This is a genomic window from Streptomyces durmitorensis, from assembly GCF_023498005.1.
Classification (GTDB): domain Bacteria; phylum Actinomycetota; class Actinomycetes; order Streptomycetales; family Streptomycetaceae; genus Streptomyces; species Streptomyces durmitorensis.
In genome coordinates this window covers 7,514,172-7,969,178 of record NZ_CP097289.1, presented here as the reverse complement: position 1 = coordinate 7,969,178, position 455,007 = coordinate 7,514,172, and the positions used below count along the sequence as shown (strand labels likewise).

At 70.8% G+C, this 455,007-nt stretch carries 411 protein-coding genes, 7 tRNA genes, 3 rRNA genes, 4 pseudogenes and 2 riboswitches (2 of these 427 running past the window's edge); of the genes and pseudogenes, 167 read left to right on the top strand and 258 right to left on the bottom strand.

Annotated elements, in window-relative coordinates; all coding sequences use genetic code 11:
• Positions 1–90, top strand: partial view of an erythromycin esterase family protein gene (locus tag M4V62_RS35690; RefSeq protein WP_249591308.1) — the end only. It extends 858 nt beyond the left edge of the window; 90 of the gene's 948 nt are visible here — the last part of the coding sequence; its start codon lies beyond the left edge, outside the window; the stop codon is at positions 88–90.
• Positions 91–113: 23 nt separating this feature from the next.
• On the opposite strand, the gene M4V62_RS35685 is transcribed toward M4V62_RS35690, so the two are convergent.
• From M4V62_RS35685 to M4V62_RS35670, 4 genes are read right to left on the bottom strand one after another with little or no spacing between them, the layout of a single operon-like run.
• Positions 114–929 (bottom strand): lysophospholipid acyltransferase family protein, encoded by an 816-nt coding sequence (locus M4V62_RS35685; RefSeq protein ID WP_249591307.1) that lies wholly within the window; start codon positions 927–929, stop codon positions 114–116.
• Positions 926–1,717, bottom strand: a complete 792-nt coding sequence (locus M4V62_RS35680) for a GNAT family N-acetyltransferase (protein WP_249591306.1) — start codon at positions 1,715–1,717, stop codon at positions 926–928. The genes M4V62_RS35685 and M4V62_RS35680 overlap by 4 nt, the downstream gene beginning before the upstream one ends.
• Positions 1,718–1,747: 30 nt before the next feature.
• Entirely contained in the window at positions 1,748–2,533 is a 786-nt protein-coding gene (locus M4V62_RS35675; RefSeq protein ID WP_249591305.1) for an ABC transporter permease, read from the bottom strand.
• Positions 2,530–3,447: an ABC transporter ATP-binding protein gene (locus M4V62_RS35670; RefSeq protein WP_249591304.1), complete on the bottom strand. Its 918-nt coding sequence runs from the start codon at positions 3,445–3,447 to the stop codon at positions 2,530–2,532. Before M4V62_RS35670 ends, M4V62_RS35675 begins: the two co-directional genes overlap by 4 nt.
• 177 nt (positions 3,448–3,624) lie before the next feature.
• Here M4V62_RS35670 and M4V62_RS35665 point away from each other — a divergent pair, with 177 nt between their 5' ends.
• From M4V62_RS35665 to M4V62_RS35655, 3 genes are all read left to right on the top strand, one after another.
• Positions 3,625–4,281 carry a response regulator gene (locus tag M4V62_RS35665; protein WP_249591303.1) on the top strand — a complete coding sequence of 219 codons (657 nt, stop codon included), beginning with the start codon at positions 3,625–3,627 and terminating at the stop codon, positions 4,279–4,281.
• Positions 4,282–4,353: 72 nt separating this feature from the next.
• Positions 4,354–5,892, top strand: coding sequence for a sensor histidine kinase (locus tag M4V62_RS35660; protein ID WP_249591302.1), 1,539 nt, complete (start codon positions 4,354–4,356; stop codon positions 5,890–5,892).
• Between the two features lie 62 nt (positions 5,893–5,954).
• Positions 5,955–7,172 (top strand): CaiB/BaiF CoA transferase family protein, encoded by a 1,218-nt coding sequence (locus tag M4V62_RS35655; RefSeq protein WP_249591301.1) that lies wholly within the window; start codon positions 5,955–5,957, stop codon positions 7,170–7,172.
• Positions 7,173–7,207: 35 nt separating this feature from the next.
• On the opposite strand, the gene M4V62_RS35650 is transcribed toward M4V62_RS35655, so the two are convergent.
• Positions 7,208–7,765 carry a YbaK/EbsC family protein gene (locus tag M4V62_RS35650; protein WP_249591300.1) on the bottom strand — a complete coding sequence of 186 codons (558 nt, stop codon included), beginning with the start codon at positions 7,763–7,765 and terminating at the stop codon, positions 7,208–7,210.
• Positions 7,766–7,852: 87 nt separating this feature from the next.
• Entirely contained in the window at positions 7,853–8,437 is a 585-nt protein-coding gene (locus M4V62_RS35645) for a helix-turn-helix domain-containing protein (RefSeq protein WP_249591299.1), read from the bottom strand.
• A gap of 94 nt (positions 8,438–8,531) precedes the next feature.
• Here M4V62_RS35645 and M4V62_RS35640 point away from each other — a divergent pair, with 94 nt between their 5' ends.
• On the top strand, positions 8,532–9,395 hold the full coding sequence (locus M4V62_RS35640) for a DMT family transporter (protein ID WP_249591298.1): 864 nt from the start codon (positions 8,532–8,534) through the stop codon (positions 9,393–9,395).
• An 86-nt stretch (positions 9,396–9,481) separates the two neighbouring features.
• Here the strand turns inward: M4V62_RS35640 and M4V62_RS35635 are convergent, their stop codons facing one another.
• Positions 9,482–10,219, bottom strand: coding sequence for an acyltransferase (locus M4V62_RS35635; RefSeq protein ID WP_249591297.1), 738 nt, complete (start codon positions 10,217–10,219; stop codon positions 9,482–9,484).
• A 133-nt stretch (positions 10,220–10,352) separates the two neighbouring features.
• Here M4V62_RS35635 and M4V62_RS35630 point away from each other — a divergent pair, with 133 nt between their 5' ends.
• The gene (locus M4V62_RS35630) at positions 10,353–10,883 is read left to right on the top strand and encodes a gamma carbonic anhydrase family protein (RefSeq protein ID WP_249591296.1); all 531 of its coding nucleotides are present in this window, start codon (positions 10,353–10,355) and stop codon (positions 10,881–10,883) included.
• Positions 10,884–10,886: 3 nt separating this feature from the next.
• On the opposite strand, the gene M4V62_RS35625 is transcribed toward M4V62_RS35630, so the two are convergent.
• The 3 genes from M4V62_RS35625 to M4V62_RS35615 all read right to left on the bottom strand — a co-directional run bounded on the left by M4V62_RS35625 (position 10,887) and on the right by M4V62_RS35615 (position 14,026).
• Positions 10,887–11,567, bottom strand: coding sequence for a DedA family protein (locus tag M4V62_RS35625; RefSeq protein WP_249591295.1), 681 nt, complete (start codon positions 11,565–11,567; stop codon positions 10,887–10,889).
• 82 nt (positions 11,568–11,649) lie between these two features.
• Complete coding sequence (locus tag M4V62_RS35620) at positions 11,650–13,359, bottom strand: carboxylesterase/lipase family protein (RefSeq protein WP_249591294.1); 1,710 nt, start codon at positions 13,357–13,359, stop codon at positions 11,650–11,652.
• A 214-nt stretch (positions 13,360–13,573) separates the two neighbouring features.
• The gene (locus M4V62_RS35615) at positions 13,574–14,026 is read right to left on the bottom strand and encodes a DUF4442 domain-containing protein (RefSeq protein WP_249591293.1); all 453 of its coding nucleotides are present in this window, start codon (positions 14,024–14,026) and stop codon (positions 13,574–13,576) included.
• A gap of 81 nt (positions 14,027–14,107) precedes the next feature.
• Between M4V62_RS35615 and M4V62_RS35610 the strand changes: the two genes are divergently transcribed.
• The 3 genes from M4V62_RS35610 to M4V62_RS35600 all read left to right on the top strand — a co-directional run bounded on the left by M4V62_RS35610 (position 14,108) and on the right by M4V62_RS35600 (position 17,709).
• A complete protein-coding gene (locus tag M4V62_RS35610) occupies positions 14,108–15,157 on the top strand; it encodes a DUF8017 domain-containing protein (protein WP_249591292.1) in 1,050 nt (349 codons plus the stop codon).
• A gap of 99 nt (positions 15,158–15,256) precedes the next feature.
• Positions 15,257–16,294: a DUF8017 domain-containing protein gene (locus M4V62_RS35605; RefSeq protein ID WP_249591291.1), complete on the top strand. Its 1,038-nt coding sequence runs from the start codon at positions 15,257–15,259 to the stop codon at positions 16,292–16,294.
• Positions 16,295–16,386: 92 nt separating this feature from the next.
• Positions 16,387–17,709 carry an MFS transporter gene (locus tag M4V62_RS35600; protein ID WP_249593150.1) on the top strand — a complete coding sequence of 441 codons (1,323 nt, stop codon included), beginning with the start codon at positions 16,387–16,389 and terminating at the stop codon, positions 17,707–17,709.
• Between the two features lie 468 nt (positions 17,710–18,177).
• On the opposite strand, the gene M4V62_RS35595 is transcribed toward M4V62_RS35600, so the two are convergent.
• From M4V62_RS35595 to M4V62_RS35585, 3 genes are all read right to left on the bottom strand, one after another.
• Positions 18,178–18,969, bottom strand: a complete 792-nt coding sequence (locus tag M4V62_RS35595) for a spermidine synthase (protein WP_249593149.1) — start codon at positions 18,967–18,969, stop codon at positions 18,178–18,180.
• A gap of 134 nt (positions 18,970–19,103) precedes the next feature.
• Positions 19,104–20,273, bottom strand: coding sequence for an elongation factor Tu (gene tuf, locus M4V62_RS35590; protein WP_249591290.1), 1,170 nt, complete (start codon positions 20,271–20,273; stop codon positions 19,104–19,106).
• Between the two features lie 323 nt (positions 20,274–20,596).
• The gene (locus M4V62_RS35585) at positions 20,597–21,295 is read right to left on the bottom strand and encodes a DNA alkylation repair protein (RefSeq protein ID WP_249591289.1); all 699 of its coding nucleotides are present in this window, start codon (positions 21,293–21,295) and stop codon (positions 20,597–20,599) included.
• Between the two features lie 49 nt (positions 21,296–21,344).
• Between M4V62_RS35585 and M4V62_RS35580 the strand changes: the two genes are divergently transcribed.
• From M4V62_RS35580 to M4V62_RS35520, 13 genes are all read left to right on the top strand, one after another.
• Positions 21,345–22,049 carry a TVP38/TMEM64 family protein gene (locus tag M4V62_RS35580; protein ID WP_249591288.1) on the top strand — a complete coding sequence of 235 codons (705 nt, stop codon included), beginning with the start codon at positions 21,345–21,347 and terminating at the stop codon, positions 22,047–22,049.
• A gap of 164 nt (positions 22,050–22,213) precedes the next feature.
• Complete coding sequence (locus M4V62_RS35575) at positions 22,214–23,215, top strand: ABC transporter permease (RefSeq protein WP_249591287.1); 1,002 nt, start codon at positions 22,214–22,216, stop codon at positions 23,213–23,215.
• A gap of 3 nt (positions 23,216–23,218) precedes the next feature.
• Positions 23,219–25,468 carry an oligopeptide/dipeptide ABC transporter ATP-binding protein gene (locus M4V62_RS35570; RefSeq protein WP_249591286.1) on the top strand — a complete coding sequence of 750 codons (2,250 nt, stop codon included), beginning with the start codon at positions 23,219–23,221 and terminating at the stop codon, positions 25,466–25,468.
• Positions 25,465–26,439, top strand: coding sequence for an ABC transporter ATP-binding protein (locus M4V62_RS35565; RefSeq protein ID WP_249591285.1), 975 nt, complete (start codon positions 25,465–25,467; stop codon positions 26,437–26,439). The genes M4V62_RS35570 and M4V62_RS35565 overlap by 4 nt, the downstream gene beginning before the upstream one ends.
• Complete coding sequence (locus tag M4V62_RS35560; RefSeq protein ID WP_249591284.1) at positions 26,436–27,488, top strand: dipeptidase; 1,053 nt, start codon at positions 26,436–26,438, stop codon at positions 27,486–27,488. Before M4V62_RS35565 ends, M4V62_RS35560 begins: the two co-directional genes overlap by 4 nt.
• A gap of 42 nt (positions 27,489–27,530) precedes the next feature.
• On the top strand, positions 27,531–30,956 hold the full coding sequence (locus M4V62_RS35555; protein ID WP_249591283.1) for a serine hydrolase: 3,426 nt from the start codon (positions 27,531–27,533) through the stop codon (positions 30,954–30,956).
• Position 30,957: 1 nt separating this feature from the next.
• Entirely contained in the window at positions 30,958–32,139 is a 1,182-nt protein-coding gene (locus M4V62_RS35550; RefSeq protein WP_249591282.1) for a M20 family metallopeptidase, read from the top strand.
• Positions 32,123–33,034 (top strand): GNAT family N-acetyltransferase, encoded by a 912-nt coding sequence (locus M4V62_RS35545; RefSeq protein WP_425575232.1) that lies wholly within the window; start codon positions 32,123–32,125, stop codon positions 33,032–33,034. The genes M4V62_RS35550 and M4V62_RS35545 overlap by 17 nt, the downstream gene beginning before the upstream one ends.
• Positions 33,031–34,140, top strand: coding sequence for an o-succinylbenzoate synthase (gene menC, locus M4V62_RS35540; RefSeq protein ID WP_249593148.1), 1,110 nt, complete (start codon positions 33,031–33,033; stop codon positions 34,138–34,140). Before M4V62_RS35545 ends, menC begins: the two co-directional genes overlap by 4 nt.
• A 132-nt stretch (positions 34,141–34,272) precedes the next feature.
• On the top strand, positions 34,273–35,937 hold the full coding sequence (locus tag M4V62_RS35535; protein WP_249591280.1) for a PucR family transcriptional regulator: 1,665 nt from the start codon (positions 34,273–34,275) through the stop codon (positions 35,935–35,937).
• Between the two features lie 195 nt (positions 35,938–36,132).
• On the top strand, positions 36,133–37,542 hold the full coding sequence (locus M4V62_RS35530; protein WP_249591279.1) for a serine hydrolase domain-containing protein: 1,410 nt from the start codon (positions 36,133–36,135) through the stop codon (positions 37,540–37,542).
• A 468-nt stretch (positions 37,543–38,010) separates the two neighbouring features.
• Positions 38,011–39,612, top strand: coding sequence for an ABC transporter substrate-binding protein (locus M4V62_RS35525; RefSeq protein WP_249591278.1), 1,602 nt, complete (start codon positions 38,011–38,013; stop codon positions 39,610–39,612).
• Positions 39,613–39,796: 184 nt separating this feature from the next.
• Positions 39,797–40,672, top strand: a complete 876-nt coding sequence (locus tag M4V62_RS35520; protein WP_249591277.1) for an undecaprenyl-diphosphate phosphatase — start codon at positions 39,797–39,799, stop codon at positions 40,670–40,672.
• A 67-nt stretch (positions 40,673–40,739) separates the two neighbouring features.
• On the opposite strand, the gene M4V62_RS35515 is transcribed toward M4V62_RS35520, so the two are convergent.
• Positions 40,740–41,129, bottom strand: a complete 390-nt coding sequence (locus tag M4V62_RS35515; RefSeq protein ID WP_249591276.1) for a PASTA domain-containing protein — start codon at positions 41,127–41,129, stop codon at positions 40,740–40,742.
• Positions 41,130–41,340: 211 nt separating this feature from the next.
• The gene (locus tag M4V62_RS35510; RefSeq protein WP_249591275.1) at positions 41,341–41,703 is read right to left on the bottom strand and encodes a hypothetical protein; all 363 of its coding nucleotides are present in this window, start codon (positions 41,701–41,703) and stop codon (positions 41,341–41,343) included.
• Between the two features lie 346 nt (positions 41,704–42,049).
• Here M4V62_RS35510 and merB point away from each other — a divergent pair, with 346 nt between their 5' ends.
• Positions 42,050–42,580, top strand: a complete 531-nt coding sequence (gene merB / locus M4V62_RS35505; protein WP_249591274.1) for an organomercurial lyase — start codon at positions 42,050–42,052, stop codon at positions 42,578–42,580.
• A gap of 113 nt (positions 42,581–42,693) precedes the next feature.
• On the opposite strand, the gene M4V62_RS43640 is transcribed toward merB, so the two are convergent.
• Entirely contained in the window at positions 42,694–42,819 is a 126-nt protein-coding gene (locus M4V62_RS43640; protein WP_283779125.1) for a hypothetical protein, read from the bottom strand.
• Positions 42,820–42,929: 110 nt separating this feature from the next.
• Here M4V62_RS43640 and M4V62_RS35500 point away from each other — a divergent pair, with 110 nt between their 5' ends.
• Complete coding sequence (locus tag M4V62_RS35500; RefSeq protein ID WP_249591273.1) at positions 42,930–43,244, top strand: DUF6401 family natural product biosynthesis protein; 315 nt, start codon at positions 42,930–42,932, stop codon at positions 43,242–43,244.
• 76 nt (positions 43,245–43,320) lie between these two features.
• On the opposite strand, the gene M4V62_RS35495 is transcribed toward M4V62_RS35500, so the two are convergent.
• Positions 43,321–44,091 (bottom strand): mechanosensitive ion channel family protein, encoded by a 771-nt coding sequence (locus M4V62_RS35495; protein ID WP_249591272.1) that lies wholly within the window; start codon positions 44,089–44,091, stop codon positions 43,321–43,323.
• Between the two features lie 297 nt (positions 44,092–44,388).
• Between M4V62_RS35495 and M4V62_RS35490 the strand changes: the two genes are divergently transcribed.
• Positions 44,389–44,520, top strand: a complete 132-nt coding sequence (locus M4V62_RS35490; protein WP_425575231.1) for a hypothetical protein — start codon at positions 44,389–44,391, stop codon at positions 44,518–44,520.
• 81 nt (positions 44,521–44,601) lie between these two features.
• Here M4V62_RS35490 and M4V62_RS35485 read toward each other — a convergent pair whose 3' ends face one another.
• On the bottom strand, positions 44,602–45,213 hold the full coding sequence (locus tag M4V62_RS35485) for an HAD family hydrolase (protein WP_249591270.1): 612 nt from the start codon (positions 45,211–45,213) through the stop codon (positions 44,602–44,604).
• Positions 45,214–45,551: 338 nt separating this feature from the next.
• On the opposite strand from M4V62_RS35485, the gene M4V62_RS35480 reads away from it, so the two are divergent.
• Positions 45,552–46,061 carry a nuclear transport factor 2 family protein gene (locus M4V62_RS35480; RefSeq protein WP_249591269.1) on the top strand — a complete coding sequence of 170 codons (510 nt, stop codon included), beginning with the start codon at positions 45,552–45,554 and terminating at the stop codon, positions 46,059–46,061.
• Positions 46,062–46,150: 89 nt separating this feature from the next.
• Positions 46,151–47,824 (top strand): apolipoprotein N-acyltransferase, encoded by a 1,674-nt coding sequence (gene lnt / locus M4V62_RS35475; RefSeq protein WP_249591268.1) that lies wholly within the window; start codon positions 46,151–46,153, stop codon positions 47,822–47,824.
• On the opposite strand, the gene M4V62_RS35470 is transcribed toward lnt, so the two are convergent.
• A complete protein-coding gene (locus tag M4V62_RS35470) occupies positions 47,748–48,653 on the bottom strand; it encodes a Gfo/Idh/MocA family protein (protein WP_249591267.1) in 906 nt (301 codons plus the stop codon). The genes lnt and M4V62_RS35470 overlap by 77 nt on opposite strands.
• 63 nt (positions 48,654–48,716) lie before the next feature.
• Complete coding sequence (locus M4V62_RS35465; protein ID WP_249591266.1) at positions 48,717–49,928, bottom strand: FAD-dependent monooxygenase; 1,212 nt, start codon at positions 49,926–49,928, stop codon at positions 48,717–48,719.
• 92 nt (positions 49,929–50,020) lie between these two features.
• Between M4V62_RS35465 and M4V62_RS35460 the strand changes: the two genes are divergently transcribed.
• A complete protein-coding gene (locus M4V62_RS35460; protein WP_249591265.1) occupies positions 50,021–50,644 on the top strand; it encodes a TetR/AcrR family transcriptional regulator in 624 nt (207 codons plus the stop codon).
• Between the two features lie 1,091 nt (positions 50,645–51,735).
• Here the strand turns inward: M4V62_RS35460 and M4V62_RS35450 are convergent.
• Positions 51,736–52,260, bottom strand: a complete 525-nt coding sequence (locus M4V62_RS35450) for a MarR family winged helix-turn-helix transcriptional regulator (protein ID WP_249591263.1) — start codon at positions 52,258–52,260, stop codon at positions 51,736–51,738.
• Between the two features lie 102 nt (positions 52,261–52,362).
• On the opposite strand from M4V62_RS35450, the gene M4V62_RS35445 reads away from it, so the two are divergent.
• Together M4V62_RS35445 and M4V62_RS35440 are read left to right on the top strand one after the other, a co-directional pair.
• Positions 52,363–53,577 carry an amidohydrolase family protein gene (locus M4V62_RS35445; protein ID WP_249593147.1) on the top strand — a complete coding sequence of 405 codons (1,215 nt, stop codon included), beginning with the start codon at positions 52,363–52,365 and terminating at the stop codon, positions 53,575–53,577.
• A 178-nt stretch (positions 53,578–53,755) separates the two neighbouring features.
• Positions 53,756–53,989 carry a transposase family protein gene (locus M4V62_RS35440; RefSeq protein ID WP_249591262.1) on the top strand — a complete coding sequence of 78 codons (234 nt, stop codon included), beginning with the start codon at positions 53,756–53,758 and terminating at the stop codon, positions 53,987–53,989.
• A 360-nt stretch (positions 53,990–54,349) separates the two neighbouring features.
• Here the strand turns inward: M4V62_RS35440 and M4V62_RS35435 are convergent, their stop codons facing one another.
• The 7 genes from M4V62_RS35435 to M4V62_RS35405 form a co-directional block, all read right to left on the bottom strand.
• Entirely contained in the window at positions 54,350–54,871 is a 522-nt protein-coding gene (locus M4V62_RS35435; RefSeq protein ID WP_249591261.1) for a hypothetical protein, read from the bottom strand.
• Positions 54,872–55,167: 296 nt separating this feature from the next.
• On the bottom strand, positions 55,168–55,851 hold the full coding sequence (gene ung / locus M4V62_RS35430; RefSeq protein WP_249591260.1) for a uracil-DNA glycosylase: 684 nt from the start codon (positions 55,849–55,851) through the stop codon (positions 55,168–55,170).
• A gap of 96 nt (positions 55,852–55,947) precedes the next feature.
• Complete coding sequence (locus M4V62_RS35425) at positions 55,948–57,525, bottom strand: ABC transporter substrate-binding protein (protein ID WP_249593146.1); 1,578 nt, start codon at positions 57,523–57,525, stop codon at positions 55,948–55,950.
• Between the two features lie 197 nt (positions 57,526–57,722).
• Positions 57,723–58,478 (bottom strand): SDR family oxidoreductase, encoded by a 756-nt coding sequence (locus tag M4V62_RS35420; protein WP_249591259.1) that lies wholly within the window; start codon positions 58,476–58,478, stop codon positions 57,723–57,725.
• Positions 58,479–58,515: 37 nt separating this feature from the next.
• Complete coding sequence (gene fabG / locus M4V62_RS35415; protein WP_249591258.1) at positions 58,516–59,277, bottom strand: 3-oxoacyl-ACP reductase FabG; 762 nt, start codon at positions 59,275–59,277, stop codon at positions 58,516–58,518.
• A 135-nt stretch (positions 59,278–59,412) separates the two neighbouring features.
• Positions 59,413–59,823 carry a DUF3037 domain-containing protein gene (locus M4V62_RS35410; protein WP_249591257.1) on the bottom strand — a complete coding sequence of 137 codons (411 nt, stop codon included), beginning with the start codon at positions 59,821–59,823 and terminating at the stop codon, positions 59,413–59,415.
• Entirely contained in the window at positions 59,820–60,611 is a 792-nt protein-coding gene (locus tag M4V62_RS35405) for a HipA family kinase (RefSeq protein WP_249591256.1), read from the bottom strand. The genes M4V62_RS35410 and M4V62_RS35405 overlap by 4 nt, the downstream gene beginning before the upstream one ends.
• Positions 60,612–60,701: 90 nt before the next feature.
• On the opposite strand from M4V62_RS35405, the gene M4V62_RS35400 reads away from it, so the two are divergent.
• Positions 60,702–61,166, top strand: coding sequence for a Rieske (2Fe-2S) protein (locus tag M4V62_RS35400; protein ID WP_249591255.1), 465 nt, complete (start codon positions 60,702–60,704; stop codon positions 61,164–61,166).
• On the opposite strand, the gene M4V62_RS35395 is transcribed toward M4V62_RS35400, so the two are convergent.
• Positions 61,153–61,794, bottom strand: a complete 642-nt coding sequence (locus M4V62_RS35395) for a cysteine hydrolase family protein (protein WP_249591254.1) — start codon at positions 61,792–61,794, stop codon at positions 61,153–61,155. The genes M4V62_RS35400 and M4V62_RS35395 overlap by 14 nt on opposite strands.
• Positions 61,795–61,970: 176 nt before the next feature.
• Here M4V62_RS35395 and M4V62_RS35390 point away from each other — a divergent pair, with 176 nt between their 5' ends.
• Positions 61,971–62,450, top strand: coding sequence for a pyridoxamine 5'-phosphate oxidase family protein (locus M4V62_RS35390; protein WP_249591253.1), 480 nt, complete (start codon positions 61,971–61,973; stop codon positions 62,448–62,450).
• Here the strand turns inward: M4V62_RS35390 and M4V62_RS35385 are convergent, their stop codons facing one another.
• Positions 62,451–63,356: a LysR family transcriptional regulator gene (locus tag M4V62_RS35385; RefSeq protein WP_249591252.1), complete on the bottom strand. Its 906-nt coding sequence runs from the start codon at positions 63,354–63,356 to the stop codon at positions 62,451–62,453. It lies immediately after the preceding gene.
• A 74-nt stretch (positions 63,357–63,430) separates the two neighbouring features.
• Between M4V62_RS35385 and M4V62_RS35380 the strand changes: the two genes are divergently transcribed.
• Entirely contained in the window at positions 63,431–64,405 is a 975-nt protein-coding gene (locus M4V62_RS35380; RefSeq protein ID WP_249591251.1) for a DMT family transporter, read from the top strand.
• Here M4V62_RS35380 and M4V62_RS35375 read toward each other — a convergent pair.
• Complete coding sequence (locus M4V62_RS35375; protein ID WP_249591250.1) at positions 64,396–65,727, bottom strand: aminotransferase class I/II-fold pyridoxal phosphate-dependent enzyme; 1,332 nt, start codon at positions 65,725–65,727, stop codon at positions 64,396–64,398. The genes M4V62_RS35380 and M4V62_RS35375 overlap by 10 nt on opposite strands.
• A gap of 35 nt (positions 65,728–65,762) precedes the next feature.
• On the opposite strand from M4V62_RS35375, the gene M4V62_RS35370 reads away from it, so the two are divergent.
• Together M4V62_RS35370 and M4V62_RS35365 are read left to right on the top strand one after the other, a co-directional pair.
• Positions 65,763–66,485, top strand: a complete 723-nt coding sequence (locus M4V62_RS35370) for a pyridoxamine 5'-phosphate oxidase family protein (protein ID WP_249591249.1) — start codon at positions 65,763–65,765, stop codon at positions 66,483–66,485.
• Positions 66,485–67,120, top strand: coding sequence for an FMN-binding negative transcriptional regulator (locus M4V62_RS35365; RefSeq protein ID WP_249591248.1), 636 nt, complete (start codon positions 66,485–66,487; stop codon positions 67,118–67,120). Before M4V62_RS35370 ends, M4V62_RS35365 begins: the two co-directional genes overlap by 1 nt.
• Before the next feature lie 61 nt (positions 67,121–67,181).
• Here the strand turns inward: M4V62_RS35365 and M4V62_RS35360 are convergent, their stop codons facing one another.
• The 3 genes from M4V62_RS35360 to M4V62_RS35350 all read right to left on the bottom strand — a co-directional run bounded on the left by M4V62_RS35360 (position 67,182) and on the right by M4V62_RS35350 (position 69,989).
• Complete coding sequence (locus tag M4V62_RS35360; RefSeq protein ID WP_249591247.1) at positions 67,182–68,141, bottom strand: DMT family transporter; 960 nt, start codon at positions 68,139–68,141, stop codon at positions 67,182–67,184.
• Positions 68,142–68,305: 164 nt separating this feature from the next.
• Positions 68,306–69,289, bottom strand: a complete 984-nt coding sequence (locus M4V62_RS35355; RefSeq protein WP_249591246.1) for an EamA family transporter — start codon at positions 69,287–69,289, stop codon at positions 68,306–68,308.
• Between the two features lie 85 nt (positions 69,290–69,374).
• Positions 69,375–69,989, bottom strand: coding sequence for a Clp protease N-terminal domain-containing protein (locus M4V62_RS35350; protein WP_249591245.1), 615 nt, complete (start codon positions 69,987–69,989; stop codon positions 69,375–69,377).
• Positions 69,990–70,186: 197 nt separating this feature from the next.
• On the opposite strand from M4V62_RS35350, the gene M4V62_RS35345 reads away from it, so the two are divergent.
• Entirely contained in the window at positions 70,187–70,375 is a 189-nt protein-coding gene (locus tag M4V62_RS35345; RefSeq protein ID WP_249591244.1) for a hypothetical protein, read from the top strand.
• A gap of 31 nt (positions 70,376–70,406) precedes the next feature.
• Here M4V62_RS35345 and M4V62_RS35340 read toward each other — a convergent pair whose 3' ends face one another.
• Positions 70,407–71,222 (bottom strand): putative protein N(5)-glutamine methyltransferase, encoded by an 816-nt coding sequence (locus tag M4V62_RS35340; protein WP_425575331.1) that lies wholly within the window; start codon positions 71,220–71,222, stop codon positions 70,407–70,409.
• A 303-nt stretch (positions 71,223–71,525) separates the two neighbouring features.
• On the opposite strand from M4V62_RS35340, the gene M4V62_RS35335 reads away from it, so the two are divergent.
• Entirely contained in the window at positions 71,526–71,954 is a 429-nt protein-coding gene (locus M4V62_RS35335; protein ID WP_249591243.1) for a type II toxin-antitoxin system Rv0910 family toxin, read from the top strand.
• A gap of 106 nt (positions 71,955–72,060) precedes the next feature.
• On the opposite strand, the gene M4V62_RS35330 is transcribed toward M4V62_RS35335, so the two are convergent.
• Both M4V62_RS35330 and M4V62_RS35325 read right to left on the bottom strand, forming a co-directional pair.
• Positions 72,061–72,684, bottom strand: coding sequence for a PadR family transcriptional regulator (locus M4V62_RS35330; RefSeq protein ID WP_249593144.1), 624 nt, complete (start codon positions 72,682–72,684; stop codon positions 72,061–72,063).
• A 155-nt stretch (positions 72,685–72,839) separates the two neighbouring features.
• On the bottom strand, positions 72,840–73,205 hold the full coding sequence (locus M4V62_RS35325) for a cupin domain-containing protein (protein ID WP_249591242.1): 366 nt from the start codon (positions 73,203–73,205) through the stop codon (positions 72,840–72,842).
• A gap of 167 nt (positions 73,206–73,372) precedes the next feature.
• On the opposite strand from M4V62_RS35325, the gene M4V62_RS35320 reads away from it, so the two are divergent.
• Entirely contained in the window at positions 73,373–74,194 is an 822-nt protein-coding gene (locus tag M4V62_RS35320; RefSeq protein WP_249591241.1) for a PhzF family phenazine biosynthesis protein, read from the top strand.
• A 99-nt stretch (positions 74,195–74,293) separates the two neighbouring features.
• Here M4V62_RS35320 and M4V62_RS35315 read toward each other — a convergent pair whose 3' ends face one another.
• On the bottom strand, positions 74,294–75,094 hold the full coding sequence (locus M4V62_RS35315; RefSeq protein WP_249591240.1) for a CPBP family intramembrane glutamic endopeptidase: 801 nt from the start codon (positions 75,092–75,094) through the stop codon (positions 74,294–74,296).
• Positions 75,095–75,259: 165 nt separating this feature from the next.
• Here M4V62_RS35315 and M4V62_RS35310 point away from each other — a divergent pair, with 165 nt between their 5' ends.
• Positions 75,260–77,032, top strand: coding sequence for a substrate-binding and VWA domain-containing protein (locus tag M4V62_RS35310; protein ID WP_249591239.1), 1,773 nt, complete (start codon positions 75,260–75,262; stop codon positions 77,030–77,032).
• Positions 77,033–77,043: 11 nt separating this feature from the next.
• Here M4V62_RS35310 and M4V62_RS35305 read toward each other — a convergent pair whose 3' ends face one another.
• Positions 77,044–78,561, bottom strand: a complete 1,518-nt coding sequence (locus tag M4V62_RS35305; RefSeq protein ID WP_249591238.1) for a glutamate-cysteine ligase family protein — start codon at positions 78,559–78,561, stop codon at positions 77,044–77,046.
• Positions 78,562–79,058: 497 nt separating this feature from the next.
• Between M4V62_RS35305 and M4V62_RS35300 the strand changes: the two genes are divergently transcribed.
• Together M4V62_RS35300 and M4V62_RS35295 are read left to right on the top strand one after the other, a co-directional pair.
• Positions 79,059–79,643 (top strand): hypothetical protein, encoded by a 585-nt coding sequence (locus M4V62_RS35300; RefSeq protein WP_249591237.1) that lies wholly within the window; start codon positions 79,059–79,061, stop codon positions 79,641–79,643.
• A 342-nt stretch (positions 79,644–79,985) separates the two neighbouring features.
• Positions 79,986–80,192 (top strand): DUF5999 family protein, encoded by a 207-nt coding sequence (locus M4V62_RS35295; RefSeq protein ID WP_280922834.1) that lies wholly within the window; start codon positions 79,986–79,988, stop codon positions 80,190–80,192.
• A gap of 87 nt (positions 80,193–80,279) precedes the next feature.
• Here M4V62_RS35295 and gcvP read toward each other — a convergent pair whose 3' ends face one another.
• Positions 80,280–83,165: an aminomethyl-transferring glycine dehydrogenase gene (gene gcvP, locus M4V62_RS35290; protein WP_249591235.1), complete on the bottom strand. Its 2,886-nt coding sequence runs from the start codon at positions 83,163–83,165 to the stop codon at positions 80,280–80,282.
• Positions 83,166–83,362: 197 nt separating this feature from the next.
• Positions 83,363–83,460: riboswitch (glycine riboswitch) on the bottom strand.
• A 144-nt stretch (positions 83,461–83,604) separates the two neighbouring features.
• Between gcvP and M4V62_RS35285 the strand changes: the two genes are divergently transcribed.
• Positions 83,605–83,985, top strand: coding sequence for a PRC-barrel domain-containing protein (locus M4V62_RS35285; RefSeq protein ID WP_249591234.1), 381 nt, complete (start codon positions 83,605–83,607; stop codon positions 83,983–83,985).
• Here the strand turns inward: M4V62_RS35285 and M4V62_RS35280 are convergent.
• From M4V62_RS35280 to M4V62_RS35220, 13 genes and pseudogenes are all read right to left on the bottom strand, one after another.
• Positions 83,901–85,453: pseudogene (locus tag M4V62_RS35280) on the bottom strand (DNA polymerase IV). The gene M4V62_RS35285 and the pseudogene M4V62_RS35280 sit on opposite strands and share 85 nt — an antisense overlap.
• A 93-nt stretch (positions 85,454–85,546) precedes the next feature.
• Positions 85,547–86,170 carry a MerR family transcriptional regulator gene (locus tag M4V62_RS35275; protein WP_249591232.1) on the bottom strand — a complete coding sequence of 208 codons (624 nt, stop codon included), beginning with the start codon at positions 86,168–86,170 and terminating at the stop codon, positions 85,547–85,549.
• A 172-nt stretch (positions 86,171–86,342) separates the two neighbouring features.
• Positions 86,343–86,816: a bifunctional nuclease family protein gene (locus tag M4V62_RS35270; RefSeq protein ID WP_006123076.1), complete on the bottom strand. Its 474-nt coding sequence runs from the start codon at positions 86,814–86,816 to the stop codon at positions 86,343–86,345.
• A 53-nt stretch (positions 86,817–86,869) separates the two neighbouring features.
• Entirely contained in the window at positions 86,870–87,613 is a 744-nt protein-coding gene (gene ftsR, locus M4V62_RS35265; protein WP_249591231.1) for a transcriptional regulator FtsR, read from the bottom strand.
• Between the two features lie 16 nt (positions 87,614–87,629).
• Positions 87,630–88,607 (bottom strand): FHA domain-containing protein, encoded by a 978-nt coding sequence (locus M4V62_RS35260; RefSeq protein ID WP_249593143.1) that lies wholly within the window; start codon positions 88,605–88,607, stop codon positions 87,630–87,632.
• An 82-nt stretch (positions 88,608–88,689) separates the two neighbouring features.
• Positions 88,690–89,571, bottom strand: a complete 882-nt coding sequence (locus tag M4V62_RS35255; RefSeq protein WP_249591230.1) for a DUF881 domain-containing protein — start codon at positions 89,569–89,571, stop codon at positions 88,690–88,692.
• A 5-nt stretch (positions 89,572–89,576) separates the two neighbouring features.
• Positions 89,577–89,909, bottom strand: a complete 333-nt coding sequence (locus M4V62_RS35250) for a small basic family protein (protein WP_030794354.1) — start codon at positions 89,907–89,909, stop codon at positions 89,577–89,579.
• Complete coding sequence (locus tag M4V62_RS35245) at positions 89,906–90,805, bottom strand: DUF881 domain-containing protein (protein ID WP_249591229.1); 900 nt, start codon at positions 90,803–90,805, stop codon at positions 89,906–89,908. Before M4V62_RS35245 ends, M4V62_RS35250 begins: the two co-directional genes overlap by 4 nt.
• An 89-nt stretch (positions 90,806–90,894) precedes the next feature.
• Positions 90,895–93,390 carry a mannose-1-phosphate guanyltransferase gene (locus M4V62_RS35240; RefSeq protein WP_249591228.1) on the bottom strand — a complete coding sequence of 832 codons (2,496 nt, stop codon included), beginning with the start codon at positions 93,388–93,390 and terminating at the stop codon, positions 90,895–90,897.
• Positions 93,391–93,503: 113 nt separating this feature from the next.
• Positions 93,504–94,112, bottom strand: coding sequence for a cardiolipin synthase ClsA (gene clsA / locus M4V62_RS35235; protein ID WP_249591227.1), 609 nt, complete (start codon positions 94,110–94,112; stop codon positions 93,504–93,506).
• 173 nt (positions 94,113–94,285) lie between these two features.
• Positions 94,286–94,402, bottom strand: a 5S ribosomal RNA gene (gene rrf, locus M4V62_RS35230).
• 91 nt (positions 94,403–94,493) lie between these two features.
• Positions 94,494–97,617, bottom strand: a 23S ribosomal RNA gene (locus tag M4V62_RS35225).
• A 308-nt stretch (positions 97,618–97,925) separates the two neighbouring features.
• Positions 97,926–99,450 (bottom strand): 16S ribosomal RNA (locus tag M4V62_RS35220).
• Together the 16S, 23S and 5S rRNA genes form the textbook arrangement of a ribosomal RNA operon.
• 680 nt (positions 99,451–100,130) lie before the next feature.
• On the opposite strand from M4V62_RS35220, the gene M4V62_RS35215 reads away from it, so the two are divergent.
• Positions 100,131–100,580 (top strand): PTS sugar transporter subunit IIA, encoded by a 450-nt coding sequence (locus tag M4V62_RS35215; RefSeq protein ID WP_249591226.1) that lies wholly within the window; start codon positions 100,131–100,133, stop codon positions 100,578–100,580.
• Positions 100,581–100,657: 77 nt separating this feature from the next.
• Entirely contained in the window at positions 100,658–102,328 is a 1,671-nt protein-coding gene (ptsP, locus tag M4V62_RS35210) for a phosphoenolpyruvate--protein phosphotransferase (RefSeq protein WP_249591225.1), read from the top strand.
• A gap of 60 nt (positions 102,329–102,388) precedes the next feature.
• Here the strand turns inward: ptsP and M4V62_RS35205 are convergent, their stop codons facing one another.
• Both M4V62_RS35205 and M4V62_RS35200 read right to left on the bottom strand, forming a co-directional pair.
• A complete protein-coding gene (locus M4V62_RS35205) occupies positions 102,389–103,282 on the bottom strand; it encodes a hypothetical protein (RefSeq protein ID WP_249591224.1) in 894 nt (297 codons plus the stop codon).
• Positions 103,283–103,359: 77 nt separating this feature from the next.
• Positions 103,360–105,342, bottom strand: a complete 1,983-nt coding sequence (locus tag M4V62_RS35200) for an acetoacetate--CoA ligase (RefSeq protein WP_249591223.1) — start codon at positions 105,340–105,342, stop codon at positions 103,360–103,362.
• A gap of 216 nt (positions 105,343–105,558) precedes the next feature.
• On the opposite strand from M4V62_RS35200, the gene M4V62_RS35195 reads away from it, so the two are divergent.
• Complete coding sequence (locus tag M4V62_RS35195; protein WP_249591222.1) at positions 105,559–107,940, top strand: glycoside hydrolase family 31 protein; 2,382 nt, start codon at positions 105,559–105,561, stop codon at positions 107,938–107,940.
• On the opposite strand, the gene M4V62_RS35190 is transcribed toward M4V62_RS35195, so the two are convergent.
• The gene (locus M4V62_RS35190; RefSeq protein ID WP_249591221.1) at positions 107,931–108,488 is read right to left on the bottom strand and encodes an NUDIX domain-containing protein; all 558 of its coding nucleotides are present in this window, start codon (positions 108,486–108,488) and stop codon (positions 107,931–107,933) included. The two genes, M4V62_RS35195 and M4V62_RS35190, sit on opposite strands and share 10 nt — an antisense overlap.
• 85 nt (positions 108,489–108,573) lie before the next feature.
• On the opposite strand from M4V62_RS35190, the gene M4V62_RS35185 reads away from it, so the two are divergent.
• The 5 genes from M4V62_RS35185 to glpK (M4V62_RS35165) all read left to right on the top strand — a co-directional run bounded on the left by M4V62_RS35185 (position 108,574) and on the right by glpK (M4V62_RS35165) (position 113,809).
• Entirely contained in the window at positions 108,574–109,380 is an 807-nt protein-coding gene (locus M4V62_RS35185; RefSeq protein WP_249591220.1) for a M15 family metallopeptidase, read from the top strand.
• A gap of 102 nt (positions 109,381–109,482) precedes the next feature.
• Positions 109,483–109,935, top strand: a complete 453-nt coding sequence (locus M4V62_RS35180; protein ID WP_249593142.1) for a Zn-ribbon domain-containing OB-fold protein — start codon at positions 109,483–109,485, stop codon at positions 109,933–109,935.
• Positions 109,932–111,122, top strand: a complete 1,191-nt coding sequence (locus M4V62_RS35175; protein ID WP_249591219.1) for a lipid-transfer protein — start codon at positions 109,932–109,934, stop codon at positions 111,120–111,122. Before M4V62_RS35180 ends, M4V62_RS35175 begins: the two co-directional genes overlap by 4 nt.
• A 396-nt stretch (positions 111,123–111,518) precedes the next feature.
• A complete protein-coding gene (locus M4V62_RS35170; protein WP_249591218.1) occupies positions 111,519–112,274 on the top strand; it encodes an MIP/aquaporin family protein in 756 nt (251 codons plus the stop codon).
• A gap of 14 nt (positions 112,275–112,288) precedes the next feature.
• A complete protein-coding gene (gene glpK, locus M4V62_RS35165) occupies positions 112,289–113,809 on the top strand; it encodes a glycerol kinase GlpK (protein WP_249591217.1) in 1,521 nt (506 codons plus the stop codon).
• Between the two features lie 90 nt (positions 113,810–113,899).
• Here glpK (M4V62_RS35165) and M4V62_RS35160 read toward each other — a convergent pair whose 3' ends face one another.
• From M4V62_RS35160 to M4V62_RS35140, 5 genes are read right to left on the bottom strand one after another with little or no spacing between them, the layout of a single operon-like run.
• The gene (locus M4V62_RS35160; protein WP_249591216.1) at positions 113,900–114,505 is read right to left on the bottom strand and encodes a GTP-binding protein; all 606 of its coding nucleotides are present in this window, start codon (positions 114,503–114,505) and stop codon (positions 113,900–113,902) included.
• Positions 114,486–118,187 (bottom strand): hydantoinase B/oxoprolinase family protein, encoded by a 3,702-nt coding sequence (locus M4V62_RS35155; protein WP_249591215.1) that lies wholly within the window; start codon positions 118,185–118,187, stop codon positions 114,486–114,488. Before M4V62_RS35155 ends, M4V62_RS35160 begins: the two co-directional genes overlap by 20 nt.
• A gap of 23 nt (positions 118,188–118,210) precedes the next feature.
• Positions 118,211–118,615: a DUF742 domain-containing protein gene (locus M4V62_RS35150; protein WP_190084953.1), complete on the bottom strand. Its 405-nt coding sequence runs from the start codon at positions 118,613–118,615 to the stop codon at positions 118,211–118,213.
• 9 nt (positions 118,616–118,624) lie between these two features.
• Positions 118,625–119,065, bottom strand: a complete 441-nt coding sequence (locus M4V62_RS35145; RefSeq protein ID WP_249591214.1) for a roadblock/LC7 domain-containing protein — start codon at positions 119,063–119,065, stop codon at positions 118,625–118,627.
• A complete protein-coding gene (locus tag M4V62_RS35140) occupies positions 119,062–122,058 on the bottom strand; it encodes a sensor histidine kinase (protein WP_249591213.1) in 2,997 nt (998 codons plus the stop codon). The genes M4V62_RS35145 and M4V62_RS35140 overlap by 4 nt, the downstream gene beginning before the upstream one ends.
• A 442-nt stretch (positions 122,059–122,500) precedes the next feature.
• Between M4V62_RS35140 and M4V62_RS35135 the strand changes: the two genes are divergently transcribed.
• Positions 122,501–122,962, top strand: a complete 462-nt coding sequence (locus M4V62_RS35135) for a hypothetical protein (RefSeq protein ID WP_249591212.1) — start codon at positions 122,501–122,503, stop codon at positions 122,960–122,962.
• Between the two features lie 75 nt (positions 122,963–123,037).
• Here M4V62_RS35135 and M4V62_RS35130 read toward each other — a convergent pair whose 3' ends face one another.
• Together M4V62_RS35130 and M4V62_RS35125 are read right to left on the bottom strand one after the other, a co-directional pair.
• Entirely contained in the window at positions 123,038–124,195 is a 1,158-nt protein-coding gene (locus M4V62_RS35130; RefSeq protein ID WP_249591211.1) for an NAD(P)/FAD-dependent oxidoreductase, read from the bottom strand.
• Positions 124,192–124,512, bottom strand: coding sequence for a bifunctional 3-phenylpropionate/cinnamic acid dioxygenase ferredoxin subunit (locus tag M4V62_RS35125; RefSeq protein WP_160503688.1), 321 nt, complete (start codon positions 124,510–124,512; stop codon positions 124,192–124,194). The genes M4V62_RS35130 and M4V62_RS35125 overlap by 4 nt, the downstream gene beginning before the upstream one ends.
• Positions 124,513–124,703: 191 nt before the next feature.
• Between M4V62_RS35125 and M4V62_RS35120 the strand changes: the two genes are divergently transcribed.
• The 4 genes from M4V62_RS35120 (at position 124,704) to M4V62_RS35105 (ending at position 130,482) form a co-directional block, all read left to right on the top strand.
• Entirely contained in the window at positions 124,704–125,555 is an 852-nt protein-coding gene (locus M4V62_RS35120) for an IclR family transcriptional regulator (protein ID WP_249591210.1), read from the top strand.
• Between the two features lie 225 nt (positions 125,556–125,780).
• The gene (locus tag M4V62_RS35115) at positions 125,781–126,866 is read left to right on the top strand and encodes an S-(hydroxymethyl)mycothiol dehydrogenase (RefSeq protein ID WP_249591209.1); all 1,086 of its coding nucleotides are present in this window, start codon (positions 125,781–125,783) and stop codon (positions 126,864–126,866) included.
• Entirely contained in the window at positions 126,863–129,325 is a 2,463-nt protein-coding gene (locus M4V62_RS35110) for a GcvT family protein (protein WP_249591208.1), read from the top strand. Before M4V62_RS35115 ends, M4V62_RS35110 begins: the two co-directional genes overlap by 4 nt.
• A gap of 23 nt (positions 129,326–129,348) precedes the next feature.
• Positions 129,349–130,482, top strand: a complete 1,134-nt coding sequence (locus M4V62_RS35105) for an aromatic ring-hydroxylating oxygenase subunit alpha (RefSeq protein WP_249591207.1) — start codon at positions 129,349–129,351, stop codon at positions 130,480–130,482.
• An 11-nt stretch (positions 130,483–130,493) separates the two neighbouring features.
• Here the strand turns inward: M4V62_RS35105 and M4V62_RS35100 are convergent, their stop codons facing one another.
• The 4 genes from M4V62_RS35100 to M4V62_RS35085 form a co-directional block, all read right to left on the bottom strand.
• Complete coding sequence (locus tag M4V62_RS35100; RefSeq protein WP_249591206.1) at positions 130,494–135,194, bottom strand: coiled-coil domain-containing protein; 4,701 nt, start codon at positions 135,192–135,194, stop codon at positions 130,494–130,496.
• Positions 135,195–135,262: 68 nt separating this feature from the next.
• The gene (locus M4V62_RS35095; RefSeq protein WP_249591205.1) at positions 135,263–136,156 is read right to left on the bottom strand and encodes a hypothetical protein; all 894 of its coding nucleotides are present in this window, start codon (positions 136,154–136,156) and stop codon (positions 135,263–135,265) included.
• 55 nt (positions 136,157–136,211) lie between these two features.
• Positions 136,212–137,738 carry a hypothetical protein gene (locus M4V62_RS35090; protein WP_249591204.1) on the bottom strand — a complete coding sequence of 509 codons (1,527 nt, stop codon included), beginning with the start codon at positions 137,736–137,738 and terminating at the stop codon, positions 136,212–136,214.
• 80 nt (positions 137,739–137,818) lie between these two features.
• A complete protein-coding gene (locus M4V62_RS35085; protein WP_249591203.1) occupies positions 137,819–138,535 on the bottom strand; it encodes a GntR family transcriptional regulator in 717 nt (238 codons plus the stop codon).
• Positions 138,536–138,708: 173 nt separating this feature from the next.
• Here M4V62_RS35085 and M4V62_RS35080 point away from each other — a divergent pair, with 173 nt between their 5' ends.
• The 5 genes from M4V62_RS35080 to M4V62_RS35060 all read left to right on the top strand — a co-directional run bounded on the left by M4V62_RS35080 (position 138,709) and on the right by M4V62_RS35060 (position 143,115).
• Positions 138,709–140,010, top strand: coding sequence for an MFS transporter (locus M4V62_RS35080; protein ID WP_249591202.1), 1,302 nt, complete (start codon positions 138,709–138,711; stop codon positions 140,008–140,010).
• A 5-nt stretch (positions 140,011–140,015) separates the two neighbouring features.
• Entirely contained in the window at positions 140,016–140,699 is a 684-nt protein-coding gene (locus M4V62_RS35075) for a putative hydro-lyase (protein WP_425574960.1), read from the top strand.
• Positions 140,700–140,834: 135 nt separating this feature from the next.
• Positions 140,835–141,599, top strand: coding sequence for a LamB/YcsF family protein (locus M4V62_RS35070; RefSeq protein WP_249591201.1), 765 nt, complete (start codon positions 140,835–140,837; stop codon positions 141,597–141,599).
• On the top strand, positions 141,596–142,249 hold the full coding sequence (locus M4V62_RS35065; protein WP_249591200.1) for a 5-oxoprolinase subunit B family protein: 654 nt from the start codon (positions 141,596–141,598) through the stop codon (positions 142,247–142,249). The genes M4V62_RS35070 and M4V62_RS35065 overlap by 4 nt, the downstream gene beginning before the upstream one ends.
• On the top strand, positions 142,246–143,115 hold the full coding sequence (locus tag M4V62_RS35060) for a 5-oxoprolinase subunit C family protein (RefSeq protein WP_249591199.1): 870 nt from the start codon (positions 142,246–142,248) through the stop codon (positions 143,113–143,115). Before M4V62_RS35065 ends, M4V62_RS35060 begins: the two co-directional genes overlap by 4 nt.
• Positions 143,116–143,131: 16 nt before the next feature.
• Here the strand turns inward: M4V62_RS35060 and M4V62_RS35055 are convergent, their stop codons facing one another.
• The 5 genes from M4V62_RS35055 to M4V62_RS35035 form a co-directional block, all read right to left on the bottom strand.
• The gene (locus M4V62_RS35055; protein WP_249591198.1) at positions 143,132–143,974 is read right to left on the bottom strand and encodes an SGNH/GDSL hydrolase family protein; all 843 of its coding nucleotides are present in this window, start codon (positions 143,972–143,974) and stop codon (positions 143,132–143,134) included.
• Complete coding sequence (locus M4V62_RS35050) at positions 143,971–145,194, bottom strand: glycosyltransferase (protein ID WP_249591197.1); 1,224 nt, start codon at positions 145,192–145,194, stop codon at positions 143,971–143,973. The genes M4V62_RS35055 and M4V62_RS35050 overlap by 4 nt, the downstream gene beginning before the upstream one ends.
• The gene (locus tag M4V62_RS35045; protein ID WP_249591196.1) at positions 145,191–146,321 is read right to left on the bottom strand and encodes a glycosyltransferase family 4 protein; all 1,131 of its coding nucleotides are present in this window, start codon (positions 146,319–146,321) and stop codon (positions 145,191–145,193) included. Before M4V62_RS35045 ends, M4V62_RS35050 begins: the two co-directional genes overlap by 4 nt.
• Positions 146,322–146,463: 142 nt before the next feature.
• Positions 146,464–147,882 carry a HEAT repeat domain-containing protein gene (locus M4V62_RS35040; protein ID WP_249591195.1) on the bottom strand — a complete coding sequence of 473 codons (1,419 nt, stop codon included), beginning with the start codon at positions 147,880–147,882 and terminating at the stop codon, positions 146,464–146,466.
• 302 nt (positions 147,883–148,184) lie between these two features.
• Positions 148,185–148,577 carry an ankyrin repeat domain-containing protein gene (locus M4V62_RS35035; protein WP_249591194.1) on the bottom strand — a complete coding sequence of 131 codons (393 nt, stop codon included), beginning with the start codon at positions 148,575–148,577 and terminating at the stop codon, positions 148,185–148,187.
• 297 nt (positions 148,578–148,874) lie between these two features.
• Between M4V62_RS35035 and M4V62_RS35030 the strand changes: the two genes are divergently transcribed.
• Together M4V62_RS35030 and M4V62_RS35025 are read left to right on the top strand one after the other, a co-directional pair.
• Positions 148,875–149,069, top strand: coding sequence for a hypothetical protein (locus M4V62_RS35030; protein ID WP_249591193.1), 195 nt, complete (start codon positions 148,875–148,877; stop codon positions 149,067–149,069).
• A gap of 57 nt (positions 149,070–149,126) precedes the next feature.
• The gene (locus M4V62_RS35025; protein ID WP_425574951.1) at positions 149,127–150,758 is read left to right on the top strand and encodes an ATP-binding protein; all 1,632 of its coding nucleotides are present in this window, start codon (positions 149,127–149,129) and stop codon (positions 150,756–150,758) included.
• A gap of 51 nt (positions 150,759–150,809) precedes the next feature.
• Here M4V62_RS35025 and M4V62_RS35020 read toward each other — a convergent pair whose 3' ends face one another.
• Positions 150,810–152,309, bottom strand: coding sequence for an SCO1417 family PLP biosynthesis transcription factor (locus M4V62_RS35020; RefSeq protein WP_249591192.1), 1,500 nt, complete (start codon positions 152,307–152,309; stop codon positions 150,810–150,812).
• Between the two features lie 155 nt (positions 152,310–152,464).
• Here M4V62_RS35020 and yczE point away from each other — a divergent pair, with 155 nt between their 5' ends.
• The 4 genes from yczE to M4V62_RS35000 all read left to right on the top strand — a co-directional run bounded on the left by yczE (position 152,465) and on the right by M4V62_RS35000 (position 155,938).
• Positions 152,465–153,145 carry a membrane protein YczE gene (yczE, locus tag M4V62_RS35015; RefSeq protein ID WP_425574961.1) on the top strand — a complete coding sequence of 227 codons (681 nt, stop codon included), beginning with the start codon at positions 152,465–152,467 and terminating at the stop codon, positions 153,143–153,145.
• The gene (locus tag M4V62_RS35010; protein WP_249591191.1) at positions 153,142–153,909 is read left to right on the top strand and encodes a glycerophosphodiester phosphodiesterase family protein; all 768 of its coding nucleotides are present in this window, start codon (positions 153,142–153,144) and stop codon (positions 153,907–153,909) included. The genes yczE and M4V62_RS35010 overlap by 4 nt, the downstream gene beginning before the upstream one ends.
• A gap of 45 nt (positions 153,910–153,954) precedes the next feature.
• Entirely contained in the window at positions 153,955–155,307 is a 1,353-nt protein-coding gene (locus M4V62_RS35005) for an MFS transporter (protein WP_249591190.1), read from the top strand.
• A 256-nt stretch (positions 155,308–155,563) separates the two neighbouring features.
• Entirely contained in the window at positions 155,564–155,938 is a 375-nt protein-coding gene (locus M4V62_RS35000; RefSeq protein WP_249591189.1) for an RNA polymerase-binding protein RbpA, read from the top strand.
• Between the two features lie 114 nt (positions 155,939–156,052).
• Here the strand turns inward: M4V62_RS35000 and fxsA are convergent, their stop codons facing one another.
• The 4 genes from fxsA to M4V62_RS34980 all read right to left on the bottom strand — a co-directional run bounded on the left by fxsA (position 156,053) and on the right by M4V62_RS34980 (position 160,193).
• Positions 156,053–156,637, bottom strand: coding sequence for an FxsA family membrane protein (fxsA, locus tag M4V62_RS34995; protein ID WP_249591188.1), 585 nt, complete (start codon positions 156,635–156,637; stop codon positions 156,053–156,055).
• Between the two features lie 73 nt (positions 156,638–156,710).
• Positions 156,711–157,559: a polyprenol monophosphomannose synthase gene (locus M4V62_RS34990; protein ID WP_249591187.1), complete on the bottom strand. Its 849-nt coding sequence runs from the start codon at positions 157,557–157,559 to the stop codon at positions 156,711–156,713.
• Positions 157,560–158,051: 492 nt separating this feature from the next.
• Positions 158,052–159,695, bottom strand: coding sequence for an amidohydrolase (locus M4V62_RS34985; RefSeq protein ID WP_249591186.1), 1,644 nt, complete (start codon positions 159,693–159,695; stop codon positions 158,052–158,054).
• Between the two features lie 57 nt (positions 159,696–159,752).
• Positions 159,753–160,193 (bottom strand): Lrp/AsnC family transcriptional regulator, encoded by a 441-nt coding sequence (locus M4V62_RS34980; protein ID WP_249591185.1) that lies wholly within the window; start codon positions 160,191–160,193, stop codon positions 159,753–159,755.
• A 199-nt stretch (positions 160,194–160,392) separates the two neighbouring features.
• Here M4V62_RS34980 and M4V62_RS34975 point away from each other — a divergent pair, with 199 nt between their 5' ends.
• A complete protein-coding gene (locus M4V62_RS34975; RefSeq protein WP_249591184.1) occupies positions 160,393–160,836 on the top strand; it encodes a hypothetical protein in 444 nt (147 codons plus the stop codon).
• Between the two features lie 16 nt (positions 160,837–160,852).
• On the opposite strand, the gene M4V62_RS34970 is transcribed toward M4V62_RS34975, so the two are convergent.
• Positions 160,853–161,944, bottom strand: a complete 1,092-nt coding sequence (locus tag M4V62_RS34970) for a phosphotransferase family protein (protein WP_249591183.1) — start codon at positions 161,942–161,944, stop codon at positions 160,853–160,855.
• A 76-nt stretch (positions 161,945–162,020) separates the two neighbouring features.
• Positions 162,021–163,148, bottom strand: coding sequence for an Rv3169 family protein (locus tag M4V62_RS34965; protein WP_249591182.1), 1,128 nt, complete (start codon positions 163,146–163,148; stop codon positions 162,021–162,023).
• Between the two features lie 287 nt (positions 163,149–163,435).
• On the opposite strand from M4V62_RS34965, the gene M4V62_RS34960 reads away from it, so the two are divergent.
• Positions 163,436–163,780: a hypothetical protein gene (locus tag M4V62_RS34960; protein WP_249593238.1), complete on the top strand. Its 345-nt coding sequence runs from the start codon at positions 163,436–163,438 to the stop codon at positions 163,778–163,780.
• On the opposite strand, the gene M4V62_RS34955 is transcribed toward M4V62_RS34960, so the two are convergent.
• On the bottom strand, positions 163,743–164,918 hold the full coding sequence (locus M4V62_RS34955; RefSeq protein ID WP_249591181.1) for an acyl-CoA dehydrogenase family protein: 1,176 nt from the start codon (positions 164,916–164,918) through the stop codon (positions 163,743–163,745). The genes M4V62_RS34960 and M4V62_RS34955 overlap by 38 nt on opposite strands.
• 378 nt (positions 164,919–165,296) lie before the next feature.
• Between M4V62_RS34955 and M4V62_RS34950 the strand changes: the two genes are divergently transcribed.
• The gene (locus M4V62_RS34950) at positions 165,297–166,553 is read left to right on the top strand and encodes a glycoside hydrolase family 18 protein (RefSeq protein WP_249591180.1); all 1,257 of its coding nucleotides are present in this window, start codon (positions 165,297–165,299) and stop codon (positions 166,551–166,553) included.
• Between the two features lie 52 nt (positions 166,554–166,605).
• Here the strand turns inward: M4V62_RS34950 and M4V62_RS34945 are convergent, their stop codons facing one another.
• Entirely contained in the window at positions 166,606–167,268 is a 663-nt protein-coding gene (locus M4V62_RS34945) for a TetR/AcrR family transcriptional regulator (RefSeq protein WP_425574952.1), read from the bottom strand.
• Between the two features lie 134 nt (positions 167,269–167,402).
• Between M4V62_RS34945 and M4V62_RS34940 the strand changes: the two genes are divergently transcribed.
• The 3 genes from M4V62_RS34940 to M4V62_RS34930 all read left to right on the top strand — a co-directional run bounded on the left by M4V62_RS34940 (position 167,403) and on the right by M4V62_RS34930 (position 169,908).
• A complete protein-coding gene (locus M4V62_RS34940) occupies positions 167,403–168,017 on the top strand; it encodes a DUF6230 family protein (protein ID WP_249591178.1) in 615 nt (204 codons plus the stop codon).
• A gap of 89 nt (positions 168,018–168,106) precedes the next feature.
• Positions 168,107–168,997 (top strand): DUF6114 domain-containing protein, encoded by an 891-nt coding sequence (locus M4V62_RS34935; protein ID WP_249591177.1) that lies wholly within the window; start codon positions 168,107–168,109, stop codon positions 168,995–168,997.
• Positions 168,994–169,908, top strand: coding sequence for a hypothetical protein (locus tag M4V62_RS34930; RefSeq protein ID WP_249591176.1), 915 nt, complete (start codon positions 168,994–168,996; stop codon positions 169,906–169,908). Before M4V62_RS34935 ends, M4V62_RS34930 begins: the two co-directional genes overlap by 4 nt.
• Here M4V62_RS34930 and M4V62_RS34925 read toward each other — a convergent pair.
• Complete coding sequence (locus tag M4V62_RS34925) at positions 169,886–170,041, bottom strand: SCO1431 family membrane protein (protein ID WP_249591175.1); 156 nt, start codon at positions 170,039–170,041, stop codon at positions 169,886–169,888. The two genes, M4V62_RS34930 and M4V62_RS34925, sit on opposite strands and share 23 nt — an antisense overlap.
• Positions 170,042–170,246: 205 nt before the next feature.
• On the opposite strand from M4V62_RS34925, the gene M4V62_RS34920 reads away from it, so the two are divergent.
• On the top strand, positions 170,247–171,737 hold the full coding sequence (locus M4V62_RS34920; protein ID WP_249591174.1) for a M1 family metallopeptidase: 1,491 nt from the start codon (positions 170,247–170,249) through the stop codon (positions 171,735–171,737).
• Between the two features lie 116 nt (positions 171,738–171,853).
• Positions 171,854–172,027, top strand: coding sequence for a hypothetical protein (locus M4V62_RS34915; RefSeq protein WP_249591173.1), 174 nt, complete (start codon positions 171,854–171,856; stop codon positions 172,025–172,027).
• A 64-nt stretch (positions 172,028–172,091) separates the two neighbouring features.
• Here M4V62_RS34915 and M4V62_RS34910 read toward each other — a convergent pair whose 3' ends face one another.
• Entirely contained in the window at positions 172,092–173,456 is a 1,365-nt protein-coding gene (locus tag M4V62_RS34910; RefSeq protein ID WP_249591172.1) for a C39 family peptidase, read from the bottom strand.
• A 205-nt stretch (positions 173,457–173,661) separates the two neighbouring features.
• Here M4V62_RS34910 and M4V62_RS34905 point away from each other — a divergent pair, with 205 nt between their 5' ends.
• Together M4V62_RS34905 and M4V62_RS34900 are read left to right on the top strand one after the other, a co-directional pair.
• Positions 173,662–174,318, top strand: coding sequence for a uridine kinase family protein (locus M4V62_RS34905; protein ID WP_249591171.1), 657 nt, complete (start codon positions 173,662–173,664; stop codon positions 174,316–174,318).
• 432 nt (positions 174,319–174,750) lie between these two features.
• Positions 174,751–176,622, top strand: a complete 1,872-nt coding sequence (locus M4V62_RS34900) for an AAA family ATPase (RefSeq protein ID WP_249591170.1) — start codon at positions 174,751–174,753, stop codon at positions 176,620–176,622.
• Positions 176,623–176,641: 19 nt separating this feature from the next.
• Here the strand turns inward: M4V62_RS34900 and M4V62_RS34895 are convergent, their stop codons facing one another.
• From M4V62_RS34895 to M4V62_RS34845, 11 genes are all read right to left on the bottom strand, one after another.
• Positions 176,642–177,718: a hemolysin family protein gene (locus tag M4V62_RS34895; RefSeq protein WP_249591169.1), complete on the bottom strand. Its 1,077-nt coding sequence runs from the start codon at positions 177,716–177,718 to the stop codon at positions 176,642–176,644.
• A complete protein-coding gene (locus tag M4V62_RS34890; protein WP_249591168.1) occupies positions 177,715–179,103 on the bottom strand; it encodes a hemolysin family protein in 1,389 nt (462 codons plus the stop codon). Before M4V62_RS34890 ends, M4V62_RS34895 begins: the two co-directional genes overlap by 4 nt.
• A 198-nt stretch (positions 179,104–179,301) precedes the next feature.
• Positions 179,302–179,748, bottom strand: a complete 447-nt coding sequence (locus M4V62_RS34885) for a PH domain-containing protein (RefSeq protein ID WP_249591167.1) — start codon at positions 179,746–179,748, stop codon at positions 179,302–179,304.
• A gap of 23 nt (positions 179,749–179,771) precedes the next feature.
• Positions 179,772–180,620 (bottom strand): ATP phosphoribosyltransferase, encoded by an 849-nt coding sequence (hisG, locus tag M4V62_RS34880; protein ID WP_160503730.1) that lies wholly within the window; start codon positions 180,618–180,620, stop codon positions 179,772–179,774.
• 53 nt (positions 180,621–180,673) lie between these two features.
• Positions 180,674–180,946 (bottom strand): phosphoribosyl-ATP diphosphatase, encoded by a 273-nt coding sequence (locus M4V62_RS34875; RefSeq protein WP_055564821.1) that lies wholly within the window; start codon positions 180,944–180,946, stop codon positions 180,674–180,676.
• A gap of 35 nt (positions 180,947–180,981) precedes the next feature.
• On the bottom strand, positions 180,982–181,467 hold the full coding sequence (gene ribH, locus M4V62_RS34870) for a 6,7-dimethyl-8-ribityllumazine synthase (RefSeq protein ID WP_249591166.1): 486 nt from the start codon (positions 181,465–181,467) through the stop codon (positions 180,982–180,984).
• Positions 181,468–181,517: 50 nt separating this feature from the next.
• Entirely contained in the window at positions 181,518–182,816 is a 1,299-nt protein-coding gene (locus M4V62_RS34865; protein ID WP_249591165.1) for a bifunctional 3,4-dihydroxy-2-butanone-4-phosphate synthase/GTP cyclohydrolase II, read from the bottom strand.
• The gene (locus tag M4V62_RS34860) at positions 182,813–183,400 is read right to left on the bottom strand and encodes a nicotinamide mononucleotide transporter family protein (protein ID WP_249593140.1); all 588 of its coding nucleotides are present in this window, start codon (positions 183,398–183,400) and stop codon (positions 182,813–182,815) included. Before M4V62_RS34860 ends, M4V62_RS34865 begins: the two co-directional genes overlap by 4 nt.
• 56 nt (positions 183,401–183,456) lie before the next feature.
• On the bottom strand, positions 183,457–184,104 hold the full coding sequence (locus tag M4V62_RS34855) for a riboflavin synthase (protein WP_249591164.1): 648 nt from the start codon (positions 184,102–184,104) through the stop codon (positions 183,457–183,459).
• A 1-nt stretch (position 184,105) separates the two neighbouring features.
• Entirely contained in the window at positions 184,106–185,176 is a 1,071-nt protein-coding gene (ribD, locus tag M4V62_RS34850; protein ID WP_249593139.1) for a bifunctional diaminohydroxyphosphoribosylaminopyrimidine deaminase/5-amino-6-(5-phosphoribosylamino)uracil reductase RibD, read from the bottom strand.
• A gap of 217 nt (positions 185,177–185,393) precedes the next feature.
• A riboswitch (FMN riboswitch) is annotated at positions 185,394–185,524 on the bottom strand.
• Between the two features lie 169 nt (positions 185,525–185,693).
• On the bottom strand, positions 185,694–186,854 hold the full coding sequence (locus M4V62_RS34845) for an ROK family transcriptional regulator (protein WP_249591163.1): 1,161 nt from the start codon (positions 186,852–186,854) through the stop codon (positions 185,694–185,696).
• A gap of 98 nt (positions 186,855–186,952) precedes the next feature.
• On the opposite strand from M4V62_RS34845, the gene M4V62_RS34840 reads away from it, so the two are divergent.
• On the top strand, positions 186,953–188,164 hold the full coding sequence (locus tag M4V62_RS34840; protein ID WP_249591162.1) for an MFS transporter: 1,212 nt from the start codon (positions 186,953–186,955) through the stop codon (positions 188,162–188,164).
• A 131-nt stretch (positions 188,165–188,295) separates the two neighbouring features.
• On the top strand, positions 188,296–189,720 hold the full coding sequence (locus M4V62_RS34835) for a uracil-xanthine permease family protein (RefSeq protein WP_249591161.1): 1,425 nt from the start codon (positions 188,296–188,298) through the stop codon (positions 189,718–189,720).
• Here the strand turns inward: M4V62_RS34835 and M4V62_RS34830 are convergent.
• A complete protein-coding gene (locus tag M4V62_RS34830) occupies positions 189,699–190,823 on the bottom strand; it encodes a glycoside hydrolase family 6 protein (RefSeq protein WP_249593138.1) in 1,125 nt (374 codons plus the stop codon). The genes M4V62_RS34835 and M4V62_RS34830 overlap by 22 nt on opposite strands.
• 219 nt (positions 190,824–191,042) lie before the next feature.
• On the opposite strand from M4V62_RS34830, the gene M4V62_RS34825 reads away from it, so the two are divergent.
• Together M4V62_RS34825 and M4V62_RS34820 are read left to right on the top strand one after the other, a co-directional pair.
• Positions 191,043–191,747, top strand: a complete 705-nt coding sequence (locus tag M4V62_RS34825; RefSeq protein ID WP_249591160.1) for a DUF5995 family protein — start codon at positions 191,043–191,045, stop codon at positions 191,745–191,747.
• 88 nt (positions 191,748–191,835) lie between these two features.
• Positions 191,836–192,768: an LLM class F420-dependent oxidoreductase gene (locus tag M4V62_RS34820; protein ID WP_249591159.1), complete on the top strand. Its 933-nt coding sequence runs from the start codon at positions 191,836–191,838 to the stop codon at positions 192,766–192,768.
• A 102-nt stretch (positions 192,769–192,870) separates the two neighbouring features.
• Here M4V62_RS34820 and M4V62_RS34815 read toward each other — a convergent pair whose 3' ends face one another.
• On the bottom strand, positions 192,871–194,565 hold the full coding sequence (locus M4V62_RS34815; RefSeq protein WP_249591158.1) for a flavin monoamine oxidase family protein: 1,695 nt from the start codon (positions 194,563–194,565) through the stop codon (positions 192,871–192,873).
• Between the two features lie 71 nt (positions 194,566–194,636).
• Complete coding sequence (locus M4V62_RS34810) at positions 194,637–195,425, bottom strand: carbon-nitrogen hydrolase family protein (protein ID WP_249593137.1); 789 nt, start codon at positions 195,423–195,425, stop codon at positions 194,637–194,639.
• Between the two features lie 342 nt (positions 195,426–195,767).
• On the opposite strand from M4V62_RS34810, the gene M4V62_RS34805 reads away from it, so the two are divergent.
• Positions 195,768–196,409 (top strand): Repetin, encoded by a 642-nt coding sequence (locus tag M4V62_RS34805; protein ID WP_249591157.1) that lies wholly within the window; start codon positions 195,768–195,770, stop codon positions 196,407–196,409.
• A 135-nt stretch (positions 196,410–196,544) separates the two neighbouring features.
• Here the strand turns inward: M4V62_RS34805 and M4V62_RS34800 are convergent, their stop codons facing one another.
• Both M4V62_RS34800 and M4V62_RS34795 read right to left on the bottom strand, forming a co-directional pair.
• Positions 196,545–197,000 carry an Lrp/AsnC family transcriptional regulator gene (locus tag M4V62_RS34800; RefSeq protein ID WP_190084898.1) on the bottom strand — a complete coding sequence of 152 codons (456 nt, stop codon included), beginning with the start codon at positions 196,998–197,000 and terminating at the stop codon, positions 196,545–196,547.
• Positions 197,001–197,010: 10 nt separating this feature from the next.
• The gene (locus M4V62_RS34795; RefSeq protein ID WP_249591156.1) at positions 197,011–198,480 is read right to left on the bottom strand and encodes an amino acid permease; all 1,470 of its coding nucleotides are present in this window, start codon (positions 198,478–198,480) and stop codon (positions 197,011–197,013) included.
• 329 nt (positions 198,481–198,809) lie between these two features.
• On the opposite strand from M4V62_RS34795, the gene M4V62_RS34790 reads away from it, so the two are divergent.
• The 3 genes from M4V62_RS34790 to M4V62_RS34780 are packed head-to-tail and all read left to right on the top strand — an operon-like array spanning position 198,810 to position 201,789.
• Positions 198,810–199,925 (top strand): LLM class flavin-dependent oxidoreductase, encoded by a 1,116-nt coding sequence (locus M4V62_RS34790; protein WP_249591155.1) that lies wholly within the window; start codon positions 198,810–198,812, stop codon positions 199,923–199,925.
• Positions 199,922–200,731, top strand: coding sequence for an SDR family NAD(P)-dependent oxidoreductase (locus M4V62_RS34785; protein WP_249591154.1), 810 nt, complete (start codon positions 199,922–199,924; stop codon positions 200,729–200,731). The genes M4V62_RS34790 and M4V62_RS34785 overlap by 4 nt, the downstream gene beginning before the upstream one ends.
• On the top strand, positions 200,728–201,789 hold the full coding sequence (locus tag M4V62_RS34780; RefSeq protein WP_249591153.1) for a GDSL-type esterase/lipase family protein: 1,062 nt from the start codon (positions 200,728–200,730) through the stop codon (positions 201,787–201,789). The genes M4V62_RS34785 and M4V62_RS34780 overlap by 4 nt, the downstream gene beginning before the upstream one ends.
• Positions 201,790–201,859: 70 nt before the next feature.
• Here the strand turns inward: M4V62_RS34780 and M4V62_RS34775 are convergent, their stop codons facing one another.
• The 5 genes from M4V62_RS34775 to rpe all read right to left on the bottom strand — a co-directional run bounded on the left by M4V62_RS34775 (position 201,860) and on the right by rpe (position 206,205).
• Positions 201,860–203,302: a GuaB1 family IMP dehydrogenase-related protein gene (locus M4V62_RS34775; RefSeq protein WP_249591152.1), complete on the bottom strand. Its 1,443-nt coding sequence runs from the start codon at positions 203,300–203,302 to the stop codon at positions 201,860–201,862.
• A gap of 174 nt (positions 203,303–203,476) precedes the next feature.
• Positions 203,477–203,839, bottom strand: coding sequence for a barstar family protein (locus M4V62_RS34770; protein ID WP_249591151.1), 363 nt, complete (start codon positions 203,837–203,839; stop codon positions 203,477–203,479).
• Positions 203,836–204,237, bottom strand: coding sequence for a guanyl-specific ribonuclease (locus tag M4V62_RS34765; protein WP_249591150.1), 402 nt, complete (start codon positions 204,235–204,237; stop codon positions 203,836–203,838). Before M4V62_RS34765 ends, M4V62_RS34770 begins: the two co-directional genes overlap by 4 nt.
• A 76-nt stretch (positions 204,238–204,313) precedes the next feature.
• Positions 204,314–205,312, bottom strand: coding sequence for a sugar-binding transcriptional regulator (locus M4V62_RS34760; protein WP_249593136.1), 999 nt, complete (start codon positions 205,310–205,312; stop codon positions 204,314–204,316).
• 206 nt (positions 205,313–205,518) lie between these two features.
• Positions 205,519–206,205, bottom strand: a complete 687-nt coding sequence (gene rpe / locus M4V62_RS34755) for a ribulose-phosphate 3-epimerase (protein WP_249591149.1) — start codon at positions 206,203–206,205, stop codon at positions 205,519–205,521.
• A gap of 133 nt (positions 206,206–206,338) precedes the next feature.
• Between rpe and M4V62_RS34750 the strand changes: the two are divergent.
• Positions 206,339–208,528: pseudogene (locus M4V62_RS34750) on the top strand (MMPL family transporter).
• Between the two features lie 10 nt (positions 208,529–208,538).
• Here the strand turns inward: M4V62_RS34750 and M4V62_RS34745 are convergent.
• Entirely contained in the window at positions 208,539–209,372 is an 834-nt protein-coding gene (locus M4V62_RS34745; protein WP_249591148.1) for a helix-turn-helix transcriptional regulator, read from the bottom strand.
• 137 nt (positions 209,373–209,509) lie between these two features.
• Between M4V62_RS34745 and M4V62_RS34740 the strand changes: the two genes are divergently transcribed.
• The gene (locus tag M4V62_RS34740) at positions 209,510–210,574 is read left to right on the top strand and encodes an aldo/keto reductase (protein WP_249591147.1); all 1,065 of its coding nucleotides are present in this window, start codon (positions 209,510–209,512) and stop codon (positions 210,572–210,574) included.
• Between the two features lie 58 nt (positions 210,575–210,632).
• Here M4V62_RS34740 and M4V62_RS34735 read toward each other — a convergent pair whose 3' ends face one another.
• Together M4V62_RS34735 and fmt are read right to left on the bottom strand one after the other, a co-directional pair.
• Complete coding sequence (locus M4V62_RS34735; RefSeq protein ID WP_249591146.1) at positions 210,633–212,072, bottom strand: RsmB/NOP family class I SAM-dependent RNA methyltransferase; 1,440 nt, start codon at positions 212,070–212,072, stop codon at positions 210,633–210,635.
• A gap of 34 nt (positions 212,073–212,106) precedes the next feature.
• A complete protein-coding gene (gene fmt, locus M4V62_RS34730) occupies positions 212,107–213,051 on the bottom strand; it encodes a methionyl-tRNA formyltransferase (protein WP_249591145.1) in 945 nt (314 codons plus the stop codon).
• 897 nt (positions 213,052–213,948) lie between these two features.
• On the opposite strand from fmt, the gene M4V62_RS34725 reads away from it, so the two are divergent.
• Complete coding sequence (locus M4V62_RS34725) at positions 213,949–214,497, top strand: hypothetical protein (RefSeq protein ID WP_249591144.1); 549 nt, start codon at positions 213,949–213,951, stop codon at positions 214,495–214,497.
• A gap of 312 nt (positions 214,498–214,809) precedes the next feature.
• Here the strand turns inward: M4V62_RS34725 and M4V62_RS34720 are convergent, their stop codons facing one another.
• The 14 genes from M4V62_RS34720 to pyrR all read right to left on the bottom strand — a co-directional run bounded on the left by M4V62_RS34720 (position 214,810) and on the right by pyrR (position 231,570).
• Positions 214,810–216,975, bottom strand: coding sequence for a primosomal protein N' (locus tag M4V62_RS34720; RefSeq protein WP_249591143.1), 2,166 nt, complete (start codon positions 216,973–216,975; stop codon positions 214,810–214,812).
• A gap of 133 nt (positions 216,976–217,108) precedes the next feature.
• Complete coding sequence (metK, locus tag M4V62_RS34715) at positions 217,109–218,317, bottom strand: methionine adenosyltransferase (protein WP_249591142.1); 1,209 nt, start codon at positions 218,315–218,317, stop codon at positions 217,109–217,111.
• Between the two features lie 313 nt (positions 218,318–218,630).
• Positions 218,631–219,851, bottom strand: a complete 1,221-nt coding sequence (gene coaBC, locus M4V62_RS34710; RefSeq protein WP_249591141.1) for a bifunctional phosphopantothenoylcysteine decarboxylase/phosphopantothenate--cysteine ligase CoaBC — start codon at positions 219,849–219,851, stop codon at positions 218,631–218,633.
• Positions 219,852–219,969: 118 nt separating this feature from the next.
• Positions 219,970–220,242, bottom strand: coding sequence for a DNA-directed RNA polymerase subunit omega (gene rpoZ, locus M4V62_RS34705; protein WP_005319902.1), 273 nt, complete (start codon positions 220,240–220,242; stop codon positions 219,970–219,972).
• Positions 220,243–220,314: 72 nt separating this feature from the next.
• Positions 220,315–220,908: a guanylate kinase gene (gene gmk, locus M4V62_RS34700; protein ID WP_249591140.1), complete on the bottom strand. Its 594-nt coding sequence runs from the start codon at positions 220,906–220,908 to the stop codon at positions 220,315–220,317.
• 38 nt (positions 220,909–220,946) lie between these two features.
• A complete protein-coding gene (locus M4V62_RS34695) occupies positions 220,947–221,270 on the bottom strand; it encodes an integration host factor (protein WP_005319887.1) in 324 nt (107 codons plus the stop codon).
• Positions 221,271–221,546: 276 nt separating this feature from the next.
• Positions 221,547–222,392: an orotidine-5'-phosphate decarboxylase gene (gene pyrF / locus M4V62_RS34690; protein WP_249591139.1), complete on the bottom strand. Its 846-nt coding sequence runs from the start codon at positions 222,390–222,392 to the stop codon at positions 221,547–221,549.
• On the bottom strand, positions 222,389–223,495 hold the full coding sequence (locus M4V62_RS34685) for a quinone-dependent dihydroorotate dehydrogenase (protein ID WP_249593135.1): 1,107 nt from the start codon (positions 223,493–223,495) through the stop codon (positions 222,389–222,391). The genes pyrF and M4V62_RS34685 overlap by 4 nt, the downstream gene beginning before the upstream one ends.
• A 100-nt stretch (positions 223,496–223,595) precedes the next feature.
• A complete protein-coding gene (carB, locus tag M4V62_RS34680) occupies positions 223,596–226,904 on the bottom strand; it encodes a carbamoyl-phosphate synthase large subunit (RefSeq protein WP_249591138.1) in 3,309 nt (1,102 codons plus the stop codon).
• A complete protein-coding gene (gene carA / locus M4V62_RS34675) occupies positions 226,897–228,039 on the bottom strand; it encodes a glutamine-hydrolyzing carbamoyl-phosphate synthase small subunit (protein ID WP_249591137.1) in 1,143 nt (380 codons plus the stop codon). Before carA ends, carB begins: the two co-directional genes overlap by 8 nt.
• Complete coding sequence (locus tag M4V62_RS34670; RefSeq protein ID WP_249591136.1) at positions 228,036–228,638, bottom strand: PH-like domain-containing protein; 603 nt, start codon at positions 228,636–228,638, stop codon at positions 228,036–228,038. The genes carA and M4V62_RS34670 overlap by 4 nt, the downstream gene beginning before the upstream one ends.
• Positions 228,635–229,924: a dihydroorotase gene (locus M4V62_RS34665; protein WP_249591135.1), complete on the bottom strand. Its 1,290-nt coding sequence runs from the start codon at positions 229,922–229,924 to the stop codon at positions 228,635–228,637. The genes M4V62_RS34670 and M4V62_RS34665 overlap by 4 nt, the downstream gene beginning before the upstream one ends.
• 4 nt (positions 229,925–229,928) lie before the next feature.
• Positions 229,929–230,915, bottom strand: coding sequence for an aspartate carbamoyltransferase catalytic subunit (locus tag M4V62_RS34660; RefSeq protein WP_249593134.1), 987 nt, complete (start codon positions 230,913–230,915; stop codon positions 229,929–229,931).
• A gap of 82 nt (positions 230,916–230,997) precedes the next feature.
• Entirely contained in the window at positions 230,998–231,570 is a 573-nt protein-coding gene (pyrR, locus tag M4V62_RS34655; RefSeq protein WP_249591134.1) for a bifunctional pyr operon transcriptional regulator/uracil phosphoribosyltransferase PyrR, read from the bottom strand.
• A gap of 198 nt (positions 231,571–231,768) precedes the next feature.
• Between pyrR and bldD the strand changes: the two genes are divergently transcribed.
• Positions 231,769–232,269 (top strand): transcriptional regulator BldD, encoded by a 501-nt coding sequence (gene bldD / locus M4V62_RS34650; RefSeq protein WP_249591133.1) that lies wholly within the window; start codon positions 231,769–231,771, stop codon positions 232,267–232,269.
• A 196-nt stretch (positions 232,270–232,465) separates the two neighbouring features.
• Here the strand turns inward: bldD and nusB are convergent, their stop codons facing one another.
• The 13 genes from nusB to M4V62_RS34585 form a co-directional block, all read right to left on the bottom strand.
• On the bottom strand, positions 232,466–232,900 hold the full coding sequence (gene nusB, locus M4V62_RS34645; protein WP_249591132.1) for a transcription antitermination factor NusB: 435 nt from the start codon (positions 232,898–232,900) through the stop codon (positions 232,466–232,468).
• Between the two features lie 2 nt (positions 232,901–232,902).
• Complete coding sequence (gene efp / locus M4V62_RS34640) at positions 232,903–233,469, bottom strand: elongation factor P (protein ID WP_249591131.1); 567 nt, start codon at positions 233,467–233,469, stop codon at positions 232,903–232,905.
• A gap of 59 nt (positions 233,470–233,528) precedes the next feature.
• Positions 233,529–234,635: an aminopeptidase P family protein gene (locus M4V62_RS34635; protein WP_249591130.1), complete on the bottom strand. Its 1,107-nt coding sequence runs from the start codon at positions 234,633–234,635 to the stop codon at positions 233,529–233,531.
• A gap of 66 nt (positions 234,636–234,701) precedes the next feature.
• A complete protein-coding gene (locus M4V62_RS34630) occupies positions 234,702–235,625 on the bottom strand; it encodes a Pro-rich N-terminal domain-containing protein (protein WP_249591129.1) in 924 nt (307 codons plus the stop codon).
• A 161-nt stretch (positions 235,626–235,786) separates the two neighbouring features.
• Positions 235,787–236,899, bottom strand: coding sequence for a 3-dehydroquinate synthase (aroB, locus tag M4V62_RS34625; protein WP_249591128.1), 1,113 nt, complete (start codon positions 236,897–236,899; stop codon positions 235,787–235,789).
• Positions 236,896–237,411 (bottom strand): shikimate kinase, encoded by a 516-nt coding sequence (locus M4V62_RS34620; protein ID WP_249591127.1) that lies wholly within the window; start codon positions 237,409–237,411, stop codon positions 236,896–236,898. Before M4V62_RS34620 ends, aroB begins: the two co-directional genes overlap by 4 nt.
• Complete coding sequence (aroC, locus tag M4V62_RS34615; protein ID WP_249591126.1) at positions 237,408–238,592, bottom strand: chorismate synthase; 1,185 nt, start codon at positions 238,590–238,592, stop codon at positions 237,408–237,410. Before aroC ends, M4V62_RS34620 begins: the two co-directional genes overlap by 4 nt.
• A 125-nt stretch (positions 238,593–238,717) precedes the next feature.
• Positions 238,718–239,545 (bottom strand): shikimate dehydrogenase, encoded by an 828-nt coding sequence (locus M4V62_RS34610; RefSeq protein WP_249591125.1) that lies wholly within the window; start codon positions 239,543–239,545, stop codon positions 238,718–238,720.
• On the bottom strand, positions 239,545–241,266 hold the full coding sequence (mltG, locus tag M4V62_RS34605) for an endolytic transglycosylase MltG (RefSeq protein WP_249591124.1): 1,722 nt from the start codon (positions 241,264–241,266) through the stop codon (positions 239,545–239,547). Before mltG ends, M4V62_RS34610 begins: the two co-directional genes overlap by 1 nt.
• Positions 241,267–241,390: 124 nt before the next feature.
• Positions 241,391–241,855, bottom strand: a complete 465-nt coding sequence (ruvX, locus tag M4V62_RS34600) for a Holliday junction resolvase RuvX (RefSeq protein WP_249593133.1) — start codon at positions 241,853–241,855, stop codon at positions 241,391–241,393.
• A 20-nt stretch (positions 241,856–241,875) separates the two neighbouring features.
• A complete protein-coding gene (gene alaS / locus M4V62_RS34595; RefSeq protein WP_249591123.1) occupies positions 241,876–244,545 on the bottom strand; it encodes an alanine--tRNA ligase in 2,670 nt (889 codons plus the stop codon).
• Positions 244,545–244,910: a DUF6167 family protein gene (locus tag M4V62_RS34590; RefSeq protein ID WP_249591122.1), complete on the bottom strand. Its 366-nt coding sequence runs from the start codon at positions 244,908–244,910 to the stop codon at positions 244,545–244,547. Before M4V62_RS34590 ends, alaS begins: the two co-directional genes overlap by 1 nt.
• Positions 244,911–244,917: 7 nt before the next feature.
• Positions 244,918–245,367 carry a DUF948 domain-containing protein gene (locus M4V62_RS34585; RefSeq protein WP_249591121.1) on the bottom strand — a complete coding sequence of 150 codons (450 nt, stop codon included), beginning with the start codon at positions 245,365–245,367 and terminating at the stop codon, positions 244,918–244,920.
• 160 nt (positions 245,368–245,527) lie between these two features.
• Here M4V62_RS34585 and M4V62_RS34580 point away from each other — a divergent pair, with 160 nt between their 5' ends.
• Positions 245,528–247,708, top strand: coding sequence for an ATP-binding protein (locus M4V62_RS34580; RefSeq protein ID WP_249591120.1), 2,181 nt, complete (start codon positions 245,528–245,530; stop codon positions 247,706–247,708).
• On the opposite strand, the gene rpsD is transcribed toward M4V62_RS34580, so the two are convergent.
• The 6 genes from rpsD to M4V62_RS34550 form a co-directional block, all read right to left on the bottom strand.
• The gene (gene rpsD, locus M4V62_RS34575) at positions 247,696–248,310 is read right to left on the bottom strand and encodes a 30S ribosomal protein S4 (protein WP_249591119.1); all 615 of its coding nucleotides are present in this window, start codon (positions 248,308–248,310) and stop codon (positions 247,696–247,698) included. The two genes, M4V62_RS34580 and rpsD, sit on opposite strands and share 13 nt — an antisense overlap.
• Positions 248,311–248,681: 371 nt before the next feature.
• A complete protein-coding gene (locus M4V62_RS34570) occupies positions 248,682–249,443 on the bottom strand; it encodes an HNH endonuclease family protein (protein ID WP_249591118.1) in 762 nt (253 codons plus the stop codon).
• Between the two features lie 73 nt (positions 249,444–249,516).
• On the bottom strand, positions 249,517–250,872 hold the full coding sequence (locus tag M4V62_RS34565) for a replication-associated recombination protein A (RefSeq protein ID WP_249591117.1): 1,356 nt from the start codon (positions 250,870–250,872) through the stop codon (positions 249,517–249,519).
• 44 nt (positions 250,873–250,916) lie between these two features.
• The gene (locus M4V62_RS34560; protein ID WP_249591116.1) at positions 250,917–251,570 is read right to left on the bottom strand and encodes a vitamin K epoxide reductase family protein; all 654 of its coding nucleotides are present in this window, start codon (positions 251,568–251,570) and stop codon (positions 250,917–250,919) included.
• Positions 251,571–251,752: 182 nt separating this feature from the next.
• Positions 251,753–253,015, bottom strand: coding sequence for a histidine--tRNA ligase (gene hisS / locus M4V62_RS34555; protein WP_249591115.1), 1,263 nt, complete (start codon positions 253,013–253,015; stop codon positions 251,753–251,755).
• A 13-nt stretch (positions 253,016–253,028) separates the two neighbouring features.
• Positions 253,029–253,733 carry an MBL fold metallo-hydrolase gene (locus tag M4V62_RS34550; RefSeq protein ID WP_249591114.1) on the bottom strand — a complete coding sequence of 235 codons (705 nt, stop codon included), beginning with the start codon at positions 253,731–253,733 and terminating at the stop codon, positions 253,029–253,031.
• 146 nt (positions 253,734–253,879) lie between these two features.
• Here M4V62_RS34550 and M4V62_RS34545 point away from each other — a divergent pair, with 146 nt between their 5' ends.
• Together M4V62_RS34545 and M4V62_RS34540 are read left to right on the top strand one after the other, a co-directional pair.
• The gene (locus tag M4V62_RS34545) at positions 253,880–254,701 is read left to right on the top strand and encodes a peptidylprolyl isomerase (protein ID WP_249591113.1); all 822 of its coding nucleotides are present in this window, start codon (positions 253,880–253,882) and stop codon (positions 254,699–254,701) included.
• A gap of 133 nt (positions 254,702–254,834) precedes the next feature.
• Positions 254,835–256,067 carry a DUF349 domain-containing protein gene (locus M4V62_RS34540; protein ID WP_249591112.1) on the top strand — a complete coding sequence of 411 codons (1,233 nt, stop codon included), beginning with the start codon at positions 254,835–254,837 and terminating at the stop codon, positions 256,065–256,067.
• Positions 256,068–256,138: 71 nt separating this feature from the next.
• On the opposite strand, the gene M4V62_RS34535 is transcribed toward M4V62_RS34540, so the two are convergent.
• From M4V62_RS34535 to pgsA, 15 genes are all read right to left on the bottom strand, one after another.
• Complete coding sequence (locus M4V62_RS34535; protein ID WP_249591111.1) at positions 256,139–258,721, bottom strand: RelA/SpoT family protein; 2,583 nt, start codon at positions 258,719–258,721, stop codon at positions 256,139–256,141.
• A gap of 228 nt (positions 258,722–258,949) precedes the next feature.
• Positions 258,950–259,498, bottom strand: a complete 549-nt coding sequence (locus tag M4V62_RS34530) for an adenine phosphoribosyltransferase (RefSeq protein ID WP_249591110.1) — start codon at positions 259,496–259,498, stop codon at positions 258,950–258,952.
• A complete protein-coding gene (gene secF / locus M4V62_RS34525) occupies positions 259,495–260,622 on the bottom strand; it encodes a protein translocase subunit SecF (protein ID WP_249591109.1) in 1,128 nt (375 codons plus the stop codon). The genes M4V62_RS34530 and secF overlap by 4 nt, the downstream gene beginning before the upstream one ends.
• A 1-nt stretch (position 260,623) precedes the next feature.
• Positions 260,624–262,399: a protein translocase subunit SecD gene (gene secD / locus M4V62_RS34520; protein ID WP_249591108.1), complete on the bottom strand. Its 1,776-nt coding sequence runs from the start codon at positions 262,397–262,399 to the stop codon at positions 260,624–260,626.
• A gap of 170 nt (positions 262,400–262,569) precedes the next feature.
• Positions 262,570–263,040: a preprotein translocase subunit YajC gene (gene yajC / locus M4V62_RS34515; protein WP_249591107.1), complete on the bottom strand. Its 471-nt coding sequence runs from the start codon at positions 263,038–263,040 to the stop codon at positions 262,570–262,572.
• Between the two features lie 164 nt (positions 263,041–263,204).
• Positions 263,205–264,287: a Holliday junction branch migration DNA helicase RuvB gene (ruvB, locus tag M4V62_RS34510; protein ID WP_249591106.1), complete on the bottom strand. Its 1,083-nt coding sequence runs from the start codon at positions 264,285–264,287 to the stop codon at positions 263,205–263,207.
• Between the two features lie 65 nt (positions 264,288–264,352).
• Entirely contained in the window at positions 264,353–264,961 is a 609-nt protein-coding gene (gene ruvA / locus M4V62_RS34505; RefSeq protein WP_249591105.1) for a Holliday junction branch migration protein RuvA, read from the bottom strand.
• On the bottom strand, positions 264,958–265,533 hold the full coding sequence (ruvC, locus tag M4V62_RS34500; RefSeq protein ID WP_249591104.1) for a crossover junction endodeoxyribonuclease RuvC: 576 nt from the start codon (positions 265,531–265,533) through the stop codon (positions 264,958–264,960). The genes ruvA and ruvC overlap by 4 nt, the downstream gene beginning before the upstream one ends.
• A gap of 132 nt (positions 265,534–265,665) precedes the next feature.
• Positions 265,666–266,418: a YebC/PmpR family DNA-binding transcriptional regulator gene (locus M4V62_RS34495; protein WP_249591103.1), complete on the bottom strand. Its 753-nt coding sequence runs from the start codon at positions 266,416–266,418 to the stop codon at positions 265,666–265,668.
• Between the two features lie 48 nt (positions 266,419–266,466).
• Positions 266,467–267,072 (bottom strand): pyridoxal 5'-phosphate synthase glutaminase subunit PdxT, encoded by a 606-nt coding sequence (pdxT, locus tag M4V62_RS34490; RefSeq protein ID WP_249591102.1) that lies wholly within the window; start codon positions 267,070–267,072, stop codon positions 266,467–266,469.
• Between the two features lie 12 nt (positions 267,073–267,084).
• Positions 267,085–267,999: a pyridoxal 5'-phosphate synthase lyase subunit PdxS gene (gene pdxS / locus M4V62_RS34485; RefSeq protein ID WP_160503800.1), complete on the bottom strand. Its 915-nt coding sequence runs from the start codon at positions 267,997–267,999 to the stop codon at positions 267,085–267,087.
• Positions 268,000–268,137: 138 nt separating this feature from the next.
• Complete coding sequence (locus tag M4V62_RS34480) at positions 268,138–268,683, bottom strand: LemA family protein (protein WP_249591101.1); 546 nt, start codon at positions 268,681–268,683, stop codon at positions 268,138–268,140.
• A 79-nt stretch (positions 268,684–268,762) separates the two neighbouring features.
• Positions 268,763–269,923, bottom strand: coding sequence for a glycosyltransferase family 4 protein (locus M4V62_RS34475; RefSeq protein WP_249591100.1), 1,161 nt, complete (start codon positions 269,921–269,923; stop codon positions 268,763–268,765).
• A complete protein-coding gene (locus M4V62_RS34470; RefSeq protein ID WP_249591099.1) occupies positions 269,920–270,858 on the bottom strand; it encodes a phosphatidylinositol mannoside acyltransferase in 939 nt (312 codons plus the stop codon). The genes M4V62_RS34475 and M4V62_RS34470 overlap by 4 nt, the downstream gene beginning before the upstream one ends.
• Complete coding sequence (gene pgsA / locus M4V62_RS34465) at positions 270,855–271,526, bottom strand: phosphatidylinositol phosphate synthase (protein WP_249591098.1); 672 nt, start codon at positions 271,524–271,526, stop codon at positions 270,855–270,857. Before pgsA ends, M4V62_RS34470 begins: the two co-directional genes overlap by 4 nt.
• Before the next feature lie 258 nt (positions 271,527–271,784).
• Here pgsA and M4V62_RS34460 point away from each other — a divergent pair, with 258 nt between their 5' ends.
• Positions 271,785–273,992 (top strand): elongation factor G-like protein EF-G2, encoded by a 2,208-nt coding sequence (locus tag M4V62_RS34460; RefSeq protein ID WP_249591097.1) that lies wholly within the window; start codon positions 271,785–271,787, stop codon positions 273,990–273,992.
• A gap of 134 nt (positions 273,993–274,126) precedes the next feature.
• Positions 274,127–275,794 (top strand): hypothetical protein, encoded by a 1,668-nt coding sequence (locus M4V62_RS34455; protein ID WP_249591096.1) that lies wholly within the window; start codon positions 274,127–274,129, stop codon positions 275,792–275,794.
• A gap of 6 nt (positions 275,795–275,800) precedes the next feature.
• On the opposite strand, the gene M4V62_RS34450 is transcribed toward M4V62_RS34455, so the two are convergent.
• Positions 275,801–276,364 carry an HIT family protein gene (locus tag M4V62_RS34450; RefSeq protein WP_249591095.1) on the bottom strand — a complete coding sequence of 188 codons (564 nt, stop codon included), beginning with the start codon at positions 276,362–276,364 and terminating at the stop codon, positions 275,801–275,803.
• Positions 276,365–276,431: 67 nt separating this feature from the next.
• On the opposite strand from M4V62_RS34450, the gene M4V62_RS34445 reads away from it, so the two are divergent.
• Positions 276,432–277,088 (top strand): potassium channel family protein, encoded by a 657-nt coding sequence (locus M4V62_RS34445; protein ID WP_249591094.1) that lies wholly within the window; start codon positions 276,432–276,434, stop codon positions 277,086–277,088.
• Positions 277,089–277,127: 39 nt separating this feature from the next.
• Here M4V62_RS34445 and thrS read toward each other — a convergent pair whose 3' ends face one another.
• The 3 genes from thrS to M4V62_RS34430 form a co-directional block, all read right to left on the bottom strand.
• The gene (gene thrS, locus M4V62_RS34440) at positions 277,128–279,104 is read right to left on the bottom strand and encodes a threonine--tRNA ligase (RefSeq protein ID WP_249591093.1); all 1,977 of its coding nucleotides are present in this window, start codon (positions 279,102–279,104) and stop codon (positions 277,128–277,130) included.
• A gap of 130 nt (positions 279,105–279,234) precedes the next feature.
• Positions 279,235–280,467: a hypothetical protein gene (locus M4V62_RS34435; protein ID WP_249593132.1), complete on the bottom strand. Its 1,233-nt coding sequence runs from the start codon at positions 280,465–280,467 to the stop codon at positions 279,235–279,237.
• Positions 280,464–281,030 (bottom strand): DUF4365 domain-containing protein, encoded by a 567-nt coding sequence (locus M4V62_RS34430; RefSeq protein ID WP_249591092.1) that lies wholly within the window; start codon positions 281,028–281,030, stop codon positions 280,464–280,466. Before M4V62_RS34430 ends, M4V62_RS34435 begins: the two co-directional genes overlap by 4 nt.
• A 168-nt stretch (positions 281,031–281,198) precedes the next feature.
• Between M4V62_RS34430 and M4V62_RS34425 the strand changes: the two genes are divergently transcribed.
• Positions 281,199–281,924, top strand: coding sequence for a 3'-5' exonuclease (locus tag M4V62_RS34425; RefSeq protein WP_249591091.1), 726 nt, complete (start codon positions 281,199–281,201; stop codon positions 281,922–281,924).
• Between the two features lie 96 nt (positions 281,925–282,020).
• Here M4V62_RS34425 and M4V62_RS34420 read toward each other — a convergent pair.
• A tRNA-Val gene (locus M4V62_RS34420) sits at positions 282,021–282,092 on the bottom strand.
• Positions 282,093–282,154: 62 nt separating this feature from the next.
• Entirely contained in the window at positions 282,155–282,613 is a 459-nt protein-coding gene (locus M4V62_RS34415; RefSeq protein ID WP_249591090.1) for an SRPBCC family protein, read from the bottom strand.
• Positions 282,614–282,705: 92 nt separating this feature from the next.
• Here M4V62_RS34415 and M4V62_RS34410 point away from each other — a divergent pair, with 92 nt between their 5' ends.
• Positions 282,706–285,333, top strand: coding sequence for an SCO7613 C-terminal domain-containing membrane protein (locus M4V62_RS34410; protein WP_249591089.1), 2,628 nt, complete (start codon positions 282,706–282,708; stop codon positions 285,331–285,333).
• A 117-nt stretch (positions 285,334–285,450) separates the two neighbouring features.
• Here M4V62_RS34410 and M4V62_RS34405 read toward each other — a convergent pair.
• Together M4V62_RS34405 and M4V62_RS34400 are read right to left on the bottom strand one after the other, a co-directional pair.
• A tRNA-Val gene (locus M4V62_RS34405) sits at positions 285,451–285,522 on the bottom strand.
• A 65-nt stretch (positions 285,523–285,587) separates the two neighbouring features.
• Positions 285,588–286,019, bottom strand: a complete 432-nt coding sequence (locus tag M4V62_RS34400; protein ID WP_249591088.1) for a TIGR02611 family protein — start codon at positions 286,017–286,019, stop codon at positions 285,588–285,590.
• A gap of 191 nt (positions 286,020–286,210) precedes the next feature.
• Here M4V62_RS34400 and M4V62_RS34395 point away from each other — a divergent pair, with 191 nt between their 5' ends.
• Positions 286,211–286,624, top strand: coding sequence for an SsgA family sporulation/cell division regulator (locus tag M4V62_RS34395; RefSeq protein WP_003959770.1), 414 nt, complete (start codon positions 286,211–286,213; stop codon positions 286,622–286,624).
• Between the two features lie 229 nt (positions 286,625–286,853).
• On the top strand, positions 286,854–287,417 hold the full coding sequence (locus M4V62_RS34390) for a CGNR zinc finger domain-containing protein (RefSeq protein ID WP_249591087.1): 564 nt from the start codon (positions 286,854–286,856) through the stop codon (positions 287,415–287,417).
• A 65-nt stretch (positions 287,418–287,482) separates the two neighbouring features.
• On the opposite strand, the gene M4V62_RS34385 is transcribed toward M4V62_RS34390, so the two are convergent.
• Complete coding sequence (locus tag M4V62_RS34385; RefSeq protein ID WP_249591086.1) at positions 287,483–287,653, bottom strand: hypothetical protein; 171 nt, start codon at positions 287,651–287,653, stop codon at positions 287,483–287,485.
• Between the two features lie 178 nt (positions 287,654–287,831).
• Here M4V62_RS34385 and M4V62_RS34380 point away from each other — a divergent pair, with 178 nt between their 5' ends.
• On the top strand, positions 287,832–289,379 hold the full coding sequence (locus tag M4V62_RS34380; protein WP_249591085.1) for a DUF4874 domain-containing protein: 1,548 nt from the start codon (positions 287,832–287,834) through the stop codon (positions 289,377–289,379).
• 41 nt (positions 289,380–289,420) lie between these two features.
• Here M4V62_RS34380 and M4V62_RS34375 read toward each other — a convergent pair whose 3' ends face one another.
• Positions 289,421–289,864 carry a hypothetical protein gene (locus tag M4V62_RS34375; protein ID WP_249591084.1) on the bottom strand — a complete coding sequence of 148 codons (444 nt, stop codon included), beginning with the start codon at positions 289,862–289,864 and terminating at the stop codon, positions 289,421–289,423.
• A gap of 197 nt (positions 289,865–290,061) precedes the next feature.
• Between M4V62_RS34375 and M4V62_RS34370 the strand changes: the two genes are divergently transcribed.
• Positions 290,062–290,598, top strand: coding sequence for a DsbA family protein (locus M4V62_RS34370; protein WP_249591083.1), 537 nt, complete (start codon positions 290,062–290,064; stop codon positions 290,596–290,598).
• On the opposite strand, the gene M4V62_RS34365 is transcribed toward M4V62_RS34370, so the two are convergent.
• The 3 genes from M4V62_RS34365 to M4V62_RS34355 all read right to left on the bottom strand — a co-directional run bounded on the left by M4V62_RS34365 (position 290,595) and on the right by M4V62_RS34355 (position 293,383).
• The gene (locus M4V62_RS34365; RefSeq protein WP_249591082.1) at positions 290,595–291,419 is read right to left on the bottom strand and encodes a GNAT family N-acetyltransferase; all 825 of its coding nucleotides are present in this window, start codon (positions 291,417–291,419) and stop codon (positions 290,595–290,597) included. The two genes, M4V62_RS34370 and M4V62_RS34365, sit on opposite strands and share 4 nt — an antisense overlap.
• 75 nt (positions 291,420–291,494) lie before the next feature.
• Positions 291,495–292,316 carry an aminotransferase class IV gene (locus M4V62_RS34360; protein ID WP_249591081.1) on the bottom strand — a complete coding sequence of 274 codons (822 nt, stop codon included), beginning with the start codon at positions 292,314–292,316 and terminating at the stop codon, positions 291,495–291,497.
• Positions 292,313–293,383: a chorismate-binding protein gene (locus M4V62_RS34355; protein ID WP_249593131.1), complete on the bottom strand. Its 1,071-nt coding sequence runs from the start codon at positions 293,381–293,383 to the stop codon at positions 292,313–292,315. The genes M4V62_RS34360 and M4V62_RS34355 overlap by 4 nt, the downstream gene beginning before the upstream one ends.
• A 163-nt stretch (positions 293,384–293,546) precedes the next feature.
• Here M4V62_RS34355 and M4V62_RS34350 point away from each other — a divergent pair.
• From M4V62_RS34350 to M4V62_RS34330, 5 genes are all read left to right on the top strand, one after another.
• A tRNA-Gly gene (locus tag M4V62_RS34350) sits at positions 293,547–293,619 on the top strand.
• A gap of 39 nt (positions 293,620–293,658) precedes the next feature.
• Positions 293,659–293,732, top strand: a tRNA-Cys gene (locus M4V62_RS34345).
• Between the two features lies 1 nt (position 293,733).
• Positions 293,734–293,805, top strand: a tRNA-Val gene (locus M4V62_RS34340).
• A 46-nt stretch (positions 293,806–293,851) separates the two neighbouring features.
• Positions 293,852–293,923, top strand: a tRNA-Val gene (locus tag M4V62_RS34335).
• A gap of 29 nt (positions 293,924–293,952) precedes the next feature.
• Positions 293,953–294,027: transfer RNA gene (locus M4V62_RS34330), tRNA-Val, on the top strand.
• Between the two features lie 54 nt (positions 294,028–294,081).
• On the opposite strand, the gene M4V62_RS34325 is transcribed toward M4V62_RS34330, so the two are convergent.
• From M4V62_RS34325 to M4V62_RS34310, 4 genes and pseudogenes are all read right to left on the bottom strand, one after another.
• Positions 294,082–294,399, bottom strand: a complete 318-nt coding sequence (locus tag M4V62_RS34325) for a TFIIB-type zinc ribbon-containing protein (RefSeq protein ID WP_249591080.1) — start codon at positions 294,397–294,399, stop codon at positions 294,082–294,084.
• Positions 294,400–294,468: 69 nt separating this feature from the next.
• On the bottom strand, positions 294,469–295,407 hold the full coding sequence (locus tag M4V62_RS34320) for an aminoglycoside phosphotransferase family protein (protein WP_249591079.1): 939 nt from the start codon (positions 295,405–295,407) through the stop codon (positions 294,469–294,471).
• 277 nt (positions 295,408–295,684) lie between these two features.
• The gene (locus M4V62_RS34315; protein ID WP_249591078.1) at positions 295,685–295,891 is read right to left on the bottom strand and encodes a hypothetical protein; all 207 of its coding nucleotides are present in this window, start codon (positions 295,889–295,891) and stop codon (positions 295,685–295,687) included.
• Between the two features lie 198 nt (positions 295,892–296,089).
• Positions 296,090–296,388, bottom strand: a pseudogene (locus tag M4V62_RS34310) (hypothetical protein).
• Positions 296,389–296,589: 201 nt separating this feature from the next.
• Between M4V62_RS34310 and M4V62_RS34305 the strand changes: the two are divergent.
• A complete protein-coding gene (locus M4V62_RS34305; protein ID WP_249591077.1) occupies positions 296,590–297,894 on the top strand; it encodes a serine/threonine-protein kinase in 1,305 nt (434 codons plus the stop codon).
• Here M4V62_RS34305 and M4V62_RS34300 read toward each other — a convergent pair.
• The 10 genes from M4V62_RS34300 to M4V62_RS34255 all read right to left on the bottom strand — a co-directional run bounded on the left by M4V62_RS34300 (position 297,885) and on the right by M4V62_RS34255 (position 311,418).
• A complete protein-coding gene (locus tag M4V62_RS34300) occupies positions 297,885–298,703 on the bottom strand; it encodes a TrmH family RNA methyltransferase (RefSeq protein ID WP_249591076.1) in 819 nt (272 codons plus the stop codon). The two genes, M4V62_RS34305 and M4V62_RS34300, sit on opposite strands and share 10 nt — an antisense overlap.
• 85 nt (positions 298,704–298,788) lie before the next feature.
• Entirely contained in the window at positions 298,789–300,021 is a 1,233-nt protein-coding gene (cobA, locus tag M4V62_RS34295; RefSeq protein WP_249591075.1) for a uroporphyrinogen-III C-methyltransferase, read from the bottom strand.
• 238 nt (positions 300,022–300,259) lie between these two features.
• Complete coding sequence (cobT, locus tag M4V62_RS34290) at positions 300,260–304,339, bottom strand: nicotinate-nucleotide--dimethylbenzimidazole phosphoribosyltransferase (protein ID WP_249591074.1); 4,080 nt, start codon at positions 304,337–304,339, stop codon at positions 300,260–300,262.
• Positions 304,340–304,693: 354 nt separating this feature from the next.
• Positions 304,694–305,905: a precorrin-6y C5,15-methyltransferase (decarboxylating) subunit CbiE gene (gene cbiE, locus M4V62_RS34285; protein ID WP_249591073.1), complete on the bottom strand. Its 1,212-nt coding sequence runs from the start codon at positions 305,903–305,905 to the stop codon at positions 304,694–304,696.
• Between the two features lie 157 nt (positions 305,906–306,062).
• Positions 306,063–306,707: a GNAT family N-acetyltransferase gene (locus M4V62_RS34280; protein WP_249591072.1), complete on the bottom strand. Its 645-nt coding sequence runs from the start codon at positions 306,705–306,707 to the stop codon at positions 306,063–306,065.
• A 135-nt stretch (positions 306,708–306,842) separates the two neighbouring features.
• Entirely contained in the window at positions 306,843–307,667 is an 825-nt protein-coding gene (locus tag M4V62_RS34275) for a MetQ/NlpA family ABC transporter substrate-binding protein (protein ID WP_249591071.1), read from the bottom strand.
• 2 nt (positions 307,668–307,669) lie between these two features.
• Positions 307,670–308,512 carry a MetQ/NlpA family ABC transporter substrate-binding protein gene (locus M4V62_RS34270; protein ID WP_249591070.1) on the bottom strand — a complete coding sequence of 281 codons (843 nt, stop codon included), beginning with the start codon at positions 308,510–308,512 and terminating at the stop codon, positions 307,670–307,672.
• 67 nt (positions 308,513–308,579) lie between these two features.
• Positions 308,580–309,305: a methionine ABC transporter permease gene (locus tag M4V62_RS34265; RefSeq protein WP_249591069.1), complete on the bottom strand. Its 726-nt coding sequence runs from the start codon at positions 309,303–309,305 to the stop codon at positions 308,580–308,582.
• Positions 309,302–310,369, bottom strand: coding sequence for a methionine ABC transporter ATP-binding protein (locus M4V62_RS34260; RefSeq protein WP_249591068.1), 1,068 nt, complete (start codon positions 310,367–310,369; stop codon positions 309,302–309,304). The genes M4V62_RS34265 and M4V62_RS34260 overlap by 4 nt, the downstream gene beginning before the upstream one ends.
• A gap of 401 nt (positions 310,370–310,770) precedes the next feature.
• Positions 310,771–311,418: an HAD family hydrolase gene (locus M4V62_RS34255; protein ID WP_249591067.1), complete on the bottom strand. Its 648-nt coding sequence runs from the start codon at positions 311,416–311,418 to the stop codon at positions 310,771–310,773.
• A gap of 70 nt (positions 311,419–311,488) precedes the next feature.
• Here M4V62_RS34255 and M4V62_RS34250 point away from each other — a divergent pair, with 70 nt between their 5' ends.
• Together M4V62_RS34250 and M4V62_RS34245 are read left to right on the top strand one after the other, a co-directional pair.
• Entirely contained in the window at positions 311,489–311,848 is a 360-nt protein-coding gene (locus M4V62_RS34250) for a hypothetical protein (RefSeq protein ID WP_249591066.1), read from the top strand.
• Between the two features lies 1 nt (position 311,849).
• Positions 311,850–312,293 carry a hypothetical protein gene (locus tag M4V62_RS34245; protein ID WP_249591065.1) on the top strand — a complete coding sequence of 148 codons (444 nt, stop codon included), beginning with the start codon at positions 311,850–311,852 and terminating at the stop codon, positions 312,291–312,293.
• Here M4V62_RS34245 and M4V62_RS34240 read toward each other — a convergent pair.
• The 3 genes from M4V62_RS34240 to M4V62_RS34230 form a co-directional block, all read right to left on the bottom strand.
• On the bottom strand, positions 312,290–312,793 hold the full coding sequence (locus tag M4V62_RS34240; protein WP_249591064.1) for a GNAT family N-acetyltransferase: 504 nt from the start codon (positions 312,791–312,793) through the stop codon (positions 312,290–312,292). The genes M4V62_RS34245 and M4V62_RS34240 overlap by 4 nt on opposite strands.
• Before the next feature lie 37 nt (positions 312,794–312,830).
• On the bottom strand, positions 312,831–313,349 hold the full coding sequence (locus tag M4V62_RS34235; RefSeq protein ID WP_249591063.1) for a sigma-70 family RNA polymerase sigma factor: 519 nt from the start codon (positions 313,347–313,349) through the stop codon (positions 312,831–312,833).
• Positions 313,350–313,423: 74 nt separating this feature from the next.
• Complete coding sequence (locus M4V62_RS34230; RefSeq protein WP_249591062.1) at positions 313,424–314,602, bottom strand: glycerophosphodiester phosphodiesterase; 1,179 nt, start codon at positions 314,600–314,602, stop codon at positions 313,424–313,426.
• 455 nt (positions 314,603–315,057) lie between these two features.
• On the opposite strand from M4V62_RS34230, the gene M4V62_RS34225 reads away from it, so the two are divergent.
• Positions 315,058–315,678 carry a lysophospholipid acyltransferase family protein gene (locus M4V62_RS34225; protein ID WP_237330157.1) on the top strand — a complete coding sequence of 207 codons (621 nt, stop codon included), beginning with the start codon at positions 315,058–315,060 and terminating at the stop codon, positions 315,676–315,678.
• Between the two features lie 137 nt (positions 315,679–315,815).
• On the opposite strand, the gene M4V62_RS34220 is transcribed toward M4V62_RS34225, so the two are convergent.
• The 4 genes from M4V62_RS34220 to argH all read right to left on the bottom strand — a co-directional run bounded on the left by M4V62_RS34220 (position 315,816) and on the right by argH (position 320,480).
• On the bottom strand, positions 315,816–317,357 hold the full coding sequence (locus M4V62_RS34220) for an MFS transporter (protein WP_249591061.1): 1,542 nt from the start codon (positions 317,355–317,357) through the stop codon (positions 315,816–315,818).
• Positions 317,354–317,905, bottom strand: a complete 552-nt coding sequence (locus M4V62_RS34215; protein ID WP_249591060.1) for a TetR/AcrR family transcriptional regulator — start codon at positions 317,903–317,905, stop codon at positions 317,354–317,356. Before M4V62_RS34215 ends, M4V62_RS34220 begins: the two co-directional genes overlap by 4 nt.
• Before the next feature lie 82 nt (positions 317,906–317,987).
• On the bottom strand, positions 317,988–318,962 hold the full coding sequence (locus M4V62_RS34210) for an aldo/keto reductase (RefSeq protein WP_249591059.1): 975 nt from the start codon (positions 318,960–318,962) through the stop codon (positions 317,988–317,990).
• Positions 318,963–319,049: 87 nt separating this feature from the next.
• On the bottom strand, positions 319,050–320,480 hold the full coding sequence (gene argH, locus M4V62_RS34205) for an argininosuccinate lyase (protein ID WP_249591058.1): 1,431 nt from the start codon (positions 320,478–320,480) through the stop codon (positions 319,050–319,052).
• A 138-nt stretch (positions 320,481–320,618) separates the two neighbouring features.
• On the opposite strand from argH, the gene M4V62_RS34200 reads away from it, so the two are divergent.
• From M4V62_RS34200 to M4V62_RS34170, 7 genes are all read left to right on the top strand, one after another.
• A complete protein-coding gene (locus M4V62_RS34200; protein WP_249591057.1) occupies positions 320,619–321,206 on the top strand; it encodes a pyridoxamine 5'-phosphate oxidase family protein in 588 nt (195 codons plus the stop codon).
• 3 nt (positions 321,207–321,209) lie between these two features.
• Complete coding sequence (locus tag M4V62_RS34195; protein ID WP_249591056.1) at positions 321,210–321,920, top strand: L,D-transpeptidase family protein; 711 nt, start codon at positions 321,210–321,212, stop codon at positions 321,918–321,920.
• 89 nt (positions 321,921–322,009) lie between these two features.
• Positions 322,010–323,023 (top strand): bile acid:sodium symporter family protein, encoded by a 1,014-nt coding sequence (locus M4V62_RS34190; RefSeq protein ID WP_249591055.1) that lies wholly within the window; start codon positions 322,010–322,012, stop codon positions 323,021–323,023.
• 71 nt (positions 323,024–323,094) lie between these two features.
• Entirely contained in the window at positions 323,095–323,814 is a 720-nt protein-coding gene (locus M4V62_RS34185; RefSeq protein ID WP_249591054.1) for a GntR family transcriptional regulator, read from the top strand.
• The gene (locus tag M4V62_RS34180; RefSeq protein WP_283779124.1) at positions 323,811–324,815 is read left to right on the top strand and encodes an ADP-ribosylglycohydrolase family protein; all 1,005 of its coding nucleotides are present in this window, start codon (positions 323,811–323,813) and stop codon (positions 324,813–324,815) included. Before M4V62_RS34185 ends, M4V62_RS34180 begins: the two co-directional genes overlap by 4 nt.
• Positions 324,816–324,879: 64 nt before the next feature.
• Positions 324,880–326,346: a purine-cytosine permease family protein gene (locus M4V62_RS34175; RefSeq protein WP_249591053.1), complete on the top strand. Its 1,467-nt coding sequence runs from the start codon at positions 324,880–324,882 to the stop codon at positions 326,344–326,346.
• The gene (locus M4V62_RS34170; protein WP_249591052.1) at positions 326,343–327,317 is read left to right on the top strand and encodes a PfkB family carbohydrate kinase; all 975 of its coding nucleotides are present in this window, start codon (positions 326,343–326,345) and stop codon (positions 327,315–327,317) included. The genes M4V62_RS34175 and M4V62_RS34170 overlap by 4 nt, the downstream gene beginning before the upstream one ends.
• Positions 327,318–327,571: 254 nt before the next feature.
• Here M4V62_RS34170 and M4V62_RS34165 read toward each other — a convergent pair whose 3' ends face one another.
• From M4V62_RS34165 to argC, 5 genes are read right to left on the bottom strand one after another with little or no spacing between them, the layout of a single operon-like run.
• Positions 327,572–328,126 (bottom strand): arginine repressor, encoded by a 555-nt coding sequence (locus M4V62_RS34165; RefSeq protein ID WP_249591051.1) that lies wholly within the window; start codon positions 328,124–328,126, stop codon positions 327,572–327,574.
• A gap of 7 nt (positions 328,127–328,133) precedes the next feature.
• A complete protein-coding gene (locus M4V62_RS34160; protein ID WP_249591050.1) occupies positions 328,134–329,342 on the bottom strand; it encodes an acetylornithine transaminase in 1,209 nt (402 codons plus the stop codon).
• A complete protein-coding gene (gene argB, locus M4V62_RS34155) occupies positions 329,339–330,277 on the bottom strand; it encodes an acetylglutamate kinase (RefSeq protein WP_249591049.1) in 939 nt (312 codons plus the stop codon). Before argB ends, M4V62_RS34160 begins: the two co-directional genes overlap by 4 nt.
• The gene (gene argJ / locus M4V62_RS34150) at positions 330,274–331,428 is read right to left on the bottom strand and encodes a bifunctional glutamate N-acetyltransferase/amino-acid acetyltransferase ArgJ (protein ID WP_249591048.1); all 1,155 of its coding nucleotides are present in this window, start codon (positions 331,426–331,428) and stop codon (positions 330,274–330,276) included. Before argJ ends, argB begins: the two co-directional genes overlap by 4 nt.
• Positions 331,425–332,453 (bottom strand): N-acetyl-gamma-glutamyl-phosphate reductase, encoded by a 1,029-nt coding sequence (gene argC / locus M4V62_RS34145; protein ID WP_249591047.1) that lies wholly within the window; start codon positions 332,451–332,453, stop codon positions 331,425–331,427. Before argC ends, argJ begins: the two co-directional genes overlap by 4 nt.
• A 148-nt stretch (positions 332,454–332,601) precedes the next feature.
• On the opposite strand from argC, the gene M4V62_RS34140 reads away from it, so the two are divergent.
• The 5 genes from M4V62_RS34140 (at position 332,602) to M4V62_RS34120 (ending at position 335,669) form a co-directional block, all read left to right on the top strand.
• Positions 332,602–332,826 carry a hypothetical protein gene (locus M4V62_RS34140; protein ID WP_249591046.1) on the top strand — a complete coding sequence of 75 codons (225 nt, stop codon included), beginning with the start codon at positions 332,602–332,604 and terminating at the stop codon, positions 332,824–332,826.
• Positions 332,827–332,980: 154 nt separating this feature from the next.
• Positions 332,981–333,454 carry a VOC family protein gene (locus tag M4V62_RS34135; RefSeq protein ID WP_249591045.1) on the top strand — a complete coding sequence of 158 codons (474 nt, stop codon included), beginning with the start codon at positions 332,981–332,983 and terminating at the stop codon, positions 333,452–333,454.
• A 129-nt stretch (positions 333,455–333,583) separates the two neighbouring features.
• Positions 333,584–334,570: an aldo/keto reductase gene (locus M4V62_RS34130; protein ID WP_249591044.1), complete on the top strand. Its 987-nt coding sequence runs from the start codon at positions 333,584–333,586 to the stop codon at positions 334,568–334,570.
• Positions 334,571–334,641: 71 nt separating this feature from the next.
• Positions 334,642–335,208: a GrpB family protein gene (locus M4V62_RS34125; RefSeq protein ID WP_249591043.1), complete on the top strand. Its 567-nt coding sequence runs from the start codon at positions 334,642–334,644 to the stop codon at positions 335,206–335,208.
• Positions 335,205–335,669, top strand: coding sequence for a DUF6314 family protein (locus M4V62_RS34120; protein WP_249591042.1), 465 nt, complete (start codon positions 335,205–335,207; stop codon positions 335,667–335,669). Before M4V62_RS34125 ends, M4V62_RS34120 begins: the two co-directional genes overlap by 4 nt.
• Here the strand turns inward: M4V62_RS34120 and M4V62_RS34115 are convergent.
• The 4 genes and pseudogenes from M4V62_RS34115 to M4V62_RS34100 form a co-directional block, all read right to left on the bottom strand.
• Positions 335,670–336,089: pseudogene (locus M4V62_RS34115) on the bottom strand (MmyB family transcriptional regulator); the annotation flags it as partial.
• 3 nt (positions 336,090–336,092) lie between these two features.
• Positions 336,093–336,701 (bottom strand): histidine phosphatase family protein, encoded by a 609-nt coding sequence (locus M4V62_RS34110; protein WP_249591041.1) that lies wholly within the window; start codon positions 336,699–336,701, stop codon positions 336,093–336,095.
• Positions 336,702–336,782: 81 nt separating this feature from the next.
• The gene (locus M4V62_RS34105; RefSeq protein WP_249591040.1) at positions 336,783–337,223 is read right to left on the bottom strand and encodes a GNAT family N-acetyltransferase; all 441 of its coding nucleotides are present in this window, start codon (positions 337,221–337,223) and stop codon (positions 336,783–336,785) included.
• A 117-nt stretch (positions 337,224–337,340) separates the two neighbouring features.
• Complete coding sequence (locus M4V62_RS34100; RefSeq protein ID WP_249591039.1) at positions 337,341–338,786, bottom strand: aminotransferase-like domain-containing protein; 1,446 nt, start codon at positions 338,784–338,786, stop codon at positions 337,341–337,343.
• Here M4V62_RS34100 and M4V62_RS34095 point away from each other — a divergent pair.
• A complete protein-coding gene (locus M4V62_RS34095; protein ID WP_249591038.1) occupies positions 338,785–339,729 on the top strand; it encodes a DMT family transporter in 945 nt (314 codons plus the stop codon). The two genes, M4V62_RS34100 and M4V62_RS34095, sit on opposite strands and share 2 nt — an antisense overlap.
• A 91-nt stretch (positions 339,730–339,820) precedes the next feature.
• Positions 339,821–340,015 carry a DUF1918 domain-containing protein gene (locus tag M4V62_RS34090; protein WP_249591037.1) on the top strand — a complete coding sequence of 65 codons (195 nt, stop codon included), beginning with the start codon at positions 339,821–339,823 and terminating at the stop codon, positions 340,013–340,015.
• Between the two features lie 19 nt (positions 340,016–340,034).
• Here the strand turns inward: M4V62_RS34090 and M4V62_RS34085 are convergent, their stop codons facing one another.
• A complete protein-coding gene (locus tag M4V62_RS34085; RefSeq protein ID WP_249591036.1) occupies positions 340,035–341,267 on the bottom strand; it encodes a glycoside hydrolase family 10-like protein in 1,233 nt (410 codons plus the stop codon).
• A gap of 179 nt (positions 341,268–341,446) precedes the next feature.
• Here M4V62_RS34085 and M4V62_RS34080 point away from each other — a divergent pair, with 179 nt between their 5' ends.
• Together M4V62_RS34080 and M4V62_RS34075 are read left to right on the top strand one after the other, a co-directional pair.
• Complete coding sequence (locus M4V62_RS34080) at positions 341,447–342,307, top strand: 3-hydroxybutyryl-CoA dehydrogenase (protein WP_249591035.1); 861 nt, start codon at positions 341,447–341,449, stop codon at positions 342,305–342,307.
• A gap of 197 nt (positions 342,308–342,504) precedes the next feature.
• Positions 342,505–342,762 (top strand): hypothetical protein, encoded by a 258-nt coding sequence (locus M4V62_RS34075; RefSeq protein ID WP_249591034.1) that lies wholly within the window; start codon positions 342,505–342,507, stop codon positions 342,760–342,762.
• Here the strand turns inward: M4V62_RS34075 and M4V62_RS34070 are convergent.
• From M4V62_RS34070 to infC, 10 genes are all read right to left on the bottom strand, one after another.
• Positions 342,759–343,301, bottom strand: a complete 543-nt coding sequence (locus M4V62_RS34070) for an NUDIX hydrolase (protein ID WP_249591033.1) — start codon at positions 343,299–343,301, stop codon at positions 342,759–342,761. The two genes, M4V62_RS34075 and M4V62_RS34070, sit on opposite strands and share 4 nt — an antisense overlap.
• 124 nt (positions 343,302–343,425) lie before the next feature.
• Complete coding sequence (locus M4V62_RS34065) at positions 343,426–344,775, bottom strand: NsdA family TPR-like regulatory protein (protein WP_249591032.1); 1,350 nt, start codon at positions 344,773–344,775, stop codon at positions 343,426–343,428.
• Positions 344,776–345,044: 269 nt separating this feature from the next.
• Positions 345,045–346,190 (bottom strand): PP2C family protein-serine/threonine phosphatase, encoded by a 1,146-nt coding sequence (locus M4V62_RS34060; RefSeq protein ID WP_425574954.1) that lies wholly within the window; start codon positions 346,188–346,190, stop codon positions 345,045–345,047.
• A 213-nt stretch (positions 346,191–346,403) separates the two neighbouring features.
• The gene (gene pheT, locus M4V62_RS34055; protein WP_249591030.1) at positions 346,404–348,914 is read right to left on the bottom strand and encodes a phenylalanine--tRNA ligase subunit beta; all 2,511 of its coding nucleotides are present in this window, start codon (positions 348,912–348,914) and stop codon (positions 346,404–346,406) included.
• Entirely contained in the window at positions 348,914–350,071 is a 1,158-nt protein-coding gene (gene pheS / locus M4V62_RS34050; protein WP_249591029.1) for a phenylalanine--tRNA ligase subunit alpha, read from the bottom strand. Before pheS ends, pheT begins: the two co-directional genes overlap by 1 nt.
• A 177-nt stretch (positions 350,072–350,248) precedes the next feature.
• Positions 350,249–351,394: a sensor histidine kinase gene (locus M4V62_RS34045; RefSeq protein ID WP_249591028.1), complete on the bottom strand. Its 1,146-nt coding sequence runs from the start codon at positions 351,392–351,394 to the stop codon at positions 350,249–350,251.
• A 55-nt stretch (positions 351,395–351,449) separates the two neighbouring features.
• The gene (locus M4V62_RS34040) at positions 351,450–352,295 is read right to left on the bottom strand and encodes a TrmH family RNA methyltransferase (protein ID WP_249591027.1); all 846 of its coding nucleotides are present in this window, start codon (positions 352,293–352,295) and stop codon (positions 351,450–351,452) included.
• Positions 352,296–352,469: 174 nt separating this feature from the next.
• Positions 352,470–352,853 (bottom strand): 50S ribosomal protein L20, encoded by a 384-nt coding sequence (gene rplT, locus M4V62_RS34035; RefSeq protein WP_003970214.1) that lies wholly within the window; start codon positions 352,851–352,853, stop codon positions 352,470–352,472.
• Between the two features lie 94 nt (positions 352,854–352,947).
• Positions 352,948–353,142, bottom strand: a complete 195-nt coding sequence (rpmI, locus tag M4V62_RS34030) for a 50S ribosomal protein L35 (RefSeq protein WP_135330421.1) — start codon at positions 353,140–353,142, stop codon at positions 352,948–352,950.
• A 105-nt stretch (positions 353,143–353,247) separates the two neighbouring features.
• A complete protein-coding gene (infC, locus tag M4V62_RS34025; RefSeq protein ID WP_249593129.1) occupies positions 353,248–353,934 on the bottom strand; it encodes a translation initiation factor IF-3 in 687 nt (228 codons plus the stop codon).
• A 401-nt stretch (positions 353,935–354,335) separates the two neighbouring features.
• On the opposite strand from infC, the gene M4V62_RS34020 reads away from it, so the two are divergent.
• Positions 354,336–354,713, top strand: a complete 378-nt coding sequence (locus M4V62_RS34020) for a DUF1844 domain-containing protein (RefSeq protein ID WP_249591026.1) — start codon at positions 354,336–354,338, stop codon at positions 354,711–354,713.
• Positions 354,714–354,736: 23 nt separating this feature from the next.
• Here M4V62_RS34020 and M4V62_RS34015 read toward each other — a convergent pair whose 3' ends face one another.
• The 3 genes from M4V62_RS34015 to M4V62_RS34005 are packed head-to-tail and all read right to left on the bottom strand — an operon-like array spanning position 354,737 to position 358,138.
• Positions 354,737–355,471: an SseB family protein gene (locus M4V62_RS34015; RefSeq protein WP_249591025.1), complete on the bottom strand. Its 735-nt coding sequence runs from the start codon at positions 355,469–355,471 to the stop codon at positions 354,737–354,739.
• Positions 355,472–355,481: 10 nt separating this feature from the next.
• The gene (gene mycP / locus M4V62_RS34010) at positions 355,482–356,672 is read right to left on the bottom strand and encodes a type VII secretion-associated serine protease mycosin (protein WP_249591024.1); all 1,191 of its coding nucleotides are present in this window, start codon (positions 356,670–356,672) and stop codon (positions 355,482–355,484) included.
• Positions 356,669–358,138, bottom strand: a complete 1,470-nt coding sequence (locus M4V62_RS34005) for a hypothetical protein (RefSeq protein ID WP_430626891.1) — start codon at positions 358,136–358,138, stop codon at positions 356,669–356,671. The genes mycP and M4V62_RS34005 overlap by 4 nt, the downstream gene beginning before the upstream one ends.
• A 477-nt stretch (positions 358,139–358,615) precedes the next feature.
• On the opposite strand from M4V62_RS34005, the gene M4V62_RS34000 reads away from it, so the two are divergent.
• Complete coding sequence (locus tag M4V62_RS34000) at positions 358,616–359,818, top strand: amino acid deaminase/aldolase (RefSeq protein ID WP_249591022.1); 1,203 nt, start codon at positions 358,616–358,618, stop codon at positions 359,816–359,818.
• Between the two features lie 13 nt (positions 359,819–359,831).
• On the opposite strand, the gene M4V62_RS33995 is transcribed toward M4V62_RS34000, so the two are convergent.
• The 6 genes from M4V62_RS33995 to M4V62_RS33970 all read right to left on the bottom strand — a co-directional run bounded on the left by M4V62_RS33995 (position 359,832) and on the right by M4V62_RS33970 (position 367,090).
• A complete protein-coding gene (locus M4V62_RS33995) occupies positions 359,832–360,794 on the bottom strand; it encodes a DUF2510 domain-containing protein (RefSeq protein WP_249591021.1) in 963 nt (320 codons plus the stop codon).
• A gap of 37 nt (positions 360,795–360,831) precedes the next feature.
• A complete protein-coding gene (locus tag M4V62_RS33990) occupies positions 360,832–362,127 on the bottom strand; it encodes an HAD family hydrolase (RefSeq protein WP_249591020.1) in 1,296 nt (431 codons plus the stop codon).
• A 33-nt stretch (positions 362,128–362,160) separates the two neighbouring features.
• Positions 362,161–363,462 carry a haloacid dehalogenase-like hydrolase gene (locus M4V62_RS33985; RefSeq protein WP_249591019.1) on the bottom strand — a complete coding sequence of 434 codons (1,302 nt, stop codon included), beginning with the start codon at positions 363,460–363,462 and terminating at the stop codon, positions 362,161–362,163.
• 94 nt (positions 363,463–363,556) lie between these two features.
• A complete protein-coding gene (locus M4V62_RS33980) occupies positions 363,557–364,339 on the bottom strand; it encodes a 3-oxoacyl-ACP reductase (protein WP_249591018.1) in 783 nt (260 codons plus the stop codon).
• A 5-nt stretch (positions 364,340–364,344) separates the two neighbouring features.
• Complete coding sequence (locus M4V62_RS33975) at positions 364,345–365,712, bottom strand: aldehyde dehydrogenase family protein (RefSeq protein ID WP_249591017.1); 1,368 nt, start codon at positions 365,710–365,712, stop codon at positions 364,345–364,347.
• Positions 365,713–365,719: 7 nt separating this feature from the next.
• Positions 365,720–367,090 carry a glutamine synthetase family protein gene (locus M4V62_RS33970; protein WP_249591016.1) on the bottom strand — a complete coding sequence of 457 codons (1,371 nt, stop codon included), beginning with the start codon at positions 367,088–367,090 and terminating at the stop codon, positions 365,720–365,722.
• Positions 367,091–367,167: 77 nt separating this feature from the next.
• Here M4V62_RS33970 and M4V62_RS33965 point away from each other — a divergent pair, with 77 nt between their 5' ends.
• The 3 genes from M4V62_RS33965 (at position 367,168) to M4V62_RS33955 (ending at position 370,290) form a co-directional block, all read left to right on the top strand.
• On the top strand, positions 367,168–367,935 hold the full coding sequence (locus tag M4V62_RS33965) for a FadR/GntR family transcriptional regulator (protein WP_249591015.1): 768 nt from the start codon (positions 367,168–367,170) through the stop codon (positions 367,933–367,935).
• Positions 367,936–368,101: 166 nt separating this feature from the next.
• Positions 368,102–369,547: an ethanolamine permease gene (gene eat, locus M4V62_RS33960; RefSeq protein ID WP_249591014.1), complete on the top strand. Its 1,446-nt coding sequence runs from the start codon at positions 368,102–368,104 to the stop codon at positions 369,545–369,547.
• 26 nt (positions 369,548–369,573) lie between these two features.
• On the top strand, positions 369,574–370,290 hold the full coding sequence (locus M4V62_RS33955; RefSeq protein ID WP_249591013.1) for a gamma-glutamyl-gamma-aminobutyrate hydrolase family protein: 717 nt from the start codon (positions 369,574–369,576) through the stop codon (positions 370,288–370,290).
• Between the two features lie 200 nt (positions 370,291–370,490).
• Here M4V62_RS33955 and M4V62_RS33950 read toward each other — a convergent pair whose 3' ends face one another.
• The gene (locus M4V62_RS33950; protein ID WP_249591012.1) at positions 370,491–371,438 is read right to left on the bottom strand and encodes a LysR family transcriptional regulator; all 948 of its coding nucleotides are present in this window, start codon (positions 371,436–371,438) and stop codon (positions 370,491–370,493) included.
• A 70-nt stretch (positions 371,439–371,508) separates the two neighbouring features.
• Here M4V62_RS33950 and M4V62_RS33945 point away from each other — a divergent pair, with 70 nt between their 5' ends.
• Positions 371,509–372,645, top strand: coding sequence for a TDT family transporter (locus M4V62_RS33945; protein ID WP_283779123.1), 1,137 nt, complete (start codon positions 371,509–371,511; stop codon positions 372,643–372,645).
• A gap of 13 nt (positions 372,646–372,658) precedes the next feature.
• Here M4V62_RS33945 and M4V62_RS33940 read toward each other — a convergent pair whose 3' ends face one another.
• The 6 genes from M4V62_RS33940 to M4V62_RS33915 all read right to left on the bottom strand — a co-directional run bounded on the left by M4V62_RS33940 (position 372,659) and on the right by M4V62_RS33915 (position 381,233).
• Positions 372,659–374,656: a pentapeptide repeat-containing protein gene (locus M4V62_RS33940; RefSeq protein WP_249593127.1), complete on the bottom strand. Its 1,998-nt coding sequence runs from the start codon at positions 374,654–374,656 to the stop codon at positions 372,659–372,661.
• Positions 374,657–374,842: 186 nt separating this feature from the next.
• Complete coding sequence (locus tag M4V62_RS33935) at positions 374,843–375,571, bottom strand: helical backbone metal receptor (protein WP_249591011.1); 729 nt, start codon at positions 375,569–375,571, stop codon at positions 374,843–374,845.
• A 12-nt stretch (positions 375,572–375,583) separates the two neighbouring features.
• On the bottom strand, positions 375,584–376,156 hold the full coding sequence (locus M4V62_RS33930) for a helix-turn-helix domain-containing protein (protein ID WP_249591010.1): 573 nt from the start codon (positions 376,154–376,156) through the stop codon (positions 375,584–375,586).
• Positions 376,157–376,261: 105 nt separating this feature from the next.
• A complete protein-coding gene (locus tag M4V62_RS33925; protein WP_249591009.1) occupies positions 376,262–377,281 on the bottom strand; it encodes a hypothetical protein in 1,020 nt (339 codons plus the stop codon).
• A gap of 165 nt (positions 377,282–377,446) precedes the next feature.
• Entirely contained in the window at positions 377,447–380,068 is a 2,622-nt protein-coding gene (locus M4V62_RS33920; protein WP_249591008.1) for an ABC transporter permease/substrate binding protein, read from the bottom strand.
• Positions 380,061–381,233, bottom strand: a complete 1,173-nt coding sequence (locus M4V62_RS33915; protein ID WP_249591007.1) for a quaternary amine ABC transporter ATP-binding protein — start codon at positions 381,231–381,233, stop codon at positions 380,061–380,063. The genes M4V62_RS33920 and M4V62_RS33915 overlap by 8 nt, the downstream gene beginning before the upstream one ends.
• Positions 381,234–381,554: 321 nt before the next feature.
• Between M4V62_RS33915 and M4V62_RS33910 the strand changes: the two genes are divergently transcribed.
• From M4V62_RS33910 to M4V62_RS33895, 4 genes are all read left to right on the top strand, one after another.
• Positions 381,555–382,460 carry a 5'-3' exonuclease gene (locus tag M4V62_RS33910; RefSeq protein ID WP_249593126.1) on the top strand — a complete coding sequence of 302 codons (906 nt, stop codon included), beginning with the start codon at positions 381,555–381,557 and terminating at the stop codon, positions 382,458–382,460.
• Positions 382,461–382,512: 52 nt separating this feature from the next.
• Entirely contained in the window at positions 382,513–383,355 is an 843-nt protein-coding gene (locus M4V62_RS33905) for a siderophore-interacting protein (RefSeq protein ID WP_249591006.1), read from the top strand.
• 244 nt (positions 383,356–383,599) lie between these two features.
• On the top strand, positions 383,600–384,181 hold the full coding sequence (locus M4V62_RS33900; RefSeq protein WP_249591005.1) for a GNAT family N-acetyltransferase: 582 nt from the start codon (positions 383,600–383,602) through the stop codon (positions 384,179–384,181).
• 53 nt (positions 384,182–384,234) lie between these two features.
• On the top strand, positions 384,235–385,197 hold the full coding sequence (locus tag M4V62_RS33895; RefSeq protein WP_425574956.1) for an RluA family pseudouridine synthase: 963 nt from the start codon (positions 384,235–384,237) through the stop codon (positions 385,195–385,197).
• Here the strand turns inward: M4V62_RS33895 and M4V62_RS33890 are convergent.
• From M4V62_RS33890 to M4V62_RS33870, 5 genes are read right to left on the bottom strand one after another with little or no spacing between them, the layout of a single operon-like run.
• Positions 385,191–386,690 (bottom strand): cytochrome P450, encoded by a 1,500-nt coding sequence (locus tag M4V62_RS33890; RefSeq protein WP_425574957.1) that lies wholly within the window; start codon positions 386,688–386,690, stop codon positions 385,191–385,193. The genes M4V62_RS33895 and M4V62_RS33890 overlap by 7 nt on opposite strands.
• 55 nt (positions 386,691–386,745) lie before the next feature.
• Positions 386,746–387,360 (bottom strand): GTP-binding protein, encoded by a 615-nt coding sequence (locus M4V62_RS33885; protein WP_249591004.1) that lies wholly within the window; start codon positions 387,358–387,360, stop codon positions 386,746–386,748.
• The gene (locus tag M4V62_RS33880; protein WP_249591003.1) at positions 387,341–387,730 is read right to left on the bottom strand and encodes a DUF742 domain-containing protein; all 390 of its coding nucleotides are present in this window, start codon (positions 387,728–387,730) and stop codon (positions 387,341–387,343) included. The genes M4V62_RS33885 and M4V62_RS33880 overlap by 20 nt, the downstream gene beginning before the upstream one ends.
• Positions 387,727–388,134 (bottom strand): roadblock/LC7 domain-containing protein, encoded by a 408-nt coding sequence (locus tag M4V62_RS33875; RefSeq protein ID WP_249591002.1) that lies wholly within the window; start codon positions 388,132–388,134, stop codon positions 387,727–387,729. The genes M4V62_RS33880 and M4V62_RS33875 overlap by 4 nt, the downstream gene beginning before the upstream one ends.
• Positions 388,131–389,771: an ATP-binding protein gene (locus M4V62_RS33870; protein ID WP_249591001.1), complete on the bottom strand. Its 1,641-nt coding sequence runs from the start codon at positions 389,769–389,771 to the stop codon at positions 388,131–388,133. Before M4V62_RS33870 ends, M4V62_RS33875 begins: the two co-directional genes overlap by 4 nt.
• A 535-nt stretch (positions 389,772–390,306) precedes the next feature.
• Here M4V62_RS33870 and M4V62_RS33865 point away from each other — a divergent pair.
• Positions 390,307–391,419, top strand: a complete 1,113-nt coding sequence (locus M4V62_RS33865) for an LLM class flavin-dependent oxidoreductase (protein ID WP_249591000.1) — start codon at positions 390,307–390,309, stop codon at positions 391,417–391,419.
• A gap of 58 nt (positions 391,420–391,477) precedes the next feature.
• On the opposite strand, the gene M4V62_RS33860 is transcribed toward M4V62_RS33865, so the two are convergent.
• The 12 genes from M4V62_RS33860 to M4V62_RS33805 form a co-directional block, all read right to left on the bottom strand.
• Positions 391,478–394,288, bottom strand: a complete 2,811-nt coding sequence (locus tag M4V62_RS33860) for a DEAD/DEAH box helicase (RefSeq protein ID WP_249590999.1) — start codon at positions 394,286–394,288, stop codon at positions 391,478–391,480.
• Between the two features lie 52 nt (positions 394,289–394,340).
• Positions 394,341–395,249: a diacylglycerol kinase gene (locus M4V62_RS33855; RefSeq protein WP_249590998.1), complete on the bottom strand. Its 909-nt coding sequence runs from the start codon at positions 395,247–395,249 to the stop codon at positions 394,341–394,343.
• Positions 395,250–395,266: 17 nt separating this feature from the next.
• A complete protein-coding gene (tatC, locus tag M4V62_RS33850) occupies positions 395,267–396,229 on the bottom strand; it encodes a twin-arginine translocase subunit TatC (protein WP_249590997.1) in 963 nt (320 codons plus the stop codon).
• A 47-nt stretch (positions 396,230–396,276) separates the two neighbouring features.
• Positions 396,277–396,570 (bottom strand): Sec-independent protein translocase subunit TatA, encoded by a 294-nt coding sequence (gene tatA / locus M4V62_RS33845; RefSeq protein WP_249590996.1) that lies wholly within the window; start codon positions 396,568–396,570, stop codon positions 396,277–396,279.
• Between the two features lie 249 nt (positions 396,571–396,819).
• Entirely contained in the window at positions 396,820–397,017 is a 198-nt protein-coding gene (locus M4V62_RS33840; protein ID WP_249590995.1) for a hypothetical protein, read from the bottom strand.
• Positions 397,018–397,026: 9 nt separating this feature from the next.
• The gene (locus tag M4V62_RS33835) at positions 397,027–397,278 is read right to left on the bottom strand and encodes a hypothetical protein (protein ID WP_249590994.1); all 252 of its coding nucleotides are present in this window, start codon (positions 397,276–397,278) and stop codon (positions 397,027–397,029) included.
• A gap of 11 nt (positions 397,279–397,289) precedes the next feature.
• Positions 397,290–398,297, bottom strand: a complete 1,008-nt coding sequence (locus M4V62_RS33830; protein WP_249590993.1) for a helix-turn-helix transcriptional regulator — start codon at positions 398,295–398,297, stop codon at positions 397,290–397,292.
• 14 nt (positions 398,298–398,311) lie between these two features.
• The gene (locus tag M4V62_RS33825; RefSeq protein WP_249590992.1) at positions 398,312–399,265 is read right to left on the bottom strand and encodes a helix-turn-helix transcriptional regulator; all 954 of its coding nucleotides are present in this window, start codon (positions 399,263–399,265) and stop codon (positions 398,312–398,314) included.
• Positions 399,266–399,401: 136 nt separating this feature from the next.
• A complete protein-coding gene (locus tag M4V62_RS33820) occupies positions 399,402–399,776 on the bottom strand; it encodes an FKBP-type peptidyl-prolyl cis-trans isomerase (RefSeq protein ID WP_249590991.1) in 375 nt (124 codons plus the stop codon).
• A 60-nt stretch (positions 399,777–399,836) separates the two neighbouring features.
• Complete coding sequence (locus M4V62_RS33815) at positions 399,837–400,838, bottom strand: FKBP-type peptidyl-prolyl cis-trans isomerase (RefSeq protein WP_249593123.1); 1,002 nt, start codon at positions 400,836–400,838, stop codon at positions 399,837–399,839.
• Positions 400,839–400,968: 130 nt separating this feature from the next.
• Positions 400,969–402,330: a Pup--protein ligase gene (gene pafA, locus M4V62_RS33810; RefSeq protein WP_135334215.1), complete on the bottom strand. Its 1,362-nt coding sequence runs from the start codon at positions 402,328–402,330 to the stop codon at positions 400,969–400,971.
• Positions 402,331–402,339: 9 nt separating this feature from the next.
• The gene (locus M4V62_RS33805; protein WP_249590990.1) at positions 402,340–403,599 is read right to left on the bottom strand and encodes an MFS transporter; all 1,260 of its coding nucleotides are present in this window, start codon (positions 403,597–403,599) and stop codon (positions 402,340–402,342) included.
• Positions 403,600–403,731: 132 nt separating this feature from the next.
• Between M4V62_RS33805 and M4V62_RS33800 the strand changes: the two genes are divergently transcribed.
• Positions 403,732–404,757 (top strand): LacI family DNA-binding transcriptional regulator, encoded by a 1,026-nt coding sequence (locus M4V62_RS33800; protein ID WP_249590989.1) that lies wholly within the window; start codon positions 403,732–403,734, stop codon positions 404,755–404,757.
• A gap of 67 nt (positions 404,758–404,824) precedes the next feature.
• Here the strand turns inward: M4V62_RS33800 and prcA are convergent, their stop codons facing one another.
• The 6 genes from prcA to arc form a co-directional block, all read right to left on the bottom strand.
• A complete protein-coding gene (prcA, locus tag M4V62_RS33795; protein WP_249590988.1) occupies positions 404,825–405,601 on the bottom strand; it encodes a proteasome subunit alpha in 777 nt (258 codons plus the stop codon).
• A 53-nt stretch (positions 405,602–405,654) separates the two neighbouring features.
• Positions 405,655–406,500 (bottom strand): proteasome subunit beta, encoded by an 846-nt coding sequence (gene prcB / locus M4V62_RS33790; protein WP_249590987.1) that lies wholly within the window; start codon positions 406,498–406,500, stop codon positions 405,655–405,657.
• Positions 406,452–407,045, bottom strand: a complete 594-nt coding sequence (locus M4V62_RS33785; protein ID WP_249590986.1) for an endonuclease VII domain-containing protein — start codon at positions 407,043–407,045, stop codon at positions 406,452–406,454. The genes prcB and M4V62_RS33785 overlap by 49 nt, the downstream gene beginning before the upstream one ends.
• A gap of 9 nt (positions 407,046–407,054) precedes the next feature.
• Positions 407,055–407,273, bottom strand: a complete 219-nt coding sequence (locus M4V62_RS33780; RefSeq protein WP_249590985.1) for a ubiquitin-like protein Pup — start codon at positions 407,271–407,273, stop codon at positions 407,055–407,057.
• A 124-nt stretch (positions 407,274–407,397) separates the two neighbouring features.
• Positions 407,398–408,909, bottom strand: a complete 1,512-nt coding sequence (gene dop, locus M4V62_RS33775; protein ID WP_249590984.1) for a depupylase/deamidase Dop — start codon at positions 408,907–408,909, stop codon at positions 407,398–407,400.
• Between the two features lie 212 nt (positions 408,910–409,121).
• A complete protein-coding gene (gene arc / locus M4V62_RS33770; RefSeq protein WP_249590983.1) occupies positions 409,122–410,888 on the bottom strand; it encodes a proteasome ATPase in 1,767 nt (588 codons plus the stop codon).
• 254 nt (positions 410,889–411,142) lie between these two features.
• On the opposite strand from arc, the gene M4V62_RS33765 reads away from it, so the two are divergent.
• Positions 411,143–411,457, top strand: coding sequence for a ferredoxin (locus M4V62_RS33765; protein ID WP_249590982.1), 315 nt, complete (start codon positions 411,143–411,145; stop codon positions 411,455–411,457).
• Between the two features lie 79 nt (positions 411,458–411,536).
• On the opposite strand, the gene M4V62_RS33760 is transcribed toward M4V62_RS33765, so the two are convergent.
• The 3 genes from M4V62_RS33760 to M4V62_RS33750 form a co-directional block, all read right to left on the bottom strand.
• On the bottom strand, positions 411,537–412,115 hold the full coding sequence (locus tag M4V62_RS33760) for a hypothetical protein (RefSeq protein ID WP_249590981.1): 579 nt from the start codon (positions 412,113–412,115) through the stop codon (positions 411,537–411,539).
• 178 nt (positions 412,116–412,293) lie between these two features.
• Complete coding sequence (locus M4V62_RS33755) at positions 412,294–413,205, bottom strand: tRNA (adenine-N1)-methyltransferase (protein WP_249590980.1); 912 nt, start codon at positions 413,203–413,205, stop codon at positions 412,294–412,296.
• Positions 413,206–413,254: 49 nt separating this feature from the next.
• Positions 413,255–414,796, bottom strand: coding sequence for a site-2 protease family protein (locus M4V62_RS33750; protein WP_249590979.1), 1,542 nt, complete (start codon positions 414,794–414,796; stop codon positions 413,255–413,257).
• A 128-nt stretch (positions 414,797–414,924) separates the two neighbouring features.
• Between M4V62_RS33750 and M4V62_RS33745 the strand changes: the two genes are divergently transcribed.
• Positions 414,925–415,806 carry a RecB family exonuclease gene (locus M4V62_RS33745; protein ID WP_249590978.1) on the top strand — a complete coding sequence of 294 codons (882 nt, stop codon included), beginning with the start codon at positions 414,925–414,927 and terminating at the stop codon, positions 415,804–415,806.
• Between the two features lie 14 nt (positions 415,807–415,820).
• On the top strand, positions 415,821–416,492 hold the full coding sequence (locus M4V62_RS33740) for a response regulator (RefSeq protein ID WP_249590977.1): 672 nt from the start codon (positions 415,821–415,823) through the stop codon (positions 416,490–416,492).
• Between the two features lie 74 nt (positions 416,493–416,566).
• On the opposite strand, the gene M4V62_RS33735 is transcribed toward M4V62_RS33740, so the two are convergent.
• The 4 genes from M4V62_RS33735 to metH all read right to left on the bottom strand — a co-directional run bounded on the left by M4V62_RS33735 (position 416,567) and on the right by metH (position 424,470).
• Positions 416,567–418,153: an ABC transporter substrate-binding protein gene (locus M4V62_RS33735; RefSeq protein ID WP_249590976.1), complete on the bottom strand. Its 1,587-nt coding sequence runs from the start codon at positions 418,151–418,153 to the stop codon at positions 416,567–416,569.
• A gap of 69 nt (positions 418,154–418,222) precedes the next feature.
• Positions 418,223–419,830 carry an ABC transporter substrate-binding protein gene (locus tag M4V62_RS33730; RefSeq protein WP_249590975.1) on the bottom strand — a complete coding sequence of 536 codons (1,608 nt, stop codon included), beginning with the start codon at positions 419,828–419,830 and terminating at the stop codon, positions 418,223–418,225.
• Between the two features lie 321 nt (positions 419,831–420,151).
• A complete protein-coding gene (locus M4V62_RS33725) occupies positions 420,152–420,853 on the bottom strand; it encodes an HAD family hydrolase (protein ID WP_249590974.1) in 702 nt (233 codons plus the stop codon).
• A gap of 98 nt (positions 420,854–420,951) precedes the next feature.
• Positions 420,952–424,470: a methionine synthase gene (gene metH / locus M4V62_RS33720; protein ID WP_249590973.1), complete on the bottom strand. Its 3,519-nt coding sequence runs from the start codon at positions 424,468–424,470 to the stop codon at positions 420,952–420,954.
• A gap of 297 nt (positions 424,471–424,767) precedes the next feature.
• Here metH and M4V62_RS33715 point away from each other — a divergent pair, with 297 nt between their 5' ends.
• From M4V62_RS33715 to mtnB, 8 genes are all read left to right on the top strand, one after another.
• Positions 424,768–425,532, top strand: coding sequence for an IclR family transcriptional regulator (locus M4V62_RS33715; RefSeq protein ID WP_249590972.1), 765 nt, complete (start codon positions 424,768–424,770; stop codon positions 425,530–425,532).
• A 335-nt stretch (positions 425,533–425,867) separates the two neighbouring features.
• Positions 425,868–426,659 (top strand): MIP/aquaporin family protein, encoded by a 792-nt coding sequence (locus M4V62_RS33710; RefSeq protein WP_249590971.1) that lies wholly within the window; start codon positions 425,868–425,870, stop codon positions 426,657–426,659.
• 63 nt (positions 426,660–426,722) lie between these two features.
• Positions 426,723–428,264 carry a glycerol kinase GlpK gene (gene glpK / locus M4V62_RS33705; RefSeq protein WP_249590970.1) on the top strand — a complete coding sequence of 514 codons (1,542 nt, stop codon included), beginning with the start codon at positions 426,723–426,725 and terminating at the stop codon, positions 428,262–428,264.
• Positions 428,265–428,268: 4 nt separating this feature from the next.
• A complete protein-coding gene (locus M4V62_RS33700) occupies positions 428,269–429,891 on the top strand; it encodes a glycerol-3-phosphate dehydrogenase/oxidase (RefSeq protein WP_249590969.1) in 1,623 nt (540 codons plus the stop codon).
• A gap of 180 nt (positions 429,892–430,071) precedes the next feature.
• Positions 430,072–431,136: an LLM class flavin-dependent oxidoreductase gene (locus M4V62_RS33695; RefSeq protein ID WP_249590968.1), complete on the top strand. Its 1,065-nt coding sequence runs from the start codon at positions 430,072–430,074 to the stop codon at positions 431,134–431,136.
• A gap of 58 nt (positions 431,137–431,194) precedes the next feature.
• Entirely contained in the window at positions 431,195–431,779 is a 585-nt protein-coding gene (locus tag M4V62_RS33690) for a 1,2-dihydroxy-3-keto-5-methylthiopentene dioxygenase (protein ID WP_249590967.1), read from the top strand.
• Complete coding sequence (gene mtnC / locus M4V62_RS33685; RefSeq protein WP_249590966.1) at positions 431,776–432,528, top strand: acireductone synthase; 753 nt, start codon at positions 431,776–431,778, stop codon at positions 432,526–432,528. The genes M4V62_RS33690 and mtnC overlap by 4 nt, the downstream gene beginning before the upstream one ends.
• Complete coding sequence (gene mtnB / locus M4V62_RS33680) at positions 432,525–433,133, top strand: methylthioribulose 1-phosphate dehydratase (RefSeq protein WP_249590965.1); 609 nt, start codon at positions 432,525–432,527, stop codon at positions 433,131–433,133. The genes mtnC and mtnB overlap by 4 nt, the downstream gene beginning before the upstream one ends.
• Positions 433,134–433,262: 129 nt before the next feature.
• Here mtnB and mtnA read toward each other — a convergent pair whose 3' ends face one another.
• The gene (gene mtnA, locus M4V62_RS33675) at positions 433,263–434,315 is read right to left on the bottom strand and encodes an S-methyl-5-thioribose-1-phosphate isomerase (RefSeq protein ID WP_249590964.1); all 1,053 of its coding nucleotides are present in this window, start codon (positions 434,313–434,315) and stop codon (positions 433,263–433,265) included.
• A gap of 375 nt (positions 434,316–434,690) precedes the next feature.
• Here mtnA and M4V62_RS33670 point away from each other — a divergent pair, with 375 nt between their 5' ends.
• From M4V62_RS33670 to M4V62_RS33635, 8 genes are read left to right on the top strand one after another with little or no spacing between them, the layout of a single operon-like run.
• Positions 434,691–435,743 (top strand): BMP family ABC transporter substrate-binding protein, encoded by a 1,053-nt coding sequence (locus M4V62_RS33670; protein WP_249590963.1) that lies wholly within the window; start codon positions 434,691–434,693, stop codon positions 435,741–435,743.
• The gene (locus M4V62_RS33665) at positions 435,727–437,325 is read left to right on the top strand and encodes an ABC transporter ATP-binding protein (RefSeq protein ID WP_249590962.1); all 1,599 of its coding nucleotides are present in this window, start codon (positions 435,727–435,729) and stop codon (positions 437,323–437,325) included. The genes M4V62_RS33670 and M4V62_RS33665 overlap by 17 nt, the downstream gene beginning before the upstream one ends.
• Before the next feature lies 1 nt (position 437,326).
• Entirely contained in the window at positions 437,327–438,406 is a 1,080-nt protein-coding gene (locus tag M4V62_RS33660) for an ABC transporter permease (protein WP_249590961.1), read from the top strand.
• Positions 438,403–439,299 (top strand): ABC transporter permease, encoded by an 897-nt coding sequence (locus M4V62_RS33655; protein ID WP_249590960.1) that lies wholly within the window; start codon positions 438,403–438,405, stop codon positions 439,297–439,299. The genes M4V62_RS33660 and M4V62_RS33655 overlap by 4 nt, the downstream gene beginning before the upstream one ends.
• Entirely contained in the window at positions 439,296–440,078 is a 783-nt protein-coding gene (locus M4V62_RS33650) for a phosphorylase family protein (RefSeq protein WP_249590959.1), read from the top strand. Before M4V62_RS33655 ends, M4V62_RS33650 begins: the two co-directional genes overlap by 4 nt.
• A gap of 36 nt (positions 440,079–440,114) precedes the next feature.
• The gene (locus tag M4V62_RS33645; protein WP_249590958.1) at positions 440,115–441,485 is read left to right on the top strand and encodes an amidohydrolase; all 1,371 of its coding nucleotides are present in this window, start codon (positions 440,115–440,117) and stop codon (positions 441,483–441,485) included.
• Positions 441,482–442,135: a sulfite oxidase-like oxidoreductase gene (locus M4V62_RS33640; protein WP_249590957.1), complete on the top strand. Its 654-nt coding sequence runs from the start codon at positions 441,482–441,484 to the stop codon at positions 442,133–442,135. The genes M4V62_RS33645 and M4V62_RS33640 overlap by 4 nt, the downstream gene beginning before the upstream one ends.
• Before the next feature lie 10 nt (positions 442,136–442,145).
• Positions 442,146–442,892, top strand: a complete 747-nt coding sequence (locus M4V62_RS33635; RefSeq protein WP_249593122.1) for a ferredoxin reductase — start codon at positions 442,146–442,148, stop codon at positions 442,890–442,892.
• 139 nt (positions 442,893–443,031) lie between these two features.
• Here M4V62_RS33635 and M4V62_RS33630 read toward each other — a convergent pair whose 3' ends face one another.
• On the bottom strand, positions 443,032–444,411 hold the full coding sequence (locus M4V62_RS33630) for an MFS transporter (protein WP_249590956.1): 1,380 nt from the start codon (positions 444,409–444,411) through the stop codon (positions 443,032–443,034).
• A gap of 262 nt (positions 444,412–444,673) precedes the next feature.
• Between M4V62_RS33630 and M4V62_RS33625 the strand changes: the two genes are divergently transcribed.
• Genes M4V62_RS33625 through M4V62_RS33575 form a run of 11 tightly spaced genes read left to right on the top strand, consistent with a single transcriptional unit; the run spans position 444,674 to position 454,870 of the window.
• A complete protein-coding gene (locus M4V62_RS33625) occupies positions 444,674–446,161 on the top strand; it encodes an aldehyde dehydrogenase (protein WP_249590955.1) in 1,488 nt (495 codons plus the stop codon).
• 31 nt (positions 446,162–446,192) lie between these two features.
• A complete protein-coding gene (locus tag M4V62_RS33620; protein ID WP_249590954.1) occupies positions 446,193–447,131 on the top strand; it encodes a VOC family protein in 939 nt (312 codons plus the stop codon).
• The gene (locus tag M4V62_RS33615; protein WP_249590953.1) at positions 447,128–447,925 is read left to right on the top strand and encodes an aspartate dehydrogenase domain-containing protein; all 798 of its coding nucleotides are present in this window, start codon (positions 447,128–447,130) and stop codon (positions 447,923–447,925) included. Before M4V62_RS33620 ends, M4V62_RS33615 begins: the two co-directional genes overlap by 4 nt.
• The gene (locus tag M4V62_RS33610; protein ID WP_249590952.1) at positions 447,922–448,737 is read left to right on the top strand and encodes an alpha/beta fold hydrolase; all 816 of its coding nucleotides are present in this window, start codon (positions 447,922–447,924) and stop codon (positions 448,735–448,737) included. Before M4V62_RS33615 ends, M4V62_RS33610 begins: the two co-directional genes overlap by 4 nt.
• On the top strand, positions 448,728–449,249 hold the full coding sequence (locus M4V62_RS33605) for a cupin domain-containing protein (RefSeq protein ID WP_249590951.1): 522 nt from the start codon (positions 448,728–448,730) through the stop codon (positions 449,247–449,249). Before M4V62_RS33610 ends, M4V62_RS33605 begins: the two co-directional genes overlap by 10 nt.
• Positions 449,242–449,982, top strand: coding sequence for an SDR family oxidoreductase (locus tag M4V62_RS33600; protein ID WP_283779122.1), 741 nt, complete (start codon positions 449,242–449,244; stop codon positions 449,980–449,982). Before M4V62_RS33605 ends, M4V62_RS33600 begins: the two co-directional genes overlap by 8 nt.
• 46 nt (positions 449,983–450,028) lie before the next feature.
• On the top strand, positions 450,029–450,814 hold the full coding sequence (locus M4V62_RS33595) for an SDR family oxidoreductase (protein ID WP_249590950.1): 786 nt from the start codon (positions 450,029–450,031) through the stop codon (positions 450,812–450,814).
• A gap of 20 nt (positions 450,815–450,834) precedes the next feature.
• Entirely contained in the window at positions 450,835–452,634 is a 1,800-nt protein-coding gene (locus tag M4V62_RS33590) for a thiamine pyrophosphate-binding protein (protein WP_249593120.1), read from the top strand.
• A gap of 16 nt (positions 452,635–452,650) precedes the next feature.
• Complete coding sequence (locus M4V62_RS33585) at positions 452,651–453,592, top strand: PDR/VanB family oxidoreductase (RefSeq protein WP_249590949.1); 942 nt, start codon at positions 452,651–452,653, stop codon at positions 453,590–453,592.
• Between the two features lie 19 nt (positions 453,593–453,611).
• Entirely contained in the window at positions 453,612–453,836 is a 225-nt protein-coding gene (locus M4V62_RS33580; protein ID WP_249590948.1) for a recombinase-like helix-turn-helix domain-containing protein, read from the top strand.
• Between the two features lie 5 nt (positions 453,837–453,841).
• A complete protein-coding gene (locus tag M4V62_RS33575; RefSeq protein ID WP_249590947.1) occupies positions 453,842–454,870 on the top strand; it encodes an aromatic ring-hydroxylating oxygenase subunit alpha in 1,029 nt (342 codons plus the stop codon).
• Here the strand turns inward: M4V62_RS33575 and M4V62_RS33570 are convergent.
• On the bottom strand, positions 454,852–455,007 hold the end of the coding sequence (locus M4V62_RS33570) for a MarR family winged helix-turn-helix transcriptional regulator (protein ID WP_249590946.1). 387 nt of this gene lie beyond the right edge of the window; 156 of the gene's 543 nt are visible here — the last part of the coding sequence; its start codon lies beyond the right edge, outside the window; its stop codon occupies positions 454,852–454,854. The two genes, M4V62_RS33575 and M4V62_RS33570, sit on opposite strands and share 19 nt — an antisense overlap.

The window sequence follows — 455,007 nt, the reverse complement described above, 5'->3', positions numbered from 1 at the left end:
CACCTGTCGGGCGGCTCCCTCGCGGAGTGGTTCGACGCCGTGGTGCATGTCCGCGAGGTGACGCGGGCCAGGCCCCTCCAAGGCTCCTGAGGGCCCGGCGTCATTCGAGCAGATCAGACATGGGCTGGCATCTCATGGGCGCCGACAGCCGCTTGGGCATCGGCGGCCAGCTCCCGGCGGTCGGACCCGTGCAGCGGGGCGTGCGCGGTGACCCGCACGGTCAGTCCCCGGGCGCGGGCGACGCGGTGCAGCGAGGCCCCGAAGGTCTCGTCGCCGAGGAAGGCGGCGGTGGTGCTTCGGGTGCCGTGCTGGTAGTAGCGGATGGTCACGGGCCGCACGGGTGCGCCCGCGTCGGCCGCCGCCTGGAAGGTGGCCCGGCGGAACCGGCCGCCAAGCACGGAACACCAGGTCGTCGCCTGCGGGAAGACGAGGACGGAGCGGCCCGAGCGCAAAGTGGACGCCAGATCTGCTACTGCGTGCGGCAGTTGGCGCAGCCCGTCGCGGTCGATGAACTGGGACCCGGCCCGCCGGGCCAGCGTGCCGATGACCGGCCACTGGCCCACTTCCCGCTTGGCCAGGACCGTCACGGGCTCGACGGCCAGCAGGCTGACGACGTCCAGCCAGGAGATGTGATTGGCGACGATCAGAGTGCCGGGCCGTGGGCCGTTCACCCTGCCGAGCCTCGGGCCGTCCACCGTGAGCCTCTCCGGCCCCTCCTCGACGCGTACGCCGAGCGCGCCCAGGATCCCCCTTGCCCGCGCCCGCAGCGCGTGGGGCTCGGCGAGGCGCTCGCCCTGCGCCACGCCCAGGCCGATCTCGTACGCCAACGCCGCGTACCGGCGGACCAGTTCGGCCCGCAGCACCCGTGGCACCGGGCCCGTGACGCAGGCCGGGGTGCACAGCGCGCCCGTGGCTACCGCCGGGCTCATGGCGTCTCCCCCAGGAAGTAGCGGCGGTAGCGGTCGCCGAGCCGGTCCATGTCCAGGAGCACGAAGAAGTCCGCGACGTCGAACTCGGGGTCGTGCGTGGGCGCTCCGCACATCCACGCGCCGAGGCGGAGATATCCCCTCAGGAGCGGCGGCAGGCCTGCGTAGGTGGGCCGGTCTACCGGTGGCCCGGTGGGCACCCACGGGCGCCGGGGCTGCACCCGCAGTTCGGGCGGCGACGCGTGCTTGGACGTGCCGAGCAGCCAGGCGCTGGACGCCGCCTTGCCGCCGTCGGACAGCGGCACCGAGGCGCAGCCCGCCAGATAGCGGTGGCCGGAGAGCAGGACGTAGCGGGCGAGCGCCGACCACATCAGGTTGATCACCGCACCGGAGCGGTGGTCCGGGTGCACGCAGGAGCGGCCCGCCTCGATCGTGGAGGACCGCAGCCCCTCCAGCGCTCGCAGGTCGAACTCGCTGTCGGAGTAGGACCGCTCGGCCCGCCCGGGAGGCAGCAGGCGGTAGGTGCCGACGACCTCGCCGGTGGTGGTGTCGGTGACGATCAGGTGGTCCACGAGGTCGTCGTAGGGGTCCACGTCGTGGCCGGGCAGGGAGGTGTGGAGCGTGGCGCCCATCTCCTCGCCGAAGACGCGGTACCGCAGGCGTTGCGCGGCCCGGATCTGCTCCTGGGAGTCGGCGATGGAGGTGACGTACGTGCTGGAGACGGCAGGGCTTGCGGGAGCGGTGGGAGTGGCGGGAGCGGTGTGCGTCGAGGCAGCGGATGTCGAGGGCATGACAGATCCGGTCTCCGTTCGGGGAGGGGCTCAGGCGTCGCGGCGCCCGAGGATCACCGTGGACAGGGTCAGGGAGGCGGCCGTCCAGGCCGCGAGGAGCAGCAGCCCGGTCGCGGGGCCGTAGAGATCCGCGTCGGCCGTGAGGAACTGCGTGCCCGCCGCCTGGGGCAGGAACTGCGCCAGGTTCGTGAGGAAGTCGAGGGGAATCGATTGGAGGATCGTCGGCACGATGAGCAGCAGCACGAACAGCACGGTGATGGCCCCGGCTGAACTGCGCACGATGGCCGCGAGGCCGACGGTCAGGACACTCATGAGCATCAGGTGAACGGCGACCGCAAACACCTGACCCGCCACTTGTGCGCCATCGGACGTCGACTCTTCCAGGGCCGCCGCACCCGCCACGACCCCGAGCACGGCGAGCACGATCCCGGCGGCGAACGCGACGGCCCCCACCGTGAGGCTCTTGGCGATCATCAGGCGTGCGCGGTCCGGCACGCACTGGAGGGTGTGGGTGATGCTGCCGGTGGCGTACTCGCCGGTGACGCAGAGCAGGGCGAGGCCGGCGACGACGAACTCGACGCCGTAGACGGTGGCGAGCGTCGCGGGGTCGGCGACCGATGCCCCGGCGTCGTGGGTGACCACACCGACGCACGCGGCCGTCGCCCCCATCACGGCGGCAGCCGTGAGCAGGAAGTACCAGGTCGAGCGGAGCGAGAACAGCTTGGTCCACTCGGCGGCCACGGCCCCGCGAAGACCGCCGCCTGCCGTACGCAGCGACGCCCGGTCGCCCCTTGCGGATGTCTGGATGCCGTTCACAGCCGTGCCTCCCCGAACTCGACGCTTCCTGCGGTCAGTTCCATGTACGCCTCTTCCAGTGACGCCTCGACGGCGCGCAGTTCGTGCAGTCGTACGTGGCCCTCGTGGGCCAGATCTCCGACGCGCTCCGGCGTCAGGCCCGTCACCACCAGCTCGTGCGCCGAGACCCACTGGACGTCGTGCGCCTCCGGTACGAGCCGCCCCGCCAGGGCGTGCAGGCCCTGGGCCTCGGGCCCGCGTACGCGGACCGCGTTGCGGGAGCCGCGCGCGAGGATGTCCTCCATCGGCGCGTCCGCGATGAGCCGTCCCCTGCCGATCACGACAAGGCGGTCGGCGGTGACCTCCATCTCGCTCATCAGGTGGCTGGAGACGAACACCGTCCTGCCCTGCGCGGCGAGCGACCGCAGGAAGCCGCGGATCCAGAGCACACCGTCCGGGTCGAGCCCGTTGACCGGCTCGTCGAGCATCAGCACCTCCGGATCGCCGAGCAGCGCTCCCGCGATGCCCAGGCGCTGCCCCATGCCCAGCGAGAACGAGCCCGCCTGCTTGCCCGCCACATCGCTGAGCCCCGTGGCCTCAAGGACCTCGTCCACGCGGCGTGCGGGGATGCCGTGGCTGCGCGCCATGGCCAGGAGGTGCTTGTACGCGGTGCGCCGGGGGTGCACCGCCTTGGCGTCCAGGAGCGCGCCGACCTCCCTGAGGGGATGCGTGTGGTCGGCGTACCGCTTGCCCTTGATGAGGGCGGTGCCCGATGTCGGGTGGTCGAGGCCCAGGATCATGCGCATCGTGGTGGACTTGCCCGCGCCGTTCGGCCCGAGGAAGCCGGTGATCTTCCCTGGCGCCACCTCCAGGGACAGTGCGTCGACGGCGGTCTTCTCGCCGTATCTCTTGGTCAGGCTCCGCAGCGTGAGCATCGTTCCCCAAGTCCCTCTCCGTGCCCACGCATTCGGTTCGCGTCGGCGGTGATGACAGGGACGCTACGAAGCGGCGCGGCCGGGTACAGGGGACCTTGGTCAGCACCTGCCCTGCACTTTCGTCAGGTCCCCGGCGCACTTCCCGCACGGTCCACGGCGGCCGGGTAGCGTGCTCGCATGATCCGAGTGCTGCTTGCCGACGACGAGGCGATGATCCGGGCCGGGGTGCGGGCGATCCTGGGCACCGCCGAGGACATCGAGGTCGTCGCCGAGGCGGCCGACGGCCGCGAGGCGGTCGACCTCGCGCTCAAGCACCGCCCGGACGTCTGCCTCCTCGACATCCGGATGCCCCGGCTCGACGGCCTCCAGGCCGCGGCCGAACTGCACAAGGCCGCGCCGGGGACGGCGGTGGCGATGCTCACCACGTTCTCCGAGGACGAGTACATCGCGAGCGCGCTCGGCTCGGGCGCGGCCGGTTTCCTCCTCAAGTCCGGAAATCCGCGCGAGCTGATCGCCGGTGTCCAGGCCGTCGCCGAGGGCGGCGCGTATCTCTCCCCGTCGATCGCGCGGCGGGTCATCTCCCGCCTCGGCGCCGGGCAGCTCGGCAAGCAGGCCGCCGCGCGGGCCCGCGCCGAGGAGCTGACGGCGCGCGAGCGCGAGGTGCTCGCGCTGGTCGGGGCCGGTCTGTCGAACGCGGAGATCGCCGGACGGCTGCATGTCGTCGAGGGCACGGTGAAGGCGTACGTCAGCCAGGTCCTCGCCCGTCTCGGCTTCAAGAACCGCGTGCAGGCCGCGATCCTTGCGTACGAGGCGGGACTCGTCGGCGAGGAGTGAGCCGGGCGCCGCGAGGCGATCCCCTACTTTCGTCAGGGGCGCGGGCCGGGGTTGATCGGCGATGCTTGGCGGATGCGCGGCGTACACGGCTGGCTTCCCCGGCTCTTCGACATCGGGCTGTGGCTCGTGGTGTGCGCACCGCCGGTCTCGGCCGCCATCGGCCTGGACGGACCCGACGCGGTCGTGGCGGCCGTGGGCGTTCCGCTGCTCGGGGGCGCCGTGGCGGTCGGCAGGCGGTGGCCGCTGGTGGCGCTCGCCGTGCCCGTCGCGCTGAGTCTGATGACGGACGCGGAGATGCTGACGCCCGTGTACTGGGCGGCGCTGGCCGTCCTCGGGTATCTCGCGGGCAGCCGCAGCGTCGCGGTGCGTCCCGCGCTGTGGTTCTTCGGGGCGGTCGCCGTGGCCGGGCTCGTCCTGTGCGCGGTCGTGTCGAGCGATCTGTGGGGCTGGCCCTCGATGCTCCTGACGCTGCTCATCGGCGCGGTGCTGCCCTGGCTGCTCGGCCGCTACCGCCGCCAGTACGCCGACCTGATGGCCACCGGCTGGCGGCTCGCCGAGCACATGGAGCACGAGCAGCAGGCCGTCGCGGACCGCACCCGCATCCGCGAACGGGCCAGGATCGCGGGCGACATGCACGACTCGCTCGGCCACGACCTGACGCTCATCGCGGTCCAGGCGGGCGTCCTTGAGGTCGATCCCACCCTCGACGCCCGCCAGCAGGCGGCCGTCGGCGAACTGCGCGAGGCGGCCGGGGCGGCGACCGAACGGCTGCGGGAGATCATCGGCGTGCTGCGGGCGGACGACGAAGCGCCGCCCAGGGCGCCGTCGGAGGAGAGCCCGGACGCCGTGGTCGAGCGCGCGCGGGCCTCCGGGGTCGAGGTCACGCTCGAAGGGTCGGGTGCCACGGACGACCTGCCGCCGATGGTCGCACTTGCCGTGCACCGCGTGCTCCAGGAGTCCCTGACGAACGCGGCCAAGCACGCGCCCGGCGCGGCGGTGCGGGTCCGCCTCACGCGGGACGGCGACACCCTGCGCCTGACGGTGGTGAACGATCCGGCCGGGGCGGGGCGCCTGCCCGGGGTGGCGTCGGGCGGCAGCGGCCTCGTCGGGCTCGACGAGCGGGTGCGCCTGGCGGGCGGCACGCTGCGCGCGGACCCCACGGACGACGGCGGCTTCGCGGTGACCGCCGAGCTGCCCGCGGCGGGAGCCGCCCCGCGCGCCGTCGACGCGCCACGGCCGACCACGTCCGCCCGGGAGTTGGAGCAGGCCAGGCGGCAGATCAGACGGCGGCTCGTCCAGGCGGTCCTGGCCCCGCTCGCGGTCCTCGCCGGGATCCTGCTGCTCATGATCCCCATCAGCCTGATCAGTTCCGTCTTCTCGGTCCTCGACCGTGGGGTGTACGACGGCCTGACGGCCGGGGAGCCGCGCGACGAAGTGGAGTCCCGGCTGCCGAACTTCACCAGGGACGGCCCGCCGGACGGCGCGCCCGCGACGCCTCGCGGCCAGGACTGCGTGTACTACAGCACGCGCTTCCTGTCGTCCGACGGCTACCGCCTGTGCTTCGCCGACGGGCGGCTCGTGTCCAAGTCGGTCGTGGGTGAGGGCGACTGAAGGGGGCGCCTGTGTGACCGTACAGAATCAGGCAGGCAGCACCCCGCGAACGAGAGGCAGTCATGGCGACGACGCACCACGAACCGGCCGGTCACCTGCCCCTGGAGGGCATCACGGTCGTCAGCCTGGAGCAGGCCGTCGCCGCTCCCTTCGCCACCCGTCAGCTGGCCGACCTCGGCGCCCGCGTGATCAAGGTCGAGCGCCCCGGGGGCGGCGACTTCGCCCGCCGCTACGACACCACGGTGCACGGCCAGGCCAGCTACTTCGTCTGGCTCAACCGCTCCAAGGAGTCCCTCACCCTGGACCTCAAGTCCGATGAGGGCGTGGAGATCCTGCACGAACTCCTCGCGGGGGCCGACGTGTTCGTGCAGAACCTCGCCCCCGGCGCGGCCGACCGCCTGGGCCTTGGCGCGGATGAACTCCAGGCCCGCTACCCGTCGTTGATCCCCTGCACCGTCAGCGGGTACGGCACCAGTGGCTCCTGGGCGGACCGCAAGGCCTACGACCTGCTCGTGCAGTGCCAGACCGGGCTGCTCTCGCTGACCGGCACGCCGGACGAGGCGGTGCGGGCGGGCATCTCGGTCGCGGACATCGCGGGCGGGATGTACGCCTACACCGGCATCCTCACCTCGCTCTTCACCCGGGCGACCACCGGGCGCGCACCGGCCGTCGAGGTCTCCCTGTTCGACGCGCTCGGCGAGTGGATGAGCCAGCCCGCGTACTACACGCGCTACGGCGGCACGCAGCCGCCGCGCGTCGGCGCACGGCACGCGACGGTCGCGCCGTACGGCCCGTTCACCGCGTCCGACGGCAAGGACGTCCTACTGTCCGTGCAGAACGAGCGCGAGTGGGCCGCCCTGTGCGAGCAGGTCATCGGGCGGCCCGAGCTGACCGAAGACCCGCGGTTCGCCACCGGATCCGACCGTGTCGCGCACCGCGACGAACTGGACGCGATCATCTCCGCGCGCTTCGCCGCGCTCGGCAGCCAGGAGGCGATGGAGCTGCTCGACCGGGCCAACATCGCGAACGCGGGCGTCAATTCGGTCGCCGAGTTCCTCGACCACCCCGCGCTCCGCGAACGTGACCGCTGGCGGGAGGTCTCGATCCCGGGCAGCCCGTCCCCCGTGCAGGCGCTGGTGCCGCCCGCGAACCTGAGCGGCGTGGACCCGCGCATGGATCCGGTGCCGGCCGCGGGCGAGCACACCGAGCGGATCCTCGGGGAGCTGGGGCGCGGCCCGGACGACATCGCCCGGCTGTGCGCGGAGGGCGTCTGCCGGTGAGCGGCGGGTGAGCCCCGCCCGCCGCGTCGGGCCCCTCAGGCGACGCCGAGCCCTTCGAGCACCACGGCGCCCGGCAGCTCGGCGAAGGCCTTGCCCGGCACGATGAGCTTGCCCCTGCGGCGGCCGCTGCCGATCAGGACGTACGGCAGGTCGACGACGGCGGCGTCCACGAGCAGCGGCCAGTCGGCGGGCAGGCCGATCGGGGTGATGCCGCCGTACTCCATGCCCGTCTCGCCGGTCGCCGTGTCCATGGGTGCGAACGAGGCCTTGCGGGCGCCGAGTTGGCGGCGCACGACGCCGTTCACGTCGACGCGGGTCGTGGAGAGGACCAGACACGCGGCGAGCGAGGCCTCGCCGCCGCGCTTGCCCGCGACGACGACGCAGTTCGCGGACTGCTCCAGGATGTCCTGGCCGTAGTGCTCCACGAAGGTGGCGGTGTCGGCCCACTGCGGGTCGGTGTCGACGTACAGGATCTGCTCGGCCGGTGCGGTCCCGCTCCAGCCGCGCACGGCGTCGGCGACGGGCCCGACCAGGAGGTCGAGGGCCTCGGGCGCGGAGCGGACGTCGTCGAAATCTCCCATGGGTGCACGCATGGCCCGCACGCTAACAGGCGTCCTGGCCACGGGCCTTGGCGTCTCACTGCGCGGGCGCCGGTACGGCTCGGTGCACCTTCGTACGGCTCAGTAGGACGAGGCGTGCGCGGGCGGAACGGACACCGACATGGTCAGCTCGACCGGCTCGGCGCCCTTGTTGTGATAGCCGTGCGGCACGTTCGCCTCGAACGTCGCGGACGACCCCGCGGCCACCAGATGCTCCACTCCGTCCACGAGGAGCGTCAGCTCACCCGCCGTGACGTGCAGCAGCTCGATGGTCCCCGGCGGGTGCGCGTCGGAGTCGCTGCCCTCACCGGGCATCAGCTTCCACGCCCACAGCTCGAAGGGCCCGCGCGCCTCGGCCCCGACGAGGAGCGTCGTACTGCTGCCCGCCTCCGTGGACCACATCCGCACCGCCTGCTCGGGCGGCACGAGCCGGACATGCGAGCCCTGCTCGTAGTCGAGGAGGGTGGTGATGCTGACGCCCAGGGCGTCGGCGAGCTTCACGGTGATGCCGACGCTGGGGTTGGTCCTGGCCTGCTCGATCTGGATGATCATGCCGCGGCTGACGCCCGCGCGGGCCGCGAGCGCGTCGAGCGTGAAGCCGCGTTCCGAGCGCCAGCGCTTGAGGTTGCGCGCGAGCGACTGAGTGAGCTGGTCGAGGTCCGACACATTCCGTCCAATATTTTGGATGACAGAGTTCAGGATATTGAACTACGGTGTGGTGCACTTAATGGTTCACCACACTGTACTGCGAGGATCTCCGATGACAGCACTGTTCGCCCTGGCTACCAGCCTGATGTACGGGCTTGCCGACTTCGGCGGCGGACTGCTGACCCGGCGCATCCCCGCGCTCACCGTGGTCGTCGCCTCGCAGACCATCGCCGTGATCGTCCTCGGCGTGATCGTGGTCGCCACGGGAGGCTGGACGGAGTGGGGGCCGCAGCTGTGGTTCGCGGTGGCCGCGGGACTCCTCGGCCCGGTGGCGATGCTCGCCTTCTACAAGGCCCTGGCCATCGGCCCGATGAGCGTCGTCTCACCGCTCGCCTCCGTGGGTGTCGTCGTACCGGTGGCGGTGGGTCTCTTCCTGGGCGAGCGGCCGGGAGTCCCGCAGTTCGCCGGGCTCACCGTCGCCATCGTGGGCATCGTGCTCGCGGGCGGCCCCGAGCTGCGCGGCGCCCCCGTGCAGCGCCAGGCGGTCCTGCTCACCCTGCTCGCGGCCTTCGGCTTCGGCGCGGTCCTCGCCCTGATCGCCGAGGCGTCGAGCAACCTCACCGGCCTGTTCCTCGCCCTGTTCGTGCAGCGCGTGACGAACGTGGCCGCGGGCGGGGCCGCGCTGTTCGTCTCCGTGCAGCGGGGCGGCGCCGCACTCCCCGAGGGGGCGGGCATGGGCGTGCTCTGGGCGGCGCTCCCGGCGCTCGCCTTCGTCGGCCTGGCCGACGTCGCGGCCAACGGCACGTACTCGATGGCCGCCCAGAACGGCCCGGTCACCCTGGCCGCGGTGCTCTCCTCGACCTACCCGGTCATCACCGCACTCGCGGCACGCGCGGTACTGAAGGAACGCCTGCGCGGGATCCAGGCAGCGGGCGCGGGCCTGGCCCTGGTGGGCACGGTACTGCTGGCCAGCTGAGCAAGGCCCCGCGGAGGAGCGCCCCGAAGGGGCGCGGGGAACTGCGCGACAAGCCCCCACGCACCCGCAGACGCAAACGAGGGCGACTACCCCTCCAACTCCCCCAGAGCAAGCAACTGTTCCGGCGTGACCCCGTCAGGAATGGGAACAGGCGCAGGCGTACGCAACGGCGGCTGCCACCCGGCCTCCGCGTCCCAGCGCCGCACCACGCGCGCAGGCGCCCCGGCCACCACAGCGTGGTCGGGAACATCGCCGCGGACGACCGCACCCGCCGCGACCACGACATTGCGACCGAGCCTCGCCCCCGGCAGGATCACCGCGTTCGTGCCGATCCAGCAGCCGGGGCCGATCTCGACGGGCTCCATGCGCGGCCACTGCTTGCCGATGGGCGTGTGGGGATCGTCGTACGAGTGGTTCGTGGACGTCACGTACACCGTGGGCCCGAAGTAGCAGTCGTCGCCGATCGTCACCGTCGTGTCGGCGATGACATGGCTGCCGCGGCCGAGCACGACGCCGTTGCCGATGCGCAGGATCGGGTCGGGGCCTAGGTCCAGGTCGGGCATCATCCCGGCGGTGAGGGTGACCTGCTCGCCGATGATGCAGTGGTCCCCGATGCGGATCCAGGGCTCACCGAAGACGGTCCCCAGCGGGAAGGCGAGCTTCGTGTCCTGGCCGATGGCGCCGAACCGCAGCCGCCCCGGCCGCTGCGCGGTGACGGCGCCCGTGCGCTGCACCCACGCCCAGCCCGCGTGGACGGCGCGCTGGGTCGCGCGGCGCCGCAAGGCGGCGACCGCGGATGAGAACGTGTTCCTGTTCTTCGGCACGCGCTCACGTTACTCAGCCCCGAGCGGCCCGGTGACCCCGGACCCCTGTGATCTTCACCCCACACGGCGTCGCGCCCGCCGCCGTCCCGTACGGTTCCGCCAGGCGCGAGACACGTACGAATGGAGAAATCCGATGAGCCACGAGGCACTCGTCACCGGGATCGGCGGCAAGGACCCGAAGATCGATCAGGACGCCTTCACCGCGCCCACCTCGGTCGTCATCGGCGAGGTGACGCTGCACGCCGGGGCGAGCGCCTGGTACGGGGCGGTGCTCCGCGCGGACGGCGGGCCCATCGTCGTGGGCGCCGACAGCAACATCCAGGACAACTGCAGCCTCCATGTCGACCTGGGCTTCCCGATGACCATCGGCGAGCGGGTCTCGGTCGGCCACAACGCCGTCCTGCACGGCTGCACGGTCGAGGACGACTGCCTGATCGGCATGGGTGCGACGGTCCTCAACGGCGCGGTGATCGGCGCCGGTTCGCTGGTGGCCGCGCAGGCGCTGGTGCCGCAGGGGATGGTCGTGCCGCCAGGATCACTCGTCGCGGGCGTGCCCGCCAAGGTGCGCAGGCCGCTCACCGACGAGGAGCGCGCGGGCATCACGCTCAACGGCACGATGTACGTCGAGCTCGCCAAGGCCCACCGGGACGCCCACGCCAAGTGACGTTCAGTCGGCGGCCGGGACGGGAACCGGCTCGGCCGCCGTCAGCGCACCGCTTTCGGCCTCCGCCTCGGAGTGCGCCGCCGCCGACTTCTTGGCGCGGCGCTTGACGAGCAGCATGGAGCCGACGCCGATCAGCACGGCGATGGCAAGGCCGAAGTACGAGAACCGCTTGAGCCAGTCCTCGGCGACGACACCGATGTAGTAGATGACGGCCGTGGTGCCGCCCGCCCAGACGATGCCGCCCAGGACGTTGGCGATGAGGAACTTCCAGTACGGCATGCGAAGGACGCCGGCCAGCGGCCCCGCGAAGATCCGGAGCAGGGCGACGAAGCGGCCGAAGAAGACCGCCCACATGCCCCACTTCTGGAAGGACTGCTCGGCGCTGCCGACGTTCGCGGCGCTGAAGTGCTTGGGAAACTTCCGTTCGAGGCGGGCCAGGAGTGGCCGGCCGCCCTTGCGTCCGATCGCGTACCCGATGGAGTCGCCGATGATGGCGCCCGCGGTGGCGCAGATCCCCAGGATGACGGGGTTGAGCTCGCCGTGCTGCGAGGAGAGCAGCGCCGCCGAGACGAGGACGATCTCACCGGGCAGCGGGATGCCCAGGCTCTCCAGACCGATGACCACGCCGACCAGCGCGTAGATACTGACGGCCGGTACGGTCTCCAGCCATTCCTGGACGTGCAACGCCGGTTCCTCCTGTGCTGGTGTGCCTGTACCCGGCGTGCGCGTTCCCCCCAAGATCGCGCACGCCGGGCAGCCTACCCGCTCACCCGGCGTCGGCCGGGGCGGAACCCTCGCGGTCCTCGCGGTCCCACAGGTCACATCGGTGCTCACGGGCCACAGCGGTGCTCAGCTCGTTGCCGCCCGCGGACGCGGTGCGCAGCGAGAGCACCGTGCCGGGCCGGGTCCGCTGGTCGGGCGCGGTGGGCTGGCCGTCGGCGCGCGGGGCACCGCCGTGGATGAAGGAGCCCCAGTACTGGACCATCTGCCGCGCCAGAGTCCGCTGTTCGGCGTTGAGCGGCGTCGCCAGCCCGAAGTGCTTGAAGAGGTACTGCACTTCGTTGACGTGGGTCGCCCCGAAGTCGAATGTCTTGCCCGCCTCGCGGATCGAGGCGAAGGGCGGCGAGGTGCGGTCGGCGAACTCATAGGCGTAGACGGGGCCGCGTCCCGCGAGGGAGCGGTCCATGCGCAGCGCCGTGCAGGCGAACATCATGTCGCCCTGGGCGGCCGCGTACGCGTGCGTCGGCGAGGCGTGCTCGGACACCGGATAGCGCTCCAGGACCTTGGCGCCGAGGTCCGCGCCGTACATCTGGGTGAGCGCGCCCGGGTACTGCTCCTCGGTGAGCGGCTTGCCCTGTCCGTCGAACTGCCCGTAGGCGAAGAGCCGCCCTTCGTCGCTGTTCGCCCCGTTCAGGACGGGCACGCGGGAGGCGCTGCCGTCCTGGTACGCCTCCTCGGGCTGGACCGGCAGGAAGTCGCCGCCCGCCACCGGACCCCAGTCGAACCCGGCCTGCGCCGCGAGGATGTCAGCGGCGGGCTTCTTCCGCAGACAGGCGAGAGCGGTCGCCGCGTCCGGACAGCCCGCCTTCTTCGCGAAGGCCGCGCCCTGCGTGAGCGCCTCCTCGCGCTCGCGTGCCGCGCAGTCCCCGTAGGCGCCGCTCTGCACGATGCCCGCGCGGTAGAGGCCCTTGGCGGTGGGCGAGGCGAGCTGGGTGCAGACGGAGCGGCCGCCGGCCGACTCGCCCGCGATGGTGACGCGCTGCCGGTCGCCGCCGAACGAACCGATGTTGGCGCGCACCCAGCGCAGGGCCGCCTGCTGGTCGAGCATGCCGTAATTGCCCGAGACGCGGTCGGACGCCTCGCCGTCGAGGCTCTGCCCGGCGAGGAACCCCATCGCGCCGAGGCGGTAGTTGACGGTCACGACCACGGTGCCGGTGCGCCGGGCGAAGGCGTCGGGCACGATGTCCTCGCCCGCGCCCGCGGTCAGCCCGCCGCCGTGCAGCCAGACCATGACGGGACGCTTCTTGTGCTGCCCGTCGGGTGCGTAGACATTGAGGTCGAGGCAGTCCTCGGTATGGCTGGGGTTCTCGTACCCGGGGTCCCAACTCGCGCTCTGCACACACCGGTTGCCGAAGGAGGTCGCACCGCGCACGCCCTGCCAGGACTTGGCGGGCCTGGGCTCCTTCCAGCGCAGGGCGCCGACGGGCTGCCGCGCGTACGGGATACCGAGGAACTGCCTCCCTTCGGCGGTGGCTTCACCGCGCAGCCAGCCCGCGTCCGTGCGGACGAGCGTGCCGCCGCCCGTGCGGGGCGCGTCCTCCTGCGCGGTGGCCTGCCCGGTGGCCTGCGCGGCGTGCGGGGTGAGCATCGCCGCGGCGGCTGCCGCCATGGCGACGAAGGCGGACGCGGCGCGCCGCGCCCGGCCCGCTCCGCGTCTTCCCGCGCTGCTTCGACCTGTTCTTGTCGTGCGGCTCATGCGGCGACTCCCCTTGATGAGATGACGTCGACCCACTGGCGGCGGAAAACTATGGCGGTTACTGACTCGTGTCAATGAGTTGAACAGAAGACCGCCAGGAACGGCGGGATGCAGTCGGAAAGAACGGCGCCGCGCCGGTCGGGACCCCCGTGGCCCGGCCGACGCGACGCCGCTGTGTTCAATGAACGTACGGAAGCGAACGCCCCCGCGCGACTCAGTTATTGGGACGCAGCGTCCACACGACCGTCATCTCGCCGGTCACGGCGCCGTCCTCGCGCTGGATCGCGATCGCCACCGGGAACTCGGGCCGCTGTCCCGCGTCCAGCTCGGCGACGACCTCGGCGGCCGGGCGGCCGAGGGTCGCGGTGGCGGTCACCGACCCCATGGCGAGCTTCCTGTACGCGATGTCGGCGCGCACGGCGAGCGGCACGGCCCGCGAGAGCTGGTCCCCGAACGCGGCGAGCACGATCGCACCGCTCGCCGACTCCCCCAGCGTGAACATGGCGCCGGCGTGCGGCCCGCCGACGTGGTTGTGGTACTCGGCCTGGTCGGGCAGGGCGACCACGGCCTTCTCGGGCGTGGTCTCACGGAACTCGAGGTTCAGGGTCCGGGCCATCGGCACGGTTGCGGCGAGCATCTCGCCTATCGACATCTGGTCAGCGCTCATGGCCGGGATGTTACCCACGAGTAGCGTTCTTTGGCCAGGAGCCCGCTCGACGTAGATCACCGTCACCTATCGTTGCTGCTCATGTGGCCAGGACAGCAGCCGCCCGGGGGCGAGCAGAACCCGCAGGACCAGAATCCCAACCCGTACCAGCAGCCGGGGTACCAGCAGCCGAATCCCTACCAGCAGCCGGGATACCAGCAGCCGAACCCCTACCAGCAGCCGGGGCCGGGCCAGCAGCCGGGCCAGTGGAGCGCGCCGACCGCGCCCATGGGCGTCACGCCGCAACCGCCCGGCGGCAGCGGCAGCGGCGGCGGTGACAGCGGCAACAAGACCAAGCTGGTCGCCATCGTCGCCGCGACGGCGGTCGTGGTGGCCGCCGGTGTCACCGGTTTCCTGGTGCTCGGCGGCGACAAGGACGACGAGGCGGACGCGAAACCGTCCAAGTCCCCCGCCAGGTCCGCGCCCAAGAAGCCGGACCCGGCGACGGGCGGCGGTGGGAGCGAGCGCGGCAACGACAACGGCCCCAAGCCGGTGGTCAAGGGCTGGCAGGTCGTGGTGAACCCCAAGTGGGGCACGGCGTTCGACGTCCCGGCCGACTGGGAGGTGGAGACGCCCGGCACCTTCATCGGCTTCGAGGACACCAAGAAGAGTGACGGCAGCACGCTCATCGGCATGTCCGCACCCGCGTACTACAAGTCCAAGTGGTGCTCCTCCGACGACGACAAGGACGGCACCAAGGACGACACCGCCCTCGGCGCCGTCGGCACCAAGGGCGCGAACGGCGCGAAGAGCACCGACGAGGTCGCCGTCAACCAGGTGCCGTGGTGGGTCTACGGCGGGTACACGCAGCCGGACAAGAAGAGCCTCACCGTCCCCAAGAAGGCCGAGCCGTTCACCACGAAGACCGGCATCAAGGGCAGCATCGCGCGCGCCCATTCGACGAACACACCGCAGAGCGGCAAGTGCGACTCGGACGGCAAGGCGATCACCTTCGGCTTCAAGAACTCCGAGGGTGAGTACGTCGCCTGGAGCCTCTACGGCGCGAAGGGCGTCAAGGACGAGATCCCCGAGGCGACGATCATGAAGATCCTCAATACGGTGCGTCTGCACGGGGACCCCACGGAGTCCTGAGTCGTTTCGTACGCCCACGGGGCTTGTGACCCGATGTGCCGGCCCCCCTGCGGGGGCAGCGATGACATCAGGCCACAGGCCCCTCTATGGTTACTGCCCATGTGGCCAGGACAGCAGCCGCCCGGGGGCGAGCAGAACCCGCAGGACCAGAATCCCAACCCGTACCAGCAGCCGGGGTACCAGCAGCCGAACCCGTATCAGCAGCCGGGGTACCAGCAGCAGCCGCACTCGGGTGCCTACTCGCAGCCGGAGCAGCCTCAGTGGGCCGCGCCCACTCCGCCGCCGATGCCGCCCCAGCCGGGCGGCGGGCAGGGCGGGGACGGGAACAAGACAAAGATCACCGCGATCGTCGCGGCGCTCGCCGTCGTGGTGGCCGCCGGTGTCACGGGCTTCCTCGTCCTCGGTGGTGACAAGGACGACGAGGCGGACGGCAAGCCGGACAAGAAGACTCCCGCCAAGTCCGCGGCTCCGAAGCCGAGCCCCACCGACGACGGCGGCACCGAGCGCGGCACGGGCAAGGGCCCGAAGCCGACGATCGAGGGCTGGCAGGTCGTCGTGAACCCCAAGTGGGGCACAGCCTTCGACGTCCCGGCCGACTGGGAGGTGGCGACCCCCGACACCTTCATCGGCTTCGAGGACAGCGAGAAGGGTGACGGCAGCGCGCTCATCGGCATGTCCGCGCCCGCGCACTACAAGTCCAAGTGGTGCTCCTCGGACGACGACAAGGACGGCACCAAGGACGACACCGCCCTCGGCGCGGTCGGCACCAAGGGCCAGAACGGCGCCAAGAACACCAAGGACGTCGCGCGCAACGACTCCGCGTGGTGGGTCTTCGGCGGCTACACGGACCAGAAGAAGGCCGACAAGAAGAAGATCAAGGTCGGCAAGGTGGAGTCGTACACCACCACGTCGGGCATCAAGGGCAGCGTCGCGACCTCCACGACCTCCGGCGTCACCAAGAACGACAAGTGCGACTCGGACGGCAAGGCCACGACGTTCTCCTTCAAGAACAGCGACGGTGAGTACGTCGCGTGGTCGCTGTACGGCGCGAAGGGCGTGAAGGACGAGATCCCGGACGCCACGGTGAAGAAGATCCTCAGCACGGTACGGCTGCAGGGCGACGGCGAGGAGTCCTGAGCCGCTGAGCCGCTGAGCCGCTGAGCCGCTGACGGGGTCCTGCCCCGGGCGGAAACGGTTTGGCAAGTCGGTGTTCCGGCGGGGATAGTCCCCTGGTGACCAAACCCGCCGCCGTGCGCCGCCCCGCCTGGGCAGGGCGCAACTACAGCCTGCTGACCGCCGCCGCGATCGTGACCAACCTGGGCAGCCACGGCGCCCTGATCGCGGCGGCGTTCGCTGTGCTCGACTCCGGCGGAGACGGCGGGGACGTGGGTCTGGTGGCGGCGGCCCGCACGCTGCCGCTGGTGCTCTTCCTGCTCATCGGCGGCGCCGTCGCCGACCGGCTGCCGCGCCACCATGTGATGGTCGCGGCGAACGCGCTCAACTGCCTCTCGCAGGCGGTCTTCGCCGTGCTCGTCATCTCCGGCACGCCCCCGCTGTGGTCGATGATGCTGCTCACCGCGCTCGGCGGCACCGGCCAGGCGTTCTTCGGCCCGGCGGCCGAAGGCATGCTGATGTCGACCGTCAGCGGCGAACAGGCGAGCCGCGCCTTCGCCCTCTACCGCATGGCGATGCAGGGCGCGGGCCTCGGCGGCGCCGCGCTCGGCGGTCTGATGGTCGCGGCGATCGGGCCCGGCTGGGTGCTCGCCGTGGACGCGGTGGCGTTCGCGGCGGCCGGAGCCCTGCGGTCGTTCCTCGACGTCAGCCACATCCCGAAGCGCGAGCCCGGCGGCGGACTGCTCTCCGATCTGCGGGAAGGCTGGCGAGAGTTCATCGGCCGGCCGTGGCTGTGGGCGATCGTCGCGCAGTTCTCCGTGGTGGTGGCGGTGGTCGGCGCGGCCGAAGCCGTCTTCGGCCCGCTGGTCGCCAGGGACGAACTGGGCGGCGCGGGGCCCTGGGGTCTGGCGCTCGGCGCGTTCGGTGCGGGCACGGTCGGCGGCGCGTTCCTGATGATGCGGTGGAAGCCGCGGCGCCTGCTGCTGGCGGGCACCCTCTGCGTCTTCCCACTCGCGTTGCCCTCGGCGGCGCTCGCGGTGCCGTTGCCGGTGTGGGGCCTGGCGGCGGTGATGTTCGTCAGCGGCGTCGCGATCGAGGTCTTCGGCGTCTCCTGGATGACGACGATGCACCAGGAGATCCCCGAGGAAAAGCTGTCGCGGGTCGCCGCGTACGACTGGTTCGGCTCGATCGCGATGGTCCCGCTCGCCACGGCGCTCGCGGGCCCCGCGGAGCTCGCCTTCGGGCGCTCGGCCTCGCTGTGGGGCTGCGCGGCGCTGGTGGTCTTGGTGACGGCGCTGGTGCTCTTCGTCCCGGACGTGCGCAATCTGACGCGGCGCACGGCGTCGAAGGAGGTCGCCAAGGCGGCCGCTCTCCCCCCGCCCGGCCCCCCGCTGGGAACGTCAGCCGACGCTGAAGGCCCCGCCGGGCGGCTCGGCTGACGCCACCACGCCATCGCCCCGCACCGGCTACGCGTCACCAATGAAGACACACGGCGCCCAAGGCCATCGCCAAGACAGCCACCTCCTCTGCCGCTCTCCCGATCGAGACCCCAGTCGCACCCTCAACCGACGCTGAAAGCCCCACCGGGCGGCTCGGCTGACGCCACCACGCCATCGCCCCGCACCGGCTACGCGCCACCAATAAAGGCACACGGCACCCAAGGCCATCGCCAAGACAGCCACCTCCTCTGCCGCTCTCCCGATCGAGACCCCAGTCGCACCCTCAACCGACGCTGAAAGCCCCACCGGGCGGCTCGGCTGACGCCACCACGCCATCGCCCCGCACCGGCTACGCGCCACCGATGAAGACACACGGCACCCAAGGCGATCGCCAAGACGGCCACTTCCTCTACTGCCCCCTCGGCCACCGAGCCGTACGCTCTCCCGATCGAGACCCCGGTGGCATCCTCAACCGATGCTGAACGCCCCGCCGGGCGGCTCAGGTGACGCCACCGCGTCCTCGTCCCGCACCGGCTTCGCGTCACCGGTGAACAGGCGTAGCGCCGCCCCGTGCTCGACGCGTGCCGGGAAGATGTCGGCCGCCGCCCGCCGGGCCAGTGCCTCGACCTCGATCGCTTCGTGCGAGGCGACGAGCACCGCGTTGCCGAACCGGCGGCCGCGCAGCACGGTCGGCTCGGCGATCAGCGCGACCTGCCCGAACACCTCGGCGAAGGTGGCGAGCTGCGAGCGGAGGAAGTCGAAGGGCGCTCCGTCGGCGAGGTTCGCCGCGTAGACGCCGCCCGCCCGCAGGACCCGCTCGGCGGCGCGCGCGTAGGCCATCGAGGTGAGATGGGCGGGTACCCGTGAGCCGCCGAAGACGTCGGCGACGAGTACGTCGGTGCTGTCGGGTGCCGCCGCTTCGAGCCACTGCCGGGCGTCCGCGCCGTGCACGGTGATCCCGGAGTCCGCGGGCAACGGCAGCCGCTCGGTGATGAGTTCGAGCAGCCCTCGGTCCGCCTCCACGACGTCCTGGCGCGATCCCGGCCGGGTCGCGGCGACATAGCGGGGCAGGGTGAGTGCGCCGCCGCCGAGGTGGACGACGTCCAGGGGGCGGTCGGGGTCGGCCGCGGTGTCGATGACGTGGGCGAGCCGCTGCGCGTACTCGAACTCCAGATGCGTGGGCGCGTCCAGATCGACGTACGACTGAGGCGCCCCGTCGACCGTGAGCAGCCAGGCGCGGGGCCGGTCCACGTCCGGCATCAGTTTGGCGGTGCCGTGATCCACGTCCTTGATGACGGCTATCGCCTCGTCCGCGCGTTCGTCCTCAGTCACCGCTCCATTGTGCCCGCCCGGCCCGGGGGTGGATCCCCCGAGCCGGGCGGGCATCGCGGCCGTCAGCCGACCTCGGTCACCGTGCCCGCGCCGACGGTGCGGCCGCCCTCGCGGATCGCGAAGCCGAGCCCCGTCTCCAGGGGCATGTCGCGGCCGAGCTCGACCGTCATGGTGACGGTGTCGCCGGGCCGGGCCACGGCGGCGTCGCCGAGGTCGACGTCGCCGACCACGTCCGCCGTGCGGAGGTAGAACTGCGGCCGGTAGCCGGTCGCGATCGGCGTCGACCGTCCGCCCTCCTTGGTGGACAGGACGTACACTTGGGCGGTGAAGCGGCTGCTTGGACTGACGCTCCCCGGCTCCACGACGACGTGCCCGCGTCGCACGGCGTCGCGTGGCACACCGCGCAGGAGCAGGGCCACGTTGTCGCCGGCCTGCGCGGACTCCATCGGCTTGCCGAAGGTCTCGAGCCCGGTGACGACCGTCTCCGTCTCCGCCCCGAGCACCTCCACCCGGTCGCCGACCCGCACCTGACCGCGCTCGACGGCTCCGGTGACGACGGTTCCGCGCCCGGTGATGGTGAGCACGTTCTCCACCGAGAGCAGAAAGGGCGCGTCGACGTACCGCTCGGGCATGGGCACATAGGTGTCCACCGCGTCGAGCAGCGCCTCGATGGCGGCGGCCCACCGCGGGTCGCCCTGAAGCGCCTTCAGCCCCGAGACCCGTACGACCGGTACGGAGTCGCCCCCGTACCCGTGCGCGGAGAGCAGCTCGCGCACCTCCAGCTCGACGAGGTCCGTGAGCTCCTCGTCGCCCGCGTCCGCCTTGTTGAGCGCGACCACGATGTGGTCGACCCCGACCTGGCGGGCGAGCAGCACGTGCTCGGCGGTCTGCGGCATGATCCCGTCGAGCGCGGAGACGACGAGGATCGCCCCGTCCAGCTGCGCGGCCCCGGTGACCATGTTCTTGACGTAGTCGGCGTGGCCCGGCATGTCGACGTGGGCGTAGTGCCGGGTGTCGGTCTCGTACTCGACGTGCGAGATGTTGATGGTGATGCCGCGCTGCGCCTCCTCGGGGGCGCGGTCGATGCGGTCGAAGGGCACGAACGTGCCGGTGCCGCGCTCGCTGAGGACCTTGGTGATGGCGGCGGTCAGGGTGGTCTTGCCGTGGTCGACGTGGCCCATCGTGCCGATGTTGAGGTGGGGCTTGGTGCGGATGTATGCCGTCTTGGACATGGCGGTTCCTTCTGGGGAACTCGAAGCTGAAGTCCTGGGCTCACGCCATCGCGTGCGCGCTCGGGACGGGGACCCCGGGGCCGAACCGACCCTCCCCCTATGGGGTCCGCCGGAGTGTCCGGGGAGGGTCAGCGTCGGGCGCCGTCGACAGGAAGTGCGGCGAAGTGGAGGACGGCAGCCTCCGCAGCGCCCGCGACCGCGGGCGAAGCTGCGTGAAAGGCGTACCGGAACATGTGGCAGATCATTGCCGACGGCCGGGGGTACGTCGAATGGTTTTCGCCGGGTGGTCCGTGCGCTCCGGGCGGGCGTGAAGTCCGGTGCGGTCAGAGGTTCTTGAGGGCCTCGCGCGCCGAGAGCGGCGCGAAGCGTCCGCGCTCCCGCCCGACGAAGCCGCGTACCGCGTCCGGATCGGTCTTGGCGTACTCGCGCAGACACCAGCCGATGGCCTTGCGGATGAAGAAGTCGGGGTGGCCGGACTGGCGCAGGCAGTAGGCGAAGAGGCGTTCGGTGTCGGTGGCGTCCTTGTACCGGAGCTGGTGGAGGAGGGCGGTGCGGGCCACCCACAGGTTCTCGTCCTCGATCCAGGCGTCCATCTCGGCCCTGAGCTTCGGGTCGGCGGCGACCAGACCGCCGACGACGTGCGCGGCGAGCGCGTCGACCGTGTCCCACCAGGAGACCGTCGTGACGAGGTGGCGGGCGACCGGCAGGAAGCCCGACGAGAGATGCTCCACGTGGCGGCGCAGGTAGTCGCCCGCGAAGTACGCGTACTCGCGCTCCGGCAGCTCCCAGGAGCGCAGCGCGATCGCGGTGCAGTCGGTCTCGTCGGGGCGCGGGAGCCCGGCGAGGACCGTGCGGTCCAGCTCACGGCGCAGCGGCGAAGGCAGTCCGAGGAAGGGGGCGACGTCCTTCATGTACGCCCGCGCCTGCCGGGCCCGCTCCGGATCGGCCGCCGTCGGGTACGTCGCGGTGAGCCGCTCCATGACGGTGTCCGCCAAGTCGCTGCCCGGGACTGTGACGCTCATGAGACGCACCATACGGCGATCACACACATATGTCGGTTAGTCTCCCCGGATGCTCGACACCGCCGCCACCCGCCCGCAGGGCCTCGCCGTGCGCTGTTCCAGGGCGCTGCTCTCGCCCTGGTCGCGGCTGTCTCTGCTGGTGGTGCTGCTCGCGGCGGCCGGGACGTGCGTGCTGCTCTTCGAGCCGCAGCGGCTCCTGTCCGACGGCGGGCTCCGGCAGCTGGGCGGCGTCGCCGCCGTGACGGTGTTCGCCGTCGCGTACGGCCTGTGCACCACGGCGTTCGTGCCGCGTCCGCTGCTCAATCTGGCGGCGGGCGCCCTGTTCGGTTCGCAGGCGGGCCTCACCGCGGCCCTCGCCGGCACGGTCCTGGGCGCCGGGATCGCCTTCGGGCTCGGCAGGATGCTGGGGCAGGACGCGCTGCGCCCGCTGCTCCGCGGGCGCTGGCTCCGGGCAGCAGACGGGCAGCTGAGCAGGCACGGCTTCCGGTCGATGCTGGCGGCGCGGCTGTTCCCCGGGGTGCCGTTCGCGGCCGCCAACTACTGCGCGGCGGTCTCCCGCATGGGATGGCTGCCGTTCCTGCTCGCCACCGGCCTGGGGTCGATCCCGAACACCGCCGCGTACGTCATCGCGGGCGCCCGCGCGTCGACGCCGACGTCCCCGGCCTTCCTGGTCGCGATGGGCTTCATCGCGGTGACGGGCCTCGCGGGCGCACTGGTGGCCTGGTTCAAGCGCCACCAGCTGCGGGGCCGGTAGAGCCTGCGCAGGGGCGCGAAGAACCGCACGCCTTGTCCTGTGGCACAAGCCGAGCGGTTCTTCTTGTGCGCGGGAACGAATCGCCCGCTGCCTGACCGGCGCGACACTCGCTGGGTTCCGAAACGGAGTCATTCCGACACGGAGTCCGACGGAGGTCGTTGCCGGTGTCCACTGTGGTTGCCAGGCCCGCACCACCAGGTGCGTCGGCGGGAGTGCTGGAAAGCCCGTGGCTGTCCTTCTTCGGGCGGCGGCTCGGGCGGTTCGTGGTGTCGCTGTGGGTGGTGGTGACCGCCGCCTTCGCGATGATCCATCTGATGCCCGGGGATCCGGTGCGCTCCGCGCTCGGCATGACGGCGCCGGTGGAGACGGTGAACGCGCGGCGCCACGCGCTGGGCCTCGACGACGGTCTCCTCACCCAGTACTGGCACTACCTGCGCTCGGTGTGCGGCGGTGACTTCGGCACGTCCGTCCTGAGCGGCCTGCCGGTGTCGCAGCAGATCGGTGACCGCCTGCCTGCGACCGCCCAACTGGCCCTCGCGGCGTTCGCCGTCGCCATGGTGGTGGCGGTTCCGGTCGGTGTGGTGATGGCCGTCCTGACCCGGGGCGGGCGGCGCAGGGGCGGGGAGCTGGCGTTCACGTCCACCAGCGTGCTCTTGGCGGCCGTGCCCGAATTCCTGCTGGCGGTCGGGCTCGTCTACGTGTTCTCGGTCCACCTGGGGTGGTTCCCCGTGGCCGGGCGCGGGGGCTTCGCCTCGTACGTCCTTCCCGTGCTCGCGCTGGCCGTCGGCCCCGCCGCCGTCCTCGCGCGCATCGTGCGGGTCGAGATGCTGGCCGTCCTCGGCGACGACTTCATCCGCACGGCACGCGCCAAACGGCTGCCCGCCCGGCGGATCTACGCACGGCACGCGCTGCCCAACGCGCTCACCGCGACGCTGACCATGGGCGGCCTGGTCCTGACGAGCCTGGTGGCCGGGACGGTCCTGGTGGAGAACGTCTTCGCGTGGCCGGGCCTCGGCTCGACGATCGTGCAGTCGATCCAGCAGAAGGACTACCCCGTGGTGCAGGGGATCGTCCTCGTCTACGGGATCGGCGTACTGGCCGTGAATCTGCTGGTCGACGTGGTGCTCGCGCTGCTGGATCCGCGCTCGACGATCCGGGAGGCCTGAGCCATGCGGAACGCCGGTACGAAGACCCTGGCCGTCGTGCGCACCCCCGTGGGGGCCGCTTCCGCCGCGCTGCTGGTGGTGCTGCTCGCCCTTGCCCTGTTCGCGCCCCTGCTGTGGGGCGACCGGGCGTCGGCGGTGGACGTGGACGCGCTCCAACAGGGGCCGACCGCCGCGCACTTGCTCGGCACGGACAGCCTGGGGCGGGACGTTCTCGCCCGCGTCCTCGTCGCGACACGGCTCTCCCTCCTGCTCGCCCTGACGGCCACGGCGATCGGGGTGGTGACCGGCACGCTCCTGGGGACGGCACCTTCCGTGCTCCCCCGGTGGGCGGGGCGGCTCGTGACCTCCGTCGTGAACATCGCCGTGGCCTTCCCCGGGCTGCTGCTCGCCCTGTTCTTCGCCATGATCTTCGGGGTCGGGGCCAAGGGCGCGGTGCTCGCCATCGGGCTCGCCATGGCGCCCGCGTTCGCCCGCCTCACGCAGACGCTGGCCGCGGGGATCGCGGGGCGGGACTTCGTGGCGGCGGCGCGGGTGGCCGGGGTCGGGCGGTTCCGTCTCCTTGTGCGGCACGTGCTGCCCAACATCGGCGAGCCGCTGGTGGTCAACGCCACCATCGGCGCGGGGATGGCGCTGCTCGCCTTCGCCGGGCTCTCGTTCCTCGGCATCGGGGTGCAGGCACCGGAGTACGACTGGGGGCGGCTCCTCGGGGAGGGGCTCAACCAGATCTACGTCAATCCGACGGCGGCCCTCGCGCCGGGTGTCGCGGTGGTGGTCGCCGGGCTCGCGTTCAATCTGTTCGGGGAGACGGTGGCGGGGGTGGTGGGGGCGCGTGCCTCGGCGGCTCCGAAGGTTCCCGCTTCCCGGAAGGCCAAGGGCGCGGCGACGGTGGCCGTGTCGAGGGAGTCCGCCGCGGGCGACCCCGTGCTGGTCGTGGAGGATCTGCGCGTCTCCTTCCCCGGGGCATCGGGGCCCGTGACGCCGGTGCGGGGCGTCAGCTTCACCGTCGGCGCCGGGGAATCCGTCGGTGTGGTCGGTGAGTCCGGCTCCGGGAAGAGCTTGACCGCGCTCGGTGTCTCCCGGCTGATCGAGGCGCCGGGAGTGGTGTCCGCGGCTCGCCTGGACTTCCTCGGCACGCCGCTCCTGAGGGCGTCCGACGCCGAGGCCCGCGGGCTTCTCGGTACGTCGCTCGCGCTGGTCTTCCAGGATCCGATGACCTCCTTCAACCCGACCCGGCGCATCGGACGCCAGCTCGCCGAGGTCTCCGAGCAGCACCAGGGGCTCTCCCGCGGCAAGGCGCTCACGCGGGCCGTCGAGCGGCTGCGCGAGGTGCGGGTGCCGGCGGCCGAGCGCCGGGCACGCCAGTATCCGCACGAGTTCTCCGGCGGCATGCGGCAGCGGGCGATGATCGCGATGGGGCTCATGGGCGAGCCGCGCCTGGTCATCGCCGACGAGCCGACCACCGCCCTGGACGTCACCGTGCAGCGCCAGGTGCTGCGGCTGCTCGCCCAGGTGCGGGAGAACGAAGCCGGGGCACGGCAAGAGGGTGCGGCCGGGGTGCCGCGGCAGGGCGAGGCCGGGGCACCGCGACAGGGCGAGGCCGGGGCACCGCGACAGAGCGAGGCCGGGGCACCGCGACAGAGCGAGGCCGGGGCACCGCGACAGGACGAGGCCGGGGCACCGCGGCAGGGCGAGGCCGGGGCACCGCGACAGAGCGAGGCCGGGGCACCGCGACAGAGCGAGGCCGGGGCACCGCGACAGAGCGAGGCCGGGGCACCGCGACAGAGCGAGGCCGGGGCAGGTCAACAGGGCGTACCCGCCGCGCTGTTGCTGATCAGCCATGACATCACCGTGGTGGCGCAGAGCTGCCGCCGGGTCCTGGTGATGTACGCCGGGCGGATCGTGGAGGACCTGCCCACCGCCGGTCTGCGCACCGCCGCGCGCCACCCCTACACCCGGGCGCTCCTGGCCGCCGTACCGGCGCTCGACACGGACCGGGACGCGCCGCTCGCGGTCATCCCGGGGCGGCCGCCGGAGCCCGGCGAGGTGGGCGCGGGCTGCGCGTTCGCCGCGCGCTGCGCGTTCGCCGACGAGCGGTGCCGGGCCGAGGATCCGGCGCCCTCGGACGTGAGCTCCGGCCAAGGCGCGCACCGAGTGGCCTGCTGGCATCCGCAGGGCGTCGGGCCCGAGCCCCGCCCTCCAGGTCCGGGCAGCGGTTCACATGTCGACGTCGAGGCCGCCGGAGGTGGCGCGTGAGCGAGCTGGTCTTTGATCGGGTGAGCGTGCGGTACGGAAGCCGGCGCGGCGGACTCACCGCCGTCGACGGCGTCAGTCTGACCGTGCCGTCCGGCCAAGTGGTGGGCCTGGTGGGCGAGTCGGGGTCCGGGAAGTCGACGCTCGCCCGCAGCGCCGTCGGCCTCGCGCCCGTCAGCGCGGGAAGGGTGCTGCTCGGCGGCACCGACGTACGGCACCTGACGGGGCGCCGTCCGCTGCAGATGGTGTTCCAGGATCCGTACTCCTCGCTGGACCCGCGCATGAGCGTCGGCGCCTCGATCGGCGAGGCGATGCCGCGCGGCGAGCGGGCGAAGGAGAAGCGGGCCGAGGTCGCGCGGCTCCTCGAACTGGTCAATCTCGACCCGGACCGCGCCACTGCCCTGCCCGGCCGACTCTCCGGCGGCCAGCGCCAACGCGTGGCGCTGGCGCGCGCGTTGGCCGGCAAGCCGCGGGTGGTGATCGCCGACGAGATCACGTCCGCGCTCGACGTGTCGGTGCAGGGCGCCGTGCTCAATCTCGTACGGGACGTACGGCAGCGTCTGGGCCTGTCCATGCTGTTCATCTCGCACAACCTCGCCGTCGTGCGCCATCTCAGCGATGTCATCGCCGTCATGTACCTGGGGCGGATCGTCGAGGCGGGACCCGCGGAGCAGGTGCTTTCCGATCCTCAACACCCCTATACCCGCGCCCTGTTGAGCGCCGCCCCGTCCTGGAACACTCCTCTGTTCGAGGACAACGGTGGCGCGGGCACCGCCGACGCCGAGCCGAGCGACCCGCACCGCCCGCCACCCGGCTGCCGCTACCACCCGCGGTGCGCGCTCGGCCCTCTCGCCAGGACCGGCCGCGACCTCTGCCGCACCGCCGACCCCGCGCAGGACGCCGAGCGGCGTCCACACCTGGCTGCCTGTCACTTCGCGGGGGAACCCGCCGAGCCGAAGGGAACCCACACATGACCACGGCACCGAGCCAAGCCGCCGAGCTGCACCGGCGCAGCGTCGTCGCCGACACCCACAACGACCTGCTCTGCGCGGTGACGGCCAGGCCCGTCGACCAGTGGGCGGCGTTCTTCCGCGAGCAGTGGCTGCCCCAGCTCCTGGCGGGCGGCGTAAACGTACAGGTGCTTCCGGTGTTCATCGACGACACGTACCGGCCCGAGGGAGCGCTGCGCCAGACGCTGCGCATGATCGAGGCCGCGCACCGCATCGCCGCGGGCAACGCCGACGCGGTCCGGCTCTGCCGCGACGGCGCCGAGGTGGACGCCGCCCTGGACGACGGCAGGATCGCGCTCGTGCTCGCCCTGGAGAGCGCTCCGGGCGTCGCCGAGGACGTCGAACTCCTGGAGACCCTCTACCGGTTGGGCGTACGGATCGCCTCCCTCGCACATTTCGGACGTACCCCGCTCGCCGACGGCAGCGGCGAGGACGCGGCCGGGAGCCGGCTGACCCGGGCGGGCGTGGCCGCGCTCGCCGAGATGGAGCGCATCGGCATGATGTTCGACATCAGCCATCTCGGTGCGGCCGGTGTGGACCACGTGCTGGAGCTGGCATCACGGCCGGTCATCGCCACGCACTCCTCCGCGCGTGCGCTGCGCGACCACCACCGCAATCTCACCGACGACCAGGTGAAGGCCACCGCGGCGAACGGCGGCGTGGTGTGCGTGAACTTCTTCGCCCCGTTCCTCCACGAGAGCGACTACACCCTGGACCGGCTCGTCGACCACATCGAGCACCTCGCGGACGTCGCGGGCCTCGATCACGTCGGTCTCGGCCCGGACTTCGTCCAGGAGGTCATGGCCGACACCACCCCGCCCTGCTGCGCGCACCCCGTGATCGAAGGCGTCCGCACCGACCAGTTCCTGCCGGGCCTCGAAGGTCCCGCCGGGCTTCCGCTGGTGACCGAGGGCCTGCTGCGGCGCGGCTGGGCCGACGGCGACGTCGCCGGGGTCCTCGGCGGCAACGTGCTCCGCCTCTTCCGTGACGGCCTGGGACAGCCCGCCTCCTGACCACCGCCCCCCGACGTCCGACTTCTTAGGAGGTGGCGCACCGTGACCCCACGCCTGCGCATCGACGACCTGTACGACTTCGCGGTGCCCGAGCAGCCCGCGGTCTCGCCGGACGGCTCCGAGATCGTGTACGTGCTGCGCACCGCCGACCGCGACGCCGACCGCGACGTACGCACGCTGTGGCAGGTCGGCGCCACCGGCGGCACCCCACGCCAACTGACGCGCGGGACCGCTGACTTGGCCCCCGCCTGGTCACCCGACGGGACCCGGATCGCCTTCCTGCGCACGCCGGGCGACGGGCCCGCGCAGGTGTGGCTGCTTCCCATGGCGGGCGGCGAGCCCGAGCAGCTCACGACGCTGCCGCTCGGCGCGGGCGCGCCGGTGTGGAGCCCGGACGGCGGCGCGCTCGCGTTCACCGCGCCGGTCGACCCCACGGCGTCCGACGGCGGGGCGGACGACGGCACGGCGGACGACGCGCGGGCCGAGGCGCCCGTCGTCGCCCGGCGCCTGGACTACAAGGCCGACGGCGCGGGCCTGCTGCGCACGGTCCGCACCCACCTGCACGTGGTCGGCGTCGCCGACCGCGAGGTCCGGCAGATCACGCGAGGAGACTGGCACGCCGCCGCCCCCGCCTGGTCACCCGACGGCACCCGCCTGGCGTTCCCCGCGGCACGCGACGAGGACTCCGACCTGACGTTCCGCAGCGCGGCGTACGTCGTCGATGTGGGCCCGCGCCAGGCGGAGCCCGTACGCGTGGGGTCGGCCGAAGGACAGGCCGCGGCCGTGACGTGGTCGGCGGACGGCGACGCGCTCCTCGTCGTCGGCTCGGCCGGCACCGCCGTCGGCCACGCCCGGCTGCTGCGCGTGCCGGTGGACGGCGCGGAGGCGACCCCGCCCGCCGACCTCACGGGCGCCCTGGACCGCAACCTCATGCTCGGCGGCCCCGCCTACCCCGGTGCGCTGCCCCGGCTCACCGCCGACGGACGCGACGTACTCGTCTGCCTGCGCGACCGCGGCTGCACCCATCTGTACGTAGTCGGCGCCGACGGGAGCGGCACCCCGCGTCGCGTGGTCGGCGGTGACGCGGTCCAGGTCAGCGGGGTGTCCACCGCGGGCGACACCGTCGCGGTCGTCCTGTCCACCGCGACCTCCTACGGGGAGATCGCCACGGTCGACCTCGCCACCAGGACGGTCACCACCCGCACCGGGCACGGCGGCCCCGAGGCTCCTGAAGGTCCCGAAGCTCCCGAGGCTCCCGCGCTGTTCGTGCGCGAGGAACGGGAGTTCACCGTGTCCGACGGCACGGTGGTGCAGGGCTGGCTGGTGCGCGACCCGGCGCGCCGCGGCCCCGCTCCCCTGCTCCTGGACATCCACGGCGGCCCGCACAACGCGTGGAACGGCGCGGCCGACTCCGGGCACCTCTACCACCAGGTGCTCGCCGCCCGCGGCTGGACGGTGCTGCTTCTCAACCCGCGGGGCAGCGACGGCTACGGCGAGGAGTTCTTCACCGCGGCGCTCGGCGGCTGGGGGCTGAAGGACGCAGCTGACTTCACCGAGCCCCTCGACCAGCTCGTCGCCGAGGGGATCGCCGACCCGCGGCGCCTCGCCGTCACCGGGTACAGCTACGGCGGGTTCATGACCTGCTATCTGACCAGCCGTGACGACCGGTTCGCCGCGGCCGTCGCGGGCGGTGTGGTCAGCGATCTGACCAGCGTCGCCGGTACGTCCGACGCCGCGCACCTGCTCGGCGTGGCCGAGCTGGGCGGCCCGCCGTGGACGGACCGCGAGCACTACGCGCGGCAGTCGCCGCTCACCCACGTCGACCAGGTGAGCACCCCGACCCTCGTCCTGCAGGGCGGCGCCGACGAGCGCTGCCCGGTCGGGCAGGCGGAGCAGTGGTTCACGGCGCTGCGGGCGCGAGGCGTGCCCACCGAGCTGGTCCTCTACCCGGGCGGCGCGCACCTGTTCCCGCTCGACGGCCCGCCCTCGCACCGAGCCGACTTCAACTGGCGCGTCGTGGACTGGGTGGAGCAGTACGCAGGTGAGCCAGGACGGCCGCGCAAGGTGCCGCTCGACACGGCCCACTGGCAGCGCCGCCTTGCCGAACTGGCCACGGCACACCGGGTTCCCGGCGCGGCCCTCGGCATTCTGCGGCTCGGCGCGGACGGCGCGGGGCACTCGGACGGCGCGGGGGATGAGGTCCTGCGGGCCCACCACGGCGTCCTGAACACCGCCACCGGCGTCGACGTCACCGACGACTCGGTCTTCCAGATCGGGTCCATCACCAAGGTCTGGACGTCGACCGTCGTCTTGCAGCTCGTCGACGAGGGCAAGCTGGACCTGGACGCCCCGCTCGTCGACGTACTGCCCGAACTGCGCCTGGCCGACCCGGCCGTCACCAAGCAGGTGTCGATGCGGCACCTGCTCACCCACACCAGCGGCATCGACGGCGACGTCTTCACCGACACCGGCCGCGGCGACGACTGCCTGGAGCGCTACGTCGAACTCCTGGAGGAGACGCTCCAGAGCCATCCCCTCGGCGCGACGTTCTCGTACTGCAACTCGGGCTTCAACCTGGCGGGGCGGGTCATCGAGAAGCTGACGGGGCTCACCTGGGACGGCGCGCTGCGCGAACGCCTCTTCACACCGCTCGGCCTGAAGCGTGCGCTGACGCTCCCCGAGGAGGCGCTCCTCCTGCGCGCCGCCGTCGGACACGTCGCCGACGGCGACGCGGATCCCGCGCCCGCCCCGGTGTGGGGGCTACCGCGCTCGGTCGGCCCCGCCGGGCTGATCAGCGCCGACACCGCTGACGTGCTCGCCTTCGCGCGGCTGCATCTGACCGGGGGCCTCGGCCCGGACGGCACCCGTGTCCTGAGCGAGGAGAGCGCGGCACGGATGGCGGCCCACCAGACCGACCTGCCGGACCGGCACACCCTGGGCGACTCCTGGGGCCTCGGCTGGATCCGCTTCGGCTGGGACGGACAGCGGCTGTACGGACACGACGGCAACACCATCGGCCAGTCCGCGTTCCTGCGGATCCTGCCCGACCAGGGCCTGGCGGTGACGCTGCTCACGAACGGCGGCAACACCCGGGACCTGTACGAGGACCTGTACCGGGAGATCTTCGCCGAGCTGGCGGGCGTCACCATGCCCCGCCCCCTGACCCCCGCCGACCGGCCGCCGACCGTCGACGGCGCACGGTACACAGGGGTCTACGAGCGGGCCGGCGCCCTCATCGAAGTACACACGGCAGAAGGCGAGTTGAGGCTGCTGCAGACCGTGACGGGGCCCCTCGCCGCGCTGGACCCCACGCCCACCCAGGAGTTCGCGCTCGTCCCGGTCGGCGACTCCCGGTTCGTCTTCCGGCAGCCCGGCACGCGGACCTGGGTCCCGGTCACCTTCTACACGCTGCCGACCGGTGAGCCGTACGTCCACTACAGCGCCCGCACCACCCCGAAGGTGAGCTGACATGACCGTCCCCGCACCTCAATCAGCTTCGCTCGTACGGGACTTCGAGGCGGCGCTGCCCAAGATCCTCGCCGACATCGAACTCCTGGTGCGCTGCGAGTCGCCGTCCGCCGACCTCGCGGCCGTGGCCCGCAGCGCCGATCTGGTGGCCGAGGTGGGCGCCGCACACCTGGCCGCCGCCCCCGAGCGCATCGTCCTCGACGGGCGCACCCACCTGCGCTGGCGGCTCGGCGACGGTCCGCGCCGCGTCCTGGTCGTCGGGCACCACGACACGGTGTGGCCCGTCGGGTCGCTCGCCACGCATCCGTTCGGCGTCGAGAACGGCGTGCTGCGCGGGCCGGGCTGCTTCGACATGAAGACCGGCGTGGTGATGGCGTTCCACGCCCTGGCCGCGCTGGAGAGCACCGACGGCGTGACCGTCCTGGTCACCGGCGACGAGGAGCTCGGCTCGCCCTCGTCCCGCGCGCTCATCGAGGCCGAGGCGCGCGGCTGCGACGCGGCCCTCGTCCTGGAGGCGTCGGCGGACGGCGGGGCCCTGAAGACGGAACGCAAGGGAGTGTCGCGGTACGAGGTACTGCTGCGGGGCCGCGCCGCCCACGCCGGGCTCGAACCCCACCTGGGCGTGAACGCGAGCGTCGAGGCGGCGCACCAGATCCTCGCCACCGCCGCGCTCGGCGACGCCGCCGCGGGAACGACCGTCACGCCGACCGTGCTGGACGCGGGCACGACCACGAACACCGTGGCCGCAGAGGGACGGTTCGCCGTCGATGTGCGGGTGCGCGACACCGCCGAGCAGGATCGCGTGGACGTCGCGATGCGGGCGCTTCGGCCGGTGCTCGACGGCGCCCGAGTCGAGGTCGTCGGGGGTCCCAACCGGCCGCCGATGTCCCGCGACGCGTCGCGGGACCTGTTCGCGCGCGCCGCCCGGATCGCCGACGGCCTGGGCGTCGGACCGCTCTCGGCGGTCGCCGTCGGCGGCGCGTCGGACGGCAACTTCACGGCGGGTGTCGGCACCCCCACCCTGGACGGCCTCGGCGCCGTCGGCGGCGGCGCCCACGCCGACCACGAACACGTCGAGGTGGCCGAGCTGCCCCGGCGGACCGCCCTGCTCACGGCACTGCTGCGGGAACTCCTTGATCACGCCCAGCGCCCCCACGGCAAAGAAGATGACACCAGTGATTGATCTGTCCAGCGACACGGGCCGCACCGCGGGCGCGGGGGACGTGACCGCCGAGGCGGTCGCCGCGGCGGAGTCCGCGGCCCGCTCGGCCCGCGTCTCCGTGTGCCAACTCGCCGACCTGGCGCACCTGGAGGCCGTACAGAGCCTCTACGAGGGAATCTGGCGGCCGGACGGCAAGAACCCGCCGGTGACGACCGAACTGCTGCGCGCGTTCACCAAGGCGGGCAGCTATGTGGGCGGCGCCTTCGACGGCGGCGAACTCGTCGGCGCCTGCGTCGGGTTCTTCTCGCCGCCCGCCGCCGGGGCCCTGCACAGCCACATCGCCGGCGTGGCCGCAAGAATGCGCGGCCGCAGCGTCGGCCACGCGTTGAAACTGCACCAGCGGGCCTGGGCGCTCCAGCGCCAAGTGGCCGAGATCTCCTGGACGTTCGACCCACTCGTGCGCCGCAACGCCTACTTCAACCTCGGCAAACTGGCCGCCGCGGCCACCGAGTACCTGCCCAACTTCTACGGCCCGATGAACGACGGCATCAACGGCACCGACGACACCGACCGCCTCCTGGTCACCTGGCGCCTCGCCGCCCCCGAGGTCGCCCTGGCCTGCGCGGGACAGCGCCCGGCGCCGCGCCCCACGGCGGGCGCCGTCACCGCCCTCGGTGTCTCCCCGCGGGAGACCCCCGTCCTCGGCACCCTCGAAGGCCCGACGGTCCTGGTGGCCGTGCCCGCCGACATCGAGCAACTGCGCGCCACCGACCCCGCACGGGCCGCCGACTGGCGCTCGGCCCTGCGTGACGTCCTGGGCGGGCTGCTCGCGGACGGGGCGCGGATCACCGGCTTCGACCGGGACGGCCGGTACATCGTCGAAAGGAAGAACACGGAATGGAAGCACACGCCATGAAGCTCACCGGAGTCGAGATCCGCCGCGTCCGGATGCCGCTGGTGGCGCCGTTCAGGACCTCGTTCGGCACCCAGACCGTGCGCGAGGCCCTGCTGCTGCGCGCCGTCACGCCCGACGCCGAGGGCTGGGGCGAGTGCGTCGCGATGAGCGATCCGCTGTACTCGTCCGAGTACGTCGACGCCTGCGCGGACGTGCTCCGCCGCTTCCTCGTCCCCGCGCTCACCGGCCGCCGCGACCGGCTCGACGCGTCCGCGGTCGCTCCCGCGCTCAGCCCCTTCAAGGGGCATCTGATGGCGAAGGCCGCCCTGGAGATGGCCGTCCTGGACGCGGAGTTGCGCGAGCGCGGCGTACCGCTGTCGCGGGAACTGGGTGCCGTGCGTGAGCGGGTGCCCTGCGGGGTCTCGGTCGGGATCATGGACTCGGTGCCGGAGCTCCTGGAGGCGGTCGCGGGATACCTCGACAGCGGCTACGTACGCATCAAGCTGAAGATAGAGCCGGGCTGGGACGTGGCGCCGGTGCGTGCCGTCCGCGAGCGGTTCGGCGACGACGTGCTGCTGCAGGTCGACGCCAACACGGCCTACACCCGCGCCGACGCGCGCCACCTGGCCCGGCTCGACCCGTTCGACCTGCTCCTGATCGAACAGCCGCTGCCCGAGGACGACTTGATCGGCCACGCGGAACTCGCCCGCCAGGTGCGTACGCCGATCTGCCTGGACGAGTCCATCACCTCGGCCCGTGCAGCCGCCGACGCGATCGCGCTGGGTGCCACGAGCATCGTCAACATCAAGCCGGGCCGGGTCGGCGGCTATCTGGAGGCCCGCCGCATCCACGACGTGTGCGCGGCGCACGGGGTGCCCGTGTGGTGCGGCGGCATGCTGGAGACCGGGCTCGGGCGGGCGGCGAACGTCGCGCTCGCGGCGCTGCCGGGCTTCACGGTGCCCGGCGACACCTCCGCGTCCGACCGCTACTACCGCGCCGACATCACCGAGCCGTTCACCCTCGAAGACGGCCACCTGCCCGTGCCGACCGGGCCCGGCATCGGCGTGGAGCCGCTGGCGGACGCACTCGACGAGGTGACGGTCTCCACGGAGTGGATTCCCGCCTGATGCCACTGCCTCACGCACCCCTGTCGTACGCGAGGAACTCCCCGTAAGATCACAGCCCGTAATGCCTATACGACGTATAGGACGCCGACGTACAAGAAGCCGAAGCCGTGTCTCGCCCCTACGGGAGGAAACGTGCTCATCCCGGTGACCACCCATCCCCGAGCCAGCCTGCGGCGCGTCCTCGAGGACCTGGGGCCCACCCTCCTCGACCTCGTGTGCGGCGACCCGAACGGCGCCGACGACATCGGCGGCGTCGTCATCCACGACCCGCACGACGAACCCGTGCCGCCCCCGCAGGCGCTGGTGCTCGGTGTCGCCGTGCACGGTCCGGCGCAGATCGTCCACCTCCTCGACGCCCTGGGCACGCAAGGCGCCGCGGGCCTCGTCGTCCGCGCGCCGGTCGCCGTGGACGAGAAGGTCACCGCGGCGGTGACGCGCTCCGGGGTCGCGCTGCTCGGCCTGACGCGCGGCGCCTCGTGGGCGCAGCTCGCCGCGATGCTGCGCGCGCTCATCGCGGAGGGGGACGTCGGGGAGACGGGCCGGGAAACGCTGGGCGGGGTGCCCTCCGGGGACCTGTTCGCGCTGGCCAACGCGGTCGGGGCGCTCCTGGACGCGCCCGTCACCTTCGAGGACCACAGCTGGCGTGTGCTCGCCTTCTCCGGGCGGCAGGACGAAGCGGACTCCTCGCGCGTCGAGACCATCCTCGGGCGCCAGGTGCCGGAACGCTTCACTCGTGTCCTGGAGGAGCGCGGAGTCTTCCAGGCCATGTACCGCAGCGACCGCCCCGTCTACGTGGAGCCTCTCGTGGAGGTGGAGGGCGGCGATCTCAGCCTGCCGCGGGTGGCCCTCGCCGTCCGCGCCGGCGACGAGATACTCGGCTCCATCTGGGCCGCGGTCCACGGCCCGCTCAGCGCCGAGCGCGACCAGGCGCTGCGCGACGCGTCCAAACTGGTCGCACTGCATCTGCTGAGGCTGCGCGCGGGCGCCGACGTCGAACGGCGGCTGCGCGCCGACCTCGTGGGCACGGCCCTTGAGGGCGGGCCCGGCGCGGCCGACGCCGTCGCCCGGCTCGGACTCGCCGAACAGCCCGGCGTGGTGCTCGCCCTCGCCGTCGCGGACCGCACGGACGGCGACCGGTCCGCCGCGCGGCACGCACGGTACGTGGCCGAACGCCAGCGCCTCGCCGACGCGTTCGCGATGCACTTGACCGCCGTGCACCCCCGCTCGGCCGCCGCACTCGTGGGCGACGTCGTCTACGGCATCGTCCCGGCCACGGCAGGCCGTCCCGACGCCGAGGAGCGGGCCTGCCGGGTCGCGGACGAGTTCCTTGAACGCGTGGGCGAACGGCAGGAGTTGCTCGTCGGGGTGGGCCCGCTCGCGCGGGAGAGCGCCGCCCTGCCCGTGTCCCGGGCCGGCGCCGACCGGGCGCTGCGGGTGCTGCGCGCGGGCGAGGGGACCCGCTCGGTGGCCCGCATCACGGACGTACTGGTCGAGTCGCTGCTCCTGGAACTCACGGACGTGATCGCCGAACGCGGCGACCCGCCGTCCGGCCCGGTGGCCCGGCTCGGCGCGTACGACGCGGCGCACCACACCTGCCTGGTCGAGACGTTGCGGGCGTGGCTCGACGCGTTCGGCGACGTGGCGGCGGCGTCCGCCGCCGTCCATGTGCACCCGAACACCTTCCGCTACCGGCTGCGGCGGCTCGCCGAGGTGGGCGGCCTCGACCTCACGGACGCCGACGCGCGCTTCGCCGCCATGCTGCAACTGCGGCTGTGGCCGCACGCGCGCCGGTCCTAGGTCCTGTCCGTTCGACGCCAGGGCCCAGCAGCTCACCCCACCGGTTTGGTGCCGGTCGATGGAACGTGGCCTCCCACATGGTGCGCGCGGACGAATCGCAGCTCGCGGACCACGGCCTAGCCTCGCTGCCAGACCCTCGATGGACAAGCTCGATGGACAAGCTCGATGGACAAGCTCGACGGACAAGGGAGACGCATGTCGAAGACACAGACACCGAGGCAGCAACTCGACGCCCTCCAGGCCTGGTTGAGCGAACGCCTCGCGGATCTGCTCGACGAGAACCAGGTGCCGGGTGCCGCCGTCGCCGTGAGCTTCGGTGACGTGGTGATCGACGCCGCCGCGGGCGTGCTCAGCAAGAACACCGGGGTCGACGCGACACCGGACTCCCTCTTCCAGATCGGCTCGATCACCAAGGTCTGGACGACGACCCTCGCGATGCAACTCGTCGACGAGGGGAAACTGGACCTCGACGCCCCCGTGCGCGACCACCTGCCGGACTTCAAGCTCGCCGACGACGAGGCCGCGGCCCGCATCACCGTGCGGCAGCTGATGTGCCATGTCTCCGGTTTCGAGGGCGACGTCTTCACCGACACCGGGCAGGGCGACGACTGCCTGGAGAAGTTCGTCGCCACGCTCGGCGGCACGCCCCAACTGTTCGCGCCGGGCGAGCGGTTCTCGTACAACAACGCGGCCTACTGCGTGCTCGGCCGGGTCGTCGAAGTGCTGCGCGAGAAGCCGTACGACGTGTGTCTGCGCGAGCACCTCTTCGCCCCGCTGGGCCTCACCCACGCGGCCACAGGACCGTACGAGGCGATTCTGCACCGGGCGGCGGTCGGCCATATCCGGGCCACCCCGGACGCCGATCCGATGCCCGCGCCGGTGTGGGCGCTCGTCCGCTCCAACGCCGCGGCGGGCGCGATGCTCGCCATGCGGCCCCGCGACCTGCTGACGTTCGCCCGGATGCACCTGGCCGACGGCCTGGGACCGGACGGCGCGCGCGTACTCGGCGCCGACAGCGCGCGAGCCATGCGCCGGCCGCAGGTGGACGTACCGCGCCTGGGGCTCATGGGCGACTCCTGGGGGCTCGGCTGGGAGATCTTCGACTTCCCCGGCGGCACCGTCGTCGGCCACGACGGCGGCACCATCGGCCAGTCCTCGTTCCTGCGCGTCGTGCCGGGGCGCGACATCGCGGTGGCGGTCCTGACCAACGGCGGCAATCCGTTCGGCCTCTACACCGAGATCGTCGGACGCGTCCTGCGCGACCTCGCAGACATCGAACTGCCCGCGCTGCCGGTGCCGGACCCTCGGGCGCCGCGCGTCGACGCGTCGCGGTACGTCGGGACGTACGCGTCTTCGGTCGCCGACACGGTGGTCAGCCAGGACGCCGAGGGGCGGATATGGGCCGAGCGGACCCCGAAGGGGATCTTCGCCGAAATCGGCGGCGTGCGGGAGCGGATCGAGCTGGTGGCCTCGCGCGAGGGCACGCTGATCGCCGCCGAGCCGGAGCACGGGGTGCACCGGCTGCACGCGTTCGTCGGCGACGACGGAGCGGGCCACGCCCAGTTCCTGCACACCGGGCGGGCTGACCGCAGGGTGGTGCTGTGAGTGCTGTGAGTGCTGTGGGTGCTGTGAGCAACGTGGGCGCCGTGGGCGCCGTGGGCGCCGTGGGCGCCGTAAGCGCCGTGGGCGCCGTAAGCGCCGTGGGCGCCGTAAGCGCCGTGGGCGCCGTAAGCGCCGTGGGCGCCGTAAGCGCCGTGGGCGCCGTGGGCGCCCTGAGCAACGTCAGCACCGCGAGGACCGTCAGCACCGCGAGGACCGCGAGGACCGCGAGGACCGCGAGGACCGTCAGCACCGCGAGGACCGTCAGCACCGCGAGGACCGCGAGGACCGTCAGCGCCGTCATCGCCACAAGCACCACAAGCGCCACGGCCAATTACGCCGCCTGAACCCGCGCCCCCGACCCGAGCCGGGCCCGCACCGCCGAACCCGCGGCAACACCCGCCGCGCGCACCCCACCCCACACCTCCCACCACCCACAACCCAGCACCCACCACCCACCACAGGGAGACACGGATGAGATCTGCGCGCATCGCCGCGGCAGTCGTCGGCGCCGCCGCTCTCGGCCTCACCGGTTGCGGCGGTGCGCCGAACGCGGGCGGCCCCGCGGCCTCGGGCGGCAGACTGGCCGACGGGAAGAGCTTCACCCTGGCGATGCCGTCCGACCCCGGCACGCTCGACCCGGCGATGACCGTCATGGCGACCGCCATCCAGGCCGACCGCTTCCTCTACGACCCGCTGATCCACGTGGCCAGGGACGGCGGTGTGACGGCCGGTCTCGCCGCGAAGTGGGAGGCGGACACCACCACGGCCCGCTTCACCCTGCGCCCCGGCCTCACCTGCGCGGACGGCGCACCGCTGACCGCGCGCGACGTGGCCGCGAACATCGCGTTCGTGGCCGACCCGAAGAACAGATCGCCGCTGGCCGGCCTGTACGTGAACCCGGGCGCCACGGTGAAGGCCGACAACGAGACCCGTGAGATCACCGTCACCAGCAAGATCCCCGACGCCTTCCTGCTGCGCAACATCGGCATGGTGCCCATCGTCTGCGGCAAGGGCATGGACGACCGCGGCTCGCTCGCGAAAGGGCAGCACGGCACCGGCATGTTCACCCTCACCGAGGCAGTGCCGGGCGATCACTACACCCTGACCCGGCGCGAGGACTACACCTGGGGCCCCGGCACATGGCAGGCCGACCAGAAGGGGCTGCCGGACAAGGTCCACATCCGCGTCGTCGCGAACGAGACCACCGCGGCGAACCTGCTCCTGTCCGGCGAGCTGAACGCCGCTAGTCTCGGCGGGCCCGACCAGCAACGGCTCCTCGGCCGTGGCCAGTTCCACGCCGATGCGACGTCCGCGCGGGGCGAGATGTGGTTCAACCAGGCTCCGGGGCGCCCCACGCGGGACGAGCCGGTGCGGCGCGCCCTCGCCAAGGCCGCCGACCTGGGGGACATCGGCAAGGTGCTCACCGCGGGGACGGGCAAGCCGTCACGGGGGCTCCTCACCGTCGAGCCGAAGCCCTGCAAGGGCGACGCGGTGTCCGGGAACCTGCCCGCCCACGACGTGCGCGCGGCCAAGTCCCTCCTCGACAAGGCGGGTTGGAAGGAGAGCGCCGACAACATCCGCGTCAAGAACGGCAAGCGCCTCACCCTGACCCTCGTCTACCCCAGCCAGATCGGGCAGCCGGCCGCGTCCGCCGCCGAGCTGGTCCAGAAGGCCTGGCAGGACGTGGGGGCGGACGTGACGATCAAGGGAGTCGACAACACGGGCATCAATCAGGTGGTCGCGGGCAACGCGTCCTGGGACGCCGCCGTCCTGCCGCTCGGCCTGGCACTCCCGCCCCAGCTCAGGCCCTTCGTCTCCGGGCCGAAGCCCCCGGACGGCACGAATTTCGCCCACATCGAGAACGACACGTACGCGAAGCTCGCCGACGAGGCCTCGCGCATGCCGGGCGGCGAGGGGTGCCCCACGTGGAGCCGCGCCGAGGAGGCGCTGATCACTTCGGTGGACGTCGTGCCCTTCGTCGACGCCGTCGTGCCGACGTTCGGGGCGGGCGCGCGCTTCGAGCTGAGCCACGGCAGCATCACGCCGTCGTCAGTACGCATGTACGGGGGCTGAACGGAAGGCGACACGCAGGGATACGCCGCCCGCGGACGACGGCCCTCCAGCGGTCTCGTAACCAAGTGACGCTACGCTGCCCCACGGCAAGGGAGTGATCACCCCTCGCTCTCACACCTCCCGTATCCCCCATCACATGACCGCACCCGCAGCCCATGATCCGTAGTTGGACGGCGCAGTTTCCATGTCTTGGCTTGAATCCTTCATCCTCGGGCTCGTCCAGGGACTGACCGAGTTCCTCCCGATCTCGTCCAGCGCGCATCTGCGGCTGACCGCGGCGTTCGCCGGATGGCACGATCCGGGGGCCGCGTTCACCGCGATCACCCAGATCGGCACCGAGGCCGCCGTGCTGATCTACTTCCGCAAGGACATCGCGAGGATCATCTCCGCGTGGTTCGGCTCCCTCCTCGGGAAGGTGCCGCGCTCGGACCACGACGCGCAGATGGGCTGGCTCGTCATCGTCGGCTCGATCCCGATCGGCGTGCTCGGCGTCACGTTCAAGGACCAGATCGAGGGCCCGTTCCGCGACCTGCGGCTCATCGCCACGACACTCATCGTCATGGGCATCGTCCTCGGCATCGCAGACCGCCTCGCGGCCCGCGACGAGACGGGCGGCAAGCACCGCGCCGTCAAGGAACGCAAGAGCCTGAAGGAACTGGGCGTCCGCGACGGCCTGATCTTCGGCATCTGCCAGGCGATGGCCCTGATCCCCGGCGTCTCCCGCTCCGGCGCCACGATCAGCGGCGGCCTGCTCATGGGCTACACCCGCGAGGCCGCGGCCCGCTACTCGTTCCTGCTCGCCATCCCGGCGGTCCTCGCGTCCGGCGCCTTCGAACTGAAGGACGCGGGCGAGGGCGGACACGTGTCCTGGGGCCCCACGATCTTCGCGACGATCATCGCCTTCATCGTCGGGTACGCCGTCATCGCATGGTTCATGAAGTTCATTACGACCAAGAGCTTCATGCCGTTCGTGTACTACCGCATCCTGCTCGGCATCGTGCTGTTCGCCCTGGTGGGCGCGGGTGCGTTGAGTCCCCATGCGGGTGAGTCCGCAGGGTAGAACAGGGTTCTGGCGCAACCGGTCAGAATCGCGGCTCACGGGAGAGACCGGGCCGGTCAGCGAGGGTTCAGCAGTTCTCGTCGACCTTCACCGTGTCGAACTCGACCTTGGTGTCCACGGGGTGCTCGCCCGCCTTCGGAGTCTGTGAGCAGACCTTCCAGTTCCGGTCGAAGGCCTGCAGTCGCCCGGCGCCCGTCGCGTCGGAGGACGTGAGAAGGAAGAACCCTGCGGCCTGTGCCTCGTCTTGGGCGGCCTGCAGGCCCTTGCCCGCCAAGTCGGGGAGCGTCGCCGTCTCCGCTTCCGCGCCCTCGCCCGTGTCGGCGTCGTCCTTCTTCGCGTCGTCGGCCTGGCTCGTCTCCGGCGCCGTGGTGCCGGGGTCAGTGTCCTCGGCGGCGCAGCCGGTGAGTGCGAGTAATCCGGCGGCGGCGAGTGCGGTGACGGCGGTGCGTGTGCGCATGGTCCCCCCTGGGATGTTGTGCGTGAGGGGCATCCTGCGGCATGTGGAGGCAGCGTGGATGGGGAGTGGCTGTCCTCAGACATAAAGAAGGCCCGCGTGGTAGGCCTGCCCCGGTGATCACCGGGGCAGGCCTCCTGATGGGCCTCGGCGAGGAGCTGTGCGGCCACATCCTGTGATCAGGCGGCCTCGCCCCTCATCGTGCCTGAGTTCTTCAGTAGTCGATCAAGCCCGTGGCGCGGGTCGTCCCCTTGAACTGCACGAAGAACTTGGTGTTGTCGAGCACGTCGGTGGCGGCCAGCCCCCAACGGCCTGCGGCCAGCCCGCGCCAGCCGTTGCAGTCCCAGCCCGAACCCTTCTTGAAGCAGGTCCTCACCTCGCGGGACGCGTCCAGCTTCAGGTTGATGTCCTTGCACCTGGTGGTGGTGGTCGCGTAGGTGCCCCTGGCAGGCCAGAAGGCGGGGTCGTTGCTGCCTGTGCCCGGCGAACCGGTGAAACGCGGCGCGTTCACCGTGCAGGCTCGCGCGGTGCTGACGGGTGTGTCCGAGGCCGCTGCCTGCCCTGCTGCGGCCGTCATGCCGCTTCCCAGAAGCAAGGCAGATGCCGCTAACGCTCCGATCTTGGCCTTTCGCATGGTGTTCCCCCTGTCTCGTCACGGGTGTTGCGGTCAAGACAGGAAGCTACAGACGGAGCCGTTCGTACCGCGTCACGCGGTCGTTTGACCTTCTCCTCCACCCCACGCGTCAGTGGGTAAACCAGGGCGGTAGCCGGTGGTGAATCATCCAACGGGTGCGGTAGTGGACGTGCTCACTGCGTCGGAGGTCCAAGGAGCGCCCGCTGATCTCGGCATGCCGGAAGCAGCGGCCTGCCACACCCTGGGGGTGAAGCCCGGCAGAAGCCCTCAGGCAGCAGGAGGAATGACCATGCCCGTCGAGAACGCCACGATGCCGGGCCTTGTCGAGGCGCTGTTCGCGAAGTGGCGTGCCGTCGAGGGGCAGGAGTTGCTCCGCGAAGGGGCCAAGATCGTCCTGCATCTGAAGGATCACGGGCCGCTGCCCATCGAGGTCGCCGACGCGATGCTGCCGGATGCCGAGCGCGCCAAGGGCATCGGCATGGTGCGGTTCTTCCGGGACCGCAAGTACGACCTGGAGATGGACGGCCGCGGCAACATCGTCGGCGCAGGCCTGTCGCTGATCAGCAATTCCCGGCACACCGCCGAGATCGACGGGACACTGTTCCATCAGTGGTGCGTGGCGGATGCCCTGATGTTCCCGATCATCTTCGGGGACCGCTCACCGGTCACGACCACCTGTCCGGCCACCGGGGAGAAGATCACGTTCACGGCGACGCCGGACGGTATCGAGGACTCCTCCCACCCGGACGCCTGGTTCACCCTCGCCCCGGGCACGGGCGGGTCGGTACGGGTCCGCTTCTGTGACCGCGTCAACCTGTAAGCGGACCGGGCAGGCGCCGAGGCAGCGGCCAAGGCCGACCCGGAAATCGCCGCAGGGCCCGCGGGCCAGGCATGGACCATCTCCAAGGACCTCGCCGAGCTCTTCTAGCTCCCCTAGACCCGGCCGGGCTCCGCGTTCCTTCGTTCGCGGCACGCCTTGCAGAACTCCAGGCCCACCCAGATGGCCACGGCGGCGACGGTGGCCAGGACGGTGACACCGACGAGGAACGGGATGATCATGCGGGGAGTTTACCGAAGAGGCACAGCGCCCCACCGCGGCCGGGGCGCTGTGACCAAAGGCATGCCGAAAGACCCTCTTCAGGAGGGTTTGCCCGCCCTACGGTGAAGGGATGTCGCCCCTCGCCCGCATCAGCGCCTCGTACGCCCCGCGCTTCGCCGAGTTCGCCTTCGAGCCCGGTTTCACGGCCGCCGTGGACCAGCACGTCGCGGAGCTGCGCGAGCGGCTCGAGATGCGTGGGGCCGACCTCGTACCGCCGGCGCCGGACCCGGAGATCCTCGCCGACTACGCCCTGGGGTTCCTCGACGCGCTCTCCGAGAACGGGTGGCGGGAGCCGGTGGGCCACGACTACGCGGTGTGCCGCCTCACCGCCATCTCCTGGCTGGTGAGGCGGCACGACCTGGTGCCGGAGTCCTCAGGGTCCTGACGGGCCCCGATCCTCAGGGTCCTGATGGGCCCCGATCCTCAGGGTCCTGACGGGCCCCGTCAGGGAAAGCGGGCGTTCACATGTCGTTGCGTTCGCGCTCCTGCACCGGCTGGTTGGTCATCGCGTCCTGCCGGCCCGCCTGGTAGGCACTGACGCTGCCACGGGCCTTGGCCGTCTCCTGCTCCGCCGTGTTCAGCCAGCGCTCCCAGCGCTGGCGCATCGGGCCGATGAGCCCGCCGCCCACACCGACGATCAGGATGCCGGCGCCGGCCGCGAGGGCCGCGTACAGCACGGGCTGGGTGACCGTCGTGGCGATGCCCGCCTGGCCGAGGGCCGCGATCACGCCGAGCGCGACGATGCAGGCCCAGACGATCGTGCCGACGGTCTTCCCGTACGACATCGAGGACAGGGCGCTGGTGACGATGTCCCGTACGACGTTGGCCACCGCCATGGCGACGACCATCAGGACGATGGCGACGACGGCGCGCGGAATCCAGGAGACGATGCCGTCGAGCATCGTGGAGACCGGGTTGGTGCCGAAGACACCGAAGCCGAGCTGCAGGGTGATCAGGAGCAGGGCGTAGTACACGACCTTGCAGACGATCCCCGTCATGTCGTACTTGGAGTTCGCCAACATGCGGGAGGCGCCCGCCCGTTCGGCGAGTTTCTCGGAGCCGACCTTGCGCAGGACCCGGTCGAGGACCCTGGCGATCATCTTCGACACGAACCAGCCGATGGCCAGGACGACCAGGAAGCCGATCAGCTTCGGCACGAATTGAGCGACCTTCGACCAGGCGTCGTTGAGGCCTTGCGTGAAGTCCACGGAGAGACTGATGTACTGGGACATGAGTGGTCCTCCACTCGGTGGGCCCCGGTCGCCACGGCGGCGTCCCAGGGCGTCGGATCCCCCACGGCGCGCGGCTTCCGGCGCGTCCCTGCCCCCTGGATATCAGGGGCCACGGCCGGGCACGGTGCGGTGATGGGCCGTCCGGGTGAAGGGCGGGTGACGCCGCGACGGATGTGCGGATGCTCACTTGGAGGATCTGCCCAGTAGCTGAGAGTTCCGATTGTCGTAGCTATCCCCTAGGCTTGACGCATGCCCTTAAACCCCCAGTCCCGTGGTTCCGCACGGTCTGCCGCGGAATTGAACGAGCGAATCCGCGGCCTGTGGATGCGTGCCGGTGGCCGCCTCTCGCCCGAACAGCGCCGCGAGTACGAACAGTTGGTGACGGCGTGGGCGACCGCTGTGCGCGAAGAGGTCGTGGAGGCGGCCTAGTTGACGCCCCTGCGCCCTAGTTGACGCCCCGACGCCCTGGAGGGCGCTCGCGATCCTCCTCGCCGAGCGCCTGCCGACTGGTCACCGCCGAGCCGTGAACTCCTCGACGCGCGCGAGGGTTTGCGCCGTTCCGGTGTGCACGTGACCGTCCATCCCCAGCGCCCGCGCGGCCGCGCCATTGGCGGGGGTGTCGTCGATGAACAGCGCGTCCGCGGGCTCGACGCCCAGCAGCCGCAGCGCGATCTCGTAGATCCGCCGGTCCGGTTTGGCGCAGCCCGCCTCGCAGGACAGCACGAGGTGGTCGGCGACGTCCAGAAGCCCGCCCTGCGACATGCGGGTGCGCAGGCCGGGCCAGGTGTTGCTGACGACGGCCGTCGGTACGCCCCGCGCCCGCAGGCCGCGCAGGCCCGCCACGAGCGCCTCGTCCCAGGTTTCCCTGGACGCCAGGTCCCGGCGCAGCTCCGCGATCACGTCCGGCCCCGTGCGCAGCCGCTCCCGGACGGTCTCCCACCACGCGTCCGCGCTGACGCGGCCGATGAGGACCCCGGACTCGTCCCCCTCGTACAGCGCGGCCATGAAGGCGGCGGCCGACAGACCAAGACGCCTGCCCCAGGCGGCCGAGGCGGCGGGAAGGTAGTCGCGGACGAGCACACCGCCGACATCGATCAGTACACCGCGGGAGTGCGGGCTCATGAGCCGTACCTTCGCCGAGCCGCACCTGCGCCGTCAACGGCCGACGCGTCAGCCCTTGCCCTGGCGCTCCTTCTTCGCGATGCGGCGCTTCTGCCGCCCCGTCAGTTCACTGCGATTGCCCTGGCGTTTGTACGCCGCGATGCGCATCTCGTTCTTCACCGGGCCTCCAGATCGGAGTGTTCCTGCTCCTGCGTACTCTCAACTGCCGGGCATAGTAAGACAGTTCACCGGAACACGACCAGATCCGGCCACACCATACGCGCCCCGATTCCGCGCCCTTTCCCGTACGTTCCTGCACGCCTCTTGGCTCGGCACCCCCCGTGCCCAACACTGACCCGATGACGCAGCGCGTGGAACTGGCCGCCGTGATGGACCGATTGGCCATCGACTCCCTCATCACCGAGTACGCAGTGACCGTCGACGACGGCGACTGGGACGCCTACCAGCGGCTCTTCACCCCGGACGGACGCGCCGACTACAGCTCGGCGGGCGGCATCGACGCGAGCGCCGCGGAGGTGGCCGGATGGCTGGCCGGGACGATGGAGCTCTTCCCGATGCGCCAGCATCTGATCGTCAACAGGAGGCTGCGGTTCGGGACGCTCGACCAGGACATCGACGACATCGCGCAGGTCCAGGCCGACTACGTGAACCCGATGCGCTTCACGACGCCCGAGGGCGGCAGCGATGGCGCCGCAGGCACGGAGTCCTCGGCCCCCGACTTCATCTGCGGCGGCCGCTACGCCTTCACGGCACTGCGTACGCCCCAAGGCTGGCGGCTGCGTCAGGTGACCGTGCAGGAGAAGTGGCGCCAGGTACAGCAGCGGGCCCGGGACCATACGGCCGGCTGAGAAACGGCACGGTAGGCGCACTGTCCTAGATCGTCCGGGGCGCGCACACTGGAGGAACGACCGGGCGTCGGGGCAGAGGGAGGCGCTGCATGGAGCGAATCGGCGACGACCTGGACCGGCGGTGGCCACGCCTTTCGACCGCCTCGGCGGCGGGGCTGCTCGCCTCGGCCCGCTGGCGCGGCGTCCTCGCCGTCCTCGCCGGCGCCCTGCCCGCCCTCGCCTTCCCCGCCCCGTCGCTGTGGTGGTTCGCCTACGTAGCGCTGGTGCCCTGGATCCTGCTCGCGCGCTCGGCACAGACTGGGCGCAGGGCCGCGCTCGACGGCTGGCTCGGCGGCCTCGGGTTCATGGTGGCGGTGCATCACTGGCTGCTGCCGAGCCTGCATGTGTTCACCCTCGTCATCGCCGCGCTGCTCGGACTGTTGTGGGCGCCGTGGGGCTGGCTGGTGCGGCGTCTGCTGGGCGGGATGCCGTCGGCCGGTCGGACCGCGGCCGCGCTGGTCGTCCTGCCGTCCGGCTGGCTGATGGTCGAACTGGTCCGTTCCTGGGAGGGGTTGGGCGGGCCCTGGGGCCTGCTCGGCTCCAGCCAGTGGCAGGTGGGGCCCGCCCTGCGCCTCGCGTCGGTCGGCGGGGTGTGGCTGGTCAGCGCCCTGATCGTCGCCCTGAACACCGCCGTCGCGGCGCTGGTCGTGGCCCGGGCCGCACGCCCGTCGGGGACGTCACGTACGGCCGCCCGTGCCATCCCCGCCACCGCGGGACTCGTGGCCGTGGCCGCCGTGACCACCTCGGCCTGGGCGTGGGCGCCGCGCCCCGAGGCCGCGGGCGGGATGCGCGTGGCCGTCGTCCAGCCCGGCGTCATCGACGGGGTCGGCGGCGCCGACAAGCGGCTCGCGCGCGAGGAGGAGCTGACGCGCGGCCTGGCGGGCCGCGACCTCGACCTCGTCGTCTGGGGCGAGAGCAGCGTCGGTTACGACCTCGCGGAGCGCCCCGACGTCGCGCGACGCATAGCCGCGCTGTCCCGGGAGGTCGGCGCCGACATCCTGGTGAACGTGGACGCGCGCCGCTCCGACGAGCCGGGCATCTTCAAGAGCTCCGTCCTCGTGGGCCCCCAGGGCCCCACCGGCGACCGCTACGACAAGATGCGGCTCGTCCCCTTCGGCGAGTACGTCCCCGCACGCGAGCTCCTCGGCTGGGCGACGTCCGTGGGCAAGGCGGCGGGCGAGGACCGCATGCGCGGCGAGCGCCCCGTCGTGATGGACGTGGGGAACGGCCTGAAGGTCGGCCCACTGGTGTGCTTCGAGTCGGCGTTCCCCGACATGAGCCGTCATCTGACGCGCGAGGGAGCCCAGTTGCTGCTCGCGCAGTCGTCCACCTCGACGTTCCAGTCGAGCTGGGCGCCCGAGCAGCACGCCTCGCTCGCCGCGCTGCGGGCCGCGGAGACCGGCCGCCCCATGGTGCACGCCACGCTCACCGGCGTCTCCGCGGTGTACGGCCCGGACGGCGAGCGGGTCGGAGCCCCGCTCGGCACCTCGGCGAGCGCCACGGCGACGTACGACATTCCGCTGGCCAAGGGCGTCACGCCGTACGTCAGGCTGGGCGACTGGCCCGTGCACGCGGCCCTCGCCGTGCTGGCGGTGCTCTGCGTGGCACAGGGAGCGCGTGCGCTGCGGGGACCCGCGAAGGGGCGGTTCAGGCGGCCTGCTCCTGAGCCGCACGGACCACGCGCTCGCACAGCTCATGGGTCGCCAGCGCATCACGGGCACTGAGCACCTTGCCCGCGCGGACGGCGTCGAGGAAGGCGAGGACGACCTGCTCGATGCCGCGCTGGCGGGCCACGGACACCCAGTCGCCGCGCCGCCGCACACTGGGCTGGCCCTTGTGGTCGATGACGTCGGCGAGGTTGAGTACCTGCCGCTTGGTGTCCTGTCCCGACACCTCGAGGATCTCCTCGGTGGAACCGCTCAAGCGGTTCATCACGCCGATCGCGGTGAACCCGTCCCCCGCGAGCTGCAGCACGACGTGCTCCATGAGCCCGTCCTGGATACGGGCGCGCACGCCGACGTGGTCGATGGGCCCGGGGGCGAGGAAGCGCAGCGTGTCCACGACGTGGATGAAGTCGTCCAGGACGAGCGTGCGCACGTCCTCGGGCAGCCCGACGCGGTTCTTCTGCATGAGGATCAGCTCGCGCGGGTGCTCGACGCACTGCGCGTAGCCGGGTGCGAAGCGGCGGTTGAAGCCGACGGCGAGGCTGACCGAGCGCTCGTCGGCCAGGCGCACGAGCCGCTCGGAGTCGGCGAGTTCGTACGCGAGGGGCTTGTCGACATATGTGGCCACCCCCGCTTCGAGCAGCCGCGTCACGATCTGCGGGTGGGCGGCGGTCGATGCGTGCACGAAGGCGGCGTCGATACCCTGGGCGAGCAGCGCGTCCAGGTCGGTGTGGCAGCGCTCCTCGGGGATGTGGTGGACTCCCGCGACGCGGGCGAGGGTCGCGGGCGTGCGCGTCTGCAGGTGCAGCTCGACTCCCGGCAGGGTGGTGAGCACAGGCAGGTACGCCTTCTGCGCGATGTCACCAAGTCCGATACAGCCGACCTTCACCACTGTCCCCTGTCTCCTCTACCAGCATGTCTTGCTGCTGCGCTCATGTCTCACTGCTGCGCTCTAGCGCTGTGCGAGTTCTGTTCCCGCAGCATACGGCTGCTGCGGCGGGCGCCAGTCGGCGATCGAGGCGAAGCTCCGCAGGATGAGGTTCGGACCGAGGCGCGCCGCCGCGGCGATGAGTTCGTTGCGTACGGCGATGAGCGGGGCGCTCGTCAGGTGGTTCATGCGGGCTGCGCGCGCCGCCTGCCGGACGATCGCGGTGGTACGCGGCACCCGCGCCGCGCTGTAACCGGCGAGCCCCGCGGTCAGGTCGCCGCCCGGGGCCGCGTGGTGGGCCAGGACGACGGCGTCCTCGATGGCCTGGTTGCCGCCCTGCGCCAGGGTGGGCGCCATGGCGTGCGCGGCGTCACCGATGAGGGCGGTCCGGCCCCGGTGGTAGTGCGCGAGAGGCGTGCTCATGTGGCGCACGTCATTGCGCAGGATGTCGTCGGGGCGTGCCGCGGCGATGATCGCGGGGATCGGGTCGTGCCAGGCGGAGAAGCGGCGCACCAGCTCGGCCTTCTCGCCGTCGGGGCTGTGGCCGCCTTCGGGGACGGTGGCGGTGGCGTACGCGTAGATCCGGCCGTCCTTGAGCGGATGGGTGCCCCAGACGCCGCCGCGCCCCCAGGTCTCGTGCGGCTCGAAGGGGCGGTCGGGTGCGGGAACGACGAGACGCCAGGCCGTGAATCCGGCGTACGTCGGCTGCGGGTGCGCCGGGAACAGGGCCGAGCGCACGGCCGAGTTGATGCCGTCGGCGCCGACGACGAGGTCCGCCTCGATGTCCCCGTCGTCGGTACGGACGACGGCCCTGCGGTCGGCGGCTCCGGGATCGGCGAGCTCGGCCCGCACTCCGGTGCGCAGGGCGTCGGCGGGCAGTGCGGAGACGAGCAGGTCGACGAGGGTCGCGCGGTGCACGAGGACGAGGTCGCCGCCGAACTCCGCCGCGGTCGCCGCGCCGCTGATCCGCACGAGCCAGCGCCCGTTCTGCGCGCGCATCCCGCCGCCGCCCTCCCAGGCGGCGAGCGCGCGGACCCGGTCGCCGAGGCCCAGGACGTCAAGGGCGCGCTGGGAGTTGGGGGCGAGCCCGATGCCGGAGCCGACGGGCTCCAGGGTGGCGGCCCGCTCCAGGACGGTGACCCGCCAGCCGGAGAGGTGCAGGGCGATGGCGGAGGTGAGTCCACCGATGCCGCCGCCGATGACGACGGCGTAGGGCCTGCGGTCTGGCTGTGCCATGGCTGACTCCTCCTGGGCTCGTGCACTACATCTGTAGTAGCAACGATGCCGACGCTACTACACCTGTAGTGAATGCGGCTAGGGTGAACGCCATGAACGCCATCTCCGTACACCGACGCAGCGCGGGGCCGCCCCGCAGCGAACTGATCGCCGACACGGCAATTGCCCTGCTCGCCGAGCGCGGCATGCGGGGGCTGACGCACCGGGCCGTGGACGAGGCCGCGGGGCTCCCGCAGGGCTCGACCTCGAACCACGCGCGCACCCGGCTCGCCCTCCTGGAGGCGGCGGTGGGGAGGCTGGCGGTACGCGAGTCAGCGGTACTGACCCCTGCCGAGCTGCAGACCCTCACCACCCCCGACAAGAACAACCGCGAGCCGCTGATCACCGCGCTCGCCCTGGCCCTGCACCGCTACCTGACCGGTGACCACCGCCACCTGCTGATCTCCCGCTACGAACTGGCCCTGGAGGCAACACGCAGACCGGAACTGCGCGCCTACTACGACGCGGCGGGGGCCCGGTTCAGGGAGCCGCTGGTGGCTCTGATGCGGACGATGGGCTCGCCGGATCCCGAGCGGCACGCGCTGTCTCTGGCGGCGTGGTGCGAAGGCCTCCTGTTCTCCCACGCGGCGGGCTCCTTCGGCGTGCCCCCGCCGAGCGAGGAGTCACTGCGGACGGGCTTCCGAGAACTCCTCGGCGGAATGCTGAACGAGGCCTAGCGGCTCCGCCGCCGCGGGACTCCCCCACCACCATGCCGCCACCAAAGCCCCGTCCCGCCGCTGCGCGGCGGATCTCCCCACCCACCCACCCGTTCACCCGGCAGCACACCGCCGACCAACCGGGCGGCGGGAAGGCAACGACATCAGCGCGGGCCAAAGGGGCGGGCGGGAGAATCGGCAGCACCGCGGGGCAAACCCGTGGATGGGTGGGGAAACCCCCGCGCAGCGGCGAGGCAACTGCACCACCGCAGGCAAACGGACGGGCGGGAAAGCCCGCCGCGCAGCAGCAAAACAACCGCAGCACCACGGGGCACACGGGTGGGCGGGTGGGAGAGATCCGCCGCGCAGCGGCGGGACAGACCGGCGTCGGCCCGCAGACGAAAACACCGAGCCCCCACCACGGAGTGGCGAAGCAACAGCCCCCTCCCCCTCCCCCCTCCGCTCCCCCCGCCGGCCAGAGGCGCACTCACTCGTGCGGGCCAACTTCCCCCCATCCCCTCGCCGAATACACCCCCCACCCCCCAGAGTTGCGCGAATGCACCGAACCACGACCGCCGCCACGCTCCTGGTCTCCGTGGCGGTCACCGCCGTCTCCGGCTGCGTGAGCGTCGAGCGGCAGCCCGCGTCAGGGCCGTCCCCCGCGAGCGCCCCACCCCCGGCGCCCCGCACCGACGGCGACTCCCGCCCGCGGGTCGTGGAGGCCCCCGCCCGCGAGGCCCTGGAGCTCATCGGACCACCCCGCGGCCCGGCGCCCCGCGCCACCGGCACCGCCCCGAGCGTCCCCGCCGCACCGCCCCGCGCCGCAAACCCCCCGCAGCGCTCCGGCCCGCCCCCGCAGCGCCACGGTCACCGCCCCGAGGCCGTCGAACCGCCCGTGATTCCCACCGCGGCGCCGACGAACGCGGACCTATGCGCCCTCGGCAAGCAGTACGGCGGCTGGCGGCCCGGCAGCCCCGAGGCCGTCATCTGCGAGGACGCCTACGGGCATTGAGTTGCCGCCACCTTGAAGTCACACGTCAAAGGGCTGGTGTGGTCGGTTCCCAGGACTCGCACCCTGTTCACGGGTGAGTGTCGGAACGGTAGATCGCCCGTCAGCGCGATCGGCGCCTGGGCTCCTGGCCCTGGCTCGGTCGCGGGGCGCTGCTCGTGCAATCGGGGCTTGTGGCCTGCTTCCTGGACCAGGCGGTGGCGTCGGCTCCGTATCGAGTCAGGAGCCGTGCGAACTGGGTCCGCTCCTCCGGCGACCAGGCGACAGTGATCTCCAGGAACGCTTCTCGCTGTTCGACGGCGAAGCGGTTGCGTTCGGCCTCGCCGTGCTCGGTGAGTTCGAGCACGGTGCGGCGCCCGTCGGACTGGGATGCCGCCCGCCGCAGCAGCCCGTCCGCTATGCAGGCGGCGACGGTCCGGCTGGCCACCGGCTGCGCGACACCCATCTCGGCTGCAAGTCCGCCGACAGTCGTCTCGCCCGGCGCGTCGGCGATGACGTTGAGCACGAGGTTGCGGGAGAGGTCCTTGCCCGATGCCGGTGAGCGTCGCCGCAGACGGGACAGTGCCGGGCCGATCTGATCCAGCGTCCGGTCGCCGGGGGGCTGCTCGGAGGAGGAGGTGCTGCTCATGTGCCGAGTCTAGGCCCGGCCAGCACATTTGCATACCATTCAACAAGTGCATAGCATCAGGTATGTAAATCTTGAACGAGCTAGGAAATGAGGCGGACCGCCATGGCGCTCACCGCGATCACCAACGCGCAGATCTTCGACGGGGAGAAGGCGGTCGGCGTGCGGACCGTGGTCATCGACGGCGGGAGGATCGCCCGCGTCGGTGGCGACGCTCCCGAGGGCAGCGAGATCGTCGACGGCAGCGGCGCCACACTGCTGCCGGGACTCATCGACGCCCACGTCCACTCCGCCCCGGGCTCCCTGGCGCTCGCCCTGCGGTTCGGGGTGACGACCGAACTGGAGATGCAGGGGATGAACACCCGGGAGAACCGGGGGGCCATCACCGACGACGACACACAGGCTGACGTGCGCTCCTCCGGCTTCGCCATCACACCGCCCGGTGGACACCCGAGCGAGCTGATGCCCGAAGGGTTTCGACCCAAGTGGGACCTCCCCCCGGTGATGCCCCTGATGCCGTTCTCCACCACACCCGGGGAGGCCGCCGCCTTCGTGCCGCAGCTCCTCGCCCGGGGGTCCGACTTCATCAAGTTCATGATCGACGACGGCAGCGTAGAGGGACACCCCGGGCTGCCCGCGCTCGACCGGGCCACCGTGCACGCCGGTGTCGCCGAAGCCAAGAAGTACGGCGCCCTGACCGTGGCCCACGCGCTGACCGTGGAGGCCACCAGGACGGCCGCCGAAGCCGGCATCGACGGCCTCACCCACGTGTTCATGGACCAGCCGCACACCGCCGAGATCATCAGCCTGATCAAGGACGCGGGCATGTTCGTCATCCCCTGCGTCACTCTCAACGCCTCGATGATGGGGATCACAGGCAGCGAACTCGCCGACGACCCCCGGGTCGCCGCACGCCTCGACGCCGACTGGGACCGGACCCTGCGCTCCAGCTATGACCGCTACCCCCAGGGCAAGCTCAACGATGTGTACGACACCGTGCGCGCGCTGGACGCTGCCGGTGTCGACGTGCTCGCCGGCACCGACGTCTCCATGCCCGAGACGTTCTTCGGGGGCCTGGCACACGGAGCGAGCCTGCACCACGAACTGCAGTACCTGGTGGCAGCCGGCCTCACGCCCGCACGGGCCCTGCGCGCGGCCACCGCGACCACCGCCCGCCGCTTCCGCCTCAGCGACCGGGGCCGCATCGCCGAGGGACTCCGCGCCGACCTCCTGCTGGTCGACGGCGACCCGACCAGCAACATCAGCGACACCCTCAACACCCGTGCCGTCTGGCGCCGCGGCACCCGAATGTCGGCATGACCGCGGTCCCTCCCCTTCGGGGGAGGGGCCCGATCGTCCGGTTCTTGCTCGCCGTGGCGAGGCGACCTTCTACGATCCGCTCCATGCTGGATCCCGCGCCCGGAACGGATCACCGTGCGTCGCGCGGAACTGGACGAACTCGAAGAACAGCTGGTCAAACAGCTTACGCCGCACGGGGATGGCCGACCGGCGGAACTGTTCCGGCAAGCACCGCAGCCACGGCCTGCACTTCCTCGCCCCGACCGACGAGAAGGGCCGTCTGATCTGGATATCTGCCGCCCGGCCCGGCCGCACCCACGACAACACCGCCGCCCGCCACGACCACGTCCTGGCCCACCTGCGCGCCGCCGACCTCGGGCATTGGCCGACCCCGGCTTCCGCGGCCTTGACAACGACGTCCTCGACCCCTTGATCGTCACCCGCTACACCGCCGGCCGCACCCACAAACCCACGCCAGGCCAGCAGGAAGCAAACCGAGTCCTCGCCATCGGACGTGCACCGGTCGAGCACGGCTTCACCCACCTCAAGAACTGCGGATCCTCACCAAACTTCGTACCGATCCCGCACACGCCACCCAGCTCCTGCGCGCTCTGCTCGTCCTGACGAACCTCGAAGCAACCGCTGACAGATGATCTTCTCTGCCGACTCCCGCTCACGACCAGCGTGAGCACTCCGAGAACCGGTCACAGCAGCCTTTTGATCTACGACTTCAAGTCGGCGGAGGCTCACTGGCCCGCACCAGCAGCCCCACCCCCAGCTGCCTCACCCCACCTCACTCCACCTCACTCCCCTCCCCCAACCGCATCTCCAGCCTCCCGATCGCCGCCCGAATCCCGTCCCCGTACCCGTCGTCCCCCAGCGCCCCGACCGCCCCCCGCGCCCGCCGAATGTGGTTGCGCGCCGCCTCGGGGCGCCCCAGCTTCGCGTAGTCCGCGGCGAGGTTGAGGTGCAGGGAGGGATAGAAGCCACGGACCGCGATCGAGTCGTGGTGCTCATGCAGGCGCTCGTCCGTCAGCTCGTCCGCCGCCGACAACGCCCGCAGATCCCACGCCAGTTCGTCCGACGGATCCTCCTGCGTGTCCGCCATGTAGTGCGCCAGCGTGCAGCGGTGCAGCGGGTCGCCCTCCTCGCCGATCTCCGACCACAGCCCCAGGAAGCGTCCCTGCGCCTCCTCGCGGTCGCCCCCGTGATGCAGCATGACCGCCTGCCCGATCCGGGTCATCATGGCGTCTTCCGCCGCCTGCTCCTGCTGCTCCGCCACCGGGTCCTCCACACTCGTACGCCGTACGGCCATCGTGCACACCGCTCTCGACGCTATCCGCCTCCACTGACAATCACGGTCAGGCGCGATCGGCCGCGAGGCGCTCCCCCACACCGCTGGGCCAGCCCGGTGACAGTCCTGGCCGAGCCCGAGAAGGTCACGCACGGCGACGGGCGTGCGCACGACAAGCGAACGGCGGCGCACGCATCGCGCACGCCGCCACCGCGAACGAGTTCACCCGCACCACCAGGCGCCTGGCTTCACCCGCACCACAAGGCCCGGCTCCACCAGCACAACCAAGCCCCGGCTCCACCAGACCCCGGCCAACCTCAGCCCAGATCCGGCACCCGCCAGTCGATCGCCTCATGGCCCTGCGCAGCGACCGCCGCGTCGATCTGCGTGAAGGGGCGCGAGCCGAAGAACTTCTTCGCCGAGAGCGGCGACGGATGCGCGCCCTTCACCACCACGTGCCGCTCCTCGTCGATGAGCGGCAGCTTCTTCTGGGCGTAATTGCCCCACAGGACGAAGACGGCGGGGTCGGGGCGGTCGGCCACCGCGCGGATCACCGCGTCCGTGAACTTCTCCCAGCCCTTGCCCTTGTGGGAGTTGGCCTCTCCCGCGCGGACCGTCAGCACCGCGTTCAGGAGCAGGACGCCCTGCTGGGCCCACGGCATCAGATAGCCGTTGTCCGGCACGGGGTGGCCGAGCTCCTCCTTCATCTCCTTGTAGATGTTGCGCAGCGAGGGCGGGGTCTTCACGCCGGGCCGCACGGAGAAGCAGAGGCCGTGCCCCTGCCCCTCGCCGTGGTACGGATCCTGACCGAGGACGAGGACCTTGACCTGGTCGTACGGAGTCGCGTCGAGCGCGGCGAACACTTCGTCACGCGGAGGGTAGACGGGACCCTTCTCCCGCTCTTCCTCGACGAACTCGGTGAGCTCCTTGAAGTAGGGCTTCTGCAGCTCCTCGCCGAGGACTCCGCGCCAGGACGCGGGCAGCATGGCGATGTCGGTCACGTCAACAACCTCCGGTGTGCGGTCACTTCTCACCACAGAACCTACCGGCGGCCACTGACAATCGGCCCGACCCCGCCCCGCTGCCCGCAGCCCCCGTTACCAGCTGGTCTTGCGCTGAAGCTCCCACATCATCATGATCGCCGAGGGGTCGAGGGCGCGCTCGCCGCCCGCGATCTCCTCGCTCGCCATGATGTATTGCTTGCCCTGCCACATCGGGAGCAGCCGCGCGTCGTCGACGAGGAGCTTCTGGGCCCGCTCGAAGTCGTCGGCCACCGCGCCGCGATCGGCCTCACGGCGCGAGCGCGGCAGCACCTCGTCGGTGATCTCCCGTGACGGGTACGGCGTGTTGAGCACGTTCTTCGTGCCGATGAACGGCGCGATGAAGTTCTCCGCGTCGGGGAAGTCGGGGAACCAGCCACGGCCGAAGACGGGGTACTCGCGCTTCTTGGTGCCCGCGTCGAACTCGGTCCAGGGACGGCCCTTCAGCGTGATCTTGAAAAGGCCCGAGTCCTCGAGCTGCCGCTTGATCTCCTTGAACTCCCCTTCGGTCGCCGAACCGTAGCGGTCGGTCGTGTACCAGAGCGTGAGCGGAACCGGTTCGTTGATGCCCGCGCCCTTGAGGATGTTCGCGGCCTTGGCGACGCTGGGGTCTCCGTAGTCGTCGAAGAAGCCCGTGCCGTGTCCGGTGAGGCCCTGGGGGACCATCGAGTACAGCGGCTCGACCGTGTCCTGGTAGATCTTGTGGGCGATGGCCGGGCGGTCGATGACCTGGGCGAAGGCCTGGCGGACCGGCTTCTTCCTGGCCCAGGGGTCATCGGGGTTGAACACCAGGTAGCGGATCTCGGTGCCCGAGCCCTCGACGAGCTGGATGCCCTCGCGCGCGTGCTTGTTGGCCTGCATCTCGACGATGTCCTCCGCCGCGAGCCCGCGGAAGGTGACATCGATCTGCTTGTTCTTCAGGGCCTCGACCATGGTGGCCGACTTCTTGAAGTAGCGGATCGTGACGGCGTCGTTCTTGCGGTCGGCCGCACCCTTGTAGTGGGTGTTCTTGACCAGCTCCGCCCGCTCACCGGCCTTGTACGACTCCAGGGCGTACGGCCCCGAGCCCGCGATCGTGGTGCCTTCGCGGAGCTTGTCCGCCGGGTACTCGCGGGGGTCGACGATCGACATGGCGGGCGTGGAGAGCACGAACGGGAACGTGGCGTCCGGCTTCTTGAGCCGGAACGTGACCGTCCGGTCACCCTTCGTCTCGACCGAGTCGAGCGACCCGAGCAGACCGGTGGGACCGCCCTTGACGTCGATGCGCCGCATGCGGTCGAAGGTGTACTTGACCGCCTTCGCGTCGAGGTCGTGGCCGTCGGAGAACTTGAGGTCCTCCCGCAGCTCACAGGTGAAGACCTTGTTCGTGGCGTCGGCGAACTTGCAGGACTCGGCCGCGTCCGGCTCGGGCTCGGCCGCCCCGCTGGGGAAGCTCAGGAGCGTCTGGAAGACGTTCCGGTACAGCTCCCAGGAGCTGTCCCAGGCGGCCGCCGGATCGAGGGTACTGGGGGCACTCATCGTGCCGACGGTGATCTTCTGCTCCTCGTCGGACTCGTCCGAAGAGAAGACTCCGCACCCCGAGAGCAGGGATATGGACACCAGCGCCGCGGCCGGCCGCAGGCCCCCGCGGGGCAGCCTGGCCAGGCCACGGAGACCCGCCGCCGCCACCAGGCGAACTTCACTGAACACGCGCACGCTCCTCGATCGGCCATGCCATGGGTCGGGAGACAATATCGCAATGCCCCGCCGGGCCAACTTGCGGCGCCGACGGGGCACTTGATGCGCGTGTACGTCCCTTTTGAGTGGCGTACCTGGCGATTGTGCAGCCTTCGTCAGCTGACGCCCGCATTGAGGAAGATGCCGCCATCGACCACGAGTGTCTGCCCCGTGATCCAGTCCGACTGGCTGGACGTGAGGAACGCGGCGGCGCCCCCGATGTCCTCGGGCACACCGAGCCGCCCCAGGGGGTACGCGGCGGCGGCCTCCTCCTCACGGCCCTCGTACAGCGCCTGGGCGAACTTGGTCTTGACCACGGCCGGCGCGATCGAGTTGACCCGCACCTTCGGCGCGAACTCGTGCGCGAGCTGCAGGGTGAGGTTGACCATGGCGGCCTTGCTCATGCCGTACGCGCCGATGAACGGCGAGGGGGCGACGCCCGCGACGGAGGCGATGTTCACGATCGCACCGCCGTTCTCGCTCTGCCAGGCCTTCCAGGTCTGCTGGGCGAAGCCGAGCGCCGAGATCACGTTGGTCTCGAAGACCTTGCGCGCCACATTGAGGTCGAGCTCGGCCATCGGCCCGAACACCGGGTTCGTGCCGGCGTTGTTGATCAAGAAGTCGACCCGCCCGAAGGCCTCCATGGCGCGCTCGACGGCGACCGCCTGGTGGGCCTCGTCGTGGGCCTTGCCCGCGACGCCGATGACGCGGTCGGCGCCGAGCTTCTCGACGGCCTCCTTGAGCGCGTCCTCGTTGCGTCCGGTGATGCACACGCGGTCACCGCGGGCGACGAGCGCCTCCGCGATGCCGTAGCCGATACCGCGGCTCGCGCCCGTGATGAGCGCTGCCTTTCCACTGTCCTGCACTGTCATCTCCGCATCCCTCCGGGACAGAACTACCGGTACCGAACTAGTTGAGCGGGCCGCCGGCCACGTACATGACCTGGCCGGAGACGAAGCCCGCCGCGTCGCCCGTGAAGAACGCGATGGCGTTGGCGATGTCCTCGGGGCGGCCCACGCGCTGCACCGGGATCTGCGTGGCGGCCGCGGCCTGGAAGTCCTCGAAGCCCATGCCGACGCGGTCGGCGGTGGACTTGGTCATCTCGGTGACGATGAAGCCCGGGGCCACGGAGTTGGCGGTGACGCCGAACTTGCCGAGCTCCTTGGCGAGGGTCTTGGTGAAGCCCTGCAGTCCTGCCTTGGCCGCGGCGTAGTTGACCTGGCCGCGGTTGCCGAGCGCGGAGGACGAGGAGAGGTTCACGATCCGGCCGAACTTGGCGTCCACCATGTGCTTCTGGCAGGCCTTCGACATCAGGAAGGCGCCGCGCAGGTGCACGTTCATGACCGTGTCCCAGTCGTTCGCGCTCATCTTGAAGAGGAGGTTGTCGCGGAGCACACCGGCGTTGTTCACGAGGATCGTGGGGGCGCCGAGCTCGTCGGCGATCCGGGCGATGGCAGCCTCGACCTGGGCCTCGTCGGACACGTCGCAGCCGACCGCGATCGCCCTGCCACCGGCAGCGGTGATCGTCGTGACGGTGTCCTTGCAGGCGGCCTCGTCGAGGTCGATCACCGCGACGGCGCGGCCCTCGGCGGCCAGACGCACGGCGGTCGCCGCGCCGATGCCTCGCGCTGCTCCGGTCACGACCGCGACGCGCTGCTCAGTGGTGGACATGCTGGTTCTCCTCGCCCTTGGGATGCGGCTCTACGGTACGCCCCGATGGTGAGCGACCGCTTAGTACCTTCAGCTGAACGAGACGCTAGAAGCCCTGGCACCCGGTGTCAACGGCACACCGGGAGCTGTGATTCTTCACCTCACCAGGAGGTCGAGGAGTCGGTCCACCTCTGCGGCGGGATCCGCCGTGAGGCCCGTGTGCACCGGCCCCGGCTGCACGACGGTCGAGCGCGGCGCGATCAGCCACCGAAAGCGCCGCCCGGCATCGTCCCGCTCGGCCTGGCCTGCTCCTGCGCCGCCCGCGCAGATCCGCTCGACGGCGCCGAGCGCGGCCCTGATGCCCTCGGGGTCGGCCTCAGGGTCCAGGGCCCGCAGTTTGGCCTCGTCCAGATGCGTACGGGCGGCCACGAAGGACTTGGCCCGGCAGTAGACCACCACCCCCGCGTTGAACTGCTCCCCGCGCTCCACACGCGGCACGACGCGCACCAGGGCGTACTCGAAGACGTCCCGCTGGATCGCCTGGACAGGCAACGGCTGCTCGGTCACTGGTCGGCGCCCTTCCGCTGCGGCTCGGGCAGCTGGATCCGTTCGTGGATGGTCCTGGCCCGCGGCAGCAGCGCCGCCACATAGGCGCGGCGCACGGCGTCGGGGGTGTCGAAGCCCGGCTCGTCCACGAGCCATACGTCGGGCACATCGGCGGCGGCCGCGGCGAGCAGCTCCTCGGTCACCAGCGGGGCGAGCTCGGCGGCGGCCGTGGCGACGTCGGGGGCGAAGGGGGCCAGGGCGTGGTCGGACGCGTCGTACGGCTTGGCGGCCGCGGTCTCGGCGGTGCGCCAGTTGTGGTGCCAGATCATGCTCGCGCCGTGGTCGATGAGCCACAGGTCGCCGCCGACCACGAGCATGTTCGGGTTGCGCCAGGAGCGGTCCACGTTGTTGATGAGCGCGTCGAACCACACGACGCGGCCCGCCTCGGCCGGATCGACGTCGTGGGCGAGCGCGTCGAAGCCGAGCGCGCCCGAGAGGTACTCCATCCCGAGGTTGAGACCGCCGCTCGACTTGAGCAGCGCCTGCACCTGCTGATCGGGCTCGCCGAGGCCGAGCACCGGGTCGAGCCACATCTGCGCGAGGCTCGGCACCGAAAGCCCCAGGCCGCGCGCCAGCTGCCCGCAGATCACCTCGGCGACCAGCGTCTTGCGGCCCTGTCCGGCCCCGGTGAACTTCATGACGTACGACGCGTACATTCCCCGGCCGTCGACGGCCTCGACGAGGCCGGGGAGCGATCCGCCCTCCCGCAGGGGCGTCGCGTACCGGACCGCGGTGACTTCGGTGAGCATCGCCCCAGGTTAATGCCGGTCCGAACTCGGCTCGCGCAAGAAGTGCTTGAGCGTTTGAACACGACGGTGCGCGGTCTCGTACCACCGGGCATGACCCTTTCGAAGGAACCTCTGCCCACGCCCTCCCGCCGTTCCGTCGTCGCGGCGGCGGGCGTCGTCAGCCTGGCCGCCGCGCTCGCCGCCTGCGGGGAGAGCGACGACTCGTACGACTCCGATCCGGCCGCGGACAAGGTGCCCGACAAGGCCGAGGAGCCCGAAGGTGCCGCCGGGGCCGTGCTCGCCAAGACCTCGGAGATCCCGGTGGGCGGCGGCAAGATCTTCAAGGAGGAGGGGGTGGTCGTGACCCAGCCGACGGAGGGCGAGTTCAAGGCCTTCTCGAACCGCTGCACCCATAAACAGTGTCCGGTGACGAGCGTGGCGGGCGGCACCATCAACTGCCCTTGTCACGGGAGCAAGTTCGCCATCGCGGACGGGAGCGTGAAGGCTTCCCCGGCGGCGAAACCGCTGCCCGCCGCCGAGATCCGCGTGGACGGGGACTCGATCACACTGGCCTAGGACGCTTCCAACTGCGGAGGATGTCCTCGGTGGTGGCGATGGTGGCCACCAGGGCGAGCGTGTTGCGGATCATCGCGGGTGCATAGTCGGAGGGGACTCCCGCGATGGCGTCCGATGCCACGACGGCGGTGTAGCCGAGGTTCACGGCGTCGAAGACGGCGTTCGGTATCGCCACGTTCGCCGACACACCGGTCACCAGGAGGGTGCGGCACCCGAGGTTGCGAAGCAGCGGGTCGACGTCCGTGCCCGCGAGGGGCGAGAGCCCGTGCAGCCGTCGTACGACGAAGTCCTCGTCGGCCACTTCGATGGGCGGCGCGATCCGTACGGCCTTGGTCCCGGACAGCTGCTGCACGGGCAGCCGCCCCGCGGCACGGAAGAGACGCGCGTTGTGGTTGGCGCCCCGCCCGTCGGGCCGCCGTTCGGCGACGGCGTGCAGGACCTGGACGCCTGCCTGGTGGGCGGCGGAGACGAGCCGCGCGACATTGACGAGGCAGCCCGACGAGCGTGCCTCGTCGGCGAGTTCGGGCAGCGCGCTCTCCGTCCCCACCACACCCTGCTGGCACTCGACGGTCATCAGTACGGTGGTGGCGGGATCGAGGAGTTCCCTGAGCTGTTCGTACGACGGCATGGCTCCCCCTGTCCGGGTCGTCCGGGACCGCCGGGGCAACCGGCGCCCGGGATGCGCGGAGGCTAGCGGCCATTGCGCCACGGCGGAAGAGACCGCATGCTTTCCTGACGCACGAAACTGACGACCAGTCAGTTCTCTTCGTGCGCCCACCTTTTCCCTTTGCCGCGGGAGGACCGATGGCCGTCACACAGCGCCGGGGCCGCAGGATCATGATGTCGCCGGGCGAGCTCGACGCGTTCCTCGCCGAGGAGCGCACCTGCCGGGTCGCCACCGTGTCCGCGGACGGCGCCCCACACGTCAGCGCGCTCTGGTTCGCCTGGGACGGCACGTCCTTGTGGCTGTTCTCGATCACCCGCAGCAAGCGCTGGGCGGACCTGCGGGGCGACCAGCGGATCGCCGTGGTGATCGACGCGGGCGTGGAGTACGGAGAGCTGCGGGGCGTGGAGCTGTCCGGGACGGCGGTCTTCGTCGCCGAGTCACCGCGCATGGGCGAGCCCTGCCCCGAACTCGACGCCCCTGAGCGGTTGTTCGCCCAGAAGTACTTCGGGATGGACGCGATGCCGTACGACGGGAAGCACGCCTGGATCCGGCTCACGCCCGACGCGATCGCGTCCTGGGACTTCCGGAAACTGGCCGAGCTGCCGGCCCGCCCCTGATCACCCGCCCAGAGCCACCCCCGCCCCCTGGAGCGCCTGGACCGCGGCCCTGATCGACGGCCTGCGGTCCGCGTCCGCGCGCCACACCACGTACACCTGACGGCGCACCCGGTGCCGCACCGGGACCGTCCTGACCCCGGCGGGCATCGGATCGCGCCCCAACTGGGGCGCCACGCACACGCCGAGACCCGCGGCCACCAGCGCGAGCTGGGTGTGGTGCTCCTCCGCGCGATGGGCGATCCGCGGCTCGATGCCCTTGGCGCGCAGCGTGAACATCAGCCACTCGTGGCAGAACTCGCCCTCCGCCCAGGTGATCCACTCGTCGTCCGCGAACTCCTCCAGGTCCACTTCGTCGCGGTCGGCGAGGGGGTGCCCCGCGGGCATGGCGACGTCGGTGGGGTCGTCCAGGAGGGCCGCCTTGACCAGGCCTTCGGGCATCGGCAGCGGCTTGTTGTACCAGTCGAGGACGACCGCCATGTCGATGTCGCCGCGCACCACGGCGGCCACCGCGGGCTGCGGCTCCATCTCCTGGGAGCGGACGCGCAGGCCGGGGTGACCTGCGCTCAGCGAGGCGAGCGTGGCAGGCAGCAGGCCGCGCATCGCCGTGGGGAACGCGGCGATGCGCAGCTCACCGACGGCCTTGCCGCGCTGCTCCTCCAGGTCGGCCCTGGCGAGCTCCACCTGGGAGAGGATGCGCGCGGCATGCTCGGCGAGCAGCCGTCCGGCGTCGGTCAGGCGCACCCCGCGGCCGTTCTTGGCCAGGAGCTGCTGGCCCACCTCGCGCTCCAGCTTGGTCATCTGCTGGGAGACCGCCGACGTCGTGACGTGCAGTCCCGCCGCGGCGCCGCTGACGGAGCCGTGCCGGGCCAGTGCGTCGAGCGTGCGCAGACGCTCCAGGTTCAACATGTAAGCGATGCTACGGGATACCAGGCAGTTTATTTCGCTTGTTCTACGAGGTCGGCTGCTTCAAGGTGACGTACATGAGCGCCACCACCACCCCGTCCGGCTCCCTTGCCGCTTCCTCCGCCCCTCCCTCCCCCGCAGACCCGAGGAGCCGCGCACCCGGTTGGCGCCTCCGCTTCGGCATCCTCTCCCTGATCTGGGGCTTCAGCTTCCTGCTGATCAAGGTCGGCACGGAGGGGTACGCACCGTTCCAAGTCACCTTGGGACGACTGGTCTTCGGCACCGCGGTCGTCGCGGCCGTCCTCGTGACGAAGCGCGAGCGGCTGCCGCGCGGGGCCCGCACGTGGGGGCATCTCGCGGTCGCGGCGCTGCTGCTCAACGCCCTGCCGTTCTCGCTGTTCGCGTACGCGGAGCTGACGATCCCGTCCACGCTCGCCGGTATCTGCAACGCGACGTCGCCCTTGTGGGGCATGGCGCTCTCCCTGGTCGCACTCTCCGAGGACCGTCCGACGCGGCGCAGGGTCGCGGGGCTCGGCATCGGGTTCCTGGGGGTGCTCACGGTCCTCGGCGCCTGGCAGGGCTTCAGCGGCCTTGACTTCGGCGGTACGGCGATGGCACTGCTCGCCTCGCTGTGCTACCCGATCGGCTGGATCTACGTGCGCCGCACCCTGGCCGGCTCCTCCCACTCGAACCTCTCCCTGACCGGCGCCCAGCTCCTGGTCGCGACCGTCGAACTGGCCGTGGTGACCCCGCTGTTCACGTCCTTCCCCACGCACTTCCCCGTCGTGCCGCTCCTTGCGATCGTGGCACTGGGTGCCGTCGGCACCGGGGTCGCCTTCCTGATCCAGTACGGCCTCGTCGCCGAGGTCGGGCCGACGACGGCCCAGATGGTCACGTACTTCGTCCCGGTCATCGCCACCGCCGCGGGCGTCGCCGTGCTCGGCGAGTCCCTGAGCTGGTCGACGCCGGTCGGCGCGGTGATCGTCCTCGCGGGCGCGGCGCTCACCCAGTCCAGGCCGCGCGATCGCCCACAGAAGCTCGCTCACTCGTAACGCCGCGCGGGAGCGGGCCCGGTGGCGGAGGCGACGGCGTCCGCCACCGTTTCGATGTCACCGTCCCCGAGCGTCGACACCGTGATCCGCACCCCGGGCCGCGCACTCATCCGGAACCGCGCCCCCGGGGCGACGGCCCACCCCGCGTGCAGCAGCCTGGAGACCGCACCCGTCTCGTCCGGCACGGGCACCCACACGTTCATGCCGCTGCGCCCGTGCGCCGTGACGCCCCGCGCGGCGAGCGCGGCGATCAGGGCGTCACGCCGCCGCCCGTAGGACGCCGCCACCTCGGCCGGGTCCACCGCCCCGTCCGTCCACAGCCGCACCACGGCGCGCTGCGACAGATGGCTCACCCAGCCGGGGCCGAGCCGCTGGCGTCCCTGGACGCGATCGACGGTGACCGCGTCCCCGGTGAGCAGGGCAAGGCGCAGGTCAGGGCCGTACGCCTTGGCCGTGGATCGGACGAAGGCCCAGCTTCGGGTCACGCCCGCCAGCGGGTGCAGCGGCAGGTCGACGATGGCGTGGCCATGGTCGTCCTCGATGAGCAGCACATCCTTGTGTGCGGAGAGCACCTTGCGCAGGGCACGCGCGCGTGGAGCACTGATCGCGGCACCGGTCGGGTTCTGGGCGCGGTCGGTGACGATGAGCGCCCGGACGCCGCCGCGCAGCGCGTCCTCCACGTCGGCGGGCAGCGGCCCGTCGTCGTCGACGCCCACCGGGACCGTACGCAGCCCGAGCACCGGCATCAGGTCGAGCAGGCTCCCCCAGCCCGGGTCCTCGACCGCGACCGCGTCGCCGGGCTTGAGGTGCGCCGCGAGCACGCGCTCGATGGCGTCGAGCGACCCGGAGGTGACGGCGACGGGACCGTCCGGCACGCCGTCCTCGTCGAGGGCCACGCGCGCGTGGCGGGTCAGTTCCGGGTGCACGGCCTCCTGCCCGTACAGCACGGGATTCCGGTCGCCCTCCGCGGCGGCGGCCGCGAACACCTCGGCGAGCGGCGGGAGCAGCGCCGTGTCCGGATTGCCGTTCGACACGTCGCGCACACCGGCAGGCACGTCCACGCGGATCAGCTCGCGCACCGTCGTCGCGGGCTTGGGGCGTACGCGGCTGCCGCGCCGCCCCGCCGTCTCGATGACGCCGCGTTCGCGCAGCGTGCGGTAGGCGGCGGCCACCGTATTGGGATTCACCCCGAGCCGCTCCGCCAACTCGCGCATCGGCGGGAGCAGTTGCCCCGGCTCCAGGTCTCCGCCACCCACCGCACGCTCCACGCTGGCAGCGATCTCAGCTGCGCGCCGGCCTTCGATCCGATACTCTCCTAGCACAAACGACATTATGCACTAGTGCAATGGAGAAGGCAATGAGCGTCGCATCCGAGTCCGGCATCGAGACCGGCGTCGAGACCGCCACCGACACCGCCTCGTACGCGCCGACCGAACTCACCGTCCCCACCCGCGGCCGGGACCGCGCCTCGTACGACCAGGAATTGGTGCACGCGATACTCGACGAGGCCTACGTCTGCCACCTCGGCTTCGTGCGTGACGGCGCCCCCGTCGTCCTGCCGACGCTGTACGGCCGGGTGGGCGAGCGCCTGTACGTGCACGGTTCGACGGGCTCCCGGCCGCTGCGGATGGCGGGCGGCACCCGGCAGCAGGAGGAGGACCCGGGGCTCGCGGTCTGTCTGACCGTCACCCACGTGGACGGCCTCGTCCTGGCCCGGTCGGCCTTCCACCACTCGCTCAACTACCGCTCCGTGGTGATCCACGGCACCGCCCACCAGGTCACGGACCCCGAGGAGAAGCGCACCGCCCTCGACGCGCTCGTCGACCACGTCGTGCCGGGCCGCTCCGCCGACTCCCGCCCCGCGAACGCCAAGGAGCTCGCGGCCACCGCCGTGCTCAGCCTCGACCTCGCCACGGTCTCCGCCAAGATGCGTACCGGCGCCCCGAGCGACGACGCCGAGGACCTCGGCCTTCCGTACTGGTCCGGTGTCGTCCCGCTGGTCAAGGGCTACGGCGCCGTCATCCCGTCGGCCGACCTCGCCCCCGGCATCGACACCCCCGACTACCTCAGCGCACTGTGATGCTGATCCACCCCTGGGACGCCCCGCGCTCCGACGCCGAGTGGCAACAGTGGCTCGCCGGCCACGACTTCGGGCAGCTCGCCGTGAACGGCCTGCCCGGAGAGCCCCCGCACGTCCAGCCGGCGCACTTCGCGTACGAAGCCGACCACGGCCCCCGCGGCCGGGTGATCACGCACCTGGCGCGCCCCAACCCCCTGTGGCCCGCGCTGGAAGCCGATCCCGACGTGCTGCTCAGCGTGGTCGACGACTACGCGTACGTGCCGGGCCCCTGGAAGGCGCCCGCGGGCACCCCTGCCGAGCACGGAGTGCCGACGAGCTTGTACGCCGCCGTCCAGCTCCGCTGCACCGCCCGCGTCGTGGACTCCCCGCGCGAGAAGGCCGAGCTCCTCAACCGCCAGGTCGCCCACTTCCAGCCGGAGGGCGGCACGGCCCCGGCCGAGGTGGGCGAAGACCCCTTCGGCCGCCTGCTCTCCGGGATCCGCGTCCTGTGCCTCGAAGTGACCGGCGTACAGGCGAAGTTCAAGTACGCGGGCGACAAGCCCCAGGACGTCCAGGACCGGATCGCGTCGGGCCTCGCGGAACGAGGCGGCCCGCGCGACGCGGCGGCACAGGCTCAGCAGCTGCGCCGCCGCTGAGCGCCCCGTCACGCCAGAGCTCGCGGGGCACGGCCGCTCCAGCCGCGCCCCGCGAGCACCCTCACACCAGCACCCGCTCCCGCCGCGCAGCGGCCACACCCCGCGTCTCGGAGACCGCGAGGCCCGTCACCGCGGCCAGCATCAGCAGCGTGCCCAGCACCGTCGACACGGTCAGCTCCTCGCCGAGCAGCACGACCGCGATGACCGCGGCGCTCAGCGGCTCCAGGAGCGTGATCACGGAGACGGTCGCCGACCGGATGACGGCGGCACCCGCGAAGTACAGGGCGTAGGCGACCGCCGTCGGGATCACGACGATGTAGAGCAGGTAGAGCCCCATCCGCGCCGGGTCGGCGGCGTGCGGGACGAGACCCTCCACCGCGGCGAGCGGCAGCAGACAGACGGACACCACGGCGAACGACCAGACCGTCGTGTCGGACGAGTCGGCGCCGCCGTCCCGCCCCCACCACCGCGTGAGCAGCGTCATCACGGCGTACGCGGCGGCCGAGAGCAGCCCCCACCCGACGCCCACCGGACGCACGCTCGCACCCCCGCCGCCCAGGACGAGCACCACGAGCCCGGCGAGCGCCCCGGCCACGGCCACCACGCCGCCGCCCCCGAGCCGCTCCCCCATGGTGAACCGCGCCCCGAGCGCGATGAGCACGGGCCCGGCGCCCATCGTGACCACCGTGCCGACCGCGAGCCCGGTCGACTCGACGGCCGCGAAGTAGGCGGTCTGGAACACGGCGAGGGCCACGCCGGTCGCCACGATCCGCGGCAGCCTGCGCCGCAGCGGCGCGCTCTCGGCGACGTACGAGGACCGTCGGCGCGAGCGCACCAGACGGACGGCGTAGAGCAGCACGAAGCCGCCCGCGCAGCGCCAGAAGGACAGGCTGACCGGCCCCATGTCACTGGCCTTGAAGACCAGCGCGGCGGCGGCACCCGCGGTGCCCCAGGCCGTACCGGCGACGATCAGATAGAAGAGGCCTCGTCCGACGGACAGGCCGGAGGAAGCAGTCGACACATGCGACACGTGAGTTCTCCGCAGAAAGGAAAGAGGAAGTCCTTGGCTCCGTCTGCGGGCAGCGTCGTTCCACCCGGCCACCGGCCGGGTGTGATCCAGGAGATGCCCGCGCTTAAGCGGCGGGAGGCGGAAGAACGAGCGCGCGTGAATGCATGATCGACACCCTAAGCGGCAGTCCCGGTCGACGACAACTGTTCCTTCGGCTCCGGCGACCCGCCCGCGGTGGGCCCCTCACGGGGCTTGGCGGGCGTGGACGACTGCGCGATGAACGCCCCCGCGAGCACCACGGCGCCCCCGATGATCTGCGGCGCCGACAGGTGTTCGCCCAGCATGACCCAGGCGAGCACGGTCGCGATGACCGCTTCCAGACAGGCCACGACCCCCGCCACCTGGGGCGAGAGCCGGCGCACCGAGAGCACCCCGGTGACATACGCCACGACCGTCGCGACGATCACGATCCAGCCGATGAGCGCCCACGCGGGCACGGCCGAGCCGTCCATGTCCGCGCTGCCCGCGAGCACCGACCAGTCCATGCCCCAGGGGCGCGCCACGACGGTGAGCACGGCGGTGCCGATCAGCAGCCCGAACGCGATGACGCCGAGCGGATCAGGGGCGTCGTCGCCCGCGTCGCTGCCCTGGTCGGACAGGACGAAGTAGCCGACCTGGCAGCACGCGGCGCCCAGCGCGAGGAGCAGCCCCACGGCGTCGAAGCTCAGCCCGGCCCACACCTCGACGACACAGGCGAGCCCGCCGACGGCGAGCACCACGCCCACCGCGGCCGCCCGCGTCACGGGCCGCCGCTGCACGAAGCGCACCCAGCCGAGGACGAGCGCGGGCGCGAGGTATTCGACCAGGAGCGCGACGCCCACGGGGATGCGGGAGATCGCCGCGAAGTAGCAGGCCTGGACGCCGGCCACGGCGAGCAGGCCGAAGCCGAGCAGGAGCGCGGGCCTGCGCAGCAGCAGTCCGCGGTGGCGCCAGGCGACCGGCAGCATCACCAGGGCGGCGCCCGCCACCCGCAGCCACACCACGTGCAGCGGGTCGAGACCCGCCTCGATCAGCGGCTTGGCCGCGACACCCGAGCCGCCGAAGGCGACCGCCGACCCCAGGGCGAGCCCCAGTCCGACGCCTCTTCCCCGGCTCGGCATCGAGCCTGTCTGTTTCCCCTGAGACGCTTGCACCGGCACATCATGACAGGACGTGTCATGAGCGTCACCCCCGATAGACCCTGTCTCAATCGGCGGACGTCCCGGCGTACGGATCGGCGTACGGATCGGGGTACGGACCGGCGTAGGGATCGACGTACGTCTCTGCGTACGGATCGCCCTCGACCCGTCGGAGGATCACCTGCGCGTCGGCTCCGGCCCGCCCGAGCACCTCGACCGCGCGGCAGTCCGGATCGGCGAGGAGCGCCACCAGGAGGTCGATGCCGAGGGCGCGCGGTTCGCCGCGCAGGGCGGCCCGCCCGACGGCCGCCTCCATGGCGGCGGCCGCGGACGGCGACCAGCCCGTCTCCTTCACGGACGCGGAGCCGCCCTGGCGCACCAGCGGCACCGCTCCGGAGTCCTCGACCGTCCCCTGCCACTGCAGGCCGTAGCCGATGCTGCGCTGGACGAGATAGCCGAGGAGCCGCACCACCTGGTCCCCGTCGTCGAAGGCGGCCCGCACGTCGGGGTCGGTCTCCAGCAGGGAGTGCAGCAGATGCGCGGTGTCGACCTGCCGGTCCCCGTCCCGCACGGCACGCCGGCGCGCGCCTGCCACCACCGACGCCAGCGCGGCGCTGAGCCGGGAGTCGATGTCTGCTCGGGTCGGGCCGGGCTCGGCGCCCTGCGGGGTACGGCTTTGCACATCTCCCACCCCATCAGCCCCCGAGGGCGGCGTCATCGGCGGCGGGAAGCATCTTCGCGTCCGACACAGGTTGGGTACGCATGTGTGGCTTCTCCTCCTTACGGATGAGATCCCACTCTTCTTCCCCGAGGGGCGCGCGCCGTCTTGATTCGCGCCGGGAACGCAACCGTGGCGCACCGGTCATTCGTCTTTCAGACATGGAGTGCGAGTGCTGGATGGTCGCGCTGCCGGCGATCGACGGCAGGCAGTACGTGTATCGGGTGTACGCACCCGACGACGCACTGCCCGCCGACCTGTTCTGGGAGGCCTGGCACTGCCACGACGAGGGCCCCTTCCCCAGGGCGTGCGACCTGTTCGACGCGGCGGTCATACGCAAGGTCGGCTGACCCCGGCCGAGCGAGCGTGCCCGTACGGGACCTATGCGGGAAGCGTCCCGACCACGACCGTCGCGTACATCTCCTCGTCGCTCACCGACCGCGCCACGAGACCGCCGTCGGCGACCGCTTCGAGCGCGTACGGCACCTGCCGCTCGCTCGTCTCGAACAGCAGCCGGCCGCCGGGTGCCAGCCAGCGCGCCGCGTCCGCGGTCACCCGCCGCAGGACGTCGAGGCCGTCCGCACCGCCGTCGAGCGCCACACGGGCCTCGTGGATGCGGGCTTCCGGCGGCAGGAGACCGACCTCTTCGGTGGGTACGTAGGGGACGTTCGCAAGGAGTACGTCGACCCGGCCCCGGAGGGTGCCGGGCAGCGGCGCGTAGAGGTCGCCCTCGTACACCCGTCCCCCCACGTCGGCGACGTTGCGGCGGGCGCACCGCACGGCCGCGGGGTCGATGTCGGCGGCGTGCAGTTCGACCCGGTCGACGGCGGCGCCGAGCGCGGCCCCCAGCGCGCCCGAGCCGCAGCACAGGTCGACGACGACGGCGCCGGGACCGGCGAGGGCAGCGGCTTCCTGCACGAGGAACTCGGTGCGCCGCCGGGGCACGAAGACCCCGGCGTCCACGGCGATCCGCAGACCGCGGAACTCCGCCCAGCCCAGGACGTGTTCGAGCGGACGTCCCGCGACGCGCCGCTCCACCATGGCGGCGAGTTCGGCATGGTCACGCGCAGTGGCGACGAGCAACTCCGTCTCGTCCTCGGCGAAGACACAGCCGGCGGCGCGCAGCCTGGTGACGATGGCGGCAGGGGCCAGGGATTCCATGGGCGATGACGCGGGTGACGAGGGTGAGGCCGACATGAGAAGTGAAACCTTTCGGGACGCCTTCAGGGGCTCCCTCGGTCACCTATGCCGGGTGAACCGCGCGGTCGCGAAGGGGGAGCGCCCTACCTGCTGCTGCGGTGATGGGTCTCACCTCCCGGTTCTCTCTGCCCGCGTCCGTCACGGGGAGGGCAACAGTACCCGACCCCGCAGGGGGCAGTTCGGGCGGAGGGTCCACAATATCTGACGGTTCATCAGTATTGAATGTTCCAGGGCCTGCGGCTACGTTCCGCGACACCGCAGCTGCGCCCGCCGCAGCGCCCAACGAGAAGGGGTCGTCGCATGGCCGAAGTCAGCGCGGAAGCACGGATCGAGGCGCCCGCCGAGAAGGTCTGGGCCCAACTCACCGACTTCTCCTCGTACGGCGAATGGAACGCCACGCACACGAGTTTCCCGAAGGGCGGCCCCACCACACTGGAGGTGGGCGGCACGTTCGCGGAGAACATGAAGCTGATGGGATTCCCCGCCGAGGTCAACTGGACGATCGAGGACCTGGAGAGCGAGCGCACCCTGGCCATCAAGGGCAAGGGCCCGATGGGCGTCACGGTCGGCACCCGCTACACGCTCGTTCCCGACGGAGGCGCGACGAAGGTACGCATAGACGGGGAGTTCACGGGCGCGGCGGTCTCCCTGATGGCGGGCAAGCTGAAGGACTCGGCGACGGCGGCGCTGGACGAGTCGCTGCGGAAGCTGGCGGGCCTGGTGACCTGAGCCTCCGCCGTCACGCGCCCCCGCCCCTCACCCGAACACACAGAGGCGCCCCACACGAAAGTGCGGGGCGCCTCAATGGCACTGGGGGTCGTCGACCCCCACCACCTCAGTCCTCATCGGCGAGGATCAGGTACAGCTTCTTGCGGGCGTCGTTGATGACCGTGAGGGCCTTCTCGCGCTGGTCCTTGCTGCCGGTCTTCCAGACCTGGCCGAACGCCTCCATCAGACCGAAGCCTGCCTGCCGGATCTCGTTCAGCGTCTCCCAGTCGACCCCGCGCCCGGCCTCTTCCCAAGGCGCGTCGGGACCTTCCTCGGCCGCGGTGACGCCGGCCTCGGTGAGCGAGAAGAGCTTCTTGCCACCCTCGCTCGCGCTGCTGATCAGGCCCTCGTCCTCCAGGAGCTGGAGGGTCGGGTACACCGAACCGGGGCTGGGCTTCCATGCCCCGCCGCTGCGCTCGGCGATCTCCTGGATCATCTCGTAGCCGTGCATCGGCCTGTCCTTCAAGAGGGCCAGGATCGACGCGCGTACGTCGCCGCGCCGCGCCCTGCCCCGCGGACCGCCCCTGCCGCCACGTCCGCCGCCCCAGGGGCCGCCGGGTCCACCGGGGCCGCCGAAGCCGGGCCCGAAGGGACCGAACGCGGCGCGCCGCCCCTCGAAGCCGCCGCGACCCTCGTGTCCGGGGCCGCACTTTCCACGTCCGTGCTCATGTTCATAACCGTGGGAACGCATCGCCATCACTCCTCTGTGTCATTGATCAACCGTGTAGTCGTTGATCAGTCGCGATGCGTCAACGATATATCGGAACTGTTCTTCTGGCAATCCCCTTCCGTAGGGACTCACTGGAGAGGTCCGCAGGGACTCACTGCAGAGGCCGTCCGAAGAGGTCAGCCCATGTGCGCCTTGACGTGGTCGACCACCTCGGCCAACTCCTTCGTCGGCGAGAAGTCGACGTACTCGCAGCCCTCGAGCGCCTCCGGGGCATGACCCGGAGGCCAGTAGAAGGCCTCACCTGCCTCGTAGATCTCGTCGCCGGACGCTGTCCGCATCTTCAGCCGCCCCTTGAGCAGATATCCCCAGTGCGGGCATGGGCACAGACCGCCGGGCATCCCCGTGAGGGCCGGCGCCATGTCCGCACCCTGCGGGAGCCGCACGAACGCGACGGCCATACCTCCCCCGACATCCCGCATCCGCAGTTCCACGCCGCCGCCTTCGATCGCGACAGGAGTGTCGTTCCGCGTCGTCGCCGTCATGGCTCCTCCTCGACGGGCCCGGTGATCGGACCCAAGGAATCCCGTCCCCTTCCAGCTTGTGCCTGCCGCGTGCGCGACGCGAGGCGAGACGGCGAGCAGGCCAATCGGGCCACTGACCCGCAATTGGCCTTGTCCCAGCCAGACATTGGCCCGCTAGCGTCATCGACATGCCGACTTCTCACCGCATCCGCATCGTCGACGCCTTCACCGACCGCCCCTTCGCGGGCAACCCCGCAGGCGTCCTCCTCCTCGACACCTTCCCCGAGGACGCCTGGCTCCAGAACGTGGCCGCAGAGGTCAACCACGCCGAGACCGCCTTCGCCCACCCCCTCCCCGCGGACGGCGAAGCCGACTGGGCGCTGCGGTGGTTCACTCCCGCCACCGAGGTCGACCTGTGCGGTCACGCCACGCTCGCCACCGCCCACGTCCTTCAGGTCACCGGCACCGCCCAAGGCCCCGTTCGGTTCGCCACCCGCAGCGGCGTCCTGACCACGACCGCGCGCGCCGACGGCACCATCACCATGGACTTCCCCACCGCCCCGCTCACCGCGGCAAAGATTCCCGACGGCGCGGCACAGGCGCTCGGCGCCGAGCCGCTCGCGGTGTACGACGCCGGAGCAAGCCTCGGCGACCTGCTGGTCGAGCTCGCGGACGAGAAGACGGTGCGCTCCCTCACTCCGGACCACAAGGCCCTCGCCGAGTTCTCCGAGCGCGGCATCATCGCCACCGCACCCGCCGAAGACCCCACCCTCGGCTACGACTTCGTCTCCCGGTGCTTCTTCCCCAACGTCGGCATCGACGAGGACCCGGTGACCGGCAGCGCCCACACGGCCCTGGCCCCCTTCTGGTCCCAGCGCCTCGGCCGTGCGGAGCTCACCGGCCTGCAGGCCTCGGCCCGCAGCGGCCTCGTCCGCACCGAACTGCGCGGCGACCGCACGCTCCTGACGGGCCGCGCCGTCACCGTCATCGAGGGCGAGCTCCACGCCTGACACGCCGGACACGCCCGACGCGCCCGACGTCACTGTGGGGACGTACGACTTGTCGTACGTCCCCACAGCCACGCCAGGAACCACCCGCCTGCCCGCCGCCTAAGGCGTGGGCAGCCACCCCACCTTCCCCGCGAGCAGCGCGTACCCGACGAACGCCCCGATGTCCAGCAGCGCATGGGCCACCACCAGCGGCCCGACCCTCCCCCACCGCCGGTACAGGAGCACGAAGACCACCCCCATCGCCATGTTCCCGATGAACCCGCCGATGCCCTGGTAGAGGTGGTACGAGCCGCGCAGCACCGAGCTCCCGACCAGCGCGGCCATCGGCGTCCACCCCAACTGCCCGAACCTGCGCAGCAGATAGCCGACGACGATCACTTCCTCGAGCACCGCGTTCTGCACCGCGGACAGCACGAGCACCGGGTACTTCCACCACACGTCGGGCAGGTCCTCCGGCACCACCGTCAGGTTGAACCCGAGCCCCCGCGCCGCCAGATAGAAGGCGATCCCGGTGCTGCCGATCAGCGCCGCGATCGCCGCCCCGCGGCCCAGGTCCGGCCAGGGCCTGCTCCGGTCGAAGCCGATCGTGCGCAGCCCGGCGCCCTCCCTGATCAGGAAGTGCGCGACCAGGGCCACCGGCACCAACGCCGTGGTGATTCCGAACAATTGCCACGCGAGATCAAGCCACGGCCGCCCCGGAGCGGCCGACGCGTTCATGGTCGCCGCCTGGTCCTTCAGACCACCCGGTTTGGTGACCGATCCGACAAAGCTGATCAGCGCGGAAACACCGCTCGCGCCCAGCGAGAGCGCCAGGACGAGCAGCGTCTCGTCCCGGAGGATCCGTCGCGATGGCCCCTCGCCCCGAAAAGAACCGGCCAACGGCCCGGACTCCGCTTGCACTCCGCCTCCAGTTGAGTAATCCCGCCTCATCCCCATCTCCGCCCCGCTAGGGTCTCGAATGTAGTTGCGAAGATCGTGCGCGACAGGCCGAGGGGGACGGACGCCGATTGCGGTCATGCACCCCCTCTTTCCTTGCTTCATCGTTCAAGGAGGGGCACCACCGCCATGGGACGTCACAGCTTGCCCGATGAGTACGGGACCGACGCACCCGACCCACGGCCACGCACCCGCGGCCGCACGGTGGCCGTCGCGACGGCGCTCGTCCTGACGGTCGCCGCGGGCACCGCGGTCGCCGTCCGCAGCGATCTGCTCACCTTCGGCGGCTCGTGCAGCGACGACGCGGTGCGGGTGGACGTCGTGGCCGCCCCCGCCATCGCCCCCGCCCTGCGCACGGCCGCCGACGACGCGCGCGAGAAGGAGGTCTCCTCCGACGGATCATGCATCGACGTACGGATCACCGCCCGCGATTCGTACAAGGTCGCCGACCAGCTGCGCACGGGCACGGGCGATCCCGGCTACGACGTGTGGGTGCCGGACTCCGCGCTCTGGCTCCAGCGCGTCGCCCTGGGCGGCCGGCAGACCAAGGTGTCGCCGGCGGGGAACATAGCCTCGTCCCCGGTTGGCATGGCCATGGTCCCTTCGGCCGCCGAAGGCCTTGGCTGGCCCAAGAAGACGTACAACTGGCCGGAGTTGGCCGGCGCGGCGATGAAGGGCGACAAGCTGCGGCTCGGCGCCGCCGATCCGGCCCGCAGCGCGACCGGCCTCCTCGCGCTCGCCAAGCTGAGCACGTCGGCGAAGAAGTCGGGCGGCAAGGACGGCGACACCCAGGCCGCCGGGATGGCCAAGGCCCTGTCGGCGCGCACGTCCGACAGCGACGGCCAGCTCCTGGACACCCTGGCCCGCGACTCCTCCGGCACGGAGCAGGGCAACCCGCGCCGCAATCAGGCGCTGATCCTCTCCGAGCAGGCCGCGTTCGAGCACAACGCCTCGGCGGGCGAGGAGAACAGCCTGGACATGTTCTATCCGAAGGACGGCTCGCCGCGCCTCGACTACCCGTACACGCTGGTCCAGGAGGACGACCTGTCCACGGACCAGAGCCGGGCCGCCCTGCGCTTCATGACGCTGTTCAGCGACGAGCAGGGGCGCGCGATCCTGGAGAAACACGGCTTCAGGACCGGCACCGACGACCCCTCGGCCAAACTCGTCACGGCCGCCGGCGGCCGCACCCCCCAGCCGTACTCCGACGATCCGAGCGAGCCTCCCTCCGAGAAGGAGCTCCAGGAGACGCTCGGCATGTGGACGATCACCGTCCAGAGCGCCAGGATCAGCACGGTCGTCGACGTCTCGGACTCCATGGGCGAGTTCGTGCCGGGCCGGGGCCAGACCCGGATGGAGGTCACCAAGTCCTCGCTCCTGCAAGCGCTCGCGGGGTTCACCGACGAGGACGAGATCGGCCTCTGGGAGTTCGCCACCCTCCTGGACGGCAAGCGTGACTACCGCAAGCTCGTGCCGACGCAGCGCCTCGGCGACCGCTTGGGCGAGGGCACCCAGCGGGACAAGGTCTCCGAGGCCTTCAGCGACCTGGCGCCCATCCCGGGCGGCGCGACCGGCCTGTACGACACCACGCTGGCGGCGTACAAGGAAGCCGCGTCCACGTACGCGAAGGGCAAGTTCAACGCGCTCGTGGTGCTCACGGACGGCGCCAACCAGGACCCCGGATCCCTCTCCCGCAGCAACCTCGTCTCGCAGCTGGAGAACCTCTCCGACCCCAAGCGCCCGGTGCCGCTCATCGCCATCGCGGTCGGCCCGAACGCGGACAAGGAGGAGGTCGTGCAGATCGCGGAGGCGACCGGCGGATCAGGTCACCAGGTCGACGACCCGGCCCAGATCCACGCGGTCATCCTCAAGGCCATCATGGAGGCGGGCAGCCACGGCTGAGCCCTGAAGGCTCAGCTCAGCACCGCCGGCTCGGGCAGCCCCACCGGCCAGGTGTGCACCGGGTCCCCCGCATGCATCAGCTCGGCGTAGCGCCGGGTGGTCGCGGCGAGCGCGTCCTCGCGTTCGAGCCCGGTCTCCAGGGCCTGGTGGTACGTCGCCGCCTGCCAGGACGCCCCGTTCACCCGCCGCCTGCACCGCTCCTCGATGACGCCGAGATAGAAGTCCCGGTCGGCGGGCTCGACTCCCCACGCGTCGAGCCCGGCCGCGGCGAGCGGCAGCAGCTCGTCGCGCACGAGAGCGACCGCGGGCACCTCGACCACCCCTCCGTACCGGCCGCGCCGGGGCCACCGCAGACGGGCCTCGATGCCGTCGCGGCAGGCGGTGTCGAAGTTGGCGGCCGCGGCCTCGAAGGGCAGCCGGGTCCACACGGGCCTCGGTTCCTCCGCCAGGGCGCGTACGACGCCGTAGTAGAAGGCCGCGTTGGCGATGACGTCGGTGACGGTGGGGCCCGCGGGCAGGACGCGGTTCTCCACGCGCAGGTGCGGGACCCCGTCGGCGATGCCGTACACGGGGCGGTTCCAGCGGTACACGGTGCCGTTGTGCAGGACGAGTTCGCCGAGCTGCGGCACCCGGCCGTCGTCGAGCACCTCCAGCGGGTTCTCGTCGTCCATGAGGGGAAGCAGCGCGGGAAAGTAGCGCAGGTTCTCCTCGAAGAGCTCGTACGCGTCGCTGATCCAGCGCTCCCCGAACCAGGTCCGCGGCCGCACGCCCTGCGCCTGGAGTTCGGGCGGGCGGGTGTCGGTGGACTGGAGGAACAGCGGTGGCCGCGACTCGCGCCACAGCTCACGCCCGAACAGGAACGGCGCGTTGGCGCCGACGGCGATCTGCGCGGCGGCGACGGCCTGCGCCGCGTTCCACACGTCGGCGAACCTGCCCGGCGTGACCTGGAGGTGCAACTGCACGGATGTGCACGCCGCTTCGGGCGCGATCGACCCCGACGTGCAGGTCAGCCGCTCCACGCCCTGGATGTCCAGGACGAAGTCCTCGCCGCGCGCGGCCACGATCTGGTCGTTGAGCAGCGCGTAGCGGTCGACGTCGGAGAGGTTTCCCGAGACCAGGTCGTGGTGCGCGAGCGTCGGCAGAATGCCGATCATCACGATGCCCGCGTTCACCTCGTTCGCTTTGCGGTGGGCATAGGCGAGGCCGGTGCGCAGCTCCTCGGCGAGCCGGTCGAGCACACGTCCGCCCAATCGGTGCGGTGCGATATTGACTTCAAGATTGAACATTCCGAGTTCCGTCTGGAAGTCACGGCTCGCGATGCGTTCCAGTACTTCCGCATTCAGCATTCTCGGCATGCCGTCGGGGCCCGCGAGATTCAGCTCTATCTCCACACCCATCAGGTTCTTGGGCCGGTCGAACCGCTCCTCGTCCAACAGCCTCCGGAGCCCCGCGAGACACTCCCTGAGCTTGGCCCGGTACCGGCTCCGCTCAGCCAGGTCAAACGTTCCTGCTACGACCTTCTCCCCCATCGAAGCGTCCCCTCCTCGGATGGACAGCCAATGATCCGGCCGCTGCGTCTCGGTGGATGATGCCCAGGATGATGCCCTGCAATGTGATCGATAACGCCCCGCACATGCCTCCGGACCAGTACGCTCGACCCACGATCCGTGCGGCACATTCACCAGGCATGAACGGACGTCGGGGAATCCTCGCACCGCACCCTGGTGAAAAACACCGATGAGAATCGGCCGTCCGCTCCCGAGAAGGGTGCCGAGGTCAAACGCCCGGACTCTTCTGGAATCGGGATAAAGCCCGCAAAATGGCGACCGGATATCGCCTTGCAGGCAATATCCGGTGCGGTTAGACGAAACAATGCCTGAACACGTGTCGTATAAACTCCGCGAACGAGGCAGAGAGTTGGCGCTCGCGGTCCCCTGCCCCCGCCCCCTCTGACTTCGGAGCAGACAGCGACGTCCGCACCTGTCCTCGTTCCACCGTGCCTGTCGAATGAGAGAGGCGACCCATCATGCCGCTGCAAGTCCCCCCGGCTCCCGCGCCCGCCCTGCGCAGCGTCCTCGCGGCACTCGGTTCACCCACCGCCGTACGCGAAGCCCGCACCCCGTCCCTGCGCGCCGCGCAGGGACCGACGAGCCCCGAACTCCCGTTGCCCGTCCACGTGCTTGACCGGATCGCCCCGTCGGGCACATCGCCCACCCGGCTCGCCGGGTGGCGCTTCCTGATCCGCTCCGGCGAGCGAGCCGTCGCCGCGGCGGACACGATGCTGACACCTGACGGATGGACCTTCTCCCACTTCTTCGAGGGCCCCTACATCGCGTCCACCGAGCGCGCCCTGCGCCATGCCGAGGCGATGCCGATGCCCTACCAGCCCCGCCTGTTGTCCGTACCCGAGCTCTACATGCTGACACTCTGGCTGCACGGCGACTGCACGGCGGACGGCGCGGGCGGTCATCTCGCGCCCTCCGACATCCTCGTGCCCCTGGCGCCCGCGCCTCCCGGCATCGCGGCACACCGCCCGCACCGCGCCGCGGAGCTCCTCAAGGTCCTCACCCACCGCATGGCCCCGGCACCGCTGCTCGGCTCACCCGCCTGACCCCGCCCTACGTTCACGTGCCCCGCCGCCGTTCCCGGCCGCGGGGCCCGGCGCGTCCTGTGCCCGTACAGATGCACGTACAGATGCACGTACGGATGCCCATACGGACTAGCCCGGTATGACCACCCCGAACCACCCGAAGAGACAGTGCAGTTGGGCTGAACCGTCCGGGCGGGTGATACGTCATTAAGCAGTAAGGAGCGCTGCAGCCAAATCCCTGCGGATTGACTGCCGTAGGGCAACACTGGGACCGGACCGACTAAACGGGGGGCGGCCATGAACACCGCATCGAGCCGCAAGGCAGACGTCACAGCCATCACATCGCAGCGAAAGAACCCTTCCATGTGCCAGCACCAACCACCGTGCCCGACAGCCGACTCCGCCGACCGGGAAGCCGCGCTCCTCATGGCGAGCCACCCGGAGCAGGGCTGGAGCCTGCTGTGCAACGGCGTCCTGCTCTTCGAGGACACCGGTGAGCTGCTGCCGGACGGCCAGATCATCGCTCCGCACAGGCCACTGGGCACGGACGAGATCATGACCGCCGCCTGACGCGGCGACACACGGCACACAGAACAAAGGGGCCGACCCGGAGCAACAACCTCCGGACCGGCCCCCACGCATGTTCGGGACCCGATATCAGTCCTCGTACGCATCCAGCGGCGGGCAGGAGCAGACCAGATTCCGGTCGCCGTACGCCTGGTCGATGCGGCGCACCGGCGGCCAGTACTTGTCCGCGGCCACGACGCCGGCCGGGAAGACCGCCTCCTCGCGGCTGTAGGCGTGCTCCCACTCACCGCCGAGCGCGGCAGCGGTGTGCGGGGCGTTCCGCAGCGGGTTGTCCTCGGCCGGCCACTCGCCGCCGACCTTCTCGATCTCGGCGCGAATGTTGATCATCGCCTCGCAGAACCGGTCGATCTCGACCAGGTCCTCGCTCTCGGTCGGCTCGATCATCAGCGTCCCCGCGACCGGGAACGACATGGTCGGCGCGTGGAAGCCGTAGTCGATGAGCCGCTTGGCGATGTCGTCGACGCTGACACCGGTCGCCTTGCTCAGCGGGCGCAGATCGATGATGCACTCGTGCGCGACGAGCCCGCCGGGACCGGTGTAGAGCACCGGGTAGTGCGGCTCCAGGCGCTTGGCGATGTAGTTCGCGGAGAGCACGGCGACCTGCGTGGCGCGCTTGAGCCCCTCGCCGCCCATGAGGCGTACGTACGCCCAGGAGATCGGCAGGATTCCCGCGGAGCCCCACGGAGCGGCGGAGATCGGACCGACGCCCGTCTCGGGACCCGCGGCGGGCTGCAGCGGGTGGTTGGGCAGGTACGGCGCGAGGTGCTCGCGCACACCGACAGGACCGACGCCGGGGCCACCGCCGCCGTGCGGGATGCAGAAGGTCTTGTGCAGGTTCAGGTGCGAGACGTCGCCGCCGAACTTGCCGGGCTGGGCGAGGCCCACCAGGGCGTTGAGGTTCGCCCCGTCGACGTAGACCTGGCCGCCCGCCTCGTGCACCTGGGCGCAGATGTCGGCGACGTGCTCCTCGAACACGCCGTGCGTGGACGGGTAGGTGATCATGAGCACGGACAGCTCGTCGCGATGCTTCTCGATCTTGGCGCGCAGGTCCTCGACGTCGATCTCGCCGTCGTCGCTGGTCTTCACGACGACGACCTTCATGCCGGCCATCACGGCGCTCGCGGCGTTCGTGCCGTGCGCGGAGGACGGGATGAGGCAGACGGTGCGCTGCTCGTCGCCGTTGGCGCGGTGGTAGCCGCGCACCGCGAGCAGTCCGGCAAGCTCGCCCTGCGAACCCGCGTTGGGCTGCAGCGAGACCTTGTCGTAGCCGGTGACCTCGGCGAGCCGCTCCTCCAGCTCACGGATGAGCGTCAGATAGCCCTGCGCCTGCTGGGCGGGCGCGAAGGGGTGCAGCTGCCCGAACTCGGGCCAGGTGACCGGCTCCATCTCCGTGGTCGCGTTGAGCTTCATCGTGCAGGAGCCCAGCGGGATCATGCCGCGGTCGAGCGCGTAGTCGCGGTCGGCCAGCTTGCGCAGGTAGCGCAGCATGGCGGTCTCGGAGCGGTACTGGTGGAAGACGGGGTGCGTCAGGTACTCGTCGGAGCGCAGCAGGCCGCCGGGGAGCGTGTCCTCGGTCTGCGCGTCGAGCGTCTCGATGTCGGCCTCGACCCCGAACGCGGTCCAGATCGCGGTCAGTTGCTTGCGCGTGGTGGTCTCGTCGCAGGCCAGGGAGACATGGTCGGCGTCGATCTGGTGGATGTTGACGCCGCCCTCGCGGGCCGCGGAGACAAGCTCCTCGGCCTTGCCGGGCACCCGCACGGTCAGGGTGTCGAAGTACGCGCCGTGCACGACCTCGACCCCGCCGGCCTTGAGCCCCGCGGCGAGCACGGTGGCATAGCGGTGGGTGCGCCGCGCGATCGCCTTGAGGCCCTCGGGCCCGTGGTAGACGGCGTACATTCCGGCCATCACGGCGAGCAGCACCTGAGCGGTACAGATGTTGCTGGTGGCCTTCTCGCGGCGGATGTGCTGCTCACGGGTCTGCAGCGCGAGCCGGTAGGCCTTGTTGCCGTCCGCGTCCACGGAGACGCCGACGAGCCGCCCGGGCAGGCTGCGCGCGAACTTCTCGCGCACCGCCATGTAGCCGGCGTGCGGGCCGCCGAAGCCCATCGGGACGCCGAAGCGCTGCGTGGTGCCGACGGCGATGTCGGCACCCAGCTCGCCGGGCGAGGTGAGCAGCGTCAGGGCAAGCAGGTCGGCGGCGACGGAGACGATGGCACCGATCTCGTGCGCCTGCTCGATGAGGGGCTTGATATCACGTACGGCGCCGGAGGCTCCGGGGTACTGGATCAGTACGCCGACGACACCGCGCTCGGCGACCTCGGCCGGGATGCCCTCACTCAGATCGGCGACGACGACCTCGACACCGGTCGGCTCGGCGCGGGTCTGGATGACGGCGACGGTCTGCGGCAGCGTGTCGGCATCGACGAGGAAGACGCCGTTCTTGACCTTGCCCATGCGCCGCGACAGGGCCATGGCCTCGGCGGCGGCGGTCCCCTCGTCGAGCAGCGAGGCACCGGAGGTCGGAAGCCCGGTCAGCTCGGCGACGACGGTCTGGAAGTTGAGGAGCGCCTCGAGCCGTCCCTGGGAGATCTCGGGCTGGTACGGCGTGTAAGCGGTGTACCACGCCGGGTTCTCCATGACGTTCCGCAGGATCACGGGCGGAGTGAAGGTCCCGTAGTAACCGAGCCCGATCATGGAATCAAGCACCTGGTTGCGGTCCGCGAGGGACCGCAGCTCGGCCAGGACCTCGGCCTCGGTACGCGCTCCGGGCAGGTTCAGCGCCTCGGCGTTCTTGATCACATCCGGCACGGCGGCGGCGGTCAGCTCGTCGAGCGAGCCGTATCCGACCTGCGCGAGCATCTTGGCCCGTGCTTCCACATCGGGACCGATGTGCCGCTGCTCGAAGGGAATGCCCTGCTCGAGCTGTGAGAGCGGGATACGAGGGGTGGCGGTCATTGCGGAGGCCTCCTGGTCTGACGCGACCTGCGAGGGGCACCACGGCGCGGGTACCCGGACGGCCTCCCCCTCTGTCATCTCAACCTGAGAGCTTCACCGGCCCGTGCCTCGCGAGAGACGCCGTGCCGGCTTTCACCGTCGGTGAGGAAGGGATTCGAACGTGCCCGCCCGACGCCCGCCCTACTTTCCAGAGTGACCTCGTCCGTGCGGTACAGGGGCCTGAGAGATTCCGGGGAGGAGTTGCTCCTTCGGCGCCCCCGGTGTCTCCACCGGAGAGCTCTCCCGCACGGGGTCAGCAGCCAAGCGCCAGCCTACCAGCGAGGACCGCGGCCGATCCCTCGAGTGGCCGCCTGCCCCGAAGTGCTCTTTCGTAGTGATTACGAACGAACAAGGATGAGTTACGCCCCACTTCGACAAGCCTCGACCAGTTGGAGGGCCCGTGCAGACCGATATCGATCCGCGCAACCTGATCGGCCGCAAGGCGTTCGACCGGAACGGGGCGAAGATCGGCACGATCGACGAGGTCTATCTCGACGACGCCACCGGCGCCCCGGAGTGGGCGGCCATACGCACCGGTCTGTTCAGCAGGGACGCGTTCGTCCCCCTGGAGCCCAGCGAGCTCACGAGCGACGGCACCCTGCGCATCCCCTTCGAGCGCTCCCTGATCAAGGACGCCCCCGATTTCGGCGTGGGCCGCCACCTCTCCCCCGAACAGGAACTCCAGCTCTACCACCACTACGGCCTTGACATCACGCCCCCGCAGTCCCCACCCCCACCGGACCAGGACTTCGGCCACATCGCGGGCCGGGAGACGCCCTGACCTTCACCGGCCGCCCCAGGCGACCGCGGCCGTCGCCGTACCGCCGTCACTGCGGCTCCAACGCCTCAGGCGAGGCCACCAGCGGCAAGGGCTCCGCGGGCTCCAGCTCCGGATCATCCGTACGGAACGTCCGCACCCGCCCCGGAACCGACGACTCCGGCGTCTCGAAACGCACCGTGACCCGCCCCAGGCCGCTGCCCTGCACCCACCCGTGCCCGTACTCGGCATGCCGCACATCGTGCCCGGCGGCCCACCGCCGCTCGGCCGGAGCGACCGGCACCTCCACCGTCTCGCCCACGCCCACGGCTTCCGCCGGAGCCTCCCCGGCCCGCTCCCCCTGCGCCTGCGCCTCGGCCTCCCGCTGCGTCTCCATGGCCTCCTCGGCCTCGGCCTGTGCCTGGGCCTGCGCGAAGAGATCCTCCTGCGTGTAGTCCGCGAGCCCCGTGACGCCCACCCCAAGGAGCCGCACGCCTCCGGTGGTGTCCACGGACTCGAGCAGCCGCGCGGCGGCCTCCCGCACCACTCCAGGGTCGTCCGTCGGCCCTCTCAGCGTCTCGGAGCGCGTCAGCGTCGAGAAGTCGAAGCGCCGCACCTTCAGGACGATGGTCCGCCCCGAGTGCCCTGCCGCCCGCAGCCGCTCCACACAGCGGTCGGCGAGCCGCGCCACCTCGCCCCTGACGCGTACCCGGTCATGGATGTCCACGTCGTACGTGTCCTCGACGCTGACCGACTTGGACTCCCGCTCCGCCACCACGGGCCGCTCGTCCCGCGCCAGCGCCATCGCGTACAGCGCGCTCCCGTGCGACTTCCCGAGGAGCCTGACGAGCTCGTCCTCGCCCGCCTCGGCGATCTCCCCGACCGTCATGATCCCGCCCCGCCGCAGATGGTCCCCGGTGGCAGGACCGACACCGGGCAGGGTCCGGACCGGCATCGGCGCCAGCAGGTCCCGCTCGGTCCCCGGCACTATGAGCCGCAGGCCGTCCGGCTTGGCATCCTCCGAGGCAATCTTCGCGAGCATCTTGCACGCGGCGAGCCCGACCGAGCCCGCGAGCCCCGTCACCGCCTTGATGTCCGCGCGCAACCGCTCGCCCACGGCGAGCGCCGACGCCTGGTCGTCGGCCACACCGCCCGCCTCCAGGTCGACGAAGGCCTCGTCCAGGCTGAGCGGCTCCACCAGCGGCGAAAGGTCCCGCAGCAGCGCCATCACCTGGTCGCTGATGTCGCGGTAGAGCGCGAAGCGCGGCACCAGATAGGCAGCATTGGGCACCAGGCGCCGCGCCTGCCCCATGGGCATCGCCGAGTGCACTCCGAACTTCCGCGCTTCGTACGAGGCCGTGGCCACCACACCCCGCGGTCCGAGCCCGCCCACCACCACGGCTTTCCCGCGCAGACTCGGCTTCGCGGCCTGCTCGGCAGACGCGTAGAAGGCATCCATGTCGAGATGCAGAATCGTGGGCGCGGTTCTCACACCTCTGATGCTGCCCTACGCCACTGACAACGCACCGGGATCGCCACCGACGCACCGAAGGCGTCGGCTCACGCACCAGAGGCGTCGGCTGCCTCACACGGCCCTGTTGCGCCGCCTCGCAAGCTCGTCGGCGGGGTTCTGCCGCACCAGCGTCTCCCCGGTGTCGATCCGCTCCCCGTGCAGCTGCGAGAGCGCCGCTTCCACGTCCCGCCACACGACGCCCACGGCGATCCCGAAGACCCCCTGACCGCCCTGGAGCAGCTCGTGGACCTCGTCGGGCGACGTGCACTCGTAGACCGTCGCGCCGTCGCACATGAGCGTCATACGCTCCAGATCCTGGAAACCGCGGTCGCGCAGATGCTGGACCGTGGTCCGGATGTTCTGCAGGGACACACCCGTGTCGAGGAACCGCTTCACGATCTTCAGGACGACGACGTCCCGGAAGCTGTAGAGCCGCTGGGTCCCCGACCCGCCCGCGGACCGGACACTGGGCTCGACGAGGCCCGTACGGGCCCAGTAGTCGAGCTGTCGGTACGTGATGCCGGCGGCCGCGCACGCGGTCGGCCCCCGGTAACCGATCTGTTCCTGTTCGGACTGTCCGGACGTGGCGTCCCCGCTCCCCTGAACCGCCATCGGCCTCTTCGGAGAGTGACCGGCCGCGCTGCTGGTAAGCGGATACGGACCGCCCATCGCCGTACCGTCGCCGCTGCTTCTCACGCCGACCTCCGTCCTTGACCTGCCTGCACGACGGTAGGCAGTCACCAGGGGCTCGTCAACGATCGCCACACTCGGCACGCCGAGTGATAATCACCCTAAGAGTGGTTTGCCGTATCGCACGACCGGGAAAGGCTGGCCGAATGGTCCGCCGGGACCCTTCGGAAGCGACGGACTACTGGCTGTTGGTACCGAAATCCTCGGGCGAGATCTGGTCGAGGAACTCGCGGAACTTCTCCACCTCGTCCTCCTGCTCGTCCGGGATGGCGATGCCCGCGTCGTCGAGGACACCGTCGCTGCCGTAGATCGGCGTTCCGGTGCGCAGAGCGAGCGCTATGGCGTCGGACGGCCGGGCGCTCACCTCGACTCCGCTGGCGAAGACCAGTTCCGCATAGAAGACCCCTTCTCGGAGGTCCGTGATGCGCACCTCGGTGAGCTCCTGTCCCACCGCCTCCAGCACGTCCTTGAACAGGTCGTGGGTCAGCGGCCGTGCGGGCGCCATCCCCTGCTGTGCGAAGGCGATCGCGGTCGCCTCACCTGGTCCGATCCAGATGGGGAGGTAACGATCGCCTCCCACTTCACGCAGGAGCACGATCGGTTGGTTGGAGGGCATTTCCACCCGGACACCTACGACGTCGAGCTCGTTCACACAGCAACCCTAGGACGTGCCCGGCCGGTTTGGGTAGTCGGGCACCCCCTGAGTCAGGGCAACCGCACTCCGAGCGCACTCTGCACCAGTGCAGAATGCAGCTTTCCTGTCAGCCCCGCGAGTTCCTTCGTACGCGCTTCCGCATGGGCTCTGGTCTGCGGATTACGGTGCCTGCGCAGCGGCGCCACGACCTGGTCGACGAGGCCGGCCTCGCGTTCCGCCGCCGACTTCATGGCGCGCAGATGTCTGGGCTCGATGCCGAACCGCCCGAGTTCGACGACGAGCGCGGCCACGGTGACGGCCTCCGCGTCGTAACCGCCGTCCGGCAAGGGCACGATGAGCCCATACGTCTCCCAGTCCGCGAGCTGCTCCGCGTCGATCTCGGCGGCGGCAAGGAGCTCGGCACGGCCCACCCGGGCAGCGGTGGGCTCATCGGCGTCACTCACGCCCCAGGCGTCACCCGGCTCGCGTGGCTGCCCCAGGGAGGGCAGAGGGGCCCGTTCTCCGCGCTCCAGGGCGTCCAGGTGCTCCCGGATGACCTTGAGCGGCAGATAGTGGTCCCGCTGCATCCGCAGGACGTGACCGAGCCGCTCGACGTCCTGCGGGCTGAACTTTCGGTAGCCGGAGGGCGTGCGCTCCGGCTCGATGAGCCCTTCCGACTCCAGGAAGCGGATCTTGGAGATCGTGACCTCGGGAAATTCGTCACGCAGCGCGTTCAACACAGCGCCGATGCTCATCAGCCGACGGTCCTCGGCGGCGGTGCCGTTCCCGGCACCGCCCCTCGGTGTTTGAAGCATGGACCTTCCTGACAGGTCAGATACCGATGCCCCGCTGGCTCGCGTAGAAGACCAGCCGGTACTTGCCGATCTGCACCTCGTCGCCGTTCGACAGCGCGACCGAGTCGATGCGCTCCCGATTGACGTACGTGCCGTTGAGGCTGCCCACGTCGGCGACGGTGAAGGAACCGTCCCCGAGACGACGGAACTCCACGTGGCGGCGCGACACGGTCACGTCGTCCAGGAAGATGTCGCTCTGCGGGTGACGCCCCGCCGTGGTCAGCTCGCCGTCCAGGAGGAAGCGGCTGCCCGAGTTCGGACCCCGGCGCACCACGAGGAGCGCGGAGCCGAGCGGCAGTGCGTCAACGGCGGCCTGGGCCTCCGGCGAGAGAGCGGGCGAGGCGGTCTGCCCCGTCACCTCTGCGTCGTAGGCCTCCAGGCCCGAGATGGAGATGGTGGAGGTCGTCTCGGAGGGACGCTCCGGCGCGGCCCCGGCCCGCAGCGGCGCGCCGCAGTTGGAGCAGAACCGGCTCGCCTCGGCGTTGCGGTTCCCGCACCTCGTACACACCAGGGCCATGGACGGATCCTCCTGCCGCGGCTGCCCCGCGGGGGCATTCGATGCGTACGGATCGGGGGTAAACCCTCCACCCGTACTTGAGGTTGACGGTTCTCCGAAACCTATGCGGCCCGGACCGGCAGGGTCAACAGACGACGCGCCCTGCGCGCCCGAAATGTCACCGCCTGGCCCACCGACCTGGTCACGGAACATCGGGCGCTCGGCGCCCTGTCCCTCGGATCCCTCGGCATCTCCATGGCGCGGGGCACGGTGCCGGGCAGTGGCGGGGTTGCCACTGTCCTCACGTGCGCTCTTGCCGAACAACTTCGCAAACAACTTCACGGGCGATTCCCCTTGACCGAAACAGACCCGCCCGTGGGGCAGGACGAACCCTGATTGCACACACCGGCGTACATCGGCAGCACAGACATCCTCACAACGTCCGCACCCGCCAAACAGTTTCCACCACGCACCACGCTTACGGTGCGCCGACCCCCCGCAACCTCATGCCCTCGACCGGCGGCCCCCATGCACCCCCGCCTCACTGGGACGACGACCGAGCGTAGTCAGGCCGCTTCGCCGCTCGCAAGGCGTCCACCACGATCTTCTCCGCTCGCGTCACGGTGACGGTGGCCTGCTCCTTCTCCAGAGTCTGCACCACGCCACCTGGGATGTTCAGTGCCGGCTCGAGGTCCTGCGGCTTGCCGATCACCTTGAACCGGTAGGGCTTGCCGACCTTGCGGCCGTCCACCCGGACACCACCACTGTCCGTATCCGACAGATAGGTGTTGGCCACTACGCGTACGTCATTGATCTGGATGGCCTCGGCACCCGCGGCGCGCAACTCCTGAATGGCGTCGAGCAGCATGTCCGCCTCAACCGAACCCTTCTTGTCATCGATGGTCAGCGTGATGCCAGGACCCTGCGCGGCCACGGTGCCCGCCAGAATGCCGAGTTGACGTTCTTTCTCGACCGTCTGCTTGCGGGCCTCCTCGGCCTGGTCCGAGCTGTTCTCGAGCCCGGTGCGCTGGTCCTCGAGACGCTGCTTCTCACTTTCCAGACGCTCTGTACGGTCATCCAGTTCATCGAGGATGCGTACGAGATCTTCCTGACGTGCGCCACGGAGCGCGCTGCTGTCGTTGTTGGACCGCACCTGGATGGCCAGACCGAGCCCCAGCACGAACAGCAGCAGGGCGACGATGAGTTGGGGGCGCGTGACGCGAGGCGGCCACAGCCCCTCCGCGAGCCGCTGACGGCCGCTGAGCGACGCCTGCTCGTCCTGCTGCCTGTCGTGCTGCTTGTCCTGCTGTTCGTCCGGCTCGGGCGCCGGTCCCTGCACGGGCTCCGCCGGCTTGGCGCCGTGCACCTCGGCGGGAAGCTCCTTGCCCCGGTTCTCGCCCCCGGGCGTCTCGTCCGTACCCATCCGCGTCACGCCCTGAAGATGTGTCGGCGGATGGCGGCGGCGTTGGAGAAGATCCGGATGCCGAGCACCACCACGACACCGGTGGAGAGCTGCGCGCCCACGCCCAACTTGTCGCCCAGGAACACGATCAGGGCGGCCACGACCACGTTCGAGAGGAACGACACCACGAAGACCTTGTCGTCGAAGATCCCGTCGAGCATCGCGCGCAGGCCTCCGAACACCGCGTCCAGTGCCGCCACCACGGCGATCGGAAGGTACGGCTCGACCACGGCCGGAACCTCGGGCCGGACCAACAATCCGGCCACGACTCCCACGACGAGGCCCAGTACGGCGATCACGATGTGCCCTTTCCTGCCTTCGGCTCTGCTGTACGTACGGTCACACTCGGTGCTGCCGGCAGTCGGACGTCTTCCTGGACGGAAATGCTGGTCCGTACGCCGAAGTTCTCCTGCAGAGCATGCAGATACTGACCGTCGCGACTGTTCTGGAATCTCGTGCTCAAGCGTTGCCCGTCACCCACGGCAAGCACCGTATACGGCGGCACGAGCGGCTTGTTGTCGACCAGTATCGCGTCACCCGCGGCCCTGATCGCCGACAGCGCCGTCAGCCGCTGGTCGTTGATGGCGATCGCCTCCGCGCCGGACTGCCACAGACCGTTGACGACCCGCTGCATGTCACGGTCGCGCACCCGTCCGGTGTCGGAGAACCCCGCGCTCTCCCGCGGCCCGCCCCCGCCCTGGTCGGCTTCCTTGGCGTCGTCCACCACAAGCTTCACACCGCGCCCATGGACCTTGGTGGCACCGGAGAGCAGGGACACCAACTCGCCCTGGCTACCCCCGTGTTTCTTCAGCGCCTCGCGCTGCCGTTCGCCCACATCGTCGCGAAGCGTCTCGACGTCACCTTCGAGCTCGTCGGCGTCCGAGGTCGCCGACTCGATGCGGTCGATGAGCTCCGCACGCTCCTTGGCGACGACCGGAGCCGCTATCCGCGCCTGCGCGGCTCCCACCGTCACCACCAGGGCCGCGAGCACAAGTCCGAGTGCGAGGCCGAGCTTCGCCCGAAGAGGACGCGGCACTTGAGAGGGGCCCTTCGCCTTCTTGCGGGCCGCTGCCTCGGCGTACCCCTCGTCCAGACTGTGGTCCATGACCGTGGTCAGCAGCGACATGGAGGCGTCCGGGCGCCGGGGGCGCGAGGGGGTGCTCCGAACGGGGGGCTGCTGCGGCATGCCGCACATCGTCGCACGTCGCGGGCGTTACCTCCGAATGGCCCCACCGGCGTGCCGGACGGCACCTCTCACAGGTGCCGTCCGGCCCACGCCACCGGTCAGCGACCGGCGCTGTCCACCACGGCGGACCACTCGTCGAGCAACGCCTGGGCGGAGGCGTCGTCGGGCCCCTCGGCCCACAAATGGGTGACGGCTTCGGCGGGGTCCGGCAGCACCAGCACCCACCGGCCATCGGTCTCCACGACCCGGACGCCATCGGTCGTGTCCACCGACCGCTCCCCCGCCGCCTCGACCACGGTCCGCATCACGAGCCCCTTGACCGCCCACGGCGTCGCGAGATCACGCTTCAGGACGTGGGCGCGCGGGATGCGCGCGTCGATCTGGCTGAGCGTGAGCTGTGTACGCGCCACGAGGCCGATGAGCCGCACAAAGGCGGCCGCACCGTCGAAGACGCTGCTGAACTCCGGAATGATGAATCCACCCCGGCCGTCTCCACCGAAGATCGTCGACTCGTCACGCCCCACGCGCGTCAGATCGTCGGGCGACGTCGTCGTCCAGTCGACCTGGGTCCCGTGGTACGCGGCCACCTGCTCGCCGATGCGCGTCGTCGTCACCGGCAGCGCGACCCGCCCACTGCGGCGTTCCGCGGCGACCAGGTCGAGCATGACGAGCAGCGCACGGTCGTCCTCGATGATCCGCCCCTTCTCGTCGACGAGCGAAAGCCGCTCGCCCACAGGGTCGAACCGCACACCGAAGTCGGCACGCGACGAGGCCACGATCTCGCCCAGCCGCACAAGCCCCGACCTGCGCGCTTCACGGGTCTCGGTCGGACGCGACTCGTCGAGACCCGGGTTGATGGTCAGCGCGTCGACGCCCAGCCGTCCGAGGAGGCTCGGCAGCACGAGGCCCGCGCTTCCGTTGGACGCGTCCACGACCACCTTCAGGTCGGACTCGGCCACACCTGTGGTGTCGACGTTGCGCAGCAGCGAACCGGTGTAGGAGTCGAAGACGCTGGACGGGAAGTGCAGGTCCCCGATCTCCCCGGGAAAGGCCCGCCGGTACTCCTGGCGCGCGTACACCCGGTCCAGCTTCCGCTGGCTCCCCTGCGAGAGGTCGGCCCCGCGCGCATCGAAGAACATGATGTCGACGGAGTCCGGAACCCCTGGCGTCGTCCGGATCATGATCCCGCCGGCACTGCCCCGAGCCGTCTGCTGCCGCGCCACGGGCAGCGGTACGTTCTCCAGGTCTCGTACGTCGATGGCGCTGGCCTGCAAGGCCGAGATGACCGCTCGCTTCAGCGCACGGGCGCCTCGCGAATGGTCACGGGCGGTGGTGACGGTCGAGCCCTTCTTCAGGGTCGTGGCATACGCCCCCGCAAGCCGCACGGCCAGCTCCGGCGTGATCTCCACGTTCAAGATCCCGGAGACTCCGCGCGCACCGAAGAGATGGGCCTGGCCCCGGGACTCCCAGATGACGGAGGTGTTGACGAATGCGCCGGCCTCGATCGTCTTGAACGGGTAGACCCGGACATTGCCCTGGATAATCGATTCCTCACCGACGAGGCACTCGTCGCCGATGACGGCACCGTCCTCGATGCGGGCGGCCCGCATGATGTCGGTGTTCCTGCCGATGACACAGCCCCGCAGGTTGCTGTGCTGGCCGATGTAGACGTTGTCGTGCACGACGGCCCTGTGCAGGAACGCACCCGTCTTGACCACCACGTTCGAGCCCACCACCGTGTGCTCGCGAATCTCGGCGTCGGCCTCGACCTTCGCGTAGTCGCCGATGTAGAGCGGCCCACGCAGCGTGGCGTCCGGGTGCACCTCGGCCCCTTCGGCGACCCACACACCGGGCGAGATCTCGAAGCCGTCGAGCTCGACGTCGACCTTGCGCTCCAGCACGTCGGCCTGAGCCTTGACGTAACTCTCGTGCGTGCCGACGTCCTCCCAATAGCCCTCGGCGATGTACCCGTAGACGGGCTTGCCTTCCTTCATGAGCTGGGGGAAGACGTCGCCGGACCAGTCCACCGACACGTCGGCGTCGACATAGTCGAAGACCTCGGGCTCCATCACGTAGATGCCCGTGTTCACCGTGTCGGAGAAGACCTGCCCCCAGGTCGGCTTCTCCAGGAAGCGCTCGACCTTTCCTTCTTCGTCCACGATGGTGATGCCAAATTCCAGCGGATTGGGAACGCGCGTCAGGCAGACGGTGACAAGCGCACCCTTCTCCTTGTGGAAGTTGATGAGCTCGGTCAGATCGAAATCTGTCAGAGCATCACCGGAGATCACGAGGAACGCATCATCCTTCAACGCTTCCTCGGCGTTCTTCACACTCCCGGCAGTGCCGAGTGGCTTCTCCTCATTGGCATAGGTGAGCTCCATTCCGAGCTCTTCACCATCGCCGAAGTAATTCTTGACCAGGGAAGCCAAGAACTGGACTGTTACTACGGTCTCGGTGAGCCCATGCCTCTTGAGCAGCCGCAGCACGTGCTCCATGATGGGCCTGTTGGCCACAGGCAGGAGCGGCTTGGGCATGCTCGAGGTCATAGGGCGAAGGCGCGTGCCTTCGCCTCCGGCCATTACGACGGCCTTCATGTCGGAAGCGTCCTCCTCAATAGACGACGATCTAGCCGACTTAGCCCGCCAAAATAGTCCCGTGAATGTCGCTTACGGGACTGCAAGCCTCTACAGCTGCCCAATCGGCAAGCTCAATCGGCCGTGGCGTCCGCACGGACAAGTCGGCGGACCTGAACCACGTAGAGGATCCCTGCCCACCAGTACAGAGTTGTACCCCATCCTGCGAACGCCCATCCGAAAATAGCAGCGAGAGTGCTGATCCAGCCACTTCCGTCGCTGAGGAGCAGTAGTGGAAAGGCGTACATCAGGTTGAAGGTGGCGGCCTTGCCCAGGAAGTTCACCTGGGGCGGCGGATAGCCGTGACGCCTGAGGATCCCGACCATCACCAGCAGAACCAGCTCGCGCAGGAGCAGCACCGCGGTCAGCCACAGCGGAAGAATCTCCCGCCACGTGAGCCCGAGCAATGTCGACAAAATGTAGAGCCGGTCGGCCGCGGGGTCGAGCAACCGCCCGAGGTTGCTGATCTGATTCCAGCGGCGGGCCAGCTTGCCGTCGAGATAGTCACTGATGCCGCTCAGCATCAGCACAAGGAGCGCCCAGTGGTCACTCTTGGGCCCGCCGAACTCCGGCCTGAGGATCAACCACAGGAAGAGGGGTACGCCAAGGAGACGCGCCATGCTGAGGATGTTCGGGATGGTGAGGACTCGGTCCGTCTGGACGCGAGTCTCCTGGACCTCCACCCGGGGGCCTCCTGTGGGAAACGAGCCGATGATGCCCCCTGACCTTACCCTCAGTTGTCAGCCGGCGGTGCAGAGGGGTAGTCAAGGCCCAGAAAGAGCCCGGAAAGGGTCCAGAAACACAAAAAGCCGTGGTCCCTGGACAATAAAGTCCAGGGACCACGGCTATAAATTGAGTTCGGCGGCGTCCTACTCTCCCACAGGGTCCCCCCTGCAGTACCATCGGCGCTGTGAGGCTTAGCTTCCGGGTTCGGAATGTAACCGGGCGTTTCCCTCACGCTATGACCACCGAAACACTATGAAACTGTCAACCGCACCGTAGTCGTAGCCCGACATACGGGGTTGTTCGTGGTTTCAGAACCAACACAGTGGACGCGAGCAACTGAGGACAAGCCCTCGGCCTATTAGTACCAGTCACCTCCACCCGTTGCCGGGCTTCCAGATCTGGCCTATCAACCCAGTCGTCTACTGGGAGCCTTAACCCCTCAAGGGGGTGGGAATACTCATCTCGAAGCAGGCTTCCCGCTTAGATGCTTTCAGCGGTTATCCTTTCCGAACGTAGCCAACCAGCCATGCCCTTGGCAGGACAACTGGCACACCAGAGGTTCGTCCGTCCCGGTCCTCTCGTACTAGGGACAGCCCTTCTCAATATTCCTACGCGCACAGCGGATAGGGACCGAACTGTCTCACGACGTTCTAAACCCAGCTCGCGTACCGCTTTAATGGGCGAACAGCCCAACCCTTGGGACCGACTCCAGCCCCAGGATGCGACGAGCCGACATCGAGGTGCCAAACCATCCCGTCGATATGGACTCTTGGGGAAGATCAGCCTGTTATCCCCGGGGTACCTTTTATCCGTTGAGCGACGGCGCTTCCACAAGCCACCGCCGGATCACTAGTCCCGACTTTCGTCCCTGCTCGACCCGTCGGTCTCACAGTCAAGCTCCCTTGTGCACTTACACTCAACACCTGATTACCAACCAGGCTGAGGGAACCTTTGGGCGCCTCCGTTACTCTTTAGGAGGCAACCGCCCCAGTTAAACTACCCATCAGACACTGTCCCTGATCCGGATCACGGACCCAGGTTAGACATCCAGCACGACCAGAGTGGTATTTCAACGTTGACTCCACGAACACTGGCGTGCCCGCTTCAAAGTCTCCCACCTATCCTACACAAGCCGAACCGAACACCAATATCAAACTGTAGTAAAGGTCCCGGGGTCTTTCCGTCCTGCTGCGCGAAACGAGCATCTTTACTCGTAGTGCAATTTCACCGGGCCTATGGTTGAGACAGTCGAGAAGTCGTTACGCCATTCGTGCAGGTCGGAACTTACCCGACAAGGAATTTCGCTACCTTAGGATGGTTATAGTTACCACCGCCGTTTACTGGCGCTTAAGTTCTCAGCTTCGCACACCCGAAAGTGCACTAACCGGTCCCCTTAACGTTCCAGCACCGGGCAGGCGTCAGTCCGTATACATCGCCTTACGGCTTCGCACGGACCTGTGTTTTTAGTAAACAGTCGCTTCTCGCTGGTCTCTGCGGCCACCCCCAGCTCACGGAGTAAATCCGATCACCAAAGATGGCCCCCCTTCTCCCGAAGTTACGGGGGCATTTTGCCGAGTTCCTTAACCATAGTTCACCCGAACGCCTCGGTATTCTCTACCTGACCACCTGAGTCGGTTTAGGGTACGGGCCGCCATGAAACTCGCTAGAGGCTTTTCTCGACAGCATAGGATCATCCACTTCACCACAATCGGCTCGGCATCAGGTCTCAGCCTTAATGTGCGACGGATTTACCTATCACACGGCCTACACCCTTACCCCGGGACTACCACCGCCCGGGCTGGACTACCTTCCTGCGTCACCCCATCACTCACCTACTACCACCTTGGGTCGGCGGCTCCACCACTTCCCTTTGCCCGAAGGCTCCAGGACGGCTTCACGGCCTTAGCATTAATGGGCTCGATGTTTGACGCTTCACAGCGGGTACCGGAATATCAACCGGTTATCCATCGACTACGCCTGTCGGCCTCGCCTTAGGTCCCGACTTACCCTGGGCAGATCAGCTTGACCCAGGAACCCTTAGTCAATCGGCGCACACGTTTCTCACGTATGTATCGCTACTCATGCCTGCATTCTCACTCGTGAACCGTCCACCACTAGCTTCCGCTGCAGCTTCACCCGGCACACGACGCTCCCCTACCCATCCCAGCAGGCGTTGGCCCTATATGCTGGAATGACACGACTTCGGCGGTACGCTTGAGCCCCGCTACATTGTCGGCGCGGAATCACTTGACCAGTGAGCTATTACGCACTCTTTCAAGGGTGGCTGCTTCTAAGCCAACCTCCTGGTTGTCTCTGCGACTCCACATCCTTTCCCACTTAGCGTACGCTTAGGGGCCTTAGTCGATGCTCTGGGCTGTTTCCCTCTCGACCATGGAGCTTATCCCCCACAGTCTCACTGCCGCGCTCTCACTTACCGGCATTCGGAGTTTGGCTAAGGTCAGTAACCCGGTAGGGCCCATCGCCTATCCAGTGCTCTACCTCCGGCAAGAAACACACGACGCTGCACCTAAATGCATTTCGGGGAGAACCAGCTATCACGGAGTTTGATTGGCCTTTCACCCCTAACCACAGGTCATCCCCCAGGTTTTCAACCCTGGTGGGTTCGGTCCTCCACGACCTCTTACAGCCGCTTCAACCTGCCCATGGCTAGATCACTCCGCTTCGGGTCTTGAGCGCGCTACTAAATCGCCCTATTCGGACTCGCTTTCGCTACGGCTTCCCCACACGGGTTAACCTCGCAACGCACCGCAAACTCGCAGGCTCATTCTTCAAAAGGCACGCAGTCACGACGTACAGCACAAGTGCTGCACGCGACGCTCCCACGGCTTGTAGGCACACGGTTTCAGGTACTATTTCACTCCGCTCCCGCGGTACTTTTCACCATTCCCTCACGGTACTATCCGCTATCGGTCACCAGGGAATATTTAGGCTTAACGGGTGGTCCCGCCAGATTCACACGGGATTTCTCGGGCCCCGTGCTACTTGGGTGTCTCTCAAACGAGCCGTTGATGTTTCGACTACGGGGGTCTTACCCTCTACGCCGGACCTTTCGCATGTCCTTCGCCTACACCAACGGTTTCTGACTCGTCTCACAGCCGGCAGACTGTGAAAGAGAGATCCCACAACCCCGCACACGCAACCCCTGCCGGGTCTCACACGTATACGGTTTGGCCTCATCCGGTTTCGCTCGCCACTACTCCCGGAATCACGGTTGTTTTCTCTTCCTGCGGGTACTGAGATGTTTCACTTCCCCGCGTTCCCTCCACACTGCCTATGTGTTCAGCAGCGGGTGACAGCCCATGACGACTGCCGGGTTTCCCCATTCGGAAACCCCCGGATCAAAGCCTGGTTGACGACTCCCCGGGGACTATCGTGGCCTCCCACGTCCTTCATCGGTTCCTGGTGCCAAGGCATCCACCGTGCGCCCTTAAAAACTTGGCCACAGATGCTCGCGTCCACTGTGCAGTTCTCAAACAACGACCAACCACCCGTCACCCCACTGGGAACCAGTGAGTACACCGGGGTCGGCAGCGAAGGCTGCCTTACGGCCATACCTTCAGATACCCAACAGCGTGCCCGGCCCAGCCGTCCATCACGTTCCGCGTTCCACGCCCCGAAGGACAGTACTTGCGACCCGAGTTGGCCAACTGTGCCGAATAGTCAACGTTCCACCCATGAGCAACCACCGTCGAACATTTGCCGACGAAGTGGCCTCTGACCAACCGGAGTTGGTAAGAAGTGCTCCTTAGAAAGGAGGTGATCCAGCCGCACCTTCCGGTACGGCTACCTTGTTACGACTTCGTCCCAATCGCCAGTCCCACCTTCGACAGCTCCCTCCCACAAGGGGTTGGGCCACCGGCTTCGGGTGTTACCGACTTTCGTGACGTGACGGGCGGTGTGTACAAGGCCCGGGAACGTATTCACCGCAGCAATGCTGATCTGCGATTACTAGCAACTCCGACTTCATGGGGTCGAGTTGCAGACCCCAATCCGAACTGAGACAGGCTTTTTGAGATTCGCTCCGCCTCGCGGCTTCGCAGCTCATTGTACCTGCCATTGTAGCACGTGTGCAGCCCAAGACATAAGGGGCATGATGACTTGACGTCGTCCCCACCTTCCTCCGAGTTGACCCCGGCAGTCTCCTGTGAGTCCCCATCACCCCGAAGGGCATGCTGGCAACACAGAACAAGGGTTGCGCTCGTTGCGGGACTTAACCCAACATCTCACGACACGAGCTGACGACAGCCATGCACCACCTGTATACCGACCACAAGGGGGGCACCATCTCTGATGCTTTCCGGTATATGTCAAGCCTTGGTAAGGTTCTTCGCGTTGCGTCGAATTAAGCCACATGCTCCGCTGCTTGTGCGGGCCCCCGTCAATTCCTTTGAGTTTTAGCCTTGCGGCCGTACTCCCCAGGCGGGGAACTTAATGCGTTAGCTGCGGCACCGACGACGTGGAATGTCGCCAACACCTAGTTCCCACCGTTTACGGCGTGGACTACCAGGGTATCTAATCCTGTTCGCTCCCCACGCTTTCGCTCCTCAGCGTCAGTAATGGCCCAGAGATCCGCCTTCGCCACCGGTGTTCCTCCTGATATCTGCGCATTTCACCGCTACACCAGGAATTCCGATCTCCCCTACCACACTCTAGCCTGCCCGTATCGACTGCAGACCCGGGGTTAAGCCCCGGGCTTTCACAACCGACGTGACAAGCCGCCTACGAGCTCTTTACGCCCAATAATTCCGGACAACGCTTGCGCCCTACGTATTACCGCGGCTGCTGGCACGTAGTTAGCCGGCGCTTCTTCTGCAGGTACCGTCACTTTCGCTTCTTCCCTGCTGAAAGAGGTTTACAACCCGAAGGCCGTCATCCCTCACGCGGCGTCGCTGCATCAGGCTTTCGCCCATTGTGCAATATTCCCCACTGCTGCCTCCCGTAGGAGTCTGGGCCGTGTCTCAGTCCCAGTGTGGCCGGTCGCCCTCTCAGGCCGGCTACCCGTCGTCGCCTTGGTGAGCTTCTACCTCACCAACTAGCTGATAGGCCGCGGGCTCATCCTGCACCGCCGGAGCTTTCAACCCCTCCCATGCGAGAGGGGATATCATCCGGTATTAGACCCCGTTTCCAGGGCTTGTCCCAGAGTGCAGGGCAGATTGCCCACGTGTTACTCACCCGTTCGCCACTAATCCACCCCGAAGGGCTTCATCGTTCGACTTGCATGTGTTAAGCACGCCGCCAGCGTTCGTCCTGAGCCAGGATCAAACTCTCCGTGAATGTTTACCCGTAATCGGGTGCGCATCCGCGTTGAGCGGAACCAGGAAGAGGAATAATCTTCCGGTTCACAGCGTCCTCGCTGATGTTTTCTTCAAAGGAACCTCGTCCCGACCATGACGGCCGGAGACGGGGTATCAACATATCTGGCGTTGACTTTTGGCACGCTGTTGAGTTCTCAAGGAACGGACGCTTCCTTTGTACTCACCCTCTCGGGCTTTCCTCCGGGCGCTTCCCTTCGGTGTTTCTTTTTGTTCTTCGTTCTTGCGTTTCCGACTCTATCAGACTCTTTCGTGTCCGATTTTCCTCGGTGCCTTTCAGGTTTCCGCTCCGGCCTTTCGGCTTTCGCGTTTCCCTTTCCGGCGGTTCCAAACTCTATCAGGACTTTCTCGGCTCCCTGACCACTCGACTGCGAGCACGCAGAAGCGGACCCAGGGATTAGGATCTGACTTGATAGATGCCGCCGAGTCCGGACGCTTGATCGCGTCGCTTGCCTCAGGCAGGAGTCCGACTGTACATGGGGCGTTGGGCGGGCGCAAATCGTTTGTGCAGTGCCCCTACTCAGTCATCCGGGACCTCTCGCGCGGAACCGGGACTTTTTATGACTTACTCTTCAGAACAGTGCGTCGTCCAGGACAGGCAGTGACGGCGGCTACGAATCTCCACCCCCTGGGAGGCTTGCCATGACCAGCGTGACGTCCCCGCTTGCCGGACGCGCCATTGGGCTCTCTGCAGTACCGGATCCCGTCTTCTCCGGCGCGATGGTCGGACCGGGCACCGCCATCGACCCCGTGCGCGAGCCCTCCGAGGCTATCGCCCCCGTCGACGGCATCGTCGTCTCGCTCCACCCCCATGCCTTCGTGGTCGTCGACGACCAGGGGCACGGCGTGCTGACGCACCTGGGCATCGACACCGTCCAGCTCAATGGCGAGGGCTTCGAGCTGCTCGTCAACAAGGGGGACACCGTTCAGCGCGGTCAGGCCATCGTGCGCTGGGACCCCGCGGCCGTCGAGGCGGCCGGCAAGTCTCCGGTCTGTCCGATCGTGGCACTCGAGGCCACTGCCGAGTCCCTCTCCGGCCTCGTGGAGGATGGCGACGTAAAGGCTGGGGACGCTCTCTTCAGCTGGAAGTGACGTCATCGCCGTCCCTGACGGCAGCTAGGACATCCACCGCGGCGGCTGGGCCCGTCGCTCTATCGGAGACGGGTGAAATGGAGACAACGCTGCGAGGCGTCGGCGTGAGCCACGGGGTGGCGATCGGCGAAGTTCGGCACATGGGGACGGCGGTGCTCGAGCCGCCTGCCAAGCAGATTCCCGCGGAGGAAGCGGAGCGCGAACAGGGGCGCGCCCGCCAGGCGGTGGAGGCTGTGGCTGCCGATCTCAATGCGCGCGGCAATCTGGCCGGTGGCGAGGCACAGCACGTGCTCGAGGCGCAGGCCATGATCGCCCAGGACCCCGAGCTCATGGCCGACGTCGACCGGCGCGTCACCGTCGGCAGCTCTGCGGAGCGCGCGATCTACGACGCGTTCTCCCACTACCGCGAGCTCCTCGCGGGCGCCGGCGAGTACATGGCCGGTCGCGTCGCTGACCTCGACGACGTGCGGAATCGTATCGTCGCCCGGCTCCTCGGGGTTCCGATGCCCGGTGTGCCGGACAGCGACGAGCCCTACGTCCTGATCGCGCGTGACCTCGCGCCTGCGGACACGGCTCTGCTCGACCCCGCGCTGGTGCTCGGCTTCGTCACCGAAGAGGGTGGGCCGACCAGTCACAGCGCGATTCTCGCGCGGGCGCTCGGTGTGCCCGCGATCGTCGCTCTGCCGGGTGCCGGTGAGCTGGCCGAGGGCACGGTGGTCGCCGTGGACGGCAGCACCGGTGAGATCTTCGTCGAGCCGAGCGCGGAGAAGCGCAGCCAGCTCGAGGCCTCGGCCGCCGAGCGCAAGGCCGCGCTCGCCGCTTCGACCGGTCCCGGTGCGACGTCCGACGGGCACAAGGTGCCGCTGCTCGCCAATGTCGGCGGTCCCGCGGACGTGCCGGCGGCGGTGGAGGCCGGGGCCGAGGGTGTCGGTCTCTTCCGGACCGAGTTCCTCTTCCTCGACGACAGCACCAAGGCGCCGTCGGAGGAGAAGCAGGTCGACGCGTACCGCAAGGTGCTCGAGGCCTTCCCCGAGGGGCGCGTCGTCGTACGTGTCCTGGACGCGGGTGCCGACAAACCGCTCGACTTCCTGACGCCCGGCGATGAGCCGAACCCGGCGCTCGGCGTGCGTGGGCTGCGGTCGCTCCTTGAGCACCCGGATGTGCTGCGTACGCAGCTGACGGCGCTGGCCAAGGCAGTGGAAGGGCTGCCGGTCTACCTCGAGGTCATGGCGCCGATGGTCGCCGACCGCATCGACGCCAAGGCGTTCGCCGACGCGTGCCGTGAGGCGGGGCTGCAGGCGAAGTTCGGTGCCATGGTGGAGATTCCGTCGGCCGCGCTGCGGGCGCGCTCGATCCTCCAGGAGGTCGAGTTCCTCTCGCTCGGCACCAACGACCTCGCGCAGTACGCCTTCGCGGCCGACCGTCAGGTGGGCGCTGTGTCCCGGCTCCAGGACCCGTGGCAGCCCGCGCTGCTCGACCTGGTCGCGCTGTCCGCCGACGCGGCAAGGGCCGAGGGCAAAAGCTGTGGTGTCTGTGGCGAGGCTGCGTCCGACCCGCTGCTCGCGTGTGTGCTGACCGGTCTCGGCGTCACCTCCCTGTCGATGGGTGCGGCGTCCATTCCTTACGTGCGGGCGACGCTGGGCAAGTACACACTGGCCCAGTGCGAGCGTGCGGCTGCAGCGGCGCGTGCCGCGGACAGCGCCGAGGAGGCGCGGAAGGCCGCGCAGGCGGTTCTGTCCGGCGAGTAAGCAGGAGTCAGGTCTGTGAGGGGCGCTCCATCCGCGTACGGGTGGGGCGCCCCTCGGCTTTCAGTGCCGGTGTCCTTCTTCGGGTGCGTCGTCCCCGATGGGTGGTGCGGCGCAGTAGTCGACGCCGGATTCCGGGGCGACGAGGTCTCCTGAGACCGCGTCGGTGCAGTAGGCGTCGAAGACCTCGGCCGCGGTGAGAGGCAGGAGTCGATCGCCGTGCAGGCGCCAGCCCTGGACGCGGTCGGGCCTGCCGTCCGCGGTGGTGCGCATGACCAGGCCCGCGGCGCTGTGGGTGGCGATGCCGACCGCGAGGACCGTGGTGAATTCCAGAGCTTCGGTCTCGTCGAGTTGCGCGTTGCCCTCGGTGTCCTGTGCGGCGTGCAGTGCGGCGAGGAGTGTCTCCGGGGCGGCGGGCACGCTGCAGACGAGGTGGCGGGTGCCGGGTCCTGAGGTGTCGAGCAGCTGGACGAGCAGGTCCGCGGCCCGGCCGAAGGCGGCTCGGCCGATGTCCTCGCCGCAGACGGCGCAGGTGCCGAGGCGGGCCAGGAGCATCGTCGCGTACTCCCAGGTGGCCTGGCGGACCGCCTCGTCGACCAGGTCGGGGAGGAGAGCGGAGAGGGGCTGGCCGTCGTACGGCACGGTGGGCCCGATGGCGGCGAGCTCTGCGGTGAAGCGGGTGCGGCTTGCCGGGGCGTCCGGGTCCAGGCCGGCCTCTGCGCAGTATTCCTCGTACTCCTCCGGGTCGAAGAGCGCGATGGTCGTGTGTCCGCCCTCGGACGCGAGTGACCTGAGGAGGCCTTCGGCCTGGCGGAGGTAGGTCTTGTGGTCGTCGAACGTGAAGGTGCGGTAGCGGCGCATCGCCGCGAAGTCGTCCTCGTCGGCCAACAGGCCGATGGTTCCGGCGACTTCGCGGCGCAGTGCGCGTCGCATGGTGGTGTGTTGCGTGCGAGCCATGGTTCCCCCTGCGGTCCGTCGATCAATGCTCACTCAGAGTAATGGGGGGCACTGACAACGGCCGCTGGGGCGGGGGATCAGGAGCGCTTGCGGGCCAGTTCCTCGTAGAAGCGGAGCAGGTCGAGGTTGTCCACCGAGCCGGGGTTGACCGCCTTGTCCAGTGCGGTGCCCTGGAGCAGCCGCTTGACCGGGACCTCGATGCGCTTGCCGGTGAGGGTGTGCGGGATGCCGGGGACCTCGATGACCTCGTCGGGGACGTGGCGCGGGGAGAGCTGTGCGCGGATCGTCTGCTTGATGCGGTCGCGGAGGCCGTCGTCGAGGGTGGCGCCGGGGGCGAGGTGGATGAAGAGGGGCATCCAGTAGCCGCCGTCGGGCTGTTCGACGCCGATGACGAGGGATTCGCGGATCTCCGGGAGCCGTTCGACGGCTTCGTAGATGTCGGCCGAACCCATGCGTACGCCTTGGCGGTTGAGCGTGGAGTCGGAGCGGCCGTGGATGACGACCGAGCCGTGCGAGGTCACGGTGATCCAGTCGCCGTGGCGCCAGACGCCGGGGTAGGTGTCGAAGTAGCTGTCGTGGTAGCGGCTGCCGTCCGGGTCGTTCCAGAAGTGGATGGGCATGGACGGCATCGGGTTGGTGACCACGAGCTCGCCGACCTCGCCGATGAGGGGCTTGCCCTGGGGGTCCCAGGCCTGCAGGTCCGTGCCGAGGCCGGGGGCCTGGAGCTCGCCGATGTGGACGGGCAGGGTCGGTACGGCTCCGGCGAAGCAGGAGCAGACGTCCGTGCCGCCGCTGACCGAGGCCATCCAGAGGCCGCCGGGGGTGCCCTCGAACTCGTCGTGCAGCCAGCGGAATCCGTCGGGCGGCAGCGGGGAGCCCGTGGTGGCGACGCACTGGATGGTGGAGAGGTCGAAGTCGCGGGCCGGGTGCACGCCCGCCTTGCGGCAAGCCATGACGTACGCCGCCGATGTGCCGAAGAGCGTGGCCTTCGTGCGTTCGGCGATGCGCCACTGGGCGCCGGTGTCGGGATAGCCGGGGCTGCCGTCGTAGAGGACGATCGTGGTGCCGGTGAGGAGGCCGGAGACGAGGAAGTTCCACATCATCCAGCCGGTGGAGGTGTACCAGAAGAAGCGGTCGTCGGGGCCCAGGTCGCAGTGCAGGCCCAGCTGCTTGAGGTGTTCGACGAGGATGCCGCCCTGGGACTGGACGATGGCCTTGGGCAGGCCCGTCGTGCCGGACGAGTAGAGCACCCACAGGGGGTGGTCGAACGGGACCGGTTCGAAGACGGGGGCCGTGTCCGATGCGGTGAGGGCGGCCCAGTCCAGGGCGCCTTCGGGGGCTTCGGTGCCCAGGAGCGGGATGTGGACGACGGCGCGCAGGGTGGGCAGTTCGCGGCGGAGCTCTGCGACGGCGTCGCGGCGGTCGTGCTCCTTGCCGCCGTAGCGGTAGCCGTCGACGGTGAACAGGACGACCGGTTCGACCTGCTGGAAGCGGTCGAGGACGCTGCGGGCGCCGAAGTCCGGGGCGCAGGAGGTCCAGACGGCGCCGACGGCCGCGGTGGCCAGGAGGGCGACGACGGCCTGCGGGATGTTGGGGACGTAGCCGCTGACGCGGTCTCCGGGGCGCACGCCGAGTCCGCGCAGCTCCGCCGCCAGGGAGCCGACTTGGCGGCGCAGCTCGCCCCAGGTCATGGTGGCCGGCTCATGGGTCTCGTCAACATGGAGGAGAGCCGGGTCGCTCATGCGCGTGGGGTCTTCGGCGGCGCGCAGTGCGTGTTCGGCGTAGTTCAGCGTGGCTCCGGGGAACCACTCGGCACCCGGCATCGAGCGGTCGCCGAGTACGCGCGCGTAGGGCGTCGAGAACCGCACCTCGAACCAGTCGGTGACCGCTTTCCAGAACGTGTCCAGTTCGTCCACGGACCAGCGGTGCAGTGCCGCGTAGCCGCCGTCGGCGGGTGCTCCGTGGTGTTCGGCGGCCCAGGCCTGGAAGCGCGTGACCTGCGCGGCGGCGATCCGTTCCTGATCGGGCTGCCAGAGCGGCGAGGGGTTCGCTGAGGACATTGGGGCGGCTCCCGGACTGTACGCGTCGTATGCGTGTGTGGTGCGCGCGTGCTGGATTGTGCGCGCGACACGGCTGACAGGGACGATGCCACGTGATCGATTTCGACACCAGGGTGTGCCTCACACAGTCGGCGTGGCGACTATGTGCCGTCACCCCAGGTGAACGGCAGTTGAACGATCCACACGCGCGGCTGCTTCGGTGGCAGGGTGAGCAGCATGAACGGTCGTGACCTGGTGCGTTCGATGAAGGCGGTCAGCTTGGTCGGTACGGCGCAGGGGTTGCGTGCGGTGCGGTCATCTTGGCGCAGGCGACGGGTGGACGCGGTCGGGCTCGCCCCCCGGGGTGTCGAGCGCGCGCGGACGCCCGGTCCGGTGACGGGTGTGGAGCCGGGGCCCGGCGGCGGGGTGGTGCGGTTCGCCCGTTCCGAGCTGCGGGTGCGGGTCACGACGGGCGGGGCCATCTTCTGGGGCTGGGACGGTGCGGAGCCCGATCCTTCGCACGCGCTCGTCAGCGGGAGCCCCGAGGCGGACCCGCGGGCCGTCCTCGAACCGGACAAGGAGGGCGGCTGGCGGGTGGTGTCGGAGCGGGCGACGGTGGTCGTCTCGCGGCTCGGCGCCGTGGAGCTGCGCACGCCCGGTGGCCTGATGCTGCGCCGCGATCTGCCGCCGCGCTGGTGGGAGCCGGTCGACGGAGGCGCGGGGCACTGGTCGCAGCGCTCGCAAGTGGCGGCGGACGCGCGGTTCTTCGGGCTGGGGGGCCGCGCGCGGGGGCCGCGGCTGCGGAACGGGACGTATCGCATGTGGAACACCGATCCGGGGGGCTCGTTCGGGCCCGGTGACGGTCCCTTGTACATCACCATGCCCGTGCAGCTCGTGGTGGCCGACGTCGGCTGTCATCTGGTGTTCCACGACAACACGTGGGACGGCTCCGTGACGGTGCGCGAGGGCGAGGAGGGTGCCGGTTCCGGGCACGACAGGGCGGGTGCGTGCGAGGTGCGCATGGACGGGGGGCCGCTGCGGTGCTGGGTCGTCGTGGGCACCCCCGCGCGCGTGCTGCACACCTGGGCCTCGCTCACCGGGCCGCCCGCGCTGCCTCCCGCGTGGGCGCTCGGGCACCATCACGCGCGGTGGGGCTTCGGCGGTGAGCAGGAGGTGCGGCGGATCGTCGCGGGCTACCGGGAGCGGGGGCTGCCGCTGGACGCGGTCCATCTGGACATCGATCACTACGAAGCGCATCAGGTGTTCACCGTCGACAAGGAGACCTATCCCCATCTGCCGCAGCTGGCCGACGAGTTGCTCGCTGACGGCGTACGTCTGGTGTCGATCGTGGACCCCGCCGTGAAGGCCGAGCCGGGCAATGAGGTCTACGACAGCGGCAGGGCGACGGACGCCTTCGTGCGGGATGCCGCGGGGCGGACGGTGCACGGGGTCGTCTGGCCGGGCCAGGCGGTGTATCCGGACTTCACGGACGCGCGGGTGCGGGCGTGGTGGGGCGGCCTCTACAAGGAGCGGCTCGCCCAGGGGTTCGCGGGTTTCTGGCACGACATGAACGAGCCGGTGTCCTTCGCCGCCTTCGGGGAGCCGACGCTGCCCCGCTCGGCCCGGCACGCCCTGGAGGGGCGCGGTGGCGACCACCGTGAGGCGCACAACGTGTACGGCCTGGGCATGGCCCGTGCCGGGTACGAAGGGCTGTGCGAACTGCATCCCCAGGAGCGGCCGTTCCTCTTCTCGCGCTCCGGGTGGGCGGGGATGCAGCGCTACGGAGGGACGTGGTCCGGGGATGTGGCCACGGGGTGGCCGGGTCTGCGGGCATCCCTGTCGCTGGTTCTCGGCCTGGGGCTGTGCGGTGTGCCGTACTCGGGTCCTGATGTGGGCGGGTTCGACGGCAGCCCGTCGCCGGAGCTGTATCTGCGGTGGTTCCAGCTCGGTTCGCGTCTGCCGCTGTTCCGTACGCATGCCGCGCTGCGGGCCGGGCGCAGGGAGCCCTGGGAGTTCGGTCCCGATGTGCTCGAGCACGCGCGCGTGGCGCTCGTCGAACGCAGGCGGCTGCTGCCGTACTTCGTGACACTCGCGCATCTGGCGCGGCGTACGGGTACGCCGTATGTGCGGCCCTTGTGGTGGGGCAATCCTGAGGACCGTGCGCTGCGTGACTGCGAGGACGCGTTCCTGCTCGGGGACTGTCTGTTGGTGGCGCCGGTGTTCGAGCCGGGGGCCGTTCGCCGTACGGTGCGGCTGCCACCGGGACGTTGGTACGACACGGCGACCGGCCAGGCGTACGAGGGCCCCGCCCACGTGCTCCTGGAGGCGCCGCTGTCCCGGATCCCGGTGCTCGCGCGGGCCGGCGGGGTGCTGCCGGTGCGGGGCGCCGACGGCGGGCTCGAGCTGGAGGTGTGGGCGCCCGCCCCGGGGCGTACGGGCGGCGGCCTGGTGGTCGCGGACGCGGGTGACGGCTGGGAGGAGCCGGAGATCGAGCGGTTCGCCGCGCGGTGGGTCGGCGGGCGTGTGGTGGTCGAGCGGGACGGCCGGGACGGCGAGGAGGCCGCGGGTGAGGTCGGGCTGCCGGTGACGGTGCGGGGGCTGCCGCAGCCTCAGATGTAGCGCCCTTCGAACCAGGCCCGCACCACCGACGTGTGCAGCGGGAAGGCCAGTTCGGCCGGGCGGTGCAGCAGGTGCCAGCCTTCGGTCTCGTCCGTCGGTGCGGGGTCCGGCAGCTCGGCCACCGGGCGCTCGGGCAGGACCCCGAAGAGCAGCAGGTATCCGTCGGGTGCGCTGAGCGCCTCCGCGAGGCGGACGTCGCGGCTCGCCGCGCTGATGCCGGTCTCCTCCTTGAGCTCGCGGACGACGGCGTCCCGCCAGTCCTCCCGGTCGTCGACGAACCCTCCGGGCAGGGCCACTCCCCCGCGCGCGGGGGCGATGGTCCGGGTCACGACGACGAGGGCGGTGCCCTTGGTGTCGTACACGGGCTGCACCGCCACCGCTACGGGCAGCGGATTGCGGTAGGCCACCGTGCCGCAGGCCGCGCAGGTGCGGGGCCAGGCGGAGCCGTGCTCCCCGTAGGGCGTCCCGCAGCTCGAACAGTGGGAGCCCGGGGCGGGGTCGGCGTGGTGCTGTGATGCGGGGTCGGCGTGGTGCTGTGAGGCGGACACGCCGCGGACTGTATCCGATCACCCGTCCGATCACTCCGGTGACGGTCTTTCCCTCCGGGGCCGGATCCTGATAAATGCAGGGTTCATGACAGGACTTGCCCCCGCCCTGCGGAATCTCGCCGTCACCGCCACCGCCCTCGTGGCCGTGGCCGCCGCCCCCGCGCCCGCCCACGCCAAGCCTGAACCCAAGGCCCCGGATGAGTTCGTCGCGTTGCGCGACGTCGACCCGACGATCATCCAGGAGATGCGCTACTTCACACCGCACAACTTCGTGGGCGAGCCCATCGACGGCTACAAGAAGCCGATGTGCATCCTCACGGAGCCCGCGGCGAAGGCACTGCACAAGGCTCAGCGCACGCTGCTGCGCAAGGGCTACTCCCTGAAGGTGTACGACTGTTACCGCCCGCAGCGGGCGGTGGACCAGTTCGTGCGCTGGGCCGAGGACCTCGGCGACGTACGCATGAAGGCGGAGTTCTATCCCCATGTCGACAAGTCGCGGTTGTTCGAGGACGGCTACATCGCGGCGAAGTCCGGGCACAGCCGCGGCTCGACGCTCGATCTGACGGTCGTGAAGCTGCCCGCCCTGCCGACACGTCCGTACATCCCCGGCGAGGCGCTCAAGCCCTGCTTCGGGCCCCAGGCCGAGCGGTTCCCGGACAACTCCGTGGACATGGGGACGGGCTTCGACTGTTTCGACACCCTCTCCCACACGGACGACCCCCGGATCACCGGGAAGCAGCGCGCCAACCGCGATCTGCTGCGCGGCGCGCTGACCAAGGTCGGCTTCGCGAACCTTCCCGAGGAGTGGTGGCACTTCACGTACAAGCCCGAGCTCTTCCCCGACACCTACTTCGACTTTCCCGTGACGCGCCGCTCGCTGGGCGGGAAGTAGCGAGTGCCGCACTACTGACGCGATCCGGTTGCCCGTGGCACACTTCTGACGTTCCGTCAGATCCAGTGTCGTGGAGGAGCCTTGTCGCGTACGCGTACTCCCGTGGTGGCCGACTGGTTCGCCGGGGAGGCAGACAACTTCCGCCTTCTGGGCACACGCTGCTCGGCCTGCGCCAGTGTCTTCTTCCCCCGCGAGGACGGCTTCTGCCGCAATCCCGGCTGCTCGGGCGGTGACCTCGACGAGGTGCCGCTCTCCCCGCGCGGCCGCATCTGGTCGTACACGGACAGCCGCTACCGGCCGCCCGCACCCTACGCCTCCGATCCGGAACTTCCCTGGCAGCCCTACGCGTTGATCGCAGTGGAGCTGGAGGCGGAGCGCATGGTGGTGCTCGGCCAGGCGGTTCCAGGGGTCACCACCGCCGACCTGGAGGTCGGCATGGAGGTGGAGGTCGTACCCGGCGTGCTCGAAGAGGCCGATGAGACAGATGAGGCCGACGAGGACTCGGCGACGACCTGGACGACGTGGCACTGGCGGCCTGTGGGGGTGGACGCATGACCGGCGAGGTGGCGGTGCTCGGCGCGGGCATGCACCCGTGGGGCAAGTGGGGCCGGAGCTTCATCGAGTACGGGACCGCGGCGGCCCGCGCGGCGCTCGCCGACGCCGGGGTGGACTGGCGCGACGTGGGCTCGATCGTCGGCGCGGACACGGTGCGCGGCGGCTATCCCGGATATGTCGCCGGGGCGACCTTCGCCAAGGCGCTCGGCTGGCAGGGCGCGCGGGTCACGAGCGTGTACGCGGCGTGCGCGTCCGGGGCCCAGGCGATCAACACGGCACGTACACAGATCCTGGCGGGCCTCGCCGATGTCGTCCTGGTGGTCGGGGCCGACGCCGCGCCCAAGGGGTTCTTCCGGCCCGCGGGCGGCGACCGGCACGACGACCCCGACTGGCTGCGGTTCCGCGTCCTGGGCGCCACCAACCCCACGTACTTCGGCCTGTACGCCCGCCGCAGGATGGCGGTGCACGGCGACACGCTGGCGGACTTCGCCCAGGTCAAGGTGAAGAACGCGGCGTCGGGGGCGCTCAATCCGAACGCGCGCTACCGAAAGACCGTCACCGCCGATGACGTGGCCGCATCGGCCGTCGTCGCCGACCCCTTGCGGCTGCTCGACATCTGCGCGACCTCCGACGGTGCCGCGGCGCTCGTGCTCTCCAGCATGGAATTCGCGCGACGCCGCGGCGCGACCAGCCCGGTGCGCATCCGGGCCGTGTCCACGGTGACGCCGACGTATCCGACCACCGTCCTCGACCTGCCGGACATCGCGACGGACTCCGCGGTCGCCGTGGACCCGGCCGACGGGACGTTCCGCGCCTCCATCGCACGCGCGGCGTACGAAGAAGCGGGCATCGGGCCCGACGAACTCTCCTTCGCGGAGGTCTACGACCTGTCGACGGCGCTCGAACTGCAGTGGTACGAGGACCTGGGCCTCTGCGGCGAGGGAGAGGGGGCCAAGCTGCTGCGGGAGGGCGCGACCGCTCCCGGCGGGCGCATACCGGTCAACCCCAGTGGCGGGCTCGCCTCCTTCGGAGAGGCCGTTCCGGCTCAGGCCATTGCCCAAGTGTGCGAACTGACCTGGCAGTTGAGGGGCACGGCAGGGGCGCGTCAGGTGGCGGGGGCGCGCGTGGGCATCACCGCGAATCAAGGTCTCTTCGGGCACGGTTCCTCGGTCGTCGCCGTGCGCTGAGTGCTGTCACCGGTCCTGTACGGCTTGTCACGGGGGAAGGCCGGGGGTGTGTCGTGGGGGAAGCGCTCACGCCGGTTAACCGTTGCCGTCCGCGACCTTGACGCTCCATCACCACCGGTGAACACTTCCGGTGTCAGTCGGCATCGCCGCACTTCGGCTCCGCGCCATTCAGGGCCCCTGTACGCGCGAAGGGTCTGCACGAAGGGCCTGTTCAGCGGGTCATCCCCCTCTGGGCGATTCGACTGCGACGGCACGCTCGCCATGGAAGCCGGGCGGGGCGCGGGACACCCCTGCCTTCGGCTGAAGTCACCGAGCACGGCCAGGCAGTAGTCGTGGAACGCACCCAGCACGGAGTAGCCGGGGCCACCCGCCCCGGGCGAGGCCCTAGGAGCCGCCATGTACTCGAATGGGGACATCTTCGTCGGTGAGATCATCGGCACCGCGATCCTGATTCTCTTCGGCGCCGGCGTATGCGCCGCCGTCACCTTGAACTATTCGAAGGCCAAGGCCTCCGGATGGATCGTCATCGCTTTCGGATGGGGCTTCGGCGTGATGGCGGGCGCGTACACCGCCGCGCCGCTCTCCGGCGGTCACCTCAACCCCGCCGTCACGCTCGGCATCGCCGTCGACACGGGCGAGTGGGGCAAAGTCTGGGTCTACGTGCTCGGGCAGATGATCGGGGCCATGCTCGGCGCCGCACTCGCGTATCTCGTCTATTTCGCGCAGTTCAACGCCAACGTCCCGCGCGGCAAGACGAACGACGGCCGGAGCGTGGACCAGCCGACGCCCACCCTCGGCATCTTCTCGACCATCCCCGAGATCCGTAACCCGGTCGCCAACCTCCTCACCGAGGTCATCGGGACCATCGCCCTGGTGCTTCCGCTGCTCGCCTTCGGCCTCAACAAGGGCCTCGGCGAGTCCGGCACGCTCGTGCTGATCGTGGCGTTCCTGGTGGTCGGCATCGGCCTCTCGCTCGGCGGGCCCACCGGCTATGCCATCAACCCTGCCCGTGACCTGGGCCCGCGCATCGTGCACACGTTCCTGCCGATCCCGAACAAGGGGACGTCCGACTGGAGTTACGCCTGGGTCCCCGTGGCCGGGCCCCTGATCGGTGGAGCGCTCGCAGGCCTCATCTACAACGTAGCCTTCTGACTCAAGGGGTAGCCATGCCGGACAACTCCGAGAAGTTCGTCGCCGCCATCGACCAGGGCACCACCTCAAGCCGCTGCATCATCTTCAACCACGCGGGCGAGATCGTCGCCGTCGACCAGCGCGAACACCGCCAGATCTTCCCGAAGCCGGGATGGGTGGAGCACGACGCCACCGAGATCTGGTCCAAGGTGCAGGCCGTGGTCGCGGGAGCGATCGCCAAGGCCGGGCTCCGCGCCGACCAGGTCAGCGCGCTCGGCATCACCAACCAGCGCGAGACGACGGTCCTGTGGGACCGCGCCACGGGCAAGCCCGTGCACAACGCCATCGTCTGGCAGGACACCCGGACGTCGGCGCTCTGCAACGAACTGGGCGGCGCGGACGGCCAGGACAGGTTCCGGGAGCAGACAGGGCTGCCCCTCGCCAGCTACTTCTCCGGGCCCAAGGCGGCCTGGCTGCTCGACAACGTGCCCGGTCTGCGGGCCCGCGCCGAGCGCGGCGAGATAGCCTTCGGCACGATCGACTCCTGGCTGATCTGGAACCTCACCGGCGGCACGGAGGGCGGCGTGCACGTCACGGACGTCACCAACGCCGGGCGCACCATGCTGATGAACCTGGCCACCCTCCAGTGGGACCAGTCGATCCTGGCCGCGATGAACGTCCCCGAGGCGATCCTGCCGGAGATCAGGTCGTCGGCCGAGGTCTACGGCACGGCGGTCGGACAGCTCTCCGGAGTGCCGGTCGCCTCCGCCCTCGGCGACCAGCAGGCGGCCATCTTCGGGCAGGCCTGCTACGAAACGGGGACGGCCAAGAACACGTACGGAACGGGCAGCTTCCTGTTGCTCAACACCGGTAACCGGCCCGTTCCCTCGAAGAACGGGCTGCTCACCACCATGGGCTACAAGATCGGCTCCGATGCGCCCGTCTACTGCCTCGAAGGCGCGATCGCCATCACCGGCGCCCTGGTGCAGTGGTTCCGCGACCAGCTCGGCATCATCCGCAGCGCCGACGAGATCGAGCCCCTGGCGGCGAGCGTGGACGACAACGGCGGCGCGTACATCGTGCCCGCGTTCTCCGGCCTCTTCGCGCCCTACTGGCGCTCCGACGCGCGCGGGGTCGTCACCGGGCTCACCCGGTACGTGACCAAGGCGCATCTGGCGCGCGCCGTCCTGGAGGCGACCAGCTGGCAGACCCGTGAGGTCGTCGACGCCATGTACCAGGACTCCGGGGTGCAGCTGCGGACCCTGAAGGTGGACGGCGGCATGACCAAGAACAATCTGCTGATGCAGCATCAGGCGGACGTCCTCGGGGTGCCGGTGATCCGGCCGAAGGTCTCCGAGACGACATGTCTGGGCGCCGCGTACGCCGCCGGGCTCGCGACCGGTGTGTGGAACGACCTGGACGAGCTGAAGGCGCACTGGCAGCAGGACGTCGCGTGGACGCCCGCGATGGACACGGAGTCCCGCGAGCGCGAGTACCACAACTGGCACAAGGCGGTGGAGCGGAGCTTCGGCTGGCACGAGGACGGCGCGAGCTGAGCCGGGAGCCGAGCCGAGGATGACCACGGCCCGTACCCCGGTCGGCGGGGGTACGGGCCGTGGTTTTCAGGTGTTCACACGCTCAGGTGTTCACGTGGTCGCGGGCTCCCTGGCCGCGGCGGCGGTCGTCATCGCGTGCTGGACCACGCCGATGAGCACTTCCTTGACGGACTGCCGCTCGCGCGCGTCGCACATCACCACGGGGACGCCGGGGTCGAGGTCGAGCGCCTGGCGCACGGCGTCGGCGGGGTAACGGGAGGCACCCTCGAAGCAGTTGACGCCGACGACGAAGGGTATGGAGCGGCGCTCGAAGTAGTCGACGGCCGCGAAGCAGTCCTCCAGGCGACGGGTGTCGGCGAGGACCACGGCGCCGAGCGCTCCGGTGGCCAGCTCGTCCCAGAGGAACCAGAAGCGGTCCTGGCCGGGAGTGCCGAAGACGTAGAGGACGAGGTCCTCGCGGAGCGTGATCCGGCCGAAGTCCATGGCGACGGTGGTGGTGTGCTTGCCCGAGACGCCGCTGGTGTCGTCGACCGGGCGGCCCGCCTCGCTGAGCAGCTCCTCGGTGCGCAGCGGCTTGATCTCGCTGACGGCGCCGACGAGGGTCGTCTTGCCCACGCCGAAGCCGCCCGCCACCAGGATCTTCAGCGTGACCGGCTCGACGGGGGCTTTGCCGCGCTCAGAACGCTTGAAGATCATCGCTCGCTTCTCCTGGATCGGTTGCGTCAGTGGTGTCGCTGGTTGCCGGGGTGTCGCGCGGGGCCGGACCGTATCCGCCGCCGCCCGGGGTTTCGATCACGAGTACGTCGCCGGGGCCCGCGTCCGCGAAGTCGCTGCCCTCCAGCGCCTGAACGCTGCCGTCGGCGCGCTCCACGCGGCCCGTGCCGAGCGCTCCGGGACCGCCGCCCGCCATGCCGTACGGCGCCACCCTGCGGTGCTGCGAGAGCGTGGACACCGTCATCGGCTCGCGGAAGCGGATGCGGCGCACCGCTCCGTCCCCGCCGTGCCAGGTCCCGGTGCCTCCGCTGCCCCGGCGCACCGCGAACTCCTCGAGCAGCACCGGCAGGCGGAATTCGAGCACTTCGGGGTCCGTGAGCCGGGAGTTGGTCATGTGGGTCTGGACGACGGACGCCCCGTCGAAGCCGTCGCCCGCCCCGGATCCCGAGGCCACCGTCTCGTAGTACTGGTGGCGGTCGTTGCCGAAGGTGACGTTGTTCATCGTCCCCGAGCCCTCGGCCTGGACGCCCAGGGCGCCGTACAGGGCGCCGGTGATGGCCTGTGAGGTCTCGACGTTCCCCGCGACGACGGCCGCCGGCGGCTCGGGGGCGAGCAGGGAGCCCGGCGGCACGACGATGCGCAGCGGGCGCAGGCAGCCGTCGTTGAGCGGGATGTCCTCGGCCACCAGAGTGCGGAAGACGTACAGGACCGCGGCGTTGACCACCGCGAAGGGCGCGTTGAAGTTCGTGGCGAGCTGAGGGGACGTACCGGTGAAGTCGATGGTCGCCGAACGGGCCTCGCGGTCCACCGACACACGGACCCGGATGACGGCTCCCGAGTCGGTCGGATAGGCGAACTCGCCCTCTTCCAGGGCGTCGATGACGCGGCGCACCGCTTCCTCGGCGTTGTCCTGTACGTGCCTCATGTACGCCTGGACGACGTCGAGCCCGAAGTTCTCGATCATGCGGGCGACTTCGTCGACGCCCTTCTGGTTGGCGGCGATCTGGGCGCGCAGGTCGGCGAGGTTGGTGGCCGGGTTGCGGGAGGGGTACGGGGCGTCGGTGAGCAGGCTCAGGGTCTCGGCCTCGCGGAAGCGGCCGCCCTCCACGAGCAGCCAGTTGTCGAAGAGGATGCCCTCCTCCTCGATGGTGCGGCTGTTCGCCGGCATGGAGCCGGGGGCGATGCCGCCGATCTCGGCGTGGTGCCCGCGCGAAGCCACGTAGAAGAGGATCTCCTCCCGCGAGGGATCCTGCTTCCCCGAGGTGTCCCGCTCCCCCGAGGTGCCGAACACCGGCGTGATGACGGTGACGTCCGGGAGGTGCGTCCCCCCGTGGTACGGGTCGTTGACCGCGTAGGTGTCCCCGGGGCGCATGCCGCTGCCCCGGCGCTGGATCACCTCCTTCACGCTGGTGCCCATCGAGCCCAGGTGCACGGGGATGTGCGGGGCGTTGGCGACGAGGTTGCCGTCCGGGTCGAAGAGCGCGCAGGAGAAGTCGAGCCGCTCCTTGATGTTCACCGACTGGGCGGTGGACTCCAGGCGGGCGCCCATCTGTTCGGCGATCGACATGAAGAGGTTGTTGAAGACTTCGAGGAGGACGGGGTCGGCAGCGGTGCTCGCCTCGGAACCTTCCGGCACCGCCACGCGTTCCATGACCAGGTGCCCCTCACGTGTCATGGCCGCCTGCCAGCCGTCGTCCACGACCGTCGTGGCGCCTGCCTCGGTGATGATCGCGGGCCCGTCGACGGTCTCGCCGGGCGGCAGCTCGTCGCGGCGGTGCAGGAGCACGTCGCGCCAGGCGCCGCCCGTGTGCAGGCTGACGGTCTGCGGATCGCCTCGGCGCACGTCACCGGCGAGCACGGAGAGGTCGGGCTGCTCGGTCAGGCCGGTGGCCTCCACGGAGAGGGCTTCGACGACGACGGGGCGGTCCAGGGTGAAGGAGTAGGTGGTGCGGTGGCGTTCCTCGAAGACGCGGATCATGCTGTCCGGCTCCGTGAGCTCCACGGTGAGCGTCGTGTCGGTGCCGTCGTAGCGCAGCTGGGCACGGCGTGTGACACGGATGCGGTCCTCGGGCACGTCCTCGGCCAGGAGTTCGGCGCGGGCCGCCTCTTCCAGGTCGTCGGCGGTCTTCAGGACGCGCTCCATCGCGGACGGTTCGAGGCGGGCCTCCACGGACTGCTCGCGCATCGCGGTGGTGTCGGCGAGGCCGATACCGAGCGCGGAGAGCACCCCCGCCATCGGCGGTACGAGGACGGTGCGGATGCCCAGCGAGTCGGCGACCATGCAGGCGTGCTGGCCGCCCGCGCCGCCGAACGTCGTGAGGGCGTAGCGGGTGACGTCGTGGCCCTTCTGGACCGAGATGCGCTTGACGGCGGCCGCGATGTTGGCGACGGCGATCTGCAGATAGCCCTCGGCGACCTGCTCCGGCGTGCGGTCGTCGCCGGTGTGCTCCCTGATGTCGCGGGCCAGCGCGGCGAAACGGTCGCGCACGAGGTTCCCGTCGAGCGGCTGGTCGCCGTCCGGCCCGAACACCCGGGGGAAGTGGGCGGGTTGGATGCGCCCGAGGGCGACGTTGGCGTCGGTGACGGTGAGCGGGCCGCCTCCTCCGTAGCTCGCCGGGCCCGGAGTGGCGCCCGCCGAGTCGGGGCCCACGCGGTAGCGGCTGCCGTCGAAGTGCAGCACGGAGCCGCCGCCGGCCGCGACGGTGTGGATGTCCAGCATCGGCGCGCGCAGCCGCACGCCCGCGAGCTGCGTGGTGAACACCCGCTCGTACTCGCCCGCGTAGTGCGACACGTCCGTGGACGTGCCGCCCATGTCGAAGCCGATGACACGGTCGAAGCCCGCGCGGTGCGACATGCGGGCCATGCCGACGATGCCGCCCGCGGGCCCGGACAGGATCGCGTCCTTGCCGCGGAACGTGCCCGCTTCGGTGAGGCCGCCGTTCGACTGCATGAACATCAGCCGCACGCCCCGGAGTTCATCCGCGACGTGCTGCACATAGCGGTGCAGGACGGGTGACAGGTAGGCGTCGACGACCGCCGTGTCGCCACGCGGGACCAGCTTCATCAGCGGGCTGACCTCGCTGGAGAGCGAGACCTGCGGAAAGCCGGTGCGCTCGGCGAGCTCGGCAATGGCCCGCTCATGGGCGGGGTGCAGATGACTGTGCATGCAGACCACAGCGACGGCCCGGATGCCGTCTTCGTAGGCCTGGCGCAGCGGCCCGGCGAGCTGCTCCAGGTCGGGTGCCCGCAGGACCTCGCCCTCGGCGGTGACACGTTCGTCCACCTCGATGACCCGGTCGTACAGGAGCTCCGGGAGGACGATCTCGCGGGCGAAGATGTGCGGACGGTTCTGGTAGGCGATGCGCAGGGCGTCGCCGAAGCCGCGGGTGATCACCAGGGCGGTGGGCTCACCCTTGCGCTCCAGGAGGGCGTTGGTGGCGACGGTGGTGCCCATGCGGACGGAATCGACGGGGACGTCCGCCGTGTCGCCCGGGACACCGGGGGCGGCGCCCAGGAGTTCACGGATGCCCGCGACGGCCGCGTCGGCGTAGCGGGACGGGTTGTCCGACAGGAGTTTGTGCGTGAGCAGCCGCCCGTCGGGACGCCGCGCGACGATGTCCGTGAAGGTGCCGCCCCTGTCGACCCAGAACTGCCAGCCAGTCACGTCTCTCCCCGCTTCCGCGCTGTTCAGAGCGCCCGGAGGCCGTTGATCACGTCGCGCAGAATACTCTCGTCCGGCAGTTCCGCGGGGGGTACGGGACGTGTCACGTGCACCAGTTCGTCGTCGACGAGATCGCCGATGAGGACGCGGATCACGCCGATGGGGAGGTCCAGCTCGGCCGCCAGTTCGGCGACCGACTGGGGGCTGTCACGGCAGAGCCCGACGATGTCCACGTGCTCCGGGGACAGCGTCCGGTCCGCCTCCGGGTCACCGGCACGGGCCTCCGCGATGACCACCGCGATCAGATCGAGGCGGTGCTGGGCCGGACTGGTGGTCCGGCCGCGCGTCATGGCATACGGCCGCACCACGGGCCCGGCGTCGTCGTCGAACCAGCGATGCGTCCCCTGTGTCCCTTGCCCGTCTTCGCTCATACCCTCCCGCTACCCTCCCGTGGGCAGGTCGGTGCGCGGCGCCGTACCCAGATGCACACCCACCCTCTTGACCAGCAGCGTCATTTCGTAGGCGACCAGACCTACGTCGGAGTCCGCGTCCGAGAGGACGGCGAGACAGCTGCCGTCACCCGCGGCCGTGACGAACAGGAAGGCGTCGTCGAGCTCGACCACGGTCTGGCGGACCCTGCCCGCCTCGAAGTGGCGTCCGACGCCCTTGGCAAGGCTGTGGAAGCCGGAGGCGACAGCCGCGAGGTGCTCGCTGTCCTCCCTGGTCAGATCCTTCGATACGCCGGTGGGCAGGCCGTCGCCGGAGAGCACGAGCGCCTTGCGGATGCTGGCGACCCGCTGCACCAGGTCGTCGAGGAGCCAGTTCAGCTCTCCCGTTGCCCCGGATGCGGCGGTACGTGCGTCGGCCTTCGGTGCGGTCATCGACCGTCCCCCTCAGATGTCGTTCCTGGTGCTGTGCCGCCCTGGGCGTCTTCGCCCGCGGCGTTCTCTTCACGGCCGCGCCGCCAGCCACGCTGGAGCGAAGCCATCCGGCTGCGTACCTCGTCGGCGTCGCGCTCCTCCGGCCTGGTCGTGGCCGGGGCCGAGTCGCGTTCCGTGCGTTGGTCCGGCCCGTCCTTCAACTGTGGGGCGAGATTGGCCTGGCGGACGCGCCGGGGCAGTCCGCCGGGGGCGGTGGTGGGCGCCGGCGCCTGGGGGGCGCGGGGCTCGGTCTCCGTGCGCGAGACCTCCGTGCGCGGAGCTTCCGTACGCGTGGACTCCGTACGCCGGCTGCGCCTCGGCAGGTCCGGCGGTGCGTCGGCCGCGGTGACGTCGCGGTGCGGCGGGGAGAGGTCGGGCCAGGCGGACTGCGGCTCGGGGCGGCGCGGCAGGTCGATGGGCTCGGCCGCGGTGCCGCGGTCCCGGTCCACTGCGCCGCCCTGAGGGCGTCCCGCGGGGGCCTGGGAGCGCGCGGGGCGCTCGGGGCGCTCCGGTGCCGCGTCGTCGTCCTCCGCCGCGCCTCGCGGCCTGTTGTGCGTCACGGGGCGGCCGTGCGAGGAGACCAGCTTGGGGGTCCTGCGGCGGGGCAGCTCGACGGGGTCCGCGGGGGGCGCGTCGTCGACGGGGTCGCCGAAGCCTCGGCTGTCGCCCTTGCCGCCGCTGCTGATGCCGCTGCCGCTGCTTCGCGAGGGCAGGTCGCCGGGGCGGGTCGGCTCGCGCTCGCCCGTCTCCCGCTCGTCGCGGGCCTGCTGGTGCTGTTCGTCACCCTGGACGCCGGCCGTGCGGCGGCGCGGGCGGAAGAGTCCGCCGCGTTCGCTGTCGTCGTCGCCGAGGTCGCCGAGCGCGCCAGGGAAGGGGTCGAGGCCCGCCATGCCGACCGGCGCCTCCAGCTCGACGGGACCGTCGAGGAGGGATGCGGGAAGACCCGGCAGCTGCACGGGCACCTGGCCGAGCGCGGCCTGCTTGTCGCCCGCGGTGTCGCGGCCCAGGGCCTCCTTGGGCTGCGGCCGGTCGAGACGGAACCCGATGCCGTTCGTGTCCGGTACGTCGTCCGTGAGCAGCGTCTCGGGGATGAACACGACGGCGGTGGTCCCGCCGTACGGAGAGGGCTGCAAGGAGACACGCACGCGCTGGCGCTGGGCGAGGCGGCTCACCACGAAGAGGCCCAGGCGGTCGGTGTCGGAGAGCTCGAACTCCGGGGTCTCCGCGAGGCGGAGGTTGGCGTCCAGGAGCGCGTCGGCCGCCATGCCGAGGCCCCGGTCGTGGATCTCCAGGGTGAAGCCGTTGGCGACGTGCTCCCCGAGGACCTGCACCGCGGTGTGCGGGGGCGAGAACACCGTGGCGTTCTCCAGGAGTTCGGCCATCAGGTGGGTGAGGTCGGCGACCGCGGGCCCGGTGACGGCGATGCGCGGCAGGCGGCGCACCTCGATGCGTTCGTAGTCCTCGACCTCGGCGACGGCCGCGCGGACGACGTCCATGAGCTGGACGGGCTTGCGCCACTGCCGGGAGGGGGCGGCGCCGGAGAGGATCACGAGGCCCTCGGCGTGCCGCCGCATGCGCGTGGTGAGGTGGTCGAGGCGGAAGAGGTCGGCGAGTTCGTCGGTGTCCTCGGTCCTGCGCTCCATCGTGTCGAGCAGGGTGAGCTGCTTGTGCAGGAGCACCTGGCTGCGCCGTGCGAGGTTGACGAACACCTCGGAGACGCCGCGGCGCAGGTCGGCCTGTTTGACGGTGGCCTCGACCGCGGCGCGCTGGAGGGTGTTGAGCGCCTGGCCGACCTGGCCGATCTCGTCCTTCTCGTACGTCAGACGCGGTGCCTCGGTCTCCACGTCGACCTGTTCGCCCGCAGCCAGGCGGCGCAGCACGCCGGGCAGCCGGACGCCGGACGCCTCGTGGGCCTCCAGGCGCATGCGGCGCAGGTCACGGATGAGGCTGCTGCCGATCCGTACGGACATGAAGACCGAGAACAGCAGGGCGAGCAGACCGAACACGCCCGCCACGGCGACGCGCACGATGACGCCGACGGCCACCGGCTCGACGCGGTCCTGGAAGCGGTCGCCCGCCGCCTTGTCGCGCTCGGCGAGGTCCTTGAGCGCCTTGCCCGAAGCGGCGTCCCAGCGTGCCGACGTGATGGCGCGCGGGGTGCCGGGCGCGGACTCGACGACGGCCTTCTCCGCGGCCCTCAGCTCGGTCGTCTGCGCACCGTTCCAGTAGCGCTCGTAGCCGGCGCGTTCGTCCTCGGGCAGCTGCGCAAGGTTGACCTCGTACAGCAGCGTGCGCTGGGCCCTGAGATCGGCTATCTCCCGGATCTCGGTCTTGGTGAGCCGGCGCGCGACGAGTGCGGAACCGAGCAACGCGTCCTCGCGGGAGAGCAGTTCACGCGCGCGGGTCACCCCGACGAGCGCCCGGCCCTGCTGGTCCATCGTCACGTCGTCGAGACCGTGGAGGGTCATCAGGAAGCCGTAGCAGGGGTCGATCAGCTTCGTGTACATCTTCAGCGCGCCGGCGCGGGTGATCGTGCCTTCCTCGACCGTGCGGCGCAGCGACTCGATGCCTTCGAAGGAGTCGAGGAGGGAGGCGAGGCGGTCCGCCGACTGTCCGGTGACCTCGTCCCGCACGTCCGGGTGCGCGGCGTTGTCCACGACCTTGGCGACCATGTCATCGGTGGCCGTGCGGCTGCGGCGCAGGGCCGCGAGCGCGTCGGAGGCGCGGGGGTCGGCGAGGTAGACGAGGGTCTGGCGGCGTTCCTGCTGGACGACCCGGGCGGTGTCCTCGATCGGGTACCCGATCTTGTCGACGACGTTCGAGACGTCGATGAGGTCTTTGGCCGACTGACCGGTGAGGTAGGTGGCAAAACCCCACATCGCGGTCAGGGAAATGAGCGGCACCAGCAGCAATGCCACGATCTTCCGGCGGATGGACTTCCCGCGAAAGCGCATGGCCTCCCCCAGATCGGCCCCCTGCGGCCGCGCTATGGCCAGGGGCACACATGTGCGTCAACAAACGGCGTGAGCCTACTACTGACCCAGGAGCAACTCGAAGGCACGTCCGGACGGATTTCAGCCGTGACGCAAAAGGGACGTCCCCAGTTGTCCCTCCAATTCGGGAGATTGCATCCCGCGTGTGGCACATGCCACTCGGCACATTCCTCCTTGCCCATCCCTCCAGTTGGCCGGATCTCTTCGCTTTTCCGAACCGGGCGGGAATCTTCCGGGCCTCTCGTACGTCCTTCAGTACGGGAGTTGGGGGACAGCGGACGCCAGGGGACCGCATGCCGTACCCAGGTGACATAAAGCCGCGTATACCGGGCAGCCACTGGGGAGTCGGGTCCGCCGACATCTCATCGAACGGCCCGTGGGGCACCGGGGGAGTGACGAGTTGATGGGCACGGCAGAGCGTCGGAGGACGACCGGGGATGAGCACGAGACATCCAGGCGTCAGTCCGACGAGGACCGCAGGGAGTTGTGGATCGAGGAGCCGGCGCGCAGACGACGCCTGCCCGATCCGGTGCGTACGGCCGCGGTGCGAGCCGTGATCATCGTGGCGCTGACCCTGATACAGGCGATGACGGCGTTCCTGTGTGCGCTGGCCGGATCCTGGCTGTCCTTCCCGATGGTGCTGAGCAGCGTGGCCAGCACCGTCGTCGCCACCTGGGGCGTCCTGGACGTCTGGGTGACCCGCCAGGTGTGGAACCAGCGGCACGGCGTGGTGTCGGTGCCGAGCAGCACGGCGCGGCAGCTGCGGCGCGAGCGGCGCCGGTCCCGTCGGCAGGCACGGACGGCGGCACGGAGCGAGGAACGCATACGACGGCGCGGCGGAGCCGGCCAGTTGTCGCACTCCTAGGGGTACTCGACTGTCGCACTCCTAGGGGCACTCGGCCCGCCGGGAGCACACCGGCGCGGACACCCGCACCGGGATTCAGGCCGCGACAGGCACCGCGGCCAGCAGCCCGCGCCGCATCCGCGTGAACGGGCGCGGCCGGTCCACCGCGAGGACCGCCGTGGTGTGCCCCTCCCGCTCGTACGCGGCGAGGAAACTGCCTTCCTCCGGTGAGCCTTCGACGAGGCGCACGGTGTCGTCGGCGCGCCGCCGCCCCGCGAACTGGATGCGGGAGCCGTACTGATCGGACCAGAAGTACGGCAGCGGGCGCACGGTCTCGGCGGTGTGGCCGGCCAGCAAGTTGCGTACGGCGACGCGGGGTTGCTCCGTGGCGCTCGTCCAGTGTTCGGCGCGTGCGGCGCCGACGCGGGCGACATCGCCCACGGCGACCACGTGCGGAAGAGCGGTGACACAGCCGTCGTCGCAGAGCACGCCGTCGTCCAGGGCGAGGGTCGAGCCCGCGAGCCAGCCGGTGTTGGGGGTGGCGCCGATCCCGACGACGACCACATCGGCGGGGAGCATGCGGCCGTCGGCGAGCTCCACCGCGCGCACGGTCGCGTCGCCGTGCAGCGCGGCGACACCGGTGCCCGTCACGAGCTCCGCTCCCCCGCGCGCGTGCAGTCCGGCGCACACCGCCGCCATGTCCGCGCCCAGTTGCGGGAGCAGCGGCAGCGGGGCGGCCTCGACGACCGTCACGTCGTGCCCGAGCGCCACGCACGAGGACGCGGTCTCGGCGCCGATGAAGCCGCCGCCGATCACGACGACCCGCTGCGGCCAGGCGGCGAGGTCCGCGCGCAGGGCGCGGGCGTCGCACAGGGTGCGCAGGGTGTGCACCCCCGCCAGGGACGGACCCGGCAGGCGGCGCGCACAGGCCCCGGTCGCGATGACCACCCCGTCGCTCGCGACGGTCCTGCCGTCCTCCAGGAGCACGGTGCGGCCCCGCGCGTCCAGGGCGCGGGCGCGCACCCCGAGCAGCCATTCGGCGGCGAGTTCGTCCGTCTCCTCGGCGTCGGACAGGGCGAGTTGGTCCTCGTCGGCCTTGCCGGTGAGGAAGTCCTTGGACAGCGGCGGCCTGTCGTACGGTGGGTGCGGCTCGGCACCGATGATCACGAGCCGTCCGTCGTATCCCTGGGCGCGCAGCTCGCGCGCCGCGTAGAGCCCGGCGAGCGAGGCGCCCACCACGGTGATGGTCCTCATGCGGCGGAACCCTCCTCGGCCACGAGGTGGACGTGGATCGTGCCGTCGTCGACGCTCACCCGGTGGGTGCGCACGGCGCGGCGGGCGGGCAGGCAGGTCGGCCGCCCGGTGCGGAGATCGAATGAGGCGGCGTGGAGCGGGCATTCGACCAGACAGCCCTCGAGCCACCCCTCGGAGAGAGAGGCGTCCTGGTGGCTGCAGGTGTCGTCGATGGCGTAGATCTCGCCGTCGGCGTTGAACACCGCGATGGGCGGTGTGGTGTCGACACGGACGGATTCGCCCGCGGGGAGGTCTTCAAGGCGGCAGACGGGAATCATTGGGCCCCCCTCTTGATCTCTCTCGGCCCGGCCCTGACACCTTCTCGGCCCAGGACCCTTCGGTAACATGATGTTTCGCATGGCGCACGAGGGAGCGCTATGCGCAACAGAATCCGGTCGGAAAGCCCGCCGCGTCAAGGGCTTCCCGAAGATGCGGCTTCAACAGGCCGCGAGGTGGTGAGAGTTGAGATATGACCGGCACGCGGAAACAGCCTGATCAGAACGAGGATCCGCGCGAGAACCGACCCGATGACCAGCCCGAGTCGCGCGAGAAGCAGCCGAAGGCGGCCCCGGGATCTGTCCAGTCCGTGGACCGCGCGGTCAGCGTCCTGGAGATACTCGCCCGGCTCGGCGAGGCCGGGGTCACCGAGATCGCCGACGAGTTGGGGGTGCACAAGTCGACGGCCTTCCGGCTGCTCGGCGTCCTGGAGAACCGGGGCCTGGTGGGCCAGGCCAAGGACCGCGGGAAGTACTTCCTGGGGGCTGGCGTACTGCGCCTCGCGGGGGCGGCGGCAGTGCGTCTGGACATCTCCCAGGAGGGCGGCCCGGTCTGCCGCGACCTCGCCGACGAGCTGGGCGAGACGGTCAACATCGCGATCCTGGACGACGACGCCGCGGTCAACATCATGCAGGCCCGCGGCCCCGCCTCCGTGACCGCGCAGAACTGGCTGGGCAGGCGCACCCCGCTGCACGCCACATCGAGCGGCAAGATCCTGCTGGCCCATCTGCCGACGACGCTGCGCGAGGGCCTGATCGCGCGGACGCTGCCGCGCCTGACCGAGCACACCGTGACCGGGACGGTGGCGCTGCGCGGCGAGCTGGAGACCGTCGTCGAGCAGGGGTTCGCCATCGCCGTGGAGGAGCTGGAGGTGGGCCTTGCCGCCGTCGCCGCGCCGGTGCGCGCGCACGACGGCAAGGTGATCGGGGCGCTCAGCGCGTCGGGGCCCGTGTACCGGCTGACCGAGGACCGGCTCACCGAGCTCGCCAAGCGCACGGTCGCCGCGGCCGTGGAGCTGTCGCGGCGGATGGGCTACGGCTTCTGACGGGGCGCCACCAGACGCCTGACACGAGGGCGGAGCCAGGGATTCCTGGCTCCGCCCTCGTCGCGTTTCAGCCTGCGCCCCCGGTCGTGTGTCGATCGCGTTTCGCTGTGCCCAGGCGATTTGCCAAGGGTTAACTCCCACCCCTTGACGGCCTCTTGATGGCGTTCCCACTATGTCTCTCATAGCGCAACCCGTCGTGCAGTGCGCAACAGAAGGAGCCTGGCCGTGCCACACGAGGTCCGTGCCGTCGTCGCCATGAAAAAGGGCGCACCCGTCGAGGTGCAGACGATCGTCGTGCCAGATCCCGGACCGGGAGAGGTACTTGTCTCCGTGCAGGCCTGCGGGGTCTGCCACACGGATCTGCACTACCGGGAAGGCGCGATCAACGACGACTTCCCGTTCCTGCTCGGCCATGAGGCCGCGGGCACCATCGAGGCCATCGGCGCCGACGTCACCGATCTCGCCCCCGGCGACTATGTGGTCCTCGCCTGGCGCGCCCCCTGCGGAGCCTGCCGCTCCTGTCTGCGCGGCCGCCCCTGGTACTGCTTCGACTCACGCAACGCCGCTCGGCCCATGACCCTCCTGGACGGCACCCCCTTGAGCCCCGCCCTCGGCATCGGCGCCTTCGCCGAGAAGACCCTGGTCGCCGCGGGGCAGGCCGTGAAGGTCGACCCGGCGGCCCGCCCCGAGGCCGCCGGGCTCATCGGCTGCGGCGTGATGGCCGGCTACGGAGCCGCCGTGAACACCGGCCGGGTCGGCCGCGGCGACACCGTGGCCGTCATCGGCTGCGGCGGCGTCGGCAACGCCGCCATCGCCGGGGCATCCCTCGCCGGCGCACGCCGTGTCATCGCCGTCGACATCGACGAGGCCAAGCTCGACGGGGCGACCCGGTTCGGCGCCACGCACACCGTCAACTCCCGTGGCACGGACCCGGTCGACGCGGTCCGCGAGCTCACCGGCGGCTTCGGGGTCGACGTCGCGATCGACGCGGTCGGCACCCCGTCGACGTACAAACAGGCCTTCTACATGCGCGATCACGCGGGTGTGCTGGTCCAGGTGGGCGTGCCCGACCCCGAGATGACGATCGATCTGCCGCTGATCGACCTGTTCTCGCGCGGCGGCGCCCTCAAGTCGTCCTGGTACGGCGACTGTCTGCCGACCCGTGACTTCCCGATCCTCGTCGACCAGTACCTCAGCCGCAGGCTCGACCTCGGCGCATTCGTCTCCGAGACGATCACGCTCGACCAGGTCGAGGAGGCGTTCGGCAGGATGCACCGCGGTGAGGTCCTGCGTTCGGTGGTGGTCCTGTGAGCGGCCAGGCCCCCGCGCCTCAGCCCGACGCTCCCGCGCCCCGCGTCGTCGTCATCGGCGCCGGCATCGTCGGCTGCTCCCTGGCCGACGAGCTGACCGCCCGCGGCTGGACCGACGTCACGGTCCTCGAACAGGGTCCGCTCCCCGCCCCCGGCGGCTCCACGTCGCACGCCCCCGGCCTGGTCTTCCAGACAGGACCGTCCAAGACCCTGACCGCCTTCGCGACGTACACGGTGGAGAAGTTCGGGGCCCTGGAGGTGGACGGCCTGTCCTGCTTCAACCCCGTCGGCGGCCTCGAACTCGCCACCACGCCCGAGCGCTGGGCCGACCTGCACCGCAAGGCCGGATACGCCGCGTCCTGGGGCATCCGCGCGGAGCTCGTCGGCCCCGCCCGGTGCAAGGAGATGTGGCCGCTCCTCGACGAGAGCAAGGTCCTCGGCGGCCTGCACACCCCCGACGACGGGCTCGCCCGCGCCGTGCTCGCCTGCCGGGCGCAGATCGAGCGGGCACACGCGCGTGGCGCGCGTTTCCTCGACCGGCACACGGTCACCGGCATGGAGCAGGAGGCGGGCCGCGTCACGGGCGTCGTCACCGACCGGGGCACGTTCCCCGCCGACCACGTCGTGTCGGCGGCCGGCTTCTGGGGTCCGGTGATCGGGCGCATGGCCGGCGTGGACATACCCCTCCTCCCGCTCGCCCACCAGTACGCGAAGACCGGGCCGCTGCCCGAGCTCGCGGGCGTCAACGACCCGCGTACGGAAGCCTCGAAGCCGATCCTCCGCTTCCAGGACCGTGATCTGTACTTCCGTGAGCACACCGACCGGATCGGCATCGGCTCGTACGCCCATCGTCCGCTGCCCGTGGACGCGTTCACGGTCCCGGCGTACGACGAATCCGCGGCGATGCCGTCCTCGTTCCCCTTCACCGAGGAGGATTTCGCGCCGAGTTGGGAGGACTGCGGCTGGCTGCTGCCGTCCTTGCGCGGCACCGACGTCGCGGAGGGCTTCAACGGCGTCTTCTCCTTCACCCCGGACGGGATGCCGGTCCTCGGCGAGTCCCGTGCGCTGCGCGGCTTCTGGCTGGCCGAGGCGGTGTGGGTGACGCACTCCGCGGGCGTGGCCAAGGCGGTCGCCGAGTGGATGGTCGACGGGCGGCCCTCCGTCGACGTGCACGACTGCGACCTCACCCGCTTCGAGGACGCCCAGCGCTCCCCCGCGTACGTCGCCGAACGCGGTGCACAGCAGTTCGTGGAGGTCTACGACGTCCTGCACCCCCTGCAGCCCATGGAGCAGCCGCGGCCCCTGCGCGTCAGCCCCTTCTACGCCCGGCAGCAGGAGTTGGGCGCCGTCTTCCTGGAGGGCGGCGGCTGGGAGCGTCCGCACTGGTACGAGGCGAACGCCCCGCTCCTCGCGGACGTCGAGGTCCCCGGACGCGACGCCTGGTCGGCCCGCCACTGGTCGCCCATCGCGGCGGCGGAGGCGAGGGCGACCCGCGAGAAGGTCGCCCTCTACGACATGACTCCCCTGCGCCGCCTGGAGGTGTCAGGCCCCGGTGCGCTCGCCTTCCTGCAGCGCATGACCTCCAACAACCTGGCCAAGAAGCCCGGTGCGGTGACGTACACCCTCCTCCTGGACGAGGCGGGCGGCATCCGCTCCGACCTCACGGTGGCCCGGCTCGCCCCGGACCGCTTCCAGGTCGGCGCCAACAGCCCGGCCGACCTGGACTGGCTCCTTCGCCACGCCCCCGACGACGTGCACCTGCGGGACATCACGTCGGGCACCTGCTGCATCGGTGTCTGGGGCCCCCTCGCCCGCGACCTCGTCCAGCCGCTCACGCGCGACGACTTCTCGCACGAGGCGTTCGGCTACTTCAGGGCCAAGGAGACCTACATCGGCCAGGTGCCGGTGACGGCGATGCGCCTGAGTTACGTCGGTGAGCTGGGCTGGGAGCTCTACACGAGCGCCGACACCGGTCTTCGGCTCTGGGACACGCTCTGGGACGCGGGGCAGCGGCACGGCGTGATCGCGGCCGGTAGGTCGGCGTTCAACAGCCTGCGCCTGGAGAAGGGGTATCGCGCGTGGGGTCACGACATGACCGCCGAGCACGACCCTTACGAGGCGGGTGTCGGCTTCGCCGTCCGCATGGACCGAGGCGACTTCGTGGGCCGTGCCGCGCTCGAACGGCTCGGCTCGCCCACGCGGAAACTCACCGCGCTGCTGCTCGACGATCCGGCCGCCGTGGTCCTCGGCAAGGAGCCGGTGTACGCCGACGGGGTCAGGGCCGGGTACGTCACCAGCGCCTCGTACGGCTACACGCTGGGCCGCTGTGTCGCCTACGCGTGGCTGCCGCCCCTGGAGGCGGGCACGGGCGTGCACATCGAGTACTTCGGCGAGAAGGTCTCCGCGACGGTCGCCGAAGAACCGCTGTTCGACCCGAAGATGACCCGCATCCGCCGCTGAAGCCGCTTGAGGAGTACGCCACCGTGACGACGACCCCTGAGGCCCCGTCGGCCGCCAGCCTGATGACCACGCTGCCGGGCCACTTCTACACCGACCCGGAGATCTTCCGCCAGGAACAGGAGCGCGTCTTCGAGTCACTCTGGTTCTGCGCGGTGCGCGCCGCCGACCTCGACAAGCCCGGCGCCTTCCGCACCGTCCAGATCGGCCGCGAGAGCGTGCTTGTCACCCGCTCCCGCTCCGGAGAGCTGCGCGCGTTCCTCAACATCTGCCGCCACCGCGGCGCCCGGCTGTGCACACAGGAGTCGGGCGAGGTGCGCCGGGCCCTCCAATGCCCGTACCACGCCTGGACGTACGACCTCGACGGCAAGCTGATCGCCGCGCCGAACCTGGTGAAGATGCCCGACGTCGACCGCACCGCGTACGGCCTGGTCAAGGTCGCGCTGCGGGAGTGGCTCGGCTACGCCTGGGTGTGTCTTGCCGACGAACCGCCCTCCTTCGAGGAGAGCGTCATCGGTGCGGCCGTGGAGCGCCTGGGCGACACGGCGTCCATCGAGCACTACGGAACCGAAGGACTCGCCCTCGGAAAGCGCGTCACGTACGACGTGCGCGCCAACTGGAAGCTGATCGTCGAGAACTTCATGGAGTGCTACCACTGCGCGACCATCCACCCCGAACTGACCGACGTCCTGCCGGAGTTCGCCGACGGGTTCGCCGCCCAGTACTACGTGGGGCACGGTGCCTCGTTCGGCGAGGAGGTCAGCGGCTTCACCGTCGACGGCAGCGCGGGCTTCGACCGCCTCCCCGAGGTCGCCGAGGACCAGGACCGCCGCTACTACGCGATCACGATCAAGCCGACCGTCTTCGTCAACCTCGTCCCCGACCACGTGATCCTGCACCGGATGTTCCCGCTGGCCGAGGACCGCACGGTCGTCGAGTGCGACTGGCTGTACGCACCCGAGGTCGTCGCGTCCGGCGTCGACCTCACCAAGTCGGTGGAGCTCTTCCACCGGGTCAACGAACAGGACTTCGAGGCCTGCGAGCGCACCCAGCCCGCGATGGCGTCACGCGCCTACCGCGGGGGCGGGGTGCTCGTGCCGACCGAGCACCACATCGGGCAGTTCCATGCGTGGCTGACCGCCCGACTGGGCCATGAGTGACCGCGGGGCGCTCAAGAGGTGGCGGTGGCGGGGCGCTTGTACATGCGCGTCGCCGTGATCTCCCCGTGCACCGTCTCCTCGGCCGGGTCCTGCTGCGGCAGCCCCGGCCGCAGGTGCTCCTCGACGCTGATGTACTTCAGGCCCGCGCGCAGGTCCGCGTCGTTCCGCAGGCGGATGACCAGCGGGAACTCCGCCAGTGCCGTCGTGTCGAACAGGCCGGTGGTGTACAGCAGCTGCACGCCGAGCGCGTCCGACACGGCCCGCTGGAGCTCCAGGAGATACGTGGCGTTGGCGCGCCCGATGGGGTTGTCGAGGAAGAGCGTGCCGGCGTGCCGGTGCTTGTCGCGGCCCCGGTCGTTGCTGCGCAGGGCGGCCATCGTGCAGTACAGCGCGATGGCGGCGGTGAGCAGCTGGCCGCCGGAGAAGACGTCTCCCATCTGGCCGACCGGCACCCGCTCGGCGCGCAGCACGGCGTCCGGCTTGAGGATCTCGACGGCGATGCCGCGCGGCTCCAGGGCGGCCTGAACTCCGCGAAGGAGCAACGACATCCCGTCCCGCCGCATGTCGGAGTTCTTCTTGACCGCGGCCCGCGTGGCCTCGTCGATGACCTCGCCGAGGCGCTCCGTCAGCGTCGCCTGGTCGGGCTCCTCGAAGCGGACGCGCAGGAACTCCTGGCCCGACCACTCCCCCAGGCCCTCGGGCAGCTGCGACAAGCGCTGGGCGGAGCGGAGCGTGGCGAGCGAGGACTCCACGAGCCCGCGCAGGCGGTCCACGATGCTGTCGCGGTTGCGCTCGAGCTGCTCCAGCTCGTCGGTGAGCACGCGCAGCCGGGGCGCGAAGGCGTCGGCCCACTTCTTGGCGTGCTCCGGCAGCGCGGACGCGGGCAGTTCGCGGATCTGCTGGCGTGCGGGGGTGCGCACCTGTTCGTAGCGGGTGGAGTTCGCGTGGCGTACGAGGATGTCGCTGGCCTCGCGGACGGCGGCCTCGGCGGCGGAGAGGTCGGCGGCGCAGCCGCGCAGGGAGCGCCGGGCCTCGGACGCGGACTGGCGGGCCTCTTCGAGGCTGCCGGGGTAGGGCTCGGGCTCCTCGGCCGCCGCGGCGCCCTCGGTGTCCTGGTGCTGATCGCGAAGCAGGTCGCGCAGGAGGGCCGCCGTCTCGTCGAAGCCTCCGGCGGCGTCCTCGGTGGCACGGTGAGCCTGGAGGAGGGTGGCGTGGGCTTCCTTGGCCTGGCTCAACGCGTCGGTGTGGGCGGCCAGTTCGGTGGTCGCGGTGCGCAGGAGGGTCTGTGCCTGCTCGGCGTCGACGGGGACGAGGTCTTCGGGGAGCTCGGTGTGCGCCTCGCCGTCCTGCGGTGCGAGGCGCTCGGCCTCGCCGCGCAGCCGTCCGAGCTGCTCGCTCGCGGCGGAGGCGCGGGTCTCGATGAGCTGGACCTGGGCCTCCGCGCGCGCGGAGGCGGCCTGCCGGGACGGGCCGTCGGAGCCGTCCGTGCCCTCGAGGAGCAGGGCGGCGCGGGTGCGGACCTTGTTGCTGAGCCGGTCGAGCTCGGCGAGTGCGCCGCTCTCGTCGCTCTCGGCGCGGGCCTGTTCGGCGCGCAGGTCGGCGCCGACGCCGACCTTTTCGTAGAGCTGGGACGCGGCGCGGTAGGCCTCGCGGAGCGCGGGCAGCGAGGTCTTGGGGGCGCCTGCCTCCTCGGGCAGGTCCTCGGGAGCACCCGCGATCTCCGCGCGCTCGGCACGCAGGGCACGCGCGGTGCGGCGGGCGTCGTCGGCCGCGCGCTGGGCGGCGCGGCGGTCCTCGTCGGCGGCGCGGGCGCGGTCGAGGCAGGTCTGGGCGCGGGCCTCGGACTCGACGGCGTCGTCGGCGAGTTCGCGCAGCTTGGTCTGCCAGCCCGCGCGCTCGCGCAGCCGGAAGGCGAGGCCCGCGAGGGCGTCGGCGACGCGCCGCGCGCGCTGGGCGGCCTCCTGCCGCTCGTCACGCGCGCGTGCCGCTTCGGCCGCCGCCTCGTCGGCCTCGGCACGGGCCGTGCGGGCCTCGGCGAGCTCGGCCTCGGCCTCTTCGGCGAAGGCGCGGGCGTTGCGTGCGGCGACGGCGAGCTCTTCGATGCGCCCGGCCGGGCAGCCGCCGCGCCAGGAGGCGAGCCGCGCGGCGAGCTCGCGGTCCTTGGCGAGGCGGACGGCGAGCGCCCTGATCTCCTCGTCGCGCTGGGCCGCCCGCGCGCGCAGCGTCGTCCGCTCCTCGTCGGCGGCGTGCTCGTCGTGCATGGCGGGGTTCGGCGGTACGAGGAAGACGTCCTCGCTCTGTGCGTCCGTACCGGGGGTCGGCGCGAGGAGGGCGGCCGCGGTGCCGACGGCGACCGCGGAGCGGGGCAGCAGGGCGGCGCCCGCGAGCGCTTCGCGGGCCCGTGCGTGGGTGGCGGGGTCGGTGATGACCACGCCGTCGACCAGCTCGGGCCTGGCGGCGAGCACGCGCGCGTGGTCGGTGGGGTCGACGGCCTGCGCGAGGTAGCGCCAGCCGGGCAGTGCGGGGATGCCGTGCTCGCCGAGGAACTCGACGGTGGCCAGGACGTCGGGTCCCGGCGGAAGGAGTCCGCCGTCACCGAGGGCGCCCAGGATCCGGGAGTCGTCGGCGGCTGCGGTGCGCAGTTCGAAGAGCTGGCGCTCGGCGGAGGCGACCCCGTCCTCGAGGAGCGTGCGCAGGTCGTCGGCGCTGCGGTCCAGCTCGACGAGGGAGAGAGGGCCTTCTGCGATGGGGCGAGTGGCGGTCTCCCCGTCCATGCCGGAACTCGCGGGCCCGCGGGGGGTGTCCGGGTCCGCACCGGCCGGAGCCGCGCTGTTCCTGGGCAGCGGCACCCCGCCCAGGGAGCTCGCTCCCGGCAGGCCGAGCAGCTCGGCGAGGCGCTCGTCCTCGGCGATCGACTCCGCGGCGCGGCGTTCCGCGTCGTACGCGTGCTCGGCGGCGTCCGCCGCGTCCGAGGCGCGGGCCGCGGTGAGTTCGGCGCGGGCCTCGGCGGCGGCCGCCTCCTTGGCGTGTTCGGTGGCGCGCAGGGAGGTTTCGCGGGCGGTGTCCCAGGCGGCCGCCGCGGTCTTCTCGGCGTCGCTCGCGGCCAGCGCGGCGCGCGCCGGGTCGGCGTCCGGCGCGGTGTCGTCCAGCCAGCCCGCGCGGACCGCCTCCGCGGTCTCCTGCTCGACCTCGGCGAGGCGCTGGCGCAGGTGTCCGGCCTCGCTGCGGGCGCGCTGCGCCTCCGTCGCGGCGACGGTGGCGTCGCGGTGGGCTGCCTCGCCGGTCTCCTGGAGCGCGGCGGAGCGCTCCTCCTCTTCGTTCGCGAGGGACTCGGCGCCTTCGGCCGCGGTGTGCAGGACCCGGACGAGATCGCCCGCCGCCTTGGAGCGTGCGGCAAGGGCGGGCGCCGCGTCCCGCTCGGCCTCCAGGATCGCGGAGGCCACGCGCGCGGAGCGGTCGGCTGCGGCGCGGTGGCGCAGGACGGCTTCGGCCGCCTGCCAGGCGGCGTGCAGCTGGCGCGCGTCCGCGAGCTCGCGGCGCTGCGCGGCGGCGGCCTTCTCGGCGACGGTGAGCGCCAACGAGGCGTGCCGGAAGGCGAGTTCCGCGGAGATCAGCGCGGACCTGCCGCGTGCCTCCTCCGCCGTGGTGACGGTGTGCGCGGCGGCGGTGACCCGCTCAGAGAGCTCCCCGGCGCGGCCCCGCTCGGCGACCCCCCGCGCGGAGAGGCGGCGGGCGAGTGTCCGGGTGCGCCGCTCGGCTCCCGCGTGCACGTCACGCGCGCGTGAGCGCGTGTCGGCGGCGTCGACGATCCGCCCGAGCAGATCGACGGAGCCCGCGGTGAACTCCCGCTCGGCGATGAGTTCGGAGCGGCGGCCCAGCTTGTTGCCGAAGCCGTGCACGAGGTCGGCGAGACCGTCCGTGTCCCGTGTGTCCGTGACGGCGCGCAGCAGCAGGTCGGTGAAGTCGGAGTCCTTCTTGACCGCGAAGAGGCCCGCGGCCTCACCCTCGTCGGCGTTCATCTCCCGCTGGTATCGGAAGAGTTCGGGGTCGAGGCCCAGGTCGCCGAGGTGCTCGATCCAGCGGTCGTGGATCTCCTCCCAGTGCACTTCGAGGTGGGGGTACGCCTTGCCCGCCTCGGTCAGCGCGTCCCGGAAGCCCTTCATGGTGCGCCGACGGCCCTGCGCGCCCGACACGCCCTCCACGGACGGCCGTACGGCGGTGGACTCGGCGACCGGCAGCGAGTCCAGGCTCATCCCGGGTCCTGGCCGGAAGGAGTACCACGCCTCGGCGAACTTCCGCGGGTCGTTCGAGACCTGGCGCCCGCGCCATTCGCTGACCTTGCCGACGACGACGCACTCACCGGTCAGCGTGTGCTGCCACTCCAGCGCGACGTGCCCGCAGTCGTCCGCGAGCAGGAACTTCCGCAGCACTCCGGAGCTCGCGCCGCCCAGCGTGTTCCGGTGGCCCGGCAGCATCACCGAGAAGATCAGCTTGAGCAGGACGGACTTGCCGCCGCCGTTCTCCAGGAAGAGCACGCCCGCGGGTGCGGGGCGGCGCGGCGGCCCGGTCGGCTCCTCCTCGAAGAACTCCGCCTGTGCGGGCGCGGGGTCGGGCACCTCCGCGCCGACGCCGCGCAGGTCAAGCACGGTGTCGGCGTAGCGCGCACCGGCGGGGCCGATGGAGTAGAGGCGGACCCGGGACAGCTCGTACATGGCGGCGGACTCTCGTCGTAAGTCGTGCGGAACAGCAGGATTTTTGCGATGCGGGGTGGGTCGGGACGTCAGGAGTGGAAGGGCAGGCCCGCGTCGGCGGCCAGCTCCAGGTCGTCGGTCTCGTCGGGGGGCAACAGGGTCGCGGACCCGTCCGTGACGGGCACGACGCCGAGCTCCAGGAGCTCGGCCATGGCGGCGCCGCCCGCCATGTCGCGCACCTGGAGCTGATAGCGGGCGGTGGTGCGGTACGTGCCCCCGGAGTCGTCGCCCGTGCGCTGCAGGAACCCGGAGTCGGTGAGGAACCCGACGGCCTTGCCGATGATCCCGGTGGTCGACCCGGCGAGGCGGCGGGCGTCCTTGGTGGCGCCCGTCGAGCTGCGCCGTGCCCAGATCCGCCAGGCGGCCTCGAGGCCGGGGGTGTCGGTCTGCGGGTCGGTGTTCTCGCCCTGCTCCTCGGCGCGCTCCTCCAGGCGGTGGCAGGCCTGGCGCACGAAAGCGTCCACTCCGTTGACCGTGACCCGGCCGATGTATCCGTCGTCGGCGAGGTCCTCGGGGCGCGGGAAGGCCAGCGCGGCGACGGCGAGATGGGCGAGACCGTGCAGGAAGCGGTCGGTGGAGTCCGCGGCGGTCCTGCGCGCGTAGTCGCCCATGCGGACGGCGAACACCGAGTCCTCGGCGGCCGTCACGGCCATCCCCGCGCGCGGGGAGACCTCCAGGACGACGAGCCCGAGCCCGGCGGCGACGGCGTCGGCGAGCCGGGCGAACGGCGGGTCCTCGCGGTACCGGCGCAGCAGCTCGGCGTACTCCTGGTCGCGGGCGGGCTGGAGCTTGGGCTGGAGCCCGAAGGAGACGAGGCGCGCGGCGTCGGCGGCGTCGGCCGGGGTGACGGCGGCGGTCGCGGCGGGCGCCGCCGATGCCTCCGGCTCGACCCACGCGGTGTGCTCTGCGGGGTGCTCGGTCACGGCTTGTGCTCCTTGCGGCGGTCGTGCTGGTGAATCCTGAGAGGGGCGGGGGTGTTCACGCGGCCTCCGTCCGGCCGGCCGCCATGCCGGCGGCGTCGAGCAGTGCGGTGCCCACGATGAGGTCGGCGCCGCCGAATTCCGGGTCGTCGAGTTCGGTGCCGTCGTCCACGGCGAACAGGAGCTTCTCCTCGCCCTGGCGGTAGGCGGTGCCGACCGGCGGGCTGGCCGCGTGCACGGCGAGCAGGGCGACCAAGTACGGCAGTTCGGTGTCGCGTCGGCGGGCGTCGGCGAGCAGTCCGGACAGGCGCCGTGGCGCGTCGGCGGGCAGGTCGAGCAGCTCCATGGCACCGGCGAGCTGCTCCTCGCTGAAGCGGCTGTCGTCCGGCGTGGCGATGAGGTCGGGCTCGGGCATCTCCACGCCGAGGTGCTCACGCTCCTGCGGCGGCGTGAGCAGTATGTCGACGAGGTCGCCGACGCGGACGGAGACGGGGGTGCGCAGTCCCGTGCCGCGCGCGAAGAACGCGTTCGTCACGCGGCTCGCCTGCTCGACCGGGAGCGGCAGGAGCGGCGCGAGCAACTGGCCGTACAGATCGAGTCCGGTCTGTGAGGTGGGCGCGGCGAAGGCCTGGCGGTCCTGCTCGGCACGGAACAGGGGCCCCGCGTCCAGGAGCCGGGACTGGAGCTGGGTGTGGCGGCGGATGCAGTCCTTGACGATGTCGACCAGCTCGGCGGCGCGGCGCTTCTGCTCGGGGTCCTCGGACTCGTCGCGTGCCTTGCGGATGTTCGTCAGGATCGCGTTCTCGTGGCGATAGCGGTCGGCCACGTGGTCGAGCGCCTCCGCGATCATGTCGGGGACGGCCTGGAGCCAGTCCACCGCGCGGACGTTGCGCCGGGTGGCGTCCAGGGCTCTGCGGAGCGTCTCCGAATACTGCACCGTCCGATAGCGCGCCTGCTCGGCGGCGAGCTGGGCGTCGGCGAGGCGGCCGCGGCTGATGAGCACCTCGAGCTTCACCTCGGCGGCGATCTGGGCGCTCGTGACGTCCGTGTCGAGGGCGCCCACGAGGACGTTGACCGCCTCGTCCGTCGTACGGAGATAGACACTCCCCCCGTACCCGGGGACCTCTTCGATGAGCTTGAAGTCGTAGTCCCTGCGCACATAGGTGCCGTCGGGCGCGAACGTGCCGTACACCGCGCGGAAGCCGCGGTCGACGCTGCCGACGTTGATCAGGTTCTCCAGGACCCAGCGGGCGACGCGTTCGTGCTCGGCCACCGGGCGCCGGGGCGCCTGGGCTCCGACGCGCGGGAGCAGCCTGGCCACTATCTGCTCGTGGTCGGCGCCGGTGTCGAAGTCCATGTTCAGTGTGACGAGGTCGATGGCGGAGAGGGCCACTTCCGCCATCGCGTACACCGAATACTCGCCCGCGAGGTTGGCCTTGCGCACGTCCAGGTCGTGCAGCGGCGCCGTGCAGGCGAGCGCGCGGAGCCGCCGCGCCAGGCCCTCGTCGGCGGCCGGGCCCAGGGCGGGCCTCGGCCCCGCGCTGAGCTGGGGCGGAGCGGTGTCCGAAACGGCAGGCGAAGTCACGGTGCACAGACTAGATCCTCGGTCTGACAACGGTCGAAACGGCGCAGATCTGACAGCGCCGGCCGAGGCCCGTCCGGGGCTCAGGAGCCCGCCCGCTCGCCCTCCGCCACGCGCTGGCCGTAGGCCTCGACGAGGCCGCGCCGCGAGTCGTCCAGGTAGACCGCGAGGAGTTGCTCGGCCTGCGCGGCGTCGCCCTCCTGGAGGGTCCGCAGGATCTGCCGGTTGCGTACGAGGTACGGCTCGTGCAGCCGGCGCGGATCGTCCACCACATGGAAGGCCAGGCGCAGTTCGGCGAAGACGCTGCGCATCACCTCGTCGGTGCGGGCGCTTCCCGCGAGGGCGACCAGTTCCCGGTGGAAGTGGATGTTGGCGGTGGAGACGCCCTTCCACTTCCGCTCGCGCGCGGCGTTCGTGCCGTCCGCGACAGCGCTCGCGAGACCGTCGAGGGCGAAGGGGGGATCCCCGAGTCCGCGGACGACGGCACATTCGACAAGACGCCGGGTGCGGTAGATGTCCTCCACGTCCTCAATCGTGAGAACTCGGACAAATACCCCACGGTTGAGTTGGTGGACGAGCAGCCGTTCGTGCGTGAGGAGGCGGAAGGCCTCGCGCAGCGTGTTGCGCGAGACGCCGAGCGCACCGCCGATGCTGTCCTCCGACAGGCGCGCCCCCGGCGGGAAGTAGCCCTCCGCGATGCGGCTCCGGAGGATGTCGGAGACCCGCTCCGCGGTGCTGGTGCGCCCCAGGAGCGCACGGTCGTCGGCCAGTCCGCGTGCGTCATCCATTCCCTCAGCCATGCCCGGATTCAACCGCAGACGCAAGAACGAAACAACATGGGTATTGAGGGATCGTTCAACGATCCTCTACCTTGTCGAGCACGGCGCTGTCCCCGCCCCTGCCGAACACCCTGCCCGCACCGCACCACCCCTGCCCGCTCCGCACCCTCCGTCCCCCCTCCTGCGAGGTGCCCATGAGCACTCCCCCTCCGCCCCAGGCCCTTTCGACCGACACACCCTCCGTGGACGGCGAACCCCCCACCGACGACGGCGCCTTCGGCTGGCTGCGCGCCCTCGGCCCGCGCGGCCGCCGCGCCTTCGGCGGCGCTTTCGGCGGCTACGCCCTCGACTCCTACGACTACTTCACGCTGCCTCTGAGCATGGTCGTGATCGCCGCGTACTTCGGCCTGGACAGCGGCCAGACCGGCCTGCTCACCACGGTCACGCTGGTCGTCTCCGCGATAGGCGGCGCGATCGCCGGGGTGGTGGCGGACCGGATCGGCCGGGTCAAGGCACTGATGATCACGGTCGTCACGTACGCCGTCTTCACCGTCGCCTGCGGCTTCGCGCCCAACTACGAGACCCTGCTGGTCTTCCGCGCCCTCCAGGGCCTCGGTTTCGGCGGCGAGTGGGCGGTCGGCGCGATCCTGGTCGCCGAGTACGCCACCGCCAAGAACCGCGGCCGCACGCTCGGCGCGATCCAGAGCGCCTGGGCGATCGGCTGGGCGCTCGCGGTGATCGTCTACACCGTGGTGTTCCAGTTCGTCGACGAGGACCTCGCCTGGCGCGTGATGTTCTGGACCGGCGCGCTGCCCGCCCTGCTCGTCGTCTACGTACGACGCAATGTGCACGATGCCCCGGACGCGGCCGAGGAGCGCGAGAAGAGCGCGAACAAGGGGTCGTTCACCGCGATCTTCAAACCCGGTCTCCTGCGCATCACGCTCTTCGCGGTCCTGCTGTCCACCGGCGTGCAGGGCGGCTACTACACCCTCGCCACCTGGGTGCCCACCTACCTGAAGACCGAGCGCGGCCTCACCGTGGTCGGCACGGGCGGGTACCTCACGTTCCTGATCTCCGGGGCCTTCATCGGCTACCTGGCAGGCGGCTATCTCACCGACATCCTGGGCCGCAAGCGGAACATCACGCTCTTCGCGTTCCTCTCCGCGGCCAGCATCCTGGCGTACACGAACATCCCCGACGGGGCCAACGGCCTTCTCCTTGTGCTCGGTTTCCCGCTCGGCTTCTGTATGTCGGCCATTTTCAGCGGCTTCGGCTCGTTCCTCAGCGAGCTCTATCCGGCGGCCGTGCGCGGCACCGGGCAGGGCTTCACCTACAACACCGGGCGGGCCGTCGGCGCCGTCTTCCCCACGATGGTCGGATTCCTGGCCGACAGCTGGGGCGTGGGCGGCGCGCTGATCTTCGGGGCGATCGGCTACGCGCTCGCCGTGCTCGCCCTCCTCGGGCTGCCCGAGACACGCGGGAAGGAGCTGGTGTGAGCTCCATGACCACGGCGCTGCACAGCCCCGAGGAGGCCCGCGCGCTCTTCCGTACGGGCGCGAGCGGGACCACCGCGGGCTGGGCCGCCGGCCACACGCAGGCCAATCTGATCGCCGTGCCCGCCGACTGGGCGTACGACATGCTCCTGTTCTGCCAGCGCAACCCGAAGCCCTGCCCGGTGCTCGACGTCACGGACGCGGGATCCTGGACCACGCCCCTGGCGCCCGGCGCCGATCTGCGGACTGATCTGCCGCGCTACCGGGTGTGGGAGGACGGCGAGTTGACCGACGAGCCCACGGACGTGGTCGACCGGTGGCGCGGCGACCTGGTGTCCTTCCTCATCGGCTGCAGCTTCACCTTCGAGTGGGCGCTGTCGGAGTCCGGAGTCCCGATGCGCCATGTCGAGCAGGGTCGCAACGTCTCCATGTACGTGACCACGCGCCCCTGCCGCCCGGCGGGACGGCTGCGTGGCCCCATGGTGGTCTCCATGCGCCAGGTGCCGCCCGAGCACCTCTCGGCGGCGATCAGGGAGACCTCCCTGCTGCCCGCCGTGCACGGAAGTCCGGTGCACTGCGGCGACCCGGCGGGGCTCGGCATCGACGATCTGGACCGGCCCGACTTCGGTGATCCGGTGGCCGCCGAGCCCGGTGACATCCCGGTGTTCTGGGCGTGCGGGGTGACGCCGTAGGCCGCCGTGATGGCTTCGCGGCCGCCGTTCGCGATCACGCACGCGCCGGGCCAGATGTTCATCACCGACGCACGTGACGAGCAGTACCGGGTGGCCTGAGCGGGCCACCCGGACGGAAACAGGAGAACCACCCGCATGACCGATGCCGTGATCGATCTCAACGCCGACCTCGGTGAGGGCTTCGGCCGCTGGCGCCTGACCGACGACGAGGAGCTGCTCTCCGTCGTCACCAGCGCCAATGTGGCCTGCGGCTTCCACGCGGGCGACGCGGCCACCATGCGCCGCGTGTGCGAGCAGGCCGCCGCGCGCGGCGTGCGGATCGGCGCCCAGGTCTCGTACCGCGATCTGGCGGGCTTCGGGCGCCGCTCCATGGACGTACCGGCCGACGAGCTGGCGGCCGAAGTGGCGTACCAGATAGGCGCCCTGGAGGTCTTCGCGCGGGCGGCGGGCACGCGCGTGTCGTACGTGAAGCCGCACGGCGCGCTCTACAACCGCGTCGTGCGCGACGAGGAGCAGGCGCACGCCGTCGTCGAGGGGGTCCTGCTCGCGGATCACACGCTGCCCGTCCTCGGGCTGCCCGGATCACGCTTCCTGGAGGTGGCCGGCAAGGCAGGACTTCCCGTCGTCACCGAGGCGTTCGCGGACCGCGCGTACACCCCGCAGTGCACCCTCGTGCCACGCGGCAGCGACGGGGCCGTCATCACGGAGGCGGACGCCGTCGTCGAACGCTCCGTGGGCATGGCCCGGTTCGGGACCGTCACCGCCCAGGACGGACAGCGGATCGACGTCTCCGCGCGCTCCCTGTGCCTGCACGGCGACACCCCGGGGGCGGTGGCCCTCGCCCGTCAGGTCCGGGCGCGCCTCGCGACGGCGGGCGTCCGGGTGGAGGCCTTCGCGTGAGGGTGCTCCCGGTCGGCGACCTGGCGCTGCTCGTCGAACTCGCCGACGGCGACGAGGCGCAGGCGCTCCATGCCGAGCTGCTGCGCCGCAGGGCCGCGGGCCTCATCCGCGTACGGGAGATCGTGCCCGCGGCCCGCACGGTGCTCCTGGACGGCCTCGACGACCCGGGCCGCGTCGGCGCGGAGCTCGCCGCCCTGGAGATCCCGCCGCTGTCGGCGCGCGACGAGGACGTACGCGAGATCCCGGTCCGCTACGACGGGCCCGACCTTGCGGATGTGGCGGCGCACTGGGGTGTGCCGGTGACGGAGGTGGCACGGATCCACTCGGCGGCCGAATTCCGGGTCGCCTTCTGCGGGTTCGCACCCGGCTTCGGCTATCTCACCGGGCTGCCGGAGCACCACGAAGTGCCCCGGCGTGCCACGCCTCGCACGAGCGTCCCGGCCGGCAGCGTCGCCCTGGCGGGGCCGTACACGGGAATGTATCCGCGCTCCTCGCCCGGCGGCTGGCAGCTGATCGGCACGACGGACGCCGTCCTGTGGGACCACGCGCGCGTGCCTGCCGCGCTGCTCACCCCTGGTGTGCGGGTGCGCTTCGTGCCCATGCCGTCCGCGCCCACACACTCCGGAGCGCCCCTGTCGGAGGCACGATGACCGACCGTGCCTTCGCCGTCGTACGGGCCGGGGCGCTGACCACCGTGCAGGACCAGGGCCGCCCCGGGCACGCGCACCTCGGAGTGCCGCGCTCCGGAGCCCTCGACCCGGCCGCGGCGCGCCTCGCCAACCGCCTCGTCGGCAACCCGTCCGACGCCGCAGTCCTGGAGACCACCCTCAACGGCTGCTCGGTGCGGCCGCGTTGCGCGGTGACGGTGGCCGTCGTGGGCGCGCCCTGCCCGGTGACGGTCGACGGCCGCCCGGTGGCGTGGGGTGCGCCCGTGCGGGTACCGGCCGGTGCGCTGCTCGACGTCGGAGCGGCCGTCTCCGGAGTACGTTGCTATGTCGCGTTCGGCGGCGGAGTGAGTGTCGACCCGGTGCTCGCCAGCCGCTCCACGGACCTGCTCTCCGGGCTCGGCCCGCCGCCCCTCGCGGACGGAGCCGTGATCCCTCTGGGGCACGCCGCCGCGCCCCACGCGCGCGTGGACACCGTCCCGCACCCGGCGCCACCGCGTGAACTGATCCTGAGGGTGACGTCCGGACCGCGCGCCGACTGGTTCACCGCATCGGCCCTGCGCACGCTGACCACGCGCGCGTACCGGGTGTCCTCGGCGAGCAACCGCATCGGCCTGCGCACCGAAGGGCCTTCCCTGGAGCGGGCGTTCACCGATGAACTCCCCAGCGAGGGCATGGTCCTCGGCGCCGTGCAGGTGCCGCCGGACGGCCGGCCCGTGGTCTTCCTCGCCGACCACCCGACGACCGGGGGCTATCCCGTGATCGCGGTGGTCAGGGAGGCGGACCTGGCCGGGGCCGCGCAAGCGGTGCCGGGCACGCCGGTGCGCTTCGTCCCCGCGGGACGGCGCTGAGGCCGCCCACGGCCTCCTACGCCGCGTCCGGCTGCTCGGCCAGGCTGAGGGCGGCGAGCGCCGCCGCCACCGCGTGGGTGGCGCTCAGGTCGAGCCGGGCGCTGCTGCCCCGCACCTGGTGACGTACCTCGTCGACCGCGAGGGTGAGCAGCTGGGGCAGCAGATCGGTGCACCGGCGCGCCACCCAGCCGGTCCCCGCGGTGGCCAGCCACAGCAGGCTCGCCGACCGGGTGGGCGAGGGCAGTTGGGGCTCGCACGAGGGCGGGCTGCCCGCCGCCAGGCCACGTGCCGCGAGCAGCGCGTGGAAGCGGGCGGCGACGAGACGGTGGCCCCGCTCGCCCGGATGCAGGCGGTCCGCGCTCCACAGGGTGCGGTCGGTGACCCACTCGTCTTCCGCGAGGTGCAGGTGGACGGCGCCGTACCGCTCGGACAGGGCGTGCACGACGGCGTTGACCGCCCGTTGCCGCCGGGCGAGGGGCCGGGCCAGCGCGCCCGGGAGGCCGAGCATGGCCCCAGGGTCCGGTAGGCAGGCGGTGAGCAGGTGGGCGCCGTGCCGCGCGGCGGCGGCGTAGACCTCGTCGAGGCGTGCCGCCACGGCCTGGATGTCGAAGGTGCAGCGGAGGGTGTCGTTGACGCCGACGATCACGGAGACCAGGTCGGGCCGCAGCTTCAGCGCCTCGGGGAGCTGCCGGTTCAGCACGTCCGCGGTCTGGGAACCGCTGACGGCGAGGTTGTGGAACTCGACGGCCCCGCAGGACGGGGCGAGCAGCGCGGCCCATCCCCGCCACCCCTCCCCCACGGGATCCCCGATGCCCTCGGTGAGGGAGTCGCCCATGGCCACGAACCTCAGCGGCTTCACGAGGCACGTCCCTCGTGGGGCGCCGGCCCCCGACCGGCGCGGTCACCGAGCCCCGCATCATGCGCCCCCAAGAACGCCCCCACCGCCCCCTCCCACCCAAAGCACTCCGCACGCGCGCGTGCCGCTTCCCTCCGTGGACCTTCAGGGCGCGCGAGCAAGGTCTGCACGGCCGTCGCGAACGCCTCGCCGCTGTCCGTCGCCGCCGCGCCCGCACCGCCCACGATCTCCGGCAGCGCCGACGACGCGCTGGCCACCACCGGCGTACCGCACGCCAGCGCCTCCAGGGCCGCGAGCCCGAACGTCTCGCAGGGCCCCGGTGCCAGACAGACGTCGGCCGTGGCCTGCAGCGCCCCCAGGGCCGCGCGGTCCGCGACGTGTCCCAGGAACGTCACCGGCAACCGCCGCTCGCGCGCCCGCAGTTCCAGGCGCGTACGCAGCGGGCCGTCCCCCGCCACCACGAGCACCGCGGGCACGCCCCGGCCACGGAGCACCTCCAGGGCGTCCAGTGCCCTGCCCGGCCGCTTCTCCACGGAGAGCCTGGAGCACAGCACGAGAAGCACCTCGCCCCCTCCCGCGAAGCGGGCACGCACGCGTGGATCACGCAGCCCCGGACGGCTGGCCGCCAGGTCGACCCCTAGTGGCGCACGGACGACGTTGCGCGCCCCGATGCGGACGAACTCGCGCTCGGCCCACTCCGTGGTGCAGACGACCCGCGCGTACGCGTGCGCGGTACGGGAGTTGAGCGCGGCGGCCGCACGCAGGGCGGCCTCCTGAGGCATGCCCCAGGACCTGAGGACGCCGTCCGCCGTCTCGTGGGAGACCATCACGGAAGGGATCCTGCGGTGTCGTGCCCAGGCGCCGGTCCAGCGCAGTGTCGTGCGGTCGGACACCTCGATGCGGTCGGGCGCGAGGCGTTCGAGGAGCCGGGCCACCCTGCGGCGGTCGGTGAGGACGCGGTAGCCGCCGGTGCCGGGCAGCAGCGTGCCCGGCAGGGTCACGACACGGCCCTGGTCGGTGTCACGGACCCCGGACCGTTCGCCGGGCACGATCAGTACGGGCTCGTGCCCGGCCGCGAGGTAGCCGCGCCCCAACTCCCGCAGCGCGGTGCGCAGTCCGCCCGACGAGGGGGCGACGAAGTTGGCGAGCCGCACGATCCGAAGGGATGCGGCACGCGGCCCACCGGGCCGCACCGTGGTCTCCCTGTACAGGGCCGCCCTCATGCCGCCACCGCCGTCCGCGCGGCGAGCACCTGGCCGTAGTGGTCGACGAGCTGCTCGCCCACCGCCTCCCAGGTCCGCCCCTCGACGGCCGCGCGCCCGGCCCTCCCGTACGCGGCCCGCAGCCCCGGATCGGCGGCGAGCGCCCAGACCGCGTCACGCACCGCGAGGGCGTCCTGGGGCGCCACCAGGACTCCGGTGCGGCCGGGGACGACGAGGTCCAGCGGTCCGCCTGCGGCGGGCGCGACGACCGGCACACCGCTGGCCATGGCCTCCTGCACGGTCTGGCAGAACGTCTCGTACGGCCCGGTGTGCACGAAGAGGTCCAACGAGGCGAAGATCCGGGCCAGTTCGTCCCCGGTACGGCGCCCCAGCATGACCGCGCCGGGCAGTGCCGCCCGCACGGAACCCTCGCTGGGGCCGTCACCGACGACGACGAGGCGTACGCCCTCAAGGGAGCACACCCCGGCAAGGAGTTCGACCTGCTTCTCGGGAGCGAGACGCCCCACGTAGCCGACGAACAGCTCACCGTTCGGCGCGAGTTCACGGCGTACGGCCTCGTCCCGGAGGGCGGGCCCGAACCGGGCGGTGTCCACACCCCGCGGCCACAGCCGCACCCGTGGCACGCCGTGCGTCACGAGATCGCGCAGGGCGGCCGACGACGGGGCGAGGGTGCGGTCGGCCGCGGCGTGGACGGCGCGGATGCGCCGCCAGGCGGTGGACTCCCCCATCCCCATGTACGTACGCGCGTAGCCGCCCAGGTCCGTCTGGTAGACGGCGACGGCGGGAATGCCCAGGCGCGCGGCGGCGGCCATGCCGCGCACACCGAGGACGAAGGGGCTTGCCAGATGGACGATGTGGGCCCGGTGCGCGCTCAGCGCGGCCGACAGGCGCCGGCTGGGCAGGGCCACCCTGACCTGCGGATATCCGGGGAGGGGCAGGGAGGGGACACGGATGACGGGGCAGGGCGCACTGGCATCGGCTGCGGCGTCCGCCCCGGCCGCGGGGGCCGGGGCGATGACCAGGGGGTCGTGACCGTGCGCGGCGAGCTGCCGGGCGGTCTGCAGGGCGCAGTGCGCCACGCCGTTGACGTCGGGAGGGAAGGATTCGGTGACGATGACGACACGCATACCCGTGTTCTCGTCGTGCGGGGCGTGGTCACGTCAACGTGGATCTTTCCTCGCGAGGAACGTCCCATGAGCGTTCCGCTCCGCGCGCGCCCGCCCCGGGGCGCCTCCAGCCGTTCCGCCGCCGCGTCGACGGCGTGCCCGGCTACACCTCGGCCGCGTCGGGGCCGATCCTGCTCCGTACCGCGGTCTGTACCTCGTCCTCCTCGGCGGGGTCCGCGGCGAGCCTTCTGAGCTGGGTGACCACGCGGGCGTCGCCGGTCTCGGCGTGCCGTGCGGCGACCTCGCGGGTGGACTCCTCGCAGTCCCACAGGCATTCGACGGCGAATCCGGCGGCGAAGGAGGGATCGGTGGCGGCGAGGGCGCGGGCGGCGCGGCCGCGCAGGTGGGAGGAGGCGGTCTCGCGGTAGACGTGGCGCAGGACGGGGGCCGCGCAGGCGATGCCGAGGCGTCCGGCGCCGTCGACGAGGGTCCAGAGGGTCGGTGCGTCCGGGCCTTCGCCGCGGACGGCTTCGCGGAGGGCGGCGAGGACGAGCTTGCTGTCCTGGGCGCCGCCCCTGCAGGCGAGCACCCGTCCGGCGGCGGCGCCGAGCGCGTCGGGCCGCAGGGCCCAGCGGCGGGCCCGCTCCACGGCGGCGACGCTGCGCATCCGCTCGAAGGACTCGGCCGCGGCGTCCACGACGGCCCGTGACGGGCTCTGGACCGCGTACTCGATCAGGTCGAACACATCGGGATCATGGGCGTCCGCGAGGTAGCGCAGGGCCGTGCCGCGCGCCCCGTCGGAGCCGGTGCGGGCGGTTTCGAGGATCTCGGCGCGGTCTTCGGGCCCGGCGACGGCGCTCAGGCAGCGGGCCGCGGGCACATGCAGGACGGCACCACGTTCGAGCCCTTCCTGCGCCCAGTCGAAGACGGCCTGGACGCTCCAGCCCGGGCGTGGGCCCGATGGCCGCATCTGGCGCTGCCATCGGTCGAAGGAGCCCTGCTCCCGGGCGGTCCGCACGCGGGCGCCGACGGCCTCGCGCGGGTCCTCCTCCCACAGCCGCCAGGGCCGGGGTTCGTAGGCGTCGCGCACGGCGGCGGCCAGTTCGGCCTCGCCCTCGGCGTCCGAGGGGAATCTGGCGAGCACGGGCACGGCGAGGGCGCGCAGGCCCGCGTCGTCGTCCCGCAGCGCCAGTTCGTCCAGGGCCCAGGCCCAGTTGGCGCCGAAGGCCGCGTACCTGCGCAGCAGTTCGAGGGCATCGTGCCTGCCGTACGAGGCGAGGTGCCCCAGGACGGCGAGCGCGAGGCCGGTGCGTGAGTCGTCCGTGTCCAGGACGTCCTCGGGGTCGAAGAGGTGCCGCTCGATCTCCTCGATCCCGCCGCGGAGATCGAGGTAGAGCCGGGCGTAGTAGAGGGAGCGGTTCTCCACCTGCCAGTCGTGGCGTGGGTCGTGGAGCACGCAGGTCTCGAGGGCGGCGAGCGCCTCGGAGCGGGGGGCGGTGAGTGCGTGCAGCGTGCCGTCGCCGCGGCCCCGCTGCAGCAGGCCGAGCAGCGTACCGCTGGGCGCTATGACCGGATCGAACATGGGAAACAGCCTCACATCAAGCGTCGACGCAACCGGGAATCGTGCATTACCTGGCCGTGCGCCAACACGTCGGGCCGCCCGCCGTCTCTTGCTTGCTGTAGACCATCTTCCTCTGCCTCTCGTCGGTGGCCCGTAGGGATCCCGGACGGGAGGTCCGGGGGCGGGCCGCTCACGGTCCGCGCGGTGCGGCAACTTCTGCCCCGCCGTCGCGTCCGTGAATCACGTCGTCATGATGGCCCAGCGGTTCAGCCCGCCGCGACCACATTTCCAGCGCCCCCGTTGTTGCTGGTCAGCTACCCCGCTCAGGCCGCCCCGAACAGCTCGACCAGCTCCGTCTTGGCGAACATCTTGGCGGTGTCCACCGCCGACGGCGTGCCCGCGGCCGGATCCGCGCCCGCGTCGAGCAGCGCCCTGATCACCGCGTCCTCGCCCTTGAAGACCGCTCCGGCGAGCGGCGTCTGCCCCCGGTCGTTGGCACGGTTGGCGTCACCGCCCCGCTCCAGGAGGGCCCGGACCGCGTCCGCGTGGCCGTGGTAGGCGGCGAGCATCACGAGGGAGTCGCCGCTGTCGTTGGTGAGGTTGGCCGGAACACCTGCGTCCACGTACGCGACGAGGGCCGCGGTGTCGCCCTGGCGCGCCAGATCGAAGATCTTGGTCGCCAGCTCCACGACTTCCGGGTCGGGGACTTCGCTCATGGATCTGACCGCCTTTCGACTGCGGGGTGACGTGCGGGGTCGTACGCCGCCCAGTGCGGCCGTACGAGTGAATCGACAGGGTACTGCCCGTCCGGGCACATGACGGGGCGCACCCGCGGCAAAGATCACGCAGGGCCCAGGACGGCCTTCGAACCCCCGCTCGGGCGGCCCAGAAGAGGTCCGCCATTCGAGGGAAAATCCTGAAAATTCCCCCATTTGCACCTTTTATCGTATGGATACATGCTGTGAACCTGGAACAACTCATGGTGACTGTCCCCACCAACCAGGAGAACCCTCATGATCCTGTCCATCTCCGGCGTCGTGCTGCTCGGAATCATCGTCTTCCTGTTCTTCCGCAAGGACGGCCTCAAGGCGTCCCACGCTCTGGTCTGCGCGCTGTTCGGCTTCTTCATGGCGGGCACCGCCATCGCCCCGAGCATCAAGGCCGGCAGCGCGAGCCTGGCGAGCCTCCTCGGCGGGATCAAGTTCTGACGCCCCCTGCTCCCTGCCCCCGGTAGCAACTTTCGTTCGCACCATCTGGAGACTGACGTGGCCCGGCGCCCCCTCCCCCGCATCCTGAGCAACGGCACCGCCTCGATCGCCCGGAGCCGGGAGTTCGCACGGTCGGCCGCCGACAGCGCCACCGACGTCCTCCACCCGCTGATCACGATCACTCGTGGACTGCGCCGGCTGGCAGCGGCCGGGCGGCGCAAGTGGGCCGACACCCCCAAGGACCGGCGCGGACCGCTGCTGTTCCTGGTGGCTTCGGTCGTCCTGGTCGTGGCCCTCATTCCGTACGGTCCGCTGCTCGCCGCCATCTGCCTGATGGCGGCCGCCGCGTGGACCGGCAGGGAACGCACGGCTCCGGCGCCCACCGGTCCCGACGAGGCGCAGACCCAGCGGCTGCAGTCCCTCTACGAAGCGCTCGTCCCGTACTTCTCCGTCCCCGAGGATCCGGCGCCGCTCTTCGCGCACGGCGGCGAGTGGGACAAGGCCCTCACCTCGTACGAGTTCGACGAGAACGGACGCGTGTGCCATCTGGTGGTGCGCTACCCCGCGTACTTCACCGACGGCGAGGCCGACTCACGCGCACGGATCGAACAGCTGCTGCACGCGAAGGCGGGCCGCGGCCGCGAGTACCACTTCGAGTGGGACGAGGAGGGCAACCAGCTCACGGTGAACGTGCTGCCCCCGCTGCCCACCGACATCGCCGCCCAGCGGTTCGTCACGTCCCCCGGCGAGACCGTCCTCGGCTTCACCGACCCCACCGGCGTCCAGCGCACCCTTCCCGTGCAGGACGGCGACGAGCAGCGCGACGTCCCGCCGGTCGTCTGGCGCACCGGCCCCCGCTCCACCGAGCCGCATCTCCTGGTGGTCGGCGAGCCCGGCAGCGGCACCACGACCCTGCTGCGCTCCATCGCCCTCCAGGCCCTGGTGCACGGAGACGTCCTGATCGTCGAGGGCAGCGGCATCGGCGACTACGCCTGTCTGACCGGACGCGACGGTGTTCTGGCCATCGAGTGCGGGCTCGCCGGAGCCCTGGCGAGCCTGGAGTGGGCCGCGCACGAGACGGAGCGGCGCCTGATCTCCGCCAACCGCGCCCGGCAGGCGGGCCACCCCGCCCCGGACGACACCAGGCGCCCCCTGTGGATCCTCCTGGACCGCCCCAGCGTGCTCGGTCACCTGGCGGCCGCCGACGGACGCAAGGACCCGCAGTCGCTGCTCCAGATGCCGCTGCGGCACGGCAGGGCGGCCAATGTCACGGTGGTCGTGGCCGACCAGTTCGACAGCCTGGACGCGCTGAGCGACCCGGTGCGCCAGCACACCCGCGCGCGCGTGGTCCTCGGCCCCACGACGCCCGACCAGGTCGAGGACATCCTCGGGGTGCCGCCCCGCACGACGCCCACGTCCGACGTCCCGCCCGGACGCGGGTACGCCCGGCTCGGCACGGGTCAGGTGCACCGGCTCCAGGTGCCCGCGACGCCCGATCCGTACGACGACGCGACGAGCGAGGCACACCGGCAGGCGGTGACGGAGCTGCTGCCCGCACGGAGCACCCCTGCCGACACCGGCACCGGCACCGGCACCGGCACCGGCACCGGCACCGAGGCGGACTCCGAGGCCGACACGGTGGCGACGGAACCCGACGCGACGCCGGAGCCCGTGCCCGCCGAGAACTGACGCGCGGGAAGCCACGCCGAGAAGTGACTGACGCGCAGGAAGAGCTGACGCTCAGGCCACGAAGGCCCGCGGCGCCTCCACACCCGCGCCCGCCCCTGTCTCCACCAGGCGCGCGGCCGCCGCGAGACGCACCGCCGCCTCCTCCGCCACCGCGCCTCCCACGGTGAACGGCAGCCGCACATACCCCTCGAAGGCTCCGTCCACTCCGAAGCGCGGCCCTGACGGGACCCTGACCCCCACCCGCTCGCCCACCTCGGCGAGGCGGGAGCCGGAGAGTCCGCCCGCGCGTGCCCACAGGGTGAGGCCACCGGCCGGTACCGCGAACTCCCATTCGGGCAGCTCGCGGCGGACGGCGGCGACCAGGGCGTCGCGGTTCTCGCGGGCCTGGTCCCTGCGCACCTGCACGGCCGACTCCCAGCCGCCGGTGCTCAGGAGCCAGTTCACGGCCAGCTGTTCGAGGACAGGGGTGCCCATGTCGGCGTACGCACGCGCCGAGACCAGGCTCCGGATCACGTCGGGCGCGGCCCGCACCCAGCCGATGCGCATGCCCGCCCAGAAGGCCTTGCTCGCCGAGCCGACGGTGATGACGGTCGAGCCCGCCGGGTCGAAGCCGCAGACGGGGCGCGGCATCGTCACGTCGTCGTCGAGTTGCAGCTCGATCATGGTCTCGTCGACGACGAGGACCGTCCCCGCGGAGCGCGCGGCGTCGACCAGCTTGCGCCGCTGGTCCTCGTCGGCGAGCGCTCCCGTGGGGTTGTGGAAGTCCGCGACCACATAGGCGAGGCGGGGCGCGGCGTCCCGCAGCACCTGCCGCCAGCGGTCCATGTCCCACCCTTCGAGCCCCTCGGACATGGCGACGGGGACCAGACGGGCGCCCGTCTCGCGCATGAGCTGGAGGATGTTGGCGTACGAGGGGGACTCGACGGCGATGCGTTCACCGCGCGGCGCGAACAGATGGCAGATCGCGTCGATGGCGCCCATCGCCCCGGTCGTGACCATGATCTGCTCGGGCATCGTCGGGATGCCGCGCGCGGTGTAGCGCTCGGCGAGCATCTGGCGCAGCGCCGGCAGACCGGCGGGGAAGTCTCCGTGCGTGTGCGCGTACGGAGGGAGTTCCTCCAGGGCGCCCTGCACGGCGCGGGTGAGCCAGGGCTCCGGCGCGGGCAGCGCCGCGCAGCCCAGGTCGATCATGGAGCCGAGCGCCTCGGGCGGCAGGGGTTCGAGCCCGCGTGCGGGCAGCGGGTTCCCGGCCGGGACGGCGGTCCAACTGCCCGCTCCCCTGCGGGACTCCAGGAAGCCTTCGGTGCGCAGCGCCTCGTACGCGGCCGCGACCGTGGTCCTGCTGACGGCGAGGGAGACGGCGAGCTCGCGCTCTGCGGGCAGGCGCGCGGCGACCGGGACGCGGCCTTCGAGGACGAGCATGCGGATGCCGTCGGCGAGGGCGCGGTAGGCGGGCGGGCGGCGCGTGCCGGGGCCCGCGGGGCGCGTCTGCTGAGAGGTGAGCAGCCGGGCAAGCTGCGTGGCGCCCACCGCCGAAGTCCACTGAGCCATGATTCCCAGTCCACCTTCCTGGAATTGGCCATGGTTGGCATCCCTTTACGAGCCACAGAGTGTCATGTGTCAGGCCACTACCACCAGCAGGGGGGCATCTCTTGTCCACGACGAAGCCACCGACGACCGGCGGGTCCGGACAGCCGGGGCAGTCCGTGCAGTCCGTGCAGTCTGTGCAGCCACAGCTGGTGAAACGGCACCTCGCACGTCGTCTCGTCCAGCTGTACGTCGGCCTGGCCCTGTACGGCGCGAGCTCCGCGCTCCTGGTGGTGTCCGGTCTCGGCCTCGAACCGTGGAACGTGCTGCACCAGGGCCTGGCCGAGCTGACGGGGATGTCCATCGGTGTCGTCTCGATCTTCATCGGTGCCGCGGTGCTCCTCCTGTGGATCCCGCTGCGGCAGCGCCCCGGCCTGGGCACGGTCTCCAACGTCTTCGTCGTCGGCCTCGCGATGGACGGCACCCTCGCCCTGATGCCGGACGCGCACGGGCTCGGCGCCCGCATACCGCTCCTCGTGGCGGGGATCGTCCTGAACGGCCTGGCGACCGGGCTCTACATCGCCGCCAAGTTCGGTCCTGGACCGCGGGACGGCCTGATGACGGGCCTGCACCAGCGCACGGGCCGCTCGATCCGGCTGATGCGGACGCTCGTCGAGGTGGCGGTGGTCGCCACCGGGTTCGCCTTCGGCGGCACGGTGGGCATCGGAACGGTCCTGTACGCGCTGGCGATCGGCCCGCTGGCCCAGTTCTTCCTGCGCTTCTTCGCCGCCCCCGCTCCATCCCGGGGAGGCCCGGTGGCTGCCGGCGGTCCATCGGAGCAGGCGATACTGCGGCGGTGACCACGCGCGTACGCCATCCCTATCTCGACCACCCCGGCCCGCTGCCCTTCGCCCACCGCGGCGGGGCGGCGGACGGCCTGGAGAACACCGCCGTCGCGTTCCGGCGCGCGGTGGACCTGGGGTACCGCTACATCGAGACGGATGTGCACGCCACGGCGGACGGCCGCCTTGTGGCCTTCCACGACGAGACGCTCGACCGCGTGACAGATGCGGCCGGGCGGATCGCCGACCTCCCGTGGAGCGACGTGCGCCACGCGCGCGTGGCGGGCAGCGAGCCGGTGCCCCTCTTCGAAGAGCTCCTGGAGTCCTTCCCCGACGTCCGCTGGAACGTGGACGTCAAGGCCGAGCCCGCCCTGCTCCCGCTCCTCGATCTGCTGCGCCGCACCGACGCCTGGGACCGCGTGTGCGTCGGCTCGTTCTCCGAGTCCCGCGTGGCACGGGCCCAACGGCTCGCGGGGCCACGCCTCGCCACCTCGTTCGGTACGCGGGGCGTGGCGGGCCTGCGCCTCGGTTCGTACGGCGTCCCCGCCCCCGTGCGCCGCTCCGCGGTGTGCGCGCAGGTGCCCGAGACGCACGCCGGGATCCGGGTGGTGGACCGCCGCTTCCTGCGCGCGGCCCACGCGCGCGGGCTGCAGGTGCACGTCTGGACGGTCAATGACGCGGAACGCATGGCCGCCCTTCTCGACCTCGGCGTGGATGGCATCATCACTGATCACATCGAGACGCTGCGCGACGTGCTGAAGGACCGGGGAGCCTGGGCCTGACCGCCTCGCGGGCTGCGGACCACGGGGATCAGCGAGGGGGCACGGGTGGGCACCGACACCGTGCGAACGGCACCACCGGCCGACGAGGGCGCCGCCGAACGGCGGCGCGAGCAGCGCGGCTGGTACTTCTACGACTGGGCGTGCTCGGTCTACTCGACGAGCGTCCTGACCGTGTTCCTCGGCCCGTATCTGACGGAGATCGCCAAGGCGGCCGCCGACAGCGACGGCTACGTCCACCCGCTGGGCATCCCGGTCAGCGCCGGGGCCTTCTTCGCGTACGCGGTGTCGGCATCGGTGATCGTCTCGGTCCTCGTCATGCCGCTCGCGGGCGCCGCGGCCGACCGTACGGGCCGCAAGAAGCCGCTGCTCGCCGTGGCCGCCTACGTGGGGGCCGCGTCGACGGCAGGCATGTTCTTCCTGGACGGCGACCGCTATCTCCTCGGCGGCTTCCTGCTGATCGTCTCCAACGCCGCGCTCGCCGTCTCGATGGTGGTCTACAACTCCTATCTGCCGCAGATCGCGCCTCCCCAGGAGCGTGACGCGGTCTCCTCGCGCGGCTGGGCGTTCGGTTACGCGGCGGGCGCGCTCGTCCTGGTGGCGAATCTGGTCCTGTTCCTGGCCCACGACACCTTCGGTGTCTCGGAGTCGACGGCCGTGCGCATCTGCCTGGCGTCGGCGGGCGTGTGGTGGGGCGCCTTCACGCTCGTACCGCTGCGGCGGCTCCGTGACCGCAAGGTGCCGCCTTCGGAGGCGTCGGCACGCGGCTGGCGGCAGCTGGCGTCGACCGTGCGCGACATGCGCCGCCACCCGCACACCCTGTCCTTCCTGCTCGCCTATCTCGTCTACAACGACGGCGTGCAGACGGTGATCTCCCAGGCGTCCGTCTACGGCTCCGAGGAGCTGGGCCTCGGCCAGTCCACGCTGATCGTGGCGGTCCTGCTCGTGCAGGTGCTCGCGGTGGCGGGGGCGCTCGCCATGGGGCGCCTGGCACGGACGTACGGCGCCAAGCGCACGATCCTCGGCTCGCTCGTCGCGTGGACGGTGACGATCGGGGCCGGGTTCTTCCTTCCCGCGGGCGCGCCCGTGTGGTTCTTCGTGCTCGCGGCGGGGATCGGCCTGGTGCTCGGGGGCTCGCAGGCGCTCTCGCGGTCCCTGTTCTCGCATCTGGTGCCGGCGGGCAAGGAGGCCGAGTACTTCTCCGCGTACGAGATCAGCGACCGCGGCATGGCCTGGCTCGGGCCGCTGATCTTCGGCCTGACGTACCAGCTCACGGGGAGCTACCGGGACGCGATCGTCTCTTTGGTGGCCTTTTTCGTGATCGGTTTCGTCCTGCTCGCGCGGGTACCCGTACGGCGCGCGATCCGCGACGCGGGAAATCCCGTACCCGACAGGATTTAGCAACTGAAGCCAAAGGGCGGTAGTGTACGCGTTTGGCTTACCAGGCGGACCGTTACTGCGCGCTCAAGATGGAGAAACGCAGGGTGACATCCTCTGTCAGATGTGACATACCGGGCGCTGGTGGGTACAACAAGGGGCGGCATACGACGGCGACGCATGACCCTTAACGGGAATCTTTACCGCCGACCGGACGTTGACCGGATGACGACGACAGCGACACCTGTCCTGTGGGCGACAAGCCCGGGAGGCACGATTCATGAGTGAGCGAGCTCTTCGCGGCACGCGCCTCGTGGTGACCAGCTACGAGACCGACCGCGGCATCGACTTGGCTCCGCGCCAGGCCGTGGAGTACGCATGCCAGAACGGACATCGATTTGAGATGCCGTTCTCGGTAGAGGCAGAAATCCCGCCGGAGTGGGAGTGCAAGGTCTGCGGGGTCCAGGCACTCCTTGTAGACGGCGACGGACCTGAGGAGAAGAAGGGGAAGCCTGCGCGTACGCACTGGGACATGCTCATGGAGCGCCGGACTCGAGAAGAACTCGAGGAGGTCCTGGAGGAGCGCCTCGCGGTTCTCCGTTCAGGAGCCATGAACATCGCGGTGCATCCGCGGGACAGCCGCAAGTCCGCCTGACGGCGAACTGAGGAACACCGCACAACACCGCACACGAAGGCCGGGGCCACTGCTGAGCAGTGGCCCCGGCCTTCGTGCTGTCCGCAGCCGCCGCCCGAGCGGGCGGCGAGCCGCTCAGCGGGGCGGCAGCTGCGGGTCGTCCGGGTGCGGGCCGCGGTCCTGCCGCTCGTCGTCCCTGATGACCTCGCCCTGGACGACCTTGCCGTCCGGACGGTGCATGCGCGCCTGCTGGAACGCGTCGCCCAGGCCGCCCTGCGCGGTGGCCTCACGGACCTTGCGCTCGAAAGTCTTCTCCGCCGTACGACTGACGGCCTTCTGGACGGGCGGCACGAGCAGGAGCAGTCCCAGGGCATCGGAGATCAGCCCCGGCAGGATGATCAGCAGGCCGCCCAACATCGTCAGGGCGTTGCCACCGCCCCGCTCGGAGGGGTGCGGCGCCAGACCGCCCTGCTGCTGCTGTTGCAGCGCCTCGCTCAGCTCGCGGAAGGCCCGGCGCCCTGCGCGCTTGATGACCATGCCGCCGAGCACCACACCGGCCACGAGCAGCAGGAACACCGTGAGCCCGCCGGCGGCGGCCGCCACCACGGTGAGCAGCCAGATCTCCAGGACCAGCCACGCGGCGATGCCGAGCGGCAGGAACCTCAGGACGCGGGAGCGCCGGGGCCGGGCGGGTCGGGTGGGCGGTACGCCAGTCGTCATGGCTCCAGTGTGCCTGGGCCCGGCTCAGACCGGCATAAGGGGGATGATCGACAAGCGACGGGACGAGCGGTGATCAGGGATTCTTGCGGCCGTTCCCGGGCTCCTGGGGTCCCTGGGGTCCCCCGGTATCCTTGCGGCCCAGAGCGCGGCCCACGCGGCCGACGCGCTCCCCCACGCCCCACGCCGTGACGCGCCACAGCGCCTCGGCAACGATGTCCTGGCTCATCTTGCTGTCGCCGAGCTCCCGCTCGATGAAGGTGATCGGCACCTCGACCACGTGATAGCCCGCCTTGATCGCCCGGCGCGCCAGGTCGACCTGGAAGCAGTAACCCTGCGAGGCGACCTCGTCGAGGCCGATGCCTTCGAGGGTCTCGCGGCGGAAGGCGCGGTAGCCGCCGGTGACGTCACGGATCGGCACGTCGAGCATCAGCCGGGAGTACGTGCTGCCGCCGCGGGAGATGTACTGGCGGTACTTGGGCCAGTTCACGATCCGCCCGCCCGGCACCCAGCGCGAGCCGAGGACGAGGTCGGCGCCCTTGAGCGCGGTGAGTAGCCGGGGCAGCTCCTCGGGCTGGTGGGAGCCGTCGGCGTCCATCTCGACGACCACTCCGTAGTCGTTGTCCAGGCCCCACTGGAAGCCCGCGAGATAGGCCGCGCCGAGGCCTTCCTTGCCCTTGCGGTGCAGTACGTGGACGTGGTCGTCGTCGACCGCGAGCTCATCGGCGATCTTGCCGGTGCCGTCGGGGCTGTTGTCGTCGGCGACGAGGATGTGCGCCTCGGGCACGGCGACCCGGACACGGCCGACGATGGACTGGATGTTCTCCGCCTCGTTGTAGGTCGGAATGATCACCAAGGCCATGCCGAGCGGACCGAACTGCCTCCCCTGGTCACCGGTTTCCGAGACCCCACCGCCGTCGTTCACTACTGCCCCTTCGTTCGTACGCAGAGGACCACCATAGTGGCCGCCTCCATCAAGGACGCGGCGGCACGTGCGGTTGAGGGGAGTACTGCGGATCGGGGCCCGGCACCCTTCGGGCCGACCTGGGGCCCGCTGGCTGCGGGTCGACCGAGAGCCGTTGTCTACTGAGCGTCCGGGCCCCACCCGGGTCACACCTGCCGGCCCGGTGGAACGTTCCCTCGCATCCGCGGCGCGGGCGCTGGACCTGGCTCCCAGTGGCAGTGCGCCGGTGCGGCACACCACCACCCATGGCCCAGCGGCGTTCGACGGTTGCGTGGAGATTCTCCGGTCGGACGTCCTGTGGTGGACCCGGCCGAACCTACCGGCCGACGGCCGCGTTCTGTCAATAGCCGTTTGACCTGGGCCGATTCCAAAGAGCGCCAGGTCAGTGCCGAGGATACGCAGGTCGTGCGACGCGCCAACGGGCCGCGATCGGCGGTACGCACCGCCGTGACATCACTCTTGTGGCCGTACGAAGACCGTCTTTCCGAAGACGACCGTGCGCAGGCAGACGGGGAGTTCGGCGCCCGGGGTCAGGTCGGGCAGACCGGGCGTGCCGGAGCGCGGATCGGTCGACCAGCGCGCGACCCGGTCGTCGGGGGCCTGGACCACCAGATCCGCGGTCCGCCAGACGGCATAGTCGGCGGGCGCCCCCGGCACCAGGACGCCCGCGTCGTCCCGCCCGATGGCCCGCCAGCCGCCCCGGGTGTGGGCGGTGAACGCGGCGCGCACCGACACGCGGTGATCGAGGTTCTGGTGGAACGCGGCGGCCCTGACCGTGCCCCAGGGGTCGAGCGGGGTGACCGGGCTGTCGGAGCCGAAGGCGAGCGGGACGCCGGTGCGCAGGAGGGCCGCGTACGGGTTCAGGGTGCGGGCCCGCTCGGCGCCAAGGCGCTGGACGTACATGCCGTCGTCGCCGCCCCACAGGGCGTCGAAGGCGGGCTGCACGGAGGCGGTGAGGCCGAGTTCGGCGAAGGCGGCGATCGTCTCCGGGGTGAGCATCTCGGCGTGCTCGACGCGGTGCCTCGCGGCGCGCACGCGGGCCAGGCCGACCTTCTCCGAGGCCGCGCGGAAGCCGTCGACGACGGCGGTCACCGCGGCGTCGCCGATGGCGTGGAATCCCGCCTGGACGCCCGCCTCGGTACAGGCGACGACGTGGGCGGTGACGGCGGCCGCGTCCAGATAGGCGGTGCCGGTGTGGCCGGAGTCGGCGTACGGCTCGTGCAGGCAGGCGGTGTGCGAGCCGAGGGCGCCGTCGACGAAGAGATCGCCCGCGGCGCCGATGGCACCCAGCTCCTTTGCACGGGCGACGCCTTCCTCGCCCTGCTGGGCCCAGTAGCCGACGACGCGGGGACCGGCCTCGTCGGCCGCGAGGCGAAGCAGCCCCGTGAGGTCGTCCTCGCCGGAGATGTCAGGGCCCGCGCACTCGTGCACGGAGCCGATGCCGAGCGAGGCGGCATGCTTGAGCGCCGCGCGCTGGGCCTCGGTGCGCTGCTGCGGGGTGAGGGCGCCGAGGGCGGCGGCGCGCACCGCGTGGTGGGCGTCGGCGGTCAGCGGCGCGTCCGCGTGGAAGCCGGTGCGCCCGGTGACGCCGGGGACGAGGTCGAGCAGTGCCGTGCTGACGACGGCCGAGTGGACGTCGATGCGGGAGAGATAGAGGGGACGTCCGCCGGACGCCTCGTCGAGCTCCGCGCGCGTGGGCGGACGGCCGCCCACCCAGCGGGCGGCGTCCCAGCCGTGGCCCAGGAGGACCCGGTCGTGCGGCCGGGCGGCGGCGTGTTCGCGTACGCGGACCAGCGCGTCGTCCAGGGAGCGGGAGCCCGTCAGATCGAGTCCCGTCAGGGCGAGTCCGGTCGCCGTGGTGTGCACATGCGCATCGGTGAACGCCGGGGTGACAAGAGCCCCTTCGAGGTCGACGACCTCGTCCACGCCGTCGGCGAACGCGTCGGCGGCGCCCTCGGATCCCACCCAGGCGACGTGCCCGCGTTCGACGACCATGGCCGTGGCGAACGGATCGGCGGGGCTGTGGACGTCTCCGCCGCGCAGCAGCACGGTGCGGTGGCCCTGAGGGCCGTTCTGGGGGGTGGTGCTCTCGCTCATGGGAACAGTCTGGCCCCTGCGGGTGCGGGCCCCGCGCACGGGGCTGCCACGGGCGGCTCAGACCTGTGGGGGCCGGGCCTCGTACGGCGTGGAGAGCACGACCGTCGTCCGTGTGGAGACGCCGGCGAGTGCGCGCAGGCGGCTCAGCAGGTGTTCGAGTTCCAGGGGGGTCGCGACGCGCACCTTGAGGATGTAGTTCTCGTCGCCCGCCACGCTGTGGCACGCCTCGATCTCCGGGACGCCCGCGAGGCGTTCGGCGATGTCGTCGGGTGCGCTGGGGTCGAACGGCTTCACCGAGATGAACGCCGTGAGGGGAAGGCCGACGGCCTCCGGGTCCACGACCGCGCCATAGCCGCGGATGACGCCTCGCTGCTCGAGGCGGCGCACCCGCTGGTGCACGGCCGATGTGGACAGGCCCGTGGCCTTGCCCAGGTCGGTGTAGCTCATCCGCCCGTCCTTGACGAGCAGCTGCACAATCTGTCGGTCCAGCTCCTCCATGCGCTGAACCTACAGGGCTCTTGATCCCTCCGGATACCTGTGGGCACGGCAGCGGCATCTTCTCCGGGCATGTGACGAACGCCACATACCTGTGACCGTGTCCAAAGGGATGCCACGATTACCTCTACGACGGGACGGGAAGTGCTTGCTGTGGTCGAGGCCGCAGCGCCTTCTCGGCCCACCCAAGGGGGAGAATCCCATGCAGAACTTGAAGCGCCCCGGTCGCCCTGCCCGCAGCAAGCAGCAGCGCTCCGACGAATTCGCGCCCGCACCCGTATCGGAGGGCGTCGAACCGGCTGAATCCGAGTTCGACGCGTACGACACCTTCGAGATGTACCGAGTGACGTGCCCCGACTGCGCGCAGCCGATCGCGCTCCTCGCCGACGAGGACGTCCTGCCCGAGCACGCGCTGTGCGCCACGCGGTGGAACCCGTTCGGGCTCACGGTGTGCCCCGGCACGGGCCGCGCCGCGGCCGACGCGGAGCCCGCCGACGAGACGATGGAGGCTCAGGAGCAGGACACGGCGCTGCTGTTGACGCTCCCTCAGGGGCTCGACTGGCGGACGCAACCCTTCTCGCACGTCGGCGGCCAGGGCTCGCGCCCGCGCCGCGTACCGGAGCAGGACGGGCGCTCCGCCGCCTGAGGCCCACCCATAGCCGCTACCAATAGCTGCCCTGCACCATGGCCGCCAGGCTGGCGTGGTGCAGGATCAGCGTGTCCGGGTCGTCGGGGACCGCCGCCTCGCCGAAGTGCACCTGACGGTAGGCGACGCGCAGCATGACGACGGCGTGCCGCAGCGCCGCGTACAGCGTGTGGAAGTCCATGGACCGCGGTGTGTGCCCCGTGAGCCGGGCGTAGCGCTCCTCGATGGCCTCACGGCGCAGGAAGCCGGGCAGCCCGTCCTGCCCGAAGCTCACCGTCAGGTCCTGGAAGAAGCGGTGCAGGTAGACCATCCAGCCGAGGTCGACCTCGCGGGGTGCGAGCGCCGCCATCTCCCAGTCCAGTACGGCCGCGGGGTCGAAGCCATCGTAGATGACGTTCCCTATGCGTGCGTCGCCCCAGTTGAGGACGGTATCGCCCTCGTCGGCAGGCCACGACTCCTCAAGGCGGTCGAAGGCGCTCTCGATGAGGGGCGAGCGGGGCAGGCCGTCGACCACCCAGTGGTAGTAGGCGCGTTGGGCGTCGACGTGGCGGCGCAGCGGACTGCCCTCGCCGGGGAGTGTCAGGAACTGGGCCTCCGCCACGGGCACTTGGTCGTGGAGGTGGGCGATCAGACGGATCGAGGCCTCCTCCAGGTGCGCGCGCTCGGCGCCGCTCGCCGCATGGAGCCAATTCCCCTCGTACGTATAGGGCATGACGTCCGGCGGCACGCGCCCCTCGACCCGCTCCATGACGAAGAAGGGCGCGCCGAGCGGCCCCGGGTCCTCCTCCAGCCACAGCACACGCGGCACGGGCAGGTCGGTGCGCTCGGCGACGAGCCGCATCGTGCGGTGCTGGCGCGGCAGGTCGTAGACCGGGAAGATCGTGTACGCGGCCGGGTCCGCCGCCACGCGCAACGCGCAGGCCCGCAGCGGTGGTTCAGGGTGCGCGATGTCGAAGAGCAGGGTCTCGCTCGACATGCCGTTGGACTCGGGGACCCGTACGCCGGTGGCCTTGGCGCCGGGCAGGCGCACGGCGAGCCAGGCCGTGAGCCTGCGGGCGAGCTCCTCCGGGTCACGGGTGGTGGTGCGGGGGCGCGGTGCTGTCGCCATCGCCGAGCTCCTCTCAGCTGTGGATCTCAGGGGACCTCAAGGCATCTCTGGGGATCTCAGGGGATCTCAGGGGATCTCAGGGGGCCACGGAGTCGAAGCCGGTGAAGCCGCTCGGGTCGTGGCGGCCGAAGCTGCCGTGCTCGAAAATGCCGTAGCCCGTACGCCCGTCGAGAGTGAAACGAGCGGCGTGGTCGATGACCCCGTACGCGGCCCGGGGGTGGGCCTTCGAGTCCGAGAGGTCGTAGTCACGGCGGTCGGTCCAGCCACGCCCCTGCCACGTGCCGTGCTGCCAGTCGTCCGCGGGCGGATAGCCCGCGCCCACGGCGAGCGGCAGGGAGGCGAGGACCTCCACTCCGAGCTCCAGGGGCTTGCGGTCGTCGGGGTCGGTGAGGTGAATGACGGCGCCCTCGGGGTGGCGGGTGCCGGAGCGGTAGGTGATGTCGGCCTGGGGCCAGCCGAGTTGGCGATCACGCGCGCCGTTGCGTACGAGCGTCGCCTCGTTGAGGGAGCGGTGGCCGTCCGCGTCCTCCTGGGCGATGACCATCAGGAATCGGTCGTCGAAGCGCACCGGGCTCCAGATCCAGTGGAAGCCCTCGGTGGCGAACTCCTCCTCCAGGCGCCCGCGTTCCTCGCCGGGGATCGGCCGCACACCCCAGCTGCGGTCGCGGGTCGCGGTCCACTCCCCCGCGGTCACCGGTATCTCCTCGCCGCCGACGCGGATCACCCCGGCGCAGCCGCCCGCCTGGACGAAGCGGCGCCCTTCGAGGGAGAGCCGGTCGCCGCGCCGCTGGATGTGGTGCGGCTCCCAGAGGGCGGGGAAGCCTGCGGTCCACGTGATGTCGTACGAGAGGGAGTCGGCGTCGCGCGGGTCGGCGGCGCACGTCAGGCGCAGCCGCCGCAGCGGTTCCTCGACGGTGATGGTCAGCGGGCCGACGGAGAGGTTCATCCGGTCGTCGCCGAGCGCGTCCGATGCCCGTACGGCGTGGAGCGTATCCCCGATGCGCAAAGTGGCGTACGCGTCGATGACACCGACGTTCGGGTAGACGCCGAGACCGAGGATGAGGAGCGCGCGGCCCTCGTGGTCGAAGAGGTGGAAGATGCAGCGGTCGTAGGCGTTGCGGTCGCCCGTCGCGACCTGCTTCATGGACAGCGGCACCTGATGGATCGGGTACTCGTCGAGCGGGACGGGACGGTCGTCTGCCACGGCAAACCTCCCTGGGTGCACGGCAGTTGGCTGGCACGGGGCGTAGACCGGGCCCCCGGCGCGGAGTTGACGGTACGTCAGACCTCGCGACGGAGCCAGACACGTGTCAGCCCGCGTTGGCCGCGCCGCGGGCCCCGCACGGATCGCGCGGACACGGGGCGACGCGGGACATCGCGGGCACGCCCCGGGCGGCCGCACGGGCAGGTCGCGAACTGACGCTCGAATTCCGCGAGCGGTGACCCGCCCCCCGCGGCGCGCGTTGGCCACGTATGACCACCCCCACGCCGATGCCCACCACGCATCCGCCGACCGGCCGCCGCAGGCGCACCCTCCTGACGGCTCCCCCGCCGTCCGCAGAATCGGTTCCCCAGCACCCCCAGCAGCCTCAGTACCCGCAGCACTCACAGCCGCCGCAGCGCCCGCAACCGCCCCAGCAGCCGCCGCCCCCGCCTCAGCCCCAGCAGCCGCACCTGCTGGATCCGCCCATCTACCGCGCCCTCATCCGGAGCTGGGCCGAGCGGGGCAAGACCCTGCCGGGGCGGCACGACCCGGAGTGGGTGCGGCTCGCGGCGCCCGCGGTCAGGCTCGGGCAGTTCAGCGCGAGTCGGGACCCGCGAGGTGACGGGCGATGACCATCCGCTGGATCTGATTGGTGCCCTCGACGATCTGCAGCACCTTGGCCTCGCGCATGAAGCGCTCCACGGGGAAGTCCGCGGTGTAGCCATAGCCTCCGAGCACCTGAACGGCGTCCGTCGTGACCTTCATCGCGGCGTCCGTGCACAGCAGTTTGGCCATGGCCGCCTGCTTGGAGAACGGCCTGCCCGCGTCGCGCAGCCGCGCCGCCGAGAGGTAGAGCGCGCGGCCCGCCTCGATCTGCGTCGCCATGTCCGCGAGCATGAACCGAAGGCCCTGGAAGTCCGCGATCGGCCGCCCGAACTGCCGCCGCTCGGTGGCGTATCGGAGCGCTTCGTCCAGCGCCGCCTGGGCCACGCCGACGGCGCAGGCCGCGATGCCGAGCCGCCCCGAGTCCAGCGCGGAGAGCGCGATCGCGAAGCCCTGGCCCTCCTCGCCGATGCGGCGGGCATCCGAGACGCGCACCCCGTCGAAGTGGATCTGGGCGGTGGGTGAGCCCTTCATGCCCATCTTCTTCTCGGGCAGCGCCGCGTTCAGGCCCTCGGCGTCGCCCGGCACCAGGAACGCGGAGATGCCGCGGGCGCCGTCGCCGCCGGTGCGGGCGAGGACGGTGTAGAAGTCGGCGACTCCGCCGTGCGTGATCCACGCCTTCGTGCCGCTGATCACCCAGTCGTCGCCGTCGCGCACCGCCTTCGTGCTCAAGGAGGCCGCGTCCGAGCCCGACGCCGGCTCGGAGAGGCAGTACGCGCCGAGCAGTCCGCCGCCGAGCATCGCGGGGAGGTGCTCGGCCTGCTGCTCCTTGGTGCCGTACCCCGCGAGCGCGTGGCAGGACAGGGAGTGGACGCTGACGCCGAGGCCGACGGTGAGCCGGGCGGCCGCGAGCTCTTCGAGGACCTGGAGATAGACCTCGTACGGCTGGTCGCCGCCGCCGAACTCCGAGGCGTACGGAAGGCCGAGCAGTCCGGACTCGGAGAGGAGGGAGAAGACCTCGCGCGGGAAGCGCCCGGCGTCCTCCTCCTCGGCCGCGCGGGGAGTGATCTCCCGCTGGACGAGTTCACGGACGAGCGAGAACAGATCCCGCGCCTCGTCCGTGGGCAGCTGACGGTCCACGGACTGCTGCAAGGTTCGCTCAGGCATGGCGATCGCATCCTCCCTTTCGGCACTGCGGCGGACCCGCGGGGTAGTGCGGCGCCACCGTGTCTTCTCAGCCCGGCCGGTGGCGCCCTTCCGGGTCGCGGAAGGCGCTGTGACCAGCGGCTGTGGCGCGTTGAGTATGCCCGATCGGCGGCGGCCAGTCACTAGTTAACGACCGCTTACTCAAAAGATAGCCGACGGCCGCAAGAGGGGCGCGGAATTGGTCCGAACCATTGACCCCACTGGTCTAGTCCTCCTAGAGTCCAGCCGAGCGCTTTACCGCGTTCATGCCAATTCAACGTTCACCGACGTCACGTTGGCACCCGCAGGTCAACAGCACCATGTCCCCCCATGCGCCCTCTCCCCCCACGAGGAGAAACGATGCTCAGACCGCACCTCCCCCGCGCCCCCTTCCGGGCGCTCATCGCCACCGCGTGTTGTGCCGTGCTCGGCGGAGGTCTGCTCGCCGGCGCGGGCACCGCCGCCGCCGGTCCTGACACCGGGTCCGACAAGGCCGCGAGCTCGCAGGCCGCGGCCGGTTCCAAGGTCGTCGGGTACTTCACCGAGTGGGGTGTCTACGACCGGAACTACCACGTCAAGAACATCGAGACGTCCGGCTCGGCCGACAAGCTCACGCACATCAACTACGCCTTCGGCAACGTCCAGGGCGGCAAGTGCACGACGGGCGACGCCTACGCGGCGACCGACAAGGCCTACACCGCCGACCAGTCCGTCGACGGCGTCGCCGACACCTGGGACCAGGAGCTGCGCGGCAACTTCAACCAGCTGCGCAAGCTCAAGAAGCTCCACCCCGACCTCAAGGTCCTGTGGTCCTTCGGCGGCTGGACCTGGTCCGGCGGCTTCACCGAGGCCGCCAAGAACCCCGCGGCCTTCGCCCAGTCCTGCTACGACCTGGTCGAGAACTCCAAGTGGGCCGATGTCTTCGACGGCATCGACATCGACTGGGAGTACCCCAATGCCTGCGGTCTGACCTGTGACACCAGCGGGCGCGCGGCGTACAAGGACCTGATGTCCGCGGTGCGTTCGAAGTTCGGCGCCGACAACCTCGTCACCGCGGCCATCCCGGCCGACGCCGAGGAGGGCGGCAAGATCGACGCCGCGGACTACGCGGGCGCCGCGCAGTACGTCGACTGGTACAACCCGATGACGTACGACTACTTCGGCGCGTGGGAGGCAAAGGGCCCGACCGCCCCGCACTCGCCTCTGAAGACGTACGAGGGCGCTCCCAAGGCGAACTGGAACACCGACGCCACCATCAAGAAGCTCCAGGGCCTCGGCATCCCGTCCGACAAACTGCTGCTCGGCATCGGCTTCTACGGACGCGGCTGGACCGGCGTCACGCAGAAGGAGCCCGGCGGCACCGCCACCGGGGCCGCCGCGGGCAAGTACGAGGCGGGCATCGACGACTACAAGGAACTCAAGACCAAGTGCCCGGCGAGCGGCACGGTCGGCGGAACCGCGTACGCGCACTGCGGGACGAACTGGTGGAGCTATGACACACCGGCGACCATCGCGGGGAAGATGGACTACAAGAACCAGGCCGGTCTGGGCGGCACCTTCTTCTGGGAGCTCAGCGGCGACACGGCGAACGGCGAGCTGATCAAGGCCATCAACTGATCGCTCCTCCGGACGAGTTGGGGGCGGGAGCCACACGGCTCCCGCCCCTTCGTCATGACCGCGGCGGGGCGGGGAAGGACGGTTCGAACTCCTCGATGACGCGCAGGGAGTCGCCGAGGGTCCGCACGAGGAGGTCGCAGACCGTCTCGCGCGCCAGACCCCGTCGGCCGATCCAGTCGAGCGTGACGCCCTCGACGCTGCACAGCCAGCCGAGCAGCGCCGTGCGCGCCAGCTCCGGGATGTCGCGGCGGCCGTACGCCCCGTCGGCGATCGCCCCGATCAGCGCCGCCCGCACACCGTCGCGTATGGCGTGCACCTCGGCGTCGAAGCCGACGCCGCCGCTGATGATGGTGCGGTACGCCGCCTGATGGTGCTCGGCGTAGCGCAGATAGCCGTCGATGGTGCTGTGCACCCGCTCCACGGGCGGCAGGTCGTCGTGGCGTCCGGCGCGCGCGACCAGCTCCGCGACGGAGTCCTCGATGATCGCGAGGTAGTAGCCGCGCTTGGACTTGAAGTAGTAGTAGATCAGTCCCTTGGCGACGCTCGCCTGCTTGGCGATGTCGTCCATCGAGAGCGCGTCGTAGGACGTGTCGGCGAACAACTTCCGCCCGATGGTGATGAGTTCGGCGCGGCGCGCCACGGAGCGGTCGGTGCCGCGCGCCTGCGGGCGAGCGTCCACGGGACGGTCGGTGCCGCGCTGTTGACTATTATTCAATTTCGGCCCTAGTCTCCAACTGCCTCGGGTATCCGCAGTATGGCAGAAGCACGCCACCTGCCGTTTCTGCGCCCGAAGGCGCGCATCCACGCACTCCCCCTACGCACATGGACCGCCGTACGGGAGGAAGACTCATGAGCGCAGCGCGTACCCCTTTACGTGAAGGCAGAACCTCCTGGAAGAAAACCGCGGTCGTGGCCCTGCCGGCCGTTCTGGCCGTCGGAGCGATGGCCTCCGTGATGGCCGAGGGGGCGCTCGCCGCCTCCTTCGCCGTCTCCGGGACGAGCTTCCAGGTGTCGTCCGGCAAGCTCACCAGCCAGGGCCTGTCCTCCTACGTACAGACCGACCGGGACATCGACGGCAAGGGGCACCCGGTGGCGCTCCTCGGGATCGGTGACGCCACCCTCTCCGACATCTGCCAGGCCGCCGAGGTCAAGACCCCGGTGGGCACCGTGGTGTTCAAGCTGACCGCGGGCGGCGCCGCGGGCGAGGTCACCGCGAGCAGTCTCATCATCGACGGCGAGGACCTGGAGGGCGACGCCCGCTTCGGCACCGCCGAGATCGGCCGGGACGCCTCGACCCTCGACGAGGTGTCCGGGGTCAAGGGCGAGAAGGGGAAGTTCGGGCTGCAGGCCGGGGACATCACCGTCTCCGGGGTCAAGTCCCACGCCTGGTCGGCGACCGGCGGCAACTTCCGGCTCAAGGGCATGAAGCTCAACGTCAGCGTCGGCGGCAAGAAGTGCTTCTGACCGGCGGCCGAAGAGCCGGAGTCAGAGCGTGGGGCAGCAACGGCGGCGGGTGGCTGGACGAGCGCCTGCCGTTTCCGGAGGCACGCCGGGTGCTGCGCAGATGGCGGCGCACCCGGCCGTTCTGGGGCGGCCTGCTGCTCGTCCTGGGCGGCGCCGAGCTGCTCCTCGTGCCGCTCTCGCCGCTGACGGTCCTGGTCAGCCTGGGACTCGGCGGGCTCGCGGCGATCGGCATCGGCCTCGCCCTGATCGCCGCCGGGATCTTCCTGTGGCTCCTGCCGCACGCCCACCACTATGTGAGCGTCAACGCCCTGATCCTGTCGGTGCTTTCGTTCGCGGCCACGAATCTCGGCGGGTTCCTGGTGGGCATGGCGCTCGGCATCGTGGGCAGCGCGATGGGCTTCGGCTGGACGCCGGTGCCCGAGGACGCCGAGAACTCCGTGGAGGATCCCGAGCGGCCGAAGGTGCGGGACGGGCAGGGCACGCGGACGCTCGGCGTGCTGCTCCCCGTCGTCATCGTCGGGGCGACGCTGTGGGGCGGAACCCCGGCGAAGGCCGCCCCCGGCGACGCGATCGAGGCGGCGAGGACACCGCCGACGGTCACCACGACGCTCTTCTCGCCGCAGGGTTTCCTCCTGGCCGGCGTACGCGAGATCCCCACGGCCGACGGGCCGTTGAAGGTCATGGTCCTGAGGATGAAGGCCGCCTCCCTCACCGACTACCGGCTCAAGACACGTGACGGGAGCGATGAACTCGCCCTGGGCGCAGACACCTTGGACCTCAGCGGCTCCGTCACGCTCTACCTGACCAAGTTCAAGGGCTGCCTAGAAGGGCTGCTCTGTCTGACCTTCACGCCCGACAAGCTGCCGGTGCCGCCCGTCGTGCCGCCGTTCGTCTTCATGACCGACGTCGAGGCCGAGCAGGCCCTCGTCACATCGGACTCGATCGTCGCGGGCGGGCTCACCCTGAAGGCATCGGCATGATCCAGATTCAGTCCGCCCTCTTCTGGGCGTACGCGATCGGCGCCACGTTCGCGCTCTCGGCGGGGCGGCAGCTCCAGGTGTGGGAGCGGATCAACGCGGGTGAGGGGCCGCGCACGCGCAGCCGCGCAGCCAATCCGTATCTGGCGCTCACCGCGCTCTTCGCGGCGGTCCTGATGGTGCCGACGGGTCTCTTCCTGCTCTGGCAGAACCCGGCGTGGGCGACGATGCACGTCGCGGACGGGCACGACGGGGTGTGGGCGGGGTTCGTGCTCTTCTACGCGGGCGGGATCCCCGTCGCCGCGATCATCGGCTTCCTGGTGGCGCAGGCGCTCGTCCTGGTGGGGGCGGGCTACTGGGCCTATCTCCAGTGCGTGGGCGGGTACTTCCTGCTCTTCTGGACCCTGGTCCACGGCTGGGACGGCCGGGGGTACGAACGCTTCTTCTCCCCCGAGGCCGGAGACTTCGCCGACTGGCGGCGGGACAGCGTGGTCAACCACGTACTGGACTTCCTGACGTCCGGGACGTTCCTGGCGCTGCTCGTGTTCGGCGCGGCCGTGATCGGCACGATGCTGCTCACGGAGATCGGCTGGCTGATGGAGGGCTGGTCGCTGCCCGGCGCGGACGAGGACCGCAAGGTGCACCGGTTCCTGGCGATCGCCATCGCGGCGGCCGGGGTCTATGGCCTGCCGTTCGGCGGCGCACTGGTCGCCAGCGTCCTCGTCCGACTCCTGGGCGGATGGATCGGCCTGCCGCTGTTCGCGGTCCTCGCGGGGCTCACACTGCTGTCGCGGCGCTCACCGGTGCGCTGGCTCTACGGCCTGGTGGGCGTGCCGGACCGGCACTGGCGGGCTGATCTCGACCAGGACAGGGAAAGCTACGAGAGCGAGGTCACATCAGACCGGTCTGCGTGACGAGCATCGCGAGGACGACGACGAGCGTCCAGCCGAGGACGTGCTCGAGCACCTTCGGGCCATCTTCCTTGGGGCCGCCGGTGCGCGTGGTCGCACGCGTCGGTGCGGTGGCGGTGACAGTGGTCGCGGTCATGGGCATCACTCAATACGTATGCGTCACGTCTGACGGCGTGACGTCCGGCAGTGGACTCCCCCCACTGACCCATCCACCATGCCAGCAGGACCGGCTCGTGCGAGAGAGATGTTGGTCACCCACAACTGCGGCGGGATGCTGTGCGTCTAAGGCTGTACGTCCCTCCGGACGACCGTTCGCGCACCATCCAACCGAAAGGTTTCCGATGAGCACGACGTACCGGACACCCCGCCGCAGAGCACGGCTCGCTCTCGCGGCCGCCGTCACCGTGACGGCCGCCCTCACCGGCACGGTGTCGCAGGCCGCGCCCTCCGCATCCGGGACACCTTCGCCCTCACCCGGCGCGGCAGGCCTGGGCGACCCGATGTTCCCGCTGGACGGGAACGGCGGGTACCGCGTCGACCGCTACACCCTGGACTTCGACTGGCAGGCCCCGAGGACGCCGTTCGAGGCGACCGCGACGATCAAGGCCACCGCCACCCAGTCGCTCTCCCGGTTCAACCTGGACTTCGGGGGCAACACCCTGCACGGCGTGAAGATCGACGGCTCGGCCGCGCGCACGTCCCGCGCCGGTGACGAGCTGACGGTCACGCCCAAGTCGCCGCTTCCCAAGGGCCGTACGTTCACCGCGAAGGTCACGTACACCGCCGACCCGACGCAGACACGGCACCGCGACGACGCCATCGAGGACTACGGCTGGATTCCGACCGCCGACGGCACGGTGGTCTACCCGCAGCCGAACGGGGCCCGGCTGATCTTCCCGGCGAACGACCATCCCAGCCAGCGGGCGCCGATCACCTTCCGCATCACGACGCCGAAGGACCTGACGGCGGTCGCCAACGGCAAGCTGGTCGACCGCACGGAGCGTCCCGGCGACCGGGTGCGCTGGACGTACGACTCCGAACAGCCGCTGTCCACGCAGCTGGTGCAGCTGGCGGTCGGCAAGTTCAAGCTGGTCGACGGCGAGGGGCCGGGCGGTCTGCCGCTGCGGGACGTCGTCCCGGACGCCCTGGTCGAGCCGACGGCGGAGTACCGCAAACTCACTCCCGACCATCTCGCCTGGCTCCAGGAGAAGCTCGGCCCCTACCCCTTCGACCGCTACGGCCTCCTGGTCGGCGACACGGACCTGGCCGTCGCCCTGGAGACCCAGACGCTCTCGCTCATCCCGAAGGCCGACCTGCTCGGCACGAAGGTCGATGCCGAGCGGAACATGGTGCACGAGCTGACCCACCAGTGGTTCGGCGACAGCGTCGCCCTGAAGAGCTGGTCCGACCTGTGGGTCAGCGAGGGGCACGCCCGCTTCTACGAGCGGATGTACTCCGAGGAGCACGGCGGCGACAGCTTCGAGGCCGCCATGAAGACGGCGTACGCCGCTCACGACCAGTGGCGCCACGACGTCGGCGCCCCCGCGGAGCCGACCGAACCGAACCTCTTCAAGCGCATGCGGTACGACGGCTCCGCGCTGGTCCTGTACGCGCTGCGGGAGCAGGTGGGCGACGCGACGTTCCAGAAGATCGAGCGGGCGTGGGTGAGCGGCTTCCGGGGGAAGACCGCCAGTACGCAGCAGTTCATCGACCTGGCGTCGAAGGTCGCGGGCGAGGATCTGGAGGGCTTCCTGCGGCCGTGGCTGTACGGCTCGAAGACGCCGCCCATGCCGGGGCATCCGGACTGGGTGGTGGACCCGGTCCAGGGCTGAGACCCGTCCGTCGTCTGGCGGCGGCGTTCGTGTGATGGGGGCTGTCGGACGCTTGTGCGGCCGGATCCCGGCCTGATCCGGGGTACGTTGGCTGTCCCGTCGAGCTGGGAGGTCATATGTCGGACCACGAGCAGGAACGGACGCGACCCGCGTTGCTGGGCACGGAGATGCGGGAGGCGACGTTGCCCGACGGCACGCAGGCCGTGATCGTCGTGAAGGCCGGCACATCCCAGGCCGAGGTGGACGAGAAGGCGGCCCGGCTGCGCCGGGGCACGCCCGACACGAAGTAGCCCGGCCCTGACGACGGCCCCTCCCTCATGCGGGAGGGGCCGTCGCGGTCCTGTCAGTGTCCTGTCAGTGAATCCCCACGTCGGCAAGCGCCGCCTTCTGCTTGGCGGAGAGCTTCACCGGGAAGTACAGGTAGCAGACGCCCCCGGTGCCGGAGACGACCTTGCCCGTGGAGTTGTAGCGCTTGGTCCTGAGCCAGATGTTCTCCCACTCGCGCCGCTTGTAGACCCGGCGCACCGCCGGATTGCTGGGCGAGGCCGGGTCGTTGGCGATCACGTCGCCCGTCGACGTGAAGCCGATCACCGTCATCAGGTGCCCCGCCGTGCCGTAACCGGCGCCCGTCAGCTCCTCCTTGAGGAACGACTGGGACGTTATGGCCGGGATGCCCGCGGCGATCAGCGACTCCAGCTCGGTGAGCGAGGCGAGGCGGGTGACGACGCCCTGCATGTCCTTGTACGTCGACGCGTAGGCCGCGTTGAAGGGCCAGTTGCCGCAGCCCGCGTACTGGTAGTCGAAGACGTACCGCGCCGCGTGGCACACCTGCGGGTCGGCGTAGGAGGGGTCGACCCAGGCGAGGTCGTCGGCGGTCGGCCTGCGGCCCCAGAACTCGATGATCATCTGTGAGGAGGTGGGGCTGCACCAGGCCTCGCCGCCGTTGTCGTACTCCGGATACTGACCGGCGTGGATCTCCTGCGAGTAGCGCGGGACCGTCAGCTCCTTCGTGAGCCCCGGCTCGGACGCCGGGACGGTGAAACGGTCCGGGACGGCGGAGGCCATCGCGCCGAGCCGCCACACCGTGGGCGTCGCCGTGGCGCCCGGCTTGCGGTACAGGGTCAGGCGCAGGCGGTACGAGACGAGGCGAAGCCCCGTCGTCGTGTCGTCGATGGAGAAGGTGTCCGTCCAGATGCTCGACTTGCCGTCGCTCTGGTCGTCGACCGACGTACGCCGGATGTCCTTCTCCTTGTCGTCGCCCGAGGTCCAGCGGCCCAGGACGTACCAGGGAGTCTTCTTCTTGTCCGAGTACGTGCCCTGGAGCTCGACCTGGAGCCACGTCCCGGTGGGCGTGCGGGCGTTCCAGGAGGCGACCACCTCCGTCGCGGGGACGGTGGGGCGGTGCACGGGCGAGGTCCACCGGGCGTACTCCCAGGTGGCGGTCTTGCCGGTGTGCGGATCGGCGTACTCGGTCTCGCCCGCGGCCTCGGCGATCTCCACGGCGGGGCGGGCTCCGGAGACGGCACGGGTGCCGTCGGCGGTGCCGGCGCTCCAGTCCGCGTGCGAGGTCCAGAAGCGGTTGCTCACCGGACGCTTCGCGCGCGGGGCGCCGCTCAGGCCGCCCGCCGCGAGCGCGGAACTCGCGGTCGCGGCCACCGCGGCCACGGCGGCTGCCGCGGCGAGGACGGTTCTGCGGGACATGTCATCAGCTCGGTCCATGGCGGGACCCCCAGTCGACGTGGGCTCCGGACGGATCCGGAAGGGGCAGGTCAAGTGCACGGCGGTAGGCCAACTATGGCTGCTCCACGCCGACTTCTGCCAGCGCTTCGACCACCACCGCGTCCGCCAATATTGGCCTCGACCACTGGCGTGAGCTGGGACGGCGCGCGGAACCGATCATTCCGCACCCGTACGCTGGTAGACGATGACCGCACAGCCGCACTCCACGCCCGCTCCCCTCGCCCGCCTCGCCCGCACCCTGATCCGGCTGCCGCCCTCCTGCGGCCCCGTCCGCCTCGTGGCCGTCGACGGGCACGCGGGCTCCGGCAAGTCGACCTTCGCCGACCGCCTCGCGCAGGCCCTGGGCGGTGCGCCCGTCCTGCACCTCGACGACATCGCGAGCCATGACGCCCTCTTCGGCTGGACGGAGCGGCTGCGGCGGGAGGTCATCACACCGCTCTCGCGCGGCGAGACGGCGCGCTACGAGACGTACGACTGGCACGCGCGCCGCTTCGGCCCCGAGGTCCGCACCCTGCCGCCGGCGCCCGTGGTCCTCGTCGAGGGGGTCGGCGCGGGACGCCGTGCGCTGCGCCCGTTCCTGGCGCGGCTGCTGTGGATGGAGTTGCCCCGTGATGAGGCCTGGGGCCGGGGGCGCCACCGGGACGGAACGGTTCAGAGCGACTTCTGGGACGGGTGGGAGCCCGCGGAGCGCCGGCACTTCGCGGAAGACCCTTCGCGCCCCTTTGCTCAGTCTTTGGTGCGACAGTGGCGCGAGGGATATGAGGTGCTGCAGGGCCCGAATGAGACTGCTGCGGCGAGCCAAATCGTCACGCAGGGTGAGGGACCAGAGGCGGTGCGCTGAACCCGCGGAAAGTGCCTTACGGAAGTCCTCACGACTTTCCATGAGTGCCTCAACTCGGCTTGACCGAGGGCCCTTACAGGACTTACGTTCTGAATGTGCGGTCTTCCGAGGCCGCCCGCAGACGCGAAGCCCCCGGTTGTTCCCCCGTGATCGGGGGCTTCGTTCTGCCCTTCGACCTCGCATTCCGGGCGCTGCGAGCCGCCTTTCGCTCACCCTCGGTGACGACGCGGTCCCCCTCTCCTGCCCGATCCCGCGCTGCGGCACCCTACGGCCGAGCGCTCCCCCGCAGGTACGATGCCTTTCGGTGCGACTTACGGACGGCTGCTCGGCGCACCGGTTCAACGTCCGTCCGCAGCACGGCGGTTCAGCGAAGTTGCCGACGGGCACCGGTCCGGCGGTACACAAACGGGGGCACGGTTTGTGGGGGACGTGATGGACTTCGACGCGGTGGGCTCACCCGCCCCGGCCGACCTCGCCTGGCTGAGGGGCGTCGACGCCTACACGATGGGCGCCTATCCGCAGGCGGAGGAGGAGTTCCGGGCGGCGGTGCGGATGGATCCCGGGATGGCCGACGGCTGGCTCGGCCTGCACGCGCTGCGCATCGACACGACGACGGCGCTCCTTCGGATGTTCCAGCACCGGGACAGGTTCGGGGAACAGCGCACACGGCACGGGCGCACGCTCAACTCCTGGTACTGGCTCGGCTGGTGGGTCCAGCCCGTCCTGGAGAGCACGCGCGACCTGCTGCTCGCGCACGCCTCGCACTGGCTCGACGGACGTCATGTCCCCGAGCTCGACCGGGCGTTGGCGGGCCTTCCGCCGGTCGACGCGGATCCGCAGGTGCGGTTTCTGCACGCCTGCCGGTCCTATCTGGTCAAGGACTGGGAGCAGTTGGTCCGGCACACGGACTCGCTGATCGACGACGCGATGCTGGGCATCGAGGCCGGTCTCTTCGGAGGCATGGCCCGCGTACGCCTGGAGATGTTCGGCCACGCCGAGCCGCTCCTGTCCTCCGCCCTGATGCGCTGCCGCAGCGAGCAGCCGCAGCGCAAGGAGCTGCGGTACTGGCTGGCCCGCGCGCACGAGGGCACGGGCCGCTCGGCGGCGGCCCTGCCGCTCTACCGGGCGGTGCACCGGGTGGATCCCTCCTTCATGGACACCTCGGCGCGGCTCGCGGCGATCTCGGAGGGAGACGGGTACGACGAGGTCACCGACCTGGCGGCCATCGCCCTGACCGGCTTCGGGCAGGACGCGATGGACGGCCCCGACGGAATCGACCCGCTCTTTGGCACCGAAGGCCGCGATCTGAAGGTCACCGAGCCCGATCTGCCCGCGGGCGGCGGTCCCGCGGAGACCGACGCGGTGCGCGAGAAGGCCGTGATCCCCATCCAGCCGGGGCTGCCGCAGCTGCCGCCCGGGCCCACCGACCCCGCGCTCCTGGAGGCCGCCCTCGCCGAGCTGGAGGGGATGGTCGGCCTCGAACCGGTGAAGCGGCAGGTCAAGGCGCTCTCTGCGCAGCTGAACATGGCCCGCCTGCGGGCCGCGCAGGGGCTGCCCGTGCAGCCGCCGAAACGACACTTCGTCTTCTCGGGCCCCTCGGGCACCGGCAAGACCACGGTGGCCCGCATTCTGGGCAGGGCGTTCTACGCACTCGGTCTGCTGGGCGGCGACCACCTGGTGGAGGCGCAGCGCGCGGACCTGGTCGGCGAGTATCTGGGCCAGACCGCGGTGAAGGCCAACGAACTGATCGACTCGGCGATCGGCGGCGTCCTCTTCGTGGACGAGGCCTATTCGCTCTCCAACTCGGGCTACGGCAAGGGCGACGCGTACGGCGACGAGGCCCTCCAGGTCCTCCTCAAGCGCGCCGAGGACAACCGCGACCACCTGGTCGTGATCCTCGCGGGCTACCCCGAGGGCATGGACCGCCTCCTGGCCGCCAACCCCGGGCTCTCCTCCCGCTTCACCACCCGCGTGGACTTCCCCTCGTACCGCCCCCTGGAACTCACCTCCATCGGCGAGGTGCTCGCCGCCGAGAACGGCGACGTGTGGGACGAGGAGGCCCTTGACGAGCTGCGCTCCATCAGCGGGCACGTCGTCGACCAGTCGTGGATCGACGAGCTGGGCAACGGCCGCTTCCTGCGCACGCTCTACGAGAAGAGCTGCGCCTATCGCGACCTGCGGCTCTCCGGCTATCCCGGCGAGCCAAGCCGCGACGACCTGTCGACCCTGCGCCTCCCCGACCTGATGCAGGCGTACGGCGAGGTGCTCTCGGGGCGGGGGCCGCAGGACCCGCCGAGGGGCTGAGGCCCCCGCCCCGGCCCGCTCACACCAGGGCGCCGTCCCTGGACTCCTGGGGCTTGCGCGGCACGGAGACCCGGTGCGCCGGGTCGCGGACCTCGCCGACGAGCAGCTCCAGTACGTCCTCGAGGGCGACCAGGCCGAGCACCCTGCCCGACGCGTCGGCGACCTGCGCCAGATGCGTCGCGGCGCGGCGCATCACCGTCAGGGCGTCGTCCAGGGGGAGTTCGGCGCGCAGCGTCGTCATCGGACGCCAGACCTGCTGCGGCACCGCACGGTCCGTGCCGGCCCCCTCGGTGAGATCGAGTACGTCCTTCACGTGGAGGTAGCCCATGAAGGCGCCGTTCTCCGCGCAGACCGGGAAGCGGGAGTAGCCGGTGCGCCCGGTGAGCTCGATGACCTGGGCCGGGGTGACCCCGGCGCCCACGGTCACCAGGGAGGCCCGGTCGAGCAGGACGTCCGTCACCTGGCGCGAGCCGAGCTCCAGGGCGTCCTCCAGGCGCTCCTGCTCCTCGGGTTCGAGCAGTCCCGCCTGGCCCGAGTCGCCGACGAGCCGGTTGAGCTGCTCGCTGGTGAAGACGGCCTCGACCTCGTCCTTGGGCTCGACCCCGAAGAGCTTCAGGACGAGCCGGGCGCACGCCCCGAGCGCCACCGTGACCGGACGGCAGAGGCGGGCGAAGGCGACGAGGCCGGGGCTGAACCAGAGCGCGGTCCGCTCCGGTGCGGCCATCGCGAGGTTCTTCGGGACCATCTCGCCGACGACGAGGTGCAGGAAGACGACCACGGCGAGCGCGATGGCGTACCCGAGCGGATGGATCGCCCCTTCGGGGATGTGCGCCGCCGCGAAGACGGGCTCCAGGAGGTGCGCGACGGTGGGCTCGGCGACCGCGCCGAGCGTCAACGAACACATGGTGATGCCGAACTGGGCGGCCGCCATCATCTGCGGCAGGTGTTCGAGGCCGTAGAGGACCTGGCGGGCCCGCTTGCCGCCAAGGGGCTCGATCTGGCTGCGGCGCACGGAGACGAGCGCGAACTCGGCCCCCACGAAGAAGCCGTTGGCGAGGACGAGGAGGAGGGCGAACAGGAGTTGGAGCATGCTCATCGGGCGGCCTCCGCCACGCTCATGGTCTCTGTGGCATCTGCGGCGTCCGGGGCTTCTGCGGCTTCCCGGGCATCTTTCGCCTCCGGGGCCCGTACGAGCCGTACCCGCTCGGCGCGGTAGTGGTCCACCTGGCGCACCGCGAGCCGCCAGCCCGGGAGTTCGGCCCGGTCACCGGGGGCCGGGATACGGCCAAGGAGATCGGCGACGAGTCCGGCCACGGTCTCGTACGGCCCTTCGGGGACATCGAGCCCTATGCGCTGGAGCGTGTCGACGCGGCAGCTGCCGTCGGCGTCCCACGCGGGGCGGCCGTCCTCGGCCGGTGCCACGGCGAGTTCGGGCAGGTCGTGGACGTCGTGCTCGTCGCGGACCTCGCCGACGAGCTCCTCGACGATGTCCTCAAGGGTGACCACGCCTGCCGTGCCGCCGTACTCGTCGACGACGACGGCTATCGGCTGCTCGCTGCGCAGCTGCTCCAGGAGCTGCTGCACGGGCAGCGTCTCGGGGACCAGGAGCGGCGCCTGCGCGATGCGGCTCACGGGCGTCCTCAGGCGCTCGTGGGCCGGGACCGCGAGGGCGTCCTTGAGGTGCACCATGCCGACGATCTCGTCGATGCGCTCGCGGTACACGGGAAAGCGCGAGAGCCCGGTGGCACGGGTCAGGTTCACCACGTCCTCGGCGGTCGCCGACGTCTGCAGCGCGCTGACCTTCACGCGCGGGGTCATGACGTGCTGCGCGGTCAGCTCACCCAGGGAGAGGGTGCGGACGAACAGGTCCGCGGTGTCCTGTTCGAGGGTGCCTGCCTGCGCCGAGTGCCGGGCGAGCGAGACCAGTTCGCCGGGGGTGCGGGCCGAGGCCAGCTCGTCGGCGGGCTCGACGCCGAACAGCCGTACGAGCCGGTTGGCCGTGGCGTTCAGGAGGGAGATCACGGGCCTGAAGAGGCGCGAGAACACGTGCTGGGGGCCCGCGACGAACCGCGCGACCTGGAGCGGCTTGGACACCGCCCAGTTCTTCGGGACCAGCTCGCCGATCACCATCTGCACGGCGGACGCGAGCAGCATCCCCACCACCACGGAGGCGCCCGGTACGGCGCCTTCCGGAAGGCCGGTCGCCGTGAAGGGGCCCGCGAGCAGATGCGCGAGGGCCGGTTCGGCGAGCATGCCGACCACGAGTGAGGTGATGGTGATGCCGAGCTGGGTGCCGGAGAGCTGGAAGGACAGCTCCTTGAGGGCGTCGACGACCGTACGGGCCCGTCGGTCGCCTTCGGCGGCGGCCTTCTCGGCGTCCGGGCGCTCGACGGTGACGAGTCCGAACTCGGCGGCCACGAAGAAGCCGTTGGCCAGGATCAGCAGGAATGCCGCCCCGAGAAGCAGCAGGGAAGTCGTCATGCCGCCGCCTCCCTGGTGTGTCCAGTCCCGGTATGTCGGGAGGGGGCGGCGCATGTACTACAGGACGAACCGTCCATCGCCGGAGGGAGTCACTCCTCGGGTAGCAGGAGCCCCTGTGGACCGGGCGGGCCCGACAGGGGCGGGGCGGCACACCATGCGTGCCCCGCCACCAGATTAATCAAGACCCGGCCCGATACGTCAGCCCTGCGGGGTGCGGGCGTCGGCGAGTGCGCGCAGGGCGCGGGCGTCGCTGATGGCCCGCTGCTTGGCGATGCCCGGCTGGATGCCCATGGCCGGGAGGCTGGTGCCGTCACTGAGGTTGAGGAACACCCAGGGGTCGCCGGGGCGCAGGTTGACCTGGACGATCTCGGCCCAGGCCAGGTGCCTGCTGGTGGCGATGTTGACGACGGTCACGCCGGACTCGTCGGCGACGACCTTGGGCCTGCTCAGGAGCATCAGCACGCCCCAGAGCAGCGCGCCGGTGAAGATGAAGCTGAGCCGCTCCCCCGAGCTGAGGGTCGGGATGAGCAGGGAGACCACCGTGAGGACCACGAAGATCGCGGCGCCCGCGGTGATCAGGACGGCTCGGGTCCGCTTCGGCCGGAAGGTGACGGGCAGGGTGGGGATGTCGGTCTGGTCGCTCATGGCCGGGGTCTCCTGCCGGGTCATCAGAGGCGGCAGGCGTGAATGGCCGTGGTCAGGATGGCCCGCGCCCCGATGGCGTACAGGTCGTCCATGATCCGCTGGGCCTCCTTGGCCGGGACCATGGAGCGGACGGCGACCCAGCCCTCGTTGTGCAGGGGCGAGATCGTCGGCGACTCGAGGCCCGGGGTGAGGGCGACGGCCTGCTCCAGGTGCTCGGCCCGGCAGTCGTAGTCCATCATCACGTAGGCGCGGGCGACCAGGACGCCCTGCAGGCGACGCAGGAACTGCTCGACCTTGGGGTCGTCGGTCTCGGCGCCGGTGCGCCGGATGACGACCGCCTCGGACTTCATGATCGGCTCGCCGAACACCTCGAGGCCCGCGTTGCGCAGCGAGGTGCCGGTCTCCACGACGTCCGCGATGACCTGGGCGACGCCCAGCTCGATGGCGGTCTCGACGGCGCCGTCCAGGTGGACGACGGAGGCGTCGATGCCGCTGTCGGCGAGGTGCTTGGCGACGATGCCCTCGTACGAGGTCGCGACGGTCTTGCCCGCGAGGTCCGCGATGGTGCTCGCGGTGCCCGGCTTCGCGGCGAAGCGGAAGGTGGAGCGTGCGAAGCCCAGCGGCAGGATCGTCTCGGCGTTCGCGCCGGAGTCGATCAGGAGGTCCTGACCGGTGATGCCGATGTCGAGCTTGCCGGCCGAGACATAGATCGCGATGTCCTTGGGCCGCAGGTAGAAGAACTCCACCTCGTTGTCGGGGTCGACGAGGACGAGCTCCTTGGACTCCTTGCGCTGCTGGTATCCGGCCTCATGGAGCATCGCCGACGCAGGTCCGGACAGTGAACCCTTGTTGGGGACGGCGATGCGCAGCATGAGGAAGGATTCCTTTGCGTTCAGGGGGAGTTGAGTGGAGGAGGGTGTACTGCTCAGAGGTGCGCGTACACGTCGTCGAGGGAGATGCCGCGGGCGACCATCATCACCTGCACGTGGTAGAGGAGCTGCGAGATCTCCTCGGCCGCGGCTTCCTTGCCCTCGTGCTCGGCGGCCATCCAGACTTCGGCGGCCTCCTCGACGACCTTCTTGCCGATGGCATGGACGCCCTTGTCGACCAGCTCGGCGGTGCGCGACGTGGCGGGGTCGCCGTTGGCGGCCTTGTGCTGGAGCTCGGTGAAGAGCTCCTCGAAAGTCTTCTTGGACATGATGTCGCTTACTTTACGCGGCTCCTCGCCCCCGCTCACCGCCAGGGTTCGGAGATCGTACGCAGCGTGGTCGCGGTGGCCACGGCGGCGGTGACCGCTTCGTGCCCCTTGTCCTCGCGGGAGCCCTCGATGCCCGCCCTGTCCAGGGCCTGCTCCTCGGTGTCGCAGGTGAGGACGCCGAAGCCGACGGGCACCCCGGTGTCCACCGTGACCTGGGTCAGGCCCAGGGTGACGCCCTGGCACACGTACTCGAAGTGCGGGGTTCCGCCGCGGATGACGACGCCGAGCGCCACGATCGCGTCGTAGCCGCGGCCCGCGAGGACCTTGGCGACGACCGGCAGCTCGAAGCTGCCGGGCACGCGCAGGACGGTCGGCTCGTCGATGCCGAGCTCGTGCAGGGCGCGCAGCGCGCCGTCGACGAGGCCGTCCATGACCTTCTCGTGCCACTGGGCGGCGATCACCGCGACCCGCAGGTCTCCGCAGTTCTTCACGCTCAGTTCGGGTGCACCCTTGCCGCTCACGCGCTTCTCCTGGTTCTCGACTGTTCTCGTCTGTTCTCGTATGCCGGTACTTATTGATTGCCGCAGGCGGACACCTCAGGGGTGTCGAGCCAGGGCAGGTCGTGCCCCATCCGGTCCCGCTTGGTGCGCAGGTACCGGAGGTTGTGCTCGCCCGCCTGGACCGCCATGGGCTCGCGTCCGGTGACCTTCAGGCCGTGCCGGATCACCGCGTCGGTCTTGTCGGGGTTGTTCGTCATGAGGCGCACGCTGCGGATGCCGAGGTCGTCCAGGATCCGCGCGCCCGCTCCGTAGTCCCGGGCGTCGGCGGGCAGGCCGAGCTCCAGGTTGGCGTCCAGGGTGTCGCTGCCGCGCTCCTGGAGCTCGTAGGCGCGCAGCTTGGAGAGCAGGCCGATGCCGCGCCCCTCGTGGCCGCGGAGGTAGACCACGACGCCGCGTCCCTCGTCCGTGATCCGCTGCATGGACGCCTCCAGCTGCGGGCCGCAGTCGCAGCGAAGGGAGTGGAAGACGTCGCCGGTCAGGCACTCGGAGTGGATGCGGACCAGGACGTCCTCGCCCTCGCCGACCTCGCCGTGGACGAGGGCGACGTGCTCGACGCCGTCGACGGTGGAGCGGTAGCCGTACGCCGCGAAGTCGCCGAAGGCGGTGGGCAGGCGGACCTCGGCCTCGCGGCGGACCTTCGGCTCGGAGCTGCTGCGGTAGGCGATCAGGTCCTCGATGGAGATGATCGTCAGGCCGTGCTTGCGGGCGAACGGGATCAGCTCCGGCAGGCGGAGCATCGTGCCGTCCTCGCCCGCGATCTCGACGATCGCGCCGGCCGGGCGCAGCCCCGCGAGCCGGGCCAGGTCGACGGCGGCCTCGGTGTGGCCGTTGCGCACCAGGACGCCGCCGGACTTGGCGCGCAGCGGGAAGATGTGGCCGGGGCGCACGAAGTCGGCGGGCTCGAAGGTGCCCGCGGCGAGCATCTGGAGCGTGGTGGCGCGGTCGGCGGCCGAGATGCCGGTGGTGACGCCGTGCGCGCCGCTCGCGTCGACGGAGACGGTGAAGGCCGTCCGCATCGACTCGGTGTTGTTCTCGACCATCTGCGGGAGCTGGAGGCGGTCCAGCTCGTCGCCCTCCATGGGCGCGCAGATCAGGCCGCGGCACTCGCTCATCATGAAGGCGATGATCTCGGGCGTCGCCTTCTCGGCCGCGATGACGAGGTCGCCCTCGTTCTCGCGGTCCTCGTCGTCGACGACCACGACGGGCCGCCCGGCGGCGATGTCGCGGATGGCCGCCTCTACGGGGTCGAGGGCGAGGTCCGACGCGTCTTCTTCGTGACCCGTGCTGTACCAAACAGGTGCCGCAGTCATGCCGGGGCTCCTTCCATGACGGGCTGCGAGGACGCGGTACGCGACCGCAGCCACCAGTCGCGCATGCCCCACAGGACAAGAGCGAGGTAGATGACGTACACGAGGCCGGAGAAGGCCAGGCCACTGCTGAACGCGAGCGGTACCCCGACCACGTCGACGAGGAGCCAGGCGAACCAGAACTCGACCAGACCGCGGGCCTGGGCGACCATCGCGGCGAGGGTGCCGACGAAGATGTAGGCGTCGGGCCAGGGGTTCCAGGACAGGTCGGGCACGGCGGAGAACAGGGCGCCGACCGCGAGGGTGCCGACGGCCGTGCCGCCGAGCAGCACCCCGCGTTCCTTCCAGGTGGCGAACCGGACGGCGATGGAGCCGTCCTGCGCCTGCTGCTTGCCGTTGGTCCACAGGCGCCAGCCCCACAGGGCCACGCCGATGACGAGCAGCTGCTTGCCGACACCGCCGGAGAGGTGGGCGGAGGCGTACGCGCCGACGAGGATGACGCCCGAGAGGAACTGGGCGGGCCAGGTCCATATGGAGCGCCGCCAGCCGAGCGCGAGGGCGATCAGGCCGACGGTGTTGCCCACCATGTCGGACCAGATCACGTGCTGCCCGAAGGCCGTGAAGGCTTCGGAGTTGAGCCAGTTCACTTCGTGGCCTCCTGAGCGGGAGCGGGAGCGGGAGCGGCGGCGGATCCGGCGTGGGCGCGGTCGCCGAGCATCCGCTCGACGTACTTCGCGATGATGTCCACCTCGAGGTTGACCGGGTCGCCGGGCTGCTTGATGCCGAGCGTGGTCAGGGCGAGGGTGGTGGGGATGAGGCTGATGGTGAAGTAGTCGGGCCCGGCGTCGACCACCGTGAGGCTGACGCCGTCGACGGTGACGGAACCCTTCTCCACCACGTAGCGGGAGAGGTCCGCGGGGAGCGAGACCTTGACGATCTCCCAGTTCTCGGAGGGCTTGCGCTCGACGATCTCACCGGTGCCGTCGACGTGCCCCTGGACGATGTGTCCGCCGAGGCGGTCGCCGACCGCGGTGGGGCGTTCCAGGTTGACGCGCGATCCGGCCGCGAGGGCGCCCAGGCTGGAGCGGTTCAGGGTCTCGGCCATCACGTCGGCGGTGAACTCGTCGCCCTCGTGCTCCACGACCGTCAGACAGACGCCGTTGACCGCGATGGAGTCGCCGTGCTTCGCGCCCTCGGTGACGACGGGGCCACGGACACGGAAGCGCGAGGCGTCGTCCAGGTTCTCGACGGCGGTGATCTCGCCCAGCTCTTCGACGATTCCGGTGAACACTTCAGTGCTCCTTCGATACGAGGGCTACGGGGGTCGCGGTGACGCGCAGATCGGGGCCGATGCGGACGGTCTCGCTCACGTCGAGCCGCAACGCTTCGGTGATGGTCGTGATTCCGCCGCCTGCGAGGGCGGCGGGGCCCGCGCCGAGCAGGACGGGGGCGAGATAGGCGACGACGCGGTCGACGGCGCCCGCGGCGACGAAGGCACCGGCGAGCGTCGGCCCGCCTTCGAGGAGGACGGAGCGCACGCCGCGCGCGTGGAGTTCGCCGAGGAGGGCCGGGATGTCCAACCCGCCGTCCGCGCGCGGGAGTCGCACCGTCTCGGCTTCGGTTTCGGCTTCCGGGGTGACGTTCTCGGCGACCGCGACGAGCGTGGGCGCCGCGTCGTCCAGGACGCGGGCGCCGGGTGCCACGGCGGTGCCGTTCGTGTCGACGACGACGCGCAGCGGTTGGACGGCGCCTTCGATGCCCCGCACGGCGAGGTGCGGGTCGTCGGCGCGCTGGGTGCCGGAGCCGACGACGACCGCGTCGCACTCGGCGCGCAGCCGGTGGACGTCGGCGCGGGCCTCGGCGGAGGTGATCCAGCGGCTGCTGCCGTCGGCGGCGGCGATGCGGCCGTCGAGCGACGCGGCGTACTTCCAGGTGATGTGCGGGCGGCCGAGGCGCACGGATGTCAGCCAGGCGGCGTTCCCCACGGCGGCCTCGGCCTCGAACAGGCCCGACTCCACGTCGACCCCGGCGGTACGCAGTCGCTGCGCTCCCCCGGTCGCGGCGGGGTTCGGGTCGCCGACGGCGTAGACGACGCGGGCGATCCCGGCGTCGATGAGCGCCTGGGCGCAGGGGCCGGTGCGTCCGGTGTGGTTGCAGGGTTCGAGGGTGACCAGGGCGGTGGCGCCACGGGCCTGTTCGCCGGCCGCGCGCAGGGCGTGGACCTCGGCGTGGGGACCGCCCGCGCGCTGGTGGTGGCCCTCGCCGACAGTCTGTCCGGAGGCGTCGATGATGACGCATCCGACGACGGGGTTCGGGCTGGTGGAGCCGAGTCCGAGGGCGGCGAGCTCGACGGCGCGGCGCATGGCGGCACGCTCGTGCTCATTCGCTGTGACTGCGGCTGCGGTGGCCACCGGGTCCTCCTGCCTCATAGGGCACGGACTCCGGGGCCTGTCGATGACGACAGAATGAACGGACTGCGGCATCGGGAGCGACGCCGGAAACGAGACCTCTCCCTGGGAACCCGAAGAGACGGGTATCCCAAAAACAAGCCACTCGGCGACGTGCACGAATGCCCGCCCGCCGCGCACTGCCTCCCATCCGGACTTTCACCGTCGGTCCAGGAGTTTCACCTGGTCAACCGACCGCTGGAGGCGGCCGGGTCGCGGACTATAACCGCCGGTTCGGAATTACACCGACCCCGGAGTGCGCTGCTTTTGGTACGTAGCCAGTGTGCCACGCCTGATCGACGCCCATACGGGCGAACCCCTGTGGCCTGGCTCACAGCAGCCCGTGACAGGCTCCTGACCGGCGGTGACGGCCGCCGTTCCGGCCCGCTGAGCGCGGGCCCCTGGCTGCTGCTGCTCGCTGCTGGGCCAGGGCCTAGGGACGCGGGCCGAACAGCTCGTCCTGCGCCGAGTCCCTGGCGGCGAGCAGCGCGCCGCGCAGTACCGCGGAGCCGCCGAGCACGCTCGCGCGCACCTCGGTGCGCAGCGGTGACATGGCGGCGACGCGCTCCGCCACGCGGGTGGCGAGCGGGTCGCCGCCCGCGCGGCCGATCTCGCCGCCCAGGACCACGCAGCCGGGGTCCAGGATCGCGGCCATGGCGGCGGCGCCGACGGCGATCCGGTCGGCGGCCGCGTCGAGGTAGGCCCCGTGGCCGGTCTCGGCGGCGCGGCGCACCACGTCGGCGGCGCTCGCGCCCGGCTCCAGGATCCCGTGCTCGGCGCCGAGGTCACGGAGCGCGGCGGCGCAGGCCAGCGAGTGGAAGCCGCCCTCGCAGCCGGTGGCGGAGGGCAGTACGTCCGTGCCGGGCACCGGCAGGAAGCCGATCTCCCCGGTGCCGCCCGACGCGCCGCGGCGCAGGCTTCCGTCGAGCACGACGGCGGCGCCGACGCCTTCGCCCAGCCACAGGAGCACGAAGGTGTCGCGGTCGTGGGCGGCGCCGTCGCGCTGTTCGGCGCGGGCGGCGAGGTTGGTCTCGTTCTCCACGAGCACGCGTGCGGGGAACCGCTCCTGGAGGGCGCCCGCCAGGCGCCGGTGCCAGGCGGGGAGCGAGGTGGTGTCGCGCAGTTCGCCGGTGGCGGGGTCGATGAGGCCGGGGGCGCCGATCGCCACGGTGTGCAGCCGCTGGACGCCGCCGTCCTTCGCGGTGCTCTCCACGAGGGCGACGGCGCGCTCGACGGCGGCCCCGGTGCCGGTGTCGCCGCCGATGGGCGCGGAGGCCTCGGCGAGCACCGCGCCGAGCAGGTCGGTGACGACCACGGAGACGCCCCCGGTGCGTACGTCGAGCGCGGCGAGGTGCGCCCGGTCGGCGACGATCCCGTACAGCCGGGCATTGGGTCCCCGGCGCTGGGCACCCGCCTCCCCCACGACCGCGATCAGGCCGGAGCCCTGGAGGCGCTCGACCAGGTCGGCGACCGAGGGCCTCGACAGGCCGGTCAGCTGCTTCAACTGGTTGGCCGTCAGCGGCCCTTCGCGCTGCAGGAGCCCCAGGGCGAGCCGGTCGTTGATGGCCCGGGCGGTGCTCGGTGATGCGGGCATGCCGGGGATCCTTCCATAAAGCTGCTATTTATCAGGCAGGGTTCCTGATAGTTTACGTCGCCGTAGCGGGGAGGCACCTTGGGAGGGACGGGGCAACGATGAGTGAAGTGGTCCACGACGTACGTCAGTTGAAGCGGGCGCGGTATGCCGTGGCCGCCGTCTTCTGCGTGCACGGCGCCGTCACCGGCTCCTTCGCGACGCGCGTGCCCTGGATCCAGGAGCACGCCGACCTCAGCGCCGGGCTTCTCGGCCTCGCGCTCGCCTTCCCGGCCATCGGCGCCTCCGTGGCGATGCCGCTCGCGGGCTGGGTCAGCCACCGCTTCGGCGCGAGGACGGCGCTGCGCGGGCTGCTCGCCCTGTGGACGATGGCCCTGATCCTGCCCTCGCTCGCGCCCGATCTCCTCACGCTCTGCGTGGCCCTGTTCGTGTACGGGGCGACGGCGGGCATGTCGGACGTGGCGATGAACGCCCTGGGCGTCGAGGTCGAGACCCGCATGAAGAAGTCGATCATGTCGGGCCTGCACGGCATGTGGAGCGTCGGCGCCCTGATCGGCTCCGCGGCCGGCACCGTCGCCGCCCACATCGGCGCGGACGCCCGGCTGCACCACGCCCTTGCCGCCGTGGCGCTCACCGCGATCGGCCTGGTCGCCTGCCAGGGCGTGCTCGACCTGCAGGCGGAGCCCGAGGACGAGGCGCCGCCGCGCTTCTCGCTGCCGCCCAAGTCGGCGCTGCTCATCGGCGCCGTCGGCTTCTGCGCGGTCTTCGCGGAGGGCGCGAGCCTGGACTGGTCGGCGGTCTATCTGCGCGACGTCCTGGACAGCTCGGCCGGTGTCGCCGCCGCGTCCACCACCGGATTCACGCTCACCATGGCGATCGCGCGGCTCGCGGGCGACGCCGTGGTGGACCGCTTCGGTTCGGTCCGCACGGTGCGTGTGGGCGGCGTGGTCGCGGCGCTCGGTGGACTCCTTGTCGTGGTGGCGCCGCATCCGGCGATCGCCATGTGCGGGTTCGCGCTGCTAGGGCTCGGCATCGCGGTCGTGGTGCCCCTCGCGTTCGCCGCTGCCGGGCGCAGCGGCCCGAACCCGAGCCAGGCCATCGCGGGCGTCGCCACCATCACGTACACGTCGGGCCTGATCGCCCCGTCCGCGATCGGCACGCTCGCCGACGCGACGAGCCTGGTGGTCTCCTTCGGCCTGGTGACGGTGCTCGCCTGCGGGCTCGCGGTCTTCGCGGGAGTCCTGCGCACGGACAGCCGCGAGGCCACGCCGAGCGCTCCCGCGGACGCGAAGGTTCCCGGCCCGAAGTCCTGAACCAGCGGTTCCGCGGGGAGGGACGCCCCGCGAGTGGCCGGTGTGAAACCAGGGAACTTATGCCGGATTAACATTGCGCTGACTCATTCAGGTCTTGACAAAGTCGGGCGCACAGAAGGCGGAACAGAACCATGGATCTCGGCGTGCGCTGGAGGCTTCACGGCGACGGGCGCACCCCCGCGCCCGGAGCCGTCGTCCGTCCCGACGAGCGGCTCTCGTGGCCGCGCACCTTCGGGCTCGGCGCCCAGCACGTGGTCGCCATGTTCGGCGCGTCGTTCGTGGCGCCCGTCCTGATGGGCCTCGACCCGAACCTCGCGATCATGATGTCGGGCGTCGCGACCGTCATCTTCCTGCTCGCCACGCGCGGCCGGGTGCCCAGTTACCTGGGCTGTTCGCTCTCCTTCGTGGGCGTGGCCGCCGTCATCCGCGCACAGGGCGGCTCCTCCGCGACCGTGACCGGCGCCGTCTTCGTGGTCGGCGCGGCGCTGTTCCTGGTGGGCCTCGCCGTCCAGAAGTTCGGGGCGCGGATCATCCATGCCGCGATGCCGCCGATCGTCACCGGCGCCGTCGTCATGCTGATCGGCTTCAACCTGGCGCCGGTCACCGCCTCCACGTACTGGCCGCAGGACCAGTGGACGGCGCTCCTGGTGATGCTGTTCACCGGTCTGGCCGTGGTGTGCCTGCGCGGATTCTGGTCACGTGTCGCGATCTTCCTGGGGCTGATCTTCGGGTACGCCCTGTCCTGGGCCCTCGACCTGGTCTTCGGCAAGATCCACTCGGCGGACGGTTCGGGCAAGGTCGTCGACCACTGGCGCCTGGACCTGTCCGCCGTCGGCAACGCCGACTGGATCGGCCTGCCGTCCTTCCATGCGCCGAGCTTCGAGTGGTCGGCGATCCTCGTCGCCCTGCCCGTCGTCATCGCGCTCGTCGCGGAGAACGCCGGGCACGTGAAGGCGGTCGGCGAGATGACCGGCGACAACCTGGACGACAAGCTCGGCACGGCGATCTCCGCCGACGGCGCCGCCTCCATGCTCTCCACGGCGGTCGGCGGCCCGCCCAACACGACGTACTCCGAGAACATCGGCGTGATGGCCGCGACCCGCGTCTACTCCACCGCCGCGTACTGGGCCGCCGCGTGCTTCGCCCTGCTCTTCGGCCTCTGCCCCAGGTTTGGCGCGGTCGTGGCGGCCATCCCGGGCGGCGTGCTCGGCGGCATCACCGTCATCCTCTACGGCATGATCGGCCTGCTCGGCGCCCAGATCTGGATCAACGCCGGGGTGGATCTGCGCAATCCGCTGAACCTCGTCCCGGCCGCCGCGGGCATCATCATCGGCGTCGGCGGCGTCTCGCTGAAGATCAGCGACAACTTCGAGCTGAGCGGCATCGCGCTCGGCACGATCGTCGTGATCACCGGCTACCACGTGCTGCGCGCGTTCGCGCCCCCGCACCTCAAGTCGCAGGAACCGCTGCTCGATTCGGGCACGTCCACGTACGACGAAGGGGACGAGTCCCCGGAAGCGGGCGCCGACGGCTCTCAGCCGCGCGCCAAGTCGTAGGCGTAGCCGGGCGTGAACGTCCCCGGCGCGCCCTTGCAGCCGTCGGACTCGCCCGGCAGTTTGATCCACAGATAGGCGTCGATACGGGCCTCACCGGTCCGCAGCGTCGGGCTCGGCCCGAGCCCCCGTCCCGCCGGGTCGCACCACTCCCCGTCAGCGGGGGCGCCGTTGCCGTTGCGGCTCGTGTCGATGACGGCGCCCAGGCCGGGCGGGCCGCCGAGCGCGGACAGGACCTTGCGGGCATAGGCGGCCTCGTCGCCGGTGCGGTGGAAGTTCGAGACGTTCGTGAAGATGCCGTCGGACGACGCGGGCGAAGCGGCGCCCGCCGCGCGCAGCCGCCCGGCCTGCTTGGCCGCGGCGTTCCAGCCCGAGTGCCCCGCGTCGAAATAGACCCTGGCCCTGGGGTTGGCGGCCTTGAGGGTGCGGCCCGCACGGGCGAGCGAGGCGTAGCGCGCGGTGCGCTGCTTCGCCGAGAGGCATTCGGAGAGCGCGATCGCGTCCGGTTCGAGGATGACGACGACCTCGCCGGAGCCGAGGCCCGCGGCGAACTTCCCGATCCACGCGTCGTACGCGGCGAGGTCCGGCGCCCCACCCTGCGACGCGCCCCCGCAGTCGCGGTCCGGTATCGCGTACGGCACGACGACGGGCACCCGGCTCCCGGCGCTCGACGTCACCGCGCGCACGCGCGAGGTGATGGTCCCCGGCGCGTACTCCGCGAACCACACGGCGGCGGGGCGGTCGGCGATCCGTGACTCGATGAGCGGGCGGCGCGGATCGCCGCGATGCGCCCTGACCCAGTCGATGACCTGCGAATCACCGTGCCGGTAGAGGGAGTTGGCCGAGGGGTCGGCGGTGGGCTTCTTCGGACGCGGGGTCGCAGGCTTCGGTTTCGGCTTCGGCACCGGCGATGCGGAGGACTTCACGGGCGACGGCTCCGCCGATGAGGCCGATGCGGACGGCGTCGGCACCGCGGGCAGCGGTTCGAGCGTCGGCGACTTCGTCACCTTCGGGCGCGCCCGGTCCTTGCCGCCGCCCTCGTCCAGGGCGGACACCATTCCGGCGACGGTGCCCATCGCGGCCACGACCGAAGCCGCCGCGACCATGACCCCATGGCGGGCGGCGCGCCTTTGTCCGGCCCGCCGTTCGGCGCGATGTCGCGCGCGGTTGCCTGCCACGATGCTGCCCCTCCCCTCCCCCGTGTCCCCCTGACACGGCACGCCGGCTCCCCTCCCCAGGGGCACACACGGTCGCCGTTCCCTCGTTCTGGGGAAGCGGCCGGTGCGGCGGCATTCCGGCCAGCCTAGGACTGGGACCCTGCCACCATGGCGCAGTTGGAGCGGTTCGCGGAGTTCACAGGCTCGGCACACGGGGTTGACGACGTGGTGACGCGGATGCGCGCGCTGGGAGCCGGCTTCCCCTCGGGCGACGGGGTCGGGGTCTTCAACCGGGTCTATCTCGCGGTCACCGAAGAGGTCGGCCGGCACGTCGACAGGGGGCGATTCCCGGACACCGGAGCCGCGATCACGCTGGACGTCCTGTTCGCCGAGCGCTATCTGACGGCGGTCGAGACGATGGCCGCGGACCGCAGACCGCCCGCCTGCTGGCGGCCGCTGTTCCAGCTGCGGCGCCATCCCGGCGTACGTCCCCTGCAGTTCGCGCTCGCGGGCATCAATGCGCACATCGGGCACGACCTTCCGCTGGCCGTCATGGACACCTGTCGTTCGCTCGGCTGCGAACCGGCGGACCTGGAGGACGAGTTCGACCGCGTGGGCGACATCCTCGTCTCGCTGGAGGAGCGCATCCGCGAAGAACTGATGCCGGGCCCCGACCTCTTCCAGATCGCCGACCCGCTGACCCATCTGCTGGGTTCCTGGAGCCTGGAGCGGGCCAGGGACAGCGCGTGGGCGACGGCGCTCGCGCTGCGGGCCCTGCGCGAACTGCCCGCCGTCGCCGAGGAGTTCCAGGGCCGCCTCGACGGAGCGGTCGGCCTGGTGGGGCGGATGCTGCTCACGCCCCTGCCCGACTGATCCGGCCACCCCGCGTCCGCCACCGAGGAACTCCCCGGCGACAGCTGTACGTTGAACGCAGTGACCCCGGATGCGAAGGAGCACCAGCATGGCCACACGACTCGGGCTCGGCCTCCCGCAGGGCCGGCAGTATCACCTCGGCCGTGACGTCCCGGCCGTGGCCAGCGCGGCCGAGGAGATCGGGTACGAGAGCCTGTGGGTCTATGAGCGCGTCCTGTTCCCCGAGCCCGCGACCCAGGGCCTGTACGGCATCGAGGGCCTGCCCTGGCCCGACACGTACCGCTCGGTGGCCGACCCGCTGGTCACGCTGACGCTCGCCGCCGCGGCCACCGAGCGGGCCCGCCTGGGCACCAGCGTCCTGGTCGCCCCGCTGCACGTGCCGTTCCAACTGGCGCGCTCCCTCGCCACGTTGGACGCGGCGAGCGGCGGCCGCGTCGTCGCGGGCTTCGGCACGGGCTGGTCGCACGACGAGTACGCGGCCGCGGGAGTGGCCCCCTTCAACCGGCGCGGCAAGGTCCTGGACGAGCTGATCGACGTCTGCCACGCGGTGTGGGGCCCGGACCCGGTGTCGTACGAAGGGGAGCTGACGACGATCGCCCCCTCGGTGGTCGGCCCCAAGCCCGCGCGCCCCATCCCGATCCTGCTGCCCGCGGGCAGCCCGCGCGCCCTGCGCAGGCTCGTCGACCGCGCCGACGGCTGGATGCCGATCGGCACGGGCGCCGCGCAGCTTGCCGAGCAGGCCCAGACGCTGAAGGACCTGGCCGCCGAGCGGGGCCGCACGCGGCCGGTCCAGAGCGTCCTGCGGGTCAACGCCCGGTACACGCCGACCGCGTACGAGGGCGAGAAGCGCGCCCCCTTCCGGGGCAACGTCGCGCAGATCGTCGAGGACATCGCGGCGCACGCCTCGGTGGGCGCGGTGGAAGAGATCCTCATCGAGCTCGCGGGCAGCACACGGGACGCGGAGGAACTGAAGGACCTGGCGGCGGAGGTGTACGAGGCGGCGAGGGCAGCCGGGGTATAGGGGGGCGGGCCCCGAAGGGGCGCGCCCCAGGGGCGCGGGGAACTGCGCGACCAGCCACGGCTGACCGTCACAGACCCCCGCGCCCGAGGCGAAACGGCGCTGTCAGTCTTCCGGCAGCTCGACGGGAGCAATCTCGTCGTACACGTCCCCGGGACCAGGGTTGGTCCCGTCCGTGGCCCCGCCAAGGTGATGCATGACGCCCCACACGGCGTTCAGCGCGGTCGTCACGGCGCCTTCGGCCCACCCGGCCGTCCAGGAGATGTCGTCACCGGCGAGGAAGATCCCCCGCTTGTCCTCGGGCAACGCGCCCTGCATGAAGTGCGTGAACAGACGCCGCTGGTAGCGGTAGTGGCCCGGCAGGTTCGCCTTGAAGGCGCCCATGAAGTACGGCTCGTTCTCCCACGACACCGTCACCGGGTTGCCGATGATGTGCTTGCGGATGTCGACCTTGGGATAGATCTCGCCGAGCGACTTGAGCATGACCTCCATGCGCTCGTTCGCCGACAGCGGCAGCCACTTCAGGCTGTCGTCGCACCAGGTGTAGGAGAGGCAGATGGTCGCGGGCTTGTCCGGGCCGTCGTCCAGGAGGTAGGTGCCGCGCGTCATGCGGTCGGTGAGCGTCATCGACATGACGTCACGGCCGGTCTCCTCGTCCTTGTCCAGCCAGAAAGGCCGGTCGACCGGGACGAAGAGCTTGGAGGACTCCATGTAGTGGGTGCGCTCCATCGCCGTCCAGTGGTCGATGGGGAAGAGCGTGTCGTCGCACGCGATCTTGGAGAGCAGCATCCAGGACTGGGCGGTGAAGATCACCGCCTGGTAGGTGCGGATGTCGCCCGAGGAGTCGGTGACGGTGACGCGGTTGCCCGCGGTGCGGTCCAGACGGGTCACGGCGGGCTTGGGCACACCGCCCTCGTGCAGCGAGCTCAGGGAGGTGCCGGGCGCCCAGTGCACGATCTTCTGCGGCTCGCGGTCCCACATGCGCAGCGGCAGCTGCTGGCTGCCGCCGACGATGCCGCGGTGGTGGTCGTCGGCCTCGGTGTAGACGACGCGCAGGATCTCCAGGATGGAGTTCGGGAAGTCGGTGTCCCAGCCGCCCGTGCCGAAGCCGACCTGGCCGAAGATCTCGCGGTGCCGGAAGGACTTGAAGGCCTCGGACTCGCAGAGGAAGCCGTAGAAGGTCTGGTTGTCGAGCTTCTCGACGAGCTTGGACCAGATCTCGCGGATCTTGGGCACGTCGCGCTCGCGCAGGGCGCGGTTCATGTCGGAGAAGTCGGCGCCCTCCTCCAGGCAGGAGTTCCAGGCGTTCATCACGTCGCGGTAGACCTGGGGCAGGTCGTCGACGGACGTCGCGTAGTGGGACTCGCCCTTGAGGTCGACGACCGTCGAGGGGGTCGACTCCGCGAGAGGGTTGGGGAAGGGCCGGGTCTTGAGGCCCACCAGGTCGATGTAGTGCTGGAGCGCCGTCGAGGACGGCGGGAAGCGCATCGCGCCCATCTCGGCGGTCAGGTCGCCGTCACAGCCCTCGAACCCGACGGTGCGCAGTCGGCCGCCGATCTGGTCGGCCTCGTAGACGACGGGCTTGAGGCCCATCTTCATCAGTTCGTACGCCGCCACGATGCCGGACAGACCGCCGCCGATGACCGCGACCTCCGTGCCGTGCTCGGTCGCGGGTATCTGGCCGAGGCCCGCCGGGTGGGCGAGGAAATCGTCGTACGCGTACGGGAAGTCCGGACCGAACATGGTGATCGGCGGCTGCGCGTCGGTGTGCTGGACGGCGGTGGGCACCGTGGACGTCATGAGGTACGGACTCCTTGCGGGAACGGCAGAACAGAAGAAGAAGGGCAGGCTCGGGGAGAGGCGGGGGAGGTTCAGATCAGGGACGCGTACAGACCCGGGCGGCGGTCGCGCAGATAGGGGTTGGCCTCGCGCGACGCGGCGAGGAAGGCCGGGTCGGCGTCGGCGAACACCAGCTGCTCGTCCCGTCCGGCGCGGGTGCGCGCGACTCCGTCGGGACCGGCCAGCGTGGAGAGCCCGACGAACTCGAACTCCCCTTCCTTGCCGACCCGGTTGACGTACGCGACGTACATCTGGTTCTCGAAGGCCCGCACCGGCACGACGGACTCGGCGACGAACTGGAAGGGGTGCATCTGGGCCGTGGGCACGAGCAGCAGGTCGGTGCCGGCCAGGGCGTGCGCGCGGACGTTCTCCGGGAACTCCACGTCGTAGCAGATCATCAGACCGATCCGCAGACCGCCCAACTCCGCCTGCACGACGGCCTGTTCACCGGGGGTGAAGGAGTCGCGCTCGAAGCAGCCGAAGAGGTGGGTCTTGCGGTAGTTCGCCAGGCGCGCGCCGTCGGGGCCGATCAGCTGGACGGCGTTGAAGACCTGCTCGCCGCCCCGCTCCGGGTAGCCGTAGGCGACCGCGACGCCGTGGCGCAGGGCGGTCTCGGCGATCGCGGTGGCGGACGCCCCGTCGGCGGGCTCGGCGAGGCGTGCCACGTCGTCGCCGATCGCGTACCCGGTGAGGTACATCTCCGGGGCCACCAGGAGGCCCGCGCCCGCAGCGGCGGCACGGGCAGCGGCCTCGTCGAGCGCCTTCAGATTGGCGGCGACGGAGCCGGGGCGGCCCGAGCTCTGGAGCAGGGCGGTGCGCAGCGGGGGCATGGCGGGACCTCGGGGCATGCGAAGGGACGGACGGACTGGTGGGGACCGTTAGACCGTACGGTCGGCGGGCCCGGCCGGACAAGGCGCGAGCGTTGCGGGCAGATGCTCGATCCGTTGCGCGTGCGGGGCCCTGAACGGCGATTCGTTGCGCGGCGCCGTGCGCCTCGGGTATCGGGGGTGTCCACCTCCAGGCGCAGGGGTCCGCGCCGGGCCCCCGCCGCACGGCGGAAGGGGGGTCCCGCCCGTGGCCGGACGTGCCGGCCCCCCCCTTCCGCGAGAGCGTGATCTCACCCGGAAACGCCGGGTGAACGGCCTCGAAGACGGAGGGCTCCCATGAGCCGCACGACCTCGCCCCGCCACCGCAATCACCCCCGCGCCATCGCCGTGGGCGCCGCGCTGCTGCTGACCGCCGGGGCCGCGGGCGTGGCCGTCGCGTCCGGCGACGACGCGGCGCGCTCCGGAGCGGCGCACCCGGGCACGGCACACTCCGCGTCACCCACCGACGCCCAGGCCAAGCCCCGCGAGGCGGCCGCGCTCACCGGCAAGGCGAAGATGTACCGCAAGACCACCGAGGACGTCACGTTCACCTTCGACGCGCACCTGGCGGCGAAGAACAACGGTGACCCGACCAAGGCGACCGGCACCTTCAGCTTCGTCCACCTGGACAAGCCGGGCGGCGAGGGCGGCTGGGCGAAGGGCCGCATCGACTGCCTGATGACCGGCGGCAAGGTCGCCACGGCGACCGGCATCATCACGGACACGAACCTGAAGCAGATCAAGGGCGGCCGCGTCGGCTTCACCGTCCACGACCAGGGCGAGCAGGACCGCGTGGGGTACAGCTGGGCCGCGACGGGCGCCCCCGACAACACCAAGAAGCTGACCAAGTGCACGAGCTCCGCGCCGCACGAGAAGGTCAAGAAGGGCACCGGCGACTTCGACGTCGTGCCGTGGAAGGTGCCGTACCCCACGAACTGACGCCCGGCCGCGAAAGCCACGGAGCAGGGGGAGCCACCCGTACAACAGGGGGGGAACGCCCCGAAGGGGCGCGGGGAACTGCGCGACCAGCCACGAACGACCCGCAGTATCCGGACCGCCCATCCAGCGGAGCGCTTACGCAGGCGACCCCGAAGAGAACCGCCGCATCAGAGGGGACAGCACCAGCACGGACTTCGTCCGCTCCACGAAGTGCTCCCCCGCGATCCGCTCCAGCACCCGCTCGAAGTGCCGCATGTCGGCCGCGAAGACCTGGACGACGGCGTCCGCCTCCCCGGTGACGGTGGAGGCGGACGCGATCTCCGGATAACGCTCGAGCCCTCGCCGGATCGCCTCCGGCGAGGTGTTGCGGCGACAGTAGATCTCGATGAACCCCTCGGTCTCCCACCCCAGGGCCGCCGGGTCGACCCGGACCGTGAATCCGGTGATCGCCCCGGTCTCCCGGAGCCGGTCCACGCGCCGCTTCACGGCGGGCGCGGAGAGCCCGACCAGCTGGCCGATGTCGGCGTAGGAACGGCGGGCGTCCTCGGCGAGGGCGTGCACGATGCGTTCGTCGAGATCGTTCAGTCGCACTGGGGGTGGATCACTTCTCTGCGGAGGCCAATCGGGAGCGGCTCATGCCGTACAGGAAGTAGAACACGAGGCCGACGGCCATCCAGACACCGAACACGACCCAGGTCACCGAGTCGAGGCTGAACATGTTGTAGGCGCAGAAGCCGAAGCCGAGCACCGGGAAGAGCCAGCCGAGCGGCACCCGGAAGGTGCGCGGCATGTCCGGACGCGTCCGGCGCAGCACGATCACCGCGACGTTGACCAGACCGAAGGCGAAGAGCGTGCCGATGCTGGTGGCGTCGACGAGCTTGCCGAGCGGGATGACCGAGGCGAGCGCGCCGCAGAACAGCGAGACGATGACGGTGTTCACGCGGGGCGTGCCGGTCTTCTTGCTGACCTTGCCGAACACCTTGGGCACCAGGCCGTCGCGGGACATGGCGAACAGGACGCGGGTCTGGCCGTAGAGCACGGTCAGGACGACGGACGCGATGGAGATGACCGCGCCCGCGGCGAGGATCGTGCCCCACATGCTCTGACCGGTGACGTCGTTCATGATCGCGGCAAGCGTGGCCTCGGAGCCCTCGAAGTCCGTCCAGTTCCAGGCACCGACGGCGACCGCGGCGACCAGGACGTAGAGAGCCGTGACGATGATCAGCGAGAGCATGATCGCGCGGGGCAGGTCGCGCTGCGGGTTCTTCGCTTCCTCACCCGCGGTGGAGGCGGCGTCGAAGCCGATGTACGAGAAGAAGAGGCTCGCGGCGGCGGCGCTGACCCCGGCCGTGCCGAGCGGCATGAAGTCGGAGTAGTTGCCGGACTTGAAGCCCATGAAGCCGATGGTGCAGAAGAGCACGAGGGCGGCGATCTTCACGATGACCATGATCGTGTTGGCCGTCGCCGACTCCTTGGCGCCGCCGAGCAGGAACACCATGGCGAGCAGCACGACGATCAGGCCGGGCAGGTTGATGATGGCGCCGTCGACCTCACCGGGCGCCGCGGAGAGCGCGTCCGGGATCGTGACGCCGATGGTCCCGTCGAGCAGCTCGTTGAGGTATTCGCCCCAGCCGACGGCGACCGCCGCGACCGATACGCCGTACTCCAGGACCAGGCACCAGCCGCAGACCCAGGCGACGAGTTCACCCATCGTTGCGTACGCGTATGAGTACGAGGAGCCCGCGACCGGTATGGAGCCCGCGAGCTCGGCGTACGAGAGCGCGGAGAAGAGCGCGGTGAGTCCGGCGATCACGAAGGAGATCGTGACGGCGGGTCCGGCCTTGGGGACGCTCTCGCCGAGGACGACGAAGATGCCGGTGCCGAGCGTGGCGCCGATGCTGATCATGGTCAGCTGCCACATGCCGAGGGAGCGCCGCAGCGAGCCGCCCTCACCCTGGCCGCCCTCCGCGACCAGGAGTTCCACCGGCTTGCGCCGCATCAAGCGGCGGCCAAGCCCCTGGACCCCCGGGGGGCTTGGGCGGTTCTGCGGGGGTGCGCCTTGGTCGAGCACGCGTGGCTCCTTCATCGCTGCCGGTCAGGGCGGCGGGACCGGCGGCAGGCCCCACGCATGGATGGGGACCGCCGAGCAGGCGGTCCCCGCCACACCACGTACAGCGGATGACTCTATGAGGCGTTCTTCACGTACGTAATGCAGCAACCTTGCGCAGGCCCGCATGATCGTTGCGTACATCCCCTTCCTGCGGGTCTTCATTGCGCGGTCCGTTTCGTCCGTTGCGTGCCGAGGCTCCCTGACGGTCATTGACACTTCGTCAGATCTCCCCCATCGTGCACTCCGGTCGAGCCGATCGCGCACCCCGGTCGAGAGGGAGGCAGCAGGCCATGGACCTCGATGTGCTGTACGAGATCGACGTACCGAAGCCCTGGAACGGACCCCATCCGCACGGGCAGCGCACCGCCGAGCAGCGCGCCTACCGCGAGGCCGTGGAGCAGATCAGGCTCGCGGACCGGGTCGGTTTCCGCACGGTGTGGGCCGTGGAGCACCACTTCCGCGAGGGCCGCTCGCACTGCCCGGCACCCGAGGTGCTCCTCGGCCATCTCGCGGCGCTCACCGAGCGGATACGCCTCGGCTTCGGCGTCACCCTCACCCCCTTCGGCTTCACTCCCCCGCAGCGGATCGCGGAGAAGGTGGCGGCGGTGGACGTGCTCTCGGAAGGGCGCGTGGAGTGGGGGACGGGGCGTTCGACTCCCATGGAGCAGACGGCATTTGGCGTCGACAGGGAGCAGTCGCGGTCCGACTGGCGCGAGGCGATCGAGATCGTGACAGGCATGTGGCGCGAGGAGTACTTCGCCTACGAGTCCGAGCGGTTCTCCTTCCCCCGCCGGATGGTCACACCGAAGCCGGTCCAGGGCCCGCATCCCCCGTGCTGGATGGCGGCGACGTCACCCGGCTCGGCGGAGGTGGCGGGCGCGGCGGGCCTCGGCCTGCTCTCCTTCTCGATCATGCAGCCGCTCGACGCGATGGCCCGTCAGGTCGCCGCCTACCGCGCGGCGGCGCGCACGCCGTCCCCCCTCACGGACGTCACCACGGACCGCGTCAGCGCGTACACGCTGGTGCACGTGGCGGACCGTCCCTCGCGCAGGGTCTGGGACTCGGTGGCCTGGTGGTACCGCAACCTGGCCCAGTTCACGCTCGACTGGGAGCTGCCGCACCTGACCCCCGAGGAGCGCGAGCGGACCTTCCCCCTCCTGACCCCGATCATCGAAGGGAGCGTCCCCGTCGAGGAGTTCAGCGACGGCGACATGATCCTCATCGGTGACGCGGAGACGATCGTCCGCAAGGCCAAGCACTACGCCGACCTCGGCATCGACCAGCTCATCTGCTACGTCCAGTGGGGCTATCTGGAGCACCGGGAGATCCTGCGCACGATCGAGATCCTGGGCAAGGAAGTCATCCCGGAACTGGCGTCGTACAAGCCCCGGCGGACGGCACCGTGAGCGAGCCCCTCGACACCTCGCCCGTCCCCGACTACGCCGCCCTCCACCGCCTGGACGGCCGCGCCTTCGTCCTGCTCGGCGCGGGCAACGGCATCGGCCGCCAGACCGCGCACGCGCTCACGGCCGCGGGCGCGCGGGTCCTGTGCGTGGATCTCGACAAGGGCCGCGCCGAAGCGGTCGCGGCCGAGACGGGCACCGTCGCGTACGTCGCGGATGTGACGCGCCGCGCCGAGGTACGGGAGCTCTTCGCTTACGCACGCCGGGAGTTCGGCGAGATCGGCGGTGTCGTCGACATCGTCGGCATGGCCCGCTACACGCCCCTTGAGGAGCTCGACGACGCGTCCTGGGACTGGCACTTCTCCCTCGTCCTGCGGCACGCCTGGCTCGCGGTCCAGTACGGCGGGCAGGCGCTGGCCGAGGCGGGCGGCGGCCCCCTGGTCTTCGTCGCGTCGGTGTCGGGCCTCACGGCGGCGCCCCTGCACGCCGCGTACGGCGCGGCCAAGGCGGGCCTGATCTCCCTGGTCCGCTCGGCGGCGGTGGAGTACGGCCCGCGCGGTGTACGGGTCAACGCGGTGGCGCCCGGCGTCGTCTGGACGCCGCGCGTGGCGGGCCTGATCGGCGAGGAGGGCCGTGCGCGCAACGCCCGCAACGCCCCGCTCGACCGGGTTGCCGAGACCTCGGACATCGCGTCCGCCCTGCTCTTCTTCGCCTCGCCGCTGTCCTCGTACGTCACCGGGCAGACGCTCGTCGTGGACGGCGGGGTGGGCGTGAAGTTCCCCTATCCGACCATCGGCGGTGCGCGGTGAGGGAGTTCGTGCGGGGCGCGCCCTGGTGGACCGAGGACGGCCGGGTGGTGCGCGCCGACCCGGCCGACCGGGATCGGCTGCCCGCGGACACCTGGGAGCGGGCAGGCGTCCCGGCCGGTGTCAGGCTGGAGTTCACCGCACGGGGAGTGAGCGCGGTGGAGGTCGAGTACACCGCGTCGGAGCCCTCGCCCGCCGACTCGTACCGCGAAGTGCCGCACGTGTTCACGGCCTTGTGCGACTTCACGGCCTTGCACGACTTCAGGGCCTTGCACGACGCGTGGCCGGCAGGCGCGGCGGGCGGCGCCGAGCGCGCCACGAGCCCGAACGCCACGGACGGCCCGGGAAGCGCCCTCCGCGCTCCGGTCGTGGCCGAGGCGCCCGCATCGCCGGGTGCCCACCTGGCGCGCCTTGACCTCCCCCGCACCGACGGGACCTTCACCGTCCATCTGCCGGAGGCGCTGCGCCCCGTCATCCATGGCGTACGCCCCGTCGGCGGCGGCACGATCGAGCCCGCCGCACGGCGACCGCGCTGGCTCGTCCACGGCGACTCGATCACGGAGGGCTGGTCGGTGTCACGGCCGCATCTGGCGTGGCCCGCGCTCGCGGGCCGGGCACTCGGAGTGGAGACGGTGAACCTCGGGTACGCGGGCGCGGCACGCGGGGAGATGGCGAGCGCCGAGCAACTCGCCTCGCTGGACGCCGACTTGATCACGGTCGCCTTCGGCACGAACTGCTGGTCGCGTACGCCGCATTCGGCGGGGCTTCTCTACGAGACGGTGCGGGCGTTCCTGGACCTGGTGCGCCGGGGCCACCCGGACGTCCCTCTCCTGGTGGTCTCCCCCGTGGTCCGCCCGGACGCCGAGACGGTGCCGAACGCGCTGGGCGCCACGCTCCGGGACCTGCGGACCGCCGTGGAGCGGGCGGCCCTGGACGCGGGGACCGATCTGCTGCCGGGCGGCGAACTGCTGGACGCCGGGCACCTGGTGGACGGGGTGCATCCGGGCGACGAAGGCCACGCCCTGCTGGCGAAAGCGGTGGCGGCGGCCCAGGCCCCTTAAGGGGCGCGGGGAACTGCGCGACCAGCCACGGCAAACCCGCGGACGCATCACACAGCTCCCCGCGAAGCGGCTAACTCCAGGAGGCGTGGAGGGGCTTGCCCTCCGCATAGCCCGCAGCGCTCTGCACACCCACAGTGGCCCGCTCCGCAAACTCCTCCAAGGACCCCGCGCCCGCATACGTGCAGGAGGAACGGACACCCGCGATGATCGAGTCGATCAGGTCCTCGACGCCGGGCCGCTCCGGGTCCAGGAACATCCGCGAGGTCGAGATGCCCTCCTCGAACAGCGCCTTGCGGGCGCGGTCGTAGGCCGACTCCTCGCTCGTGCGGTTCTTGACCGCGCGGGCCGACGCCATGCCGAACGACTCCTTGTACAGGCGGCCGTTGGCGTCCTGCTGCAGGTCGCCCGGGGACTCGTACGTCCCGGCGAACCACGAACCGATCATGACGTTCGACGCACCGGCGGCCAGCGCCATGGCGACGTCACGGGGGTGGCGGACACCGCCGTCGGCCCACACGTGCTTGCCGAACTTCTTGGCCTCGGCGGCGCATTCGAGCACCGCGGAGAACTGCGGGCGGCCGACGCCGGTCATCATGCGCGTGGTGCACATGGCGCCGGGGCCCACGCCGACCTTGATGATGTCGGCACCGGCCTCGATCAGGTCCCGTACGCCCTCGGCGGCCACGATGTTGCCCGCGACGATCGGCACCTGCGGGTCGAGCGCGCGCACGGCCTTGACCGCGGCGATCATCGACTCCTGGTGGCCGTGCGCGGTGTCCACGACGAGCGTGTCCGCGCCCGCGTCCAGGAGCTGCTTGGCCTTGGCCGCCACGTCGCCGTTGATGCCGACGGCGGCGGCGATGCGCAGCTTGCCGTTGGCGTCGACGGCGGGCGAGTAGAGCGTCGCGCGCAGGGCGCCCGTGCGGGTCAGGATGCCCGCGAGGCGGCCGTCCTTGTCCACGGCGGGGGCATAGCGGCGGTTCGCGTGGTCCAGCTTGTTGAACGCGTCGCGCGGGTCGATGTCCGCGTCGAGGAGCACGAGGTCCTTGGACATGACCTCGGAGATCTGGGTGAAGCGGTCGACGCCGTTCAGATCCGTGTCGGTGACGACGCCGATCGGCTTCTGGTCGGCGTCCACGACGACGCCCGCGTTGTGCGCGCGCTTGGACAGCAGCGCGAGCGCGTCGGCGACGGTCTGCGTGGGGGCCAGGACGATCGGGGTGTCCAGGACGTGGTGGCGCGTCTTGACCCAGGAGATGACCTCGGTGACGACCTCGATCGGAATGTCCTGCGGGATCACGACGAGACCGCCGCGGCGGGCGACGGTCTCGGCCATGCGGCGTCCGGCGATCGCGGTCATGTTCGCGACGACCAGCGGGATCGTGGTGCCGGTGCCGTCCGGCGACGAGAGGTCCACGCCCTGGCGCGATCCGACGGCGGAGCGCCGCGGCACCATGAAGACGTCGTCGTACGTCAGGTCGTACGCAGGCTGGATGTCATTGAGGAAACGCACGTGCTGCTCATCCCAGTCGATCAGAGGTGGCCCCCGGACAGTTAGGCCGAGGGAAAAGCACGTACTTCAGTGTCCCATGTCCGGGGCGGTGCACCGCCTGGGATGATCACCCAGCCGGGGCGCGAGGGCCCTGGTCGGAACCTCCAAGTACCGGCCGCGACGGTCACCGTCCGCTCAGGCCCGGGTGCCGAGCGCGAGAACGATCTCCAGGCCCGTCCCGCGCCCCCTGGCGTACTCGACCGCGTCGGTGAACACCTCCTGGGCCACGATCCACTCCTGGGGCGCCGCCTCGGCGTACTCCTGCCAGCCGCTGACGACGAGCAGCCGTCCGGGTGCGGCGGGCGCCCATCCCAGGTCGGTGAGGCAGTCGGCGAGCGCGTCCCAGTTGCGCCCGAACCAGTCGGGCAGCTCGAGCGCGCGGGCGCAGCGGTCCATGAAGGCCGCCTTGTCGCTCACGCCGCTCAGGTCGATCGAGACGGTGGCCATGCCGGCGGCGCGGACGGCCTCCAGTACGGGCTGCATCGGCTCGGACGTCATCTCAGTACCGCCTTGAAGGACGTGTAGTGGTCGTCGGTGTAGTAGGTCTCGCCGCCGCTCCCGGTGACGATCCGCCGTGCGCCCCGGTCGCGTTCGCCGGGGGTGCGCACTGTGTACTCGCGGTAGTAGCCGCGTTCGCGCCGCGGCAGCTCCCGCTCGAAGTTGCTGAAGACCGAGCCGTCCTTCTCGTACGGGAAGGGCCCGCCGTCATCGATGAGCCGCAACGTCCGCCGCGCCTCGGCGGGCAGCCGGTCAGCCTGGACGGTGGGCATCCCGCGGGCCCAGGCGGGGGCGGAGGTGGAGGCGCTCCCCGCGCCGTCCGATGAGCACCCGGCAACGAGCACGGCGAGACAGGCGAGCAGCACCCCCAGCACACGAGGCACAAAGCGGGTCGACATGCGACAGATGCTGCCACGGCGCCCCGTCAGGGGCGCGGGGAACTGCGCGACCAGCCACCCACAACCCGCAGCCGACTCAGCTCCCGTCCGGGTCCGCCCGGTCCAGCGCGGGGTGCGGAGTGGCCCCCATGACAAGCAGCTGGTCTGCCGCGGCCGTGTCCGTGACCAGGCTGGTCACAAGCCCCGACCGCAGCACCGCGTCAATCGCGGCGGCCTTCCGCTGCCCGCCCGCGATGGCGACGACCTCAGGAATCCGCCGGAGCCGGTCGGCTTCGACCGTGATGCACCGCTCCCCCAGGTCACGCCCGACCCGACGCCCCTCGGCGTCGAAGAGGTGCGCGGACATCTCGGCGGCCACACCCAGCGAGGCGTAGTGCGCGCGCTCCTCGTCGCTGAGCATGTCGTGGACGGTGGAGATGCCGGGCTCCCAGGAGCCGATGGAGACGGCGGCGACGGTGACCTTGTCGAAGTACTCAAACGCCCGCGCGATCCCAGTCTGGTTCCGCAGCGCGGCGGCCGTGGCCGGGTCCGGCAGGAGCATCGGCGCGTAGATGGGGTGGGCCTCGCCGCCGGAGACCTGCGCGGCACGCCGCACGGCCTCGACCGAACCGCGTTCGGCGGTCCCGGCGTCGTACACACCCGTCAGCTGCACGACCGTGCACGGCGGCAGCTGGTCGAGGGCCGCGGCCATGTGGATGGTCGAGCGCCCCCACGCCAGGCCGAGCACATCGCCCTCGGTCACCAGTTCGCCGAGCAGATCGGCCGCGACCTCACCGAGGTTCTCGGGGTCGGGCGACTCCTCGACCTCGTCGGCGGAGGACGGCGACTCGACGACGACCGCGTGCCGCAGGCCGTAGCGGGCACGGAGCGCGTCCGAGCGCTCCGCGTCCAGCTCGGCGGGCACACGGATCTCGATCCGTACGAGATCGCGCTCGAGAGCCGTCTCAAGGACCCGGGCCACCTTGAAGCGGCTCACGCCGAACTCCTCGGCGATCTGGATCTTGGACTTGCCCTCGAGATAGAAGCGGCGGGCCATGGCCGCCGCCTGCACCAGCTCCGCGGGTCCCATCCGCATGGCTGACCGGCCGCCCGTCGACACGACGATCTCCTCACTGTCATTTCAAGCAACTGTCGTTCACGCATTCACACCCATTGGTGCGGCTTCGCGCGCATTGCCACGACTTCACGCGCATTGCCGCGCCGCAACTGGGTTCGTCGTTCATCCTTGCAGATCCGACGTACTTGATCAGCCCTGAAGGACTGCGTTCACGTATCCGTGGCTCAGTGGCCGCATGCCCATGCCGCCGTGGACATCGCCCCGGACGCCTGGCTGCGCAGTGCACGTACCGCCGCTGCGGGGTCGTTCGCCCCGTACACGGCCGAGCCCGCCACGAAGACGTCGGCGCCGGCCTCGGCGCAGCGCTCGATGGTCGCGGCCGAGACACCGCCGTCGACCTGGAGCCAGAGTTCGAGGCCGTGCTTGCTGATCAACTCGCGGGTGCGGCGAATCTTCGGGAGCATGATGTCGAGGAACGCCTGGCCGCCGAACCCCGGCTCGACGGTCATGATCAGCAGCATGTCGAGCTCGGAGAGGAGATCCTCGTAGGGCTCGATGGGCGTCGCGGGCTTCAGCGCCATGGAGGCGCGGGCGCCCTGGGCGCGGATCTCACGGGCCAGGCGGACGGGTGCGGCGGCCGCCTCCACGTGGAAGGTGACGGACCCGGCGCCCGCTTCGACGTACTGCGGAGCCCAGCGATCGACGTCCTCGATCATCAGATGGCAGTCCAGCGGCGTGTCCGTCGCTCGGGCCAGGGACTCTACGACCGGCACCCCAAGGGTGAGGTTAGGGACGAAGTGGTTGTCCATGACGTCGACATGGAGCCAGTCGGCACCTTCGACCGCCGTTGCCTCCTCGGCAAGACGGGCGAAATCCGCGGACAGGATGCTGGGATTGATCTGCACGGCCATGCCCCAAGACTGCCATGCCCGGCGCCGGTTGCCTTCCGCGGTCCGCAGCGTGAGCCGACGGGCTCCTTTGACCATGGACCACGTGCCATGCTGGGCGGTCCACCGGCACCACGTGGGGCAGCGGGGGTAAGCCATGCCAGACGATCGGTCGGACGGAAAGCGCCGGACGGGCCGCGGCGTGGCCTGGCTGGTGTGCGGGCGGCGCACCAAGTGGCTCGTGGTGCTGTTCTGGCTGGTGGCGATCGTGGTCGCCGCGCCACTCGCGCAGAAGCTCACGGACGCCCAGGACAACCAGGCTTCTTCCTGACTGCCCGGTTCCGCGGAGTCGACCCAAGTCCTGGACATCTCCGAGGAGTTCAGGCCCGAGCAGATTCCCGCGATCGTCGTGTACGCCCGCGAGAGCGGGCTCACCGCCGACGACCGGGCGCAGATCACCGAGGACGCCGGCGAGCTCAAGGCCCTGACCGCCCATGGCGTCCGCGGCGCGGAGACCCGCGGGCCCGCCTTCGACACGAAGGATCCGGGGAACGCCAAGGCGGCACAGATCTTCGTGCCCATCACGATGGACGAGAAGGGCTGGGAGCGGATCGCGCCCGCGGTCGACTCCATCCGGGAGACCGTGGGCCAGGACACGGGCGGGCTCACCGTGCACGTCACCGGGCCCGGCGGCACGTCGGCGGACTTCTCCGAGGCCTTCGAGGGCATCGACTCGACGCTGCTCCTCTCGGCGGCCGGCGTCGTCATCATCATCCTCCTGGTCACCTACCGCAGCCCGGTCCTCCTGCTCGTCCCGCTGATCGCGGCGGTCGTCTCCCTCTTCACCGCGCAGGCGCTGATCTACCTCCTCGCGGAGCACGCAGGCCTGACGGTCAACGGCCAGAGCGCGGGCATCCTCACGGTCCTCGTCTTCGGCGCGGGGACGGACTATGCCCTGCTCCTGGTCGCCCGCTACCGAGAGGAGCTGCGCCGCCACGAGGACCGGCACGAGGCGATGCAGCTCGCCCTGCACCGGGCGGGCCCCGCGGTCATCGCGTCGGGCGCCACGGTCGTCGTCAGCATGCTGGTGCTCCTGACCGCCGACATGAACTCGACGCGGGGCCTGGGCCCCGTCTCCGCGATCGGCGTCGCGGTCGCCCTGCTCGTGATGCTGTCCCTGTTCCCCGCGCTCCTGGTGGTCTGCGGCCGGTGGCTCTTCTGGCCGCTGATCCCGCACAACGGCTCGGACGAGCCCACCGAGCACGGCGTGTGGGCCCGCATGGGCCGCCACATCGCCCACCGCCCGCGACTGACCTGGAGCATCACGGCGGTGGTCCTCGCGGCCCTGGCGCTCGGCCTGACGCAGCTGCGCGCCGAAGGGCTCAGCAACGCGGACTCGTTCACGGACAAGCCGGACTCGATCGTGGGCCAGGAGGTGCAGGCCGAGTACTTCCCCGCGGGCAGCGGCGACCCGCTGGTGATAGTGGCCAACGCCGGTCAGGGCGAGGAGGTCCGCGGTGTGGTCGCCCAGACGCGCGGCGTGGACCCGGCGAGCGTCGGCGTGCCGCCGGGGACGAAGGCGGAGGCCGGGGGCAAGGTCCTGTTCGAGGCGACGCCGACCGACCCCGCCGACAGCGAGGCGGCCAAGCAGACCGTGGAGCGGGTGCGCGACGCGGTGCACGCGGTGCCGGACGCGGACGCGCAGGTGGGCGGCGGCACGGCGGCCCTCCTGGACATGGACCGCGCCACGGCCCACGACAACAAGCTGGTGATCCCGCTCGTCCTGCTGGTCGTCCTGCTCATCCTCGCCGTGCTGCTGCGCGCCCTGGTCGCGCCGCTGCTCCTGATCGCGACGGTCGTGCTCTCCTTCTCCGCCGCGCTCGGCATCAGTGCGCTCGCCTTCCGCCACCTCTTCGACTACGCGGGCGAGTCCACGGACTTCCCGCTCTTCGTCTTCGTGTTCCTGGTGGCGCTAGGCATCGACTACAACATCTTCCTGTCGACCCGTATCCGTGAGGAGGCGGGCCGGCAGGGCACCCGTGCGGGCGTCGTGACCGGCCTCGCCGCGACCGGCGCGGTCATCACGTCCGCGGGTCTGGTCCTCGCGGGCACCTTCGCCGCGCTCGGCACGCTCCCGATGGTGGCGTTCGCCGAGATCGGCTTCGCGGTCGCGCTGGGCGTCCTGCTCGACACCTTCGTCGTACGGTCCGTCCTGGTCACGGCGTTGTTCCTGGACGTGGGGCCGAAGGTGTGGTGGCCGCACGCCCTGAGCAAGGACCCTGCGGTGCGTACGCCCGCCGTCGGCGCCCGCTCGGGCGGCCCGCCGAGCGCACCTCCGGACGCGTAGCGGTTCGGCTTCACCCCGCGCACAATCGGTCCAAGGCCAACTGGCTCTCCTCGTCCGCGGCGCGGTGGATCACCAACCGCTGGTCCGGGTCCTCAAGGGGCATCAGCACCTCGAACTGCACGGCGATCTCGCCGACCTCGGGATGCCGCATCACCTTGCGCCCGCGGCCGTTGACCTTGATGTCCCGCTCGGCCCACAGTCGCGCGAATTCCTCGTCGCCCGCGGTGAATTCGGTGATGAAATCGGTCAGCGCCTGATCCTCGGGGTGCGCGGCCCACGCGGCACGCAGGTGCGCGATCCCCTCCCGCACGACGCGTTCGCGGTCGACATAGAACTCACGGATCCGCGGATGCATCAGGCACAGCCACATCGCATTGCGCTGCGCGGGCGGCAGAGTCCCGAAATCGATGAGCAGCCTCGCCATTTCGGCGTTCCAGGCCAGGATGTCGTAGCGGTGATTCATCAGCATGGCCGGCAGCGGCGACAGGTCGGCGACCAGCCGGGCCAGCGGCGGCGCCGCGGTGGTGGCGAGCTTGTCGGCGTTGCGGGGGCGCTGCCGGGTCAGGTCGAAGAGGTAGGCGCGTTCTCCGGGGGCCAGGCGCAGCGCCCCGGCCAGCGCCTCCACCACGTCCGCCGACGGCCGCAGCCCGCGGCCCTGTTCCAGCCGCACGACGTAGTCGACGCTGACCCCGGCCAGTTCGGCGACCTCTTCGCGGCGCAGTCCCGGGGTCCGCCGGGCCTGCCGTCGCGCCGGCAGACCGAAGTCGAGCGGGTCCAGGCGTTCGCGCCGGGTCCGCAGGAACGCGGCCAGCTCCTGTGTGGTGTCCACGGTGCGGGTCGTCATGGTCGGCCCAACAGCCAGGGCGGGACCGGTGTTCCCAGGGTGGGACCGGTGTTCCCAGGAAGCGCCTTCCCTTATCCCCGGCTCGCGGCGGTCGCAGTCTTGTTCCCGGCAACAGATCACCAGCACAGGAGGACACGATGTCGCTCACCCTCGACACCTACCGGCTCCTCGGCCGCTCCGGACTGCGGGTCTCACCGCTGGCTCTGGGCGCGGCGACCTTCGGCACCGAATGGGGCTGGGGCGCCGAGCAGGACGAGGCGCGCAAGCTGTTCGACCTCTACGTCGAGCACGGCGGCAATTTCATCGACACCGCCAACACCTATACGGATGGCAGCTCCGAGCGCCTCCTCGGCGAATTCGCCCGCGACAACCGGGAAAGCCTGGTCCTCGCGACGAAATACACGACGCTGCGCCGGCCCGGCGACCCGAATTCCGGCGGCCCGCACCGCAAGAGCCTGTTCGCATCGGTGGAATCCAGTCTGCGCCGGCTGAACACGGACTACATCGATCTGCTCTACCTCCACGTATGGGATTTCACGACACCGGTCGAGGAGATCCTGCGCGGGATGGACGATCTGGTCCGCCAGGGCAAGGTCTTGTACGTGGCGATCTCCAACGCCCCGGCCTGGCAGGTGTCGCGCATGCAGGCGATCGCCGACCTGCGCGGCTGGTCACCGCTGGTCGCGCTGCAGATCGAGTACAACCTGATCGAGCGCACCGGCGAACGTGACCTGATCCCCATGGCACGCGAGATGGGTCTCGGCGTGGTGCCGTACTCGCCGCTGGCCGGCGGGGTACTCACCGGCAAGTACGGCCGCGCCGACCTGACGGCGACGGACACCCCGGTCAACGACGGCACCCGCAAGGATTTCACCATCGCCAACGGCGGGCTCACCGAACGGAGCCTGGACATCGCCGATGTCGTACGGGAGGTAGCCACGGAGCTGGGCCGCACGACCGCCCAGGTCGGCCTCGCCTGGACGCTGCGGAACCCGGGCGTGACGTCGTCGCTCATCGGCGCCCGCACGCTGCCGCAGCTGCAGGACAATCTGGGCGCCCTGGAGGTCGACTTCACGGCCTCCCAACTGGCCCGCCTGGACGAGGCGAGCGCGATCGAGCTCGGCTTCCCGCACGCCATGCTCGCCGGCGACAGGATGCGCACGGTGACCCAGGGCGACCTGAAGATCGAAGCCCGCCGCTGACACCGGATCGAGCGCCCGGGGGCTGCGGCACTGCCGCAGCCCCCGGAACTGCCCTCCGTCAGGCAGTCCGCCGGATCAGCGCCAGGTACATCGCGTCCGTGCCGTGCAGATGCGGCCACAGCTGGAGGTCGGGGCCGTCGCCCAGGGCCGGGACGCCGGGCAGCAGCGGGCGCGCGTCGATCAGTTCGGCGCCCTCGTGCTGCTTGAGCACGTCGTCGACGACGGCACGCGTCTCCGCCAGGTGCGGAGAACAGGTGGCGTACCCGACGACGCCCCCGACGCGCACGGACTCCAACGCGGTCCGCAGCAGCCCCCGCTGGAGCGGCGCGAAACCGTCCAGGTCCTCGGGGCGGCGGCGCCAGCGGGCCTCGGGGCGGCGGCGCAGGGCGCCGAGTCCCGTGCAGGGCACGTCCATCAGGACGCGGTCGAAGGTGCCGGGCTGCCACGGCGGCCGGGTGCCGTCGGCGGCGATGACCTCGTAGGGGCCCGGATTGCCGCGCAGGGCCTGCGCGACCAGACGGGCCCGGTGCGGCTGCTTCTCGGCGGCGAGCAGGGCGGCGCCGCGCTGGGCGGCGAGACCGGCGAGCATGGCGGCCTTGCCGCCGGGCCCTGCGCATCCGTCGAGCCACTTCTCGTCGCGCCCCTCGACCGGGGCGTTCGCGAGTGCGATCGCGACGAGCTGGCTGCCCTCGTCCTGGACCCCGGCACGGCCCTCGCGCACGGCGTCGATCGATCCGGGTTCGCCGCCCTCGCTGAGCCGCACGGCATACGGCGACCAGCGCCCCGGCAGTGCGGACTCCTCGCCGACCGCGGCGAGGAGTTCATCGGCGGTGGTGCGGCCGGGGCGGGCCACGAGGGTGACCTCGGGCCGCTCGTTGTCGGCCTCCAGGAGGTCCTCGATGCCCGCACGGCCGCCGCCGAGCGCGTCCCAGAGCGCGGAGACGACCCAGCGGGGGTGCGAGTGGACGACGGCGAGATGGTCCTCGGCGTCATCGTCGTAGGACGGCGCGACCTTCGCCACCCACCCGTCGAGATCGTCGGCGGCGACCTTGCGGAGCACCGCGTTCACGAACTTGGCCCGCCCGTCACCGAGGACGACACGCGCCAGCTCCACGGAGGCGGAGACGGCGGCGTGCGTCGGGATGCGCGTCCCGAGCAGCTGGTGCACGCCCATGTTGAGCACGTCAAGGACCGGCGGATCGACCTCGCGCAGCGGCCGGTCGATGCAGGCGGCCACGATCGCGTCGTACGTACCCTGCCTGCGCAGCGTCCCGTAGACCAGCTCGGTGGCGAGCGCCGCGTCACGCGCGTCGAAATCGCCCTTGTCACGGGCCTTGCGCAGCAGCGGCGGCAGGACGAGGTTCGCGTAGGCGTCGCGCTCGTCCACCGCCCGCAGCGCCTCGAAGGCGAGGAAGCGGACGGGGTCCTTCTTGGGGCGGCGGTGGGGCTTGCCGGGCTTTCCCTGCTTCTGGGGTCGCCGGCTTGGCTGGTCGTTCAAAGGTGCTCCGCTATTGGGTGGGGGCCGAACCTGTTCAGCCTACGTCGGTTGCCCCGAGCCGCTCGCCGGGGGCGATCCGCACGCCGCGCGCCCAGTCGGCACCGCGCATCGGCTTCTTGCCCTGCGGCTGGACCCAGAGCAGCTCCACGGCGTGCGAGCCGCTGCCGACGTACACATTGTTCTTGGCGGCGGCGAGCTCGCCGGGCGCGAGGTCGGTGCGGTCCGGGACGAGTGCGGCCTGGATGATCTTCAGGCGCTCCCCGCGGAACACGGACCAGGCACCGGGAGCCGGGGTGCAGCCGCGCACGACGCGGTCGACACGGAGGGCCGGGGCGGCCCAGTCCACCTGGGCGTCCTCGACGGTGATCTTCGGGGCGAGCGTGATGCCGTCGGCGGGCTGCGGTACGGCCTTCAGGGAGCCGTCCTCGATGCCGTCCATGGTGGCGGCGAGCAGCCCGGAGCCCGCGAAGGCGAGGCGGGTGAGCAGGTCACCGCTGGTGTCGGTGGGCCGGACGACCTCGGTGACGGTGCCGTACACCGGCCCGGAGTCGAGCCCCTGCTCGATGAGGAAGGTGGAGGCACCGGTGATCTCGTCCCCCGCCATCACCGCGTGCTGGACGGGCGCGGCACCGCGCCAGGCGGGAAGGAGGGAGAAGTGCAGGTTGACCCAGCCGCGGGCCGGGACGTCCAGGGCGACCTTGGGCAGCAGCGCGCCGTAGGCGACGACCGGGCAGCAGTCGGGCGCGATCTCGCGCAGCCGGGCCAGGAACTCCTCGTCGCGCGGCTTCACGGGCTTGAGGACCTCGATCCCGGCCTCCTCCGCGCGCTGGGCGACGGGGCTCGCGATGAGCCTGCGGCCGCGGCCCGCGGGGGCGTCGGGCCGGGTGACGACGGCGGCCACCTCGTGCCGGTCGGAGGCGATCAGGGCGTCCAGGGCGGGGACGGCGACCTCGGGGGTGCCTGCGAAGACGAGCTTCATCGTTGCCTTTCGGCCTCTCGGGACGGGAACGTGCGGGGAGCGCACCAGTCTATGAGCCGCCCTGCCGGGACGCGCTCCGCGGGGCGACTTGCGCCGGACGGCCTTCCCTGGCGGCTCGCCCTGGGGGGCATTCGTACGGGCCCGCACGGCCGGAGCGGCTCGCCCCGGCGGGGGGCGTTCGTCCCGGCCCGCACCGCCGGAGCAGCTCGCCACGGGGGGTGTTCATCCAGGCCCGCACCGCCGAAGCGGTTCGCCCCGGGGGTGTTCATCCAGGCCCGCACCGCCGAAGCAGCTCGCCCCGGGGGGCGTTCATCCAGGCCCGCACCGCCGAAGCAGCTCGCCCCGGGGGGCGTTCATCCAGGCCCGCACCGCCGAAGCAGCTCGCCCCGGGGAGCGTTCACCCAGGCCCGCACCGCCGGAGCAGCTCGCCCCGGGGAGCGTTCACCCAGGCCCGCACCGCCGGAGCAGCTCGCCCCGGGGAGCGTTCACCCAGGCCCGCACCGCCGGAGCAGCTCGCCCCGGGGAGCGTTCACCCGGACCCGCACGGCAGGAGCAGCTCGCCCCGGGGGGGCGCTTTCACGGCACCGCCCGTCCCGAGGCGCGCGCCCGGGCACCGCTCGCCCCAAGCGCACCCGTACCGGGGCCACTCCTCCCTGGCCGCTCCTCCCCGGAACTCCCCTCCCTGGGGCCGCTCTCCGCCGGACCGCCGATGCCGGACCGCTCGTCCGCGATCCGCACGCCCGGGGGCGTACGCGCGGCCGCGCGCCCTGTGCATATGCGCATACGCCCCCGCACCGTGACCCCACACGAACTAGCGCGTTGGTCAAGAAAGAGTTGACCACAACGGGCCGCCGATGCGGCCCGATCCTTTTCAACGCCGGTTCGAGAGGCTTGTTCATGGCCGACCACGCAACCCACGACGCCCAGGCACGGGCCAGCCTGCACCTCCTGGTTCGGGACATCGAGCGGGTCCGCCGGCAGGTGGACGCACTGCGTACGCTCACCGCCCAGCTCGGCAACGTCTACCGCCCGCGCCGCTCCAGCCCCTCCGCGGGCTTCGTCGTGTACGGGCGCGCCCCCGCCCCGACCGTCCGCCTCGCCCAGGAGCTTCGGGACAGCGTCGAGACACTGGTGACAGCCGCGGTGGACTTCGACCGCTCGCTGGGTTTCTCGTGGGACGCGGTGGGCTCGGCCCTCGGGGTCACCAAGCAGGCGGTGCACCGCCGTTACGGCGCACGCCGGGCCACGACACAGGCAGCGGCGGAAGCCGAGCGCGCCACGGAGACGGTGCCCTCCTCCGCGACCGTCCGCCCCCCGGTCCCGGTCGGCGCCCCCCTCCCCTCGGTCCCCGCGGCCCGCGCGATGCCCACCCAGCCCACGGCGGGCAGTCCCGCCCTCCGCGACGACCCCCGCCCCAACGTCTTCCCGGGCCCACGCAACGGCTGAATACGAGAACGACGGCGGCGGCTGTCCTGCCCGGTTCCCCCGGCAGGCCAGGCGCCGCCGCTGCACGCAACCACTCCCGCCACGGGCAGACGCCCCCCACAGCCAGCCCCCAACCCCCAGCCAACCACCCTCCGTTGTGGGCAGGCGTTCCGCACGGCGATAGGGGTCTCCCCTGCTCGAGCGAAGCCGAGAGCTTGGGGAAGGGTGGGCACAACGCACCGCTACCGGGCACCGATGAACAGGGCGGCAAGGACCGCACAGCCAGCGAGCACCTCAAGGCCCCCCCCGGCTGGGGGGGGAGAGCCACCAGGCCTAGCCAATATCCAGCGGGTCCACCCGAATCCGCACAGGCTCCGCCCCCGCGGCCCCCGCCCCCCGAGCCATCCGAGCCGCCTGCGCCACCTTCAGCGAAGCGGCAAGCGCGGCCCCGCTCCCCGGCGGCACCCGAACAAGCACCCGCTCCCACCGCTCCCCGACCGGCGCGGCCCCACCCCGGCGGGCAGCCCCCGGCCCGGGCCCGGCGTCCGGCACGGGAACAGGCCCCAACACCACCGCATCCCCCGGAAGTTCAGCCGCGGCAAGAAACCCGGAAAGCGCCTCCGCGGTCCCCGCCACGGAGGCCATCCGCGACACGGGCGGAAACCCCAACTCGGCCCGCTCGGAGAGCTCCCGCACCGCATGCCCCACGGGATCCCACCGCACAAGCGCCTGCACAGGCCGCAGCGTCGGCTCGGCGACGACCACCACGGTCCCGCCCTCCCCCTGCGGCCGCACCAGCGAAGACGCACCGATCCACCGCCGCAACGCATCCTCACCGGCCCGCAGGTCGGGCCGCCCCAGCATGGCCCACCCGTCGAGCAACAGCGCCGCGGCATAACCGCCTTCGGCGACAGGCTCCGCCCCCGGCGTACTCACCACCAACGCAGGCGACCCCGGCACGGTGTCAAGCACCTGCTCCCGCCCCGACGTCCGCACCGGCACCGCGGGAAACGCCCGCCCCAACTCCTCGGCCGTACGCCGCGCCCCCACCACCTGCGCCCGCAGCCGGAACCCCCCGCACTCCCCGCAGTGCCAGGCGCCTTCCTCCACCCCGCACCAGCCGCACCACAGTCCCCCGCCGTCCCGCGCCTCCAACGGCCCCGCACAGTGCCGGCACCGCGCGGGCTCCCGGCACCTCTCGCACGCGAGCCGGGGCACATACCCCCGCCGGGGCACCTGCACCAGCACAGGCCCGTGCTTCAGGCCCTCCCGCACCACGTTCCAGGCGAGCGTCGGAAGCCGCGCGGCCCGAGCCGCCTCGTCCCGGGCCAGGTCCTCGTCCCCCACGGTCCGCACGAGCGGCGCGGCCCCCCGTACCTGCTCACGGTCGGCGACCAGCGGCGCGGCCCACCCGCTCTCCACCAACTGCGCGGCCTCGACCGTGCAGCTCCAACTCCCCAGCAGGAAACCGCACTTGTCCCGCGAGGCCCGAAGCTCGAGCACCTCACGCACATGCGGGAAGGGAGCATTGTCATCGCTGTGACTGGCATCGCCGTCGTCCCAGATCACGACGAGCCCAAGATTCCGCACGGGCGCGAACATGGCGGCCCGCGTGCCCACGACGGCCCGCACCGCACCACGCCGTACGGAGAGCCACTCCCGATACCGCCGCTCCTGCCCCACATCAGCGGTGAGCAGAGCATGCTGCCCCGCCCCGATCAGCTGGGTCAGCGCCGCATCGACCCTCGCGGCGGGCCGCCCGGCAGGCACGACGACCAAGGCCCCCCGCCCGGAGGCAAGCGTCGCCTGCACGGCCCGCGCGATCTCCTCGGCCCACTCAGGCCCGGGAAGGGCGGTCCACACAGCCCGAGGCGCCCCCCCAGAGGCAAGCGCCCCCAAGAACTCCGCCCCGTGTCCGTACCGCCCCCAGGACCCGGTCTCAGGCGCCGCCGGAGGCGCCGGAGCCTCCCCCGCCTCCCGCGCCTCGGCCCGAGCGTGCCGAGGCGGAACGGCCAGTTGCAGAACATCGGCAAGGCTGCCCGCATACCGATCGGCCACGGCACGGGCAAGACCGAGCAACTCACCGTCGAGCACGGGCTCGGGAGAAACAACCTGCGCCAGAGCGGCAAGAGGCCCCGAGTAGTCCGACTCGGCAACGCGCTCGACGAGGAACCCGTCGATCAGCCCCCCGCCTTCGCGCCGCCCGCCCCGCACATTCCGCGCCCCGGCCCCGAACCGCACCCGAACCCGCACCCCGGGCTGCGCCTGCTCGTCCAACTCCTCGGGCACCGCATAGTCGAAGTACCGATCAAGATGCAGCACCCCCTTGTCGACCAGCACCCGAGCCACCGGCAGATGCTTGGCCAACGGAGCCCCACGCCACGTCCGCGGCTTGGCCCGCGGCACATCGGCCTTGCGCACCGCTTCCCGAATGAGCGCAAGCTGCTCCGGAGGCTCGGCCCCGCCCGCCCCCTCGGATTTCTGGTTCTCGCTGCTCACAGCAGCATTCCTACCAGACCGCACTGACACGACCGCCGGCCCGATATCCACCGCGGCACGACGAAGCCCGGCGCCCCCACCAGGGGCACCGGGCTTCGTCAGAACTCGCGCGGCGAGGAAGCCTTACAGCTCCTTACAGCCCCGCAGCCTTCCGCAACGCATCCACACGATCCGTCCGCTCCCACGTGAAGTCGGCAATCGCCCGGCCGAAGTGGCCGTACGCGGCGGTCTGCGCGTAGATCGGGCGGAGCAGGTCGAGGTCGCGGATGATCGCGGCCGGGCGCAGGTCGAAGACCTCGGCGATGGCGGCCTCGATCTTGTCGGTGTCGACCGTGGCCGTGCCGAACGTCTCCACGAACAGGCCCACCGGCTCGGCCTTGCCGATCGCGTACGCGACCTGGACCTCGCAGCGGGCCGCGAGGCCTGCGGCGACGACGTTCTTGGCGACCCAGCGCATCGCGTAGGCGGCGCTGCGGTCGACCTTGGACGGGTCCTTGCCGGAGAAGGCGCCGCCGCCGTGGCGGGCCATGCCGCCGTACGTGTCGATGATGATCTTGCGGCCGGTGAGGCCGGCGTCGCCCATCGGGCCGCCGATCTCGAAGCGGCCGGTCGGGTTGACCAGGAGGCGGTAGCCCTCGGTCTCCAGCTTGATGCCGTCCTCGAGGAGCGCCTTCAGCTCGGGCTCGACCACGAACTCCCGGATGTCGGGGGCGAGGAGCGAGTCCAGGTCGATGTCGGAGGCGTGCTGCGAGGAGACCACGACCGTGTCGAGGCGGACGGCCTTGTCGCCGTCGTACTCGATGGTGACCTGGGTCTTGCCGTCGGGGCGCAGGTACGGGATGGTCCCGTTCTTGCGGACCTCGGACAGGCGGCGCGAGAGACGGTGCGCGAGGTGGATCGGGAGCGGCATCAGCTCCGGCGTCTCGTCGCAGGCGTAGCCGAACATCAGGCCCTGGTCGCCCGCGCCCTGCTTGTCGAGCTCGTCCTCATCACCTTCCACGCGCTTCTCGTACGCCGTGTCGACGCCCTGCGCGATGTCGGGGGACTGCGAGCCGATGGACACCGAGACGCCACAGGAGGCGCCGTCGAAGCCCTTCTTCGAGGAGTCGTAACCGATCTCGAGGATCTTCTCGCGCACCAGCTGCGCGATCGGCGCGTACGCCTTGGTCGTCACCTCGCCGGCCACGTGCACCAGGCCGGTGGTGATCAACGTCTCCACGGCGACCCGGGATTTCGGGTCCTCCCGCAGAAGGGCGTCGAGAATGGTGTCGCTGATCTGGTCAGCGATCTTGTCGGGGTGACCCTCGGTCACAGACTCCGAGGTGAAGAGACGGCGGGACACATCGCTCCCTGTGGTTGCAGCGGCTGCTGGCTGATCATTGGTGGACGGCCGGGAGCTGCGCCCGGCGTCGTCCGAGACCAGTTTATCGGTCACACTCGGCCGCCGGACCACGTGTCTCGCCACTTGGGAGCGCTGTGACCTGCGGCACTGCATTGTGCGGTACGACGATCGGTCTCCACCAGAGGGCCTCACGCCCGAATTTCCCGGTTTTGAGGCGCCCAGTGGGGCGAATGTGACATTTGCGCCCAGGTTTACGCCCCGATTCCACTGAGACTCCAGCAAGAGGCTTCTCCTGGGAGACGCCCCCATTCTTTCAGGAATTCTTCGGCAGGCGTTCAGCCACGAGATCCCAGACCGTGTCCGCGAGCGCTTCCTTCGGTCCGTACGGCACGGGGGTCTCGCTCCCGTCGGCGCCGAGCACGACCGCCTCGTTCTCCTCGGAGCCGAACGTCTTGCGCTCGCCGACCTCGTTGACGACGAGCAGATCGCAGCCCTTGCGTTCCAGCTTGGCGCGGCCGTTGGCGAGCACGTCGTCCGTCTCGGCGGCGAAGCCGACGACGACCTGGCCGGGGCGCGGCCGGTCGGCAGCGATCCCGGCGAGCTCGGCGAGGATGTCGGGGTTGCGGACCAGGGCGATCGGGGGCTGCTCCTGGCCGTCCCGCTTCTTGATCTTTCCGGTCGCGTACGTCTCCGGGCGGAAGTCGGCCACGGCCGCCGCCATCACCACCGCGTCGGCGTCCGCGGACGCCTTGAGGATCGCCTCGCGGAGCTGGACGGCGGTGCCGACGGGCACGATGTCGACGCCCGCCGGTTCCGGAAGCGCCGCGTTCGCCGACACGAGCGTGACGCGGGCGCCGCGCGCCGCCGCGCTGCGGGCCAGCGCGTACCCCTGCTTGCCGGAGGAACGGTTGCCCAGGAAGCGGACCGGGTCGAGCGGCTCGCGCGTCCCGCCCGCGCTGACGACGACGTGCCGCCCCGTGAGGTCGCGGGCCAGGTCGCCGCGGGCCAGGACGCGGCGTACGACCTCGAAGAGCTCCACGGGGTCGGGGAACCGGCCCTTGCCCGTGTCCACGCCGGTGAGGCGGCCCACGGCGGGCTCGATGACCAGGGCGCCGCGGCGGCGCAGCGTGGCGACGTTCTCCTGCGTGGCCGGGTGCTCCCACATCTCCGTGTGCATGGCGGGGGCGAAGATCACCGGACAGCGGGCGGTGAGGAGCGTGTTCGTCAGGAGGTCGTCGGCGAGGCCGTGGGCCGCCTTCGCCATCATGTCGGCCGTGGCCGGGGCGACGATCACGACGTCGGCGGCCTGGCCGATCCGTACGTGCGGCACCTCGTGGACGGAGTCCCACACCTCGGTCGACACCGGGTTGCCGGACAGCGCCGACCACGTCGCGGCCCCCACGAAGTGCAGCGACGCCTCGGTCGGCACGACGCGTACGTCATGGCCGGACTCGGTCAGCCGCCGCAGCAGCTCACAGGCCTTGTACGCGGCGATACCGCCGCTGACCCCCAGAACGACCTTGGGCTTGCCCACCGTGCCTCCCCGCACTTGTGATCCCCGTACTCGGGAACGTACGACTCCATGACACACCACAGGCCCGGCAGTCGCGCTGCCGGGCCTGTGGTGAGGAACTGCAAGAAAAGAACTGCGACTACTGAGCCGGGCCCTCGATGGCCTCCGACGTCAGCAGACCCGCGTTGATCTCGCGGAGCGCGATCGAGAGCGGCTTCTCGTGGACGTGCGTGTCCACCAGCGGGCCGACGTACTCCAACAGGCCCTCGCCGAGCTGCGAGTAGTACGCGTTGATCTGGCGCGCGCGCTTGGCGGCGTAGATCACGAGGCTGTACTTCGAGTCGGTCGCTTCGAGGAGCTCATCAATCGGCGGGTTGATGATGCCCTCGGGCGCAGTGATGGAAGAGGACACTCTCTGCCTTCCGATGGGGATTGACCTCCGAATGGAAATTGAAGATCAAACCGGGGTTACTGAGGATGAAGATCAAACAACTTTCATCAAGGCTAGCAGCTCACGCGCCACATCCTCGACGGAGGTATTGACCAGGGTCGTATCGAACTCGGCCTCGGCGGCGAGTTCGATCTTCGCCGCGGCGAGCCTGCGCTCGATCACCTCCGGCGCCTCGGTCCCCCGGCCGGTGAGCCGGCGGACCAGCTCGTCCCAGCTCGGCGGGGCGAGGAAGACCAGCTGCGCCTCGGACATCGACTCGCGGACCAGGCGCGCGCCCTGCAGATCGATCTCCAGGAGGACGGGCTCGCCCGCCTCCAGGCGCTCGAGGACGGCACCTCGAGGCGTGCCGTAGCGGTTGCCCGCGAACTCGGCCCATTCGAGCAGCTCGCTGTTGGCGATCAGCTTGTCCATTTCTTCGTCGGAGACGAAGAAATAGTGGACACCGTGCTTCTCGCCGGGGCGCGGCTTCCGCGTGGTGGCCGAGACGGAGAGCCAGACCTCGGGGTGTTCCTTGCGCATATGAGCGACGACCGTGCTCTTGCCGACCCCTGAGGGGCCGGAGAGCACGGTCAGCCGCGGACGTACGTCCGGGGGCACGGGGGTCGTCCCCCGGGATGTTGCAGCCATGCAGCGATTATCCAGGTTCTCAGGAGTGCCTGAGAACGTCAGGCAGCGCCACCGCCGAACTCACGCTCCAAGGAGGCGATCTGGTTGGAGCCGAGACCGCGCACACGGCGGCTCTCGGAGATGCCAAGACGCTCCATGATCTGCTTGGCGCGGACCTTGCCCACGCCGGGCAGCGACTCCAGGAGGGCGGAGACCTTCATCTTGCCGATGACATCGTTCTCCTGACCCTGCTTGATGACCTCGTGAAGCGAGGCACCGGAGTGCTTGAGTCGATTCTTGACCTCGGCCCGCTCCCGGCGAGCCGCGGCGGCCTTTTCGAGCGCGGCTGCGCGCTGTTCAGGGGTAAGGGGCGGAAGAGCCACGCCTACGTCACCTCGGATGTCGAACTGTCGGATACGGACCGGTGAGGAACCTAGTCGCCCCACACCTGGTGAGCAACGTGCAACGCGCTTGCCCGTTCGCTCTCGTCGGAGACTAGCGGGCATGGCCGCCGGAGTCAGCGAGAACAGACGAAAAGTCCTGGTCAGCCTCTGTCGAGGTGTACATTCCGGGCATTTCACCCCGGATTTGGCCTGGCGAGCCATCAACGAAACGTAGGGACGTGGCCGGACACGTCCTTCGAAGACGGAAAAACACCCTCAGGCCGAGGCGACGGCCTCCCGGATCTCGTCCGCGAAGCGGCTCGCCGCGACGCGAAGACCCGCCACGTCGGGACCGTGACGCAGGACACCCCGGCTGACGCTCGGCACGACATTGCGCACGGCGTCCCCGAAGACGCCCGGCAGATCCGCCGGAGTGGCACCCTGCGCTCCGATGCCGGGGGCGAGCAGCGGACCGTTGATCGCGAGGTCGTACGAGGACAGGTCACCAAGGGTCGCCCCGACGACGGCGCCGAAGGACCCCAGGGGCTGCGCATCCGCGTTCTCCGCCGCCAGGTGCCCGAGCATCGTCGCGCCGACCGTGCGGCCGTCCTCGCGCACCGCGTGCTGCACCTCGGCGCCCTCGGGGTTCGAGGTGAGGGCGAGTACGAAGAGCCCGGTGCCGTTCTCGCGCGCCAGGTCGACGGCCGGCTTCAGCGAGCCGTAGCCGAGGTAGGGGGAGACCGTGAGGGCGTCGGAGAACAGCGGCGAGTCCTTGTGCAGGAAGGTCTCGGCATACGCGGCCATCGTCGAGCCGATGTCGCCGCGCTTGGCGTCCATGACGACCAGGGCCCCGGCCGCGCGCAGCTCCTGGACCGCCTTCTCCAGTACGGCGATGCCGCGCGAGCCGAAGCGCTCGAAGAACGCGCTCTGCGGCTTGAAGACCGCCACCGTGCCGGCCAGCGCCTCGACGACGGTCGCGGTGAACCGCTCAAGGCCCGCGACGTCGTCGTTCAGGCCCCAGGCGGCCAGGAGGGACGCGTGCGGGTCGATGCCGACGCACAGGGGCCCGCGCTCGTCCATGGCGTGGCGCAGGCGCGTACCGAAGGGTTCAAGGGCACTCATGCGGGCTTCCTTACGTCGGCGCCGACGGCCTCGGCGAGCGTGGCGTACGGGGAGGTGTTCAGGCGGGCGGCGAGGCCCTTGTGGATCGCGCGGCCCCAGAAGGGCCCTTCGTAGATGAACGCGCTGTAGCCCTGCACCAGGGTGGCGCCGGCGAGGATCCGCTGCCAGGCGTCCTCGGCGTTCTCGATGCCGCCGACACCCACGAGCGTGATGCGGTCGCCCACGCGCGCGTAGAGGCGGCGCAGGACCTCCAGGGAGCGCTCCTTGAGAGGGGCCCCCGACAAGCCGCCGGTCTCTCCGTAGAGCGAAGGTTCGGATTGCAAACCGAGGCTCTCGCGCGCGATGGTCGTGTTCGTGGCGATGATGCCGTCGAGGCCGAGCTCGACGGCCAGGTCGGCGACCGCGTCGATGTCCTCGTCCGCCAGGTCTGGAGCGATCTTCACGAGGAGCGGCACACGCCGCCCGTTCACGCTCCGGTCGGCCGCCTCGCGTACGGCGGTGAGCAGCGGGCGCAGCGACTCCGTGGCCTGGAGGTTGCGCAGGCCCGGGGTGTTCGGGGACGACACGTTGACCACGAGGTAGTCGGCGTGGACGGCGAGCCGCTCGGTCGACTTCACGTAGTCGGCGGCGGCCTCCTCCTCGGGGACGACCTTGGTCTTGCCGATGTTCACGCCGACGACCGTCTTGAAGACGGCCCTGCGGGCGCCCAGGCGCTCGGCCACGGCCGCGGAGCCTTCGTTGTTGAAGCCCATGCGGTTGATCAGCGCCCGGTCCTCTACGAGGCGGAACAGCCGCTTCTTGGGGTTGCCGGGCTGCGGCTCCCCCGTGACCGTGCCGATCTCGATGTGGTCGAAGCCCAGCATCGACATGCCGTCGATCGCGACGGCGTTCTTGTCGAAGCCCGCCGCGAGCCCGAAGGGGCCGTGCATCCGCAGCCCGAAGGCCTCGGTACGCAGCTCCTCGTGGCGCGGCGCGAGCACGGCCGCGACGAACGTGCGAAGGACGGGGACGCGGGCCGCGCACCGGATCCAGCGGAAGGCCATGTAGTGGGCCTGCTCCGGGTCCATGCGCTTGAAGACGAGGTTGAAGAAGAATTTGTACAAGGTGGTGTCCTCGGTGTCCTCACCGGAAGTACCGGACGTGCCGGAAGTCGGAGTGCTCACCAGAAGGGGGACACCGGATCGGTGTCCCCCTGGTGGGCTGCTAGTCGCGGGCCGCGTTCAGATGCTCCGCGTGTTCCTGGAGCGACCGGACGCCCACGTCCCCGTGGTTGAGCGCGTCGATGCCCTGGACCGCGGCGGCGAGCGCCTGGACCGTCGTCAGGCACGGCACCGAGCGGGACACGGCCGCCGTACGGATGTCGTAGCCGTCGAGGCGGCCACCCGTGCCGTACGGGGTGTTGACGATGAGGTCGACCGCGCCGTCGTGGATCAGCTGGACGATCGTCTTCTCGCCGTTCGGGCCCTCGCCCTCGCTCTGCTTGCGCACGACCGTGGCGTTGATGCCGTTGCGCTTGAGCACCTCGGCCGTGCCGGAGGTGGCGAGCAACTCGAAGCCGTGCGCGACCAGTTCACGCGCCGGGAAGATCATCGTGCGCTTGTCGCGGTTGGCGACGGAGATGAAGGCGCGCCCCTTGGTCGGCAGCGGACCGTACGCGCCCGCCTGCGACTTGGCGTACGCCGTGCCGAACACCGAGTCGATGCCCATGACTTCACCGGTGGAGCGCATCTCCGGGCCGAGGACGGTGTCGACGCCACGCCCGTGGATGTCGCGGAAGCGCGACCACGGCATGACGGCTTCCTTGACCGAGATCGGCGCGTCCATCGGCAGCGTGCCGCCGTCGCCGGTCGCCGGGAGCATGCCCTCGGCGCGCAGCTCGGCGACGGTCGCGCCGAGCGAGATGCGCGCGGCGGCCTTGGCCAGCGGCACCGCGGTCGCCTTCGAGGTGAAGGGGACGGTGCGCGAGGCACGCGGGTTGGCCTCGAGGACGTAGAGGATGTCCCCGGCCATCGCGAACTGGATGTTGATGAGCCCGCGGACGCCGACGCCCTTGGCGATGCCCTCCGTGGAGGCGCGAAGGCGCTTGATGTCGTAGCCGCCGAGGGTGATCGGGGGCAGGGCGCACGCGGAGTCGCCGGAGTGGATGCCGGCTTCCTCGATGTGCTCCATGACGCCGCCGAGGTAGAGCTCCTCGCCGTCGTAGAGCGCGTCCACGTCGATCTCGATCGCGTCGTCGAGGAAGCGGTCGACGAGCACCGGCCGCGAGGGGCTGATCTCGGTCGACTCCTCGATGTACGCGGAGAGGCGGATCTCGTCGTACACGATCTCCATGCCGCGGCCGCCGAGCACGTACGACGGGCGTACGAGGACGGGGTAGCCGATCTCGTCGGCGATGGCCTTGGCCTCGGCGAAGGTGGTCGCGGTGCCGTGCTTGGGCGCCGGGAGACCCGCCTCCGCGAGCACGCGGCCGAAGGCGCCGCGGTCCTCGGCGGCGTGGATGGCCTCGGGCGAGGTGCCCACGACCGGCACGCCGTTGTCCTTGAGGGCCTGCGCGAGGCCGAGCGGGGTCTGGCCGCCGAGCTGGACGATGACGCCAGCGATCGGCCCTGCCTGCGCCTCGGCGTTGACGATCTCCAGGACGTCTTCGAGCGTGAGCGGCTCGAAGTAGAGGCGGTCGGACGTGTCGTAGTCCGTCGAGACCGTCTCGGGGTTGCAGTTGACCATCACGGTCTCGTAGCCCGCGTCACTCAGCGCGAAGGAGGCGTGGACGCAGGAGTAGTCGAACTCGATGCCCTGGCCGATGCGGTTGGGGCCCGAGCCCAGGATGATGACCGCGGGCTTCTCGCGCTTGGCGACCTCGTTCTCCTCGTCGTACGAGGAGTAGAAGTACGGCGTCTTCGCGGCGAACTCGGCGGCGCAGGTGTCGACCGTCTTGTAGACCGGACGGACCCCGAGCGCGTGCCTGACCTCGCGCACGACGTCCTCGCGCAGGCCGCGGATCTCCGCGATCTGGTGGTCGGAGAAGCCGTGCCGCTTGGCCTCGGCGAGCAGATCGGCGTCCAGGCGCTCGGCGGCGGTCAGCTCGTCCGCGATCTCCTTGATCAGGAAGAGCTGGTCGACGAACCACGGGTCGATCTTCGTGGACTCGAAGACCTCCTCCGGGGTGGCCCCGGCGCGGATGGCCTGCATGACGGAGTTGATGCGCCCGTCGGTCGGCCGGACGGCCTCTTCCAGCAGAAGAGCCTTGTCGCCGGGCTCGCCCACGAAGGTGAACTGCGAGCCCTTCTTCTCCAGGGACCGCAGCGCCTTCTGGAGCGCCTCGGTGAAGTTGCGGCCGATCGCCATGGCCTCGCCGACGGACTTCATGGTGGTCGTCAGGGTCGAGTCCGCCGAGGGGAACTTCTCGAAGGCGAAACGCGGGGCCTTGACCACGACGTAGTCGAGGGTCGGCTCGAAGGAGGCCGGGGTCTTCTCGGTGATGTCGTTCGGGATCTCGTCCAGCGTGTAGCCGACGGCCAGCTTCGCTGCGATCTTCGCGATCGGGAATCCGGTGGCCTTCGACGCGAGCGCCGATGACCGCGAGACACGCGGGTTCATCTCGATGACGATGACCCGGCCGTCCGTCGGGTCGATGGCGAACTGGATGTTGCAGCCGCCGGTGTCGACGCCGACCTCGCGGATGATCGCGATGCCGACGTCGCGCAGGGTCTGGTACTCGCGGTCGGTCAGCGTCATCGCGGGCGCGACGGTGATCGAGTCGCCGGTGTGCACGCCCATCGGGTCGAAGTTCTCGATGGAGCAGACGACCACGACGTTGTCGTTCTTGTCGCGCATCAGCTCCAGCTCGTACTCCTTCCAGCCGAGGATGGACTCCTCCAGGAGCACCTCGGTGGTCGGCGAGAGCGTGAGGCCCTGCCCGGCGATGCGGCGCAGCTCCTCCTCGTCGTGCGCGAAGCCGGAACCGGCGCCGCCCATGGTGAAGGAGGGGCGGACGACCACGGGGTAGCCGCCGAGCTCGTCGACGCCCTTGAGGACGTCGTCCATGGAGTGGCAGATGTACGAGCGGGCGGACTCGCCGTGCCCGATCTTCTTGTGGACCTCTTCGACGACGCCCTTGAAGAGGTCGCGGTCCTCGCCCTTGTTGATCGCCTCGACGTTGGCGCCGATGAGCTCGACGCCGTACTTCTCCAGGACACCCTGCTCGTGCATGGAGATCGCAGTGTTGAGCGCGGTCTGGCCACCGAGGGTCGGGAGCAGCGCGTCGGGGCGCTCCTTGGCGATGATCTTCTCGACGAACTCCGGGGTGATCGGCTCGACGTACGTGGCGTCGGCGATCTCCGGGTCGGTCATGATCGTCGCCGGGTTCGAGTTCACCAGGATGACGCGCAGGCCCTCGGCCTTGAGGACGCGGCAGGCCTGGGTGCCGGAGTAGTCGAACTCGGCGGCCTGGCCGATGACGATCGGACCGGAGCCGATGACCAGGACGGACTGGATATCGGAGCGCTTAGGCACGCTGGCCCTCCATCAGGGATACGAAGCGGTCGAAGAGGTACGCGGCGTCGTGCGGTCCTGCGGCCGCCTCGGGGTGGTACTGGACGCTGAACGCGGGCTGGTCGAGGAGCTGGAGCCCCTCCACCACCTGGTCGTTGAGGCACACGTGGGAGACCTCGGCGCGTCCGTAAGGCGTGTCGGAGACCTTGTCGAGCGGCGCGTCGACGGCGAAGCCGTGGTTGTGCGCGGTGACCTCGACCTTGCCGGTGGTGCGGTCCTGCACGGGCTGGTTGATGCCGCGGTGACCGTACTTCAGCTTGTACGTGCCGAAACCGAGGGCCCGGCCGAGGATCTGGTTGCCGAAGCAGATACCGAAGAGGGGCGTCTTGCGCTCCAGGACGGCCCGCATGACGGCGACGGGGCCGTCCGCGGTCGCCGGGTCGCCGGGACCGTTGGAGAAGAACACGCCGTCGGGCTGGACCGCGTAGATGTCCTCGGCGGTCGCGGTCGCGGGCAGGACGTGCACCTCGATCCCGCGCTCGGCCATGCGGTGCGGGGTCATGCCCTTGATGCCGAGGTCGACGGCGGCGACGGTGAAGCGCTTCTCGCCGATCGCGGGGACGACGTACGTCTCCTTGGTGGCGACCTCGGCGGCGAGGTTCGCGCCCTTCATCTCGGGCTGCCGGCGGACCTCGGCGAGCATCACGCCCTCGTCGGGGAGCGCGTTGCCGGAGAAGATCCCGACGCGCATCGCGCCGCGCTCGCGCAGGTGGCGGGTGAGCGCGCGCGTGTCGATGCCGCTGATGCCCACGACGCCCTGGTTGACGAGCTCCTCGTCGAGGGTGCGCTGGGAGCGCCAGTTGGAGGGCACGCGCGCGGGGTCGCGCACGACGTATCCGGCGACCCAGATCCGCTGCGACTCGGGGTCCTCGTCGTTCACGCCGGTGTTGCCGACGTGCGGGGCCGTCATGACGACGACCTGGCGGTGGTACGACGGGTCGGTGAGGGTCTCCTGGTAGCCGGACATGCCGGTGGAGAACACCGCTTCGCCGAAGGTCTCCCCCACGGCCCCGTAGGCGCGGCCGCGGAAGATGCGGCCGTCCTCCAGGACGAGTACGGCGGGAGTTTTGGCGGCTCCCCTGGTGGAGGTCGTCATCGTGCGGTGCCTTCCTTCATGTCGTTCGTGTTCGTGTTGATCATGTTGTTGACGGCCTCGACCCACTCGGCCTGCTCGGCCGCGTGGTCCGAGCGGAAGCCCGAGTCGATCTGTTTCTCGCCGTGCTCCCAGGTGACGATCAGCAGACCGCCCTCCGCGAGGACCTTGCCTGCGATGCCCTTGTCGAGGCGGGCCTCGCGCAGCTGGTCGGCCGGGATGAAGAAGTCGGCCGCCCCGGGGCGTACGACATCGAGGCCCGCGTCCGTGAGCGTCAGCTCCACGCGGCTGCGGGTACCGAGGCCGTGCGCCACGATGCGGTCGAGCCACTGCCCTGCCGTGGTCGAGCCGTGGTAGCGACCGCTGAGCTCAAGTCTCACCGGGCCCGGCTCGGTCGGCGCGCTGGGCAGGTCGGGCAGGTCGCCCTGGAGCGTGCCGCGCCACTTCCAGCCCTCGCGCATCAGCCAGTAGACGAGCGCGATGAAGAGCAGAAGGCCGACGACCCAGCCCGCGCGAGCGGCCCAGTCCGTCACGTCCGCCGACTTCTTCTCGGCGGCGAAGGTGACGGCACTTCCTGCGGCGGTGGAGATCAGAGAGGTCACGCGAGCTTCCCGTCGACGAGCGTGGCGCGGCCCCGCAGCCACGTGTGCGTCACGCGGCCCGGCAGCTCACGGCCCTCGTAGGGGGTGTTGCCGCTGCGCGAGGCGAAGCCCGCGGGGTCCACGACACCACGGTAAGCCGGATCGAGGAGCGTGAGGTTCGCGGGCTCACCTGCCGAGACGGGGCGTCCGTGGCCCTTGGCCTGCCCGATCTCGGCGGGCTTGACGGACATCCGGTCGGCGACCGCGGCCCAGGTGAGCAGGCCCGTCTCGACCATCGTCTGCTGGACGACGGAGAGCGCGGTCTCCAGGCCCACCATGCCCATGGCGGCCGCGGCCCACTCGCAGTCCTTGTCCTCGTGCGGGTGCGGGGCGTGGTCGGTGGCGACGATGTCGATCGTGCCGTCGGCCAGGGCCTCGCGCAGCGCCATGACGTCGCGCTCGGTGCGCAGCGGCGGGTTGACCTTGTAGACCGGGTTGTACGAGCGGACCAGCTCGTCGGTCAGGAGCAGGTGGTGCGGGGTGACCTCGGCGGTCACGTCGATGCCGCGCGACTTGGCCCAGCGCACGATCTCGACGGACCCGGCGGTCGACAGGTGGCAGATGTGCACCCGCGAGCCGACGTGCTCGGCGAGCAGCACGTCACGCGCGATGATCGACTCCTCGGCGACGGCGGGCCAGCCGCCGAGGCCCAGCTCGGCGGAGACGACGCCCTCGTTCATCTGGGCGCCCTCGGTGAGGCGGGGCTCCTGGGCGTGCTGGGCGACGACTCCGCCGAACGCCTTCACGTACTCCAGGGCGCGGCGCATGATCACGGCGTCGTCGACGCACTTGCCGTCGTCGGAGAAGACGGTGACGCCGGCCGCGGACTCGTGCATGGCGCCGAGCTCGGCGAGCTTCTTGCCCTCCAGGCCGACGGTGACGGCGCCGATCGGCTGGACGTCGGCGTACCCGCCCTCCTGGCCGAGCCGGTAGACCTGCTCGACGACGCCCGCGGTGTCGGCGACGGGGAAGGTGTTGGCCATGGCGAACACGGCGGTGTAGCCGCCGGACGCGGCGGCGCGGGTGCCGGTCAGGACGGTCTCGGAGTCCTCGCGGCCGGGCTCGCGCAGGTGGGTGTGCAGGTCGACGAGGCCGGGCAGCAGGATCTTGCCCTCGGCCTCGACGACGGTCACGTCGTCTCCCGCCTCGATGCCGGTCCCTACTTCGAGGATCGTCGCGCCGTCGATCAGGACGTCCTGGGGCTCGCCACCAAGGACCTTCGCACCACGGATCAGGGTCTTGCTCATGTTGTTACTTCTCCTCGGAACCGGTGGGGCGGGTGTGGGTGACGGCGGGTTCGTTGCCGCCCAGGAGCAGGTAGAGGACGGCCATCCGGGTGTGGACGCCGTTGGCGACCTGCTCGATGACCGTGCAGCGGTCGGAGTCGGCGACCTCGGCGGTGATCTCCATGCCGCGCACCATCGGGCCCGGGTGCATCACGATGGCGTGCTCGGGCATCTTCGCCATGCGCTCGCCGTCCAGGCCGTAGCGACGCGAGTACTCGCGCTCGGTCGGGAAGAACGCGGCGTTCATGCGCTCGCGCTGCACGCGCAGCATCATCACGGCGTCGGACTTCGGGAGCACGCGGTCCAGGTCGTACGACACGTCGCAGGGCCAGGTGTCGACGCCGACCGGCACGAGCGTGGGCGGGGCGACCAGGGTGACCTGGGCGCCCAGGGTGTGCAGGAGGTCGACGTTCGAGCGTGCGACCCGGCTGTGCAGGACGTCGCCGACGAGCGTGATGCGCTTGCCGCTCAGGTCCTTGCCGAGGCCCTCGTCCTTGCCGACGAGCCGGCGCCGCATGGTGAAGGCGTCGAGCAGGGCCTGCGTGGGGTGCTGGTGGGTGCCGTCGCCGGCGTTGATCACCGGGGCGTCGATCCAGCCGGAGGTGGCGAGCCGGTAGGGGGCACCGGACGCGCCGTGCCGGATGACGACGGCGTCGACGCCCATCGCCTCCAGGGTCTGGGCGGTGTCCTTGAGCGACTCGCCCTTGGAGACGCTCGATCCCTTGGCGGCGAAGTTGATGACGTCGGCGGAGAGGCGCTTCTCGGCGGCCTCGAAGGAGATCCGGGTCCGGGTCGAGTCCTCGAAGAACAGGTTGCAGATCGTGCGGCCGCGCAGCGCGGGCAGCTTCTTGATCGGCCGGTCGGCGACCCGGGCCATCTCGTCGGCGGTGTCGAGGATGAGAACGGCGTCGTCGCGGGTGAGGTCGGCGGCCGAGATGAGGTGTCGCATCATCTGGGTGTACTCCGTCATGTGGAGGTGTGCGGGCACGCGGGCGCGCAGGGGTGTGCCCCGGTGCCCGTGGAGGGAGCCGGTGCTACGCGGAAGCGGGCTTGGCACCGAGCAGCACGGCGTCGCGGCCGTCCTCCTCGGCGAGCTGGACCTTGACCGTCTCCCGCAACGACGTGGGGAGGTTCTTGCCGACGTAGTCGGCGCGGATCGGGAGTTCGCGGTGGCCGCGGTCGACGAGGACGGCGAGCTGCACCGCGCGCGGACGGCCGATGTCGTTCAGGCCGTCGAGGGCGGCGCGGATGGTGCGGCCGGAGAAGAGCACGTCGTCGACGAGGACGACGAGGCGGCCGTCGATGCCGTCACCGGGGATCTCGGTGCGGGCGAGTGCGCGCGGCGGGTGCATGCGCAGATCGTCGCGGTACATCGTGATGTCGAGTGAGCCAACCGGGATCGTGCGTCCGGTGATTTCTTCGAGCTTCTCGGCGAGTCGCCGGGCGAGGAAGACGCCACGGGTGGGAATGCCGAGCAGCACCACGTCGTCGGCGCCTTTGGCGCGCTCGACGATCTCGTGTGCGATACGGGTCAACACCCGTGCGATGTCCGGGCCTTCGAGCACGGGCCGGGCGACATCGGGTTCGTTCTTGTCGTGCGAGTCCATATGAAACGGACCTCCTTCTCCGCCTCACGGGACGGACCTTAAAGGACGTCGAAATTGCGCCATCCACAGTACCAGCACCGGCAACGCCGCCGGTCACGACCCCCCTGGGAGGGGTCGGTACGGACCATTCGGCTTGACGCACCCAAGTAACGCTGCGTAACCTCACAGTGAGTTACCGTTCTTCGTCCGGGGAGCTATATGTCCAGCGAATACGCCAAACAGCTCGGGGCCAAGCTCCGCGCCATCCGTACCCAGCAGGGCCTTTCCCTCCACGGCGTCGAGGAGAAGTCCCAGGGACGCTGGAAGGCGGTCGTGGTCGGTTCGTACGAACGCGGCGACCGCGCCGTGACCGTACAGCGCCTTGCCGAGCTGGCGGACTTCTACGGCGTCCCGGTCCAGGAGCTGCTGCCCGGCACCGCTCCCGGCGGTGCGGCCGAGCCGCCGCCCAAGCTCGTTCTCGACCTTGAGCGCCTCGCGCACGTCCCGCAGGAGAAGGCGGGCCCCCTGCAGCGGTATGCCGCCACGATCCAGTCGCAGCGCGGTGACTACAACGGCAAGGTGCTCTCGATCCGCCAGGACGACCTGCGCACCCTCGCCGTGATCTATGACCAGTCGCCCTCGGTTCTCACCGAGCAGCTGATCAGCTGGGGCGTCCTGGACGCGGACGCGCGCCGCGCCGTCGCCCACGACGACGTCTGATCCCTCAAGCGAGAACTGAGCAGAAACGTAACGCCGGGGTGGCCGGAACCGATGGGTTCCGGCCACCCCGGCGTTCTGCGTACGCGCGTGAGCCCTCGGGAGGTAACACGGGCCCCAGGAGCCCCTGGGGAGTCCCCGGACACGCCAGAGGGCCCGCAGCGGGTCGCTGCGGGCCCTCTGAGCGGCGTTGGGAGGCTTACGCCTCGTCGCGGCGCAGACTCGGCTTCAGGTCCTTGAAGCGGCCGAGCAGGCCGTTCACGAAGGACGGCGAGTCGTCCGTGGAGAACTCCTTGGCGAGCTGCACGGACTCGTCGATCACCACGGCGTCCGGCGTCGCGTCGACCCAGATCAGCTCGTAGGCACCGATCCGCAGGATGTTGCGGTCGACGACCGGCATCCTGTCCAGGGTCCACCCGACGGCGTACTGCGAGATCAGCTCGTCGATGTGGCGCTCGTGCTGGGCATACCCCTCGACCAGCTCCATCGTGAACTCGCTGACCGGCGGCTGCCGGGTGTCGGACCGCGAGTGACGCACCCAGTCCGCGAGGACCGTCAAGACGTCGGTACCACGCTGGTCGGCCTCGAAAAGGATCTGGAAGGCGCGCTTGCGGGCCGTATTACGAGCAGCCACGGTTAGCTGTTCACCCGGCCGAGGTAGCCACTGTCACGGGTGTCGACCTTGATCTTCTCGCCGGTGGTGATGAAGAGCGGCACCTGGATCTGGTGGCCGGTCTCCAGCGTCGCGGGCTTGGTGCCGCCGGTGGAGCGGTCGCCCTGGACGCCGGGCTCGGTCTCCTGGATGACCAGCTCGACGGCGGCCGGCAGCTCGACGAAGAGAACTTCGCCCTCGTGCTGCGCGACGGAGGCCGTGAAGCCCTCGATCAGGAAGTTGGCGGCGTCACCGACGGACTTGCGGTCGACGTGCAGCTGGTCGTACGTCTCCATGTCCATGAAGACGAAGTAGTCGCCGTCCATGTAGGAGAACTGCATGTCGCGCTTGTCGATCGTCGCCGTGTCGACCTTGACGCCGGCGTTGAAGGTCTTGTCGACGACCTTGCCGGACAGCACGTTCTTGAGCTTCGTGCGCACAAAGGCGGGGCCCTTGCCGGGCTTGACGTGCTGGAACTCGACGACGGACCAGAGCTGGCCCCCGTCGAGCTTGAGCACCAGGCCGTTCTTGAGGTCGTTCGTGGAAGCCACGGTTGCGGAATCTCCTGGACTGACGTGGACGACCCCGGCGCACGCGCACAGCTGAAAAGCTAGAGCGCGAGCAGCTCCTTGGTCGTAATGGTGAGTAGCTCGGGTCCGCCGTCCGCCTCGGGGCGCACGACGAGCGTGTCATCGATCCGGACACCACCCCGTCCCGGGATGTGAACCCCCGGTTCGACGGTGACCGGCACGCAGGCGTCCAGTTTACCCATGGCCGCGGGCGCCAACTGCGGGTCCTCGTCGATTTCGAGCCCCACACCGTGTCCCATCAGCGGAGCGAGACCGTCCGCATACCCCGCGGAGTCCAGTACATGCCGTGCCGCACGGTCGATGTCACGGTAGGCGGCGCCCGGTGCGAGAGCCTCCCTGCCTGCCCGCTGAGCGGCGAAGACGAGGTCGTACAGCTCGATCTGCCAGTCCGCGGGAGACGTACCGATGACGAACGTACGCCCGATCTCACAACGATAGCCGCGATAACTGGCCCCCAGGCACACGGAGAGGAAATCCCCCTCCTCCACCCGCCGGTCCGACGGCCGATGGGCGCCCCTGCCCGAGTTCGGCCCGGTGGCGACGGAGGTCGGGAAGGCGGGCCCGTCCGCGCCGTGATCGACGAGGCGGCGTTCGAGCTCCAAGGCGAGATGACGTTCCGTACGCCCCACGAGAATCGATTCGAGCAGCTCGCCGAGGGCCTGGTCGGCGATCTCGGAGCCGATCCGCAGGCAGGAGATCTCCTCCTCGTCCTTGACCAGCCGCAGTTGTTCGACCGCTCCCCCGAGGTCCGCGAGCCGCAGCCGCGGCGCGACGGATCCCAGGGCGCGGTGCCGGGCGACCGTGAGGTCGTGCTCCTCGACGGCGAGCGAATCGGCGCCCTGCGCGGCCGCGAGATCGGCGCCCGCGACGGCGGCGTCCCCGCCGGACGCGTCGAGCAGCTGCACCCGCAGCCCCTCGTCGGGCCGCCCCTCGCCCTGCTCGTCGCCGAGCGGCCTGCCGCACAGCAGCAGATCCTCGGTCCTGCCCAGCAGGAGCACGGCACCCTGCGGCGCCGCTCCCGCGAGATACCGCACGTTGGCGGGGCGGGAGACCAGCGCCGACGCGCTGCCGCCCGCGGCACAACGCTCCCTCAGCCGCTCTCGGCGGGCCGCGTACACCTCTGACATGGGACGAGCCTATGAGCGGCGGCGCGGGTCGGCCCGTTCAGCGCACCCGACCGAGCGGTCAGCCGCCTACCACTGCGGCGGGCTCGCGATGGAACGGGCGAGGACGTCGTCAAGGACCCGGGCCGTGGCGGGCACGTCCAGCTGGGAGTTGTCGATGATGGGCAGCCCCGAGCCGTACCAACCGGCCATGCGGCCGTGGATGCGGGCCACTTCCTCGTCCGTGAGGCGGCGGTTTCCGCTGCGCTCCGCGTTCCGCTCCAGGACGATCTCCAGCCCTGGCAGCAGGACCACCGGCAGCAGGCCGGGGCCCACATGGCGCTTCCAGCCGCCGAGGCCGACGACCGGGCGGTCGGGGAAGACCGCGTCGTCGAGGATGCAGGAGATGCCGTTGGCCAGGAAGTTGCGTGCGGCGAAGCCGCAGGTGCGGCGAGCCAGGCGGTACTGCGCCTCGGAGTGGTCGTTCCAGCCCGACTGGGGGTCCGCGAAGCCCGAGCGCACCCATTCGCGGACGTCGTCGAGGCTGATGTGGGCGGTCGGCACCCTGCGGTGCTCCGCCCAGAACTTGGCGACGCTCGTCTTGCCCGCGCCCGCGGGTCCGATCAGGAGGACGGCCAGCGTGGTGCCGCCGGTGTCCGCCTGGGCGGTGCCGGGCGGCGGGCTCGGCATGGCGACGGGGCCGCCGGGCGGGAGCTGGATGTGGCCCGTGGTGTCCGGGGTCGGGGGCACGGGCGCGTGGCTGTGCTGCGAGGCGCCCGGCGCCACGTGCTGCGGCGCCGGGGCGTGCGGGTGCGGGGCCGGTCCCTGCGGATGGGGGGCCGTGCCCGGGGGGTGCGGTGCGCCGGCGAAGCCCGGCGCGGGAGGCGGTGGGCCGCCCGGCGCGGCACCCGGCGGCGGACCGCTCGGGTGGTGTGCGGCCGGGGACCAGCCGGTGGCCGGTCCGTGCCCCGGCTGATGGGGCGGCGGCAGCGGAGACCCCACTGCGTGCTGCATCCGGTGCCACTCCGTCTCGTACGACTGACGCTGGTCGGGCGGCGGCCGGGGCCACCCGTTACCGAACGGTACCGTCCCCGGCCGACGTTGTGTGAACGGCCGGGGAGGCCGCAGGGTGCCCGTGGCTTGTTCTGGTGGGCCGATTCCGCCCTCCTGGAGCGCTACTTCGCCACTTCGCCGTACGCGGCGAGCAGCACCGCCGGGTCGGGTCCCTCCAGGACGGTCGGCTTGCCCAGGCCGTCGAGGACGATGAAGCGCAGCAGGTCACCGCGGGACTTCTTGTCGACCTTCATGGTCTCCAGGAGCTTGGGCCACTGGTCGTAGCGGTAGCTCAGGGGCAGGCCGACCGACTCAAGGACGGTGCGGTGCCGGTCGGCGGTCGCGTCGTCCAACCGCCCTGCGAGGCGGCCGAGTTCGGCCGCGAAGGCCATGCCGACGGAGACCGCGGCACCGTGGCGCCACTTGTAGCGCTCGTTCTTCTCGATGGCGTGCGCCAGCGTGTGACCGTAGTTGAGGATCTCGCGCAGGCCCGACTCCTTGAGGTCGCCGGACACGACCTCGGCCTTGACCTTGATGGAGCGCTCGATCAGCTCGGCGGTGTGCGGACCCTGCGGGCTGCGCGCGCCCTGCGGGTCCTGCTCGATCAGTTCGAGGATCACCGGGTCGGCGATGAAACCGGCCTTGATGATCTCCGCGAGACCCGACACGAAGTCGTTGACCGGCAGCGAGTCGAGCGCGGCCAGGTCGCAGAGCACGCCCGTGGGCGGGTGGAAGGAGCCCACGAGGTTCTTGCCCTCGGCGGTGTTGATGCCGGTCTTGCCGCCGACCGCGGCGTCCACCATGCCGAGCACGGTGGTCGGAACTGCGATCCAGCGGACCCCGCGCAGCCAGGTCGCGGCCACGAACCCGGCGAGGTCGGTGCTGGCTCCGCCGCCGACGCCGATGATGATGTCGCTGCGGGTGAAGCCGGACTGGCCAAGGGCCTTCCAGCAGTACGCGGCGACCTCGGCGGTCTTGGCCTCCTCGGCGTTCGGCACCTGGATGGCCACGACCTCGTACCCCTGGTCGGCCAGATCCTGGCGCAGCGCGTCGCCGGTCTCGGCGAGGGCCTCCGGGTGGATGATCGCGACGCGCTTGGTCTGCTCGCCGATCAGGCCGGGCAGCTCACCGAGGAGCTGGCGTCCGACCAGCACCTCGTACGGCTCGGTGCCCGCGGTACCGCCGACCTGGATGCGGGTGGGCGTGGGCCCCGCCGTCCCAGCAATCTCCGTCATGCTTCCTTCAACTCCAGTGCGTCGAGGACCGCTTGGGCGACCTCTTCGGGGGTGCGGTCGTCGGTGGCGACGACGGCGCGGGCGACTTCGGCGTAGAACTGGCGGCGGGCGTCCATCAGTTCGCGCCACTGCTTGCGCGGGTTGACCGCGAGCAGCGGGCGCGCGACGTTCAGGCCGGTGCGCTTGACCGCCTCCTCGACGTCCATCGACAGATAGACGACGGGGTGCGGGGCCAGGAGCGCGCGGGTCGACTCGTCGAGGATCGCGCCCCCGCCGAGCGCGAGGATGCCCTCGTGCTCGGCGAGCGCCGTACGCACGGCCTCCCGCTCCAGGTCTCGGAAGTGCGGCTCACCTTCGTCCACGAAGATGTCCGCGATCTCCCGGCCCTGTGCGGCCACGATGTCGGCGTCGGTGTCCCGGTAGACGGTGCCGAGGCGCTCGGCGAGCAGGGCGCCCACCGTCGACTTGCCCACGCCCATCGGACCGACCAGAACGATCTGCGGGCCGGTCACCGGATCTGCAGGTTGTCGAGGTACGACTGCACGTTCCGCCGGGTCTCGGGCACGCTGTCGCCGCCGAACTTCTCGGCGACGGCGTCGGCCAGGGTCAGCGCGACCATCGCCTCGGCGACGATGCCGGCGGCCGGGACCGCACACACGTCGGAGCGCTGGTGGTGCGCCTTGGTGGCCTCACCGGTGGCGACGTCGACAGTGGCGAGCGCACGCGGCACGGTCGCGATGGGCTTCATCGCGGCGCGCACGCGCAGCAGCTCACCGGTGGTCAGGCCGCCCTCGGTGCCGCCGGAGCGGCCGGAGGTGCGCCGGATGCCGTCCTCCGTGGAGACGATCTCGTCGTGCGCCTTGGAGCCCGGCACCCGTGCGAGGTCGAAACCGTCGCCGACCTCGACGCCCTTGATGGCCTGAATGCCCATGAGCGCGGCGGCGAGCCGCGCGTCGAGCCGCCGGTCCCAGTGCACGTGCGAGCCGAGCCCGACGGGCACGCCGTACGCGAGGACCTCGACCACACCCCCCAGGGTGTCGCCGTCCTTGTGGGCCTGGTCGATCTCGGCGACCATCGCCTTGCTCGCGTCCGCGTCGAGGCAGCGCACGGGGTCGGCGTCGAGCTTCTCGACGTCGGCGGGGGTCGGGTAGACGCCGTACGGAGCCTTGGCGCTCGCCAGCTCGGTCACGTGGCTGACGATCTCGATGCCGGCCGTCTCCTTGAGGTACGAACGGGCGACCGCGCCGAGCGCGACGCGGGCCGCGGTCTCACGTGCGGAGGCGCGCTCCAGGATCGGCCTGGCCTCGTCGAAGCCGTACTTCTGCATGCCCGCGAGGTCCGCGTGGCCGGGCCGTGGCCGGGTCAGCGGGGCGTTGCGGGCCAGGTCGGCGAGGATCTCCGGGTCGACCGGGTCGGCCGCCATGACCTGTTCCCACTTGGGCCACTCGGTGTTGCCCACCATGATCGCGATCGGCGAGCCCATGGTCAGGCCGTGCCGGACGCCGCCCAGGAAGGTGACCTCGTCGCGCTCGAACTTCATGCGCGCACCGCGCCCATAGCCGAGGCGCCGCCGGGCCAGGTGGTCCGCCACCATCTCCGTGGTGATCGGCACGCCGGCGGGAAGACCCTCCAGCGTCGCGACAAGTGCGGGTCCGTGGGACTCTCCCGCGGTCAGCCAACGCAACCTGCTCAACGGTGCTCCTCATGCTCGCGCCTGGAACTACGTGGCGCGACCGGGTGCGCGGCCCTGGCCCGCCATCCCCCGATCCTCCCACGTCGGGGGGCGGGACCTGGCCTCCGGTCCACAAAGCGGACGCTTCAGCGGGCGGCCAGCGCGTGTTCCCCCGCCTTGCGCATCGCGACCAGCGGCGCGGGCGTGCGCCCGGTCATCTGCTCGACCTGCAGCACCGCCTGATGCACGAGAAGGTCGAGCCCGCTGACGACGGCTCCGCCGTACATCGACCAGCGGGCCGCGAGAGCGGTGGGCCACGGGTCGTACAGGACGTCGAAGAGGGTCGCGGGCCGCTCGGGCACGGCGGCCGACAGCGCGTCGGTCGCGCCCGCGGGCGTCGTGGCGATCACCAGCGGCGCGCTCAGCGCGCGTTCGGCGTCCGCCCAGTCCTCCGTCCGCACCTCCACGTCGAGCCGCTCGCCCCACTGCCGCATCTCGGCGGCGCGCGCCTCGCTGCGTACGTACGCGACGACCTCGCCCGTGCAGATCCGCGCGAGCGCGGCGAGCGCGGAGGACGCGGTGGCGCCCGCGCCGAGGATCGCGGCCGATTCGACCTGCTCGATGCCGCGTTCCCGCAGGGCGGCGACCATGCCGGGGATGTCGGTGTTGTCGCCGAGGCGACGCCCGTCGTCCGTCAGGACGACGGTGTTGACCGCCTCGACGGAGGCGGCGGTCTCGCTGACCTCGTCGAGCAGCGGGATCACCGCGCGCTTGAGCGGCATCGTCAGCGAGAGCCCGGCCCACTCGGGACCGAGCCCCTCGATGAAGCCGGGCAGGGCCGCCTCGTCGACGTCGAACAGGTCGTACGTCCAGTCGACCAGGCCCAGCTCCCCGTATGCGGCGCGGTGCAGCACCGGGGAGAGGGAATGGGCGATGGGTGAGCCGAGGACTGCGGCTCTGCGCTCATTGCTCATCAGCCGGAATTCTTCTTCTGTTCCTCGAGGTACTTCTGACGATTGCGCTCATGCTGCTCATTCGTCTCGGCGAACAACGTAGTGTCCGCGTTGATGGAGACGAAGTAGTACCAGTTCCCCTTGGCCGGGTTGAGCGCGGACTTGAGCGCCTCATCTCCGGGGTTGCCGATCGGCCCGGGGGGCAGGCCCTTGATCTTGTACGTGTTGTACGGGTCGTCGAACTTGCGCAGGTCGTCGACCGTTCCGGTTTCCAGGGTGCTTTCGGCCTTGGCGTAATTCACCGTCGAGTCGAAGTCGAGGAGGCCGTACGTCTCGGTGTTGTTCGTCTTGAGGCGGTTGTAGACGACCGTCGCGACCTTCTCGAAGTCGTGCTTGTACTTGCCTTCCGCCTGGACAAGGCTCGCCACCGTCAGCACCTGCAACGGGTCCTTCAGGTTCAGCTCGGCGGCCTTCGCCTTGAGGCCCAACTCGTCGTACTTCGCGTTGGCGTGGGAGACCATCTTCTTGAGGACGGTCTCCGGCTTCTGGCCCTTGGCGACCGGGTAACTGGAGGGATAGAGGAAGCCCTCGAGCGGATCCTTGATGTCCTTGTTGTTGTTCGCCCAGTCAGGAAGACCGAGAGTCTTCCATTTCTTCTTGGCGATACCCTCAGTGGTTCCCTTTTCGAGTTCCAGGCGAGTGTCGATCTGCTTGTAGACCCACGAGTTCCGCTTACCCTCGGGAATGATGAGGTTATTGCGGCTCTTCGGGCTGAGCATCAGTTCGACCGCGCTCTTGGCCGACATTTCCTTCTTCAGGACGTAGACGCCGTCCTGAATGGAATTGCCATTGGGATTCTGCGCCTGCGCGGAGACAAACGCGTCCACGCTCTTGACGACGCCGGCGTCCTTCAGTTTCTGGCCGATCACATAGCCGCCGGAATCCTTCGGGATGTCGACGGTCGCGAGGCCGGTTCCCTCGCCCGCGTAGTCCGGCGCCGTACCGAATCGGTCCTGGTAGAACTGGTAGCCGAAATAGCCGACCCCGGCGAGACCGCCGCCGAAGACCAGCGTCACGACCAGGCAGGCGCAGCCGCTCCTGCGCTTCTTCGGCTTCTTGCCGCCCCGGCCGCCTCGACGGTCCCCGCGGCCACCACGGCGGCCCGGCTCGTCGTCGTACTCGTCCTCGTCGTCATCGGCACCGGAGAAGAAGGCGTGCTCGCCCTGGTCCGGGCCCGGATCCCAGTCCTTCTGCGGCTCGGGTTCGGGGCGTCGGCGGGACGGCGGCTCCGGCGGGGGGTAGGCGTCGGGAGTGCCGTAGTAGTCCGGGCTCTCCGCGCCGTAGCCGCCCGGCTGGTTGCCGTAGGGGTCCGCAGGATCGCCGGAGTACGGGACCTGACCCTGCTGGCCCGTGTCCCAGCCGCCGTTGTACTGGTCCTGGCCGCCGTTGTACTGCTGCTCCGCCTGGCCGCCGTTGTACTGCGGGTCCTGGCCGCCGCCTCCGTTGTACTGCTGCTGGGCGGCGGGCCCGCCGTACTGCTGCGAGCCGTAGGCCTGCTGCTGGCCCGTGCTCCAGTCCTCGTACTGCGCATGCTGCTGCGGCTGCTGAGGGTGGTACTGCCCCTGGCCGCCGTAGGTGGACTGGCCGCCCGAAGGCTGCTGTCCTCCCCATCCGCCGTCCCCGTACAACGGGTCCTCGGGATGCCACGGTTCGGAGCCTGGGCCCCGGCCATACTCAGTCATCGATCCCCTACATGCCGCGAGGCGGGGCCGCCGTCTGAGTGGGAGGGCAACCGTTCCGCCTCTTGATGCTGTGCGGCAGCTGTTCGAACACCGCCGCATCGCGCGGAACGTTACCGTATCGCGATCAGATGACCACTTCGACGCCCTCGCCCGGAGCTTTACCTGACGCCCGTTCGGACTCCAGTGCCTGCTGCAGGATGATGACGGCCGCCGCCTGATCGATGACAGACCTGCCCTTTTTGGACTTCACGCCCGAGGCGCGCAGCCCCTGACTGGCCGTCACTGTGGTCATCCTCTCGTCCACGAGCCTCACCGAAATGGGGGCGACCAAGCGGGCGAGGTCCTGTGTGAACGCACGGACCTTGGCGGCCGCGGGCCCCTCGCCCCCGTTGAGGGAGCGAGGGAGGCCGACGACGATCTCGATCGGTTCGTACTCGTCGACAAGCTGCTTCAACCTGCGCTGGGCGGCCGGGACATCACGTCCCGGCACCGTCTCCACCGGAGTGGCGATGATCCCGTCGGGGTCGCACGAGGCGACCCCGATCCGGGCGTCACCGACGTCGATGGCCAGGCGCCGGCCCCTGCGCATGCCCCCTGAGGAGTCGTCCATCAGGCCGTCTCTGCGACGAGGCGTTCGACGGCCGCCATGGCGTCGCCGATGGCCGCGACGTTCTGGCCGCCGCCCTGGGCGACGTCCGGCTTGCCGCCGCCACCGCCACCGAGCGTCTTGGCTGCCGTACGGACGAGGTCGCCGGCCTTGAGACCGCGCTCGCGTGCGGCTTCGTTCGTGGCGATGACCGTCAGCGGGCGGCCGTTGGCCGTGGTGAAGAGAGCGACCACGGCCGGGCGGTCGCCGGGGATGCGGTGGCGCACGTCGAGGACCAGCTTGCGCAGGTCGTCGGCGCCCGTGCCGTCCGGCACCTGTCCGGTGGCGAGCGCGACGCCTCGTACGTCCTTAGCGGATTCGACGAGACCGGCGGCGGCCGCCAGAACCTTCTCCGCGCGGAACTTCTCGATCTCCTTCTCGGCGTCCTTCAGCTTGCCGAGCATGGCGGAGACCTTCTCGGGCAGCTCCTCGGAGCGGCCCTTGACCAGCTCCTGGAGCTGGGCGACGACCGTGTGCTCCTTGGCCAGGAAGTTGTACGCGTCGACGCCGACCAGGGCCTCGATGCGGCGCACACCCGAACCGATGGACGACTCGCCGAGCAGCTTCACCAGGCCCAGCTGGGCGGTGTTGTGGACGTGCGTGCCGCCGCACAGCTCCTTGGAGAAGTCGCCGATGGTGACCACGCGCACGCGCTCGCCGTACTTCTCGCCGAACTCGGCGATGGCGCCCTGCTTCTTGGCCTCGTCGATCGACATGACCTCGGCCTGCACGTCGAGCTCGTGGGCGAGCACTTCGTTGATCTTCTGCTCGACGTCCGTCATGACGGCCGTGGGCACGGCCGACGGGGAGCCGAAGTCGAAGCGGAAGCGGCCCGGCTGGTTCTCGGAACCGGCCTGGGCGGCCGTCGGGCCGAGCGCGTCGCGCAGCGCCTGGTGCGTGAGGTGCGTGGCGGAGTGGGCGCGGGCGATGGCACGGCGGCGGTGCACGTCGATCGAGGCCCAGACCTGGTCGCCGACGGTGATCTCGCCGACCAGGACGACACCCTTGTGGACGTGCACGCCGGGGACCGGCTTCTGTACGTCACGGATCTCGACGGCTGCGCCGTTGTCGAGACGGATCCGGCCGGAGTCGGCGATCTGGCCGCCGCCCTCGGCGTAGAAGGGGGTGCGGTCGAGGACGACCTCGACCTCGTCGCCCTCGCGGGCGGCGGGGGACGAGACGCCGTTGACCAGGAGGCCGACGATCACGGCCTCGTTCTCGGTGAGGGTGTAGCCGGTGAAGTCCGTGGCGCCGGAGGCGTCGGCGATCTCGCGGTAGGCGTGCAGATCGGCGTGGCCGGTCTTCTTGGCCTGGGCGTCGGCCTTGGCCCGCTCCCGCTGCTCCTTCATCAGGCGCCGGAAGCCGTCCTCGTCCACGGAAAGGCCCTGTTCGGCGGCCATCTCCAGGGTGAGGTCGATCGGGAAGCCCCACGTGTCGTGCAGCAGGAACGCCTTGTCGCCGGAGAGGACCTTGCCGCCCGCGGCCTTGGTCTCGGTGACGGCGGTGTCGAGGATGTTCGTGCCGCCCTTGAGGGCCTTGAGGAAGGCGGCCTCTTCGGCGAGGGCGACGGTCTCGATGCGCTTGCGGTCGGATCGGAGCTCGGGGTACTGCTCGCCCATCGACTTGATGACCGTGTCGACGAGCTCGAAGGCGACGGGGCCCGTGGCGCCCATCAGGCGCATGTTGCGGATGGCTCGGCGCATGATGCGGCGCAGTACGTAACCACGGCCTTCGTTGCCCGGCGTGACGCCGTCGCCGATGAGCATCACGGACGTGCGCATGTGGTCGGCGACCACGCGCAGGGAGACGTCCGAGCCCTGCTCGGCGCCGTAGCGGACGCCGGTCAGCTCGGTGGCCTTGTCCATGACGACGCGCAGGGTGTCGGTCTCGTACATGTTCTGTACGCCCTGAAGGATCATGGCGAGACGTTCGAGACCGAGGCCGGTGTCGATGTTCTGGCTGGGCAGGTCGCCGAGGATCTCGAAGTCCTCCTTCGAGGTGCCCTCGCCGCGCTCGTACTGCATGAAGACCAGGTTCCAGATCTCCACGTACCGCTCGTCGTTGACGGCCGGGCCGCCCTCGACGCCGAACTCGGGGCCGCGGTCGTAGTTGATCTCGGAGCAGGGGCCGCAGGGTCCGGGGACGCCCATGGACCAGTAGTTGTCCTTCTTGCCCAGGCGCTGGATGCGCTCGGCGGGGACGCCCACCTTCTCGCGCCAGATGGTCTCGGCCTCGTCGTCGTCGAGGTAGACCGTCACCCACAGGCGCTCGGGGTCCAGGCCGTAGCCACCGTCCGCCACGGAGCTGGTGAGCAGCTCCCAGGCGTACGTGATGGCGCCTTCCTTGAAGTAGTCACCGAAGGAGAAGTTGCCGCACATCTGGAAGAACGTGCCGTGCCGGGTGGTCTTGCCGACCTCTTCGATGTCCGGCGTACGCACGCACTTCTGCACGCTCGTGGCGCGCGAGAACTGCGGCTTGACCTCGCCCAGGAAGTAGGGCTTGAAGGGCACCATGCCCGCGGGGACGAGGAGCAGAGTCGGGTCGTCCGCGATGAGCGACGCCGAAGGGACGACGGTGTGCCCGCGCTCCTCGAAGAAGCTCAGCCAGCGGCGGCGAATCTCGGCCGACTCCATCAGTGGTCCTCATTCCGGTTGTACGAGTACTTCGACTTCGAGAGGTACTTGCCCTGCTTGTTCTTGTCGGTCTTGCTGGTCTTGCCGTTCTCGATGGCCACGACGACCGTGCGCTGCCCAGGGAGTTCGGCGTCGACCGGGGCTTCGAGGCCCAGGGCCTCGCCCAGTTCGGCCTCGCGCTGGGCCATGCCGTCGCGGACGTCGAGAGCGAAGTCCTTGAGCTTGTGACCCGCTTCGAGCGCCTTGTTCGCGGCCTGCGCCGCGAGGCTCTCGGGGGTCAGTTGCTTGATCTTGCGGTTGACCTTGGTGGTGGCCCACACACCGGCAGCGGCGCCCGCGGTGAACCAGAACGTACGGCGGAACATCGCTGCGTCAGTCCTTCTTCCGCTTGCCCCGCCGCCGCGCGGAGGGGACGGTGCGCCCCACGATCACGGTACGTCGGGCGGGTGCCGATGGCACATTGTCTGATTCGGGTCCTGCCTTGCGGCCCAGGGCCCTGCGCACGCCGTATCCGAACGCCGCGACCTTGACGAGGGGGCCGCCGAAGGTGGAGGCCACCGTCGTGGAGAGCGCCGAGGCGTTCGACGTGACCTCCTGGACGTCGGAGGCGATGGCGTCGACCCGGTCGATCTGGGTCTGCGCGGAGCGCACCGCGCTGGAGGCGTCCGCGAGGAGCGGCACAGCCTGCTCGGTCACGTCCGCGACGAGCTTGGTGGTCGCCTTGAGCGTCTGCGCCAGCCTCACCAGCGCCACGGCCAGGAAGGAGACCAGGATCGCCCAGAAGACGGCCACCAGGATCCCGGCCACCTCGCCACCCGACACTGTGCACCGCTCCCTGGACATCGGCCCTGAACATCGAAAAGTCGTCCCCCGACCCTATCGCGCCGGGGCCGAGGCTCCGCACCGCATTACCGTGTACGGGCAAGGGAGTTCAGCGAAGTGATTGTACGGACTGCTTACGGATGAGTACGCTCCGTGTCTCATGCGACGCGATCAGGGCACCGGTAGCGGTCGGCACGACTCCCCCGCCCGCCCGCCGAGACCCGGCAACCTCCCCCTGGAGCTCAACGCGTTCGTCGGACGCACCGGCGAACTCGCCGATCTCGCCGCCGCGTTGGAGGCCGGACGTCTGGTCACGGTGACCGGCGTCGGCGGCGTGGGGAAGTCACGCCTCGCCGTCCGGGCCGCCTCCGACGCCGCGCCGCCGGACGGCGCCTGGCTGGTGGAGCTCGCCGCGGTCCGGGACCCCGATCTCGTGGAGCACGCCGTCGCCGACGCGCTGCGTCTGACCGATCACACGCATCGCACGCCGCGCAAGGTACTGCTCGACCATCTCGCGGAGCGGGAAGTCCTCCTCGTCGTCGACGGGTTCGAGCACCTGGTGGAGGCGTGCGCCTCGCTGGTGGGAGAGCTGCTGCACCGCTCCCCCGGCCTGCGGGTGCTCGCGGTGGGGCGCAGGCCGCTCGACACCTGCGGCGAGCGGATCTTCCCGCTCGCGCCGCTGCCCGCGCCGGACGCCGCCGCGCTGTTCGCCGACCGTGCGGCGGCCGGGCTTCCCGGGTTCGTCCTGGACGAGGAGAACGAAGCCGACGTGGCGGAGCTGTGCCGCCGTCTGGACGGGATTCCGCTGGCCGTCGAGCTGGCGGCGGGTCGGCTGCGGGCACTCTCGCCCGCGCAGCTGCTCTCCCGGCTCGACGACCGGTTCGCGCTGCTCACCGGAGCCCGGCGTGACGTTCCGCCTCGGCATCAGACCCTGCGTACGGCCATCGGCTGGAGCCACGAGCTGTGCACGGCGGGCGAGCGCCTGCTGTGGTCGCGGCTCTCGGTGTTCTGCGGGCCCTTCGACCTGGAGGCGGCCGAGTACATCTGCAGCGGCGACGGCCTGCACGCCGACGACGTCCTCGACGTACTGAGTGAGCTGCTCGCGCAGTCCGTCGTGACCCGCGAGGAGGGACCGACGGGCGTCCGGTACCGCATGCTCGACACGGTCAGGGCGTACGGCGCCGACTGGCTCGAGGCGACCGGCGACGCGGCGCGGATGCGGCGCAGGCACCGCGACTGGTACATGGGGCTCGCCACCCACTGCGAGCTGGACTGGTTCTCACCGCGCCAGGCGCACGTCGCCGAACTCGTCGACTGCGAACTGCCCAATCTGCGGGGCGCGTTGGAGTACTGCCTGTCGGAGCCGGACGAGACGCATCTGGGCCAGTACCTGGCGGGCAGCCTGTGGTTCTACTGGGTCGGCTGCGGGCGGCTCGCGGAGGGGCGGCACTGGCTCGACCGCGCCCTTGAGCTGGACGGCGACCACGACGAATCGCGTCTCAAGGCGCTGTGGGTCCTTGGCTACGTAGCGGTCCTTCAGGGCGACACGGTCGCCGCGCTCGCCGCGCTGCACGAGTGCAAGGACGAGGCGGAACGTACCGGCAGCGCCATCGCGACCGCGTACGCGGTCCATCGCATCGGCTGCCTCGCGCTCCTCGCCGACGACATGGAGCGTGCCGAAACCTTGCTGCGCTCGGCCCTCGCTCAGTACCGCGAGATCGGCGAGCTCAACAGCAACGTCCTGATGGGCCAGGTCGAGCTGGCGATGGCCCTCGCCTTCCGCGGCGAGCTCGCCGACGCGGTGGAGCTCTGCGAGGACGTACGCCAGGTCTGCGAGGACCACGGCGAGCGCTGGACCCTCGCGTACGCCCTCTATGTCCTCGGCTTCGCGGCCTGGACGCGCGGCGAGGCCGCGACGGCCCGTGAGCTGGTCATGCGGTGCCTGGCCCTGGACCACGCCTTCAACGATCTGCTCGGCACGGTGCTCGCGATCGAGCTGCTCGCCCTGTTCACCGCGGTGGAGGGCGACCCGGCAGAGGCCGCGGTCCTGCAGGGCGCCGCGTCCCGCATCTGGCCTTCGGTGGGCCTTCCGCTGTTCGGCTCGGGGAACTTCGGCGGGCCGCACGAACTGTGCGAGGCACAGGCCCGCGAACAGCTGGGCGACGCGCGGTACGAGGAGTGCGTGGCCGCCGGGACCCGTCTCACCCCGGACGCCGCGGTCTCCCGGGCCCTGGGCGCGGGCCGGAGGACCAACGCAAGAACCCGCCGCCCGCTCCACCACGAGGGCAGGGCGAGCGACGGGCTGAAGCAGGGAGAGCTACGTCCGGGTCAGCGGGCGTAGTACTCGACGACGAGCTGCTCGTCGCAGATCACGGGGATCTCCTTGCGGTTCGGGTCACGGTCCAGACGGAAGGCCAGGGCCTTCAGGTTCACCTGGAGGTAACGCGGGATCTCGCCGTCGGGGGCGAAGCCACCCTCACGCGAGACCACGAACAGCGGCTTCTCACGGCTGCGCTCGCGGACCATCACGACGTCGTCGGGACGGACGCGGAACGACGGCTTGTCGACCTTGCCGCCGTTGACCTCGATGTGGCCGTGGCTGACCATCTGACGGGCCTGGTAGATCGTGCGGGCGATGCCCGAACGAAGGATCAGGGCGTCGAGACGGCGCTCGAGCTCGATGACCAGGGCCTCGCCGGTCTTGCCTTCGGCCTTCTTGGCGCGGTCGTAGGCACGGGCCATCTGCTTCTCGCTGATGTCGTACTGCGCGCGCAGACGCTGCTTCTCGAGCAGACGGACCTTGTAGTCCGAGTTCTGCTTGCGCCCACGGCCGTGCTCGCCCGGCGGGTAGGGGCGGGCCTCGAAGTACTTGACGGCCTTCGGGGTCAGCGCGATGCCGAGGGCACGCGACTTCTTGACCTTGGGGCGGGACTGGTTCGGCATGAACCAACCTCTCTGTTCAATGTGAAATCGGCTTCACCAGGGTTAGGGGAGGTCGCAATCCGCAGCCTGGGAAACCCATCGGATCCGGTGATGCTGGATCCGGCGGGCAGCCGCTCCCTGGTCTGGGCACTATGTGCAGCACGCGAGTGGCCCACCGACCGCTTCCCGGAGTACGAGATGGTGGTGGGCTGCCCGCGACACCTTCGACGGTGCGCGACGCTCCTGGAGATTCCTGGACGGTGAGGTCCGGGGCTCCGGCTGGATGTCCCGTTCTGGTGGTGTCCGGTACGAGACCGGGACACGGGACGCAGCACTTCGGGCAAGTGTACCGGGTGGCAGGGGGTGCCTCAGCCGCAGCCCCGGCCGCAGGCTCAGCAGGTGGCGAGGAGGTCCTGGAGGGCCAGTTTCTCGGGGGCCGTGACGGTGAGCCGGTACTTCGCCTTGATCCCGGTCCAGCGGCGGCCGTACTCGCACCAGTATTCCTTGCGCGGGGGTTTCCACTTGTCGGGGGTCTGGCTGCTCTTCGTGTAGTTCGTCGCCTTGTCGGCGGCGAGCAGGACGTCGAGGTCGTTGGCGTACGTCAGCCGCTTCCGCGCCGTCCAGGCCCAGGCTCCGGCCCGCCAGGCCGCGCCGAGCGCGACGACGTGGTCGGTCTGGATCTGCGAGGCGCGGCGGTAGGAGTAGGGAAGGTCCTTGCCGGTGTACGGGTCGTGCAGGACGCCGGAGAGCACGACGCAGGGGTTGCGGTCGCCCTCGCGCAGGTTCCTCAGGTCGCGCCGCAGGACGTCGTCGCGGGTGTCGCAGCCGTTGCGGCCGCCGGGGGCGTCAGTGTCGTCGGACCAGCCGACGCCGAACTCGGAGCGCTTGTACGTCTGCCAGTTCTTGCCCCGGGCGACGGTGAGGCCGGCGAGCTGGTCCCGGGCCCGCGCGGCGGTGGGCGGGAAGCCGGGGCTCGCGAGGGCGGCCGTGGGGGACGGCTCGGGCGTGGGCTGCCGTGTTGCCGTCTGAGCCGGGGACCTGGTGGCCGTGTGGCGGGAGGCGGCGCGCTCCAGCTGCGGCGGCGTGCAGGCCGCGGCGAGGGCGGCGGCGGCGAGCAGGGTGGCCCCCGCGCGCGGCCCGGCTGCTGTGCCCATGGCGCCGAGCGTAGGCGGGAGCGCCGGGGCCCGCCCGCCGGGGGCGGTGCGGCTGCCCCGCCGGACCGTGCGGCTACTCGCCCTTGAGGCGCTCGCGCACCCGCTCGACCACGTCCGCGTACCGCGCCTCTGCTCCATAGCGCGTGGGTTGGTAGTAACGCTTGGCGGCCACCGCGTCCGGTGCGTACTGCTGGGCCGCGATCGCGCCCGGCACGTCGTGCGGATACACATAGCCCTGGGCGTGGCCGAGCTTGGCCGCCCCCTTGTAGTGCCCGTCGCGCAGGTGGGGCGGGACGGGGCCCGCCAGACCTGCGCGGACGTCTGCCTGGGCGGACTGGATGGCGATCGTCGCGGCGTTCGACTTCGGGGCCAGGGCGAGGGCGATCGTCGCGTGGCTGAGGGTGAGCGCGGCCTCCGGAAAGCCGATCATGGCGACGGCCTGGGCGGCGGCGACCGCCGTGGGCAGCGCGGTGGGGTCGGCGAGGCCGATGTCCTCGCTCGCGGAGATCATCAGGCGCCGTGCGATGAAGCGGGGGTCCTCGCCCGCCTCGATCATCCGGGCCAGATAGTGCAGGGCCGCGTCGACGTCCGAACCGCGGATGGACTTGATGAGGGCGCTCGCGACGTCGTAGTGCTGGTCGCCGTCGCGGTCGTACTTCACGGCTGCCCGGTCGACCGACTCCTCCAGGGTCTGGAGGGTGATCTCCTTCTCCCCCTTGGCGAGGGCCGAGCCCGCACCCGCCTCCAGGGCGGTGAGCGCGCGCCGGGCGTCGCCGCCCGAGATCCGCAGGAGGTGCGCCTCGGTGTCCTCGGGCAGCTCGACCGCGCCGCCCAGGCCCCGCTCCTCGGTGAGCGCCCGGCGCAGCAGGCCGCGCAGGTCGTCGTCCGTGAGCGGTTCGAGCGTGAGGAGGAGGGAGCGGGACAGGAGCGGGGAGATGATCGAGAAGTACGGGTTCTCGGTGGTCGCCGCGATCAGCGTCACCCAGCGGTTCTCGACGGCCGGGAGCAGGGAGTCCTGCTGGGCCTTGCTGAAGCGGTGGATCTCGTCGAGGAAGAGGACGGTCTCCTTGCCGTGGCCGCCCATCGCACGCCGGGCGCCCTCGATGACGGCGCGGACTTCCTTCACACCGGCGGTGATCGCGGAGAGCTCCACGAAGCGCTTGTTCGTGGCCTTCGAGACCACGTACGCAAGGGTGGTCTTGCCGATGCCCGGCGGTCCCCAGAGGAACACCGACGACGGTCCCGCCGGTCCTCCCCCGCCCTCGCCCTCGCCCACCAGCCTCCGCAGGGGCGAGCCCTGCTTCAGCAGATGCTGCTGGCCGACGACTTCTTCGAGGGTGCGCGGGCGCATCCGGACGGCCAGGGGACTCGTCGAAGGGTCCTTCTCCTGGCGGTCCTCGGCAGCTGCGGTAAACAGGTCGGGCTCCACGCTCGGAACCCTACGTCAGCCCACTGACAACGCCCTCGGCGCTGTCAGCTGGTCCAGAAGTCCCACCAGCGCGTGAGGATCAGCATGCCGATGATGCCGACGTGCAGCACCGGAAGCACCCAGGTGAACTCGCTGAAGAACGTACGCAGCCAGGAGGGCGCGGGCAGCAGGCCGTTGCGGACGTTGAACGACGTGACGTACCAGAACATGACGATCGTGGCGACCCAGGCCAGGCAGCACCACAGGCACAGCGAGTTGATCTCGTAGAGCGACTGGTACATCAGCCACGTGCAGAAACCGACCCCGAAGAGCATGCCCGCGTTCAGCGTCAACCAGTACCAGCGCGGGAAGCGGGCGCGGGCAAGGAGGCTCATGCCGACACAGATCACGACGGCGTACGCGGCGATGCCCAGCATCGGGTTCGGGAACCCGAAGGCCGACGCCTGCTCGCTCTTCATGATGTTGCCGCAGGAGACCACCGGATTGAGGCTGCAGCCCGGCGTGAAGTCCGGGTCCTCAAGAAGCTTGAACTTGTCCAGCGTGATGACCCACGCCGCGAGCAGACCCGCCGCACCCGTGATCACCAGAAGCAGCGCGAACGCACGGCTCCCGCCGACACCGCGTGGCGCGTCCGCGTCCCCTCCCCCGTGATCGTGCTCGGAGGGGAGGCTGTCGCTTGCCGGGGTCGTCTTGCTCATCACGCCGTTCCGTCGCTGAGTGGGGGCCTGCGGGCACGGACATTGTGCCGCACGCGGGCGGGTGTCCACCGTTCGATGGACATAAGGAGGTACGGACCGAACGCGCATGGCACTCACCCCGGGACCCTGAACGTGCGGGGCCCGGGTGCGGTGTCGCACCCGGGCCCCGCACCAGGCTTCGGCTAGGCCAGCTTGCCCTTCAGGACGGCCACGATCTCGTCCACCGCGACCGCGTCCTGCTCACCGGACTCCATGTCCTTGAGCTGCACGACGCCCTCGGCGAGATCCCGCTCACCGGCGACGATCGTGAAGCGCGCGCCGCTGCGGTTGGCGTTCTTCATGGCGCCCTTGAGGCCCTTGCCGCCGTACGAGAAGTCGGCCGCGACGCCCGCCTTGCGCAGCTCCGTCACCTTGGCGAACAGGACCCGCCTGGCCTCGTCGCCGAGCGGCACCGCGAACACGCTGGTCGCCGAGGGCAGTTCGAGCTGCACGCCCTCCGCCTCCAGGGCGAGGACCGTGCGGTCCACGCCGAGTGCCCAGCCGACGGACGGCAGCGCGGGGCCGCCGATCATCTCGGAGAGGCCGTCGTAGCGGCCGCCGCCGCCCACCGCGGACTGCGAGCCGAGGCCGTCGTGGACGAACTCGAAGGTCGTGCGGGTGTAGTAGTCCAGGCCGCGGACCAGCTTCGGGTCGTCCTCGTAGGCGACGCCCTCCGCCGTCAGGAGCTCGCGCACCTCCTCGTGGTACGCCTTGCAGGCGTCGCAGAGGTAGTCGCGCAGCATCGGGGCGCCGACCAGCTGCTTCTGGACGTCGTCACGCTTGTCGTCCAGGACCCGCAGCGGGTTGATGTCGATACGTCGACGTGTCTCCTCGTCCAGGTCGAGCGCGCGCAGGAAGTCCTGCAGCGCGGCACGGTAGACGGGGCGGCACTCCTTGTCGCCCAGGGAGTTCAGCAGGATGCGGAACTGGGAGAGGCCGAGCGTGCGGTACGCCTGGTCGGCGAGGATGATCAACTCGGCGTCGACAGCCGGGTCCTCGATACCGATCGCCTCGGCACCGACCTGCGAGAAGTGGCGGTAGCGGCCCTTCTGCGGACGCTCGTAGCGGTAGTACGAGCCGGAGTACCAGAGCTTGACCGGGAGGTTGCCCGCCTTGTGCAGGTTGGCCTCAAGGGCCGCGCGCAGCACGGACGCGGTGCCCTCGGGACGCAGGGCGAGCTGGTCGCCGCCCTTGGTCTCGAAGGCGTACATCTCCTTGGAGACGATGTCGGTGGACTCGCCGACGCCGCGCGAGAACAGCTCGACGTTCTCGAAGCCGGGTGTCTCCACATAGCCGTACCCGGAGTTCCGCAGCGGCGCGGCGATCGCCTCGCGCACCGCCAGGTACTTCGCCGAGTCCGGCGGGAGCAGGTCGTAGGTGCCCTTGGGGGCCTTGAAGGTGCTCACGGGTTTTCTCTCGTCACATTCCTCGTCGGGGAGCGTCGGCTCCCAGGCCGGCGGCCACCTGACGCAGATACGGGTTGGTGGCGCGCTCACGGCCGATGGTCGTGTGCTCGTTGTGACCGGGCAGGACCACGGTCGAGTCGTCGAGCGGCAGGCACACGCGCGCCAACGACTCGAGCATCTCGTCGTGCGAGCCGCCGGGCAGGTCGGTGCGTCCGATGGAGCCGGCGAACAGCAGGTCGCCCGAGAAGAACACCGAGGGGACCTCGGCGGACTCGGGGAGCTGGAAGGTCACCGACCCCTTCGTATGCCCCGGCGCGTGCGCGACGGAGAAGTCCAGACCTGCGAGCTTCAGGCGCGCGCCGTCGGCCAGCTCCTTGACGTCGGAGGGCTCCCCCACGGTCAGTTCGCCGAGCAGCTGCGCGCCGAAGGAACGGCCTATGGCCTTCTCCGGGTCGCTCATCATGTACCGGTCGTCGGGGTGGATCCACGCGGGCACGTCATGGGCCCCGCAGACCGGGACGACCGAGGCGACGTGGTCGATGTGGCCGTGGGTGAGGACGACCGCGACGGGCTTGAGCCGATGCTTCTTGAGTGCTTCCTCGACTCCCTCGGCGGCCTGATGGCCCGGGTCGATGATCACGCACTCCTCGCCTGCGGCGGGGGCGACCAAGTAGCAATTGGTGCCCCAGGCCCCGGCGGGAAACCCGGCAATGAGCACGATCGTCCTTCGTTCGTCGTCCGGCGGAGGTGACCGCGCAGGATCGCGGCAGATCAGAGCCTACCGGCGCTCCCGATTCCACAGCTAACCCATATACGGTACGGGGCTAACAGAAGCGGTCATCCACGCAGAGGAGAGATCACCCGGTGGTCAGCAACGATCAGCGGCGGCGTCAGCTCGCCCGGGAGAAGTTCTTGCGGCAGCAGCAGCGCCGGGAGGCCGCACGGCGCAGGGCGCGGATGCGCAACGCGGTGATCGCCTCGGCGCTCGCGGTGGTGGTGGCAGGCGGCGCGGTGTCGTACGCGGCGGGCGCCTTCGACGACGACGGCAAGCCGAAGGACGTGGCGAGCCCGGGCCCCACCAAGAAGCCGGACCCCTGCGAGAAGCCCGCCGGCGGCAAGGTGAAGCCGCTCAGCTTCAAGAAGGAGCCTGCGCTCACGATCGACAAGTCGGCGGACTACGCGATGAAGCTGAGCACCACCTGCGGCGACATCGGCCTCGACCTCGCCGCGGCGAAGGCCCCGCACACGGTCAACTCCTTCAACTTCCTGGTGAACAAGGGCTACCTCGACCACACCAAGTGCCACCGGCTCACCGCGGGCGGCATCTTCGTCCTGCAGTGCGGCGACCCGAAGGGCACCGGCGAGGGCGGCCCCGGCTACTCGATCCCGGACGAGAACCTCAAGGACAAGCGCCTGAAGGGGAACGTGTATCCGGCGGGGACGGTCGCGATGGCCAACCAGTACAACGCCGAGAAGAAGACGGGCCGGGACACCGGCGGCAGCCAGTTCTTCCTGGTCTACCAGGACAGTCAGCTGCCGCCCGACTACACACCGTTCGGGACCATTTCCGATTCCGGGATGAAGGTGCTCAAGAAGATCGCCGACGCCGGCGAGAGCACCGGGCAGGGCGACGGCGCCCCGAACGCGACGGTCGTCATCAACAAGGCGACCGTGTCGAAATCCTGACCGCTCACAGGCAAACTTCGGACGCGCGGGATGCGGACAGCCGCCCCGCGCGTCGCCTATGTTGGCGGTGACGAAACTGTGGACGATGCCGGGGGCCCGAGGCCCTGCACAGGCATCATGTGGAGGAGGCGCTGTGAGCAGCGACCCGTGGGGCCGCGTCGACGAGACGGGGACCGTGTACGTGCGCAAGGCCGACGGCAGTGAGCGCGAAGTCGGTTCGTGGAAGGCGGGATCTCCTGACGAGGCCCTTGCCTACTTCGAGCGCAAGTACGACGGTCTGGTCGTCGAGATCGGACTTCTCGAGCGCCGGGTGAAGACGACCGACCTGTCGGCCAAGGACGCCATGACCGCCATCGACCACCTGCGCGCGCAGGTGGACGAGGCACACGCGGTCGGCGATCTGGACGCCCTGAGCAAGCGCCTGGACAAGCTCGTCGAGACCGTCGACGCGCGCCGTGAGGAGCGCAAGGTCCAGAAGGCCAAGCAGTCGGACGAGGCGAGGCACGCCAAGGAGGCGCTGGTCGTCGAGGCCGAGGAACTCGCCCAGAGCGAGCAGTGGCGTGCGGCGGGCGAGCGGCTTCGCGCCCTGGTGGACACCTGGAAGGGTCTGCCGCGCCTCGACCGCAAGTCGGACGACGAGCTGTGGCACCGCTTCTCGCATGCCCGCTCGGCGTTCTCCAAGCGCCGCAAGGCCCACTTCGCCTCGCTGGACGCCCAGCGCGAGGAGGCCCGCAAGACCAAGGAGAAGCTGGTCGGCGAGGCCGAGGCGCTCTCCGGCTCGGCGGACTGGGGTCCGACGGCCGCGCGGTACCGCGACCTGATGACCGAGTGGAAGGCCGCGGGCCGCGCACAGCGCGAGCACGAGGACGACCTGTGGAACCGCTTCCGCGGCGCCCAGGACGTCTTCTTCGCGGCGCGCAGCGCGGTCTTCGCGGAGCGGGACGCCGAGCAGACGGAGAACCTGAAGCTGAAGGAGGAGCTGGCCGAGGAGGCCGAGAAGCTCGTCCCGGTGAAGGACCTCAAGTCGGCCCGCGCCGCCTTCCGTACGCTCAACGAGCGCTGGGAGGCCATCGGCCACGTCCCGCGTGACGCGCGGCCGAAGGTCGAGGCCCGGATGCACACGGTGGAGCGGGCTCTTCAGGAGACCGAGGAAGCCGAGTGGCGCCGTACGAACCCTGAGGCGCGCGCTCGGGCCGAGGGCCTGACGGGCCAGCTGCAGGCGGCTGTCGACAAGCTGACGGAACAGATCGAGAAGGCGCGCGCGGCGGGCAACAACGCCAAGGCGGACAAGCTCCAGAAGGAGCTCGACGGCCGCCAGGCGCTGCTGGACCAGGCGCTGAAGGGTCTGCACGAGTTCGGCGGCTGACACACCGTCCCGACCTTCATGGGGCCGCCCCGGCGCTGAGCGCCGGGGGCGGCCCCATGGAGGGACGAAGGTCAGGGCCTGCGCGCCGACGTCACCCTGTACACGTCATAAACGCCCTCGACTCCCCTGACCGCCTTGAGCACATGGCCCAGGTGCTTGGGGTCGCCCATCTCGAACGTGAAGCGTGAGGTGGCGACCCGGTCGCGGGAGGTCTGGACGGCCGCGGACAGGATGTTCACGTGCTGGTCCGAGAGGATGCGCGTGACGTCCGAGAGCAGCCGCGAGCGGTCGAGGGCCTCGACCTGGATGGCGACCAGGAAGACCGAGGACTGGGTGGGTGCCCACTCGACCTCGAGGATGCGCTCGGGCTCGCGGGAGAGCGAGTCGACGTTCACGCAGTCGCTGCGGTGAACCGATACGCCACTGCCGCGCGTGACGAAGCCGATGATCCCGTCGCCGGGGACGGGCGTGCAGCAGCGGGCCAGCTTGACCCACACGTCCTCGACGCCCTTGACGACGACACCGGGGTCGGCGTTGGCGCGGCGCTTGCTGCGGCTGCGCGAGGGCGGCGTGCTCTCGGCGATGTCCTCGTTGGCGGCCTCCTCGCCGCCGAGCGCCTGGACGAGCTTTTGCACGACGGACTGCGCGGTGACGTGGCCCTCGCCGATCGCCGCGTAGAGGGACGAGATGTCGGGGTAGCGCATCTCGTGCGCGAGGGTGACCAGGGAGTCGCCCGTGAGGATCCGCTGGATCGGCAGGTTCTGCTTGCGCATGGCGCGCGCGATGGCGTCCTTGCCCTGCTCGATGGCCTCGTCGCGGCGCTCCTTGGAGAACCACGCACGGATCTTGTTGCGCGCCCGCGGCGACTTGACGAAGCCGAGCCAGTCGCGGGACGGGCCCGCGCCTGCCGCCTTGGAGGTGAAGACCTCGACCAAGTCGCCGTTGTCCAGGGTCGATTCGAGCGGCACGAGCCGTCCGTTGACCCGCGCTCCTATGGTGCGGTGGCCGACCTCGGTGTGGACCGCGTACGAGAAGTCGACCGGGGTCGCGCCCGCCGGGAGCGCTATGACGTCGCCCTTCGGCGTGAAGACGAAGACTTCGTTGCGCGACAGGTCGAAGCGCAGCGATTCGAGGAACTCGCTGGGGTCCTCGGTCTCCTTCTGCCAGTCCAGGAGCTGGCGCAGCCACGCCATGTCGTTGAGGTGGTCGTCCTTGCCACCGGTCTTCTTCGGCACGTCCGTACGCACCTTGGAGGCGCCGGCGGACGGCTCCTGCTTGTACTTCCAGTGCGCGGCGATGCCGTACTCGGCGCGGCGGTGCATGTCGAACGTACGGATCTGGAGCTCGACGGGCTTGCCGCTGGGGCCGATGACCGTCGTGTGCAGCGACTGGTACATGTTGAACTTCGGCATCGCGATGTAGTCCTTGAACCGGCCGGGTACCGGGTTCCATCGCGCGTGGACGGTGCCGAGGGCGGCATAGCAGTCGCGGACCGTGTCGACGAGGACGCGGATGCCCACCAGGTCGTAGATCTCCGCGAAGTCACGGCCGCGGACGATCATCTTCTGGTAGACGCTGTAGTAGTGCTTCGGGCGCCCGGTGACGGTGGCCTTGATGCGGGCGGCGCGCAGGTCGGCCTGGACCTCGTCGGTCACTATGGCCAGGTACTCGTCGCGTTTGGGGGCGCGCTCGGCGACCAGGCGCACGATCTCGTCGTACATCTTGGGGTAGAGGATCGCGAAGGCGAGGTCCTCCAGCTCCCACTTGATGGTGTTCATGCCCAGGCGGTGGGCCAGGGGCGCGTAGATCTCGAGGGTCTCGCGGGCCTTCTTCTCCTGCTTCTCGCGCTTGAGATAGCGCATCGTGCGCATGTTGTGCAGGCGGTCGGCGAGCTTGATGACCAGGACGCGGGGGTCCTTGGCCATGGCGACGACCATCTTGCGCACGGTCTCGGCCTGCGCGGCCTCGCCGAACTTGACCTTGTCCAGCTTGGTGACGCCGTCGACGAGCAGGGCGACCTGGTCGCCGAAGTCGCGCTTGAGGGTGTCCAGGCCGTACTCGGTGTCCTCGACGGTGTCGTGAAGGAGGCCCGCCATGAGCGTGGCCGGGTCCATGCCGAGCTCGGCGAGGATCGTCGTCACGGCGAGCGGATGCGTGATGTACGGATCGCCGCTCTTGCGCTTCTGGCCGCGGTGCCAGCGCTCGGCGACCTGATAGGCCTTCTCGATCTGGCGCAGCGTCGCCGTCTCGATCTTGGGGTCGTTGCTGCGCACTATCCGCAGCAGCGGCTCCAGGACCGGGTTGTACGGGTTCGAGCGCTGGACGCCGAGGCGGGCCAGGCGGGCGCGTACGCGGTTGGAGGAGCCGGAGCGCTCGTTCTTGGCCGCCGTGGGGCGGGGCGTGGGGGTGGTGCTGCCGGCGCGCGCCTCGGTGGGGGGCTTGGGGCGCGAAGGATCGGCGGCCGGCTTGTCGCTCTTGGCGCCGGCGCCGGGCGTGCTCGGTGCGGACGTGGTGCTGGGAGGCGTACTCTCCCGCTTCGCCGGCGTCGCGCCCGCCGCGGGCGGCGCGCTCTTCGCGGGCGCAGCGGTGGACGCCGCGCGCTGGGCCTGCTCTGCGGCCTTGGCGGCGGTGAGTGCCTTGGACTCGTCTGGCAAGAGGCGCTCCCTGTGCGCGATCCGGGTCCCCCGGTCAGGCCCCGAAGAGCCCATGGTATCGATCCTGGACCTTCGGCTCTCCCTCAGCTCGTGAGACAGCGCTTCACGGGAGAAACGCCTGAGGTCTCCACACGGCCGACCCTCGGTCTCTACAGAAGGAACACCTGAGGCGGGCGCCGGATTCCTCCGGGCCCGCCTCGGGGTGTGCGTGGTGGCTGCTCAGCCGCCTCAGACGGTGAGGAGGGCCTCCAGCGGGGCGCCCTCCAGGGCCGTCTCCAGCTTGCCGCGGCCCCCGAGGAAGCCGAGCTCCATCAGAACCGCCACACCGGCCACCTGAGCGCCCGCACGGCGGATGAGCCGCAGTGACGCCTCGGCGGTGCCGCCGGTCGCCAGGACGTCGTCGACGACCAGGACGCGGTCGTCGGCGGCGAGATCCTCGGCGTGCACCTCGATCTCGGCGCTGCCGTACTCCAGGTCGTACGACTGGCTGAGCGTCGCTCCGGGGAGCTTGCCCGCCTTCCGTACGGGGATGAAGCCGAGCCCGGCGCGCAGGGCGACCGGGGCGCCCAGGATGAAGCCGCGGGCCTCCAGGCCGACGATCTTCGTGGCTCCGTGCCGCACCGCGAGGTCCGCGAGGGCCTCGGTCAGTGCGGCGAAGGCCTCCGGGTCCGCGAGGAGCGGCGTGATGTCCTTGAACATCACCCCGGGCTCGGGGTAATCGGGAACGTCTCGGATGCGGCTGAGCAGCAGCTGAGTCGTTCCGGCGAGCTCGGTCATCGGCGCTTCCCCGACGGACGGCCGCGGCCACGGCCCCGCGAGGCAGGCTGTGTGCGCGGGCCGACGACGCCCGCGGGGGCGGCGTCCTGATCCACGTCGTCCTGCGGCTCGTCGTCCTCGTCCTGCGGGGCGCTCTCCACGGACTCGCCCTTGGCCGCGGCAGCGGCACGCTTGGCGAGGACGCGCTTCTTGAGCGCCTTCATCTGCGGCTCGGTCTCCTTGAGGTCGGCGACGAGCGGCGTGGCGATGAAGATCGAGGAGTACGCACCGGCCGCGAGGCCGACGAACAGCGACAGCGAGATGTCGTTGAGCATGCCCGCGCCCAGGAAACCGCCGCCGATGAAGAGCAGTCCGGCGACCGGCAGGAGCGCGACGACCGTGGTGTTGATCGAGCGCACCAGGGTGCTGTTGATACTGCGGTTGGCGACCTCGCTGTAGGTCCACCGGGTCTGCTTGGTGAGGTCCTTCGACTGCTCCTTCAAGCTGTCGAAGACCACCACGGTGTCGTAGAGCGAGTAACCGAGGATCGTCAGGAGACCGATGATCGTGCCCTGGGTGACCTCGAAGCCCACCAGGGCGTACACACCGACGGTGATCGTGATGTCGTGGATCAGGGCGATCAGCGCGGCGAGCGCCATGCGCCACTCGAAGGCGATCGCCAGATAGATCACCACGAGGACCATGAAGATGACCAGGCCCGTCCAGGCCTTCTTGCTGATCTGCTCACCCCAACTGGGGCCCACGAGATCGGCGTTGATGGTGTTGGCCTTCAGGTCCATGTCCTTGGCCAGATCAGCCTTGATCTGGTCGGACTTGGCGGTGTCCACACCGGCGACCTGGATGCGCAGACCGCCCGAGCCGAGCTCCTGGACGACCGCGTCGTGGCCGGAGGCCTCTTCCGCGTACTTCTCGGCCTGCGCGACCGAGACGCTGGTCTTCGGGGTGGTGAAGACAGCACCGCCCTCGAACTCGATGCCCATGTTCAGGCCGCGCACCGCAAGGCCGACGATGGCCGTGATGGTGATCAGGATCGAGATGCCGTACCAGATCTTGCGCTTGCCGACGAAGTCGTAGCCGACCTCACCGCGGTAGAGCCTGGCGCCGAGACTGCCGAGCTTCGACATCTCACGCCTCCTTCGGGTCGACAGGGCCAGCGGCAGAACCAGTGGCACGGCGGGTGCGGCGCAGCGGCGGCTTGGCGCCGAGGCGCTGCGGGTCGAGGCCGGACCACTTGTGGCCGTTCGCGAAGAACTTCTTGCGCGCCATCAGGGTCATCAGCGGCTTGGTGAAGAAGAAGACCACCACGACGTCGAGCAGCGTGGTCAGGCCGAGCGTGAACGCGAAGCCCTGGACCTTGCCGACCGTGACGATGAAGAGCACCGCGGCCGCGAGGAACGACACGAAGTCGGAGACCAGGATGGTGCGCCGGGCGCGCGGCCAGGCGCGCTCGACGGCGGGACGCAGGGTGCGCCCCTCCCTGATCTCGTCCCTGACGCGTTCGAAGAACACGATGAACGAGTCCGCCGTGATGCCGATCGCAACGATCGCACCACACACCGCGGGCAGGTTCAGGGTGAAGGAGATGGCCGGGCCGAGCAGCGTCATCAGGGTGTACGTCAGGGCTGCCGAGACCAGGAGGCTCGCGATGGCGATCAGCGAGAGGCCGCGGTAGTAGACCACCAGGTAGATGATGACGAGCGCGAGGCCGATGGCTCCGGCGATCAGACCGGCGTGCAGCTGCTCGCCGCCGAGCGCCGGGCTGACGGTGGTGACGCTCTGCTCCTGGAAGGTGAGCGGCAGCGCGCCGTACGACAGGATGTTCGCGAGGTCCTGGGCCGACTCCTGGGTGAAGCTGCCGGAGATCTCGGCGTTCGCGCTCAGGGTCGTGTTGACGCTGGGGGCCGATGCCACCTCGCCGTCGAGGACGATGGCGAACTGGTTCATGGGCGGCTGCTGCTGCGAGAGCTTGCTGGTCGTCTTCGAGAACTTCTTCGAGCCACCGCTCGTGAAGTCCATGTTGACGACCCAGGCACCGCTCTGCTGGTTGATCGTGGCCTTGGCGTCGTCGACGTCCTTGCCGTTCAGCTCGGCCGGACCGAGGACGTACTTCTCCCACTGCCCGGCGTTGTTCTTGCCACAGGCCACGGTCTGCTCGGACGGCTTGATGCCGTCGCCGACCTTGCCGCGCTGCGCCTTGTCGGTGCAGTCGAGCTCGGTGAACTTCTTCTGCAGCGCCGCGGTGGCCGGGTCGGCCGACGGGGTGGGGGTCGGCGACGCCTTGTCGTCCTTGTCGCTGGCCTTGTCCGAGGCCTTCGGGGTCGGCGTCGCGTCGGCCTTCAGGCCGTCGGTGACGGCGCGGCCCTGGGAGGTGGGCGAGTCGGAGGCGGTCGGGGTCGACGACGCCTTGTCGTCGCCCTTCTCGGTCGCCTTGTCCGGGTCCGCCTTGTCCTTGTCCTTGCCGGACGAACTGGCGGACGGCTCGGGGGTGGGCTCACCGCTGGCCACCGTCAGGACGGGACGGAAGTAGAGCTGAGCGGTCGTGCCGACCTGCTCGCGCGCCTGCTTCTCGTTCGTGCCCTTGGGGATGTTGACGATGATGTTGTCTTCGCCCTGGGTCTGCACCTCGGCCTCGGACACACCCAGACCATTGACGCGGTTGTTGATGATGCTGACCGCGGTGTTCATGTTGGTCGGGTTGATCGCGTTCTTCTGGCCGGGCTCGTTCTTCGCCTGGAGCGTGATGCTCGTGCCGCCGGCGAGGTCGATGCCGAGGCGAGGCGTGGTGTTCCCGGAAAGGAACATCCCCCCGGTGAGCGCCACGAGGGCGATCAGGATGAAAGCCAAAGAGCGGCCCGGCTTGCCCGGGGCGCTCTGCCTTCGGCCCTTCTTAGGTGCTGCCACCTTCTCGTTCTCCCTGTCCAACCGCCCGGCGTCCGGTGCACTGCCCCCATCGCTGAGCGGGGAGTTCCCAGGTTGGGCGGCCATGAATGGTGTCGAGACCCGTCACGAAACCCACGCACTGAGGGGGCCGTGGCAGCGCGAGCGGCGCGCCCCACGGACCCCGGTGGTGGTTACTTCGTGTCGGACTCGCCGTCGGTCTTCTTCGGCTCGGCGTCGTCGGCCTCGGGGGCGCTGTCCGCGTCCTTCTTGCCGAGGTCGATGGGCGAGTCGTCGGAAGCGCCGGCGGCGGGCTCGTCGGTCTCGGTCAGGGAGGAGGCGTCGTCCAGGACGACGGGGTTGTCCGACTTCAGGTCTTCACTCGTGCCGTGGACGATGCGGTTGTACTCGTCGTCGTCCAGGACGGCGCCCACGGAGTTCTTCGCGTAGAACGCGTGCACACCAGGAGCCACCTCAAGGAGGACGGCGTCGTCGTGAACCTCCTTGACGGTGGCGTACATGCCCCCGATCGTGCGGATGCCGGTGCCGGGCTGCATCTCATTGCGCATCTGCGCGGCCGCCTGCTGCTTCTTCTTGGCGGAGCGCGTCATCAGGAACATGGCCCCGATGAGCACGATGAAGGGGAGGAGGGTCACGATATTCACGGGACGGAGTTTCCTTCGCATGACCGCGCAGATAAGCGGCCTGATGGACGGGGGTGGGCACGCCGCCCACAAGGGCGGCATCGGCGGAGTCTAAGCGAGTCCGCACCTAAGGAACAACGCTCAGCATGGCACCGCAGTTCCTGACCGTTCCACTACGCGCGCCGTCACGCCCCGAACAGGTCCCCTTGTCCGATTCCGCCCGCCTGCCGTGGTGGAACAAGGCCGAGATGCGCCCATGCGGCGGGCGTCCCGACCCGGCCCCGGGGGGTGCGCGCGAGCAGTCCCTCCCGCACCAGGAAGGGCTCGGCGACCTCCTCGACCGTCTCGCGCTCCTCCCCCACGGCGACCGCGAGCGTCGACAGGCCCACGGGCCCGCCGCCGAAGAGCTTGAGCAGGGCTTCGAGGACGGCGCGGTCCAGGCGGTCCAGGCCGCGGGCGTCCACCTCGTAGACCTTGAGGGCCGCGCCCGCGATGTCCCTGTTGATCACTCCGTCGGCCTTGACCTGCGCATAGTCCCGGACGCGGCGCAGCAGGCGGTTGGCGATACGGGGCGTGCCGCGCGAGCGTCCCGCGATCTCGGCGGCGCCCTGCGGGTCGATCTCCACGTCGAGCAGCTGGGCGGAGCGATGGACGACCCGCTCCAGCTCGGCCGGTTCGTAGAACTCCATGTGCGCGGTGAAACCGAAGCGGTCACGCAGCGGCGGCGGCAGCAGACCCGCCCTGGTGGTGGCGCCGACCAGGGTGAAGGGCGGCAGTTCCAGCGGGATGGCCGTGGCGCCGGGGCCCTTGCCGACGATGACGTCGACGCGGAAGTCCTCCATCGCCATGTAGAGCATCTCTTCGGCGGGGCGTGACATCCGGTGGATCTCGTCCAGGAAGAGGACCTCTCCCTCCTGGAGGGAGGAGAGGATCGCGGCGAGGTCGCCCGCGTGCTGGATGGCCGGGCCACTGGTGATGCGGATCGGGGCGCCCATCTCGGCCGCGATGATCATCGAGAGGGTGGTCTTGCCGAGGCCGGGGGCGCCGGAGAGCAGGACGTGGTCGGCGGTGGCGCCGCGTGCGCGGGCCGCGCGCAGGACGAGGTCGAGCTGCTCGCGGACCTTCTCCTGGCCGATGAACTCGCCCAGGTCCTTGGGGCGAAGGGCGGCCTCGACCGCCTGGTCCTCGCCGTCGGCGGACGCACCCACGAGCCGCTCGGCCGCGCCGGGTGCGGCGGTCGCTTCGTCGGTCGTCTCGTCCCAGTTCATGAGCTCGCCTCGCGATGTGGTTCTGGTGGTCAGGGGCGTCAGGGGCAGGGGCTGGCGGGTGCGGGCTAGCGGGTGCGGTTCAGCGTCTGGAGCGCGGCCTTGAGGAGCTGGCCCACCTGCGGCTTCTCGGACGCCTCGGCCTGCGGGGTGACGGCGGCGACGGCTTCGTCGGCCTCGCGCGTCGCATACCCCAGGCCGATGAGCGCCGCGTGCAGCTGGTCGCTCCAGCCGGAGGTGACCGGGGTGCCGATCGCGGGACCGCCGGTGCCGAGGGGCTCGCCGAGCCGGTCCTTGTACTCAAGCAGCAGCTTCTGGGCGCCCTTCTTGCCGATGCCCGGGACCGCGGTGAGCGCCTTCTCGTCGCCGGTGGCGACCGCGCGGCGCAGGGCGTCCGGGCTGTGCACGGCGAGCATGGCCTGCGCGAGGCGGGGCCCGACGCCGCTGGCGGTCTGCAGGAGCTCGAAGGTCTGGCGCTCGTCGTCGTCCGCGAAGCCGTACAGAGTCAGGGAGTCCTCGCGGACGACCAGGGAGGTGGCGAGCTTGGCCGGCTGGCCGAGGCGCAGGGTGGAGAGCGTGTTCGGCGTGCACTGGACGGCCATGCCGATACCGCCGACCTCGACCACCGCGGTGTCGGGGGCGAGTGCGGCCACGGGGCCGCTGACGAAGGCGATCATGCGGTACGGCCTTTCTGTGCTGGTGCGGTCTTCGATGCGTGCAGGGCTGCGGCCTGCTGGAGGCGATTCTGGGCCACCGCCTGCTGGAGGCGATTCTGCGCGGGGGCGCGCCAGATGTGACAGATGGCGAGGGCGAGGGCGTCCGCCGCGTCGGCCGGCTTGGGCGGTGCGTCGAGCCGCAGGAGGCGGGTGACCATCGCTCCGACCTGCGCCTTGTCGGCACGGCCGCTGCCGGTGACGGCGGCCTTGACCTCGCTGGGGGTGTGCAGGGCGACGGGGATGCCGCGGCGCGACGCGCAGAGCATGGCCACGGCGCTGGCCTGGGCGGTGCCCATGACCGTACGCACGTTGTGCTGGCTGAACACCCGCTCCACGGCGAGGACTTCGGGGTCGTGCTCGTCGAGCCACTGCTCGATGCCCTGCTCGATGGCGACCAGGCGGTGGCCCAACTCGGCGTCCGGCGGCGTCCGTACGACACCGACGGCGCGCATGGTCAGCTGCCGCCCGGCGACCCCGTCGACGACGCCCACGCCGCACCGGGTCAGCCCGGGGTCCACCCCCAGTACGCGCATGCGCGCCCTCCCCTCGTCGCCGCGGCGATCTTCGAACTTCACGCCAGGCTATCCGCTGCCACCGACAACAGCGGCGGGCCGGTGGACGTGTGTCCCACCCGGCCCGCCGAAACTGCTCAGCTCGCGACAGCGCTACGCGTCGACCTTCTCCATGACCTCGTCGCTCACGTCGAAGTTGGCGAAGACGTTCTGGACGTCGTCGCTGTCCTCGAGCGCGTCGATCAGCTTGAAGATCTTCCGCGCGCCGTCCTCGTCCAGCTCGACCTGCATGGTCGGGACGAAGTTGGCGTCGGCCGAGTCGTAGTCGATGCCGGCGTCCTGGAGCGAGGTGCGGACCGCGACCAGGTCGGTGGCCTCGCTGAGCACCTCGAAGGACTCGCCGAGGTCGTTGACCTCTTCGGCGCCCGCGTCGAGGACCGCGCCGAGGACGTCGTCCTCGGACAGCTCGCCCTTGGGGACGATCACGACGCCCTTGCGGTTGAAGAGGTACGAGACGGAGCCCGGGTCGGCCATGGAGCCGCCGTTGCGGGTCATCGCGACGCGTACGTCCGAGGCCGCGCGGTTGCGGTTGTCGGTGAGGCACTCGATGAGCACCGCGACGCCGTTCGGGCCGTAGCCCTCGTACATGATCGTCTCGTACTCGGCGCCACCGGCTTCGAGACCGGCGCCGCGCTTGACCGCGGAGTCGATGTTCTTGTTCGGGACCGAGCTCTTCTTGGCCTTCTGGATGGCGTCGAAGAGGGTCGGGTTACCGGACACGTCGGCGCCGCCCGTGCGGGCCGCGACCTCGATGTTCTTGATCATCTTCGCGAAGAGCTTGCCGCGCTTGGCGTCAATCACGGCCTTCTTGTGCTTCGTCGTAGCCCATTTAGAGTGGCCGGACATCTGCCTGTCTCCTTCGCGTTACCCAACTGTACGAACGCAGAGATCCTACTAGGATCCCGCCGCCGCGTGCCCCCGCACCATCCCCACGAACAGCTCGTGCATGCGATGGTCGCCCGTCAGCTCGGGGTGGAACGACGTGGCGAGCGCGTTGCCCTGGCGCACGGCGACGATGTGACCCTCGTGCTCGGCGAGCACCTCGACGCTCGCGCCGACCGACTCGACCCAGGGGGCGCGGATGAAGACGCCCTCCACGGGGGCGCCGTCGATGCCGGCGATGGCGACGGCCGCCTCGAAGGACTCGTTCTGCCGCCCGAAGGCATTGCGGCGCACGATCATGTCGATGCCGCCGAAGGTCTCCTGCTCCGAGCGCGGATCCAGGATCTTGTCGGCGAGCATGATCAGGCCCGCGCAGGTGCCGTAGACCGGCATACCGGCGCGCACGCGTGCGCGCAGGGGCTCCAACAGGCCGAACAGGGCGGCCAGTTTGGAGATGGTGGTGGACTCACCGCCGGGGATGACCAGGCCGTCCACGTCGGCCAGCTCTTCGGGACGCCTGACCGGCCTGGCCACGGCGTCCGCCGAGGCCAGGGCGATCAAGTGTTCCCGTACGTCGCCCTGGAGAGCCAGGACGCCGACTACAGGGGTGTCAGTCATCTGCGTGGTGCCTTACCAGCCGCGGTTGGCATAGCGCTCGGCCTCGGGGAGGGTGTCGCAGTTGATGCCGACCATGGCCTCGCCGAGGTTGCGGGAAGCGTCCGCGATGATCTTGGGGTCGTCGTAGAAGGTGGTGGCCTTCACGATGGCGGCGGCGCGCGCGGCCGGGTCGCCCGACTTGAAGATGCCGGAGCCGACGAAGACGCCCTCGGCGCCGAGCTGACGCATCAGAGCGGCGTCGGCGGGGGTGGCGACGCCACCGGCCGAGAAGAGGACCACCGGCAGCTTGCCCAGCTCGGAGACCTCCTTGACCAGCTCGTACGGGGCGCGCAGGTCCTTGGCGGCGGCGTACAGCTCGTTGTTGTCGAAGCCGCGCAGCTTGGCGATCTCGTTCTTGATCTGGCGCAGGTGGCGCACGGCCTCGACGACGTTGCCGGTGCCGGCCTCACCCTTGGAGCGGATCATGGCCGCGCCCTCGGCGATGCGGCGCAGGGCCTCGCCCAGGTTGGTGGCGCCACACACGAACGGGGTCGTGAAGGCGAACTTGTCGCTGTGGTTGACCTCGTCGGCCGGGGTCAGGACCTCGGACTCGTCGATGTAGTCGACGCCGAGGGACTGGAGCACCTGGGCCTCGACGAAGTGGCCGATGCGGGACTTGGCCATGACGGGGATGGAGACGGCCTCGATGATCTCTTCGATCATGTTCGGGTCGGACATCCGGGCCACGCCGCCGTCCTTGCGGATGTCGGCAGGAACCCGCTCCAGCGCCATGACGGCCACCGCGCCGGCGTCCTCGGCTATCTTCGCCTGCTCGGCGTTGACGACGTCCATGATGACGCCGCCCTTGAGCTGCTCGGCCATGCCGCGCTTGACGCGCGCGGTGCCGGTCTCGGGCGACTGGTTGCTGCTGGGGAGGGTGCTGGACACGGAGTTGACCTCGCTCGCTGAAGACGGGTTACTGCGTCTACGAGGAAACTCCCGGCGACCAGTCCACAGCAAGGGCCAATAGACGACCCGTGGCTCATTTTTCCCGGACGCCCCTGGTCAGCGGCGTGTGTGGTGGCTCTATGTGGTCGCGCGGTCGGCCAGCGCGACCGGCGGCTCGTCGTCCATCTCGAAGGCCATCGGGAACGGCGCGTGCCCCGCGAGGCGGAACCAGCGGACCTTGCGGTGCCTGCGCAGGGCGCGGGCCGCGCGTACGGCGTCGTTGTGGAACCGCCGGGCCATCGGCACCCGGCGCACGGCCGCGGCCAGTTCGGTCGCCGCCTCGTCGCCGCCCGGGGCCTCGCGCACCGCCTCCACCTGCTGCACCTCGCCGAAGATCGCGCGCAGCGCCTGGCTGAGCTCGCTCTCGGCGACTTCGCGGTGCTCCTCCTCCGCCTGCCGGGCCGCGTGCGCCGCTTCGTAGAGCACGATGGAGGCCGCGGGGTCGAGCACCCCTGAGGTGGCCAGCTCCTGGGCGACCGAGGCGCGGCGCAGCAGCTGGGCGTCGAGAGCGGCGCGGGCCGCGTCGATGCGTGCGTGCAGCCGGTCGAGCCGGCCCGCGGTCCAGCTCAGGTAGAGGCCGATCGCGAAGAGGGCTACCGCGATCCAGATCAGTGTCGAGGTCACCGGGGGAAGGCTAGTCGCATCGGCGGCGCCGGTTCACCGCCGGGCCCCCCGCTCCGTCACGGGGAACCCGGCGAGCGGTTCAGTCCCGTGCGAGCCCGAAGCGCGACCGGAGGCTCGCGCGTTCATCGGCGGCCACCGCCGCCGCGCCGTCCGCCACCGTCTCGTACACCGAGAGGATGTCGGCGCCCACCGTCGACCAGTCGAAGCGGCGCACGTGCTTGCTGCCGCGCTCCCGCAGCTCCTCGCGGCGCTCGGGGTCGCCCAGGAGCCGCAGCGCCCCGGCGGCCAGCGAGTCCGCGTCCTCGTTGGTGAACAGGTCGCCCGCGGCGCCCTGGTCGAGGACCTGCGCGAAGGCGTCCAGATCGCTGGCGAGGACGGGTGCGCCCGCCGAAAGGGCCTCGACCAGGATGATCCCGAAGCTCTCGCCCCCGGTGTTGGGAGCGACGTACACGTCCACGCTGCGCAGCAGCCGCGCCTTGTCCTCGTCGCTGACCATGCCGAGGAACTCCACGCGTTCGCGCATCTCGACGGGCAGCGAGGAGACGGCCTCGTGCTCGTCGCCGCGGCCCGCGACGAGCAGCCGGGTGTCGGGGCGCTCGGCGAGGATCTTCGGCAGCGCCTTCATCAGCACCGGAAGGCCCTTGCGCGGCTCGTCGATGCGGCCGATGAAGCCGATCGTGCCGCCCTGCCACTCCGCCTTGGGCTCGACCTTGGTGAAGAAGTCGACGTCCACGCCGTTCGGGATGACGACCGCGTCGCCGCCCAGGTGCTCGACGAGCGTGCGGCGCGCGTACTCGCTCACCGCGATGCGCGCGCTGATCTTCTCCAGGGCGGGCTGCAGGATCGGGTACGCCGCGATCATCGCCCGCGAGCGCGGGTTGGACGTGTGGAACGTCGCGACGATCGGGCCCTGCGCCGCCCAGCACGTGAGCAGCCCCAGGGAGGGCGAGGTCGGCTCGTGGATGTGGATGACGTCGAAGGTGCCGTCGTGCAGCCAGCGCCGCACCCGCGCGGCCGAGAGGAACCCGAAGTTGAGCCGGGCCACCGAGCCGTTGTACGGAACCGGGACGGCGCGGCCCGCCGACACGACGTACGGCGGAAGGGGGGTCTCGTCATCCGCCGGGGCCAGGACGGACACCTCGTGCCCGAGGCGGATCAGATGCTCCGCGAGGTCGCGGATGTGGAACTGGACGCCGCCCGGCACGTCCCACGAGTAGGGGCAGACGATGCCGATCCTCACGGGGCGGTCCCCTCGGCGGGGTGCCCGGAACCGTCGGCGGGCCCCTTCGCGGGGTCGAGATCAGCGAGCCACAAGCGCTGCAGCATGTGCCAGTCCTCCGGATGGTCGGCGATACCCGTGGCGAAGGCGTCTGCCAGCGCCTGCGTCATGACAGACGTCTTCTCCGTGCGGGTACCTGTCTCGGGGACATCGATGGGGGCGTGAACACGCCCCTTCATGACGGGCGTCTCGTCGAACCAGAGAGTGACGGGCAGCAACAGCGCTCCCGTCTGCTGCGCGAGGATCGCGGGCCCCGCGGGCATCCGCGCGGTGTCCCCGAAGAACTTCACCTCGACGCCGGAGGCCGAGAGGTCCCGGTCCGCGACGAGGCAGACCAGGCCGCCCGCGCGCAGCCGCCGCGCCAGGGTGCCGAAGGCGGAGCCGCCCTCGTGCGGCAGGACCTCCATGCCGAGGCCCTCGCGGTAGGCGACGAAGCGGTCGTACAGCGTCTCGGGCTTGAGGCGCTCGGCGACCGTCGTGAACGGCGTGTCCAGCTTCGTGGTGACCCATGCGCCCGCCAGGTCCCAGTTGCCCAGGTGCGGAAGGGCCAGAATGACGCCCTTGCCGGAGGCCAGGCCGTCCGTCAGCCGGTGGAGGTCGTTGATGGCGACGCCTGCCCCGATACGCTCCCGGCTCCACGACGGCAGCCGGAACGACTCCATCCAGTAGCGCAGGTACGAGCGCATGCCCGCCCTGGACAGTTCGGCGAGGCGCTCCGGGCTCGCGTCGGGCACCACGCGCGCGTAGTTGGCCTCCAGGCGCAGGATGCCCTTGCCGCGCCGCTTCCACACGGTGTCGGCGATGGTCCGGCCGAGGCGTACCGCCACCGGTTCCGGGAGCTTCTTGACCGTGCTCCAGGCTGCTCCGTAGAGCGCGTCGGTCAGTCGGTCCTTCACGACGTGGCCTCACTGCCCTGGGCCGGTGCCTGCGTGGCCGCGTCCGCCTCGGCGGCCTCCTTGCGCACGGTCACGACGCGCTGGACGAGCGTGACGAGGCTGCCCACGGCGACGATCCACAGGGCGATCGGCAGCAGGACGTCGATGCCGGGGACCCCGAACTTGTGCAGTCCCGCCAGGCCCGCGGCGACCAGCGAGATCACCAGGCGCTCGGCGCGCTCCACCAGGCCGTTGACGGCGACGGGCAGGCCGATCGCCTCGCCGCGCGCCTTCGTGTACGAGACCACCTGGCCGCTGGCCAGGCAGAAGATGGAGACGGCGCACAGGACGTCGTTGTCGCCGGAGCCCGCGTACCAGAGCGCCAGGCCACCGAAGATCGCGCTGTCGGCCACCCGGTCGAGTGTCGAGTCGAGGAAGGCTCCCCAGCGGCTGGAGCGTCCCAGCTGCCGCGCCATGTTCCCGTCGACGAGGTCGGAGAACACGAAGAGCGTGATGACGATCGTGCCCCAGAAGAACTCTCCGCGGGGGAAGAAGACCAGCGCGCCCGCCACCACACCGGCGGTGCCGATGAACGTGACCGCGTCGGGGCTCACGCCGCGACGGATGAGAAACGCGGCGAACGGTGTGAGAACACGCGTGAAGAATGCACGCGCGTACTTGTTCAGCATGGCCTTCCCGAGGGGTCGGTGAGCCGCGCGGCCCTGTTGGCCACCGGCTGGCCCATCGTAGTCACGCCCTTGACGGACCGGCTCGCCCCCTCACGATCGCGTACGACGTATGGACGCACAGTGACCCGAGTGGAAAGCTCGAAAGCACCGCGGGCGTCGCCGGAGCCGACCCGCACACGGCCCCGCATGTCCGCGAGCAGCCAGCATCCCCGAGGGGGCGGTGCCTCCTCACCGTGCACGTGACCGGGAGGCCAAGGCATGGGCGACAAGGCGAACGCACACCCCGGAGCCGCCGGCAGGGCTACAGCGGCCGACCACCCCGCGTCCGTACGGAATGTGGTGCTGGTCGGCCACAGCGGATCGGGCAAGACGACTCTGGTGGAGGCCCTCGCGCTGACCGCGGGGGCGGTGAACCGCGCGGGCCGCGTGGAGGACGGCACCGCCGTCTCCGACTACGACGACATCGAGCACCGTCAGCAGCGCTCGGTGCAGCTGTCCCTGGTCCCCGTCGAATGGGGCGGCTTCAAGATCAATCTTCTGGACACCCCCGGGTACGCCGATTTCGTCGGCGAGTTGAGGGCCGGTCTGCGCGCGGCGGACGCGGCCCTTTTCGTCGTTTCGGCGGCCGAGGGCAGAGAAGGCATCACCGGCGCGACCCGCATGGTGTGGGAGGAGTGCGCGGCGGTCGGCATGCCGCGGGCCATCGTGGTGACGCACCTGGAGGCGGCCCGCGCCGACTTCAGCGACATGACGCGGACCTGCGCCGACGCGTTCGGGGCCGACGATCCCGACGCCGTGCTCCCGCTGTACCTGCCGCTGCACGGGACCGAGGGGCCTGACGGGCACGCACCGGTGACCGGCCTGGTCGGGCTGCTCTCGCAGCGGATCTTCGACTACGCGTCCGGCGAGCGCAAGGAGTCCGAACCGGGCGACGACCAGCTCCCGCTCATCGAGGACGCACGCAACAAACTGATCGAGGGGATCATCGCCGAGAGCGAGGACGAGTCCCTCATGGACCGTTACCTCAGCGGCGAGGACATCGACTTCAAGACACTCGTGGACGACCTGGAACGGGCCGTGGCGCGCGGCATCTTCCACCCCGTCCTCGCGGCGGCGCCCGCGGCCGAGGGCGCCCGGCAGGGCATCGGCACGGTGGAGCTCCTCGAACTGATCACGGGCGGCTTCCCCACCCCCCTGGAGCACCCGGCGCCGGCCGTCACCACACCGGGCGGCAAGCCGCGGCCCGCGCTCACCTGCGACCCCGACGGGCCGCTGGTCGCCGAGGTCGTGAAGACCGCGTCCGACCCCTACGTGGGGCGCGTCTCGCTCGTACGCGTCTTCTCCGGCACCCTGCGCCCCGACGAGACCGTGCACGTCTCCGGGCACGGCCTTGCCGACCGCGGCCACGAGGACCACGACGTCGACGAGCGCGTCGGCGCTCTCTCCTCCCCCTTCGGCAAGCAGCAGCGCACGCTCACCCGCTGCATCGCGGGCGATCTGGCCTGCGTCGCCAAGCTGAACCGCGCCGAGACGGGCGACACCCTCTCGGCCAAGGACAATCCGCTCCTGATGGAGCCCTGGGACATGCCCGACCCGCTCCTGCCGCTCGCCATCCAGGCGCACAGCAAGGCGGACGAGGACAAGCTCTCCCAGGGGCTCTCGCGCCTGGTCGCCGAGGACCCGACGATGCGCCTGGAACAGAACCAGGACACCCACCAGGTGGTCCTGTGGTGCCTGGGCGAGGCCCACGCGGACGTCGCCCTGGAACGGCTGCGCAGCCGGTACGGCGTGCGGGTCGACGTCGTGACCCACAAGGTCTCCCTCCGGGAGACGTTCGCGGGCAGGTCGGGGGGACGCGGCCGCCATGTGAAGCAGTCCGGCGGCCACGGCCAGTACGCGATCTGTGAGATCGAGGTCGAACCGCTGCCGGGCGGCAGCGGCATCGAGTTCGTCGACAAGGTCGTGGGCGGCGCCGTGCCCCGGCAGTTCATCCCGTCCGTCGAGAAGGGCGTGCGGGCGCAGGCCGCGCGGGGTGTGGCCGCCGGCTACCCCCTCATCGACGTACGGATCACGCTGCTCGACGGCAAGGCGCACTCGGTGGACTCCTCCGACGCCGCGTTCCAGACGGCGGGCGCGCTCGCCCTGCGCGAGGCATCGGCCGAGGCCAGGATCCATCTCCTGGAGCCGGTGGCCGAGGTGCGGGTCCTGGTCGCCGACGACCATGTGGGCGCGGTGATGAGCGACCTCTCGGGGCGTCGCGGCCGGGTGGTCGGGACCGAGCAGGCGCCCGGCGGGCGCACGCTCGTACGGGCCGAGGTGCCCGAGATCGAGATCGGGCGGTATGCCGTGGACCTGCGGTCCCTGTCGCAGGGCACCGCGCGCTTCAGCCGGACGTACGCACGCCACGAGCCCATGCCTCCGCAGCTCTCCGAGAGGATCCGTGAACAGGCCCAGGACGTCTCCTAGTTGATCGGATCCGGCAGGGTGCACCGGATGCGCCCTGCCGGATGTCGGTGCGCACCGATACGCTGATGACCTGATCAACAGGTGTGCCGGGCAGGGAAGTCGGGAAGAGCCGCAGCAGCGAAGGTTTTGCGGCGTTGGGGGCGGCAGTGGCGGATGACGTATTCGACTTCAGGCCCGGGGCCCAGGTCCCGTTGTCCGGGGCCGCGGGGCAGACGGCGGCGACCCACGCCCTGGCGTCGGCCGCGTACCGCGACGACAAGGCCGCGAAGATCCTCGACGCCAACAACGAATGGCACAAGTCCGAGGTGAAGGACGGCCTTTGGTCGCTCTTCGCGCCGAATCTGGGCGAGGCGTTCGCGCGGGCCGTGCAGGTGCGGATGCTCGGCGGCGCCCGCAAGCCGCTCATCCAGTCCTTCGGCATGGAACCGCAGTCGATCGTCGAGCACTGCCTCGCCGCGAACAACATCCGCAAGGAGCGCGACCGCTGGCTCACCGTCGTGATGGTGCTGTGCGGGCTGCTCTTCCTGCCCGGACTCCTGGTCTGGCTGCTGCTCTTCACCGTCAAGCAGGCGGTCGTCAAGCGGGACAACAAGCGGGCGAGCGCGATCGCCACGGCCGCCATGGTCGCCATCGGCGTCCTCGCCGTGATCTTCCTCGTCAAGCTGCCGGTCGACGGCCTTCTTGGCTGGTACATCCGCGCGGCCATCGTCGTCCCCGTACTGGGCTGGTTCTGGGCCAAGATGATCGCCGAGCGCACCGCGAGGGACCTGCGCGACCGCTGGGGGAGCCTGCTCTCCGGCGGCGGCATCGGCGCCAAGATCCCCGAGGCGGTGCCGGGCAGCCCGGGTGAGACGGCCGCCGAGCAGCTCCGTCAGGGCCTCGCGCGCCTGTCGGCCGAGCAGCAGAGCAACTCGGTCTTCTACGCCGGCCCCAAGGGAATACTGGGCATGGGCACGCGCTGGGGCAGCTGGCAGCTCGCCGAGGAGCTGGTCTCCAGCAAGGAAGGCACGGAGATCCACCCCTTCCGCAGCTGGGACGTCATACGCGCGGTGCACGACCAGCTGCGGCTCCTGGAGCGCGGCCCGCTGCACACCGGCGGCTTCCCGACGCCGTCGATAAAGCACTGGATCGTCTCCCCCATCGGGGAGAACGCGAAGGCGGTCTCGCGCCCCAGCGGCACGGAGGTCGAGGCCTTCCAGGTCCGCGGCCACGAGATACAGCGGATCTGCAACGAGCAGCAGTTCGGCAGCGGCAACCGGCACTATCTGGGGGTCCAGTTCACGCTGTGGGACGGCCAGTTGGTCATCACGATGCTGATCACGGTGACCGTCCTGCACGAGACGCTGCGCATCGAGGTCACCGGCCACGCGCTCGGACCGGTCCACTCGCTGTTCACCAGCAAGCCCGACCCCAAGGTGAAGAAGGTCTCCAAGCCCATCAAGTTCTGGGAGACCACCGAGCGCAAACTGCCGCTGGTCGACGCCGACGAGGTCGTTCGCCTCGCGGTGCGCGCCCCCTTCACGTGGTATCCGCCGATCCTGGACCACCTCGGCGGCAAGCTGGTCCTGCCCGAGCCCTTCGGCCTGCGGCACGCCTGGGCGGACAAGCCCTGGCGGCACCGCTTCATGGCCGACGACGCCCTGCGCGCGGCCACACCGGTGCTGCGCGTGGTGCACTCGGCGGCCATCAAGGTGCTCGAGGAGAACGGCGTCGACACGGAGAAGTTCGGCAACCGCTCCGGCCTCCTCAGCGGACTGGTCCAGGACCCGATGCCGAGGAAGGCGGACGTGTACGACGCGTGAGGCGCCCTAGCGCGCGGCGGGCCAGGCGTCGGCCAGCATCTTGCGGGTGTCCGCGAGCAGCTGCGGCAGCACCTTCGTGTGGCCGACGACCGGCATGAAGTTCGTGTCCCCGCCCCAGCGCGGCACGAGGTGCTGATGCAGATGCGCGGCGATGCCGGCCCCCGCCACCGTGCCCTGGTTCATGCCGATGTTGAAGCCGTGCGCCCCGGACGCGGCGCGCAGCGCCGTCATGGCCTGCTTGGTGACCTCGGCGAGCTCGGCCGTCTCGAGGGCGGTCAGCTCCGTGTAGTCGGCGACGTGGCGGTAGGGCACGACCATCAAGTGGCCGCCGTTGTACGGGTAGAGGTTGAGCACCGCGTACACCTGCTCGCCGCGCGCGACGACCAGACCGTCCTCGTCGGATTTGGCCGGGATGGAGCAGAAGGGACAGCCGTCGTCGGCGCCCGGACCGCTCGGCTTGTTCTCGCCCTGGATGTACGCCATCCGGTGGGGCGTCCACAGGCGCTGGAACGCGTCCTGCGTCCCCACTCCGATCTGCTGCTCCGGCTCACTCGTCATGCAGTGCAGCATATGACTTAGCCCGATCGAAGCGTGTCGGCGGGGCGCCCGCCGGGCGCAGCACCGCGAAGCTGTGCAGATGACCCATGACAGCCGTCAGGCACGCTGGGAGAACCGCACGGAGGCGCCGCTGGCCGTGGCGTCGCTGCTCTACCTCGCCGCGTACGCGGTGCTGGTCCTGGCCTCCGGGCTGCCCGGGGCAGGGCGCGGCGTCTGTCTCGCGGTGATCTTCGCGGCCTGGGCCGCGTTCGCCGTGGACTACGCGGTGCGGTGGCGGCTGAGCGGGCAGGGACTGCGCTTCGTACGCGGCCACTGGCTGGACACCCTCGTCCTCGTCCTGCCCCTGCTGCGGCCGCTGCGCGTCGTGCACGTCTACGAAGCGGTCCAGCGCAGGCACGGGAAGCCGCGTCTCGCGCTGCACGCGCGCGTGGTCACGTACGCCGGTCTCTCGGCGCTGCTCCTCGGCTTCACCGGGGCGCTGGCCGTCTATCAGCAGGAGCACGCGGCGCGGGGCGCCACGATCCGCACGTTCGGGGACGCGGCGTGGTGGGCATCGGCCACGCTCGCGACCGTGGGCTACGGCGACGAGACGCCCGTGACGCCGCTGGGGCGGCTGATCGCGGTCGGCGTGATGCTCTGCGGCCTCGCGCTGCTCGGCGCGGTGACGGGAGCGTTCTCGTCGTGGCTGTTGCAGGTGTTCGCGCGGGAGGACGACGAGAGGCCCCCGGGACGGTGAACGTCCCGGGGGCCCGACCCCCGCGCGGGCGGGGACGGATCAGACCTGCTCGCGGCTCTCCACCACGTCGAGGAGCTTGGCGAGCGCCTGGTCGCGCGGGATGCCGTTCTCCTGCGAGCCGTCGCGGTAGCGGAAGGAGATCGTGCCCGCGTTCATGTCGTCGTCGCCGACGATGATCATGAAGGGGACCTTCAGCTTCTGCTGCGTCCTGATCTTCTTCTGCATGCGGTCCGACGAGGCGTCCACCTCGACCCGCAGGCCCTTCTTCTTGGCCTCGGCCGCGAACTCCTGGAGGTAGGGGATGTGCGCGTCCCCGACGGGGATGCCCACCGCCTGGACCGGGGCCAGCCACGGCGGCATCGCGCCCGCGTAGTGCTCGAGGAGCACGGCGAAGAACCGCTCGATGGACCCGAAGAGCGCGCGGTGGATCATCACCGGACGCTGCTTGCTGCCGTCCGGCGAGGTGTACTCGAGGTTGAAGCGCTCCGGCAGGTTGAAGTCGAGCTGCACGGTCGACATCTGCCAGGTGCGGCCGATGGCGTCCTTGCACTGCACGGAGATCTTCGGGCCGTAGAAGGCGGCGCCGCCCGGGTCGGGGACCAGCGGGAGGCCCTGCTTCTCGGCGACCTGCTGCAGCGTCGCGGTGGCCTCTTCCCAGATCTCGTCCGAGCCGACGAACTTCTCCGGGTCCTTGGTGGAGAGCTCCAGGTAGAAGTCGGTCAGGCCGTAGTCACGCAGGAGGTTCAGGACGAAGGTGAGCGTCTTGTCGAGCTCCTCCGCCATCTGCTCCTTGGTGCAGTAGATGTGCGCGTCGTCCTGGGTGAAGCCGCGGGCACGGGTCAGGCCGTGCACGACGCCGGACTTCTCGTAGCGGTACACCGTGCCGAACTCGAAGAGGCGCAGCGGCAGTTCACGGTAGGAACGCCCGCGCGCATCGAAGATCAGGTTGTGCATCGGGCAGTTCATGGGCTTGAGGTAGTAGTCCACGCCCTCGTCGAGCTGCATGGGCGGGTACATGCCGTCGGCGTACCAGTCCAGGTGGCCCGAGGTCTCGAAGAGCTTCCCCTTCGTGGCGTGCGGGGTGTAGACGAACTCGTACCCCTCCTCCTCGTGACGGCGCCGCGAGTAGTCCTCCATGACCCGGCGGATGATGCCGCCCTTGGGGTGGAAGACCGCGAGGCCCGAGCCGATCTGCTCCGGGATGGAGAAGAGGTCCAGCTCGCTGCCGAGCTTGCGGTGGTCGCGCTTCTCGGCCTCGGCGAGGAACTCCAGGTGGGCCTTGAGCTCGTCCTTGGTGGGCCAGGCGGTGCCGTAGATGCGCTGGAGCATCGGGTTCTTCTCGCTGCCGCGCCAGTACGCCGCGGCGTTGCGCATCAGCTTGAACGCCGGGATGTTGCGGGTGGTGGGCAGGTGGGGACCGCGGCAGAGGTCCTTCCAGCACAGGTCGCCGGTCTTCGGGTCGAGGTTGTCGTAGATGGTCAGCTCGCCGCCGCCCACCTCGACGTCCGCGCCGTCGTCGCTGGACGCGGAGCCCTTGATGCCGATGAGCTCCAGCTTGTACGGCTCGTCGGCGAGCTCCTCGCGGGCGGCCTCGTCGGTGACGACGCGGCGCGAGAAGCGCTGACCGCGCTTCTGGATCTCCTGCATCTTCTTCTCGATGGCCTTGAGATCCTCGGGCGTGAACGGCTTCTCGACGTCGAAGTCGTAGTAGAAGCCGTTCTGGACCGGCGGGCCGATGCCCAGCTTGGCCTCGGGGAAGAGCTCCTGCACGGCCTGCGCCATCACGTGCGCGGTGGAGTGGCGCAGGATGTTCAGGCCGTCCTCGGAGGAGATCTCGACCGGCTCGACCTCCTCGCCGTCCTGCACGGCGTACGCGAGGTCCTTCAGCTCGCCGGCCACACGGGCGGCGACGATGGTGCGCTCACCGGCGAAGAGTTCGGCGGCCGTAGTGCCCGTCGTCACCACGCGCTCTTCCCGCTCGGAATCGCGTTGGATGATCACACGGACGTCTGACACCGGTCTTCTCCTACCTGAAGGGGGTCGCGGCAGATCTGCTCCTGCGCGCGAAACGAATCGTACCGAGCCGGGGGCGCCCATCGCGAAACGGTTGTCTCCCCGGCCCCGGCCGCACCCGCCCCAGGCGCCCCTAGTCGCCGCTGCACGCCTCCTCGAAGAAGTCGAGATTCTCCTGGAGGGACTTCATCAGGCGGTCCTTCTCCGCGTCGTCCACCTGCACCGGCACCACTCCACAGGCCCCGGTGAGCCGCCGGAACCCGCCCCGGCTCTCCAGGCGCCCGTGCACCCGGATCGGAAGGCCCACGAGGTGGGCATGGCCCGCGATGCGGTACGACTCCTCGTCGAGGGTCATGCGTACGTGGGGGACGTCCGCCCCTGCGAGCACCCGCACCCGCACGGTGCCCTCACCCCGCGGCCCCGACCGCCGCATCCGCACCACGGCCCCCGTGATCCGCACCGGCATCGCAGGCTCGTCCCGCAGATAGCGGGCGCTCGCCTCCCGCAGCACCGTCAGGTCACCGGGCGAGAACTCGACGGGCTCCGCATCGACGGCGCACCCCTCGGGCACCCCGGCGGCCGGCGCCCACTCCACGGCGATCCGCGCCCCTTCCGTGCCCCGCACCAGGGCCACGACGGCCTCGGTCAGCTCATGGCTGACGCCCGCCTCCACGGCACCGTCGAAGGCGTCCATGCCACCGGTGGCGCGTTGGTAGTCGACGGCCTCGCGGACCGCGTACAGCGCCTGGTGCAGCCGCACCGCGATCAGGCGCCCGGTCAGGACGGGCACGAACGCGGTGAGCTGGCGCCCACCGGGAGCGGGCCCGACCAGGACGCTCTCCAGGGAAGCGGCGGCGGGCCCACGGTGCCGCGCCCCGTAGTACCCGGCACGGCCGCGCGCCGCGAGGGCTCCCGCGAGCAGCATCTGCCGTGCCGCCGCCCGCAGTTGCTCCTCCGCCGTCCAGGTCGCGGCGCCCGCGGGACCCAGCGGGACATCCCGCCACCAGCGGATCTCGTCGCTGGGCACGGTGAGCCCGACGAGCACGTCACGCGCGGACGGCGACGCACTGCGCGACAGCGCGGTGAGCGCCTCGCCCAGCAGGTCCTCGCAGTCGGGGAAGGCCCTGCTCTCCGGCACGAGCAGACTCGTGCCGGAGCCGCCGGGTCCCGGAGGGCTCCAGCGGGCGTAGCGCCCCGCCGCTCCCCCGCGCCGGTGCCAGCCGTGCCGGTCCAGCAGCGCGCCGAGCACGGCGGGGTCGACCTGCGCGGGGTCGAGCGGACCCAGCGGATCGGCCCAGGCGCCCGCGGCTTCAACGGGGTGCGGGCGAACGGAACGTAGCGGCTCTTCGATCGGGCGGTGCATCAGGGTCTCCCTCCCGTCCCGACCCGCGTCATGATCTCGCAGAGGGCCCTGTCGTCGAAGATCCGCGAGGTCGGGACGCGCACGGTGGTCCTGCGCCGGCCGGTCACCTGGTGTCCGGCGAGGTTGGTCCAGTAGCAGCAGTGCCGCAGGTCGAGCCGGTCGTGGCTCGCGCGCAGCCAGTCGTCCTGCGACCGGGGCACGAGCATCACGACCAGGATCTTGTGCACCGCGACCGGGGTCCGGGCGAGCTTCTCCAGGTGCGGGTTGTCGAGCGTGAAGGAGAAGGCGGCGCCCGGGGGGTTCGGCGGTATCTGGTACGTGCACTTGAGCTGCACCTTGATGGTGACTTCGTCGTCGACCGTGTGCCCGGGGGCGCTGTGGCTGACGTGCCAGTCGATCCCGTTGTCCGGGAAGGGCTGCGAGAGCGAGCACCCCGCCGCGGCGGCGACGGCGTGCAGATAACCCACCTGAAGGGTCTCCATGCAGGCGGTGGTGGCGAGTGTGCCGCGCGGCGGTGCGATCCGCTCGGGCAGCAGCCCACCCTTTTCGGGCTGCGCGAGCGCCATGTGCAACGAGCCTTCCGAACCAGTGAATCCCCGCTTCGGGCCGGTCAATTCCGGGGCCCTGTACCTCTGTTGTCTCCGGGCTGCGTACAGCGCAAACGGCCCGGGTATCACCGGTGTGGGCAGGGGAGGAAAGCCATCTGCCGGACATGATCGAGGAGTTGCGTCACTATGACGTGCTGGTACGAGGGGCCCTTGGCCGCATTCGACACGGAGACCACGGGCGTCGATGTCGAGACCGACCGCATTGTGTCGGCCGCCGTCGTCGTCCAGCAAGGTGCGGGCACCCGCCCGCGGATCACTCGCTGGCTGGTGAACCCGGGCGTTCCCGTGCCCGCGGGCGCCACCGCGGTGCACGGCCTGACGGAGGAACATCTCCAGCACAACGGCCGCTGGCCCGCGCCGGTGATGGAGGAGATAGCGAGGGAACTGGCGGAGCAGGGTGCGGCGGGCCGCCCCATCGTCGTCATGAACGCACCGTTCGATCTGACGATCCTGGACCGGGAGTTGCGCAGGCACCGCGCGTCGTCGCTCAGCCACTACATGGCGGGCTCGTCCCTGTGCGTCCTGGATCCGCGGGTCCTGGACAAGCAGCTCGACCGTTACCGCAAGGGCCGCCGCACCCTGACCGATCTGTGCGCGCACTACGCGGTGGAACTGGACGAGGCGCACGACGCGGCGGCCGACGCGCAGGCCGCGCTGGATGTCGTGCGTGCCGTGGGTCAGCGCTTCGCGTCCCGGCTCGAACGGCTCTCGCCTGCCGAGCTGCACGCGCTCCAGGCGGTGTGGCACGCGGCGCAGGCGCGCGGTCTGCAGGCCTGGTTCGCGCGCAGCGGTACGCCGGAGGCCGTGGATCCGGCCTGGCCCCTGCGGCCCGAAATGCCTGCGGCAGCCTGACGGTCCGTACGAGTGCGGGCATGAAGCTGTGGTGGCATGAAGCTGTGTTGGCATGAAAAAAACCGGTCCGTCGGTGACGGACCGGCATTCTCCGGGTGGGCGATACTGGGTTCGAACCAGTGACCTCTTCGGTGTGAACGAAGCGCTCTCCCACTGAGCTAATCGCCCGGGAACGGACTGAACAATACAGGTCTTCGCGGGTTTCCTTCAAACCGCTTCCGCGGAAGCCGTCAGTCCCCCCTCAAGTCCCCTCCGAGGTGCTCCTTCAGACCTCGCTCGCCCGCGCGCATCATCAGCGCGTGGTTGAGGAGGAAGACGGGTCTCCCGGGCACGGCGAGGCGCCGCATCAGCGGTTTGCGCACCACCACTTCCTGCTCGTAGACCGCCTGTGTCCCGTCCGGCACGGCCGTGACGGTCCAGCGCGCCCAGCCCTCCAGATCCCCGGTCATCGCGATCTCCAGGACTCCGCTCTCCGGGTCGCGGAGCCGCTCCTCGCCGGTGACGAACAGGTCGTACGGCAGGAGGGAGCGGAAGCGCGCGGTGCCGCTGTGCTCGTCCACGGGGGTCACCTCACGCACCTGGGGCCACCACGCCGGATAGTCCTCGGCGCGTTCGAGGACGGCGTACACGTCACAGGGCGGTGCGGGCACGTTCCAGATGCTGCGGAAGCGGTAGTGGCTCCAGTCCATGGTCCGAGTCTGCCGGTAGGGCGTCCGATCTGAGTACGTACTGAGTATCCGCACCGATGTCGGTTGCTGTGTCCTGGACCACACTCCACGCCATGACGAACATTCCGCCCCCGGCCGAGGAGCTCCGCGTCCTCGACCTGGAGCTGCACCGACTCGACGCGCGCAGGTCGCAGTTGCTGCAACGCCGCGCCTGGCTGATCACCGCCCTGCAAGCGGCAGCGGCACCCGCCCCCGCTCCCCCGCGGCCGGCCCGCGCCCCGGAGGCCACACCGCCGAACGTGCAGAACGCGCTGCTCACGCTGGGCGGCATCCTGCTGACCATCGCGGCGATCGCCTTCACGCTGGTGAGCTGGGGCCATCTCGGCATCGGCGGCCGCAGCGCCGTCCTCGCGGCCGTGACGCTCACGGCACTCGGCGTGCCCGCGCTCCTTCTGCGCCGGAAGCTGCGTTCGACGGCGGAGACGGTGGCCGCGCTCGGCCTCGCCCTGACCGCCCTGGACGCGTACGCCCTCCGTGCCGTCGCCCTGCCACAGGCCGACGCCCTGGGCTACACGGCGGCCGCGTCCGCCGGGCTCGCGGCGCTGTGGGCGGCGTACGGACTGCTCTTCCGCGAGCTGCGGCTGCCCTTGCCGCTGGCCGTGGCGACCGCTCAACTCCCGTTGTTCCTCTGGGCGCGCGCCGCGGAGGCGGGTGACCACGCGACGACTGCGGCGCTTCTGGTGACGGCGGCGTTCGACGTCGCCATCGCGCTGCGGGTCGGGGACCCGGCCGTACGCGTCATCGCGACCGTCGGCGCCTGCGCCACGGGGCTGTGGGGCGCGGCGAGCTCGGGGTATCTGTCCTGGTCCGCCACGGATCTGCCCGACGCGGCGCGGGCGAGCGCGCTCCTGATGCTTGCCGCGTCGATCGCGCTGGTGGCTGCGTGGCTGATCACGCAGGCGACGGGCGCGGCGTTCGCGGGCGGCCTGCTCGTGGCGGCCGCGGCCGGTGGTGTGCTGCGCGAGGCGCTGCCCTCCGCATGGACGGTCCCCGGCTATCTGGCGTGCGGCATCGCGCTGTTGGCGGTCGTACGCACCGCCCTGCCGCGCCCCGTCCTGCGTGGGATCGCCGGTGCGGCGCTCCTGGTGCACGCGCTCGCGGCGCTGTGGACGCTGCCCGCGTTCGTCACCGCCCTGTTCGGGCCCGTGAGTTGGGCCGGAAAGGCGTGGTCGGGCGCGCCGGAGGACGCGGGGGACGCGTTCGCCGTATCCGGACTGCCCGTCCAACACCCCGTCATGGCCTCGCTCGTCCTCGCGGCGGTCGCCGGGGCGCTGTTCGCGGCGGCCCGTCTTCTGCCCGCGATCATTGAGCTGCCGGGGACGCTGCCGCGCAGCCGGTCAGCTGCCGCCGCAGCGGCACCATCCGCCGCCCCTGCCTCAGGTCCCGGCGCGGCGCCGACCGCGGCGCCCGGTGCGGATCCTGCCACCGGTCCCGATGCGGGGTCCGCAACGAGGCCGGGCGCAGAGCCTTCGGCGGATGCCGGTGCGGAGCGGGGCGCCGAACCGCCCCTCGCCCCCGCCTCGGGTCCGTCCGGCGCACCTCACCTCAACACCCCCGCCATCACCCGCTCCGGCGCCCTGACCCTCGCCTGGGCCGCCCTTCTCATCCTCCCCTCCGCACTCCAACTCCCCTATGCGGCCGGGGTGTCGGCGTACGTCGTCCTGACCGCCGCCCTGCTCGCCGTCGCGTCGCGCGTCGCCTCGAAGGCGGTCGCCCTCACCTCGCTGAGCCTGGCGGTCGCCTCCTCGGTGAGCGTCGCGTTCCTTGCCCTGGCCACCACTGAGGCGACGCTCGGCACTCTCGGCGCCCTGACGGCTCTGTTCCTGGCGGCGACAGTGCTCGCGGCCCGCCGTCAGGCACCCGTGCCCGGTGTGGCGCCCGCCGCCGTCGGTGCGGCCGTCGCGTACGCCACCGCGCTCGCCTGTGCCACGGGCGCCGCCTGGAACCTGCGTCCGGACCACACCGGGCTGCTCATGCTGGTCGTCCCCGCGCTCAGCGCCCTCGCCGCGGCCCGGCTCGGCCGTCACCCGCTGACGCCGCCGGTGGAGATCACCGGGGCCCTCGCGGGCGGACTCGCCGTCGTCCTCACCACGGGGCACGCGACGACCCTTGCCCTGGCCCTCGCGCTGGGTGGCGTCATCGCCGCGGGCACCGCGCTCCGCACGGACCGCCGCCCCGTCGGGTACGCGGCCGGTGCGCTGTTCCTCCTGGCGACCTGGGTACGCCTGGCCGCCTGGGACGTCGGCACCCCGGAGGCGTACACCCTGCCGGTCACCGTCCCCGCCCTCCTGATCGGCGTGCTGCGGCGCCGCCGCTCCCCAGAGACGTCCTCCTGGACCGCGTACGGCCCCGGCCTCGCCGCGACCCTCCTGCCGAGCCTCATCGCCGCCTGGAGCGACGCGCACTGGCAGCGCCCGCTGCTCCTGGGCACCGCGGCCCTGCTGATCACGCTGGTGGGCGCCCGGCACCGGCTACAGGCTCCGCTGGTGCTCGGCGGCGCGGTCCTCGCGCTGGACGCGCTGCACGAACTGGCGCCCTACATCGTCCAAGTGGTGGACGCCCTGCCGCGCTGGCTGCCGCCCGCGCTGGCCGGACTCCTGCTCCTCGCCATCGGCGCCACGTACGAACAGCGGCTGCGTGACGCACGCCGGGTGCGTGACGTTCTCGGCAGAATGCACTGACTCCGCTTTTCCCGCGCGGCAGCCGACGGGACGTCAATTCCCTTGTGCCGCACGGGAAAGCGAGCGAATACGACTGCGGCCCGGAGGCTTAAAAGCCTCCGGGCCGCAGTTCCGGGGTGGGCGATACTGGGTTCGAACCAGTGACCTCTTCGGTGTGAACGAAGCGCTCTCCCACTGAGCTAATCGCCCCGGGCGCACGGAGAACATTACCGCATGTCAGCGGGTGCCTCCGACCGCCTGGAGTCACCCGGAGGTCACTCCTTGATCTTCCAAGGCATCTCGAACCCGAACTTCCAGACGTAGATCGCGACGAGCACGGCGATGATCACCAGGCCGATGGTCGTCAGGATGATGTTGCGGCGTCGGACCTTGGGGTCGAGCGCGCGCTGCGCCGCCTCCGTGACCTTCCGCTTCGTCCAGCGAAGGACCAGCTGGGCCCAGACGAACTCGGTCGCCCAGATCGCCATTCCGCCGAAGATCACCAGCCAGCCCGGTCCGGGCAGCGGCAGCATCACGATGCCCGCGGCAACCACAGCGAGACCGACGATGAACACGCCGACCTGCCAGCTGAGGTGCAGCGCCTTGCGGGCCTGGATGAACTCCGGCGCACGCGATCCGAGTGGCTGTTCGTCCTTCGTACCGGTGATTGTTTCAGCAACCCCCGGCTCGTTACTCCCCGTATTCATACGGCCAAACCCTACCGGACGGAAACCCGTCACCGGAATGGCCGTACCGACCGAACAAACAACCCGCCGTACGAGCTACCTAAAGACACCCAAAACCCTCAGAGGGGTTTACAACGGCACCGTAGGTGGCATGTCGATTTCGCCGACGTGCGAATCCCCGAGCGCACACTGAGCGAAAGGCCCTGGCGCTTATGAACACCACGGTCAGCTGCGAGCTGCACCTGCGCCTCGTTGTGTCGAGCGAGTCCTCACTGCCTGTACCCGCAGGACTGCGGTATGACACGGCCGATCCCTATGCCGTGCACGCCACCTTCCACACCGGAGCCGAGGAAACCGTCGAGTGGGTGTTCGCCCGCGACCTCCTCGCCGAGGGCCTGCACCGGCCCACCGGTACCGGCGACGTCCGAGTCTGGCCGTCCCGGAGCCACGGTCAGGGTGTTGTCTGCATCGCCCTGAGTTCCCCCGAGGGTGAGGCTCTGCTCGAGGCCCCGGCGCGGGCCCTGGAATCGTTCCTGAAGCGAACCGATGCGGCCGTGCCGCCCGGCACGGAACACCGCCACTTCGATCTGGATACGGAGCTCTCGCACATCCTGGCCGAAAGTTAGCTCCAGGCCGCGCGAGAGCGCCCGGCGCCGTCCGACTCGGGGCGACGGCTCGGGCATGACAACCGCACAGTGCAGACACACCGGCGCCGTCGCCGCGGACTCCCGCGGCGACGGCGCCGGTGTGTCCTGTCGCGAAGCCGCTAGCATCGGCCAGCATCGGCGGGCACCCTTCCCCGGGCTCTCCAGGAGCGCGGGGAGAGCCCACTACCCCCAGGCCAGGGAGCAAATCGTGCTGATCACCCACGACACCCGGTGCGCACTCGACGCCGTGGTCGATCTGGTGAACACCGCGCCGGACGACGACAGCGCCGGGACGGAGGGGCTCGCGGACCTAGCAGCCTTGGGCGAGTTCGTACGAAACCACGACATAAGTGACGTCGGGGTGCTCTCGGAGCGTGACCTGACCGGCGTCCGGCACATCCGGAGCCGCTTCCGGGAAGTCTTCGCGGCGCCCGAGCCGCAGGCCGCGGCGGCGGTGATCAACGAACTGATCGCCGCGGCGGGCACCACGCCCCGGCTCACCGACCACGACGGCTACGACTGGCACGTGCACTACTTCGCGCCCGGCGCCTCCATCGCCGACCACCTCGCGGCGGACTGCGGGATGGCGCTCGCGTTCTTCGTGGTCGCCGGCGAGCAGGAGCGGCTGCGGCGCTGCGAGGCCCCGGACTGCCGGCACGCCTTCGTCGACCTCTCCCGCAACCGCTCGCGCCGCTACTGCGACAGCCGGACCTGCGGCAACCGACTGCACGTCGCCGCCTACCGGGCCCGGCGCAAGGAAGCGGCGGGCTGAGGCCCCAACCGCGACGGCCCGGAGAACCCCCAGAGCCCTCAGAGCCCCCAGAGCACTTAGCGCGCTTAGAGCCCCAGCAGATCGTGCAACGAACCCATCAGGATCAGGACGCCGATCACCGCCAGGAAGATCATCAGGGGTGGCTGGGAGAGCGCGAACAGACAGCCCTTGGGCTCTTCCGTCGCGGCTCGCTCATCGGTCGGCGGGGCGGCATCGCCCGGTGCGGTCTCCAGCATCTCGCGGCGATGATGACTCAGTCCCGGGGGTACCGATGACCAACACGCCCGGAAAGCGGGGGAGTTCGCCGCATTCCGTGACCTGCAAAAGTCCAGCGTCCCGCCCGTTCCGTCCATGGCTCACCAGCGACGCACCTCGTCAGACTCGGCGGCACCGCCACACGAACGAGGGAGCCTCATGCCCATCGAACGCAGACGGTTGTTGACGACCGCGCTCGGCGCGACCGCGGCAGCGCTCACGCCGCTCGCCACGGCGCCCTCCGCATCCGGCGCCCCCTCGGCCGCCTGGCACCGGGTCCCCCACCGCGGCATCCGCCCCGACGACCCGGCGGGCCGTGCCCCGCTGGCCAATCCCCGCCGCGGGTTCCGATACGAGATGTCGTACAACGCCGTGGACCTCACGAGCCCCTGGCCGAACGAACAGGACCACTCCCCCGACTCCGCGCGGACGCTCGATCTCCTGGAGCGCGAGTACGGCCCCGGCGCGAACCTCACCCAGCTGTACTTCTACCTCTGGGACTTCGCGACCTCCACGATCCCGCCGAGCGCGCTCGACAACATCGAGAGCGTCCTGCGCGGGCTGCGCCGCAAGGGATACGCGGCGGTCCTGCGCTTCGTGTACGACGACGGAGTGCGGGAGAACCGTCGCTACACCGTGCAGGACATCCAGCGCCACATCGGACAGCTGGCGCCGGTCGTCGCGCGCAACAGCGATGTGGTGGCCGTCTGGCAGGCCGGCTTCCTCGGCACGTGGGGCGAGTGGCACGGCAGTCACTACGCCCACGAGACCTACCCCGACGCCGTCACCGCCATCATGACGAGCCTCGTCGAAGCGCTGCCGCCGGGACTGCACACCCAGGTCCGCTACGCCGAGAAGCGCGACATGATCACCAACAGGGCGATCCTGGACCGGATCGGTTTCCACAACGACTACGTGACGCTCGGCGAGGGCGAGTGGGACTACTACGTCCCCGGCAACCCGGGCTGGCCCAGCTATCTCGACGTCTCGCGGACGCGGATGATGGACGGGGAGATGCCGTGGGACAAGGGGCAGAGCACGGATCCGTACGCGTGGAGCACCGTCATCCCCGGGGTGGCCGCCGCGCGGCGGCTCCAGACGCTCCGGTTCGACAGCCTCTCCCTGGTGCACAACGCCACGGTGACCGTCCCCGCCTGGAAGACGGCGGAGCTCACCGAGCGACAGACGGTGGACGCGCTGCTTCCGGTCTCGGACGGCTACTTCCGGGGGCGTGACGGGCGGCCGGTGGCGCGCACGCAGTTCGAGTATCTGCGGGATCACCTGGGCTACCGGATCGAGGTGCGCGAGGCTCGCCACGACCTCTCCGCCGCCCGGCGCGGCCGCCTTCCCGTGCAGGTCGACGTGGTCAACCGCGGCTTCGCGGCGCCGAAGCACCCGCGTCCCGTCCGGCTCGTGCTCCTGGACGCGGACGGGCGGACGGTGGCCTCCACGGACACCGGGGCGGACTGGCGGGACTGGCGGCCGCAGGGGCGTGCGGAGACCGGGGACGACCACTCGGGGCCTGCCGTGGCCACCGTGAGCGGAGAGCTCGCGGTGCCCGCCGGGGCGCGCGGACCGCATCGCGTGGGTCTGGCCCTGCCCGACCCCGCGTTCCCCGGAAGAGGGCGCGCGGTGAGGTGTGCGAACGCGTCGGTGGAGTGGGTCGAGGGCGTGAACGTGATCGCGAAGGTGCGGCTGGGCGGCTGACCTGCGGGGCGGGAGCCCCTCCCGTCAGGTGCCGTGCTCCGTCAGATGCCGTGCTTCTTCAGGATGGCCTCGATGTCGCTGAAGTCCTCCTTGGGCGCGGCCGCCTTCGGCTGGGCCGCGGGCTGGGCGGCCGGGCGGGCGCCCTGGCCCAGGGAGGGCGCGGACGCCGCGGGGGCCACCGCCTCGCGCTGGGCCGCCTTCGCGGCCTTGCGCTCCTTGCGGGTGCCGCCGGAGCGGCGCTCCACGGCGCGGGTGATCATGAAGAGCAGCCAGGCGACGCCGAGCACGCCGAAGCCCGCCCAGGCCTTCATGCTGAAGGCGGTGTCGGCCAGCCATCCCACGACACCGGTCATCACCAGGCCCACCGGGACCAGGGAATAGGCGGCGAGGCGCGTCGCCGCGAGGAAACGCTTGCGATAGGCCGTGATCGCGGCGATGCCGAGGCCGGCCGCGGATACGGCGGAACAGACGGTCTCGGCAATCATCCGGTCCTCCAGGCGTGCGGGCGTGCGGGCGTAGACGGTGACACTGTCGCCCTTCCATCCTGCACCGGGTGGCCCCCCACAGGCCACGCCCCGAGCGGACTTCAGGGACATATCAGGGTCAGGTCTCCTCCGCAGGTTCCGGTCGGCGTCCCGGGCCCCGGTTGGGAGCCGGTCGCGGGGCTGGAAGACTGGGGCCCATGAGCGACTCTGCCCCCGCCGCCCCCACCGGTCCCCTCGTCATCGACATCTGGTGCGAGCTGGAGTGCCCGGACTGCCGGACCGCCCTCGACGACGTACGCACGCTCCGCGACCGCTACGGCGACCGCGTCGAGCTGCGCCTTCGGCACTTCCCCCTCGAGAAGCACAAGCACGCCTTCGCCGCCGCCCAGGCCGCCGAGGAGGCCTTCGAGCAGGGGCAGGGCTGGCCGTACGTCGAGGCCGTGCTCGGCCGGGCCGAGGAGCTGACCCGCAAGGGCGAACCCTTCCTGGTCGAGGTGGCCCGTGAACTGGGCCTGGACGCCGAGGAGTTCGACACCGCCCTCGTCGACGGACGCCACATGCTGATCGTCGATGCAGACCAGGCCGAGGGCAAGGCGATCGGCGTCACCGGGACACCGACGTACGTCATCGGGGGCGAGCGCCTCGACGGCGGGAAGAGCCAGGACGGCCTGCTCGAGCGGGTCGAGGAGATCACGGACCTCCTGCTCGCGGCCTCCGGGCAGCACGGTTCCTAGAGCAGCTGCTTGTAGACGTAGTACATGACCGGTTCGTAGCCGAGCGACTCGTACAGGCGCAGGGCCGGGGTGTTGCCCGCGAAGACGTTGAGGCCCATGCGGGTCAGGCCCACCGCACGGGCCTGGGTCTCCGCGAGGAGCATCAGGGAGCGGCCGTGGCCGCGTCCGCGGTGCTCCTCGTCGACCTCGACGTCGAAGACGAACGCGTCGCCGTCGCGCAGCGCGAGCCAGAGGGTGCCGACCTTCGTGCCCTCCTGTGTCAGCACGCTGAGGCTGGTGCCGGGGGTCGCGAGGCCCTGCGGCAGGTGGTCGGCGTGGTCCGCGTCGGACTTGGCGCGCGCCTCCGCCTCCGGGACGCCGCGCTCGATCCACGTCTGGGCGTAGTCCTCCTTCTCGCGGGCCAGCCACACCTCGTACTCGTCCTCGGTCATCTCCCGCCCCTCGATGCCCGGCGGCAGCGCGGGCGGCTCGGCGCTCAGGGGCTTGACCATGTGGCGGTTGCGCTCCTGGTAGCCGAGGGACACGGCGAGGCGGTGGGCCGCCGCGGCCTCGGCGGGCACGGCCACTTCGATCCGCTCGCAGCCCCAGCCGCGCACCACCTCCTCGGCGGCGAGCACGGCGACGGTGGCGCGGCCGCGTCTGCGGTCGGGTTCCTTGATGCTCAGATCGCGCATCTCGGCGACACCGGGGCCGAACACGGCGTGCGTGGCGAGTTCTATCCCGCCCACAGGACGGCTGTTCACGCGCACTTCGTACGTGCGTGACTTCGCGCCGTCAGCGCTCTGCTGAAGCGGCCCGGTCGGCCGCAGGGTCGTGGTCATCAGTGGTGTTCTACCCGCCCTGCGGCTCGTGCGTCATCAGGATTGCCAGCAGTTGGGCCCTCTGGCCCGACCGGTTCACGGGTCGAGGTCGTCCGCCGCCCGCTCGTCGAAGACCCGCATCGCCTTGGCGGTCACCGGACCCGGCGCGCCCGGCAGTTCGCGCCCGTCGATCCGCCGCACGGCCTGGACGTCACGGAGTGTCGAGGTCAGGAACACCTCGTCGGCACGGTCCAGGACGTCGAGCGGTAGATCGGTCTCGCGCGCGTTCGTCCACTCGGCGGCCAACGCGCGCGTGATGCCCGCCAGACACCCGGAGGCGACCGGCGGCGTGTGGATCTCGCCGTCGAGCACGACGAAGACGTTCGATCCCGTGCCTTCGCACAGCTGCCCCACCGTGTTGGCGAACAGCGCCTCCGAAGCGCCCTCCTCGCGGGCGCGCGCGAGGGCGACGACGTTCTCGGCGTACGACGTGGTCTTCAGGCCGGTCAGGGCGCCGCGCTCGTTGCGGGTCCACGGCACCGTGATCACGGCGGTCGTGTCGGAGCGCCTGCCGGCCTCGCCGACGGCGACGACAAAGGTCTGCCCCTGGTCACCACGGTCCGAGCCGAGCGGCGAGAGACCTCCGGTGTACGTGATGCGCAGCCGTCCGAGCGGCAGCGGGTTGGCGTCGAGAACGGCGGCGCAGGCCGCGCGCACCTCGTCGAGGTCCGGCTCGGGCAGGCCGAGGCCGCGTGCCGAACGGGCGAGCCGGTCCAGGTGCCGGGTCAGCGCGAAGGGCCGCCCCTGGACCGACTTCACCGTCTCGAAGATTCCGTCGCCGACGGTCAGTCCGTGGTCGAGCACGGAGACGCGGGCGGTCTCGATGTCCTGCAGGCCACCGTTGAGCCAGATCTTCACTGAAGGGTTCCTCCACTCACTTCGTACGCTCCCGACGCTACCGCCAGCAGTCTTTCCGCCTTCAGCTCGGTCTCCCGCCACTCCCCCTCGGGGTCCGAGCCCCAGGTGATCCCCGCGCCGGTGCCGAACCGCAGCACGCCCCGCGCGCGGTCGAACCAGAAGGTGCGGATGCCGACGGCCAGTTCGCCGGTCCCCCGGTCGGCGTCGACCCAGCCGATGCCGCCGCAGTACGGGCCGCGGGGCGCGGTCTCCAGGGCGTCGATGATGCGCAGGGCGCTGGACTTGGGGGCGCCGGTGACGGAACCGGGCGGGAAGGCGGCGGCGAAGAGTTCGGGCCAGCCGGCGTCGGGGCCCAGCTCGCCCCGGACGGTGGAGACGAGGTGGACGAGCCCGGGGTGCTTCTCGATCACGCACAGGTCGGGGACCGTCACGGAGCCGGTCACGCATATCCGCCCGAGGTCGTTGCGGACGAGGTCCACGATCATGACGTTCTCGGCGTAGTCCTTCTCCAGGAGATCCGCCTCGGTGCGGCCCGTGCCCTTGATCGGCCCCGACTCGACGACGCGGCCCTCGCGCCGCAGGAACAGCTCCGGTGACGCCGTCGCTATCTCCAGCCCGTGCTCGGGCAGCCGGATCGTTCCGGCGTACGGAGCGGGGTTGCCGCGCGCGAGGAGCGCGGTCAGGGCGTCGACGTCCACACCCTCCGGGCCGTCCGGAACCGGCGCGGACAGCACGCGGCAGAGGTTCGCCTGATAGACGTCGCCCGCCGCGATGTGTTCGCGCACCCGCCGCACCCCGTCCACGTACGCGGCGCGGTCGAGCGACGACGTCCAGTCACCGGCGGCGGGACCCCGCCAGGCCCCCGGCACCGGAGCGGGCACCGGCTCCTCGCGTACGTCGTCGAAGCGGGCGCAGACCAGTTCGCCCTCGAAGCTCGCGGAGACCGCCCAGAAACCGCGGGAGTCCAGGGCCGAGGGATCGCTGGTCACGTCCCTGAGGCCGGTCGCGAGCAGGCCGCCGAAGCGCGCCATGGGCTGGGCCGCCCCGGAGGGGGGCCGGGAGGACATCTGAGGGGCGCTGTGCACGCCTGTGAGTCTATGACCGGTGTCCTGGTGGCGCCCCGGGCCGGTGACAGCGCAGCACGCTGCGCAAACGCGTTTTTGTACTGGCCCAGGAATCCGCTAGAGTTCAACACGTCGCCGGGACGCGCAAGCGGGCCGGGAAAGACAAGCGGACGTAGCTCAGTTGGTAGAGCGCAACCTTGCCAAGGTTGAGGTCGCCAGTTCGAACCTGGTCGTCCGCTCGCAGGAAGTGGGGGATCTTCCCGAACCCCCGCACTCCTGGTGGAGTGGCCGAGAGGCGAGGCAACGGCCTGCAAAGCCGTCTACACGGGTTCAAATCCCGTCTCCACCTCCAAGCGCGATTAGCTCAGCGGGAGAGCGCTTCCCTGACACGGAAGAGGTCACTGGTTCAATCCCAGTATCGCGCACGCAGAACTGAAAAACCCCTGGTCCCGTATGGTGTGGGACCGTCCCGCGCGATTAGCTCAGCGGGAGAGCGCTTCCCTGACACGGAAGAGGTCACTGGTTCAATCCCAGTATCGCGCACGCAGTACGCATCACACGCAGGTTGACCCGCGCGATTAGCTCAGCGGGAGAGCGCTTCCCTGACACGGAAGAGGTCACTGGTTCAATCCCAGTATCGCGCACCATCCGCACGAAGCCCCCGGCCGTTCCCACGGCCGGGGGCTTCGTCGTTCCTCCGGTCAGGAGGAGAAGAGCATGTGCCCGAAGCTCTTGTGACGCTTGTTGTGGCCGTAGTGCCCACCGTGACCGCCGTGGTGGCCGCCGTGGGGGGCACCGTGCTGGGGAGCGCCCCACTGCGGGGCGGGAGCGGCCGGGTACGCCTGCGGGGCGGGCGGCGGGGGCGGGGCCTGCTGGCCGCCCCACTGGGACTCGACCCGGCTCAGGGCCTCGAGCTCGCCGTAGTCGAGGAATATCCCGCGGCAACCGCTGCACTGCTCGATCTGGACGCCATTGCGGTTGTACGTGTGCATCGGTGCATGGCACTTGGGACACTGCATGGTCGGCTCAACTCCTCGCCGGTCGTGAATGCTTGGCCGGATCTCTGCCCGGCTTCGGTGCGTTGCACCCTACTTCGTGGTGGTGGGCGCCAACTCCGGCGGGAGGGCCGCCATTCGATCACAGGCGTCGACCACCGCCTGCTCGATCTCGTCGAGTGGCCGGTTCTCCCTGACGGACTTGGCGACGGCGAGGGCCGCGGTCTGCGCGGTGAGGGCGCGGGCCGGTACGTCGAGGGCGGGCCAGGGGTCCGCGCCGTCCGCCGGGACCGCGGGCCCGCGTGCCGCGCGGTAGGCGGTGAGGAAGCGGGTCCATTCGTCCGGGGCCAGGAGGCCGCAGGCGTACCAGGCCGCGGGGCGGGCCAGGTCCCAGCCGGGGTCGCCGAGGCCGAGGTCGTCGACGTCGATGAGCAGCCAGCGTCCTTCGGGGGTGCGGACCAGCTGGCCCAGGTGCAGGTCACCGTGGCACAGGAGCTTGGGGAGGGGGGCCGGGGCCTCGGCCCGGGCCCAGGCGGGGAGCGTGGCCCAGGCCCGCTCGACGGGGGCGGCCGCGGGGTGCGCTCCCGCGTCCCGCATCCGCGTCATCGCCCGTGCGGCCTTCGTGGGGCCGCGCATGTCCGGGAGCGGGTGCGGGAGTTCGGCCGGGGACGTGGCGTGCAGGCGGGCGAGGAGGGTGGCGGCGGCTTCCCAGGGGGCGGCGTCGGGGTCGTCCCGATCCACCGGGGTGCCGGCCGGCCAGAAGGTGACCAGGCGGCCGTCGAGCGGGACGGCCGCATCGCCCAGCGGAGGAAGCAGGGTGCCGCTCAGGGCGGCGGCGACTTTCAGCCGGGCCGTGAGCTCGGTGGGGTCCGTACCGGGGGCGTGGGCCTTGGCGACGGTGTCGCCGTGCCGGACGACCGTGGCGTCGTCCCGGTCCGCCAAGACGGCATCAGGGGCGCAGGCGCAAGCGAGCGGGGTGCGGTGGGCTGTGTGGCGGACCTTGGCGGTCAGCGCGGACAGCAAGGCGGTCACGGGTCCCCCGGCGTGCGTCGATCGGTGTTCCCCGTGAGCGTACGCGGGCCGGATCTCCAGCCCGTCCGGCGTTCGAGGACGAGCGCGGCGGAGTCGGTGACAGGGGTGCGCAAAGCTGCCGCGAGCCGTGATTCCCGTACGCCGGAGGCAAAGAAGTGCCCGCGCAGCTCCCCAGCTGCGCGGGCATTTCTCGTGCCGTCCGCCGCACCCCCGTCCCCACGGGGTTTCCTGGCCGGATGTCCCCGCCCGGACCGCTCATCCGGGCCTGGGGCGCCGCTCAGCGCCCCAGCATCACGCCCACGGACGACGCCTGTGTGACCACTGCTTCCCAGCCGCCGAAGACGACCACCAGCAGGGCCGCCAGAGGAAGAACCATGGCCGTCGCCACCAGGGGGTGGCGCGTGCCGGACGGGCGAACGCCGAACGAGGCGAAGGCCTTCCGTCCTTGCGTGCGGACCATTGCCCGCGGTGCCGTGTCCGCCATGGTTCCTCTCCTGACCGAGTCTGTATGAATTTGGCAGCGGCGGGTGTCTGACCTCGGGGGACGAGTGCTGCACCCGCCGCTTGACCTCAAATCTAGGTGTGCCGGGGGTCTCGGTCGTCATGCCCTCGTACCGATTGCCGGGCCTCCCGGAGGATGACCGATCGTCGGTCATGTACTCCCATGGGTGGAGACGGGGTCCTAGGTCTCAGGGTCTTCCCGGAGGGGGCGGGCGGCCTGCTCGGATGTGTCCTCCCGGGGGATGGGCTGCTCGACCAGGGCCAGGACGCGCGTCGCCATGAACCGCGCGGTCCGCACGACCGACCCTCCCCCGCTGCCTGAAGGGCGCGGGGGGACCCCCAGCGGGTGACTTCGCTCACTTCGACCACCCCTCTGCGCACCGCCGTCTCCACCCGGCGGCCCGCCCGGCTCGCCACCACCTCATACGTCCGTGTCGTGTCCCCGGCGTCCACGACTATCTCCCCGCGATCACCCTTCACGGGATCAATCCCCCTTCAGCGATGGACGGTTGGGAACGGCGCCCCCCACAACGGCCGCCCACCCCCGTGCCCCTGACCACTCTTCAAGTTTCCCACCCGGCACTGACAATCGGTCGGGCCGTGAGGGCGCGGCCTCTGCACCTGCCCGGCCACGGAAACGTAAGCTGTGGCACGACAACGGACCGGGCAGCGGGGATGGACATGGCGATGATGCGGCTCCGGCGCGAGGACCCGCGTGTCGTCGGCTCGTTCAGACTGCACAGGCGGCTGGGCGCCGGCGGCATGGGGGTCGTCTACCTGGGGTCGGACCGGCGGGGGCAGCGCGTCGCCCTGAAGGTGATCCGGCCCGACCTGGCGGAGGACGAGGAGTTCCGGTCGCGCTTCGCGCGGGAGGTGTCCGCCGCCCGGCGGATCCGCGGTGGCTGCACCGCGCGGCTCGTCGCCGCCGATCTCGACGCCGACCGGCCGTGGTTCGCCACGCAGTACGTTCCCGGCCCGTCCCTGCACGACAAGGTCGCCGCCGAGGGGCCGCTCTCCGCGGCCGACGTGGCGGTCGTCGGATCGGCGCTCGCCGAAGGGCTCGTCGCCGTACATGAAGCCGGTGTCGTGCACCGCGACCTGAAGCCGTCGAACATCCTGTTGTCCCCGAAGGGGCCGCGGATCATCGATTTCGGCATCGCCTGGGCCACCGGCGCATCGACGCTGACCCATGTGGGCACCGCCGTCGGTTCGCCCGGCTTCCTCGCGCCCGAGCAGGTGCGCGGTGCCGCCGTCACGCCCGCCACGGACGTGTTCGCCCTCGGCGCCACCCTCGCGTACGCCGGGATGGCGGACTCGCCCTTCGGGCACGGCAGTTCAGAGGTCATGCTCTACCGCGTCGTCCACGAGGAGGCGCAGCTCGGCGGTGTCCCGGACGCGCTCGCCCCGCTGATCAGGGCCTGCCTGGCCAAGGACCCGGCAGAGCGCCCCAGCACGCTCCAACTGTCGCTCAGGCTCAAGGAGATCGCGGCCCGTGAGGCACAGGGCCTGACCGAGCCGCGGCCGCCCGCGCCCCGGCAGGACCAGGACCGGCCGACGGGGCGGATGGCCCAGGAGTACGCGGACCAGCACACCCAGCGGCGTCATCCGCAGGGCACTCCCCCGCCGCGGCCGAGTTCCTCGCGGACCGGCTCCTCGCGCACGGGTTCATCCCGCACGGGTTCCTCGCGGCCGAATTCCTCGCGGCCGGGGTCCAGTTCCTCGCGGTCCGGCTCACGTCCCGCGCAGTCCCGGAACACGACACGTTCCGGCGGCGCGCGGCGGCCCGCCAATCCGCGGCTGCTGCGGCAGCGGCTCTTCGTGTTCGTGGTCGTGACGCTGCTCGTGGCCCTCGGGATCGCGGCGGCGCAGGGGTGCCAGGGGCCCGCGCGCGGGCTCGGCGGCGGCGACGTGCACGATGGGCACGGCGTACAGCAGAGTCAGATCCAGAGCGAGCGGCACGACTCCGGGCCGGACCCTCAGAGCTGAGGGCGGCCCGTCGCCACCGCGTAGAACGCGACCGCGGCCGCCGCCCCCACGTTCAGGGAGTCCACGCCGTGGGCCATCGGGATGCGGACCCATTCGTCGGCCGCCATCAGGGCCTTCGTGGTGAGGCCTTCGCCCTCCGCGCCGAGCATCAGCGCGACCCGGTCCATGCGGTGGGGCGCCGCCTCGTCCAAGGTCTTCGCCTTCTCGTCCGGGGTGAGCGCGAGGAGGTTGAAGCCCGCCTCGCGTACGCCCTCCAGGCCCTTGGGCCAGGATTCGAGGCGGGCGTAGGGCACGGAGAAGACCGCACCCATGGAGACCTTCACCGAGCGGCGGTAGAGGGGGTCGGCGCAGTCCGGTGAGAGCAGGACCGCGTCCATGCCGAGTGCGGCCGCGCTGCGGAAGATCGCACCGATGTTGGTGTGGTCGTTGACCGACTCCATGACGACGACGCGGCGCGCCCGGGTGAGGAGTTCGTCCGACGTCGGCAGCGGCTTGCGCTGCATCGAGGCGAGGGCTCCGCGGTGCACGTGGTAGCCGGTGACCTGCTCGGCCAGGTCGGGGTTGACCGCGTACACCGGGGCCGGGACCTCGTCGATGACGTCCCGCATGACGTCGACCCACTTCGCGGAGAGCAGCATCGAGCGCATCTCGTAGCCCGCCTGCTTGGCGCGCCTGATCACCTTCTCGCCCTCGGCGATGAAGAGACCCTCGGCGGGCTCGCGCCTGCGGCGCAGCTCGACGTCGGTCAGGCCCGTGTAGTCGCGCAGGCGCGGGTCGGTGGGGTCGTCGACGGTGATGAGATCAGCCACAGGGTGATACTGCCTTGTCCTGGGTGTGGTGCCAACGCCTGGGAGCGGGTTGGGTTACCGGTGGTTACGCGAGGGCTCGGTGTGGTTACGCGGGGCTGTCAGGACCCACGTTCACCACGTCGCCGACGACGATCACCGCGGGGGGCTTCACCTCGTGGGCCGCGACCTCGGCGGCGACGGTGGAGAGGGTGGCGTCCACGCGGCGCTGGGCGGCGGTGGTGCCCTCCTGGATCAGGGCGACGGGGGTCTCGGGCGCCCTGCCGTGCGCGACGAGCGTCTCGGCGATCCTGCCGATCTTGTCCACGCCCATCAGGATCACGAGGGTGCCACGCAGCTTGGCCAGGGACGGCCAGTCAACGAGGGAGCGCTCGTCGTCGGGGGCCACGTGGCCGCTGACCACGGTGAACTCATGGGCGACCCCGCGGTGCGTGACGGGGATGCCGGCGGCGCCGGGCACGGAGATCGAGCTGGAGATGCCGGGGACCACCGTGCAGGAGATGCCCGCCTCGGCGAGCGCCTGGGCCTCTTCCATGCCGCGCCCGAAGACGAAGGGGTCGCCGCCCTTCAGGCGGACGACCGACTTGCCCTGCTTCGCGTGCTCGATGAGGGCGTTGTTGATGGCTTCCTGGGCCATGAACCGGCCGTACGGGATCTTCGCGGCGTCGATCACCTCGACGTGCGAAGGGAGTTCGTCGAGCAGGTCGCGGGGGCCGAGCCGGTCGGCGATGACCACGTCCGCCTCGGCGAGCAGACGACGGCCGCGGACCGTGATGAGGTCCGGGTCGCCCGGGCCGCCGCCGACGAGCGCGACGCCGGGGGTGCGGGTGCGGTGCTGGCGCGCCACGAGGGTGCCGTCGCTCAGGCCCTCGACGAGCGCGTCGCGGATGGCGGCGGTGCGGCGCGGGTCGCGGTCGTGGATGTCCGTGGTGAGGACGGCGACCGTGACGCCCGCGGAACGGCCCGTAGCGGGCGTCAGGGCGGTGGCGGCGTCGGCGTCGTCGGAGCGGACGCACCAGACTCGGTGCGCCTCCCCTTCCGCGGAGGCCGCCGTGTTGGCATCGGGGTCGCTGGTGGCGATGAGGGCGTACCAGGCGTCCTTGAGGTCGCCGTGCTCGTAGCGGCGGCGCTCCCAGGTGATCTCGCCCGCGTCCGCCATCGCCTCCACGGAGGGGGTCGCCGTCGGCGACACGAGGAGGATGTCGGCGCCCGCCGCGATCAGGGCGGGGAGGCGGCGCTGGGCCACCTGGCCGCCGCCGAGCACGACCGTGCGGCGGGCGGTGAGGCGGAGGCCTACGGGGTAGGCGGGGCTTTCGGCCATGGCGGAGGGCTCCTCGTGCGGGGCGCTGGGCTTTGCGGGTGCCGCTGCGACGGTGGGGCGGCTGCGCTGATGCTTTGACGTGCGGGTTCAGTATGGCTGGGGTGGGGTGGGGTTCTCTCCCCCAGCCCACCCCTTCCCGAAAACGGGGCTTCGCCCCGGGCCCCAGTTCGTCTGCGGGCCGTGGGCGTTTGTGCCCACCCGTTCCGCCCTGCGGAACGCCTGCCCACAAACGCGGGTGCTACTTCTCGGTTACTCCTGCCGAGTCGAACGTGGCCACCTCGTGCATCGCGCGGGCCGCGCTCTGGACCACCGGCAGGGCCAGGAGGGCGCCGGTGCCCTCGCCCAGGCGCAGGTCCAGGTCGACCAAGGGGCGCAGGCCCAGCTTGTTGAGGGCCGCCACGTGGCCCGGTTCCGCGCTGCGGTGACCCGCGATGCAGGCCGCGAGGACCTCGGGGGCGATGGCGCGGGCGACCAGGGCCGCCGCGCCCGCGCTCACGCCGTCCAGGATCACGGGCGTACGAAGGGACGCGCCGCCCAGCAGGAGCCCCACCATCGCCGCGTGCTCCAGGCCGCCGATGGCCGCGAGGACGCCGATCGGGTCGGCCGGGTCGGGCTGGTGCAGTTCGAGCGCGCGACGCACGACGTCGACCTTGCGGCTGTGCATCTCGTCGTTGATGCCGGTGCCGCGGCCGGTGACCTCGCCCGGGTCGGTGTCCGTGTAGACGGAGATGAGGGCCGCGGAGGCCGTGGTGTTCGCGATGCCCATCTCGCCGGTGAGCAGGGCCTTGTTCCCCGCTGCCACCAGGTCGCGGGCGGTCTCGATGCCCACCTCGACGGCGGCCTTGACCTCCTCGCGGCTCAGGGCCGGGCCGGTGGTCATGTCCGCCGTGCCCGCGCGGATCTTGCGGGGCAACAGGCCGGGGGTGGCCGGGAGTTCGCTTGCCACGCCCACGTCGATGACGCAGACCTCGGCGCCCACCTGGTTGGCGAAGGCGTTGCAGACCGCGCCGCCGCCGAGGAAGTTGGCGACCATCTGCGCGGTCACCTCCTGGGGCCAGGCGGTGACGCCCTGGGCGTGCACACCGTGGTCGCCCGCGAAGATCGCGACGGCCGCGGGCTCCGGGATCGGCGGCGGGCACTGCCGGGACAGGCCCGAGAGCTGCGCGGAGATGATCTCCAGCATGCCGAGCGCGCCCGGCGGCTTCGTCATGCGCTTCTGCCGCTCCCACGCCTCGCCGAGCGCCTTGGCGTCCAGCGGGCGGATGTTGGAGACGGTCTCCGCGAGGAGGTCGCTCGGGTCCTCGCCGGGCAGGGCGCGACGGCCGTACGTCTCCTCGTGGACGACCCACGAGAGCGGGCGGCGCTTGGACCAGCCTGCCTGCATCAGCTCGGGCTCCTCGGGGAACTCGTCGACGTATCCGACACAGAGATAGGCCACCACTTCGAGGTGCTCGGGCAGGCCGAGGGTCCTGACCATCTCGCGTTCGTCGAAGAAGCTGACCCAGCCGACGCCGAGGCCCTCGGCGCGCGCCGCGAGCCAGAGGTTCTCGACGGCGAGGGCCGAGGAGTACGGCGCCATCTGCGGCTGCGTGTGACGGCCGAGGGTGTGGCGGCCGCCGCGGGTCGGGTCGGCGGTGACGACGATGTTCACCGGGGTGTCGAGGATCGCCTCGATCTTCAGTTCCTTGAACTGCTTCGCGCGGCCCTTGGGGAGCGACTTGGCGTACGCGTCCTTCTGGCGCATGGCCAGCTCGTGCATGGTGCGGCGCGTCTCCGCCGAGCGGATGACGACGAAGTCCCAGGGCTGGGAGTGGCCCACGGAGGGTGCCGTGTGGGCCGCCTCCAGGACGCGGAGCAGGACCTCGTGCGGGATGGCGTCGCTGCGGAAGCCGTTGCGGATGTCGCGGCGTTCGCGCATGACGCGCAGGACGGCTTCGCGCTCGGCGTCGTCGTAGGCGGGGGCGGCGGGCGCCGCGGGGGCGGCGGGCGCCTCCGCCTCCTTGACCGGCTCGGGCTCCTGGAGCGGCTCCTGCTCGTCGACCGGCTCCGAGGGGAGCGCCTCGTCCACGGCTTGTGCCGGGTCGGCGGCTTCGGGGGCCTCGACCACTGCCGCCGCCTCCGCTTCGGCGGGTGCGTCGCCCACGGCGACGGGCACGGCTTCGGCTGCCGTCTCCGTCGGTACGGGCGCCTCGGCCACGGCCTCTTCTGCCGTGTCCGGTGCGGGAGTTGCCGCCGCGGGCTCTCCGCCGTCACGCGGCGCGGGCACGGTGGCCGCGGGCTGCGGGGACGCGGGCTCGGGGGCCTGGGCGGCTTCGACGAGAGCCGCGGGCTCCTGGGCTTCGGCGGCCTCAGGGGCCTCCGGGGCGACCGGCGCCTCCGGGGCCTCGGCTGCCGCTACGGCGTCCGGCGCGACCTCAGGTGCGAGGGCGCCGGCCTCGGCGACCGGCTCCGGCTGCGCATCGGGGGCCTCGGGCTGCGGGGCCTCGAAGTGCTCCGGGGGCACGGACAGGGCCTGCGGCGGTGTCGGTGCCAGGTGGGGCGTGGTCGGCACCGAGCCCTCGACCGGCACGAACTGGCCGAGGGGCGCGGGCGCCTGGGGCTCCGCGTAGGGCTGGTTCGGGCCGCCGGGGAGTCCCTCGCCCTGGGGCACCTGGGCCACGGGCGCTTCCGCGTGCTGCGGGGCCTGCGGAATGTGCGGGCCCTGGACCGTGTGCCCGGCGGCCGCGAGCGGCGCGTCCGACCAGGGCTGCGCGCCGGCCATGGCGAACTGCGGCTGGCCGGAAGCGGACGCGTGTGCGGGCCGACCGTTCACGGACGGCTGCTCGGCATCGGCGACGGGCGGGAGCTCCTGGCTCGCTTCCGGGGCGTGCGCGGACGGGTCCGCGGCCGACGGCTGCCCGGCGTCCACGGCGAACGCGGGCTGCCCGGCGTCGGCCACCGCGTGCGCGAACTGGTCGTCAGCCTCGGCGCCTTGCGCGATCGCGGGGTCGACGGCCTCCGCGGCCTGCGGGAAGGCGGCCGCGGGCGTCTCGGAGGCAGGGGTGGCGGCGGGCGTCGCCACGGGCTGGGGCAGCTCTGTGGCCGGGGCGGGCTGCGGGGCCTCACCGGCGAGAGCGTCCTGCGTCGCCTGTACGTCCTGCGAGCTCTGTGCGTCCTGCGTGCCCTGTGCGACCTCTGATACGGGGGTCACGGGTGTTACGGGTGCGCCCTCAGCTGCGGGTGTGGCGTCCGGGACGACCGTTTCTGCTGGTACGACGGGCTGCGCGACCGGCATGGACTGCGCGCCCTGCTCGTCCTGCACGTCCTGCACGTCCTGCACGTCCTGCACGTCCTGAGAAGACTGGGAGTGCTGGACCGGCTGCGGCGGCTCGGAGTGCTGCGGCTGAGTCGTCCACGGCGTCGCGCCCTGCGGCGTGATCTCACCGAGCTGCGGACCCGGCAGCACCCCTTCCTCGTCTCGCGGGATGTCGAGGTACTCGGGCCCCACGGTCGGCGGCCCCGCGTGCCGCATGGGCACGGCGTGCTGCGGCGCACCGGCCGGGCCGCGGTCGGCGAGCGAACGTACGGGACTCCCCGTGCCGTCGGGCACCGCGGGACCCGAAGGACCCCGGTGGAGCGGGCGGCGGGAGGGGCCGGGGTGCGAGGCGGGCGCCGGCGTGGGCGCGCCGGGCAGCTGGACGCCGTTCAGGTCGACCGAGCCGCTGTCGCGCCCGGCCGTCTCGTGCGGGCCCGGCTGGTGCATGGCCTGCGGCTGCCCGACCGACTGCTGGGCGGCGGCCTGCGGGCCGGCGGCGTGCTGGCCGACGAGGTGCTGGCCGCCCAGCGACTGATCGGCGGAGTGCCGGCCGCCGACAGACTGGCCGCCGACGGACTGTTCCGCCAGGGAGGGGTCGGCCGAGGGGTCGGCCGCGTGAGCACCCACCGGCTGACCGGCCACGTACTGATTCGCCAGGGAAGGGTCACCCACAGGCTGGCCCAGTCCCTGCGCGACCGCCGCATGCTGGGCACCCCCGGGCTGCGCACCCACCGGCTGAGCGACGCCGTGCTGCGCGGTCCCGCCCTGGGCACCCCCGTGCTGGGCGGCCACCGGCTGACCGGGGCCTGCCTGCTGCGGCGGAGCCGACTGCGGCTCGCTCCAGGCGCCCTGGGCACCCGGCATGAGGAGCAGGTCGTCATCGTCGGCGGGGGCGACGTTCGCGGCGGGACTCTCGGAGGGGTCGAGGAAGGTGTACGCATCCGGGGCGGGGACGCCCGGCTGCTCCACCATGCCTGCGTTCTCCGGCAGTCCCTCGCCCGGGACCTGGCCGGTGTCGGTCATGCGTAACCCCTCGCCCATCGGTTAGTGCTTCTTCGACCGCCCCTCAGCCTTAGGCCGGGGAAGCCCCATTGCCCGGAGCGGCGCACCAACCGCCCGTCATTCTCAACGAGCGTGCGCGCCGCGCGGCACGAACCGCATACGGACAACAGGCATTGTCCCGGTCGGCCAGCCGCCACGGCGGCTTGATCCGCAACGGCCCGCTGTGGGCTGCGCCACGTTGCGCGCCCTCCGGTCCTGCCGTACCACACACCCCCCAAAACGGGCGAGCTTTCCGGACATTGACCAACTATTTGCCGGACACTCGGGTGCGGTACAACGATCGGCCAGCCTACCCCGCACCGTGGTGCGGCAGGGTCACGGGGCGCGATCGGGCAACTGTCCACAGAGCAGGAAGACGACCGTCCTCTCACGCTCCGTCCACGCGCGCGTGTCGAGTTCGACGGACTGGAGCAGGGCGCATTCCACCGCGTATCCGTGCTCCGTCAGGTCCCTGCCGATGAGTTCGGCCGCGTCTCGCGTCGACGCGTGCGTCACGATGCGCGCCGGGCGCCGGTCGGCGACGGCGGAGACCACCGCGGCTCCCCCGCCCCCGACGCGTACGACATCGGGCTCGGGAAGGTCTTCGAGGACGAACGGCGCCGTGCCGTGCACGATCTGCGGCTGGACGCCGAAGTGGCGGGCGACCGCCGTGGTGCGGGCGCAGGCGTCGGGGTCGGCGTCGACCGCGATGACGGCGGCCCCGAAGCGGGCGGCCTCCGCGGTGAAGGCGCCGCTGCCGCAGCCGATGTCCCAGACCAGATCGCCCACGCGGGGGCCGATGCGGGCGAGTTGGGCGGCCCGCAGCCGGTCGCTCTCGCCCTCGCCGAGCTGGGCCTCGCCGCCGTAGGCGGGGGCGGGCAGCGCCCACCCGCGCGGGGTGCCCGGGTCGCGTCCCGCGATCCAGCCGGTGTCGGAGGTCGCGACCGGGCCGCCGATGACGATGACGACGTTCGGGTCGCGCCAGGTGTGGTCGGCGGCCTTGTCCGAGGTCAGGACGGTGACCTGTTCGCGCTCGGTGCCGAGCTCCTCGCAGATCACGAAGGTGCGGTGGACGCCCTGGAGGAGCAGCCCGAGCTCGGCGGGGCCCGCACCGGGCGAGGTGAGGACGGCGACCTTGGTGTGGGCCCGGCAGACGTTCACCGCGCGGCGCAGGGTGCGCGGGTGGGCGACCACGACCTGGGCGTCGTCCCAGGGCATGCCGGCACGGGCGAAGGCCTGGGCGACGGAGGAGACGGCGGGCACCACTTCGACCTCGAGGCCGAATTCGGGGGCGCGAAGCGTGCGTACGACACCGAAGAAGCCGGGGTCTCCGTCGGCGAGGACCACGGCGGTGCCGCGGTGGGCGGCGATGCGGCGGGCCGCCAGGCTCACGCTGCCCAGGCGGATCCTTTCGGCGGACGGTGGGACTTCGGTGAGCGCCAGGTGGTGGGCGGCGCCCGCGACGAGGGTGGCGGCGCCGAGCGCCGAGCGCGCGGCCGCGGTCAGCGGCGAACCGTCCCAGCCGATCACCGTGACGCGGTCGGCCATCTTCGTCCGTCTCCTGGGTTCTCGCGGGTCGTCTGAGGGGGCCGGGCGTCGCGTGTAGGGGGCAACCGCGTGTGGCCAGGGGCGAGCGTACCTGGTGGGGCCCCGAGACGCCCGAGCGGTCAGTTCGGGGCTGTGGGGTCAGTTCAAGGCCGTGAGGTCAGTTCCAGTCGGAGAAAGCGCTGAACCCGCTGTCCGCGAGCTGCTCGCCGACTCCTTCCAGATCCTCGGGGAGCAGGCTCCACACGATGAGGTCGGTCCGGACGTCGATCCAGCCGCCGAACGGATCCCCGCCGTTCCTCGTACGCGCTATCCAGGCGCCCCGCAGGACTCCCTCGCTGATGCAGCCGATCTTCTGCGCGACCTGCTGGGCGGCGGTGTTGTCGGCGGCCGTGCGCAGCTCGATGCGCTCGAAGCGCTGGTCGCTGAAGAGCCACTGGGCGGTGGCGAGCGCCGCCTCCGAGGCATAGCCCTCGCCGCGGGCCCAGGGGGCGACGACGTAGTTGAGTTCGCTGGAGCGCACCCGCCAGTCGGTGTCCCGCAGTTGCACGATGCCGACCAGGCGCTGGGTGAGGAACTCCGTGACGGCCAGGGCGATGCCGCGGCCCTCGATGCGCTCGGCGGGCGCGACCCGGGTGATCCAGTCGCGGGCGTCGTCCTCGGTGTAGGGCTGGGGCGCGGAGGTCCAGGCGGTGACCATCTCGTCGTTCATCATCTCCGCGTACGCGGAGACGTCGGCGTCCTCGAACGGGCGCAGCACCAACCGCTCCGTGCTGATGGAGATGTCGGGGAAGGTGGTTGTCATGCGCTGCTCCGTAACCTGGAACCCTCGGGCCTGCTGAAGTGCCCAGCATGCAGCATGTCGGCGCGCAGACGCACCACGGGGTCCGCTCCTTCATCAGGAGAGGACCCCGTGGTGGGGGCGGAAACGGACTGTGCGTCAGCTCGTTTCGACGGGCAGGACGGAGCCCTTGTACTTGTCCTCGATGAACCGCTTCACCTCGGGTGAAGTGAGCAGCTCGGCCAGCTTCTTGACCCGCGGATCGTCCTCGTTGCCCTTCTTGACGGCGAGCACGTTGTTGTACGGATTGTCCTTGGGCGACTCAAGAAGGATGGCGTCCTTCTTGGGGCTGAGCTTGGCGTCGAGCGCGTAGTTGTTGTTGATGACGGCCGCGTCGAGGTCGTCGAGCGAGCGCGGGAGCTGCGCCGGGTCGAGCGCCTTGACGGTGAGCTTCTTCGGGTTGGACGTGATGTCCTCGGGCGTCGCGGTGCCGCCGACGCCCTTCTTGAGCCCGATGACACCCTGGGAGGCGAGGAGTTGGAGCGCCCGCCCCTCGTTGGTCGTGTCGTTCGGAACGCCGACGGTCGCGCCCGGACGGAGCCCGGAGACGTCCTTCAGCTTCTTCGCGTACACGCCCATCGGCGGCAGGTACACCTCGGTGACCGCCTTCAGGTCCGTCTTCTTGGACTTGTTGAAGTCCTCCAAGTACGGCGTGTGCTGGTACAGGTTGGCGTCGAGCGAGCCTTCCTGGAGCGCGGTGTTCGGCGAGACGTAGTCCGTGAACTCCGTGATCTGAAGGTCGAGTCCCGCCTTCTTCGCGAGGTTCTTCTGGACGTACGCGAGGACTTCGCCGGCCGGCGTCGGGGTGGCCCCGACGACGAGCTTGTCGCCGCCGGAACCGCTGTCCGAGCCCGCGCCGCACGCGGTGAGACCCAGCGTCAGGGCGAGGGTCCCGGCCGCGGCGGCGATGACGGACGTACGCATGATCAGAACGCCGCGACGACGGCGCCGTCGTACTTGTCGTCGATGAACTTCTTGACCTCGGGCGAGGTGAGGAGCTTGGCGAGCTTCTTCACGCGCGGGTCGTTCTCGTCGCCCTTCTTCACGGCGAGGAAGTTGCCGTAGGGGTTGCCCTTGGCGGACTCGGCGACGATGGCGTCCTTGGCGGGGCTGAGCGCGGGCTTGGCCTCCAGGGCGTAGTTGCCGTTGATCACCGCGGCGTCGACGTCACCCAGGCTGCGGGGCAGCGTGGGGGCTTCCAGCTCCTTGAACTTGAGGTTCTTGGGGTTCTTCGAGATGTCCTTGGGGGTGGCCTCGTAGCCGACGCCCTTCTTGAGCTCGATGAGTCCGTTGTCCTCGAGGAGCTTGAGCGCGCGGGCCTCGTTGGTGGTGTCGTTCGGGACGGCGACGGTGGCGCCGTTCTTCAGGTCACCGAGCTTCTTGATGCTCTTCGAGTAGACGCCGAGCGGCTCCAGGTGAACCGTGGCCCCGGGGACGGGCACGATGTCCGTGCCGTTCTTCTTGTTGAAGTCGTCGAGGTACGGCTTGTGCTGGAAGTAGTTCGCGAAGACCTCGCCCTGCTGGACGGCGGTGTTCGGCGTGACGTAGTCGGTGAACTCCTGCACGTCGAGGTCGAGCCCGGCCTTCTTCGCCAGGTTCTTCTTGACGTACTGGAGGATCTCGCCCTGCGGCGTGGGGGTCGCGGCGACGACGAGCTTGCCGTCCTTGTCGCCCGCGGCGGAGCCCTTGTCGGAGCCGCAGGCGGAGAGCCCGAGGGTGAGGGCTCCGGTGGCGAGGACAGCGGTGGTGATCTTGGCGGTGTTACGCACGAAAAGTGCCTTTCTCCATGGGTGGTACGCCCCGCGATGGGTGTGCGGGGTGAGTGCGGGTTCGGCTTCAGGAAGCCTGGGACGGCGACGTCTTGAGCTTCAGGAGCCGCAGCTTGGGGGCGGAGCCCGAGTGGCCGCCGCGGTGGTGCAGCCTGCGGGCCGCGTAGTCACCGGCGAACTGGATGACGGAGATGACGACGGCGAGGATGCCGACGGTGATCCACATCAGATCGGTCTCGAAGCGCTGGTAGCCGTAGCGGATCGCGATGTCACCGAGGCCGCCCGCGCCGACCGTGCCGGCCATCGCCGAGTAGCCGATGAGCGTGACGATCGTGGTGGTGGTGCTGGAGATCAGCGAGGGCAGCGACTCCGGCACGAGGACCTTGCGTACGACAGTCCAGATGTTGCCGCCCATCGACTGGACGGCCTCGACGAGACCGCCGTCGACCTCGCGCACCGCGGTCTCCACGAGCCGCGCGAAGAAGGGGATGGCGCCGATGGCCAGCGGGACGATGGCGGCGTCGCGGCCGATCGTCGTGCCCGTCATCCAGCGCGTGAAGCCCATCAGGGCGACCATGAGGATGATGAAGGGCATCGAGCGCGCGATGTTCACGATCTGCCCGATGAGCTTGTTCAGGACCGTGTTCTGCAGCAGCCCGCCGCGGTCGGTGAGGACCAGCAGGATGCCGAGCGGCAGTCCGGCGACGACGGCTATCAGCGTCGACCAGCCCACCATGTAGAGGGTGTCCCAACAGGCCTGCTCCAGCAGGGGCTGCATCTCCGACCAGGTCACTTGGCACCTTCCTTGACCAGCAGCGTGGCGTCCTTCGGCGTGGCGGTGCCTGCGACGGGGGCTTCGCCCGCGATGTCGACCTGCAGGCCCTGCTCGCGCAGGAAGCCGATCGGGACGACGTTCTCCTCGAAGCGGCCCGGCAGCTCGATGCGCATGCGGCCGACCTGCTTGCCCGCGACGGTGTCCATCGCGGCGCCGAGGATCGAGATGTCGATGTTGTACGTGCGCGACAGCTGGGAGATGACCGGCTGGGTCGCGGCTTCGCCGTGGAAGGTCACGTCGACGACGGTGCGGTCCTCGCCCGTCGCGTCGCCGCTGACCGGGAAGAGCGCGGCGGCCAGCTCGGAGCCGGGCGTCGCGAGCAGCTCGGTGACGGTGCCGGACTCGACGATCCGCCCGTTCTCCATCAGGGCTGCCGAGTCGCAGACGCTCTTGACGACGTCCATCTCGTGCGTGATCAGCAGGACGGTCAGGCCGAGCTGCTGGTTGAGGTCGCGCAGGAGCCCCAGGATGGAGCGGGTGGTCTCCGGGTCGAGGGCGCTGGTCGCCTCGTCGGAGAGCAGCACCTTCGGGTCGCCGGCGAGCGCGCGGGCGATGCCGACGCGCTGCTTCTGGCCGCCGGAGAGCTGCGCCGGGTAGGAGTTCGCCTTGTCGGCGAGGCCGACCAGGTCGAGCAGTTCGAGCGCCTTGCGGGAGCGCTCGGCGCCGCTGAGACCGAGGATCTCCAGGGGCAGCTCGACGTTGTCCTTGACGGTGCGCGACGACAGCAGGTTGAAGTGCTGGAAGACCATGCCGATGCGGCTGCGCGCCCGGCGCAGGTCCTTGCTCGCGCGGCTGCCGCGTCCCGCGAGGGCGGTGAGGTCCTGCCCTGCGACGGTCACGGTGCCGGCGGTGGGGCGCTCCAGGAGGTTCACGCAGCGGATCAGCGAGGATTTGCCGGCGCCGGACTGGCCGATGACGCCGTACACCTCGCCTTCGCGGACATGCAGATCGACGCCGTCGAGGGCAGTTACTTCACGACCGCGTGAGCGGTAGACCTTGGTGAGGCCGGAAGTGGTGATCACAGGGGTTTCCGTCACTGTCGAGTGCGCGGCGCGGTTCTCGCCGGGCACGGGGCATTCGTGGGGAACGCGGCACGGTTTCTCGCGGTGGCGAAAAGAACCGGAGGACGTGTGCGCGGGGCAGGCTCGCTTCCTACGTCATGTACGTCTGGCGTACGTCGCAGGGGCGCGGCACAGCGGCTTCGCTTCGGGGCGCGATGCTCAGGGGTGGTGCGGGGGCCCTCAGAAGGCGCACATTCGACACATACAACGAGCACCGGGCGTCGTGATCGCCTCGGTCGCAGGGGTGCGGCTGCTCGTCGTGGTCATGTGGACCAGTAAAACACGCGTGCGTACGCGCCCCGCCACCGTTGTCCGCTATACGGACGGCCGGTGGACAGGTGCGGACGCGGGCGGGCGGGTGCTCAGTCCTCGGCGGTGATCTCCACGCCACCCTCGGTGACCTGCGCGGACACGGCCGAGAGGTCCTTCACCACGACGTCCGCGGAGAGCTCGCCTGCGGTGTGTGTTGTGGCCAACGCCACGGTGGTCATGCCGGCCGCGCGCCCCGCCGTGAGACCCGCGGGCGCGTCCTCGAAGACCACGCAGCGCGCCGGGTCGACGCCCAGTTTCGCCGCCGCGAGCAGGAAGGGCTCCGGGTCGGGCTTGCCGCGGGTGATGTCGTCGGCGGCGATCAGCATCTTGGCGTCGATGCCGACCTCCGCGAGCCGGGCCTCGGCCAGGCGGCGCCCGGCGGAGGTGACGACGGCCCAGCGCTCCGGGGGCAGGGACTGCAGCAGCTCACGGGTGCCGGGCAGCAGCACGACGCCGCCCGCGACGTCGGAGACCTCCAGCTCCTCGATGCGGGCGACGGCCTCGGCCACGCGCTCGGCGGGCAGCATGTCGGCGATGATCTCGGCGGCGGGGCGGCCGTGCAGCTCGACCCTGGCGAACTCCTCGGCGGTGATTCCGTACTCCTGCGCCAGGCGCGTCCAGCAGCGGTACACCGACTCCATGGAGGAGATGAGGGTGCCGTCGTTGTCGAACAGGAGCGCTTCAGCGTGGATCTTCATGGTGCCCGAGCGTACGGGTCACCCCTGGGGTGCGCGCATCGGGTCATAGGGCCCGTAATAAAGTCACGGCATGCTTGTTGCCCTGACGATCGCGACCGCCGTGGCCGCGCTCGTGCTCGCCGCGTGGTGCGGCTTCGCCGCCTACCGGGACCAGCCGACCAAGGACTGGCACTTCATCGGCATGGCCGTGGTGACGTTCCTCGCCACCGTCCAGCTGATCGTCGGCATCGTCCAGCTGGCGCGGGGCGAGAAGCCCGAGCAGGGCACGACGATCTTCGTGGCGTATCTGATCGGCTCCTTCGCCTGCATCCCGGCCGCGGGCTTCATGTCCCTCGCCGAGCGCACCCGTTGGGGCTCCATCACGGTCGCCGCGGGCGGCGTGGTCCTGGCCGTGCTCCAGGTGCGGCTCTACGACATCTGGGGAGGCTGAGGTGACGGTGACCGAGGACGGGCAGCCCCCCGAGAACGCAGCCCCCACCCGGCAGAGGCTGATCAGCGGGCCCGGCATCCTTCTGGTCTGGCTGTACGGGGTGATGGTGGTCGGCGCGGTGTCGCGCTCCGCCGTGCAGATCTCGACGGACTTCCACAAGGCCCCGCTCGCGTACACGCTGTCCGCGCTCGCGGGTCTCGTCTACGGCTTCATCACGTACTCGCTCGTGCGCGGCGGCGAGAGGGCCCGCAAGGCGGCGCTGGTGTGCTGCGCCGCCGAGCTGGTGGGCGTCCTGGCGGTGGGGACCTGGACGCTCGTCGAGCCGTCCGCCTTCCCCGACGCCACGGTGTGGTCGGACTTCGGAATGGGCTATCTGTTCATCCCGGTGATCCTGCCGGTCACCGGGATCTTCTGGCTGAACAAGGCTCGCAGGGCGGGCCGCTAGACCCTGGCCGCGTACGCCGCCGCGGTCGCCTCCTTGGAGAGCGTGACCAGCGTGAGCCGTTCGGTCACGTGCTGGGTCTTCACCGCCGCATAGCCGTGTTTGCGGTAGAGCTGGAGATTCTGCTCGCTGCGATGGCCGCTGGAGAGCTGGAAGCACGTGGCGGTGCCGCCCGCGCCGAGGCGCTGCTCTATCGCGTCCAGGAGCCGCCCGCCCAGGCCGTGCCGCTGCATCCTGGGGTGGACGATGAGTTTGTCGATCCGCGCCGTGCCGTCGGGGCCGACCGTGCCGCGCACCGACGCGACGACCTCGTCGCCGAGGCGGGCCACCAGCACGCTTGCGGTGGCCAGTTCGGCCTTGATGGAGTCGAGGGACTGCGTGAGCGGCTCGATGGAGTAGTCGCCGTACAGTTCGGCCTCGCCCTGGTAGCACAGGTACTGCAGTTTGAGGATCTTCTCGGCGTCCTGTCCGCCCGCCTCCGAGATGGTCACGCTCATGCCCATGTGTGCATGCCTCCCGCTCACCTGCTCCGCCGGTTGTCTATCGCTCCCTTCCCCGCGGTTCAGGAGCTGCAACCTCCGCCGCGAGCATTCTGCGCAGACATCCCAGGCAACGAGAACGTTCCGGCCCCAGGCTGCCCTGTGACATTCCCAACTGCCCTGCGATCTCCCGGTAGGTGAGGTCCTTGGGGGACAGCAGCGCCGCCATGAGGCCGGGGCAGCGTCCGGGCAGTCTGCGCACCGCCGCGTGCAGCGTGCGCTCGCGGTCGGCCCGCAGCGCGCGCTGCTCGGGGCCGCGCTCGGTGTCGTCGGCGGGGTCGGTCGCGTAGGCCACCTCACGCTCTTCCGTACGCCGGGTGAGGCGCGCCTCGGAGGCGACGGCTGCGCGCAGCCAGGTGGCCGGATCGGCGGGTGGGTCGGCGACGTCCATGCGTTCCAACAGGCGCAGCCAGACGGCCTGTTCCAGGTCACCGGGGTCGGTGCCGGAGCCGTGCGCCGCCGCGGAGGCCTCGGCGGCGAGGAGCGGGCGCAGGGTGGGGATGAGCTCGTGGGTGGTCATGCAGGGCGGGACGTTGCCGCTCCGGCAGGAGGTTGCCGGAGCGGCCGTCTGTCACCCCAACCGGGGCCGGACGATCAGTCGTTGACGAAGTCCGCGCGGGCGAGGAGCGCGGTGTCGCAGTTGTCGGAGAAGATCCCGTCGATGCCCGTCTCGAAGTACGCCTTGAAGGCGCCGAAGGCGTCGCCGTAGGCGTTCGGGTCGGTGCCCTTCTTGAAGTTCGCGGGCAGGAAGGTGTTCTCGTTGCGCATCGTGTACGGGTGGAGGATCAGGCCCGCCTTGTGCGCGTCCTTGACCAGGGTGGACGGGGTGCCGAGGCTGCCGTCCGGCTTCTTCGGGATGACCAGGTCGAGCGTGGGGCCGATGCCCTGCGCGAACGACGCCATCCACTCCAGGCCCTCGGGCTTGATGAGGTCGGCGACGGTGCGCGGATCGCCCGCCTCGACGAAGTCCCAGGGGCGGGAGCTCGCGCTGGACAGCAGGACCACGAGCGGCCCGTCGACCAGCTTGTTCAGGCGCTGCATGCTGCTGGGCTCGAAGGACTGGAGGAAGTTCGGCGAGTTCTTCTTGTGCCGGCCGTACTTGCGGAGCAGCTTGGCGAGCGGCTCCTCCAGGCCGAGGCCCAGCTTGCGGAAGTACGTGGGGTGCTTGGTCTCGATGTGCAGCCAGATCCGCTTGCCGCGCCCGCGCTCCTGCCGCTCGGCCCACTGGAAGACCTCTTCCAGGGTGGGCACGTCCCAGCGGCCGTCGTAGAGGGTGTTGCGCTGGCGGGTGCCGGGGATGCGCTCCTTGGCGCGCAGCGTCTTCAGCTCGGCGAGCGTGAAGTCCTCGGTGAACCAGCCGGTGAGCGAGGTGCCGTCGACGGACTTGGTGGTCTTGCGGGACGCGAACTCGGGGTGCGCGGCGACGTCCGTCGTCGCGGTGATGTCGTTCTCGTGACGGCATACGAGATGGCCGTCCTTGGTGGGCACGATGTCCTGCTCGATGACGTGCGCGCCCATGTCGAGGGCGAGCTGGTACGAGCCGAGCGTGTGCTCGGGCCGGTAGCCGCTGGTGCCGCGGTGCGCGACGACCGTGGGCACCGGCAGGTCCTTGTAGCCCCCGTGCCCGTGCTTCGCGTCGGCTCTCGCCACGCCGGGCAGTCCTACGACGGCTGTGCCCGCCCCGAGGACCGCCGCTCCCAGTACCGCGCGCCGCCCCGGCCGCCGCTCCCCCGGCTCCCCCGACTTCGAATGCCTCGACTGCTGCGTAGCCATTGAGCGCTCCTCCCGATGTGCTGCCTTGCACCTGACAAAGCGGCACGATCGTAGGTGGCCGCGCGTGACGGATGGGAGACCCTGGACCGAACGGAAGGGTGACGCCGAATGGCGACTGGTGTGCGGGACGGGGTCCGTTCGGTTGTCTTCGGTCAGTCACCGCCGACCGCGAACTCCGTGGCAGCGCGTGACCGCGGTGCGTGACAAGGGCCACTAGGACGCGCCACATGCCGCACACGGGGATAACGTCGTCACAAGAAGGGCGGTCCAAGGGCAACACCACGCAAACCCAGGTCAACTCTGCGTATCGAGTGCGTGAACCCGATGTGCGGTGAGCGGGGACCCGCGAGTATCGTCCTCACCTGCACATACTCGTCGTCGACCCGTTGACACCGGAGGGCCCGTTGTCCCGTCTCGCGCTCATCAAGGCTGTGCTCGGACCGATCTTGCGTCTGATGTTCCGCCCACGGGTGGAAGGCGCAGAGAACATTCCGGGCACGGGCCCGGTCATCATGGCCGGAAACCACCTCACGTTCATCGACTCGATGATCATGCCCCTCGTCTGCCCGCGTCCGGTGTTCTTCATCGGCAAGGACGAGTACGTCACGGGCAAGGGACTCAAGGGCCGCCTGATGGCCTGGTTCTTCACCGGCTCCGGGATGATCCCCGTGGACCGCGACGGCGGCCACGGCGGTGTCGCCGCCCTGATGACCGGGCGGCGCGTCCTGGAGGAGGGCAAGCTCTTCGGCATCTACCCCGAAGGCACCCGCTCCCCCGACGGCCGCCTGTACCGCGGCCGCACGGGCATCGCCCGGCTGACCCTGATGACCGGCGCGCCGGTGGTGCCCTTCGCAATGATCGGCACGGACAAGCTCCAGCCGGGCGGCAAGGGCCTCCCGCGGCCGGGCCGCGTGACGGTGCGGTTCGGTGAGCCGATGGAGTTCTCGCGCTACGAGGGCATGGACCGCGACCGCTATGTGCTGCGGGCGGTGACGGACTCCGTGATGACGGAGGTCATGCAGCTCTCCGGTCAGGAGTACGTGGACATGTACGCCACGAAGGCCAAGGCGGCGTAGCCCGGGGCCCGGTCTTTGGCAGTGCGCCCGCCCGGCGCTCGGGGGCTTTCCCCCGACACCGGGCGGGCGTTTCGTATTACCTGCGAGCCGCGTGTGGCTGGTCGCGCAGTTCCCCGCGCCCCTTCGGGGCGCTCCCCTCAGTGCTCGACGCCGTCCTCCAGCTTTGAACCCTTCAGGAGGAACCACGCCGCCACCGCCGTGGCGAGGAGCACCCCCGCCCCCACTCCGGCGGCCAAGCGCAGGCCGTCGACGAAGGCGTCCTGGGCCGAGGACAGCAGCGCCTGGGACTCGTGGGCGGGGAGGCCCGCCACCGATTCGACGGCGCCGCCCAGCGATTCGTGCGCGGCCGACGCCACCTCCGGCGGGGTGCCCGCCGGAGCGGTGAAGTCGCGGTAGACGCCCGTCACGATGGAGCCGAGCAGGGCGATGCCGAGCGCCGCGCCCAGTTCGTACGCCGTCTCGGAGACCGCGGACGCGGCGCCCGCCTGCTCCTTGGGCACGCTGGAGAGGATGACGTCGGCGGTCACCGTGAACGAGAAGCCCGCGCCGATGCCGACGACCAGGAGCGAGGCTCCGAGCAGCGGATACCCGGTGCTCTGCTCCAGCGTGGTGAGCGCCGCCAACGCGATGCCCACCGCCGCGAGTCCGCCGGCGACCACCGCGCGCACGGAGAACCGCCGCGCGACCATGCCCGCGATCAGACCGGCCGCCACCGCGCCCACCGCGGCGGGCAGTTCGGCGAGGCCCGCCTCGAACGGCCGCCGCCCCTGGACCAGTTGCAGGAACTGGGAGAGGAAGAAGACCAGGCCCGAGAGCCCGAGCACCGTGAGGAGGTCGGCGAGCACCGCCCCGGAGAACCCCCGGTTGCGGAAAAGACGCATGTCCAGGAGGGGCGCCGTAAGGGTGAGTTGGCGCCGGACGAACCAGGTGAGCGCCGCCACGCCGATCACGGCCGACGCACCGACGTCCCAGCGGATGCCGTGCGCCGCCGCCTCCTTGATGGCGTACACGACGGCGATCATGCCGATGAGCGAGAGCACGACGCTGATCAGGTCCCACGGACCCGGCGCCGGATTCTTCGACTCGGGCAGGAACTTGATGCCGACGACGACCAGGACCGCCATCACCGGCAGGTTGATCAGGAAGACCGAGCCCCACCAGAAGTGCTCGAGCAGGAACCCGCCGACGACGGGCCCGACGGCCGCACCGGCCGACGCCATGGCGCCCCAGATGCCGACCGCGAGGCTCCGCTCGCGCGGGTCGTGGAAGATGTTCCGGATCAGCGCGAGGGTGGACGGCATCAGCGTCGCGCCCGCGACACCGAGCAGCGCACGGGCCAGCATGAGCATCTCGGGCGTGGTCGCGTAGGCGTTGAGCACCGAGACCCCGCCGAAGGCGACGGCGCCGATCAGCAGGAGCTTCTTGCGGCCGATGCGGTCGCCGAGGCTGCCCATGGAGACGAGCAGACCGGCGATGACGAACGAGTAGATGTCACCGATCCACAGCAGCTGTGTGCCGGTCGGCTCGAGGTCCTCGCTGATGTACGGCGTGGCCAGGCCGAGCACCGTCGCGTCCACGGCGACGAGCAGTACGGCAAGGACCAGCACGGCGAGCGCGAGCCAGCGGCCGGGGCTGCGCTCGACCTCCGCCGACGCCGTCCGCTGTTCGATGCTGGTCATGGTTCCACTCTCCGTTGTGCTCCGCCGATCAGCAGCTCGGCGATCATGTGTGTGAAGTCCTTGGCGGCCACGCGGCCGTCAAGTACGGCCCAGGCGCCGGCGCCGACGAGTCCGTACAGCGCCTCGGTGAGCCAGGCCGGGCTCAGGTCGATGCGGAACTCGCCGCCCTCCTGGCCGCGCCGGAAAAGGGCGCCGATGTTGTCGTCGAGCCGCGACCAGCCCTCGTGCTGCGCGTCGTCCTCGAAGAGCTGGTTCTCCGTGACGAGGAACGCGAGCAGCCCGGCCGCCGGCTGGATCTCCTTGACCAGGCGGCGCAGTGCCTCTTCGGCGCTGTCCTCGCCGAGCCGGGCCGCCTCCAGAGCGGCCTCGCACTCCTGGATGCCGAGCTCCTCCAGGGCGCGTACGAGGGCGTAGCGCCCGGCGAAGTGCCGGTGCAGGGTGGCGCGGCTGATGCCCGCCGCGCGCGCCACCTCGTCCATCGTCGAGGAGCCTTTGCGGGTGAGTTGCGCGGCGGCGCTGCGCAGCACCTGATCGCGATCGACTGACATGAGACAACCATAGTCCATGTGAGACATATTTGTCTCATGAGATACGCACACCTCTCACCCGAGGGGTCACCTCAGGGGTTCGTCAGTGCCAGGGCAGCTGCCCGCGCCGCTCCCAGTACGCGGCCGGCGCCTCCGCCAGCCCCGCGAGGCGCTCCAGCTGCTCCTCGTCGAGGTCGACGGCCGCCGCGTGCAGGTTCGAGACGAGCTGGACCGAGGTGGCCGCGCCGGACAGGGCCACGCCCGCCCACGGTTGGCGCAGGACGAGGGCGAGGGCCACCGCGTCGCAGCCGAGCCCGGTCGCCCCGGCGATCTCGCGCAGGGCCGCGGGGGCGTGCGGGTCGGCGAGGCGGCCGTTGGCCATGGCCTCCTTGACCAGGACGGTGAGGCCCGCGTCATGGGCCTCGGCGAGCGCGGGGCCGGCCGATGTCTCCAGGGCGTTGTACGTGGCCTGGACCGTACGGAAGAGCGGCTCGCCGTCGACGGTCACGGCGAGGGCGGCGCGGATCGCGGCCGCCTGCTCCGGGCCGCTGACGGAGAGTCCGATCGTGACGCCTTCGGCCGCCAACTCGGCCAGTTTTGAGTGCAGTTCCTTGTCGGTGAGGGCGGGGCTCTCCGGTGTCACGGAGTGGATCTGGTAGAGGTCGAGCCGCTCGCCGAGCAGCTGAGCGCTCTCCTCGCGCTGACGGACGTACGCGGCGACGCTGTGGTCCTTGACCTCGTGCGGGCCCTCGGCGCCCGCGTTCCAGGCCGCCGTGTACGTGTAGCCCCACTTGCTGCCGATCACGACATCGTGGATGTCGGGCCTCGCGTGCAGCCAGTCGGCGAGGAACTCCTCGGAGCGGCCGTAGGAGCGCGCCACGTCGATGTACCGCACGCCGAGCGCGTAGGCGGCGTCGAGGAGTTCGAGGGTGCGCTCGCGCAGGGCCTCGACGCTGCGGGACGGCGGCAGGTCGGCTTCGCGGCCGAGCGTGATGTAGCCGGGCCTGCCGACGGCGGCGAGGCCGAACCCGATGTGGGCGGTGGGGGTGGTCGCTGCGGCCAAGCGCGAGAAGGGCATCGCGGGCTCCGTTCGGTCGGCTCCTTGCGGAAGACGACCAACGTAACCCGCGATGCCCACGTCAACGCGGCACGCGCTGCCCCGGCGTCACTTACGCGCCGCGGCCCATTCCTGCTGAACCGTCAGATCGGCCTTGACCTCGGCGAGCTGGACGGCGACGGCCGAGGGGGCTGTGCCGCCGCGGCCGTTGCGGGACGCCAGGGCTCCGGGGACGTTCAGGACGGTCCGGACCTCGGGGGTGAGGTGCTCGGAGATCTTGGCGAACTGCTCGTCCGTGAGCTGGTCGAGCTCGATGCCGTGCGCCTCGCACTCCTTGACGCACTCACCCGCGACCTCATGGGCCACACGGAACGGCACGCCCTGCCTGACCAGCCACTCGGCGATGTCCGTGGCGAGCGAGAACCCGGCCGGGGCCAGCTCCTCCATGCGCTCGCGGTGCACGGTGAGCGTCGCCATCATGCCGGTGAAGGCGGGGAGCAGGACCTCCAGCTGGTCGCAGGAGTCGATGACCGGCTCCTTGTCCTCCTGGAGGTCGCGGTTGTACGCGAGCGGCAGCGCCTTGAGCGTCGCCATCAGACCGGTGAGGTTGCCGATGAGGCGGCCCGACTTGCCGCGCGCCAGCTCGGCGATGTCCGGGTTCTTCTTCTGCGGCATGATCGACGAGCCGGTCGAGAAGGCGTCGTGCAGCGTGACGAAGGAGAACTCCTTCGTGTTCCACAGGATGATCTCCTCGGCGATCCGGGAGAGGTTCACGCCGATCATCGCGGTGATGAAGGCGAACTCCGCCGCGAAGTCCCGCGACGCCGTCCCGTCGATGGAGTTGGCCGCCGAGCCGTGCTCGAAGCCGAGGTCGGCCGCGACGGCCTCCGGGTCGAGACCCAGGCTGCTGCCGGCGAGCGCTCCCGAGCCGTACGGCGAGACGGCCGTCCGCTCGTCCCACTGCCGCAGCCGCTCCGCGTCCCGGGAGAGGGACTGGACGTGCGCGAGGACGTGGTGCGCGAAGAGCACGGGCTGGGCGTGCTGGAGGTGCGTGCGCCCCGGCATGGCGACGTCCGGGTGCGCCTCGGCGAGGCCGACGAGCGCGCCCTGGAGGTCGGCGATCAGACCGCCGATGATCCGGGCGTGGTCTCGCAGATACATCCGGAAGAGCGTCGCCACCTGGTCGTTGCGCGACCGGCCCGCGCGGAGCTTGCCGCCGAGGTCCGGGCCGAGCCGCTCGAGGAGGCCGCGCTCCAGGGCCGTGTGCACGTCCTCGTCGGCGATGGTGCCGACGAACTCACCCGATGCCACGTCGGCCTCGAGCTGGTCGAGCCCGGCCAGCATGCGGGTCAGCTCGTCCTCGGTGAGGAGGCCCGCCTTGTGGAGAACACGCGCGTGGGCGCGGGATCCGGCAATGTCGTACGGCGCCAGGCACCAGTCGAAGTGGACCGATGCCGACAGCTTGGCCAGGGCCTCTGCCGGGCCGTCCGCGAAACGGCCGCCCCAGAGCCGGACGTCACCGCCGTTGTTGCTGCTCACTTCACGTGCTCCTTACCCTGCATTCGCCGTCATGCATGAGTATGCAGTGTTCCGTATGTTTCGTCAATCCAGTCGCGACGTGAGACGACATGCGAAGTCGTTAGACAGGCGAAGGATTTCTGGCAATAATCCTTAGACATGGGAAAGACTTACGAACGCATAGACGGCAGACTCCGCACGTTCATCGAGGCTCAGCCTCTCTTCTTCACCGCCACCGCGCCCCTCTCCGGCGACGGCACGGTCAATCTCTCCCCCAAAGGTCTCACCGGCTCGTTCGCCGTCGTCGACGAACACACCGTGGCCTACCTCGACTTCGCGGGCAGCACCGCGGAGACGGTCGCGCACCTGCGCGAGAACGGCCGCATCACCCTGATGTGGTGTGCCTTCCAGGGCCCGCCGAACATCGTCCGGGTGCACGGCCGCGGCGAACCCGTCTTCCGCGACGACCCGCGCTGGGCGGAGCTGCTCGGGCACTTCCCCGACATCGACGCGACCCAGCACGGCCTGCGCGCGATCATCGTGGTGACGGCCGAACTCGTCCGTGACAGCTGCGGATACGCGGTGCCCTTCATGTCGTACGACGAGGACCGCGACCTGCACGGCAGGCGCTTCGCGCGCGAGGACGACGCGTCGCTGAGCGCCTACTTCAGCAAGAAGGAGTACATCGCGCAGAGCATCGACGGCCTGCCCGGCCTGCCGTTGCCGCTGCCTCCCACTACGGTCTGAGCCATGCGCCCCCGTGCCGCCGCCCTCGCGTCCGCAGCCGCCCTCGTCCTCGCCGCCACCGCCATCGGCGCGGCACCCGGCACGAGCCCTCCGCTGCCGGACCGCATGGCGGACACGGGCGGCGGAACCCAGCTCATCACCGCGCAGGCCGTGCGCACGGGCTCCACCACCGGCACGGTCACGTGGTGGGACCGGCGCGGCGGGCGCTGGGTCAAGTCCGGCTCTGCGGCGGCACGGTTCGGCGCGAAGGGCCTGACGGAGGGCGGCTCCCGCAAGCAGGGGACGAACACGACGCCCACCGGCCTGTTCCGGCTCCCGTACGCCTTCGGCATCAAGGCCGCGCCGCCCGGCACGGACTACCCCTACCGCCGGGTCACGAAGAACTCCTGGTGGTGCCAGGACAACGACTCCCGCTCCTACAACCGCTGGACGCAGCCGCGCCCCGCCGACTGCCGCGCCGCCGAGTCCGAGCACCTCATCACGTACGACACCCAGTACGCGCACGCCCTGCTCATCGGCTTCAACTACGACCGCCCGGTGCGCGGGCGCGGCGCCGGGATCTTCCTGCACGTCAACGGGCGCGGGGCCACGGCGGGCTGCGTGTCGGTGTCCGGCGACGCGATGCGGCGGATCCTTCGGTGGGCCGAGCCGGACCGGCGGCCGCACATGGCGATCGGGACGCAGTCCGGGGCGACGGCGATCACGCGCTACTGACGCGTCCCGCCCCGCCCTTCAGCTTCGTGTAGCGACCACATATCGAGACGGGTTTGCGTCCACGCGCCACGGCGGCGTTGCATCGCCGGGTGCAAACCGAACAGACGATCCCCAGCTCCACGGAGAGCGGCTCCACGAAGAGCGGCGACAAGGCGGCCCGCCTCGCCGTCACGGTCTTCCCCGTCCTCGTGCTCGCCGCAGGCGCGCTCGGCCTGATGGCGCCTGACGCCTTCAAGGGCTGGGGCACGAACGTCCCGTACCTCCTGGGGCTCGTGATGTTCTGCATGGGGCTCACCATGACCCCGCTTGACTTCCAGGGCGTCGTCAAGCGGCCCTGGGCCGTCGCGCTCGGCCTGGTCGCGCACTACGTGATCATGCCGGGGCTCGGCTGGCTGATCGCCCACGCGCTCGGGCTCTCGCCCCAACTCGCGGCCGGTGTGATCCTCGTGGGCTGCGCGCCGAGCGGCACCGCGTCCAACGTCGTGACCTACCTGGCCCGCGGCGACGTGGCCCTTTCCGTCTCGGTGGCCACCGTCTCGACCGTCCTCGCGCCGCTCATCACGCCGCCGCTCACGCTGCTCCTCGCGGGCGAGTACCTGCCGGTGGACGCGGGCTCGATGGTCACGGACATCCTCAAGACCGTGCTGCTCCCGGTGCTCGCCGGTCTCGTCGTGCGCCTGCTCTTCGGCCGCTACATCGGGCGGGTCCTCAGCGCCCTGCCGTGGCTGTCCGCCCTGACCATCGCGGTCATCGTGGCCGTGGTGGTCGCGGGCAGCGCGACGGCCATCAAGTCCGCCGCGCTGCTCGTGTTCGTCGCCGTCGTCCTGCACAACGGCCTCGGGCTCGCGCTCGGCTACGGCGCGGGCAAGCTGGCCCGCCTCGGGCCGCCCGCGTCGCGCGCCATGGCCTTCGAGGTCGGCATGCAGAACTCGGGGCTCGCGGCGTCGCTCGCCACGGCCCACTTCAGCCCGCTCGCCGCGCTGCCCGCCGCCGTGTTCTCCGTGTGGCACAACGTCTCCGGGGCGCTGGTCGCCGCCTGGATGTCGCACCGGGCGCGGCGTACGGAGAAGGCCCAGCAGGCCGAGGTCGCCAAGCAGGCCTGACGGGTACGCACCCGCAAAGAATCTTCCGGCAACCGTAGACGGGACGGATCAGCTCCGCTTACCTTCTAGACATGCCTGGACAGGTTCATAAACATCATCGCGTCGCACACGTGCTCGCCGACGAGATCCGCGCCGGGGTGCACGCCGACGGCAGCCGGCTCCCCGGCGAGCACGCCCTGCGGGAGCGGTTCGGGGTCAGTCGCACCACCGTCCGTCAGGCGCTCAGCGCCCTCGGCGAGCAGGGGCTCATCGAGACGCACGCCGGCATCGGTTCGATCGTCACGTTCGACGGGACCCCGCTCGACCAGCAGCTCGGCTGGACGCGGGCGCTCGCCGACCAGGGCACCGAGCTCGCCACGGAAACGCTGCGCTTCGAGCGGATCGCCGACCCGGAGCTCGCCACCGAACTAGGCCTCGCGGACCCGCACTTCATCGCCCTCGACCGCGTCAGGCGACTGGCCGAAGGCGCGGGCGTCTCCCTGGAGCGCAGCCGCGTCCCCGCCGTGCCCGCCCTCGCCGATCTGCCCGAGCGGGGCCTCGAAGGCGGCTCGCTGAACCGGACCCTGATCGCCGCGGGCCACATCGCGGCGTCGAGCGACGCCCGCATCGCGGTGTCCGGCCTCGGCGACGAGGACGCGGGGCTCCTGCACCGCTCCCCCGGTGAGCCGTTCATCCGGCTCGCCCAGGTCTTCCGCGACGCCGACGGGGAGGTCGTGGAGCAGGTCACGAGCCTGCTCGACCCGTCCCGGTTCCAACTGCACGTACGTACCGGCCGAGGAGCCCACTCGTGACCACCGCACCCCCCGACCTTCTCGACCGCGCGCTCGGCGCCTTCTACGGCCTCGCGCTCGGCGACGCCCTGGGCATGCCGACCCAGGTCATGTCCCGCGAGGACGTCGTACGCGTCTACGGCGCCCTCACCGGATTCGAACCCGCCAGGGACGACAACCCCGTGAGCGCGGGCATGCCCGCGGGCGCCGTCACCGACGACACCGACCAGGCGGTCATCGTGGCGCGGCTCCTCGTCGAGGGCGGCGGGCACGTCGACCCGCTGCGGTTCGCCGACGAACTCCTGTCCTGGGAGCGGGAGATGAAGGCCAAGGGCTCCTTCGACCTGCTCGGCCCGTCCACCAAGGCCGCCCTGGACGCCGTCGCGGGCGGCACCGACCCCAAGGAGGCGGGCAGGTACGGCACCACGAACGGTGCCGCGATGCGGGTCACCCCGGTCGGGATCGCCTTCGCCACCGGTCCGCTGCCGGACTTCCTCGACCGGGTCGTGGAGTCCTGCCAGGTCACCCATGACACGAACATCGGCATCGCGGGCGCCGCGGCCGTCGCGGCCGCGGTGAGCACGGGCGTCGCCGGCGGCACGCTCGACGAGGCCTTCGACGCGGCGATCGCCGCCGCCGAGGCCGGTGCCCGGCGCGGCAACTGGATCGCGGGCGCCGACATCGCCGCCCGGATCGGCTGGGCCCGCGAGCTGGTGGACGGCCTGGACGAGGCCACCGCCCTGGACCGCATCGTCGCGCTCATCGGCACCAGCGTCGCCAGCCAGGAGTCGGTGCCCGCGGCGTTCGCGGTGCTCGCGCTGACCGGCGGCGATCCCTGGCGCAGCGCGCTCCTCGCCGCGAACCTCGGCGGCGACAGCGACACGATCGGCGCGATCGCGGGTGCGGTCGCCGGATCGGTGCGCGGCCTGACGGGCCTGCCCGCCGACGCCGTACGCACCCTGCGCACGGTCAACAGCCTCGAACTGGAGCCGCTGACGGCCCAGTTGCTCAGCCACCGCTGAACCCACCGAGCTCTCGCCCCACTCCCCCGTCCCCGCCCCACGTAGCGCGCAAGGAGGTCCCGTCATGGCCGCTTCGACGAAGAACGTGTCGGTCGGCACCGTAGAGACCCGAGGGATCGAGCCGGTCCCCGACAGTGAGCGTCATGGCCACGCGGGCCAGATGTTCTGGACGTGGTTCGCCGCCAACATCTCGATCCTCGGGCTGCCGCTCGGCGCGACGCTCGTCGCCTTTCGCGGACTGAACATCTGGCAGGCCGCGCTGGTCGCGATCGTCGGCTCGTTCGGATCGTTCGCGCTGGTGGGGGCGTTGAGCCTGGCCGGCAAGAAGGGCGGGGCGCCCGCGCTCACGCTCTCCCGCGCGGTGTTCGGGCAGCGCGGCAACGCGGGCCCGACCCTGGTCACCTGGCTGAGCCGGGTCGGCTGGGAGACGATCACGACGACCACGGCGGCGTACGCACTGCTCGCCCTCCTCGGGGTCGCCTTCGACGTCCGCCAGAACTCCTTCCTGACCGTGCTCTGCCTGCTGGTCTTCATCGCCTGCACGCTGCTGATCAGCGGCCTGGGGCACGCCACCATCATGTGGATCAACAAGTGGGCGACGGTCCTCTTCGGCGTCCTGAACCTGATCGTGATGGGCTTCCTGGTCGCGACCGTCGACTGGTCGAAGGTGCTCGAAGCCCCGGCGGGACCGTCGAGCGGAGTCATCGCGGGCATCGGCTTCATCGCCGCGGGCACCGGCATCGGCTGGGCCAACGCCGGTGCGGACTACGCCCGTTACCTCCCCCGCACGATCCCTGGGCGCCGCCTGGTCACCGCGTCGGCCTTCGGCGCGGGCATCCCGCTGGTGCTGCTCATCTCGCTGGGCTCGCTCCTGACGGCGGGCGACCCGTCCCTGGCCACCTCCTCCGACCCGGTCTCCGCGATCAACGCGATGCTGCCGTCCTGGATGGCGATCCCGTACCTGATCGCGGCCTTCGGCGGCCTTCTGATGTCGAACCACCTGTCGACGTACTCCGCGGGCCTCACCATGATCACGCTGGGTCTGCGGGTGCCGCGGGCCTGGGCCGTGGTCATCGACATCGTGCTGATGTTCCTCGGCGGCATCTACTTCATGCTGATCGCGGACGACTTCTACGGCCCGTTCTCCACCTTCCTGACCCTGCTCGCCGTGCCGATCTCCGCCTGGATCGGGGTGATCGCGGTCGACATGCTCCGGGGCCGCGACTACGACCCGGACGCCCTGATGGACACCTCGCGGACCAGCCGCTACTGGTACACCGGCGGATTCCGGCTGCCCGCCGTGCTCGCCTGGGTGGCGGCGATCGTCTCCGGGCTCCTCTTCACGACCGCAGGCACGGGCGCGGACGACGTGTGGTTCTCCGGGCCGCTCGCCGACACCTGGCCGGGCGTCAACGGCCTGGGCTGGGCGGTCTCGATAGGGGTGGGCGCGGCGGTGTACGCCGTGTTCGGCGGGCGCGGCCCGATCACAACTCCCGCTTCCTCCCCCGCACTTGAGGAGTCCGTCCGATGAGCACGCCTTCCCCTTCCCCGCGCCTCGTCCTGGCGGGGAACGTCATCGCCGACCTCGTCATCGAGGTCCCCGCGCTGCCCGAAAGGGGCGGCGACGTGATCGGCTCCCGTACGGAGCTGTACGCGGGCGGCGGCTTCAACGCGCTGACGGCGGCGCGGCGCCTGGGGGCCGACGCGGTGTACGCGGGTCTGCACGGGACCGGGCCGTACGGGGATCTCGTACGCCGCGCCCTCGCGGAGGAGGACATCGCGACGCTGCATCCGGTGCGCACGGACGGGGACACGGGGTTCTGCGTGGCGCTGGTGGACTCCGGGGGCGAGCGGACGTTCGTGACCAGCTTCGGGGTGGACGCGCGGATGACGGCGGCGGAGACCGCGGCCGTCGCGGGGGCGCTGCGGCCCGGGGACACGGTGCAGCTGTCCGGGTACAGCCTGGTGATGGAGGTCAACGGCCCGCTGCTGTCCGCGTTCGCGGCGGGGCTTCCGGCCGATGTCCGGGTCTGCTTCGATCCGGCGCCGCTGGTCGCGGACATCCCCGCGGAGGTCCTTGAGCCGGTGCTTGCCCGGACGGACTGGCTGAGCTGCAACGCGCGTGAGGCCCGCCTGATGACGGGCCTCTCTCTTCCGCAGGAGGCGGCTGCCGCCCTGCGGGGGCGGCTCGCGCCGGGGGCGGGGGTGCTTGTGCGGGCCGACAAGGACGGCTGCTGGCTGGCTGCGCCTGGCTCGGGGGACGTCGTGGTGCATGTGCCCGGGTTCCCCGTGGACGCGGTGGACAGCAATGGCGCCGGGGACGCCCATGTCGGGGCGTTCCTCGCCCTGTTGGGGCGGGGGCTCGATCCGCTCTCCGCTGCGCGTGGTGCGAACGCGGCGGCGGCTTGTGCGGTGACTCGGCGGGGGCCGGCTACGGCGCCGGGGCTTGCGGAGCTGGTGGCGTTTCTGGGGGATGATCCGCTGGGTGGGCTGCTGGGGTAACAGCACTACTCATTCCCCAACCCCGCCCCTTCCCGACTGCATCAATTAGCGGCTCCGCCGCGGGCCGCTCCGGCGCGGGGGCCTTGCTTGCCGTCATCACCGGCTCCGCCGAGTTCGTCCTCAAACGCCGGACGGGCTGGATAGTTCCAGCCCGTCCGGCGTTTGAGGACATCTTGTTCGGGGTCTGGGGCGGAGCCCCAGGTAGGCCCGGGGCGCAGGCACGGTTTTCGGGAAGGGGCGGGGTTGGGGAAAACTCAGTGCTCGTTGGATGCCAGCCGCAGCAAATGATCCGCCAGCGCCTGGCCCCCCGCAGCCTCCCTGCTGATCAGCATCAGGGTGTCGTCCCCCGCGATCGTCCCCAGGATGTCGTGCAGCTCCGCCTGGTCGATCGCCGAGGCGAGGAACTGCGCGGCCCCCGGCGGCGTCCGCAGGACGACGAGGTTGGCCGAGGCCTCCGCCGAGATCAGCAGCTCCGCCGAGAGGCGGCGCATCCGCTCCTCCTTGGCCGACTCCCCCAGCGGCGCCCGCGGCGTGCGGAAGCCGCCCTCGCTCGGCACCGCGTAGATGAGGTCGCCCTCGGCATTGCGGATCTTCACCGCGTTCAGCTCGTCCAGGTCACGGGAGAGCGTCGCCTGCGTGACCGTCAGACCGTCGTCGGCGAGCAGCTTCGCCAGCTGGCTCTGGGAGCGGACCGGCTGCCGGTTGAGGATGTCCACGATCCGGCGGTGACGTGCGGTGCGGGTCTGCGGCACTGCGGGCCCGGCGTGATCCGGGTGTTCCGCGTGCTCGTTGCCTTGCGCCTGGCTCATCGTCGTCTCATTCTCCGGATCGTCCGTCCCCGTTGGCCGCGGTGGCCTGGTCAAGCACGCCGGGCAGGGCCCGCAGGAGCGCGTCCACCTCGTCGTCGCGCACGTTCAGCGGCGGCATGAGCCGTACGACATCGGGGGCGGGCGCGTTCACCAGGAAGCCGGCGTCCTGAGCCGCCTGCTGCGCCTGGGGCGCGAGCGGCTCGGTGAGCACGATACCCAGCAGCAGGCCCGCACCCCGGACATGGCCCACGAGCGGGTGTCCGAGTGACTCGATTCCGTCACGCAGCTTCTCGCTCGCCCGCTTCACGTTCTCCAGGAGTCCGTCGGCCTCGATCGTGTCGAGTACCGCGAGTCCCGCGGCGCACGCCACGGGGTTCCCGCCGAACGTCGTTCCGTGGTGACCGGGCTTGAGGAGCTCCGCCGCGGCGCCGAACGCGACCGTCGCGCCGAGCGGCAGACCGCCGCCGAGTCCCTTCGCGAGCGTGACGACGTCGGGCTCGACGCCCTCGTGCGCGAGGTACTCGAACCAGTGGCCGGTGCGGCCGATTCCGGTCTGCACCTCGTCGAGGACGAGGAGGGTCCCGGTGGCCGTCGTGATGTCGCGGACCGCCTTGAGGTAGCCCGCGGGCGGTACGACCACGCCGTTCTCGCCCTGAATGGGCTCGACGATCACGAGGGCGGTCTCCTCGGTGACCGCCGCCCGCAGGGCCTCCACGTCGCCGTACGGCACGTGCGTGACGTCGCCGGGCAGCGGCAGGAACGGCTCCTGCTTCCCGGGCTGTCCGGTGAGCGCGAGCGCCCCCATGGTGCGGCCGTGGAAGCCGCCGTCCGTGGCGACCATGTGCGAACGCCCGGTCAGGCGGCCGATCTTGAAGGCGCCTTCGTTGGCCTCGGCGCCGGAGTTGCAGAAGTACACCCGGCCCGCGCGCCCGAAGAGCTGGAGCAGCCGCTCGGCGAGGGCGACCGGCGGCTCGGCGATGAAGAGGTTCGACACGTGGCCGAGGGACGCGATCTGGGTGCTGACCGCCTCGACGACCGCCGGGTGGGCGTGGCCGAGGGCATTGACCGCGATGCCGCCGACGAAGTCGACGTACTCCTTGCCGTCGGCGTCCCAGAGCTTGGTTCCCGCGCCGCGGACGAGGGGCAGCCTGGGGGTACCGTAGTTGTCCATCAGCGCGTCCTGCCAGCGCTGGGTCAGCTCCTCGTTGCCGGTCATGCCGCTTCCCCCTGTGTCTCGTTCTCGGGCGCGTCGGGCACGACCATCGTGCCGATGCCCTCGTCGGTGAAGATCTCGAGCAGGATCGAGTGCTGGACCCGTCCGTCGATCACCCGGGCCGTCTCGACGCCGTTGCGCACGGCGTGCAGGCAGCCCTCCATCTTCGGGACCATGCCGCTGGCCAGCTCGGGAAGGAGCTTCTCCAGCTCCTTCGCGGTCAGGCGGCTGATCACCTCGTCGCTGTGGGGCCAGTCCTCGTAGAGGCCCTCGACGTCCGTGAGGACCATCAGGGTCTCTGCGTCCAGCGCAGCCGCAAGTGCCGCAGCCGCCGTATCAGCATTGACGTTGTAGACATGGTGGTCGTCCTGGGAACGTGCGATCGAGGAGACGACCGGGATGCGGCCGTCCGCGAGCAGGGCCTCGATGGCGCCGGTGTCGATCTCGGTGATCTCGCCGACCCGGCCGATGTCGACCAACTCGCCCTCGATGCGGGGCTGGTGCTTGGTGGCGGTGATGGTGTGCGCGTCCTCGCCGGTGAGGCCGACGGCGAGCGGGCCGTGCTGGTTGAGCAGGCCGACGAGCTCGCGCTGGACCTGTCCTGCGAGCACCATGCGTACGACGTCCATGGCGTCCTCGGTCGTGACCCGCAGGCCCGCCTTGAACTCGCTGACGATGCCGTGCCGGTCGAGGGCCGCGCTGATCTGCGGTCCGCCGCCGTGCACGACGACGGGCTTGAGGCCCGCGTGGTGCAGGAAGACGACGTCCTGCGCGAAGGCGGCCTTCAGCTCCTCGTCGACCATGGCGTTGCCGCCGAACTTGATGACGACGGTCTTGCCGTGGTGCCGGGTCAGCCAGGGCAGCGCCTCGACGAGGATCTGCGCCTTGGGGAGCGCGGTGTGCTTCCGCGCGGTCGGGTTGCTCGGGTTGCCGCTCATGACGCGTACGCGCTGTTCTCGTGGACGTAGTCGGCGGTGAGGTCGTTGGCCCAGATCACGACCGGCTCGGTGGTGCCCGCCGCCAGATCCGCGGTGATCTTGATTTCCCGGTACCGCATGTCGACGAGGTCGCGGTCCTCGCCCACGCTGCCGTTCTTGCAGACCCAGACGCCGTTGATGGCGACGTTCAGCCGGTCGGGCTCGAAGGCGGCCTTCGTGGTGCCGATGGCGGAGAGCACCCGGCCCCAGTTGGGGTCCTCGCCGTGCAGGGCGCACTTGAGGAGGTTGTTGCGGGCGATGGAGCGGCCCACCTCGACGGCGTCGTCCTCGGATGCGGCGTTGACCACCTCGATCCGGATGTCCTTGCTCGCGCCCTCGGCGTCGCCGATGAGCTGGCGTGCGAGGTCGTCGCAGACGGTGCGGACGGCCTCGGCGAACTCGGCGTACTCCGGAGCGACTTGAGAAGCACCGGAGGCCAGCAGCAGCACCGTGTCGTTCGTCGACATGCAGCCGTCGGAGTCGACCCGGTCGAAGGTGACCTTCGTGGCGTCGCGCAGCGCCTTGTCCAGGACGCCGGCTTCGAGGTCGGCGTCCGTGGTGAGGACGACGAGCATCGTGGCGAGTCCGGGGGCGAGCATGCCCGCGCCCTTGGCCATGCCGCCGACCGTCCAGCCGTCCCGGGTGACCACGGCCGTCTTGTGCACGCTGTCGGTGGTCTTGATGGCGACGGCGGCCTTCTCGCCGCCGTGCGCGGAGAGTTCACCGGCCGCGCTCTCGACTCCCGGCAGGAGCTTGTCCATGGGGAGCGTGACGCCGATGAGCCCGGTCGACGCGACGGCGACCTCGCCCGCGTTCAGGTCGAGCGTCTGCGCGACCTTCTCGGCGGTGGCGTGCGTGTCCTGGAAGCCCTGCGGGCCCGTACAGGCGTTGGCGCCACCGGAGTTGAGGACGACGGCCGAGACGAGCCCGCCCTTGACGACCTGCTCCGACCAGAGGACGGGGGCCGCCTTGACGCGGTTGGAGGTGAAGACGCCCGCGGCGGCCAGGCGGGGCCCGGCGTTGACCACGAGGGCCAGGTCCGGGTTGCCGTTCTCCTTGATCCCGGCGGCGATGCCCGCCGCCGTGAATCCCTTAGCTGCCGTCACACTCACGGCGCGACTCCGATCGTAGTCAGCCCGGTGGCCTCGTCGAGGCCGAGGGCGATGTTCATGCTCTGCAGGGCGCCGCCCGCGGTGCCCTTGGTCAGGTTGTCGATGGCGCTGATCACGATGACGCGGCCCGCCGCCTGGTCGTACGCGACCTGGATCTGCACGGCGTTCGAGCCGTACACGGCGGAGGTCGCGGGCCACTGCCCCTCGGGGAGCAGGTGCACGAACGGTTCGTCCGCGTAGGCCTTCTCGTACGCGGCCCGCAGGGACTCGGCACTGACGCCGTCCGTCGCCTTCGCGCTGCACGTGGCGAGGATGCCGCGCGGCATCGGGGCCAGGGTGGGCGTGAAGGAGACGGTGACGGGGGTGCCCGCGGCCGCGGAAAGGTTCTGGATCATTTCGGGGGTGTGCCGGTGGACTCCGCCGACGCCGTACGGCGACATGGAGCCCATGACCTCGGAGCCGAGCAGGTGCGGCTTGGCCGCCTTGCCCGCGCCCGAGGTCCCGGAAGCGGCGACGATCACCGCTTCGGCCTCGGCGAGCCCGGCGGCGTACGCGGGGAAGAGTGCGAGCGAGACGGCGGTCGGATAGCAACCGGGCACCGCGATGCGCTTGGACCCCTCAAGGGCCGCGCGAGCGCCCGGCAGTTCGGGCAGGCCGTAGGGCCAGGTCCCGGCGTGCTCGCTGCCGTAGAACTTCTCCCAGTCCCCCGCGTCCTTCAGCCGGAAGTCTGCGCCCATGTCGACGACGAGGACGTCCGGGCCGAGCTGCTCGGCGACAGCGGCGGACTGGCCGTGGGGCAGGGCGAGGAACACGACATCGTGACCGGCGAGGGCCTCCGCGGTGGTCGGCTCCAGGACACGGTCGGCGAGCGGCATCAGGTGCGGCTGCAGCGCACCCAGGCGCTGGCCCGCGTTCGAGTTGCCGGTCAGGGCGCCGATCTCCACCTCGGGGTGGACGAGCAGCAGACGCAGCAATTCACCGCCCGCGTACCCGCTCGCTCCTGCCACTGCTGCACGTACCGCCATGGAACCCTCCTCTTGGAGGGCATGACTATACGCAAAGCCGCAGTTTTATGCAACGAATGGATCGCCCGTTCGGCGCTTCCAGCAGGTCCGCGCCCGCCTGTCGGTGCGCTACTGGAAAGCGACCGGCACGGCGAGCGAGGGAGCAGCGATGGGAAAGAAGCGACCGGACCGCGAGGGAGCGGACGCCTCCATGGGCGACGGCCACGCATCGGGCGAGGGTGCCCGCTGGATCGGGAACACGAACGCGCCGCCGGAGAGGAGGCAGCCCGCCGACAAGGAGGCGCCCGGACCCGACGCCGTCGAGGAAGCCGGGCCGGACGACGGCGGCAAGTCGGCCGATGACAGCCCGCCCGACGGCCGACCCACGCGATGAGTACCGGCGGGTGACCCGCGCGATGAGTACGGCCGGGTGACCCGCGCGATGAGTTTCGGCGGGGGCGAGGGTCTCTACAGGCAGACGAGGGCCGCTACGGGCGCAGAGCCCTGAGCGCGGCCCACCCGAGCTCCGCCGACGGCAGGAGAGAGTCATGCCCCGCATCACGCCCACCCTCTGGTTCGACACCCAGGGCGAGGACGCCGCCACGTTCTACGTCTCCGTCTTCCCGAACTCGAAGATCACGGACGTGGCCCACTACGGAGAGGCCGGGCCGCGCCCTGCCGGGACCGTGATGACCGTCGAGTTCGAGCTCGACGGCCAGCCGTACCTGGCACTGAACGGCGGCCCCGAGTTCACCTTCGACGAAGCGGTCTCCCTCACGATCGACTGCGCCGACCAGGAAGAGGTCGACCACTACTGGACGAAGCTCTCCGAAGGCGGCCAGGAGGGCCCCTGCGGCTGGCTCAAGGACAAGTTCGGGCTCTCCTGGCAGGTCGCCCCCGCCGACCTGGGCAAGCTCATCTCCGACCCCGACCAGGCGCGGGCCCAGCGCGCCATGGCGGCCATGCTCGGCATGAAGAAGATCGACGTGGCGGCGCTGTACGCGGCGGCGGACCAGAAGTAGGCACGGCGGCACCAGCGGGCCAGGTCCGCCAAGTCCCGCCTAAATGGTTTGACTTGGAGTCGACTCCAGCTCCTAGGGTCGGAGCCGTCCGCCCGCACTGGGCACACGGCTCCACCTGGAGGTACCGCCATGACCAGCATCCCCACGCGCCGTCTCGGAGCACTGACCGTCTCGGCCCAGGGACTCGGCTGCATGGGGATGAGTCACGCGTACGGCGCCTCGGACGACGCGCAGTCGATCGCGACGATCCACCGTGCCCTCGACCTCGGCGTCAGCCTGCTCGACACCTCCGACTTCTACGGCGGGGGCCACAACGAGGAGCTGATCGGCCGCGCGCTCGCCGGGCGGCGCGAGCAGGCCGTCGTCGCCACGAAGTTCGGCTTCGCCAACCGGCTCGGCGAGCCCACGAAGATCAGGGGCGACGCGGCGTACGTACGACAGGCGTGCGACGCGTCGCTGCGGCGCCTCGGGACCGACCACATCGACCTCTACTACCTGCACCGCGTCGACCAGGACGTGCCGATCGAGGAGACCGTCGGCGCGATGGCCGAGCTCGTCGAGGCCGGGAAGGTGCGCCACCTCGGGCTCTCCGAGGCGAGCGCGCGGACGATCCGGCGGGCGCACGCGGTGCATCCGATCGCCGCGCTGCAGAGCGAGTGGTCGCTGTGGACGCGTGACCTGGAGGCGGAGATCGCGCCGGTCTGCCGGGAGCTCGGCATCGGCCTCGTGCCGTTCTCGCCGCTCGGCCGCGGCTTCCTGACCGGGCGCTACACCTCGGTCGCCGGGCTCCAGGAGGGCGACATGCGGCGCGAGCAGCCGCGGTTCGCCGACGGGAACCTGGAGCGGAACCTGCCCATCGTGACCGCCCTCGACGCGCTCGCCGACAAGAAGGGCGTCACCGCGGGGCAGCTGGCCCTGGCCTGGGTGCAGCACCGCGGCGACGACGTGGTGCCGATCCCGGGCACGCGCCGGGAGAAGTACCTCACGGAGAACCTGGGCGCGCTCGCCGTCGAGCTCTCCGCCGATGAGCTCGCGGCGATCGACGCGGTGGCGCCGACGGGTGCGGTCGCGGGAACCCGGTACGACGAGGGCAGCCTCGCGTTCGTCGACAAGTAGACAGCGGCGGCGGCAGCGGCAGGCATCGCCGGGACCGGGTGCCGGGCCCTGTCCCGCGTAATCTGCGGGGCATGCCCTTTCCGGATGAAGCAGCCGACGCCCTGGTCGTGGTGGAGTACCGACCGTCGTGGCCGACGGACTTCTCGCGTCTGGCCTCCGTCCTGAGGCGCGCGCTGGGGGACCTCGCGGTCGCCGTCGACCATGTCGGTTCGACGTCCGTGCCGGGGCTGGCCGCGAAGGACTGCGTGGACGTGCAGGTGCGGGTGGACTCGCTCGACGAGCCGCGCCTTGTCCCGCCGCTCACCGCGATCGGCTTCCGGCTGAGGCCCGAGCCGTGGAACCACTGCGAGGTCTCGGCGGGCCACCACTGCCCCAAGCTGGTCTTCGCCCCGCGGCCCGGCGCCCGCCGCTGCAACGTCCATCTGCGGGAGGACGGCCGCCCCAACGCCCGCTACGCCCTCCTGTTCCGCGACTACCTGCGCGCGAGCAGCACGGCACGCGAGGCATGGGGAGCCTTCAAGCAGCGGCTCGCGCTGAGCGTCCCGGCGCGGCTCGCCGACTACGGCCAGATGGAGGGCGCCGAGCGGTGGGCGGCCGAGACCGGGTGGGAAGCCGCCACCGGGTGGGAGGCGCGATGAACGAGGCGTTTCACGGCGTACCGGATGTCCTCGCCTACCTGGCCGGGACGTGGCGGGTGGAGCGGACGGCACGGGATGTCGCCGGCCATGCAGAGGGCCACTTCACGGGCACGACGGTGTTCACGTGGGACGGCGCGGGCCTCCTGCACCACGAGTCCGGCACCTTCACCTGGCGCGGCACCGCCCGCCCCGCCGAACGCACCCTCCGCTTCCTGCCCGGCGACGACCCGGCCACCGCGCACGTCACCTTCGCCGACGGCCGCCCCTTCCACGACCTGGTCCTGCGCACCGGCCGGCACACCGCAGACCATCCGTGCGCGCTCGACCTCTACCGGGGCGAGTTCGAGGTGTACGACGAGCGACGCTGGCGGATGCGGTGGCGGGTCGCCGGTCCAGCCAAGGACCTGATTCTCACGACCGCGTACACACGACAGGCGTCATCAGCCGCACGACAGGCGTGATCAGCGCCGCCGCTCGGCGTTCGGCCGCTCGCTCTTGTGCGGTGCGGTCAGGTCGAGCAGGAGCATGGCGTCGTGGTCGGGGGTGGGGTTGGTGCCGGCCTCGGCGCGCAGACGGGCGACACAGCCACGGACCAGGCTCTCCCAGTCGGGGAACAGGTCGTGCGCGGTGGGGTGGGGGAAGAGGTAGCGGGCGAGGTTGCGCTGTGTGGCCGGCCAGTCGGCGAGGCCCGCGTACAGGGCGAGACCCGCGGGGTTCCAGGCGAGCAGGTCCACGGAGCGGCCGACGATGCAGGCCGGGTTCGGCCGCATCGAATCCAGGACCAGCTTCAGGTGCGGGCGGACCGTCCGGCTGGGCGGCGGAGGCGGCTCGGGGGCGTATCCGGCGGCCCGTGCGGCGAGCTCACGCAGGTGGTGGTTCTTTGTTCAGGGACCGCCGGACCCGATCGCCGCGGCCCCTTCGCCCTCGGCGGCGATCCGAAGGTTCCAGCGGCCGCCGTGGCCGGTGAGGGTGACCGTCGACAGGGGGCGGACGTCGATGTTCCAGTACGTCGAGGGGGGCGCCTTCAGGGCGTAGACGAGGGCCGCGCGGACGACGGAGGGCTCGGCCACGGCGAGGATCCGTGAGCCGTCGCCCACGGGGCGCGTGTCCAGCCAGCCGCCGATCCGCGAGATGAAGGCGAGGAGCGACTCGCCTCCGTGCGGCGCCGAGCGCGGATCCCGCAGCCAGGCATCGACGGCGGCGGGTTCGCTCGCCGTCACATCGCCGAGGGTCAGACCGCGCCAGCGCCCCATGTCACAGTCCCGCAGGGCGGGTTGGGCCAGGGGCGCGAAGCCGAGGGCGTCGCCGGTGGCGCGGCTGCGCGGCGTGGGCGAGCAGTAGCGCAGCTCGGCCACGCCGAGCGGCAGCAGCGCGGGCGCGGCGAGCTGCACCTCGTGCCAGCCCGACTGGTCGAGCGGCCGGTCGTCGTCGAAGCGCTCGGCGAGCAGCGAGCCGCTTCGCGCGGCGGCGATGAGCGAGACGCGAACCTGCATGCGGTGATCGTGGAGTGCGCGGCTGCCCAGGTCAAGGCTTCACCGAGAGTCCGTACGCGGTCCTCGCGGCAGGGGAATCGCTCACTGCAGGCCGAGCGCCATCCACTTCGCCGGGTCTTCGAGTGCGCTGAATCCGACCTTCTCGTACACCCCGTGCGCATCGGCCGTAGCCAGCAGGATCCGGCGCAGACCGCACGGCTCCAGGTGGTCCCGGATGGCCGCGACCAGCGCGCTCCCGAAGCCCTTTCCGCGCACGGAGCGGTCCACGTACACGTCACAGAGCCAGGCGAAGGTCGCCTGGTCCGTCACCACGCGTGCGTACGCGACCTGCTCGCCGGACGCGGAGTCGTACACCCCGAAGTTGAGCGATCCGGCGATCGCCCGGTCCTGCTTCTCGCGGGTCCTGCCCATCGCCCAGTACGCGTCGGTGGAGAGCCACTGGTGGATACGGGCGGCGTCGAGGCGGGCGGCGTCGGTGGAGATCTCGTACCCGGCGGGCAGCGGGTGAGGTGCGTCGGTCATGGCCGCAAGGGTCGCAGGCGCCCGCAGGAGCGTCGAGCGGATTTCGCCTGGTGGGACACGGACGCCGGGCGGGGCGGGCGCGCCGGTGGAGGTCTCGCACCCGGCACCTTCCCCGCCTCACGGCGACGCCCCCCACACTTCGTCGCACGCCCCCCGAAGCCTGCGCACGCCCTCGCCGATCTCCCCCACGCCCGCGACCGCGGCGAAGCTCAACCGCAGGTACGCCGCCGAGGGCTCGGCCGCGAAGTACGGGCGGCCGGGGGCCACCGCGACGCCCGCACGCAGCGCCGCGCCCACCACGTCCGCCTCGTTCGTGCCGTCGGGCAGGCGCAGCCACAGGAGGTAGCCGCCCGCGGGGATGTGCGGCAGGGCGAGGTCGGGGAGCTCCAGGCGCAGGGCCGCCGCCATCGCGTCCCTGCGGTCCTTCAACTCGCCTGCCACACGCCGCAGATGGCGTGGCCAGGCCGGGGATCCGACCAGTTCGAGCGCCGCCTCCTGGAGGGGTCTTGGCACGAAGAAGTGGTCGACGACCTGGATCGCGCGCAGCCGTTCCAGGACCGGTCCGCGCGCGGCCAGCGCGCTCACCCGGAAGCTCGGCGACGTGGCCTTGGTGAGCGAGCAGACGTGCACGACGACGCCGTCGGGGTCGTCGGACTGCAGCGGTCTGGGCAGCGGGCCCGCGTCCTCGTGGACGAGACGGCGCACGAAGTCGTCCTCGATGACGAAGGCCCCGGCCTCACGCGCGATGCGCAGCACCTCCGGGCGGCGCTCCGCGGAGAGCACGGCACCCGTCGGGTTCTGGAACAGCGGCTGGCAGACGAACACCCGCGCCCCGGTGGCCTTGAACGCCGCCGCGAGCAGTTGGGGCCGTACGCCGTCCACGTCGACCGGCACCGGGACCGGCCGCAGCCCCGCCGCGCGGGCGATGGCCAGCATGCCGGGATATGTCGGCGACTCGACGAGGACCGGCGCTCCCGGCGGGGCAAGGGCACGCAGGGCCGTGGTGAGCGCGCTCTGGCCGCCCGCGGTGATCAGCACCTCGGCGGCCGTGATCGAGCCGCCGATGCCCCGCGCGAACCACTCCCGCAGCTCGGGGAGCCCGTCGACCGGCGGCCTCCCCCACGCGCCTGGCCGCCGCCCCGCCCGCGCGAGGGCCGCCGCCATCGCGCGCTCGGGCTGCAGCGAGGGGTGCAGATAGCCGCCGTTGAACTCGATGATGCCGGGCGGCGGCGCCGCGAGCGTGACCAGGACCCCGGAGGCGTCCACCGCGCGCGGCACCAGTTCCGTGGCCGCGTCCGCGCTCAGCGCCACCTCCTGCCACGAGGTGTCCCCGGCCGGCGCGGCGGCGGCCTGCGGCTCGGCGCGGAAGACTCCGGCGCCGGGCCGCGTGACGACAAGGCCCTCGGCGGCCAGCTGCCCCAGGGCCCGCGACACGGTCACCGGGCTCACCCTGAACCGGTCGACCAGTGCCCGACTCGACGGCAGCTTTCCACCAGGTGAGTAGCGGTCCAGCTCATTCCGCAACTGCTTTGCCAACTCAGCCACACTGCTACTCTCTTGCATGACAGCACAGGATAGCGCTACTCGCCGGAGTCGGATAGCGGTCACCACCGCCACGGGTACCACCGCCACGGCCCCGCAGAACAGCTCCCGCCGCAGCGGCACCGTCATGGCCGCACTCGGCGTCACCGCCTTCTCGCTCACCTTCCCCTCCACCGCCTGGGGCCTCGAAGGCATCGGCCCCTGGTCGTTCGTGGCCCTGCGCTGCGTCCTGAGCGCGGTCATCGCGGGCGGCGCCCTGCTCGCCCTGCGCGTCCCGCTGCCCGCCCGCCGCCACTGGGCGGGGCTCGCGGTCGTCGCCGCCGGAGTCGTCATCGGCTTCCCGCTGCTCACCACGCTGGCCCTGCAGACCTCCACCACGGCCCACGCGGCCGTGGTCGTCGGACTGCTCCCGCTGACGACCGCCGTGTTCTCGGCGCTGCGCACCGGGGCGCGGCCCTCGCGGATGTTCTGGGCCGCCGCCCTCACCGGCGCGGCCGCGGTGATCGCATTCACCGTCCAGCAGAGCGGCGGCGCCCTGTCGACGGCCGACCTGTACCTCTTCGCCTCGCTCCTCATCTGCGCGGCCGGGTACACCGAGGGCGGTCGCCTCGCCCGTGAGATGCCGGGCTGGCAGGTCATCGGCTGGGCGCTCGTCCTGTGCCTGCCGCTCGCCGTGGCGGGTGCGGCCGTCGCGCTCCAGTCCGAGCCCTTCCAGCTCACCGGGCACAGCGCCACCGGGCTGCTCTACTCCGCCGTCGGCTCGCAGTTCCTCGGCCTGGTCGTCTGGTACCGCGGCATGGCGGCGATCGGCGTCCCCAAGGCGAGCCAGCTCCAGCTCGCCCAGCCGCTGCTCACCCTGGTCTGGTCGGTGTTCCTGCTCGGCGAGCACCTCACGCCCGCCGCGCCCCTGACCGCCGCAGCCGTCCTCGTGTGCATCGCGGTCACCCAACGGGCGCGCGGCTAGCCGCCGACGGCAAGGCCCCAGCTCCGGCCACCCGACGTAGACTTGCCGCCACGGATCGCAACCGCAGGGTGGGACGAGGAGGTCGCTCCAGATGCGTGCAACCGTAGGCGACAAGCTGGTGGTCCACGGCAGGGTCGTCGGGCAGCACGACCGGATCGCGGAGGTCGTCGAGGTGCTCGGCGCGGACGGCGGACCGCCGTACCGCGTGCGCCTCGAGGACGGCCACGAGACGGTCATGTCGCCGGGCCCCGACACCGTCGTACGGCACCAGGACCCGGCTCAGTAGCTCCCGGCCGGGAACCGGATCAGCGTGGTGGCCTGGCCCGCTGCTGATAGTGGTCGGCGACCACCCGGGCCATCGCGCCGATCTTGTCCACGCCCACTTCCTTCGCCGAGAAGTAGACATGCCCGCGCGCCTGCGGGAACTCCTTGGCGTACGTGAGATGGCGGGACAGCTCGGCGGGGTCCTGCCAGGCCGCGGGCTGTGCGGGATCGCCCGCCTTGTAGAGGGCCTCCCCCACGTACAGCCGCACGCCCGTGTCCTTGACGACGTCGGCCCACCAGGGCAGCAGCTTGCCGTAGTCGGCGACGGCGAAGCCGATGTTCCAGTAGAGCTGCGGGCAGATGTAGTCGAGCCAGCCCTTCTTGACCCAGCCGCGCGTGTCGGCGTGCAGGTTGTCGTAGGTCTGCACGCCGGCCTGGGTGTCCGAACCGAGCGGATCGGTCGAGGCGTTGCGCCAGACCCCGAAGGGGCTGATCCCGAACTGCACGTGCTTGCGGACCTTCTTGATCCGCGTCCCCATGTCGCGCACCAGGCGGTCGATGTTGTCGCGCCGCCAGGCGGCGCGGTCCGGGAAGCCGCCGCCGTAGCGCGCGAAGGCGTCGTCGTCGTCGAAGACCTGCCCTGCGACCGGATACGGGTAGAAGTAGTCGTCCCAGTGCACGGCGTCCACGGCGTAGTGCCGCACGGCGTCGAGCATCGCGTCCTGGACGAAGCGCCGCACCTCGGGCAGGCCCGGGTTGTAGTAGAGCTTCCCGCCGTAGGGCACGACCCAGTCGGGGTGCAGCCGCGCGGGGTGCGTCGGGACCAGGCGCGAGGGGTCCGTGTGGTTGGCGATACGGAACGGGTTGAACCAGGCGTGCAGCTCAAGACCCCTGCGGTGCGCCTCGGCCACGGCGGTGCCCAGCGGGTCCCAGCCGGGGTGCTTGCCCTGCACGCCGGTGAGGCACTCCGCCCACGGCTCGTACGGCGAAGGCCACAACGCGTCGGCGGTGGGGCGCACTTGGAACACCACGGCGTTCAGCCGGCGCCGTACGGCCGTGTCGAGATGGCCGATCAGTTCGGCGCGCTGCTCCGCCGGTGCGAGGCCGGGCTTCGACGGCCAGTCGCGGTTGGCGACGGTCGCCAGCCACATGCCCCGCAGCTCACGCCGTGAAGGGGCCCGCTCGGGCACGGCCGCCGCGTCCCCCGCGGCTGTGAGCCCCGCCACCATCGCGGCTGCCGCAATCGTGAAACCTCGGCGTGACATACGCCTCATCCGCTCGCCCCCTGGCCTGTATATCCGCCGGAACCGCTGCTTGTAGGGGACAGCATGCCCGACCCGGCACGTCATGCACCGGAGGTTCCGGAGTAACGTTCACCGCTGGGGCAGACACCGCAACCGTACGGAGGGCTGCCCTCCCGTTGATCAGCGAAAGGCACGAGGTGACCGACTCTATGCCCGACATCGCACGCGTCGGAGTAGTGGGCTGTGGCCAGATGGGCGCCGGGATCGCGGAGGTCTGCGCCCGCTCCGGACTCGATGTGAAGGTCGCGGAGACCACCGGCGAGGCCCTGGAGATCGGCCGTACCCGGCTCTACAACTCCCTCTCCAAGGCCGCCGAACGCGGCAAGATCTCGGAGGAGGAGCGCGACGAGACGCTCGCCCGTCTGAGCTTCACGACCGACCTCGGGGAGTTCTCCGACCGCGACCTCGTGATCGAGGCGGTCGTCGAGAACGAGGCGGTCAAGACCGAGATCTTCCAGGTGCTCGACCAGGTGGTGACCCGGCAAGACGCGATCCTCGCCTCCAACACCTCGTCCATCCCGCTGGTGAAGCTGGCCGTCGCCACCTCCCGCCCCGACGCGGTCATCGGCATCCACTTCTTCAACCCGGCCCCGGTGCAGCAGCTCGTCGAGCTGATCCCCGCGCTGACGACGTCCGAGGGGACCATCAGCCGCGCGCAGTCGATGGTCGAGAAGGTGCTCGGCAAGCACGCGATCCGCGCCCAGGACCGCTCGGGCTTCGTGGTCAACGCACTGCTCATCCCGTACCTGCTCTCCGCGATCCGGATGTTCGAGTCGGGCATCGCGAGCCGCGAGGACATCGACAACGGCATGGAGCTCGGCTGCGCCCACCCGATGGGCCCGCTCAAGCTCGCCGACCTGATCGGCCTCGACACCGTCGCCTCGGTGGCGGACAGCATGTACGCCGAGTACAAGGAGCCGCTGTACGCCGCTCCCCCGCTGCTCCAGCGGATGGTGGACGCAGGGAGGCTCGGCCGCAAGTCCGGCTCGGGCTTCTACCCGTACGCCTGACCGGCTCACACTGGCATCTGAACTTCGCACCGCACGCGGGCCCGGCACTCCATCGAGTGCCGGGCCCGCGGCGTTCACACACCGTGTGCGCCCTGGGCTCGCATATGCCCTTCGCACACTCTCCCGCCCCGGCCGCCGGGCGAGTTTACTTTCCGTGCGCATCAGGGGGGTTGACAGCTACAGAAAGGAACGGACTTGTGACCGCCGACCCCGAACTTCGCGTGGTCCCCGAGGAACTCGCCGAGTTACGCCGCAGCTTGGACGTGGGCCTCGCCCGCGTCGACGGACAGCTGGCGTTGCTCACCCAACATGACGAACAGAGCGTCAAGAACCAGGATGAACTGACTGTGAGGATCACGGCACTGGAGCACACACGTTGGCCGCTGCCCGCCCTTCTCGCCCTGACGGCGGTTGGTGCGCTCGCCGTGGCAGTCTGGCAGGCCATCGGCCGTTAGTGCGCGTCCTGGCCCAGACGCAGGTGGTGCAGGAGGAGTAGCGCGGCCGCCATGTTGGCGGCCGGTACTTCACCGCGGGCCACCATGTCAGGGACGAGTTTGAGAGGGACCCATTCACGGCGGTCGGACTCGAAGTCGTCCTCGGGATGACCGATGTAGGTGCACTCATCCGACCAGTAGATGTGGTGCTTGGCGTCGGTGAGCCCATTGGACGGCTCGACACTCATCAGGTGTCGTAACGGGCCCGGCCGCCAGCCGGTCTCTTCCTCCATTTCCCTTGCGGCCGCGTACGCGAGGTCCTCACCGTCCTCGACGACACCCGCCGCCAGTTCCCAGCCCCAGCTGTCGGTGATGAATCGGTGCCGCCACAGCAGCAGCACCTCGTTGGCCTCATTGACGACGGTGGCCACGGCGACGGGCCGCAGCCGTATCAGGAAGTGGTCCAGGTGCCGGCCGTCGGGCAATTCGACATCTGCCAGATTGACCGTGAACCATCGGTTTCCATACACAGTTTGTTCGCTTTGTTTCGTCCACTGCACGGTTCTGCCACCTTCCGCCGAGTAGATGGCAATATCGCAGCAGGAGGGTGTTCAGAGCAGCGTGTGGAAGACGCCGGAGTTCAGCGCTCGCCGTGAGTCGTCGCAGGCGTACGCGCGGTGCGCATCACAGGGGCACGCGCAGCGCCCCGGCGATGAGTTCGGCCGCCTCGGCCGTGCCCGCGCAGTCGCTGCGCACCAGATGTTCCCGCACGGCCCGCAGCCGGTCGCGCAGCCGTTGGGACTCCATCCCCCGTGCCTGTTCTGCCATTTCCACCGCCGTGGCCACGGCCTCGTCGGTGTTTCCCTGGCGCAGTTCGATCTGGCTGAGCATGGCGAGCCGATGCACCCGGCCCCGGTCGTGTGCCGGCGTGTCCACCGCCGCCGCCGCATGCTCGTACGCTCCCGTGAGGTCGCCGAGGCTGAGCAGCGCCTCCGCCACTTGCACGTTGACGAGTCCGGGCTGGACATAGCCGGTCTCGTCCGGCTCACGCCCACGCCGGATGCGGTCCGCTGCGGCCTCCGCACGCCGGATGCAGGACAGCGCGCTGCTGCCGTCGCCCAGGTGCGCGTACGACTTGGCCTGCATGGCGTAGAGATCGGAGGCGAGGGCCGGGGTGAGATCGCGCCCCGCGGCGCGCAGCGCGGCCTCCGCGAAGGCCACCGCCTGGCGGTACTCGCGCATGAACAGGGACTGATTGACCAGGAGCGCGATGACGTAGGCGCCAAGTCCCCGGTCGCCGCTGGCCTTTGCCAGGCGAAGAGCCTGGTGGAAATAGCGCTGGGCCAGGCCGTGCGCGTCCGAGTCGTAGGCGCAGATGCCCGCGATGGCCACCAACCCGCCGGTGGATCTGTGCAGTTGACGCCCCGTCTCGTCCGTGTAGCTGCCGCGCAGCAGGGGCGCGGCCTCGGCGTTGAGGAAGCCGACGATGCGGGTGCGGGTCGCGATGCCGCCGGTCTTGCGGTACATCTGCTCGTAGTGGGCGCGGGCCGCGCGCATCATGTCGATGTCGGCCGTGCTGACCTGGTGCCTGCCGCCGCGCGAGACGTCCACGTCCTCGGGCGGGTTCTCCCACTCCCAGACCGGCATCACCGCGGGCGTCCCCGTGACCGCGGGGGCGCCGAGAAGGTGCGGGCGCTGCTGTTCGTCGGAGCGCCAGAGCGCGGTGGCCCTCTCCACGAAGCCGGACAGCGTCGAGGCCGCGGAACCCGCTCCCGCGACCGGCAGGCCCGGCACTCCGAGGCCGATGTCGTCCAGGGTCACGGTGCGCTGGAGCCGCCCCGCGAGGACCTCGCAGATCAGGTCGGGCACCTGGCCCCGCGGGCGCTGGCCCTTCAACCACCGGGAGACGGCGGTGTGTTCGTAGCGCAGGGCGAGGCCGCGCCTCTTCCCTGCCTGATTCACGTGGGCAGCCAGGCCCGCGTGGGAGATTCCCGCCTCGTCGAGGATCGCGTCGAGCAGGGTATTGGGCTGCATGGAGGCCCTCCGGTGACTCGGTGTCGCCAGCGTAGTAGAGGTGACTTCACACGGGGTGTGAACGGAACGCCCGAATCCGGGGGGTGTGCGCTCTGCCGTGGCCACTCCTGTCCCGATTGACTGAGATTCCTCACAAAGGAGGCCGGCCGGGCCGCCGGCTCCCCCTCGAAAAGTGCGGCGGCCCTCACCGGCGCCGCCCGCCCCGCTGTCTGCCCGACAACTCCAAGGCGGGAACGGGCGGCGCATGGCCGGTGGAGGTTGACGGTGCGTCACGTCATGGTGCTTTCCCGGCGCACCGTCTCCCCCTGCTGCTGGGGCACCCTCCGGCGGTCGTTGCGCAGGACGAGCAGCGCCGCGTCGTCGGTGGGCAACCGCCCGGTGTGGCGCAGGAGTTGGGCGTACACCGCGCGGATCACTGTCTGGGGCGCGACGGGCGGGACCCGCACCGCTTCGGTGAGCGCCGCCCGGAGCGGGAAGAACCGTCCGGCCGCGTCCCGCGCGTCCTCCATGCCGTCCGTGTGCAGCACGAGCGCCTCCCCCGGAAGGAGTGATCCGCAGTGCAGCACGGACAGTTCCGCGGGGAGCGGGAAGGGGCCGAGCGGCGGCAGCGGTTCCCCGCCGGCGACCGGTTCGGCGTGCCCGCTCAGGCGGTGCGGCCAGGGGTGGCCGCAGTTGAGCGCGGTCATCTCGCCGTCCGGGCCGATCTCCATCAGGAGTACGGTGACGAACTCCTCGGCCGGCGGACTGTCGGCAGGCACGCCGCCGCTCGCCGGATGCTCGGCGCGCGAACGCTCCCGCAGATGACGTCCCAGGGCGCGCTCCAACTTCCGGAGCACATGCGGCAGTTCCGGCTCTTCGTACGCGGCCTCGCGGAAGCTGCCGAGCACGGCGGCGGCCGTGCTGATGGCGGCCAGGCCGTGCCCGCGCACATCGCCCATGACGACGCGGACGCCGTGGTCGGTGGCCGCCACCTCGTACAGATCACCGCCGACGGAGGCGCCGCGTGACGCGGAGAGCCGCCCGGCCGCGACCGTGAGGCCCTCGACGCGCGGCGGCAGCGGGCGGAGCAGTGCGTTCTGTGCGACGCCCGCGACTTCGCGGAGCTGGCGCAGCTCCCGCAGCAGCGTGCCGTGCACATGCAATATCAGACCCGTGCCGACGGCGAAGAAGACCGCGCTGGTGACGATCCGCGCTTCAAGGCCGTTCTGCTGGGCGAGCGGGCAGACGAGTTTGTACGTGACGGCTGCCGCGCCCCACGCCGCGGGAAGGCCGAGCGAGAGGACGCGCCGGATCCGCGGCGGATCCACACGGAACGCCTTCGCCCCGGCCCTTGCCCGGAGCCTGGTCCGGAGCTTCGTCCGGCCCCTCGCCCGGAGGAGCTCCCGGCGGGGAGCTCCAGCCCTGATACGGATCATGCCGACGGCCCCCCTAAGGCCCTGTTCAGCGAGCAGGCCGCGCGGTCCGTACAGATCACGGCCCCTGCGGCCGGACTGATTCTGTCTACCGCCTGGGCCGATCGGGCCAGAGAGGGCTTACTAGTCACTCAAACGAGTGAAGGGCGTACCCGGAGGTCCGGATACGCCCTTCTATGCGCCTCTTGTGCGCCTGGCAGCGACTACTGGCGGTGACTACGCTCCGCGCAGCACCGCGCCGGTCCGCTCGGCCGCCAGGGCGACGGCCGCGTCACGGGCCGCGGAGGCCTCGTCGACGGTCAGCGTGCGGTCGGCCGCGCGGAAGCGCAGCGCGTACGCCAGGGACTTCTTGCCCGCGCCGATCTGCTCGCCGGTGAAGACGTCGAAGAGCCGGATGGACTCCAGGAGTTCACCCGCGCCCTCGCGAAGGACCTTCTCGACATCGGCGGCGGGGACGTCCCCGTCGACGACGAGCGCGACGTCCTGCGTGGCCACCGGGAAGGTGGAGATCTTCGGCCCCTGCGGGACACCGGCGCTGGCGTCCTCCAGGGCGTCCAGGTCGAGCTCCATCGCGCAGGTGCGCGCGGGCAGACCGAGCGCCTTGACGACGCGCGGGTGCAGCTCGCCCGCGTACCCGATGACCTGCTCCGCGCCGTCGATCACCACGGCGAGCTCGGCGCACCGGCCCGGGTGCCACGGGCCGTACTGGCCCTGGCGCACGAGCAGTTCGGTGCCGGACTCGGCGGCCAGGGTGCGCGCGGCCTGGATCGCGTCGGCCCACTCGGACGGACGGCCCTTGCCCCACCAGCCGGCCTGCTCGCGGGCGCCCGCGAGGACGACGGCGGCGTGCCGGGGCTGGACGGGGAGCGCCTCGGTCAGGGAGGCGATCTCCTCGTCCGTGGGACGGCGGTCGACGGGCAGCCGCACCGCGATGCGCGCCTCTTCACGCGGCTTGAAGACCAGACCCGTCTCGAAGAGCGCCAGGTCGTGGCTGCCGCGGCCTTCGTTGCGGCGCAGCGCGCCGAGCAGGCCGGGAAGCAGCGTCGTACGAAGAGCGGGCTCCTCGTCGGAGAGCGGGTTGACCAGCTTCACGACCCGGCGCTTGGGGTCGCCGGGCTCCAGGCCCAGCTGGTCGAAGACCTGCTCACCGATGAAGGGGTAGTTCGGTGCCTCGACGAATCCGCTCCCGGCGAGGGCGCGGCCGATGCGGCGGTGCAGCCGCTGCCGGTCCGTGAGCCCGCGGCCCGCGGGAGGCTTGGGCAGCGTGGAGGGGAGGTTCTCGTACCCCTCGAGCCGGATGACCTCTTCGGCGAGGTCGTTCGGCTCGGCGAGGTCGGGACGCCAGGACGGCACGGTGACCGTCAGGGCGTCCTGGCCGTAGACGTCGCAGCCGACTTCCTGGAGGCGGCGGACGACGGTCTCGCGGCCGTACTCCACACCGGCGACCTTGTCCGGGTGATCGGCGGGCATGCTGATCGTGTGGGGCGCGGAGGGCGCGATGACCTCGGTGACCCCGGACTCGGCGGTGCCTCCCGCGAGCAGGACGAGGAGATCCACCGTGCGCTGCGCGGCGGCGGACGCGGCCTGCGGGTCGACGCCGCGCTCGAAGCGCTTGGCCGCCTCGGAGGGCAGCTTGTGGCGACGGGCCGTGCGGGCGATGGAGATCGCGTCGAAGTGCGCGGCCTCGATGACGACGTCCGTGGTGCCGGCCGCCTCTTCGTGGTCGGCGATCTCGGTGTTGGCGCCGCCCATGACGCCCGCGAGGCCGATGGGGCCGCGGTCGTCCGTGATCACCAGGTCCTCGGCGTCGAGGACGCGCTTGGCGCCGTCGAGCGTCGTGAACTTCTCGCCCTGCTCGGCACGGCGCACACCGATCGTGCCCTCGATACGGGAGCGGTCGTAGGCGTGCAGCGGCTGGCCGAGCTCCAGCATCACGTAGTTCGTGATGTCGACGGCGAGCGAGATCGGGCGCATGCCCGCCTTCTGGAGGCGGCGCTGCAGCCAGATCGGCGAACGGGTCTCGGGCCGCAGACCCGTGACCGTGCGCGCGGTGAAGCGGTCGCAGCCCATCGGGTCGGAGATCTTGACCGGGTAGCCGGAGGCGTTCGGCGCGGGCACGTCCAGGAGCGCCGGGTCGCGCAGCGGCAGGCCGTACGCGATGGCGGCCTCGCGGGCGACGCCGCGCATCGACAGGGCGTACCCGCGGTCGGGCGTGACGGCGATGTCAAGGACCTCGTCGACCAGCTCGAGCAGCTTGATGGCGTCGGTGCCGACCTCGTGCTCGGGCGGCAGGACGATGATGCCGCCGCTTCCGTCGTCGCCCATGCCCAGCTCGTCGCCGGAGCAGATCATGCCGTGCGAGGCCTTGCCGTACGTCTTGCGCGCGGCGATCTTGAAGTCGCCGGGCAGGACGGCGCCGGGCAGCACGACGACGACCTTGTCGCCGACCGCGAAGTTCCGTGCGCCGCAGACGATCTCCTGCGGCTCGCCCGTGCCGTTGGCGGAGCCGACGTCGACGGTGCAGAAGCGGATGGGCTTCTTGAACTCCGTCAGTTCCTCGATGGTGAGGACCTTGCCGACGACCAGGGGGCCGGTGAGACCGGCGCCGACCTGCTCGACGGTCTCGACCTCGAGGCCGACCTCGATGAGCTTGGCCTGCACGTCACGGCCGGTCTCGGTGGCGGGGAGATCGACGTACTCCCGCAGCCAGGAAAGCGGGACCCGCATCAGATCTCCATCCCGAAGGGCCGGGTGAACCGGACGTCACCCTCGACCATGTCTCGCATGTCTTCGACGTTGTGGCGGAACATCAGCATCCGTTCGATGCCGAACCCGAAGGCGAATCCGCTGTACTTCTGGGGGTCGACGCCGCAGGCGGTGAGCACCTTCGGGTTGACCATGCCGCAGCCGCCGAGCTCGATCCAGCCCTCGCTGCCGCAGGTGCGGCAGGGGCGGTCGGGGTTACCCACGGACTCGCCACGGCAGACGTAGCAGACCATGTCCATCTCGGCGGACGGCTCGGTGAACGGGAAGTAGTTCGGACGCAGGCGCGTCTTCATGTCCGCACCGAAGAGCGACTGGACCATGTGGTCCAGGGTGCCCTTGAGGTCGGCCATGGTCAGGCCCTCGTCCACGGCGAGCAGCTCGATCTGGTGGAAGACCGGGGTGTGCGTCGCGTCCAGCTCGTCCGTGCGGTACACACGCCCTGGACAGACGATGTAGACGGGCGGCTCGCGGTCGAGCATCGCGCGGGCCTGCACGGGAGAGGTGTGCGTGCGCAGCACGACACCGGACTCTCCCCCAGAGCCGGAAGCCTGGGAGGTGCCCCCACCCTCGGTGCCCTTGGGGCCCTGGACGAAGAACGTGTCCTGCATCTGCCGGGCCGGGTGGTCCGGGGTGAAGTTCAGGGCGTCGAAGTTGAACCACTCCGCCTCGACCTCGGGGCCCTCCGCGATCTCGTAGCCCATGGCGACGAAGACGTCCGCGACGCGCTCCATGAACGTGGTCAGCGGGTGCCGGGCACCGGCCGGGACGCGGTCGTACGGCAGCGTGACGTCCACTGCCTCCTCGACGAGCACCCGGGCGTCGCGCTCGGCCTCGAGCTCGCTCTGCCGGGCGGCGAGCGCCTTGCTCACGGCGCCGCGCGCCATGCCGACGCGCTTGCCGGCCTCGGCCTTGGCCTGCGGGGGCAGCGCGCCGATCTCGCGGTTGGCGAGGGCCAGCGGCGAGGTGCCGCCGGTGTGCGCGACCTTGGCCTCCTGGAGCTGTTCGAGGTCGCCGGCGGCGGCGAAGGCGGCGAGCGCCTCGTCCCGCATGCGCTCGATCTCTTCAGGTTTCAGTGCCTCGACCTCAACAGGGTCGTACGACTTGTTCGGTGCCGACATCTCTTCCCGTGCTTCCGGTTGGCTGGTGATGGTCCCCGTCTACGACTCGGAGACGAATCGTCCACATAGGGGGACGCAAACGTGCCAAGGATCGAGTCTAACGGGGGTGGCGCAGGTGAATGAGCCCGCGGGCGGTGCTCGGGCGGATCAGAGGTGATCAGTGCCGGTCTGGGACGATCACAGGAGATACGCCGGAGTGCCCACGGGCAACGTAAATCGGAACTGGGCGCCGCCACCGGGCGCGCGGCCGACGGTGATCGTCCCGCCGTGCGCCTCCACGATGCCCTTCACGATGTACAACCCCAGTCCCGTCCCGCCGCGCTTGCTGCCCCGCCAGAAGCGGGTGAAGACACGGCCCATCGATTCCTCCGGAATGCCGGACCCCTCGTCGCTCACGGTCACGGCCGTCTCGGCCCCGCCCTGCTCGCGCGGGGACGACGATGCTGCCACGTCGATGGTGACGGTTCCTTCGCCGTGCCGCACCGCATTTTCCAGGAGGTTGCTGAGCACCTGGTCGATCTTGTCGGGGTCGGCCCAGCAGTCGGGCAGCGGCCGCTGTATCCGGACGAGGAAGCGGTCCGCATCCTGGCCGGAGGCGACGTGGGCCTGGATGTGGCGGCCGACGGCGGCACCGATGTCGACGGGCTGGCGGCGCAGTTCGAGCCGCCCCGAGTCGATGCGGGAGATGTCGAGGAGCTCGGCGATGAGCCGCGTGACGCGGTTGGCGTCGGCGTCCACCGTCTCCAGCATCAGTTTCTTCTGGTCGTCGGTGAAGCGCTCCCACTTGGCGAGCAGCGTCGCCGTGAAGCCCTTCACGGAGGTGAGGGGCGAGCGGAGCTCGTGGGCGACGGTGGCGATCAGCTCCGCGTGACTGCGCTCGGTGCGGCGGCGGGCCTCGGTGTCGCGGATGGAGACGACGACGCGGCGTACGGGACCGGTGGGCGCGGTGCGCACATAGCGCGCGGAGACGAGGACCTCACGCCCGCCGGGGAGCAGCAGATTGCGCTCGGGCTGGGCGAAACGGGTGGCGATGCCGCCGTACGGATCGGTCAGCTGCCACCAGCGGCGGCCTTCGAGGTCCTCTAAAGGCAGGGCGTGCTCCAGCGGAACGCCCAGGGCGTCGGACGCGTGCACCGCGGTGATGCGCGCGGCCGCGGCGTTGAAGCAGATGACATGGCCCGACTCGTCCGCGACCACCAGTCCGTCGGGGAGGTCGTCCGGGTGGATGCCGAGCCCGTCGCCGAGGTCACCGAGGGCGCCATGGTCCGCGCGAGTACACAGGATGTCCTGTACTCCCGGTGATCTGCTCGTGCCGATGCTCATTCCCCGTACCCCACCTCTCGGACCGGCGCAGGAGGCCTCCGAGCCCGTCACCCTACTAGCTGGGAGTGACGGAACGGCACCCTCCAGCCGCACGCTGTGCACGGGCGGACGCATAGAGGCACACGGCCGCCGCCGTCGCGAGGTTGAGGCTTTCGGCTCTGCCGTGGATCGGAACGCGCACCACGGCGTCGGCGAGTGCGCGGGTCTCCTCCGGCAGGCCCCAGGCCTCGTTGCCGAAGACCCAGGCGGAAGGGGTGCCCATGGTGCCCTTGTCGAGCTCGTCGTCGAGGTCGTCCTCGCCCGCCCCGTCCGCGGCCAGGATCCGCACACCCGCGTCCTTGAGCCCTTGGACGGCCCGCTCGACGGGTACGCCGACGGCGACGGGCAGGTGGAACAGCGAACCGACCGACGCGCGCACGCACTTGGGGTTGTAGAGATCCACGGAGGCGTCCGTGAGGACGACCGCGTCGGCTCCCGCGGCGTCGGCGCACCGCAGCACGGTGCCGGCGTTCCCGGGGTCACGGACGTGCGCGAGGACGGCGACCAGCTTGGGCCTCGCGGCGAGGATGCTGTCGAAGGGGGTGTCGACGAACCGGCAGACCCCGACGAGCCCCTGCGGCGTCACGGTCGTCGAGATGTCGGCGATGACGTCCTCGTCCGCCAGGTGCACACGGGCACCGGCGGCACGGGCCTCGCCGACGATGTCGGCGTAGCGGTCGGCGGCGTCGACGGTGGCGAACAGCTCGACGAGCGTGTCCGGGTACGCGGCGGCCTCCCGCACGGCCTGCGGCCCCTCGGCGAGAAACAGCTGCTCCTTCCCCCGGAAGTTCCGCTTGGCCAGCCGCCGTGCGGCGCTGACGCGGGGCGACTTGGCGGAGATCAACTCGGGGCTGGCAACCATGAAACTCACCTCGGGGAGAGCGCCCCGTCAGGGGCGCGGGGAACTGCGCGCTCAGCCGGAGACGGCGGGCGGACGGCAGACGACAGTTGGCGGCAGACGCGGGGCCGGACGCAAGCGGACCCGCAGGCCGGTTGGCCTGCGGGTCCGCGAGTAACGCTCAGGTACAGCGAAGCGTCAGGCAGCCTTGGGCGCGTTGACGTCCGACGGCAGAGCCTTCTGCGCAACCTCGACGAGCGCGGCGAACGCGTTCGCGTCGTTGACGGCCAGCTCGGCCAGGATCTTGCGGTCCACCTCGATGTTGGCGGCCTTCAGACCCTGGATGAGGCGGTTGTACGTCATGCCGTTCTGGCGGGCAGCGGCGTTGATGCGCTGGATCCACAGCTGACGGAAGTCGCCCTTGCGCTTCTTGCGGTCGTTGTAGTTGTAGACCAGGGAGTGGGTGACCTGCTCCTTGGCCTTGCGGTACAGGCGCGAACGCTGGCCGCGGTAGCCGCTGGCCGCTTCGAGGATCGCCCGACGCTTCTTGTGGGCGTTGACTGCCCGCTTGACGCGTGCCACTTGTTAACTCCTTGTAGCGGGGCCGTGGTTGGACTCACACGACCCGGTATCGATTGGGTCCCGGTCAGAGTTCAGGCGCGGTGTGCGCCCGGACTCACTTGCCGAGAAGCTTCTTGATCTTCTTGGCGTCGCCCGGGGCCATCTCGGCGTTGCCGCTGAGGCGACGCGTCAGACGGGACGACTTGTGCTCGAGCAGGTGGCGCTTGCCGGCGCGCTCACGGAGCACCTTGCCGGAGCCGGTGATCTTGAAGCGCTTGCTGGCACCGCTGTGCGTCTTGTTCTTCGGCATAGCGCCGTTCTCTCCTCGTCAGTGGCACTCGGATGCCCGGTCGTGAAACCGGGCATCCGGGAACCGTATGGATCAGTTGGCGATCCCCGGACTCGCGTCCCGGGATCAGGCCTCGGCGGGAGCCTCGGCCGGGGCCTCGGCGGGGGCTTCGGCGACAGCCTCGGCAGGAGCCTCGTCGGGCTCCCCCTCCGCGACGGCGTTCTGCGAGCGGCCCGGGTTGGCCTTCGCGTCCGCCTTGCGGACCGCCTGGGCCTCGCGGGCCTCGGCCATGGCTTCGGTCTTCTTCTTGTGCGGACCGAGGACCATGATCATGTTTCGGCCGTCCTGCTTCGGGTTCGACTCGATGAACCCGAGGTCTTCGACGTCGTTCGCGAGACGCTGCAGCAGTCGGTAGCCGAGCTCCGGCCGGGACTGCTCGCGACCACGGAACATGATCGTGATCTTGACCTTGTCGCCCTGCTTGAGGAACCGGACGACGTGACCCTTCTTGGTGTCATAGTCGTGCGGGTCGATCTTCGGCCGGAGCTTCATCTCCTTGATGACCGTGTGCGCCTGGTTCTTGCGCGCCTCACGGGCCTTCATGGCCGACTCGTACTTGAACTTCCCGTAGTCCATGAGCTTGCACACGGGCGGACGGGCGGTCGCCGCCACCTCGACCAGGTCGAGGTCGTACTCCTGTGCGAGCTCCAGGGCCTTGGCAAGCGGAACAATCCCGACCTGCTCGCCGCTGGGACCGACAAGTCGCACCTCGGGAACGCGAATCCGGTCGTTGATGCGGGGCTCGGCGCTGATGGATCCTCCTCGGTAGCACCACGCGGCGGTCTGGCGGACAGCCGCGTTACGTCTGTTATCTCGACCAACCGAGTGAGTACATAAAAAATGCCCCAACCGATCACAGGAAGGGGCTCCATTACTACCGGAGCACCTCCGCGGTGATCGCGGGGCGCATCTCGGGCCTGCCGTAGTCTCGGGGACTGCGGCCGCCTGACCGGTGACCCGCCGCTCCGGGGAGCAGCCAGGTGGGAAGCGGAGCCTCCACTTGTGGGCCGGGTCTCTGCGTGGCACGCGAGTATCCGGCCGGTCGTTACACAAGGTTAGCAGCTCCACGGGGGTGCGGCTAACCAGCGGCGCCCAACCGTGCTCACGGGCTCCCGCGGCTCACTGCGCGTGGGGCTCCGCTTATCGTGTGGGACATGAGCGACGCGACCCCCACCCCCGAGTCCGCCACCGGTGACTCCCCCGACTTCGACACCCTGACCCGTGACATCGCGGACGTCCCCGCGGTCGAGGTGATCACCACGGTCGCCGTCCACCTGATGAGCGCCGCGGCCGTGAACCTGGGCCTCGCCGAGGGCGGCGAGGGCCACAAGGACCTCGACGAGGCCCGCAAGCTGATCCACTCGCTCGCCGGCCTGATGGACGCGAGCGCCACGGAGATCTCCTCGTTCCACGCGGCCCCGCTGCGCGACGGCCTGAAGTCGCTGCAGCTGGCCTTCCGCGAGGCGTCCGAGGTGCCGGACGAGCCGGGCCAGGGTCCGGGCGAGAAGTACACGGGCCCGGTCTTCGGCTGACCTCTCAGGCTTCGGCTGACTTCTCAGGCTTCTCGTACGTAGAAGGGCTCGCCCGGTGGCGTCGCCCCGGCCGGCAGCAGTGCCAGGTCGAGGCCGCTCACCAGGCGGGCCCTCAGTGTTTCGTCGGCCGCGATGTGCCCGGCGACGCGCTGGGCGGCCTCGGCCGGGTCCGCCGAGGGGTCAAGGACCAGCGCGAGGGTGCCGTCCGCGGTGCCCGCGCCGAGGTGGGCGCGCAGGACGGCGGGCTCGGCGGCGACGGCCGCGCGCACGGCGGCGGTGACAGCGGGGTCGGCGAGCGGGTCCCGGGTGCTGCGGCCTTCGGAGAGGGCGATCAGGGCGGGCCGGTTGATCTCGTAGGGAACGGGTCCCGCGAGGTCCAGCACGATCGTGTCGGCCTGTTCGTGGGCCGCGGCCTGGAGCGCCTGGTGCAGGGGGACGGCGACGGGCCTGGCCTCCGGGTCCCACCGGGCGAGGGCCTGGGTCGAGGTGAACGCGGGCAGCGCCTTGCGGTCGCCCGCCTTCAGGGTGGGGACCGCCATGTCGCTGGACTTCTCGCGGCGCAGCCCGTTCGCGTCCTCCTCGACCTCGCCGAGCACGGCGACCACGGGGACGAGCAGCCGGGCGCCGGTGAGCGCCTCCAGGACGGGGCCGTGGGCCGTGCGGTCCTCGGCCCACGCGGTCAGGGCCGCGGTGAGCCGGGGGTCGGCGGAGCCGTCGTCGTCGGAGAAGCCGGGGTCCGGGATGTTCTTGTTCGCCACGGCACCGACCCTATCGAGACTGGTCCGGGACCTGTCGGGCGGTGCCGGGGCGGGCTCCGCGACGGCCGCGCCAGAGGTAGACCGCCGCTGCCAGGAGGGCCACGCCGATGCCGCCCGCGACCGGGCCCACCCAGCCGGCGGGCCCGCCGTCGCCCGCGTCCTCGTCGGGACCCAGGCCGAAGTACTTCTTCCCGTACGCCGCTGAGCTCAGCTCCTGCGGCTTCTTCTTGCCGCCCTCGGCGATGGCGGCCGCCGGGTCGATGAAGCCGAAGCCGTGCGAGTCGTCGCGGCCACCGCTGGGCACGTCCCGTGCGGTGTCCTCCAGGAGCTGCTTGATCTGGGCCGGGGTCAGGCCGGGGTGGGCGGCGCGGATGAGGGCGACGGCGCCCGAGACGAACGCCGACGCGGCGCTGGTGCCCCAGCCTTCGTAGTACTCGCGGTCGGGGTCGGCGATGACGATCTTCTTGCCGGGGGCGCTGACGGTGGCGTACCAGCGTCGGGTGGAGAAGGAGGCGCGGTCGCCGTTCCGGTCGACCGCGGTGGCGGCGATGACGCCCGGATAGGCCGCCGGGTACGAGATGTGGTCGCCGCGTTCGCCGCCGTTGCCCGCGGATGCGACGACGACGGCGCCCTTCTTCAGGGCGTACTGGACCGCGGCGTCCTCGGCGGGTTCGGGGTGGGCGGACTTGGAGTCGTCGCCGAGGGAGAGGTTGATGACGTCGGCGCCGTGGTCGGTGGCCCAGCGGATGCCGTCGGCCAGGGCGTTGCCCCGGGTGTTGCGGGCCTTCGAGCGGTCCGGGTCGCCGTCCTCCAGGATCACGCGGATCGGCAGGATCTTCGCTTCCGGCGCGATGCCGATCACGCCGTCGCCGTTGCCCGCGCCGTGTCCGTGGCCCGCGATGATGCCGGCCATGGCGGTGCCGTGCCGGGCCCAGGGGCGGTCGCCCTTCTTCGCCCCGAAGCCGACCATGTCCTTGCCTTCGAGGACGCTGCCGGTCAGGTCGGGGTGGTCGCGGTCTATGCCGGTGTCCAGGACGGCGACGGTGATGCCCTTGCCCTTGGTGGTCTGCCAGGCCTGGCCGGTGTGCATGGCGTCCAGGGCCCACTGCTGTGCGCGTATGCCGTCGTCGGCGTGGGCGGTGGCGGGCAGCAGGGCGAGCGAGGCGGCGAGGGCGGCGACGGACCACCGGCGGATTCTCATGAGGACTTCTCCGTGGCCGCGATGGTCTTGCGCAGGCGCCGCTCGACGCGGTCGGCGATGCCCTTGGCCTCGTTGCCGAGGCCCGCCTGGGCGGGGGCGCTGGTGGCGGAGGTCTTCATGGCCTCGTCGGCGGGCTCGGGTTCGGTGACCGTACGCCCGTCGGCGAAACCGGAGACGGCGAAGGCGACGACGGGGGCGTCCGGGAGCACGGACACGGTCCAGGACGCGCGCTGGGCGTCGCCGAAGTCCGCGGCCGGGGTGCCCTTGGCCGCGTACGGGCGTGGCATCAGGTCGGGGCGCCGGTCGAGGCCTTCCTCCGTGAAGCGGGTGCGCAGGGAGCGCATCGCATCGGCGTCGGCCTTGGTGAACAGCAGGCCCACGGTGGTGACATGGCTGCGGGTCGCGTCCGTGTACGTGGCGCGCAGCAGCCGCAGGCAGCCCGCCGGGGCGAGTGCCTTGCGCAGGAGCGGGTCGAAGGCGCCCTTGCAGGTGCTGTCGGGGGCGACGGCGACGCGGGTCCAGGTGCGGTCGGCTCCGCCGGGGCCCGCGCCCTCCCCCTTGATGGTGGCCGGGAAGAGCTGGTCGACGGGCACGCTGTGCCAGAGCTTGCCCGCCACGGCGTACGCGTTGGGCGATGCGCTCGCCCCCTCGGCTCCCCCGGTCAGCCAACTCCCGGTGGCCGCGCCCCCGATGAGCCCGAGCCCGAGCACGACACAGGCGGCGGCCGCGGTCACGCGGGGCTGCACCCAGGTGCGGACGGGCCGCAGCCGCGTGGTGCTGTCGTCGTAGAGCGCGGGCCGTGCGAACGCCACGAAGGGCCGCCCCGCCCCGGGTCCCGGCGTGAGGTCGACGGCGCCGACCGCGCGGCGGGCGGCGGTGGTCCGGGGGGAGTGGGCGGGAGGGGGCGCGGCCTTGGGGGTGCGGGCGTACGCGTGGGCTCGCGAGAGCGCGGGCCCGGTGAGGTGCGCCGGGGGCGCGGCGGCGGGCCGGGATGCCGGAGTCGGCGTGACGGCCTCCGGCGCGGATGCGGGCGCGGACGGGGGCGCGGCTGCGGACTCCGCGGCGGACCACGGCGGTGGCGCGAGCCCGGGAAGCGGCGCGGGGCCCGAGCCGCTCTCAGGTATGCCCGCGGACACGGCCGCTGGGCCCGGCGGCGGTGCGGAAGGCCTCGGGGGACGGAGACGGTAGTCCGCCACGCCCGCCTCGCCCGGTTCACTCTCCGCGTCCGGGACCGGCACGTCGACGTACGGCGGGGCAGGAGGAAGCGGCGGCAGGAGCGGCGCTTCGGCGGCGGGCGCCTGGGCGGGGTCCGGGGCAGGGTCGGACATCGGCGCGTGTGTGCGCGTCATCGTCGCCGGAGGCGGCGCATCGGGAAAGCGCGCCGAAGCGGGCGGCGGGGGCGGGGACGGCAGCCTCTCGGCATCAGCGTCCGGCTCGTCGTCCGGTGACGCAGCGGGCTCGGGCATCCTCACCAGGTCGAAGGGCGCCAACAAATCCTCGAGTATGGAGTCGCCGTCCTCGGGCGCGGGGTCGGCCATCGGCGGTGGCGGCGGGGGGTACTCACCATCGCCCGGCGTCGAGCCGGCCGCGGATGACGCGGGTGTGCGGGGCTCTGAGCCCTGGTCGTCCGGGTGCACCCGCTCCCCGGGTCCAGGATCCTGGGCGCCGCCCTCCGGCGTCCGCGGACGCCCGTCCGGGAAGCGCGCGGACGGCACGGGAGGCGCCGGGGAGGCCGGCGGGACCGGCGGTGGGGGTGGAGCCGTGGGACGTGGCGGGACGGGAGGCCGTCGCGCTTCCGTGCTCATGCACCCCCCGTTTCCTCGCTCTTCTGCGCGTAACTCTAAGGGCAGATTCCGGTCGCGAGGGAACCAGTCCGCGCCCCCGGGCGATCTGCCCGGATCATCCCCCTACCCTCGGGTAATCCCGTCTGGCAGGCTTCGGCCATGACAGCCCGTGCAGCAGACAGGGCCCGCTACGACCGGGCCACCGCGCACCTCGACGCCCCCGTCGCGATCGTCGATCTGGAGGCGTTCGACGCCAATGCCGACGACCTCGTGCGCCGGGCCGGCGGGAAGCCCATCCGGGTCGCGAGCAAGTCCGTACGGTGCCGGGCGCTGCTCGAACGCGTCCTGGCCCGCGACGGCTTCGCCGGGATCATGTCCTACACGCTCGCCGAGTCCCTGTGGCTCGCGCGGTCCGGGTTCGACGATGTCCTGCTCGCCTACCCTTCGGCCGACCGGGCCGCCTTCGCCGAGCTTGCCGCCGACCCGAAGCTCGCCTCCTCGGTGACCGTGATGATCGACGACCCGGCGCAGCTGCGGCTCATCGAGGAAGCCAGGGGCGAGGGGCGCGAAGAGGTGCGGGTCTGCCTGGAGTTGGACACCGCCTACAAGATCCTCGGAGGCCGGGTGCGGATCGGGGCGCTGCGCTCGCCCCTGCACTCCCCCGCCCAAGTCGCCGCGCTCGCCCGCGCCGTGACCCGGCGGCCGGGGTTCCGGCTCGTGGGCGTGATGGCGTACGAAGGGCATGTGGCGGGGGTCGGTGACGCGGTCGCAGGGCATCCCGCGCGCTCCCGTGCCATCCGGCTGATGCAGACCGCGGCCCGCAAGGAGCTCGCCGCCCGGCGGGCCGAGACCATCCGCGCGGTGCGGGCGGTCGCGCCGGACCTGGAGTTCGTCAACGGCGGCGGCACCGGCAGCGTGCAGCACACCGCGGCCGAGCGGGCCGTGACGGAGATCGCCGCCGGGTCGGGCCTGTACGTGCCGCGCCTCTTCGACAACTACACGTCGTTCAGCGGGCGTCCGGCCGCGCTCTTCGCCCAGCCCGTCGTGCGCCGCCCCGGCGTCGGCACCGTGACCGTGCTCGGCGGCGGCTACCCCGCGTCGGGCGCCGCGGGACCCGACCGCTCCCCTGTGCCGTACCTCCCGGAGGGGTTGCGCTACGACCCGCAGGAGGGTGCGGGAGAGGTGCAGACCCCGCTGCTCGGCGCGCCCGCCGACGACCTGCTGATCGGCGACAAGGTGTGGTTCCGGCACGCCAAGGCCGGGGAGATGTGCGAGCGGTTCGACGCGCTGCACCTCGTCGAGGGCGACCGCGTGACGGCCACCGTGCCGACGTACCGGGGAGAGGGCCACACGTTCCTCTGAGCGCGCGGGATCGTCAGGGCGTCGCGCCCACGCTGCTGCCCACGCCGCCACTCGTCCCCTCGGCACCGACCGGACGGATCCCCTTGGTGATCTTGTCCATGTCGGAGAGGGGCGGCGCCTCGTCCCCGGCGTCGATGGCGAAGCGGACGATGACCGGCGCCTCGGACCCGTGGCTGGAGGGGAAGGCGAGCGACTGGACGTATCCGCCGGGCCCCTTGTCCGTGCGGACGCGCCAGCGCACGAGGTAGCCGGAGCGGCCCGCGACCGCGACGGTCCCCTCCTTGACCTTCTCGTGGCTCGTGATGCCGCCGAAGGGCTCCATGCCGACCTTGTCCTCGTCGTACGCCCGGTCCGCCGCGTCCTTGATGTCCCGCTGGGCCAGTGCCTTGGGCGAGCGCTCGTCCGTCGCCGTCGACGTGCGCGAGTACACCGTGCCGTGGCGGCAGAGGCTGCCCTCGCCGGGGCAGTCGTAGACGTCAGGGGTGCGGACGGTCGGATCGCCGCCGACCGTGCTGTCGGCCTTCTCCCAGCCGGCGGGCACCGGGATCATGATGCCGTTGAGCTGGTCGACGAGGGTGGAGGGGTCGGGGTCGGGAGCCGACGTGGTGGGCGTCGGCGAGGTCGGCGTGGGGGTGTCCGCCGGCTCCGAGGTGGTCGGGGCCGGCGGTCCTGCCTGCGGGTCGCCGCCGTCCTCGCGCAGGAGCACCACGCCCGTGACGATCGACGCGACCAGGACGACCCCGGCGGTGGCAAGGGCCACCACCTTGGCCCGGCTTCCTCCGGAGGCCCCGGGAAGCGGCTGGACCTGGGTCCGGTCCTGCGGCGGGCCGAACCCCGGCTGCGCCTGGCCCGTTCGAGGGGCTGCGGGCGCACGCCGGTGCTCGGTCCACGCGGACCCGTCCCACCAGCGCTCGACGTGCTGTCCAGGTGGGGCCGACGGGTCCGTGTACCAGCCGGGAGGAGGCGACATGCTCATCCCGGCACTCTAGGACGTGCCGCGAAGATCAGAACACTCAGAACACCGCGTCCGCCTGATCAGGCACCACGGAGCCGTCGTCGCGCAGGACCGGGCCCTTGCTTCCGTCCGGTGCGTTGTACGCGGCCGTCGAGCACGGGTAGAGGTCCGGCTTCTGCTTCATGGGCTCGATGAACATGGGGTTCACGACCCAGCGGCCGTCGGCGTTGTCGTAGCCGCGGCACATGACCTCGTTCTTGTTGCGGTTCAGGACGAGGTGCGCGCCCGTGGCGTCGCCGACGAACGTCACGTCCGTGTCGGCGTCACCGCCGCCGAGGGCGATGCGGTGGGAGGGGTCCTGCTTCTCCCAGGCCGACTTGCCCTTGACGCCGTAGATCTCCTGGTTGATCCAGCAGCGCTTGCCGTCGATGTACGGGATGGCCTCGCCCTTGTTCACGGGGACGTCGCCGCAGCCCTGGTTCCAGGTGGTGATCCGGCCCTTGCGGTCGAGGACCGAGCGGATGGCGATGGTGTGCTTCCGGTCGATGCCGACGCTCTTCGACCAGACCTCCGTCACCGGCTCCGAACCCGCCGAGACGATGTAGACGTCGAACCCGGCCTTCTTGAGCGTGCGGATGAGGTCGCGCTGCTGGTCGTAGTAGCGGGCGTAGCCGGGGATCTCGTGCGTGCCGACGGTCTGGGTGGCTCCGACGGGAGCGGCGAGGACCTCCTTGCGGGCCTTCGCCGCGTACGACTCCAGTTCGGGGACGGTGTGTCCGGCGAAGAGCTGGGGCACCCAGGCGTACTGCGGGACGGTGTGCCGGTGGTCCCACTCGCCGGCGAAGGCTGCGGCGCCGCTCATCGTCCTGCCGTCCTCGCGGACCTCGAAGATCTCGTCGGCGCAGTCGGTGTCGGTGGAGGTGGGCAGCGGCTTGCCGACCGGCACCTTCGTGCCGCAGGCCTTGGTGAGCGCCTTGTCGGCCTCGTCCGTCATCCACTTGCTGGTGGACTTCCAGGTGGCGGGACGCAGGATCTTGTCGTGGTGCAGGGACCAGGCGATCGTCGCGTCGGTGATGTCGTTCTTGACGCCGGTGTTGTCCCAGTCGAAGGCGGCGACGGGACGCTTCTGGTCGTGCCCCCGGTGGGAGCCGCAGCGTCCGCGCTCGTCGATCATCTGCTGGAGCCGGTCACGGTTGGAGCCGTACCAGGTCAGCTTCTTGGACAGCTGCGGGCAATGGGCCTTCGCAGCGGGGGAGTTCGCGGGCGTGGCGGCGGCCGCGGGGAGCGTCGCAGGCACGGCCGCCAGGGTGGCGGCCGTGGCCAGCGTCAACGCCAAGGCATGTCTGTTGCGCATGCGCATGGACCGTACATCAATCTCCGGGCACGGTCAGGACCCGTGCACCGTGTCCTTCTGGTCGGGGATGACGGACCCGTCCGTGCGGCGCACCGGGCCTTCCTTGCCGTCCCGTTCGGTGTAACCGGTGCTGGCGCACGGGTAGGGCTTCGCGAGCCTGCCCTTGGGTTCGATGAACATGGGGTTCACCAGCCAGCGGCCGTCGCCGTTGTCGTAGGCGCGGCACATCAGCTCGTTCTTGTTGCGGTTCAGGACGAGCCGCAGGGCCGTGGCGTCACGCAGGAAGGAGATGTCGGTGTCGGAGTCCCCTGCCGCGAACACCTGCCGCTTGTGGGCCGGTTGGACCTTCTCGGCTGCCGCGCCCCGGACTCCGTAGACCTCCTGGTTGATCCAGCAGCGCTTCCCGTCGATGTACGTGATCATCGAGTCGTCGCCGTCCTTGACGGTGCCGCAGCCCGCCAGACGGGCCGTCAGCTTCCCGTGCGCGGTGACGTTGCGGATGCCGATGGTGTGCCGGGCGTCGACGCCGACGCTCTTCGCCCACACCTCGGCGACCGGCTCGGGCGACGCGGAGACCACGTAGACGTCGAATCCGGCCTTCCCCAGCGTACGGATCAGATCGCGCTGCTGGTCGTAGTAGCGGACCCAGCCGGTGAACTTGCCGGTGCCGACCTGTTGTTCGGTGCCGACGGGCGCGGCGAGGTTCTCCTTGCGGGCCGCGGCGGCGAAGCCCTTGACCTGCCGGGTGGACCAGCCGCGGGTGAGCTGGGCGAGCCAGGCGTACTGGGGTTCCATGCGGCGGTGGTCGATGCCGGCGAAGGCCGCGTCGCCGCCGGTGGTGGTGCCCTCGCTGTAGACGGAGGCGATCTCGTCGGCGCAGTCCGTGTCGCGGCGCGTGGGGAGGGTGGCGCCGGTGGCGGGGCAGGCCTTGGCGAGGGCCTTGGCCGCCGGGTCGGTGAGGTAGCGGCTCGTGGAATGCCAGTCGGCGCCGCGCGGCGTACGTATCTTGCTGTTGCGCAGGAGCCAGAACATGGTGGCGTCACCGACGTCGTTCTTGATGACCGTGTTGTCCCAGTCGAAGGCGGCGACGGGCTTGGCCGCACCCTGGTGGCTGCCGTCGCCGCAGCGCCCGTACGTGTCGATCATCTTCTGGAGCCTGGCCCGGTTGTCGCCGTACCAGCCCGGGGAGACGGTGAGCGTGGGGCACTTCCCGGCCCGGGAGCCGGTGGCCGGGGCGGGCTGGGTGGCCTCCGCGGTCGCCTGGACGCAGACGAGTCCGGTGGCGGCGACGGCGAGGACGGCTGCGGCCGCGGCGCAGCGGCGCTTGAGGTTCATGAACACACTCCTGTGTCTACGCAGGACAGCCGGGCGTCGTGCGACGCCCGGCTGTCGGGAGGATTGCTGCGGGGTGAACTACACGGAGGGTCGGCTATACGGGCGTGACGTACGCGCCCGCGATGCCGCCGTCGACGAGGAAGTCGGTGGCGTTCACGAAGGAGGAGTCGTCGCTGGCGAGGAACGCCACGGCGGCGGCGAGCTCGTCGGCCTCGGCGAAGCGGCCCACGGGGATGTGGACGAGGCGGCGGGCGGCCCGCTCGGGGTCCTTGGCGAAGAGCTCCTGGAGGAGCGGGGTGTTGACCGGGCCGGGGCACAGCGCGTTCACGCGGATGCCCTCGCGGGCGAACTGCACGCCCAGCTCGCGGGACATCGCGAGGACGCCGCCCTTGGACGCGGTGTACGAGATCTGCGAGGTCGCGGCGCCCATCCTGGCCACGAACGACGCGGTGTTGATGATCGAGCCCTTGCCCTGGCGCCGCATGTAGGGGATGGCGGCCTTGCAGCACAGGAAGACGGAGGTGAGGTTGACCTCCTGGACGCGCTTCCAGGCCTCCAGGCCGGTGTCCAGGATGGAGTCGTCGTCGGGCGGCGAGATGCCCGCGTTGTTGAAGGCGATGTCGACCGAGCCATAGGTGTCGTACGCGGTCTTGAAGAGCGCCTCGACCTGCTCGGCGTCGGTGACGTCGACCTTGACGAAGGTGCCGCCGACCTCGTCGGCCGCCGCCTTGCCCGCGGTCTCGTCGATGTCGCCGCAGACGACGTGCGCGCCCTCGGAGGCGAGGCGGCGCGCGGTGGCGAGGCCGATGCCGCTGCCCGCGCCGGTGACGACGGCGGTGCGGCCGACCAGGCGGCGGCAGATGATTGCTTCGGTCATGGTGCTCAGGCCTCCGTGCTGATGAAGACGTTCTTGGTTTCCGTGAAAGCGGCGAGCGCGTCCGGGCCGAGCTCACGACCGAGTCCGGACTGCTTGTAACCCCCGAACGGGGTCCAATAGCGCACGCTGGAGTGCGAGTTGACGGACAGGTTCCCGGCCTGGACGGCCTGGGAGACCCGCAGGGCCCTGCTGACGTCCCGCGTCCAGATCGATCCCGACAGGCCGTACTCGGTCGCGTTGGCGAGGCAGATCGCGTCGGCCTCGTCCTCGAAGGGCAGCACGACGGCGACCGGGCCGAAGACCTCCTCCGTCGCCACCGGCGACGCGGCTTCGGCGTCGGTGAGGAGCGTCGGCGGGAACCAGAAGCCGGGGCCCTCGGGGGCCGTGCCGTGGATTCCGGCGCCGGAGGGGACGTACGAACGCACGCGCTCCAGCTGGGACCTGGAGATCAGCGGGCCCATCTGGGTCTTCTCGTCGGCCGGGTCGCCGACGACGACGGACTCGACGGCCGGTCCGACGATCTCCAGGAAGCGGTCGTACACCGAGCGCTGGACGAGGATGCGGGTGCGGGCGCAGCAGTCCTGGCCGGAGTTGTCGAGGTACGACATGGGGGTGGCGAGGGCGGCGGCCTCCACGTCCGCGTCGGCGAAGACGATGTTCGGGCTCTTGCCGCCGAGTTCGAGCGTCAGGCGCTTCACGCGGTCGGCGCACTTGGCCATGATCTGCTTGCCGACGCGCGTGGAGCCGGTGAACACGATCTTGGCGACGCCGGGGTGCTCGACGAGGGCGTTGCCCGCGACGTCTCCGGCGCCCGGCAGGACCTGGAAGAGCCCCTCGGGGAGGCCCGCGTCCAGGGCGAGTTCGGCGAGGCGCAGTGCGGTGAGCGGGGTCGTCTCCGCGGGCTTCAGGATGACCGCGTTGCCTGCCGCGAGCGCCGGGGCGGTGCCCCAGGCGGCGATCGGCATCGGGAAGTTCCAGGGTGCGATGACGCCGACGATCCCGAGGGGTTCGAGGATCGTGACGTTCAGGCCGCCGGGCACCGGGATCTGACGGCCACTCAGCCGTTCCACTCCCCCGGCAGCGAAGTCGAGGAGATCGCGGACGTTGCCCGCCTCCCAGCGCGCGTTGCCGATGACGTGTCCGGCTTCGCGCACCTCCAACTGGGCGAGTTCTTCGATGTGTTCGTCGACGGCGACCGCGAAGCGGCGCAGCAGGCGGGCGCGGTCGGCGGGGGCCACGGCGGCCCACTTCGCCTGCGCCGCGGCGGCGCGTACGACAGCCGCGTCGACGTCCTGCGCGGTGGCGGCGGGGACGGTCGCGACCAGTTCCTCCGTCGCCGGATTCAGTACTTCGAGGTTCTGTACGTCGGGCAAGGGGGCCTCACATGCGTTCGAAGGAGCGGCGGAGCTCCCAGTCGGTCACCGCGGAGTCGAAGGCGTCCAGTTCGACCCGGGCCATGTTGCTGTAGTGCGCGACCACCTCGTCGCCGAAGGCGGCCTTGGCGATGGCGCTGTTCTCCCAGAGCTCGGCGGCCTCGCGCAGGGTGGTGGGGACGTGCGCGTAGTCGCCGGTGTAGGCGTTGCCCGTGCACTCCTCGGGCAGTTCGAGCTTCTGCTCTATGCCGTGCAGACCGGCGGCCACGAGTCCGGCGACCGCGAGGTGCGGGTTCACGTCGCCGCCCGGCAGACGGTTCTCGAAGCGCATCGAGCGGCCGTGGCCCACGACGCGCAGGGCGCAGGTGCGGTTGTCGTAGCCCCAGGCGGCGGCGGTCGGGGCGAACGATCCTGGCCGGAACCGCTTGTAGGAGTTGATGTTGGGCGCGTAGAGCAGCGAGAACTCCCTCAGCGCGGCGAGCTGCCCGGCGAGGAAGTGCCGCATGACGGGCGACATGCCACCGGGATCGCTCGAGGAACCGGCCATGGCGTTGTTGCCGTCGGCGTCCGCGAGCGAGAGGTGGATGTGACAGGAGTTGCCCTCGCGCTCGTTGTACTTGGCCATGAAGGTGAGGGAGACACCTTCATGGGACGCGATCTCCTTGGCACCGGTCTTGTAGATGGCGTGCTGGTCGCAGGTGACGAGGGCGTCGTCGTAGCGGAACACGATCTCGTGCTGGCCCGGGTTGCACTCGCCCTTGGCCGACTCGACGACGAGCCCGGCGGCCGCCATGTCGTTGCGGATGCGGCGCAGGAGCGGCTCGATGCGTCCCGTGCCGAGCACGGAGTAGTCGATGTTGTACTGGTTCGCCGGGGTCAGGGCCTTGTAGCCGGAGTCCCAGGCCTGCTCGTAGGTGTCCTTGAAGACGATGAACTCCAGCTCCGTGCCGACATTGGCGGTGAAGCCGAGTTCGGCGAGCCGGTCGAGCTGGCGGCGCAGGATCTGGCGGGGCGCGGCCACGACGGGCGACGAGTCGTTCCAGGCGAGGTCCGCGATGAGCATCGCGGTGCCTTCGTTCCAGGGGACGCGGCGCAGGGTGCTGAGGTCGGGGCGCATGGCGAAGTCGCCGTAGCCGCGGTCCCAGGAGGACATCGCGTATCCCTCGACGGTGTTCATCTCCGCGTCGACGGCCAGGAGGTAGTTGCAGCCCTCCGTGCCGTTCTCCAGGACGTCGTCGAGGAAGAAGGGGGCGGCGAACCGCTTGCCCTGGAGCCGCCCTTGCATATCGGGGAAGGCCAGGACGACAGTGTCGATCTCGCCGCTCGTGACGAGAGCACGCAGCTCCTCGATCCCGAGCGGGGGTGTGCGGTCTGCCACGGGAAAATCCTCCTTGGGTCAGCCGAGAGCCATAAGGTATTGCCGAGAACCATTGATTGGGAAGGGGGTACGGCCAGATGTCGCACACGGATGCCGACGCGGCTGCCGGTACAGGTGACGCGGCCGCCACGACCGCCGACGACCGGCTCACGCCGGTGCTTCGTCCCGTACGGGCGGGCAACGGCTTCGAGGAGGCCCTGGAGCAGATCCTCCAGGTCGTACGCCTCGGCCTGGTGCCCGGCGGTGAACGCCTGCCGTCGGAGCGGGAGTTGGCCGACCGCCTCGGCATCAGCCGGGTGACGCTGCGCGAGGTCCTCAAGGTGCTCCAGGACCAGGGCCTCGTCGAGTCGCGGCGGGGCAGGTACGGCGGCACGTTCGTGCGCCCGCGCCCCGAGGCGGCCGGCGAGGACGAGCTGCGGCGGCGCGTGGCGGACGTCGACGTCGAGGACGCGCTGCGGTTCCGCGAGGTCCTGGAGGTCGGCGCGGCCGGGCTCTGCGCGGCGCACGGCCTGAGCGGCGAGCAGCGCGAGCGGCTGCGCACGGCGCTCGCGCAGACCCACGAGGCGCCGCTCTCCGAGTACCGCCGCCAGGACACGCTGCTGCACCTGACCCTCGCCGAGCTCTGCGGCTCCCCCTCGCTCACCGCGCAGTACGCGGCGGTCCGCGCGACCGTGAATGACCTCCTGGACTGCATCCCTCTCTTGGTACGGAACCTGGAGCATTCGCAGCGCCAGCACACCGCGCTCGTCGAGGCGGTGCTCGACGGGGACGCGGACGGGGCACGGGAGATGATGCGCGAGCACTGCGGCGGTACGGCCGCCTTGCTGCGGGGCTTCCTGACATAAGGGGCGGGGCGCGGGGGGATTAACCACGGCGTAACGCAGGGGTCTTGATTTCTCGTACCCGGCACGGCAAAGGTATGGATCCGTTCCATTGAGTCGCCCCCATTGTTCCGACACCCCGTTGTTCCGCCACCCCGCCGCAGCGCCACCGCCGCATAGGAGCCGTGCCATGACCGTGGAGTCCACCAAGACGAGTGCCGCCGAACCGGCGGACGACTATCTGGAGCGGAGAACGCTGCGCAGAGGCAGCGCGGGCTGGCTGCTCCTCACCGGCCTCGGTGTCGCCTACGTCGTCTCCGGCGACTTCTCGGGCTGGAACTTCGGCCTGGCGGAAGGCGGATTCGGCGGTCTGGCGATCGCCATGGCGCTCATGGGCGTGATGTACGCCTGCATGGTGTTCTCGCTGGCGGAACTGTCGTCGGTCCTGCCCACCGCGGGCGGCGGCTACGGCTTCGCGCGCCGGGCGCTCGGCCCCTGGGGCGGCTTCCTGACCGGCACGGCGATCCTCATCGAGTACATCCTGGCGCCCGCGGCGATCTCCATCTTCATCGGCGACTACGTCGAGTCGCTCGGCCTCTTCGGCCTGACCTCCGGCTGGCCGGTCTATCTGGCCTGCTTCGTCGTCTTCATCGGCATCCACCTGTGGGGCGTCGGCGAGGCGCTGCGCTTCAGCTTCGTCGTCACGGGCATCGCGGTGGCGGCGCTGCTCGTCTTCGCGGTCGGCGCGTTCATGGACTTCGACGCGTCGAAGCTGAACGACATCCCCGTGGAGGCGGATGCCTTCGGCTCCAACTCCTGGCTGCCGATGGGGCTGTTGGGCATCTGGGCGGCGTTTCCGTTCGGCATGTGGTTCTTCCTCGGCGTGGAGGGCGTGCCGCTGGCGGCCGAGGAGACCAAGGACCCGGCGCGCACGCTGCCGCGCGCGATCCGCTGGTCGATGGCCATCCTCGTCGTGCTCGCGCTCCTCACGTTCTTCGCCTCGGCCGGGGCGCGCGGCGCGAACGCGATCCAGGACGCGGGCAACCCGCTGGTGGAGGCGCTGCAGCCGGGCGGCGAGGCGACGGCGCTCAGCCGCATCGTCAACTACGCGGGCCTGGCCGGCCTTGTGGCGTCGTTCTTCTCCCTGATCTACGCGGGCTCGCGCCAGCTCTTCGCCCTGTCGAGGGCGGGCTACCTGCCGAGGTTCCTGTCGCTCACGAGCAGCCGCAAGGCCCCGTACCTGGGCCTCCTGGTGCCCGGGGCGATCGGCTTCGGCCTGGCGGCGGCGACCGGGGACGGCGCGCGGATGCTGAACGTGGCGGTGTTCGGCGCGACCATCTCGTACGCGCTGATGTCGCTCTCGCACATCGTGCTGCGCCGCAGGGAGCCGGGGCTTGAGCGGCCCTACCGCACGCCGGGCGGAATGCTGACCTCGTCGGTGGCGCTCGTCCTCGCGTGCTCGGCACTGGTCGCGACGTTCCTGGTGGACGTGACGGCGGCGCTGATCGCGCTCGGGGTATACGTGGTGGCGATCGCGTACTTCGGCATCTACAGCCGCAAGCGGCTCGTGGCGCGGGCACCGGAGGAGGAGTTCGCGGCGCTCGCCGCCGCGGAGGCGGAACTGGAACGCGACTGAGCGTGAGGGACATGAAGGAGACGAGGGTGAGCGAGACCGCCGGCAGGCCGTTGATCGGTGTCAGCACGTATCTGGAGGCGAAGGCGCGCTGGGGCGTGTGGGAGCTGCCCGCGGCGCTGCTGCCCGTCGGCTACCCGCGGCTCGTGCAGGCGGCGGGCGGCATCGCCGCGATGCTTCCGCCGGACGATCCTTCGTACGCCGATGAAGTCGTCGCCAGGCTCGACGGCGTGGTCATCGCGGGTGGGCCCGATGTCGATCCCGCCCGTTACGGCTCGGAGCGTGAGGAGCGCACAGGCCCTCCGGCGCCGGAGCGGGACGCGTGGGAACTGGCGCTGATCGAGGCGGCGTTGGCGTCGGGGACACCGCTGCTCGGCATCTGCCGGGGCATGCAGCTCCTGAACGTGGCGCTGGGGGGCACGCTGGTGCAGCACATGGAGGGACACGTGGAGGCGGTGGGCGTCTTCGGCGCGCACGAGGTGAAGCCGGTGCCGGGCACGCTGTACGAGTCGATCGCGCCGGACACGTGCTCCGTCCCCGCCTACCACCACCAGGCGGTGGACCGCCTCGGCCGGGGCCTGGTGGTGTCGGCGTACGCGGAGGACGGCACGGTGGAGGCGGTGGAACGGCCGTCCGGGAGCTGGGTCCTCGGCGTGCAGTGGCACCCGGAGATGGGTGAGGATCTCCGGGTCATGGCGGCGCTGGTCCGCGTGGCGGGGCCTTCGGCGGGCAGGGGGATCGCCTGAGCCTCAGCGATGTCCGCGCCCCGAAGCTTCGCCCTCCGGCCAGGGGTACTGCACCGCCCACGGACTCCCGCACCCCCTGGCATCCCCTCCGGCAGGGCCTCTCCCTCCCACCCACCCGACTGCCCCGCAGGGTAATCAGGCGGGCAGGAGGGAGAGGCCACCGAACGCGGGAAAGGGGGAAAGGGGAAAACCCACCCCCACTAACCCGCCCCCGCCCGAGTCAGCGACAGCAGATCCCGCGCCGGACCGGTGGGACGGTGCCCCGTCGGCCACACAGCCCGCAGGGCCCTGCGCAGCCGGACCCCCTCCAGGGGGATGTTCACCAGGCGCCGGGCCGACAGCTCCTCCCCCACCGCCAGCTCGCTCAGCACCGCGGGCCCCGCCCCGTTCACCGCCGACGCCTTCACCGCGGTGGTGGACGACAGCTCGATCAGCGGGCGGGCCAGACCGCCGAGGGCCGCGTCGAGGACCTGCCGCGTACCCGAACCCTCCTCCCGGAGAATCAGCGGCGTCGCCGCCAACTCCTCTGCCGCCAGCGGCTTTCGGCGCCGCGCCCAGGGGTGGCCGGGCGCCGTGACGACGATCAGGCTGTCGTGGGCGATGACCGCCGAGTCCAGGCCGTTCGGCACCGCGAGCCCTTCGACGAAGCCGAGGTCCGCGTCCCCCGCGAGAAGCCGCTCCGCGACCGCGGTCGAGTTTCCGGCCGTCAACGAAACCGCCGTGTCCGGCCGCTGCGTCCGCAGGGCGATCAGCCAGCCCGGCAGCAGATACTCGGCGATCGTCATGCTCGCCGCGACCCGCAGCCGCGAGTCCCGCCGGTCCCGCAGCGCCTGCGCGCCCGCGTCGAACGCCTCCGCCGCCTCCACGATCCGCCGCGCCCAGTCCGTGACGAGCGCCCCCGCGTCGGTGAGCTGCGAGCCGCGCGGCGACCGGTCGACCAGCGCGACCCCGAGCTGCCGCTCCATCGACCGGATGCGGCTGCTCGCGGCGGGCTGCGTGATGCCCAGCTCCTTCGCGGCCCGCCCCAGGCTGCCGAGCCGTGCCACAGCGAGCAGCAGTTCGAGCGCCCCGAGGTCCGGCACGCGATGCGCGAGCGGTGCCCCCGGCGGCGTGCCGGACGCGGCGGCGGAACCAGAAGACGTACCCATAAGCCCAGGTTATGCCCTCATACGAAGGTGCCTCCTGGTGGGGGGCCCGCCGAACGGCGACCGTGGAGTCATGGTCATCGTCGCCCACCAGCAGGCATCCTCAAGCACCGGCATCCCCCGTCTCCCCCGCATCACCCTCGCCACCCGTCACCTCGGCCCGAACTGGTACGCCACCGTCATGGGCACGGCGATCATCGGCGGCGCGGGCGCGACCCTGCCGGTTCACATCCCCGGCCTGCGGACCGCCTGCACCGCGGTCTGGGCGCTCTCCCTGCTGATGCTGGCGGCGCTCGTCACCGCCCGGACCCTGCACTGGATCCACCACCGCGACCAGGCCCGCGCCCACCTCCTCGACCCTGCCGTCGCCCCCTTCTACGGCTGTCTCTCCATGGCCCTGCTCGCGGTCGGCGGCGGCGCCCTCCTCGTGGGCGAGGACTGGATCGGGACGAGCGCGGCGGTCGCGCTGGACGCCGTGCTCTTCGTCTCCGGCACGGCCATCGGCCTAGCGGCGGCCGTCGCGATCCCGTACCTGATGGTGGTCAAGCACCGCATGGAGCCGGGTCAGGCATCGCCCGTCTGGCTGCTGCCCCTGGTGGCGCCCATGGTGTCCGCCGCCCTCGGCCCCCTCCTCGTGCCCCACCTCCCTGCGGGCCAGGCGCAGGAGACACTCCTCTTCGCCTGCTTCGCGATGTTCGGTCTGAGCCTGCTCGCGACCCTGGTGATGCTGCCGATGATCTTCGCCCGCCTGCTGACCGGCGGCCCCTTCCCCCTCGCGCTCACCCCGACGCTCTTCCTCGTCCTCGGCCCCCTTGGCCAGTCGACGACAGCGGTGAACAAGTTCGCCGACACCGCCGCGACAGGCGTCGTCCCCGCCCCCTACGACCAGGGCTTCGCCGTCTTCGCCGTGCTCTACGGCGTCCCGGTGATGGGCTTCGCCCTGCTGTGGCTCGCGCTCGCGGGCGCGATGGTGCTGCGGGCCCGCCGCAAGGGCATGGGCTTCGCGATGACCTGGTGGGCGTTCACGTTCCCCGTCGGCACGTGCGTCACCGGCGCCGAGGGCCTGGGCAAGCACACGGGCCTCGCGGTCTACGACTGGCTGGCACTCGCCCTGTACGCCCTCCTGGTGGCGGCCTGGGCGGTGGCGCTCACGCAGACACTGCGCGGCGTGCTCGACGGCAGGCTGCTCGCAGCGCCTCCGCAGAAGTGACCGCAGCCGCTGGCTACCGCTTGACGCGTCCGCGGACGGCGAGGACGGCGAGGCCGAGCAGAACAGGTTCGAAGAGGCGGGAAGCCATCTCGGTATAGGTGCCGCTCGTGGTCAGGTCCTGTCCTGAGGAGCGGAAGATCACCGAGTTCACGACCACCCGCAAGCCGCTCTCGAACCGCTCGGTCGAGACACGCTCGTGCAGGGGGCCAACGGGGTTGGACGGCTCGGGGACGTCGGTGGCCGGCCGGGTGTCCTGGCCCGTCGCTCTCCCGGTCGACTCCGACTTCGGATCACTGGCCGGCAGGCCCCACAACATCATCGCAAGGACGGTGCTCGACATCGCAAGGAGCAGCCAGACCAGGGCGCGGGTCGCACGCAGGCCATAGCCGGAAACGGCCCAGTAGGCGGTGAGCAGACCGCGCTCGGCACGCGGAGTCTCCGGCGTGCAGCGACGCATCTCCATCTCGCCGTAGTAGAAGTCGGCGGCACCGGGCTCGTTCTTGCTGTCTTCGAACGACTTGCGCAATTGCCGGTACACCGGCGCCAGTGACACCGGTTCGACATCACCCGAGCCGAGCACGGCCACGTTCCAACCGCGGACCGCCGAGGCCTGACTGGCGCGCCAGTGGTGTTCCTCGGCCAGGGTGCGCCGCTCGGTGAAGCGAACCGGGTGCCCACGCCGCCAGTGCGTGCGGCGCGGGACCGTGGCGAAGGAGCAGGCGCCTTCCAGCCGCAGTTGGTCCAGGTGCACGGTCCCGGTCAACAGACAGCGCGACAAGTCGATGTCCGCGAGAACGAGATGCGCCGCGTCCACACCCCGGAGAGAGGCCAGCCGCACACTGGGGGGCTGGTCGCCGGCCAGGGCAGTTTCGTCTATCGGCTCGCCGCTGGTGCGTGTGAAGGGGTCGGACTCCGCAGAGATGCTGAGGGGATATTCGAAGACCGCGTCGGTGAAGTCCACCGTGGCATGACGTAATCGCAAGGCAGCCGTCGACGACCAGCGCGTTCGTCGGCACAGCAGGCGGCGCGTGGCGATCGCGATCGTCACAGGTCCGCTGAACACCGCACCCGAGAGCGTGACCTGCCCCGCGCAGACCAACGGTCCAAGACCCGCCGATCGCTCAAACACAGCAGCTGAGAAATCGGCGTTCCTGCTAAAGGTCGCCGAGTCGAAGACGGCGTCACCCTCGAAGGCCGACGAGCTGAAATAGGCGTCACCCTCGAAGGTGGACGAAGTGAAATGGGCGTCACGCTCGAAGGTCGCCGAGCGGAATTTGACGTAGCCTTCGAAGGTCGCCTCGAAGAAGGCCGCGTCGCCTTCGAAGGTCGCCGATGTGAAATTGGCGATGTGCTCGAAGATCGCCGAGTCGAATCCGGCCCTGCCCGTGAAGATCGCCGAGTCGAACGCGCTCCCACTCGAAAAGGTCGTGGAGAATCCGGCGCTGCCCTCAAAGATCGCCGAGGTGAACTCTGCGTAGCCTGTGAAAGTCGCCGAATCAAAAGAGACATCGTCCTGGAATTTCGCCGAGCGGAACCAGGCGCTTCGCTGGAAGGTCGCCGAGAATCTGGCACTGCCCTTGAAGATCGCCGAGCCGAACGCGGCGTCACTTTCGAAGGTCGCGGAGTCGAATCCGGCCCTGCCCCTGAAGATCGCTGAGCGGAACACGGTGTCGTCGCCCTTGAAAGTCGCCGATTCGAAATCGGCGTAACCCGTGAAGATCACCGATTCGAAATCGGCGCCACCCCCGAAGGTCGTCGAGCGGAACCCGGCGCCGCCCTCGAAGATCGCCGAGCGGAACAGGCCGACGTCCATGAACATGACCGACTCGAAGACGGCAGCGCCGGTGAAGATCGCTGACACGAAGATGGCACGGCCGAAACGAGGCTGGCCGGTCTCGGGGTCACGTACGGCATCCAGCAAGGAGGCGAGGAGAGGATCATCGAGCGTGGTGCCCCGGTGGTCGACGTCACCGCCGGGGGCAAGAGCAGCGAGGTAGGCGTCACGCTCCATGTCAGCCACGTGAGTGAAGCAACGAGTGTGCGGAGCGAGGGAACGGCCCGTACAGCCGACCGGATCCGTGCCCGTCGCTCCCCGGCCGCAATGCGGCCAGAGCGGCGGTGAAGGTGCCATATCGGAAGGGACACCGGCACACCGCCCCCTGGTTGCGCACCGGCCGGGAGAAGGCCCGGCCGGCAGCTACATCCGTGGGTGTGCTGCTCGCAGCGCAGCCCTGAGAACGGCGGGCGCCTCCGCCAGGGACGGGCCGTACCAGGTGAGGTGGCGGCCGCTGACCAGTGCCGACGGGGCCGTGAACTCCTCGGGGCCGTCCTCGCGGGTGAAGCGGTAAGGCTCGTCGGGCAGGATCATCAAGTCCGCGCCCGCGCCCCGCAGTTCCTCGACCGGGATGCGCGGATAGCGCTCGGCGTGCGTCGCGTACGCGTTGTCGACGCCCAGGCGCCGCAGCAGATCCCCCGCGAACGTGTCGCGGCCAAGGACCATCCACGGGCGCCGCCAGATGGGGATCACCGCCTTCAACCGGGCCTCGGGGGCGGGCAGTTGGCCCCACCCCGACTCGGCCTCGTCCAGCCACGTGGGGCGCCCCGCCCCGCAGGCGGCGAGCACCCGGGCCAGTTCGCGGAAGGCGTCCGGCAGGTCCCGTACCTCCGTCACGAGCACCTCGATCCCCGCCGCCCGCAGCGCCGCGAGGTCGGGGGCGCGGTTCTCCTCCTCGTTGGCGATCACCAGGTCCGGGGCGAGGCCGATGATCCGGCGCACGTCAGGATTCTTCGTGCCGCCGACGCGGACGACGTCCAGGTCCTCCGGATGGCTGCACCACTCCGTGGCACCCACCAGCGCTCCCGGCGCGCCGGCCGCGACCGCCTCGGTCAGCGAGGGCACCAGCGAGACCACCCGTACTCCGGTCACCGTGAGATCCCCTCAGCGCCGCGAGCCGTCCAGGGCCTCGATGTGATCGCCGACGGCCACGACGAGCACCTGGCTGTCCGGCACGGTCGCCCGCCACCGGTGGCGCACCCCGCCGGTCAGGTAGAGGCTGTCGCCGCGCCCGAGGCGATAGGCCCTGCCCTCCGCCTCGACCTCGACGGCGCCGCCCACCACGTACATCAACTCGTCGTTGCGGTGCTGGAACTCGCGGCCCTCGTCGTGGTCGCCGGTGAACTCGACGGCGTGCAGCTGGTGGTGACCGCGCACCAGATTGCGCACCCGGGCGTCCGGGGCCGAATTCTCGACGTCCCCTTCGTCGGATCGCATCAGGTCGACCGTGCATGCGGGGTCCGCGGCGGCCAGCAGTTCGACGTCGGTCGTCAGGAGGGCGTCGGCGACCCGCTGCAGGGAACGCCTGCTGGGCCGCGCCCGCTCGTTCTCGACCTGGCTCAGGAAGGGCACCGAGAGGCCGCTGCGCTCGGCCACCACGGCGAGGGTGAGCTCCAGCTGCCGGCGGCGGCGCCGCACGGCCGAGCCCACCCGGAGGGTTTCCTTCTGCTCGTCCATCGCCTCGGCTCCCTTCTGCGCGTCGGTCCACTCTCAACCCTGTTGGGTTTTCTGCACCCTACGCATGTTCGCCAAACGGTTTCGCCCCGTTGCGAGGACCGCCACCTACAGCTTGCGCCAGTAGACAAGCTGACCCGCCTCCCCGGGAGCCGCTCCCTCCCCCGGTATGAACAGGCTGACCAGCAGAGCAGGCCTGCCTTGCGGATCGGTGAGGAGGGTCGCCGACGGATTGGCGAAGGCGCGGCTTCCGCCATGGGTGGAGATGGCCAGGCGGTCGGCCCGGCCGCTCGCCGGGTCGTACGCGTAGGTCTGCCAGCTCGCGAAGTCGCCCTTGCGCCGCTGCCCCTCGACGAAGAGCATCCGCTGTCCGTCGAGCTCGACGGGCGCCCGGTCCCCGAGGTTCCCGCCGTTTCCCCAGGCCTGGAGCGCCCGGTCGAGCCGCCGGTCGGGCGCCGCGTGCCAGGCGCGGAACCCGGTGAGGGTGGCGCGCAGCTGGCGGTCGGTGTCGCAATCCGCGCGGTAGTGGCCGGTGAGCTCGATCGTGTCCCCGCGTACGGCGGTGATGCCGGGGGTGCCCTCGGCGCACCGCGAGAGGGTGCGCGGTGCGTCGTAGGCGCGCGCCGCGCGGCCCTGGAGCAGCGCGGCCTCGTCGGCGTACCCGCGCACGGCGATGTGGTTCCTCGGGTCCTTCTCGTACGCGAGGACGTACCCGCCGCGCCCGTCGTCGGCGAGTGACGCCTGGTGGGTGCCGGGGCCGAAGTCGTGGCGGCGGTGCCAGTGCCGCAGATCGGTGGAGGTGGCGACGGCGGCATGGAAGCGGCCGTCGTCCAGGAGGGTGTGGTAGACGGCCAGATAGGTGCCGTCGGGGCTCTGCGCGATCTGCGCGGCGTCCATGGTGCGGCCGGTGTGGTCCCGCGCGTCGTAGCGGTGTCCTTCGGCCGCGGTCACGTCCTCGGCGAGGGCGGCGAGCCGGGCGGTGCCCGCGGAGGCGGGTGCGGGGCTCGCGTTGGCCAGGTGCGCCAGGAGCAGCGCGGCGACGAGGGCCAGGGCCACGGTGAGGACGAGGCGGGGCGTCTTGCGGACGTTCGCAGGGGGCAGGGCGGGCGCAGGGGGCACGGCTGACACAGGGGACACGTAGGGGCACTTACGTTCGAGCAGCGGGGAGGCTGCCCAGCCTAGGGAGCGGGGGTGCCCCCGGGAACGCCCCGAGGGGTGGGCTTCGCCACAAGGACGACGCCCACCCCTCGGGGTGTTGTGGTGAATCCGCGATTCAGCGGTGAAGAGGAAGAACTAGGACTGCGGAGTCATCTTCTGCTCGAAGCCCGGGTTCTTCTTCAGCCACGAGTCGACGGCCTTGGGCTCATTGCCCTTGCCCGCCTTGTTGATCTCGTTCTCCAGGCTGGCCAGTTCCTTCTCGCTCATCTTGAAGTTCTTGAGCCACTTCGTGAGCTGCGGGTACTGCTTCGGGAACTCCTTGCTGGAGATCGTCCGAATCGTGTCGCCCTTGCCGAAGCCGACCTTGGGGTCCTTCAGCTTGGTGAGCTTGTACTCGTTGTACGCCCAGTGCGGCGACCAGAGCAGGACCGCGACCGGCTCCTTCTTGGCGTACGCCGACTTCAGCTCGGAGAGCATCGCGGGCGTCGAACCGGAGACGATCTTGTACTCCTTGTCCAGGCCGTAGCCGGGGAGCACCTTGTCCTTGAGCGCCGTCATCACGCCCGTGCCGGGCTCGATGCCGATGATCTTGCCCTTGAACTTGTCGCCCTTGCCCTTGAGGTCCTCGAGTGACTTCACGTCCTTCACGTAGGACGGGACGGCGATCTCCAGCGACGTCGGGCTGTACCAGGAGCCCAGGTCCTTGAGGTTCGCCTTGTTCTTGTCCCAGTACTGCTTCTGGGCCGTGGGCAGCCACGCGTCGAGATCCAGGTCGAGGTCGCCCTGCGCGAGAGCGGTGTAGACCGGGCCGACGTCGGACGGCGTCAGCTTCATCTTGTAGCCGCGCTTCTCCAGGACACGCTTCCAGAGATTGGTGACGGCGATGTTCTCGTCCCACGCGAAGTACGCGGCGTTCAGCGGACGCTTCGCCTCGGCGGGGGTGGAGTTCTTCGGCAGCGGGGCCAGCTTGTCGACGACGCCCGGGTTCTTCTTCAGCCAGGCCTTGACGGCTTCCTGCTGCTTGCCCTTGCCCGCCTTGTTGATCTCCGCCTCAAGACTCGTGAGCTGCTTCTCGCTCATCTTGAAGTCCTTCAGCCACTTGGCGACCTGCGGGTTCTCCTTCGAGAAGCCCTTGCGCGCCAGCGTGTGCACGCCGTCGCCCTTGCCCCAGGAGCCCTTCGGGTCCTTGAGCTTCTTCAGGTCGAAGTCGCTGTAGGCCCAGTGCGGCGACCAGAGCGTGGTGACGATCGGTTCCTTCTTGGCGTACGCGCGCTTCAGCTCGGCCAGCATCGCCGGGGTCGAGCCGTCGACGACCTTGTACTCCTTGTCGAGGCCGTACTCCTTGAGGACCTTGTCCTTGAGCAGGCCCATCATTCCGGCGCTCGGCTCGATGCCGACGATCTTGCCCTTGAACGTGCCGCTCTTGCCCTTGAGGTCCTCGAGCGAGTCGACGCCCTTGACGTACGAGGGCACGGAGAGCTCGAGCGAGGTCGGGCCGAACCACGAGCCCATGTCCTCGAGATCCTTGCCGTACTTCTTCCAGTACGAGGCGTGCGTCGTCGGCAGCCAGGAGTCGGTCTGGAAGTCGATGCTGCCCTGCGAGAGCGAGGTGTAGAGCGGGCCCGCCTCGAGCTGCTTGGTCTGCGGCTTGAAGCCGCGCTGCTCCAGGATTTCCTTCCAGAGGAAGGTGGAGGCCACGCCCTCGTCCCAGGGGATGTAGCCGATGTTGATTTCCTTGCCCTGGCCGACGTTCTTCCCGTCGGTGGCTGAGTTCTCGGCGTTCTCGGACTTCGAACCGCCGAAGGCGCCCATGCCGCCCGCGACGAGCGCGAGCACGACCACGCCGACGACCGCGACAGCGGCCTGCGGGCGGTAGTTCCAGATGTTCAGGCCCTGCGCGGCCCGCAGCTTCGCGACGGCGCGGCGGCCGAGCGGGGAGACCTGGGTGCCAAGGGAGCTGGTCATCCGGTCCAGGTAGATCGCCAGGATGACGATGGCGACGCCCGCCTCGGAGCCGAGGCCCACGTTCAGCTGGCCGATGGCCTCGTTGACGTCGGCGCCCAGGCCCTCGGTGCCGACCATGCCCGCGATGGCGGCCATGGACAGGCCCAGCATGATGACCTGGTTGACACCGGCCATGATCGTGGGGAGCGCGAGGGGCAGCTGGACGCGCAGCAGGATGTTGCGCGGCGTGGTGCCGAACGCGTCAGCGGCCTCGACCAGTTCCTTGTCGACCTGGCGGATGCCCAGCTCCGTCATACGGACGCCGGGGGCCAGGGCGAAGATCAGGGTGGCGACGATGCCCGCCGGGGCGCCCATCCCGAAGAAGAGAATGGCGGGGATGAGGTAGATCATCGCCGGCAGCGTCTGCATGAAGTCGAGCACCGGGCGGACGATGCCGCTCACCGTGCTCGACCGCGCCGCCCAGATGCCCACGGGCACGGAGATGACCAGCGCGATGATCGTCGAGACGAGCACCAGGGCCAGCGTCATCATCGCGTGGTCCCACAGTTCCAGCGAGACGATGAACGCGAAGCCCGCGAAGGTCAGCACACCGGCGACCACACCGCGCAGCCAGAAAGCGATCACGGCGAAGATGCCCGCGAGTATCAGCGGCTCGGGCGCCTGGAGCACGTCGGCTATGCCGTCGTAGGCGCCCTGGAAGACGGTCTTGAAGAAGTCGAACAGCCAGGCCATGTGGCTGAGCAGCCAGTCGACGCTGTCGTTGACCCACTCGCCGAAGGGAATCCTAGGCACCGCTGACCACCTTGCCCACAGCCTGTCCGCCGTTGTCCTGCGTGTTGTCCCGCGTCTTGTCGAGCGGGACGGCGGTGTCCTGCGGCTCGTTCTCGGGGGTCATCGGCTCGCCGAGCACCGCGAGCAGTCGCGCCCTCGGCACGACGCCGATGAGCTTGCCCTCGTCGTCGGTCACGGCGACGGCCACACCACTGGTGGAGCACGGCGTGAACAGGTCGATGATCGGGGTCTCGGCCTTGACCGTGGCGGGGGCCGCGGACAGCACGTCCTGTGCGGTCTTCAGCTCCTTGCCCTCGTCCGTCTTCGTGCCGAACGCGGTCTCGGGCTCGGCCATGATCGCGCCCGCCGTGAGGACACGGGAGCGGTCGACGTCCTGCGTGAACGCGGCGACGTAGTCGTTGGCCGGGGTGACGAGGATGTCCTCGGCGGTGCCGATCTGGACGATCTCGCCGTCACGCATGACGGCGATCTGGTCGCCCAGGCGCATGGCCTCGTTCAGGTCGTGGGTGATGAAGACGATGGTCTTCTTCAGCCGCTTCTGGAGCTCCAGGAGCTGGTCCTGCATGTCGCGGCGGATCAGCGGGTCGAGCGCGCTGAACGACTCGTCCATGAGGAGCAGGTCCGCGTCGGTCGCGAGCGCGCGGGCCAGGCCCACGCGCTGCTGCATACCGCCGGAGAGCTCGTCGGGCCAGGACTTCTCCCAGCCCTTGAGCCCCGCGAGTTCGAGCGCCACCGTGGCGCGCTCCTCGCGCTCGGCGCGCGGCACACCCTGCACCTCGAGGCCGTAGCCGGCGTTCTCGAGGACGCTGCGGTGCGGGAAGAGCGCGAAGTGCTGGAAGACCATGCTGATCTTCTTGGAACGCACCTCGCGCAGCTCACGGGCGCTCAGACCGGTCAGGTCCTGGCCCTCGAAGAGCACCTGTCCGGCCGTCGGTTCCGACAGACCGTTGAGCATGCGCAGCAACGTGGACTTGCCGGATCCGGAGAGACCCATGACGACGAAGATCTGGCCCGGCTCGACCGTGAAGGAAGCATCGATCACCGCGGCAGTGGTGCCCTCGGCGCGCAGCTCCTCTCGGTCGGTTCCGTGGCGGAGTTTCTCCACCGCGTCAGCGGGTCGTCTGCCAAATACCTTGTACAGGTGTTCGGCTTGCAGCCTGGACACATACACCTCTCGGGTTGAACCAAGACGGCCCGCCTCCCCCGCCGGCGGGCCGTGGAGCGACGCGGGTTCTGCCCGCTATTTACCCGGCGAAATAGTTGAATCCTCGACCGGAGGCGCTCCGGCTCGGCGCCTGCCCGCACTTACACAGATCAAACGCAAGAGTGTTCCAGTTCACATTCCGTTCACCTCTGCCGAGCGGAACATGGCGTGATCCGGCCCCTGCCCTGCGGGGCGGAAACCACGCCTTGACGGGGTCGCAGACGGTGCGCTGTCAGTGCCGTGCGGCATGATGCGAAGGTGACTCAGCGAACGCGACGGCTCATGCTGCTCGACACGGCGTCCCTGTACTACCGGGCCTATTTCGGGGTCCCCGATTCCGTGAAGGCCCCGGACGGCACACCGGTCAACGCGGTGCGCGGCCTGCTCGACTTCATCGCCCGGCTCGTCCAGGACCACCGCCCGGACGACCTGGTCGCCTGCATGGACGCGGACTGGCGCCCGCACTGGCGCGTCGAGCTGATCCCTTCGTACAAGGCGCATCGCGTCGCCGAGGAGATCGCGGAGGGCCCGGACGCCGAGGAGACCCCGGACACGCTCTCGCCGCAGGTCCCGATCATCGAGGACGTCCTGGACGCGCTCGGCATCGCCCGCGTGGGCGTGGCGTCGTACGAGGCGGACGACGTGATCGGCACGTACGCCGGCCGCGCCACAGGACCCGTCGACATCGTCACCGGCGACCGCGACCTCTATCAGCTGGTCGACGACGAGCGCGGCATCCGCGTCCTGTACCCCCTCAAGGGCGTCGGCTCCCTCCAGCTCACGGACGAGGCCTGGCTCCGCGAGAAGTACGGAGTGGACGGCTCCGGCTATGTCGACCTGGCCCTGCTGCGCGGCGACCCGAGCGACGGCCTGCCCGGCGTGCCCGGCATTGGCGAGAAGACAGCGGCCAAGCTCCTGGACGCGTACGGAAATCTGGCCGGAATCATGGCCGCCGTGGACGACCCGAAGAGCAAGTTGACGCCTTCTCAGCGCAAGCGGCTCGACGAGTCCCGCGCGTATGTGGCCGTCGCGCCGACGGTGGTCCGCGTCGCGGGCGACGTACCCCTGCCCGACGTGGACCTCGCGCTGCCCGGCGAACCCCGCGATCCCGCGGCCCTGGACGAGCTGGCGGCGCGGTGGAACCTCGGTGGTGCGCTCAAGCGGTTGCTCACGACTCTCGAAGGATGAAGTGTTAGCTTAGGTAAGCCTAAGCAACATTTGATCAGGGGAGGCCGCCGCCATGGCAGAACGTCCGGCACGCAAGGCACCGAAGGCCCACGTCGCGCAGGTGGTGCGCACCGAGCGCCTCACCCCGCACATGCAGCGCGTCGTCCTGGGCGGCGAGGGCCTCGCCGAGTTCACGGTGGGCGACTCCACCGATCACTACGTGAAACTGCTCTTCGGCGCCGAGGGCGTGACGTATCCGGAGCCCTTCGACATCCAGCGGATCCGCGAGGAGTTCCCCCGCGACCAGTGGCCCGTGACGCGTACGTACACGGTGCGCTCCTGGGACCCGCAGACCCGCGAGCTCGCCGTGGACTTCGTCATCCACGGCGACGAGGGCCTCGCGGGCCCGTGGGCCAAGCGCGTCGAGCCGGGCGCCACGGTCCACTTCCTCGGCCCGGGCGGCGGGTACGCCCCGGACGCCGGCGCCGACTGGCATCTGCTCGCCGGTGACGAGAGCGCGCTGCCCGCGATCGCCGCCGCCCTGGAGGCACTGCCCGAGGGCGCCAAGGCGTACGCCTTCGTGGAGATCGCCGACGCGGACGAGGAGCAGAAGATCAGCACGGCCGCGGAGATCGAGTGGCTGCACCGCGGGCAGCGCCCCGTGGGCGAGGCGCTCGTCGAGGCCGTACGCTCCCTCGACTTCCCGGCGGGCGACGTGCAGGCGTTCGTGCACGGCGAGGCCGGTTTCGTGAAGGAGCTGCGCCGGTACCTCCGCGTGGAGCGCGAGGTCCCGCGCGAGCGCCTCTCGATCTCCGGCTACTGGCGCCTCGGCCACAACGAGGACGGCTGGCAGGCGTCGAAGCGGGACTGGAACGCGCAGGTGGAGGCGGAGCAGGAGTCGGCCCCCTCGGCCTGACCGCTGCCGTCGGCTTGAGCATGACGGGTGGCTGCCCTGGTGCGGGACCGTACCCGTCCGCGCGCCGGTGGGGGCTTGTCGCGCAGTTCCCCGCGCCCCTACCGGGGCCCTCCTCGACCGCGGGACGCGCAGACGCGCCCCTTCAGGGGCGCGGGGAACTGCGCGATCAGCCCCCACCAGGCGCGCGGACGAGATGGGCCCAAAACCGGTTTCCCCGGCGGGCGCCCGCTGGCACGATGCCGGGATGCCCTTCATGGTCCCGGACGTCGTCGCAGCGGGCGCCCTCGCCCAGCAGGAACAGCCCGTCATCCCCGTCCCGGGAGGGATGGTCCTGCGCCCCTGGTCGCCCGACGACGCGCCTGCCGTGTACGAGGCGTTCCAGGACCCGGTGATCCAGCGCTGGCACGCGCGCGAGGCCGATTCCGTCGACGAGGCCCGCGGCTGGATCGACGGCTGGCGCAAGGCCTGGTCCGATGAGCGCGACGCGCACTGGGCCATCGCCGACGCCACGACGGACGCGGTGGTGGGCCGGATATCGCTGCGCCTGATCGTGCTCGCCGACGGACAGGCCGAAGTCGCCTACTGGACCATGCCGTCGGCCCGCGGCCGGGGCATCGCCCCGCGCGCCCTCACGGCGCTGACCGACTGGGCCTTCGGTGAACTCGGCCTGCACCGCCTTGAACTCACCCACGCCACGGCCAACGAGGCCTCCTGCCGTGTCGCGCTCAAGACCGGCTTCGCGCCGGAGGGCACCAAGCGCAGCGCGGTGCTGCACACGGACGGCTGGCACGACATGCATCTGCACGCCCGCGTCCAAGAGGGCTGAGGGCTCCTGACCTGGCGAAGCGCCCCCCGCCAGGCCCCGTACTCTTGCCGGTTGTGACCCGTAAGCCCCGCATCCCGCCCTCTCCCCTGCCGCAGCGGCGCGGCGTCGACCCCATGCGGGTCAAGCTGCCCGCGGGCGGAGCGTGGACGACCGTACGGGATCATCTCGTCGAGCGGCTCAGGGCCGGACCCGGAGTGATCGACGGGATGCTGCGGGACGGGCTGATCGTCGGCGTGGACGGGCTTCCCGTGGCTCCGGACGCTCCTTATGTGCCCGGCGCCTTCGTGTGGTTCCACCGGGATCTGCCGGACGAGGTCCCGGTGCCGTACGGCATCGACGTGGTGTACCGCGACGAGCACATCGTCGTCGCCGACAAGCCCCACTTCCTGGCGACCACACCCCGCGGCAGCCACGTCACCGAGACGGCGCTCGCCCGCCTCCGCCGTGACCTCGACATCCCCGCGCTCGGCGCCGCGCACCGCCTCGACCGGCTCACCTCGGGGCTCATCCTCTTCACCGTGCGGCCCGAGGAACGCGGCGCGTACCAGATGCTGTTCGGCGAGCGGCGGGTGCGCAAGGAGTACGAGGCGGTGGCCGCCCACGATCCCGGGGTCGAGCTCCCCCGCACCGTGCGCAGCCACATCGTCAAGGAACGCGGCATCATCGCCGCGTACGAAGTCCCCGGCGCCGAGCCCAACAGCGAGAGCCGCATCGAACTCGCCGCGCGGAACGGCCCGTTGGCGCGCTACCGGCTCACCCCGCACACCGGCCGCACCCACCAGCTGCGCGTGCACATGAACGCCCTGGGCCTGCCGATCCTCGGCGATCCTGTCTACCCGCTCGTGCGGGGGCCCGTGCCGCCGGACGACTTCCGGCGGCCCCTTCAACTCCTGTCGCGCGTACTGGAGTTCACGGACCCCGTCACGGGCACCGACCACCGCTTCGTCAGCGCCCGCGAGTTGGGCGCCTGGACGTCGTACGACAGCTGGGCGGGCCCGTCAGCGGGCGATCAGTAACCCCGCCACCAGGTCACCAGCCTGCGCCACACTCCCTGCCGCGGCACGGAAGCGGCCACCGGCGCGGAGTCCGGCGCGGGCGGCGGCGGAGCGGGCTGCGCCGCCGGCTGGGGCGCGGGCGTCGCGGGATACGCGGGCCGCTGCGCGGGCGACGACACCGACCAGTCGTTGCGCGCACCCGGCACCCGCGCCATGGGCCGCGCCATCACGTCCTGCGGAGGCCGCGGCGCGAACTGCACGGGGAGCTCCACCAGATGCCTGGAGAGGATCGACGAGTTCCACCTCAACTCGTGTTCCTCGACGGAGAGTTCCACGTCCGGGAAGCGCATGAGCAGCGCGTCCACACCCGTGTCGGCGATGGCGCGCCCGATGTCCTGCCCCGGACACTCGTGCGGCCCGCCGCTGAACGCCAGATGGGAGCGGTTGCCCTGCATGCTGGCGGCCAGATCCGGGCGTACGACGGGATCCACGTTGCCCGGCGCGATGCCGAGGATCAGACCGTCGCCCGCCTTGATCTGCTGGCCGCCGAGCTGCGTGTCCTGCTTGGCGAAGTAGCCGATCATGGCGCTGAACGGGGGCTCGTCCCACAGGGACTGCTCGACCGCCTCGGGGACCGTCATCTGGCCGCCGCTGAGCTGGGCGCGGAAGCGCGGGTCGGTGAGGACCATGCGCAGGGCGTTGGCGATGAGGTTGGCCGTGGCTTCGTAGGATGCGATGAGCACGAGCCGCAGGTGCGCGGCGACCTCGTCGTCGGTGAGCTGCGCGGGCTGGGCGATGAGGTTGCTGGTGAAGTCCTCCTCCGCCTTCGCCCTGCGCCGCGCCACCAGGCGCATCAGCGCGTCCATGATGTACGCGTTGCTGGCGATGGCGGTCTCGGTGCCCCGGATCATGTCACGGGCGGCCTGCACCATCCGCTCGTTGTACTCCTCGGGCATGCCGATGACATGGCACATCACCATCATCGGCAGATGCTCGGCGAACTGGCTCACGACGTCCGCGCGCCCGGCCTGGCAGATGTCGTTGAGCAGGAGGTTGCTGTAGCGGTTGATGTAGCGGCGGATGCCGCGGTGGTCGAGGAGCGCCATGGCGCCGGTGACCGCGCCGCGCAGCCGCTGGTGCTCGTCACCCTCGACCATGCTGGCCATCGGCTGGAAGGTGACGACGGGGGCCAGCGGGTTGTCGGGGCCCATGGAGCCGTCGATGATGGCCCGCCACTGGCGCGGGTCGCGGGTGTACTGCGAGGGGGTGCGGACCATGTGGAGGTTCTCGCTGTGGCCGAGGACCGCCCAGATGGGTACGTCGTTGTGCAGCAGGGCCGGGGCCACCGCGCCGTGTTCGGCGCGCAGCTTCTCGTAGACGCCCGCGAGGTCGGTGTCCGCCTCGGGACCGTAAAGACGGCGCAGGCCGCCGGGGCCCAGGCCGTGCGCGGGACAGCCGGGCGGTGGCATGGCCGGGTCGTCCATGCCGGGGTGGGAGTGGGAAGGGGTCGTCACGTTCGTCGCTCCGGGGTCGCGGAAGGGATTCCGGGGTTGCCGATGAGATGAGGTGTCAGACGCGGGCCACGGTCAGGGAGTGCAGGTACCGCATGAGGGTCAGCAGGGTGTCCCGGCTCGATGCGCGCTGCCGGGCGTCGCACTTCACTATCGGGACCACCTCGTCCAGGTCGAGGGCACGGCGCAGCGCATCGACCGGGTGACGGGGCGCGTCGGGGAAGTCGTTGACGGCGACGACGAAGGGCACGCCGCGCTCCTCCAGGCGGCCGATCACGTCGAAGCTGACTTCCAGGCGGCGGGTGTCGACGAGGACGACCGCGCCCAGCGCGCCCTCGAAGAGGCCGTTCCACAGGAACCAGAAGCGCTCCTGGCCGGGGGTGCCGAACAGATAGAGCACCAGCTCTTCGGAGATGCTGATCCGGCCGAAGTCCATCGCGACGGTGGTGGCCGTCTTGGTGTCGGAGCCGTAGTTGTCGTCGACACCGATGCCCGCCTGGGTCATGGTCTCTTCGGTGGTCAGCGGACGGATCTCGCTGACCGAGCCGACCATCGTCGTCTTGCCGACCCCGAACCCGCCCACGATCACGACCTTCACGGCGGCCGTGGCCGTGTGCGGCAGGACGTCCTCGCTGCTGGGCCCGGTGATCGTGTCAGAGCTTTTGAAGTCCATGCATCACCGCTTCGAGAAGGGAACGATCGGGGAGCGTGGAGCGGACGATCGGCGCCCGCGCCTGTACCAGGTCGGCCCCGAGCATCTTCGTCAGCAGGACAGTCACCACGCTGAACGGCAGCGCGAGATACGCGGAGAGCTCGGCGACGGACAGCGGCGTCTTGCACAGCCGCAGGACGACGGAGTGCTCCGGCTGGGCCATGGGCTCCGCCTCGCCGTGCGCGACGATCAGCGTGACGAGGTCGAGTGGCGCCCTCTCCGTGTCCTCGCCGGTCAGGATGTAGAGCCGCTCGGGATTCTCCGGGCTGCGCCGCTGCCGTTGGGGAGGGTCGTCCCGGTGGGAGGGGTTCTCGCCTTGCGGAGGATTCATACGGCCTGCCCATCTCGCCGGGGCGGGCTCGTCAGATGGGCGCCGATCCTGACGACCAGGTCCCGCATGCGGTTGCCGATGAGGCCCGCGTCGACGGTCTCGTCGGCGAGCACGGCGAGGTAGGCGCCGGCGCCCGCGGCCATCAGATAGAAGTAGCCGCCGTCCACCTCGATGATCACCATGCGCATCCCGCCGTCGCTGTGCGGGATCTCGGTGGCCACCGCGGCGGCCAGGGACTGAAGTCCCGCGCAGGCGGCGGCGATCCGGTCGGCGGCGTCGGGGTCGCCGCCGTAGCGCGCGATGCGCAGGCCGTCCGCGGAGAGCACCACGATCTGCCGCGTCTGCGGCACCCCGTCGGCGAGCTCCTTGAGCATCCAGTCGAAATTGGCCCGTTGCTGGATCACTTCCAGCCCCCCTCGTCGGCGTTGTCGGCACTGCCAGCACTGTCTGGGGTGCCGTGGTCGTTCTCGCTGTGGCCCTTGGGGAACAACGGGTCGTCGGCTGCGGATTCGTCGCCGTTGACGCCCTTCATGAACGCCTCGATCCAGAGGCCGGGCTCCTTCTCCTCCTTCTTCACCGGTTCGGGTGCCACCGGTGCGCCCTGCGGGGCGTACTGGGCCCGCTGCGCGGCGTACTTCTCGTCCGCGGCCTCCTGGGCGAGCCGCTCGGCGAGCGGGGTGCGGACCCGGCTGCGGCGCTGCGGCAGGCCGTTCGACGTCCACTCGGTGACCTCGGGGATGTCGTCCTCCATGGCCGCGAGCGACTTGGAGATCGGCGGCCCGGCCGTCATCACGCGGGGCTTCTTGCGCCGGATGCCCTGGGCCTCCTCGATGGGCACGCCCTCCGCGTTCACCCGGGGCACGGCGGACGCGCCGATGCCGTGCGCGAGTCCTGGCGCGGGCCCTGTGGTGATCATCTCGCGCGGGACGATGAGGACCGCGCGGACGCCGCCGTACGCGGACTGCCGCAGCGAGACCTGCAGGTTGTACATCTGCGAGAGCCGGCCCACGACAGCCATGCCGAGGCGGGGGCTCTCACCGAGGTCGTTCAGGTCGATGCCCGCCTGGGCCTGGGCGAGCATGCGCTCGGCCCGTGCCCGCGCCTCCTCGCTGAGGCTGACGCCGCCGTCCTCGATCTCGACGGCGATGCCGGTCTGCACCTCGACGGCGGTGACGTGCACGCGGGTCTGCGGCGGCGAGTAGCGCGTGGCGTTGTCGAGCAGCTCGGCGCAGGCGTGGATGAGCGGTTCCACGGACGTGCCGCGGATGGCGACCTTGGCGATCGAGTGCAGGTCGACGCGCTGGTACTCCAGGATCCGGGACATGGCGCCGCGCAACACGCTGAACAGCGGTACGGGCTTGGGCCATTGGCGTCCCGGACGGGCGCCGCCGAGCACGGTGATCGAGTCGGCGAGGCGGCCGATCAGGGCCGTGCCGTGGTCGATGCGGAGCAGGTCGTCGAAGACCTCGGGGTTGCGGCCGTGGAACTCCTCCATTTCGCGCAGTTCCGCGGCCTGCTGGTGGACGATGGACTGGACGCGCCGGGCGATGTTGACGAAGGCGCGCTGCGAGGACTCGCGCATCGCCTCTCCGGTGTCCAGGGTGTCCAGGACGTTCCGGAGCATCTGCCGCTGCGACTCCGGGAGTTCGGCGAAGGACTCGTCGCCGTCGACGAGGTGGCGGATCACTTCCGACGGCGCTTCGCCCTGCCGGAGCCTGAAGACGGCCTCGGGGATGATCTCCCTGCCCAGGCGGACCGTCTCGTCGTCATGGGACGCGATGCGCCGCTCGAGGAAAGCGATCCGCTGCGCGTACTGGGTGTGCAACTCCCGGATGGACCGGCCGCGTCGCACCGCTTCGGCGCCGACCGCGACGACCACGAGGGTCGCGATCGCGCCGCACCAGCCCACCGCGATGCGGGCGGGTTCCGTCACCGCGGCGACGGCGGCTCCGGTCGCCGCGGCCATCAGCATGGCGGGCAGCAACAGCACACGTGCGTAAGGGACTTCTCGGCCACCGGGAGGCGATTGAACACTCACCATGTATGCCCTCTGAACAGTTGTCTTGGGGGAGGAATGGGGGTTGATGCCGTGAAATGGGGGGAGTTTACGGGGAGTTGAGAGCGGTAGACGTATGCGAACTATCGAAAGAACTGGGAACAAACGCGCGAATCTATCGCAACTCGTTTCAACTCGCCGCGCTCCGGGCGAGCTTAGTCCGCCGGAATCATCGCCGAGTCATATTCAGCAACCCCCTGAAACCGCCTTGCCGACAGGCATACACTCGGCTCCATTTGCACGTGTGGCGATCAATCGAACACGCGGAGTGATGGCGTCGAACAGGCGGGAACACAGCTCCGGACGACCCCCGTTCGGCTCCCCGCACGCCCGGGAATGGGCACGGCACAGCCGTGGTTGACGCTCCACATGGAGGGCTGTTCCACTGGGCGCATGCGCCCTCAGCCGCGTCTGGTCACGCGCGATCACATCGACTTCGGTCGTGTGTGGTCCGCGTCGTGTTGCTTCTGACTGCTTCCACGTCAGCGCACACCGACACCAGTTGAGATGAGACCCCGCCATGCCCGTCGAGTTTCTCGGCATCGCAGCGACCAATGAAGGCTCCGAAGTCACCGCGCGCTCGGGCGCGTCCTTCAACAAGGACTACACGCTCCGGCTCGCCCGGGCCCATGAGGACCACGGCTGGGACCGTGTCCTTTTCGCCTACGGATCGGGATCCCCCGACCCCTCCCCCGCCGCCGCCTACATAGCGGCCCGCACCGACAAGCTCCAGATCCTGGTCGCGCACCGTCCGAACGTCTCGTACCCCACCTTCGCCGCCAAGACGTTCGCGACCCTGGACCACATCAGCGACGGCCGCCTCGCGGTGCACTTCATCACGGGCGGCAACGACCACGAGCAGCAGCGCGAGGGCGACTTCCACACCAAGGGCGAGCGGTACGCGCGCACACGCGAGGCCATCCAGATCATCAAGAAGGCGTGGACCTCGCACGAGCCCTTCGACCACGAGGGCGCGCACTACCGCTTCAACGACTTCGTCAGCGACACCTTCCCGGTCCAACAGCCGCATCCGCGCGTCTCGTTCGGGGGTTCGTCACCTGCCGCGTACGCCGCCGGGGGCGCCGAGGCGGACATCTACTGCCTGTGGGGCGAACCGCTGGCGCAGACCGCCGAGCAGATCGAGTCGGTGCGGACAGCCGCGAAGGCCGCAGGACGCACGGACGTCCCCAGGATCCAGGTGGCCTTCCGCCCGATCATCGCGCCCACCGAGGAACTGGCCTGGGAGAAGGCGCACGCGACCCTGGCCCGTATCAAGGCCCGTAAGGCGGGCGCCCCGCTGTCCCGCCGCCACCCGCTGAAGAACCCCGAGAACTCGGGGTCCCGGCGCCTGCTCGCGGCGGCGGCCTCGGGCGAGCACCACGACCGCGCGCTCTGGACCCCGACGGCCGCGGAAACCGGCGGCGCCGGCAACTCGACGGCCCTTGTGGGCACTCCGGAGACGGTCGCCCAGGCCCTCCTCGACTACTACGACCTGGGCGTGGAGATCCTCTCCGCCCGGGGCTACGACCTCCTGGACGACGCGATCGACTTCGGGCGGCACGTGATCCCGATCGTGCGGGAAGAGGTGGCGAAGCGGGACGCGGCGATCCTCGGCCCGTCCGACGCGGCCTGAGTACCGGGAGCCGGGGCGGCCCGGGGCATCAGACTCCCCGGGCCGCCCCGGCTCACCGTCACCCGACCGAGCTGTACGCCACCACACCCCGCAGCAGCTGATCCACGGCCTTGCGGGCGTTCTTCCCCACGGTGGATCCCTCACGGGGAGCAGCAGCGGAGATCTGCCCGAGGACATCGATCACCTGCTTGCACCACCGCACGAAGTCCCCCGCGGGCATGTCGATCTCCCGAAGCACCTCGTCGAGGCCCTTGTCCGACGCCCACATGTACGCCGCCCAGGCGAATCCGAGATCCGGCTCCCGCTGCCCGACCCCTTCGGCCTGGTTGATCTTGAACTCTTCCTCCAGGGCATCGAGCCGCCCCCAGATCCGCACCATCTCGCCGAGCGAGGCCTTCACCTTCCCGGAGGGCAGCTTGGGGGCGAGCGCGTCGTCCGCCATCCGGGCCTCGAACACCAACGCCGAGACGCACGCGGCCAGTTCGGCCGGACTGAGCCCCTCCCACACGCCTTCCCGCAGGCATTCGCTCGCCAGGAGGTCCAGCTCCCCATAGAGCCGGGCGAGCCGCTTGCCGTGCTCGGTGACCTCGTCACCCCGGAGGTAGTCCATCTCGGTGAGCAGCGCGACGATCCGGTCGAAGGTCCGCGCGATGGTGTTCGTGCGCCCCTCGATCCGCCGCTCCAGCTGGACGGTGTCCCGGCGCAGGCGGTAATAGCGCTCGGCCCACCGCGCGTGGTCCTCGCGCTCGTCGCACCCGTGGCAGGGGTGCGCCCGCAGTTCCGTACGGAGCCGGGCGATCTCCTGGTCGTCGGCCGCGGCAGCGCGCCCCTTGCGGTGCCGCTCGGGAACGATGTGCCCGGCCTTCGTGCGCAGCGCGGACGCCAGGTCCCTGCGCGACTGCGGCGAGCGCGCGTTGAACGACTTCGGGATGCGCATCCGCTCAAGGGCCTCGACCGGCACCGGGAAGTCCATCGAGGCGAGCCGCTTGACCTGCCGCTCGGCGGTGAGCACCAGGGGCCTTGGCCCGTCCTGGTGCTCGAAGCCGCGGTGGCCGTTGACCCGGCCCGCGGGAATCCCCGGGTCCAGGACAAGCGCGAGCCCCGCGTACTTCCCGGTCGGCACGTGGATGACGTCGCCGGGCTTGAGCTTCTCCAGGGCGGCGGCCGCGGCCACCCTGCGCTGGTTGGCGCCCTGCTTGGCGAGCTCGGTCTCCCGGTCCTTCAGCTCGCGGCGCAGGCGTGCGTATTCGTCGAAGTCGCCCAGGTGGCAGGTCATCGAGGCCTTGTAGCCCTCGAGGCCCTCTTCGTTCTTCTGCACCTGGCGCGAGATCCCGACGACCGACTTGTCGGCCTGGAACTGCGCGAAGGACGTCTCAAGGAGCTCACGCGAGCGGTGCCGCCCGAACTGCTCGACCAGGTTCACCGCCATGTTGTACGACGGCTTGAAGCTGGACCGCAGCGGGTACGTACGCGTGCCGGCCAGTCCCGCGAGGTGCTCCGGGCTCATGGCCCGCTGCCACAGGACCACCGCATGGCCCTCGATGTCGATGCCGCGGCGCCCGGCACGGCCGGTCAGCTGGGTGTACTCGCCGGGGGTGATGTCCGCGTGCTGCTCGCCGTTCCACTTGACGAGCTTCTCCAACACCACGCTGCGCGCGGGCATGTTGATGCCGAGCGCGAGGGTCTCGGTGGCGAAGACGGCGCGCACGAGCCCGCGCACGAAGAGCTCCTCGACGACCTCCTTGAAGGTCGGCAGCATGCCCGCGTGGTGCGCGGCGATGCCGCGCTCCAGGCCTTCCAGCCATTCGTAATAGCCAAGGACGTGCAGGTCCTCGTCCGGGATGGCGGCCGTGCGCTCCTCGACGATCTCGCGGACCTGGGCCCGCGCGTCCTCGTCGTTCAGCCTCAGGCCCGCGTGCAGGCACTGCTGCACCGCGGCCTCGCAGGCCGCGCGGCTGAAGATGAACGTGATCGCGGGAAGGAGGCCTTCGGAGTCGAGCCGGTCGATGACCTCGGGCCGCCCCGGAGTCCAGATCCGCGACCGCTGCCTGCGCTCGCGCTCCCGGTCGGCCTCGCGGACCATCTTGCCCTTGCGGCGATCACGCGGGTTGTACGAACGGCTGGCCTCCATGCGCGCCATGCGCGTGAGGTCGGGGTTGACGGCCTTTCGCTGGCCCTCGCCCTCCTCGAAGAGGTCGTACATCCGGCGCCCGGCGAGGACATGCTGGAACAGCGGCACGGGCCGGTGCTCCGAGACGATCACCTGGGTGTCGCCGCGCACGGTGTCCAGCCAGTCGCCGAACTCCTCGGCGTTCGAGACGGTCGCCGACAAGGAGACCAGCGTCACCGACTCCTGGAGGTGGATGATCACCTCTTCCCAGACGGCGCCACGGAACCGGTCGGAGAGGTAGTGCACCTCGTCCATCACCACATAGCCGAGGTTCAGGAGCGACTGCGATCCCGAATACAGCATGTTCCGCAGCACCTCGGTGGTCATCACGACCACCGGGGCATCGGAGTTGACGCTGTTGTCGCCGGTCAGCAGACCGACCTTGTCCGCGCCGTATCTCTTGGAGAGGTCGGCGTACTTCTGGTTGGAGAGCGCCTTGATCGGCGTCGTGTAGAAGCATTTCTTGCCCTGCTCCAGGGCCAGGTGCACGGCGAACTCGCCGACGATCGTCTTGCCCGATCCCGTGGGGGCGGCCACGAGCACGCCCTTGCCCGCCTCGAGCGCCTGACAGGCCTCGATCTGGAAGGGGTCGAGGCCGAATTCGTACATCTCGCGGAAGGCAGCGAGTGCGGTGGCCTGCTCGACAGCGCGCTCGCGCGCCGCCGCATACCGCTCGGCCGGTGAGAGGTCCTCTGTCATCGTGCTTTCGAGACTACCGGCCACCACTGACAACGGACGATCATTATCTGCCTTACGGCACCTGCGGACCTTCGGGCACCAGGACCCGCACGGCCCCCGGCACGCACTCCGCCGTCAGGGGAAGCCCGCCGAGCTGCTCCCCGTCCGCGTACCCGGTGACGCCCGGGGCAGCGAGCTCCACCTTCGCGGCCCGGAACACGGTGACCTTGGGGTGGTCCAGGTGCGTGCCCTTGTAGACCCGCGGGAAGACCTTCAGGAGCGTCGTACGGCTGCAGTCGCCGACGACCGTCACGTCGAAGAGTCCGTCGCTCATGTCGGCCCGCGCGCAGATCTTCATGCCACCGCCGTACGACGATCCGTTCCCGACGGCGACGAGCGTCGCGTCGACCTCGTGGACCCGGCCGTCGTCCAGCGTGATCCGGTACGGGATGGGCCGGAAGGCGGCCAGCTCGGCGGCCATCGCGAGGTCGTACTTGAAGCGCCCGGTGGGCCAGCGCATCCGGTTGCCCCGGTCGTTGACCCGCGAGTCGAAGCCGGAGGCGAGCACCGTGCCGAACCACGTCTTGCCCACCCGCCCCAGGTCGACGTCGCGCGTGCGCCCCGCTTCGAGCGCCTCGGCGACGACCGTCCCCGCGGCGGCCGGATCGCGCACCGGAAGCCCGAGGGCGCGCGCGAAGTCGTTGCCGGTACCCACGGCGATCACCCCCAGGGGCGTCTGCGTCCGGGCCACGGCCTGCAGCGCGAGGCTGGCCATGCCGTCACCGCCGACGGCTATCAGCGCGCGCGTACCGGTGTCGACGGCTTCACGTGCCCGGCGCAGCGCGTCGGCGGCGTCCTCGCCGATGACCGTGCGCACGGAGAAGCCTGCGGCCCGCAACGCCGAAGCGGCCGGCTGCGCTGCGTGAGCGCCCCGGCCGCGGCCCGCGGTGGGATTGACGAAGAGGGTGATCTCGCTGGTCACGGCCGAAACTTACAAGGTCACGTCACGTCGTCGAAACCGTTTACCCGGTCTCGGTTCGCGCCGTCGCCGCTCGCCTGCTCGGGCAGCGCCCTGTGCGCGGACACCGGCTCGATCTCGCCGACGTCCTCGGGAGTCAGATCGAGGTCGGAGGCCTCGTCGTCATCGGGCCCGGCCGCCCTGATCCTGGCCTTGCGCCGGTCGTTCAGGAGCGAGAAGGCGGTGGCCGCGAAGTAGAGCACCCAGATCGGTCCGGCGAGGGCCATCATGGTCAGCGGGTCCGTGCTGGGCGTCGCCACGGCCGCGAAGACCGTGATGCCCATGATCATGCCGCGCCACCAGCCGAGCATGCGCTGGCCGGTGATGACTCCGGTGAGGTTGAGCATCACCAGGAGCAACGGCAGCTCGAAGGAGAGACCGAAGACGACCACCATGCGCGTGACCAGGTCGATCAGCTCGTCGAGCGGCAGCTGGTTGTCGACGCCGCCGGGCGAGAACTCGAGCAGCACGCGGGCCATGGTCGGCAGCGTCTTGTACGCGAAGAACGCGCCGCCCATGAACAGCGGGAAGCCGGCGCCCACGAACGCGTACGCGTACTTCTTCTCGCTCTTGTGCAGGCCCGGCGCGATGAAGGCCCACAGCTGGTACAGCCAGATCGGCGAGGCCAGCACCACGCCGGCCATCAGGGAGATCTTCAGGGCGAGCGTGAACGGCGTGATCAGACCGTTCAGGACGATGCGCGCGCAGGTCTCCTCGCCGCCCTTGTTCGCCAGCTCGGCGAAGCTCGACTCGCACCCTACGGAGCTAAGAATCGGGTTCGTGAAGAACTCGATGATGTCCTTGTAGAAGAAGGCAGCGACGATCGCGACGACGATGATGGCCAGCACGGCCTTCGCGAGCCGGTTGCGGAGCTCGCGCAGGTGCTCCGCAAGCGGCATCCGCCCCTCGGGATCCTGTTCCTTCTTGCGGGCAGACTTGAGCAACCCACGTCCTCATCTCGTGCGGCAGGCCGACCGTCGCCGGCCTTGGATCAGCGCTGTGTGGTGCTGTCGGTGGGCTCGGTGACCGGGCGGGAGCTGGACACGTCGCCGGGCGCGGCCTGGATGGTGCGCGGCTGGGCGGCGGAAGGCTCGCCGGGCGGGTCGGCCGGGGCGGCTTCGTCCTTCTTGCCGTCCGACTTCATCGCCTTGGCCTCGCTCTTGAGGATGCGCGCGGACTTGCCGAGCGACCGGGCCATGTCGGGAAGCTTCTTCGCGCCGAACAGCAGAATGACAACGACGAGAATGAGAATGATCTCGGGGGCGCCGATCTTTCCGGAAAACATACGTCTTTACCTTCTCACCGAGGCGGCAGGGGCGGGGCTGCCGGACAGGTCGGACTTGCTGTCCGGCCACCGTGCTGGCAGCGATCGTAACGCTCAGGGGTGAACGCAGGGCAATCCCTGTGCGTACCCCCAGTTGCGGCCCGCGCCTCGCACTCCGGGCTACTTCAGCAGCGTACCTGCCGGACAAGGGAAGTTGACAGGCCGTGGTGTCGATGCGCGTCTCTGTGGCACCGACAGGTTTCACAGGGGCTAAAGCACATCTCGGCCCGCACGGGCCACACCGGTCGCCGCCGCTTCAAGATCCTCCGCCGCGCGGTTGATCCGCTGTGTGGTCTCCGTCACTTGAGTGCTGAGGCGCTGCGCCTCGATGAAGACCCGGATCGCCAGTACGCCGAGCACGGCGAGGCCACAGAACCCCGCGGCAATCGCCAGCATCGCCCAGAACATGCGCCGAGCCTAGACGGTCGAGTGCAGACGCAGGGTCCGCACCCCGCCGCCGGTGAGCAGTTCGACGATGCGCTCGCCCGCGGACTTGCGCACCGCGTTGCCGCACTCGGGGCACGTGAACGAGTAGAAGGTGGTGCGGGCCGAGGCGCCGATGACCAACCGCAGGGCGCCCGCGGAGAGTTCGAAGCGGGCACGGCAGTCAGGGCAGGCGGCCTTGAAGAGCACAGGGGCGATTCTCGACATTCCGGGAATCTCGGACATGATGCTTGTGTTCAACGTCCTTGCTCCTGCCTGTCGTACGCCCCGCCGGGGTGCTTGTCGTGCTCGTCGTGCTTGTCGTAGGCCGCGAGCGCCTCACGCGCCGCCAGCCGTGCGCTGTCCGCGAGGTCCGCCGGCGAGACGATGTGCCCGTCCCCGCCGAGCCGCAGCGCGAGCCTGCGCAGCGAGGTGGGGTCCGGGGTGCGCAGCGTGATCCGCAGACCGCCGTCGGCCAGTTCCTCCGCGCTGTCGTGGGGGTAGTACTCGGCGACCCAGCGGCCGCCGGGACCGACCTCGATGACCACCTCGGGGTCCTCGGCGGCGGGCTGCACGAGCCCCTCGGAGAGATCGCGCAGTTCGACCTCGGGCGGCGACGACGGCTCGTCCATGATCCTGATCTCGGCCACCCGGTCGAGGCGGAAGGTGCGGCGCGCCTCGGAGAGGTAGCACCACGCCTCCATGTACGTGTGCCCGACCGCGAAGAGCCGGATCGGGTCGACCTCGCGCTCGGTGAGCTCGTCGCGCGCGGGCGAGTAATAGCGCAGCCAGAGCCGGCGCCGCTCGGAGATGGCGCGGTCGACGTCGGCGAAGACGCCGCCCTCGGACTCGAAGGTCACCGAGAGGCGCGCGCTGGCGCCCGCGTTCTCGCCGGCCGCCGTCTCCAGCTTGGCGGTGGCGCGCACCAGCGCCTGCCGGTCGCTCTCGCGCAGCCCCGGCAGCGTGGAGACCGCCCGGGCGGCCACCAGGAGCGCGGTGGCCTCGTCGGCGGCGAGCCGCATGGGGGCCGCCACGTCGTCCGGGTTGTGCCACCAGATGCGGTCGCCGTCGGTGTCGATGTCGAGGAGGTCGCCACCGCGGAAGCTGGTCCCGCACAGCGGCAGCACGTCCAGGTCGGAGATCAGCTCGTCCTCGGTGATCCCGAAGGCACGGGCGACATCGCTGACGTGGGCGCCGGGGCGCTCCCGCAGATACGTCACCAGGGAGAGCATCCGCCGGGTCTGATCGATGGCGTTCGAGGCCATGGTTGTACGTCCCCTCAGCCCTTGGCCACGGCGCGCAGCCGGTCCACCACGTCGGCCCGCAGCTCAGCGGGCTCAAGGACCACCACATCGGGCCCGAACTCCACCAGCCAGGCGTCGAGCCCATGCCCGTACGGAATCTCCAACTCGTCCCACCCCTCGCCCACTTCACGTATGTGGGCGGCCTTGGCGCGCAGCGGATAGCCCGCGCCCGTACGCAGTCTGATCAGGGCGGAGCGGTCGGCGCTCTCGCCCGCCCAGCTCGCGACCGTCTCGCGCACCGTGACCACATCGGGGATGTCGGCGGTGAACTTGCCGGCGCGGGCGCGGACCTTCCCGGTGATGCGGGAGAGCCGGAAGACCCGCTCGGCGCCGCGGTCCCGGTCCCAGCCCGCGAGGTACCAGTGGCCGCGCCAGCACTCCAGGGCCCACGGCTCGACGTGGCGCTGCTCGGGGCGCGCCGCGGTGGCCTTGCGGTAGTCGAAGACGACGGGGCGGCGGTCGCGGCAGGCGAGCATCAGCGGCTCGAAGGACGCCTCGTGCACGGGGATGCGCGGCTCCAGGGCGCTGTGCGCGCCCTGCGGCTCGGCGTCCTCCGGAAGTCCTGCGGCGCGCAGCTTCTGCAGGGCGCCGCTGGCGGCTCCGGCGAGGCGGGCCTGCTGCCAGACCTTGGCGGCGAGGCCGAGCGCGGCGGCCTCCTCGGCGTCGATGGTGATGGGCGGGAGGCGGTTGCTGTCGCGGCGCGCGAGATAGCCCACCTCGCCGTCGAGGTTCTCCACCGTCTCGATGACCAGGCCGAGTTCGCGCAGATCGTCCTTGTCGCGCTCGAACATCCGGTTGAAGGAGTCGTCGGACCCCGCCTCCAGATAGGCCTCGATGGACTCACGCAGCTCGCGCTTGCTGAGCGGTCGCCGGGTCCCGAGCAGACACAGCGCCAGATTCATCAGCCGCTCGGCCTTGGCAATGGCCATCGACGCCCTTTCTCAACAGTGCTTCCGACCGCCGACCGTACCGCCCCGGGGTGTCGTCTCAAAAGCCGAGGGTCCATGCCAGGACAGGCATGGACCCTCGGCGGGCAGGTCTGATCAGACCCTGACCGGTCGTCGCTCAGACGCCCACGAGGTCGCAGACGAAGATCAGCGTCTCGCCGGGGGCGATACGGCCGCCACCGGCGCCGCGGTCGCCGTACGCGAGGTGGGCGGGGATGGTCAGCTCGCGCCGGCCACCGACCTTCATGCCCTGGACGCCCTGGTCCCAGCCGGAGATGACCTGGCCGGCGCCGAGCTGGAACTCCAGCGGGGTGCCGCGGTTCCAGCTCGCGTCGAACTCCTCGCCGGTGCTGAAGGCGACGCCCACGTAGTGGACCTTGACGAAGTCGCCCGCCTTGGCGACCGCCCCGTCACCCTCCCAGATGTCCTTGATCTGCAGTTCGGCCGGCGGCTCGCCGACCGGGAAGTCGACCTCGGGCTTGTCAATGCTCACGAAAATGCTCCTGCTTGATACGGATGGTCATGCGCGGACAGTCTTGCATCTTGCCCGGCGTCACATCTTCGCGAGGATGTCCACGGAGAAGACGAGCGTGGAGTCCTTCTTGATGGTGCTGCCCTGCGGCGGCTGGTCGCCGTACCCGAGGTCCGGCGGGACGACGACCAGGACGCGGCTGCCGACCTTCTTGCCGGTCAGACCCTGCGCCCAGCCCTTGACGACCTGCGCCAGCTGGAACGAGGCAAGCTCGCTGCGCTTGTACGAGGAGTCGAACTCCTTGCCGTCGGCCCACAGCACGCCCTTGTACTGGCACAGGAGGCTGTCGGTCTCCTTGATCTCGTCGCCGTCGCCCTCGAGGATGTAGTTCGCGACGAGCTTCTTCGGGGCGTCCTTCTTCGGGACGTCGATCTTGGGGGCCTTGCCGTCCGTGTTCGTGCCGACCTTGGGCAGGTCGATGTTGGACTGCGCGACCTCCTTGCCCTTGGCCGAGCTCTTGTTGGTGAAGGTGCCCACGAGGTCCACGACGAACACCAGCGTGTCCGTGCCCTTGATGCCCGCCTGCTTGTTGCCCTCGGTGCCGTAACCCATCTTCGGCGGGATCGCGAGCTCCACGCGGCTGTCGAGCTTCTTGCCGACCAGGGCCTGGTCCCAGCCGGGGATGACCTGACCGACGCCGATCGGGAAGACCGTGGGGTTGCCGCGGTCGTACGAGTTGTCGAAGACCTTCGCCGTGGCCCAGATCTGGCCGAGGTAGTTGGCCTGGAGGTAGTCGCCCTTCTTGACCTCGTCGCCCTTGCCCTCGATCAGCGTCTTGACCGCGAGGTCCGACGACGGCTTGCCGGACCCCTTGGCGACGGTCGGCTTCTGCCCGAACTTCGTCCCCTTCGTGATCTCGGGCACAGGCCCGTCAACGATCTTCGCCGTCGGTGCGGCCGACGTCGAGTTGGAAGGGGACGGGCTGTCGCTTGACTTGGCCTTGTCGGCCTTTTTGTCGTCACCACAGCCGGCCAGCGTGAGCAGGCCGGCCGGAACAGCAAGGAGAAGTGAGCGTCGGCGCACGGTGGGGGCCTCGTATCGGTCGATCTTGTCGGTTGGCGTGCGCGCAACTCTACGCATGGAGAAGGGCGCCGTACGAGGAACGTACGGCGCCCCGCGTTGCGTTCCCGCAACGCATCTCCTGTATCAGGGGTTACATGCCGGCGATCAGTTTCTCCACCCGGTCGTCCACCGAACGGAAGGGGTCCTTGCACAACACGGTGCGCTGTGCCTGGTCGTTGAGCTTCAGGTGCACCCAGTCGACCGTGAAGTCGCGGCGCTGCTCCTGGGCCCTGCGGATGAAGTCGCCGCGCAGCCGCGCGCGGGTGGTCTGCGGCGGTACCGACTTGCCTTCGAAGATCTTCAAGTCGTTGCAGATACGGGCGGCTTGGCCCTTCCTCTCCAGGAGGTAGTACAGCCCGCGACGGCGGTGGATGTCGTGATACGCGAGGTCTATCTGCGCGACCCGCGGATGCGACATGGTCATGTTGTTCTTCGCTCGGTACCGCTCGATGAGCTTGTACTTCATGACCCAGTCGATCTCGGTGCCGATGCGGTCGAGGTCCTCGGCCTCGATCGCGTCGAGCGTGCGGCCCCACAGTTCGAGGACCTGCTCGACCGTGCCCGTGCGGATGCCGCGGCGCTCCACGAAGTCCACGGCCTTCTCGTAGTACTCGCGCTGGACTTCGAGGGCGGAGGCCTCGCGGCCGCTGGCCAGGCGCACCTTGCGACGGCCCGTGATGTCGTGACTGACCTCGCGGATCGCCCGGATCGGGTTCTCCAGGGTCAGGTCCCGCATCACCGTGCCCGCTTCGATCATGCGCAGGACGAGGTCGGTGGCGCCGACCTTCAGGAGCATGGTCGTCTCGGACATGTTCGAGTCGCCGACGATGACGTGCAGCCTGCGGTAGCGCTCGGCGTCCGCGTGCGGTTCGTCGCGGGTGTTGATGATCGGCCGGGAGCGGGTGGTCGCGGAGGAGACCCCTTCCCAGATGTGCTCGGCACGCTGGCTGACGCAGTACACGGCGCCGCGTGGAGTCTGCAGCACCTTGCCCGCGCCGCAGAGCAGCTGTCGCGTGACGAGGAAGGGAATGAGGATGTCCGCGAGCCGCGAGAACTCCCCGTGCCGGGCCACCAGATAGTTCTCGTGGCAGCCGTAGGAGTTTCCCGCCGAGTCGGTGTTGTTCTTGAAGAGATAGACGTCGCCCGCGATTCCCTCCTCGTGCAGGCGGCGTTCGGCGTCGACGAGCAGGCCTTCCAGAATGCGCTCGCCCGCTTTGTCGTGGGTGACCAGCTCGGTCACGTTGTCACATTCCGGTGTCGCGTATTCCGGATGTGACCCGACGTCAAGATAGAGGCGGGCGCCGTTCCGCAGAAAGACGTTGCTGCTGCGGCCCCATGAGACAACACGGCGGAAGAGGTAGCGCGCCACCTCGTCAGGCGACAGACGGCGCTGTCCCCTAAACGTGCACGTGACGCCGTACTCATTCTCCAGCCCGAAAATGCGGCGGTCCATGACTGAACATTACGCCTGATGCCCTGCCCTGAAACCGGGTTCGACGGCACCGTTTCGATCATTTTCCGATGAACCCGCAACGACCGCCGAACCTGCGGGGAGCGCGAGCGCCCGCGCCGTGGCCAGCAGAACAAGCAGCGCGGCGGCGCCGGCGAGCCCCGGAACCGCGAAGCCCCACCGGGTCCCGCCCCACTCGACGACCGGCCCCGCGGCGGCCGTGCCGAGCGACGCGCCGACCGTGAACGTGGTCACGAGCCAGGAGAACGCCTCCGTGACGGTGCCCCGCGGGGCGTGCCGGTCGACGATGATGAACGCGCACGCGAGCGCCGGCGCGAGGAACACGCCCGCGACGGCCGCGAGCGCCGTCATGGCGACCGCGCCCGGCATCAGCGTCAACGGCCAGTAGCAGAGGGCGAGCAGGGCCACCAGGCCGGTGAGCCGCCTCTCCGGCACGCCGGCCCACTGCCGCGCCCCGTACACCGAACCTCCGACGAGGGCGCCGAGCCCGAGCGCCGCCATCATCCAGCCGTACACCGCGTCGCCGCCGTGCCCGTCGGCGTACGACACACCGGCGACGGTGATGGAGCCGAGCGCCATGCCGATGAACAGGAACGCGCCGAGCAGCGCGATGAGCCCCGGTGAGCGCAGCGCGCCGAGCCAGTGCGCCTCACGGGGTGCCGAGCGCCACGCGCGCGAGGGCTTGGACGTCACCACGGAGAGGGCGCCCAGCAGGCCGATGACGTTCACGACGAGCAGCGCGGCCTGCTCCGACCAGAGCGCGACACAGCCCGTGATGAGCAACGGTCCGACGGTGAACATGACTTCCTGGGCGATGGCGTCCATGGCGTACGCCGTGTGCACCTGCTCCTCCTTGCCCAGGACGCTCGGCCACAGCGCACGCAGGCCGCCCTCCAGGGGCGGTGTGAACAGACCGGCCACGCCCACCGCCACGTACGCCAGGCCGAGCGAATCGGGCCCCGTGAAGGCGAAGCCCGCCATGCCGAGGGCGGAGAGGACCGCCGAGGGGAGCTGGACGCGCGGCTGTCCGTACAGGTCCACCAGGCGGCCGAGCAGCGGCTGCCCCACCGCGTTGGCCACGCCGTACACCGCGGCGAGAGCGCCGGCCAGGCTGTACGTGCCGCCCTCCGCGCGGATGAACAGCACGATGGCGATCGCGGCGGTCGCGTTCGGGAGCCGGCCCACCAGGGTGCCCGCGAGCAGCCGCCCGGCGTATCTCGTCCGGAGGATCTCCGCGTATCCGGCAGCCATGCTTCCCGCCCCTCCCCCGGTGCCGTCACACCGAGGTTTTACGTATAACTTCGAGCGTCATACGTACCATGAGCGCTCACCGCGGGTCCACCCCGATCGCGCCCCGCGGGACCGACCTGGGAGGTACCAGAAGTGGCCGGGCCACAGCAGGAGGCCGCAGGGCCACGCCCCACGAGCCGCGACGTCGCACGGGCCGCCGGGGTGTCCCAGGCCACCGTCTCGCTCGTGTTCGGCGAGAAGTGGCGCGGCCGCGTCGCCGAACGCACCGCGCAACGCGTGCGCGACACCGCCCGCGAGCTGGGCTACCGCCCGAACCTCGCGGCCCGCAACCTCCGCCTGGGCCGCACCAGGACGGCCCTCCTCGTCGTCCCCGCCCTCACGAACGAGTTCTTCGCCCGCGTCTACACCGGAGCCGCCCGCGTCGCCGCCGAGAACGGCTTCGGAGTCGTCCTCTACCCCTCCCCCGAGGGCATCGGCCCCGCCCGCGACCCCTTCGACTCCAGCCGCGCCGCGCTCGACGGCATCCTCGCGTCCTCCATCGCCTCCGATGCCCTCGCCACCATCCAGGGCGACGCCCTGCCCCTGGTCATGCTCGACAGCGACCCGGCGGGCAGCCTCGGCGCGGCCACCGTCAACCTCGACATCGGGGACGGCATGCGCCGGACCGCCGAGCACCTGCTGGCCCTGGGACACCGCGACTTCCTGCACCTGGCCGCGGGCGTCGACTCCTGGACCTTCGACGTACGCGCCGAGGCCCTCGCGGCGGCCCTGAGGGGCACCGACGCGGCCGTACGCACCGTCCGGGCACTCCTCACCGTCGACGACGCCCGCACGGCCGCTGAAGCCGCCCTCCGCGCGCCGGGGCCCCGCCCCACCGCGCTCGTCTGCGACGACGACATCCTCGCGGCCGGCGCCTGCAAGGCGGCCCGCAGACTGGGCCTGCGCGTGCCCGAGGACCTCTCGGTGACCGGCTTCGACGACCTCACCCTGGCGACCGCGGTGGAACCCGAACTCACCACCGTGCGGCTGCCCGCGGAGCAGTTCGGCGAACGCGGCATGACGTCCCTGCTCGCGGTGCTCGACGGCCGCACGCCCGAACCCGACACGCTCCCGGTGGAACTCGTGATCCGCGGCTCCACGGCCCCTGCCGCCCGCTGAGCCCACACATGCGTACGCCCCGTGCCCCGGCCGCAAGGCCAGGACACGGGGCGTACGACGAACCGGACTACTCCTCGGTGGACCCGGAGGCGGAGTCGGCATCCGGCTCTTCGTTGTCGGACTCGGCGTCCGTGGGCGCCGACGCACCGCCTTCGAGCAGCCGCGCGAGCTGACGCCCGACGATCCGCTTGAACTTCCGCTGCTGCGGCCTCGTACGGTCCAGGACCGCCACTTCGAGCCGCTCCGCGGGGATCTCCCGCTCGCTGCCGTTCGTGTCGCGGGACAGCGACTGCACGGCCAGCTTCAGCGCCTCGGCGAGCGTCATCCCGTCACGATGACGCTGATCGAGATACGTGCTGATCTGCTCGGCATTGCCGCCGACCGCGACCGAGCCGTGCTCGTCCACGATCGAACCGTCATGCGGCAGCCGGTAGATCTGATCGGCGTCGGCCGTGGCGCCCACCTCGGCGACGACCAACTCCACCTCGTAGGGCTTCTCCGCCTGGCTCGAGAAGATCGTGCCCAGCGTCTGGGCATAGACGTTCGCGAGCCCACGGGCCGTCACGTCGTCACGGTCGTACGTGTACCCACGGAGATCGGCGTACCGCACGCCACCGATCCGCAGGTTCTCGTACTCGTTGTACTTGCCGGCGGCCGCGAAGCCGATCCGGTCATAGATCTCGCTGAACTTGTGCAGCGCACGGGACGGGTTCTCGCCGACGAACACGATGCCATCGGCGAACTGCAGCACAACAAGGCTGCGACCACGGGCGATGCCCTTGCGGGCGTATTCCGCCCGGTCGGCCATGGCCTGCTGGGGTGAGACATAGAACGGCGTCGACACCGGCTATCCGTCCCTTTCTGTCAGTGACTCAGTCAGTGGCGAATACGGATCGATCAGAGCAGCGAGGCCCGCGGGCCGTCGGGCTGCTCCAGGCGCCGCTCAAGGATCGAGCGGGCGATCTCGGAAGACTCCTCATCTCCCAGCCTCCGGAAACCCTCATCGGAGATCACGGTGACGATCGGATAGATGCGGCGGGCGACATCCGGGCCACCCGTCGCCGAGTCGTCGTCCGCGGCGTCGTACAACGCCTGCACGACGAGCGTCGTCGCTTCCTGCTCCGTCAGGTCGTTGCGGTAGAGCTTCTTCATCGCACCGCGCGCGAAGACCGAACCGGAGCCGGTGGCCGCGAAGCCGTGCTCCTCGGAACGGCCGCCCGTGACGTCGTAACTGAAGATGCGCCCCTTCTCGCGGTCCACGTCGTACCCCGCGAAGAGCGGGACAACGGCCAGGCCCTGCATGGCCATTCCCAGGTTCGACCGGATCATCGTGGAGAGACGATTGGCCTTGCCCTCCAGGGAGAGCGTGGCACCCTCGACCTTCTCGAAGTGCTCGAGCTCCAGCTGGAAGAGCTTGACCATCTCCACGGCGAGACCGGCGGTGCCCGCGATGCCGACGGCCGAATACTCGTCCGCCGGGAAGACCTTCTCGATGTCGCGCTGCGCGATGACATTGCCCATGGTCGCCCGCCGGTCACCGGCGAGCACGACGCCACCGGGGAACGTCGTCGCCACGATCGTCGTGCCGTGCGGCGCCTCGATCACGCCCTGCGTGGGCGGCAACTGCCGGTTGCCCGGCAGGATCTCGGGCTGATGCTCGGACAGGAAGTCCATGAAGGACGAGGAACCAGGCGTCAGGAAGGCAGCTGGTAGACGCCCGGTGCTACGAGTGTTGGCTTCCACGCGTTTCCTTCCAGATATGCGGCCGCACGGCGGACGGTGTCGGGATCATCTCCCAACTTGCCGATGGCCGAATTGCAGTTGAAGCACAGTACGCCTCGGACCCTACCCGTGTCGTGGCAGTGATCCACATGTGCGGCCGGGGCTTTGAGGCAGATCACGCAGATCCCCATCTGGGAGGCGATCATCTCTTCACGCTCGGCTTCGGTCATGCCGTACTGACGCTTCAGGTGACCCTTCCGCCCTTGGACCGCCCGGCACGCCTTGCAGCGGGTCGAAAGGCCATCAGAAGCTGTCGCGTTGCGATGCCACTCGCCATGAGGCTTGACCTCACCGCAACCGCGGCAGCGCTTGAACCCATCAGGCACAGCGGGGTTCTTGAGCTCGCGGCGCTCCTGCCGCTTCCGCTGGTCCCATAGCTTCGCGTACTCGCGCGCACACGACTTGCAGTAGTCCTGACGTCCGTCATCCCGCCCCTTGTGCCGCCCGAAGGCTTCGCGAGGCCGGAACTCCTCACAACGAGGGCACCACTTCAACTCGACGTTCATATCCGTGGACTACTGTCCACCCTTCTGAACGAACGAGCGCACGAAGTCCTCGGCATTCTCCTCGAGTACGTCGTCGATTTCATCCAAAACCGAGTCGACGTCGTCGCTCAACTTCTCCTGGCGCTCCTTGAGGTCTTCGGAGCCCTGCGCTTCCTCTGTCTGCTCCTCGACCTCCTCGGTGGAACGCGTCGCCTTCTGCTGTCCGCCGCCGGTGTCCTTGGTCGCCATCTACCTCACCCCGCTCGTTAGGTGCGATGCACTTGATCAGACCCTATAAGCCAGGTCTGACATCGGCCCCGTAGTTACTGCAACGTCCGGGGACCACCTCGATGATTCCCACACGCCGGGTCTTTCAGCCTCCGGAGAGCACCCGTACCAGATCCTCCGCCGTGCGGCAGCGGTCCAGGAGCTCCTTCACGTGGTTCCGGGTCCCGCGCAGTGGCTCCAGTGTGGGCACGCGCTGGAGCGAGTCGCGGCCCGGCAGGTCGAAGATGACCGAATCCCACGAGGCAGCGGCCACGTCGTCCGCGTACTGCTCCAGGCACCGGCCGCGGAAGTACGCGCGGGTGTCCTCCGGAGGCTTCGTCTGGGCTCGCTCGACCTGTGGCTCCTCCAGGAGGCGCTTCATCTTGCCGCGTGCCACCAGACGGTTGTAGAGGCCCTTGTCGGGCCGTACGTCCGCGTACTGGAGGTCGACCAGGTGCAGCCGCGCCGCGTCCCAGTCGAGGCTGTCACGGCGGCGGTAGCCCTCCATGAGCTCCCGCTTGGCGACCCAGTCGAGTTCCCCGGAGAGGCTCATCGGATCGCTCTCCAGACGGCCCAGGACGTCTTCCCAGCGGGTGAGGACGTCCTTGGTCTGCTCGTCGGCCTCGGAGCCGTACCGCTCCTCCACGTATTTGCGGGCCAGCTCGAAGTACTCCATCTGGAGCTGGACAGCGGTGAGTGTCCGGCCGCTGCGGAGCGTGATCAGGCGCTTGAGCGTCGGGTCGTGCGAGACCTGGTGGAGGGTGCGCACGGGCTGGTCGACGGCGAGATCCACCGCGATGAAGCCGTCCTCGATCATGGCGAGGACCAGGGACGTGGTGCCGAGCTTCAGATACGTCGAGATCTCGGAGAGATTCGCGTCGCCGATGATGACGTGCAGGCGGCGGTACTTCTCGGCATCGGAGTGCGGTTCGTCCCGGGTGTTGATGATGGGCCGCTTGAGTGTCGTCTCCAGGCCCACCTCGACCTCGAAGTAGTCGGCGCGCTGGCTGAGCTGGAAGCCGTGCTCGTGGCCGTCCTGGCCGATGCCGACGCGGCCGGCGCCGGTGATGACCTGGCGGGACACGAAGAACGGCGTCAGGTGGCGCACGATGTCCGAGAAGGGGGTCTCCCGCTTCATCAGGTAGTTCTCGTGCGTGCCGTACGAGGCGCCCTTGTTGTCGGTGTTGTTCTTGTAGAGGTGGATCGGCTGGGCGCCGGGCAGCTGCGCGGCGCGTTCGGCCGCCTCCGCCATGATGCGTTCGCCCGCCTTGTCCCACAGGACGGCGTCCCACGGGTTGGTGACCTCGGGTGAGCTGTACTCGGGGTGCGCGTGGTCGACGTAGAGACGCGCCCCATTGGTGAGGATCACGTTGGCGAGGCCGATGTCCTCGTCGGTGAGCTGACTGGCATCGGCGGTCTCACGGGCGAGGTCGAAGCCCCGTGCGTCCCGCAGGGGGTTCTCCTCCTCGAAGTCCCAGCGGGCGCGTCGCGCCCGGTGCATCGCCGCGGCGTAGGCGTTGACGATCTGGGACGAGGTGAGCATGGCATTGGCGTTCGGGTGGCCGGGGACGGAGATGCCGTACTCCGTCTCGATGCCCATTACTCGCCGTACGGTCATGCGGCCCTCCTTGCCCGGCGGCGCTCCCATTCGGGTGCGGCGCTCAAGTACCGCTGGTTCTCCGGTGCGTGTGCGGTGCCCGTCCCCGCACTGCGCGCTCGGCGGTACCGAAGAGCCTAGAGCGCCTTTGCGCTGGTGGGGAGATCATTGCGTTCATTGAAAAACAGACAGCTGCGGGTACCCACGAAGGACACCCGCAGCCGCCCTGTCTTCTACAGGTACTGACCGGTGTTCGCCACCGTGTCGATGGAGCGTCCGGTGTCCGCGCCCTGCTTTCCGGTGACGAGCGTACGGATGTACACGATCCGTTCGCCCTTCTTGCCGGAGATGCGGGCCCAGTCGTCCGGGTTGGTGGTGTTGGGCAGGTCCTCGTTCTCCTTGAACTCGTCGATGCAAGCCTGGAGGAGGTGAGAGACCCTGATGCCCTTCTGGTCGGCGTCGAGGAAGGCCTTGATGGCCATCTTCTTGGCGCGTCCCACGATGTTCTCGATCATGGCGCCGGAGTTGAAGTCCTTGAAGTACAGGACTTCCTTGTCGCCGTTGGCGTACGTCACCTCGAGGAAGCGGTTCTCCTCGGACTCCGCGTACATCTGCTCCACGACGGACTGGATCATGCCGTCCACAGTGGTCCGCCGGTCGGCGCTGTGCTCGGCGAGGTCGTCCGCGTGCAGCGGGAGCCGCTCGGTGAGGTACTTGGCGAAGATGTCCTTCGCCGCCTGGGCGTCGGGGCGCTCGATCTTGATCTTCACGTCGAGTCGTCCGGGCCGCAGGATCGCGGGGTCGATCATGTCCTCACGGTTGGAGGCACCGATGACGATGACGTTCTCCAGGCCTTCCACGCCGTCGATCTCGGCGAGCAGCTGGGGGACGATGGTGTTCTCCACGTCCGAGCTGACTCCGGATCCGCGGGTGCGGAAGAGGGATTCCATCTCGTCGAAGAAGACGATGACGGGGGTGCCCTCGCTCGCCTTCTCCCTCGCACGCTGGAAGACCAGGCGGATGTGACGCTCGGTCTCGCCGACGTACTTGTTGAGGAGCTCGGGGCCCTTGATGTTGAGGAAGAAGCTCTTCCCCGCCGCCGCTCCGGTCACCTCGGCGACCTTCTTGGCAAGGGAGTTGGCGACGGCCTTCGCGATCAGCGTCTTGCCGCAGCCGGGGGGCCCGTACAGCAGGACGCCCTTGGGCGGCCGCAGTTCGTGCTCCCTGAAGAGGTCCGGGTAGAGGTAGGGCAGTTCGACCGCGTCGCGGATCAGCTCGATCTGGTTGCCCAGGCCGCCGATCTGCTCGTAGCCGATGTCCGGGACCTCTTCGAGGACGAGCTCTTCGACCTCGCTCTTGGGAACCACTTCGTAGACGTAGCCGGAGCGGGGTTCGAGCAGGAGTGCGTCGCCGGGGCGGATGGTGACGTCGAGGAGTGGTTCGGCGAGCCTGACCACTCGCTCCTCGTCGGTGTGCCCGACCACCAGGGCGCGCTCGCCGTCCTCGAGGATCTCCTTGAGGGTGACGATGTCTCCCACGCTCTCGTACTCCATGGCCTCGACCACGTTGAGCGCTTCGTTGAGCATGACTTCCTGGCCGCGCCTGAGCTCTTCGAGCTCCACGCTGGGGCTGACGTTCACCCGGAGCTTGCGGCCCCCGGTGAAGATGTCCGCCGTGCCGTCCTCATTCGCCACGAGGAAGACTCCGAAGCCGGCCGGCGGCTGCGCGAGCCGGTCGACTTCCTCCTTGAGGGCCACGATCTGGTCGCGGGCCTCACGGAGCGTGTTGGCGAGCCGCTCGTTCTGTGCGGACACGCCGGCCAGGTTGGTCTGCAGCTCGACGATCCGCTCTTCGAGAATTCTCGTATGCCGCGGAGAGTCGGCGAGCTTGCGTCGCAGGACGGCGATTTCCTGCTCGAGATAGGCAACCTGACCGGCGGGGTCATCAGACCCTCGCCCCGGCCGGATGCCGCGGTTGATGTCGTCGTCGTGTGCTGCCACGGTCCTCACCTCCTCCAAGGGGAGCTGGACGCTTCCAGACCCTACCTGGGTGGGTGTCGATTGAAACCCCTAGATCACAAAGACGGTCGAGGTGTGTCCGATCTTCACCCTTGCGCTCTCCCTCACGCCAGGTGAATACCCACCCAACAACATCGGAAAGCGGGCGGTTGTATCGTCGAAGCGTTCAACACCCGTCAGGGCTGGCCCGACTTGTCCTTGAGTCGGTTCGCTCGACGCAGCGATCGGCAGGAGAAATGACCGTGCAGGACGAAGCTGGGACCGGCCCCGAGGGCCGCGATCTCCTGGAGGTCTGGATCGACCAGGACCTCTGTACCGGCGACGGGATCTGCGCGCAGTACGCGCCCGAGGTCTTCGAGCTGGACATCGACGGTCTGGCCTATGTGAAGAGCGGTGACGACGAGCTCCTGCAGGCGCCGGGCGCCACAACGCCCGTACCGCTGCCGCTTCTGCGTGATGTCGTGGACTCGGCGAAGGAGTGCCCGGGAGACTGCATCCACGTGCGCCGTGTTTCGGACAGCGTGGAGGTCTACGGCCCCGACGCGGCCTGAGGTCGCGAACTCGACGACGAAGAAGGGCCTGTGCCCGCCGCTGAGCGGCGGGCACAGGCCCTTCTTCGTGTCCTGACGGTCACACGCTGTGCGCACCGGCCGGTGCGGAGCGTGCGAACGTGCCGTCCTTCCATTGCCACTTGGCCTCGTCCTTGAGGTCGGGGCAGCAGCTGGGCACGTTCGGTGACGAGTACCCCAGGAGCGTGGCGGTGATCACGCCGTCACGTACGGCGAAGTCGCTGACGTTCTGGCGGTCCTTCGGGTCGACGAGGGTGGCCACGACGCGGGGCTTGCCCTCCGTGGCCCGGGTGAGCACGTACACGCCGTCGGGCGGTGTGCCCGATCCGGCGGCGCAGTGCACGACGGCGACGGTCTCGGGGCTGCCGTCCCCGTCGAGGTCCCCGGAGGCCTTCTTCTTGACCACGGGCTTCACGTTGCCGCAGGTGATGGGGTACGTGACGGTGGCCGGATCCGGGGCCGGCGCGGGGGCCGCGGCGGTCTTGCCCGACGGCTTGGAGCTCGGCTGGGCCGCGTTCGCGGGGTCGGGCTGCAGGAAGGAGGAGCCCGCGATGACGGCGGCGAGCGCGGCCGCCGTGGCCAGCCAGTGGATGGGGCGGGTGGTGTTGTGGGCCAGTTCCGGGACGGCGGGGTGCTGCACTAGGAGTGTCTCCTGTGAGGGCTGTGCCGGTGGGGGAGGTGGCCAGCATCGTGCCATACCTCACAGTGCGGCGGAACAGCGGGGTCCAGGAAGGGCATGAACGGAAAGGCGCCGCCGCCGAGTTCCCCGGTCGATGGGGGAACTCGGCGGCGGCGCCTGTGCGTTCAGCGGTGGTGTCTCAGCGCTCCGCGCGGGGCGTGCCGCCGTCGGCGTTCGGGCCGGTGTAGTCGTCGCCGTAGGCGCCCTTGGAGGGGCGGCGGCGGCGCATGGGCGGCTCGACGCCGTCCGCGAGGCGGCGGGCGGTGAGCAGGAAGCCGGTGTGGCCGATCATGCGGTGGTCCGGGCGGACGGCGAGGCCCTCGACGTGCCAGTTGCGGATCATCGATTCCCAGGCGGTCGGCTCGTTGAAGCCGCCGATCTCGCGGATGGACTCGACGGTCCGTGCGAGCTGGGTGGTGGTCGCGACGTAGCAGCAGAGGATGCCGCCGGGGACGAGCGCCTTGGAGACGACGTCCAGGCACTCCCAGGGAGCGAGCATGTCGAGGATGACGCGGTCGACGTCGGTGTCGCTCAGGTTGTCCTGGAGGTCTCCGACGGTGAGCTGCCAGGCGGGGTGCGGGGCGCCGAAGTAGCGCTCCACGTTCTGCTGGGCGATCTCGGCGAAGTCCTCGCGGCGCTCGTACGAGTGCAGCATTCCTTCGTCGCCGATGGCGCGCAGGAGGAAGCTGCTGAGCGAGCCCGATCCCACACCCGCCTCGACGACGCGGGCGCCGGGGAAGATGTCCGCGAAGGCCAGGATCTGCCCCGCGTCCTTGGGGTAGACCACGGCGGCGCCGCGGGGCATGGACAGGACGTAGTCGGGGAGCAGGGGGCGCAGCGCGAGGTAGGCGACGTTTCCCGTGGTGCGGACAACGCTGCCCTCGGGAGCACCGATCAGCTCGTCGTGGGGGAAGGAACCCTTGTGGGTGTGGAAGTTCTTCCCGGCCTCGAGCGTGAACGTGTAGTGGCGGCCCTTGGGGTCGGTCAGCTGAACCTGGTCCCCGACCTTGAAGGGCCCGCGTCGGCGGGCGGCACCGGTCGGTTCGGACATGTGAACAGCCTACCGGCCCGTTCGGGGGCCAAGGACCAGGGTGGCCGCGTCAGCTGGGGCGGGCCATCGCCTTGACGAAGGCGCGCTCCACATCGGTGGCGGACAGCACTCCGTAGATCTCGCCGGAGGCCTCGACCACGAGGTACTCCGTGGCGGGTGTCGCCCGGAGCGTGTCGAGCAGCTCCTCGCCCGCGAGCTCGGCGGAGATCCGCATGCCTTCGGTGATGTCCTGGGCGAGGCCGCTGACGGTGACCCAGGGGCGGCGGTGCTCCGGCACCCCGACGATGGCCGCCTCGCGGACGACCGACATCGGGTCGCCGTCGGCGTCGACCACGACCAGGGCGCGGGCCCCCGCGTCGTTGGCGCGGCGCAGCGCTTCGGAGAGCGGGGTGTTCGTCTCGACGGGGACGGCGCGGCGGGTCAGGGCACGGGCGCGCAGCTCGGGCAGGTGCTGCCGCAGGCGGGCCATGCGCAGGCTGTTTCCGGCGCCGGTCCAGATGATCGCGGCGAGGATCGCGGCGAGCAGGGCGTCCGTGACGGTGTCCATGCCGCCGATGTCCTGGGTCTCGCCGCCGAGCGCGCCGGACTGGTTGAGGATCGGCAGGCCGACCAGGACGGAGATGGCGAGGGCGCGGCCGACCCAGGCTGCGGCGATGGTGCCGCTCATGGGCTTGCCGGTGATCTTCCAGACGACGGCGCGGAGCATGCGGCCGCCGTCCAGGGGCAGGCCGGGCAGGAGGTTGAAGGCGGCGACGATGAGGTTCGAGATCATCAGTCCCGCGAGCAGGACGCCGGGCACGGTGCCGGGTTCGACGGCCTGCATGCCCGCGTAGAAGACGCCCGCGAGGACGAGGGAGAGCAGGGGGCCCACGAAGGCGAGGATGAACTCGCGTCCGGGCGTCTCCGACTCCTTCTCGATCTCCGAGACCCCTCCGAAGAACTGGAGCTGGATGCGGCGCACCGGCAGCTTGAAGCGCAGGGCGGCGACGGTGTGGGCCAGTTCGTGGACGAGCACGGAGGCGTAGAAGGCGACGGCGAAGAAGAGGGAGACGAGGTAGCGGGCGGCGCCGAGTTCGGGCAGGACGCGGTCGAGCTGGCCGCCGAAGACCCAGGTGATGAGGGCGGCGACGAGGAACCAGCTCGGCGCCACGTAGACGGGCACGCCGAACGGCCGCCCCATGAGCAGCCCTCCCCCGGGCCCCTTCTGCCCCTTGGGCGGGGTCGCCTTCGGGGCGGGGCCGTGGCTGGCGTGCGCGTACTCGGGATGGGTGTCCTTGGCCGGTGTCTTCCCGGGCGTGTCCTGCGGGGCCGGCGTGGCCTGCGGGGTCTTCGTGAGGCGGTCGGCCGGCGCCTGGGGTTCGTCCGCGGGACGTGGTGTCTCGTCGGGCGCCTGCCGGGGCGCTGGTTCGGGTGCCTGGGGCCGGGCAGTGCTGTCGGGGCCCTCGGCGCTCTCGGAGCCGCCGTGCGCGGGCCTCGCGGAGTCGGCCGTGTCCACCGGACGTGGCGACTCCGAGTGGTCGTCCGCGTGGTCCGGCCGCCGACCGTCCGTCCCGTCGGACCGCGGCCTGCCGCTCCCGCCGCTCTCGTCCACGATGTCCCCTCGTTCGAAGCGTCCCTCGCCCCTGTCCGGCGCGGTACACGCACGATCATGCAGGGCGAGAGGGTCTGTCGTCGATGGTATGCGGCCGTTGTCAGTGGCGGGTCGTAGGGTCTGTCCTCATGGAAACAAGGACCGAGGGTGCCGTGACGGCCGTGCGTCCGGCGTCCCTGTCGCCGTCGCGCGCCAGTGACTTCATGCAGTGCCCGTTGCTCTACCGCTTCCGGGTGATCGACAAGCTGCCGGAGAAGCCGAGCGAGGCCGCGACCCGCGGCACGCTGGTGCACGCCGTCCTTGAGCGGCTCTTCGACGCGCCCGCGGGCGAGCGGACCGCGCCGCGCGCCAAGGCCCTGATCCCGGGCCAGTGGGACCGTCTGCGCGAGGCCAGGCCCGAGCTGACGGAGCTGTTCGCCGACGACGAGCAGGGCGAGCGCCTCGCGCGCTGGCTCGCGGACGCGGAGAAGCTCGTCGAGCGCTGGTTCACCCTGGAGGACCCCACGCGCCTGGAGCCCGCAGAGCGCGAGCTGTTCGTGCAGGCGGAGCTGGAATCGGGCCTGAAGCTGCGCGGCATCATCGACCGCGTGGACGTGGCGCCCACCGGCGAGGTGCGGATCGTCGACTACAAGACGGGCAAGGCCCCCCGCCCCGAGTACTCCGAGGGCGCACTCTTCCAGATGAAGTTCTACGCCCTGGTGGTGTGGCGCCTGAAGGGCGTGGTCCCGCGCCGCCTGCAGCTCGTCTATCTGGGCAGCGGCGACGTCATCACGTACGACCCCAGGACCGAGGACCTGGAGCAGGTCGAACGGAAGCTGCACGCGCTGTGGGAGGCGATCACGCTCGCCACCGAGACGGGCGAATGGCGGCCCCGGCCGACGAAGCTCTGCGGCTGGTGCGACCACCAGGCCGTATGTCCGGAATTCGGTGGGACTCCCCCGCCGTACCCCCTTGCGGTGAGGGTGCCCGAGTCCGAAGAGGGCACGCAGGGCAGAATGGCCCCGGGCTAGCGAAGGAGAGTTACGTGGCGATCCGTGTCCTACTGGTCGACGACCAGCCACTGCTGCGCACCGGGTTCCGGATGATCCTGGAGGCCGAGCAGGATGTCGCGGTCGTCGGCGAGGCCGGAGACGGCCTGCAGGCTCTCGACCAGGTGCGGGCGCTCCAGCCCGATGTGGTCCTGATGGACATCCGTATGCCGAGGATGGACGGCGTCGAGGCGACCCGGCAGATCACCGGGCCCGGCCGGGACGGACCGGCGAAGGTCCTGGTCCTGACCACCTTCGACCTCGACGAGTACGTGGTGGAGGCGCTGCGTGCGGGTGCCAGTGGCTTCCTCCTGAAGGACGCCCCGGCGAACGAGCTGGTGCAGGCGATCCGCGTGGTCGCGTCGGGCGAGGCGATGCTCGCGCCGAGCATCACGCGCAGGCTCCTCGACAAGTACGCGGGCCATCTCCCGTCGGGCGACGAGTCGGTGCCCGACACCCTGCACACGCTCACCGAGCGGGAGGTCGAGGTCCTCAAGCTGGTGGCGCGCGGCCTGTCGAACGCGGAGATCGCGGCGGACCTGTTCGTGAGCGAGACGACCGTCAAGACGCATGTGGGCCATGTGCTCACGAAGCTGGGCCTGCGCGACCGCGTGCAGGCCGCTGTGTACGCGTACGAGAGCGGTCTGGTGCGCCCCGGCGCGCAGTAAAGACAGCAGAGGCAGCAGAGAACGGAAAAGGTGGCCGCCCCTCAGAGGGGCGGCCACCTTCTTCATGTCCGTGATCAGGCCTTGCTGAGCTCCCAGAAGCGGAACACCGTCGACGCGTCGAGGCACGACTCGACGCCGTACACGTCGTCGGAGATGACGGCGTACTGCTTGGCCTGCCAGACCGGCAGGATCGGCAGCTCGTCGGCGACGATGTCCTGGAGCTTCGAGTAGTCCTCGTCGGTCCGGGTGCGGTCGGTCTCGCCCGCGGTGCCCGGGATGATCTTCCCGGTGATGTCGCTGTTCTGGTAGCCGTTCTGGAGGACGTTGCCCTTGCCGAAGAACGGCTGCGTGAAGTTGTCGGGGTCCGGGTAGTCCGGCACCCAGCCCTTGACGTAGACGCCGTACTTGCCGGACTTGATGTCCCGCTCGTACTGGCTGAATTCGATCGACTTCACGTCGGCGTCGAAGAGACCGCTCGCGTTGAGCTGCTTGGCTATCGCCCTCAGCTCCTGGTCGGTCGCGGGGCCGTAGCGCGAGGGCGTGGACCAGAGCGTGAGCTTGACCTTGCCGCTGATGCCCTCGTCGCTCAGGGCCGCCGCGGCCTTGGAGCGCTGCGGGCGGGCGCCGTAGGTGTCGAAGAAGGCGGTGTTGTGACCGCCGATCCCGGCCGGGACGATCGAGTACAGCGGCGTGGCCGTGTCCCGGTAGACGTCCTTGACCAGGGCGTCACGGTCCAGGAGGTAGGCCATGGCCTTGCGGACGCCCAGCTTGCCCGCGACGGGGTCCTTCATGTTGAAGACCAGGTGCTGCACCTCGGCGCTCGTGCCCTCGACGACGTCGATGTTCTGGCTCTTGTCGGAGGTGTCCTGCTCGATGTCCGCGATGTCGTTGGCGGCGAGGCCTCGGTACGCGATGTCGATCTCGTCGTCCAGGAGTGCCTTCTTCAGGCCCTTCTGGTCGTCGTGGAAGAACTTGAGGGTGACGCCCTTGTTCTTCACCTTGGCGGTGCCCTTGTAGTCGGGGTTGACCGAGAACACCGCCTGCTCCTTGTCGAAGGAGTCGAGCTTGTACGGTCCCGAGCCCGTGGCCTCGTCGCCGCCGCGCAGGCTGTTCATGTCGTACGACGCGTGGTCGACGATGGAGCCGGCGCCGGACGCGATCTTGCTGGGGAAGGTCGCGTCGGCGTACTTGAGCTGGAAGACGACCTTCTTGGCGTTCGGCGTCTCGACGCGGTCGAGCATCGGGAACATGATCGCCGGCCCGGCGTCGTCATTGATCTTCATCATGCGGTCGAAGGAGAACTTGACGTCCTTCGAGGTCAGCGCGTTGCCGTTGCTGAACTTCAGGCCGTCCCGCAGCGTGCACTCGAAGACCTTGGTCTTCGTGTCCGTGAAGCCGCACTCCTTGGCGGCCTCGGGCTCCGGCTCCGTGCCCCCGTTCGGGAAGCTCATCAGGGACTGGAAGACGTTGTTGAACAGAAGCCACGACCCGGGGTCGTAGCCGGACGCCGGGTCGGTGGCCAGGACGTCGTCCGACATCCCCATCACCACCGAGTCGCCGTCCTCCCCCGCTCCGCCCGATTCCGTGCCGCAGCCGGTCAGCAGGGCGGCGGCCAGTCCTCCCGTGAGGGGAAGGGCCAGCCACTGGTTACGCAATTTCACGTACGTGCCTTGTCGTTGATGTCCATCGGTGGAGCGAAGCCCGGCGGTCTGTGCCGGTGTGCGCGGAGGTCAGCCGCTCACACCGCGGCCGAGCTCCCACAGCTGAAGGTTCGAGGAGGAGTTGAGGGCCCACTCGACGCCCGTGATGTCGTCGCGGGCGGCGATGTACTGCCTGCCCTGCCAGAGGGGAAGCACCGGCACGTCCTCGGCGACGATGTCCTGGATCTTCTGGATGCTCTTGGACGCGGTGAGCCGGTCCGCCTCGCGGCGCGAGTGCGGGATCAGCTCCTCGTTGATGGTGCGGTTCACGTACGGCGAGCCGAGGAAGTTGTCCTCGTCGAGGAACGGCGCGAGGAAGTTGTCGGCGTCGGGGAAGTCGGGGAACCAGCCCATTCCGTAGACGTCGTACGCGCCCTTCTGCTCGGCGGAGCGGAAGGTGCTCCAGGCCTCGCCCTTGATCGACACGTCGAACAGGCCACTGGCGTCGAGCTGCTTCTTGAGCAGCTCGAACTCCTTCTTGGTGCCGGGGCCGTAGTGGTCGGTCGTGTAGTGCAGGGTGAGCTTGACCGGGGTGGTGATGTCGGCCTTCTGGAGCAGGCCCCGGGCCTTGGCCGGGCTCGGGTCGCCGTACTTGTTGAAGAACGAGTTCGTGTGGCCCGTGACCGTGGTCGGCACCAGGGAGTAGAGCGGCTCGGCCGCGTCGCCGTACACGCCGGTCGCGATGGCGCCGCGGTCGACGACCTGTGCCATGGCCTGGCGGACGGCCTTGGCCTTGACGGTGGTGGCGTCCGTGTTGAAGCCGAGGTAGCGGATCTCGAGGCCGGGCGTCTCGACGAACTCGATGTTCTTGCCCGGGTCCTCGCCGAGCTGCTTGATCTGCTCGGGCGACATGGTGCGCGTCATCATGTCGATGTCGCCGCTCTTGAGGGCGCTGCCCATGGCGTCGGTCGAGTCGTAGTTGCGCAGCTCGATCTTGTCGCTCTTGGGCTTCAACGCGCCCTTGTAGTTGGGGTTCTTGGAGAACACCGTCTTGACGAGCTGGTTGCCCTCGACCTCTTGCTCGGCGGTGTAGGGGCCGGAGCCGTCCACGTCGAAGCCGTCGCGCAGCTTGTTCTTCGCGTAGTGCTCCGAGCTGATGATGCCCGCGGTGGGCGTGGCCAGCTTGTACGGGAACGTCGCGTCGGGGCTCTTGAGGTGGAAGACGATGCCCCGGGCGCCCTGGGTCTCGATCGCGTCGACGTTGGCCACCAGACCGTCGGAGCCGCTGGGGTCCTTGACCTTGATGTCGCGCACCCGCTCGATGGAGAACTTCACATCGGTGGCGGTCAGCGGCTTGCCGTCGGCGAACTTCAGGCCCTTGCGCAGCGTGCACTCGTAGCGCTCGTTGCCGGTGTCGGTGAACCCGCACCTCTCGGCGGCCTCGGGCTCGGGCTCGCCGTCGCCGCGCGGCAGGGCCATCAGCGTCTGGACCGTCTGGCGCAGGATGTTCCAGGAGCCCGCGTCATAGGCGTACGCCGGGTCGAAGGGAGCCGGGACCTCGGGCGAGGTGGCGAACCGGTCCGTGGTGCCGACGGCGATCGCGTCGTCTCCCCCGCCGTCGCCCGCCCCGCCGCACGCCGCGAGCACGGGGGCGAGCAGACCTACGACGGCCGGCAGCACCAAAGTCTTACGGTTCATGCTCGACGTTCTCCAGAGCTGTTGGTCCCGTCGGTACCGGCAACGAGGGGTGGGGTCAGTCGGTCCGTGGGGGCGTGGCGATGTTCTCGCGACGACATTAGTCCGCACCACCAGTTGGGCCGGAAGGGACCGGAGTTGACCCTCAATCACGCAGCGAAACCGGGCGCGGACGCACCGATAACCCGACACGGGAAGGTTTCGTCAGGTTCCCCTCAATCGGGACACAACGACACTCCACAACTCGCCCATATCGGAGGCCCGACACAGCCGTGACCAGCTGTCGACCCCCTACGGAGTGGGAAAGGTCACATCTTCAACTGTTCAGCGCTTTCCAGCCATCAGACCTTGCAGGAAGGGCAGGTTGACGTGTTCGAGGGACGGGACCACGGTCCTGCCGGACGCCGGGGCGATGGGCGCCACTGAGGGTACGGCCACCACGTGGCAGCCCGCGGCCTCGGCCGCGGCGACGCCCGTCGCGGTGTCCTCGATGACGGCACATCTGGCCGGTTCCGCGCCAACCCCGGCCGCCGCGAGGAGGTACGGGTCCGGGTGCGGCTTGGTCCGGGTCACCTCGTCGCCCGCGACGGTGAGCGCGAAGTGGTGGGCCCCGATCGAGTCGAGCACGCGGTCGATGATGCGCCGGTGCGACGCGGAGACCAGTGCCATCGGCACCTCGTGCGCGGCGAGTTCGGCGAGGAGTCTGGCGGCGCCCGGCATCAGCGGCAGGGCGCGGCCGATGCGGTTCTCGAAGCCGTCGTTGAGCAGCACGGTCAGTTCGGGGACCGTGATGTCGGCCCCGGTGGACGCGATGAGGAATCCGGCGCTGCGCGTCATGGGGCCGCCGACGACCACGTCACGCCAGGCCTCGTCGAGCGTATGTCCGAGTGCGGCGAAGACCTCGACCTCGGCGTCCCACCAGAACCCCTCGGTGTCCACGAGTGTTCCGTCCATGTCGAGGAGCACCGCCTGCAGGGCGGAGCCTTCGGCCGTTCGGGTACCGAGCGCGGGAACCGTACTGGTCATCCGGGCACACCTCCATGAGGGACGAGAAGGCCGGTTGCTCCCTTGTGACGGGTGAGCAACCGGCCTGCGCTGGACCGACAAGTGTACGACTTGACCGCTTAACGCGCGTTGAAGTATTTCGCCTCGGGGTGGTGGATGACGATCGCGTCCGTGGACTGCTCCGGGTGGAGCTGGAACTCCTCGGACAGCTCCACACCGATCCGCTCCGGCTCCAGGAGCTCGGCGATCTTGGCGCGGTCCTCCAGGTTCGGGCAGGCGCCGTAGCCGAGCGAGAAGCGCGCGCCGCGGTACTTGAGGTCGAACATGTCCTCGACGGCGGCGGGGTCCTCGCCGCCGAAGCCGAGTTCGGCGCGCACGCGCGCGTGCCAGTACTCCGCGAGTGCCTCGGCCAACTGCACGGACAGGCCGTGCAGTTCGAGGTAGTCGCGGTAGGAGTCGGCGGCGAAAAGATCGGCGGTGGCCTCGCCGATCTTCGAGCCGACGGTGACGACCTGCAGGCCGACCACGTCGGTCTCGCCGGACTCCTCCGGGCGGAAGAAGTCCGCAAGGCACAGGCGCCGGCCGCGGCGCTGGCGCGGGAAGGAGAAGCGGGTGCGCTCGTTGCCCTGGTCGTCCAGGATGATCAGGTCGTCACCCTTGGAGACGCAGGGGAAGTAGCCGTGCACAACGGCCGCCTCCAGCATGTTCTTGGTGTGCAGCTCGTCCAGCCAGCCTCGAAGGCGGGGCCGGCCCTCGGTCTCGACGAGCTCCTCGTACGAGGGTCCGTCACCCTTGCGGGCCTCCTTGAGGCCCCACTGGCCCTTGAACAGGGCGCCCTCGTCCAGCCAGGAGGCGTACTCCTTGAGCTGGATGCCCTTGACCACGCGGGTGCCCCAGAACGGCGGGGTGGGGACGGGATTGTCGACCGAGACGTCCGAGCGGGCGGGCCCGTCGTCCTCGGTGACCTCCAGGACGGGGGTGTCCTTCTTGGGCACGCGGCGCTGCTTCAGCTCGGGCAGGGTGGCGCCGGGGACGCCGCGCTTGACCGCGATGAGGGCGTCCATCAGGCGCAGGCCCTCGAACGCGTCGCGGGCGTAGCGGACCTCGCCCTCGTAGATCTCGTGCAGGTCCTGCTCGACGTACGCACGGGTCAGCGCCGCGCCGCCGAGGATCACCGGGAAGTCGGCCGCCATCTTGCGCTGGTTGAGCTCCTCCAGGTTCTCCTTCATGATCACGGTCGACTTCACCAGGAGACCCGACATGCCGATCACGTCGGCGCGGTGCTCGGCCGCGGCGTCCAGGATCGCCGCTACGGGCTGCTTGATGCCGAGGTTGACCACGTTGTAGCCGTTGTTGGACAAGATGATGTCGACGAGGTTCTTGCCGATGTCGTGGACGTCGCCGCGGACGGTGGCCAGGACGATGGTGCCCTTGCCCTCGGAGTCCGACTTCTCCATGTGCGGCTCCAGGTGCGCGACCGCGGTCTTCATGACCTCCGCGGACTGCAGCACGAAGGGCAGCTGCATCTGGCCCGAGCCGAACAGCTCGCCCACGACCTTCATGCCCTCCAGGAGGGTGTCGTTGACGATGTCGAGCGCCGGGCGGGTCTCCAGGGCCTCGGTGAGGTCGTCCTCCAGGCCGTTCTTCTCGCCGTCGATGATGCGGCGCTGGAGCCGCTCGTCCAGCGGCAGGGCAAGGAGCTCCTCGGCCTTGCCCGCCTTCATCGACTTCATGTTGACGCCCTCGAAGAGCTCCATGAGCTTCTGCAAGGGGTCATAGCCCTCTTCGCGGCGGTCGTAGATCAGGTCGTGGGCGACCTTGACCTGCTCCTCCTCCAGCCGCGCGATGGGCAGGATCTTGGAGGCGTGCACGATGGCCGAGTCCAGGCCCGCCTTGACGCACTCGTCCAGGAAGACGGAGTTCAACACGACACGGGCGGCCGGGTTGAGGCCGAAGGAGATGTTCGACAGGCCCAGGGTGGTCTGCACGTCCGGGTGGCGGCGCTTGAGCTCGCGGATCGCCTCGATGGTGGCGATGCCGTCCTTGCGGGACTCCTCCTGACCGGTGCAGATGGTGAAGGTCAGGGTGTCGATGAGGATGTCCGACTCGTGGATGCCCCAGTTGCCGGTCAGGTCCTCGATGAGGCGCTCGGCGATGGCGACCTTGTGCTCGACGGTGCGGGCCTGGCCCTCCTCGTCGATGGTCAGCGCGATCAGCGCGGCGCCGTGCTCCTTGGCGAGCGCGGTGACCTTCGCGAAGCGGGACTCGGGGCCGTCCCCGTCCTCGTAGTTGACGGAGTTGATGACCGCGCGGCCGCCCAGCTTCTCCAACCCGGCCTGGATGACCGGCAGTTCGGTCGAGTCCAGGACGATGGGCAGCGTGGAGGCGGTGGCGAACCGGCCGGCGAGCTCGGCCATGTCCGCGACGCCGTCACGGCCCACGTAGTCGACGCACAGGTCGAGCATGTGGGCGCCCTCGCGGATCTGGTCACGGGCCATCTCCACACAGTCGTCCCAGCGGGCGTCCAGCATCGCCTCGCGGAACTTCTTCGAGCCGTTGGCGTTCGTGCGCTCGCCGATCGCCATGTAGGCGGTGTCCTGGCGGAAGGGCACGGTCTGGTAGAGCGAGGCCGCGCCGGGCTCGGGGTGCGGCTCACGGCGCACCGTCTCCACGCCGCGCACCCGCTCCACGACCTGGCGCAGGTGCTCGGGGGTCGTGCCGCAGCAGCCGCCGACCAGGGAGAGGCCGTACTCGCGTACGAAGGTCTCCTGGGCGTCGGCGAGCTCGGCCTCGGTCAGCGGGTAGTGGGCGCCGTTCTTGCCCAGGACCGGCAGGCCCGCGTTGGGCATGCAGGAGATCGGGACGCGCGAGTGGCGGGCCAGATAGCGCAGGTGCTCGCTCATCTCGGCCGGGCCCGTGGCGCAGTTCAGGCCGATCATGTCGATGCCCAGCGGCTCCAGCGCGGTCAGGGCCGCGCCGATCTCGGAGCCGAGCAGCATCGTGCCGGTGGTCTCGACGGTGACCGAGCAGATCAGCGGGAGGCTCGTGCCGGTGGCCTCCAGGGCGCGGCGGGCGCCCAGGATCGCGGACTTGGTCTGCAGCAGGTCCTGGGTCGTCTCCACCAGGAGGGCGTCGGCGCCGCCCGCGATCATGCCCTCGGCGTTGATCTGGTAGGCGTCACGCAGCGTCGTGTACGGGGCGTGGCCCAGGGTCGGCAGCTTGGTGCCGGGGCCCATCGAGCCAAGGACCCAGCGCTGCTGACCGGTCTTCGCGGTGAACTCGTCGGCGACCTCGCGGGCGATCCGCGCGCCCGCCTCGGAGAGCTCGTGGTTCCGCTCGGTGATGTCGTACTCGCTCAAGGCGGCGAAGTTCGTGCCGAACGTGTTCGTCTCGACACAGTCGACACCGACCGCGAAGTACTCCTCGTGGACCGAGCGCACGATGTCCGGGCGGGTCACGTTCAGGATCTCGTTACAGCCCTCGAGGTTCTGGAAGTCCTCAAGAGTGGGGTCCTGTGCCTGGAGCATCGTGCCCATCGCTCCGTCGGCCACCACGACGCGGGTGGCGAGGGCTTCGCGAAGGGCTTCGACTCGGGTCCCGTCGTGGAGACCGGACGAGGGGGTTGGCAACGAGGCCATGAAAGAGCTCCCTGAGGTGCGACGGCTGTCGGCTTTGCGCTTCGGTGGAAGGCGCACTCGGTCAGGGTAGCGGGACGAAGGTCCACGGCGCTTGAGTGTTCATGGTGCGGACGCCCCGGGCCGCCCACGGTCCGGCTTCTGGGGGGGTGTGCGGCCCGGGCACGGCGGGAGACTGCGAGGAACGGCGAGAAACGGCGAGAAACACAGCCTGCCGCTCTGTCGCGGGAGGTCGACAACGACCGATAGTGTTCGTCATTGTCGAACGTGGAGTCAGAGGGGACGGAGGAAGGGGCTGCGATGGCACGGAACATCCAGTCGCTCGAGCGGGCGGCCGCGATGCTGCGGCTTCTCGCGGGCGGAGAGCGACGGCTCGGCCTCTCGGAGATCGCGTCCGCCCTTGGCCTGGCCAAGGGCACGGCCCACGGCATCCTGCGCACCCTCCAGGCGGAGGGCTTCGTCGAGCAGGAGTCCGCGTCGGGCCGCTATCAGCTCGGCGCCGAGCTCCTGCGCCTGGGCAACAGCTACCTGGACGTGCACGAGCTGCGGGCCCGCGCCCTGGTGTGGACCGACGACCTGGCCCGCTCCAGCGGCGAGAGCGTCTACCTCGGCGTCCTGCACCAGCAGGGCGTCCTGATCGTGCACCACGTGTTCAGGCCCGACGACAGCCGCCAGGTCCTTGAGGTCGGGGCCATGCAGCCGCTGCACTCCACGGCCCTGGGCAAGGTGCTCGCCGCGTACGACCCCGTGGCGCACAGCGAGGCCGCGGAGGCCGACTGGCCCGCCCTCACCACACGCACCGTCGTGGACCCCGACGACTTCGAGGGCGTCCTCGACATCACCCGCGCGCGCGGGTACGCCTCCGACGTCGAGGAGACGTGGGAGGGCATCGCCTCCGTGGCCGCCCCCATCCACGACCGGCGCCGCATGCCGGTCGGCGCGGTCGGCATCACCGGCGCGGTGGAACGCGTCCAGAAGGACGGGGAGCTGCGTCCCGACCTCATCGCGGCCGTGCGGGACTGCGCCCGCGCCGTGTCGCGGGACCTGGGTGCCGGGCGCTTCTAGCCCCCGTCCCACCGCCTACCCTCCGCCGTTCGCCCCCTGCTCAACATGCAGGGGGCACCCTTCTGCGCGACGATCGATGCACGTGTTTCACCCCGGCGGGGATCGATAACCCGGAACGATCAATAACGATCGTGTTTTCAATAACAGAGCTCTTGACGGGCAAGTAACCCCGGGGCGAGACTCGCGTCCATCGGTCGGCATTGTCGAACACCTACCGGCATTACGCGCTAGAGTGTGACAAGGCCAAGGGCCGGCAACGACCTCACCTGAGGTCGCGGACCACCGGAGGGACCCGGGGTTCGCCTTCCCCTGGACGAAGGACAAAGGAGTCGCGGGTGTCCAGCTCCGACATCTTCATCGGCGAGACCATCGGTACCGCCATACTCATCCTGCTCGGCGGTGGCGTCTGCGCCGCCGTCACGCTCAAGGCCTCCAAGGCCAAGGACGCCGGCTGGCTCGCGATCACCTTCGGGTGGGGCTTCGCCGTGCTGACCGGCGCCTACCTGGCGGGTGGCGTGTCAGGCGCCCACCTCAACCCGGCGGTCACCGTCGGACTCGCCATCGAGGGCGGCACCAAGTGGAGCGACGTTCCGCTCTACCTCGGCTCGCAGCTGCTCGGCGCGATCATCGGCGCGATCCTGGTCTGGCTCGCCTACATGGGCCAGTTCAAGGCGCACCTCACCGACCCGTCGATCCTCGCCGCCCAGCCGGCGGACGAGGGCCTCGTCGACCAGAAGGCCGCGCCCAAGGCCGGTCCGGTGCTCGGCGTCTTCTCGACCGGCCCCGAGATCCGGAACTACGCGCAGAACGTCCTGACCGAGGTCATCGCGACCACCGTGCTGGTCCTCGCGATCCTCACCCAGGGCCTGAACGACAACGGCAACGGCATCGGCGTCCTCGGCGCCCTGATCACCGCGCTCGTCGTCGTCGGCATCGGTCTCTCCCTCGGTGGCCCCACGGGCTACGCGATCAACCCGGTCCGTGACCTGGGTCCGCGCATCGTGCACTCCCTGCTCCCGCTGCCCAACAAGGGCGGCTCGGACTGGACGTACGCATGGGTGCCGATCGTCGGCCCGCTGATCGGCGGCGCCATCGCGGGCGGTCTCTACAACCTCGCGTTCAAGTAGGACCGCGACAGCAGCCGATGACCGCCTGAGACAGACCGCCGAGCAAGAAATCAGGAGCACACCGTGACCACCGACGCACACACCGCTGGCCCCTTCATCGCGGCGATCGACCAGGGCACCACCTCGAGCCGCTGCATCGTCTTCGACAAGGACGGCCGGATCGTCTCGGTCGACCAGAAGGAGCACGAGCAGATCTTCCCGAAGCCGGGCTGGGTCGAGCACGACGCCTCCGAGATCTGGACCAACGTCCAGGAAGTCGTCGCGAGCGCCATCTCCAAGGCCGGGATCACCCACGAGGACATCAAGGCGATCGGCATCACCAACCAGCGTGAGACCACGCTGCTCTGGGACAAGAACACCGGCGAGCCGGTGCACAACGCCATCGTCTGGCAGGACACCCGCACCGACGCCCTGTGCAAGGAGCTCGGCCGCAACGTCGGCCAGGACCGCTTCCGCCGTGAGACGGGCCTGCCGCTCGCCAGCTACTTCGCCGGGCCGAAGGCCCGCTGGCTGCTCGACAACGTCGAGGGCCTGCGCGAGCGCGCCGAAGCAGGGGACATCCTCTTCGGCACCATGGACTCGTGGGTCATCTGGAACCTGACGGGCGGTGTCAACGGCGGCAAGCACGTCACCGACGTCACCAACGCGTCGCGCACCATGCTGATGAACCTGCACACCATGAAGTGGGACGAGAAGATCGCCGAGTCCATCGGTGTCCCGATGGCGATGCTCCCCGAGATCCGCTCCTCCGCCGAGGTCTACGGCGAGGTCACCGGCGGCAAGCTCGGCGACGTCCTGCCCGGCATCCCCGTCGCCTCCGCGCTCGGTGACCAGCAGGCGGCCCTCTTCGGCCAGACCTGTTTCGCCAAGGGCGAGGCCAAGTCCACGTACGGCACCGGCACCTTCATGCTGATGAACACCGGTGAGTCGGCCATCAACTCCTACTCGGGCCTGCTGACCACCGTCGGCTACCAGATCGGCGACCAGAAGCCGGTCTACGCCCTCGAGGGTTCCATCGCCGTCACCGGTTCGCTGGTGCAGTGGATGCGCGACCAGATGGGCCTGATCAACTCCGCCGCCGAGATCGAGACGCTCGCGTCGTCGGTCGAGGACAACGGCGGCGCCTACTTCGTACCGGCCTTCTCCGGCCTCTTCGCCCCGTACTGGCGTTCCGACGCCCGCGGTGTGATCGCCGGTCTCACCCGGTACGTCACCAAGGCGCACATCGCGCGCGCCGTCCTGGAGGCCACGGCCTGGCAGACCCGTGAGATCACCGACGCCATGACGAAGGACTCCGGCGTCGAGCTCACGGCCCTCAAGGTCGACGGCGGCATGACCTCCAACAACCTGCTGATGCAGACGCTCTCGAACTTCCTCGACGCACCGGTGGTGCGCCCGATGGTGGCCGAGACGACCTGCCTCGGCGCCGCCTATGCCGCCGGTCTCGCCGTCGGCTTCTGGTCCGGCACCGACGAACTGCGCGCCAACTGGCGCCGGGCGGCGGAGTGGACCCCCCGCATGGACGCGGACACCCGCGCCCGTGAGTACAAGAGCTGGCTCAAGGCCGTCGAGCGGACCATGGGCTGGATCGAGGACGAGGAGTAAGAACATGACCACCCTGCAGAGCGTCCCTGCCCTCGGGACGCATCCGGCTGCCGGTTCACGTGCCTCTTTTCCAGTGGCGAGCCGCGCCGAGACCCGGGAGCAGCTTTCCAAGGCGACGTACGACCTCCTGGTGATCGGCGGCGGGATCCTGGGCATCTCCACCGCCTGGCATGCCGCGCAGTCGGGACTGCGGGTGGCATTGGTGGACGCCGGTGACTTCGCCGGCGCCACCTCCTCCGCCTCCTCCAAGCTCCTCCACGGCGGTCTGCGCTACCTGCAGACCGGCGCGGTGAAGCTGGTCGCGGAGAACCACTTCGAGCGTCGCGCGGTGTCGCGTCAGGTGGCCCCCCACCTGGCGAACCCGCTCACCTTCTACCTGCCCGTCTACAAGGGCGGCCCGCACGGCGCCGCCAAGCTGGGCGCGGGCGTCTTCGCGTACAGCGCGCTTTCCGCGTTCGGTGACGGCGTCGGCCACCTGCTCTCGCCGTCGAAGGCCGCGCAGGACGTGCCGGAGCTGCGCACGGACAACCTCAAGGCCGTGGCCGTGTACGGCGACGACCAGATGAACGACTCGCGCATGGCCCTGATGACGGTCCGCGCGGCCGTCGAGGCCGGTGCCGCCGTCCTCAACCACGCCGAGGTCACGGGCCTTCGCTTCACCAAGGGCCGGGTCACGGGCGCGGAGCTCAAGGACCGCATGAGCGGGGACGAGTTCGGCGTCAACGCGCGGCTCGTGCTCAACGCGACCGGACCGTGGGTCGATCACCTGCGCAAGATGGAGAACCCCGACGCGGCCCCCTCCATCCGCCTCTCCAAGGGCGCGCACCTGGTCCTCAAGCGCACCGCCCCCTGGAAGGCCGCGCTGGCCACGCCGATCGACAAGTACCGCATCACGTTCGCCCTGCCCTGGGAGGACATGCTGCTGCTCGGCACGACCGACGAGGTGTACGAGGGCGACCCGGCGGACGTCAAGGTCACCGAGGCGGACACCGCACAGATCCTGGACGAGGCCGCGTTCTCCATCCGCGACCAGCAGCTGTCCCGCGATCTGATCACGTACTCCTTCGCGGGTCTGCGCGTCCTGCCCGGCGGCCCCGGCGACACCTCCAAGGCCAAGCGCGAGACGGTCGTCACCGAGGGCGCGGGCGGCATGCTCTCGGTCGCGGGCGGCAAGTGGACCACCTTCCGCCACATCGGCCGTACGGTGATGAAGAAGCTGGAGTCGCTGCCGGGCCACCCGCTCGGCGACGATTACGAGCCGATCTCGCAGCTCCAGAAGCGGCTTCCGCTGCCCGGCATCGCCAACCCGCGCGCGGTGGCGCACCGCCTGCTCGTCGACGGCCCCGCGCCGGGACCGCGCATGGCCGCCGACACCGCCAAGCACCTGGCGACGCACTACGGCTCGCTCTCCTTCGACATCGCCCGGCTGGCGAACGAGAACCCGGAGCTGGCCGAGCGCGTGTCGCCGGACGCCCCGGAGATCTGGGCGCAGGTCGTCTACGCCCGTGACCACGAGTGGGCCGAGACGGCGGACGACGTCCTTCGCCGCCGTACGACGCTGACGATCCGCGGTCTCGCCACGGACGAGGTCCGCGGCAAGGTCCAGGACGTGCTCGACGGCAAGTAGTCACACCAAGAGCTGTTGAAGGGCGGTTCCCCGCGGGAGGGGGAGCCGCCCTTCGGCGTGTCCGGACCCCGGGCCCGGCGTGCCGCGATACCGCGTACAGGCGTGCCGCCATACCGCGTTCAGGTGTGCCGCCATACCGCGTACATACGGGTGCAACAGGGCGCGGGAAGAGTGAGAGCCATGAAGTTCCAGGTCTTGTCGATCATCGGCCATGCCCCGCACCCACTGACCGGCCAACTCCCCTCATCCGCCGACCGGTTGGCGGATGTGATCGAGGTCGGCGTGGCCGCCGAGCGGCTCGGCTACGACGCGTACGCCGTGGGCGAGCGGCACGCGGGCGACTTCCTGTCGTCGAGCCCCACCGTCGTGCTCGGCGCGCTCGCCGCACGCACCACGCGTATCAAGCTGCTCACCGGCGTCACCGTCGTGGCGATCCTCGACCCGGTGCGGGTGGCCGAGGACTACGCGACGCTCGATCAGATCTCGCGCGGACGCGTCGAGTTGGTGATCGGCAAGGGCGCGGAGGCCGGGCACTTCGCTCTCTTCGGGCTCGACGAGGAGCGGCAGTGGGATCTCCAGAAGGAGAAGTACGAGCTGCTCCGCCGTCTGTGGAGCGAGGAGAACGTCGACTGGGAGGGCGAGTTCAGGCCCGCGCTGAAGGACGTGACGACGGTGCCGCGCCCGTACGCGGGCGTGCCGCGCATCTGGCACGGTTCGGCGACGTCCCTCAACTCCCCCGATCTGGCGGCCAAGCACGGGGATCCGCTGTTCACCGCCAACGCCATCCAGCCGCGTGCCGCGTACGCGAAGCTGATCGCGCACTACCGCGAGCGGTACGAGGAGTACGGGCACGATCCGGCGCACGCCCGTGTGGCGGCGGGCTCGGGAGGGCTGCTCATCGCGGACTCCGCCGAGCAGGCCATCTCGCGCTACCGCGAGCTGTACGAGGCGAAGGTGCGCCAGACCTTCAAGCCGCATCTGGCGGGCAGGGCGGGCTACAACACCCCCTTCCGCACCATCGAGGACGCGATCGCCGACGGGCCGCAGCTCATCGGCTCCCCGCAGCAGATCATCGACAAGATCCTGGGCTACCACGAGGTGTACGGGCACGACCTGCAGTCCGTCACCGTGGACGGCTTCGGTCTGGAGCGGGGCGAGCAGATCGAGACGCTGCAGCGGTTCGCCGAGGAGGTCGCGCCGGTGGTGCGCAGGGCGGCGCCGTCCACGCTGTGGGACACCGTGTGACGTGTCCGGACCGCGAGCTACGATCCGAACACATCCCTGACCTGCCCTGGAGTGATCGATGACCCTCCTGACGACCTGGCCGGAGTCCGGCCCCGAGACCGTCATACGCCGCACCGCCGACCCGGCCGAGATCGCCGCCGCGCTGGCCCCCGTCGGTGTGCGCTACGAGCAGTGGCCGGTGCGCGAGGACGTGCCCGCCGACGCGGACAGCGACGCCGTCTTCGCCGCGTACCGCACGGAGATCGACCGGCTCAACGCCGAGGAGGGCTTCCAGACGGTCGACGTGGTCGCGCTGCACCCCAGCGACGACCCCGAGTGGCCAGAGAAGGCGAAGGCCGCCCGGCAGAAGTTCCTCGCCGAGCACACGCACGACGACGATGACGAGGTGCGGTTCTTCGTCGCGGGCTCCGGCATCTTCTATCTGCACGTGGCCGGTGAAGTGCACGCGGTCTACTGCGAGAAGGGCGATCTGCTCGGGGTGCCGCGCGGCACGACGCATTGGTTCGACATGGGCACGTCCCCCGCGTTCACGGCGATCCGTTTCTTCCACGAGGAGGACGGCTGGATCGGCACGTTCACGGGCAGCCCGATCGCGGACCGCTTCCCGGACTTCGACGCGATCCACGCGGGGTACACGGCGTGACCGTTCAGTTCGACGCGGGCTCCGTGGACGCCGTGGTCCTCGACATCGAGGGCACCACGAGCGCCACGGGGTTCGTGGTGGATGTGCTCTACCCCTACGCCCGCGAGCGCTTCGGGGCGCTGCTCGCCTCGCGGGGCGACGAGCCGGAGGTGGCGCGGGCGGTCGCGCAGGTGCGCGAACTGGCCGGTGAGCCGGGGGCCGATGCCGGGCGGGTGGAGCAGATCCTGGGCGCATGGGTCGACGCCGATCGCAAGGCGACGCCCCTGAAGACGCTCCAGGGCATCCTCTGGGCGGAGGGCTTCGCGCGGGGCGAGCTGGTCTCGCACTTCTACCCCGAGGTGATCGGTGTGCTGCGGGGCTGGTCCGCGGACGGGGACGGGGACGGCGGCGGGGTGCGCCTGTACGTGTACTCGTCCGGGTCCGTCGCGGCGCAGCGGGCGTGGTTCACGTACTCGCCCGAGGGTTCCCTGATGGAGCTCGTGAGCGGTTTCTACGACACCGAGAACGCGGGCCCCAAGCAGGAGCCGGACTCCTACCGGGCCATTTCCGCCGCTGTCGGGGTGGACCCCGGCCGCACGCTGTTCCTCTCCGACCGGCTCGGGGAGCTGGACGCGGCGCGGGACGCCGGGTGGCTGACCGTCGGTGTACGGCGGGCCGGGGAGCCCTACTTCGCCGCCGGGGTCGGCGGACATCCGGAGGCCGCGGCCTTCGACGAGATCAGCTTTGTGTCAACCAGGAGCGTTCGATGAGTGAGACCACTTCAGTTCTCGACCTGGAGGAGGCGGGCGCCGTCCTCGCCGCCGAGGCCGCGCGCTTCGCCTCGTTCGGATGGATGCGGGGTACGTCCGGGAACCTGTCCGTGGTCCTCTCGCGTACGCCGCTCCAGCTCGCCGTGACGGCGAGTGGGCGGGACAAGGGTGAACTCACCGCGGCAGACGTGGTGTTGACGGACGCGTCCGGTGCGGCGCTCGGCGCGGGGCGCCCCTCGGCGGAGGCGGCGCTGCACGCGCGGGTGGCTGCGCTGACCGGGGCCGGGGCCGTGGTGCATGTGCACACCGTGGCGTCGGTGGCGATGGGGCACCGGTCGCCCGGGGGGATTGCCTTCCGGGACCTGGAGATGCTGAAGGGGCTGGGGCACGGGACGCATGAGGTCGCCGTGACGCTGCCGGTGATCGAGAACAGCCAGGACATGGCTGTGCTCGGGGATCGGTTGGAGGCTGCGCTCTCGCCCGGGATGCCGGCGGTGGTGGTGGCTGGGCACGGGCTTTATGTGTGGGGTGCGGATCCTCGCGAGGCGCGGCACCGTACTGAGGTGGTGGAGTGGTTGCTGGAGCTTGAGCTGACGCGAAGCTGACCCTGCGGGGCTTTCCCCAACCCCGCCCCTTCCCGAAACTGGGGCTCCGCCCCAGACCCCGACAAGATGGCTTCACACGCCGGCCGGGCTGAAATAGCCCGTCCGGCGTCGGGGTTGGGGAAAGGGCCCCTAGCTCAGCCCGGACTCCGGCAACTCCCCCGCCCCCACCTCCAGCACACCCCGCTCCGTGACCAGCCCCGTCACCAACGAACCCGGCGTCACATCAAAGGCAGGGTTGTGCCCCCGCGACCCCGCCGGAGCGGTCCGCACACCGCCCCACTCCAACACCTCGTCCTCACTCCGCAGTTCAATCTCGATGTCGGTCCCCGTCGCCGTGGCCAGATCCACCGTCGTCGTGGGCGCGGCCACCACGAACGGGATTCCCGCGTACGCGCACGCGAGCGCGATCCCCACGGTGCCCACCTTGTTGGCCGTGTCGCCGTTCGCCGCGATCCGGTCCGCGCCGACGATCGCCGCGTCCACCTCACCCCGCAGAATCGTGCCCGCGGCCGCGCCGTCCGCCTGGACGAAGTGGGGTATCCCCTCCTGGGCCAGCTCCCACGCCGTCAGGCGCGCGCCCTGGAGCAGGGGGCGGGTCTCGTCGGCGTACACCGCCTCCAGGCGTCCACGGCCGTGCAGTTCGCGTATGACGCCAAGGGCCGTGCCCCAGCCCGCCGTGGCGAGCGCGCCCGTGTTGCAGTGGGTCAGGATCCGCAGCGGACGGTCCACGGACAGGCGCTTCAGGAGCCAGTCCGCACCGAACGCGCCCATCGCGTGGTTCGCCTCCAGGTCCTCCCGCACGATCGCGTCGGCCTCCGCGAGCACCGCGGGCAGACCGGCGCCGATGAGCGGGGCGACCCGGTCCACGCACACCATCAGGTTCACGGCGGTGGGCCGCGCCGCACGCACCCGCGCGACCTCCGCGTCCAGGCGTGCCCGGTCCCAGCCCTCGCGCTCGCCCTGCGCCATGGCGAGCGCGACCCCGTACCCACCGGCCGCGCCGATCGCCGGTGCCCCGCGGACCACGAGCCGCACGATCGCGTCGATCAGCTGGTCGACCGTCGTGACGTCGAGGCGCTCCAGGGCGTGCGGGAGCGCGGTCTGGTCGATGAGGGAGAGGGAGGGCGCGGCGCCCTCCGCCGCCGCCGTCCACGTGACAGCGCGCAGGTCCTGGCTGCTCATGTGCTCAACTCCGGGAAAATAGGGGCGTTTGTGGCCATGCGGGGAGGGGTGCCGTCACCGTACCTGACGTGCTCGAACCATATTTCGAGACGTTCGTGCGGCTGTCCGAAATCCGGTGTTACCCTCACCGCCACCCAGGACGGATCGATCCACGGTGCGAGGAGGACGGCCATGAAAGCCCAGCGGACCGCCGGCTCCATGCGCTGCCCCGCCGTGACCGACAGCGTGCCCGACGGCCGCCGAATGTGCCGCTGTCGCCGCTGCTGTCGCTGTTGTCGCTGAGCGACACCGCTTCGCACGTCCCGAACCGCCCCCTGCCACCGCCGCCTGGGCTCCCAGGCTCCTTCGAGAAGGCGCTCCCGTATGTCCCTGCGCATGCCGCTTCGCATATCCCGTCGTACGTCCCTTCGGCTGTCGTCGCTCGCCGTCGGCGCCGCCCTTCTCGCCACCGGCTGCAACGCGGCGGCGAAGAAGGGCGATGCGGACGCCGGCGAGGGAGCCAAGTCGTTCACGCTCGTCACGCCCGACCCGGTGGCGCAGAACGAGTTCCTCAAGCTGGCCGTCAGCGGGGTCAAGTCGGCGGCCAAGGCGCAGGGCGCCGGGGCCCCGAAGGTCTTCCAGAGCAGCGACACGTCCTCGCAGCAGCAGAACGTGCAGTCGGCCGTGGACTCCGCGCCCGACGTCATCGCGCTCGTCGGCTTCGAGTTCGCCGACATCGCCGCACAGCAGGCAAAGGCGCACCCCAAGCAGCAGTTCCTGCTCGTCGACGCGTGCACGAAGAAGACGTTCAAGAACGTCACGTGCGCGGTCTTCCGCGAGCACGAGGCGGTGTACCTCGCGGGCGCCGAGGCCGGTCTGCTCACCAAGAGCAAGAAGGTGGGCGCCGTCGTCGTCCTCGACAGCGTGCAGTTCCGCCGCTACAGCGAGCCGTTCGCGGCCGGTGCGAAGAAGGCGAAGGCGGGGGTCGAGGACCGCACACTCTTCGTCGGCGGGCAGTCCCCATTCAGTGACGCGGCACGTGCCAAGGACCAGGCGGCGACCATCGGTTCGGGCGGTGCCGACCAGGTGATGGCGGCCGCGGCCGGCGGCAACACCGGTGTCTTCCAGGCCGCGAAGGCCAAGGGGTTCCAGGCGTACGGCGTCGACGCGAACCAGTGCGTCGGCAATGCCGGGGTCGTCGTCGACAACGTACTGAAGAAGACCGATGTCGCCGTCGAGAAGGGCATCGCGCAGATCCTCAAGGGCAAGGGCGGCACCACGGTGTCGTACGGCCTCAAGGAGGGCGGGATGTCGCTGACCGGCCTTGAGCCCGGCGTCGCGGACTCCCAGTGCCTGATCGCCGACCACAAGGACGTGCTGAAGCGCGTCGAGTCGCTGCGGGACGAGATCATCGCGGGGAAGCTGAAGGTCAATGACCCCGCTGCCTGATTCCGGCACCGACTCCCCCGCCGTCGAACTCCGCGGCATCACCAAGGAGTTCCCCGGCACCCTCGCCAACGACCGGGTGGACCTGACCGTCGCGCGCGGCGAGATCCACGCCCTGATGGGCGAGAACGGCGCGGGCAAGTCGACGCTCATGTCCGTGCTCTACGGGCTTCAGCGGCCGGACGCCGGGCAGATCCTGCTCGACGGGCGCGAGCGCACGTTCGCGAGCCCGAGCGAGGCGATCGCGGCGGGCCTCGGCATGGTGCACCAGAGCTTCAAGCTCTTCCCGTCCTTCACGGTCGCGGAGAACGTCGTGTACGCCGCCGAGCCGCGCCGTTTCGGTCTGACGGACCGGGCAAAGGCGCTGCGGCGGGTGGGTGCGCTCGCCGAGGAACACGGGCTCGCGGTGGACCCGGCGGCGAAGGTCGGGGACCTGCCGGTGGGCGTGCGCCAGCGGGTGGAGATCCTCAAGCTCCTCTACCGCGGCGCCCGCACGCTGATCCTCGACGAGCCGACGGCGGTCCTGACCCCGTCGGAGGCCGACGCCTTGTTCGGTGTGCTGCGCTCCCTCGCGGACGACGGGCGCACGATTCTCCTCGTCACCCACAAGCTGCGCGAGGTGATGGAGGGCAGCGACGCGGTGACGGTCCTGCGGGACGGCCGCGTCGCGGCGCGGATGCGGACCGCGGACACCAGCGCGGACGGGATCGCCGCCGCGATGACGGGACGCGCGGTGGAGCTGGACCGCGTGCATCCGACGGGAACTCCGGGCGGCGACGTCCTCCTCGTCGACTCCCTGTCGACGGACGCCGTGCGCGAGGTCACGCTCTCCGTCCGCGCGGGCGAGATCGTGGGGATCGCGGGCGTGGCGGGCAACGGCCAGAGCGAACTCGTCGAGGCGATAGCCGGATTGCGTCCGGTCTCCCGCGGCCGGGTCACGCTCTGCGGGCAGGACGTCACGGACGCGTCGGCCGCGGGGCGCCGCGCTGCGGGTCTCGCCTACGTCCCCGAGGACCGCGCGGCGGTCGGCACGGCGCAGGCCGCGACGATCGCCGAGAACCTGGCGATGGGCCACCACCGGGGGCACGGCCTCCTGCACCCGTCCTGGCTCCGCGAGCACGCGCGCGTCCTGATCGAACGCTTCGGCATCAGGGCGGCCTCGTCCCGCCACACGGCGGGCTCGCTGTCCGGCGGCAACCTCCAGAAGCTGGTGATCGGCCGCGAACTCGCCCATGAATCGCCCCTGTTGATCGTCGAGCAGCCCACCCGGGGCGTCGACATCGGCGCCATCCAGACCATCCACGACCAGCTGATCGCCCACCGCGACGCGGGCCACGCGATCCTCCTGGTCTCCGCCGAACTGAGCGAGATCCGCGGCCTGTCGGACCGTGTCCTGGTGATGTACGAGGGGCGGGTGGCCGCGGAGTACGCCCGCGCGGACGCGGACGAGCGAACCCTCGGTCTCGCCATGGCGGGCGGCTCGGGCACCGGCACCGGCACCGGCACCGGCACCGGCACCACCGATGAAGCCACGGTCCCGCCTCCCCGCGAGAGCGAACCCGCCCCCGTGAAGGAGGCCCCCTGACATGGGTGCCACGATCCGCTCCCTGGGCAGCCGGAGCCTTCGCTCCCCCGCGCTGCACTCCGTCGTCGCCGCCGTGATCGTCGGCGCGCTCTTCCTCGTCGGGACGGGGGCCGACCCCGTCGGGGCGTACGGCTCCGTCGTCAGCGGCGCGCTCGGGCCCGACGGCATCGGGTCCACGCTCACCACCGGGACCAGCGTCATCGGGCTCGCCCTCGCGCTCGCGATCCCCATGCGGGCGGGGCTGCTCAACCTCGGCGGTGACGGGCAGTTGGTGCTCGGCGGGATCGCCGCGGCCGCCACCGGGCTCTACTCGCCGCTGCCCGCGCCGCTGACCGTCGTCGCCTGCCTGCTCGCGGGGATGGCGGCCGGCGCCGCCTACGCCGCGCTCGCCGCCGTCTGCCAGAACCGGTTCGGGGTGCCGCTGCTCGTCAGCAGCCTGCTGCTCGGCTATCCGGCGATGTCCTTCGCCTCCTACCTCGCGCGCTTTCCGCTCAAGGAGGACGGGTCGAGCCTTCCGCAGACCCGGCGGCTTCCCGACGGGGTCGAGCTGCCCGCCTTCGGGTCGTCGACCGTCACCGTCGGGCTGCTCCTGGTGGCCGCCGCGGTCGCCGTCTTCGTGTTCGCCGACGCCCGTACCGCCACCGGCTACGAGATCCGCATGACGGGGCTCAATCCGCGCTTCGCCGCGTACGCGGGGGTCGACAGGCCGCGGCTGACGCTGCGGCTCATGGCGCTCTCCGGGGCCGTCGCGGGTCTGGTCGGCGCCATCGGCGTACTGAGCTTCCCCTATCGCTTCATCGACGGTTCGCTCACCGCGGCCGGGCACACCTGGACCGGCCTGACGGCCGCGCTCCTCGCCGCCGCGGCGCCCCTCGGGACGGCGCTCGCCGCCCTGTTCTTCGCGGCGCTCGAAGTGGGCGGGCTCGCCATGGAGCGGACCACCGAGGTGCCGCGCGAGCTGACGCAGGTCCTCCAGGCCGTCGTCATCGTCTTCCTGGCGGCGCGGCTCAACCTGACGTGGCGGCGGGCGAGGAAGAAGCCCACCGCCGAGATCGAAGTGAAGGAAGTGAGCGTGCGATGAGCATCGATTCCGCGCTGTTCCACTCGGCGCTCCTCGCCCTCACCCCGATCCTCCTCGCCGCGCTCGGCGGCGCGATCTGCGAGCGCGCGGGCGTCTTCAACATCGGCCTCGAAGGCATGATGCTGATCGGCTGCTTCAGCGGTGTCGCGGGCAGCTGGTTCACCGGGAGCGCCTGGCTCGGTGTCGTGTTCGCCGCCCTCGCGTCGGCGGCGTACTCGATGATCCTGGCCGTCGGGACGATCTCGCTGCGCGGTGACGCCGTCGTGCTCGGCGTCGCGCTCAACCTCCTCGCGGTCGGTCTGACGGGGTTCCTGCTGCGTACGGTCTTCGGCGTGCAGGGCACCTTCTCCGACCCGGAGTTGGCCGGACTCGGCGGCATCGACATCCCGTTCGCCGGGGCGGTGTTCTCCGGGCACTCCGCGCTCGTGTACCTCTCGTGGGCCGCCGTCGCCGTGGCCGCGGTGTTCCTGGCCCGCCACCCGTGGGGCCTGCGGCTTCGCGGCGTGGGCGAGGCGCCCGACGCGGCGGCGACGCTGGGGGTGAGCCCGGCAAAGTACCAGTACGCCGCCGTCCTGACGTCAGGCGTCCTGTGCGGGCTCGCGGGAGCCCAACTAGCCCTCGGCAACGTCACGTTGTTCTCCGAGAACATGACGGCCGGGCGTGGTTGGATCGCCGTGGTGGCCGTGATGCTGGGCCGCGCCCTGCCGCTCGGCGTCCTGCTCGCCGGGCTGCTGTTCGGCATCGCGGAGGCCGTCGGCTTCCGTCTCCAGGGGCTCGGCATGCCACAGCAGGCGACCGACGCGGCGCCGTACGTGGTGACGCTCGCCGCACTCTTCCTGTCCACGGCGCGCAGGCGCCGCCGCAAGCAGCCCCTGGTAGGAGCACCCTCATGACGACCGAAGCCCGAACGTTCACCGACGCGCTGCCCATCACCCGCGTCCCCCGCACCGGCCTGCCCACCCGCGCCGTCGTCGTGGGCGACCCGGCGCGCGCGAGCGCCGTCGCCGATCTCCTGGACGACACGAAGGAGGTGTCGTACCACCGCGAGTACCGCACCTTCACCGGCACGTGGCAGGGCACCCCGGTCGTCGTCGCCTCGCACGGCGTCGGCGCCCCCGGCGCGATCCTGCTCTTCCAGGAGCTCGCCGATGCGGGCGTCACCACCATCCTGCGGCTCGGCACGGCGGGCGCGATCCGCCCCGGCATCCGCGACGGCGACCTGGTCATCGCGGACGCGGCGGTGCGCGACGACGGCGTGACGCAGCAGCTGATCCCCGCCGAGTACCCGGCGTTCGCGACTCCGGAGGCGGTCATCGCGCTCCAGCGGGCGGCGCGCGCGGCGCAGGCCCCGTACCACCGTGGCGTGGTGTGGACGCGGGCCGCGTTCCAGCCCGGCTTCCTGCCGCTGCCCGGCGAGGCGTACGCGGCCGCCGGGATCGCTGCCATCGAGATGGAGCTCTCGGCGCTGTACGTCTTCGCGTCCACGCACGGTCTCGTCGCGGGCGGCGCGCTGGTAGTGGACGGCGCCAACGCCGACGAACTCGTCGACGAGGACGCCCCTTTTTCGACAGGCGGCTACAACCCGCACCGCAACGTGGTGGCCGAGGGAGTCGACCGGGGCGCCCGGATAGCCTTGGACGCGCTCCGGCTCCTGGCCGCCACGGAGCACTGAGCAGCCACCCGAACGACCTTGTGGAGAACGGAACCGATGCACCCCACTGACCTGCCGGCCCAGGACCGGGGCGGCTCCATGGACCTCCTGGTCCACGGCGGCGACGTCCTCACCGTCGACGCGTCCGGCACGGTCGTGAAGGACGGCGCCGTCGCCGTGCGCGACGGCCGGATCGTCGAGGTCGGCCCCGCCGAGCGGCTGCGCGCCGCGTACGAGGCGGCCGACGAACTCGACGCCCGCGGCTGCCTCGTCCTGCCCGGCCTGATCAACACGCACACGCACCTGGCGATGACCCTGTTCCGCGGCATCGCCGACGACCTCACGCTGCAGGGCTTCCTGGCCCGCGTGATCCCGGCCGAGGCGAAGCAGCTCTCCCCGGAGACGGTGACGGCGGGCATCCAGGGCGCGATCGCCGAGTCCGTGCGCGGCGGGGTCACCACGGCGCTCGACATGTACTGGTTCCACGAGGCGGCCGAGGCCGTGGCCCGCGATGCCGGGTGGCGCCTCCTGACGGGCCCCACGTTCATGGACGTGCCGGGCCCGCCGGACGGTCGCCCCTACGCCGACCGGCTCGGCTGGGCGGCGGCCGACCTGGCCGCCCGCACCCCGGCCCCTGGCACCCGGCCTGTGGTCTTCGCGCACTCCGCGTACACCCTCGTACCGGAACAGCTGACGGCGATCAGCGCGCTGGCCCGCGAGCACGGCGCGCTCCTGCACATCCACGCCGCCGAGAACGCGGGCGAGGTGGCGATGGTCACCGAGCAGCACGGCATGCGCCCCGTGGAGCTGCTCGAATCGCTCGGCGTGCTCGGCCCGGACACGCTGCTCGCGCACGCGGTGGACCTCACGGACGCGGAGATCGCGGCCATCGCCCGCACCGGCACGGCCGTCGCGCACTGCCCGGTGTCGAACCTGAAGCTGGGCTGCGGCATCGCGCGCGTCCCCGCCCTGCTCGACGCGGGCGTCACGGTGGGCCTCGGCACGGACGGCGCCGTGAGTTCCAACACGCTCGACCTGCTCGGCGCGGTGAAGCTCGCGGCGCTCGTGCACAAGGCGGGCGGCGACCCGACGGCGGTCGGCGCGGAGCAGGCCGTCCGGATGGCGACCATCGAATCCGCGCGGGCCCTTGGCCTCGGCAACCAGCTGGGCTCCCTGGAGCCGGGCAAGCGCGCGGACCTGATCGTCCTCGACCTCGCCCGGCCGCATCTCACGCCGCGGCACGACCCGTGGTCGATGCTGGCGTACTCCGCCGCCTCGTCCGACGTGCGCGACACGGTGGTCGACGGCCGTGTCCTGATGCGCGACCGTACGCTGGAGACAGTGGACGAGCAGCGCGCGCTGCGAGCCCTGCAGGACGCGGCCGACTCCGCGGCACCGAGCACCTCCGAAGTGGCAAGCACCGTATGACCATCGAGCACCGTACGACCATCGAGCAGCGTAGGCCCGTCGAACCCACCCGCGGCTTCACCGGCCGCGCCCGCGCGGCCGACCGCGACCCACGGCTGCCTCCCGGGCAGTACGACGCCGCCGACGGCTGGCCCGTCCTGTCCGCCGAGGTGACGCCCGAGCTCTCGCCCGCGGAGTGGACTTTCCGCGTGGACGGACTCGTGACGTCCCCGCGCACCTGGACGTGGGACGACGCGCACGAGCTGCCCGCGTCCGAGTACCGCGGGGACATCCACTGCGTGACCAGCTGGTCCAAGTTCGGGGTGCGCTTCGGCGGGGCGAGCCTGGACGCGTTCCTGGCCGCCGCCGGGCCGCGCCCCGAGGCCACGCACGTCGTCGCGTACTCGCACACGGGGTACACCACGAACCTCCCCCTCGCCGATGTGACGGGCGGCAAGGCGTGGATCGTCTGGGAGTACGGGGACGGCCCGCTGCCTCCCGAGCACGGCGGCCCCGCGCGCCTGATCGTCCCCCATCTCTACTTCTGGAAGAGCGTGAAGTGGGTCGCGGGGCTGCGGCTCCTGGACCACGACGAGCCCGGCTTCTGGGAGCAGAACGGCTATCACCACCGGGGCAATCCCTGGCGTGAGGAGCGTTACTCCGGTGACTGAGACTGAGACGGTGGCCGGGACTTTCGTGCCCCCGACGCGGTTCGCCGTGCCCGGACGGATCGCGGTGAGCAATCGCGCGGCGGCGGTCTGGCAGCGGGCGACGGTGGTGGACGTACGGCGCGAGAACGCGGCCGGCACGGTGTCGAGCTTCCGCCTGAAGGTGCCGGACTGGCAGGGGCATCTGCCGGGCCAGCATCTGATGCTGCGGCTCACGGCCCCGGACGGGTACGTCGCCCAGCGCCACTACTCGATCGCATCGGCCCCGGACGGGAGCGGCGAGATCGAGCTGACCCTGGACCATGTGCCGGGCGGCGAGGTGTCCGGTCATCTGCACACGGTCGCGCGCGTCGGCGACGTGGTGGAGGTGCGGGGTCCGCTGTCCGGGTTCTTCGCGTGGCCCGGGGACCGTCCCGCGCTGCTGCTCGGTGCGGGGTCCGGTGTGGTCCCGCTGATGTCGATGCTGCGGCACTGGCGGCGGGCCGGGCGTCCGGTGCCGCTGCGGCTTCTCGTCTCGGCGCGTACGCCGGAGGACTTGATCTACGCGCAGGAGTACGGCGACGAGACCACGGTCGTCCTCACGCGGACGGAGGGCCGGCTGAGCGCCGCGCACGTGGCCCCGCTGCTGGGGCCCGCTCAGCCCGAGGGGGGCTGGGAGGCGTACATCTGCGGCTCGAACGGCTTCGCCGAGCATGCCTCGCGGCTGCTGGTGGCCGGGGGCCAGCCGGTCGACCGGATCCGGATCGAGCGGTTCGGGTAAGGGCGGTCCCTGCGGGGCTTTCCCCGATCCCGCCCCTTCCCGAAACTGGGGCTCCGCCCCAGACCCCGACAAGATGGCCTCAAACGCCGGCCGGGCTGAAATAGCCCGGCCGGCGCCGGTGATCAACGGCACGCAAGGCCTAAGGCGAAACCTCCTCAAGACGCCGCCCCGCCGTCTCCTCCGCCCCGACCGCCGCCACCACGGACCCCACCAGCGCCACGGCCCCCAGCATCACGAACACCGTGGACACATTGCCGCCCGCGTAGACGACGCCCACCACGATCGGCCCGAGGATCACGCCGAGCCGGTTCATCGCGCCGCCCATGCTGCTGCCCAGCGCCCGCATCCGCGTCGGGAAGAGCTCCGGCGTGTACAGGTACAGGCAGATGTTGGAGCCGAAGAAGAAGACCGCAGCGAGCGACGTCCACACCAGGACCTGCACCGGCGTGCCCGCGCCCACGGCCGCGAGCGCCACCAGCATCACCGCGGCCCCGCCCAGACACCCGGTGATGACCTTCCGGCGCCCCAGGCGGTCCACCGTCAGCGCGGCCACGAGGCAGCCGAGCAGACCCGCACAGGACGTGACCGTCGAGTAGAGGAGCGCGTCCGAGAGGGAGAGGTCGTAGCGGTTCTGGTAGATCGTCGGGAGCCAGGACGTGATGCCGTAGTTGACGAAGTAGCCGGTGAACCAGAGCACGCCGATCACCAGCGTCCGGCGCCGGTAGCGGCCGGTGAACAAACCGCGCAGCCCGGAAGCCGCTTCCCCGGGCGCCGCCACGGGCAGCGCCTCGGGAACGGGCGGCAGCGGTTTGCCCGTGATCCGTTCGACCTCCGTCTCGATGCCGGCCATCACCTCGGCCGCCTCGTCCGCCCTGCCGTGGTCCGCGAGCCAGCGCGGCGACTCGGGGACCTTGCGCTGTACGAGGATGCAGAGCAGGCCCGGCAGAGCCGCGAGCGCGTACATCCAGCGCCAGCCCAGAATCGGCACCACCCAGGCCGCGACCAGCGCGCCCACGGTCAGACCTGCCGGGAACACCAGCTCGTAGAGGAGGACGAAGCGGCCACGCTGGTGGCTGCGGGTGATCTCGGCGATGAAGGTCGCCGCCACCGGCACCTCGCCCCCGATCGCCAGGCCCTGGACGAACCGCAGGGCCATGAAGGCGTCGGGTGACGTGGCGACGGACAGGGCCAGGTTCGCGACGCTGGACACCGCCACGCACAGCGCGATGACCTTCACGCGGCCGATCCGGTCCGCGAGCCGCCCGGAGAGCAGCGCCCCGACCAGCATGCCGATCGAGCCGACGGTGAGCAGCAGTGTCGCTGCGGACGTGCTGAGGTCCCACTCCTGGCGCAGTCCGGGCAGGGCGTAGGCGATCAGGAGCTGGTCGAAGGCCTCGAAGAAGGTGACCGCGCCCACGATGAGCCGGACGGTGACGTGCCAGCGGCACAGGGGGAGCCGTTCGAAGCGGGCGGCTATGGCGGCCCGGACCGCTCGGTCCGGGGAAGCGTCGATCGTCATGCGGGAACTCCGCTGCTGAGGGGGCGGGGGACGAACAGGAAGGCGGGGAAACCCGGGCCAAGGGGCAGGTAAGCGCAAAGTTTCTAAGCGCTTAAGTTGTACCGTCCCGGCACCGGAGCGCGTCAAGGGTCTCCGCAGCGGAAATCCCGACGACCACTCTTCGGGTGGGTCTTGCGCTCCAGATATTTAAGCCCTTAGATTTCTAGTGCTTACCGAAGTCAACTAAGCGTCCACCGAGCCCCGTTCCGCCAGGAGGCCCTCCATGCCCCGCATCCCAGCCGACGAAGCACTCATCGCGGGCGAGTGGCGACGCGGCGCGGGCGCCCCGGCCGACACCGTCGACCCGGCGACGGGCCGCGTCATCGCCACCGTCCACGCGGTCTCCCTCGACGAGGTCGCCGAAGCGGCGCGAGGGGCGGCCGAGGCCGCCGCCGACCCGCGCTGGCGCGACCTCCTGCCCCACCGGCGCGCCCTGCTCCTGCACCGCGTCGCCGAGCTGATCGAGGAGTCCACGGACGACCTCGCCGCCCTGCAGACCGCCGACACCGGCAAGGCGCTCACCGAGACCCGCGCCCTGGTGGGCAGCGCGGCGGCCACCTTCCGCTACACGGCCGCCGCCCTGGAGACCGCCGAGGAGGCGATCACGCCCTCGCGCGGCGACTATGTGACGCTGAGCGTGTACGAGCCGATCGGCGTCGTCGGCGCGATCAACCCCTGGAACTCCCCCATCGCCAGCGACGCCCAGAAGCTCGCCCCGGCGCTCGCGGGCGGCAACGCGGTGCTGCTCAAGCCCGCCGAGTGGACCCCGCTCGTCTCCCTCGCGCTCGGCCGCCTCGTCACGCGCGCACTGGACGAACTCGGGCTCCCGGCCGGGCTGCTGTCGGTGCTCACCGGGCGCGGAAGCCTCGTCGGGGACGCGATCGTCCGCGATCCGCACGTCGGCAAGGTGACCTTCACCGGCGGCACGAGCACGGGCCGCACGCTCGCGCACGCCGCCGCCGAGAAGCTGATGCCTCTCTCGCTCGAACTGGGCGGCAAGTCGCCGACGGTCGTCCTCGCCGACGCCGACGTCGAGCAGGCCCTGGCCGGCGTGATGTTCGGGATCTTCTCCTCCAGCGGACAGTCCTGCATCGCGGGGTCACGGCTCTTCGTCGCCCGTGAGCTGTACGAGGAGTTCGTCGGCGAGCTCGTCGAGCGCGTACGCAAGCTGCGCGTGGGGCCCGGCACCGACCCGGACACCCAGGTCGCACCGCTCGTCCACCACAGGCACCGGGACTCCGTCGCCGCGTACGTCGACCTCGCGCGCGAGGAAGGTGCGCGGGTGCTGTGCGGCGGGGGTGTGCCGCAGGGCCCCGCATACCGGGACGGGGCGTACTACCTGCCCACCGTCCTGGACGGGCTCCCGAACTCCTCGCGGACCTGCCAGGAGGAGATCTTCGGGCCCGTCCTGGTCGCGCTGCCCTTCGACGACGAGGACGATCTCGTGCGGCAGGCCAACTCCAGTGTCTACGGCCTCGCCTGCGGCATCTGGACCCGCGACCACCGGGCCGCCTGGCGCATCGCGCGGCGCGTCGACGCGGGCACGGTCTGGATCAACACCTACAAGCAGTTCAGCATCGCCACGCCCTTCGGCGGCATGAAGGAGAGCGGACTCGGCCGCGAGAAGGGCCGCGACGGCATCCGCGCCTATCAGCGCCAGAAGTCCCTCTACTGGGGCGTCGCCGACGCGCCCCTCCCCTGGGCCAACTGAACCCCGTACCTCTGCACCTCTGGAGCAGGTCATGTCCCCACCTCCCATCGCCCGCCTCCGCGCCCTGCGCTCCGTCGAGCTCCTCACTCCCTCTTTCACGGAGGCCGCCGACTTCTACCAGGAGGTCTGGGGCCTCCAGACCGTCGAGTCCGAGCGCGGCACGGCCGCCTGGCTGCGCGGCACCGGCGCCGAGCACCACGCACTCCAGCTCACCCGCGCCGACCGCACGGGCCTCGGCAGGATCTCCTTCGCGGTGGGCACGCCCGCCGAGGTCGACGAGGCCGCCCGCAGGCTGCTCGCGCGCGGCATCACACCGGTCGCGGGGCCGGGCCCCCTCGACCAGGTCGGCGGCGGCTACGGCCTGCGCTTCACCGACCCCGAGCACCGCCTGATCGAGATCAGCGCGGAGGTCCACGCGGTCGCGCCGCGCGGCAGCGACGGCGCGGTGCCGGTCGGCGTCACGCACGCGGTGCTCAACACGGCGGACATCGACGCCTCCGTCGCCTTCTACCGCGACGTCCTCGGCCTGCGCGTCTCCGACTGGTCCGAGCACCAGATGGCGTTCCTGCGCTGCAACGCCGATCACCACTGCATCGCCTTCAACCAGGCGGAGTGGGCCTCGCTCAACCACGTGGCGTACGAGATGAGTTCGGTCGACCACTTCATGCGGGGCCTGGGCCGGCTGAGGCACCACGGCATCGACCCGCAATGGGGCCCCGGACGGCACGGCCCCGGCAACAACACCTTCTCCTACTTCACCGACCCCTCCGGGCTCGTCTGCGAGTACACCTCCGAGGTCGCGCAGATCGTCGAGGACGCGTGGATCGCCCGCGTCTGGCGGCGGGTGCCCGAACTGTCGGACCTGTGGGGGACGGCGGGGCCGCCGTCGAAGGAGATCCGCTGCCACATGGCGGGTTCACCCGACCCGGGCCCCCTCTCCCGCCAGGACAACCCGGAGGTTCAGGCATGACGCGCGTACGCAAGGTCGGCATCGTCGGCTGGGGCGCCATCGGCCGCGTGGTCGGTACCGCACTCGCCGAACAGCGCGTCACCGGCGCGGAGTTGACCTGCCTCGTCGACAACCGTCCGCTCGGCGAGAGCGCACCCGCCCCGCAGGTCTCCTTCGACGAGGCCATGGAGCGCTGCGACCTCATCGTCGAGGCGGCGGGCCAAGGCGTCGTACGGGAATGGGGCGAGCGCGTCCTCTCCTCCGGGACCGATCTGCTGATCGCCTCGACCGGCGCGCTCACCGACGAGGAGCTGTCCAAACAGCTCCTGTCCGCGGGTCCCGGCCGGGTGTACTTCACCGGGGGCGCGGTCGGCGGGCTCGATCTCCTCCAGGCGGTGCGCTCGCTCGGGCCGCTCGACGAGGTGCGGCTGACCACCACCAAGCTGCCGTCCACGCTCGAACAGCCGTGGATGGGCGCGGAGTTGCTGTCTCGGATGCGGACGGCGACCGGCCCGGTCGAGGTCATGTCCGGGACCGCGCGCGACGTCCCCGTGAAGTTCCCCAAGTCGACGAACGTCGCGGCATCGGTCGCCCTCGCCGTCGGCGACCTGGACGCTGTGCGGGTCCAGGTCGTCGCCGATCCCGGCGCCCACCACACGCGGCACGTCGTCGAGGCGTCCGGCGCGCACGGCACGTACCGCTTCGAGGTCGCGCACCTTCCGGACCCGGGCAACCCGGCGACCAGCCAGGTCGTGCCGTACGCGGTCCTGCGCAGCCTGGCGGCGCTCGCGGGGCGGACGGGGCAGATCCTGTGACGGCCGCCCATGTCGAGGCCGTCCATGTCGAGGAGGCGGGTTCCGCCGGGCCGCTGCTGCTCTGCCTGCACGGCATCGGCTCCTCGTCCGCCGCCTTCGCACCGCAGCTCGCCGAGCTGTCCGCGTACGTGCGGGTCGTGGCCTGGGACGCCCCCGGGTACGCCAAGTCCGCTGATCCGGGAAGCCTGTTGGACCTGGACGGCTTCGCGGACGCAGCCGCCGACCTCATCCGGGAGCGCGGCGCGAGCGCGCACGTCCTCGGCGTCTCGTGGGGCGGGGTGATCGCGCTGCGGCTCGCGGCCCGGCACCCCGAGCTCGTCGATTCGCTGATCGTCGCGGACTCCAGCGCCGGTTCCGGCACCGACCCCGCGAAGGCCGACGCCATGCGGCAGCGGGCCGCCGAGCTCGCGGAGCTCGGGCCGCGGGCGTTCGCCGAGCGGCGCGGGCCCCGGCTCGTCTCGCCGGACGCGCCCCCTCAGCTCGTCCGGCGGGTCGTCGACACCATGGCCGCGTCCGTGCGCCTGCCCGGATACGCGTACGCCGCCGAGTCCATGGCCGGCGCCGATCTGCGCCCCGAGATCCCCGGCATCGCCGCGCCCGCCCTCGTCCTCTGCGGCGACCAGGACCGGGTCACCGGCGTCGAGGCCTCACAGGCCATCGCCGGGGCCCTGCACAGATCCGCCTACGTGATCGTCAAGGACGCCGGTCACCTGGCCAACCAGGAGCGGCCCGAGGCGTTCAACGCCTGGGTCCTCTCCCACCTCCGCATCACCGCCCGCATCCCCGAACAGGAGCCTTCCTCATGCCTCTGACCACCACCGATTACGACAACGGCAGCGACCTCGGCAAGTACACCGACTCGCTGATCGCCACCAAGGAGTCCCGCGTCGCGGACTTCAGCACCCTGTCCTTCCAGGAGAAGGCGGGCCCGCAGTACCGCCGCGGCCAGATCCGTTACGTCGGCTCCGGCGCGACCGGCAACCACGAGAACGACAGCCGCATCCTGCCGTCCGGCGGCTTCACCTTCTCCAACATGCTGCTCCCGCCGGGCGCCGAGGGCCCCGAGCACACCCACCACGACGTCGAGGAGGCCTTCTTCGTCCTGGAGGGCCAGGTCAAGGTGGGCATCCACCGGGGCGCCGACGAGGTGGAGTACCGCACGCTCGGCTACCGCGACATGATCGTCGTCCCGGCGGGCGTGGCGCGCTCCCTGAAGAACGAGGGCGACACCGACGCGCTCTTCTGCGTCGTCATCGGCACGCAGAAGCCGCAGGTCCCGACGTACCCCGAGCACTCGCCGATGCACGGCGTCACCCGTGACTGACGAGCGCACCGTCGTCATCACCGGCGCGGGCCGTGGCCTGGGACTGGCCATGGCCCGCCGGGTGGGCGAGGACGGCTTCCGGGTCGTCGTCGCGGAGGTGGACGCGGGGCGTGGGCAGGAGGCCGTCGCCGAGCTGCGTGCGGAGGGCCTGGACGCCCATTTCGTACGGTGCGACGTGGCGGACCCCGCCTCGGTCGATGAACTGGCCACCGCTGTAAAGGACTTGGGGTCGCTGTACGGCCTGGTCAACAATGCCGCGCTCGCCAACGGCGTCGGCGGCAAGGAGTTCCAGGACATCGACGTCGAGGTGTGGGACCGCCTGATGGCGGTCAACGCCCGCAGCCCGTGGCTGGTCGCCAAGGCCCTCCACCCGCTGTTCCGCTCCCCCGGGCGGATCGTCAACATCGCCTCGGACGCGGCCCTTTACGGTTCGCCGCGGCTCGCCCACTACATCGCATCCAAGGGCGCGGTCATCGCGCTGACCCGGGCGATGGCGCGTGAGCTGGGCGACAAGGGGATCACCGTCAACGCGGTGGCGCCGGGGCTCACCGAGGTCGAGGCCACCGAGACGGTACCGGCCGAGCGGCACGCGCTCTACCGGGGCAACCGGGCGATCTCGCGCCCGCAGCAGCCGGACGACCTCGTCGGGCTCGTCTCCTTCCTCCTCTCCGAGGAGTCCCGCTATCTGACCGGACAGGTGATCGCCGTCAACGGCGGCTTCACCATGAACTGATCCAGCTGATCCAGCTGATCCAACTGATCTACAGGAGCACGTACTCATGGATCTGGGCCTCTCCGACCGGACCGTCCTGGTCACCGGCGGCAGCTCGGGCGTCGGCCTGGCCACGGTCCGCGCCCTGCTCGACGAGGGCGCGCGGGTCGCGACCTGCGGGCGTGACGCCGACCGCCTCGCGAAGGCTGCGGCCGGGCTCGGCGGCGGCGACCGCCTCCTCACGGGCGTGTGCGACGTGCGCGACGCGGACGCCGTACGGGAGTTCACCGAGCGCGCGGCCGACGCCTTCGGGTCGCTCGACGGACTCGTCAACAACGCGGGGCAGTCCCGCATGAAGGGCCTGGACGACTCGACCGCCGAGGACTGGCGCGACGAGCTGGAGCTGAAGTTCACCGGTGTCCTCAACCCCCTGCACGCGGCGCGCCCGCACCTGGCGGCCTCCGACGCGGCGAGCGTCGTCAACGTCAACGCGGTCCTCGCCAAGCAGCCCGAGCCCCGCCTCATCACCACGAGCGCGGCCCGCGCGGGCATCCTCAACCTCTCCAAGTCCCTGGCCACGGAGCTCGCCCCGGAGGGCATCCGGGTCAACTCGGTCTGCCTGGGCCTGATCGACACCGGCCAGTGGACCCGCCGCCACGCGGCAGCCGACTCCGGACTCAGCTACGAGGACTGGCAGGCGGAGCTCGCGGCGGACCGCGGCATCGCGCTTGGCCGGCTCGGCCGCGCGGAGGAGGTCGCGTACGCGATCGTCGCGCTGCTCTCGCCCCGGGCCTCGTACACCACCGGCACCAGCATCGACGTCTGCGGCGGCGTCGGCCGCGGCATCCTCTGAGGAGCTCACCCATGGCCCCCATGCAATACCCCACCGGAGGCGATCTCCTCGTCGCCGTCCTGCGTGAACTCGGCATCGACACGGTCTTCGGGATCGTCAGCGTGCACAACCTGCCGCTGGTCGAGGCCGTCGACCGGGAGCTGCGCTTCGTGCCGGTACGCCACGAGGCGACCGCCGTGAACGCCGCCGACGCCTACGGCCGGGCGCGCGGCTCCCTCGGCTGCGCGCTCACCTCGACGGGCACGGGCGCGGGCAACGCGGCCGGTTCCCTGGTCGAGGCGCTGAGCGCGGGCACGTCCGTCCTGCACGTCACGGGCCAGGTGGAAGCCGGGTTCCTGGGCAGCGGCCGGGGCTTCATCCACGAGACCAAGGACCAGCTGGGCATGCTCAGGGCGGTCTCGACGTACGCGGAGACGGTGACGTCCACCGATTCGGCGGGCCGGATCCTGCGCGAGGCGGCGCGGGCGGCTCTGAAGGACCCGGGCGGCCCGGCGAGCGTGGAGTGGCCGGTGGATCTGCAGTACGCGGCCCAGATGGACGCGGCGCCACAGGCCACGGGTGCGGCTGACCCGGTTCCGGCGGGGGACGAGGACTCCATGCCCGCGAGCACGCGGCGAGCTGCCGTTCCTGACGCCCCGTCCGGGGCAACGGAACGAGTCCCGACGGCGCCGGCGCCTGCCGAGCAGGGTGCATCGCCCGGGACCGCGGGGCCGGTCGTCCACCCCACACCTGCCCTCCTCCACCCCACACCTGCCGCGGCCGAACTCATCGCCGCCCAGGCGCTCCTGGCCACTTCCGAGCGCCCCGTCATCTGGGCAGGCGGTGGCGCCACCCGCGCGCGCACCGAGCTGACCGAGCTGCTCCACGCCACCGGCGCGGGCCTGCTCACCTCCAACTCCGGCCGTGGCGCGGTGCCCGAGGACCACCCGCAGGTCATCGGGAACTTCGCCACCACCCCGGCCGCCCGCGCGCTCCTCGCCGACGCCGACGTCCTGCTGACCGTCGGCACGCACTTCCGGTCCAACGAGACCGCCGACTACGGACTCGCGCTCCCCGAAGCGCACATCCAGGTCGACATCGACGCCGCCGCGCTCGGCCGCGTCTACCCGGCGCGGCACGCCCTGCACGGGCACGCACCCGACGTGCTCGCGGCGCTGCTGCCGCACGCGCGGCGGGCCGACGAGAGCTGGACGCGACGCGTCGCCGCCGTCCGTCAGGACGTCCGCGCCACGCTGCACGACAACATCGGTCCGCAGGCCGCGATCTGCGACGCCATCCGTGCCGCGCTGCCCCGCGAGGCGGTCGTCGCCCGCGACGTGACGATCCCGTCCAGCAGCTGGGGCAACCGGCTCCTGGAGATGTACGACCCCCGCGACAACGTCTTCCCGCGCGGCGGCGGCATCGGGCAGGGGCTCGGCATGGGCATCGGCGCCGCGCTCGCGCGGCCCGACGCGCCCACCGTCGTCCTCGCGGGGGACGGCGGGCTCGCCGTCCACCTGGGGGAACTGCTCACGCTCGCCCAGGAGCGGCCGCGGCTGACCCTGATCGTCTTCAACGACGGCGGGTACGGAGTGCTCCGCAACATGCAGGACCGCTACAGCGAGCGCCGCTCCGGCGTGGACCTCGCCACGCCCGACTTCGAACTCCTCGCCCAGGCCTGCGGGTTGGCCTACGCGCGGATCGCGGCAGAGGAGCACGCGACCCCCGTGATCAGCCACGCCGTCGCCTCGGAGGGGCCGACCCTCGTCGAGGTCGACCTGGCCCGCCTCGGACCGATGAAGAACCCGTTCACCCCGCCCGTCAAGATCCCCGGCCAGTGAGGAGGACCGACCCCGCATGAGTGAGAACGAGAGCGAACTGACCCTGCTGGTGCGCCGCATGACCTGGGAGGCGGACGGAGTCCTCTCCGTCGAGCTCGCCCATCCGGACGGCAAGCCGCTGCCCGCCTGGACCCCCGGCGCGCACCTCGACCTCCACACCGGCGGTCACGTACGCCAGTACAGCCTCTGCGGCGATCCGCGGAACGCGTCGGCGTACCGCATCGGGGTCCTCAACGAGGCTTCCTCGCGCGGCGGTTCGCGGCACGTGCACACCGCGCTGCGGCCCGGCCAGACGGTCACCGCGTCCGAGCCGCGCAACCACTTCGCCCTGGAGGACGCGCCCGGCTACCTCTTCATCGCGGGCGGCATCGGCGTCACCCCGCTCCTCGCGATGGCCCGTGAGGCGGCGCGGCGCGGGTCCGACTGGCGCATGGTGTACGGCGGGCGCAATCGGGGCTCGATGGCGTTCACCGAGGAACTGGCCGCGCTGGACGGCGACTTGACCGTCGTACCGCAGGACGAGCACGGGCACATCGACCTCGCCGCGGCGCTCGACGGGCTGCCCGACGGCACGCTCGTGTACTGCTGCGGCCCCGAGCCGCTGCTCGCCGCGGTGGAGGCCGTCTGCCCGGCGGACCGGCTGCGCGTGGAGCGGTTCGCCGCTCCCGTCGTGGAGCGAACGGGCGACGCATCCTCCTTCGAGGTGGAGTGCCGCACGTCCGGCCTGACCCTGTCCGTCGGCGCCGACACATCCATCCTCCAGGCCGCCGAGGCCGCGGGCCTGAGCGTCAGCAGCTCCTGCCAGGAAGGCATCTGCGGCAGCTGCGAGACCCGCGTGCTCGACGGCACGCCCGACCATCGCGACTTCCTGCTCAGCGAGTCCGAGCACGCCGCGAACACCTCGATGATGATCTGCGTCTCGCGGTGCGCGTCGGGCCGTCTCGTCCTCGATCTGTAATTCCCCACCGGAGGCAACAGTGACCACCACCTGGCCCTACCTGGACATCCACCAGTCCCGGACGCACGAGCCGACCCCCTACGAGTTCAAGCTCGCCGCCACCCTCGAAGAGGTCTTCACCAAGGACGGCCATGAACTCCCCGATGTCATACGGGGCTTGAATGCCCGTCAGGTCCACGCGCCCGACGGCGCCCCGTGGACCGAAGAGTCCTTCCGTGCCGAGATGAATCGACTGGGAGCGTGACCCCGATGACCACCCCGACCCCCCGCGTCGGCCTCGCCGCCTCCGCCGACCACATCTACGCCACCGGCCTGCGCAACCAGTGGCACCCCGTCGTCCCCTCGGACTTCGTCGCCCCCGGCGCCATGCGCAAGGTCACCGCGCTCGGCGAGCAGTGGCTGCTCTTCCGCCGCCCGGACGGCGCCCTGTCGATGCTCGCCGACCGCTGCCCGCACCGCGGCGCGCCCCTCTCGCTCGGCAAACACCTCGGCGACCGGGTGGCCTGCTGGTACCACGGCGTGGAGATCGAGACCGACGGCACCGTCTCCTCCGTACCGGGCCTTCCCGGCTGCAATCTGGAGGGCAAGAAACTCGTCACGTCGCTGCCCGTGCGGGAGATCGGCGGCGCGATCCTCGCGTACTTCGGAGACGAGAAACACCCGGATCCTGCCGAACTGACGCTCCCCGAGCCGCTCACCGACCCGGACGTCGACGCGATCCTCTGCTACGCGGAGTGGAACGGCCCGTGGCGCTTCGCGGTGGAGAATCTCCTCGACCCGATGCACGGCGCGTTCCTGCACCACGAGTCGCACACGATGTACGACGGCGACACCACCGCCAAGTTCCGCATCCGGGAGACGGAGCGCGGCTACTTCTTCGAGAAGACCGACCAGCGGGGCGTCAACTTCGACTGGGTGGAGCTGTGCCGCACCGGCGTGGACTGGGTGGACCTCACCATCCCGTATCCCCCGTCGGCGGGCCCCGGCGGCCCGTTCGGGATCGTCGGCATGGTCTGCCCGGTCGACGAGAACCGCACCGGTGTCTTCTTCTGGCGCTACCGCCGGGTGCAGGGCTGGCAGCGCGACACCTGGCGCTTCCTCTACAAGACGCTCATCGAGGAGCGCCACTGGCAGGTTCTCGAACAGGACCGCGTGATGCTGGAGGCGATGCCCGCCGACGCCGACCAGCGCGAGAACCTCTACCAGCACGACCTGGGGGTGGTCCGGCTGCGCCGGATGTACCGCGCGGAGGCAGAGGCTCAGGCTTCCGCTTCGTGAGGTTCGTCGGAGTCGGTGATGGACCGCTCCAGCTTGGACATCAGACGGGCCAGCTGACGGCACTCGGCCGGGGAGAGTCCGTCGAGCATCCGGCGTTCGTTGTCGAGATGCTCGGCGAACACCTCGTCGATCTTGGC

What these genes read in the sequence shown, in the direction of transcription:
- M4V62_RS34740 (WP_249591147.1), top strand. Translation starts at nt 209,510, where the DNA reads ATGTCGCTCACCCTCGACACCTACCGGCTCCTCGGCCGCTCCGGACTG.
- M4V62_RS35160 (WP_249591216.1), bottom strand. Translation starts at nt 114,505, where the DNA reads ATGATCTTCAAGCGTTCTGAGCGCGGCAAAGCCCCCGTCGAGCCGGTC.
- M4V62_RS35305 (WP_249591238.1), bottom strand. Translation starts at nt 78,561, where the DNA reads ATGGGGGAGAAGGTCGTAGCAGGAACGTTTGACCTGGCTGAGCGGAGC.
- M4V62_RS35525 (WP_249591278.1), top strand. Translation starts at nt 38,011, where the DNA reads ATGAGATCTGCGCGCATCGCCGCGGCAGTCGTCGGCGCCGCCGCTCTC.
- M4V62_RS33715 (WP_249590972.1), top strand. Translation starts at nt 424,768, where the DNA reads ATGGCACGGAACATCCAGTCGCTCGAGCGGGCGGCCGCGATGCTGCGG.
- M4V62_RS35245 (WP_249591229.1), bottom strand. Translation starts at nt 90,805, where the DNA reads ATGTGCGGCATGCCGCAGCAGCCCCCCGTTCGGAGCACCCCCTCGCGC.
- M4V62_RS34460 (WP_249591097.1), top strand. Translation starts at nt 271,785, where the DNA reads ATGGGCGACAAGGCGAACGCACACCCCGGAGCCGCCGGCAGGGCTACA.
- mycP (WP_249591024.1), bottom strand. Translation starts at nt 356,672, where the DNA reads ATGAGAATCCGCCGGTGGTCCGTCGCCGCCCTCGCCGCCTCGCTCGCC.
- M4V62_RS33865 (WP_249591000.1), top strand. Translation starts at nt 390,307, where the DNA reads ATGCCCGTCGAGTTTCTCGGCATCGCAGCGACCAATGAAGGCTCCGAA.
- M4V62_RS34365 (WP_249591082.1), bottom strand. Translation starts at nt 291,419, where the DNA reads ATGACCACGACCCTGCGGCCGACCGGGCCGCTTCAGCAGAGCGCTGAC.
- M4V62_RS33885 (WP_249591004.1), bottom strand. Translation starts at nt 387,360, where the DNA reads ATGGACTTCAAAAGCTCTGACACGATCACCGGGCCCAGCAGCGAGGAC.
- M4V62_RS34400 (WP_249591088.1), bottom strand. Translation starts at nt 286,019, where the DNA reads ATGAATACGGGGAGTAACGAGCCGGGGGTTGCTGAAACAATCACCGGT.
- M4V62_RS34630 (WP_249591129.1), bottom strand. Translation starts at nt 235,625, where the DNA reads ATGCAGCACGCAGTGGGGTCTCCGCTGCCGCCGCCCCATCAGCCGGGG.
- M4V62_RS35020 (WP_249591192.1), bottom strand. Translation starts at nt 152,309, where the DNA reads ATGGCTCAGTGGACTTCGGCGGTGGGCGCCACGCAGCTTGCCCGGCTG.
- M4V62_RS35460 (WP_249591265.1), top strand. Translation starts at nt 50,021, where the DNA reads ATGAACGCCATCTCCGTACACCGACGCAGCGCGGGGCCGCCCCGCAGC.
- M4V62_RS34040 (WP_249591027.1), bottom strand. Translation starts at nt 352,295, where the DNA reads ATGGTTGCCAGCCCCGAGTTGATCTCCGCCAAGTCGCCCCGCGTCAGC.
- gmk (WP_249591140.1), bottom strand. Translation starts at nt 220,908, where the DNA reads ATGGCTGCAACATCCCGGGGGACGACCCCCGTGCCCCCGGACGTACGT.
- M4V62_RS35620 (WP_249591294.1), bottom strand. Translation starts at nt 13,359, where the DNA reads ATGAGCCGCACGACAAGAACAGGTCGAAGCAGCGCGGGAAGACGCGGA.
- M4V62_RS34900 (WP_249591170.1), top strand. Translation starts at nt 174,751, where the DNA reads ATGGACTTCGACGCGGTGGGCTCACCCGCCCCGGCCGACCTCGCCTGG.
- M4V62_RS34910 (WP_249591172.1), bottom strand. Translation starts at nt 173,456, where the DNA reads ATGGACCGAGCTGATGACATGTCCCGCAGAACCGTCCTCGCCGCGGCA.
- M4V62_RS35450 (WP_249591263.1), bottom strand. Translation starts at nt 52,260, where the DNA reads ATGAGCAGCACCTCCTCCTCCGAGCAGCCCCCCGGCGACCGGACGCTG.
- ptsP (WP_249591225.1), top strand. Translation starts at nt 100,658, where the DNA reads ATGGAGACAACGCTGCGAGGCGTCGGCGTGAGCCACGGGGTGGCGATC.
- M4V62_RS33965 (WP_249591015.1), top strand. Translation starts at nt 367,168, where the DNA reads ATGTCGCACACGGATGCCGACGCGGCTGCCGGTACAGGTGACGCGGCC.
- M4V62_RS34955 (WP_249591181.1), bottom strand. Translation starts at nt 164,918, where the DNA reads ATGCCTGAGCGAACCTTGCAGCAGTCCGTGGACCGTCAGCTGCCCACG.
- M4V62_RS35335 (WP_249591243.1), top strand. Translation starts at nt 71,526, where the DNA reads ATGGCCGAAGTCAGCGCGGAAGCACGGATCGAGGCGCCCGCCGAGAAG.
- M4V62_RS35050 (WP_249591197.1), bottom strand. Translation starts at nt 145,194, where the DNA reads ATGAGGGCGGCCCTGTACAGGGAGACCACGGTGCGGCCCGGTGGGCCG.
- ruvC (WP_249591104.1), bottom strand. Translation starts at nt 265,533, where the DNA reads ATGCGCGTACTGGGGGTGGACCCCGGGCTGACCCGGTGCGGCGTGGGC.
- M4V62_RS34890 (WP_249591168.1), bottom strand. Translation starts at nt 179,103, where the DNA reads ATGACGACTTCCCTGCTGCTTCTCGGGGCGGCATTCCTGCTGATCCTG.
- M4V62_RS34095 (WP_249591038.1), top strand. Translation starts at nt 338,785, where the DNA reads ATGACAGCACAGGATAGCGCTACTCGCCGGAGTCGGATAGCGGTCACC.
- M4V62_RS34830 (WP_249593138.1), bottom strand. Translation starts at nt 190,823, where the DNA reads ATGGTCGCGGCGGCTTCGGTCGTGGCCGCGATGGGCACCGTCGCCGGA.
- M4V62_RS34090 (WP_249591037.1), top strand. Translation starts at nt 339,821, where the DNA reads ATGCGTGCAACCGTAGGCGACAAGCTGGTGGTCCACGGCAGGGTCGTC.
- aroB (WP_249591128.1), bottom strand. Translation starts at nt 236,899, where the DNA reads ATGACGGAGATTGCTGGGACGGCGGGGCCCACGCCCACCCGCATCCAG.
- M4V62_RS33765 (WP_249590982.1), top strand. Translation starts at nt 411,143, where the DNA reads ATGACCGTGCAGGACGAAGCTGGGACCGGCCCCGAGGGCCGCGATCTC.
- M4V62_RS35320 (WP_249591241.1), top strand. Translation starts at nt 73,373, where the DNA reads ATGCCGACTTCTCACCGCATCCGCATCGTCGACGCCTTCACCGACCGC.
- M4V62_RS35125 (WP_160503688.1), bottom strand. Translation starts at nt 124,512, where the DNA reads ATGATTCCCGTCTGCCGCCTTGAAGACCTCCCCGCGGGCGAATCCGTC.
- M4V62_RS35390 (WP_249591253.1), top strand. Translation starts at nt 61,971, where the DNA reads ATGGCCGTCACACAGCGCCGGGGCCGCAGGATCATGATGTCGCCGGGC.
- M4V62_RS34210 (WP_249591059.1), bottom strand. Translation starts at nt 318,962, where the DNA reads ATGCCCTTCTCGCGCTTGGCCGCAGCGACCACCCCCACCGCCCACATC.
- M4V62_RS33860 (WP_249590999.1), bottom strand. Translation starts at nt 394,288, where the DNA reads ATGACAGAGGACCTCTCACCGGCCGAGCGGTATGCGGCGGCGCGCGAG.
- M4V62_RS34425 (WP_249591091.1), top strand. Translation starts at nt 281,199, where the DNA reads ATGACGTGCTGGTACGAGGGGCCCTTGGCCGCATTCGACACGGAGACC.
- M4V62_RS34005 (WP_430626891.1), bottom strand. Translation starts at nt 358,138, where the DNA reads ATGCCCGAGCCCGCTGCGTCACCGGACGACGAGCCGGACGCTGATGCC.
- M4V62_RS35195 (WP_249591222.1), top strand. Translation starts at nt 105,559, where the DNA reads ATGAACGGTCGTGACCTGGTGCGTTCGATGAAGGCGGTCAGCTTGGTC.
- M4V62_RS35035 (WP_249591194.1), bottom strand. Translation starts at nt 148,577, where the DNA reads ATGAGCGAAGTCCCCGACCCGGAAGTCGTGGAGCTGGCGACCAAGATC.
- M4V62_RS35685 (WP_249591307.1), bottom strand. Translation starts at nt 929, where the DNA reads ATGAGCCCGGCGGTAGCCACGGGCGCGCTGTGCACCCCGGCCTGCGTC.
- M4V62_RS34380 (WP_249591085.1), top strand. Translation starts at nt 287,832, where the DNA reads ATGCCCATCGAACGCAGACGGTTGTTGACGACCGCGCTCGGCGCGACC.
- M4V62_RS35550 (WP_249591282.1), top strand. Translation starts at nt 30,958, where the DNA reads ATGACCGTCCCCGCACCTCAATCAGCTTCGCTCGTACGGGACTTCGAG.
- M4V62_RS33650 (WP_249590959.1), top strand. Translation starts at nt 439,296, where the DNA reads ATGACGACCGAAGCCCGAACGTTCACCGACGCGCTGCCCATCACCCGC.
- M4V62_RS34240 (WP_249591064.1), bottom strand. Translation starts at nt 312,793, where the DNA reads ATGGGCATGAGCGTGACCATCTCGGAGGCGGGCGGACAGGACGCCGAG.
- pafA (WP_135334215.1), bottom strand. Translation starts at nt 402,330, where the DNA reads ATGGACCGCCGCATTTTCGGGCTGGAGAATGAGTACGGCGTCACGTGC.
- M4V62_RS33590 (WP_249593120.1), top strand. Translation starts at nt 450,835, where the DNA reads ATGCAATACCCCACCGGAGGCGATCTCCTCGTCGCCGTCCTGCGTGAA.
- M4V62_RS34975 (WP_249591184.1), top strand. Translation starts at nt 160,393, where the DNA reads ATGCAGAACTTGAAGCGCCCCGGTCGCCCTGCCCGCAGCAAGCAGCAG.
- rpe (WP_249591149.1), bottom strand. Translation starts at nt 206,205, where the DNA reads ATGGCCGTGCAGATCAATCCCAGCATCCTGTCCGCGGATTTCGCCCGT.
- M4V62_RS33595 (WP_249590950.1), top strand. Translation starts at nt 450,029, where the DNA reads ATGGATCTGGGCCTCTCCGACCGGACCGTCCTGGTCACCGGCGGCAGC.
- rpmI (WP_135330421.1), bottom strand. Translation starts at nt 353,142, where the DNA reads ATGCCGAAGAACAAGACGCACAGCGGTGCCAGCAAGCGCTTCAAGATC.
- M4V62_RS33830 (WP_249590993.1), bottom strand. Translation starts at nt 398,297, where the DNA reads ATGGCCTCGAACGCCATCGATCAGACCCGGCGGATGCTCTCCCTGGTG.
- M4V62_RS33980 (WP_249591018.1), bottom strand. Translation starts at nt 364,339, where the DNA reads ATGACCGAAGCAATCATCTGCCGCCGCCTGGTCGGCCGCACCGCCGTC.
- M4V62_RS34950 (WP_249591180.1), top strand. Translation starts at nt 165,297, where the DNA reads ATGCTCAGACCGCACCTCCCCCGCGCCCCCTTCCGGGCGCTCATCGCC.
- M4V62_RS35045 (WP_249591196.1), bottom strand. Translation starts at nt 146,321, where the DNA reads ATGCGTGTCGTCATCGTCACCGAATCCTTCCCTCCCGACGTCAACGGC.
- M4V62_RS35345 (WP_249591244.1), top strand. Translation starts at nt 70,187, where the DNA reads ATGGAGTGCGAGTGCTGGATGGTCGCGCTGCCGGCGATCGACGGCAGG.
- M4V62_RS34865 (WP_249591165.1), bottom strand. Translation starts at nt 182,816, where the DNA reads ATGACTGCGGCACCTGTTTGGTACAGCACGGGTCACGAAGAAGACGCG.
- M4V62_RS34125 (WP_249591043.1), top strand. Translation starts at nt 334,642, where the DNA reads ATGCCCTTTCCGGATGAAGCAGCCGACGCCCTGGTCGTGGTGGAGTAC.
- M4V62_RS34230 (WP_249591062.1), bottom strand. Translation starts at nt 314,602, where the DNA reads ATGGCTACGCAGCAGTCGAGGCATTCGAAGTCGGGGGAGCCGGGGGAG.
- M4V62_RS35400 (WP_249591255.1), top strand. Translation starts at nt 60,702, where the DNA reads ATGACCCTTTCGAAGGAACCTCTGCCCACGCCCTCCCGCCGTTCCGTC.
- M4V62_RS34590 (WP_249591122.1), bottom strand. Translation starts at nt 244,910, where the DNA reads ATGTTCCGCCGTACGTTCTGGTTCACCGCGGGCGCCGCTGCCGGTGTG.
- M4V62_RS34450 (WP_249591095.1), bottom strand. Translation starts at nt 276,364, where the DNA reads ATGCTGCACTGCATGACGAGTGAGCCGGAGCAGCAGATCGGAGTGGGG.
- tuf (WP_249591290.1), bottom strand. Translation starts at nt 20,273, where the DNA reads ATGTCCAAGACGGCATACATCCGCACCAAGCCCCACCTCAACATCGGC.
- M4V62_RS34915 (WP_249591173.1), top strand. Translation starts at nt 171,854, where the DNA reads ATGTCGGACCACGAGCAGGAACGGACGCGACCCGCGTTGCTGGGCACG.
- M4V62_RS35120 (WP_249591210.1), top strand. Translation starts at nt 124,704, where the DNA reads ATGACCGGCACGCGGAAACAGCCTGATCAGAACGAGGATCCGCGCGAG.
- M4V62_RS35650 (WP_249591300.1), bottom strand. Translation starts at nt 7,765, where the DNA reads ATGCGTGCACCCATGGGAGATTTCGACGACGTCCGCTCCGCGCCCGAG.
- M4V62_RS35500 (WP_249591273.1), top strand. Translation starts at nt 42,930, where the DNA reads ATGTCGCCCCTCGCCCGCATCAGCGCCTCGTACGCCCCGCGCTTCGCC.
- mltG (WP_249591124.1), bottom strand. Translation starts at nt 241,266, where the DNA reads ATGACTGAGTATGGCCGGGGCCCAGGCTCCGAACCGTGGCATCCCGAG.
- M4V62_RS35140 (WP_249591213.1), bottom strand. Translation starts at nt 122,058, where the DNA reads ATGCGCTTTCGCGGGAAGTCCATCCGCCGGAAGATCGTGGCATTGCTG.
- M4V62_RS34080 (WP_249591035.1), top strand. Translation starts at nt 341,447, where the DNA reads ATGCCCGACATCGCACGCGTCGGAGTAGTGGGCTGTGGCCAGATGGGC.
- pdxT (WP_249591102.1), bottom strand. Translation starts at nt 267,072, where the DNA reads ATGACTGACACCCCTGTAGTCGGCGTCCTGGCTCTCCAGGGCGACGTA.
- M4V62_RS35170 (WP_249591218.1), top strand. Translation starts at nt 111,519, where the DNA reads ATGTACTCGAATGGGGACATCTTCGTCGGTGAGATCATCGGCACCGCG.
- M4V62_RS34045 (WP_249591028.1), bottom strand. Translation starts at nt 351,394, where the DNA reads ATGAGCATCGGCACGAGCAGATCACCGGGAGTACAGGACATCCTGTGT.
- gcvP (WP_249591235.1), bottom strand. Translation starts at nt 83,165, where the DNA reads ATGACCGCCACCCCTCGTATCCCGCTCTCACAGCTCGAGCAGGGCATT.
- M4V62_RS34120 (WP_249591042.1), top strand. Translation starts at nt 335,205, where the DNA reads ATGAACGAGGCGTTTCACGGCGTACCGGATGTCCTCGCCTACCTGGCC.
- M4V62_RS35580 (WP_249591288.1), top strand. Translation starts at nt 21,345, where the DNA reads ATGCTCGACACCGCCGCCACCCGCCCGCAGGGCCTCGCCGTGCGCTGT.
- M4V62_RS35040 (WP_249591195.1), bottom strand. Translation starts at nt 147,882, where the DNA reads ATGTTCGATCCGGTCATAGCGCCCAGCGGTACGCTGCTCGGCCTGCTG.
- M4V62_RS34355 (WP_249593131.1), bottom strand. Translation starts at nt 293,383, where the DNA reads ATGTCCTCCCGGCCCCCCTCCGGGGCGGCCCAGCCCATGGCGCGCTTC.
- M4V62_RS35150 (WP_190084953.1), bottom strand. Translation starts at nt 118,615, where the DNA reads ATGAGCGAAGACGGGCAAGGGACACAGGGGACGCATCGCTGGTTCGAC.
- M4V62_RS33665 (WP_249590962.1), top strand. Translation starts at nt 435,727, where the DNA reads ATGACCCCGCTGCCTGATTCCGGCACCGACTCCCCCGCCGTCGAACTC.
- M4V62_RS33730 (WP_249590975.1), bottom strand. Translation starts at nt 419,830, where the DNA reads ATGAACCGTAAGACTTTGGTGCTGCCGGCCGTCGTAGGTCTGCTCGCC.
- M4V62_RS34415 (WP_249591090.1), bottom strand. Translation starts at nt 282,613, where the DNA reads ATGGACTGGAGCCACTACCGCTTCCGCAGCATCTGGAACGTGCCCGCA.
- M4V62_RS34940 (WP_249591178.1), top strand. Translation starts at nt 167,403, where the DNA reads ATGAGCGCAGCGCGTACCCCTTTACGTGAAGGCAGAACCTCCTGGAAG.
- eat (WP_249591014.1), top strand. Translation starts at nt 368,102, where the DNA reads ATGACCGTGGAGTCCACCAAGACGAGTGCCGCCGAACCGGCGGACGAC.
- pheS (WP_249591029.1), bottom strand. Translation starts at nt 350,071, where the DNA reads ATGTCGGCACCGAACAAGTCGTACGACCCTGTTGAGGTCGAGGCACTG.
- M4V62_RS34825 (WP_249591160.1), top strand. Translation starts at nt 191,043, where the DNA reads ATGGCGCAGTTGGAGCGGTTCGCGGAGTTCACAGGCTCGGCACACGGG.
- fxsA (WP_249591188.1), bottom strand. Translation starts at nt 156,637, where the DNA reads ATGACGACTGGCGTACCGCCCACCCGACCCGCCCGGCCCCGGCGCTCC.
- M4V62_RS33985 (WP_249591019.1), bottom strand. Translation starts at nt 363,462, where the DNA reads ATGAACCTCAAGCGCCGCTGCGCCGCGGCCGCAGCCGTCCTCGCCGTC.
- M4V62_RS35465 (WP_249591266.1), bottom strand. Translation starts at nt 49,928, where the DNA reads ATGGCACAGCCAGACCGCAGGCCCTACGCCGTCGTCATCGGCGGCGGC.
- M4V62_RS35080 (WP_249591202.1), top strand. Translation starts at nt 138,709, where the DNA reads ATGAGCACTCCCCCTCCGCCCCAGGCCCTTTCGACCGACACACCCTCC.
- M4V62_RS34275 (WP_249591071.1), bottom strand. Translation starts at nt 307,667, where the DNA reads ATGCGTACGTCCGTCATCGCCGCCGCGGCCGGGACCCTCGCCCTGACG.
- M4V62_RS35100 (WP_249591206.1), bottom strand. Translation starts at nt 135,194, where the DNA reads ATGTACGAGCTGTCCCGGGTCCGCCTCTACTCCATCGGCCCCGCCGGT.
- M4V62_RS33825 (WP_249590992.1), bottom strand. Translation starts at nt 399,265, where the DNA reads ATGGCCATTGCCAAGGCCGAGCGGCTGATGAATCTGGCGCTGTGTCTG.
- M4V62_RS34820 (WP_249591159.1), top strand. Translation starts at nt 191,836, where the DNA reads ATGGCCACACGACTCGGGCTCGGCCTCCCGCAGGGCCGGCAGTATCAC.
- M4V62_RS35440 (WP_249591262.1), top strand. Translation starts at nt 53,756, where the DNA reads ATGGCCGACCGGCGGAACTGTTCCGGCAAGCACCGCAGCCACGGCCTG.
- M4V62_RS34375 (WP_249591084.1), bottom strand. Translation starts at nt 289,864, where the DNA reads ATGATTGCCGAGACCGTCTGTTCCGCCGTATCCGCGGCCGGCCTCGGC.
- M4V62_RS35300 (WP_249591237.1), top strand. Translation starts at nt 79,059, where the DNA reads ATGCCGCTGCAAGTCCCCCCGGCTCCCGCGCCCGCCCTGCGCAGCGTC.
- M4V62_RS34925 (WP_249591175.1), bottom strand. Translation starts at nt 170,041, where the DNA reads ATGACCGCGACCACTGTCACCGCCACCGCACCGACGCGTGCGACCACG.
- M4V62_RS33950 (WP_249591012.1), bottom strand. Translation starts at nt 371,438, where the DNA reads ATGGGTACGTCTTCTGGTTCCGCCGCCGCGTCCGGCACGCCGCCGGGG.
- glpK (WP_249591217.1), top strand. Translation starts at nt 112,289, where the DNA reads ATGCCGGACAACTCCGAGAAGTTCGTCGCCGCCATCGACCAGGGCACC.
- bldD (WP_249591133.1), top strand. Translation starts at nt 231,769, where the DNA reads ATGTCCAGCGAATACGCCAAACAGCTCGGGGCCAAGCTCCGCGCCATC.
- ftsR (WP_249591231.1), bottom strand. Translation starts at nt 87,613, where the DNA reads ATGCTTCAAACACCGAGGGGCGGTGCCGGGAACGGCACCGCCGCCGAG.
- M4V62_RS33620 (WP_249590954.1), top strand. Translation starts at nt 446,193, where the DNA reads ATGTCCCCACCTCCCATCGCCCGCCTCCGCGCCCTGCGCTCCGTCGAG.
- M4V62_RS34445 (WP_249591094.1), top strand. Translation starts at nt 276,432, where the DNA reads ATGACCCATGACAGCCGTCAGGCACGCTGGGAGAACCGCACGGAGGCG.
- M4V62_RS35255 (WP_249591230.1), bottom strand. Translation starts at nt 89,571, where the DNA reads ATGGGTACGGACGAGACGCCCGGGGGCGAGAACCGGGGCAAGGAGCTT.
- M4V62_RS33835 (WP_249590994.1), bottom strand. Translation starts at nt 397,278, where the DNA reads ATGTCCGAGATTCCCGGAATGTCGAGAATCGCCCCTGTGCTCTTCAAG.
- M4V62_RS34765 (WP_249591150.1), bottom strand. Translation starts at nt 204,237, where the DNA reads ATGTCGACCCGCTTTGTGCCTCGTGTGCTGGGGGTGCTGCTCGCCTGT.
- M4V62_RS35605 (WP_249591291.1), top strand. Translation starts at nt 15,257, where the DNA reads ATGTGGCCAGGACAGCAGCCGCCCGGGGGCGAGCAGAACCCGCAGGAC.
- dop (WP_249590984.1), bottom strand. Translation starts at nt 408,909, where the DNA reads ATGACCGTACGGCGAGTAATGGGCATCGAGACGGAGTACGGCATCTCC.
- M4V62_RS33870 (WP_249591001.1), bottom strand. Translation starts at nt 389,771, where the DNA reads ATGGTGAGTGTTCAATCGCCTCCCGGTGGCCGAGAAGTCCCTTACGCA.
- M4V62_RS35670 (WP_249591304.1), bottom strand. Translation starts at nt 3,447, where the DNA reads ATGCTCACGCTGCGGAGCCTGACCAAGAGATACGGCGAGAAGACCGCC.
- M4V62_RS34165 (WP_249591051.1), bottom strand. Translation starts at nt 328,126, where the DNA reads ATGAGCCAGGCGCAAGGCAACGAGCACGCGGAACACCCGGATCACGCC.
- alaS (WP_249591123.1), bottom strand. Translation starts at nt 244,545, where the DNA reads ATGGAGTCGGCCGAGATTCGCCGCCGCTGGCTGAGCTTCTTCGAGGAG.
- M4V62_RS35175 (WP_249591219.1), top strand. Translation starts at nt 109,932, where the DNA reads ATGACCGGCGAGGTGGCGGTGCTCGGCGCGGGCATGCACCCGTGGGGC.
- M4V62_RS34495 (WP_249591103.1), bottom strand. Translation starts at nt 266,418, where the DNA reads ATGTCCGGCCACTCTAAATGGGCTACGACGAAGCACAAGAAGGCCGTG.
- M4V62_RS34140 (WP_249591046.1), top strand. Translation starts at nt 332,602, where the DNA reads ATGGGAAAGAAGCGACCGGACCGCGAGGGAGCGGACGCCTCCATGGGC.
- argC (WP_249591047.1), bottom strand. Translation starts at nt 332,453, where the DNA reads ATGGCGGTACGTGCAGCAGTGGCAGGAGCGAGCGGGTACGCGGGCGGT.
- M4V62_RS35570 (WP_249591286.1), top strand. Translation starts at nt 23,219, where the DNA reads ATGCGGAACGCCGGTACGAAGACCCTGGCCGTCGTGCGCACCCCCGTG.
- pyrR (WP_249591134.1), bottom strand. Translation starts at nt 231,570, where the DNA reads ATGGACTCGCACGACAAGAACGAACCCGATGTCGCCCGGCCCGTGCTC.
- M4V62_RS33780 (WP_249590985.1), bottom strand. Translation starts at nt 407,273, where the DNA reads ATGGCGACCAAGGACACCGGCGGCGGACAGCAGAAGGCGACGCGTTCC.
- M4V62_RS35560 (WP_249591284.1), top strand. Translation starts at nt 26,436, where the DNA reads ATGACCACGGCACCGAGCCAAGCCGCCGAGCTGCACCGGCGCAGCGTC.
- M4V62_RS34920 (WP_249591174.1), top strand. Translation starts at nt 170,247, where the DNA reads ATGAGCACGACGTACCGGACACCCCGCCGCAGAGCACGGCTCGCTCTC.
- M4V62_RS35385 (WP_249591252.1), bottom strand. Translation starts at nt 63,356, where the DNA reads ATGTTGAACCTGGAGCGTCTGCGCACGCTCGACGCACTGGCCCGGCAC.
- M4V62_RS35380 (WP_249591251.1), top strand. Translation starts at nt 63,431, where the DNA reads ATGAGCGCCACCACCACCCCGTCCGGCTCCCTTGCCGCTTCCTCCGCC.
- mtnA (WP_249590964.1), bottom strand. Translation starts at nt 434,315, where the DNA reads ATGAGCAGCCAGGACCTGCGCGCTGTCACGTGGACGGCGGCGGCGGAG.
- M4V62_RS33660 (WP_249590961.1), top strand. Translation starts at nt 437,327, where the DNA reads ATGGGTGCCACGATCCGCTCCCTGGGCAGCCGGAGCCTTCGCTCCCCC.
- M4V62_RS35435 (WP_249591261.1), bottom strand. Translation starts at nt 54,871, where the DNA reads ATGGCCGTACGGCGTACGAGTGTGGAGGACCCGGTGGCGGAGCAGCAG.
- M4V62_RS35075 (WP_425574960.1), top strand. Translation starts at nt 140,016, where the DNA reads ATGACCACGGCGCTGCACAGCCCCGAGGAGGCCCGCGCGCTCTTCCGT.
- M4V62_RS34835 (WP_249591161.1), top strand. Translation starts at nt 188,296, where the DNA reads ATGGATCTCGGCGTGCGCTGGAGGCTTCACGGCGACGGGCGCACCCCC.
- M4V62_RS35610 (WP_249591292.1), top strand. Translation starts at nt 14,108, where the DNA reads ATGTGGCCAGGACAGCAGCCGCCCGGGGGCGAGCAGAACCCGCAGGAC.
- M4V62_RS34235 (WP_249591063.1), bottom strand. Translation starts at nt 313,349, where the DNA reads ATGACCACCCACGAGCTCATCCCCACCCTGCGCCCGCTCCTCGCCGCC.
- M4V62_RS34580 (WP_249591120.1), top strand. Translation starts at nt 245,528, where the DNA reads ATGCGACGCGATCAGGGCACCGGTAGCGGTCGGCACGACTCCCCCGCC.
- M4V62_RS34885 (WP_249591167.1), bottom strand. Translation starts at nt 179,748, where the DNA reads ATGAGCGACCAGACCGACATCCCCACCCTGCCCGTCACCTTCCGGCCG.
- M4V62_RS34660 (WP_249593134.1), bottom strand. Translation starts at nt 230,915, where the DNA reads ATGATGCGACACCTCATCTCGGCCGCCGACCTCACCCGCGACGACGCC.
- M4V62_RS35510 (WP_249591275.1), bottom strand. Translation starts at nt 41,703, where the DNA reads ATGACGGCCGCAGCAGGGCAGGCAGCGGCCTCGGACACACCCGTCAGC.
- M4V62_RS33905 (WP_249591006.1), top strand. Translation starts at nt 382,513, where the DNA reads ATGGCAGAACGTCCGGCACGCAAGGCACCGAAGGCCCACGTCGCGCAG.
- M4V62_RS34060 (WP_425574954.1), bottom strand. Translation starts at nt 346,190, where the DNA reads ATGATCCGTATCAGGGCTGGAGCTCCCCGCCGGGAGCTCCTCCGGGCG.
- M4V62_RS34225 (WP_237330157.1), top strand. Translation starts at nt 315,058, where the DNA reads ATGTTCCGCCCACGGGTGGAAGGCGCAGAGAACATTCCGGGCACGGGC.
- lnt (WP_249591268.1), top strand. Translation starts at nt 46,151, where the DNA reads ATGGAGCGAATCGGCGACGACCTGGACCGGCGGTGGCCACGCCTTTCG.
- M4V62_RS35030 (WP_249591193.1), top strand. Translation starts at nt 148,875, where the DNA reads ATGATCCTGTCCATCTCCGGCGTCGTGCTGCTCGGAATCATCGTCTTC.
- M4V62_RS34325 (WP_249591080.1), bottom strand. Translation starts at nt 294,399, where the DNA reads ATGCAGTGTCCCAAGTGCCATGCACCGATGCACACGTACAACCGCAAT.
- M4V62_RS35325 (WP_249591242.1), bottom strand. Translation starts at nt 73,205, where the DNA reads ATGACGGCGACGACGCGGAACGACACTCCTGTCGCGATCGAAGGCGGC.
- M4V62_RS33805 (WP_249590990.1), bottom strand. Translation starts at nt 403,599, where the DNA reads ATGGCTGCCGGATACGCGGAGATCCTCCGGACGAGATACGCCGGGCGG.
- M4V62_RS33990 (WP_249591020.1), bottom strand. Translation starts at nt 362,127, where the DNA reads ATGCGCAACAGACATGCCTTGGCGTTGACGCTGGCCACGGCCGCCACC.
- cbiE (WP_249591073.1), bottom strand. Translation starts at nt 305,905, where the DNA reads ATGGCCGACCGCGTCACGGTGATCGGCTGGGACGGTTCGCCGCTGACC.
- M4V62_RS35640 (WP_249591298.1), top strand. Translation starts at nt 8,532, where the DNA reads ATGACAGCACTGTTCGCCCTGGCTACCAGCCTGATGTACGGGCTTGCC.
- M4V62_RS35370 (WP_249591249.1), top strand. Translation starts at nt 65,763, where the DNA reads ATGAGCGTCGCATCCGAGTCCGGCATCGAGACCGGCGTCGAGACCGCC.
- menC (WP_249593148.1), top strand. Translation starts at nt 33,031, where the DNA reads ATGAAGCTCACCGGAGTCGAGATCCGCCGCGTCCGGATGCCGCTGGTG.
- M4V62_RS34960 (WP_249593238.1), top strand. Translation starts at nt 163,436, where the DNA reads ATGCCCACCACGCATCCGCCGACCGGCCGCCGCAGGCGCACCCTCCTG.
- M4V62_RS35130 (WP_249591211.1), bottom strand. Translation starts at nt 124,195, where the DNA reads ATGAGGACCATCACCGTGGTGGGCGCCTCGCTCGCCGGGCTCTACGCG.
- M4V62_RS35215 (WP_249591226.1), top strand. Translation starts at nt 100,131, where the DNA reads ATGACCAGCGTGACGTCCCCGCTTGCCGGACGCGCCATTGGGCTCTCT.
- M4V62_RS35405 (WP_249591256.1), bottom strand. Translation starts at nt 60,611, where the DNA reads ATGCTCACCGAAGTCACCGCGGTCCGGTACGCGACGCCCCTGCGGGAG.
- ribD (WP_249593139.1), bottom strand. Translation starts at nt 185,176, where the DNA reads ATGCGCCGCGCCGTCGAGCTCGCCGCCCTCGGACTCGGCTCCACCAGC.
- M4V62_RS34220 (WP_249591061.1), bottom strand. Translation starts at nt 317,357, where the DNA reads ATGACCAGCATCGAACAGCGGACGGCGTCGGCGGAGGTCGAGCGCAGC.
- M4V62_RS34770 (WP_249591151.1), bottom strand. Translation starts at nt 203,839, where the DNA reads ATGACGTCCGAGCCGATGCAGCCCGTACTGGAGGCCGTCCGCGCCGCC.
- M4V62_RS34170 (WP_249591052.1), top strand. Translation starts at nt 326,343, where the DNA reads ATGAGCACGCCTTCCCCTTCCCCGCGCCTCGTCCTGGCGGGGAACGTC.
- M4V62_RS35060 (WP_249591199.1), top strand. Translation starts at nt 142,246, where the DNA reads ATGACCGACCGTGCCTTCGCCGTCGTACGGGCCGGGGCGCTGACCACC.
- M4V62_RS35445 (WP_249593147.1), top strand. Translation starts at nt 52,363, where the DNA reads ATGGCGCTCACCGCGATCACCAACGCGCAGATCTTCGACGGGGAGAAG.
- M4V62_RS34280 (WP_249591072.1), bottom strand. Translation starts at nt 306,707, where the DNA reads ATGACAACCACCTTCCCCGACATCTCCATCAGCACGGAGCGGTTGGTG.
- M4V62_RS34185 (WP_249591054.1), top strand. Translation starts at nt 323,095, where the DNA reads ATGCCTGGACAGGTTCATAAACATCATCGCGTCGCACACGTGCTCGCC.
- M4V62_RS35520 (WP_249591277.1), top strand. Translation starts at nt 39,797, where the DNA reads ATGTCTTGGCTTGAATCCTTCATCCTCGGGCTCGTCCAGGGACTGACC.
- M4V62_RS35420 (WP_249591259.1), bottom strand. Translation starts at nt 58,478, where the DNA reads ATGACAGTGCAGGACAGTGGAAAGGCAGCGCTCATCACGGGCGCGAGC.
- M4V62_RS33755 (WP_249590980.1), bottom strand. Translation starts at nt 413,205, where the DNA reads ATGTCCGAACCGACCGGTGCCGCCCGCCGACGCGGGCCCTTCAAGGTC.
- M4V62_RS34135 (WP_249591045.1), top strand. Translation starts at nt 332,981, where the DNA reads ATGCCCCGCATCACGCCCACCCTCTGGTTCGACACCCAGGGCGAGGAC.
- M4V62_RS34930 (WP_249591176.1), top strand. Translation starts at nt 168,994, where the DNA reads ATGATCCAGATTCAGTCCGCCCTCTTCTGGGCGTACGCGATCGGCGCC.
- M4V62_RS35480 (WP_249591269.1), top strand. Translation starts at nt 45,552, where the DNA reads ATGACGCAGCGCGTGGAACTGGCCGCCGTGATGGACCGATTGGCCATC.
- pheT (WP_249591030.1), bottom strand. Translation starts at nt 348,914, where the DNA reads ATGCGGGTCCCGCTTTCCTGGCTGCGGGAGTACGTCGATCTCCCCGCC.
- M4V62_RS33945 (WP_283779123.1), top strand. Translation starts at nt 371,509, where the DNA reads ATGGTCATCGTCGCCCACCAGCAGGCATCCTCAAGCACCGGCATCCCC.
- M4V62_RS35135 (WP_249591212.1), top strand. Translation starts at nt 122,501, where the DNA reads ATGGGCACGGCAGAGCGTCGGAGGACGACCGGGGATGAGCACGAGACA.
- M4V62_RS34560 (WP_249591116.1), bottom strand. Translation starts at nt 251,570, where the DNA reads ATGAGCAAGACGACCCCGGCAAGCGACAGCCTCCCCTCCGAGCACGAT.
- M4V62_RS34840 (WP_249591162.1), top strand. Translation starts at nt 186,953, where the DNA reads ATGAGTGAAGTGGTCCACGACGTACGTCAGTTGAAGCGGGCGCGGTAT.
- M4V62_RS34845 (WP_249591163.1), bottom strand. Translation starts at nt 186,854, where the DNA reads ATGCCCGCATCACCGAGCACCGCCCGGGCCATCAACGACCGGCTCGCC.
- M4V62_RS34985 (WP_249591186.1), bottom strand. Translation starts at nt 159,695, where the DNA reads ATGAGCGAGAGCACCACCCCCCAGAACGGCCCTCAGGGCCACCGCACC.
- M4V62_RS35595 (WP_249593149.1), bottom strand. Translation starts at nt 18,969, where the DNA reads ATGCCGGACGTGGACCGGCCCCGCGCCTGGCTGCTCACGGTCGACGGG.
- fmt (WP_249591145.1), bottom strand. Translation starts at nt 213,051, where the DNA reads ATGAAGCTCGTCTTCGCAGGCACCCCCGAGGTCGCCGTCCCCGCCCTG.
- M4V62_RS33645 (WP_249590958.1), top strand. Translation starts at nt 440,115, where the DNA reads ATGCACCCCACTGACCTGCCGGCCCAGGACCGGGGCGGCTCCATGGAC.
- M4V62_RS33640 (WP_249590957.1), top strand. Translation starts at nt 441,482, where the DNA reads ATGACCATCGAGCACCGTACGACCATCGAGCAGCGTAGGCCCGTCGAA.
- M4V62_RS34395 (WP_003959770.1), top strand. Translation starts at nt 286,211, where the DNA reads ATGAACACCACGGTCAGCTGCGAGCTGCACCTGCGCCTCGTTGTGTCG.
- M4V62_RS35495 (WP_249591272.1), bottom strand. Translation starts at nt 44,091, where the DNA reads ATGTCCCAGTACATCAGTCTCTCCGTGGACTTCACGCAAGGCCTCAAC.
- M4V62_RS35340 (WP_425575331.1), bottom strand. Translation starts at nt 71,222, where the DNA reads ATGTCGGCCTCACCCTCGTCACCCGCGTCATCGCCCATGGAATCCCTG.
- M4V62_RS34875 (WP_055564821.1), bottom strand. Translation starts at nt 180,946, where the DNA reads ATGTCCAAGAAGACTTTCGAGGAGCTCTTCACCGAGCTCCAGCACAAG.
- M4V62_RS34385 (WP_249591086.1), bottom strand. Translation starts at nt 287,653, where the DNA reads ATGCTGGAGACCGCACCGGGCGATGCCGCCCCGCCGACCGATGAGCGA.
- M4V62_RS34570 (WP_249591118.1), bottom strand. Translation starts at nt 249,443, where the DNA reads ATGGGCACAGCAGCCGGGCCGCGCGCGGGGGCCACCCTGCTCGCCGCC.
- M4V62_RS35365 (WP_249591248.1), top strand. Translation starts at nt 66,485, where the DNA reads ATGCTGATCCACCCCTGGGACGCCCCGCGCTCCGACGCCGAGTGGCAA.
- M4V62_RS34195 (WP_249591056.1), top strand. Translation starts at nt 321,210, where the DNA reads ATGCGCCCCCGTGCCGCCGCCCTCGCGTCCGCAGCCGCCCTCGTCCTC.
- M4V62_RS34020 (WP_249591026.1), top strand. Translation starts at nt 354,336, where the DNA reads ATGAGCGACGCGACCCCCACCCCCGAGTCCGCCACCGGTGACTCCCCC.
- M4V62_RS33940 (WP_249593127.1), bottom strand. Translation starts at nt 374,656, where the DNA reads ATGGAGCGTGACGCCTACCTCGCTGCTCTTGCCCCCGGCGGTGACGTC.
- rpsD (WP_249591119.1), bottom strand. Translation starts at nt 248,310, where the DNA reads ATGCCGAACCAGTCCCGCCCCAAGGTCAAGAAGTCGCGTGCCCTCGGC.
- M4V62_RS35000 (WP_249591189.1), top strand. Translation starts at nt 155,564, where the DNA reads ATGAGTGAGCGAGCTCTTCGCGGCACGCGCCTCGTGGTGACCAGCTAC.
- M4V62_RS34665 (WP_249591135.1), bottom strand. Translation starts at nt 229,924, where the DNA reads ATGAGCAAGACCCTGATCCGTGGTGCGAAGGTCCTTGGTGGCGAGCCC.
- M4V62_RS34805 (WP_249591157.1), top strand. Translation starts at nt 195,768, where the DNA reads ATGAGCCGCACGACCTCGCCCCGCCACCGCAATCACCCCCGCGCCATC.
- M4V62_RS34760 (WP_249593136.1), bottom strand. Translation starts at nt 205,312, where the DNA reads ATGCGGATGGGACCCGCGGAGCTGGTGCAGGCGGCGGCCATGGCCCGC.
- tatA (WP_249590996.1), bottom strand. Translation starts at nt 396,570, where the DNA reads ATGTTTTCCGGAAAGATCGGCGCCCCCGAGATCATTCTCATTCTCGTC.
- M4V62_RS35660 (WP_249591302.1), top strand. Translation starts at nt 4,354, where the DNA reads ATGCGCGGCGTACACGGCTGGCTTCCCCGGCTCTTCGACATCGGGCTG.
- M4V62_RS33575 (WP_249590947.1), top strand. Translation starts at nt 453,842, where the DNA reads ATGACCACCCCGACCCCCCGCGTCGGCCTCGCCGCCTCCGCCGACCAC.
- M4V62_RS34100 (WP_249591039.1), bottom strand. Translation starts at nt 338,786, where the DNA reads ATGCAAGAGAGTAGCAGTGTGGCTGAGTTGGCAAAGCAGTTGCGGAAT.
- M4V62_RS43640 (WP_283779125.1), bottom strand. Translation starts at nt 42,819, where the DNA reads ATGATCATCCCGTTCCTCGTCGGTGTCACCGTCCTGGCCACCGTCGCC.
- M4V62_RS34815 (WP_249591158.1), bottom strand. Translation starts at nt 194,565, where the DNA reads ATGACGTCCACGGTGCCCACCGCCGTCCAGCACACCGACGCGCAGCCG.
- M4V62_RS35615 (WP_249591293.1), bottom strand. Translation starts at nt 14,026, where the DNA reads ATGAGCGCTGACCAGATGTCGATAGGCGAGATGCTCGCCGCAACCGTG.
- M4V62_RS35665 (WP_249591303.1), top strand. Translation starts at nt 3,625, where the DNA reads ATGATCCGAGTGCTGCTTGCCGACGACGAGGCGATGATCCGGGCCGGG.
- M4V62_RS33930 (WP_249591010.1), bottom strand. Translation starts at nt 376,156, where the DNA reads ATGGACGAGCAGAAGGAAACCCTCCGGGTGGGCTCGGCCGTGCGGCGC.
- M4V62_RS35240 (WP_249591228.1), bottom strand. Translation starts at nt 93,390, where the DNA reads ATGAAGGCCGTCGTAATGGCCGGAGGCGAAGGCACGCGCCTTCGCCCT.
- ruvB (WP_249591106.1), bottom strand. Translation starts at nt 264,287, where the DNA reads ATGAACTGGGACGAGACGACCGACGAAGCGACCGCCGCACCCGGCGCG.
- M4V62_RS33670 (WP_249590963.1), top strand. Translation starts at nt 434,691, where the DNA reads ATGCCGCTTCGCATATCCCGTCGTACGTCCCTTCGGCTGTCGTCGCTC.
- M4V62_RS33585 (WP_249590949.1), top strand. Translation starts at nt 452,651, where the DNA reads ATGAGTGAGAACGAGAGCGAACTGACCCTGCTGGTGCGCCGCATGACC.
- argB (WP_249591049.1), bottom strand. Translation starts at nt 330,277, where the DNA reads ATGAGCGGCAACCCGAGCAACCCGACCGCGCGGAAGCACACCGCGCTC.
- M4V62_RS34530 (WP_249591110.1), bottom strand. Translation starts at nt 259,498, where the DNA reads ATGACCGAGCTCGCCGGAACGACTCAGCTGCTGCTCAGCCGCATCCGA.
- M4V62_RS34860 (WP_249593140.1), bottom strand. Translation starts at nt 183,400, where the DNA reads ATGGTGGGCAACACCGTCGGCCTGATCGCCCTCGCGCTCGGCTGGCGG.
- M4V62_RS33900 (WP_249591005.1), top strand. Translation starts at nt 383,600, where the DNA reads ATGCCCTTCATGGTCCCGGACGTCGTCGCAGCGGGCGCCCTCGCCCAG.
- M4V62_RS33690 (WP_249590967.1), top strand. Translation starts at nt 431,195, where the DNA reads ATGACCCTCCTGACGACCTGGCCGGAGTCCGGCCCCGAGACCGTCATA.
- M4V62_RS35485 (WP_249591270.1), bottom strand. Translation starts at nt 45,213, where the DNA reads ATGAGCCCGCACTCCCGCGGTGTACTGATCGATGTCGGCGGTGTGCTC.
- merB (WP_249591274.1), top strand. Translation starts at nt 42,050, where the DNA reads ATGCCCGTCGAGAACGCCACGATGCCGGGCCTTGTCGAGGCGCTGTTC.
- M4V62_RS35680 (WP_249591306.1), bottom strand. Translation starts at nt 1,717, where the DNA reads ATGCCCTCGACATCCGCTGCCTCGACGCACACCGCTCCCGCCACTCCC.
- M4V62_RS34370 (WP_249591083.1), top strand. Translation starts at nt 290,062, where the DNA reads ATGAGCGACTCTGCCCCCGCCGCCCCCACCGGTCCCCTCGTCATCGAC.
- M4V62_RS34410 (WP_249591089.1), top strand. Translation starts at nt 282,706, where the DNA reads ATGACGAACATTCCGCCCCCGGCCGAGGAGCTCCGCGTCCTCGACCTG.
- M4V62_RS33725 (WP_249590974.1), bottom strand. Translation starts at nt 420,853, where the DNA reads ATGACCAGTACGGTTCCCGCGCTCGGTACCCGAACGGCCGAAGGCTCC.
- M4V62_RS33630 (WP_249590956.1), bottom strand. Translation starts at nt 444,411, where the DNA reads ATGACGATCGACGCTTCCCCGGACCGAGCGGTCCGGGCCGCCATAGCC.
- M4V62_RS35145 (WP_249591214.1), bottom strand. Translation starts at nt 119,065, where the DNA reads ATGACCGCACCGAAGGCCGACGCACGTACCGCCGCATCCGGGGCAACG.
- M4V62_RS34430 (WP_249591092.1), bottom strand. Translation starts at nt 281,030, where the DNA reads ATGGCGCTCGCGCAGCCCGAAAAGGGTGGGCTGCTGCCCGAGCGGATC.
- pyrF (WP_249591139.1), bottom strand. Translation starts at nt 222,392, where the DNA reads ATGAGTGCCCTTGAACCCTTCGGTACGCGCCTGCGCCACGCCATGGAC.
- M4V62_RS33695 (WP_249590968.1), top strand. Translation starts at nt 430,072, where the DNA reads ATGAAGTTCCAGGTCTTGTCGATCATCGGCCATGCCCCGCACCCACTG.
- M4V62_RS35515 (WP_249591276.1), bottom strand. Translation starts at nt 41,129, where the DNA reads ATGCGCACACGCACCGCCGTCACCGCACTCGCCGCCGCCGGATTACTC.
- secF (WP_249591109.1), bottom strand. Translation starts at nt 260,622, where the DNA reads ATGTCGAAGCTCGGCAGTCTCGGCGCCAGGCTCTACCGCGGTGAGGTC.
- M4V62_RS34065 (WP_249591032.1), bottom strand. Translation starts at nt 344,775, where the DNA reads ATGCAGCCCAATACCCTGCTCGACGCGATCCTCGACGAGGCGGGAATC.
- mtnB (WP_249590965.1), top strand. Translation starts at nt 432,525, where the DNA reads ATGAGTGAGACCACTTCAGTTCTCGACCTGGAGGAGGCGGGCGCCGTC.
- M4V62_RS33745 (WP_249590978.1), top strand. Translation starts at nt 414,925, where the DNA reads ATGGAAACAAGGACCGAGGGTGCCGTGACGGCCGTGCGTCCGGCGTCC.
- M4V62_RS34315 (WP_249591078.1), bottom strand. Translation starts at nt 295,891, where the DNA reads ATGGCGGACACGGCACCGCGGGCAATGGTCCGCACGCAAGGACGGAAG.
- hisG (WP_160503730.1), bottom strand. Translation starts at nt 180,620, where the DNA reads ATGCTGCGCATCGCCGTCCCCAACAAGGGTTCACTGTCCGGACCTGCG.
- M4V62_RS35310 (WP_249591239.1), top strand. Translation starts at nt 75,260, where the DNA reads ATGGGACGTCACAGCTTGCCCGATGAGTACGGGACCGACGCACCCGAC.
- M4V62_RS35655 (WP_249591301.1), top strand. Translation starts at nt 5,955, where the DNA reads ATGGCGACGACGCACCACGAACCGGCCGGTCACCTGCCCCTGGAGGGC.
- ruvX (WP_249593133.1), bottom strand. Translation starts at nt 241,855, where the DNA reads ATGCGCAGGGGCCGGCGCCTGGCCATCGACGTCGGTGACGCCCGGATC.
- M4V62_RS34610 (WP_249591125.1), bottom strand. Translation starts at nt 239,545, where the DNA reads ATGAGCAATGAGCGCAGAGCCGCAGTCCTCGGCTCACCCATCGCCCAT.
- pgsA (WP_249591098.1), bottom strand. Translation starts at nt 271,526, where the DNA reads ATGCTGAACAAGTACGCGCGTGCATTCTTCACGCGTGTTCTCACACCG.
- cobA (WP_249591075.1), bottom strand. Translation starts at nt 300,021, where the DNA reads ATGGCCGAAAGCCCCGCCTACCCCGTAGGCCTCCGCCTCACCGCCCGC.
- M4V62_RS34635 (WP_249591130.1), bottom strand. Translation starts at nt 234,635, where the DNA reads ATGTCAGAGGTGTACGCGGCCCGCCGAGAGCGGCTGAGGGAGCGTTGT.
- M4V62_RS35585 (WP_249591289.1), bottom strand. Translation starts at nt 21,295, where the DNA reads ATGAGCGTCACAGTCCCGGGCAGCGACTTGGCGGACACCGTCATGGAG.
- M4V62_RS34110 (WP_249591041.1), bottom strand. Translation starts at nt 336,701, where the DNA reads ATGCAGGTTCGCGTCTCGCTCATCGCCGCCGCGCGAAGCGGCTCGCTG.
- M4V62_RS33995 (WP_249591021.1), bottom strand. Translation starts at nt 360,794, where the DNA reads ATGAGCATGTCGCCTCCTCCCGGCTGGTACACGGACCCGTCGGCCCCA.
- M4V62_RS33605 (WP_249590951.1), top strand. Translation starts at nt 448,728, where the DNA reads ATGCCTCTGACCACCACCGATTACGACAACGGCAGCGACCTCGGCAAG.
- M4V62_RS34215 (WP_249591060.1), bottom strand. Translation starts at nt 317,905, where the DNA reads ATGTCAGTCGATCGCGATCAGGTGCTGCGCAGCGCCGCCGCGCAACTC.
- M4V62_RS34160 (WP_249591050.1), bottom strand. Translation starts at nt 329,342, where the DNA reads ATGACCGGCAACGAGGAGCTGACCCAGCGCTGGCAGGACGCGCTGATG.
- metH (WP_249590973.1), bottom strand. Translation starts at nt 424,470, where the DNA reads ATGGCCTCGTTGCCAACCCCCTCGTCCGGTCTCCACGACGGGACCCGA.
- M4V62_RS33880 (WP_249591003.1), bottom strand. Translation starts at nt 387,730, where the DNA reads ATGAATCCTCCGCAAGGCGAGAACCCCTCCCACCGGGACGACCCTCCC.
- M4V62_RS34980 (WP_249591185.1), bottom strand. Translation starts at nt 160,193, where the DNA reads ATGGAGGAGCTGGACCGACAGATTGTGCAGCTGCTCGTCAAGGACGGG.
- fabG (WP_249591258.1), bottom strand. Translation starts at nt 59,277, where the DNA reads ATGTCCACCACTGAGCAGCGCGTCGCGGTCGTGACCGGAGCAGCGCGA.
- M4V62_RS35355 (WP_249591246.1), bottom strand. Translation starts at nt 69,289, where the DNA reads ATGCCGAGCCGGGGAAGAGGCGTCGGACTGGGGCTCGCCCTGGGGTCG.
- M4V62_RS35630 (WP_249591296.1), top strand. Translation starts at nt 10,353, where the DNA reads ATGAGCCACGAGGCACTCGTCACCGGGATCGGCGGCAAGGACCCGAAG.
- M4V62_RS34105 (WP_249591040.1), bottom strand. Translation starts at nt 337,223, where the DNA reads ATGACCGACGCACCTCACCCGCTGCCCGCCGGGTACGAGATCTCCACC.
- M4V62_RS34745 (WP_249591148.1), bottom strand. Translation starts at nt 209,372, where the DNA reads ATGACGACCCGCACCGTGGACACCACACAGGAGCTGGCCGCGTTCCTG.
- M4V62_RS35295 (WP_280922834.1), top strand. Translation starts at nt 79,986, where the DNA reads ATGTGCCAGCACCAACCACCGTGCCCGACAGCCGACTCCGCCGACCGG.
- cobT (WP_249591074.1), bottom strand. Translation starts at nt 304,339, where the DNA reads ATGACCGACACCGGCCAGGTCCCGGGCGAGGGACTGCCGGAGAACGCA.
- M4V62_RS35330 (WP_249593144.1), bottom strand. Translation starts at nt 72,684, where the DNA reads ATGCGTTCCCACGGTTATGAACATGAGCACGGACGTGGAAAGTGCGGC.
- ruvA (WP_249591105.1), bottom strand. Translation starts at nt 264,961, where the DNA reads ATGATCGCCTTCGTCAGCGGCCCCGTGGCCGCACTCGCCCCCGACACC.
- M4V62_RS33615 (WP_249590953.1), top strand. Translation starts at nt 447,128, where the DNA reads ATGACGCGCGTACGCAAGGTCGGCATCGTCGGCTGGGGCGCCATCGGC.
- M4V62_RS34250 (WP_249591066.1), top strand. Translation starts at nt 311,489, where the DNA reads ATGCTTGTTGCCCTGACGATCGCGACCGCCGTGGCCGCGCTCGTGCTC.
- M4V62_RS34000 (WP_249591022.1), top strand. Translation starts at nt 358,616, where the DNA reads ATGACAGCCCGTGCAGCAGACAGGGCCCGCTACGACCGGGCCACCGCG.
- M4V62_RS33655 (WP_249590960.1), top strand. Translation starts at nt 438,403, where the DNA reads ATGAGCATCGATTCCGCGCTGTTCCACTCGGCGCTCCTCGCCCTCACC.
- M4V62_RS34200 (WP_249591057.1), top strand. Translation starts at nt 320,619, where the DNA reads ATGGGAAAGACTTACGAACGCATAGACGGCAGACTCCGCACGTTCATC.
- M4V62_RS33840 (WP_249590995.1), bottom strand. Translation starts at nt 397,017, where the DNA reads ATGTTCTGGGCGATGCTGGCGATTGCCGCGGGGTTCTGTGGCCTCGCC.
- M4V62_RS34130 (WP_249591044.1), top strand. Translation starts at nt 333,584, where the DNA reads ATGACCAGCATCCCCACGCGCCGTCTCGGAGCACTGACCGTCTCGGCC.
- M4V62_RS34305 (WP_249591077.1), top strand. Translation starts at nt 296,590, where the DNA reads ATGGCGATGATGCGGCTCCGGCGCGAGGACCCGCGTGTCGTCGGCTCG.
- M4V62_RS35085 (WP_249591203.1), bottom strand. Translation starts at nt 138,535, where the DNA reads ATGGCTGAGGGAATGGATGACGCACGCGGACTGGCCGACGACCGTGCG.
- M4V62_RS35200 (WP_249591223.1), bottom strand. Translation starts at nt 105,342, where the DNA reads ATGTCCTCAGCGAACCCCTCGCCGCTCTGGCAGCCCGATCAGGAACGG.
- M4V62_RS35395 (WP_249591254.1), bottom strand. Translation starts at nt 61,794, where the DNA reads ATGCCGTCGTACGAACAGCTCAGGGAACTCCTCGATCCCGCCACCACC.
- M4V62_RS34725 (WP_249591144.1), top strand. Translation starts at nt 213,949, where the DNA reads ATGGCCGACCACGCAACCCACGACGCCCAGGCACGGGCCAGCCTGCAC.
- M4V62_RS34085 (WP_249591036.1), bottom strand. Translation starts at nt 341,267, where the DNA reads ATGAGGCGTATGTCACGCCGAGGTTTCACGATTGCGGCAGCCGCGATG.
- M4V62_RS33910 (WP_249593126.1), top strand. Translation starts at nt 381,555, where the DNA reads ATGCTGCTCGACACGGCGTCCCTGTACTACCGGGCCTATTTCGGGGTC.
- M4V62_RS34895 (WP_249591169.1), bottom strand. Translation starts at nt 177,718, where the DNA reads ATGAGCATGCTCCAACTCCTGTTCGCCCTCCTCCTCGTCCTCGCCAAC.
- M4V62_RS34175 (WP_249591053.1), top strand. Translation starts at nt 324,880, where the DNA reads ATGGCCGCTTCGACGAAGAACGTGTCGGTCGGCACCGTAGAGACCCGA.
- M4V62_RS34905 (WP_249591171.1), top strand. Translation starts at nt 173,662, where the DNA reads ATGACCGCACAGCCGCACTCCACGCCCGCTCCCCTCGCCCGCCTCGCC.
- M4V62_RS35205 (WP_249591224.1), bottom strand. Translation starts at nt 103,282, where the DNA reads ATGGCTCGCACGCAACACACCACCATGCGACGCGCACTGCGCCGCGAA.
- M4V62_RS33785 (WP_249590986.1), bottom strand. Translation starts at nt 407,045, where the DNA reads ATGAACGTCGAGTTGAAGTGGTGCCCTCGTTGTGAGGAGTTCCGGCCT.
- carA (WP_249591137.1), bottom strand. Translation starts at nt 228,039, where the DNA reads ATGACGACCTCCACCAGGGGAGCCGCCAAAACTCCCGCCGTACTCGTC.
- M4V62_RS33700 (WP_249590969.1), top strand. Translation starts at nt 428,269, where the DNA reads ATGACCACCCTGCAGAGCGTCCCTGCCCTCGGGACGCATCCGGCTGCC.
- M4V62_RS35545 (WP_425575232.1), top strand. Translation starts at nt 32,123, where the DNA reads ATGACACCAGTGATTGATCTGTCCAGCGACACGGGCCGCACCGCGGGC.
- M4V62_RS34790 (WP_249591155.1), top strand. Translation starts at nt 198,810, where the DNA reads ATGGACCTCGATGTGCTGTACGAGATCGACGTACCGAAGCCCTGGAAC.
- M4V62_RS33625 (WP_249590955.1), top strand. Translation starts at nt 444,674, where the DNA reads ATGCCCCGCATCCCAGCCGACGAAGCACTCATCGCGGGCGAGTGGCGA.
- M4V62_RS34255 (WP_249591067.1), bottom strand. Translation starts at nt 311,418, where the DNA reads ATGAAGATCCACGCTGAAGCGCTCCTGTTCGACAACGACGGCACCCTC.
- M4V62_RS34970 (WP_249591183.1), bottom strand. Translation starts at nt 161,944, where the DNA reads ATGGCGACAGCACCGCGCCCCCGCACCACCACCCGTGACCCGGAGGAG.
- M4V62_RS35530 (WP_249591279.1), top strand. Translation starts at nt 36,133, where the DNA reads ATGTCGAAGACACAGACACCGAGGCAGCAACTCGACGCCCTCCAGGCC.
- M4V62_RS35070 (WP_249591201.1), top strand. Translation starts at nt 140,835, where the DNA reads ATGACCGATGCCGTGATCGATCTCAACGCCGACCTCGGTGAGGGCTTC.
- M4V62_RS35185 (WP_249591220.1), top strand. Translation starts at nt 108,574, where the DNA reads ATGACAGGACTTGCCCCCGCCCTGCGGAATCTCGCCGTCACCGCCACC.